Origin of the sequence: Pseudomonas sp. P20, assembly GCF_016463925.1 — a bacterium.
In the GTDB taxonomy this organism is placed as follows: domain Bacteria; phylum Pseudomonadota; class Gammaproteobacteria; order Pseudomonadales; family Pseudomonadaceae; genus Pseudomonas; species Pseudomonas aeruginosa.
The window spans coordinates 57,017-409,589 of sequence record NZ_JAEMVM010000009.1; the positions used below are offsets into that span (position 1 = coordinate 57,017).

General features: G+C 66.6%; 322 protein-coding genes, 1 tRNA gene and 1 pseudogene (1 of these 324 only partly in view). 132 read left to right on the top strand and 192 right to left on the bottom strand.

What is annotated here, in order from left to right; all coding sequences use genetic code 11:
* Positions 1-28: the start of a hypothetical protein gene (locus tag JHD77_RS12875; RefSeq protein ID WP_003104261.1), read on the bottom strand. The gene continues 404 nt to the left of window position 1, outside the view; 28 of the gene's 432 nt are visible here — the first part of the coding sequence; its start codon is at positions 26-28; the stop codon falls past the left edge of the window.
* A gap of 314 nt (positions 29-342) precedes the next feature.
* On the opposite strand from JHD77_RS12875, the gene argF reads away from it, so the two are divergent.
* The 23 genes from argF (at position 343) to JHD77_RS12990 (ending at position 29,986) form a co-directional block, all read left to right on the top strand.
* Entirely contained in the window at positions 343-1,260 is a 918-nt protein-coding gene (argF, locus tag JHD77_RS12880; RefSeq protein ID WP_003092090.1) for an ornithine carbamoyltransferase, read from the top strand.
* 4 nt (positions 1,261-1,264) lie between these two features.
* Positions 1,265-2,347: an ABC transporter ATP-binding protein gene (locus JHD77_RS12885; RefSeq protein WP_003092092.1), complete on the top strand. Its 1,083-nt coding sequence runs from the start codon at positions 1,265-1,267 to the stop codon at positions 2,345-2,347.
* A 106-nt stretch (positions 2,348-2,453) separates the two neighbouring features.
* Positions 2,454-3,233 carry a peroxide stress protein YaaA gene (gene yaaA / locus JHD77_RS12890; RefSeq protein ID WP_019681040.1) on the top strand — a complete coding sequence of 260 codons (780 nt, stop codon included), beginning with the start codon at positions 2,454-2,456 and terminating at the stop codon, positions 3,231-3,233.
* 901 nt (positions 3,234-4,134) lie between these two features.
* Positions 4,135-5,445, top strand: a complete 1,311-nt coding sequence (algD, locus tag JHD77_RS12895; protein ID WP_003110461.1) for a GDP-mannose 6-dehydrogenase — start codon at positions 4,135-4,137, stop codon at positions 5,443-5,445.
* Positions 5,446-5,584: 139 nt separating this feature from the next.
* Positions 5,585-7,069 carry a mannuronan synthase gene (gene alg8, locus JHD77_RS12900; RefSeq protein WP_003119545.1) on the top strand — a complete coding sequence of 495 codons (1,485 nt, stop codon included), beginning with the start codon at positions 5,585-5,587 and terminating at the stop codon, positions 7,067-7,069.
* Between the two features lie 82 nt (positions 7,070-7,151).
* Positions 7,152-8,321, top strand: coding sequence for an alginate biosynthesis protein Alg44 (gene alg44, locus JHD77_RS12905; RefSeq protein WP_003092101.1), 1,170 nt, complete (start codon positions 7,152-7,154; stop codon positions 8,319-8,321).
* A 13-nt stretch (positions 8,322-8,334) separates the two neighbouring features.
* Entirely contained in the window at positions 8,335-9,762 is a 1,428-nt protein-coding gene (gene algK, locus JHD77_RS12910; RefSeq protein ID WP_003112887.1) for an alginate biosynthesis TPR repeat lipoprotein AlgK, read from the top strand.
* Positions 9,759-11,231 carry an outer membrane porin AlgE gene (gene algE / locus JHD77_RS12915; protein ID WP_003110464.1) on the top strand — a complete coding sequence of 491 codons (1,473 nt, stop codon included), beginning with the start codon at positions 9,759-9,761 and terminating at the stop codon, positions 11,229-11,231. Before algK ends, algE begins: the two co-directional genes overlap by 4 nt.
* A gap of 20 nt (positions 11,232-11,251) precedes the next feature.
* Entirely contained in the window at positions 11,252-12,883 is a 1,632-nt protein-coding gene (gene algG / locus JHD77_RS12920) for a mannuronan 5-epimerase AlgG (RefSeq protein ID WP_003110465.1), read from the top strand.
* Positions 12,884-12,895: 12 nt separating this feature from the next.
* Positions 12,896-14,320, top strand: a complete 1,425-nt coding sequence (gene algX, locus JHD77_RS12925; RefSeq protein WP_031756598.1) for an alginate biosynthesis protein AlgX — start codon at positions 12,896-12,898, stop codon at positions 14,318-14,320.
* Between the two features lie 3 nt (positions 14,321-14,323).
* Positions 14,324-15,427, top strand: a complete 1,104-nt coding sequence (gene algL, locus JHD77_RS12930; RefSeq protein ID WP_003092108.1) for an alginate biosynthesis protein AlgL — start codon at positions 14,324-14,326, stop codon at positions 15,425-15,427.
* Between the two features lie 229 nt (positions 15,428-15,656).
* On the top strand, positions 15,657-17,219 hold the full coding sequence (locus JHD77_RS12935; RefSeq protein WP_003110467.1) for an MBOAT family O-acyltransferase: 1,563 nt from the start codon (positions 15,657-15,659) through the stop codon (positions 17,217-17,219).
* Between the two features lie 14 nt (positions 17,220-17,233).
* Entirely contained in the window at positions 17,234-18,409 is a 1,176-nt protein-coding gene (algJ, locus tag JHD77_RS12940; protein WP_003092111.1) for an alginate O-acetyltransferase, read from the top strand.
* A 72-nt stretch (positions 18,410-18,481) separates the two neighbouring features.
* The gene (gene algF, locus JHD77_RS12945) at positions 18,482-19,132 is read left to right on the top strand and encodes an alginate O-acetyltransferase AlgF (protein ID WP_003092112.1); all 651 of its coding nucleotides are present in this window, start codon (positions 18,482-18,484) and stop codon (positions 19,130-19,132) included.
* Positions 19,133-19,328: 196 nt separating this feature from the next.
* Positions 19,329-20,774: a mannose-1-phosphate guanylyltransferase/mannose-6-phosphate isomerase gene (locus tag JHD77_RS12950; protein WP_003092113.1), complete on the top strand. Its 1,446-nt coding sequence runs from the start codon at positions 19,329-19,331 to the stop codon at positions 20,772-20,774.
* A gap of 387 nt (positions 20,775-21,161) precedes the next feature.
* Positions 21,162-22,310: a UDP-4-amino-4-deoxy-L-arabinose aminotransferase gene (gene arnB / locus JHD77_RS12955; protein ID WP_003158298.1), complete on the top strand. Its 1,149-nt coding sequence runs from the start codon at positions 21,162-21,164 to the stop codon at positions 22,308-22,310.
* A complete protein-coding gene (arnC, locus tag JHD77_RS12960; protein ID WP_003112880.1) occupies positions 22,307-23,326 on the top strand; it encodes an undecaprenyl-phosphate 4-deoxy-4-formamido-L-arabinose transferase in 1,020 nt (339 codons plus the stop codon). The genes arnB and arnC overlap by 4 nt, the downstream gene beginning before the upstream one ends.
* Entirely contained in the window at positions 23,323-25,311 is a 1,989-nt protein-coding gene (gene arnA, locus JHD77_RS12965; RefSeq protein ID WP_003119539.1) for a bifunctional UDP-4-amino-4-deoxy-L-arabinose formyltransferase/UDP-glucuronic acid oxidase ArnA, read from the top strand. The genes arnC and arnA overlap by 4 nt, the downstream gene beginning before the upstream one ends.
* On the top strand, positions 25,308-26,195 hold the full coding sequence (arnD, locus tag JHD77_RS12970; RefSeq protein WP_003112878.1) for a 4-deoxy-4-formamido-L-arabinose-phosphoundecaprenol deformylase: 888 nt from the start codon (positions 25,308-25,310) through the stop codon (positions 26,193-26,195). Before arnA ends, arnD begins: the two co-directional genes overlap by 4 nt.
* On the top strand, positions 26,192-27,841 hold the full coding sequence (arnT, locus tag JHD77_RS12975) for a lipid IV(A) 4-amino-4-deoxy-L-arabinosyltransferase (protein WP_030048742.1): 1,650 nt from the start codon (positions 26,192-26,194) through the stop codon (positions 27,839-27,841). Before arnD ends, arnT begins: the two co-directional genes overlap by 4 nt.
* On the top strand, positions 27,838-28,185 hold the full coding sequence (locus JHD77_RS12980; protein WP_003112876.1) for an EamA family transporter: 348 nt from the start codon (positions 27,838-27,840) through the stop codon (positions 28,183-28,185). The genes arnT and JHD77_RS12980 overlap by 4 nt, the downstream gene beginning before the upstream one ends.
* Positions 28,182-28,595 carry a 4-amino-4-deoxy-L-arabinose-phosphoundecaprenol flippase subunit ArnF gene (gene arnF, locus JHD77_RS12985; protein WP_003110472.1) on the top strand — a complete coding sequence of 138 codons (414 nt, stop codon included), beginning with the start codon at positions 28,182-28,184 and terminating at the stop codon, positions 28,593-28,595. Before JHD77_RS12980 ends, arnF begins: the two co-directional genes overlap by 4 nt.
* A complete protein-coding gene (locus tag JHD77_RS12990) occupies positions 28,592-29,986 on the top strand; it encodes a UDP-glucose 6-dehydrogenase (RefSeq protein ID WP_003117510.1) in 1,395 nt (464 codons plus the stop codon). Before arnF ends, JHD77_RS12990 begins: the two co-directional genes overlap by 4 nt.
* 153 nt (positions 29,987-30,139) lie before the next feature.
* Here the strand turns inward: JHD77_RS12990 and JHD77_RS12995 are convergent, their stop codons facing one another.
* Genes JHD77_RS12995 through ptsP (JHD77_RS13005) form a run of 3 tightly spaced genes read right to left on the bottom strand, consistent with a single transcriptional unit; the run spans position 30,140 to position 35,713 of the window.
* Positions 30,140-31,897, bottom strand: a complete 1,758-nt coding sequence (locus tag JHD77_RS12995) for a PTS fructose-like transporter subunit IIB (protein ID WP_003107161.1) — start codon at positions 31,895-31,897, stop codon at positions 30,140-30,142.
* 1 nt (position 31,898) lies between these two features.
* The gene (gene pfkB, locus JHD77_RS13000; RefSeq protein WP_003112874.1) at positions 31,899-32,843 is read right to left on the bottom strand and encodes a 1-phosphofructokinase; all 945 of its coding nucleotides are present in this window, start codon (positions 32,841-32,843) and stop codon (positions 31,899-31,901) included.
* Positions 32,843-35,713, bottom strand: coding sequence for a phosphoenolpyruvate--protein phosphotransferase (ptsP, locus tag JHD77_RS13005; protein WP_003119534.1), 2,871 nt, complete (start codon positions 35,711-35,713; stop codon positions 32,843-32,845). The genes pfkB and ptsP (JHD77_RS13005) overlap by 1 nt, the downstream gene beginning before the upstream one ends.
* 327 nt (positions 35,714-36,040) lie before the next feature.
* Here ptsP (JHD77_RS13005) and cra point away from each other — a divergent pair, with 327 nt between their 5' ends.
* The 4 genes from cra to JHD77_RS13025 all read left to right on the top strand — a co-directional run bounded on the left by cra (position 36,041) and on the right by JHD77_RS13025 (position 40,909).
* On the top strand, positions 36,041-37,030 hold the full coding sequence (cra, locus tag JHD77_RS13010; RefSeq protein WP_003104372.1) for a catabolite repressor/activator: 990 nt from the start codon (positions 36,041-36,043) through the stop codon (positions 37,028-37,030).
* A 10-nt stretch (positions 37,031-37,040) separates the two neighbouring features.
* The gene (locus JHD77_RS13015; protein ID WP_003104370.1) at positions 37,041-37,820 is read left to right on the top strand and encodes a TatD family hydrolase; all 780 of its coding nucleotides are present in this window, start codon (positions 37,041-37,043) and stop codon (positions 37,818-37,820) included.
* A 480-nt stretch (positions 37,821-38,300) separates the two neighbouring features.
* On the top strand, positions 38,301-40,634 hold the full coding sequence (locus tag JHD77_RS13020; protein ID WP_191519411.1) for an S-type pyocin domain-containing protein: 2,334 nt from the start codon (positions 38,301-38,303) through the stop codon (positions 40,632-40,634).
* A gap of 2 nt (positions 40,635-40,636) precedes the next feature.
* On the top strand, positions 40,637-40,909 hold the full coding sequence (locus tag JHD77_RS13025) for a bacteriocin immunity protein (protein WP_003104361.1): 273 nt from the start codon (positions 40,637-40,639) through the stop codon (positions 40,907-40,909).
* Here the strand turns inward: JHD77_RS13025 and JHD77_RS13030 are convergent.
* A complete protein-coding gene (locus tag JHD77_RS13030; protein ID WP_020750605.1) occupies positions 40,896-41,204 on the bottom strand; it encodes a hypothetical protein in 309 nt (102 codons plus the stop codon). The two genes, JHD77_RS13025 and JHD77_RS13030, sit on opposite strands and share 14 nt — an antisense overlap.
* Positions 41,189-42,109 (bottom strand): LysR family transcriptional regulator, encoded by a 921-nt coding sequence (locus JHD77_RS13035; RefSeq protein WP_003092132.1) that lies wholly within the window; start codon positions 42,107-42,109, stop codon positions 41,189-41,191. Before JHD77_RS13035 ends, JHD77_RS13030 begins: the two co-directional genes overlap by 16 nt.
* Positions 42,110-42,204: 95 nt before the next feature.
* Between JHD77_RS13035 and JHD77_RS13040 the strand changes: the two genes are divergently transcribed.
* Positions 42,205-42,498, top strand: coding sequence for a putative quinol monooxygenase (locus JHD77_RS13040; protein ID WP_003104358.1), 294 nt, complete (start codon positions 42,205-42,207; stop codon positions 42,496-42,498).
* 21 nt (positions 42,499-42,519) lie between these two features.
* A complete protein-coding gene (locus tag JHD77_RS13045; protein WP_003104356.1) occupies positions 42,520-43,533 on the top strand; it encodes a zinc-binding alcohol dehydrogenase family protein in 1,014 nt (337 codons plus the stop codon).
* A gap of 57 nt (positions 43,534-43,590) precedes the next feature.
* On the opposite strand, the gene JHD77_RS13050 is transcribed toward JHD77_RS13045, so the two are convergent.
* The 3 genes from JHD77_RS13050 to mmsA form a co-directional block, all read right to left on the bottom strand.
* The gene (locus tag JHD77_RS13050; RefSeq protein WP_191519410.1) at positions 43,591-45,477 is read right to left on the bottom strand and encodes a propionyl-CoA synthetase; all 1,887 of its coding nucleotides are present in this window, start codon (positions 45,475-45,477) and stop codon (positions 43,591-43,593) included.
* A 101-nt stretch (positions 45,478-45,578) separates the two neighbouring features.
* The gene (mmsB, locus tag JHD77_RS13055; RefSeq protein WP_023088117.1) at positions 45,579-46,475 is read right to left on the bottom strand and encodes a 3-hydroxyisobutyrate dehydrogenase; all 897 of its coding nucleotides are present in this window, start codon (positions 46,473-46,475) and stop codon (positions 45,579-45,581) included.
* A gap of 15 nt (positions 46,476-46,490) precedes the next feature.
* On the bottom strand, positions 46,491-47,984 hold the full coding sequence (mmsA, locus tag JHD77_RS13060; RefSeq protein ID WP_003104350.1) for a CoA-acylating methylmalonate-semialdehyde dehydrogenase: 1,494 nt from the start codon (positions 47,982-47,984) through the stop codon (positions 46,491-46,493).
* A 131-nt stretch (positions 47,985-48,115) separates the two neighbouring features.
* On the opposite strand from mmsA, the gene mmsR reads away from it, so the two are divergent.
* Entirely contained in the window at positions 48,116-49,039 is a 924-nt protein-coding gene (gene mmsR, locus JHD77_RS13065; protein ID WP_191519409.1) for an MmsAB operon transcriptional regulator MmsR, read from the top strand.
* A 126-nt stretch (positions 49,040-49,165) separates the two neighbouring features.
* Positions 49,166-49,342, top strand: coding sequence for a hypothetical protein (locus JHD77_RS13070; protein ID WP_003104346.1), 177 nt, complete (start codon positions 49,166-49,168; stop codon positions 49,340-49,342).
* A gap of 7 nt (positions 49,343-49,349) precedes the next feature.
* Here the strand turns inward: JHD77_RS13070 and JHD77_RS13075 are convergent, their stop codons facing one another.
* The gene (locus JHD77_RS13075; RefSeq protein WP_047106880.1) at positions 49,350-50,528 is read right to left on the bottom strand and encodes a multidrug effflux MFS transporter; all 1,179 of its coding nucleotides are present in this window, start codon (positions 50,526-50,528) and stop codon (positions 49,350-49,352) included.
* Between the two features lie 365 nt (positions 50,529-50,893).
* Here JHD77_RS13075 and nalD point away from each other — a divergent pair, with 365 nt between their 5' ends.
* Positions 50,894-51,532: an efflux system transcriptional repressor NalD gene (gene nalD, locus JHD77_RS13080; protein WP_119517471.1), complete on the top strand. Its 639-nt coding sequence runs from the start codon at positions 50,894-50,896 to the stop codon at positions 51,530-51,532.
* Here nalD and JHD77_RS13085 read toward each other — a convergent pair.
* Positions 51,511-51,708 carry a heavy-metal-associated domain-containing protein gene (locus tag JHD77_RS13085; protein ID WP_003092153.1) on the bottom strand — a complete coding sequence of 66 codons (198 nt, stop codon included), beginning with the start codon at positions 51,706-51,708 and terminating at the stop codon, positions 51,511-51,513. The two genes, nalD and JHD77_RS13085, sit on opposite strands and share 22 nt — an antisense overlap.
* A gap of 182 nt (positions 51,709-51,890) precedes the next feature.
* Here JHD77_RS13085 and JHD77_RS13090 point away from each other — a divergent pair, with 182 nt between their 5' ends.
* Positions 51,891-52,421, top strand: a complete 531-nt coding sequence (locus JHD77_RS13090) for a cytochrome b (RefSeq protein WP_003092155.1) — start codon at positions 51,891-51,893, stop codon at positions 52,419-52,421.
* Between the two features lie 98 nt (positions 52,422-52,519).
* Entirely contained in the window at positions 52,520-52,942 is a 423-nt protein-coding gene (locus tag JHD77_RS13095) for a hypothetical protein (protein WP_003143305.1), read from the top strand.
* 761 nt (positions 52,943-53,703) lie between these two features.
* Here JHD77_RS13095 and JHD77_RS13100 read toward each other — a convergent pair.
* From JHD77_RS13100 to ybaK, 3 genes are all read right to left on the bottom strand, one after another.
* Complete coding sequence (locus JHD77_RS13100) at positions 53,704-54,489, bottom strand: PhzF family phenazine biosynthesis protein (protein ID WP_191519408.1); 786 nt, start codon at positions 54,487-54,489, stop codon at positions 53,704-53,706.
* Positions 54,490-54,684: 195 nt separating this feature from the next.
* Entirely contained in the window at positions 54,685-56,169 is a 1,485-nt protein-coding gene (gene glpK / locus JHD77_RS13105; RefSeq protein ID WP_031756595.1) for a glycerol kinase GlpK, read from the bottom strand.
* A gap of 63 nt (positions 56,170-56,232) precedes the next feature.
* Entirely contained in the window at positions 56,233-56,703 is a 471-nt protein-coding gene (gene ybaK, locus JHD77_RS13110; RefSeq protein ID WP_003098459.1) for a Cys-tRNA(Pro) deacylase, read from the bottom strand.
* A 264-nt stretch (positions 56,704-56,967) separates the two neighbouring features.
* On the opposite strand from ybaK, the gene glpF reads away from it, so the two are divergent.
* The 5 genes from glpF (at position 56,968) to JHD77_RS13135 (ending at position 62,603) form a co-directional block, all read left to right on the top strand.
* Positions 56,968-57,807, top strand: a complete 840-nt coding sequence (gene glpF, locus JHD77_RS13115; RefSeq protein WP_003092166.1) for a glycerol uptake facilitator protein GlpF — start codon at positions 56,968-56,970, stop codon at positions 57,805-57,807.
* A gap of 39 nt (positions 57,808-57,846) precedes the next feature.
* Complete coding sequence (gene glpK, locus JHD77_RS13120) at positions 57,847-59,364, top strand: glycerol kinase GlpK (protein WP_003092168.1); 1,518 nt, start codon at positions 57,847-57,849, stop codon at positions 59,362-59,364.
* 205 nt (positions 59,365-59,569) lie between these two features.
* A complete protein-coding gene (locus tag JHD77_RS13125; RefSeq protein ID WP_003092173.1) occupies positions 59,570-60,325 on the top strand; it encodes a DeoR/GlpR family transcriptional regulator in 756 nt (251 codons plus the stop codon).
* 277 nt (positions 60,326-60,602) lie between these two features.
* Positions 60,603-62,141 (top strand): glycerol-3-phosphate dehydrogenase, encoded by a 1,539-nt coding sequence (gene glpD, locus JHD77_RS13130; RefSeq protein WP_003098460.1) that lies wholly within the window; start codon positions 60,603-60,605, stop codon positions 62,139-62,141.
* Positions 62,142-62,273: 132 nt separating this feature from the next.
* On the top strand, positions 62,274-62,603 hold the full coding sequence (locus tag JHD77_RS13135; RefSeq protein WP_003119370.1) for a GlpM family protein: 330 nt from the start codon (positions 62,274-62,276) through the stop codon (positions 62,601-62,603).
* A 16-nt stretch (positions 62,604-62,619) separates the two neighbouring features.
* Here the strand turns inward: JHD77_RS13135 and JHD77_RS13140 are convergent, their stop codons facing one another.
* Positions 62,620-63,606 (bottom strand): alpha/beta fold hydrolase, encoded by a 987-nt coding sequence (locus JHD77_RS13140; RefSeq protein WP_003098462.1) that lies wholly within the window; start codon positions 63,604-63,606, stop codon positions 62,620-62,622.
* Positions 63,607-63,904: 298 nt separating this feature from the next.
* Between JHD77_RS13140 and metR the strand changes: the two genes are divergently transcribed.
* The gene (gene metR / locus JHD77_RS13145; RefSeq protein ID WP_003109716.1) at positions 63,905-64,825 is read left to right on the top strand and encodes a transcriptional regulator MetR; all 921 of its coding nucleotides are present in this window, start codon (positions 63,905-63,907) and stop codon (positions 64,823-64,825) included.
* 5 nt (positions 64,826-64,830) lie between these two features.
* Here metR and JHD77_RS13150 read toward each other — a convergent pair whose 3' ends face one another.
* Genes JHD77_RS13150 through JHD77_RS13175 form a run of 6 tightly spaced genes read right to left on the bottom strand, consistent with a single transcriptional unit; the run spans position 64,831 to position 72,701 of the window.
* The gene (locus JHD77_RS13150) at positions 64,831-66,081 is read right to left on the bottom strand and encodes an OprD family porin (RefSeq protein WP_031755787.1); all 1,251 of its coding nucleotides are present in this window, start codon (positions 66,079-66,081) and stop codon (positions 64,831-64,833) included.
* A gap of 52 nt (positions 66,082-66,133) precedes the next feature.
* Positions 66,134-67,339 carry a 3-oxoadipyl-CoA thiolase gene (locus tag JHD77_RS13155; RefSeq protein WP_003109714.1) on the bottom strand — a complete coding sequence of 402 codons (1,206 nt, stop codon included), beginning with the start codon at positions 67,337-67,339 and terminating at the stop codon, positions 66,134-66,136.
* Positions 67,340-67,361: 22 nt separating this feature from the next.
* Entirely contained in the window at positions 67,362-68,894 is a 1,533-nt protein-coding gene (locus JHD77_RS13160) for a 3-hydroxyacyl-CoA dehydrogenase (RefSeq protein WP_023123051.1), read from the bottom strand.
* Complete coding sequence (locus tag JHD77_RS13165) at positions 68,891-69,688, bottom strand: enoyl-CoA hydratase (protein ID WP_074231186.1); 798 nt, start codon at positions 69,686-69,688, stop codon at positions 68,891-68,893. The genes JHD77_RS13160 and JHD77_RS13165 overlap by 4 nt, the downstream gene beginning before the upstream one ends.
* Positions 69,689-69,747: 59 nt before the next feature.
* A complete protein-coding gene (locus tag JHD77_RS13170) occupies positions 69,748-70,935 on the bottom strand; it encodes a CaiB/BaiF CoA transferase family protein (protein ID WP_003143270.1) in 1,188 nt (395 codons plus the stop codon).
* 38 nt (positions 70,936-70,973) lie between these two features.
* Positions 70,974-72,701, bottom strand: a complete 1,728-nt coding sequence (locus tag JHD77_RS13175; protein ID WP_031755784.1) for an acyl-CoA dehydrogenase family protein — start codon at positions 72,699-72,701, stop codon at positions 70,974-70,976.
* Between the two features lie 113 nt (positions 72,702-72,814).
* Between JHD77_RS13175 and JHD77_RS13180 the strand changes: the two genes are divergently transcribed.
* Positions 72,815-73,702 (top strand): LysR substrate-binding domain-containing protein, encoded by an 888-nt coding sequence (locus JHD77_RS13180; RefSeq protein WP_003092195.1) that lies wholly within the window; start codon positions 72,815-72,817, stop codon positions 73,700-73,702.
* Positions 73,703-73,920: 218 nt separating this feature from the next.
* On the top strand, positions 73,921-75,330 hold the full coding sequence (locus JHD77_RS13185; protein ID WP_003159507.1) for an MFS transporter: 1,410 nt from the start codon (positions 73,921-73,923) through the stop codon (positions 75,328-75,330).
* Here the strand turns inward: JHD77_RS13185 and JHD77_RS13190 are convergent.
* The 3 genes from JHD77_RS13190 to JHD77_RS13200 form a co-directional block, all read right to left on the bottom strand.
* Complete coding sequence (locus tag JHD77_RS13190; RefSeq protein ID WP_003119362.1) at positions 75,327-76,400, bottom strand: bifunctional transcriptional activator/DNA repair enzyme AdaA; 1,074 nt, start codon at positions 76,398-76,400, stop codon at positions 75,327-75,329. The genes JHD77_RS13185 and JHD77_RS13190 overlap by 4 nt on opposite strands.
* An 89-nt stretch (positions 76,401-76,489) precedes the next feature.
* Positions 76,490-77,812 (bottom strand): APC family permease, encoded by a 1,323-nt coding sequence (locus JHD77_RS13195; RefSeq protein WP_003138044.1) that lies wholly within the window; start codon positions 77,810-77,812, stop codon positions 76,490-76,492.
* 199 nt (positions 77,813-78,011) lie between these two features.
* Positions 78,012-78,827 carry a carbon-nitrogen hydrolase family protein gene (locus JHD77_RS13200; RefSeq protein WP_031640474.1) on the bottom strand — a complete coding sequence of 272 codons (816 nt, stop codon included), beginning with the start codon at positions 78,825-78,827 and terminating at the stop codon, positions 78,012-78,014.
* Between the two features lie 127 nt (positions 78,828-78,954).
* Here JHD77_RS13200 and JHD77_RS13205 point away from each other — a divergent pair, with 127 nt between their 5' ends.
* Positions 78,955-79,740, top strand: a complete 786-nt coding sequence (locus JHD77_RS13205) for a helix-turn-helix transcriptional regulator (RefSeq protein WP_003092207.1) — start codon at positions 78,955-78,957, stop codon at positions 79,738-79,740.
* Positions 79,741-79,767: 27 nt separating this feature from the next.
* On the opposite strand, the gene ykgO is transcribed toward JHD77_RS13205, so the two are convergent.
* A complete protein-coding gene (gene ykgO, locus JHD77_RS13210; protein ID WP_003092209.1) occupies positions 79,768-79,920 on the bottom strand; it encodes a type B 50S ribosomal protein L36 in 153 nt (50 codons plus the stop codon).
* Entirely contained in the window at positions 79,920-80,183 is a 264-nt protein-coding gene (locus tag JHD77_RS13215; RefSeq protein WP_003092213.1) for a type B 50S ribosomal protein L31, read from the bottom strand. The genes ykgO and JHD77_RS13215 overlap by 1 nt, the downstream gene beginning before the upstream one ends.
* 243 nt (positions 80,184-80,426) lie before the next feature.
* Between JHD77_RS13215 and JHD77_RS13220 the strand changes: the two genes are divergently transcribed.
* Positions 80,427-82,037, top strand: a complete 1,611-nt coding sequence (locus JHD77_RS13220) for an FMN-binding glutamate synthase family protein (RefSeq protein WP_003098476.1) — start codon at positions 80,427-80,429, stop codon at positions 82,035-82,037.
* 70 nt (positions 82,038-82,107) lie between these two features.
* On the opposite strand, the gene JHD77_RS13225 is transcribed toward JHD77_RS13220, so the two are convergent.
* Entirely contained in the window at positions 82,108-82,479 is a 372-nt protein-coding gene (locus tag JHD77_RS13225) for a diacylglycerol kinase (protein WP_003092226.1), read from the bottom strand.
* Positions 82,480-82,550: 71 nt separating this feature from the next.
* Positions 82,551-83,204, bottom strand: coding sequence for a response regulator transcription factor ErdR (gene erdR, locus JHD77_RS13230; protein WP_003092229.1), 654 nt, complete (start codon positions 83,202-83,204; stop codon positions 82,551-82,553).
* A 132-nt stretch (positions 83,205-83,336) separates the two neighbouring features.
* Between erdR and JHD77_RS13235 the strand changes: the two genes are divergently transcribed.
* The gene (locus JHD77_RS13235) at positions 83,337-84,263 is read left to right on the top strand and encodes a DMT family transporter (protein WP_003119360.1); all 927 of its coding nucleotides are present in this window, start codon (positions 83,337-83,339) and stop codon (positions 84,261-84,263) included.
* A 3-nt stretch (positions 84,264-84,266) separates the two neighbouring features.
* Here the strand turns inward: JHD77_RS13235 and JHD77_RS13240 are convergent, their stop codons facing one another.
* The gene (locus JHD77_RS13240; RefSeq protein WP_003098478.1) at positions 84,267-84,983 is read right to left on the bottom strand and encodes a tRNA-uridine aminocarboxypropyltransferase; all 717 of its coding nucleotides are present in this window, start codon (positions 84,981-84,983) and stop codon (positions 84,267-84,269) included.
* A 258-nt stretch (positions 84,984-85,241) separates the two neighbouring features.
* Here JHD77_RS13240 and JHD77_RS13245 point away from each other — a divergent pair, with 258 nt between their 5' ends.
* The 6 genes from JHD77_RS13245 to JHD77_RS13270 all read left to right on the top strand — a co-directional run bounded on the left by JHD77_RS13245 (position 85,242) and on the right by JHD77_RS13270 (position 89,973).
* On the top strand, positions 85,242-86,333 hold the full coding sequence (locus JHD77_RS13245) for an ABC transporter ATP-binding protein (protein ID WP_003119359.1): 1,092 nt from the start codon (positions 85,242-85,244) through the stop codon (positions 86,331-86,333).
* A 4-nt stretch (positions 86,334-86,337) separates the two neighbouring features.
* Positions 86,338-87,231, top strand: a complete 894-nt coding sequence (locus tag JHD77_RS13250; protein WP_003092241.1) for an ABC transporter permease — start codon at positions 86,338-86,340, stop codon at positions 87,229-87,231.
* A complete protein-coding gene (locus tag JHD77_RS13255) occupies positions 87,224-87,994 on the top strand; it encodes an ABC transporter permease (protein WP_003092244.1) in 771 nt (256 codons plus the stop codon). The genes JHD77_RS13250 and JHD77_RS13255 overlap by 8 nt, the downstream gene beginning before the upstream one ends.
* Before the next feature lie 88 nt (positions 87,995-88,082).
* Positions 88,083-89,147: a polyamine ABC transporter substrate-binding protein gene (locus tag JHD77_RS13260; RefSeq protein ID WP_012613733.1), complete on the top strand. Its 1,065-nt coding sequence runs from the start codon at positions 88,083-88,085 to the stop codon at positions 89,145-89,147.
* Between the two features lie 175 nt (positions 89,148-89,322).
* Positions 89,323-89,733 carry a quorum-sensing-regulated virulence factor family protein gene (locus JHD77_RS13265; RefSeq protein WP_003092248.1) on the top strand — a complete coding sequence of 137 codons (411 nt, stop codon included), beginning with the start codon at positions 89,323-89,325 and terminating at the stop codon, positions 89,731-89,733.
* Positions 89,734-89,751: 18 nt separating this feature from the next.
* On the top strand, positions 89,752-89,973 hold the full coding sequence (locus JHD77_RS13270; RefSeq protein ID WP_003092249.1) for a DUF3820 family protein: 222 nt from the start codon (positions 89,752-89,754) through the stop codon (positions 89,971-89,973).
* Between the two features lie 123 nt (positions 89,974-90,096).
* On the opposite strand, the gene JHD77_RS13275 is transcribed toward JHD77_RS13270, so the two are convergent.
* Positions 90,097-92,502, bottom strand: a complete 2,406-nt coding sequence (locus tag JHD77_RS13275; RefSeq protein ID WP_003113876.1) for a phosphoketolase family protein — start codon at positions 92,500-92,502, stop codon at positions 90,097-90,099.
* Positions 92,503-92,681: 179 nt separating this feature from the next.
* On the opposite strand from JHD77_RS13275, the gene JHD77_RS13280 reads away from it, so the two are divergent.
* Positions 92,682-94,085 carry an MBL fold metallo-hydrolase RNA specificity domain-containing protein gene (locus JHD77_RS13280; protein WP_031755782.1) on the top strand — a complete coding sequence of 468 codons (1,404 nt, stop codon included), beginning with the start codon at positions 92,682-92,684 and terminating at the stop codon, positions 94,083-94,085.
* Positions 94,086-94,167: 82 nt separating this feature from the next.
* On the top strand, positions 94,168-95,238 hold the full coding sequence (locus tag JHD77_RS13285) for an LOG family protein (protein ID WP_031755780.1): 1,071 nt from the start codon (positions 94,168-94,170) through the stop codon (positions 95,236-95,238).
* A gap of 21 nt (positions 95,239-95,259) precedes the next feature.
* Here the strand turns inward: JHD77_RS13285 and recX are convergent, their stop codons facing one another.
* The 3 genes from recX to JHD77_RS13300 all read right to left on the bottom strand — a co-directional run bounded on the left by recX (position 95,260) and on the right by JHD77_RS13300 (position 97,407).
* Positions 95,260-95,721: a recombination regulator RecX gene (gene recX, locus JHD77_RS13290; protein WP_003092258.1), complete on the bottom strand. Its 462-nt coding sequence runs from the start codon at positions 95,719-95,721 to the stop codon at positions 95,260-95,262.
* A 5-nt stretch (positions 95,722-95,726) separates the two neighbouring features.
* Positions 95,727-96,767 carry a recombinase RecA gene (recA, locus tag JHD77_RS13295; RefSeq protein WP_003092260.1) on the bottom strand — a complete coding sequence of 347 codons (1,041 nt, stop codon included), beginning with the start codon at positions 96,765-96,767 and terminating at the stop codon, positions 95,727-95,729.
* A 133-nt stretch (positions 96,768-96,900) separates the two neighbouring features.
* On the bottom strand, positions 96,901-97,407 hold the full coding sequence (locus JHD77_RS13300; protein WP_031755779.1) for a CinA family protein: 507 nt from the start codon (positions 97,405-97,407) through the stop codon (positions 96,901-96,903).
* Between the two features lie 147 nt (positions 97,408-97,554).
* Here JHD77_RS13300 and JHD77_RS13305 point away from each other — a divergent pair, with 147 nt between their 5' ends.
* The 3 genes from JHD77_RS13305 (at position 97,555) to fdxA (ending at position 101,645) form a co-directional block, all read left to right on the top strand.
* Entirely contained in the window at positions 97,555-98,562 is a 1,008-nt protein-coding gene (locus JHD77_RS13305) for a TolB family protein (RefSeq protein WP_191519407.1), read from the top strand.
* A 125-nt stretch (positions 98,563-98,687) separates the two neighbouring features.
* Positions 98,688-101,255, top strand: a complete 2,568-nt coding sequence (gene mutS, locus JHD77_RS13310) for a DNA mismatch repair protein MutS (protein ID WP_003113873.1) — start codon at positions 98,688-98,690, stop codon at positions 101,253-101,255.
* Between the two features lie 66 nt (positions 101,256-101,321).
* A complete protein-coding gene (fdxA, locus tag JHD77_RS13315) occupies positions 101,322-101,645 on the top strand; it encodes a ferredoxin FdxA (RefSeq protein WP_003092272.1) in 324 nt (107 codons plus the stop codon).
* Positions 101,646-102,070: 425 nt separating this feature from the next.
* Here fdxA and rpoS read toward each other — a convergent pair whose 3' ends face one another.
* From rpoS to JHD77_RS13355, 8 genes are all read right to left on the bottom strand, one after another.
* Positions 102,071-103,075, bottom strand: coding sequence for an RNA polymerase sigma factor RpoS (rpoS, locus tag JHD77_RS13320; RefSeq protein WP_003113871.1), 1,005 nt, complete (start codon positions 103,073-103,075; stop codon positions 102,071-102,073).
* Between the two features lie 104 nt (positions 103,076-103,179).
* Positions 103,180-104,073, bottom strand: a complete 894-nt coding sequence (locus JHD77_RS13325) for a peptidoglycan DD-metalloendopeptidase family protein (protein WP_003143263.1) — start codon at positions 104,071-104,073, stop codon at positions 103,180-103,182.
* Positions 104,074-104,118: 45 nt separating this feature from the next.
* Complete coding sequence (locus JHD77_RS13330; protein WP_003098558.1) at positions 104,119-104,754, bottom strand: protein-L-isoaspartate(D-aspartate) O-methyltransferase; 636 nt, start codon at positions 104,752-104,754, stop codon at positions 104,119-104,121.
* A gap of 32 nt (positions 104,755-104,786) precedes the next feature.
* Entirely contained in the window at positions 104,787-105,536 is a 750-nt protein-coding gene (surE, locus tag JHD77_RS13335; protein ID WP_003092341.1) for a 5'/3'-nucleotidase SurE, read from the bottom strand.
* Positions 105,524-106,591, bottom strand: coding sequence for a tRNA pseudouridine(13) synthase TruD (truD, locus tag JHD77_RS13340; RefSeq protein ID WP_003098559.1), 1,068 nt, complete (start codon positions 106,589-106,591; stop codon positions 105,524-105,526). Before truD ends, surE begins: the two co-directional genes overlap by 13 nt.
* On the bottom strand, positions 106,588-107,061 hold the full coding sequence (ispF, locus tag JHD77_RS13345; protein WP_003098560.1) for a 2-C-methyl-D-erythritol 2,4-cyclodiphosphate synthase: 474 nt from the start codon (positions 107,059-107,061) through the stop codon (positions 106,588-106,590). The genes truD and ispF overlap by 4 nt, the downstream gene beginning before the upstream one ends.
* A 70-nt stretch (positions 107,062-107,131) precedes the next feature.
* Positions 107,132-107,983: an S-formylglutathione hydrolase gene (gene fghA / locus JHD77_RS13350; RefSeq protein ID WP_003113869.1), complete on the bottom strand. Its 852-nt coding sequence runs from the start codon at positions 107,981-107,983 to the stop codon at positions 107,132-107,134.
* 53 nt (positions 107,984-108,036) lie between these two features.
* Positions 108,037-109,149 (bottom strand): S-(hydroxymethyl)glutathione dehydrogenase/class III alcohol dehydrogenase, encoded by a 1,113-nt coding sequence (locus tag JHD77_RS13355; RefSeq protein ID WP_003092351.1) that lies wholly within the window; start codon positions 109,147-109,149, stop codon positions 108,037-108,039.
* Positions 109,150-109,280: 131 nt separating this feature from the next.
* Between JHD77_RS13355 and gfnR the strand changes: the two genes are divergently transcribed.
* From gfnR to yedF, 3 genes are all read left to right on the top strand, one after another.
* Positions 109,281-110,189, top strand: a complete 909-nt coding sequence (gfnR, locus tag JHD77_RS13360; RefSeq protein ID WP_003098564.1) for a glutathione-dependent formaldehyde neutralization regulator — start codon at positions 109,281-109,283, stop codon at positions 110,187-110,189.
* Positions 110,190-110,264: 75 nt separating this feature from the next.
* Entirely contained in the window at positions 110,265-111,491 is a 1,227-nt protein-coding gene (yedE, locus tag JHD77_RS13365) for a selenium metabolism membrane protein YedE/FdhT (protein ID WP_003098565.1), read from the top strand.
* Complete coding sequence (yedF, locus tag JHD77_RS13370; RefSeq protein WP_003092358.1) at positions 111,457-111,705, top strand: sulfurtransferase-like selenium metabolism protein YedF; 249 nt, start codon at positions 111,457-111,459, stop codon at positions 111,703-111,705. The genes yedE and yedF overlap by 35 nt, the downstream gene beginning before the upstream one ends.
* Before the next feature lie 60 nt (positions 111,706-111,765).
* Here yedF and ispD read toward each other — a convergent pair whose 3' ends face one another.
* The 24 genes from ispD to rpsB form a co-directional block, all read right to left on the bottom strand.
* Positions 111,766-112,470, bottom strand: a complete 705-nt coding sequence (gene ispD / locus JHD77_RS13375; protein ID WP_003122146.1) for a 2-C-methyl-D-erythritol 4-phosphate cytidylyltransferase — start codon at positions 112,468-112,470, stop codon at positions 111,766-111,768.
* Between the two features lie 19 nt (positions 112,471-112,489).
* Positions 112,490-112,774 (bottom strand): cell division protein FtsB, encoded by a 285-nt coding sequence (gene ftsB / locus JHD77_RS13380; protein WP_003098569.1) that lies wholly within the window; start codon positions 112,772-112,774, stop codon positions 112,490-112,492.
* Between the two features lie 64 nt (positions 112,775-112,838).
* On the bottom strand, positions 112,839-114,128 hold the full coding sequence (eno, locus tag JHD77_RS13385) for a phosphopyruvate hydratase (RefSeq protein ID WP_003092364.1): 1,290 nt from the start codon (positions 114,126-114,128) through the stop codon (positions 112,839-112,841).
* 45 nt (positions 114,129-114,173) lie between these two features.
* On the bottom strand, positions 114,174-115,019 hold the full coding sequence (kdsA, locus tag JHD77_RS13390) for a 3-deoxy-8-phosphooctulonate synthase (RefSeq protein ID WP_003092365.1): 846 nt from the start codon (positions 115,017-115,019) through the stop codon (positions 114,174-114,176).
* A gap of 2 nt (positions 115,020-115,021) precedes the next feature.
* Entirely contained in the window at positions 115,022-116,650 is a 1,629-nt protein-coding gene (locus JHD77_RS13395) for a CTP synthase (protein ID WP_003092366.1), read from the bottom strand.
* Positions 116,651-116,820: 170 nt separating this feature from the next.
* Positions 116,821-118,149, bottom strand: coding sequence for a tRNA lysidine(34) synthetase TilS (gene tilS / locus JHD77_RS13400; protein WP_003098572.1), 1,329 nt, complete (start codon positions 118,147-118,149; stop codon positions 116,821-116,823).
* Between the two features lie 69 nt (positions 118,150-118,218).
* Positions 118,219-119,169 carry an acetyl-CoA carboxylase carboxyl transferase subunit alpha gene (gene accA, locus JHD77_RS13405; RefSeq protein ID WP_003098575.1) on the bottom strand — a complete coding sequence of 317 codons (951 nt, stop codon included), beginning with the start codon at positions 119,167-119,169 and terminating at the stop codon, positions 118,219-118,221.
* A gap of 149 nt (positions 119,170-119,318) precedes the next feature.
* Entirely contained in the window at positions 119,319-122,840 is a 3,522-nt protein-coding gene (gene dnaE / locus JHD77_RS13410) for a DNA polymerase III subunit alpha (RefSeq protein ID WP_010793360.1), read from the bottom strand.
* 129 nt (positions 122,841-122,969) lie between these two features.
* Positions 122,970-124,385 (bottom strand): alanine/glycine:cation symporter family protein, encoded by a 1,416-nt coding sequence (locus JHD77_RS13415; protein ID WP_003092370.1) that lies wholly within the window; start codon positions 124,383-124,385, stop codon positions 122,970-122,972.
* 216 nt (positions 124,386-124,601) lie between these two features.
* Positions 124,602-125,207 carry a ribonuclease HII gene (gene rnhB, locus JHD77_RS13420; protein ID WP_003098580.1) on the bottom strand — a complete coding sequence of 202 codons (606 nt, stop codon included), beginning with the start codon at positions 125,205-125,207 and terminating at the stop codon, positions 124,602-124,604.
* On the bottom strand, positions 125,207-126,343 hold the full coding sequence (lpxB, locus tag JHD77_RS13425; protein ID WP_023102901.1) for a lipid-A-disaccharide synthase: 1,137 nt from the start codon (positions 126,341-126,343) through the stop codon (positions 125,207-125,209). The genes rnhB and lpxB overlap by 1 nt, the downstream gene beginning before the upstream one ends.
* 3 nt (positions 126,344-126,346) lie before the next feature.
* On the bottom strand, positions 126,347-127,123 hold the full coding sequence (lpxA, locus tag JHD77_RS13430) for an acyl-ACP--UDP-N-acetylglucosamine O-acyltransferase (protein ID WP_003092373.1): 777 nt from the start codon (positions 127,121-127,123) through the stop codon (positions 126,347-126,349).
* Complete coding sequence (fabZ, locus tag JHD77_RS13435) at positions 127,120-127,560, bottom strand: 3-hydroxyacyl-ACP dehydratase FabZ (RefSeq protein ID WP_003092375.1); 441 nt, start codon at positions 127,558-127,560, stop codon at positions 127,120-127,122. Before fabZ ends, lpxA begins: the two co-directional genes overlap by 4 nt.
* 45 nt (positions 127,561-127,605) lie before the next feature.
* Positions 127,606-128,667, bottom strand: coding sequence for a UDP-3-O-(3-hydroxymyristoyl)glucosamine N-acyltransferase (gene lpxD / locus JHD77_RS13440; RefSeq protein ID WP_003098585.1), 1,062 nt, complete (start codon positions 128,665-128,667; stop codon positions 127,606-127,608).
* Positions 128,667-129,173, bottom strand: a complete 507-nt coding sequence (locus tag JHD77_RS13445; protein ID WP_003098586.1) for an OmpH family outer membrane protein — start codon at positions 129,171-129,173, stop codon at positions 128,667-128,669. Before JHD77_RS13445 ends, lpxD begins: the two co-directional genes overlap by 1 nt.
* 50 nt (positions 129,174-129,223) lie before the next feature.
* Complete coding sequence (gene bamA / locus JHD77_RS13450) at positions 129,224-131,590, bottom strand: outer membrane protein assembly factor BamA (protein WP_031684375.1); 2,367 nt, start codon at positions 131,588-131,590, stop codon at positions 129,224-129,226.
* A gap of 70 nt (positions 131,591-131,660) precedes the next feature.
* Complete coding sequence (rseP, locus tag JHD77_RS13455; RefSeq protein ID WP_031755775.1) at positions 131,661-133,013, bottom strand: sigma E protease regulator RseP; 1,353 nt, start codon at positions 133,011-133,013, stop codon at positions 131,661-131,663.
* A 25-nt stretch (positions 133,014-133,038) separates the two neighbouring features.
* Entirely contained in the window at positions 133,039-134,229 is a 1,191-nt protein-coding gene (gene ispC, locus JHD77_RS13460) for a 1-deoxy-D-xylulose-5-phosphate reductoisomerase (RefSeq protein ID WP_003113864.1), read from the bottom strand.
* Positions 134,226-135,041 carry a phosphatidate cytidylyltransferase gene (cdsA, locus tag JHD77_RS13465; RefSeq protein ID WP_003092388.1) on the bottom strand — a complete coding sequence of 272 codons (816 nt, stop codon included), beginning with the start codon at positions 135,039-135,041 and terminating at the stop codon, positions 134,226-134,228. The genes ispC and cdsA overlap by 4 nt, the downstream gene beginning before the upstream one ends.
* Positions 135,035-135,790 (bottom strand): polyprenyl diphosphate synthase, encoded by a 756-nt coding sequence (uppS, locus tag JHD77_RS13470; RefSeq protein ID WP_003129937.1) that lies wholly within the window; start codon positions 135,788-135,790, stop codon positions 135,035-135,037. Before uppS ends, cdsA begins: the two co-directional genes overlap by 7 nt.
* Before the next feature lie 15 nt (positions 135,791-135,805).
* A complete protein-coding gene (frr, locus tag JHD77_RS13475) occupies positions 135,806-136,363 on the bottom strand; it encodes a ribosome recycling factor (protein WP_003092390.1) in 558 nt (185 codons plus the stop codon).
* Positions 136,364-136,365: 2 nt separating this feature from the next.
* Positions 136,366-137,103, bottom strand: a complete 738-nt coding sequence (pyrH, locus tag JHD77_RS13480; protein ID WP_003092391.1) for a UMP kinase — start codon at positions 137,101-137,103, stop codon at positions 136,366-136,368.
* 198 nt (positions 137,104-137,301) lie between these two features.
* Positions 137,302-138,171: a translation elongation factor Ts gene (gene tsf, locus JHD77_RS13485; protein WP_003092393.1), complete on the bottom strand. Its 870-nt coding sequence runs from the start codon at positions 138,169-138,171 to the stop codon at positions 137,302-137,304.
* Between the two features lie 130 nt (positions 138,172-138,301).
* Positions 138,302-139,042, bottom strand: coding sequence for a 30S ribosomal protein S2 (gene rpsB / locus JHD77_RS13490; protein ID WP_003092394.1), 741 nt, complete (start codon positions 139,040-139,042; stop codon positions 138,302-138,304).
* A 264-nt stretch (positions 139,043-139,306) separates the two neighbouring features.
* Here rpsB and map point away from each other — a divergent pair, with 264 nt between their 5' ends.
* The 3 genes from map (at position 139,307) to dapC (ending at position 144,187) form a co-directional block, all read left to right on the top strand.
* Complete coding sequence (gene map / locus JHD77_RS13495) at positions 139,307-140,092, top strand: type I methionyl aminopeptidase (RefSeq protein WP_003092395.1); 786 nt, start codon at positions 139,307-139,309, stop codon at positions 140,090-140,092.
* A 166-nt stretch (positions 140,093-140,258) separates the two neighbouring features.
* On the top strand, positions 140,259-142,961 hold the full coding sequence (locus tag JHD77_RS13500) for a [protein-PII] uridylyltransferase (RefSeq protein ID WP_003098610.1): 2,703 nt from the start codon (positions 140,259-140,261) through the stop codon (positions 142,959-142,961).
* Between the two features lie 17 nt (positions 142,962-142,978).
* Positions 142,979-144,187, top strand: coding sequence for a succinyldiaminopimelate transaminase (gene dapC / locus JHD77_RS13505; protein WP_003092403.1), 1,209 nt, complete (start codon positions 142,979-142,981; stop codon positions 144,185-144,187).
* A 49-nt stretch (positions 144,188-144,236) separates the two neighbouring features.
* On the opposite strand, the gene JHD77_RS13510 is transcribed toward dapC, so the two are convergent.
* Positions 144,237-145,982 carry a Na+/H+ antiporter gene (locus JHD77_RS13510; RefSeq protein ID WP_003119343.1) on the bottom strand — a complete coding sequence of 582 codons (1,746 nt, stop codon included), beginning with the start codon at positions 145,980-145,982 and terminating at the stop codon, positions 144,237-144,239.
* Between the two features lie 237 nt (positions 145,983-146,219).
* On the opposite strand from JHD77_RS13510, the gene JHD77_RS13515 reads away from it, so the two are divergent.
* Positions 146,220-146,579, top strand: a complete 360-nt coding sequence (locus JHD77_RS13515; RefSeq protein WP_003092416.1) for a hypothetical protein — start codon at positions 146,220-146,222, stop codon at positions 146,577-146,579.
* A gap of 321 nt (positions 146,580-146,900) precedes the next feature.
* Positions 146,901-147,194, top strand: a complete 294-nt coding sequence (locus tag JHD77_RS13520; RefSeq protein ID WP_003098613.1) for a hypothetical protein — start codon at positions 146,901-146,903, stop codon at positions 147,192-147,194.
* A gap of 14 nt (positions 147,195-147,208) precedes the next feature.
* On the opposite strand, the gene JHD77_RS13525 is transcribed toward JHD77_RS13520, so the two are convergent.
* A complete protein-coding gene (locus JHD77_RS13525) occupies positions 147,209-147,562 on the bottom strand; it encodes a YkgJ family cysteine cluster protein (protein WP_003098616.1) in 354 nt (117 codons plus the stop codon).
* Between the two features lie 302 nt (positions 147,563-147,864).
* On the opposite strand from JHD77_RS13525, the gene JHD77_RS13530 reads away from it, so the two are divergent.
* From JHD77_RS13530 to JHD77_RS13550, 5 genes are all read left to right on the top strand, one after another.
* The gene (locus JHD77_RS13530; RefSeq protein ID WP_003098619.1) at positions 147,865-148,212 is read left to right on the top strand and encodes an ArsC family reductase; all 348 of its coding nucleotides are present in this window, start codon (positions 147,865-147,867) and stop codon (positions 148,210-148,212) included.
* A 12-nt stretch (positions 148,213-148,224) separates the two neighbouring features.
* Positions 148,225-148,848, top strand: a complete 624-nt coding sequence (locus JHD77_RS13535) for a LysE family translocator (protein WP_003098622.1) — start codon at positions 148,225-148,227, stop codon at positions 148,846-148,848.
* Between the two features lie 29 nt (positions 148,849-148,877).
* Entirely contained in the window at positions 148,878-149,912 is a 1,035-nt protein-coding gene (dapD, locus tag JHD77_RS13540) for a 2,3,4,5-tetrahydropyridine-2,6-dicarboxylate N-succinyltransferase (RefSeq protein WP_003092431.1), read from the top strand.
* A gap of 94 nt (positions 149,913-150,006) precedes the next feature.
* A complete protein-coding gene (locus JHD77_RS13545) occupies positions 150,007-151,212 on the top strand; it encodes a cysteine desulfurase (protein ID WP_003453655.1) in 1,206 nt (401 codons plus the stop codon).
* Positions 151,209-151,631, top strand: coding sequence for a SufE family protein (locus tag JHD77_RS13550; RefSeq protein ID WP_003092439.1), 423 nt, complete (start codon positions 151,209-151,211; stop codon positions 151,629-151,631). The genes JHD77_RS13545 and JHD77_RS13550 overlap by 4 nt, the downstream gene beginning before the upstream one ends.
* Positions 151,632-151,637: 6 nt before the next feature.
* Here the strand turns inward: JHD77_RS13550 and JHD77_RS13555 are convergent, their stop codons facing one another.
* The 4 genes from JHD77_RS13555 to JHD77_RS13570 are packed head-to-tail and all read right to left on the bottom strand — an operon-like array spanning position 151,638 to position 156,134.
* A complete protein-coding gene (locus JHD77_RS13555) occupies positions 151,638-152,618 on the bottom strand; it encodes a DUF4340 domain-containing protein (protein ID WP_003098636.1) in 981 nt (326 codons plus the stop codon).
* Positions 152,619-152,621: 3 nt separating this feature from the next.
* Positions 152,622-154,469: a GldG family protein gene (locus tag JHD77_RS13560; RefSeq protein WP_023129527.1), complete on the bottom strand. Its 1,848-nt coding sequence runs from the start codon at positions 154,467-154,469 to the stop codon at positions 152,622-152,624.
* Positions 154,470-154,479: 10 nt separating this feature from the next.
* Positions 154,480-155,214 (bottom strand): ABC transporter permease, encoded by a 735-nt coding sequence (locus JHD77_RS13565; RefSeq protein WP_003117479.1) that lies wholly within the window; start codon positions 155,212-155,214, stop codon positions 154,480-154,482.
* Complete coding sequence (locus JHD77_RS13570) at positions 155,211-156,134, bottom strand: ABC transporter ATP-binding protein (RefSeq protein ID WP_023117121.1); 924 nt, start codon at positions 156,132-156,134, stop codon at positions 155,211-155,213. The genes JHD77_RS13565 and JHD77_RS13570 overlap by 4 nt, the downstream gene beginning before the upstream one ends.
* 283 nt (positions 156,135-156,417) lie before the next feature.
* Between JHD77_RS13570 and plsB the strand changes: the two genes are divergently transcribed.
* The 3 genes from plsB to JHD77_RS13585 all read left to right on the top strand — a co-directional run bounded on the left by plsB (position 156,418) and on the right by JHD77_RS13585 (position 160,281).
* Entirely contained in the window at positions 156,418-158,922 is a 2,505-nt protein-coding gene (gene plsB / locus JHD77_RS13575) for a glycerol-3-phosphate 1-O-acyltransferase PlsB (RefSeq protein WP_003113856.1), read from the top strand.
* A 143-nt stretch (positions 158,923-159,065) separates the two neighbouring features.
* The gene (locus JHD77_RS13580) at positions 159,066-159,464 is read left to right on the top strand and encodes a YbaY family lipoprotein (RefSeq protein ID WP_031756109.1); all 399 of its coding nucleotides are present in this window, start codon (positions 159,066-159,068) and stop codon (positions 159,462-159,464) included.
* 136 nt (positions 159,465-159,600) lie between these two features.
* A complete protein-coding gene (locus JHD77_RS13585) occupies positions 159,601-160,281 on the top strand; it encodes a DUF4197 domain-containing protein (RefSeq protein WP_031756108.1) in 681 nt (226 codons plus the stop codon).
* A gap of 40 nt (positions 160,282-160,321) precedes the next feature.
* Here JHD77_RS13585 and mexK read toward each other — a convergent pair whose 3' ends face one another.
* Together mexK and mexJ are read right to left on the bottom strand one after the other, a co-directional pair.
* Entirely contained in the window at positions 160,322-163,399 is a 3,078-nt protein-coding gene (gene mexK / locus JHD77_RS13590) for a multidrug efflux RND transporter permease subunit MexK (RefSeq protein ID WP_023092568.1), read from the bottom strand.
* 4 nt (positions 163,400-163,403) lie between these two features.
* Entirely contained in the window at positions 163,404-164,507 is a 1,104-nt protein-coding gene (mexJ, locus tag JHD77_RS13595) for a multidrug efflux RND transporter periplasmic adaptor subunit MexJ (RefSeq protein ID WP_003098646.1), read from the bottom strand.
* 95 nt (positions 164,508-164,602) lie between these two features.
* Between mexJ and mexL the strand changes: the two genes are divergently transcribed.
* Positions 164,603-165,241: an efflux system transcriptional repressor MexL gene (mexL, locus tag JHD77_RS13600; protein ID WP_003098648.1), complete on the top strand. Its 639-nt coding sequence runs from the start codon at positions 164,603-164,605 to the stop codon at positions 165,239-165,241.
* A gap of 6 nt (positions 165,242-165,247) precedes the next feature.
* Here mexL and JHD77_RS13605 read toward each other — a convergent pair whose 3' ends face one another.
* The 9 genes from JHD77_RS13605 to ppc form a co-directional block, all read right to left on the bottom strand.
* A complete protein-coding gene (locus tag JHD77_RS13605) occupies positions 165,248-166,525 on the bottom strand; it encodes a cytochrome P450 (RefSeq protein WP_003098650.1) in 1,278 nt (425 codons plus the stop codon).
* Between the two features lie 28 nt (positions 166,526-166,553).
* Complete coding sequence (locus tag JHD77_RS13610) at positions 166,554-167,339, bottom strand: class I SAM-dependent methyltransferase (RefSeq protein ID WP_003098653.1); 786 nt, start codon at positions 167,337-167,339, stop codon at positions 166,554-166,556.
* A 55-nt stretch (positions 167,340-167,394) separates the two neighbouring features.
* A complete protein-coding gene (locus tag JHD77_RS13615; RefSeq protein WP_003098655.1) occupies positions 167,395-168,090 on the bottom strand; it encodes an extensin-like domain-containing protein in 696 nt (231 codons plus the stop codon).
* A 4-nt stretch (positions 168,091-168,094) separates the two neighbouring features.
* Positions 168,095-168,919, bottom strand: coding sequence for an isocitrate lyase/PEP mutase family protein (locus tag JHD77_RS13620; RefSeq protein WP_003098657.1), 825 nt, complete (start codon positions 168,917-168,919; stop codon positions 168,095-168,097).
* Positions 168,920-168,991: 72 nt separating this feature from the next.
* The gene (locus JHD77_RS13625; RefSeq protein WP_031643110.1) at positions 168,992-169,858 is read right to left on the bottom strand and encodes a DUF72 domain-containing protein; all 867 of its coding nucleotides are present in this window, start codon (positions 169,856-169,858) and stop codon (positions 168,992-168,994) included.
* A gap of 18 nt (positions 169,859-169,876) precedes the next feature.
* Positions 169,877-170,224 (bottom strand): hypothetical protein, encoded by a 348-nt coding sequence (locus JHD77_RS13630; protein ID WP_003098661.1) that lies wholly within the window; start codon positions 170,222-170,224, stop codon positions 169,877-169,879.
* 73 nt (positions 170,225-170,297) lie between these two features.
* Positions 170,298-170,978, bottom strand: a complete 681-nt coding sequence (tsaB, locus tag JHD77_RS13635) for a tRNA (adenosine(37)-N6)-threonylcarbamoyltransferase complex dimerization subunit type 1 TsaB (protein ID WP_031757047.1) — start codon at positions 170,976-170,978, stop codon at positions 170,298-170,300.
* Positions 170,979-171,081: 103 nt separating this feature from the next.
* Positions 171,082-171,729 carry an adenylate kinase gene (adk, locus tag JHD77_RS13640; RefSeq protein WP_003092485.1) on the bottom strand — a complete coding sequence of 216 codons (648 nt, stop codon included), beginning with the start codon at positions 171,727-171,729 and terminating at the stop codon, positions 171,082-171,084.
* Positions 171,730-171,889: 160 nt separating this feature from the next.
* Positions 171,890-174,526: a phosphoenolpyruvate carboxylase gene (gene ppc / locus JHD77_RS13645; RefSeq protein ID WP_012613671.1), complete on the bottom strand. Its 2,637-nt coding sequence runs from the start codon at positions 174,524-174,526 to the stop codon at positions 171,890-171,892.
* A gap of 206 nt (positions 174,527-174,732) precedes the next feature.
* On the opposite strand from ppc, the gene JHD77_RS13650 reads away from it, so the two are divergent.
* Positions 174,733-175,077 carry a hypothetical protein gene (locus JHD77_RS13650; protein WP_003092488.1) on the top strand — a complete coding sequence of 115 codons (345 nt, stop codon included), beginning with the start codon at positions 174,733-174,735 and terminating at the stop codon, positions 175,075-175,077.
* 8 nt (positions 175,078-175,085) lie between these two features.
* Here JHD77_RS13650 and cadR read toward each other — a convergent pair whose 3' ends face one another.
* The gene (gene cadR / locus JHD77_RS13655; protein WP_003103716.1) at positions 175,086-175,556 is read right to left on the bottom strand and encodes a Cd(II)/Pb(II)-responsive transcriptional regulator; all 471 of its coding nucleotides are present in this window, start codon (positions 175,554-175,556) and stop codon (positions 175,086-175,088) included.
* Between the two features lie 113 nt (positions 175,557-175,669).
* On the opposite strand from cadR, the gene JHD77_RS13660 reads away from it, so the two are divergent.
* From JHD77_RS13660 to JHD77_RS13670, 3 genes are all read left to right on the top strand, one after another.
* Positions 175,670-177,916 (top strand): heavy metal translocating P-type ATPase, encoded by a 2,247-nt coding sequence (locus tag JHD77_RS13660; RefSeq protein WP_031653802.1) that lies wholly within the window; start codon positions 175,670-175,672, stop codon positions 177,914-177,916.
* A 379-nt stretch (positions 177,917-178,295) separates the two neighbouring features.
* Positions 178,296-178,700: a DUF4398 domain-containing protein gene (locus JHD77_RS13665; protein WP_003092495.1), complete on the top strand. Its 405-nt coding sequence runs from the start codon at positions 178,296-178,298 to the stop codon at positions 178,698-178,700.
* Between the two features lie 48 nt (positions 178,701-178,748).
* Complete coding sequence (locus JHD77_RS13670; RefSeq protein WP_003092499.1) at positions 178,749-179,534, top strand: OmpA family protein; 786 nt, start codon at positions 178,749-178,751, stop codon at positions 179,532-179,534.
* A gap of 75 nt (positions 179,535-179,609) precedes the next feature.
* Here the strand turns inward: JHD77_RS13670 and JHD77_RS13675 are convergent, their stop codons facing one another.
* The 18 genes from JHD77_RS13675 to JHD77_RS13760 form a co-directional block, all read right to left on the bottom strand.
* Positions 179,610-180,131, bottom strand: a complete 522-nt coding sequence (locus JHD77_RS13675) for an O-acetyl-ADP-ribose deacetylase (RefSeq protein WP_031757043.1) — start codon at positions 180,129-180,131, stop codon at positions 179,610-179,612.
* Positions 180,128-180,451, bottom strand: coding sequence for a hypothetical protein (locus JHD77_RS13680; RefSeq protein WP_003092509.1), 324 nt, complete (start codon positions 180,449-180,451; stop codon positions 180,128-180,130). Before JHD77_RS13680 ends, JHD77_RS13675 begins: the two co-directional genes overlap by 4 nt.
* On the bottom strand, positions 180,448-181,353 hold the full coding sequence (locus JHD77_RS13685) for an alpha/beta hydrolase (protein WP_003103721.1): 906 nt from the start codon (positions 181,351-181,353) through the stop codon (positions 180,448-180,450). Before JHD77_RS13685 ends, JHD77_RS13680 begins: the two co-directional genes overlap by 4 nt.
* Positions 181,350-182,096 (bottom strand): TIGR00266 family protein, encoded by a 747-nt coding sequence (locus JHD77_RS13690; RefSeq protein ID WP_003113847.1) that lies wholly within the window; start codon positions 182,094-182,096, stop codon positions 181,350-181,352. Before JHD77_RS13690 ends, JHD77_RS13685 begins: the two co-directional genes overlap by 4 nt.
* A gap of 68 nt (positions 182,097-182,164) precedes the next feature.
* Positions 182,165-183,460 (bottom strand): flavohemoglobin expression-modulating QEGLA motif protein, encoded by a 1,296-nt coding sequence (locus JHD77_RS13695; protein WP_003092515.1) that lies wholly within the window; start codon positions 183,458-183,460, stop codon positions 182,165-182,167.
* An 8-nt stretch (positions 183,461-183,468) separates the two neighbouring features.
* On the bottom strand, positions 183,469-184,020 hold the full coding sequence (locus JHD77_RS13700; RefSeq protein WP_003103725.1) for a hypothetical protein: 552 nt from the start codon (positions 184,018-184,020) through the stop codon (positions 183,469-183,471).
* A gap of 96 nt (positions 184,021-184,116) precedes the next feature.
* Positions 184,117-184,830, bottom strand: a complete 714-nt coding sequence (locus JHD77_RS13705) for a TetR/AcrR family transcriptional regulator (RefSeq protein WP_003092520.1) — start codon at positions 184,828-184,830, stop codon at positions 184,117-184,119.
* A gap of 211 nt (positions 184,831-185,041) precedes the next feature.
* Complete coding sequence (gene lysS, locus JHD77_RS13710) at positions 185,042-186,547, bottom strand: lysine--tRNA ligase (protein WP_003103728.1); 1,506 nt, start codon at positions 186,545-186,547, stop codon at positions 185,042-185,044.
* Between the two features lie 181 nt (positions 186,548-186,728).
* Positions 186,729-187,824, bottom strand: a protein-coding gene (gene prfB, locus JHD77_RS13715) for a peptide chain release factor 2 (RefSeq protein WP_010895661.1) whose coding sequence is annotated in 2 segments (ribosomal slippage) — positions 186,729-187,751 and positions 187,753-187,824 — 1,095 coding nt in all. Because the reading frame shifts where the segments join, the coding sequence is not laid out codon by codon here.
* A 122-nt stretch (positions 187,825-187,946) separates the two neighbouring features.
* On the bottom strand, positions 187,947-188,990 hold the full coding sequence (gene wspR, locus JHD77_RS13720; protein ID WP_003103734.1) for a Wsp signal transduction system regulator diguanylate cyclase WspR: 1,044 nt from the start codon (positions 188,988-188,990) through the stop codon (positions 187,947-187,949).
* 107 nt (positions 188,991-189,097) lie between these two features.
* Complete coding sequence (wspF, locus tag JHD77_RS13725) at positions 189,098-190,105, bottom strand: Wsp signal transduction system protein-glutamate methylesterase WspF (RefSeq protein ID WP_003119328.1); 1,008 nt, start codon at positions 190,103-190,105, stop codon at positions 189,098-189,100.
* Complete coding sequence (gene wspE / locus JHD77_RS13730) at positions 190,102-192,411, bottom strand: Wsp signal transduction system sensor histidine kinase WspE (protein WP_003103736.1); 2,310 nt, start codon at positions 192,409-192,411, stop codon at positions 190,102-190,104. The genes wspF and wspE overlap by 4 nt, the downstream gene beginning before the upstream one ends.
* A complete protein-coding gene (locus JHD77_RS13735) occupies positions 192,408-193,097 on the bottom strand; it encodes a chemotaxis protein CheW (protein WP_003103738.1) in 690 nt (229 codons plus the stop codon). Before JHD77_RS13735 ends, wspE begins: the two co-directional genes overlap by 4 nt.
* Positions 193,090-194,358, bottom strand: coding sequence for a CheR family methyltransferase (locus JHD77_RS13740; protein ID WP_003122132.1), 1,269 nt, complete (start codon positions 194,356-194,358; stop codon positions 193,090-193,092). The genes JHD77_RS13735 and JHD77_RS13740 overlap by 8 nt, the downstream gene beginning before the upstream one ends.
* Entirely contained in the window at positions 194,355-194,870 is a 516-nt protein-coding gene (locus JHD77_RS13745; RefSeq protein WP_003106290.1) for a chemotaxis protein CheW, read from the bottom strand. The genes JHD77_RS13740 and JHD77_RS13745 overlap by 4 nt, the downstream gene beginning before the upstream one ends.
* A gap of 4 nt (positions 194,871-194,874) precedes the next feature.
* A complete protein-coding gene (gene wspA, locus JHD77_RS13750) occupies positions 194,875-196,503 on the bottom strand; it encodes a Wsp signal transduction system chemoreceptor WspA (RefSeq protein WP_003106291.1) in 1,629 nt (542 codons plus the stop codon).
* A gap of 266 nt (positions 196,504-196,769) precedes the next feature.
* Positions 196,770-198,389 (bottom strand): MFS transporter, encoded by a 1,620-nt coding sequence (locus JHD77_RS13755; RefSeq protein WP_003106293.1) that lies wholly within the window; start codon positions 198,387-198,389, stop codon positions 196,770-196,772.
* 108 nt (positions 198,390-198,497) lie between these two features.
* Positions 198,498-200,171 (bottom strand): GMC family oxidoreductase, encoded by a 1,674-nt coding sequence (locus JHD77_RS13760; protein ID WP_003159433.1) that lies wholly within the window; start codon positions 200,169-200,171, stop codon positions 198,498-198,500.
* A gap of 172 nt (positions 200,172-200,343) precedes the next feature.
* Between JHD77_RS13760 and JHD77_RS13765 the strand changes: the two genes are divergently transcribed.
* A complete protein-coding gene (locus JHD77_RS13765) occupies positions 200,344-201,249 on the top strand; it encodes a LysR family transcriptional regulator (RefSeq protein WP_003092552.1) in 906 nt (301 codons plus the stop codon).
* 36 nt (positions 201,250-201,285) lie between these two features.
* On the opposite strand, the gene JHD77_RS13770 is transcribed toward JHD77_RS13765, so the two are convergent.
* The gene (locus tag JHD77_RS13770; RefSeq protein WP_003106298.1) at positions 201,286-201,981 is read right to left on the bottom strand and encodes a tellurite resistance TerB family protein; all 696 of its coding nucleotides are present in this window, start codon (positions 201,979-201,981) and stop codon (positions 201,286-201,288) included.
* Between the two features lie 321 nt (positions 201,982-202,302).
* Between JHD77_RS13770 and JHD77_RS13775 the strand changes: the two genes are divergently transcribed.
* From JHD77_RS13775 to JHD77_RS13785, 3 genes are all read left to right on the top strand, one after another.
* Entirely contained in the window at positions 202,303-204,165 is a 1,863-nt protein-coding gene (locus tag JHD77_RS13775) for an NAD(P)/FAD-dependent oxidoreductase (RefSeq protein WP_003113842.1), read from the top strand.
* A 323-nt stretch (positions 204,166-204,488) separates the two neighbouring features.
* On the top strand, positions 204,489-205,130 hold the full coding sequence (ttsR, locus tag JHD77_RS13780; protein WP_003092560.1) for a two-component system response regulator TtsR: 642 nt from the start codon (positions 204,489-204,491) through the stop codon (positions 205,128-205,130).
* Between the two features lie 120 nt (positions 205,131-205,250).
* Entirely contained in the window at positions 205,251-206,054 is an 804-nt protein-coding gene (locus JHD77_RS13785) for a hypothetical protein (protein ID WP_003113840.1), read from the top strand.
* A gap of 78 nt (positions 206,055-206,132) precedes the next feature.
* Here JHD77_RS13785 and JHD77_RS13790 read toward each other — a convergent pair whose 3' ends face one another.
* Positions 206,133-207,839, bottom strand: coding sequence for a WG repeat-containing protein (locus JHD77_RS13790; protein ID WP_003100693.1), 1,707 nt, complete (start codon positions 207,837-207,839; stop codon positions 206,133-206,135).
* 210 nt (positions 207,840-208,049) lie between these two features.
* Between JHD77_RS13790 and JHD77_RS13795 the strand changes: the two genes are divergently transcribed.
* Positions 208,050-208,391 carry an FKBP-type peptidyl-prolyl cis-trans isomerase gene (locus tag JHD77_RS13795; protein WP_003092567.1) on the top strand — a complete coding sequence of 114 codons (342 nt, stop codon included), beginning with the start codon at positions 208,050-208,052 and terminating at the stop codon, positions 208,389-208,391.
* Between the two features lie 86 nt (positions 208,392-208,477).
* On the opposite strand, the gene JHD77_RS13800 is transcribed toward JHD77_RS13795, so the two are convergent.
* From JHD77_RS13800 to JHD77_RS13810, 3 genes are all read right to left on the bottom strand, one after another.
* Entirely contained in the window at positions 208,478-209,719 is a 1,242-nt protein-coding gene (locus JHD77_RS13800) for an MFS transporter (RefSeq protein ID WP_010793373.1), read from the bottom strand.
* 147 nt (positions 209,720-209,866) lie between these two features.
* Positions 209,867-210,028: a MexR antirepressor ArmR gene (armR, locus tag JHD77_RS13805; RefSeq protein ID WP_003100689.1), complete on the bottom strand. Its 162-nt coding sequence runs from the start codon at positions 210,026-210,028 to the stop codon at positions 209,867-209,869.
* Positions 210,029-210,035: 7 nt separating this feature from the next.
* On the bottom strand, positions 210,036-210,461 hold the full coding sequence (locus JHD77_RS13810) for a hypothetical protein (protein WP_003100688.1): 426 nt from the start codon (positions 210,459-210,461) through the stop codon (positions 210,036-210,038).
* 204 nt (positions 210,462-210,665) lie between these two features.
* Between JHD77_RS13810 and nalC the strand changes: the two genes are divergently transcribed.
* Positions 210,666-211,307 (top strand): efflux system transcriptional repressor NalC, encoded by a 642-nt coding sequence (gene nalC, locus JHD77_RS13815; RefSeq protein ID WP_003109635.1) that lies wholly within the window; start codon positions 210,666-210,668, stop codon positions 211,305-211,307.
* A gap of 12 nt (positions 211,308-211,319) precedes the next feature.
* Here the strand turns inward: nalC and JHD77_RS13820 are convergent, their stop codons facing one another.
* The 11 genes from JHD77_RS13820 to bacA form a co-directional block, all read right to left on the bottom strand.
* Positions 211,320-211,670, bottom strand: a complete 351-nt coding sequence (locus tag JHD77_RS13820) for a hypothetical protein (RefSeq protein ID WP_003100685.1) — start codon at positions 211,668-211,670, stop codon at positions 211,320-211,322.
* A 188-nt stretch (positions 211,671-211,858) separates the two neighbouring features.
* Positions 211,859-212,965, bottom strand: a complete 1,107-nt coding sequence (locus JHD77_RS13825; RefSeq protein WP_003159427.1) for an NADH:flavin oxidoreductase/NADH oxidase — start codon at positions 212,963-212,965, stop codon at positions 211,859-211,861.
* Between the two features lie 168 nt (positions 212,966-213,133).
* A complete protein-coding gene (lasB, locus tag JHD77_RS13830; RefSeq protein WP_003113835.1) occupies positions 213,134-214,630 on the bottom strand; it encodes a M4 family elastase LasB in 1,497 nt (498 codons plus the stop codon).
* A gap of 286 nt (positions 214,631-214,916) precedes the next feature.
* Complete coding sequence (recJ, locus tag JHD77_RS13835; protein ID WP_003100681.1) at positions 214,917-216,632, bottom strand: single-stranded-DNA-specific exonuclease RecJ; 1,716 nt, start codon at positions 216,630-216,632, stop codon at positions 214,917-214,919.
* A 43-nt stretch (positions 216,633-216,675) separates the two neighbouring features.
* Entirely contained in the window at positions 216,676-217,215 is a 540-nt protein-coding gene (locus JHD77_RS13840) for a YaeQ family protein (protein WP_016253057.1), read from the bottom strand.
* Positions 217,216-217,321: 106 nt separating this feature from the next.
* Positions 217,322-218,014: a phospholipase D-like domain-containing protein gene (locus tag JHD77_RS13845; protein WP_016253056.1), complete on the bottom strand. Its 693-nt coding sequence runs from the start codon at positions 218,012-218,014 to the stop codon at positions 217,322-217,324.
* Positions 218,015-218,032: 18 nt separating this feature from the next.
* The gene (locus JHD77_RS13850; protein WP_031757039.1) at positions 218,033-223,273 is read right to left on the bottom strand and encodes a DNA repair ATPase; all 5,241 of its coding nucleotides are present in this window, start codon (positions 223,271-223,273) and stop codon (positions 218,033-218,035) included.
* A 149-nt stretch (positions 223,274-223,422) separates the two neighbouring features.
* The gene (locus JHD77_RS13855; RefSeq protein ID WP_003113833.1) at positions 223,423-225,489 is read right to left on the bottom strand and encodes a flotillin family protein; all 2,067 of its coding nucleotides are present in this window, start codon (positions 225,487-225,489) and stop codon (positions 223,423-223,425) included.
* Between the two features lie 35 nt (positions 225,490-225,524).
* Complete coding sequence (locus JHD77_RS13860) at positions 225,525-226,166, bottom strand: hypothetical protein (protein ID WP_003100672.1); 642 nt, start codon at positions 226,164-226,166, stop codon at positions 225,525-225,527.
* A 55-nt stretch (positions 226,167-226,221) separates the two neighbouring features.
* Positions 226,222-226,917, bottom strand: coding sequence for a PspA/IM30 family protein (locus JHD77_RS13865; RefSeq protein WP_003092609.1), 696 nt, complete (start codon positions 226,915-226,917; stop codon positions 226,222-226,224).
* A gap of 14 nt (positions 226,918-226,931) precedes the next feature.
* On the bottom strand, positions 226,932-227,552 hold the full coding sequence (gene bacA, locus JHD77_RS13870; RefSeq protein WP_003092612.1) for a biofilm formation regulator BacA: 621 nt from the start codon (positions 227,550-227,552) through the stop codon (positions 226,932-226,934).
* 304 nt (positions 227,553-227,856) lie between these two features.
* Here bacA and JHD77_RS13875 point away from each other — a divergent pair, with 304 nt between their 5' ends.
* Positions 227,857-229,086, top strand: coding sequence for a CaiB/BaiF CoA transferase family protein (locus JHD77_RS13875; protein WP_004351428.1), 1,230 nt, complete (start codon positions 227,857-227,859; stop codon positions 229,084-229,086).
* Between the two features lie 184 nt (positions 229,087-229,270).
* Here JHD77_RS13875 and JHD77_RS13880 read toward each other — a convergent pair whose 3' ends face one another.
* Entirely contained in the window at positions 229,271-229,555 is a 285-nt protein-coding gene (locus JHD77_RS13880) for a DUF3509 domain-containing protein (protein ID WP_003092618.1), read from the bottom strand.
* Between the two features lie 112 nt (positions 229,556-229,667).
* Here JHD77_RS13880 and JHD77_RS13885 point away from each other — a divergent pair, with 112 nt between their 5' ends.
* The gene (locus JHD77_RS13885) at positions 229,668-230,873 is read left to right on the top strand and encodes a poly(ethylene terephthalate) hydrolase family protein (RefSeq protein ID WP_079380557.1); all 1,206 of its coding nucleotides are present in this window, start codon (positions 229,668-229,670) and stop codon (positions 230,871-230,873) included.
* A gap of 53 nt (positions 230,874-230,926) precedes the next feature.
* Here JHD77_RS13885 and thrC read toward each other — a convergent pair whose 3' ends face one another.
* From thrC to xerD, 4 genes are all read right to left on the bottom strand, one after another.
* Positions 230,927-232,336 carry a threonine synthase gene (gene thrC / locus JHD77_RS13890; protein ID WP_003092622.1) on the bottom strand — a complete coding sequence of 470 codons (1,410 nt, stop codon included), beginning with the start codon at positions 232,334-232,336 and terminating at the stop codon, positions 230,927-230,929.
* A 52-nt stretch (positions 232,337-232,388) separates the two neighbouring features.
* Complete coding sequence (locus JHD77_RS13895; protein WP_003109642.1) at positions 232,389-233,693, bottom strand: homoserine dehydrogenase; 1,305 nt, start codon at positions 233,691-233,693, stop codon at positions 232,389-232,391.
* Between the two features lie 213 nt (positions 233,694-233,906).
* Positions 233,907-234,635: a bifunctional protein-disulfide isomerase/oxidoreductase DsbC gene (gene dsbC, locus JHD77_RS13900; protein ID WP_003092626.1), complete on the bottom strand. Its 729-nt coding sequence runs from the start codon at positions 234,633-234,635 to the stop codon at positions 233,907-233,909.
* Positions 234,636-234,761: 126 nt separating this feature from the next.
* Positions 234,762-235,658 carry a site-specific tyrosine recombinase XerD gene (gene xerD / locus JHD77_RS13905; protein WP_003092629.1) on the bottom strand — a complete coding sequence of 299 codons (897 nt, stop codon included), beginning with the start codon at positions 235,656-235,658 and terminating at the stop codon, positions 234,762-234,764.
* 214 nt (positions 235,659-235,872) lie between these two features.
* Here xerD and JHD77_RS13910 point away from each other — a divergent pair, with 214 nt between their 5' ends.
* Together JHD77_RS13910 and JHD77_RS13915 are read left to right on the top strand one after the other, a co-directional pair.
* On the top strand, positions 235,873-237,708 hold the full coding sequence (locus JHD77_RS13910; RefSeq protein ID WP_031629985.1) for a cation:proton antiporter: 1,836 nt from the start codon (positions 235,873-235,875) through the stop codon (positions 237,706-237,708).
* A gap of 112 nt (positions 237,709-237,820) precedes the next feature.
* Entirely contained in the window at positions 237,821-238,507 is a 687-nt protein-coding gene (locus tag JHD77_RS13915; RefSeq protein ID WP_003119314.1) for a hypothetical protein, read from the top strand.
* 69 nt (positions 238,508-238,576) lie between these two features.
* Here the strand turns inward: JHD77_RS13915 and JHD77_RS13920 are convergent, their stop codons facing one another.
* From JHD77_RS13920 to ffh, 6 genes are all read right to left on the bottom strand, one after another.
* On the bottom strand, positions 238,577-239,002 hold the full coding sequence (locus JHD77_RS13920; protein ID WP_003092635.1) for an acyl-CoA thioesterase: 426 nt from the start codon (positions 239,000-239,002) through the stop codon (positions 238,577-238,579).
* 151 nt (positions 239,003-239,153) lie between these two features.
* Positions 239,154-239,504: a 50S ribosomal protein L19 gene (gene rplS / locus JHD77_RS13925; RefSeq protein WP_003092637.1), complete on the bottom strand. Its 351-nt coding sequence runs from the start codon at positions 239,502-239,504 to the stop codon at positions 239,154-239,156.
* 41 nt (positions 239,505-239,545) lie between these two features.
* Entirely contained in the window at positions 239,546-240,304 is a 759-nt protein-coding gene (gene trmD / locus JHD77_RS13930) for a tRNA (guanosine(37)-N1)-methyltransferase TrmD (protein ID WP_003119312.1), read from the bottom strand.
* Positions 240,305-240,310: 6 nt separating this feature from the next.
* A complete protein-coding gene (gene rimM / locus JHD77_RS13935; protein WP_003092640.1) occupies positions 240,311-240,838 on the bottom strand; it encodes a ribosome maturation factor RimM in 528 nt (175 codons plus the stop codon).
* A 15-nt stretch (positions 240,839-240,853) separates the two neighbouring features.
* Positions 240,854-241,105, bottom strand: coding sequence for a 30S ribosomal protein S16 (rpsP, locus tag JHD77_RS13940; RefSeq protein ID WP_003092643.1), 252 nt, complete (start codon positions 241,103-241,105; stop codon positions 240,854-240,856).
* A 209-nt stretch (positions 241,106-241,314) separates the two neighbouring features.
* Positions 241,315-242,688 (bottom strand): signal recognition particle protein, encoded by a 1,374-nt coding sequence (ffh, locus tag JHD77_RS13945; RefSeq protein WP_003092645.1) that lies wholly within the window; start codon positions 242,686-242,688, stop codon positions 241,315-241,317.
* 300 nt (positions 242,689-242,988) lie between these two features.
* Between ffh and JHD77_RS13950 the strand changes: the two genes are divergently transcribed.
* The 3 genes from JHD77_RS13950 (at position 242,989) to JHD77_RS13960 (ending at position 246,711) form a co-directional block, all read left to right on the top strand.
* Complete coding sequence (locus JHD77_RS13950; protein ID WP_003092649.1) at positions 242,989-243,789, top strand: cytochrome C assembly family protein; 801 nt, start codon at positions 242,989-242,991, stop codon at positions 243,787-243,789.
* Between the two features lie 12 nt (positions 243,790-243,801).
* The gene (locus tag JHD77_RS13955) at positions 243,802-245,094 is read left to right on the top strand and encodes an HlyC/CorC family transporter (RefSeq protein WP_003111904.1); all 1,293 of its coding nucleotides are present in this window, start codon (positions 243,802-243,804) and stop codon (positions 245,092-245,094) included.
* A gap of 303 nt (positions 245,095-245,397) precedes the next feature.
* Positions 245,398-246,711 carry an MFS transporter gene (locus tag JHD77_RS13960; protein WP_031755345.1) on the top strand — a complete coding sequence of 438 codons (1,314 nt, stop codon included), beginning with the start codon at positions 245,398-245,400 and terminating at the stop codon, positions 246,709-246,711.
* A 7-nt stretch (positions 246,712-246,718) separates the two neighbouring features.
* On the opposite strand, the gene JHD77_RS13965 is transcribed toward JHD77_RS13960, so the two are convergent.
* From JHD77_RS13965 to JHD77_RS13985, 5 genes are read right to left on the bottom strand one after another with little or no spacing between them, the layout of a single operon-like run.
* Positions 246,719-247,468, bottom strand: coding sequence for an SGNH/GDSL hydrolase family protein (locus JHD77_RS13965; protein ID WP_003122122.1), 750 nt, complete (start codon positions 247,466-247,468; stop codon positions 246,719-246,721).
* A 1-nt stretch (position 247,469) separates the two neighbouring features.
* Positions 247,470-248,651 carry a formate-dependent phosphoribosylglycinamide formyltransferase gene (gene purT, locus JHD77_RS13970; protein WP_003092658.1) on the bottom strand — a complete coding sequence of 394 codons (1,182 nt, stop codon included), beginning with the start codon at positions 248,649-248,651 and terminating at the stop codon, positions 247,470-247,472.
* Positions 248,652-248,688: 37 nt separating this feature from the next.
* The gene (locus JHD77_RS13975) at positions 248,689-248,883 is read right to left on the bottom strand and encodes a DUF1289 domain-containing protein (RefSeq protein ID WP_003092660.1); all 195 of its coding nucleotides are present in this window, start codon (positions 248,881-248,883) and stop codon (positions 248,689-248,691) included.
* Entirely contained in the window at positions 248,880-249,404 is a 525-nt protein-coding gene (locus tag JHD77_RS13980) for a gamma carbonic anhydrase family protein (RefSeq protein ID WP_003092662.1), read from the bottom strand. The genes JHD77_RS13975 and JHD77_RS13980 overlap by 4 nt, the downstream gene beginning before the upstream one ends.
* A 37-nt stretch (positions 249,405-249,441) precedes the next feature.
* Entirely contained in the window at positions 249,442-250,053 is a 612-nt protein-coding gene (locus tag JHD77_RS13985) for a CoA pyrophosphatase (RefSeq protein ID WP_031652511.1), read from the bottom strand.
* Positions 250,054-250,193: 140 nt separating this feature from the next.
* Here JHD77_RS13985 and JHD77_RS13990 point away from each other — a divergent pair, with 140 nt between their 5' ends.
* The 7 genes from JHD77_RS13990 to nagE all read left to right on the top strand — a co-directional run bounded on the left by JHD77_RS13990 (position 250,194) and on the right by nagE (position 258,706).
* On the top strand, positions 250,194-250,748 hold the full coding sequence (locus tag JHD77_RS13990) for an NUDIX hydrolase (RefSeq protein ID WP_003092665.1): 555 nt from the start codon (positions 250,194-250,196) through the stop codon (positions 250,746-250,748).
* Between the two features lie 62 nt (positions 250,749-250,810).
* Positions 250,811-251,311 carry a L,D-transpeptidase family protein gene (locus JHD77_RS13995; RefSeq protein WP_003092667.1) on the top strand — a complete coding sequence of 167 codons (501 nt, stop codon included), beginning with the start codon at positions 250,811-250,813 and terminating at the stop codon, positions 251,309-251,311.
* Positions 251,312-251,553: 242 nt separating this feature from the next.
* Entirely contained in the window at positions 251,554-252,297 is a 744-nt protein-coding gene (locus tag JHD77_RS14000; protein ID WP_003117452.1) for a GntR family transcriptional regulator, read from the top strand.
* A 16-nt stretch (positions 252,298-252,313) separates the two neighbouring features.
* Positions 252,314-253,405, top strand: a complete 1,092-nt coding sequence (gene nagA, locus JHD77_RS14005) for an N-acetylglucosamine-6-phosphate deacetylase (RefSeq protein WP_031755343.1) — start codon at positions 252,314-252,316, stop codon at positions 253,403-253,405.
* Positions 253,402-254,424, top strand: coding sequence for an SIS domain-containing protein (locus JHD77_RS14010; RefSeq protein WP_009876948.1), 1,023 nt, complete (start codon positions 253,402-253,404; stop codon positions 254,422-254,424). The genes nagA and JHD77_RS14010 overlap by 4 nt, the downstream gene beginning before the upstream one ends.
* Positions 254,425-254,440: 16 nt before the next feature.
* Positions 254,441-256,969 (top strand): phosphoenolpyruvate--protein phosphotransferase, encoded by a 2,529-nt coding sequence (ptsP, locus tag JHD77_RS14015; protein WP_003117450.1) that lies wholly within the window; start codon positions 254,441-254,443, stop codon positions 256,967-256,969.
* A gap of 24 nt (positions 256,970-256,993) precedes the next feature.
* Complete coding sequence (gene nagE, locus JHD77_RS14020; protein ID WP_003162429.1) at positions 256,994-258,706, top strand: N-acetylglucosamine-specific PTS transporter subunit IIBC; 1,713 nt, start codon at positions 256,994-256,996, stop codon at positions 258,704-258,706.
* A 201-nt stretch (positions 258,707-258,907) separates the two neighbouring features.
* On the opposite strand, the gene JHD77_RS14025 is transcribed toward nagE, so the two are convergent.
* From JHD77_RS14025 to purL, 3 genes are all read right to left on the bottom strand, one after another.
* On the bottom strand, positions 258,908-259,225 hold the full coding sequence (locus JHD77_RS14025; RefSeq protein WP_003092679.1) for a Nif3-like dinuclear metal center hexameric protein: 318 nt from the start codon (positions 259,223-259,225) through the stop codon (positions 258,908-258,910).
* Positions 259,226-259,404: 179 nt separating this feature from the next.
* Positions 259,405-259,683 carry a CDGSH iron-sulfur domain-containing protein gene (locus JHD77_RS14030; RefSeq protein WP_003113822.1) on the bottom strand — a complete coding sequence of 93 codons (279 nt, stop codon included), beginning with the start codon at positions 259,681-259,683 and terminating at the stop codon, positions 259,405-259,407.
* A 6-nt stretch (positions 259,684-259,689) separates the two neighbouring features.
* Positions 259,690-263,586 carry a phosphoribosylformylglycinamidine synthase gene (purL, locus tag JHD77_RS14035; RefSeq protein WP_003104809.1) on the bottom strand — a complete coding sequence of 1,299 codons (3,897 nt, stop codon included), beginning with the start codon at positions 263,584-263,586 and terminating at the stop codon, positions 259,690-259,692.
* 286 nt (positions 263,587-263,872) lie between these two features.
* On the opposite strand from purL, the gene mltF reads away from it, so the two are divergent.
* Positions 263,873-265,345 (top strand): membrane-bound lytic murein transglycosylase MltF, encoded by a 1,473-nt coding sequence (gene mltF, locus JHD77_RS14040; protein WP_003104806.1) that lies wholly within the window; start codon positions 263,873-263,875, stop codon positions 265,343-265,345.
* Between the two features lie 13 nt (positions 265,346-265,358).
* On the opposite strand, the gene JHD77_RS14045 is transcribed toward mltF, so the two are convergent.
* Entirely contained in the window at positions 265,359-265,943 is a 585-nt protein-coding gene (locus tag JHD77_RS14045; protein WP_003122118.1) for a DUF2239 family protein, read from the bottom strand.
* 125 nt (positions 265,944-266,068) lie between these two features.
* The gene (locus JHD77_RS14050) at positions 266,069-267,325 is read right to left on the bottom strand and encodes an aromatic amino acid transport family protein (RefSeq protein ID WP_003105913.1); all 1,257 of its coding nucleotides are present in this window, start codon (positions 267,323-267,325) and stop codon (positions 266,069-266,071) included.
* A 62-nt stretch (positions 267,326-267,387) separates the two neighbouring features.
* Between JHD77_RS14050 and JHD77_RS14055 the strand changes: the two genes are divergently transcribed.
* Positions 267,388-267,627 carry a hypothetical protein gene (locus JHD77_RS14055; RefSeq protein WP_152934617.1) on the top strand — a complete coding sequence of 80 codons (240 nt, stop codon included), beginning with the start codon at positions 267,388-267,390 and terminating at the stop codon, positions 267,625-267,627.
* Between the two features lie 86 nt (positions 267,628-267,713).
* On the opposite strand, the gene tadA is transcribed toward JHD77_RS14055, so the two are convergent.
* The 4 genes from tadA to guaB form a co-directional block, all read right to left on the bottom strand.
* Positions 267,714-268,262 (bottom strand): tRNA adenosine(34) deaminase TadA, encoded by a 549-nt coding sequence (gene tadA, locus JHD77_RS14060; protein WP_003092697.1) that lies wholly within the window; start codon positions 268,260-268,262, stop codon positions 267,714-267,716.
* On the bottom strand, positions 268,253-269,644 hold the full coding sequence (locus tag JHD77_RS14065; protein ID WP_003119305.1) for a multicopper oxidase family protein: 1,392 nt from the start codon (positions 269,642-269,644) through the stop codon (positions 268,253-268,255). Before JHD77_RS14065 ends, tadA begins: the two co-directional genes overlap by 10 nt.
* A 162-nt stretch (positions 269,645-269,806) precedes the next feature.
* Positions 269,807-271,384: a glutamine-hydrolyzing GMP synthase gene (gene guaA, locus JHD77_RS14070; RefSeq protein WP_003105901.1), complete on the bottom strand. Its 1,578-nt coding sequence runs from the start codon at positions 271,382-271,384 to the stop codon at positions 269,807-269,809.
* Positions 271,385-271,463: 79 nt separating this feature from the next.
* Positions 271,464-272,933 (bottom strand): IMP dehydrogenase, encoded by a 1,470-nt coding sequence (guaB, locus tag JHD77_RS14075; protein ID WP_003092702.1) that lies wholly within the window; start codon positions 272,931-272,933, stop codon positions 271,464-271,466.
* A gap of 263 nt (positions 272,934-273,196) precedes the next feature.
* Between guaB and JHD77_RS14080 the strand changes: the two genes are divergently transcribed.
* The 4 genes from JHD77_RS14080 to JHD77_RS14095 all read left to right on the top strand — a co-directional run bounded on the left by JHD77_RS14080 (position 273,197) and on the right by JHD77_RS14095 (position 277,547).
* A complete protein-coding gene (locus JHD77_RS14080; protein WP_003119304.1) occupies positions 273,197-274,174 on the top strand; it encodes a helix-turn-helix transcriptional regulator in 978 nt (325 codons plus the stop codon).
* Positions 274,175-274,308: 134 nt separating this feature from the next.
* Positions 274,309-275,205: a transporter gene (locus JHD77_RS14085; protein WP_003092715.1), complete on the top strand. Its 897-nt coding sequence runs from the start codon at positions 274,309-274,311 to the stop codon at positions 275,203-275,205.
* Between the two features lie 12 nt (positions 275,206-275,217).
* On the top strand, positions 275,218-276,375 hold the full coding sequence (locus JHD77_RS14090; protein ID WP_004345613.1) for an MFS transporter: 1,158 nt from the start codon (positions 275,218-275,220) through the stop codon (positions 276,373-276,375).
* 29 nt (positions 276,376-276,404) lie between these two features.
* Positions 276,405-277,547 (top strand): class II histone deacetylase, encoded by a 1,143-nt coding sequence (locus JHD77_RS14095; RefSeq protein WP_004345616.1) that lies wholly within the window; start codon positions 276,405-276,407, stop codon positions 277,545-277,547.
* Here JHD77_RS14095 and JHD77_RS14100 read toward each other — a convergent pair.
* Positions 277,532-278,314, bottom strand: coding sequence for a sulfite exporter TauE/SafE family protein (locus JHD77_RS14100; RefSeq protein WP_003122110.1), 783 nt, complete (start codon positions 278,312-278,314; stop codon positions 277,532-277,534). The two genes, JHD77_RS14095 and JHD77_RS14100, sit on opposite strands and share 16 nt — an antisense overlap.
* A gap of 107 nt (positions 278,315-278,421) precedes the next feature.
* Between JHD77_RS14100 and JHD77_RS14105 the strand changes: the two genes are divergently transcribed.
* From JHD77_RS14105 to JHD77_RS14135, 7 genes are all read left to right on the top strand, one after another.
* Entirely contained in the window at positions 278,422-279,330 is a 909-nt protein-coding gene (locus JHD77_RS14105) for a LysR family transcriptional regulator (protein ID WP_031757032.1), read from the top strand.
* 36 nt (positions 279,331-279,366) lie between these two features.
* A complete protein-coding gene (gene xseA, locus JHD77_RS14110) occupies positions 279,367-280,746 on the top strand; it encodes an exodeoxyribonuclease VII large subunit (RefSeq protein WP_003113813.1) in 1,380 nt (459 codons plus the stop codon).
* A gap of 6 nt (positions 280,747-280,752) precedes the next feature.
* A complete protein-coding gene (locus tag JHD77_RS14115) occupies positions 280,753-281,688 on the top strand; it encodes a LysR family transcriptional regulator (RefSeq protein WP_003092728.1) in 936 nt (311 codons plus the stop codon).
* Positions 281,689-281,839: 151 nt separating this feature from the next.
* The gene (locus tag JHD77_RS14120; protein ID WP_003118314.1) at positions 281,840-282,880 is read left to right on the top strand and encodes a TRAP transporter substrate-binding protein; all 1,041 of its coding nucleotides are present in this window, start codon (positions 281,840-281,842) and stop codon (positions 282,878-282,880) included.
* Positions 282,881-282,954: 74 nt separating this feature from the next.
* On the top strand, positions 282,955-283,449 hold the full coding sequence (locus JHD77_RS14125) for a TRAP transporter small permease (protein ID WP_003143145.1): 495 nt from the start codon (positions 282,955-282,957) through the stop codon (positions 283,447-283,449).
* On the top strand, positions 283,446-284,726 hold the full coding sequence (locus JHD77_RS14130) for a TRAP transporter large permease (protein ID WP_003113810.1): 1,281 nt from the start codon (positions 283,446-283,448) through the stop codon (positions 284,724-284,726). Before JHD77_RS14125 ends, JHD77_RS14130 begins: the two co-directional genes overlap by 4 nt.
* 4 nt (positions 284,727-284,730) lie before the next feature.
* Entirely contained in the window at positions 284,731-285,492 is a 762-nt protein-coding gene (locus JHD77_RS14135; protein WP_023105065.1) for a M15 family metallopeptidase, read from the top strand.
* Here the strand turns inward: JHD77_RS14135 and JHD77_RS14140 are convergent.
* Positions 285,489-286,442: a GlxA family transcriptional regulator gene (locus JHD77_RS14140; RefSeq protein ID WP_003137870.1), complete on the bottom strand. Its 954-nt coding sequence runs from the start codon at positions 286,440-286,442 to the stop codon at positions 285,489-285,491. The two genes, JHD77_RS14135 and JHD77_RS14140, sit on opposite strands and share 4 nt — an antisense overlap.
* 120 nt (positions 286,443-286,562) lie before the next feature.
* Between JHD77_RS14140 and JHD77_RS14145 the strand changes: the two genes are divergently transcribed.
* Complete coding sequence (locus JHD77_RS14145; RefSeq protein WP_003113808.1) at positions 286,563-287,192, top strand: cysteine hydrolase family protein; 630 nt, start codon at positions 286,563-286,565, stop codon at positions 287,190-287,192.
* 35 nt (positions 287,193-287,227) lie between these two features.
* Here JHD77_RS14145 and JHD77_RS14150 read toward each other — a convergent pair whose 3' ends face one another.
* From JHD77_RS14150 to JHD77_RS14160, 3 genes are all read right to left on the bottom strand, one after another.
* Entirely contained in the window at positions 287,228-287,800 is a 573-nt protein-coding gene (locus tag JHD77_RS14150) for a putative natural product biosynthesis protein (RefSeq protein ID WP_003092738.1), read from the bottom strand.
* Positions 287,801-287,856: 56 nt separating this feature from the next.
* Positions 287,857-288,333, bottom strand: coding sequence for a copper chaperone PCu(A)C (locus JHD77_RS14155; RefSeq protein ID WP_003105385.1), 477 nt, complete (start codon positions 288,331-288,333; stop codon positions 287,857-287,859).
* A gap of 129 nt (positions 288,334-288,462) precedes the next feature.
* On the bottom strand, positions 288,463-288,852 hold the full coding sequence (locus JHD77_RS14160) for a DUF2946 family protein (protein ID WP_003105383.1): 390 nt from the start codon (positions 288,850-288,852) through the stop codon (positions 288,463-288,465).
* A 171-nt stretch (positions 288,853-289,023) separates the two neighbouring features.
* On the opposite strand from JHD77_RS14160, the gene JHD77_RS14165 reads away from it, so the two are divergent.
* Together JHD77_RS14165 and JHD77_RS14170 are read left to right on the top strand one after the other, a co-directional pair.
* On the top strand, positions 289,024-289,872 hold the full coding sequence (locus JHD77_RS14165) for a M23 family metallopeptidase (RefSeq protein WP_003092745.1): 849 nt from the start codon (positions 289,024-289,026) through the stop codon (positions 289,870-289,872).
* Between the two features lie 85 nt (positions 289,873-289,957).
* Positions 289,958-290,353, top strand: a complete 396-nt coding sequence (locus JHD77_RS14170; RefSeq protein ID WP_003162602.1) for a DUF4345 domain-containing protein — start codon at positions 289,958-289,960, stop codon at positions 290,351-290,353.
* Between the two features lie 17 nt (positions 290,354-290,370).
* On the opposite strand, the gene JHD77_RS14175 is transcribed toward JHD77_RS14170, so the two are convergent.
* The 3 genes from JHD77_RS14175 to JHD77_RS14185 form a co-directional block, all read right to left on the bottom strand.
* On the bottom strand, positions 290,371-291,786 hold the full coding sequence (locus JHD77_RS14175; protein WP_003105378.1) for a PepSY-associated TM helix domain-containing protein: 1,416 nt from the start codon (positions 291,784-291,786) through the stop codon (positions 290,371-290,373).
* A gap of 64 nt (positions 291,787-291,850) precedes the next feature.
* Positions 291,851-294,022, bottom strand: a complete 2,172-nt coding sequence (locus JHD77_RS14180; protein WP_003122105.1) for a TonB-dependent copper receptor — start codon at positions 294,020-294,022, stop codon at positions 291,851-291,853.
* A 120-nt stretch (positions 294,023-294,142) separates the two neighbouring features.
* Positions 294,143-294,604, bottom strand: coding sequence for a DUF2946 domain-containing protein (locus JHD77_RS14185; RefSeq protein WP_003092760.1), 462 nt, complete (start codon positions 294,602-294,604; stop codon positions 294,143-294,145).
* 479 nt (positions 294,605-295,083) lie between these two features.
* Here JHD77_RS14185 and leuA point away from each other — a divergent pair, with 479 nt between their 5' ends.
* Positions 295,084-296,754 (top strand): 2-isopropylmalate synthase, encoded by a 1,671-nt coding sequence (leuA, locus tag JHD77_RS14190; protein ID WP_003092766.1) that lies wholly within the window; start codon positions 295,084-295,086, stop codon positions 296,752-296,754.
* Positions 296,755-296,824: 70 nt separating this feature from the next.
* Here the strand turns inward: leuA and JHD77_RS14195 are convergent, their stop codons facing one another.
* Together JHD77_RS14195 and JHD77_RS14200 are read right to left on the bottom strand one after the other, a co-directional pair.
* A complete protein-coding gene (locus JHD77_RS14195; RefSeq protein ID WP_003092770.1) occupies positions 296,825-297,157 on the bottom strand; it encodes a DUF5629 family protein in 333 nt (110 codons plus the stop codon).
* 53 nt (positions 297,158-297,210) lie between these two features.
* Positions 297,211-297,666 (bottom strand): hypothetical protein, encoded by a 456-nt coding sequence (locus JHD77_RS14200; protein ID WP_003143130.1) that lies wholly within the window; start codon positions 297,664-297,666, stop codon positions 297,211-297,213.
* A gap of 180 nt (positions 297,667-297,846) precedes the next feature.
* On the opposite strand from JHD77_RS14200, the gene JHD77_RS14205 reads away from it, so the two are divergent.
* The gene (locus JHD77_RS14205) at positions 297,847-298,797 is read left to right on the top strand and encodes an aldo/keto reductase (RefSeq protein WP_003107361.1); all 951 of its coding nucleotides are present in this window, start codon (positions 297,847-297,849) and stop codon (positions 298,795-298,797) included.
* A gap of 87 nt (positions 298,798-298,884) precedes the next feature.
* On the opposite strand, the gene JHD77_RS14210 is transcribed toward JHD77_RS14205, so the two are convergent.
* The 22 genes from JHD77_RS14210 to trmJ form a co-directional block, all read right to left on the bottom strand.
* The gene (locus tag JHD77_RS14210) at positions 298,885-299,472 is read right to left on the bottom strand and encodes a YidB family protein (RefSeq protein ID WP_003162600.1); all 588 of its coding nucleotides are present in this window, start codon (positions 299,470-299,472) and stop codon (positions 298,885-298,887) included.
* Positions 299,473-299,605: 133 nt separating this feature from the next.
* A complete protein-coding gene (locus JHD77_RS14215) occupies positions 299,606-300,400 on the bottom strand; it encodes an amidohydrolase (protein WP_003106646.1) in 795 nt (264 codons plus the stop codon).
* Complete coding sequence (locus JHD77_RS14220) at positions 300,388-301,536, bottom strand: pyridoxal phosphate-dependent aminotransferase (RefSeq protein WP_003106648.1); 1,149 nt, start codon at positions 301,534-301,536, stop codon at positions 300,388-300,390. The genes JHD77_RS14215 and JHD77_RS14220 overlap by 13 nt, the downstream gene beginning before the upstream one ends.
* Before the next feature lie 307 nt (positions 301,537-301,843).
* Positions 301,844-303,325, bottom strand: a complete 1,482-nt coding sequence (gene der / locus JHD77_RS14225) for a ribosome biogenesis GTPase Der (protein ID WP_003092786.1) — start codon at positions 303,323-303,325, stop codon at positions 301,844-301,846.
* Positions 303,326-303,402: 77 nt separating this feature from the next.
* Positions 303,403-304,545: an outer membrane protein assembly factor BamB gene (gene bamB, locus JHD77_RS14230; protein ID WP_003092789.1), complete on the bottom strand. Its 1,143-nt coding sequence runs from the start codon at positions 304,543-304,545 to the stop codon at positions 303,403-303,405.
* 1 nt (position 304,546) lies between these two features.
* The gene (locus JHD77_RS14235) at positions 304,547-305,191 is read right to left on the bottom strand and encodes a YfgM family protein (RefSeq protein WP_003106650.1); all 645 of its coding nucleotides are present in this window, start codon (positions 305,189-305,191) and stop codon (positions 304,547-304,549) included.
* A gap of 26 nt (positions 305,192-305,217) precedes the next feature.
* Positions 305,218-306,507, bottom strand: coding sequence for a histidine--tRNA ligase (hisS, locus tag JHD77_RS14240; RefSeq protein WP_003092797.1), 1,290 nt, complete (start codon positions 306,505-306,507; stop codon positions 305,218-305,220).
* A gap of 18 nt (positions 306,508-306,525) precedes the next feature.
* Positions 306,526-307,641, bottom strand: a complete 1,116-nt coding sequence (ispG, locus tag JHD77_RS14245) for a flavodoxin-dependent (E)-4-hydroxy-3-methylbut-2-enyl-diphosphate synthase (RefSeq protein ID WP_003092800.1) — start codon at positions 307,639-307,641, stop codon at positions 306,526-306,528.
* A complete protein-coding gene (locus JHD77_RS14250; RefSeq protein WP_003115257.1) occupies positions 307,638-308,681 on the bottom strand; it encodes a RodZ domain-containing protein in 1,044 nt (347 codons plus the stop codon). The genes ispG and JHD77_RS14250 overlap by 4 nt, the downstream gene beginning before the upstream one ends.
* A complete protein-coding gene (pilF, locus tag JHD77_RS14255; RefSeq protein ID WP_003092804.1) occupies positions 308,678-309,436 on the bottom strand; it encodes a type 4a pilus biogenesis protein PilF in 759 nt (252 codons plus the stop codon). Before pilF ends, JHD77_RS14250 begins: the two co-directional genes overlap by 4 nt.
* Before the next feature lie 17 nt (positions 309,437-309,453).
* The gene (gene rlmN, locus JHD77_RS14260; RefSeq protein WP_003092809.1) at positions 309,454-310,593 is read right to left on the bottom strand and encodes a 23S rRNA (adenine(2503)-C(2))-methyltransferase RlmN; all 1,140 of its coding nucleotides are present in this window, start codon (positions 310,591-310,593) and stop codon (positions 309,454-309,456) included.
* Positions 310,594-310,617: 24 nt separating this feature from the next.
* Positions 310,618-311,049, bottom strand: a complete 432-nt coding sequence (gene ndk, locus JHD77_RS14265; RefSeq protein WP_003092811.1) for a nucleoside-diphosphate kinase — start codon at positions 311,047-311,049, stop codon at positions 310,618-310,620.
* Between the two features lie 243 nt (positions 311,050-311,292).
* Entirely contained in the window at positions 311,293-311,493 is a 201-nt protein-coding gene (gene iscX, locus JHD77_RS14270) for a Fe-S cluster assembly protein IscX (protein WP_003092814.1), read from the bottom strand.
* Positions 311,494-311,518: 25 nt separating this feature from the next.
* Positions 311,519-311,857 carry an ISC system 2Fe-2S type ferredoxin gene (gene fdx, locus JHD77_RS14275; RefSeq protein ID WP_003092818.1) on the bottom strand — a complete coding sequence of 113 codons (339 nt, stop codon included), beginning with the start codon at positions 311,855-311,857 and terminating at the stop codon, positions 311,519-311,521.
* A 6-nt stretch (positions 311,858-311,863) separates the two neighbouring features.
* Positions 311,864-313,723: a Fe-S protein assembly chaperone HscA gene (gene hscA, locus JHD77_RS14280; RefSeq protein WP_012613648.1), complete on the bottom strand. Its 1,860-nt coding sequence runs from the start codon at positions 313,721-313,723 to the stop codon at positions 311,864-311,866.
* 42 nt (positions 313,724-313,765) lie between these two features.
* Complete coding sequence (hscB, locus tag JHD77_RS14285; RefSeq protein ID WP_003092824.1) at positions 313,766-314,287, bottom strand: co-chaperone HscB; 522 nt, start codon at positions 314,285-314,287, stop codon at positions 313,766-313,768.
* A 7-nt stretch (positions 314,288-314,294) separates the two neighbouring features.
* A complete protein-coding gene (iscA, locus tag JHD77_RS14290) occupies positions 314,295-314,618 on the bottom strand; it encodes an iron-sulfur cluster assembly protein IscA (RefSeq protein WP_003100617.1) in 324 nt (107 codons plus the stop codon).
* Positions 314,619-314,645: 27 nt separating this feature from the next.
* Positions 314,646-315,032, bottom strand: a complete 387-nt coding sequence (gene iscU, locus JHD77_RS14295; protein WP_003092829.1) for a Fe-S cluster assembly scaffold IscU — start codon at positions 315,030-315,032, stop codon at positions 314,646-314,648.
* 35 nt (positions 315,033-315,067) lie between these two features.
* Positions 315,068-316,282 (bottom strand): IscS subfamily cysteine desulfurase, encoded by a 1,215-nt coding sequence (locus JHD77_RS14300; RefSeq protein ID WP_003092832.1) that lies wholly within the window; start codon positions 316,280-316,282, stop codon positions 315,068-315,070.
* Between the two features lie 29 nt (positions 316,283-316,311).
* A complete protein-coding gene (iscR, locus tag JHD77_RS14305; protein ID WP_003092836.1) occupies positions 316,312-316,803 on the bottom strand; it encodes a Fe-S cluster assembly transcriptional regulator IscR in 492 nt (163 codons plus the stop codon).
* A gap of 144 nt (positions 316,804-316,947) precedes the next feature.
* Positions 316,948-317,724 (bottom strand): serine O-acetyltransferase, encoded by a 777-nt coding sequence (cysE, locus tag JHD77_RS14310; protein WP_003100615.1) that lies wholly within the window; start codon positions 317,722-317,724, stop codon positions 316,948-316,950.
* On the bottom strand, positions 317,724-318,497 hold the full coding sequence (gene trmJ / locus JHD77_RS14315; RefSeq protein ID WP_003113799.1) for a tRNA (cytosine(32)/uridine(32)-2'-O)-methyltransferase TrmJ: 774 nt from the start codon (positions 318,495-318,497) through the stop codon (positions 317,724-317,726). The genes cysE and trmJ overlap by 1 nt, the downstream gene beginning before the upstream one ends.
* Positions 318,498-318,648: 151 nt before the next feature.
* On the opposite strand from trmJ, the gene suhB reads away from it, so the two are divergent.
* Entirely contained in the window at positions 318,649-319,464 is an 816-nt protein-coding gene (gene suhB, locus JHD77_RS14320; RefSeq protein WP_003122098.1) for a type III secretion system regulator SuhB, read from the top strand.
* A gap of 104 nt (positions 319,465-319,568) precedes the next feature.
* Here suhB and JHD77_RS14325 read toward each other — a convergent pair whose 3' ends face one another.
* From JHD77_RS14325 to queA, 6 genes are all read right to left on the bottom strand, one after another.
* Positions 319,569-320,117, bottom strand: a complete 549-nt coding sequence (locus JHD77_RS14325) for a glycine zipper 2TM domain-containing protein (protein WP_003092848.1) — start codon at positions 320,115-320,117, stop codon at positions 319,569-319,571.
* 183 nt (positions 320,118-320,300) lie between these two features.
* Positions 320,301-321,221: a protein translocase subunit SecF gene (secF, locus tag JHD77_RS14330; protein ID WP_003100612.1), complete on the bottom strand. Its 921-nt coding sequence runs from the start codon at positions 321,219-321,221 to the stop codon at positions 320,301-320,303.
* 10 nt (positions 321,222-321,231) lie between these two features.
* Positions 321,232-323,094, bottom strand: coding sequence for a protein translocase subunit SecD (secD, locus tag JHD77_RS14335; RefSeq protein ID WP_024929008.1), 1,863 nt, complete (start codon positions 323,092-323,094; stop codon positions 321,232-321,234).
* A gap of 59 nt (positions 323,095-323,153) precedes the next feature.
* Positions 323,154-323,492 carry a preprotein translocase subunit YajC gene (gene yajC / locus JHD77_RS14340; protein ID WP_003092856.1) on the bottom strand — a complete coding sequence of 113 codons (339 nt, stop codon included), beginning with the start codon at positions 323,490-323,492 and terminating at the stop codon, positions 323,154-323,156.
* Between the two features lie 43 nt (positions 323,493-323,535).
* On the bottom strand, positions 323,536-324,654 hold the full coding sequence (gene tgt, locus JHD77_RS14345) for a tRNA guanosine(34) transglycosylase Tgt (protein WP_003100607.1): 1,119 nt from the start codon (positions 324,652-324,654) through the stop codon (positions 323,536-323,538).
* Between the two features lie 12 nt (positions 324,655-324,666).
* Positions 324,667-325,710, bottom strand: coding sequence for a tRNA preQ1(34) S-adenosylmethionine ribosyltransferase-isomerase QueA (gene queA / locus JHD77_RS14350; RefSeq protein ID WP_023088094.1), 1,044 nt, complete (start codon positions 325,708-325,710; stop codon positions 324,667-324,669).
* Between the two features lie 102 nt (positions 325,711-325,812).
* Between queA and JHD77_RS14355 the strand changes: the two genes are divergently transcribed.
* A tRNA-Leu gene (locus tag JHD77_RS14355) sits at positions 325,813-325,899 on the top strand.
* A gap of 245 nt (positions 325,900-326,144) precedes the next feature.
* Here the strand turns inward: JHD77_RS14355 and JHD77_RS14360 are convergent.
* The 3 genes from JHD77_RS14360 to JHD77_RS14370 all read right to left on the bottom strand — a co-directional run bounded on the left by JHD77_RS14360 (position 326,145) and on the right by JHD77_RS14370 (position 328,508).
* Entirely contained in the window at positions 326,145-326,507 is a 363-nt protein-coding gene (locus tag JHD77_RS14360; RefSeq protein ID WP_023105983.1) for a hypothetical protein, read from the bottom strand.
* Between the two features lie 4 nt (positions 326,508-326,511).
* Entirely contained in the window at positions 326,512-326,700 is a 189-nt protein-coding gene (locus JHD77_RS14365) for a Com family DNA-binding transcriptional regulator (protein ID WP_003118306.1), read from the bottom strand.
* 236 nt (positions 326,701-326,936) lie between these two features.
* On the bottom strand, positions 326,937-328,508 hold the full coding sequence (locus JHD77_RS14370; protein WP_016263141.1) for an EAL domain-containing protein: 1,572 nt from the start codon (positions 328,506-328,508) through the stop codon (positions 326,937-326,939).
* A gap of 129 nt (positions 328,509-328,637) precedes the next feature.
* On the opposite strand from JHD77_RS14370, the gene JHD77_RS14375 reads away from it, so the two are divergent.
* Entirely contained in the window at positions 328,638-329,135 is a 498-nt protein-coding gene (locus JHD77_RS14375; RefSeq protein WP_031757031.1) for an RDD family protein, read from the top strand.
* Positions 329,136-329,266: 131 nt separating this feature from the next.
* Here the strand turns inward: JHD77_RS14375 and lptG are convergent, their stop codons facing one another.
* From lptG to JHD77_RS14395, 4 genes are all read right to left on the bottom strand, one after another.
* Positions 329,267-330,337, bottom strand: a complete 1,071-nt coding sequence (lptG, locus tag JHD77_RS14380; protein ID WP_015649484.1) for an LPS export ABC transporter permease LptG — start codon at positions 330,335-330,337, stop codon at positions 329,267-329,269.
* Positions 330,330-331,448 (bottom strand): LPS export ABC transporter permease LptF, encoded by a 1,119-nt coding sequence (gene lptF / locus JHD77_RS14385; protein ID WP_031757030.1) that lies wholly within the window; start codon positions 331,446-331,448, stop codon positions 330,330-330,332. The genes lptG and lptF overlap by 8 nt, the downstream gene beginning before the upstream one ends.
* Positions 331,449-331,639: 191 nt before the next feature.
* A complete protein-coding gene (locus JHD77_RS14390) occupies positions 331,640-332,563 on the bottom strand; it encodes an alpha/beta hydrolase (RefSeq protein WP_023128642.1) in 924 nt (307 codons plus the stop codon).
* 83 nt (positions 332,564-332,646) lie between these two features.
* Complete coding sequence (locus tag JHD77_RS14395; protein ID WP_003129596.1) at positions 332,647-333,459, bottom strand: AraC family transcriptional regulator; 813 nt, start codon at positions 333,457-333,459, stop codon at positions 332,647-332,649.
* Positions 333,460-333,795: 336 nt separating this feature from the next.
* Between JHD77_RS14395 and JHD77_RS14400 the strand changes: the two genes are divergently transcribed.
* The 4 genes from JHD77_RS14400 (at position 333,796) to JHD77_RS14415 (ending at position 339,061) form a co-directional block, all read left to right on the top strand.
* On the top strand, positions 333,796-335,283 hold the full coding sequence (locus JHD77_RS14400) for a leucyl aminopeptidase (protein WP_004351504.1): 1,488 nt from the start codon (positions 333,796-333,798) through the stop codon (positions 335,281-335,283).
* Positions 335,280-335,708 carry a DNA polymerase III subunit chi gene (gene holC, locus JHD77_RS14405; RefSeq protein WP_003100593.1) on the top strand — a complete coding sequence of 143 codons (429 nt, stop codon included), beginning with the start codon at positions 335,280-335,282 and terminating at the stop codon, positions 335,706-335,708. The genes JHD77_RS14400 and holC overlap by 4 nt, the downstream gene beginning before the upstream one ends.
* Before the next feature lie 11 nt (positions 335,709-335,719).
* Entirely contained in the window at positions 335,720-336,088 is a 369-nt protein-coding gene (locus JHD77_RS14410; protein WP_003112023.1) for a hypothetical protein, read from the top strand.
* A gap of 120 nt (positions 336,089-336,208) precedes the next feature.
* Positions 336,209-339,061, top strand: a complete 2,853-nt coding sequence (locus JHD77_RS14415; protein WP_031757029.1) for a valine--tRNA ligase — start codon at positions 336,209-336,211, stop codon at positions 339,059-339,061.
* A gap of 37 nt (positions 339,062-339,098) precedes the next feature.
* On the opposite strand, the gene JHD77_RS14420 is transcribed toward JHD77_RS14415, so the two are convergent.
* Positions 339,099-339,512: a putative signal transducing protein gene (locus tag JHD77_RS14420; protein ID WP_009876983.1), complete on the bottom strand. Its 414-nt coding sequence runs from the start codon at positions 339,510-339,512 to the stop codon at positions 339,099-339,101.
* A 194-nt stretch (positions 339,513-339,706) separates the two neighbouring features.
* Here JHD77_RS14420 and JHD77_RS14425 point away from each other — a divergent pair, with 194 nt between their 5' ends.
* From JHD77_RS14425 to rlmF, 5 genes are all read left to right on the top strand, one after another.
* Positions 339,707-340,684, top strand: coding sequence for an ABC transporter substrate-binding protein (locus JHD77_RS14425; protein WP_003092876.1), 978 nt, complete (start codon positions 339,707-339,709; stop codon positions 340,682-340,684).
* Between the two features lie 83 nt (positions 340,685-340,767).
* Entirely contained in the window at positions 340,768-341,658 is an 891-nt protein-coding gene (locus tag JHD77_RS14430; RefSeq protein WP_003092881.1) for an ABC transporter permease, read from the top strand.
* A 2-nt stretch (positions 341,659-341,660) separates the two neighbouring features.
* Positions 341,661-342,455, top strand: a complete 795-nt coding sequence (locus tag JHD77_RS14435; RefSeq protein WP_003092883.1) for an ABC transporter ATP-binding protein — start codon at positions 341,661-341,663, stop codon at positions 342,453-342,455.
* Between the two features lie 118 nt (positions 342,456-342,573).
* The gene (locus tag JHD77_RS14440; protein ID WP_031757028.1) at positions 342,574-344,406 is read left to right on the top strand and encodes an SLC13 family permease; all 1,833 of its coding nucleotides are present in this window, start codon (positions 342,574-342,576) and stop codon (positions 344,404-344,406) included.
* Positions 344,407-344,497: 91 nt separating this feature from the next.
* Positions 344,498-345,508: a 23S rRNA (adenine(1618)-N(6))-methyltransferase RlmF gene (gene rlmF, locus JHD77_RS14445; RefSeq protein WP_023123487.1), complete on the top strand. Its 1,011-nt coding sequence runs from the start codon at positions 344,498-344,500 to the stop codon at positions 345,506-345,508.
* 89 nt (positions 345,509-345,597) lie between these two features.
* Here the strand turns inward: rlmF and exoS are convergent, their stop codons facing one another.
* A complete protein-coding gene (gene exoS / locus JHD77_RS14450; protein ID WP_031757026.1) occupies positions 345,598-346,959 on the bottom strand; it encodes a T3SS effector bifunctional cytotoxin exoenzyme S in 1,362 nt (453 codons plus the stop codon).
* A gap of 187 nt (positions 346,960-347,146) precedes the next feature.
* Here exoS and JHD77_RS14455 point away from each other — a divergent pair, with 187 nt between their 5' ends.
* Positions 347,147-347,497: a CesT family type III secretion system chaperone gene (locus tag JHD77_RS14455; protein ID WP_003111148.1), complete on the top strand. Its 351-nt coding sequence runs from the start codon at positions 347,147-347,149 to the stop codon at positions 347,495-347,497.
* Between the two features lie 290 nt (positions 347,498-347,787).
* Here the strand turns inward: JHD77_RS14455 and JHD77_RS32860 are convergent.
* A pseudogene (locus tag JHD77_RS32860) lies at positions 347,788-348,027 on the bottom strand (DUF2165 family protein); the annotation flags it as partial.
* A 75-nt stretch (positions 348,028-348,102) separates the two neighbouring features.
* On the bottom strand, positions 348,103-348,714 hold the full coding sequence (locus tag JHD77_RS14465) for a glutathione S-transferase (RefSeq protein ID WP_003119282.1): 612 nt from the start codon (positions 348,712-348,714) through the stop codon (positions 348,103-348,105).
* 123 nt (positions 348,715-348,837) lie between these two features.
* Between JHD77_RS14465 and JHD77_RS14470 the strand changes: the two genes are divergently transcribed.
* The gene (locus JHD77_RS14470; RefSeq protein ID WP_129373570.1) at positions 348,838-349,734 is read left to right on the top strand and encodes a LysR substrate-binding domain-containing protein; all 897 of its coding nucleotides are present in this window, start codon (positions 348,838-348,840) and stop codon (positions 349,732-349,734) included.
* Here the strand turns inward: JHD77_RS14470 and JHD77_RS14475 are convergent.
* Positions 349,724-350,266, bottom strand: coding sequence for a hydrolase (locus JHD77_RS14475; RefSeq protein ID WP_003092901.1), 543 nt, complete (start codon positions 350,264-350,266; stop codon positions 349,724-349,726). The two genes, JHD77_RS14470 and JHD77_RS14475, sit on opposite strands and share 11 nt — an antisense overlap.
* Positions 350,267-350,369: 103 nt before the next feature.
* Here JHD77_RS14475 and JHD77_RS14480 point away from each other — a divergent pair, with 103 nt between their 5' ends.
* The 3 genes from JHD77_RS14480 to JHD77_RS32350 form a co-directional block, all read left to right on the top strand.
* Positions 350,370-350,840, top strand: a complete 471-nt coding sequence (locus tag JHD77_RS14480) for a hypothetical protein (RefSeq protein ID WP_031757025.1) — start codon at positions 350,370-350,372, stop codon at positions 350,838-350,840.
* Between the two features lie 73 nt (positions 350,841-350,913).
* A complete protein-coding gene (locus tag JHD77_RS14485) occupies positions 350,914-352,269 on the top strand; it encodes a TAXI family TRAP transporter solute-binding subunit (RefSeq protein WP_003111143.1) in 1,356 nt (451 codons plus the stop codon).
* 92 nt (positions 352,270-352,361) lie between these two features.
* The coding region (locus JHD77_RS32350; RefSeq protein WP_033967522.1) for a nucleoid-associated protein at positions 352,362-352,573 on the top strand (212 nt) is incomplete at its 3' end.

Sequence of the window (352,573 nt, forward strand, 5' to 3'; positions counted from 1 at the left end):
CGGCGGCGAGTGTTTCTCCCGTGTGCATGTTCGACCTCCCTGGTCCGAAACCCGCCTCCTCCATGAAGGTATTCGGGCGCGCACAGCATAAAGCGTCGCCCCGCCCAACCGATAGATCGACGAGGCGGGACTTTGGCGGCGGGACAACCGCGAAGACCCGGGAAAAACCCCGTAACCCGCGCCTTCCAAGCCCCTCCTTGTGTTTCCGCGACATTTCCTTATAAGATCGCGCCTTCCCCTATTTTCCCGCACGTTGCGGTCCCGCCGCAGGTCCAGTCCCGTTTTCTCTCGCGAAAGCCGGCCAGTGCCTCGGCCAGCAGTAAAAATAAAAGGTAGTCAGCGATGAGCGTACGGCACTTTCTCTCGTTTATGGATTACAGCCCCGAAGAGCTGATCGGTCTGATCCGCCGCGGCAGCGAGCTGAAGGACCTGCGCAACCGAGGCGTGCTCTACGAGCCGCTGAAGAGCCGGGTCCTGGGCATGGTCTTCGAGAAGGCTTCGACCCGTACCCGCCTGTCCTTCGAAGCCGGGATGATCCAGCTCGGCGGCCAGGCGATCTTCCTCTCCCCGCGCGACACCCAGCTCGGCCGCGGCGAGCCGATCGGCGACAGCGCCCGGGTCATGTCGCGGATGCTCGACGGCGTGATGATCCGCACCTTCGCCCACGCCACCCTGACGGAATTCGCCGCGCACTCGAAGGTGCCGGTGATCAACGGCCTGTCCGACGACCTGCACCCCTGCCAGTTGCTCGCCGACATGCAGACCTTCCACGAGCACCGCGGCAGCATCCAGGGCAAGACCGTGGCCTGGATCGGCGACGGCAACAACATGTGCAACAGCTATATAGAAGCGGCGCTGAAGTTCGACTTCCAGCTGCGCGTGGCCTGCCCCGAGGGCTACGAGCCGAAGGCCGAGTTCGTCGCCCTTGCCGGCGACCGCCTGCGCGTCGTCCGCGACCCGCGCGAGGCGGTGGCCGGCGCGCACCTGGTGAGCACCGACGTGTGGGCCTCGATGGGCCAGGAAGACGAAGCCGCCGCGCGCATCGCCCTGTTCCGTCCCTACCAGGTGAACGCCGCGTTGCTCGATGGGGCCGCCGACGATGTACTATTCATGCACTGCCTGCCGGCCCACCGCGGCGAGGAAATCAGCGAAGAGTTGCTGGACGACCCGCGCTCGGTAGCCTGGGACCAGGCAGAGAACCGTCTGCACGCGCAGAAGGCCCTCCTCGAATTGCTGATCGAACACGCCCATTACGCCTGAGCCCATGAGCCACGACCTGCTGCTGAACCTGAAAGATCTCGCCTGCGGCTACGCCTCGCAGAAAGTCGTGCAGGACCTCGACCTGCACCTCAATGCCGGAGACATCGGCTGCCTGCTGGGTCCTTCGGGATGCGGCAAGACCACCACCCTGCGCGCCATCGCCGGCTTCGAACCGGTGCTGGCCGGGCAGATCGAGCTGGGCGGCGAAGTCATCTCGCGTCCCGGCTTCACCCTGGCGCCGGAGAAACGCCGGATCGGCATGGTGTTCCAGGACTACGCGCTGTTCCCCCATCTCAGCGTGGCCGACAATGTCGGCTTCGGCATCCGCAAGCATCCACAACGCGAACGCCTGGTGCGCGAGCTTCTGGAGCTGGTCAAGCTCGACCACCTCGCCGCGCGCCACCCCCACGAACTCTCCGGCGGCCAGCAACAACGGGTGGCCCTGGCCCGCGCGCTGGCGCCCGAACCGCTGTTGCTGCTGCTCGACGAACCCTTCTCCAACCTCGACGTGGAACTGCGCCGCAGCCTCAGCCAGGAGGTTCGCGAGATCCTCAAGGCACGCGGCACCAGCGCGATCCTGGTGACCCACGACCAGGAAGAAGCCTTCGCCGTCTGCGACCACATCGGCGTGTTCAAGGAAGGTCACCTGGAACAGTGGGACACCCCCTACAACCTCTACCACGAGCCGCTGACGCCCTTCGTCGCCAGCTTCGTCGGCCAGGGCTACTTCATTCGCGGCCAGTTGCTCAGCCCCGATACGGTGCAGACCGAACTCGGCGTGATCCGCGGCAATCGCGCCTACAGCCTGCCTTCCGGCAGCGCGGTAGACGTCCTGCTGCGCCCGGACGACCTGGTGCACGCGCCGCAGGGCGAGCTGAAGGCGCGGATCGTCGGCAAGACCTTCCTCGGCGCCGCCACCCTGTACCGCCTGCAATTGCCCACCGGTACCCAGCTGGAATCGATCTTCCCCAGCCATGCCGACCACCAGCCGGGCGATGACGTCGGTATCCGCGTCGCCGCCGACCACCTGGTGGTGTTCGCCGCCCGGGGCAGCGTCGCCGCGCACCTCGCTCCCGTCCAGGCCTGATACCTCGGCGCCGTTCGGTCGGCGGCGCCTTTCCCTATCGACCGCATAGGTGGAGCCGGACGTCTCCAGCCCCTACAATCGCCCGACGATTCGAGGAGCCTGAACGATGCTGATGGTGATTTCCCCCGCCAAGACCCTGGACTACGAGACCCCGCCGGTCACCCACCGCTTCACCCAGCCGCAATACCTGGACCACGCCCAGGAACTGATCCAGCAACTGCGCCAGCTCACGCCACTGCAGATCAGCGAACTGATGAAGCTTTCCGACAAGCTCGCCGGCCTGAATGCCGCTCGCTACGCCAGCTGGCATCCGGAGTTCACCCCGGAGAACGCCAAGCAGGCGTTGCTCGCCTTCAAGGGCGATGTCTACACCGGCCTCAACGCGGAAGACTTCGGCGAGGACGATTTCGCCTTCGCCCAGGATCACCTGCGCATGCTCTCCGGTCTCTACGGCGTGCTGCGCCCGCTCGACCTCATGCAGCCCTATCGACTGGAAATGGGCACCCGCCTGGCCAACACCCGTGGCAAGGATCTCTACGCCTTCTGGGGCGAGCGTATCAGCCAGTGGCTGAACGAAGCGCTGGCCGCCCAGGGCGACGACGTGCTGCTCAACCTGGCCTCCAACGAGTACTTCGGCGCGGTGAAGCGCAAGGCACTGCAAGCGCGGGTCATCGACACCGAGTTCAAGGACCTGAAGAACGGCCAGTACAAGATCATCAGCTTCTACGCCAAGAAGGCTCGCGGCATGATGGCTCGCTACGTGATCCGCGAGCGCCTGCGCGACCCGGCCGGGCTGAAGGACTTCAAGGCCCACGGCTATTACTTCAGCGCCGAGCAATCCGGCCCGGATCAGCTGGTATTCCTCAGGGACGCCCCGCAAGACTGATCTCCCCGGCCCGCCGTCCTGGCGGGCCGCTCCTCTTTCGGCACGCCGGCGCCTCCTGGCGCTACCGTTCGTCCCTCCGAAACCCCTGCTGCGTCGCCTTTCTCCCCGGAAAAGCCCTTGTGGCGAATAGGCCTACTCAACCGTTCGTCTGCAAGTCATGCGGAACTGCATCACATTTTTTTACGCCCAGCCCACAGACTTTTCCCCAATTCAAGGCGGAAATGCCATCTCCGGCGTAATCCATTGGCCATTACCAGCCTCCCGCCATTACATGCAAATTACGATTGCAAAGTGCATGGGTCGAAGATTAAGGAATCCTTAAGGTTTGCTTAAGGCGGTAAAAGCGGCTTCTGTTTCATTCCGGTGACGCGGAACTTTCAGCCGCCATGCATTCTGCAACTAGTGGCCATTGGCAGGCATTTAACGGAAAGGCCATCAAGTTGGTATCAAGTGATATCAAACGGATATTTCCAAATATTTCGCGAGCGGGACAAACGGCCGGAACTTCCCTCGCAGAGAAAACATCCTATCACCGCGATGCCTATCGATAGTTATGGGCAGAGCAACTTGAAACCGTCTCGAATAATCGGATTCCGCTCCGAGGGACAAACTCAACCTATTGAAATTAAAGGCATTTAGAAACTTGAATTCTATGGACCGAACTAAAACGAAGCATCCAAGGTCGGGTTATGCACCGTTATTGAAACCCACCTGAAACATTAAAGGGCATGAACTTATAACTTGCCCTATTAGAGTGCCGAACAACTAAGCACTCTATTCGAAACTGCCTGAAGGCGGATCAAGGGCTCTGGATCGGGGCTCGTAGTAACGGCTCGCCAGATAGGGAAGTGGCCATACGGCCACCTCATTAACGGCGCGACAAACAATCGAGGTGAATGCGATGCGAATCAGCATCTTTGGTTTGGGCTATGTCGGTGCAGTATGTGCTGGCTGCCTGTCGGCACGCGGTCATGAAGTCATTGGTGTGGATGTCTCCAGCACCAAGATCGACCTGATCAACCAGGGCAAGTCGCCCATCGTCGAACCGGGCCTGGAAGCGTTGTTGCAGCAAGGCCGGCAGACCGGACGGCTTTCGGGCACCACCGACTTCAAGAAGGCCGTGCTGGACTCCGACGTATCGTTCATCTGCGTCGGCACGCCGAGCAAGAAGAACGGCGACCTGGACCTGGGCTACATCGAGACCGTCTGCCGCGAGATCGGCTTCGCCATCCGCGAGAAGTCCGAACGCCACACCGTGGTGGTGCGCAGCACCGTACTGCCGGGCACCGTCAACAACGTGGTGATCCCGCTGATCGAGGACTGCTCGGGCAAGAAGGCCGGGGTCGACTTCGGCGTCGGCACCAACCCCGAATTCCTCCGCGAGAGCACCGCCATCAAGGACTACGACTTCCCGCCGATGACCGTGATCGGCGAACTGGACAAGCAGACCGGCGACCTTCTCGAGGAAATCTACCGCGAGCTGGACGCGCCGATCATCCGCAAGACCGTCGAGGTCGCCGAGATGATCAAGTACACCTGCAACGTCTGGCACGCCGCCAAGGTCACCTTCGCCAACGAGATCGGCAACATCGCCAAGGCGGTCGGCGTCGACGGCCGCGAGGTGATGGACGTGATCTGCCAGGACCACAAGCTCAACCTGTCGCGCTACTACATGCGTCCCGGCTTCGCCTTCGGCGGCTCCTGCCTGCCCAAGGATGTACGCGCCCTCACCTATCGCGCCAGCCAGCTGGACGTCGAGCACCCGATGCTCGGTTCGTTGATGCGCAGCAACTCCAACCAGGTGCAGAAGGCCTTCGATCTCATCACCAGCCACGACACCCGCAAGGTCGGCCTGCTCGGCCTGTCGTTCAAGGCCGGCACCGACGATTTGCGCGAAAGCCCGCTGGTGGAGCTGGCCGAGATGCTCATCGGCAAGGGCTACGAGTTGCGCATCTTCGACCGCAACGTCGAATACGCGCGTGTCCACGGGGCCAACAAGGAATACATCGAGTCGAAGATCCCGCACGTCTCCTCACTGCTGGTCTCCGACCTCGACGAAGTGGTGGCGAGTTCCGATGTGCTGGTGCTGGGCAATGGCGACGAGCTATTCGTCGACCTGGTGAACAAGACCCCGAGCGGCAAGAAGCTGGTCGACCTGGTGGGCTTCATGCCGCACACCACCACTGCCCAGGCCGAGGGCATCTGCTGGTAGCGGGCCGCCCCCTGGCCCCGTGAGCCGGTAAAGAACCTCTTTATCGCCCTCGGACCGAAGGCCGTCTCCGCGGCGTGCGCCATAACAACAACAAGCGCACGCCGGCGTCGAGGCCAAGGTCCCCAGCCCGATGGAACTGATGATGGAAACTTACAAACGTGGCCTCGCCGAAGCCACCGGCTGGCTGGTGTTCCTCAGCCTGCTGATGGTGCTCGCGCTGGCAGTGCCGAAGACCGTGTTCGACGCCGACTCCAAGGATTTCATCCTGCTTATCGGCGCCGTCGGCATCTGGCGCTACTCCATGGGCGGCGTGCACTTCCTGCGCGGCATGCTGTTCCTCCACGTGGTCTACCCGTACTACCGCCGGCGCGTGCGCCAGTTGGGCAGCGCGGCCGACCCGTCGCACGTGTTCCTGATGGTCACCAGTTTCCGCATCGACGCCCTGACCACTGCCATGGTCTATCGCTCGGTGATCCGCGAAGCCATCGACAGCGGCTACCCGACCACCGTGGTCTGCTCCATCGTCGAGATGTCCGACGAGGTCCTGGTCCGTTCTCTGTGGGAGAAGATGAACCCGCCGGACCGGGTCAGCCTCGACTTCGTGCGGATTCCCGGCACCGGCAAGCGCGACGGCCTGGCCTATGGCTTCCGCGCGATTTCCCGGCACCTGCCGGACGACGACGCGGTGGTCGCGGTGATCGACGGCGACACCGTGCTCGACCACGGCGTGGTGAAGAAGACCGTGCCCTGGTTCAAGCTCTTCCCCAACGTCGGCGGCCTCACCACCAATGAATTCTGCGAAGTGCAGGGCGGCTACGTGATGAGCGAGTGGCACAAGCTGCGCTTCGCCCAGCGCCACATCAACATGTGCTCGATGGCCCTGTCCAAGCGCGTGCTGACCATGACCGGACGGATGTCGGTGTTCCGCGCCCGGGTGGTGACCAACCCCGAGTTCATCACCGACGTCGAGAACGACCACCTGGAGCACTGGCGCCTGGGTCGCTTCAAGTTCCTCACCGGCGACGACAAGTCCAGCTGGTTCAGCCTGATGCGCCTGGGCTACGACACCTTCTACGTGCCCGACGCGGCGATCAACACGGTCGAGCACCCGCCGGAGAAGAGCTTCATCAAGGCCAGTCGCAAGCTGATGTACCGCTGGTACGGCAACAACCTGCGGCAGAACTCGCGCGCGCTCAAGCTCGGCGCGCGGCGCCTGGGCTGGTTCACCATGCTGGTGCTGTTCGACCAGCGCGTCTCGATGTGGACCAGCCTGCTCGGCCTGGTGGTGGCGATCCTCGCCAGCCTCAAGTACAGCATCGCCTTCCTGCTGGTGTACCTGCTCTGGATCGGCCTCACCCGCCTGGTGCTGACCCTGCTCCTCTCGCTCTCCGGGCACCGCATCGGCCCGGCCTATCCGCTGATCCTCTATTACAACCAGATCGTCGGCGCGCTGGTGAAGATCTACGTGTTCTTCCGCCTCGACCGGCAGTCCTGGACCCGCCAGCCGACCAAGCTGGAGCGCGGCCTGGCCAGCTTCCAGCGCTGGTTCAACGCCTGGTCGTCGCGGGCCATGACCTTCTCTGCCGCCAGCATCTTCGTCGCCGTGCTGCTGACCATCGTATGACCACCGAATCGACTACGGACAACGCCAGGGCCGCGGCCCGCGCGCAAATCGACCCAGATTGGACCGAACAGGACCCGACACCATGAATACAGCCGTCAACGTCAACGTCGTGCACGAATCCGAAGCCCAGCGCCAGTTCGCCCGGGTCAAGCTGCCGGCGCGCATCCGCTACATCGGCGCCAACCGCGAAGGCGTCGACGCACGCCTGCTGGATCTCTCCGCCGGCGGCTTCGCCTTCACCGCGAGCGGCGCGCCGATCCAGCCCGGCGACCTGTACAAGGGCAAGCTGCTGTTCCAGGTCGACAGCATCAGCTTTTCCCTCGAAGTGGAGTTCCAGGTGCGCTCGGTGGACCCCGCCAGCCGCCGCGTCGGCTGCGAGTTCCAGAACCTCAAGCCGCGCGAGGTGGCGGCCCTGCGCTACCTGATCACCTCCTACCTGGCCGGCGAGGTGATCGGCGTCGGCGACATGCTCAACACCCTCCAGCGCGAGAACTTCACCAAGGCCCGCAAGCAGGGCGGCGGCAACGGCGGGATGGGCTTCTTCGGCCGGGTCCGGGCGGTGACCCTGAGCACCGCGATCTTCGTCGTCGGGGTCGGCGCCTTCGCCTTCATCCTCAACCAGATGTACAACCTGTACTTCGTCACCCATGCCGATTCCGGCGTGGTCAGCGTCCCCAACCAGCAGATCACCATGCCCCGCGAGGGCACCGTGCAGAGCCTTCTCGGGCCCAACGCGGAAGTCGCCAAAGGCGCGCCGATCGCTACCTTCTCGGCCAACCTGCTGGACATGCTCAAGGGCAACCTGACCGAGGAGCAGCTCAACCCGGGCAACATCGAGAAGCTCTTCGGCCACCAGATGAAAGGGACCCTGACCAGCCCCTGCGACTGCCGCGTGGTCCAGCAACTGGTAGCCGACGGGCAATACGCCAACAAGGGCCAGGTGATCTTCACCCTCGCGCCGCGCGACAGCGTGGCCAGCATCGAGGCGCGCTTCCCCTACCGCAACGCCGCCGAGCTGGCGCCGGGCACCCGGGTGAACTTCCAGGTCGCCGGCGACGGCGTCAACCGCAGCGGCCGCATCGTCAACACCGCGCCGGTGGACGGCGACCTGTCCTCGGAAATCCGCGTGCAGATCCAGCCCGACCAGCCGCTCGACGCCCAGTACGCCGGCCGCCCGGCCGAGGTCAGCATCGGCGGCCTGCCCGGCCGCACCCTGCTGAACAAGGCCGTGACCCTGGCCACCGCTCGCTGACCGGTACCCGACCATGAAGATGCCCATCCTCCCTCCCCTGCCCCTGGCGTCCCGGCACCTGCTGCTGGCCTCGGCCATCGCCCTGGCCGCCGGCTGCGCCGGACTGCCCGACCAGCGCCTGGCCCAGGAGGCCCTGGAGCGCGGCGACCTCGCCACCGCCCAGAGCAACTACCAGGCCCTGGCCGCGATGGGTTACGCCGACGCCCAGGTCGGCCTCGCCGACATGCAGGTCGCCAGCGGCGACAGCGCCCAGCAGGCCAAGGCCGAAAAGCTCTACCGCGAGGCCGCGCAGACCTCGCCGCGGGCCCGCGCGCGCCTTGGCAAGTGGCTGGCGGCCAAGCCCGGCGCCAGCGACGCCGAGCACCGCGAGGCCGAGCGCCTGCTCAGCCAGGCCTTCGAACAGGGCGAGGACAGTGCCCTGGTGCCGCTCATCGTGCTCTACCTGCAGTACCCGCAGTCCTGGCCGGAAATCGACCCGCAGCAGCGCATCGACCAGTGGCGCGCGCGCGGACTGCCGCAGGCCGACCTGGCGCAGATCATCCTCTACCGCACCCAGGGCACCTACGCCCAGCACCTGGGCGAGATCGAGCAGGTCTGCCAGCGCTGGCTGCGGCGCATGGACGTGTGCTGGTACGAACTGGCCACGGTCTACCAGATGCAGGGCAACGCGGAAAAGCAGAAGGTCCTGCTCGAACAGCTGCGCGCCGCCTACAAGGCCGGCCGGGTGCCCGGCGAGCGGGTCGACTCGGTGGCCGGGGTGCTCGCCGACGGCGAACTCGGCCAGCCCGACCCGCAGACCGCCCAGGCGCTGCTGGAAGAGATCGCGCCGAGCTACCCCGCGGCCTGGGTCAGCCTGGCCAAGCTGCTCTACGACTATCCCGACCAGGGCGACCTGGAAAAGATGCTCGGCTACCTGAAGAACGCCCAGGACGCCGCCCAGCCACGCGCCGAACTGCTCCTCGGGCGCCTCTACTACGACGGCAAGTGGGCGCCGCAGGACCCGCGCAAGGCCGAGCGGCACCTGCTCAAGGCCGCCGCCAGCGAACCCCAGGCCAACTACTACCTGGGGCAGATCTACCGCCGCGGCTTCCTCGGCAAGGTCTATCCGCAGAAGGCCGTCGACCACCTGATCCTCGCCGCCCGCGCCGGCCAGGCCAGCGCCGACATGGCCCTGGCCCAGCTCTGGTCGCAGGGCCGCGGCATCCAGCCGAACCGGGTCAACGCCTACGTCTTCGGCCAGCTCGCCGTGCAGCAGCAGGTACCGCAGGCCAGCGACCTGCTCGGGCAGATCGAAGCGCAACTGCCGCCGGCCGAACGCAGCCAGGCGCAGCAATTGCTTAAGCGCGAACAACAGAGCCGCGGCAACAACTGGCAGGCCACCGTCAGCCTGCTGCAGAGCCAGGACTCGCCGATCAACGAAGAAGAGCCAGAAAGCCTATGAACAGCTCCCGTTCCGTCAACCCGCGGCCGTCCTTCGCGCCGCGCGCCCTGTCCCTGGCCATCGCCCTGCTGCTCGGCGCGCCGGCGTTCGCCGCCGGCAGCGGCGAGGCACCGAAGAACTTCGGCCTGGACGTGAAGATCACCGGCGAATCGGAAAACGATCGCGACCTCGGCACCGCTCCCGGCGGCACCCTCAACGACATCGGTATCGACCTGCGGCCCTGGGCCTTCGGCCAGTGGGGCGACTGGAGCGCCTACTTCATGGGCCAGGCGGTGGCCGCCACCGACACCATCGAGACCGACACCCTGCAATCGGACACCGACGACGGCAACAACAGCCGCAACGACGGTCGCGAGCCGGACAAGAGCTACCTCGCCGCACGCGAATTCTGGGTCGACTACGCCGGCCTCACCGCCTACCCCGGCGAGCACCTGCGCTTCGGCCGCCAGCGCCTGCGGGAAGACAGCGGCCAGTGGCAGGACACCAACATCGAGGCGCTGAACTGGAGCTTCGAGACCACCCTGCTCAACGCCCACGCCGGAGTCGCCCAGCGTTTCAGCGAATACCGCACCGACCTCGACGAACTGGCTCCGGAGGACAAGGACCGCACCCATGTGTTCGGCGACATTTCCACCCAGTGGGCGCCGCACCACCGCATAGGCGTGCGCATCCACCACGCCGACGACAGCGGCCACCTGCGCCGCCCCGGCGAGGAAGTCGACAACCTCGACAAGACCTATACCGGCCAGCTCACCTGGCTCGGCATCGAGGCTACCGGCGATGCCTACAACTATCGTTCGAGCATGCCGCTGAACTACTGGGCCAGCGCCACCTGGCTGACCGGCGACCGCGACAACCTGACCACCACCACGGTCGACGACCGGCGCATCGCCACCGGCAAGCAGAGCGGCGACGTCAATGCCTTCGGCGTCGACCTCGGCCTGCGCTGGAACATCGACGAGCAATGGAAGGCCGGCGTCGGCTACGCCCGCGGCAGCGGCGGTGGCAAGGACGGCGAGGAGCAGTTCCAGCAGACCGGGCTGGAGAGCAATCGCTCCAACTTCACCGGCACCCGCTCGCGCGTGCACCGCTTCGGCGAAGCCTTCCGCGGCGAACTGAGCAACCTCCAGGCAGCCACCCTGTTCGGCTCCTGGCAACTGCGCGAGGACTACGACGCGAGCCTGGTCTACCACAAGTTCTGGCGCGTCGACGACGACTCCGACATCGGTACCAGCGGCATCAACGCCGCCCTGCAACCGGGCGAGAAGGACATCGGCCAGGAACTCGACCTGGTGGTGACCAAGTACTTCAAGCAAGGCCTGCTGCCGGCCTCGATGAGCCAGTACGTCGACGAGCCCTCGGCGCTGATCCGCTTCCGCGGCGGCCTGTTCAAGCCGGGCGACGCCTACGGGCCGGGCACCGACTCGACCATGCACCGCGCCTTCGTCGACTTCATCTGGCGCTTCTGAGCCCCGCGAGGAAACCGGACATGCCCGACATTTCCCTTTCGATCCCCCGCCGCCGGCTCCCGCGCCTGCGCCCGCTGGCCGCGGCAGTGCTCGGCGCGGTGCTGCTGCACGGCCAGGCGTGGGCGGCGCAGCCGGTGGAGAAACCGCAGCCGGTCCCGGCGCAGGCCGGCAACGAGCCGGGCCTGACCCAGGGCCTGAAGGAAACCGGCAACTACACGGTGACCACCGCGCCGGCCGAACCGTTGCACCTGGACCCGCCGAAACTGCCCGACCTCTCCGGCTACACCGCCGCCGCGGTGGAAGCCAAGATCGTGCGCAAGCCGGGTGGCCGCGCCAGCGTGCAGCGCATGGTCCAGCAGCAGCCGCTGAAGGAGTTCACCGGTGGCAGCAACCGCCTCGCCGAATGGGTCAAGCGCCAGCGCCAGATGCCCCAGGCGATCTTCATCGAAGGCGGCTACGTGAACCTCGCCCAGCTCGCCGGCAAGCTTCCCGCCAGCGCGCTGGAACAGGTCGAGCCGGGGGTGTTCGTCGCCCGCCTGCCGATCGTGGTCAGCCAGGGCGCGACCCTCGACATCGACAAGCAGGTCAAGGAACTGCGCCTGTCCCAGGAGCGCGGCGCGTTCCTGGTCAACGACGGCATGCTGTTCGTCCGCGACAGCAAGGTCACCGGCTGGAGCGAATCGAAGAAGGAGCCGGCCTGGTTCAAGACGCCCAACGAGTTCCGTCCGTTCCTGATCTCCTGGGGCGGCGCCGAGGTGTACCTGAGCAACAGCACCTTCACCAGCTTCGGCTATAACGCCTCCAAGGCCTACGGCATCTCCATCTCGCAGTACAGCCCGGGCATGGACAAGCAGATGAAGCGCCCGCGCCCCAAGGGCTGGGTGATCGACTCGACCATCGTCGACAGCTGGTACGGCTTCTATTGCTACGAGGCCGACGACCTGGTGGTGAAGGGCAACACCTACCGCGACAACATCGTCTACGGCATCGACCCGCACGACCGTTCGCACCGCCTGATCATCGCCGACAACACCGTCCACGGGACCAGGAAGAAGCACGGCATCATCGTCTCGCGGGAAGTCAACGACAGCTTCATCTTCAACAACCGCAGCTACGAGAACAAGCTTTCCGGGATCGTCCTCGACCGTAACAGCGAGGGCAACCTGGTGGCCTACAACGAGGTCTATCGCAACCATTCCGACGGCATCACCCTCTACGAGAGCGGCGACAACCTGCTCTGGGGCAACCAGGTCCTGGCCAACCGCCGCCACGGCATCCGCGTGCGCAACAGCGTGAACATCCGCCTCTACGAGAACCTCGCGGCGGGCAACCAGCTGATCGGCGTGTACGGCCACATCAAGGACCTCACCAACACCGACCGCAACATCGCCCTCGACCCATTCGACACCAAGGTCTCGCTGATCGTGGTCGGCGGCAAGCTCGCCGGCAACGGCTCCGGCCCGCTCTCGGTGGATTCGCCGCTGAGCCTCGAACTGTACCGGGTGGCGATGCTCGCCCCGACCAAATCCTCCGGCATCAGCCTGCCCGGAGTTCTCGGCGAGAAGCAGGACCAGATCCTCGACCTGCTGGTGCGCCAGGACAAGGCGGTGCTGATCGACCCCGTGGAAAGCCAGGCCGAACTCCAGGACTGAGGACCCAGACGCATGAAAACCCGCACTTCCCGACTGTTCCGCCTGAGCGCCCTGGCCGCCGGCCTCTGCCTGGCCCAGGCAGCCCTGGCCGCCGACCCCGGCGCGGCGCCGAGCTACCAGGCGCTGCCGGCCGGCAACCTGTGCCCGGCCGCCGCCGACGACTCGCGCTACAACACCAAGTACCTGGGCTTCTTCACCCACCTGGTGCAGGCCCAGGACGACTGGCTGTTCCGCACCACCTACGACCTGCGTACCGACTTCGGCACCAGCGCCGAAGGCTGGCGCGAACTCCGCGCACTGCGCGACGAACTCAAGCGCAAGGGCATCGAGCTGGTGGTGGTCTACCAGCCGACCCGCGGCCTGGTGAACCGCGAGAAGCTCAGCCCGGCGGAAAAGGCCGGCTTCGACTACGAGCTGGCGAAGAAGAACTACCTGGCGACCATCGCCCGCTTCCGCCAGGCCGGCATCTGGACCCCGGACTTCTCGCCGCTGTTCGACGAGAAGGAGGAGCACGCCTACTACTTCAAGGGCGACCACCACTGGACTCCCCATGGCGCCCGGCGCAGCGCGAAGATCGTGGCCGAGACGCTGAAGCAGGTGCCCGGCTTCGAGGCGATCCCGAAGAAGCAGTTCGAAAGCAAGCGCGTCGGCCTGCTGTCCAAGCTCGGCACCTTCCACAAGGCCGCCGCGCAACTCTGCGGCAACAGCTACGCCACCCAGTACGTCGACCGCTTCGAGACCGAGCCGGTGGGCGCCAGCGACAGCGGCGACCTGTTCGGCGACGGCGGCAACCCGCAGATCGCCCTGGTCGGCACCTCCAACAGCGGCCCGGCCTACAACTTCGCCGGCTTCCTGGAGGAGTTCAGCGGCGCCGACATCCTCAACAACGCGGTGTCCGGCGGCGGCTTCGACAGTTCGCTGCTGGCGTACATGACCAGCGAGGAATTCCACAAGAACCCGCCGAAGATCCTCATCTGGGAATTCGCCACCCACTACGACATGGCGCAGAAGAGCTTCTACCGCCAGGCCATGCCGCTGGTGGACAACGGCTGCTCCGGCCGGAAGACCGTACTCAGCCGCAAGATCAAGCTGCGCCAGGGCCGCAACGAGGTGCTGCTGAACAGCGCCGCGCTACCGATCCGTAGCGGCAGCTACGTCGCCGACGTGACCTACAGCGACCCTTCGGTACACGAGTTGAAGAACACCATCTGGTACATGAACGGCCGCCGCGAGCAGTTGAAGATCGAGCAGTCGAAAGCCGTCGATACCGGCGGCCGCTACGTCTTCCAGCTGCGCAACGACAGCGACTGGGCCGACCAGCAGTTCCTTTCCCTGGAAATCGAAGCGCCGGAGGACATGCCCCAGGGCCTGGAGGTCCAGGCCAGCATCTGCCAGGCGGCGCCCGCCAAGGCCAGCCAGTCGGTGGCCGGGAGGTAAACGATGAAAACGTCCCACCTGATCCGTATCGCCCTGCCCGGTGCCCTCGCCGCGGCATTGCTCGCCAGCCAGGTCAGCCAGGCCGCCGACCTGGTACCCCCGCCCGGCTACTACGCGGCGGTCGGCGAGCGCAAGGGCAGCGCCGGCAGTTGCCCCGCGGTGCCGCCGCCGTATACCGGCAGCCTGGTCTTCACCAGCAAGTACGAAGGCTCCGATTCGGCGCGGGCGACCCTCAACGTCAAGGCGGAGAAGACCTTCCGCTCGCAGATCAAGGACATCACCGACATGGAGCGCGGCGCCACCAAGCTGGTCACCCAGTACATGCGCAGCGGCCGCGACGGCGACCTGGCCTGCGCACTGAACTGGATGAGCGCCTGGGCCCGCGCCGGCGCCTTGCAGAGCGACGACTTCAACCACACCGGCAAGTCCATGCGCAAATGGGCGCTGGGCAGCCTCTCCGGCGCCTACATGCGCCTGAAGTTCTCCAGCTCGCGGCCGCTCGCGGCCCACGCCGAGCAGAGCCGGGAAATCGAGGACTGGTTCGCCCGGCTCGGCACCCAGGTAGTCCGCGACTGGAGCGGCCTGCCGCTGAAGAAGATCAACAACCATTCCTACTGGGCGGCCTGGTCGGTGATGTCCACCGCGGTGGTGACCAACCGCCGCGACCTCTTCGACTGGGCGGTGAGCGAGTTCAAGGTCGCCGCCAACCAGGTCGACGAGCAGGGCTTCCTGCCCAACGAACTCAAGCGCCGCCAGCGCGCCCTCGCCTACCACAACTATGCGCTGCCACCGCTGGCGATGATCGCCGCGTTCGCCCAGGTCAACGGCGTCGACCTGCGCCAGGAGAACCACGGCGCCCTGCAGCGCCTGGCCGAGCGGGTGATGAAGGGAGTCGACGACGAGGAAACCTTCGAGGAGAAGACCGGCGAGGACCAGGACATGACCGACCTCAAGGTCGACAACAAGTACGCCTGGCTGGAGCCCTACTGCGCCCTCTACCGCTGCGAGCCGAAGATGCTCGAGGCGAAGAAGGACCGCGAGCCGTTCAACAGTTTCCGCCTCGGCGGCGAAGTGACGCGGGTGTTCAGCCGCGAAGGGGGAAGTTGAGGGCGTGGCGGGAAGCGGGCGCACAGGCCGGGGGCCACGCGCCCCTCTACCCCGCTCGCCGACCAGGCGCCACACCCCGACCCATGCGCGACAGACGCGGGCGGGCGCAACACCTTAGGCAACACCACGGGGAGGAAAACGGCGGGTCGTCCCGCCTTTCCTCGAGCGCTCCAGGGCGCGGAAAGGCAGGGCCGACCTGAATGGTTGACGCTCTAGAGAGAGAGACGGCATGGTCTTTTCTTCAAACGTGTTCCTGTTCCTGTTCCTGCCGGTCTTTCTCGGCCTGTACTACCTGAGCGGCGAACGTTACCGGAACCTGCTGCTGCTGATCGCCAGCTACGTGTTCTACGCCTGGTGGCGGGTGGACTTCCTCCTGCTGTTCGCCGGGGTCACCGTCTTCAACTACTGGATCGGCCTGCGCATCGGCGCCGCCGGCGTACGCACCAGGGCCGCGCAACGCTGGCTGATCCTCGGCGTGGTGGTCGACCTCTGCGTGCTCGGGTACTTCAAGTACGCCAACTTCGGCGTCGACAGCCTCAACGAGATCATCACCTCGTTCGGCATGCAGCCGTTCGTGCTGACCCACATCCTGCTGCCGATCGGCATCTCCTTCTACACCTTCGAGTCGATCAGCTACATCATCGACGTCTACCGCGGCGATACCCCGGCGACCCACAACCTGATCGACTTCGCCGCCTTCGTCGCGATCTTCCCGCACCTGATCGCCGGCCCGGTGCTGCGCTTCAAGGACCTGGTCGACCAGTTCAACCACCGCACCCACACCGTCGACAAGTTCGCCGAAGGCTGCACCCGCTTCATGCAGGGCTTCGTCAAGAAGGTGTTCATCGCCGACACCCTGGCCGCCCTCGCCGACCACTGCTTCGCCCTGCAGAACCCGACCACCGGCGACGCCTGGCTCGGCGCCCTGGCCTACACCGCGCAGCTCTACTTCGACTTCTCCGGCTACAGCGACATGGCCATCGGCCTCGGCCTGATGATGGGCTTCCGCTTCATGGAGAACTTCAACCAGCCTTACATCAGCCAGTCGATCACCGAGTTCTGGCGGCGCTGGCACATCAGCCTGTCGACCTGGCTGCGCGACTACCTCTACATCAGCCTGGGCGGCAACCGCGGCAGCACCTTCCAGACCTACCGCAACCTGTTCCTGACCATGCTCCTCGGCGGCCTGTGGCACGGCGCCAACTTCACCTACATCATCTGGGGCGCCTGGCACGGCATGTGGCTGGCGATCGAGCGGGCCCTCGGAGTGAACGCCGCGCCGCGCGTGCTCAACCCTTTGAAGTGGGCGTTCACCTTCCTCCTGGTGGTGATCGGCTGGGTGATCTTCCGCGCCGAGAACCTGCAGGTCGCCTGGCGCATGTACGAAGCCATGTTCAGCTTCGGCACCTGGCAGCTCTCCGAACTGAACCGCGCCAGCCTCACCGGCCTGCAGGTCGGCACCCTGGTCCTGGCCTACCTGGTGCTGGCGTTCTTCGGCCTGCGCCAGTTCTACAACCAGCCATTGCAGACCAAGGCGCCCAAGGCCGCGGCGAACAGCGACGAAGTGGCCGCCGACGGCCCGGCCAGTGCCCAGCCGCGCGCCCCGCGCGAGGCCGCCGGCGACCCGGCGGCGATCGCCTACTCGCCGAGCGGCGCGCTGGTCTACCAGCCGAGCTGGCTCAGCCAGTTGCCCGTCCTGGCCACCCGCCTGGCGCTGCTCCTGCTGTTCGCCGCCTCGGTGCTGAAGCTCTCCGCGCAGAGCTACTCGCCATTCCTCTACTTCCAGTTCTGAGCGAGGCCCACGCCATGACACAGAGCATTTCCCGCCCCCTGCAATACGCCTATATCGCCGCCTTCGGCGGGCTGCTGCTGGGGCTCGCCGGATGGTCGCTGAAGAGCGTGCCGGGCTTCTCCGCCGCGGCCGATACGCCACTGCTCAACGGCAAGCTGGCGCACGCCTTCGAAGCCCACTACGACAAGGAATTCCCGATCAAGCGCCTGGGCACCAACCTCTGGGCCGCACTCGACTACACGCTGTTCCACGAAGGCCGCCCCGGCGTGGTGATCGGCAAGGACGGCTGGCTGTTCACCGACGAAGAGTTCAAGCCGGCACCGAGCGGCCAGCAACTGGAAGACAACTGGGCACTGGTACGCGGCGTGCAGCGGGAGCTGAACCGACGCGGCGTCAAGCTGGTGCTCGCGGTGATCCCGGCCAAGGCCCGCCTGTATCCCGAGCACATCGGCCGCGAGCAGCCGGCCGCGCTGCACGACAGCCTCTACCAGGACTTCCTGGCCCGCGCCCGCGCCGCCGGCATCGACAGTCCCGACCTGCTCGGCAGCCTGCGCCAGGCCAAGGACAACGGCGCGGTGTTCCTGCGCACCGACACCCACTGGTCGCCGCTCGGCGCGGAAACCGTGGCCCAGCGCCTCGGCGCGGAGATCCGCGAGACGCACCTGCTGGATGTGCCGGCGCAGAACTTCGTCACCCGCGTCGGCGAAGAACGCACGCACAAGGGCGACCTGCTCAGCTTCCTGCCGCTCGACCCGCTGTTCGACGAACTGCTGCCACGTCCGGAGCAGTTGCAGCAACGCACCACCGAAGCCGCGCCGGCACTGCCGGGCGGCCAGCAGTCCGGCGCGGGCGACGACCTCTTCGGCGATAGCCAGCAACCGCGCCTGGCGCTGGTCGGCACCAGCTACAGCGCCAACCCCAGGTGGAACTTCGAGGGCGCGCTGAAACAGGCGCTGTCCGCCGACCTGATCAATTACGCGAAGGAAGGCAAGGGCCCCCTCGAACCGATGCTGGAACTGCTGCAGGACGAAGGCTTCCGCAAGGACCCGCCGCAACTGCTGGTCTGGGAGTTTCCCGAGCGCTACCTGCCGATGGCCAGCGACCTCAGCCAGTTCGACGCCGACTGGGTCGCCCAGCTGAAGGCCAGCGGCGGCCGCGATGAGCGCCTGGCCGCCAGCCGCAACGATTGAACGAACACAGCCAAGGCTGTTTACCCACGGGGCCGAGCGCCCCGCTGAAGAAGAAGCAACGGAGGAATACCCATGAACCCGATGACCCGCCGCCACACCTGGACCCGCCTGGCCTGCGCACTTTCCCTCGGCGTCGCCGCATTCGCCGCGCAGGCCGACGAGGGCGCCCTGTACGGGCCCCAGGCACCCAAGGGCTCGGCCTTCGTCCGCGCCTACAACGCCGGCAACAGCGAACTCGACGTGTCGGTCGGCAGCACCAGCCTGAACGACGTCGCGCCGCTCGGCTCCAGCGACTTCAAGTTCCTCCCCCCCGGCAGCTACACCGCCCAGGTCGGCCAGCAGAGCCTGCCGGTCAAGCTCGACCCGGACAGCTACTACACCCTGGTCAGCCAGCCCGGCGGCAAGCCGCAGCTGGTGGCCGAGCCGCCGTTCAAGAACAAGCAGAAGGCACTGGTGCGGGTGCAGAACCTCAGCGGCTCGAAGCTGACCCTGAAGACCGCCGACGGCAAGACCGACGTGGTCAAGGACGTCGGCCCGCAAAGCCACGGCGACCGCGAGATCAACCCGGTGAAGGTGAACCTGGCGCTGTTCGACGGCAGCAAGAAGGTCAGCGACCTGAAGCCGGTCACCCTGGCCCGCGGCGAGGTGGTCTGCCTGTACGTCACCGGCAGCGGCGGCAAGCTCGCGCCGGTCTGGGTCAAGCGCCCGGTGAAGGCGGACTGAGACCGACCGGGAGGGGCTCGCCCCTCCCGGCATTCCACACAACAAGACCGGCCCGACACCGGCGCACCAACCGTCAGCGCTCCCGCAGAAGGAGCGCACTGGAGAGGTCACCCGGGGCTCCGTGGAGCCCGGTAACGAGATATCCCGCCGCGCGGCGGGATCCCTAGACAGACGCATCGCTTCAAGGAGAAACAACATGATCCCAGTAATCCTTTCCGGTGGCAGCGGCTCGCGACTCTGGCCTCTTTCCCGCAAGCAGTACCCCAAGCAGTTCCTCGCCCTTACCGGCGACGACACCCTGTTCCAGCAGACCATCAAGCGCCTGGCCTTCGACGGCATGCAGGCGCCGCTGCTGGTGTGCAACAAGGAGCACCGCTTCATCGTCCAGGAACAGCTGGAGGCACAGAACCTGGCGAGCCAGGCGATCCTCCTCGAACCCTTCGGCCGCAACACGGCGCCGGCGGTGGCCATCGCCGCGATGAAACTGGTCGCCGAAGGCCGCGACGAACTGCTGCTGATCCTTCCCGCCGACCACGTGATCGAGGACCAGCGCGCCTTCCAGCAGGCCCTGGCGCTGGCCACCAACGCCGCCGAAAAGGGCGAGATGGTGCTCTTCGGCATTCCCGCCAGCCGCCCCGAGACCGGCTACGGCTACATCCGCGCGAGCGCCGATGCGCAACTGCCGGAAGGCGTCAGCCGGGTGCAGAGCTTCGTCGAGAAGCCCGACGAAGCCCGCGCCCGCGAGTTCGTCGCCGCCGGCGGCTACTACTGGAACAGCGGCATGTTCCTGTTCCGCGCCAGCCGCTACCTGGAAGAACTGAAGAAGCACGACGCCGACATCTACGACACCTGCCTGCTGGCCCTGGAGCGCAGCCAGCACGACGGCGACCTGGTGAACATCGACGCCGCCACCTTCGAATGCTGCCCGGACAACTCCATCGACTACGCGGTGATGGAGAAGACCTCACGCGCCTGCGTGGTGCCGCTGTCCGCCGGCTGGAACGATGTCGGCAGCTGGTCGTCGATCTGGGACGTGCACGCCAAGGACGCCAACGGCAACGTCACCAAGGGCGACGTGCTGGTCCACGACAGCCACAACTGCCTGGTGCACGGCAACGGCAAGCTGGTCTCGGTGATCGGCCTGGAGGACATCGTGGTGGTGGAAACCAAGGACGCCATGATGATCGCCCACAAGGACCGGGTGCAGGACGTCAAGCACGTGGTCAAGGACCTCGACGCCCAGGGCCGTAGCGAGACCCAGAACCACTGCGAGGTCTACCGTCCGTGGGGCTCCTACGACTCGGTGGACATGGGCGGCCGCTTCCAGGTCAAGCACATCACCGTGAAGCCCGGCGCGCGCCTCTCGCTGCAGATGCACCACCACCGCGCCGAGCACTGGATCGTGGTTTCCGGGACCGCCCAGGTGACCTGCGACGACAAGACCTTCCTGCTCACCGAGAACCAGTCGACCTACATCCCGATCGCCTCCGTGCACCGCCTGGCCAACCCCGGCAAGATCCCGCTGGAGATCATCGAGGTGCAGTCCGGCAGCTACCTCGGCGAGGACGACATCGAGCGCCTGGAAGACGTCTACGGGCGCACCGCAGAACCGGCCCTGCAAGTGGTCGCCGGCAGCCGCTGAAGCGTCGACCCGGCCCCCTGGCGGAGCGATCCGCCAGGGGGCTGTTTTTTTCCGACAACCTACGGGATTGACTTTCCCTGGCCCTCCCCATGTTTCCATGAAGTTTCCGGAATATTCACGGGGAGCGGACATCAAGTATTAATGAACCCTTAAAGAAACAGGACTCGGGTTATTAATAAAAGCCACTCAGAAAACACCCGAGATCCTTTCCAACCAACCCTGCAAGCCCCTGAAAACTAGGCTTCCGGCTTTATCCTCCAGTTTCTTCGAGTTCGTTCAGTCTTCATTCAGCCGTTGTTAAGCGAGTCTTAACAAACGTTCAGGCAGCATTCAGCGACATATAAATAACCTCTTCGTACCGCCCTCCCAGTACCGAGGCTTCATTACATGTCACTGGACTTTCTGCCATTCTCCCGGCCAAGCATCGGCGAGGACGAAATCGCCGCCGTGGAGCAGGTCCTGCGTTCCGGCTGGATCACCACCGGGCCGAAGAACCAGGAGCTCGAACAGCGCTTCGCCGAACGCCTCGGCTGCCGCCACGCGGTGGCGCTATCCTCGGCCACCGGCGCCCTGCACGTCACCCTGCTGGCGCTGGGCATCGGCCCCGGCGACGAAGTGATCACGCCGTCGCTGACCTGGGTCTCCACCGCCAACGTCATCACCCTGCTCGGCGCCACCCCGGTGTTCGTCGACGTCGACCGCGACACCCTGATGTGTTCGGCGCAGGCAGTGGAAGCCGCCATCGGCCCGCGCACCCGCGCCATCGTGCCGGTGCACTACGCCGGCTCCACCCTGGATCTCGAAGGCCTGCGCACGGTCGCCGGGCGCCACGGCATCGCCCTGGTCGAGGACGCCGCCCACGCGGTCGGCAGCGAATACCGCGGGCGCCCGGTAGGCTCCCGCGGCACGGCGATCTTTTCCTTCCACGCGATCAAGAACCTGACCTGCGCCGAAGGCGCGATGTTCGTCAGCGACGACAGCGCCCTCGCCGAACGGGTCCGCCGCCTCAAGTTCCACGGCCTCGGGGTCGATGCCTACGACCGCCTGAGCCATGGACGCAAGCCGCAGGCGGAAGTGATCGAGCCCGGTTTCAAATACAACCTGGCCGACCTCAACGCCGCCCTCGCGCTGGTCCAGCTCAAGCGCCTGGACGCGCTCAACGCGCGCCGCCAGGCCCTCGCCGAACGCTACCTGGAGCGCCTCGCCGGCCTGCCGCTGGCGCCGCTCGGCCTGCCCGCGCACGAGCAGCGCCACGCCTGGCACCTGTTCATCCTGCGCATCGACGCCGAGGCCTGCGGCCTGGGCCGCGACGCCTTCATGGAAGCCCTGAAGGCGCGCGGCATCGGTAGCGGCATCCATTTCATCGCCAGTCACCTGCACCACTACTACCGCCAGCGCCAGCCGCGCCTGAGCCTGCCCAACAGCGAGTGGAACTCGGCCCGCCTGTGCTCCATCCCGCTGTTCCCCGACATGCGCGACGACGACATCGAGCGCGTCGCCCGCGCCATCGAGGAGATCCTGGAGAAACGTCGATGAAGCCCTATCCGATCGACCTGGTCTCGGTGGTGATCCCGGTCTACAACGAGGAAGCCAGCCTGCCCGAACTGCTGCGCCGCACCGAAGCCGCCTGCCTGGAGCTGGGCCGCGCCTTCGAGATCGTGCTGGTCGACGACGGCAGCCGCGACCGCTCCGCGGAACTCTTGCAGGCCGCCGCCGAACGCGACGGCAGCGCCGTGGTGGCGGTGATCCTCAACCGCAACTACGGCCAGCACGCGGCGATCCTCGCCGGCTTCGAACAGTCCCGTGGCGACCTGGTGATCACCCTCGATGCCGACCTGCAGAACCCGCCGGAGGAAATCCCGCGCCTGGTGGAGCGCGCCGCGCAGGGCTACGACGTGGTCGGCAGCATCCGCGCCGAGCGCCAGGACTCGGCCTGGCGGCGCTGGCCTTCGCGCCTGGTGAACCTGGCGGTGCAGCGCTCCACCGGGGTCGCCATGCACGACTACGGCTGCATGCTGCGCGCCTACCGGCGCAGCATCGTCGAAGCGATGCTGGCCTGCCGCGAACGCAGTACCTTCATCCCGATCCTGGCCAACGGCTTCGCCCGGCATACCTGCGAGATCCGCGTCGCCCACGCCGAGCGCGCCCACGGCGAATCGAAATACAGCGCGATGCGCCTGCTCAACCTGATGTTCGACCTGGTCACCTGCATGACCACCACGCCGCTGCGCCTGCTCAGCCTGGTCGGCGGCGGCATGGCCCTGGCCGGCTTCCTCTTCGCCCTGTTCCTCCTCGTGCTGCGCCTGGCCTTCGGCGCCGCCTGGGCCGGCAACGGCCTGTTCGTGCTGTTCGCCGTGCTGTTCATGTTCAGCGGCGTGCAGTTGCTCGGCATGGGCCTGCTCGGCGAGTACCTCGGGCGCATGTACAGCGACGTGCGCGCGCGGCCGCGCTTCTTCATCGAGCGCGTGGTCCGCGCCACGCCCTCCGCGCTTCCCTCGGCCCTGCAGCGGGCCGGTTTCACCTCTTCATCCAGCGAGCCTTCCACGCCATGACCTCGAAAGCCGTCGTCTTCGCCTACCACGACATCGGTTGCACCGGTATCGAAGCCCTGCTCAATGCCGGCTACGAGATCGCCGCCGTCTTCACCCATGCCGACGACCCACGGGAAAACACCTTCTACGCCTCGGTCGCACGCCTCTGCGCCGAGCGCGGCATTCCGCTGCACGCGCCCGAGGACGTGAACCATCCGCTGTGGCTGGAGCGCATCCGCCAACTGCGCCCGGACTTCCTGTTCTCCTTCTATTACCGCCGCCTGCTCGGCGCCGAGCTGCTCGCCTGCGCCGCACGCGGCGCCTACAACCTGCACGGTTCGCTGCTGCCGCGCTACCGCGGACGCGCCCCGGCGAACTGGGTGCTGGTCAACGGCGAAACGCAGACCGGGGTGACCCTGCATCGCATGATCGAGCGCGCCGACGCCGGGCCGATCCTCGCCCAGCAGGCCGTCGCCATCGACCCCGAGGACACCGCCCTGAGCCTGCACGGCAAGCTGCGCAAGGCCGCCGGCGCCCTGCTGCGCGACAGCCTGCCGCTGCTCGCCCTCGGCGTGCTGCCGGAAGTCGAGCAGGACGAGAGCCAGGCCAGCCACTTCGGCCGGCGCACCCCGGCGGACGGCCTGCTCGACTGGCACAGGCCGGCACGGCAGTTGTACGACCTGGTGCGCGCGGTGACCCAGCCCTACCCTGGCGCCTTCTGCCAGGTCGGCGAACAGAAGCTGATCGTCTGGAGCGCCGAGGTGGTCGCCGGCAACCACGGTCGCGAGCCGGGCAGCGTACTGTCCTGCGACCCGCTGCGGATCGCCTGCGGCGAGGACTCGCTGGTGCTGCGCTTCGGCCAGCGCGGCGAGCGCGGCCTGTACCTGGCCGGCACGCAACTGGCCACCGAGCTGGGCCTGGTCGAGGGCGCGCGCCTGCGTGGCGCGGCGTCCGGCCCGCAGCGCCGCACGCGGGTGCTGATCCTCGGGGTCAACGGCTTCATCGGCAACCACCTGTCCGAACGCCTGCTGCGCGACGGTCGCTACGAGGTCCACGGCATGGACATCGGCTCCGACGCCATCGAACGGCTCAAGGCCGACCCGCATTTCCACTTCGTCGAAGGCGACATCGGCATCCATTCGGAGTGGCTCGAATACCATGTGAAGAAATGCGACGTGATCCTGCCGCTGGTGGCCATCGCCACGCCCATCGAGTACACGCGCAACCCGCTGCGGGTGTTCGAACTGGACTTCGAGGAAAACCTGCGGATCGTCCGCTACTGCGTGAAATACGGCAAACGCGTGGTGTTCCCTTCCACCTCCGAGGTCTACGGCATGTGCCAGGACCCGGACTTCGACGAAGACCGCTCGAACCTGGTGGTCGGGCCGATCAACAAGCAGCGCTGGATCTACTCGGTGTCCAAGCAGTTGCTCGACCGGGTGATCTGGGCCTACGGCCAGCAGGGCCTGCGCTTCACCCTGTTCCGTCCGTTCAACTGGATGGGCCCGCGCCTGGACCGCCTGGATTCGGCGCGGATCGGCAGCTCGCGGGCGATCACCCAGCTCATCCTGCACCTGGTCGAAGGCACGCCGATCCGCCTGGTCGACGGCGGCGCGCAGAAGCGCTGCTTCACCGACGTCGACGACGGCATCGAGGCCCTCGCGCGGATCATCGACAACCGCGACGGCCGCTGCGACGGGCAGATCGTCAACATCGGCAACCCGGACAACGAGGCGAGCATCCGCCAGCTCGGCGAGGAACTGCTGCGCCAGTTCGAGGCCCACCCGCTGCGCGCGCAGTTCCCGCCCTTCGCCGGCTTCCGCGAGGTGGAGAGCCGCAGCTTCTACGGCGACGGCTACCAGGACGTGGCCCACCGCAAGCCGAGCATCGACAACGCCCGGCGCCTGCTCGACTGGCAGCCCACCATCGAACTGCGCGAGACCATCGGCAAGACCCTCGACTTCTTCCTCCACGAAGCGCTCCGCGAGCGCGAGGCACAGGCGTGATCCAGGCCGGCCTGCGCATCGACGTCGACACCTTCCGCGGCACCCGCGACGGGGTGCCGCGGCTGCTCGAGCTGCTCGACGAAGCCGGGCTGAAGGCGACCTTCTTCTTCAGCGTCGGCCCGGACAACATGGGCCGCCACCTCTGGCGCCTGGCGCGCCCGGCGTTCTTCTGGAAGATGCTCCGCTCGCGCGCCGCCAGCCTGTATGGCTGGGACATCCTGCTGGCCGGCACCGCCTGGCCGGGCAAGCCGATCGGCCGCGAACTCGGCCCGCTGATGCGGCGGACCCAGGCCGCCGGCCACGAGGTCGGCCTGCACGCCTGGGACCACCATGCCTGGCAGACCCACGCCGGCGTCTGGAGCGTGCAGCAGCTCGGCGAGCAGATCCGCCGCGGCAGCGATTGCCTGGCGGACATCCTCGGCCAGCCGGTGCGTTGTTCCGCCGCCGCCGGCTGGCGCGCCGACGGCCGGGTGGTCGAGGCCAAGCAGCCCTTCGGCTTCCGCTACAACAGCGACTGCCGCGGACGCGGCGCGTTCCGCCCGCGCCTGGCCGACGGCAGCCCTGGCATCCCGCAGGTGCCGGTGAACCTGCCGACCTTCGACGAGGTGGTCGGTCCCGGCCTGCCGCGCGAGGCCTACAACGACTTCATCCTGGAACGCTTCGCCGCTGGCCGCGACAACGTCTACACCATCCACGCCGAGGTCGAGGGGCTGCTCCTCGCCCCGGCGTTCCGCGAACTGCTGCGGCGCGCCGAACGGCGCGGCATCCGCTTCCGACCGTTGGGCGAACTGCTGCCGGACGATCCGCGCAGCCTGCCGCTGGCCGAACTGGTGCGCGGCCGCCTGGCCGGCCGCGAGGGCTGGCTGGGAGTGCGCCAGCCATGAGCCGCCGCCAGACCTGTTCGCTGCTGCTGATCGCCTTCGGCCTGTTCTACCTGGTTCCATTGAGCAACCATGGCCTGTGGATTCCCGACGAGACCCGCTACGCGCAGATCAGCCAGGCGATGCTGCTGGGCGGCGACTGGGTGTCGCCGCACTTCCTCGGCCTGCGCTACTTCGAGAAGCCGGTCGCCGGCTACTGGATGATCGCCCTCGGCCAGGCGGTCTTCGGCGAAAACCTGTTCGGCGTGCGCATCGCCTCGGTCGTCGCCACCGCCCTCAGCGTCCTGCTCGCCTACCTGCTGGCCCGCCGCCTGTGGCGCGACCCACGCACCAGCCTGGCGTGCGCGCTGCTCTACGCCAGCTTCGGCTTGATCGCCGGGCAGTCCGGCTATGCCAACCTCGACCCGCAATTCACCTTCTGGGTCAACCTGAGCCTGGTGGCGCTGTGGCATGCCCTCGACGCGGGGAGCCGCCGCGCGCGCCTGCTCGGCTGGACCCTGCTCGGCCTCGCCTGCGGCATGGGCTTCCTGACCAAGGGCTTCCTCGCCTGGCTGCTGCCGGTGCTGGTCGCCCTGCCCTACATGCTCTGGCAGCGGCGCTGGCGCGAGCTGCTTGGCTACGGCGCGCTGGCGGTGCTGGCGGCGCTGCTCGTCTGCCTGCCCTGGGCGCTCGCCGTGCATGCGCGGGAAGCGGACTACTGGCGGTTCTTCTTCTGGCACGAACACATCCGCCGCTTCGCCGGCGAAGACGCCCAGCACTCTCGCCCGTGGTGGTTCTACCTGCCGTTGCTGGCGGTCTCCTGCCTGCCCTGGAGCGGCCTGCTGCCGAGCGCGCTGCGCCAGGCCTGGCACGAGCGGCGCCAAGCGCCGGTGGTCTTCCTGGCGCTATGGCTGCTGTTGCCGCTGGCGTTCTTCAGCCTGAGCCGGGGCAAGCTGCCGACCTACATCATGCCCTGCCTGCTGCCGCTGGCACTGCTCATGGGCCACGCCCTGGTGCAGCGGCTGCGCCTGGGGAACAGCGTCGCGCTGCGCGGCAACGGGCTGCTCAACCTGGGCCTGGCGCTCCTCGCGCTGGCGGCCCTGGCCTACCTGCAACTGCGCAAGCCGGTGTACCAGGAAGAACCCTTCGAGCTGTTCCTGGTCCTGCTGGTGATCGGCGCCTGGGCCGCCGCCGGCCTCGCCCAGTGGCGCTACCCGCTACGCGCCTGGGCCGCGCCGCTGCTGGCGAGCTGGGTGCTGATCGCGCTGCTGCCGGCAGCGATGCCCAACCATGTGGTGCAGAACAAGACCCCCGACCTGTTCGTCGCCGAACACCTCGACGAACTGACCGGCGCCCGCCATCTGCTGAGCAACGACCTCGGCGCCGCCTCGGCCCTCGCCTGGCGCCTGCGTCGTAGCGACGTGACGCTCTACGACACGCGCGGCGAGCTGAAGTACGGCCTCTCCTACCCCGAGCACAGCCAGCGCAGCGTGCCCTTGGCAGACATCCGCCAGTGGCTCTGGCAGGCACGCCAGGACGGCTCGGTTGCCGTGCTGCTGCGGATCAACAGCGCCAGCGACCGCTACCAGCTGGCGCTGTTGCCGGGCGACGGCGAACGCTACCGGAACGGCAACCTGGTCCTGGCGATCCTGCCGCAGGTGCGCCCATGAGCGCCGCGCTGCTGCTCGCCACCCTGCTCATGACCGGCCTCGGCCAGGTTGCGCAGAAGCTCACCGTGGAGCACTGGCGCCTGGTCGCCGCCGACGGCTGGACGGCGCGCCTGCGCAGTCCGTGGCCGTGGCTGGCGCTGCTCGCCCTCGGGCTCGGCCTGCTCTGCTGGCTGCTGCTCCTGCAACGGGTGGAAGTCGGCAGCGCCTATCCGATGCTGGCGCTGAACTTCGTCCTGGTCACCCTGGCGGCACGCTTCGTCTTCGATGAGCCGGTGGATCGCCGCCACCTCGCCGGCCTGTTGCTGATCGTCGCCGGCGTGGCCCTGCTCGGGAGGAGCGCATGAACGCGCTACGCGGCTGGCTGGCGGCGCTGGGCAGCGTGCTGCTGGCCAGCGCCGCCCAGCTCGGCATGCGCTGGGGCATGAGCCGCCTGCCGCTGCCTGAAGCCTGGGCCGGGCAAACGCCGGAGCGCGCCGCGTTGCTCGCGGTAGCCCTGGCGGTGGCGGCCTACGCCGCCTCCCTGCTGTGCTGGCTGGCCGCCCTGCGCCACCTGCCGCTGGGCCGCGCCTACAGCCTGTTGAGCGCCAGCTACGCGCTGGTCTACCTGCTGGCGGCGAGCCTGCCGGCGTTCGATGAAACCTTCAGTACCAGCAAGACCCTGGGCGTAGGCCTGGTGGTGCTCGGCGTGTTGACCGTCAACGCCCGCCGCACCGCTGCCGCGCCCGCGCATCATCCGTCGAGGAAAGCACCATGAAGATCAGCGTATTCGGCAGTGGCTATGTAGGACTGGTGCAGGCCGCCGTCCTCGCCGAAGTGGGCCACGATGTACTGTGCATGGACATCGACCGGAACAAGGTCGAACGCCTCGCGCAGGGCCTCGCCAGCATCTACGAACCCGGGCTCGACGCCTTGCTGCGCGAAGGCCTGGACAGCGGCCGCCTGCGTTTCAGCAGCGATGCGCGCCTGGCCGTGGAACACGGCCGGGTGCAGTTCATTGCGGTCGGCACCCCGCCTGGCGAGGACGGCGCGGCCGATCTCGGCGCGGTCTTCGCGGTGGCCGATGCCATCGCCGAGCACCGCCGCAAGCCCGTCATCGTGGTGGAGAAATCGACCGTCCCGGTAGGCACCGGCGACCGCCTGCGCGCGCACATCGAGCGGCGCCTGGAAGCCGACGGACGCGAGCTGGAATTCGAGATCGTCTCCAACCCGGAATTCCTCAAGGAAGGCTCCGCCGTCGCCGACTGCCGGCGCCCGGACCGCATCGTGGTCGGCTGCGACAACGAAGAGGTGCGCCAGGTGATGCGCGAACTCTACGAGCCGTTCAACCGCAACCACGACCGCATGCTGTTCATGGGCCTGCGCAGCGCCGAACTGACCAAGTACGCGGCGAACGGCATGCTGGCGACCAAGATCAGCTTCATCAACCAGATCGCCGAACTGGCCGAACACCTCGGTGCCGACATCGAGGCGGTGCGCCAGGGCATCGGCGCCGACCCGCGGATCGGCTACCACTTCATCTACCCCGGCTGCGGCTACGGCGGCTCCTGCTTCCCCAAGGACATGCGCGCGCTGATCCACAGCGCCGAGCAGGCGCATTGCTCCAGCGACCTGTTGCAGGCAGTGGAAGCGATCAACCGGCGGCAGAAGCACAAGCTGTTCGAACGCATCCGGGTGTTCTACGACGGCGACCTGCGCGGCAAGACCTTCGCCCTCTGGGGCCTGGCCTTCAAGCCGAACACCGACGACATGCGCGACGCGCCCAGCCGCGAACTGATGGAAGCGCTCTGGCGCCACGGCGCGCAGGTGCGCGCCTACGATCCCGAAGCCATGCAGGAAACCCAGCGGCTCTATGGCCACGACGAACGCCTGAGCCTGATGGGCACCCCCGAGGCGACCCTGGGAGGCGCCGATGCGCTGGTCATCTGCACCGAGTGGCAGCAATTCAAGGCACCGGATTTCGAGCTGCTCAAGGAGCGCCTGAAGGCCCCGGTGATCTTCGACGGGCGCAACCTCTACGACCCCGAGCGCATGGCCCGCCACGGCTTCCACTACTACCCGATGGGACGCGGGCAGTCCTGCTCGTTGCCGATCAACGAGGCCAGCCTCGCACAGGAAGATGGCGTGCGCCTGTTGCGCCAGGCCTGAGGCCGCCCCAGGTCGGATCGACCGCTGGGGCGAATAACCGCTTGCGGTTATCCGCCGGTTCTCCGGAGTCTCGGCGGATAACGCCTGCGGCGTTATTCGCCCTACCCCCTGCCACGTCGCTCAGGTGGCGTAGGGCGCATGACCGCCTCGCGGCTATCCGCCAGCCGCCGGCTCCCGCGAGGACGAGGTCCCCAACGCCAGTCCCGGCTCGGCGCCGCGCTTGAGCACGGCGTAGAGCAGCCCGGTAAGCAGGCTGCCGGCGACGATCGCCAGCAGGTACGCCAGGGCGTGGTTGATCGCGTTGGGCACCAGCATCACGAACAACCCGCCGTGAGGCGCCTGCAACTTGCAGCCGAAATACATCGACAGGGCGCCGGTCAGCGCGCCGCCGGCGATGCTCGCCGGGATCACCCGCAACGGGTCCTTGGCGGCGAACGGGATGGCGCCTTCGGAGATGAAGCACAGCCCCAGCACCGAGGCTGCCTTGCCGGCCTGCCGCTCGCTCTCGGCGAACTTGCGCCGCGCCAGCAGGGTCGCCAGGCCCATGCCGATCGGCGGCACCATGCCCGCCGCCATCACCGCTGCCATCGGCGCGTAGCTGTGCGACGAGAGCAGGCCGACGGAAAAGGCGTAGGCGGCCTTGTTGACCGGTCCGCCGAGGTCGACGCACATCATCCCGCCGAGCAGCAGGCCGAGGAGGATGGCATTGGAGGTACCCATGCCGTCGAGGAACCCGGTCAGTGCCGCGAGCATCCCGGCCACCGGCTTGCCGACCACGTAGAGCATCAGCAGGCCGGTGACCAGGCTGGCCAGCAACGGGATGACCAGGATCGGCTTCAGCGCTTCCAGGCTCGCCGGCAGCCTCAGCCCGTGGCTGATGGCCCGCGCCGCATAGCCGGCGATGAAGCCGGCGACTATCCCGCCGATGAACCCGGCGCCGAGGGTCCCGGCGAGCAGGCCGCCGAGCATGCCCGGCGCCAGGCCCGGGCGGTCGGCGATGGAATAGGCGATGTAGCCGGCGAGCATCGGCACCATCAGGACGAAAGCCGTGTCGCCGACCGTCCTCAGCACCGCCGCCAGGCTGCCCGGCTGCTTGTAGGCATCGATGCCGAAGGCCAGCGACAGGGCGATCAGCAGGCCGCCCGCGACCACCATCGGCAACATGAACGACACCCCGGTCAGCAGGTGCTTGTACACCCCGCGCTTCTCGTCCCTGGCGACCACCGCGCTGGCTGCGCCCGCGCTCTCGACCTGCCCTTCCGCCAGCGCCCGCTCGAGCGTCGCGCGGGCCTGCTTGAGGGCCACGCCGGTGCCGCAACGGTAGATCTTCTTGCCGGCGAAACGGGCCGTGTCCACGTCGATGTCGGCGGCCAGCAGGACCACGTCGGCGGCGGCGATGTCCGCCGGGTCGAGCGGGTTGCGCGCGCCGACCGAGCCCTGGGTCTCGACCTGCAACGCGAAGCCCAGTTGCCCCGCCGCGAGCTGCAACGCCTCGGCGGCCATGAAGGTGTGCGCCACGCCGGTCGGACAGGCGGTCACCGCGACGATCCGCGGTGCCGCTCCGGCCTCCGGCGCAACCAGGCCGGCCTCGTCCCCGGCGACCTCCACGCTCGCCAGGGCGGCGGCCCGCTGGAGGAAGGCGCGCGGATCGGCCAGCGCCTCGGCGGGACGCGCGCGATACACCGGCTTGCCGACGAAACGCGCCGCCGCCAGCGGCTCGACGCCGACCAGCAGGACCCAGTCGGCTTCGGCGATCTGTTCGGCGCTCAGTTCGCCCTCGGGCCTCGACCCGGCATTCGCCTCGACGCAGGTTTCCCAGCCCAGGCGCTCGGCGGCGCCCCGCAGCAGGCGCGCGGCGAGCACGCTGGTGACCTGTCCGCCAGGGCAGGCGGTGACGATCGCTAGTTTCATCTCAGGCCTCCTCGACCAATGGCTGCACCACGACGCCCGCTTCGATCCGCGCCAGGCGCTGCGGATCGCCGATGCCGAACTCGAACTGGGTTACCGCCAGGCTGGCGATGGCGGTGGCCTGACGCAGCACCCGCTCGGCCGGCCAGCCGCTGGCCAGCCCGTGCAGCATGCCGGCCAGCAGGGAATCGCCGGCGCCCACCGTGCTGGCCACTTCCACCGCCGGCGGCCGCGCCTGCCAGGCACCCTCGGCGGCGAACCAGTTGACCCCCGCGGCGCCCTGGGAAATCACCACCTGGCCTACCCCATCATGGCGCAGACGTTCGGCCGCCTGGCGCTGTGCGACCAGGTCATCCATCGGCGCCGAGCAGAGATCGGCCAGTTCCTCGACGTTCGGCTTGATCATCCACGGCGCAGCCTTCACACCTTCGCGCAGGGCCGCGCCACTGCTGTCGAAGGCGACCTTCAGGCCGAGGCGCCGCAAGCGCCGCAGCAGTTCGCCCAGCCATTCCGGCTCGACCCCGCGCGGCAGGCTGCCGGCGACCACCGCCAGCTCGTGCTCCCCGGCAAGCCGGTCGAGGCGTTCGAGCAACGCCGCCTGGGCTCGCTCGTCGGCCTCCGGGCCCGGCCCGTTGAGGTCGCTGACGCGCCCGCCGCGCTCGGCCAGCTTGATGTTGCTGCGGGTTTCGCCCGGCACCCGGACGAACGCATCGGCGAAGCCACGACGCTGGAACATGGCGGTGAACGGCGGCTGGTTGTCTTCGCCGAGGAAGCCGCTGACCGTCAACCGATGGCCGAGGTCGGCAAGCACCTGGGCGACGTTCAGACCCTTGCCGGCGGCCTGGGTCAGCACCGCCTCGCTGCGGTTAACCGCCCCCAGTTCCAGCTGGCGCAGGCGCACGGTGAGGTCCAGCGCCGGGTTCAGGGTAATCGTCAGGATCCGCGCCATTACTGCACCTCCGCTTCCACCAGGGCCCGGACCTCGGCGGCGCTCGCCAGGCCCAGGGCTTTGCGGGCCAGGCCGCGCGCAGCGACCAGCTGCAGTTCGCGCACGCCGGCCTTGACCAGGGCGATGCTGCGCGCCGAGACGCTCAGCTCGTCCACTCCCAGGCCGACCAGCAGCGGCAACGCCAGCGGGTCGGCCGCCAGTTCGCCGCAGACGCCGACCCACTTGCCCTCGGCATGGGCGGCGCGGACGGTCATGTCGATCAGTTGCAGCACCGCCGGATGCAGGCCGTCGGCCTGGGCCGAAAGACTCGGGTGGCCGCGATCGATAGCCAGGGTGTACTGGGTCAGGTCGTTGGTGCCGACGCTGAAGAAGTCCACCTCGCGGGCCAGCACCGGCGCGAGCAACGCCGCCGAGGGCACCTCGACCATGATCCCCAGTTGCAGGTCGGCCAGCGGGATTTCCTCGCGCAGGCGCAGCGCCAGGTCACGCGCCTGGCGCCATTCGTCGAGGCTGCCGACCATCGGGAACATCACCCGCAGCGGCCGCTCCCCGGCGGCGCGGAACAGCGCGCGCAACTGGGTCTCGAGTATCTGCGGTCGCTGCAGGGTCAAGCGGATACCGCGCAGGCCCAGATAGGGATTCTCTTCGTGGGGAATCGGCCAGTACGGCAGCGGCTTGTCCCCGCCGACATCCAGGGTCCGCGCCACCAGCGGACGTCCGTCGAGGGCGTCGAGCACCCGACGGTATTCCGCTTCCTGGGTCGCCAGGTCCGGCGCGCGGGCGTTGTTCATGAAGACGAACTCGGTGCGCAGCAGGCCAACGCCCTCGGCGCCCAGCTCCACCGCGCGCGCGGCGCCGGCGGTGTCGCCAAGGTTGGCGCAGACTTCCACCGCGTGGCCATCGCGGGTCCGCGCAGGCTCCAGCCGCTGCGCGTCGGCGCGGGCCTGGCGCTGCTGGCGGGCGTCGCGCTCGGCGGCGGCCTGCTGCAACTGTTCGGTGCTCGGCGCCACCTGCAGCCAGCCGTGCTCGCCATCCAGCAGCAGTGCCGTGCCAGGCTCCAGGCCGAGCACCGCCGCGCCGGCGCCGACCAATGCCGGAATGCCGAGGGCGCGGGCGATGATCGCGCTGTGCGAAGTGGCGCCGCCGCGCGCCGTGAGGATGCCGGCGACCCGCTGGGCGTCGAGGCGGGCGACATCGGAGGGGCCGACCTCGTCCATCACCAGGATGTACGGCTGCTCCGGCTCGCGCGGCGCCTCCACCCCGCAGAGCCTGGCCAGCACCCGCCGGCCGAGGTCGCGGAGGTCGGCGGCGCGCTCGGCGAGCAGCGCGTCGTGCAGCGCCTCCTGTTGCGCCGCGCTGTCTTCCACCACCCGACTCCAGGCCGCTTCGGCGCTTTCGCCGCGATTCAGGCGCAGTTGCACCTGCTCGGCCAGTTCCGGATCGTCGAGCATCTCCCGGTGGGTGACGAAAATCTCGCGGATCGCCTTCACCGTGCTGCGTTCGACCAGGCCGACGATCTCCTCGTCCACCGCCCGCTTGGCCCGCAGCAGGCGCTCGCGTTCATGGGCCGGCGACTCGCCACGCGGCTGGAACTCGAAGCGCTGCGCCACCTGGACATGCGCCGGACCACTGGCGATGCCCGGCGACGCGGCGATCGCCTGCAGGCGCTCGCCGGCGCGCAGCGGCGCCGGCCGGGCATCCTCTTCCGCCTCGCCGACGGCATCGGGCAAGGCCTCCTCCGCCAGCGCTTCGACCTCCTCGCCGAGCCCCTCGCGCACCGCGGCCAGCAAGGCTGGCAGCGCGTCCTCGGCGATCGCCGGCTCGGCGCTGAACTCCAGCGTCTGGCCGCGTCGCGCGCCGAGGGCGAGCAGCTTGCTCAGGCTCTTCGCCGAGACGGGGGCCGCCTCGCTGTCGGCCAGGCGTACCCGGATCTCGCCGGCGAAACCCTTGGCCAGCTGCGCCAGCGCCTGCGCCGGGCGGGCATGCAGGCCATGCGGGTTGGCCAGGACCGCTCGCGCGCTGGGCCAGTCCGGCGGCAGCTCGCCACCGAGCGCCGCGAGTACGCTGCGGCTGCTGGTGGCGCGCACCAGCTCGGCGCCACGCCCTTCCAGCAACAGGTCGCACAGGCGTTCGAGCAGCGCCTGGTGCGCTTCGCCCAGGCTGGCCAGGCAGAACAGCCCGGTGACCAGTTGCCCCTGGTGCTGCAACGGTTGCGCCGGAGTGACGAAGGCCAGCCCGGGGCGCTTCACCAATTGTTCGCTGTGCAACCAGCACAGCCCGTCGCCCAGCGGCAACGGTTCGGTCTGCTGGAGCACGGCGGCGAAGCCGTTCTCCACGCAGCCGGCCTTCTTCAACAGGCGCGCGCCGAGCCAGGCCAGTTCGTCGAGGTCCTCGGCGTTCTGGCCGAGGCCGACCAGTTGTGCGTCCAGCGCCAGTTCCTGCGGCGCGCCCTGCAACAGGCCGAGGACTTCCTCGGCGCTGGCGGCCGCGCTCAGGGCCGGTCCCAGGTCGGCCTCGCCGAGGGCGCGGGTGAGCAATTGCAGGAGCTGCAGGTGTTCGTCGGACTTCGCCGCGATGCCGATGGCCAGGTAGACCTGCTGGCCATCGCCCCAGTCCACTCCCTCGGGGAATTGCAGCAGGCGCACACCGGTGCTGAAGACCAGCTCGCGGGTATCCGGGGTCCCATGGGGTATGGCGATGCCCTGGCCGAGGTAGGTGGAGCCTTGTGCCTCGCGCGCCTTCAGGCCCTCGGCATAGCCGGGCGCGGCCAGGCCGTCGGCGACCAGCGCCGCGCCGAGCAGGCGCAGGGCTTCGGCCTTGTCCGCGGCGCGCTGGCCCATGCGGATCTGCCGGGTATCGAGTTCGAGCATGGAAACCTCCTCAGGAGCGAACGGCTCCCCGTCTCACGTCCGGATCGTCCCGCCGCGCCGAGGCGCGGGCGCGGAATGTGCCGGCGGTAGCGGAAAGCGGCTCGCGGGAGCCTTCCGTACAGCCTGGGGCGGTGATCCGCTTGTTGTCATTGACCTGCCATAGCGTAGGCGGCGCCGCGTTCGGGCTGCGCGAGGCAGCCTGGGGCAGGGGGCGCCGGCTTCGCCGGAATCTTTTGCTGAATCGATTCACTTAATTAAATTGGCACGTTACCCGATAATGATTGATCCTTGAAGCCCAACTTGTCGTCGCCTCCAGTAGAGATCGGTTTGAAACTCAGTGATATCGCCCGCCTGGCCGGGGTCTCGGTGACCACCGCCAGCTACGTCATCAATGGCAAGGCCGCCCAGCGGCGCATCAGCGCCGCCACCGTCGAGCGCGTGCTTGCCGTGGTCGAGGAACACGGCTACCAGCCGGACCAGCAGGCCGCCGGCCTGCGCCGCGGGCAGACCCGCACCCTCGGCTTCATCCTCCCGGACCTGGAAAACCCCAGCTACGCCCGCCTCGCCAAGCAACTCGAACAAGGCGCCCGGGCGCGCGGCTACCAGTTGCTGATCGCCTGCTCCGACGACGAGCCGGAGACCGAGCGCCAGGTGGTCAACCTGTTCCGCGCGCGCCGCTGCGACGCGCTGATCGTCGCCAGTTGCCTGCCGGCCGGGGATGATACCCATGCCCGGCTGGTCGCCGAAGGCCTGCCGGTGGTGGCCATCGACCGCCAGCTCGACCCGCAGCGCTTCGCCTCGGTGATCAGCGACGACCAGGACGCCGCGCGCCGCCTCACCGAAACCCTGTTGCAACCGGCGCCGCGCCATATCGCCCTGCTCGGCGCGCGGGCGGACCTGATCATCAGCCACGACCGCGCCGCCGGCTTCCGCCAGGCGCTGAAGGACTTCCGCGGCGAGGTCATCGTCGAGCATGCCGAGGTGTTCAGCCGCGAGTGCGGACGCCGCCTGATGGAGCAATTGCTCGAGCGCCTGGGCTACCTGCCCGACGCCCTGGTGACCACTGCCTATGTACTCCTCGAAGGCGTCTTCGATGTGTTCCAGGCGCGCGCCGACGGTTGGCCCGAAGGCTTGCGGGTGGCGACCTTCGGCGACACCCAGTTGCTCGACTTCGTGCCGCTGAAGGTCAACTCGATCTACCAGCAGCACGCGCTGATCGCCGCCAACGCCCTCGAACTGGCGCTCCGCGCGGTCGAGGAGAACGACTACCGGCCGGGCCTGCACGCCGTCCCCCGGCAACTCAAGCTGCGCGACTGAGCCGGCCGCCATGCGCCTGGTCGACACCCACAACCACCTCGACTTCCCGGACTTCGACGCCGACCGCGCCGCGCTGCTGCAACGCAGCCGCGCGCTGGGGGTCGAGCGCCAGGTGGTGCTCGGCGTCTACCGCGAGAACTGGCAACGGGTCTGGGACCTGGCGCAGGCCGAGGATGGCCTGTACGCGGCGCTCGGCCTGCACCCCGTCTACCTGGCGCGGCACCGCCCGCAGCACCTGGACGACCTGCGCCAGTGGCTGCAACGCCTGCGCGGCGAGACGAAGCTCTGCGCGGTCGGCGAGATCGGCCTGGACTACTACCTGGAACACCTCGACCGCGACGCCCAGCAGGCGCTGTTCGAGGCCCAACTGCGGCTGGCCGCGGAATTCCGCCTGCCGGCGCTGATCCACGTGCGCCGCGCCCACGCGGCGACCATCGCCACCCTCAAGCGCATCCGCCTGGAGCGCCGTGGCATCATCCATGCCTTCGCCGGCAGCCGCGAGGAAGCCCGCGAGTACCTCAAGCTCGGCTTCCGCCTCGGCCTCGGCGGCGCGCCGACCTGGCCGCAGGCCAACCGCCTGCGCAAGGTGGCGGCGGAGCTGCCGGCCGAGGCCATCGTGCTGGAAACCGATGCGCCGGACATGGCGCCATCGATGCATCCCGGCCAGCGCAACAGTCCGGAGCACCTGCCGGACATCTGCCGCGCCCTCGCCGAGCTGCGCGGGGTCGACGCCGAGGAACTGGCGGCGAGCAGCAGCCGCAACGCCGCCGAGCTGTTCGGCTGGGACTGATCAAGCGTCGCGCAGGAGTTAAACATCCCAGTTGCGCCCTTACCATTGCTGCAGCGCCAGGGCCTCGCACAGGCGCTCGTGGGGGACGATAGCTAGCAAAGACAAGATCGTACGCTAAGCGTGCAGCCTGCCAGTGAGGCCCTAGAGGTAGCAGGCGAGGCGTCAGAAAATGCATGGATAAACCCTACCCTGACATTGCCCAGCCGCTCTGACGCCCAGTTAGGGCGTAGCCCAATTTGACATCGCGAGAACTTAGGATGCGGCAGCGCCAAGCTAACTCGGTAACGATGAAAGCGAATACACGGCTACTGCGACAGCAAGAGGAGATATTGTAGTTTATTTTCGTGTATCGCTCGTGCATTAAAGCTTATTCATGGTCACTATCTTTAATGCTCCGCAGCAAACCCGAAGAATCCCAATTGCCTACCAGGCAGGTAGTAAAAGCAAGTTCTCTTTACGGGGATTCTTAAGGAAAATATCATGAGCGACGTTTTTGACCTTGGAAGCATGACCACAGTAGCAACCGCTACTGGTCAGTACTCTTTCTACACACCTCCGCCACCCACCCCTATCCCATACCTTACCTATATCGCCCGTCCCGGCATAAATAAATTTGATCTTCCTGAAGGGGCGAAAATCAAGGATCTTATCAAGCGATACCAATATGAAAGGTCTCAAGTCCCCGCTGCGATCATGATTCGTGGTGTACAGGAAGAGATCAAAAAATCCACGAACACTGCCTTGGCCAATGTGGGATCGATTGTCGATGGCGAACTGGCGTATCTTGCTAGCCAGAAAAAGGAAAAATTAAATCCTACCGGGGCGACACCCTTGCAGATGGCCACTGCTGAAAAGGCCGCGGCGGTGGAACTGCTTGCGTCCAAACAGAAGGAACTGGCTGACGCACGAACCATTGCAAATGCATTCTTTGGCTATGACCCTCTCACGGTCAATTATGTCAATGTAATGAATGAAATCTACGGCCGCCGCGAAGATAAAGATTTTAGTTTCGACAACTGGTCGAAGTCTTATTCAGCCGCACAAAAGATCCGCTTGATCGAAGCGGAAATCAGCGTCCTCAATAGCCGCTCCTCCGCCCTGGATGGCAAGGTCGCCGAACTGACCCGGCTTCAGCGGCTGGAGGACGCACAGCGCGCCGCAGAGGCCGCCCGGCAGACGGAAGCGGAGCGCTTAGCGCAAGAGCAACGTCAAGCTGAAGCCCGACGGCAGGCCGAAGAGGCTCGTCGCCAGGCCGAGGCTCAGCAACAAGCCGAACTGCAACGCTTGGCCGAAGCAGAGGCCAAGCGAGTCGCAGAGGCGGAGAAAAAGCGTCAAGACGAAATCAATGCGCGGCTTCAGGCCATTGTCGTATCGGAAAGTGAGGCCAAGCGCATCGAGGAAATCTACAAGCGTCTGGAAGAACAGGACATAATCAGCAACCCCACCGTCACTACACCTCCCGCAGTCGATGCCGGCTCTCGGGTCGATGACGCACTCACCCATACCGGAACCCGTGTGACCTCTGGAGGAGAAACTGGAGCAACGGGCGGTTCCGGTCGGGATGTTGATACGGGTACTGGACAAGGAGGCATCACGGCGCGCCCGGTCGATGTCAGCAGTGTTTCAATCCCTGACCGGCGTGACCCGAAAATTCCCGACCAGCCAAGGAGGGATCTTGGCGCGTTGGTTCCTACTTTTCCCGACTTCCCCACCTTCCCTAGTTTTCCAGGCGTCGGCGTACCGGTAGCGCCCAAACCTCTGGCCCCGGCAGGGGGTGGTGCCGCCAGCGTTTCCAGGACTCTCAAGACCGCAGTGGATTTGCTTTCGGTGGCTCGCAAGCCCCCTGGTGCAATGTTGGGTCAGGTAGCCGCTGTCATCGCCACTATGGCGGTCAGTTCCTTCTGGCCGAAACTGAACAATGGTGAACGGCAGGCCTCCTTTGCCATTCCGGTTGCGGAACTGTCTCCGCCCCTGGCGGTTGACTGGCAAGCCATTGCCGCCGCCAAAGGAACGGTGGACCTACCTTACCGGCTGAAAACCCTCAATGTCGATGGGTCGATTCAAATCATCGCCGTACCCACCGAGCCGGGTAGTGCGGCGGTCCCCGTCAGGGCGCTGACTCTGGACTCCGCCTCGGGGACCTACAAATACACGACTACCGGCCCTGGCGGCGGCACCATCCTAGTCACCCCGGATACTCCACCTGGCCAGATCGATCCGTCGTCTTCGACACCCGCAGTGCCCCATGGCCCGCTGATCATGCCCGGCACACTGCTGATTCCGAAGGAACCGCAGATCGAGTCCTATCCAGAACTCGAACAACGGGAGTTCAACGACGGGATCTACGTCTACCCGGAAGACAGCGGTATTCCGCCACTCTATATTGTTTATCGGGATCCGCGGGATGAGCCCGGCGTTGCTACCGGTAATGGCCAGCCGGTCACTGGGAACTGGCTGGCCGGCGCCTCACAGGGTAACGGAGTACCGATTCCGAGCCAAATCGCCGATCAGTTGCGCGGCAAGGAATTCAAGAGTTGGCGAGACTTTCGGGAGCAGTTTTGGATGGCCGTTAGCAAAGACCCATCAGTTCTCGAAAACCTCTCCCCCAGTAATAGGTACTTTGTCAGTCAGGGCCTTGCTCCTTATGCTGTGCCAGAGGAGCATCTGGGTAGCAAAGAAAAGTTTGAGATTCACCATGTAGTCCCTCTGGAAAGCGGCGGCGCTCTTTACAATACAGAAAATCTTGTTATCGTCACTCCGAAACGCCACAGCGAAATTCATAAAGAACTGAAATTTAAACGTAAGGAGAAATAATAATGGATATTAAAAATAACCTTGCCGATTATACTGAAAGTGAGTTCCTGGAGATCATTGAAGAGTTCTTCAAGAACAAATCAGGACTAAAGGGTAGTGAGCTAGAAAAGAGAATGGACAAACTGGTCAAGCACTTCGAGGAAGTTACTTCTCACCCACGAAAGAGTGGGGTAATTTTCCATCCGAAACCTGGCTTTGAAACGCCCGAAGGCATAGTGAAAGAAGTCAAAGAGTGGCGTGCCGCCAACGGCCTCCCTGGCTTCAAGGCTGGCTAATTAGCCACCAACAAGCCCCGTTCCGACGGGGCTTGTTTTTTGAGAGACTTTCCTTATTTTTCTGGACGCTACTGACTCTAGCCCTGACGAGTCCATTTAATTGGCTTGCAGAGTTTTCGGCGGTTTCGGCTTGCGCCCCAGGCTGACTCATTGAAGAGCATATTCTCAGGCTCACAGAAACCTTAGCGTAGGATTTTTCCGAATTCTGCGGTTTCCCCTCGTGCAAGCGCGCGGCGCTGTCCACGTCCGCCAGCTCGATGGCCAGGCTCGCCGCCCGGTTCAGTTCCTCGTCCATGGAGCCTCCGCCAGCAATGCGTCGCAACGCTCGCGCACGAACGCGCGCAAGAGGGTCACCGGACGGGTCAACTGGGCGCGGTGGGTACACAAGAGGTTCATCGGCGTCGCTTCGCCCTGCCACTCCGGCAGCAGCAGGCGCAGGCGCCCGGCGCGCACGTCCTCGGCCACGTCCAGCCAGGACTTGTAGACCAGCCCCTTGCCGGCCAGGGCCCAGCGCCGCACCACGTCGGCGTCGTCGCAGACCCGGTCGCCGGCGACCGTCAGGGTCAGGCTGCGGCGGCCCCGCTGGAACGCCCAGCGGTCGTGTACCCGGCCGCCGAGTTGGTAGAGCAGGCAATTGTGCTCGCGCAGGTCGTCCGGCTGGCGCGGCTCGCCGCGCTCCGCCAGGTAGCCCGGCGCGGCGCAGAGCACTCGCCGGTTGTCCGGCGCCAGCGGCAGGGCGACCAGGCTGGAGTCGGCCGGTGCGCCGTAGCGGATCGCCACGTCCACCGGTTGCCGGTAGAGATCGGTCACCCGGTCGCCGAGCAGCAGGCGCAGGCTCAGTTGCGGATAGCGCGCCTGGAACTCGTCGAGCCATGGCAGCAGCAGGTTGCGGCCGAAGTCGGAGGGCGCGGAAAGCTGCAGTACCCCGGCGATCTGGTCCTTGCCGCCCTGCAGCAACCGGCGCCCCTCCTCCAGGCTGCGCAACGAGGCGCGGGCATGCAGGAGGAACGCGTCGCCCTCGGGAGTCAGGCGCAGGCTGCGGGTGGAGCGGGCGAACAGGCGTACCTCCAGCTCGCTTTCCAGGCGCTTCAGCGCCGCGCTGGCCACCGCCGGGGAAATCTCCAACTGGCGCGCGGCGGCGGACAACGAGCCGCTGTCGCTGGTGTGGACGAACACCTGGAGGTCGTCGTAACGCAGCATTTTCAAGATTCCTTTGAAAGAGTCTTCCCTGATAGCCTGTTTTTCAGCGATTTGAAATAGCCCATCCTGACTCCGCCCCATCGAAGGAACCCACCATGAGCACACCCCTCACCCTGATCGCCACCATCACCGCCGCCCCCGGCCACGCCGAGGCCCTGGAACGCGAATTGCGCGCCCTGGTCGCCCCGTCGCGCGCCGAGGCTGGTTGCCTGCAGTACGACCTGCACCAGGACCGCCACGACTCCCACCTGTTCTACATGATCGAGCAGTGGCGCGACGACGCCGCCCTGGAGCGGCACCAGAACACCGAACACTTCCTGCGCTTCAGCCGCGGCAACGAAGCCCTGCTGCAGAACGTGAAGATCGACCAACTCTATCGCCTCGCCTGAGGCCCGTTTCCCGGAGTTCCCATGAAAGCTGTCGGTTACTACCAATCCCTGCCCATCGACCATCCCGACGCCCTGCTCGACCTCGAACTGCCCGAGCCCACGCCGGGCCCGCGCGACCTGCTGGTGGAGGTCCGCGCCATCTCGGTCAACCCGGTGGATACCAAGGTCCGCCAGCGCGCCCAGCCGGAAGCCGGCCAGGCCAAGGTGCTGGGCTGGGACGCGGCGGGCGTGGTGCGCGCGGTCGGCAGCGAGGTCAGCCTGTTCCGTCCTGGCGATCGGGTCTGGTACGCCGGGGACATCACCCGCCCCGGTAGCAACAGCGAGCTGCATCGGGTCGACGAGCGCATTGCCGGGCACCTGCCGAAAAGCCTCGACTTCGCCCAGGCCGCGGCCCTGCCGCTGACCACCATCACTGCCTGGGAACTGCTCTTCGAGCGCTTGCAGATCGCCGAAGGCAAGGCCGACCAGGGCCAGAGCCTGCTGGTGGTCGGTGCCGCCGGCGGGGTCGGTTCGATCCTGGTCCAACTGGCCCGGCAACTGACCGGCCTGAACGTGATCGGCACCGCTTCGCGCGCAGAGACCCAGGCCTGGGTCCGCGACCTCGGCGCGCACCATGTGATCGACCACGGCAAGCCGCTGGCCGAAGAGCTGAAGCGGATCGGTGTCGCCGAGGTCAGCCACGTCGCCAGCCTGACCCACACCGACCAGCACCTCGAACAGATCGTCGCCGCGCTGCGCCCGCAAGGCCGCCTGGCGCTGATCGACGACCCGGCGTCGCTGGACATCGGCAAGCTGAAGCAGAAGAGCCTGTCGCTGCACTGGGAGTTCATGTACACCCGCTCGATGTTCCAGACCGACGACATGATCGAGCAGCACCGGCTGCTGGAGCGGGTCGCCGGGCTGATCGACGAAGGCGTGTTGAAGACCACCGTCGGCGAGCATTTCGGCCGCATCGACGCGGCCAACCTGCGCCGCGCCCACGCGCTGCTGGAGAGCGGCCGGGCCAAGGGCAAGATCGTTCTCGAAGGGTTCTGAACGGCAGGACCACGGGGCGCGGCGTTTTCCACCCTACCGCCGTGCCCCTGGCCTTTGCTATCCCGCCTTGCGCACCCTCAGCGCAGCCTCGATCTCGCCAAGGATCGTCGGGTCGTCGATGGTCGATGGCGCCGCGTAGTCCTCGCCATCGGCGATCTTGCGCAGCACCGCGCGGAGGATCTTCCCGGAGCGGGTCTTCGGCAGCCGCTTGACCACCACCACCCGCTGGAAGCAGGCCAGCGCGCCGATCTGTTCGCGGACCAGCGCCACCAGCTCGCGCTGCAGTTGCTCGGCGGCGATCCCGGCATCGTCCTTGAGCACCACCAGGCCCAGCGGCACGTGGCCCTTGAGTTCGTCCCGCACGCCGATCACCGCGCACTCGGCAACCGCCTGGTGCTGCGCCACGCGTTCCTCCATCTCGCCGGTGGAGAGGCGATGCCCGGAAACGTTTATCACGTCGTCGGTGCGCCCCATGATGTAGACGAAGCCGTCCTCGTCGAGATAACCGCCGTCGCCGGTGTGGTAGTAGCCGGGATAGTTGCCCAGGTAGGCCTGCAGGTAGCGCGGGTGGTCGCCCCAGAGGGTCTGCGCGCAGCCCGGCGGCAACGGCAGGGCGATGACGATCGCGCCCTGGCGGTTCGCACCCAGCGGCCGGCCTTCGTCGTCCAGCACCTGCACGTGGTAGCCGGGCACCGCGCGGTTGGTCGAGCCGGCCCGCAGGTCGTGGCCGGCGATCCCGATGCAGGGCGCGGTCACCGGCCAGCCGGTCTCGGTCTGCCACCAATGGTCGTGGACCGGCCGCCCGGTGTGCTCCTCCAGCCAGTGCTGGGTGCTGCTGTCGAGCTTCTCGCCGGCCAGGAACAGGTGGCGCAGCGAACCCAGGTCGTAGCGCTTCACCCGTTCGCCATGCGGGTCTTCCTTGCGGATCGCGCGGATCGCCGTCGGCGCGCAGAACAGGCTGTTCACCCTGTGCTCTTCGATCACCCGCCAGTAGGCGCCGGCGTCCGGCGTGCGCACCGGCTTGCCTTCGTAGAACACCGTGGTACAGCCGCACATCAGCGGGCCGTAGACGATCAGCGAGTGGCCGACCACCCAGCCGACGTCGGAGATCCCCCACCAGACGTCGCCGGCCTGCATGCCGTAGATAGTGCGGACCGCGTAGCGCACCGCGACCGCGTGGCCACCGTTGTCGCGGACGATACCCTTGGGCTTACCGGTGGTGCCCGAGGTGTACATGATGTACAGCGGATCGCCGCTGGCCACCGGCAGCGGATCGGCCAGCTCGGCGGCGGCGAGGCAGTCCTGCCAGTCCAGGTCGCGGCCCGGGTGCAGGCGCGCGGGCGCCTGCGGGCGTTGCCAGACCATGACGTGGGCAGGCTGGTGGATCGCCAGTTCGAGGGCCTTGTCCACCAGCGGCTTGTATTCGATCACCCGATCGAACTCCAGCCCGCAGGAAGCGGTGAGCACCAGCTTCGGCGTGGCGTCGTCGATGCGCAGGGCCAGCTCGTAGGGAGCGAAGCCACCGAACACCACCGAATGCACCGCGCCCAGGCGCGCGCAGGCGAGCATCGCCATGGCCGCCTGCGGCACCATCGGCATGTAGATGATCACCCGGTCGCCCTTGCCGACCCCGAGGGCCCGCAGGGCGCCGGCCAGGCGCGCCACTTCGTCGCGCAGCCGCAGGTAGCTGTAGCGGTCCTGGGTACCGGTCACCGGCGAGTCGTAGATCAGCGCGGTCTGTTCGCCGCGCCCCTCCTCGATCTGCCGGTCGAGGGCCAGGTAGGCGCTGTTCAGACGGCCATCGGCGAACCAGCGATGGGTGCCGTCGGGCAGGCTTTCGAGGATGTTCGCGGGCGCCTGGTACCAGGCCAGGGAACGGGCCTGTTCGGCCCAGAACGCGGCCGGCTCGGCGATCGAGCGGGCGTGCTGCTGCAGGTACGTCATGTTCCAGCCCTCTGATTGTTCTTATTAGGGATGAAGCAGTGAGTGAGCCTTGGAGTATGGGCGGGCGCCGGGCACCCGCCATCAACCTTTGGTCGTAGAGGTCAGTCCTTGCCGCGGTAGAGCTTCTGGATGCTGGAGAAGTCCAGCCCCTCGTGCTCGGCATCGGCCTGGGCGTGCAGGCTGAACAGGTTGCGCGCCAGCGCGCCGAGCGGCGTCGAGGCCTGCACCGCCTGGGCGTTGGCCAGCGCCAGGCCGAGGTCCTTGTTCATCAGGCGCACCTGGAAACCGCCGGCATAGCCGTTGCTCGCCGGCGCCTGCGGCATCACCCCGGGCCAGGGGTTGTAGAGGTTCAGCGCCCAGTTGCCACCGGAACTCTGCTTCATCACCTCGGACAGCACCGCCGGGTCGAGGCCGTTCTTCACCCCCAGCGCCAGGGCCTCGGCGGTGCCGGCCATGAGGATGCCGAGGAGCATGTTGTTGCAGATCTTCGCCACCTGGCCGGCGCCGTGATCGCCGGCGTGGAAGATGTTCCGGCCCATGTTCTCGAGGATCGGCCGGGCCCGCGCGAAGCCTTCGGCGGGGCCGCCGACGATGAAGCTCAGGGTGCCGGCGCGGGCGCCGCCGACGCCGCCGGAAACCGGCGCGTCGAGCAGGGTCAGGCCCTTCGCCGCGGCGGCCTCGGCGACCTTGCGCGCGGTCTCCGGGGCGATGGTCGAGCAGTCGATCAGCAGGGGCTTGCCGGCGACCCGCGCGAGCAGGCCGTCGGCGCCGAGATACAGGCTTTCCACGTGCTGCCCGGCCGGCAGCATGCTGATCACCACTTCGGCGCCTTCGCAGCACTGCAAGGCGCTATCGGCGCCCTGCGCGCCCTGCTCGACCAGGCTCAGCACGGCCTTGGGCTGCAAGTCGAAGACATTCACCCGGTGGCCAGCCTTGAGCAGGTTGGCGGCCATCGGCCCACCCATGTTGCCCAGGCCGAGGAATGCGATGTCGGTCATCGGTCCGTCTCCCTTTCAGCGCATCTGGATCGAGAAGTTGGTCCCGGCCACGCTGTCGCTGTCGAACCAGCGCGCGGTCACGGTCTTGGTCTCGGTGTAGAAGCGCACGCCCTGCTTGCCGTAGGCGTGCAGGTCGCCGTAGAACGAGCCCTTCCAACCGGTGAAGGAGAAGAACGGCAGCGGTACCGGAATCGGGATGTTGATGCCCACCTGGCCGACCTCGATGTGGTGCTGGAAGGTCCGCGCCGCGGCGCCGGAGCTGGTGAAGATCGAGGTGCCGTTGCCGTAGGGGCTTTCGTTGATCAGGCGGATCGCCTGCTCCAGGCTGTCGACCTCGGCCAGGCAGAGCACCGGGCCGAACACCTCTTCGCGGTAGATCGCCATGTCCGGGCGCACCCCGGCGAACAGCGTCGGGCCGACCCAGTTGCCGTCCGGGTATCCCTCGACCTTGTAGCCGCGGCCATCCAGCAGCAGTTGCGCGCCCTCCTCCACGCCCTGGCCGATCAGGCGCTCGATGCGCGCCTTGGCCTGCGGGTTGATCACCGGGCCGTAGCTGGCGCCGCTGTCGTCCCATGGGCCGGGGCGGACCTTGGCCAGCGCGTCGCGGATTTCCGGAATCCACTCGCGGGCGGCCCCCACCAGCACCGCCACCGAGATCGCCATGCAGCGCTGCCCGGCCGCGCCCACCGAGGCACCGACCAGGTTGCTGATGACCTGTGCCTTGTCCGCGTCGGGCATGATCACCATGTGGTTCTTCGCCCCGGCGAAGCTCTGCACGCGCTTATTGTGCGCGGTGCCGGTGTGGTAGACGTACTGGCCGACGGCGACCGAGCCGACGAAGGACACCGCCTTCACCTGCGGGTGCTTGAGCAACTGGTCGACCTGTTCCTTGCCGCCATGCACCACCTGCAGCACGCCCTTCGGCGCACCGGCCTCGAGGAACAGCTCGGCGAGCCGCACGCTGGTCAGCGGCACCTGCTCGGAAGGCTTGAGGATGAAGGCGTTGCCGCAGGCGATGGCCAGCGGGAACATCCACAGCGGGATCATCGCCGGGAAGTTGAACGGGGTGATGCCAACGCACACGCCCAGCGGCTGGGTGATGCTGTAGGTGTCGATGTTGCGGGCGACGTTCTCCACCGTCTCGCCCATCAGCAGCGAGGGCACGTTGCAGGCGTGCTCGACCACCTCGATACCGCGCCAGACGTCGCCCTTGGCGTCCTCGAAAGTCTTGCCCAGCTCGCTGGAGACGATCTTCGCCAGTTCGTCGTGGTGTTCCTTGAGCAACGCCTGGTAACGCAGCATCACCCGCGCGCGCTCGGAAACCGGGGTTTCCTTCCAGCTGGCGAAGGTTTCGCGGGCACTGGCCACCGCCTGCTCGACCTGCTCCGCGCTGGCGCAGGCGATCTCCGCCAGGGTGCTGTTGTCGAGGGGATTGCTGACCGGGATGCGCTGGGCGCCGAGACCTTCGACGAAGGCTCCCGCGATGAGGTGGCGGACTGGGACTGACATGAACCCTCCTGCACCGGCCAGGCCGGCTTTTATTGTTGTGGCGGACTGGTACGAGGTCGATTCGGACCTCGCTTTGGCCAAGAAGCTATCACTGGGCGGAAGGTCGCGAGATCGACTAAATTGTGTTGTTCATGGACTATATTGCGGAGCCGGCTACCGACATGTCGCACACCTCCGACTGGCCCCTGCCGGCCGACAGCCTGCGCTTGCCGATCCCGGCGGCGCTGCTGGAGAAACTGGCGGTCCACCCGCTCAGCCGCGACCTCTACCCCACCTCCCTGGGCCACTACCGGCGCGCCCGCGACCACCGCATGAGCCGCGAGCGCCATGACGAGCACCTGCTGATCTATTGCAGCGAAGGCCAGGGCCTGCTGCGCGTGCGCGAGGGCGACGCCTGGCGCGAATACCGGGTCGGCAGCGGCGACCTGCTCTGGCTGCCGCCGGGCATGGCCCACGACTACGCCGCCGACGACCGCCAACCCTGGACCATCTTTTGGACCCACCTGCGCGGCGACAGCGCCACCTGGCTGCAATACAGCGCCGGCTACCGCGACACCCCGCTGCGCCATTGGGGCCTGCAACACGCCCTGCTCGGCGGCTTCGAGCAACTGCTGGAGGTGCGCCACAGCGGCTACCGCTTCCAGCACTTTCTGCTCGCCGCCAGCCGCCTGCGCAGCCTGCTCTGCCAGCTACCGCTGCTGCGCCCGCTGCGCGAGGGCAGCCTGGACCTCGACGGGCTGCACGCCTACATGCGCGAACACCTGCATGCGCGCCTCGAACTGGAACGCCTGGCGGCCTTCTGCAACCTGTCGAAGTTCCATTTCGTCAGTCGCTACAAGGCGATCACCGGCCGTACGCCTATCCAGCACTTCCTGCACCTGAAGATCGAGTACGCCTGCCAGTTGCTGGACAGCAGCGACCAGAGCGTGGCCCGGGTCGGCCAGGCGGTCGGCTACGACGACAGCTACTACTTCTCGCGCCTGTTCAGCAAGGTCATGGGTTTGTCGCCGAGCGCCTACCGGCAGCGGGTAAGGCAGGGCGAGGGAGGAGCCTGAAGCGCTCTGCGGCGGGGCTGTAAACGAAGCGGCGACCAGTTGTCGGCAAACTGATCCCGGTCAGTGTTTTCCGGGCCGACAGGACTAGACTGAAGCTCCCTTTCCAGCCCCGATGGATGAATCGCCATGAACATCCTCGTCCGCCCGTCGCAAACCCCGAAAGGCCAATGCTGGCAAGTCTGCCTCGACCAGCAGGCCGTCAATTTCCGTAGCGAAAGCGAGGCCCGGCGTTTCGTCGACCGCCTCGAGGCGCGCCTGCGCGCGCCCCATGTGCTGCCCGAACTGAAACAGCGAACGGCCTGATCCGCGCTCAGGAGGCCTGGCGCTCCAGGCGCCCGGTCTGCCAGGCGAGCAGGGCCGCGACCGCGCCGCAGACGGCGATCACCAGAGTCATGGGGATCGCCGTGCCGTCGTGGAGCACGCCGACCAGCGCCGAAGCGCCCGCCGCCACGCTGAACTGCAGGCTGCCCATCAGCGCCGAGGCGCTGCCGGCGTGCTGTCCCTGTCCGGCCATGGCGCAGGCGGAAGCGTTGGGAATGATGCAGCCGAGGCTGGCCACGCATCCGAACAGCGGAACCAGCAGCGGCCACAGCGTGGCCGGTTGCAGCGAAGCGATGCCCAGCAGGGCCAGGCCGCACGCCAGGTAGCCCCAGATGATCCGCCGCAGCCAGAACGCCGGCCCGCGATAGCGCAGCAGCCGCGCGTTGACCTGTGCCATGACGATGAAGCCCGCGGCATTGCTGCCGAACAGCCAGCCATAGTGCTCGGCGGGAATCCCGTAGAGCTGGATGAACACGTAGGGCGAACCGGCGATGTAGGCGAACATCCCGGCCATCGCCACCCCGCCGGAAAGGCCATAGGCGAGAAACAGGCGGTCGGCGAACAGCCGCCGGTACTGCCCCAGCGCGCCGGACAGCGGCGGTCGCTCGCCGTCGGCCGGGATGGTTTCCGGCAGCCACAACGCCACGCCGAGGCCGGCCAGGGCGGCGAACAGGGTCAGGCAGACGAAGATCGATTGCCAGCCCTGCCAGTCCAGCAGCAGGCCGCCGGCCACGGGGGCGAGGATCGGCGCCAGGCCCATCACCAGCATCAACTGGGAAAACGCCTTGGCGGCGCCGATCGGATCGCACAGGTCACGCACCACTGCCCGCGAGATGACCATCCCGGCGCAGCCGCCGAGGGCCTGGACGAAGCGCGCGGCGATCAGCCACTCCAGGCTCGGCGCCAGGGCGCAGGCGGCCGAGGCCAGGGTGAAGATACTCACCCCCACCAGCAGCGGCAGGCGCCGGCCATAGCGGTCGGCCACCGGGCCGTAGAGCAACTGGCCGATGGACAGGCCGGCGAAGTAGGCGGCCAGGCTCAGCTGGACGTGCTCGACGTCGGTGGCGAAGGCCTTGGCCAGGGTCGGGAAGCTCGGCAGGTAGAAATCGATGGCCAGTGGCCCGAAGGCGCTCAGGGCTCCCAGTATCAGCAGGATGCGCAGGTTCATGGATCGCTCGGCACGGGGCGCGTCGGTGGCAGGCAAGGCACTTCCCTGCGCGGCTCCCGGCAAGCGGGACGACGACGCCTATCATTGAATCGTCTGTGAGGGCGGGCGGCTCCAGGCCTGAAGGCCGGTACTGGCGGGAAGATGCTACGGACAGCCGGGGAGTCGCCGAAAAAGCAGCGCGCAGCATAACACCGAAGACGCCCGCCGATCATGGCCGGAGACCGTGGAACCGCGGAATCCACGACTCATGAATGAGCAGCATTAGACAAAGGTGGTGTCGAAATACTTCGAGTCCGCCCGAGCGCGGCTAAAATCGGTACACTCCCCGCCCCGTTGCCGAGACCGATTCGACTACCCAGCACAGCATGCGACGCACAAAGGAAGATTCTGAAAAAACCCGTACGGCCATCCTCCTGGCCGCCGAGGAACTGTTCCTGGAAAAGGGCGTGTCCCATACCAGCCTGGAACAGATCACCAGGGCCGCTGGGGTGACCCGTGGCGCCGTCTACTGGCACTTCCAGAACAAGGCCCACCTGTTCAACGAGATGCTCAACCAGGTACGCCTGCCGCCGGAGCAACTCACCGAGCGCCTGTCCGGCTGCGATGGCAGCGACCCGCTGCGCTCGCTCTACGACCTCTGCCTGGAGGCCGTGCAATCGTTGCTGACGCAGGAGAAGAAGCGCCGCATCCTGACCATCCTGATGCAACGTTGCGAATTCACCGAGGAACTGCGCGAGGCGCAGGAACGCAACAACGCCTTCGTGCAGATGTTCATCGAACTCTGCGAGCAGTTGTTCGCCCGCGACGAATGCCGTGTGCGGCTGCATCCGGGCATGACCCCGAGGATCGCCTCGCGCGCCTTGCACGCGCTGATCCTGGGCCTGTTCAACGACTGGTTGCGCGACCCGCGCCTGTTCGATCCGGATACGGACGCGGAACACCTGCTGGAGCCGATGTTCCGTGGCCTGGTGCGCGACTGGGGTCAGGCCAGCTCGGCGCCGTAGCCCTCCTCGCGGATCGCCTCGAGTACCTGGGTGCTGTCGAGCCGGCTGGCGACCCGGACTTCGCCGGCGCCAAGATCCACCTGGACGTCCGCCGCCGAATCCTTCGCCTGCACCGCATGGGTGATCGCCCGTACGCAGTGGCCGCAGGTCATGCCCTGAACCTTGAAGACTTGCATGGTATTGCCTCCTGTTGGTCATCGATGGGGCGATTTTCGACCTTGACATGGTGTCAAGGTCAATCCTCGAAATATCCGGTAACCGACAAAGCGTCAAGAACGGGTAAAGGCGGAGTAAAGAGGCTTAAACCCTACAAAGCACATGGTTAACATGTTCACCTTGTTCTTCACGAGGTAGAACCATGTCCATCCGCCGCTATTCCCCGTCACAGATCGCCCTGCACTGGCTCAGCGCCGTCGCGGTCCTGCTGATCATCGCCCTGCCCTACGGCGCCGACTTCTTCGCCGGCCTGCTCGGCGGCAAGGGCAACGTCTTCACCCTGCACAAGTCGCTGGGCGTGGCGGTACTCCTGCTGACCCTGACACGCCTGGCGCTGCGCCGCGTCCAGGGTGTCCCGGATACCCTGGAGGGGAACCCGGACTGGCAGCGCGCGGCCGCCAAGGCCGGGCATTTCCTGCTGTACGCGGTGCTGATCGTCATGCCGCTCTCCGGCATGCTCGCCGGCAAGCGTCCGCTGGACCTGTTCTGGCTGGTGCAGATCGGCCCGTTCGACCTGCCGGAAGCCTTCAAGGCGTTCGCCGGCGGCACCCACGTCACCGTCCAGTACCTGCTTTTCGCGCTGATCCTCGGCCACGCCGCCGCGGCCATCTGGCACCACCGCGTGCAGAAGGACGACGTACTGCGCGCCATGCTGCCGCAACGCGGCGCCTGACCCCAGCGACGGACGGGCACGCGGATGCCCGTCCCGACTTGTCCCGGGCCCCGGCTTCGGCCAAGCTTTTCCCTACGCCCCCGCCGCCGAGGCCCGCCATGTTCCCCATCCTTCGCCCGCTGCTCCATACCGCTGCCCTGGCCTGCGCCCTCCCGGCGCTCGCCGCGGACCCGCAACCGGCCAGCGGCGGCTGGGCGCAACCCGACCCGGCGCCGATCGGCTATGCGGTGCTGAACGTTTCCCGCGAGCGGGTCGAGTCCGGCACTGCCTGCGATATCGGCCTGTACGTCCACGACGAACTGGTCGGCAACCTGCAACCGGGCGCCAGCCTGGCCCTGAACCTGCAACCCGGCGCGGTGGACGTGCGTCTTGCGCCGAACGGTCCTGGCGACGCCTGCCGGAACGGCATGACCATCCTCGCCGGACAGACCCTGACCCTGCGCGCCGGAGAGATCCGCAACCTGCGCATTACCCTCGGTGCGGGCGGGCTCTACCTGGCACCGGTGGCGGATGGGTACTGAGGGGTAGCGACTTGCCGTGGAGCATTGGCCATGACGCAGGGCACGAAGGTGGCGTTTCGGCACCGGGTGCACGGGGACTGCCTGGCGGGCCGTGAATGCGTGACTGGCCCCCAGCTCCCGTCGCTGCCTGCACGGCACTAAGGGGGGAAGCTGTTGCTTAGCGCTTGAGCGGGCGTCGTGCTTGCCTTGGCCTCTTGTTTCGCCTTTCCAGGCGAGTTCCTTCTGCAAGCGTCCAAAAGACTCGCCCACCACTCGGAGGGCAAGCCAGGAGCCCGATCCGTAGGGCGAATAACCGCTTGCGGTTATCCGCCGGCTGTCCGGGGCATCGGCGGATACCGCCTGTGGCGGTATTCGCCCTACGTGACTATATCGCTCGCGATTTCTTAGCTACACGGCAGTGAGGGGGGGCGCTGTTGCTTAGCGCTTGAGCGGGCGTCATGTTTGGTGGTCAAGCTGTTTTCTGTGCCTGCCTTGACCTCTTGTTTCGCCTTCCCAGGCGAGTTCCTTTTGCAAGCGTCCAAAAGGAACCTAAAGACTCGCCCCGGCATCCTGCCACTCGTCCCCCTCCGCAACGATTCCGCTCGGCCTCCTGACGGGGCGGGTTTGCCGCCCCACCACTTGGAGGGCAAACCTCCCTTCGTGCATGCCAGGAACCCGATCCGTAGGGCGGATAACCGCAAGCGGTCATTCACTCTACGGATCAGGGCTTCGGTATGTGGAAGTCTGGCATGCACGAGGTCATCCCCCTCCTGAAGCGCCCCTCAGCTCAATCGAATCCTTCCGCTCGCCACCAGCACCGCATGCCCGGCGATACTCACCCGCTCGCCCTCCAACCGGCACCACAGCTCGCCGCCGCGCGCCGAGCACTGCTGGGCGGTCAGCGACAGTTTGTTCAAGCGCTGGGCCCAGTAGGGAATCAGGCTGCAATGCGCGGAGCCGGTGACCGGGTCTTCATCGACGCCCATCGCCGGGGCGAAGAAGCGCGAGACGAAATCCTTCTGCAGGCCCCGCGCGGTGACGATCACTCCACGCCAGGGCAGCCGCGCCAGGGCCGCGAAGTCGGGGCGACAGGCGCGCACCGCCTCTTCGGACTCGAGCAGCACCAGCAGCTTGTCGGTGGAGCCCAGCACGTCCACCGGCGGCAGGCCCAGGGCCTGCTCCAGCTCGACGGTGCTACCGACCTCGCTCGGATACTGCGCGGGGAAATCCAGGACCAGCCGCTCGTCCTCGCGGTTGACCCGCAGCGCACCGGAGCGCGAGATGAATTCCAGGCGCTCGCCCGGCTCGTCGTAGACCTCGAACAGTACGTGGGCCGCAGCCAGTGTGGCGTGGCCGCAGAGCGCCACCTCGACGCTCGGGGTGAACCAGCGGATCCGCCAGGCCTCTCCTTCGCGAACGACGAAGGCGGTCTCGGAGAGGTTGTGCTCGGTCGCGATCATCTGCATCAGCTCGTCCGCCAGCCAGGCATCGAGGCGACAGACCACGGCGGGATTGCCACTGAACGGGCGGGAAGAAAACGCGTCGACCTGGTGGAACTCGAGCTGCATGGCAGACCTCCTGGGAACGATCGCCACAGCATGCCGCCGCAGGCTCCGGGATGGGCGATACAGTGCGATCTTTTCCGATCGTAACAGTGGGACTTCGCCCTGCCTTCGACCCATTGCCCGAGCGGGCGTTTGCGGCGACCTGCCGGCGTTGTGAAGCCGCCGGCAAAAACGCCGCCTTTTTCCGCGAAACGCCGCTCAGGCCTCGCTGCGCACCCGTCGCACCGCGTTCTGCCAGCCGGCGTAGAGTTCGCCGCGGCGCTCCTCGGCCATGTGCGCGGCGAAGCGGCGCTGCAGGTGCCAGTGGCTGGCGATGTCGTCCAGGTCGCGATAGAAGCCGGCCTTCAGCCCGGCCATGTAGGCCACGCCGAGGGCGGTGGTCTCGGTGACTTCCGGGCGCTCCACGGTGACACCAAGGATGTCGGTGAGGAATTGCATCACCCAGTTGTTCACCACCATCCCGCCGTCCACCCGCAGCGCGCTGGGCGGCGTGCCGTCCTGGCGCATCGCTTCGAGCAGGTCGCGGGTCTGGTAGCAGACCGATTGCAGACCGGCGGTGACGATCTCCTTGATTCCGGTGTCACGGGTCAGGCCGAAGATCGCGCCGCGCGCCTTCGGGTCCCAGTAGGGCGCGCCGAGGCCGGTAAAGGCCGGCACCAGGTAGACGCCGTTGGAGTCGCCGGCCTGGATCGCCAGGGCTTCGCTCTCGTGGGCGTGGTCGATCAGCTTGATGCCGTCGCGCAGCCATTGCACCGCGGCGCCGGCGACGAAGATGCTGCCCTCCACCGCGTAGCTGACCTTGCCGTCCAGACGGTAGCCGACCGTGGTGAGCAGGCGGTTCTTCGAGGTCACCGGCTGCTCGCCGGTGTTCTGGATCATGAAGCAGCCGGTGCCGTAGGTGCTCTTCACCATGCCCGGCTGGAAGCAGGCCTGGCCGATCAGCGCGGCCTGCTGGTCGCCGGCCATGCCCAGCACCGGGATCGCCGCGCCAAGCAGCGACGGCTCGCTGACGCCGAACTCCGCCGCGCAGTCGAGTACCTCCGGCAGCAGGCTGCGCGGGATCTCGAACAGCGCCAGCAATTCCTCGTCCCAGTCCTGGCTGTGGATGTTGAACAGCAGGGTGCGCGAAGCGTTGGTCGCGTCGGTGCGATGGGAGCGGCCGCCGGTCAGGCGCCAGAGCAGGAAGCAGTCGACGGTGCCAAAGCGCAGCTCGCCGCGTTCGGCGCGCTGGCGGGCGCCGGGCACGTTGTCGAGGATCCAGCGCAGCTTGGTGGCGGAGAAATACGGATCGATCAGCAGCCCGGTGCGCGCGCTGACGTTCGCCTCGTGGCCGGCGGCCTTGAGTTCGGCACAGTAGTCGGCGGTACGACGATCCTGCCAGACGATGGCCGGGTGGATCAGGTCGCCGCTGGCGGCGTCCCAGACCAGCGTGGTCTCGCGCTGGTTGGTGATGCCGATGGCGGCGATGTCGGCCGCGCGCAAGCCCTTGCGGGCGAGCGCGTCGCGACAGACCTGGAGGGTGGTCAGCCAGATTTCCTCGCCGTCGTGCTCCACCCAGCCGTCCTTCGGGAAGTACTGCTTGAATTCCTGCTGGCAGCTCTCCACCGGCAAGCCCTGGGCACTGAACACGATGGCGCGGGAGCTGGTGGTGCCCTGGTCGATGGCGAGGAGATAGTGGGACATGGAAAACCTGACAGATTGAAAAGTAAGACGAATGCCGACCGCTAGGCCGGCGGGATTAGCGGCTCATTCACGGCCGATGGCGGCGAACGAACCCTGGGTCAGCTGGGCCAGCACCTCGGCCGCCAGCTCCACTTCCAGCCCGCGCCGTCCTGCGCTGACATGGATGCTCGGGTACTGCCGCGCGCTTTCATCGATGAAGGTACGCAGGCGCTTCTTCTGCCCCAGCGGGCTGATCCCGCCCACCAGGTAGCCGGTAGCCCGCTGCGCCGCCTGCGGATCGGCCATGTCGGCCTTCTTCGCCCCCGCCGCATGGGCCAGGGCCTTCAGGTCGAGACTGCCGATCACCGGCACCACCGCCACCAGCAACTCGCCCTTCTCCGTGGCGGCGAGCAGCGTCTTGAACACCCGCTGCGGGTCCAGGCCGAGCTTTTCCGCGGCCTCCAGGCCATAGGAAGGTGCCTTGGGGTCGTGGCTGTAGCTGAGCACCTTGTGCGCGGCGCGGGCCTTTTTCAGCAGGTCGATGGCAGGGGTCATGGTCACTCCCGGAGAAGAACGTTGGCTGAAAACCGGCGCCTACCTTAAGCCATCGCCGCCCCTGCTGCACGGGCGCCGATGCCGCGGCCCGCGTGCCTCGGTAGCGATATTCGATTGGCCGCGAAAACGAAACCGGAGGGTCGTTTTTCGGACAAACGTTCATCTTCGCGCTTTGACAGCATTCCTTTGTGAATATATTTTTTCGAAACTGAACAATTTTCACGGCTGCCCGCCATAATTACAAGAACAGACAAGAGAGGCCCCATGACCACCGCCGCCCCGACCCCGTCCCTGTTCGGCCAATGCCTGGCCGAGTTCCTCGGCACCGCCCTCCTCATCTTCTTCGGCACCGGTTGCGTCGCGGCCCTGAAGGTCGCCGGCGCCAGCTTCGGCCTGTGGGAAATCAGCATCATCTGGGGGGTCGGCGTGAGCATGGCGATCTACCTCAGCGCCGGCGTCTCCGGCGCCCACCTGAACCCGGCGGTGAGCATCGCGCTGTGGCTGTTCGCCGGCTTCGAGGGGCGCAAGCTGCCGTTCTACATCACCGCCCAGGTGGCCGGTGCGTTCTGCGCCGCAGCGCTGGTCTACACCCTCTACAGCAGCCTGTTCATCGAGTTCGAACAGGCGCAGAACATCGTCCGCGGCAGCCAGGACAGCCTGGCCCTGGCCTCGGTGTTCTCCACCTATCCGCACCCGGCGCTGTCGGTCGGCCAGGCGTTCCTCGTCGAAGTGGTGATCACGGCCATCCTCATGGCGGTGATCATGGCCCTTACCGACGACGGTAACGGCCTGCCGCGCGGTCCGTTGGCGCCGCTGCTGATCGGCCTGCTGATCGCCGTGATCGGTAGCGCCATGGGCCCGCTGACCGGTTTCGCGATGAACCCGGCGCGCGACTTCGGCCCCAAGCTGATGACCTACCTGGCCGGCTGGGGGCCCATCGCCTTCACCGGCGGCCGCGAGATTCCCTATTTCCTGGTGCCGATCTTCGCCCCGATCCTCGGTGCCTGCCTCGGCGCCGGCGGCTATCGTGTACTGATCGCGCGCCATCTGCCGAGCGCCGCGGCGCCCGCCGAAGCCGAGCCGGAGAAGGTTCGCGCTTCCTGACCGCCCGCTCTTTCCTGCCATAGCCACAAGGCCACAGCCATGACCGACAAGCACAACAAGAAATACGTCGTCGCCCTGGACCAGGGCACCACCAGTTCCCGCGCCATCGTCTTCGACCGCGATGCCAACGTGGTCAGCCAGGCCCAGCGCGAGTTCGCCCAGTTCTATCCGCAGGCCGGCTGGGTCGAGCACGACCCGATGGAAATCTGGGCCACGCAGAGTTCGACCCTGGTCGAGGCCCTCGCCCAGGCCAGCATCGAGCACGACCAAGTGGCCGCCATCGGTATCACCAACCAGCGCGAGACCACGGTGGTCTGGGACCGTCACAGCGGTCGGCCGATCCACAACGCCATCGTCTGGCAGTGCCGGCGCAGCGCGGCGATCTGCGCGCAGCTCAAGCGCGACGGGCTGGAAGACTACATCCGCGAAACCACCGGGCTGGTCACCGATCCGTACTTCTCCGGGACCAAGCTGAAGTGGATCCTCGACAACGTCGAAGGCGCCCGCGAACGCGCGCGCAACGGCGACCTGTTGTTCGGCACCATCGACACCTGGCTGATCTGGAAGCTCACCGAAGGCAAGGTCCACGTCACCGACTACACCAATGCCTCGCGGACCATGCTGTTCAATATCCACAGCCTCGACTGGGACGCACGGATGCTCGAGGTGCTCGACATTCCCCGCTCGATGCTACCCGAGGTGCGCAACTCTTCGGAGGTCTACGGCAACGCCCGGATCGGCGGGGTCGGCGGCGGCGAGCTGCCGATCGCCGGGATCGCCGGCGACCAGCAGGCCGCCCTATTCGGCCAGATGTGCGTGGAACCGGGCCAGGCGAAGAACACCTACGGCACCGGCTGCTTCCTGCTGATGCACACCGGCGACAAGGCGGTGAAGTCCACCCATGGCCTGCTCACCACCATCGCCTGCGGTCCGCGCGGCGAGGTCGGCTACGCCCTGGAGGGCGCGGTGTTCAACGGCGGCTCCACGGTGCAGTGGTTGCGCGACGAACTGAAGGTGATCAACGACTCCTTCGATTCCGAATACTTCGCCACCAAGGTCAAGGACAGCAACGGCGTCTACCTGGTACCGGCCTTCACCGGACTCGGCGCGCCCTATTGGGACCCCTATGCGCGCGGCGCGGTGTTCGGCCTGACCCGTGGAGTCAAGGCCGACCACCTGATCCGCGCTACCCTGGAATCCATCGCCTACCAGACCCGCGACGTGCTCGACGCCATGCAGCGCGATGCCGGCGAACGCCTGCGCGCCCTGCGCGTCGACGGCGGGGCGGTGGCCAACAACTTCCTCATGCAGTTCCAGGCCGACATCCTCGGCACCCGCGTGGAACGTCCGGTGATGCGCGAGACCACCGCCCTCGGCGCCGCCTACCTGGCCGGCCTGGCTTGCGGCTTCTGGAGCAGCCTCGACGAGCTGAAGAGCAAGGCGGTGATCGAGCGGGTGTTCGAGCCGGAGTGCGACGAGCCCCGGCGCGAAAAGCTCTATGCCGGCTGGAAGAAAGCAGTGGAGCGCACTCGCGGCTGGGACGACGGCGAACTGTGACGAGCTGGCGCCATTCGTCCGCCGCGATGCGGCGAATGGCGTGTTCCCCGGCGCCGCTCTGGCATGCCCTGGGTAACGTTTGCGCGCGGCGGCCGGGTGCCGCCGCGGCGCCCTCTACGACTCATGCACGGCTGACAACGGCCCCCCGCGTGCGGCATTCTTGGCGACTTTCCAGGGTCCCGGCCCGGCAGCACGAGAACAACCCATGAACCTGCCCCCCCGACAGCAAAGCATCATCGAGGAGGTCCGCGAGCGCGGTTACCTGAGCATCGAGGAGATGGCGCAGATGTTCGCGGTCACCCCGCAGACCATCCGCCGCGACATCAACCAGCTCGCCGAACAGGGACTGCTGCGCCGCTACCACGGCGGTGCGGCCTACGATTCGAGCATCGAGAACACCGCCTACACCATGCGCGCCGACCAGATGCGCGACGAGAAGCAGCGCATCGCCGAAGCCGTGGCCAGCCTGGTGCCGGACAACGCCTCGCTGTTCATCAACATCGGCACCACCACCGAGGCCATCGCCCGCGCCCTGCTCAACCACCGCAATCTGAAGATCATCACCAACAACCTGCACGTGGCCGCCACCCTCAGCGCCAAGGAAGACTTCGAAGTGCTGGTCGCCGGCGGCACCGTACGCAGCGACGGCGGCATCGTCGGCCAGGCCGCGGTGGACTTCATCCAGCAGTTCCGCGTCGACTTCGCCCTGGTCGGCATCAGCGGCATCGACGAGGATGGCAGCCTGCTCGACTTCGACTACCAGGAAGTGCGCGTATCCCAGGCGATCATCGACAACGCGCGGCAAGTGTTCCTGGCCGCCGACTCGAGCAAGTTCGGGCGCAACGCGGTGGTCCGCCTGGGACCGATCTCGCTGGTCAACCGGGTCATCAGCGACAGCCCGCCGCCCGCCGCCATCGCCCGCCTGATGGCACAGCACAAGGTTCACCTGGACCTGGTCTGAGGCATTTCCCCTGCCACGGCGCCGTTCGGCGCCGTGAATGTTCGTTTCAGAAAAACCACCTGCCGCCCCCGTCCATGCGCCGCGATCCTCGGCGGCCGCTTTCCCGCATGCGGAAGAGGGGCTGTTCCCGCGCGGACGGGCAAACCGGTAGCGCCCGGGCAACCCTTCGAAATTGAAAAAGCCTGGTGAATCGGGCTGGTCAATAACTGCGCAATCGACTAAGCTATTTTCGAATTCGAACAAAACTACGTTCACTTTCGACTTCAGGGCCTTTCACATGAGTCAAGCGCACACCCCCTCCGCTCCACTCGCCGAAGTCTACGATGTCGCCGTGGTCGGCGGTGGCATCAACGGTGTAGGGATCGCCGCCGACGCAGCCGGGCGCGGCCTGTCCGTGTTCCTTTGCGAACAGCACGACCTGGCCCAGCACACTTCCTCGGCCAGCAGCAAGCTGATCCACGGCGGCCTGCGCTACCTCGAACACTACGAATTCCGCCTGGTCCGCGAAGCCCTGGCCGAGCGCGAGGTCCTGCTGGCCAAGGCGCCGCACATCGTCAAGCCGCTGCGCTTCGTCCTGCCGCACCGTCCGCACCTGCGCCCGGCCTGGATGATCCGCGCCGGCCTGTTCCTCTACGATCACCTCGGCAAGCGCGAGAAGCTGCCCGCCTCGCGCGGCCTGCGCTTCACCGGCAGCAGCCCGCTGAAGGCCGAGATCCGCCGTGGCTTCGAGTACTCCGACTGCGCGGTGGACGATGCGCGCCTGGTGGTGCTCAACGCGATCTCCGCCCGCGAGCACGGCGCCCACGTCCATACCCGCACCCGCTGCGTCAGCGCCCGTCGCAGCAAGGGACTCTGGCACCTGCACCTGGAGCGCAGCGACGGCAGCCTGTATTCGATCCGCGCCCGCGCCCTGGTGAACGCCGCCGGCCCCTGGGTGGCGCGCTTCATCCAGGACGACCTGAAACAGAAGTCGCCCTACGGTATCCGCCTGATCCAGGGCAGCCACATCATCGTGCCGAAGCTGTACGAAGGCGAGCACGCCTACATCCTGCAGAACGAAGACCGCCGCATCGTCTTCGCCATCCCCTATCTGGACCGTTTCACCATGATCGGCACCACCGATCGCGAGTACCAGGGCGACCCGGCCAAGGTGGCGATCAGCGAAGAGGAAACCGCCTACCTGCTGCAAGTGGTGAACGCCCATTTCAAGCAGCAACTCGCGGCCGCCGACATCCTGCACAGCTTCGCCGGCGTGCGTCCGCTGTGCGACGACGAGTCCGACGAGCCTTCGGCGATCACCCGCGACTACACCCTGTCGCTCTCCGCCGGCAACGGCGAGCCGCCGCTGCTCTCGGTGTTCGGCGGCAAGCTGACCACCTACCGCAAGCTGGCCGAATCGGCGCTGACGCAGCTCCAGCCGTTCTTCGCCAATCTCGGCCCGGCCTGGACCGCCAAGGCACCGCTGCCGGGCGGCGAGCAGATGCAGAGCGTCGAGGCGCTCACCGAGCAACTGGCCAACCGCTACGCCTGGCTCGACCGCGAACTGGCGCTGCGCTGGGCGCGCACCTACGGCACCCGGGTATGGCGCCTGCTGGACGGGGTCAATGGCGAAGCCGATCTCGGCGAGCACCTGGGCGGCGGCCTGTATGCCCGCGAAGTGGACTACCTGTGCAAGCACGAGTGGGCCCAGGACGCCGAGGACATCCTCTGGCGCCGCAGCAAGCTCGGCCTGTTCCTCTCGCCGAGCCAGCAGGTGCGCCTCGGCCAGTACCTGCAGAGCGAGCATCCGCATCGCCCGCGGGTGCATGCGGCCTGATCGCCAGCCAGAAACGTCGAGGCCCGCTTTTGCGGGCCTCGTTCGTTATGGAAGGGTACGGGACGATCCGGGCATAATGCGCGACGCCACCAAGCCGGTGGCGCCGCCGCAGTCGAGAATCCCGTGGACCTGATGTTCAAGGCGCTGATCGGCGCCGCCGTGGTCGTGCTCCTCGCCGTCCTGTCGAAGACCCGCAACTACTACATCGCCGGCCTGGTGCCGCTGTTTCCCACCTTCGCCCTGATTGCCCACTACATCGTCGGCAAGGGCCGTTCGCTGGACGACCTGAAGACCACCATCGTCTTCGGCATGTGGTCGATCATCCCCTACTTCGTCTATCTCGCCGCGCTCTACCTGCTGGTCGAGCGCTTCCGCCTGGAGACCTCGCTGGCCCTGGCGGCGCTGGCCTGGCTGGTGGCGGCAAGCGTGCTGGTGGGCCTCTGGGTACGCCTGCACGCCTGAGACCGCGAGCGCGGCTTCAGAGCTGGACGACGCTGGCCTGCCGATGGGCCTTCAGGTAAGGCACCACCGCCGCCAGCAACGGCTCCTTGAAGGCTTCCTGGAAGCGATGGGCGAGACCGGGGATCAGCTTCAGCTCCGAGCCACGGATATGCGCCGCCACGTGCACGCCGTGCATCACCGGCAGCAGCGGATCGGCGGTGCCATGGATCACCAGGGTCGGCACCTGCAGACGGTTCAGCAGCGGCACCCGGCTGGGTTCGGCGAGGATCGCCAGCAATTGCCGCTGCACGCCTTCCGGGTTGAACGCGCGGTCGTAGGAACGTGCGGCCTGCAACAGGAGCTGCTGGCGATCGTCGCGCACTTCCGGGCTGCCCAGCGCCGCCAGCAGGTCGGCCTGCTGCTCAACCGCCTGCTCGCGGCTGGCCGCCTCGCGCCGCGCCAGCAGGCGCAGCAGCGACTCGCTGGGCGCCGGCAGGCCTTCGGCGCCGGAGCTGGTCATCACCAGGGTCAGGCTGAGCAGGCGCTGCGGCGCCATGTCGGCGATGTGCTGGGCGATCATCCCGCCCATGCTGGCGCCGAGCACATGGGCCTGGGGGATATCCAGCGCGTCGAGCAGATGCAGGGCATCGCCGGCCATGTCGGTGAGGGTATAGGGCGCGCTGACCGGCAGGCCGAGGCGATAACGCACCACTTCGTAGGTCAGCCGCGAACTGGGCACCGGCACGTTCCAGGCCGACAGGCCGACGTCGCGGTTGTCGTAGCGGATCACCCGGAAGCCTTGCTCGCACAGGGCGCTGACCACCTCGTCCGGCCAGTGGATCAGTTGCCCGCCCAGGCCCATCACCAGCAGCAGGGCCGGATCGCTGTCGCGGCCGATGCTCTGGTAGGCCAGGCGCACGTCGCCCAGTTCGACCGTCTCGGTAGGTACGCGTGCGTCGCAACGCGCCGCCGCAAAGGAGGAGAGGCTGCACAACAAGGCGGCCAGGAAGATGAAAGCACGCATGAAGAAAACCCAGAACGCAAAATCCCAGTGGAGCGCGATTCTGATTAAATTTCGTCCAGCGCGCTGCCACAGTAGCGTGACAGTTTGATGAATGCCGCCAGGCGGTCGTGGCGTTGTGGCTCTGCGGCGTTGCGCCGCTGCTCCGGGCCGCCGTCCCGTGTGCCGGGCTATTCTCCCCGTCGCTCCACGATTGCGCGCTCTGCGGGATCGAGGCCATCGCTTGTCGACAGCCCCTGGCGTATGAGACAAACTCAACGAATCCGCACCGCTATCAAGTTTTGCTCATACAGAGGCCGCCATGCTCGAACTTCGCCACCTCAAGACCCTGCACGCGCTGCGCGAAGCCGACAGCCTGGTGGAAGCCGCCGAGCGCCTGCACCTTACCCAGTCGGCGCTGTCGCACCAGTTCAAGGAACTGGAAGAGCGCCTGGGCATGCAGTTGTTCGTGCGCAAGACCAAGCCGGTACGCTTCACCAGCGCCGGGCTGCGCCTGCTGCAACTGGCCGACTCGCTGCTGCCCCAGCTGCGCACCGCCGAGCGCGACCTGGCGCGGCTCGCCGGCGGTACCGCCGGACGCCTGCACATGGCCATCGAATGCCACAGTTGCTTCCAGTGGCTGATGCCGACCATCGACCAGTTCCGCGACGCCTGGCCGGAAGTCGAACTGGATCTGGCCTCGGGCTTCTCCTTCGCGCCGCTGCCGGCCCTGGCCCGCGGCGACCTCGACCTGGTGGTGACCGCCGACCCGATCGAGTTGCCCGGCATCACCTACGTGCCACTGTTCACCTACGAAGCGCTGCTGGCGGTGGCCAACCAGCATGCCCTGGCTGGTCGACCGTACGTCGTCCCGGAGGACCTGGAGCGGGAAACCCTGATCACCTATCCGGTGGAACGCGATCGTCTCGACGTCTTCACCCGCTTCCTCGACCCCGCCGACGTGGAGCCGGCGCAGGTGCGCATAGCCGAGCTGACCGTGATGATGATGCAGCTGGTGGCCTCCGGTCGCGGCGTCTGCTGCCTGCCGAACTGGGCCCTGCACGAGTACAGCTCGCGCGGCTACGTGACGGCCCGGCGCCTCGGTGAAAAGGGCCTGTACTGCACGCTCTTCGCCGCCATCCGCACGGACATGTTCGATGCGCCATTCATGCGCGACTTCCTGCTCACCGCCAAGGACACCTCCTTCGCCACCCTCGAAGGGGTCAGCGCCGCCAAGGGCTGAGCGGCTCAGAACAGCGACAGCTCATAGGTCAGGTACAGGCGGTTCTCGTCGATGTCGCGGCTGAAGGCCGAACGGTAGGTTGCGTTGCGCCAGACCAGCCCCAGTCCCTTCAGCGGACCGCCCTGCAACACGTAGCGCAGGTCGCTGTCGCGTTCCCACTCGCGACTGCCGTCGGCGCCCTTCGGTTTCGCGCCGTGGCCGCTGAAATAGCGCGTCATCAGGCTCAGGCCGGGCACCCCGAGCGGCGCGAAGTCGCAGTCGTAGCGCAGTTGCCAGGAGGATTCGCCAGCCTCGGCGAAGTCGTTGTACTGGCCGAAATTGACCAGGTACGGATCGGTCCCCTCCAGGTAGGGGAAACCGTGGTCGCCGCTCATCCGCTGGTAGCCCAGGCCGAAGGCCTGGCCGTTGCGCAGGCGGTAGGTGAGCGACCCGCTGAAGGAACGGTTGTCGATGCGCCCGCCGCGAGCGCCGCCGGTATCCCGGCTGAGCGCCAGGCGCAAGTCGCTCTCCAGGCTATCCGCAGCGACGCCGATGCGCCCCTTGAGACCGAGGAAATGCTGGGCGTAGACCTGCTCCAGTTCGCCATAGTGGTAGCTGCCGGTCCAGTCCGGGGCGATACGGTAGTCCAGGCCGGCCAGGTCGAAACGGTCCGCCTGCGCCGCGCCGGCGAAACGCCGGTTGCGGTTGAACAGCGCCAGGTCGCTGGTGCCCGCCTCGTTGCGCTGGCTGACCTCGGTCAGCCGTCCCAGGTTCAGGCTCAGTCCGCTCAGTTCGCCGGAAGTCAGCAGCGCGCCCTGGAACACCTGGGGGAATAGCCGCCCGTAGTTGGGCTGGATGGTCGGTAGCTTCGGCACCAGGCCGCCGATCTTCAGTTCGCTGCGCGACAGGCGCAGCTTGGCGGTCGCGTCCAGCCGCGCGTAGTCGCCCGCCGCGCTGCCATCGTCGCGAAGCGGAAGCAGGCCGGTGCCGCTACGCCCCGCGCCGGAATCGAGTCGGACGCCGAGCTTGCCCAGCAGGTCGAGACCCACGCCGAGGGTGCCCTCGGTATAGCCCGAGCGGTAGTCGAAGAGAAAGCCCTGGGCCCACTCCTCGCTTTTCGCACGCCCCGCGCCATCGCGGAAGTCGCGGTTCATGTAGAAGTTGCGCAAGGCCAGGCTGGCCCGCGAGTCTTCGAGGAAGCCCTCGGCCAGGGCGGGAACGCTATCGCCGGCAAGGATCGGCAGCAGGAAAAACGCGCATTTCTTGTTGTTGTTCATACGCACTCCGGACGGGCGCCTGGGCGCCTCTTTTTCTAGGGGGAACGGTGTCTCATCGGCAGCGCTCGATCACCATCGCCACGCCCTGGCCGAGCCCGACGCACAGGCTGACCACCGCGTAGCGCCGCTCGATGCGTTGCAGCCCGCGGGCGGCGGTGAGCACCAGGCGCGCACCGGAGGCGCCGAGCGGATGGCCGAGGGCAATGGCGCCGCCATGGGGATTGACCCGCGGGTCCTCGTAGTCCAGGCCGAGCAACTTCAGGCAGGCCAGGACCTGCGGCGCGAAGGCTTCGTTGATCTCGATCAGGCCGACCTCGTCCAGGTCGATGCCGGCGCGTTGCAGCGCGCGGAGGATCGCCTGCTGCGGGCCGATGCCCATCAACCGGGGCTCCACGCCGACGCTGGCGCTGGCGAGGATCCGCGCCAGCGGCCGGATGCCCTCGCGCTCGCCGATCGCGCGGTCGCCCAGCAGCACTACCGCCGCCCCGTCGTTGATCCCCGAGGCATTGCCGGCGGTCACTACCCCGCCGGCGAACAACGCCGGCAAGCGCGCCAGGGCCGCCAGGTCGGCCTGCGGCCGCGGATGCTCGTCGCGCTCCACCAGCCGCGTCTCGCCCTTGCGTCCGGCACGCACCTCCACCGGGAGTATCTCGCCGAGGAAAAAGCCCTCCTCCAGCGCAGCCTGGTAGCGCGCCTGGGAAGAAGCGGCGAAACGGTCGGCGTCTTCGCGGGCGATGCCGAAGGCGCGGGCCACGTTGTCGCCGGTCTCCGGCATGCTGTCGTTGCCATAGCGCTCGACCAGCCTGGGGTTGGCGAAGCGCGCGCCGATGGTGCTGTCGAAGACCTCCAGCGTGCGGCTGAAGGCGCTCTCCGCCTTGGCCATGACGAACGGCGCCCGGGACATGCTTTCGGCGCCGCCGGCCAGGTACAGCCGGCCCTCGCCGCAACTGATCGCGCGCGCCGCGTCGATCACCGCCGACAGTCCGCTGGCACACAAGCGGTTGACCGTCTGCCCAGGCAGCCGCGCCGGCAGGCCGGCTGCGAGCAGCGCGTTGCGCGCCAGGTTGCGGCTGTCTTCGCCGGCCTGGTTGGTGCAACCGAGGATCACATCCTCCAGGTCGTCGACGGCGAACCCGGAGGTTTCCGCGAGACGCGCCAGCAGCAGGCCGGCCAGGTCGTCCGGACGCACCGTCGAGAGTGCACCGGCATGCCGGCCGAAAGGCGTACGCAGGCCGGCGTAGATATAGGCATCGAGCATGGTGTGTTTCTCCGCGAAGGGATCAGGAGGCCAACGGGCTGTCCGGCTGGCGCAGGGAAAGGCCCAGTTGGGCGCGCCGGCGCAGCCAGGGGCTGGGGCGATAGCGCGGGTCGCCGCTGAGCGCATGCAGGCGTTCGAGGATGCGCAGCACGCGCCCGGCGCCCAGTCGGTCGCCCCACTCCAGCGGCCCCAGCGGATAGCCGAGACCGAGGCGCACCGCCAGGTCGATGTGCTCCACCGAAGCGATACCCTGCTGGGCGATGTCGCAGGCGAGATTGACGATCGAGGCGAGGGTGCGCTGGACGATGAACCCGGCGCTGTCGCGAATCAGCGTGACGCCCACGCCGTCCCGTGCGAACAGGGTGCGAGCCGCCTGCTGCAGCTCCGCTCGGGTCGCCGGGCAGGCCATCAGGCAGCGGTGTCGCTCCAGGTCCGACAGCACGTCGATGGCCAGGCTGCGCGTCGGATCGACGGCGAACCGCCGCGCTGCGGCGCTGACGTCGGCGCCCAGTGGCGCAAGCAGGCACAACGCCGCCCCGGAAGGACGCTCGCCGCTCTCCACCTCGGCGCCCAGACGTTGTAGCAACATCAGCAATGGCGCGCGGTCATGTTCGTCGTCGACGCCCAGCCACACCGGCGGCAACGCCGCGCCTGGCGCAACCGCCGGGGCGGCGACGGGCACCTGCCCAGCGCCGTCGTAGCGGTAGAAGCCCTGGCCGCTCTTGCGCCCCAGGCGGCCGGCGGCGAGCATCTGGCGCAGCAAGGGATGCGGACGATAACGCGGCTCCTCGTAGTACTGCCGGTAGATCGACTCCATCACCGGCAGGCTGACGTCCAACCCGACCAGGTCGAACAGCTCGAACGGGCCCATGCGGAAGCCGGCGCCCTCGCGCAGGACTTCGTCGATCGCCGCCACCGGCGCCACGCCCTCGCCGAGGATACGCAGCGCCTCGGTGCCGAAGGCCCGTCCGGCATGGTTGACGATGAAGCCGGGGCTGTCCGTGGCACGCACCGCCTGGTGGCCGAAGGTCGCCACCAGGGCGCACAGTCGCTCGGCGATGCCGGTGCGGGTGGCGAGACCCTCGATCACCTCCACCAGACGCATCAGCGGCACCGGATTGAAGAAGTGCAGACCGGCGACCCGGCCGGGATCGCGACAGGCCGAGGCGATCGCGGTAACCGACAGCGAGGAGGTATTGCTGGCGAGGATCGCTTCGTCGCCGACCACCTCTTCCAATTGGCGGAACAACGCCTGCTTGGCCTCCAGGTTCTCGACGATCGCCTCGATCACCAACTGGCAGCCGCGTAGGACCCGCAAGTCCTCGACCACCCGCAGATTGCCCATCGCGCGCTCGACAGCCTCCGCCTCCAGCCGGCCCCGCTCCACCTGCCGGGCAAGGACCGTGGCGATCTGCTCGCGCGCTTGCAGCGCCGCCCCCTGGCGGCTGTCGTAGAGCAGCACCGACAGCCCGGCACAGGCAGCGAGCTGGGCGATGCCCTGGCCCATGGCACCGGTACCGACGATACCGATGAGAACGATCGGTGGCTCGCTCATTTTCCCAGGTACTCCGCTGTGCGTTTTTCCAGGAAGGCACGCATGCCCTCCTTCTGGTCGTGGCTGTCGAACAGCAACTGGAAGGCCTTGCGCTCCAGCGCCAGGGCCTGGTCCAGCGGCAGGTCGGCGCCGGCCAGGACCACTTCCTTGATCTGCGCCAGCGCCAGCGGCGGCAGGCCGGCGATCTGGCGAGCCAGTTCGAGGGCGCGTTCCAATGCCTGGCCATCCGCCGCCACCTCGCTGACCAACCCTATGGCCAGGGCCTCCGGCGCCCGTACCGTGCAACCGGTAAACAGCATGCGCAGCGCCTGGAACTTGCCCACCGCTCGCACCAGGCGCTGGGTGCCGCCGGCGCCGGGCATCACGCCGACACGAACTTCCGGCTGGGCGAAGCGCGCCGAGGCACCGGCGACGATCAGGTCGCAGTGCATCGCCAACTCGCAGCCTCCGCCCAGGGCATGGCCCTCCACGGCGGCGATCAGCGGCTTGCGGCAGGCGGCGAGCGCCTGCCAGTAGCGCTCCACCCCGCGCTGCTGGATCTCCAGCACGGACGCCTCCGCCAGTTCGTTGAGATCGGCGCCGGCGGCGAACGCCGTGCCATTTCCGGTGAGGACGATGACCCGGGTATCGGCGCACTCGTCGAGGCGCCGTACGTGCTCCGCCAGAGCCTCGCGCAGGCGCATGTTCAGGGCGTTGAGCACTGCCGGGCGGTTCAGTCGCAACAGGGCCACGCCCTGCTCCGGCCGCTCCAGCAGCACGAGTTCGGGGCGCACCGCCCCAGGGGAGGAATCCATGGCCATCTCCAATTGCCCGGGGATTGAGTTGCACGGTGCAGGCCGTGCCGTGAGGGGTTTCAGGCGCGGACGATGCCGCGCCGGACCAGCGCGTCGATCGCCTCGGCGCTCAATCCCAGTTCCGCCAGGACTTCCCGGGTGTCTCCGCCCAGCACCGGCGGCGCGGCGCGGTAGCTGGCCGGGGTGCGCGAAAGCTTCACCGGCGAGGCGATGCCGCGATAGCCCTCGAGTTCGACGACCATCCCGCGATGGCGGGTGTGCGGGTGCTCCACCACCCGCTCCACCGTGGCGATGGCTCCGCAGGGCACGCCGAGACGGATCAGCCGCTCGGCCAGCTCACGGCCGTCGTGGGCCGCCAGGTAGTCCTCCAGGGCGCGCTTCAGCGCCTCGCGGTTGACCGAGCGCTTGCCGTTGTCGGCGAAGCGCGGGTCCCCCGGCAGTTCATCCGCTCCCAGGTACTCGCACAGGCGGGCGAACTGGCGGTCGTTGCCGACGGCGAGGAAGATCGGCTCGGTACCGGTGCGGTAGCTGTCGTAGGGCGCGATGTTCGGGTGGGCGTTGCCGCTACGCCGGGGCGTACGTCCGGAAGCGAAGTAGTTCGGCAGGTGCGGGTGCAGCAGGGAGATACCGCAGTCGTACAAGGCGATGTCCACCGACTGCCCGCGCCCGCTGACCTGGCGCTCGTGGAGGGCGAGGAGGATGCCGGCCATGGCGTTCAGCCCGGTGACCATGTCGACGATCGGCAGGCCGATGCGCAACGCCTCGCCGCCGGCCTCGCCGTTCACGCTCATCAGTCCGGCCATCGCCTGGATCGCCGCGTCGTAGCCGGGCAGGCCGCCGAGCGGGCCGTCGGCGCCGAAGCCCGATACCGCGCAGTGGACCAGCCGCGGGAAGCGCTGGCGAAGCACCTCCTCGTAGCCGATCCCCCAGCGCGCCAGGGTGCCGGGCTTGAAGTTCTCCAGCAGTACGTCGGCGTCCTCCAGCAAGCGCAGCAGCAGCTCGATGCCCTCCGCCGTCGCCAGGTCGACGGCGATGCCCTTCTTGTTGCGGTTCACGCCCTTGAAGTAGGACGCCGTGTCGCCCTCGAAGGGCGGCCCCCAGCCACGGGTCTCGTCGCCGCCGAGGGGTTCCAGCTTGATCACCTCGGCGCCGTGGTCGGCCAGCGCCTGGGAGCAGTAGGGTCCGCCGAGGACCCGGCTGAGATCGATGATTTTCAGGCCACGCAGGGCGCCCGTCTGATTGGTCATGGCGACTCTCTGGTTGTTGTGAGCGGGAATGCGGGCAGTCAGGCCGGCAGCAATTGCATGGCTTCGGCCTGGCTCAGCGGCACCTCGCCGACCAGCCTGGCCAGCAGTTCGGCCTGGTCGGTCCAGCCCTCCAGGTACAGCGGGTCGCGCGGCAGCAGCTTGTGCCGGGCGACCAGGAAGGCCAGGGCCAGGCGGCGCTGGTCGGGTGCCTGGCGGCTGGCTTCCCAGGCCATGAAGATCGCCGTGCACAGGTGGTAGAGGGCGCTGCCGGCCTGGCGCACCTGTTCATCCTGGCGGCGCTCGGCGACGTCGGCCATGGTCGCGACCACTCGCACCAGCAGTTCGTCGAAGAGGTCGCGGGCGTCCCCTGGCAGGTCGCTGTCATCCAGCAGCCGGCGCAGGTGGCGCTGCAAGGGTTCGAGCGCCTGTTCGCGGCTCACCGCACGGGCGACGTCCAGCGCCACGATGTTGCTGGTGCCCTCCCAGATCGACCCCAGGTGGGCGTCGCGCACCAGCCGCGGGTCGCTCCACTCCTCGATGTAGCCGACCCCGCCGCGCACCTCCATGGCGTCGCCGGTGACCCGTCGCGCATCGCGGCAGGCGCGGAACTTGATCAGCGGGGTGAGGATCCGCACGCATTTCTGCGCCTCGACCTCGCCGCCATCGGCGCGCGGCAGCAGCGTGGCGATCTGCATGAACATCGAGCGCGCCTGTTCGGTGGGCAGCATCATCTTCAGCAACTGCTTCTGCATCAGCGGCATGTCGATCAGGTGCTTGCCGAAGGCGCGCCGATGGCGGGCGACGAACAGCGCCTCGCTCAGCGCCCGGCGCATCAGCCCGGCGGCGCGCACGCCGTTGGACAGGCGCGACATGTTGACCATGTCGGCCATCTGCTGGAAGCCGCGGCCGATCTCGCCGATCAGGTAGGCGCTGGCGCCTTCCAGGCGGACTTCGCCGCTGGCCATGGAGCGGCTGCCCAGCTTGTCCTTCAGGCGGACGATGCGATAGGCGTTGCGCGTGCCGTCCTCGCGGACCTTCGGCAACAGGAACAGGGTCACGCCCTTCATTCCTTCCGGCGCGCCTTCGGGGCGGGCCAGGACCATCGCCAGGTCGGCGTCCGGGTTGGAGCAGAACCACTTGTCGCCGTAGAGCTTCCACTCGCCGCCCTGCTCCCGCGCCACGGTACGGGTCCGCGCCACGTCGGAGCCGGCGGCCTGCTCGGTCATGAACATGGCGCCCTGGAACAGCTCGTCGAAATCCCGCGAGGCGAGGGACGGCAGGTAGCGCTCGACCAGTTCTGGCGCGCCGAACCTGCGCAGGGTGCGGGTCAGCGAGTCGGTCATGCTGACCGGGCAGCAAAGGCCGAACTCGGCCTGTACGAACAGGTGGGTGAGCGCATACTTCACCAGCGGCGGCGGGCCGTCCGGGCGATGGCTCATGGAAGCCAGGCCAAGTTCGGCATAGGCCACCTGTTCGAGGGCGACGTAGTCCGGATGCTTGCGAATGCTCTGCAAATCCTCGCCGCGGCGGGTGCGCGGCGCCAGCACCGGCGGGTTCTTGTCCGCCACCAGCGCCAGCACGTCCAGCTCGCCGCCGGCACGGGCGCCGAGCCGTTCGAGGAGCGGCCGCCATTCGGCGAGCAACGCCGGCGGCAGGTATACCTCCAGCAGCCGCTCCAGGGCCGGATCGCAGGTGTAGAGATTCAGCCCACGGCTGTCGGGGATGTTCAGCGTATCTTCGCGAAGTACTTCGGGCATGGCGGTCATGGCGCGGCTCCTGCTTGTCTTGCGCCGAGACTAGGCGAGTGCTTCGATAAGCATCCAATACAAAAAAAATCATCGACGATAAGAAAAACAGATCGTAGAACCAGGTGCCTGCCATGGATCTCAGACAGCTTCGCTACTTCATCGCGGTCGCCGAGGAACTGCATTTCGGTCGCGCCGCGGCTCGCCTGTTCATCTCCCAGCCGGCGCTGAGCTTCGACATCAAGAAGCTGGAGGAACAGCTCGGAACCCAATTGCTGCTGCGCAACAACAAGTCGGTGAAGCTCACCGGCGCCGGCCAGGTCCTGCTGGTGGAAGCGCGCAACCTGCTGCTGCAGGCAGAGAAGGTGAAACGCCTGACCCAGCTATCCGCCGAGGGCGACGTCGGCCAACTGCGCGTCGGCTTCGTCAACTCCATGCTCTACCGCGGCCTGCCCAGGGCCATGTCCCGCTTCGAACGGGAGCACCCGAACATGGAGGTGGTGCTCGGCGAAATGAACAGCGCGGAGCAGGCCCAGGCATTGCAGCGCGGGCAGATCGACCTGGGCTTCGTGCACTGGGGCAGGCTGCCGGCGGAAATCGTCTCCGAACCCTTGATCAGCGACCCGTTCCTCTGCTGCCTGCCCGCCGGGCACCGCCTGGCTGGCCAGGCGCGTCTGGACCTCGCCGAACTGCGCGACGAAGACTTCATCCTCTTCCCGCGCCATGTCTCCCCGCACTACCACGACCTGATCATCGCCCGCTGCGTGGACGCCGGCTTCAGCCCGCGCATCCGCCACGAGGCGCGCCTGTGGCAGACCGTCGCCGCCATGGTCGGTCTCGGCATGGGCGTCGCGCTGATCCCGGAGACCCTCTGCCTGGCCTGGCGGAACGAGGTGCGCTACCTGGAAATCGAGCCGGCCGGCGCGCGTTCGGAGATCCACGCGATCCTTCCGGCCAGCGAACCTTCCCGGGCGGCGCAGGCGTTCCTGGCGACGCTGAAGAGCGGCCTGGACGACGCCTGAGCGAGGGCTGACGGAAAACGTCGATATGGAATCCCTTATCGAGCCATAAGATTAAAAGACTATTGATTTGCGGGGGTGCCACCTAGACTCCGAGGCACCCGGGTCAACACCGACGCACGCTTTCCCTCCACGGAAACCAGCGTTTCCGCCCCGCCTTTCAGCGAAGGGCGGTAGGGCGCGGCGTGTCGGCGAGAACAACAATAAACAGGACTCGACCCATGCCGCGCACGCCCTCTCCCGAAGACGCCGACCTGCACAAGAAGGCCCGCAGGGCCGGTATCGCCTCCTTCATCGGCACCACCATCGAGTGGTACGACTTCTACATCTACGGCCTGGCCGCCGCCCTGGTGTTCGGCAAGGTATTCTTCCCCGCCGACATGGATCCGGGCCTGGCCACCCTGCTGTCCTTCGTCACCCTCTGGTCGGGCTTCATCGCTCGCCCGCTGGGCGGGATCATCTTCGGCCATCTCGGCGACCGCATCGGCCGCAAGACCACCCTGGTGATCACCCTGATCATGATGGGCATCGCCACGACCTGCATCGGCCTGTTGCCGGTCTATACGCAGATCGGCATCTGGGCGCCGATCTCCCTGGTGGCGCTGCGTATCGTCCAGGGCATCGCGGTCGGCGGCGAGTGGGGCGGCGCGATCCTGATCGCCAGCGAAAGCGCGCCCAAGGGCAAGGGCATCCTGTACGCCGCCTTCGCCCAGCAGGGCTCGCCCACCGGCAACCTGCTGGCGACCCTGGTGTTCTTCGCCCTCAGCGCCCTGCCCGCCTCGGACTTCATTCTCTGGGGCTGGCGCGCGCCGTTCCTGCTCTCCGCAGTGCTGGTCATCGTCGGCATGGTGATCCGCCTGAAGCTGGAGGAGTCGGAAGACATGAAGCGCGTGCTGGCGCAGAAGCGCACGGTGAAGCTGCCGCTCGCCGAGGTGCTGGGCAAGCACTGGAAGATCGTCCTGCTCGGCGCCGGCGTGCTGCCGATCATCCACGTCACCTACTTCAAGAGCACCTTCGCCCTCTCCTGGGCGACCAAGACCCTCGGCTACAGCCAGGGCACCTTCCTCAGCATCATCGTGGTCGCGCTGGTGGTGCAGTTCCTCAGCCAGCCGCTGGGGGCGCTGCTCACTTCGCGCATCGACATGCGCAAGGCGGCATGCCTGATGGTGCTGCCGGAGTTCATCCTGATGCCGGCGATGTTCTTCGCCGTGGAAACCAAGGTCTACTGGATCGCCGCGGTCGGCATGTGCCTGGCCACGGTGCCGCACGCGATGTTCTACGGCGCGGTGGGCGGTATCCTCGCCCGAGCCTTCCCGGCGCGGGTGCGCTACACCGGCCTGTCGCTGGCCTACCAGCTCTGCTCGCTGCTGGTCGGCGGCGGTACGCCGGTACTGGCCCAGTGGATTCTCAACAGTACCGGCAGCATCGTCGGCGTGGCCCTGGCCTCGGCCTGCTACGCGCTGGTCTCGCTGGCCTGTACCCTGGCCCTGTTGCGGATCACCGGGTTCCACGCCAGCGACCTGTCGACCGCCGAGCGCGCCGACGCCGAGGACTTGCAGCGGCCCGCAGCGGTCGAGCGGGAACCGGTGTTGCGCGCCCCCGCCCGGCTTCTGGGCGGCGATCCCGGCTAGCCGGCAGCGCCCATGCGCCGCTCGTGCTCCAGCAACCAGCGCTTGCGCCACAGGCCACCGCCATAGCCGGTCAGGGAACCGTCCGAACCGATGACGCGGTGGCAGGGAATCACGATGGCGATCTGGTTGGCTCCGTTGGCGCGGGCCACGGCGCGCACCGACGACGGCGAGCCGATGGACCTGGCCAGCCCGGCGTAGCTCTGCGTGCTGCCGCACGGTACCTCGCGCAGCGCCTGCCAGACCGTGCGGGTGAAGGCCGAGGCGTTCAGCGCCAAGGGGGTCTGGAAGCGCACTGGAGTACCGCCGAAGTAGTCGGCGAGCTCCGCCTCGATCCTGTCGATGGAGGCGAAACGGCCGAAACCGATGCTCGATCCGCTGCTCTTCTGCAGGCGTTTCAGCTCCCCGCTCAACGCCGGGCGGTCGAAGAATTCCAGCAGGTGCAGGGCCTGCGCATCGGCCACCGCGAGCATGGCGCCGAGCGGGGTCTGCAGCCAGTCCGCCTTGAGCAGCTCGCGCCCGCGCAACTGCGACGGCGGCTCGCCCAGCAGCCGCGCGAAGGCGCTACGGAAGCCGCTGTCGGAGTCGAAGCTGGCATCCAGTTGCGCGTCGATCACCCGCGCGCCCGAGGACAGCCGCTCGGCGACCTGGCCAAGACGGCGCAGGCGAGCCATTTCCAGAAAGGTCACGCCGAACTCGCGCTTGAAGGCACGGCGCACGGTGGACGGGTCATAGCCCAGCGCCGCCAGGTCGTCTTCGAACCAGCGCCGCTGCGGTTGCCGACCGAGGCGCTGGAGCAGGTCGCTGACCAGCGGCCCCTGCGTGCCGAGCCGCTCCAGCGGCCGGCAACGCAGGCAGGGTCGGAAGCCGGCCTCGACGCAGCCCTTGATCGAATCGAAGAACAGGGTGTTCTCGCGCTTCGGCTTGCGCGCCGGGCAGGTCAGGCGGCAGAACACCCCAGTGCTCTTCACCCCGACGAAGGCGAAGCCATCGTAGGCGGGGTCGCGCGCCAACAGCGCGGCATACAGGGTGTCGTCATCGGGAAGGGGAAGGAACAACGCTGCGTCGGACATGGCCGGCTCCGGAACCAGGGAGGCGATGGATAGCCACTCTAGGCCAGGAGCCTGCGCCTTGCCGCCGCGAAACGGGCGTCGATTCTTTCTCAGCCCTCCTCGAAACGCATCTCCGGCGGCTGCTCGCGGAAACCGTGGGTGATCGCCGCCAGGTACACCGCGCCCAGCGCCAGCCAGCAGAGGCCGAGGATGATCGCCAGATGGTCGAGGCTGGCCATCAGCCACAGGTCGGCGACCAGGCCGATGCCAGGGAATACCAGGAACAACAGGGTTTCCCGTGGGCCGCGGCGCTCGGCGCCAAGGTAGTAGTGGAAGACCACCGACAGGTTGACCAGGCTGAAGGCGAGGAAGGCGCCGAAGTTGATGAACGAGGTGGAGGTGGTCACGTCCATCTGCAGCGCCAGCAGGGCCACCACGCCGCACAGGACGATGCTGTTCACCGGCGTCTCGAAGCGCTTGCCGAGACGCCCGAAGAACGGCCGCGGAAGGACGCCGTCGCGGCCCATGGCGAAGAGCAGGCGCGAGGCGCTGGCCTGGGCCGAGAGGCCGGAGGTGAACTGGCCGACGATCAGGCCGACCAAGAAGAAGGTCACGAACAGGTCGCCACCGATGTTGCGGGCGATCTCGTAGGCCGCCGAGTCCGCGCTGTCGAAGGCGAACGACGGGTGCGCCAGTTGCACGAAGTACGAGGTGACGATGAAGATCAACCCGCCCAGCAGGGTGATCAGCAGGATCGCCCGCGGGATGTTGCGCCGCGGGTCGCGGGTTTCCTCGGTCAGGGTGCTGACCGCGTCGAAACCGAGGAACGAGTAGCAGGCGATCGCCGCACCGCTCATCACCAGCGGTACCTGCAGGTCGCCACCGAGCAACGGTTGCAGCGACCATAACGGCTTGCCCGGGTCGCCCAGCACGTAGTGCACGCAGAGCGCGACGAAGGCGCCGAGGACCAGGAACTGCACCAGCATCAGCAGGCCATTGACGTTCTTCGCCAGGCGCAGGCCGACGATGTTGATCGTCGTGGTCACGCCGATGAACGCCAGCACCCAGACCGCGTTGGGTACCGCGGGAAAGGCCGAGTGCAGGTAGGCGGCACCGATCAGCCAGATCGCCATCGGCAGGAACAGGTAGTCGAGCAGCACCGCCCAGCCGGCGATGAAGCCGAGCCGGGAATCGATGGCCTTGCGCACGTAGGTATAGGCCGAGCCGGCCACCGGGAAGGCCGCGGCCATGCGCCCGTAGCTGAGGGCGGTGAAGAGCATCGCCAGGGAAGCGGCGATGTAGGCGGCGGGGACGTGTCCCTGGGTGGTCTCGGCGAGGATGCCGAAAGTCCCGAGGACGATGATCGGGGTCATGTAGGCGATGCCGAACAGCACCACGGAACCCAGCGACAGGGTGCGCTTGAGTCTGGCCATTACTGCTTACTCCGGAATTATCGTTTGTTATGGCAGTGGCCCGCAGCCGGCCGGGCCGCGGGGCGCAGGGGCCTCCCCTCACCCGGGAGACCGGCGGACGCTCGGGCGCCCATCGTTGTGCTACGGCTTTCCGGGCCGATCCTCGCCCGCTCGCTGGCGGACGGAGGACGACGCGACGCTCCTGTCGCGCCGCGGTGAATCAGGGAATCAGCAGCTCGCGCAGGCCGTCCGGGCGCTCGCGGCGCTCGCCGGGCAGGACCAGGCGACGCTCTTCGAGGTAACGGTAGTCCCGACGCGCATCCTGCAACCGGCCGAGGTCCAGTTCGACGATCTGCCGGCATTCTTCGCGCCCGGCCTCGCAGAGCAACTGGCCGTAGGGATCGACCACCGCGCTGCCGCCGGCGAAGACCAGCCCGCCGTCGCCATGCCCGACGCGGTTGACCATCACCGCGTAGGCCTGGTTTTCCATGGCGCGGGCCATGATCGCAGTGCGATGGGTCGGGCCATAGGGGTCCATGTTGCCATTGGTCACGATGATCAGTTCCGCACCCAGTTGGCCGAGGGCCCGCGCGCTTTCCGGGAACTCGATGTCGAAGCACACCAGCAGGCCGACCCGGATGCCGTTCCACAGGGCGGTGGCGTAGCGGTCGCCAGGCGTGAAGATGCCGCGGTCGGAGGCCCACAGGTGGGTCTTGCGGTATTTCAGGGCGATGCCGTCGGGAGCGATCAGCAGGGTGGTGTTGTAATAGCGGCCGGCGTCCGCCTCGGCGATGCCGATCGCCACCGAAACGTTACGTTCACGGGCGACGCGCTGCACCGAGCTGACCGTCGGGCCGTCGAGCGGCTCGGCGAGGGCGGCGATGTTGTCTTCGCTGGGGAAGCCGGTCAGGTGGGTTTCCGGGAACACCACCAGTTCGGTGTCCGCCGCACAGTCGGCGATGGCCGCCAGGGCGCGCTCCAGGTTGTGCGCGGTGTCGCCATCGCGACCGGCGATCTGGACGAGTTCGACTTTCATCGGAATTCCTTGTTGTTCTCGGCGCTGTTCGGCACGCGCGCTGTTCGTATGCAGGGGTCGGCACAGTATGCTTGGCGTTCCCCGCGCCGATAATTACGTCCGAGGGTTAACCCAACAGGGGTAGAAGATGAGTTTCACCTTGCAGGACATCGCCTGGCACCGCTCCGTCGGGCAACTGGTCGAGGCGCTGGATGCGCCGGACTTCTGGATTCGCCTGGTACGCCTGCTCGAACAGTACGTTCCGTTCGACAGCTGGGTGGCCCTGCTGTTCAGCCAGGGCCGGCCACAGGTGTTCGCCGAATGCCCGGGCGCCGACGGCGGGCCGGATCCGCTGTTCCAGGACTACCTGCGAGGCCTCTACCTGCTCGACCCGTTCTACATCGCCAGCCGCGAGAACCCGTGCAGCGGCCTGTTCCGTCTGGCCGACGTGGCACCGGAATGCTTCGAGCAGACCGATTACTACCAGCGTTACTTCCGCCTCAACGTGGTGGCCGATGAAATCCAGATCAACGTCCAGCTCTCCGGCGAACGCACCCTCTGCCTGTCGCTCGGCTCGCGGCGCCGCTTCACCCCCGAGCAACTCGCCGTGCTCGGCCTGGTGCGGCCCTGGGTGGCCGGGCTGATGCGCCAGCGCCTGGCCTTCGAGGACGAAGTGTTGAACAGCCCCGCGGCGCCGGAGCCGGGCTGGCAGGGTTCGCTGGAGAAGGTCGCGGAGCAGATGGGCACGCCGCTGACGGCGCGCGAACTGGAGGTCGGCAGGCTGATGCTCAGCGGCTGCTCGAGCAAGGAGATCGCCCGCAAGCTGGCGATCTCGGCGGAAACCGTGAAGGTCCACCGCAAGCACATGTACGGCAAGCTCGGCATCAAGTCGCAGTCCGAGCTGTTCGGCCTGTTCCTCCAGGCCCAGGGCTGACGGGACGGGCGACCGTCCCGTCGCCGCTCAGCGGCGCTTGATCTTCGGCTTCGGCCGGCCCTGCACGCACTTGAAGCGCGGATTCGACTTGCAGATCACGTAGAGCCGGCCACGGCGCTTCACCACCTGGCAATCGCGATGGCGCAGCTTGGCCTGTTTCAGCGAGGCGAGGACTTTCATCAGGCCCCCTTGCCGCCGACGAAGCCGGCGAAACGCTTGTTGAACCCGGCCACGCGGCCTTCGCTCTTGGTCTTGCGCTGTTCGCCGGTGTAGACCGGGTGCGAGGCGCTGGAAACGTCCAGCGTCACGTAGGGATAGGTCTTGCCGTCGGTATGGGTATGGGTCTTGTCGGTCTCCGCGGTGGAGCCGATCAGGAAGTACACGTCGGCCGAGGTGTCATGGAACAGGACGGGACGGTATTCGGGATGGATGCCGGGTTTCATGGGGATGCCTCCTACATAATGTTATATAGTTACATATTACTCCGATAAGAATAATTCGCAACTCCGGAAAGAGTTCCCGGCGACCATTCGGCTGCTCGACCATCCAGACACAATTATTAGCTTGCTTTCTATCCCCGTTTGTTTCCCATAATCAGCGCTTGGTTAGCGCGGGGGGAACCCGTCGTAGACGCCTCGAAGAAGGTGACTACCATTTTGAACCGAAGCCTGAAGATTGGAGACATGATGAATCTGTCGCTACTCAGTCGCTATGCGTTTTTCGCCTGTATCGCCCTGTTCACCTTGGTCAGCCTGCCGTTCCTCGGCAGCACCGAATGGCTCTGGCCGTTCACCCTACTGGGCGTGGCCCTGAGCCTGCTCGGCCTGTTCGACCTGATCCAGACGCCCCACGCGGTGCGCCGCAACTATCCGATCCTGGGCAACATCCGCTATCTGGTGGAAGGCATCCGCCCGGAGATCCGCCAGTACCTGCTGGAAGCCGACGGCGACGCCCTGCCCTTCTCCCGCGCCCAGCGCTCGCTGGTCTACTCGCGGGCGAAGAACGAAAGCTCGGAGAAGCCCTTCGGCACCCTGATCGACGTGTACACCGCCGGCTACGAATTCATCAGCCACTCGATGCGTCCGGCGCCGCTCAGCGATCCCTGCGAGTTCCGCGTCGACATCGGCGGGCCACAATGCAGCAAGCCGTACTCCGCTTCGCTGTTCAACGTCTCGGCGATGAGTTTCGGCGCCCTCAGCGCCAACGCCATTCGCTCGCTGAACCGTGGCGCGCAGATGGGCAACTTCTACCACGACACCGGCGAGGGCAGCATCAGTCCCTATCACCGCGAGAACGGCGGCGACCTGGTCTGGGAACTGGGCAGCGGCTACTTCGGGTGCCGCACCCGCGATGGCAAGTTCGACCCTGAGCGCTTCGCCGCCCAGGCCCTCGACCCGCAGGTGAAGATGATCGAGATCAAGCTCAGCCAGGGCGCCAAGCCGGGACACGGCGGTATCCTGCCCAAGCACAAGGTCACCCCCGAGATCGCCGCCACCCGTGGCGTGCCGATGGGTGAGGATTGCGTTTCGCCGTCGCGCCACAGCGCCTTCTCCACGCCGATCGAGCTGATGCAGTTCATCGCCCAGCTGCGCGAACTGTCCGGCGGCAAGCCGGTCGGCTTCAAGTTCTGCCTGGGCCATCCATGGGAGTTCATGGGCATCGCCAAGGCCATGCTGGAGACCGGCATCCTCCCCGACTTCATCGTCGTCGACGGCAAGGAAGGCGGCACCGGCGCGGCGCCGCTGGAGTTCACCGACCATATCGGCGTGCCGCTGCGCGAAGGCCTGCTGTTCGTCCACAACACCCTGGTCGGCCTCAACCTGCGCGACAAGATCAAGGTCGGCGCCAGCGGCAAGATCGTCAGCGCCTTCGATATCGCCAGCGTCCTGGCCACCGGCGCGGATTGGGCCAACTCGGCGCGCGGCTTCATGTTCGCCATCGGCTGCATCCAGTCGCAGAGCTGCCATACCAACAAGTGCCCGACCGGCGTCGCCACCCAGGACCCGCTGCGCCAGCGCGCGCTGGTGGTGCCGGACAAGGCCGAGCGGGTGCGCAACTTCCATCGCAACACCCTCAAGGGCCTGGCCGAGATGCTCGCCGCGGCGGGCCTGGAACATCCCTCGCAGCTCGAAGCCAAGCACCTGGTGCGACGCATCACCGACACCGAGATCCGCCTGTTCTCGCAGCTGCACTACTTCCTCAAGCCGGGCGAACTGCTTTCCGGCAAGATCGAGGGCGAGTTCTACGAGCGCATGTGGAACATGGCGCGGGCCGACAGCTTCGACGCGGCGGCCTGAGCCGCCGCCCCTCGCACGCAAGAAAAAGCCGGAGGCATCGCTGCCTCCGGCTTTTTCATGTCCGCGTAGATCAGCCCAGCAGGATGGTCGCCCAGGTCACGGTGATCACGGTGAGGGCCACGAACTGCGCGGCGCTGCCCATGTCCTTGGCATTCTTCGACAGAGGGTGGCGTTCCAGCGAGACGCGGTCGACGGTGGCCTCGATCGCCGAGTTGAGCAGCTCGACGATCAGCGCCAGCAGGCACACCGCGATCATCAGCGCGCGTTCGCCGCGACTGACGTCGAGGAGGAAGGCCACCGGGATCAGCACCACGTTGAGCAGCACCAGTTGGCGGAAGGCGGCTTCACCGCGGAAGGCGGCGAGGAAACCTGCGAGGGAATAGCCGGTGGCGTTGAGGATACGCTTGAGGCCGGTCTGGCCTTTGAAGGGGGAAGGCGACACGTCGGGTTCTCATCGATTCGGAAGGCAGGCAGTCTAGCCGCCGGCTGGTCAAAAAAGCGTTAAGCCGTCTCTCAATGAGAAGCGGGAACCGTCTCCATTTGTTGCAGCAGCAGCGCGGCCTGGGTCCGGGTGCGCACGTTGAGCTTGCGGAAGATCGCCGTGACGTGGGCCTTCACCGTCGCCTCGGAAACGTTCAGGTCGTAGGCGATCTGCTTGTTCAGCAACCCTTCGCAGACCATGGTGAGTACCCTGAACTGTTGCGGGGTGAGGCTGGCGAGCCCGGCGCTGGCGGCCTTGGCCTCCTCGCTGAGGGCTTCGGCGGCGGCATCCTGCGGCGGCCACCAGGTGTCCCCGTCGAGCACCGCGCGCACCGCCTGCTGCAGGGTTTCCAGCGGACTGGACTTGGGTATGAAGCCGCTGGCGCCGAACTCGCGGGAGCGCTGCACCACCGCGGCCTCCTCCTGTGCCGAGATCATCACCACCGGCACCTGCGGGTATTGCCCGCGCAACAGCACCAGGCCGGAGAAGCCATAGGCCCCCGGCATGTTGAGGTCCAGCAGGACCAGATCCCAATCGGCCTTCTCGTTCAGCCGCGCTTCCAGTTCGGCGATGCTGGCGGCTTCCACCAGGCGCACGTCGGGGCCCAGCCCGAGGGTGAGGGCCTGGTGCAAAGCGCTGCGAAACAGGGGGTGATCGTCGGCGATCAGGATCTCGTAAGAAGCCATGACATGTCCTAGTTTGTTCGGCCCAGCCGAGGCGGCGCTCAGGATGCCGACCGAGGGCGGACCGGTCAAGCCGAATGAGGGATACCTCGTACACCGCGTTCGTCTTTTCAAACACCCCGGCTTGCTGGCAGAGTGGCGGACCCTCCCCGCCCCGTCGAGCGAGCCATGCGAAGCCAAGCCCTGCGTGCCGATGTCCTGATGCTGATCACCGCCATGATCTGGGGGGTGTCGTTCGTCGCCCAGCGCCTGGGGATGGACGCCATCGGGCCGTTCCTCTATACCGGCCTGCGCTTCGTCCTCGGTGCCCTGGTGCTGGTGCCACTGCTGATGCTGCGCTCGCGACGCGACGGCGCGCAACCCTTCAATCGCGGACAGTTGCTCGCCGGTGTGATCCTCGGCGTCGCCCTGACCACCGGGATCAACCTGCAGCAGGTCGGCCTGCTGTTCACCAGCGTGACCAACTCCGGCTTCATCACCGGGCTCTACGTGATCGTCGTGCCGTTGCTCGGCCTGCTGTTCGGCCAGCGCACCGGCGCGGGCACCTGGCTGGGGGCGTCGCTGGCGGTGCTCGGCATGGCCCTGCTGAGCATCGGCCCGGGCTTCCAGGTCGCCTCCGGCGACTGGCTGCAACTGGCCGGCGCGGTGGTCTGGGGCGCGCACGTCCTGCTGGTAGGCCTGTTCGCCAGCCGCTACGATCCGATCCGCCTGGCCTTCCTGCAGTTCGCCACCTGCGCGGCGGTCAGCCTGCTGCTGGCACTGGTCTTCGAGGAAATCCACTGGGACGCCATCGTCCAGGCCGGTCCCGCCCTGCTATACGGCGGCCTGCTCGGCGTCGGCACCGGCTTCACCCTGCAGGTGGTGGCGCAGAAGCACGCCATCGCTTCCCATGCGGCGATCATCCTGTCCCTGGAAGCGGTGTTCGCCGCCATCGCCGGCGCCCTGTTCCTCGCCGAGACCCTGCACCTGCGCGGCTATTTCGGTTGCGCGCTGATGCTGGCGGGCATGCTGGTGGCGCAGTTGTGGCCGCGCAAGCTCGCCGCCGAAGCGCGCCCGGCCTGACACTCAGCCACGGAACGGCGCCAGGGCACGGTGCGCCGGGCTGGCCTCGTCCAGCGGAATGTGCCGCTTGGCGCCCAGGTAGCGCTCGCTGAACACCTCCAGGTAGGCGCCGAGCGCCTCGCCCGCGGCCTCGTCGCCAGCCAGCTCCAGGCACAGCGCCGCCACTTCGGCGGTGCACAGGTGCTCGCCACGGGTCGAGCGACGCAGGCGATAGCGCGAGAGCTGCTCGGGCAGCAGGCTGAGCACCGGGAACGGCTCCAGGTAGGGACTCTTGCGGAACATCTTGCGCGCCTCGGTCCAGGTCGCGTCGAGCAGGATGAACAGCGGTCGCTTGCCCTCCACCAGCGGGGCGACCTCGTTCACCACCCGCTCCGCCGCCACATATTCGCCGGGGAACACCAGGTATGGCTGCCACTGCGGGTCGGCCAGCAACTCCAGCAGGCGCGGGTCGACCTCGGTGCGCGACCAGCCGAAGGCGAAGGTGTCGGCCACGGTATCGGCGATCAGCCAGCCGGTGTTGGTCGGTTTCAGCGCCTCGATGTCGTGCATGACCAGGCACATGCCGGCGCGCGCCTCGACCCGCGGCCGCCAGGCGCACATGCAATAGCTCGGCAGCAGCCGACAGCCTTCGCAGCGCGGCATGCGCGAACCGCGCGCGACGAAGGGTTTCAGGCTGCGCGCCAGGCGCTCCTGGCGCAAGCGGGAAACGGCATGGCTCATCGGGCAGGCTCCCGATACGGAAAGGACGGGCGAAGGAACATCGAAGACTCGAGGAAACGGGCTGGAAAGCGACCGCGAAATTCTATCAGAGCCCGCGTGGCTCCTGCTTTGTCGGACAACTTCCGAGGCCGCGAAAAAAAATTCTTCACAGGGGCCTCAGACGTCTAGTTAGAGCGGGATGCGATCCCTATAATCCGCCCCCTTTTTCGACACCGGGCAGCCGGCTCCGCCCGCTGACCTTACTGCCTCTCCAGACGAGTGACGCCCCCCTTGCTCGAGATCCGCAACGTGACCCGCCGCTTCGGCGACTTCACCGCCGTCGACAATGTCAGCCTGACGATCAACACCGGCGAATTCTTCACCCTCCTCGGCCCTTCCGGGTGCGGCAAGACCACCCTCCTGCGCATGCTCGCCGGCTTCGACCAGCCGGACAGCGGCGAGATCCGCCTCAACGGCCAGGACCTCGCCGGCGTCGAGCCGGAGAAGCGCCCGGTGCATACGGTGTTCCAGAGCTACGCGCTGTTCCCGCACATGAGCGTAGCGCAGAACATCGCCTTCCCGCTGAAGATGGCCGGAGTGGCGAAGAGCGAGATCGACGCCCGCGTCGAACAGGCCCTGAAGGACGTACGCCTGGCGGACAAGGGCGGGCGCATGCCGACACAGCTTTCCGGCGGCCAGCGCCAGCGCGTGGCGATCGCCCGCGCGCTGGTCAACCGGCCGCGCCTGCTGCTGCTCGACGAACCGCTGTCGGCGCTGGACGCCAAGCTGCGCGAAGAAATGCAGATCGAACTGATCAACCTGCAGAAGGACGTCGGCATCACCTTCGTCTATGTCACCCACGATCAGGGCGAAGCCCTGGCGCTGTCGCACCGCATCGCGGTGATGAACCAGGGCCGGGTGGAGCAATTGGACGCCCCGGAAACCATCTACAGCTTCCCGCGCAGTCGTTTCGTCGCCGACTTCATCGGCCAGTGCAACCTGCTCGACGCCACGGTCGAGGCGGTCGACGGCGAACGCGTGCGCATCGACCTCAGGGGCCTGGGCGAGGTCCAGGCGCTGAAATCCTTCGACGCCCAGCCCGGCGAGGCCTGCGTGCTGACCCTGCGGCCGGAGAAGATCCGCCTGGCGCAGAGCGTCACCGCCGACAGCGACGAGGTGCACTTCCGCGGTCGCGTCGCCGAACTGCTCTACCTGGGCGACGTGACCCTGTACATCGTCGAACTGGAGAACGGCGAGCGCCTGGAAACCCTGCTGCCCAACGCCACGCCCGGCCGAGCCAAGTTCTTCGAGGTGGGCGACGCGGTGGAAGCCGCCTGGCGCTTCGATGCCGGCCATCTGGTCAGGGCCTGACACGATGAGAAAGAACCTCGGCAAGTGGCTGCTGGTCTGGCCGCCGCAAGCGTATCTGCTGTTCTTCTTCCTGGTTCCGGCGCTGATCATGCTGTTCGCCTCGTTCCGCTTTCCCGGCGACTACGGCGGCCTGGCGCCCTGGATGTACAGCGAGGACGGGCAGACCGTCTACGACCTCAGCGTGGAGAACTACACCCGGCTCACCGAGAGCTGGGTGTACCTGCAACTGTTCGTCAAATCCTTCGGCTACGCCCTGGTCACCACCCTGGCCTGCCTGCTGCTCGCCTACCCGGTGGCGACCACCCTCGCCCGGGCCCCGGCGAAGTGGCGCAACCTGCTGATCCTGCTGGTGATCCTGCCGTTCTGGAGCAACCTGCTGGTACGCGTCTACGCCTGGATGATCATCCTCTCGCCGTCCGGTGCCCTGACCCGCGGGATCAACGCCGCGCTGGACCTGTTCGGCGCGCAGCCGATCAGCCTGATGTTCACCCCGTTCGCGGTGATCCTGTGCATGGTCTACGTGCACCTGCCGTTCATGATCCTGCCGCTCTACGCCAACCTGGAGAAACACGACCCGGCCCTGCTGGACGCCGCCCAGGACCTCGGCGCCGGTCGTTGGCAACGCTTCTGGCGGGTGACCTTCCCGCTCTCGCTGCCGGGCGTGGCCGCCGGCGCGGCACTGGTATTCATCCCGGTTCTGGGAATGTTCGCCATCCCCGACCTGGTCGGCGGTACCGACGGCATCATGATCGGCAACCTGATCAAGAGCCAGTTCCTCGACTCCCGCGACTGGCCGTTCGGCAGCGCGCTGTCGATCGCCCTGACCGGCTGCATCCTGCTGCTGGTCGCCCTCGGCATGGGCGCCGCGCGCGCCCGCAAGGGAGGCGCCCATGCGTAGGCCCTACCTGCTCTGGAGCGCCACCGCGCTGGTGTACCTGTTCCTCTACGTACCGCTGGTGATCGTGGTGCTGTACTCCTTCAACGACTCGCGGCTGAACGCCGAGTGGGTGGGCTTCACCCTGGACTGGTACCGCAAGCTGTTCGGCAACCGCGACATGCTCCAGGCCGCCGCCAACTCGCTGGTCATCGCGCTGGTTTCGGCCAGCGTGGCGACCCTGCTCGGCACCCTCGCCGGGGTCGCCCTGCATCGCTTCAAGCTGCGCGTGCTGCCCCTGCTGGTGCTGACCCCGATCGCCATTCCGGAACTCCTGATGGGGGTCTCGCTGGTGATCTTCTTCATCGGCCTGAACATGAGCCTGGGCATGCTCTCGGTGACCCTCGCGCACATCACCTTCTCGGTCGGCTTCGTCGCCCTGGTGGTGCAGGCGCGCATGTCGGGCATGGACGAAAGCCTCACCGAGGCGGCCCGCGACCTCGGTGCCACGCCCTGGCAGAGCTTCCGCCTGGTGACCCTGCCGCTGATCATGCCGGGCATCGTCGCCGGCGCGCTGATGGCCTTCACCCTGTCCATCGACGACTTCGTGATCACCTTCTTCACCGCCGGCGGCGGCTTCGCCACCCTGCCGACGCAGATCTACACCATGATCAAGATCGCCGTGACGCCCGAAGTGAACGCCGTCTCCACCCTGCTGATGCTGCTCACCCTGGTGCTGATCGTGATCGCCTCGAAACTCTCCCCCAGCGCCATCAAGGGCCATTGATCCGCCGAAACCCGCGTGCCTCCCGGAGAGGCCCGCGGCCTTGCCCTGCTCCGGTTTCCGGAGCCCTGCCACCCCGTAACAAGGAACCATGATGAAAAAGCTGTTGCTCGTCGCAACCCTCATGGCAGGAGCCGCCCAGGCCACCGCCGCCGAGAAGCTGTATCTGTTCAACTGGAACGACTACATCGCCGAGGACACGCTGAAACGCTTCGAGCAGCAATGTGGCTGCGAGCTGGTGCAGGAGTTCTATTCCGGCACCGAGGAAATGATGGCCAAGCTGGCCGCCGGGGCCAGCGGCTACGACGTGATCATCCCGACCCAGAACGCGGTCGAGGCGCTGATCCGCAAGGGCGACCTGCTGGAGCTGGACAAGAGTCGCCTGGCGAACCTGAACAACGAGGCCGCGGGCTACCTCGACAAGGATTTCGACAAGGGCAACCGCTATTCCCTGCCCTACGCCTTCACCACCACCCTGGTCGGCTACAACAAGACCGAGCTGGACAAGCTGGGCATCGACCCCGCCGACTGGTCGGTGATCTTCGACCCGGCGGTCCTGGAGAAGATCAAGGGCAGGGTCACGGTGATGGACGACCCGCAGGAACTGTTCGGCGCCGCCCTGAAGTACCTCGGTCACTCCGCCAACGACACCGACCCGCAGCACTGGAAGGAAGCCCAGGCGCTGATCCTCGCGGCCAAGCCGTACTGGGCCGCGTTCAACTCGTCGAGCTATATCAAGGAGCTGACCCTGGGCAACATCTGGGTCGCCCATGGCTACTCCAGCGACATGTACCAGGCCAGGGCCGACGCGGAGGCTGCCGGCCGCGCCTTCAAGGTCGACTTCGCCCTGCCCCGCCAAGGTGCGGTGCTGGCCATCGACAACATGGTGATCCACAAGGGCTCGAAGAACCCTGACCTGGCCTACCGCTTCATCGACTTCATGCTCGACGGTCGGAACGCTTCCGAGCTGACCAACCAGATCGGTACCGGCACGCCCAACGCCGCCGCCCTGCCCTTCATCAAGCCGGAAATCAAGACGCTCGCCGCCCTGTTCCCGGACGCCACCACCCAGGCCAGGCTGGAGCCGCTGAAGGACCTGAACTCGCGCCAGCGACGCGCCCTGAACAAGCTCTGGACAGAGATCAAGCTGCGCTGATCCGCACCGCTATCGACGAAAGGGCGACCCTCGGTCGCCCTTTTGCGTTTCCGTGCCCCGCCCCGAACGCGGTAACATGGCGCCCATTCGCCACCGTCCGTCCCGGGAATGGGCCGACGGAAACAATTCGCCCCCTCCATCGGTCGAATCCGCTTATTGCCCCAGGAGATCTTCGATGTCGCGCTTCATGGCCCTTGCCCTTTGTTTCGTCCTGCCCACCGCCGCCCATGCCGCCTCGCTCAAGGATTTCGAACTGAGCAAGATGCTGGAGAAAGTGGCCAAGGAAAGCAGCGTAGGCACTCCCCGCGCCATCAACGAAGACATCCTCGACCAGGGCTACACCGTCGAAGGCAACCAGTTGATCAATCACCTCAGCGTACGCGCCAGCCACGCCGAGCGCATGCGCTCCAACCCGGACAGCGTGCGCAGCCAGCTCGGCGATAGCGTGTGCAGCAACACCGGCTATCGCCAGTTGCTCGCCCGCGGCGCGATCCTCACCTACAGCTTCACCGAGTACAAGACCAACCAGCCGGTCGCCACCGAACGCTTCGATGCCGGCAGCTGCCGCATCCAGGGCAAGAAGTAAGCGCGCCGCGCGGTCGCCATGCTGGACAAGCAGCATCTGCTGAAGATCGCCAGGACGCCGATGCCGTTCGGCAAGTACCAGGGACGGATGCTGGTCGACCTGCCGGAGGAGTACCTGCTGTGGTTCTACAAGAAAGGCTTCCCGCCTGGTGAACTCGGGCGGCTGATGCAGTTGACCCTGGAACTGAAGATCGACGGGCTGGACGGGCTGCTCAAGCCGCTTCGTCCCCCCGCTCCGTAGGCGAATGACGTCGCCGACGCTATCCGCCGATACCCTGCCCATACCCTGCCTTCACCAGACACCCGCCCCCGTTCGGCAGGGCGAATAACGCCACAGACGTTATCCGCCGATACGCAGCCGAACTCAGCGCAACAACGCCGGATCGCCCTTGCCGGCCACCGCCGCCGCTTCCTCCGGGGTCAGCAGCGCGGTGCGCGGGACCTCCATCAAGCGGGCGCAAGCCGCCAGCACGTTGCCCCAGCAGGCGCGGTTGGCGAACTGCATGCCCGCCTCGTCGAGGGTGCCGCCGCGGTTGCGATAGCCGAGTACCGAGGTGCGCCGGGCATCCGGCAGGATCGGCCAAAGATGACCGCGCGCCACTTCCGCGCGCATATGGGTGAGTAGCACGCGGCGCTCATGGCTATCCGGGAACAGTCGTTCCACCAGCGCCTCGTCGGCCACCGCCTCGACCTCCCAGCGATCGCGCGGCGCGCGGAAGCGTCCCGGCTCCTGCAGGTAGACCAGCCGGTAGGCCTGCCCGGCCTCGGCCAGGCGCTGCGCGGCGCGGCGCATCTGTTCGAGCTGGTAGCTGCCGTTGGCGATCAGCAGCAGCGGATCGGAGCCGCAGCGCTCCTCGACCAGGATCGCGCCGTCGCGGGCCAGGCGCTCGGCCTGGACGGCGTCGAACACCATCGGCCGGTCGCGCTTGGGGATCACCAGGCAGGCCAGTTGCCCCCGGCTGCGGTAGATCGTCGGTAGCAGCGCCAGGGCGCTGTTGTGATCGGCCGGGAAGAGCACCCGGACCATGTCGCTCATCTCGCCAAGCAGGGCCTCGCAGAAGGTGGTGTCCTGGTGCGACTGCTGGTTCTTGCCGTTCTCCCAGGTATGCGAAGTAGCGACCAGCGGCCAGCCCAGCCAGCCGGCCGGACGCCCGACTTCCTTCTGCTGGCGGGCGAAGATCAGGGTCTGGCGCACCGCGCCGAGCATCTTCACGCAGAACGCCTCGTAGCTGGCAACCAGGTTGAGTCCGCCCTGGTTGGCCAGGCAGGCGGACACCACCGCCTCCTCGTTGAGCGCGGTGATGACCCGACCGCTCACCGATTCCAGTTCGCTCTCCGGCTCGCTGACCCGATGCTTGAGCGCCTTGAGCACGCCGCCGAGGCGGTTGCTGGCCAATTCGTCGGGATTGCCGACCCGGGCGCGCAGGTCGGGGTTGGCCTCCACCAGTTCGGTATAGAAGCGGTCCAGCGCGGCCATCGGCGAGCAGGCGTCGTCGCGATAGCGCAGCGGCGGGATGATCGGTTCGATGGGATGGCGCAGGGCCAGCGGGTTGTCCCGTTCGAGGGGACGCTCGCCGCGCTGCTCGGCGAACAGCCGGCGGGCCAATTCGAGAGCCTCAGGCTCGACCCAGAGTTCGTTTGCATGCTGGTTGAACAGTTGCCGGGCCTGTTCGTCGTTATGCGGATTGCCCGGCAGCGGCAGGTTGTGCGCGGCGTTGCTGCCGGCGCCATAGAAGCCGAAGCCCTTGACTGTCTCGGCGATGCCGTAGGGAATCGGCAGCGGGTAGCGGAGGATGCCGCTGTTCTTCTCCTGCACGCGCCGCTCCAGGCGCTGCTCCATCTCCCAGAGCGTACAGACGAAGGCGGCCGGGTCGCGCCCATCGAAGCTGATCGGATCGAAGCCGCAGCGGCGCAGATGCAGCTTGAAGCCCTCCAGCCCCTCATGGGTGCCCAGCTCGGTGCGCTGCTCGATGCGCCGGCCATTGGCGATCATCACCGGCAGCGCCGCCCCGCAATCCTCGGCTCGCCACCAGCGCGGAATCCAGTCGCTGCCGCGCTGTTCCTCGGCGGCACCATCGGAGAGGAACGCCACCAGGGTTTCGCCGGGCAGCGGCATGTGCGCGTACTGCAATTCGGCGAAGCCGAGGTAACCGCCCTCGGCGATACCGCCGGCGGTATGCGGATTCACGTGGCTGCCCAGTGGCGCCGCCGGTGCGCCGTTGGGGGCCTGGGCGTAGCCGTAGAAGTCCTGCAGCAAGCGGTTCAGCCCTTCCTCGCCGTCGGCATAGGCGCGCTCCTGCTCCGGGTGCAGGTTGCCGGTGAGGACGTTCAGCGCGTCGATGGCGGCCACGCAATGGCCCTGGCCCATCAGCCAGGCGCGAGTCTTGCCGGTCAGGACGTTGAGTGCCAGATAGCCGGCGTAGGCCGGGACCATGTTCAGGGCTCCGCCGGTGTGGCCCTCGGGCTGTGTCTTGAAATCCTCGGCCTGCAACGGCTGGCCGTCCAGGCGGATGCGCCGGGCGTAGGTCATGTGCACGACGATGCGCAGGGCGCTGGCGGTCAGCCGGTCGAGGGCGCGGAACAGCTGGTAGACGCTGGCCAGGTCCGGTTGCAGCCCGGCTTGGACCAATTGATGAGCGGTGCGGAACACGGCGGCGCGGGTCTCTGCGCTATGCTGGAGCGGACCATGGCCTTGCAGCCACGCGGCAAACGCCGGCTCGGCCGCCGCATGGGCAAGCAACTCGTCCTGACTGGGCAGAATCTGACTCATGGTGGGTAGCCTCCCTAGTGGTGCCTTGCAGTCTAGGCAGCACACGACAAAGGGCGCTGACCTGCATCAAGCTCCCCGCCCCCGATTCGTTCACCCTGGCCCTGTACGAAGGTTCCATGGCATTCCACGATCCCCGAAAGGTATCGGGGTGTCGACAGAGCTCTGACGGAGGAGGCTCGATGGCATCACTGACGTTTCTAGGCGCCGCCCAGGAGGTCACTGGCTCCTGTTATCTGCTGGAAACCCTCGATGGCGTGAAGGTCCTGCTCGAATGCGGCATGCGCCAGGGGCGCCGCGAAGCCGACAACGGCAACCGCGCGCCCTTCCCCTTCGATCCCGCGAGCATCGACGCGGTGGTCATCTCCCACGCCCACCTGGACCACAGCGGCCTGCTGCCGCGCCTGGCGGCCGAGGGCTTCAAGGGCCCGATCTTCGCCACCGAGGCCACCTGCGAACTGCTGGAACTCATGCTGCTGGACTCCGCGCACATCCAGGAAAAGGACGCCGAGTGGGAGAACCGCTGGCGCAACCGGATCGGCAAGCCGAGCATCAAGCCGCTGTATACCCAGGCCGACACCGAACGCGCGCTCAAGCTGCGCCGGCCGATCAGCCTCGGCAGCACCGTGGCGGTCGCTCGTGGCGTGCGGGTGACCTTTCACAACGCCGGGCACATCCTCGGCTCGTCGATCGTCGAAGTGCAATTCCACGACCAGGTGCAACCGCGCCGCCTGGTGTTTTCCGGCGACCTCGGCAACACCTGCTCGCCGTTGATGCGCGCGCCCTCGCCGCTGAGCCGGGCCGACGTGGTGATGCTCGAATCCACCTATGGCGATCGCGATCACCGTGACAGCAACGACACCCTGGAGGAACTGGCGGCGATTCTCGACCAGGCGCACCGCGACGGCGGCAACGTGCTGATCCCGTCGTTCGCCGTCGGCCGCACCCAGGACCTGCTCTACTACCTCGGCCGCTTCTACCAGGAGGGCCGCCTGCCGCAACAGGCGGTATTCCTCGACAGCCCGATGGCCGCCCGTGCCAATGGCATCTACCTGCGCCACAGCAACGAGTTCGACGACCGCGACCGCGAGTACATTCGCGGCACCGGCACCACCCGCCTGGAGGAATGGCTGCCGGTGCTGCGCGTCACCCGCAGCGCCGACGAGTCGATGGCGATCAACCGGATCAAGAGCGGAGCGGTCATCATCGCCGGCAGCGGCATGTGCACCGGCGGCCGTATCGTCCATCACTTCAAGCACAACCTCTGGCGCCCGGAATGCCATGTGGTATTCCCCGGCTTCCAGGCGCGCGGCACCCTGGGCCGCAACATCGTCGACGGCGCCAGCGCGGTTCGCGTGTTCCACCAGCGCATCGCGGTCAAGGCGCAGATCCATACCCTCGGCGGCTTCTCCGCCCACGCCGGGCAATCGCAGCTGCTCGACTGGGTCGGTCACTTCGCCCACCGTCCAGCGCTATACCTGGTACATGGCGAGCGGGAAAAGATGGAAGCGCTGCGGGGCGCGATCCGCGAGCGCCTCGACTGGGATGCCGAGATACCCGAGCCCGGCGAACGCATCGAGATCTGAGCCGCCGTCCGCAACTGTCACGCAGTCCGTGGCAGTATGCGGATGACCGCCTGTCCAGGGTGGTTGTAGAAGGAGTATGCGAATGCCCTACGAAGCCGATGACTATCTTTCCCGGCACTTCCAGACCAGCGGCACCGACCTGGCGCGGAAGGTCGACGAACTGGCGGCCCTTGCGGCTCCCGGCGACAGCCCCAATCTCGCGCTCTACCGCGAGATGCTCTTCACCGTGACGCGCATGGCCCAGGCCGACCGCAACCGCTGGGACGCCAAGATCATGCTGCAGACCCTGCGCGAGATGGAGCATGCCTTCAGCGTCCTCGAGCAGTTCAAGCGGCGACGCAAGGTCACCGTGTTCGGCTCGGCGCGCACGCCGGTCGAACATCCGGTCTATGCCCTGGCACGCAAGCTGGGCGAGGAACTGGCCCGCTACGATCTGATGGTGATCACCGGCGCCGGCGGCGGCATCATGGCCGCCGCCCACGAAGGCGCCGGGCTGGAGAACAGCCTGGGCTTCAACATCACCCTGCCCTTCGAGCAGCACGCCAACCATACGGTGGACGGCAGCGGCAACCTGCTGTCGTTCCACTTCTTCTTCCTGCGCAAGCTGTTCTTCGTCAAGGAAGCCGACGCCCTGGTGCTCTGCCCCGGCGGCTTCGGCACCCTCGACGAGGCGCTGGAAGTGCTGACCCTGGTGCAGACCGGCAAGAGCCCGCTGGTGCCGATCGTGCTGCTCGACCAGCCGGGCGGCCGCTACTGGGAACACGCCCTGGAGTTCATGCAGGAACAGTTGCTGGAGAATCACTATATCCTGCCGGCCGACATGCGCCTGATGCGCCTGGTGCATTCGGCCGAAGACGCGGTGAAGGAAATCGCCCAGTTCTACCGCAACTTCCACTCCAGCCGCTGGCTGAAAGGCACGTTCGTTATTCGCCTGAACCACGCCCTGAACGAAGCCGCGCTGGCGCACCTGCACGAACAGTTCGCCAGCCTCTGCCTGAGCGGCGGCTTCCAGCAGCAGGCCTACAGCGAGCAGGAACAGGACGAACCGGAGTTCCGCAACCTGACCCGCCTCGCCTTCGTGTTCAACGGGCGCGATCAGGGGCGTCTGCGGGAATTGCTGGACTACATCAACCTGCCGGAAAACTGGGACTGAAGCTGCCGGTCCGGCACGCGCTCAATCGTCGCTGCGGCCGTTCAACAGGCGGCTGATCGACTCCATGGAGTAACCCCGGTACGCCAGGAAGCGGCCCTGCTGGGCCTTTTCCCTGGCGTCCTGCGGCAGGCGGGCGAACTTGCGTCGCCAGACCTCGCGCAATTGCGCGCTCCAGTCGACCTCGCAGGCACCCAGCGCCCTTTCGATATCGGCGCGCGGCAGGCCGCGTTGCGCCAGTTCTTCACGAATGCGCAACGGCCCATGGCCGCCGCGGGCGCGACTGGCGATGAAGCTTTCGAGATAGCGGGATTCGTCGAGCAGACCTTCCTCGGCCAGGCGGTCGAGGGTGGGATCGATCAACTCGGCAGACGCGCCACGCTGGCGCAACTTGCGGGAAAGCTCGGCGCGCCCGTGCTCACGGCGCGCCAGCAGATCCATGGCCGCCCGCCGCACGGCGACGGGCGTATCGAGCACAATCGCCATTGGCCTCAATCGGCTTCGGCGTCAGCCACTTCTTCGGCGTCGGCCTTCACCGGGCCGCTCTTGGCCAGCAACTGGTCGCGAATGGTTTTCTCCAGTACCGAACCGATTTCCGGATTGTCTTCCAGGTACTTGGCGGCGTTCGCCTTGCCCTGGCCGATCTTGCTGCCCTGGTAGCTGTACCAGGCGCCGGACTTCTCGACCAGGCCCAGTTGCACGCCCAGGTCGATGATCTCGCCGGTACGGTAGATGCCCTTGCCGTAGAGGATCTGGAACTCGGCCTGGCGGAACGGCGGGGAAACCTTGTTCTTCACCACCTTGACGCGGGTTTCGCTACCCACCACCTCGTCGCCTTCCTTCACCGCGCCGGTACGACGGATGTCCAGGCGGACCGAGGCGTAGAACTTCAGTGCGTTACCGCCGGTGGTGGTTTCCGGGTTGCCGAACATGACGCCGATCTTCATGCGGATCTGGTTGATGAAGATGACCAGGCAGTTGGCGTTCTTGATATTGCCGGTGATCTTGCGCAGCGCCTGGGACATCAGGCGTGCCTGCAGGCCGACGTGGGCGTCGCCCATCTCGCCTTCGATCTCGGCCTTGGGTACCAGCGCGGCCACGGAGTCGACGATGATCACGTCGACCGCGTTGGAGCGCACCAGCATGTCGGTGATTTCCAGGGCCTGCTCGCCGGTGTCCGGCTGGGAGACCAGCAGGTCGTCGACGTTGACGCCCAGCTTGCCGGCATAGTCGGGATCGAGCGCGTGCTCGGCGTCGACGAAGGCACAGGTGGCGCCCTGTTTCTGGGCCTCGGCGATCACCGAGAGGGTCAGGGTGGTCTTGCCCGAGGATTCCGGACCGTAGATCTCGACGATCCGGCCCTTGGGCAGGCCGCCGATGCCGAGGGCGATGTCCAGGCCCAGGGAGCCGGTGGAGATGGCCGGGATCGCCTGGCGCTCATGGTCGCCCATGCGCATGACCGCGCCTTTGCCGAATTGGCGTTCGATCTGTCCCAGGGCCGCGGCCAGGGCGCGCTTCTTGTTCTCGTCCATTGAAGTCCTCGCGAAGTCAGGGCGGCCGGACGGCCACGAACAACTGTATAAGTAGACAGTATTATTCCACAGGGCAAGTCGCTCGCCTACCCCCGACGGGAAGAATGTTCCGAACGGTTGCCCGCAGGCGCGGCTAGCCCGGGTTCTCGCAGTTGCTCATGCGCAGCAGGCCGGTCAGCGCGGTCGCCACCGTCTGCCGGCGCACGGCGTCGCGGTCGCCGTTGAACTGGCAGCGCTCACTGACCAGCCGCTCGCCGTCGGCCCAGGCCAGCCAGACCGTGCCTACCGGCTTTTCCGGCGAGCCGCCGTCGGGCCCGGCGACACCGCTCACCGCCACCGCGAAACGCGCCCCGCTGTGCCGCTGGGCGCCGCGCACCATGGCCTCGACCACTTCCCGGCTGACCGCGCCGACTGCCGGGAACAGCGACTCGGGCACCTCCAGCTGGAGGGTCTTCTGGCGGTTCGAGTAGGTCACGTAGCCAGCCTCGAACCAGCCCGAACTCCCCGGGATGCGGGTGATCGCCTCGGCGATGCCGCCACCGGTGCAGGATTCCGCCGTGCTGACCTGCTCGCCCAGGTAACGAAGGCTTTCGCCGAGGCGGGCGGCCAGTGCGGTCAGGTCGGACTCCATCAGGGTCATCACTGTTCTCCAGGGTAGAAACGGAAAGGGACTACCCTACACCATCGGCTTTTCCATTCAGAAGCAGCTTTCGGACAAGCGCAACCGCGCGAAGGCAGCGAATGCGCGAACATGCGTGCTCCATCACCGTCCAAGGAAAGGCCCCCCATGAACATAGCGCCACTCAAGGTCTCTCTGCTCTCCCTCGCCCTGCTCCTCTCCCCCGTTGCCAGCCTCCCCGCCCATGCGGCCTGCACCGCCAACCTGGCCCTGCAACCCGCCAGCAGCCTGCCCGCGCTCGGCGGGCGCCTGGTCTACCACAGCTATATGGAGTACGGGGACGGCTCCTCGAACCTCTACCTGCACGATTTCAAGAGCAAGAGCACCCGCCAGCTCAACCAGCCCGGCTGGAACATCGAGGACCCGATGAATGCGCATTTCTCCCCGGACGGCCGCTACCTGACCTTCATGGGCCGCCAGAATGGCGCCTGGCACGTGTTCGCCTGGGCCATCGGCGGTACCCAGGCGCCGAGCAACCTGACCGCGGCCATCGGCGGTCGCAACGAGGATCCGAAGTTCTCCTTCGACGGCCGCCAGGTCGTGCTCAAGCACGAGGGCGACATCCGCCTCGCCACCCTGGTCTTCAATGGCGATGGCAGCGTCGGCCTGAGCGCCTGGAAAGCCGTGACCGGCGACGGCTGGAGCACCGAGGAGTCGATGCCGTTCCTCACCCCCTCAGGCAAGTACGTGGTCTACGCGACAGGAGCTGGCGACAGCCTGCGGGTGGTGCGCAGGAACCTGGAGAACGGGCAGGTCAGCGCCCTCGCCACCCCGGCCGCGGGGGGTCGCGACTATTACCCGGTGGTACGCGACTACACCGCCTACTTCCTCTCGCGTACCCAGCCGGCCGGCAACGACCAGTTGGCCATGGTCGTACCCAACAGCCCGCCCGGCACCCCGGCGATCCTGCCGCTCAACCACTGCCAGGGCGACAATTCCGACGCCGCGCCGGTGAACGAGGACTACCTGATCTTCTCCAGCACTTCGTTCGACCCGACCTACAGCCTGCTCCTCGGCGACATCGCCGCGGCGCGGGTCTGGCGTCTCGACCCGGCGCAGATCAACCTGCCCGACGGTCGGCAGAAGCTCGGCGCCAGCTATACCGCGGCACGCTGAAAGCAGCCCGCACAGGCGCGGACCTGAGGGTCCGCGCCGGTTCCGAACGGACCCGACACAGGCCGGTGAATCGGGTTAACATTGCCCTCTTTTGCACCGTCCAAAGCCCGCTTCCGAAGGCCCGTATGACCGACCTCTCTCAGCACACGCCAATGATGCAGCAGTACTTCAAACTGAAGCATCAGCACCCCGACCAATTGATGTTCTATCGCATGGGCGACTTCTACGAGCTGTTCTACGAGGACGCGAAGAAGGCCGCCAAGCTGCTCGACATCACCCTGACCGCGCGCGGCCAGTCCGGTGGCAAGGCGATCCCGATGGCAGGCATTCCCTTCCATTCGGCGGAGGGCTACCTGGCCAAGCTGGTCAAGCTCGGCGAGTCGGTGGCGATCTGCGAGCAGATCGGCGACCCGGCCACCAGCAAGGGGCCGGTGGAGCGCCAGGTGGTGCGGATCATCACCCCCGGCACGGTGAGCGACGAGGCGCTGCTCGACGAACGCCGCGACAACCTGCTGGCGGCAATCCTCGGCGACGAGCGCCTGTTCGGCCTCGCCGTGCTGGACATCACCAGCGGCCGCTTCAGCGTCCAGGAGATAAAAGGCTGGGAAACCCTGCTGGCCGAACTGGAGCGCCTCAACCCGGCCGAGCTGCTGATTCCCGACGACTGGCCACAGGGCCTGCCGGCGGAGAAGCGCCGCGGCGTACGTCGCCGCGCGCCATGGGACTTCGATCGCGACTCGGCGCACAAGAGCCTCTGCCAGCAATTCGGCACCCAGGACCTGAAAGGCTTCGGCTGCCAGAACCTGACCCTGGCCATCGGCGCCGCCGGCTGCCTGCTCGCCTACGCCAAGGAAACCCAGCGTACCGCCCTGCCGCACCTGCGCAGCCTGCGCCACGACCGCCTCGATGACACGGTGATCCTCGACGGTGCCAGCCGCCGCAACCTGGAGCTGGATATCAACCTCAGCGGTGGCCGCGAGAACACCCTGCAATCGGTGGTCGACCGCTGCCAGACCGCCATGGCCAGCCGCCTGATGAGCCGCTGGCTGAACCGTCCGCTGCGTGACCGCGCGGTACTGGAAGCCCGCCAGGAGTCCATCGCCTGCCTGCTGGAACGCTACCGCTTCGAGAACCTGCAACCGCAGCTCAAGGAAATCGGCGACCTCGAACGCATCCTCGCCCGCATCGGCCTGCGCAACGCCCGCCCTCGCGACCTGGCGCGCCTGCGCGACGCGCTGGCGGCGCTGCCGGACCTGCAGAACGCCATGACCGAACTGGAAGCGCCGCACCTGCAGGCGCTGGCCACCACCATCGGCACCTATCCCGAACTCGCCGAACTGCTGGCCAAGGCGATCATCGACAACCCGCCAGCGGTGATCCGCGACGGTGGCGTGATCAAGACCGGCTATGACGCCGAGCTGGACGAGCTGCAGGCGCTGAGCGAAAACGCCGGGCAATTCCTGATGGACCTGGAAGCGCGCGAGAAGGCCCGCACCGGCCTGCCCAACCTGAAGGTCGGCTACAACCGCATCCATGGCTACTTCATCGAGCTGCCCCGGGTACAGGCCGAACAGGCGCCGGCCGACTACATCCGCCGGCAGACCCTGAAAGGCGCCGAGCGCTTCATCACGCCGGAACTGAAGGCCTTCGAGGACAAGGCGCTGTCGGCCCAGAGCCGCGCCCTGGCCCGCGAGAAGGCGCTCTACGAAGAGCTGCTGGAACGCCTGATCGGCCACCTCGCTCCGCTCCAGGACAGCGCCTCGGCGTTGGCGGAACTGGACGTGCTGGCGAATCTCGCCGAACGCGCGCTGAACCTCGACCTGAATCGCCCGCGGTTCGTCGAACACACCTGCCTGCACATCGAGCAAGGCCGCCATCCGGTGGTCGAGCAGGTGCTGGAGACACCGTTCGTGGCCAACGACCTGGCGCTGGATGCCGACACCCGGATGCTGGTGATTACCGGTCCGAACATGGGCGGTAAATCCACCTACATGCGGCAAACCGCGCTGATCGTGCTGCTTGCGCACATCGGCAGCTTCGTTCCGGCTGCACGCTGCGAGCTGTCCCTGGTGGACCGCATCTTCACCCGCATCGGCTCGTCCGACGACCTTGCCGGCGGCCGCTCGACCTTCATGGTGGAGATGAGCGAAACCGCCAACATCCTGCACAACGCCACCGACAAGAGCCTGGTGCTGATGGATGAGGTCGGCCGCGGCACCAGCACCTTCGACGGCCTGTCGCTGGCCTGGGCAGCGGCCGAGGACCTGGCCCGGACTCGCGCCTTCACCCTGTTCGCCACCCACTATTTCGAACTGACCGTACTGCCGGAAAGCCAGCCCGCGGTAGCCAACGTGCACCTGAACGCGACCGAGCACAATGAACGCATCGTGTTCCTGCACCATGTACTGCCGGGACCGGCGAGCCAGAGCTACGGCCTCGCGGTGGCCCAGTTGGCCGGCGTGCCGGCCCCGGTAATCCAGCGCGCCCGCGAACACCTCAAGCGCCTGGAAACCACCAGCCTGCCGCACGAGATGCCGAGCCAGCAGAGCGGCAAGCCCGCCTCGCCGATGCAGAGCGACCTGTTCGCCAGCCTGCCGCACCCGGTGATCGATGAATTGTCGAGGATCAATCCCGACGATATCAGCCCGCGGCAAGCTCTCGATCTGTTATATGCATGGAAGATGCGGGTCTGACGGACTACCGCACAAGCTGCTAGAATCGCGCGCGCTTAGCCGCCCGCCTGAGGAGAGAACTAGAAAATGACCTTCGTCGTCACCGACAACTGCATCAAGTGCAAATACACCGACTGCGTGGAAGTCTGCCCGGTAGACTGCTTCTACGAAGGACCCAACTTCCTGGTCATCCATCCGGACGAGTGCATCGACTGCGCCCTGTGCGAGCCCGAATGTCCGGCCCAGGCGATTTTCTCCGAAGACGAAGTGCCGGAGAACATGCAGGAATTCATCGAGCTGAACAGCGAGCTGGCGGAAGTCTGGCCGAACATCACCGAGAAGAAGGATGCCCTGCCCGACGCCGAGGAATGGGACGGCGTCGCCGGCAAGCTCCAGCATCTGGAGCGCTGATACGCCAAGGCCCGCAATCAGCGGGCCTTTTCTTTGGCGACGAGTAAAACGGCAGGCAAAAAAAGGGGCGGGGTATTACCCCGCCCACTCTTCAGTCCCTCGTCATCGTCCTGATGAATCGCCTCCCTGGCGACGTCCCTTCCCCGATCCTTCGGGGTTGCGCGTTCCCTGTACGCAGGAGTGATATTAGCGATTCCCAGTGCTCCCGCAACCTGCCAGAAAACCCAGCGAAGCTTCTTCGGCAGCCATTTTAGAAAAATATATTCCTTTAATTTCAATAAGTTACTTAAATTCACCGAGCGTTTTTGGCAAACCTCCCGGGCATTTATCTACTTAGGCTCACACGCCGTGTAAGTTAATGCTTACAAGAGCAGACACAAAAAACCCGGCGAACGCCGGGTCTTCAGTGGGTCTAAGGTTTTCCGTCACTGGAACAGCGCGTCACTCGACAGGCCATTCTTCTCCAGGATCTCCCGCAGGCGCTTCAGCGCCTCAACCTGGATCTGACGAACCCGCTCGCGGGTCAGGCCGATTTCCTGGCCGACCTCTTCCAGCGTGCTGCTTTCGTGCCCGCGCAAGCCGAAGCGGCGAATCACCACCTCACGCTGCTTGTCGGTGAGTTCCGTCAGCCACTGGTCGATGCTTTCGCTGAGATCGTCATCCTGCAGCAGCTCGCACGGGTCGGTGGGGCGATCGTCGGTGAGCGTATCCAGCAGGGTCTTGTCCGAGTCCGGACCAAGAGAGACGTCCACCGAAGTCACCCGTTCGTTCAGGCCGAGCATGCGCTTGACCTCGGCGACCGGCTTCTCCAGCAGGTTGGCGATTTCTTCGGGGGAAGGTTCGTGGTCGAGCTTGTGGGTCAGTTCCCGAGCCGCACGCAGGTAGACGTTGAGCTCCTTGACCACATGGATCGGCAAGCGAATGGTCCGGGTCTGGTTCATGATGGCCCGTTCGATGGTCTGGCGGATCCACCAGGTGGCGTAGGTCGAGAACCGGAATCCGCGCTCCGGATCGAACTTCTCCACGGCGCGGATCAGGCCTAGGTTGCCTTCCTCGATCAGGTCGAGCAGGGACAGTCCGCGATTGACATAGCGCCGGGCGATCTTCACCACCAACCGCAGGTTGCTCTCGATCATCCGCTTCCGACCAGCGGGATCGCCCTTCTGCGCCAGACGAGCGAAGTGGACTTCCTCTTCGGGCGTCAACAGGGGCGAGAAACCGATTTCGTTGAGATACAGCTGCGTTGCGTCCAACGCGCGCGTGTAGTCGATGTGCTTGTGTTGTTTGGAAGAGAAGGAAGTGGTGGCTTTTGGAGTTGCCCGGGGAGAAGGCTGCTCGTCGGCAGACGACTCGTCCAGCATGATGCCGGGCTCCAGGAGGAGCACTTCATCATCGTGGTCAAACTCCGGCCCTTCTTTTTTGAGTGCCATGTCGTTATCCCTTGCATGAGTTCGACTCAAGCCCGGGCGATTCCTTTCCCGCTGGACACGCCCGGACCCGCTCACCTACATGATGTGGGCGGGCGAACTCCCGGTCAGCGACGTGGCAAATATTGCAGTGGATCGACAGGCTTACCCTGGCGGCGAATCTCGAAGTGCAGCTTCACCCGATCGGTTCCTGTGGAGCCCATCTCGGCAATCGATTGCCCTACCTTGACCTGTTGCCCTTCCCGCACCAGCAGCCTGCGGTTGTGACCGTAGGCACTCACGTAGGTCTCGTTGTGTTTGATGATGACCAACTCGCCGTAGCCCCGCAAACCACTACCGGCGTATACAACGGTCCCACCAGACGCAGCCAGGACAGGCTGGCCCAATTGACCGGCTATATCAATCCCTTTATTCAAACTTCCGTTTGAGGCAAAACGGCCGATCAGAGTACCGCTCGCGGGCCATGCCCACCCCCCCACCGCAGGCCCCGCGACGACGGGAGTCGCGCCGCTGCTGGGTGGGGTCGTGGTCGAGGCCGGAGCCGGTGCGGGCTTGGCAGGTACCGACGTACTAACTGCGGGTGGAACCGGGGTAGGCTTGGTCGCCACGGGCGCAGCGACGACCGGCGTGTTTTTCGCGACGGACGGTTGCGCCGATGCCCGCCCACCAAATTGGATAGCTTGACCGACCTGGATGGTATAGGGCGGCGCGATGCCATTGCGCGCGGCCAGGGCTTTCCAGTCCCAGCCGAAGCGGAAGGCAATGGAATACAGGGTGTCGCCGCGGCGCACGATGTACTGCCCGCTGGTGACCGGCGTACGCCGCGCAGCGGCAGGCGCGGAACCGTTGCGATCGACGACCTTGACCCCGCCGGGAGGCGACGACGAACAGGCGGCGAGAAGGGAACAGACGACGGCCCCGAGCAACAGGTGGCAGCCACCATAGAGCCGAGTCCATTGCCGCAGGGTCGCTGCTAGCCTCAATCCTTCCCCCTTATCCATCTTCTTCGCTTTCGTTCAATCGGGCCGGCGACGCCGGCCGCCGGCTCAGGCGATCGGGCCGTTGAGCAGCGGGACGAAACGTACCGAGTCGAGTACCTGGCGACTGAACCCGTCCTCGGTGCGGACGATCAGCATCAGTTGCTGGACCTCGCCGCCACCGACCGGGATCACCAGACGGCCCCCCGGGGCCAACTGGTCCAGCAACGACTGCGGGACTTCCGTGGCCGCCGCGGTGACGATGATTCCATTGTAGGGAGCCAACGCCGACCAGCCCTCCCAGCCATCGCCCCAACGAAAGACAACATTACGCAGGTTTAGCTCCGCAAGACGCTCCTTGGCCTTGTCCTGCAACGCCTGGATCCGCTCGACGGAGAAGACCCGCTCGACCAGTTGCGCCAGCACCGCGGTCTGGTAGCCGGACCCGGTACCGATCTCCATGACCTTGTCCAGCGGGCCGGCCGCCAGCAGCAACTCGGTCATCCGCGCCACCATGAATGGCTGGGAAATGGTCTGGTTGTGGCCGATCGGCAGGGCGGTGTCTTCGTAGGCGCGATGCGAGAGCGCCTCGTCGACGAACAGATGACGCGGCGTGCGGCGGATCACCTCGAGCACGTGGGCGTTGGACAGGCCTTCTTCGTACAGGCGCTGGATCAGGCGCTCTCGGGTACGCTGGGAGGTCATGCCGATACCCCGGCGATGCAGGTCTTCGGACATCACGTCAGTCCTCCCAGCCACTCGTCGAGGCCGCCGAAGGCTTCGTGGAAGGTACGGTCCAGCTGCAACGGAGTGATCGACACGTAGCCTTGCATGACCGCGTGGAAATCCGTCCCCGGCCCGCCATCCTCGGCATCGCCGGCCGCGGCGATCCAGTAGCCTTCCTTGCCGCGCGGATTGACCACCTTCACCGGTGCGGCGGCACGGGCGCGGTGCCCGAGGCGGGTCAGTTGGATACCACGTACGCGATCCAACGGCAGGTTCGGGATATTGACGTTGAGCACGGTACGCGGCGGCACGGCCAGGCGCTCGTGGGCGGAGACCAGCAGGCGGGCGAAGTGCATGGCGGTGGGCAGGTTGTCCGTCAACCGCGAGACCAGCGAGAAGGCGAAGGCCGGCCCCTTCAGGAAGCGCCCTTCGATGGCCGCCGCCACGGTACCGGAATAGAGGACGTCATCGCCGAGGTTGGCGCCCAGGTTGATACCCGAGACCACCATGTCCGGCAATTCCTCCAGCAAGCCGTTCAGGCCCAGGTGCACGCAGTCGGTCGGCGTGCCGTTGAGGCTGATGAATCCGTTGTCCAGGCGCTGCGGGTGCAGCGGGCGGTCCAGCGTCAGGGAACTGCTGGCGCCGCTCTTGTCCTGGTCGGGGGCGATCACTACGCAATCGGCATGATCCGCCAGCGCGTCGTAAAGCGCGGCGATACCGGGTGCGGTCACCCCGTCGTCGTTGGCAATCAGTATGCGCATGGGTTTTCCGTCTGCCCTGTCGGTACCAGGTCGAGGATTTCACGCACCACTACGGTGGCGAAACAACCGGCCGGCAGGACGAATTCCAGTTGCAGAACATCAGGTTCGGGATAATGCCACGCCAGCCCCTGGATGGGGAGCCGCAGGATGCGCCGTTCGTGCGCCATGCCCGCCTTCGCCAGCCAGCGGCAGAGCGCCGGCTCGCGCCCGGCCAGGGCCAGCTCGCGTTCGAGGACGCCGGCGCCGCTCGGCGGATCGCCCTCGCCCCAGAGCGGTCCGGTGGGGTGCAGGTCGAGGGCGGCCAGACGGGCATCGCGGCATTCTTCCTCGCCAGCGAGGAAAAAGCTGCGGCTGTCGGTGAAGGCCAGCAGGTCACCGACCGCTGCCCGGTTCCAGCTACCCTCCGCGACCCGCTCGGCGAGCAGGCGATTGAACAGGTAGCTGCGCCCGGCGGAAAGGAAGCGCGAACGCAGGTTGCGGTTCGCCGGCAGCAGGTCCTGTTCCGCGCAACTGCGCGCGTCGACCAGGTTGCCGCCGCCGTGGCCGAAGCGTTGCAGGCCGAAATAATTGGGCACGCCGTCCGCGGCGATACGTTCCAAGCGCGCGTCGAGAAGGGCACGCTCCGCCCGCAGCCCGGTCAGACGCAGGGTGAAGCCGTTGGCGGCATGCGCGCCTCGCTGCAACTTGCGCGAATGACGGGTGCAGCGAAGAATCCGCAGGTCCGCGCCCTCGGCTGCACCCAGGTCGGGATCGGCCTTGCCCGGCAGGTGCAGGCTGAACCATTGCCGGGTCAGGGCCTGGCGGTCCTTCAACCCGGCGTAGCTGACGTTCTTCTGCTGCACGCCGGCGGCGCGGCCGAGGCGACGGGCCGCCTCCTCGGTGTTCAATCCGCGCTTTTCCACCCACAACCAGAGGTGCTCGCCTTCACCGCTGAGGGGAATGTCCAGCACCTCGTCGACCTGGAAGTCCTCGGCCACGGCCTTGAGCACCGCCTCGCCGCAGGCTGCCCCATGGGCGCGCGGCCCGAGCAGGTCGAGTTCGCCGAGAACGCTCATCGGGCCATCAGCAAAGCGACCGCATGTACAGCAATGCCCTCTTCGCGTCCGGTGAAACCTAGCCGCTCGGTAGTGGTGGCCTTGACGTTGACCTGGTCGACCGCGACGCCGAGGTCCTCGGCGATCAACCCGCGCATGGTCTCGATGTGCGGCGCCATCTTCGGCGCCTGGGCGACGATGGTGGCGTCGACGTTGCCGACCTTCCAGCCCTTCTCGGCGACGATGGCGACCACGTGTCGCAGCAGCGCGCGACTGTCGGCGCCCTTGAACCGCGGGTCGGTGTCCGGGAAGTGCTTGCCGATGTCGCCCAGCGCCGCCGCGCCGAGCAGCGCATCGGACAAGGCGTGCAGCAGCACGTCGCCGTCGGAGTGGGCGACCAGCCCATGTTTATGGGGAATGCGCACACCGCCGAGGGTGATGAAGTCGCCCTCGCCGAAGCGATGCACGTCGTAGCCATGGCCAATTCGCATGAAAAAACGCCCTGGTTGGAATCAGGGCGTGATTCTACCCCGGATCGGGACAGGCTTCAGGTATCGCGGATCAACCGTTGAGAACCCCGGCATGATGGCGCAGGTGATCCTCGATGAAACTGGCGATGAAGTAGTAGCTGTGGTCGTAACCTGGTTGCAGACGCAGCTCCAGCGGGTGGCCGGCCTTGTCCGCCGCATTGCGTAGCGCTTCCGGCTTGAGCTGGACGGCGAGGAAGTCGTCGCGCTCGCCCTGGTCGACCAGGATCGGCAAGCGTTCGGACGCACCCTCGAGCAACGCACAGGCATCCCACTCGCGCCAGGCCGCCGGGTCCTCGCCCAGGTAGCGGGAGAACGCCTTCTGGCCCCAGGGACAATCGCTCGGATGGCAGATCGGCGCGAAGGCCGACAGCGACAGGTAGCGCCCCGGGTTGCGCAGCGCGCAAACCAGCGCGCCATGCCCACCCATCGAGTGCCCGCTGATGCCGCGCCGCCGGGACACCGGGAAATGCGCCTCGATCAGCGCCGGCAACTCGTGCACCACGTAGTCGTGCATGCGGTAGTGCGCGGCCCAGGGCTCCTGCGTGGCGTTCAGGTAGAAGCCTGCGCCCAGGCCGAAGTCCCAGGCGCCGTCGGGATCGCCGGGGACACCGCTGCCGCGCGGGCTGGTATCCGGCGCCACCAGTACCAATCCCAGTTCGGCGGCGACCCGCTGGGCGCCGGCCTTCTGCATGAAGTTCTCGTCGGTACAGGTCAGCCCGGACAGCCAGTACAGGGCCGGCAGCGCCGCCTCCGGCTCGGCCTGGGGCGGCAGGTAGATGGCGAAGACCATCTCGCAGTTCAGGGTCCGGGAAAAATGACGGTAACGCTGGTGCCAGCCGCCGAAGGTCTTCTGGCTGCCGATCAGTTCGAGGGAATCCTTCACGTGACCTCCGTGAAACGGTCGTGGCGAGCCGCAGGGCCCGCCGCGACGGCTTGTCAGTAATGAATGACGGTGCGGATGCTCTTGCCTTCGTGCATCAGCTCGAAGGCCTCGTTGATGTCCTCCAGCCCCATGGTGTGGGTGATGAAGGTATCCAGCGGGATCTCGCCCTTCTGCGCCTTCTCGACATAGCTCGGCAACTCGCTGCGCCCGCGCACCCCGCCGAACGCCGAACCGCGCCAGACGCGGCCGGTGACCAGTTGGAACGGCCGGGTGCTGATTTCCTGGCCGGCGCCGGCGACACCGATGATCACCGACTCGCCCCAGCCCTTGTGGCAGCATTCCAGCGCGGCGCGCATCAACTGCACGTTGCCGACGCACTCGAAGGAGTAGTCGACGCCGCCATCGGTCAGTTCGACGATGACGTCCTGGATCGGCTTGTCGTAGTCCTTCGGATTGATGAAGTCGGTGGCGCCCAGTTCCCTGGCGATATCGAACTTGCCCGGGTTGATGTCAACCGCGATGATGCGCGCGGCCTTGGCCATCTTCGCCCCGATGATCGCTGCCAGGCCGATGCCGCCCAGGCCGAAGATGGCAACGGTAGCGCCCTCTTCCACCTTGGCGGTGTTCAGCACGGCACCGATCCCGGTGGTGACGCCGCAGCCAAGCAGGCAGACCTTCTCCAGCGGGGCATCCTTGGGAATCTTCGCCAGGGAGATTTCCGGCAGCACGGTGTATTCGGAGAAGGTCGAGCAGCCCATGTAGTGGAAGACCGGCTCGCCCTTGTAGGAGAAACGGCTGGTGCCGTCGGGCATCAGGCCCTTGCCCTGGGTGGCGCGCACGGCCTGGCAGAGGTTGGTCTTGCCGGACAGGCAGAATTTGCACTTGCCGCACTCGGCGGTGTAGAGCGGGATGACATGGTCGCCCACCTGCAGGGAGGTCACGCCCTCGCCCACCGCTTCGACGATGCCGCCACCTTCGTGGCCCAGGATGCACGGGAACACCCCCTCGGAATCCTGGCCGGACAGGGTGTACGCGTCGGTATGGCAGACGCCGGTGGCGACGATGCGCACCAGTACCTCGCCCTTCTGCGGCGGCGCCACATCCACCTCGACGATTTCCAACGGCTTGTTGGGGGCGAAGGCGACGGCGGCACGGGACTTGATCATCTGGGAACTCCTGAACGATGGAAGCCGGCGGGCCGCTAAGCGACCCACTGAAACGGAAAGTGTAGAAAACCGCGTTTCAAGGAATAATCAGGCAATAATCAAAACATTATTGCCATACAGGGACAATCCAGATGAATCGCTGGGAAGGACTCGACGAATTCGTCGCTGTCGCCGAAACCGGGCAGTTCACCGCGGCAGCCGAACGCATGGGCGTTTCCTCGTCGCACATCAGCCGCCAGGTCGCCCGCCTGGAGGAGCGCCTGCAGACCCGCCTGCTCTACCGCAGCACCCGGCGAGTATCGCTGAGCGAAGCCGGACAGACCTTCCTGCAACATTGCCAGCGCCTGCAGGACGCCCGCGACGAAGCCCTGCGCGCGGTCAGCGACCTCTCCGCGGAGCCCAAGGGCCTGCTGCGCATGACCTGCGCGGTAGCCTACGGCGAACGTTTCATCGTGCCGCTGGTGAATGCCTTCATGGCCGACTATCCGCAACTGCGGGTCGACATCGAGCTGTCCAACCGCCAGTTGGACCTGCTCCACGAGGGCTTCGACCTGGCCATCCGCCTCGGCCGCCTGAGCGATTCGCGATTGGTCGCCACACGGTTGGCACCACGCGTCATGTACCTCTGCGCCACCCCGGAATACCTGCGCCGCCACGGCACTCCGCAGTCGCCGGCGGAACTCGGCCAGTTCAACTGCCTGATCGGCAGCAGCGACCTGTGGAGCTTCCTCGAGGACGGCCGGGAAACCCAGCACCGGGTCCAGGGCAACTGGCGCTGCAACAGCGGCCAGGCGGTGCTCGACGCCGCCCTGCGCGGCTTCGGCCTGTGCCAGCTGCCCGACTACTATGTGATCGAGCATCTGCGCAGCGGCCGCCTGGTCTCCCTGCTGGAAGGCCACCAGCCGCCGAATACCGCGGTATGGGCGCTGTACCCGCAGCAGCGGCACCTGTCGCCGAAAGTCAGGCAACTGGTGGACTATCTCAAGGAAGGCCTGGCGCAATCCCATCCGGGACTCGCCGGGGAGAAAAACCTGCGCTGAAGCAGTAAGGCGATTCACCGCTGCGATAGACTTGGCGGTTTCCCGTTCCACCCGCTATCGATTCAAGGAAGTCGCATGTCTGCCTTCAATGCGTTTCGCCAACGCTACCTGGTGAGGTTCTGGTCGCCGCTGCCGGCGCTGGTCGCCCTCGGCGTCGCCTCCGCCTACTACTTCGCGCTCACCGGCACCTTCTGGGCGGTGACCGGCGAATTCACCCGCTGGGGCGGCCACGTGCTGTCCTGGTTCGGCTACCAGCCACAGGACTGGAGCTACTTCAGGCTGATCGGCCTTCAAGGCACGCCGCTGGACCGGATCGACGGAGTGATGATCATCGGCATGTTCCTCGGCGCCCTGTGCTGCGCCCTCTGGGCCGGCAACGTCAGCCTGCGCTGGCCGACCAGCAAACGTCGCCTGCTGCAGGGCCTGGTCGGCGGTATCGTCGCCGGCTTCGGCGCGCGCCTGGCGATGGGCTGCAACCTGGCGGCGTTCTTCACCGGTATCCCGATGTTTTCCCTGCACGCCTGGGCCTTCATGTTCGCCACCGTCGGCGGCGCCTGGATCGGCGTGAAGATCAGCCTGCTGCCGTTCCTGCGCACACCGCTGAAAGTCGGCGCCACGGCCAGCGCCCTGCCCAGCGCCGAAAGCCTGGCCCGACGCGCACGCCTGCAGGCCCGCCTGGGCCTGGCGGTGCTGGCGCTCGCCGCGCTGTTCGCCGCCTGGCGCTTCGAGGTATCGCTGGTGCTGGGCATGGCCTGCCTGTTCGGCCTGCTGTTCGGCGGCCTGATCGAGCGCGCGCAGATCTGCTTCACCAGCGCCGCACGGGACCTCTGGACCACCGGCCGGACCCGCGCCGCCTTCGGCATCCTGCTCGGCATGGCGGCCGCCTGCATCGGTACCTTCGCCGCGATCCGCCTGGGCGTCGCGCCGAAGATCTTCTGGATGGGCCCGAATGCGATCATCGGCGGCATTCTCTTCGGCATCGGCATCGTCCTCGCCGGCGGTTGCGAGACCGGCTGGATGTACCGCTCGATGGAGGGCCAGGTGCACTTCTGGGTGGTCGGCATCGGCAACGTCATCGGCGGAACCCTGGTGGCGATCTTTTGGGACCAGTTGGGCACCCGCCTCGCCCTGCCCTATCCCAAGCTCAACCTGCTGGAAAGCTTCGGGCCCGGCAACGGCCTGCTATTGACCTTCGCCGGCCTGGCCCTGTGCCTGCTGCTGGTGCAACTGAACGCCTCCCGATTCACCCGACCGCGGAAACCGAACCATGAGCCAGACCGACAAACCGACCCTGTCGCTTGACCTGCGCGGCGAACATTGCCCGTACAACGCCATCGCCACCCTGGAAACCCTGGCGACCATGCAGCCGGGCGAACGCCTGGAAGTGGTCACCGACTGCTCGCAATCGGTCCACGGGATTCCCGAAGATACCCAACGCCAGGGCTACAAATGCCTGGCGGTGGAGCAGCATGGCGCGCTGTTCCGCTTCCTCATAGAGGTGCCGCTGGAAAGCTGAACGAGCGAGCCTGCAACGACAAGAAAGCCGACCCTCGGGGCGGCTTTCTTGTGCCAGGGTTCAGTGCGGAAAACTGCGCTGCAGGCGCAGCAGGTCTTCCGGGGTGGTGATCTTCAGGTTGTCGGCGCGCCCTTCCACCAGCTTCGGCGCATAGCCGGCCCACTCCATCGCCGAAGCCTCGTCGGTGATCGCCACGCCGGCCACCAACGCATCGGCCAGCGCCCGGTGCAGGGCGCCGAGGCGGAACATCTGCGGCGTATAGGCCAGCCAGACCACCGAGCGGTCGATGGTTTCGCTGACCCGGCCGTCGCGGTCGGAGCGCTTGAGAGTGTCCCTCGCCGGCACCGCCAGCAGCCCGCCGACCGGATCTTCGGCGAGTTCTTCGAGCAGGCGGTCGAGGTCGCCGCGGGTCAGGTTCGGCCGCGCGGCGTCATGCACCAGCACCCAGTCGTCGGCCTGTGCCCCCAACTCCAGCAGGCGCAGCAAGCCGTTCAACACCGAGCCGGCGCGCTCGACGCCCCCGGCGGCGCGCTGCACATGCCGGCTGGCGGCGCAGTCCAGCCCGGGCCAGTAGGGATCGTCCTCGGCCAGGCAGACCACCAGGCCCCTGAGCATCGGGTGTTCGAGGAAACAATCGAGGGTGCGCTCGATCACGGTGCGACCGGCAAGATCGAGATATTGCTTCGGGCGGTCGGCGCGCATGCGCGAACCCACGCCGGCGGCGGGGATCACCGTCCAGAAGGCGGGAAGGTCGGAAGTCGTCATCGGGAGAAGGGTCGTCAGCTCACTTGGCGAGCTGGTAGAGGGTTTCGCCGTCCTTGACCATGCCGAGCTCGTGCCGCGCACGCTCCTCGACGGTCTCGGTGCCTTTCTTCAGCTCGGCGACTTCGGCTTCGAGAATCCGGTTGCGCTCCAGCAGGCGCTCGTTCTCGCCATGCTGGTCGGCGATCTGCTTCTGCAGGTCGCGCACCTGCGCCAGGCTGCCATCGCCGACCCACAGGCGATATTGCAGGCCCGCCAGCGCCAGGATCAGCACCACGAACAGCCAGTAGGGGCTACGTAACCTCAAGCCTCGAACTCCTTGAGAAGAAAAGGGGTGGCTCTTGCCACCCCTTCACCGTACCAGACTAGGCTCAGCCGCGGAATTCCGCGCGACCACGGTACGGCGCCTTGGCGCCCAGTTGCTCTTCGATGCGCAGCAACTGATTGTACTTGGACACGCGGTCGGAGCGGCACAGCGAACCGGTCTTGATCTGACCGGCGGCGGTACCCACGGCCAGGTCGGCGATGGTCGAGTCCTCGGTTTCGCCGGAGCGGTGCGAGATCACCGCGGTATAGCCGGCGGCCTTGGCCATCTGGATGGCTTCCAAGGTCTCGGTGAGCGAACCGATCTGGTTGAACTTGATCAGGATCGAATTGCCGATGCCCTTCTCGATGCCTTCCTTGAGGATCTTGGTATTGGTCACGAACAGGTCGTCGCCGACCAGTTGGACCTTGGCGCCGATCTTGTCGGTCAGGCCTTTCCAGCCGGCCCAGTCGGACTCGTCCATGCCGTCCTCGATGGAGATGATCGGGTAGCGCTGGGTCAGGCCGGCCAGGTAGTCGGCGAAACCGGCGGCGTCGAATACCTTGCCTTCGCCTTCCAGGTCGTACTTGCCGTCCTTGAAGAACTCGCTGGAGGCGCAGTCCAGGGCCAGGGTCACGTCGTCGCCCAGCTTGTAGCCGGCCTTCTCGACGGCCTCGGCGATGGCGGCCAGGGCGTCTTCGTTGGACGACAGGTTCGGCGCGAAGCCGCCTTCATCACCGACGGCGGTGTTCAGGCCACGGGCCTTCAGCACGGCCTTGAGGTGATGGAAGATCTCGGCGCCCATGCGCAGCGCCTCGGCGAAGTTCTTCGCGCCGACCGGCTGGACCATGAATTCCTGGATATCGACGTTGTTGTCCGCATGCTCGCCGCCGTTGATGATGTTCATCATCGGCACCGGCATGGAGTACTGGCCGGGAGTGCCGTTGAGGTCGGCGATGTGCGCGTACAGCGGTACGCCCTTGGCCTGTGCGGCGGCCTTGGCGGCAGCCAGGGACACCGCGAGGATCGCGTTGGCGCCCAGCTTGGCCTTGTTCTCGGTGCCGTCCAGCTCGATCATCGCGTGGTCGAGGGCTTTCTGGTCGGCCGCGTCCTTGCCCAGCAGCAGGTCGCGGATCGGGCCGTTGATGTTGGCCACGGCTTTCAGCACGCCCTTGCCCAGGTAACGGCTCTTGTCGCCATCGCGCAGCTCGAGGGCCTCGCGGGAACCGGTGGAAGCACCGGAAGGCGCGCAGGCGCTGCCGACGATGCCGTTGTCCAGGATCACGTCCGCTTCAACGGTAGGGTTGCCGCGGGAGTCCAGGACCTCACGGCCCTTGATGTCGACGATCTTTGCCATTCTTGTTAACACTCCGAAGTGAATGAACGGGGCGGTCTGAGGAGACTAGGCAGTCTCGATTGCAGGAAAGCTCTTGATCAGCTCGTCCAGTTGCTTGAGCTGGGACAGGAAGGCTTCGAGTTTGTTCAGGCGCAGCGCGCACGGACCGTCGCACTTGGCGTGCTCGGGGTCCGGATGGGCCTCGAGGAACAGCCCGGCGAGCTTCTGGCTGAGCCCGGCCTTGGCCAGGTCGGTGACCTGGGCGCGCCGGCCGCCGGCGGAGTCCGCGCGACCGCCAGGCATCTGCAGGGCGTGGGTGACGTCGAAGAATACCGGGTACTCGAACTGCTTCATGATGCCGAAGCCGAGCATGTCGACCACCAGGTTGTTGTAACCGAAGGAGGAGCCGCGCTCGCAGAGGATCAGGCGGTCGTTACCGGCTTCCTCGCACTTGGTCAGGATGTGCTTCATCTCCTGGGGCGCGAGGAACTGGGCCTTCTTGATATTGATCACCGCGTTGGTCCTGGCCATCGCCACCACCAGGTCGGTCTGTCGCGAGAGGAAGGCCGGCAGCTGGATGATGTCGCAGACCTCGGCCACCGGCTGGGCCTGGAACGGCTCGTGGACATCGGTGATGACCGGTACCTTGAAGGTCTTCTTGATCTCTTCGAAGATCTTCATTCCCTCTTCCAGGCCCGGACCACGGAACGAGTGGATCGAGGAACGGTTGGCCTTGTCGAAGCTGGCCTTGAACACATAGGGGATACCGAGTTTCTCGGTAACCCGTACGTATTCTTCGCAGACCTGCATGGCCAGGTCGCGCGACTCCAGCACGTTCATGCCGCCGAACAGCACGAACGGCAGGTCGTTGCCGATCTGGATATCGCCGACGCGAACGATCTTCTGTGCCATGCTCAGGCCTTCCCGGAATATTTCAGCGCGGCGTTGACGAAACCGCTGAACAGCGGGTGGCCATCACGCGGTGTGGAGGTGAACTCCGGGTGGAACTGGCAGGCGACGAACCACGGATGCTCCGGGGCCTCGACCACTTCCACCAGGGCGCCGTCGCCGGAGCGGCCGGAAATCTTCAGGCCGGCCTGCTCCAGTTGCGGCAGCAGGTTGTTGTTCACTTCGTAGCGATGGCGATGGCGCTCGACGATCACGTCCTTGGCATAGCAGTCGTGCACCAGGGTGCCGGTCTGCAGCTGGCACTCCTGGGCGCCCAGGCGCATGGTGCCGCCCAGGTCGGAAGCTTCGGTGCGGATCTCGGTGGCGCCGGTCGCGTCCTGCCACTCGGTGATCAGGCCGACCACCGGATGGCCGCTGGACTTGTCGAACTCGGTGGAGTTGGCGTCGCTCCAGCCGAGCACGTTGCGGGCGTATTCGATGACCGCGACCTGCATGCCCAGGCAGATGCCCAGGTAGGGGATCTTGTTCTCGCGGGCGTACTGCACGGTGCTGATCTTGCCTTCCACGCCGCGCAGGCCGAAGCCGCCCGGGACCAAGATGGCGTCGACGCCTTCCAGCAGGCTGGTGCCCTGCTGCTCGATGTCTTCGGAGTCGATGTAGCGCAGGTTGACCTTGGTGCGGCTCTGGATGCCGGCGTGGGTCATCGCCTCGATCAGCGACTTGTACGCGTCCAGCAGTTCCATGTACTTGCCGACCATGGCGATGGTGACTTCACGCTCGGGGTTGAGCTTGGCATCGACCACCCGGTCCCATTCGGACAGGTCGGCCTGCCCGCACTCCAGGCCGAAGCGCTCGACGACGATGTCGTCCAGGCCCTGGGCATGCAGCACCGACGGGATGCGGTAGATGGTGTCGACGTCTTCCAGGGCGATCACCGCGCGCTCCTCGACGTTGGTGAAGAGCGCGATCTTGCGCCGCGAGGAGACGTCGATCGGGTGGTCGGAACGGCAGACCAGCACGTCCGGTTGCAGGCCGATGGAGCGCAGCTCCTTGACCGAGTGCTGGGTCGGCTTGGTCTTGGTCTCGCCGGCGGTGGCGATGTACGGGACCAGGGTCAGGTGCATCAGCATCGCGCGCTTGGCGCCGATCTCGACGCGCAGTTGGCGGATCGCCTCGAGGAACGGCTGCGACTCGATGTCGCCGACGGTGCCACCGATCTCCACCAGGGCGACGTCGGCATCGCCGGCGCCCTTGATGATGCGCCGCTTGATCTCGTCGGTGATGTGCGGGATCACCTGCACGGTGGCGCCCAGGTAGTCGCCGCGGCGTTCCTTGCGCAACACGTCCATGTAGACGCGGCCGGTGGTGAAGTTGTTGTTCTGGGTCATGGTGGTACGAACGAAGCGCTCGTAATGGCCCAGGTCCAGGTCGGTCTCGGCGCCGTCCTGGGTCACGAAGACCTCACCGTGCTGGAACGGGCTCATGGTGCCCGGGTCCACGTTGATGTAAGGGTCCAGCTTGAGCATCGTGATCTTCAGGCCACGCGCTTCCAAGATCGCAGCCAGAGAAGCCGAAGCGATGCCTTTCCCCAATGAAGAAACAACACCACCCGTGACGAAGATGTAGCGCGTCATGAAAAACCCTAGAAGTCAGCGTTTAGGCGGGATCAACCGCCGGGGATTCGGAGAAGGGAGGCCAGCTCCCGCCACGGACAAATCCGTGGGCAAAGCAAACTCCTGCTGATTCCGGAGGGAATCGGCGGGAGCAGTACAAGACGGGAGCGTAGTCTACTGGAAACGGCTTACTAGCTCAAACCCGGGTCGTTCGTCGGCGGGCTCCAGGACAGTCGCCAGCCCCCCTCGCGGGGACTGTCCAGGCCAGGAATGTTGGCCACCGCGAGCAGTTCGTCGGCTCGGAAGAGCAGCGGCAAACGACCGCGCAGGAAGCTCGGTACGCCCGCTTCGTTGAGCAATCGCTTGAGGTCGCGGCGACCGCGCCCGGCCAGGGCCAGCACCTCCCCACCCCGCCGGTAGTCGACGCGCAACGGCCCCGCCGGAACCTCGCCGAGCAACGCCAGCCGACCATTGCCGGGAAGAAGCAATGGATGAGCGGGACGCTCCCAGACGAACGGTCCCGCCGCCGCCCGCCAGTCCGCCGGCAACCACCAGATCCGCCCCGCGCCGCGACGCAGCTCGCCGCTCTCCAGGCGCCAGATCGGGTCGGCATCGTCGCCGGCATCGCGCAACGACTCCCAGCCGGCCCAGTGGTCACTGTCCGGCAACCGCGTCAGCTGCCCCAGCCAGGCCCGCAGCAGGTTGCGCTGGCGCGCAGCGCTGAGGCGGCGCAGAGGCTCCAGGGCGATCCGGGGCAGATCCAGCCAGTCCGGCCAATCCAGTTCCGAGGGTTGGCGGCAGGCCCGGAGGTCGATGGCGGCCAGTTCAGCCAGCAGGTCTTCGGCCTCGCGCAGATGCGCCGCGCAGCGCGCCATGCCGGCGACGGCCTGCGGCCAGTGGGAGGCGAGACGCGGCATGATCTCCCGGCGCAGGTAGTTGCGCGAGAAGCGCGGATCCTGGTTGGAAGGATCCTCCACCCAGTCCAGCCGGTGCGCCTGCGCATAGGCTTCCAGTTCGGCGCGGGAAACCCCGAGCAAGGGTCGGCACAGGCGGCCGCCGCCCAGCGGCCGGCTCGCCGGCATCGCCGCCAGGCCGCGCAGGCCCGCTCCACGCAACAGGCGGAACAGCAGGGTCTCGGCCTGGTCGTCGAGGTGCTGCGCGGTGAGCAGCACCTGTCCCTCGCCCAGGCTCGCCTGGAATGCGCGATAGCGGGCGTCGCGCGCCGCCTGCTCGATGCTGCCGCCAACGGCGACCTGCACCCGCTCGACCCGCAGCGGGATACCCAGCGACCGGCAGACCGCCTGGCAGTGCGCCGGCCAACCGTCCGCCGCAGCCTGCAAGCCATGGTGGACATGCAGCGCCGACAGCGCCGGCAAGGCTTCGCTCCGGGCCAGTTGGGCGAGCAGATGCAGCAACACCGTGGAATCCAGCCCGCCGGAAAACGCCACGCACCAGCCCCCCGCTTCGCGCCAGGGCGCCAGGGCCTGTAACAGACGGGATTCGAGCGGCACCGCCGGCATGCTTGCGCTCCTCATGCGACAAGCCCGGCGAATGCCGGGCTTGTCGATCGTACCAGTGCGCCGGATGGCTTACGGCGCGCCGTAGCTCATCAGGCGGTCGTAACGACGCTCCAGCAACTCACCCATTTCCAGGCCCTGGAGCATCTTCAGTTGCGTCAGCAGTTCGCCACGGATCGATTCGGCCATGCTCGCCGGATCGCGATGGGCGCCGCCCAGCGGTTCGTCGATGACCTTGTCGACGATGCCCAGGCCTTTCAGGCGCTCGGCGGTGATGCCCATGGCCTCTGCGGCTTCCGGCGCCTTCTCGGCGGTCTTCCAGAGGATGGAGGCGCAGCCTTCCGGCGAGATCACCGAATAGGTGGAGTATTGCAGCATGTTCAACTGGTCGCAGACACCGATGGCCAGCGCGCCGCCGGAACCGCCCTCGCCGATCACGGTGGCGATGATCGGCGTCTTCAGTCGCGCCATCACCCGCAGGTTCCAGGCGATCGCCTCGCTCTGGCCGCGTTCCTCGGCATCGATGCCCGGGTAGGCGCCGGGCGTGTCGATGAAGGTGAGGATCGGCATCTTGAAGCGTTCGGCCATTTCCATCAGGCGGCAGGCCTTGCGATAGCCTTCCGGACGCGGCATGCCGAAGTTGCGCCGGACCTTCTCACGGACTTCGCGGCCTTTCTGGTGGCCGATGACCATCACCGGGGAACCGTCGAGGCGGGCAACGCCACCGACGATCGCCGGGTCGTCGGCGAAATGCCGGTCGCCGTGCAGTTCCTCGAAATCGCTGAACAGGTAGCCGATGTAGTCGAGGGTATAGGGACGCTTGGGATGGCGCGCGAGCTGGGCGATCTGCCAACTGGACAGATTGCCGAAGATGTTTTCGGTGAGCGCCTTGCTCTTGTCCTGCAGACGCGAGATTTCGTCGCTGATGTTCAGCGCATTGTCGTTGCCCACCAGGCGCAGCTCTTCGATCTTGGCTTGCAGGTCGGCGATCGGCTGTTCGAAATCAAGAAAGTTCGGGTTCATAGGCTTCCGTCGTGCGCAGATTCTAGTGGGCCGTTTCCGTTTGGCGCCCTACCTTACGGGATCGGGCGCCAGGGGTCGAGCCGGGAGCAAGGGCGATCCGCGTTTTCCCGCCGCAGAGCGCGGAACAACGGCGTTATCGCCCATCGCGATTAACGATAATTGAGGAAGACGTTGTCGCGCCCGAACTGGTCACGCAATGCCTGGATCAGATCGTCCGCCGGATCCACCCGCCAGCTCTCGCCGAACTGCAGCAGGGCCTTGGCGTCGGCGCTGGTGTAGTCCAGGGTGATCGGGCAGGAACCGCGATGGCGGTTGAACAGCTCGCCCAGCCAGCGCAGGCGATCGCCCTTCAACAGGTCGGCGTGCAGCTTCATCCGCAGGCTCTCCGCCAGGCCGGTACGCGCCTCCTCCAGGCTCATCACGCGCTTGGCGCGCAGGCGCAGTCCGCCGGAGAAGTCGTCCTGGCTGACCTCGCCCTCGACCACCACCAGCGCGTCGGTCTGCAGCAGCGACTGGGCCGCGGCGAAGGCTTCGGAGAACAGCGAGGCCTCGATCCGTCCGGAGCGGTCGTCTAGGGTGACGAAGCCCATCTTGTCGCCCTTCTTGTTCTTCATCACCCGCAGGTTGACGATCAGCCCGGCCACCGTCTGGGTATCGCGCGCCGGCTTCAGCTCGACGATGCGCTGGCGGGCGAAGCGCCGCACCTCGCCTTCGTACTCGTCGATCGGATGGCCGGTCAGGTACAGGCCGAGGGTGTCCTTCTCGCCCTTCAGGCGTTCCTTGAGGGTCAGCTCCTTGACCTTGCGGTGGTTGGCGTAGACATCCGCCTCCGGCTCGGCGAAGACTCCGCCGAACAGGTCCATGTGCCCGCTGTCGTGGCTGCGCGCGGTCTGCTCGGCGGCCTGGATCGCTTCCTCCATCGCCGCCAGCAGCACGGCGCGGTTGAGGTCGACGGTAGCCTGGTAGGCCTTTAGCTCGTCGTGGTAGTGCGGCCCCAGGCGATCCAGCGCACCGGCGCGGATCAGCGCTTCCAGGGTGCGCTTGTTGATGCGTTTCAGGTCGACGCGGTCGCAGAAGTCGAACAGGGTGTTGAACGGCCCGCCTTCGGCGCGGCACTCGGTGATCGCCTCCACCGGCCCCTCGCCGACGCCCTTGATCGCGCCCAGGCCATAGACGATCCGGCCATCGTCGTCGACGGTGAAGCGGAACTCGGAGTTGTTCACGTCCGGCGCCACGATGCGCAGCTTCATGTGCCGGCATTCTTCGATCAGCGTCACCACCTTGTCGGTGTTCTGCATATCCGCGGTGAGTACCGCGGCCATGAACGGCGCCGGGAAGTGGGTCTTCAGCCAGGCGGTCTGGTAGGAGACCAGGCCGTAGGCTGCCGAGTGCGACTTGTTGAAGCCGTAGCCGGCGAATTTTTCCACCAGGTCGAAGATGTTGCCCGCGAGGTCGGCATCGATGCCGTTGTTCTTGCAACCCTCGATGAAACCGCCGCGCTGCTTGGCCATTTCCTCGGGCTTCTTCTTGCCCATCGCCCGGCGCAGCATGTCCGCGCCACCGAGGGTATAGCCGGCCATGACCTGGGCGATCTGCATCACCTGTTCCTGGTACAGGATGATGCCGTAGGTGGGCTTGAGCACCGGCTCCAGGCCGGCGTACTGGTAATCGGGGTGCGGATAGGACAGCTCGGCGCGACCGTGCTTGCGGTTGATGAAGTCGTCCACCATGCCCGACTGCAGAGGACCCGGGCGGAACAGCGCCACCAGTGCGATGAGGTCTTCCAGGCAGTCCGGCTTGAGCTTCTTGATCAGCTCCTTCATGCCGCGCGATTCGAGCTGGAACACCGCAGTGGTCTCGGCCTTCTGCAGCAGCGAATAGGTCGGCTTGTCGTCCAGCGGGATGAAGTCGATGTTCACCGGCTCCAGGCCCTTCTTGGCCTGCTCGCGGTTGATGATCTCCATCGCCCACTTGATGATGGTCAGGGTCCGCAGGCCGAGGAAGTCGAACTTCACCAGGCCGGCCGCCTCCACGTCGTCCTTGTCGAACTGGGTCACCAGGCCGCCGCCTTCCTCGTCGCAGGCGATCGGCGAGAAGTCGGTCAGCTTGGTCGGCGCGATCACCACGCCACCGGCGTGCTTGCCGGTACCGCGAGTGATGCCTTCCAGCTTGAGGGCCATCTCCCAGATCTCGGCGGCTTCCTCGTCGCTCTTGAGGAAGTCGCGGAGCATTTCTTCCTGCTCGTAGGCCTTATCCAGGGTCATGCCGACTTCGAACGGAATCATCTTCGACAGCCGGTCGGCGAGACCGTAGGACTTGCCCTGGACCCGCGCCACGTCGCGTACCACCGCCTTCGCCGCCATGGTGCCGAAGGTGATGATCTGGCTCACCGCGTTGCGCCCGTAGGCGTCGGCCACGTAGTCGATCACCCGGTCGCGGCCCTCCATGCAGAAGTCGACGTCGAAGTCGGGCATGGAGATCCGTTCCGGGTTGAGGAAACGTTCGAACAGCAGGTCATAGGCCAGCGGATCGAGGTCGGTGATCTTCAGCACGTAGGCCACCAGCGAGCCGGCGCCCGAGCCCCGCCCGGGGCCTACCGGTACGCCGTTGTTCTTCGCCCACTTGATGAAGTCCATCACGATGAGGAAGTAACCGGGGAAACCCATCTGGATGATGATATCGAGTTCGAAGTTCAGGCGATCGACATAGACCTGGCGCTTGGCCTCGTAGTCCGGGGTGTCCTTCGGCAACAGCACCTCCAGGCGCTCCTCGAGACCTTCGAAGGAGGCGTGCCGCAGGTAGTCGTCGATGCCCATGCCATTGGGCGTGGGGAAGTCCGGCAGGAAGTACTTGCCCAGCTGCACCTCGATGTTGCAGCGCTTGGCGATCTCGACGGTGTTTTCCAACGCTTCCGGCAGGTCGCTGAACAGCTCGGCCATTTCCGCCGGCGACTTCAGGTATTGCTGGTCCGAATAGGTACGCGGCCGCCGCGGATCGTCGAGAGTCCGCCCCTCGCCGATGCAGACGCGGGTCTCGTGGGCCTCGAAGTCCTCCTGCTTGATGAAGCGCACGTCGTTGGTCGCCACCAGCGGCGCGTTGCAGCGTGACGCCAAAGCCACCGCCGCGTGGAGGTGCTCCTCGTCGTTGACCCGGCTGGTACGTTGCACTTCGACGTAGAAGCGCCCGGGGAACACCTCCATCCACTCGCGCAACAGCGCCTCGGCCTTGGCTTCCTCGCCATCGAGCAGCGCGTGGCCGATCTCGCCCTCCTTGGCCGCGGACAGCGCGATCAGGCCTTCCGCCGCCTCCTTGACCCAGTCGCGCTCGATGATGATCTCGCCATTGCGCTGGCCTTCGCTCCAGCCGCGGGAAATCAGCTCGGTGAGGTTGCGATAGCCCTTCGCGTTCATCGCCAGCAGGCTCAGGCGGCTGAGCGGGCCATCTTCCTCGCGGCTGGCGAGCCAGATGTCGGCCCCGCAGATCGGCTTGATGCCGGCGCCCATGGCGGTCTTGTAGAACTTCACCAGCGAGCACATGTTGCTCTGGTCGGTGACCGCCACCGCCGGCATGCCCAGCCCTGCCACTGCCTTGGCCAGGGGCTTGACCCGGACCAGGCCGTCGACCAGGGAGAATTCGGTATGCAGACGCAGGTGAACGAAGGATACGGTCATGAAGGCCCCGGAGCAGAAATAACGCAAAAACGACAAGGCCCGGATTGTACCGGGCCCGGTGGCAAAGCTACAGGTTCAAGAGCGGACGATGCGCCTCGGCTGCGCCGAGAAACGTCGCCCGCCCCGCGCTCAGGCGCGGCGGTCGTCCCAGATGCCCGGTTCGAGCTTCTGCTGGACTTCAGGGAACTGGCTGGCGTCGAAGGTCGGCAGCTTGCCGGCCTTGCGCTGGGCGTTATAGTCCTTGGCCAGCTTGATCGCGAGGTTGGACAGCAGCAGGATGGCGATCAGATTGGTGATCGCCATCAGGCCCATCGACACGTCGGCGAGGTTCCAGACGAACGGCAGCGAAGCCAGCGCGCCGAACATCACCATCGCCAGCACGATCAGGCGGAAGATCAACAGGCCCGCCAGGTGGTTGTGCTCGAGGAATACCAGGCAGTTCTCGGCATAGAAGTAGTTGGCGACGATCGAGGTGAAGGCGAAGAACAGGATGATCACCGCCAGGAAGTAGCGGCCCCAGTCGCCGACCTGGCTGGTCAGAGCATTCTGCACCAGCATGATGCCCTCGCCTTCCTGCGGTCCGGCCAGCAGGATGATGGCGGCGGAAGCGGTGCAGATCAGCAGGGTATCGATGAACACGCCGGCCATCTGCACATAGCCCTGGGACGCCGGGTGCGGCGGATAGGGCGTGGCCGAGGCGGCGGCGTTGGGCGCCGAGCCCATGCCTGCTTCGTTGGAGAACAGGCCGCGCTTGAAGCCGTTGAGGATCGCCGCGCCGATGCCGCCGGCGGCGGCCTCGTGCCAGCCGAAGGCACTCTTCACCACCATCGCCAGGACGCCCGGCAGTTCGCTGAGGTTGAACAGGATGATGCCCACCGCCAGCAGCAGGTAGGCCACCGCCATGAAGGGTACCGCCAGTTCGGAGAAGCGCGCGATGGAGCGCAGGCCGCCGAAGATGATCAACGCGGTGAGGATCACCACGGCGATGCCGCTGATCCAGGTCGGCACGCCGAAGGCGCCCTGCATGGCACCGGTGATGGTATTGGCCTGCACCGAGTTGAAGACGAAACCGAAGGCGATGATCAGGAAGATCGAGAACAGGATGCCCATCCAGCGCGCGCCCAGGCCCTTCTCCATGTAGTAGGCCGGGCCGCCACGGAACTGGCCCTTGTCGTCGCGAATCTTGAACAACTGGGCCAGGGTCGCCTCGACGAAGCCGGTCGCCATCCCCACCAGGGCGATCGCCCACATCCAGAACACTGCGCCGGGACCGCCGAGCGTGATCGCTACCGCCACGCCGGCGACGTTGCCGGTACCGACCCGCGCCGCCAGAGAGGTGCAGAGCGCCTGGAACGAGGAGATTCCCGAGTCGTCCGACTGGCGGCTGCCCTTGAGCACGCTGAAGGTATGACCGAAGTGGCGGAACTGGATCAGCCCCAGGCGCACGGTGAAGTACAGGCCGCAACCGACCAGCAGCCAGATGAGGATCTTGCCCCAGATAAGGCCGTTGAGCAGGTCGACGACCTGAGTGGCGAATTCTTGCATGGATAACTCCCCTGTTCCGCTTGTGGCGGATTGTTGTCAGCCGACCTCCCGGGTAGAAGGCCGCGTGTTTCGGACACACACGGAATGACGTGCGAGCCGAAGGAAATTTCGCTGTGAATGGCACTTGGCAGGAAGGGGCAGGACTTTCCGCTATTGACGTCGCTCGCCGCTTGTCACCAGGCGACAGATACGGTCAGTCACGCGACATCCGTTCAATTATTGAACAGAGACGTCCAGCAATTCGCGAACCGGCGCAAACGAGCGTCGATGGATCGGCGTCGGGCCGAGGCGGGAAAGCGCCTCGAGATGGACCGCGGTCGGATATCCCTTGTGCCCGGCCATGCCATAGCCCGGATAGACCCGGTCCAGCTCGACCATTTCCCGGTCGCGACTGACCTTGGCCAGGATCGACGCCGCAGCGATCGCCGGCACCTGGCTGTCGCCCTTGACCACCGGCGCGCAGGGCACCGCCAGTTTCGGACAACGATTGCCGTCGATCAGGGCCAGCCGCGGAGTCACGCTGAGGCCTTCGACCGCGCGCTGCATGGCGAGCATGGTGGCATGCAGAATGTTCAGCCGGTCGATCTCCTCGACCTCGGCGCGGGCGATGCACCAGGCCAGGGCCTTCTCGCGGATCTCTTCGAACAGCGCCTCGCGGCGGGCTTCGCTGAGCTTCTTCGAGTCGTTCAGGCCGAGGATCGGGCGGCTCGGGTCGAGAATCACCGCGGCGGTGACCACCGGGCCGCACAACGGACCGCGACCGACCTCGTCGACGCCCGCGACCAGATCCTCCACCAGATTGAAATCCAGACCCAGTTGCATCAGCGGCGCTCCACCAGTTGCAGGACGGCTTCCGCCGCCTGTGCCGAGGCATCCTGGCGCAAGGCCCGATGGATGGCATCGAAGAATTCCACCTGCTGTGAGCCGTCGTCCAGCAGCGGCAAGAGGGTTGCGGCCAGCGCTTGCGGAGTCGCGGCGTCCTGGATCAGCTCCGGCACCAACAGGCGTCCGGCCAACAGGTTCGGCAGGGAGATGTACGGGCTTTTCACCAAGCGCTTGAGAATCCGGTACGTCAACCCGGCGACCCGATAAGCCACCACCATCGGCCGCTTGTAGAGCAGCGCCTCGAGAGTCGCGGTGCCGGAGGCGATCAGCACCGCATCGCAGGCGGCAAGCGCTTCATGGGACGCACCGTCGAGCAGCGTCAGCGGCAGAGGCTCGCGGCCCTGGAGCATCTGCTCGATCTGTTCGCGCCGTGCAGCGCTGGCGCAGGGCAGCACGAAACGCAAGCCCGGCCGTTCGACGAGCAGACGCTGGGCGGTGTCGAGGAACAAGGCGCCGAGCTTGCCGACCTCGCCGCCGCGACTGCCCGGCATCAGCGCCAGCACCTGTCCGTCCGCCGGCAATCCGAGCCGCGCGCGGGCCGCAGCGCGATCCGCCTCCAGGGGAATGGTGTTGGCCAGGGGGTGGCCGACGAAACGCACAGGCACCCCATGCTCTTCGTAGAAACGTGCTTCGAAGGGGAACAATGCCAGCATCAGGTCGCAGGCTTCGCGAATCTTCAGCACCCGCTTCTGCCGCCAGGCCCACACCGAAGGGCTGACGTAATGCACGGTGCGCAGGCCAGCCTGGCGCAGCTTGTGTTCGACGCCGAGGGTGAAGTCGGGAGCGTCGATGCCGATCATCACATCCGGCCGGGCCTCGATGAGCGTGCGGATCAGGCGCTTGCGCCGTCGCAACAACTCCGGCAGCCGGCCCAGTACTTCGACCAGGCCCATTACCGACAGGCGCTCCATGGGAAAATAGCTGGACAGCCCTTCGGCCTCCATGCGCGGCCCACCGACGCCGATGAACTCGATATCCGGGTGCCGCGCCCGCAGCGCCTGCATCAGTCCGGCCCCGAGGATGTCGCCGGAGGCCTCGCCGGCGACCAGGGCTACGCGTAATCCGTCAGCCATGGCTCAGCGGGTGATGCCGCGGGTTGCGCTCTGGATGGAATCACGGAACACCGCGACCTCGGGGAACTGGGCAGCGCTTTCGGCCAGCTCGGCCAGGGCTTCCTCGACGGTATGTCCCTGACGATAGACCACCTTGTAGGCACGCCGCAGGGCATGGATGGCCTCGCTGCTGAAGCCGCGCCGACGCATGCCTTCGAAGTTCATGCTGCGGGCTTCGGCCGGGTTGCCGAAGACCGTCACGTAGGCCGGGACGTCCTTGCCGATGGCGCTGCCCATGCCGGAAAAGCTGTGCGCGCCGATCCGGCAGTACTGGTGCACCAGGGTGTAGCCGGACAGGATCGCCCAGTCGTCCACGTGGACATGCCCGGCCAGCGCCGTGTTGTTCACCAGGATGCAATGGTTGCCGATCACGCTGTCATGGCCGATATGCGCATAGGCCATGATCAGATTGTGGTCGCCAATGGTGGTTTCCGCGCGATCCTGGACGGTTCCGCGATGGATGGTCACGCCTTCGCGGATCACGTTGTGGTCACCGATCACCAGGCGCGTCGGCTCGCCCTTGTATTTCAGGTCGGGAGTATCCTCGCCGACGCTGGAAAACTGGTAGATGCGGTTGTGCTTGCCGATCTTCGTGGGGCCCTTGAGCACCACGTGCGGACCGATCACCGTCCCTTCACCGATCTCCACTTCCGCCCCGACGATGGACCACGGGCCCACCTGGACGTCAGCCGCCAGCCTGGCGCTCGGATCGATGATGGCGCGAGGATCGATCAAACTCATAGTTTGCGTTCCGCACAGATGATTTCAGCCGAGCATACCGGCTTGTCGTCGACGGTAGCGTGGCAGTCGAATTTCCAGATGCTGCGCTTCACGCTGATGAACTTGGCGTGCAGTTGCAGTTGGTCGCCCGGCAGGACCGGCTGGCGGAAGCGCAGCTTGTCCGAACCGACGAAGTAGTAAAGGGTGCCGTCGGCGGGCTTCACGTCGAGCATCTTGAAACCGAGGATACCGGCCGCCTGGGCCATCGCCTCGATGATCAGCACGCCCGGCATGATCGGGTGCTCGGGGAAATGTCCGTTGAAGAACGGCTCATTGATACTGACATTCTTGTAGGCGCGAATGCGCTTGCCCTCGATGTCCAGCTCTACCACCCGATCCACCAGCAGGAAAGGATAGCGATGAGGCAGGTATTCGCGAATCTCGTTGATGTCCATCATGTTAGGGGGAGCCTGTTCAGAAAAGGGTGACGCAAAAAACGTCAATTACGCATCAGATGAAGCGTCACCGCTTGAGGTCACGGCAGCCAGGCGTTTTTCCAGCTGCTGAAGTCGACGCGCCATGTCGTCCAGTTGACGAATGCGCGCGGCGCTTTTTTTCCATTCGGCCGCCGGTTGCATGGCGGTACCGGAGGAATACGATCCCGGCTCGGTGATCGAGCGGGTCACCATGGTCATGCCGGTCACGAAAACGTTGTCGCAGATCTCGATATGGCCGACCAGGCCAACGCCGCCGGCGAGCATGCAATGCCTGCCGATCTTGGCGCTGCCGGAAATGCCGACGCAAGCGGCCATGGCGGTATGATCGCCGATCTGCACGTTGTGCGCGATCATGATCTGGTTGTCCAGCTTCACACCGTTGCCGATCAGCGTATCGGACAGTGCTCCACGGTCGATGGTGGTGTTCGCGCCGATCTCGACGTCGTCACCGATGGTCACCCCGCCGATCTGGGCGATCTTCTGCCAGACGCCCTTCTCGTTGGCGAAACCGAAACCTTCGCCGCCGATCACCGCGCCCGACTGGATACTCACCCGCGCGCCGATGGTGACGTCGTGGTAGAGCGTGACCCGCGGCGCCAGCCAGCCGCCTTCGCCGATCACGCTACGGGCTCCGATCACGCAGTGCGCGCCGATGCTGACGCCAGCGCCGATGCGGGCGCCACTCTCGATCACCGCATAGGCGCCGACGCTGGCGCTCGGATCGACCTCGGCGTCCGCCGCGACGATGGCGGTAGGATGGATACCGGCGGCCGCCTTCGGTTTGCGATCGAACAGGTGCGACAGGCTGGCATAGGCCAGGTAGGGGTTGGCCACCACCAGCGCGGTACCGGCGAACCCGTCGGCGTCGGCAGCCGTCAGCAGGACGGCGCCGGCACGGCTTTCGGGCAGGTACTTGCGATACTGCGGGTTGGCCAGGAAGCTCAGCTGAGCCGGTCCGGCCTCCTGCAAGGTCGCCAGGCCCTGGATCGGCAGGTCCGCGTCGCCACGGACTTCCGCGCCGACATGCGCGGCCAGCTGGCCCAGGGTGTAGGACAAGGTACTCATCATCAACGCAGCTGGTTCATCCGCTCGATCACCTGGCGGGTGATGTCGTATTGCGGCTTGACGTCGACCACGGCGCCACGTTCGATGACCATGTCGTAACCACCTTTCTTGATGGTCTCCTCGACGGCCTGGTCCAGCTTCGGCTTGAGTTTCTTCAGCATGTCGCGGTCGGCGGCGGCCTTCGACTCGTTCAATTCCTTGGACTGGAACTGGAAGTCACGGGCCTTCTGCTTGAAGTCCAGCTCGGCCTTCTCGCGGTCGCCCTGGGACATCTTGCTGCCGTTGGAAACCAGCTTGTCCTGCAGAGCCTTGGCGTCGCGCTCGAGGTTCTTCAGCTTGTTCAGCTGGGGGCCGAACTTCTTCTCGGCATCCACGGCGTATTGCTTGGCGGCATCGGACTCGAGCAGCGCCATCTGGTAGTTGAGCACCGCGATCTTCATTTCAGCGAACGCCGAAGGAGCCGCCATGATGGCTGCGGTGATCAGGACGAACTGGGTGAACTTACGCACGATGCACTCCTGCACAAAGCATGGTTTCGTTACTCGGTACTACGTACAAATCAGAAGGTCTGGCCCAGGGAGAACTGGAAGACCTGGGTTTCCGCGTTGTCCGGCTTCTTGATCGGCGTCGCCAGGCTGAAGCTCAGCGGGCCCAGCGCGGTGATCCAGGTCAGGCCGACGCCCACGGAACTGGCGAGGTTGTCGGTCTTGATGCCGTCGCAGTTGGTGGTGGTCTTGGTCGGGCAGTCGGTATCGAAGGTGCTACCCACGTCCCAGAACAGCACGGTACGCAACTGGCGCTGGTCCTTGACGAACGGCAGCGGGAACAGCAGCTCGGCGCCGCCGGTGATCAGGATGTTACCACCGAAGGCTTCGGGATCCTGGTCTGGATCCCTGACGGTTCCAGGTCGACCACCTTCCGCCTCTCCACGGCTCGGAGTACTACGAGGCCCCAGCGTGCTGTCCTTGAAGCCCCGCACCGAGTTGAAGCCGCCGGCGTAGTAGTTCTCGTAGAACGGCAGGCGCTCGGTGGATCCGTAGCCGTCGCCATAGCCCAGCTCGGTGTGGAAGCGCATGGTGTAGTTGTCGGTCAGCGGGGCGAAGACCTGGCCACGGTAGTCGATCTTGTAGAACGACAGGTCGCTGCCCGGCAGGGTGGTTTCCAGGGTCAGGCTCTGCGAGTGACCACGGGTGGCCAGTACGCCCTTGTTCAGGGTCGATTCGGACCAGCCGATGGAAGCCTTGAAGTTGGTGAAGTTGTCGCCTTCCTTGTCGAGGAAGTCGTAGATCTCGTCCACGGTGTAGCGGCCGGTGTCGATCTGGTCGCGCTGCACGCTCAGGCCATAGGTCAAGCGCGAGGTCTCGCTGATCGGGTAGCCGATGCTCATGCCGGCGCCCAGGCTGTTCACCGAGTAGCTGGCGACGTCGACGTCGAGTTCGTCGTAGTCGGTCTTCCGGTAGAAGGCATTGTAGCCGAGGCTGACGCCGTCGACGGTCCAGTAGGGGTCGACGAAGCCGAAGTTGTAGCGGGTTTGGTATTCGCTGCGGGTCAGGCCGATGCTGACCTTGTTGCCGGTACCCAGGAAGTTGTTCTGGCTGATCGAGCCACCGAGGATCAGGCCGGCGCTCTGGGCGAAGCCGACGCTGGCGGTGATCGAGCCGGACGGTTGCTCTTCGACGCTGTAGTTGACGTCGACCTGGTCGTCGGTGCCGGGAACCGCCGGGGTCTCGACGTTGACTTCCTTGAAGTAGCCGAGGCGCTCCAGACGGGCCTTGGACTGGTCGATCAGGTAGGTGGAGGCCCAACCGCCTTCCATCTGGCGCATTTCGCGGCGCAGCACTTCGTCTTCGGTCTTGGTGTTGCCGCGGAAGTTGATGCGGTTGACGTAGGCGCGCTTGCCCGGGTCGACGACGAAGGTCACCGAGACGGTCTTGTCGTCGTCATGGGCTTCCGGCACGCCGTTGACGTTGGCGAAGGTGTAGCCCTCGTTGCCCAGGCGACGGGTGATTAGGTCGGAGGTGGTGGTCATCACCTTGCGCGAGAACACCTGGCCCTTCTGTACCAGCAGCAGGCGCTTCACTTCCTCTTCCGGCACCTTCAGGTCGCCGGTCAGCTTCACGTCGCGGATGGTGTACTTCTCACCCTCGTTGATGTTGACGGTGATGTAGACGTGCTTCTTGTCCGGGGTGATGGATACCTGGGTGGAGGCGATATCCATGTTGATGTAGCCGCGGTCCAGGTAATAGGAGCGCAGGCGCTCGAGGTCGCCGGAGAGCTTTTCGCGGGCGTACTTGTCGTCGTTCTTGAAGAACGACAGCCAGTTGGTGGTCTTCAGTTCGAACAGGTCGGTCAGGTCTTCTTCGGAGAAGACGGTGTTGCCCACCACGTTGATGTGGGAAATCGCGGCGACCGTGCCTTCGTTGATGTTGATCTTCAGCGCGACGCGGTTGCGCGGCTGCGGGATCACTTCCGCGTTGATCTCGGCCGAGTAGCGGCCCTGGGCCACGTACTGGCGTTGCAGCTCGTTGCGCACGCCTTCGAGGGTGGCGCGCTGGAAGATCTCGCCCTCGGCCAGGCCGGACTGTTTCAGGCCCTTGAGCAGGTCTTCCTTGGAAATCGCCTTGTTGCCCTCGATCTCGATACTGGAGATCGACGGGCGCTCGACTACAGTGACTACCAGCACGTTGCCATCGCGGCCGAGCTGGATGTCCTGGAAGAAACCGGTCTTGAACAGGGAGCGGGTGGCCTGGACCAGGGCCTGGTCGTCGATGGTCTCGCCGACGTTCAGCGGCAGGGCGGCGAACACGCTACCGGCGGACACGCGCTGCAGGCCATTGACCCGGATATCGGAAACAGTGAAGGACTCGGCGTGAACCTCGGCGATCATCAGCGCTGACAGCAGCGCGGGTAGCAGAAAGCGTTTCATGGAGTCCTTTTTTTCCAACTGACAAATAGAGAATCTGCCGCAAAGGGCGGCAGATTCGAATTCAACATGACTACAGACGACTCAGATCGTTGACCAGAGCGAGCAACATCACGCCAACGACCAGACTGATGCCGATCTGCATCCCCCAAGCCTGTACCCGTTCGGATAATGGGCGCCCGCGCACCCACTCAACCAGATAGAACAGCAGATGCCCGCCATCGAGGACAGGGATCGGCAGCAGGTTGAGAACCCCCAAGCTAATGCTCAGATAGGCCAGGAAATTGAGAAAATCCCCCACGCCAGACTGGGCTGAAGCGCCCGCCACTTTAGCAATGGTTATCGGCCCGCTCAAGTTTTTTACCGAGAGCTCGCCGAGCAACATTTTCTTTATGGAGTCGAGCGTTAGCAGGCTCATGGTCCAGGTTCGGGAAAGCGCCTGACCCACCGCCTCCAGCGGTCCGTAGCTCACTTCGCGGAGCATTTCCGCCGGCCATTCGGTACCGGCGACCCCCGCCCCCATATAGCCGCTCCGGGCCTTGCCCTCGCCGCGCACCGCCAGTTCCAGGGCAACATCCAGCACTTCGCCGTCGCGCAGCACCTTGAGCTGGACGCGCTGCCCGGGACGGGCACGGACGCTGTCCACCACCTGCTGCCAGTCGTCGACGGCGATGCCATCGATGCTCTGCAAGCGGTCGCCGAGCTTCAGTCCGGCGGCCTGCGCCGGCCCCTTGGGGTCGAGTTCGGCCAGCACCGGCGGCAAGGCCGGCCGCCAGGGCCGGATGCCCAGCGAGGCGATGGGATCGGGATTGTCCTCGCCCTTCAGCCAGCCATCCAGACGCACCTGGTGGGTGGAATCGACATTCGAGCCCTTTTCCTGCACCCGCACTTCCAGCGTACCGCTCTCGCCGAGACGGCGAACCAGCTGCAGGTTGACCCCGCTCCAGCCGGTGACGGGCTCGCCGTCCACCGCCAGCAGTTCCTGCCCGGCCTCCAGGCCGGCCTGGGCGGCCAGGCTCTCCGGCGCCACGGAACCGATGACCGGGCGCACCTGCTGGCTACCGAGCAGGGCGACGCCCCAGAAGAACAGAATCGCCAGTAGGAAATTGGCGATGGGACCAGCCGCGACGATGGCGATCCGCTGACGGACCGTCTTGCGATTGAAGGACTGTTCGAGCAGATGGGCCGGTACTTCCGCCTCGCGCTCGTCGAGCATCTTGACGTAGCCGCCCAGCGGAATGGCCGCCACCACGAACTCGGTGCCGTGCCGGTCGTGCCAGCGCACCAGCGGCGTGCCGAAGCCGACGGAGAAGCGCAGGACCTTCACCCCGCAGCGTCGCGCGACCCAGAAGTGGCCGAATTCGTGGAACGTCACCAGCACGCCCAGGGCCACCAGGGTACCGACGATCATGTAAAGCGCACTCATCTCCTACCTCCAGGCCGTCCGAAGACTAGCCGGCGTGTCGGGTCAACCATTGCCCGGCGACCGAACGGGCGCGGCGATCGGCGGCCAGGACCTGATCGAGCGATTCGACTGCGGTCACCGCCTCGCGGTTCAGCACGTCCTCGATGATAACCGCGATGTCGCTGAAGCGGATGTGCCGCTCGAGAAATGCGGCCACGGCCACCTCGTTCGCGGCATTCAGCATGGCCGGGGCGCTGCCGCCGGTTTCCGCGGCCTGGCTCGCCAGGCGCAGGCAGGGGAAGCGCTGCTCGTCGGGGCGCTGGAAATCCAGGCGACCGACGGCGAACATGTCCAGCGGCGAAACGCCGGAATCGATTCGCTCCGGCCAGGCCATGGCATAGGAAATCGGCGTGCGCATGTCCGGATTGCCGAGCTGGGCGATCACCGAGCCGTCGACGTAGTCCACCATCGAGTGGATCACGCTCTGCGGGTGGATCACCACCTCGACCTGGCTCGGCTGGGCGTCGAACAGCCAGCACGCCTCGATCAGTTCGAGCCCCTTGTTCATCATGCTGGCGGAATCGACGGAAATCTTCCGCCCCATCGACCAGTTCGGGTGCGCACAAGCCTGCTCCGGCGTCACCGAAGCGAGTTGCTCCAGCGGCGTCTCGCGGAACGGGCCGCCGGAGGCGGTCAAGAGGATCCGGCGCACGCCGACCCGCTCCAGGCCATCGGCATAATTGCGCGGCAGCGACTGGAAGATCGCGTTGTGCTCGCTGTCGATCGGCAGGAGCACCGCGCCGCTGCGCTTGACCGCCTGCATGAACAGCGCGCCGGACATCACCAGCGCTTCCTTGTTGGCCAGCAGTACGCGCTTGCCGGCCTCGACGGCCGCCAGGGTCGACGGCAGCCCGGCGGCGCCGACGATGGCCGCCATTACCATGTCCACTTCGGGCGCGCTGGCCACTTCGCACAACGCCTGCTCGCCGAACAGCACCCGGGTGCGGATACCCGCCGCGGCGAGCGAGCCCTGCAAGGCGATCGCCGCGGCCTGCTCCGGCACCACCGCATAGACGGGGCGGTGCCTGAGGCACAGCGCCTCGAGTTCAGCCAGGCGGCTGAAGCCAGTCAGGGCGAAGGCTTCGTAACGATCGGGATGACGCTGGACGACGTCCAGGGTGCTCAGGCCGATCGAGCCGGTCGCGCCGAGCACGCTGATCCGCTGCGGTCGACTCATGGCGCACCCCAACCGGCGGCCCAGAGCAGGGCCGCGAATACCGGGATGGCGGCCGTCAGGCTGTCGATGCGATCCAGCACGCCACCGTGGCCGGGCAGCAGGTTGCTGCTGTCCTTAATTCCGGACTGGCGCTTGAACATGCTTTCGGTGAGGTCGCCGACGATCGAGACGAACACCACCAGCGCCGCGCCGAGCAGGGCCAGGAGCAGCGCGCCGAGGGACCAGCCGCGGTAGAGGCCGACCGCCAGGGTGATCGCCAGGCTGGCCGCCAGGCCGCCGTAAACGCCTTCCCAGCTCTTGCCGGGGCTGACCCGCGGCGCCAGCTTGCGCTTGCCGAAGGCCTTGCCGGAGAAGTAGGCGCCGATATCCGCGCCCCAGACCAGCACCATCACGGCGATGATCAGGCCATTGGCCAGCGGCCACTGCTTGAGCAGGACCAGCCCCTGCCAGGCCGGCAACAGGATCAGCAGGCCCATGCCCAGGCGGCGCCAGCGTCCGCCCCAGTAGCCGACGCTTTCCGGGTAGGTGAGCACCAGCACAGTGGCCAGCGTCCACCAGACCAACGCCAGCAGCAGCACGGCTCCGGCAAGCTGCGGCAGATGGTAGAGAGCGACCATCAGTACGGCGACCGTCGCCGCGTAGGCAACGCGGCCGAACTGCTGTTCATAGCCGGCCAGGCGTGCCCATTCCCAGGCCCCCAGGCTCACCACCGCGCCGATGAACAGGGCGAAGAACGCCCCTTCGAGAAGGAAAAAACCACCCAGCGCGATGGGCAGGAGCACCAGCGCCGTGATGATCCGTTGTTTCAGCATGACGGACGGGCCTCGGCCTCGACTTGCTCGCTGGTCTTGCCGAAGCGGCGCTGGCGCTTGGAGAAATCCGCCAGGGCAGCCCGCATCGCCGCGTGCTTGAAGTCGGGCCAGAACAGGTCGGAGAAATACAGCTCGGCATAGGCCAGCTGCCAGAGGAGGAAATTGCTGATGCGATGCTCGCCGCCGGTGCGGATGCACAGGTCGGGCAGCGGCTGGTCGCCGGTCACCAGGCAACCCTGGAGCAGCTCGGCGGAGATATCGTCCGCCGCCAGGTGCCCGCCCTGGACCTCGCGCGCCAGGCGCTGTGCGGCCTGGACGATGTCCCACTGGCCGCCGTAGTTGGCGGCGACCTGGAGGAGGAAACGGGTATTGCTGGCAGTGGCGGCTTCCGCTTCGCGCATGGCCGCCTGCAACTCCGGATGGAAACGCGTGCGATCGCCGATGATGCGCAGGCGGATGCCGTTCTCGTCGAGCTTGCGCACCTCGCGGCGCAGGGCCACGAGAAACAGCTCCATCAGCGCGCTGACTTCGTCCGCCGGACGCTGCCAGTTCTCGCTGGAGAACGCGAACAGGGTGAGGACCTCGACCCCTGCCTCGGCGCAGACCTCGATCACCGCCCTGACGGCATCGACACCGGCCTTGTGGCCGGCGACGCCGGGCAGAAGACGCTTCTTCGCCCAGCGATTGTTACCGTCCATGATAATGGCCACGTGGCGTGGCACGCACACATCCTTCCGGGTCTTTTCCATGACGTCAGCCCGGCCTCAGACAGCCATGAGGTCCGCTTCTTTGGCTTCCAGTGCCTTCTCGATCTCACCGATGAACTTGTCGGTCAGCTTCTGCACGTCGTCGCCGGCGCGGCGCTCTTCGTCCTCGCTGATTTCCTTTTCCTTCTGCAGGTCCTTCAACTGGGCCAGCGCATCGCGACGGATGTTGCGCACGGAAACCCGCGCCTGCTCGGCCTCGGCACGCGCCTGCTTGGTGTAGCCCTTGCGGGTCTCCTCGGTCAGGGCCGGCATCGGTACGCGGATGGTGGTGCCGGCGGTGGCCGGGTTGAGCCCCAGGTCGGAGGTCATGATGGCCTTCTCGACCGCCTGGATCATGCTCTTGTCGAACACGGCCAGAGCCAGGGTACGGGAGTCTTCCACGGTGACGTTGGCGACCTGGCGCAGCGGCGTATCGGCCCCGTAATAGGAAACCATCACGCTATCCAGGATGCTCGGATGCGCGCGACCGGTACGAATCTTCGCGAAGGCATGGCCCAGCGCTTCCAGGGTCTTGCCCATGCGCTCCTGCGCTTCCTTCTTGATCTCGTTGATCATTCTCAACCCTCCTCGATCAGGGTGCCTTCGGCACCACCAACAACAATATTCAGCAATGCGCCCGGCTTGTTCATGTTGAACACCCGCAGCGGCATGTTCTGGTCACGGCACAGGCAGATGGCGGTCAGGTCCATCACGCCGAGCTTGCGGTCGAGCACTTCATCATAGGTCAGGCGCTCGAACTTCTCGGCATTCGGGTCCTTGAACGGGTCGGCAGTGTACACGCCATCGACCTTGGTAGCCTTAAGGACCACGTCGGCGTCGATCTCGATGGCGCGCAGGCAAGCCGCCGAGTCGGTGGTGAAGAACGGGTTGCCGGTACCGGCGGAGAAGATCACCACCTCGCCACCGCCGAGGTGGCGCATGGCCTTGCGGCGGTCGTAGTGGTCGGTCACACCGACCATGGAGATCGCCGACATCACCAGCGCGGGGATGTTCGAGCGCTCCAGCGCATCGCGCATCGCCAGGCCGTTCATCACGGTGGCCAGCATCCCCATGTGGTCGCCGGTCACCCGGTCCATGCCGGCCGCGGACAGGGCCGCGCCGCGGAACAGGTTGCCGCCGCCGATGACCAGGCCGACCTGCACGCCGATCCCGACCAACTGGCCGATTTCCAGCGCCATGCGGTCCAGCACCTTGGGATCGATGCCGAACTCCTCCGAGCCCATCAGGGCTTCGCCGCTCAACTTTAGAAGAATGCGTTTATAGCGAGGTTGACGAGCGCTCAGTTGCTGAGCCATGACCTTTTCTCCTGCGGCGATAAAAATACGTGACGGCCGGGCCGTCGTGGGCGGAGACGACTTTGCGCCTGCGTTGCGTGCGAGCCCGCCGAGCGGGCCGGCAACGCGGAAGCTGCCCCGAACGCTTCCCCATTTGACGAAGAGGCCGCACGCATCAGCGGGCAGCCTCTTCCGGGGCGACAGTCGAAACCGTCTTTGTTACTGCTTGGTGGCGGCTACTTGAGCGGCAACTTCGGCAGCGAAGTCCACTTCGGCCTTCTCGATGCCTTCGCCCACTTCGTAACGAACGAAGGAAACGATTTCGGCGCCGGCCTGCTTGGCCAGGTCGCCGACCTTCACTTCCGGGTTCTTCACGAAAGGCTGCTCGACCAGGCTCGCTTCGGCGAGGAACTTGCTGATGCGGCCCTTGACCATGTTCTCGACGATGTTCTCCGGCTTGCCGGCGATCTTGTCGGCGTTCAGCGCCAGGAAGATTTCCTTCTCTTTCGCGATCGCTTCTTCGGAAACTTCCGAAGCGCTCAGGAACTGCGGGTTGCTGGCGGCGACATGCATGGCGATGTCCTTGGCCAGTTCCGGGTTGCCGCCTTTCAGGTTGACCACGACACCGATGCGGTGGCCGTGCAGGTAGGCGCCGACCACGTCGCCCTCGACGCGGGTCAGGCGGCGGATGTTGACGTTCTCGCCGGTCTTGGCGACCAGGGCCAGACGAGCTTCCTCACGTGCTTCGACCAGCGGAGCGGCGTCGGTCAGCTTCTCGTTGAAGGCCTTTTCCAGGCTCTCGGCGACGAAGCCCTTGAAGTCGTCCTGGAGGGCCAGGAAGTCGGTCTGGGAGTTGACTTCGATGATCACGGCGGCCTTGTTGTCGGCAGCGATCTTGACGGCGATCGAGCCTTCGGCGGCAATATTGCCGGCCTTCTTGGCAGCCTTGATCGCACCGGCAGCGCGCATGTCGTCGATGGCCTTCTCGATGTCGCCGCCAGCGGCGGTCAGCGCCTTCTTGCACTCCATCATGCCCAAGCCGGTACGCTCGCGCAGTTCTTTAACCATGGCTGCAGTAATTTCTGCCATTTCGAAATCCTCTTGAGTGGTAGCTCTCAAAAAACCTTTGTGCCCGGCCTGCCGGACAGAAACTCAAAGGTGGCAAAAAGGGGGCCTAGCCCCCTTCCTGCGCACCGTCGGACGTCTGAACGTCCCGGAATCAGCCTTCGGCGGATTCGGCCGGCGCTTCCTCGACGAACTCGTCGGCGCTGGTGGCAGCGCCCTGCTTGCCGCGGATTACCGCTTCGGCCATCGAGTTCAGGTAGAGTTGCACGGCGCGGATGGCATCATCGTTACCGGGAATTACATAGTCGACGCCTTCCGGGCTGCTGTTGGTATCGACAACGCCGATGACCGGGATGCCCAGCTTGTTGGCTTCGGTGATGGCGATGCGCTCGTGGTCGACGTCGATCACGAACAGAGCGTCCGGCAGGCCGCCCATGTCCTTGATGCCGCCCAGGCTGCGCTCGAGCTTCTCGAGGTCACGGCTGCGCATCAGGGCTTCTTTCTTGGTCAGCTTGTCGAAGGTGCCGTCCTGGGATTGGGTTTCCAGGTCGCGCAGGCGCTTGATCGACTGACGGATGGTCTTGTAGTTGGTGAGCATGCCGCCCAGCCAGCGATGGTCGACGTACGGCATACCGCAACGAGCGGCTTCCTCGCGAACGATCTTGCCGGCGGAACGCTTGGTGCCGACGAACAGGATCTTGTTCTTGCCAGCGGCCAGGCGCTCAACGAAGGTCAGGGCCTCGTTGAACATCGGCAGGGTCTTTTCGAGGTTGATGATATGGATCTTGTTGCGCGCGCCGAAAATGAACTTGCCCATTTTCGGGTTCCAGTAACGGGTCTGGTGGCCGAAGTGCACACCGGCCTTCAGCATATCGCGCATGTTGACTTGGGACATGATAGTTCCTCGATAAGTCGGGTTAGGCCTCCACGCATCCCAATGACCAACCCTTGCGGGCACCCAGGCCATCGTGTCGATGCATGTGTGGGTTTGTGCTCCGAAAAAGGCCGCAGCCTCGGAGCGGGGCGCTTTATACCATAACCGTGGACGCAGTGAAACCCGCCGCGGATGGCCGGGCGGGAGTAGATCGGTCGGTCAGGTCTGCTAGAATCGCGTATTCCTTATTATTCATGCGTGCTTGCACGCCCGAAGAGAATTCGCATGACCGTCACCATCAAGACGCCCGACGATATCGAGAAGATGCGCATCGCCGGCCGCCTGGCCGCCGAAGTGCTGGAAATGATCGGCGAACACATCAAGCCCGGCGTGACCACCGAGGAGCTGGATCGCATCTGCCACGACTATATCGTCAACGAGCAGAAGGCGATTCCCGCCCCGCTGAACTACAAGGGCTTTCCCAAGTCGATCTGCACCTCGATCAACCATGTGGTCTGCCATGGCATCCCCAACGAGAAGCCGCTGAAGGAAGGCGACATCCTCAACGTCGACATCACCGTCATCAAGGACGGCTACCACGGCGACACCAGCAAGATGTTCCTGGTCGGCAAGACCCCGGAATGGGCCGACCGCCTCTGCCAGATCACCCAGGAATGCATGTACAAGGGCATTTCCGTGGTGCGTCCGGGCGCGCACCTGGGCGATATCGGCGAAATCATCCAGAAGCACGCGGAAAAGAACGGCTTCTCGGTGGTCCGCGAATACTGCGGCCATGGCATCGGCAAGGTGTTCCACGAGGAGCCGCAGGTCCTCCACTACGGTCGTGCGGGTACCGGCATCGAGCTGAAGGAAGGCATGATCTTCACCATCGAGCCGATGATCAACCAGGGCCGCCCGGAGACCCGCCTGCTCGGCGACGGCTGGACCGCGATCACCAAGGACCGCAAGCTGTCCGCGCAATGGGAGCACACCGTGCTGGTCACCGCCGATGGCTACGAGATCCTCACCCTGCGCAACGACGAAACCTTCCCGCGCACCTCGGCAGCCTGATCCGGCCCGGCTTTTGCTGCCAGCCGTGCGCCTCGACGCCCCGCCCCATTCCGGCGGGGCCGACGCCCCGATTCGGCGCAGCGCGCGCACCAATACAGCGCAAAAACGCACCAAGACGGGGCGCTCGCGTATCGAACCCAACCGCTAGCAGATAAAGGAAGGCCGCATGCCGCAGGTGGATCCCGAATTGTTCGATCGCGGGCAGTTCCAGGCGGAACTGGCCTTGAAGTCCAGCCCGATCGCCGCCTTCAAGAAGGCCATCCGGCAATTCCGCGAAGTGCTCGACAACCGCTTCAACAGCGGCCGCGACATCCGCCGCCTGATCGAAGATCGCGCCTGGTGCGTCGACCAGATCCTGCAACAGGCCTGGCAGCGCTTCGACTGGGGAGACGACGCCGACATCGCCCTGGTCGCCGTGGGCGGCTACGGCCGCGGCGAACTCCACCCCTACTCCGACGTCGACCTGCTGATCCTCCTCGACAGCGAGGACCAGGAGAGCTTCCGCGAGCCGATCGAAGGCTTCCTCACCCTGCTCTGGGACATCGGCCTGGAAGTCGGCCAGAGCGTGCGCTCGGTGCAGCAGTGCGCGGAGGAAGCACGCGCCGACCTGACGGTGATCACCACCCTCATGGAATGCCGCACCATCTGCGGCCCTGACAGCCTGCGCCAGCGCATGCTGCGGGTTACCGGCAGCGCGCACATGTGGCCGAGCAAGGAGTTCTTCCTGGCCAAACGCCACGAACAGCAGCGCCGCCACGCCAAGTACAACGACACCGAGTACAACCTCGAGCCCAACGTCAAGGGCTCCCCCGGCGGCCTGCGCGACATCCAGACCATCCTCTGGATGGCCCGCCGCCAGTTCGGCAGCCTCAACCTGCACGCCCTGGTGCGCGAAGGCTTCCTGGTGGAAAGCGAGTGCAGCATGCTGGCTTCCAGCCAGGAGTTCCTCTGGCGGGTCCGCTATGCCCTGCACATGCTCGCCGGGCGCGCCGAGGATCGCCTGCTGTTCGATCACCAGCGCAGCATCGCCCGTCTGTTCGGCTACGAAGACAACGACGTCAAGCTGGCGGTCGAACGCTTCATGCAGAAGTACTACCGGGTGGTGATGGCGATCTCCGAGCTGAACGACCTGATCATCCAGCACTTCGAGGAAGTCATCCTGCCCTGCGAGCAGCCGGTGCAGATCCAACCGCTGAACAGTCGCTTCCAGTTGCGCGACGGCTACATCGAGGTGACGCACCCGAACGTCTTCAAGCGCACCCCGTTCGCCCTCCTGGAAATCTTCGTGCTGATGGCCCAGCACCCGGAAATCAAGGGCGTGCGCGCCGACACCATTCGCCTGCTGCGCGACAGCCGACACCTGATCGACGACGAGTTCCGCCACGACATCCGCAACACCAGCCTGTTCATCGAGCTGTTCAAGAGCAGCCAGGGTATCCACCGCAACCTGCGGCGGATGAACCGCTACGGCATCCTCGGCCGCTACCTGCCGGAGTTCGGCCATATCATCGGGCAGATGCAGCACGACCTGTTCCATATCTATACGGTGGACGCCCACACCCTCAACCTGATCAAGCACCTGCGCAAGCTGAATCGGCCGGAGATGGCCGAGAAATATCCGCTGGCGAGCAAGATCATCGATCGTCTGCCCAAGCCGGAACTGATCTACATCGCCGGTCTCTACCATGACATCGCCAAGGGCCGTGGCGGCGACCACTCGGAACTCGGCGCGGTGGACGCCGAGGCCTTCTGCCAGAGCCACCAGTTGCCGCTCTGGGACACCCAACTGGTGTCCTGGCTGGTGCAGAACCACCTGGTGATGTCGACCACCGCGCAACGCAAGGACCTCTCCGACCCGCAGGTGATCTTCGATTTCGCCCAACTGGTCGGCGACCAGACCCACCTCGACTACCTGTACGTGCTCACCGTGGCCGACATCAACGCCACCAACCCGACGCTCTGGAACTCCTGGCGCGCCAGCCTGCTCCGGCAGCTCTACACCGAGACCAAGCGCGCCCTGCGCCGCGGCCTGGAGAACCCGGTGGACCGCGAGGAGCAGATCCGCCAGACGCAGACCGCGGCCCTCGACCAACTGGTACGCAACGGCATCGACCAGGACGATGCCGAGCAGTTATGGAGCCAGCTCGGCGACGACTACTTCCTGCGCCACACCGCCGGCGACGTGGCCTGGCACACCGAGGCGATCCTCCAGCACCCGGACGACGGCACGCCGCTGGTGCTGATCAAGGAAACCACCCAGCGCGAGTTCGAGAGCGGTTCGCAGATCTTCATCTACGCCGCCGACCAGCACGATTTCTTCGCGGTCACCGTGGCCGCCATGGACCAGCTCAACCTGAGCATCCAGGACGCGCGGATCATCACCTCCACCAGCCAGTTCACCCTCGATACCTATATCGTGCTCGACGCCGACGGCGACTCCATCGGCAACAACCCGGAGCGCATCGCCGAGATCCGCGAGGGGCTTATCGACGCATTGAAGAACCCCGACGACTACCCGACCATCATCCAGCGCCGGGTGCCGCGCCAGCTCAAGCACTTCGCCTTCGCCCCGCAGGTGACCATCTCCACCGACGCGCTGCGCCAGGTCTCGGTGCTCGAAGTCATCGCCCCCGACCGCCCCGGCCTGCTGGCGCGGATCGGCGGCATCTTCCTGGATTTCGACCTGTCGGTGCAGAACGCCAAGATCGCCACCCTCGGCGAGCGCGTGGAGGACGTCTTCTACATCACCGATGCGCGCAACCAGCCGCTCGCCGACCCCGACCTGTGCAAACGCCTGCAGGCCGCCCTGGTCGAGCAGCTGTCACAAGACAACGGACGGGACACCCTGCCTACCCGGATAAACTTCTGAGAAGCCTTGCCAACGCCATGAATACCGCACTCGACAACCTCCAGCCCTACCCCTTCGAGAAGCTCCGCGCCCTGCTCGGCGGCGCCCGGCCGCCCGCGACGCTGAAGCCGATCGCACTGTCCATCGGCGAGCCCAAGCACCGCTCGCCGAGCTTCGTCGCCGAAACCCTGGCGGAGAACCTGGACCAGCTCGCGGTCTACCCGACCACCCTCGGCCTGCCGGCCCTGCGCGAAGCCATCGCGCGCTGGTGCGAGCGGCGCTTCTCGGTACCGGCCGGCTGGCTGGATGCGGCGCGCCACGTACTGCCGGTGAACGGTACCCGCGAGGCGCTGTTCGCCTTCACCCAGACCGTGGTCCGCCGCAGCGAGCCCGGCGAGGCGCCTGGCCTGGTGGTCAGCCCGAACCCGTTCTACCAGATCTACGAAGGCGCGGCGCTGCTCGCCGGAGCCGTGCCGCACTACCTGCCCTGCCGCGAGGAAAACGGCTTCAACCCCGATTTCGACGCGGTCGACGAGGCGACCTGGCAGCGCTGCCAGATTCTCTTCCTCTGCTCGCCGGGCAACCCCACCGGGGCCCTGGTACCGCTGGAGACCCTGAAGAAGCTGATCGCCCTGGCCGACCGCTACGACTTCGTGATCGCCGCCGATGAGTGCTACAGCGAACTCTACTTCGACGAAAACGCCCCGCCGCCCGGCCTGCTCAACGCTTGCGCCGAGCTGGGCCGCACGGACTTCAGCCGCTGCGTGGTGTTCCACAGCCTGTCCAAGCGCTCCAACCTGCCCGGCCTGCGCTCGGGCTTCGTCGCCGGCGACGCGGAGATCCTGAAGAAATTCCTCCTCTACCGCACCTACCACGGCTGCGCCATGCCGGTGCAGACCCAGTTGGCGAGCATCGCCGCCTGGAACGACGAGGTCCATGTGCGCGCCAACCGCAGCCTCTACCGCGAGAAATTCGACGCCGTGCTGGCGATCCTCGACGGCGTGCTCGACGTACAGCGCCCGGACGGCAGTTTCTACCTGTGGGCACGTACCCCGGTGGACGACACCGTATTCACCCGCGAACTGTTCGAGCAGCAGCACGTGACGGTGGTGCCGGGTTCCTACCTGTCGCGCGAGGTGGACGGCGAGAACCCCGGCGCCAACCGCGTGCGCATGGCCCTGGTGGCACCACTGGCCGAGTGCGTCGAAGCCGCCGAGCGCATCCGCGACTACCTGCGGGCGCGCTGAAGCCTGCGCGGAGAAACGAAAAGGGATCGCCGCGGCGATCCCTTTTCGTTCACACCCAGCGGGCGAAGCGATTGGTCAGCCAGCTTTCCTGCTGGTCCAGCTCGCGCAGGATATCGCCCAGTGTCTCGTCGTCGATCTCGTTGTTACGCCGCTGCCGGTACAGTTCCAGGCGCTGCGCGCGCAACGCCTTCAGGCGCAAGGCCTTGTCGGCGATCTCCAGGGCCTGGGCCTGGTCGCGGGCCTCATCGGTGGTCGGTGCGGTATCCAGCGACTGGCGGTATTCGGCCATGATCTGCGCACGCGCCTCGGCGACCCGCGAAGTATTCGCCGCATCGTTGCCTTCCACCTGCGGCAGTTCCTCGCTCTCCAGGGCCCGGATCGCCGCCTCCGCGGTCTTGCGCCAGGCCTCACGCCGCTCGCGCTCGTGGGCGCCATTGTTGCTCGCCGGCAGCCCGCGCAGCAGCAGCGGCAGGCCGATGGTCGCGCCGATCAGGGAAATCAGGATCACGCTGGTGGCGATGAAGATGATCAGGTCGCGCTGCGGGAAGGCGCTGCCATCCATCAGGCTCATCGGTACCGACAGCACCGCCGCCAGGGTCACCGCACCACGCACGCCGCTCAATGCACTGAGGGCGGAGAGACGGCGCAGGGAGATGCCGCTCAGCCCGGGCGGGCTTTTGCCGCGCCAGCGATCGATGCGCAGCGACAGCTTCCAGTAGCCATAGACCCAGCCGTAGCGGATCAGCATCAGCACGGCGGTGATCGCCGCCACGTAGGCCAGCAGCAGCGAGGAACGCCAGAGCAGGTCGCCGTGGTGGTTGGCCACCGACTTCATGATGTCCGGCAACTGCAGGCCGAGCAGCAGGAACACCACGCCGTTGAAGGCGAACTCCAGCATCGACCAGACGCTGCGGTTGAGCAGGCGCGTGGAAGTCTGCCGCGGCAGCAGGTCGACCCAGCTCTGCATCATGCCGGCCGCCACCGCCGAGAGAATCCCGGAGACGCCCAGGTGTTCCGCCACCATGTAGGAGGCGAACGGCAGCAACAGCATCAGTACCACGTGGGTCGCCGGGTCGTCCCAGCCACGGGAGATCATCCAGGCGCGGATGCGGCCCAGCGACCAGCTGAGGAACACCCCGATGGCCAGGCCGCCGACCGCGACCAGGAGGAAGTTGAGGCTGGCGTCCACCAGCGAGAACACGCCGGTCATCGCCGCGGCGATGGCGAACTTGAATGCCACCAGGCCAGAGGCATCGTTCATCAGCGCCTCGCCCTCCAGCAGGTGCATCAGGCGCTTGGGCAGCCGCCCCTGGGTGATCGCCGAGACCGCCAGGGCGTCCGTGGGCGACAGCACGGCGGCGAGGGCGAAGGAAGCCGCCAGGGGAATTTCCGGGATCAGCAGGTGGATGAAATAGCCGGCGCCGACCACGGTGAAGAACACCAGGCCGAACGCCATCATCAGGATCGGCCAGCGCATCCGCCAGACTTCCCGCTTGGGAATACGCCAGCCGTCGACGAACAGCAGCGGCGGAATGAACAGGAAGAGGAACAGCTCCGGGTCGAGGGCAATGTGCAGTCCGAGGGACGGCAAGGCCAGCAGGGCCCCGGCGGCGATCTGGATCAGTGGTAGCGGCAAGGGCAGCAACTGGGCAGCCAGGCGGGTGGCGCCGACGACCAGCAGCAGGGTCAGAACGGTGTACACGGTTTGCATGAGGGCGGGGATCTCCGGCTTCGTCCCTGGACGATGCGACTGCGTCGATTGCACCATCGCGATCGGTAGGCAGCTATCCGACATTCGCACAATCCGTACGGTCTTTCCTAGCCCCGCCGCTCTACCCCGCGCGTCCGCCCCCTCCGCGGCGACGACCGGGGCGCCCGGCCAAGGTTCCCGCACTAGTACATCCGAGCTATTTCATAGCGGTGCGAGACGCTCCTACACTCCCCTTCAGTCCAGGCCCGCCGTAGCGTCGGCCAGGACGACGCCCCGAAGGAGTACGGGGTGCAGCGCCCACTCAGACAAAGGAATGCCGCCATGACAAGCAAGGGACTTACTTCCGCACTGCTGCTCGCCTCGATGTTCGCCGCCACCTCCGGCTGCCTCCAGCAGAACGCACTGACCCAGGGCTACCGCACCACCCAGCCCGGGCAACCCGGCCAGGCCCAGGTCGCCTCCGCCAACACCCCTTGCACCCCCAGCGCCACCAATGACCTGATCGCTACCGGTCGCAGCCTGCTGGACATCACCACCAACCTGATCAAGACCCGCAACCAGATGAGCGACGGCGGCAGCATCATGCGCGACGTCGACGACGTGCAGAAGGTCGGCAAGGGCCATGCCGTACTGGACAGCGTCGAGAGCATGACCGGCGGTCCGCAGCAGCCCTGCGGCTAAGCGCACCACGACGATTCATCCCGGACAGCGAGCCCCCGCACGCTGTTCTCCCCCTGAGCCTCGCCTACCCGGCGGGGCTTTTTTTGTCCTGCGCCAAACAGCCGCCGCCCCGCATCAAGGAACTCGCCCATCACCCGGCCATGCAGACCAGGCCGCTTCGAGTCCCGTTCGTCACCTGTGCAAGGCGTCTGGAACGCGACTATTGTCCGACGATCGAAGTGATGGCAATGTAGAATTACACCTTTGGATGTAGTCGTTTCGGGTAGGTCGCGAGATGGAACGAGCTTTTTCCCCTACCGCGGAATCGCGGAGCAGCGGCCCATGAGGCGCGCCGAGATGCTGTTGCTGAAGAGCCTGGCTGAGACACTGATGGCCGACCGGGACAACCGCCACGACGACTTGCAGGCGACCATGCGGCTGGCGCACCTGAGTTCGCCGGAGATGATCCTGTACATGGTCAACCGGGTGCTCGAGCTCGAAGAGAGCATCGAGCGGATCGCCGCGGTTCTCCAGAAACTCTCTGCGGACGAGCCGATGCCCCTAGAGGAAACGCCGCCCGAACCAGCCTTCGAACCGGCCCTGCAGTCCCGCGCCACCGAGACCGCGGAAACCTAGCGGCGGGCAGGCCGCTACACCAGCACCTGGCGAGTGCTGGCGATCAGCGCATGCACCTGTCGCTCCACCTGCTCCGCCACCGGCACTTCGGGCCCCCGCCCCTCCGGGCAGGGCAGGTTCGGCGTGGTGCCGAACAGCCGGCAGATCAGCGGACGTTCCTCATAGGCCTCGCAGCCGTTCGGTCCGAGATGGACGCAGTTCCACTCGGCCAGGGCGGCGTCGTGTTCGGCCTCGCTCTTCACCGGCAGGCGGGCCATCTCTTCCGACGAGGCGGTAACCGGCCCGCAGCAATCGTGGCAGCCGGGCTTGCAGGCGAAGCCCGGTATCTGCAGGCGTAATTGGTCTATCTGGCGACCGATGCAACTCATGGGAAATCTCCTCGGCGGGGGAAGGATTGTACAGCGCGGACCGGAGCATTCCGAAAGTACCGGTAAGGATGCTCTCCAGCGAGCCGAATCGACCTGTTCAACCTGCGCTCTCTCCGTTCCCGGCCAGGGAAACAGCCCGGCTCCCTGTCCGCCCGCCCGTCCACGGCTATCTGCCGTCACGCCGCTCCCGAGCGCGGTAGCCCCGAGACCGCACAGGGGCGGAACGACGTGGCATAATCCAGCGATCACCTTTCGGCGACCTATCGGCAGGGCCCGGGAAGACCCGGGCCTCGGGAGAAGCAATGACCTACGTTCTCTACGGCATCAAAGCCTGCGACACCATGAAGAAGGCTCGGACCTGGCTCGACGAGCACAAGGTCGCCTACGACTTCCACGACTACAAGGCCGTCGGCATCGACCGCGAACACCTGCGGCGCTGGTGCGCGGAGCACGGCTGGCAAACCGTCCTCAACCGCGCCGGCACCACCTTCCGCAAGCTCGACGAAGCGCAGAAGGCCGATCTCGACGAAGCCAAGGCGATCGAGCTGATGCTGGCCCAGCCGTCGATGATCAAGCGCCCGGTGCTGGAACTGGGCGGCAGGACGCTGGTCGGCTTCAAGCCCGACGCCTACGCCGCCGCCCTGGCCTGAGCGGGAGGCCGCATGAGTGTCGCCTGGGCCCTGTTCGTACCCGCCTGCTTCGCCCTCAACCTGGCGCCGGGGCCGAACAACCTGCTGTCGCTGAACAACGCCGCCCGGCACGGTTTCGCCACCGCCTCGCTGGCCGGCGGCGGGCGCCTGCTGGCATTCGCCGGCATGCTCGCCCTGGCCGCCTCCGGGCTGGCGCTGGTGCTGCACACCTCGGCCTGGCTGTTCCTGGCGATCAAGCTGCTCGGCGCTGCCTACCTGTTGTGGCTTGCGGTGCAATTGTGGCGGACCGATGCGCAGCCACTGGCGAACGAAGCCAGCCCGGCGCGTCCCAGCCTCTGGCGCCTGGGGCGCCAGGAGTTCCTGGTGGCGGCGGGCAACCCGAAGGCGATCCTGATCTTCACCGCCTTCCTGCCGCAGTTCGTCGATCCCGGCCAACCGCTGGGCGCCCAGTTCGCCCAGCTCGGAGCGGCATTCCTGCTGCTCGAATGGCTGGCCATCGCTCTTTATTCCTATGCCGGGCTCCACCTCGGCCGGCTGCTCGCCGGCCAGCGGGCCCGGCGTCTGTTCAACCGCGGTTGCGCCGCGCTGCTCGGCAGCGCGGGACTGGGCCTGCTGCTCAGCCGCCGTCCGGCCTGACCGTTCCACTCCGTTTCGAGGAAACCCACATGTCGCAATCCCTGTTCAGCCTGGCCTTCGGCGTCGGCACCCAGAACCGCCAGGAAGCCTGGCTGGAAGTGTTCTACGCGCTGCCGCTGCTCAAGCCGTCGAGCGAAATCGTCGCCGCCGTCGCACCGATCCTTGGCTACGCAGCCGGCAACCAGGCGCTGACCTTCACTTCGCAGCAGGCCTACCAGTTGGCCGACGCCCTGAAGGGTATCGACGCCGCTCAGTCGGCCCTGCTCTCGCGCCTGGCGGAAAGCCAGAAGCCGCTGGTCGCCACCCTGTTGGCGGAAGACGCCGCGCCGTCCTCCACCCCGGAGGCCTACCTCAAGCTGCACCTGCTCTCCCACCGCCTGGTCAAGCCGCACGCTGTGAACCTGAGCGGCATCTTCCCGCTCCTGCCGAACGTGGCCTGGACCAATATCGGCGCGGTGGACCTGGCCGAACTGGCCGAACTGCAACTGGAAGCGCGACTGAAGGGCAAGCTGCTGGAAGTCTTCTCCGTCGACAAGTTCCCGAAGATGACCGACTACGTGGTCCCGGCCGGCGTACGCATCGCCGACACCGCCCGCGTGCGCCTGGGCGCCTACATCGGTGAAGGCACCACGGTGATGCACGAAGGTTTCGTCAACTTCAACGCCGGCACCGAAGGCCCGGGCATGATCGAAGGCCGCGTATCCGCCGGCGTGTTCGTCGGCAAGGGGTCGGACCTGGGCGGCGGCTGCTCGACCATGGGCACCCTTTCCGGTGGCGGCAACATCGTCATCAGCGTCGGCGAAGGCTGCCTGATCGGCGCCAACGCCGGCATCGGCATCCCGCTGGGCGATCGCAACATCGTCGAGGCCGGCCTGTACATCACCGCCGGCACCAAGGTCGCCCTGCTCGACGAGCAGAACGCCCTGGTGAAAGTGGTCAAGGCCCGCGACCTGGCCGGTCAGCCCGACCTGCTGTTCCGCCGCAACTCGCAGAACGGTGCGGTGGAGTGCAAGACCAACAAGACCGCCATCGAGCTGAACGAAGCGCTGCACGCGCACAACTGAGCCCAGCTCGCCTCCCCGCTCGCCCGACGGCGCTCGCCAGCGCCGCCGGGTGCGCTACCCTTTCCCCTGTAACCGTCCTCGCACAGTGTCCGCCATGTCCCTGCCGTCTCCCTGGCGCGCCGACTTTCCGGCCTTTTCCGCCTTCGCCGCGGAAGGCCTGACCTACCTCGACAGCGCCGCCACCACCCAGAAGCCACAGGCCGTACTCGACGCCCTGAACAGCTACTACCTTGGCGGCGCCGCCAACGTCCACCGCGCCCAACATGTCCCCGGCGAGCGCGCCACCCGGGCCTTCGAGGCCGCGCGCAGCCGCGTCGCCCACTGGCTGCACGCCGGCAACCCGGCCGAGGTGCTGTTCACCCGCGGTACCACAGAGGCGATCAACCTGGTGGCCTATGGCCTGGAGCGGCATTTCCGGCCTGGCGACGAACTGCTGGTCAGTGCCCTGGAACACCATGCCAACCTGCTTCCCTGGCAGCAGTTGGCCCTGCGCCGCGGCCTGGTCCTGCGCGTATTGCCGCTGGACGAGCGCGGGGTGATCGACCTGGAGCAGGCCCGCCATATCATCGGCGAGCGTACCCGCCTGCTGGCGATCAGCCAGTTGTCCAACGTTCTCGGCACCTGGCAACCGGTGGTGGAGTTGATCCAGCTGGCCCGCGAGCGCGGTGCCTGGACCCTGGTCGACGGCGCCCAGGGCAGCGTCCACGGACGCCACGACCTGCCGGGCCTGGGCTGCGACTTCTACGCATTCTCCGGCCACAAGCTCTACGGCCCCGACGGCATCGGCGTGCTCTGGGGTCGCCCACAGGCCCTGGAGCAACTGGCGCACTGGCAGTTCGGCGGCGAGATGGTACGCCACACCGGCTTCCACGAAGCCAGCTTCCATGCCGCTCCGCTCGGCTTTGAGGCGGGCACCCCGGCGGTTTCCGCGGCGATCGGCCTAGGCGCGACCATCGACTGGCTGGCCACCCTGGACGAAGCCGAAGTCGCCGCCCACGAAGGCGCCCTCCACGCCCGCCTGCTCGCCGGCCTGCTGGCGCGCGACGGCGTCAGCCTGCTCGGCGAACCGCAGGCGGCGCTGGCCAGCTTCTGCGTCGACGGCGTGCACGTCGCCGATCTCGCCCACCTGCTCGGCGAACAGGGCATCGCGGTGCGCGCCGGCCACCATTGCGCGATGCCGCTGCTGCAACGCCTCGAGGTACCCGGCGCCCTGCGTGTCTCGCTGGGCTTGTACAACGATGCCGACGACCTGGAGCGCTTCTTCCTGGCCCTCGACCGCTCACTGGAGTTGCTGCGATGAACCCGGTTCTCCCCGAACAGGCCCAGGAGGCACTGGACGCCTTCGGTCACACCGCCAGTTGGGAACAGCGTGCGCGTCTGCTGCTGCAATGGGGCGAGCGCCTGGCGCCGCTCGCGGAACACGAACGCCAGGAAGAGCATCGCGTGCACGGTTGCGAAAGCCTGGTCTGGCTGCTCGGCGAGCAGCGCGACGGCCACTGGCGCTTCCGTGCCGACAGCGACGCGCGCCTGATCCGCGGCCTGCTGGCGGTGCTGCTGGCACGGGTCGACGGCATCGAGACCCGCGAACTGGCGCGCCTGGACCTCAACGACTGGTTCACCTGCCTGGGTCTTTCCCGCCAACTGTCGCCCTCGCGCAGCAACGGCCTGAACGCCGTGCTGCAACGCATGCGCGAACTGGCCGGCCAGACCGCCGGCTGAGCCCGCTCAGCGCGCCAGCAGCTCCGGCAGGTGCCGGGCCAGGGCGCGGTAGCGGTCCTCTTCGATCCGATAGGCCCAGTCAGGATGGGCGGCGACCTCGCCCTCGGCGAAACCCTCGACGCTCTTCGGCAACAACCAGTATTGCTCGCCCTGGCGCCGAATCTCGCCATCCAGGCGCGCGCCGGAAAACGTCCGCAGGCTGAACGCCAGGAGCAATGGCGCCTGTCTGAATCCCACCTGCGCCAGCGGCGCTACATCGGCGAAACGCAGGTCGGCGAACAGCGCCGCCGCGCCGTTGGCCGCTGCCTCATAGGCCAGTTTGCGCCCTGAGGGCAATTGCCGGACCTGCAGGTTCGGCTGCCCGGCGTCGTCGCGATAGAGATCCAGACGCTCGCCCTTCGGATAGCGCAGTTGCAGTTCGCGCACCCGGGCGAAGGGCAGCGTGGCGATCCGCCGGTCGAGCCACTCCAGTTCGTTGTTCGGCAACGGCAGGCGCTTGTCGATCAGCCAGGTCTGCGGATCGCCCAGTCGTCGTACGAAGCTACCGCCATGCTGCGCATCCTTGCCTACCAGCAGCACCAGAGGCTCGCTGGACTGCCGCTGCAGGCTCAGGCGTAGCGCCTGCCCCTCGCCACGCTCCGCCAGGCCAAGCAGCGCGTGGTTCTTCGGGTTGGCGCTCTTCGCCTCGACCTTGCGCGCCTCTGCCAACGCCTCGAGCAGCGCCGACAAGCGTAGCCGGTCGGCCGGATAGTCGGCCTTGGCCGGCAGGACCCACGCGCCCGCACGCCGCTCGACCCGGATATCCGGCGAACCGTCGGCAAACTGCATGTGCAGGCCACTCAGCGTCGCGTTGTCCAGTTCCGGCAGCCAGCGCTCTGCCGCCGGCAAGGCAGGTACCTCGGCTGCGCGCTCGCGCTGCAGCCAGGCGAAGGTTCCGGCCAGCGCCGCCACCAGCGCCAGCAGGACGATCAGCGTATTGCGCCGCATGCGTCAATGCCCTCCCCTGGCCATGCGCCGGCGCCGCCAGAGCCAGCCGAGCAGCACGCCGACCGTGAGCAACGAGGGAACCAGGGCGATATTGACCAGCTTCAGGGTGCGGCCCAGTGCGTCGATATCGGCGTTCAACTGGTACTGCACCTCGCGCAGCTCCTTGCGGATGCGCAGCTTCTCCTGCATGTACTGGCGCACCGTGGCCTGCTGTTCGGGCGTCAGTTCGACGGCCTTCTCCGGGTCGGCACCCTGCTGTAGGGCGGCGAGTTGCTGCTCGGTATCGGCGAGGCGCTGCTTGAGCTGCTCCTCCTTCTGCCGGAAGCTCGTCTCGGCCTCGCGCTGCAGGCGCTCGACCACCACGAACGGCCGGCTGAACCGGCCGCGGGAGCGCACGCTGATCAGCGCGTCGGTGCCCGACAGGTTGTCCAGCGCGTTGACCACCAGCGCGCCGTTGTCGGCCCAGGGCTGCGGCACGCGCTGGCCGAAGAAGTCCTGCACCTGGACCCACATGCGATCGCTGAGCAGGTCGGTATCGGCCACGACGATGACATTGATGTTGTGCGCCTCCTTCAGGCCTTCGCGATGCCCCTCGATGCCCTCCGCGAAGGCACTCTTCGCCGGCCCCTGGATACGGGCGGCGAGAGTATGCCGCCGGCCGCTCGGGCGCAGCTCGCGCATCAGATCGCCGGGGTCACGCAGCAGGCCGAAGCGCGAGGCATCGAACGGCATCGCCTGGGCCGAGCTTTGCAGCAAAGGCGTGAAGCTGGTGCTCGCTCCGGGGAGCCTTTCGAGGATGCCGGGCGTCGCCAGGGTCAGGCTTTCCAGGCCGGCAGTGGCGATGTCGTCCTGATCCAGCGCCTCGCGCGGCAAGCTGAGCCAGGCCGGATGCCGGGCCGGACGCTGGTCCCGGCCAAGACTGATGGACATCGCATAGGCGCCATCGCCGAGCACCTTGCCCGGCAGCAGCCGCAGCCCCCAGGCCTCGAACAGCGGCGCGAGGTCGGACGACTTGTCGCCATCCAGCGTAGCGGCGAAATCGCTGCCGCTGTCGGCCTCGCTGAAGGGGTCGACGAACGCCAGCAGCTTGCCTCCGCGCAGGACGAACTGGTCGATGGCGTATAGCGTCTGCTCGGGTAACTGCTTGGGATGCACCAGCAGCAGCACCGAGACCTCCGGCGGGATTTCCGTGGCATCGCTCTTGAGGCTGCGCAGGTCGAATTGCTGGCGGATTTCCTCCATGACCATCCACGGCGAGGTCGGCTGCCGGCTGGCCATGTCGAAGCCGCCATTGAGCGGCAGCGACGACATCAGTCCGACCACCGGCCGCTGCGGCTGTGCCAGGGTCTGCACCAGGCGGCTGATGTCGTATTCGAGGAACTCCTCCTGATCGAGCGGGAAGAAGGGTATGACCTGGACTCCGTCCAGGGCGTTGCTGCCGGCCAGGCCGAAGTACAGGTTGTCGCCGCCCTGCTGCAGGGGAATTCCTTGCAGGCCGAACTCGGTGGCCTTGTCCTCGTTCTCGGAGAACGGCTCGGGATCGATCACCTGCAGGCGAATCCTGCCGTTCGCCTCGCGCTCGTAGGCGCGCAGCAGTTCCTCGACGCGCCTGGCGTAGTTGCGCAGCGGCACCAGTTCCCGGGCACCGCTATCCGAATAGAAGAAGTACAGGTTGATCGGCTCGTCGAGGCCGGCCAGGATCCGCTTGGTGCCGGGGCTGATGGTGTAGAGCTTCTGCTCGGTCAGGTCGAGCCGCGCGCCGCTGAACAGCAGGCCGGAGACCATGTTGAAGGCCAGGAACGCCAGCGCGATCAGCAACAGCCCGGCGCCAGAGGACAACACGCGTTTCATCGACTCCCCCTCATTCGGCTTTCTTCAGCTCGACCGCCACCGCCGTGGCGGCCAGCCAGGCGACGATCAGGCTGACGAAATACAGCAGGTCGCGCAGGTCGATGACGCCCTTGCTGACGGCATCGAAGCGGGTCAGCAGGCTCAGCGAGGCCACCGCATCGAGCAACCACTGCGGCGCCCACTGGCTGAACGCATCGAGCACCAGCGGAAAGCCGCTGAGCATGAACAGGAAGCAGGCGGCCACGGCGAGGATGAAAGCGATCACCTGGTTCTTCGCCAGGGCCGACATGCACGAACCGATGGCCAGGTAGCCGCCGGCCAGCAGCCAACTGCCCAGGTAGCCGGCGAGAATCGCACCGTTGTCCGGCTCGCCCAGGTAGTTCACCGTGAGCACCATGGGGAAGGTCAGCAGCAGCGCGATTCCGGCGAACGCCCAGGCGGCCAGGAACTTGCCGGCCACGGCTTCGAAGCGGGTCAGCGGCAGGGTCATCAGCAGCTCGATCGAGCCGGACTTGCGCTCCTCCGCCCACAGGCGCATGGCCAGCGCGGGAACCAGGAACAGGTAGAGCCAGGGATGGAAGGCGAAGAAGGAGGCCAGGTCGGCCTGGTTGCGTTCGTAGAAGTTGCCCAGGTAGAAGGTGAACACGCCCGCCAGGACCAGGAAGATCACGATGAACACATAGGCCAGCGGCGTGGCGAAATAACTCGCCAGCTCGCGCTTGAAGATCACCGGCAGTTGCTTCATGCCTCCGTCCCCCGGGTCAGGTTGCGGAATACCTCGTCGAGCCGGCCGCGCTCCACGTCCAGTTCGCGGATCCGCCAGCCGCGCTCGGCGACCAGCCCGCTGACCTGGGGAAAGATCACCGCGCCCGGCTGCGCCAGGACGGTCAGGCTGCCTTCGGCGGGGTTCTCCTCGATGCCCGCCACGCCCGGCAGCACCGCCAGCGCCACGGTATCCAGGGGGTCGTCGCTGTAGAGCGTCACCGCCTGGTGGTAGCGCGAGCGGCTGGCCAGCTCCAGCGGCGTGCTGTCCGCCAGCAGCCGCCCGCCGCCGATCACCAGGGCGCGGCTGCACAGCGCCGAGACTTCCTCGAGGATATGGGTGGAGATGATCACGATGCGCTCCTGCGCGAGGCCGCGGATCAGTTCGCGGACCTGGTGCTTCTGGTTCGGATCGAGCCCGTCGGTGGGCTCGTCGAGCACCAGCGCCCGCGGTTCGTGGAGGATCGCCTGGGCCAGGCCGACACGCCGGCGGAAGCCCTTGGAGAGGGTTTCGATGGTCTGCCGGCGCACCTCATCCAGTTCCAGCAGCCCCAGTGCCCGGGCGACCCGCTCGCGCTTGCCGGCACCACGGTAGCCACGGATCTCGGCGATGAAATCGAGGAAGCCCTGCACGGTCATTTCCGCGTAGCAGGGCGAACCTTCCGGGAGGTAGCCGATCAGCCGCTGCGCCTGCAGCGTGCGGTTGCGGATGTCGAAGCCGAAGATGCTCGCGGTGCCGGCGCTGGGCGCCAGGAAGCCGGTGAGCATCTTCATGGTGGTGGACTTGCCGGCGCCGTTCGGACCGAGGAAGCCCAGTACCTCCCCCGTCTCCACCTGGAAGGACAGGTCGTCCACCGCCACCCGCGAGCCGAAGCGTTTGCCGAGGTTTCTTGTTTCGATCATGGTCCCCTACCTGTTCCGGCGGCCGCCGCCATGTCCGGCCAGGGCCGCGAAAAACGCGCAGGGACTATAGCCGAAGCGCCCCGCCGCCTGGCAATACGGGGCATCGGGAGAACCTTGGCAAAACGTGACAGAACCCGAACGCCTGCCGAAGGTTCTACATTCGCAACCTGTTCGCCGCCGTTCGCCGTAGGACGCGTTGCGTTCTTTTGCGGCCCTCCGGGGATTGCGGCAAACTAGCCGCGCCCGTCACGCCGGGTCCCGATCAACTGCCAGTAGACACCGTATGCCCCGCTACCCTTTCCGCCGCTTTGGTTTTGGCGCCCTGCGCCGCCTGCTGTACCTCTGGGTACGCTCGGAAACCATCAACCAATCGGCCTTCACCCTGAAGATCGACCGCAGCAAGCCGGTGCTCTACGTGCTGCAACAGCCTTCGGTCAGCGATCTCGCGGTAGTGGATACCGAATGCCGCAAGGCCGGGCTGCCGCGTCCGGTGATGCCGGTAGCGGTAGGCGACGCCATCGAGCCGGCGGCGTTCTTCTACCTGACGCCCGAACCCGACTGGCTCGGCCGCCAGGATAAGCGCGGCGCCTCGCCGACCCTGGTGCGCATGCTCGCCGCGGTCGGCCAGAACGGTCTCGACGACGCGCAGATCATTCCGGTCAGCGTGTTCTGGGGACAATCACCGGACAGCGAATCGAGCCCCTGGAAGCTGCTGTTCGCCGACAACTGGGCGGTCACCGGGCGCCTGCGCAAGCTGGCGCGCATCCTGATCCTCGGACGCAAGACCCGCGTGCAGTTCTCCGCGCCGATTCACCTGCGCGAGCTGGTGGAACAGGGCAAGGGCCACGAACGCACGCTGCGCATGGTCAACCGTATCCTCCGGGTGCACTTCCGCAACCTGAAGACCGCGGTGATCGGTCCCGACCTGTCGCACCGCCGCAACCTGGTCAAGGGCCTGCTGCGCGCGCCGCTGGTACGCCAGGCGATCAGCGAGGAATGCGAGAGCGAACGGATATCCCAGGAAAAGGCCGAAGGCATCGCACTGCGCTACGCCAATGAAATCGCCTCGGACTTCTCCTATCCGGTGATCCGCTTCCTCGAAGTCATCCTCAGCTGGTTCTGGAACAAGCTGTACGAAGGTGTCAAGGTCAACCACATCGAGCGGGTGCAGGACGTGGCCCAGGGCAACGAGATCGTCTACGTGCCCTGCCACCGCAGCCACATCGACTACCTGCTGCTCTCCTACCTGCTGTTCCGCAACGGCCTGACCCCGCCGCACATCGCCGCCGGGATCAACCTGAACATGCCGGTGATCGGCTCGATCCTGCGCCGCGGCGGGGCCTTCTTCATGCGCCGCAGCTTCAAGGGCAACCAGCTCTACACCGCGGTGTTCAACGAGTACCTGCACACCCTGTTCTCCCGCGGCTTCTCCACCGAGTACTTCGTCGAGGGCGGCCGTTCGCGCACCGGGCGCATGCTCCACCCACGCACCGGCATGCTCGCCATCACCCTGCGCAGCTTCCTCCGTGACTCGCGCCGGCCGATCGTCTTCGTGCCGGTCTACATCGGCTACGAGCGCGTGCTGGAAGGCCGCACCTACCTCGGCGAACTGCGCGGCGCGACCAAGAAGAAGGAGTCGATATTCGACCTGTTCAAGGTGGTCGGCGCCCTGAAGCAGCGTTTTGGCCAGGTCTGGGTGAACTTCGGCGAGCCGATCCATCTCGACCAGTTCCTCGACCGCCACCAGCCCGACTGGCAGGACCAGGACCTCGGCCCGGAATACCGCCCCGACTGGCTGCCGCAGACCACCAACCTGCTGGCCAAGGACGTCGCCCGCCACCTCAACGACGCGGCGGCGATCAACCCGGTCAACCTGGTCGCCCTGGCGCTGCTCTCCACCAGCCGCCAGGCCCTCGACGAAAGCGCCCTGGCGCGAATCCTCGACCTCTACCTGGCGTTGCTGCGCAAGGTGCCCTACTCGCCCAGCGCGACCCTGCCGGACGGCGACGGCCAGGCCCTGATCGAATACGTGAAGAGCATGAACCTGCTGGCCGAGCAGAAGGACGCGCTGGGCCGCATCCTCTATCTCGACGAACAGAACGCGGTGCTGGCGACCTACTACCGCAACAACGTCCTCCACGTCTTCGCCCTGCCGGCGCTGATCGCCAGCTTCTTCCAGAGCAACTCGCGGATCAGCCGCGAACAGTTGCTGCGCTTCGCCCGCGCGCTCTATCCCTACCTGCAGGCGGAACTGTTCATCCGCTGGAGCCTGGACGAACTCGACGCGGTGATCGACCAGTGGCTGGCGGCCCTGGTGGAACAGGACCTGCTGCGCCAGGAGAACGACACCTTCATCCGCCCGGCGCCAAGCTCGCGGCAATACGTGCTGCTGATCCTCCTCGCTCGTTCGGTGACCCAGACCCTGCAGCGCTTCTACATGGCCATCGCCCTGCTGCTCAACGCCGGGCAGAACGCCCTGACCGCCGAGGAACTGGAGAACCTCTGCACCGTGATGGCCCAGCGCCTGTCGATCCTGCATGGCCTGAACGCCCCGGAGTTCTTCGACAAGAGCCTGTTCCGCCACTTCATCCAGACCCTTCTCGACCTGCGCGTGCTGCGCAAGGACGAGGCCGGCAAGCTGAGCTACCACGAACTGCTCGGCGAACTGGCCGAAGGCGCCGCCAAGCGCGTGCTGCCGGCGGAGATCCGTCTGTCGATCCGCCAGGTGGCGCTGGAGCGCCCCGCCGAGGAAGCCGCCGCCGAAAGCAACGACGCGGCCGCCAACTGAAGCCCGGCGCCCGCCCCGCGAGGGACGGGCGTCGCTCCGCTGAAATATCCTGCGACCTTTCCCTGTTCCGGCCCGGCAACCTATGCTGGTTTCCCGGGTCAGAGGCCCGCTCGTTTTTTTGTTCCGTCTGAAAGGAGGCTCCCATGAAAAAACTGCCATTGCTGCTCGCCGCCAGCATTCTCGCCGGCTGCGGTACCCAGCAATCGACTTCGAACGCCAGCTTCGATGGTGAGGTCTTCTACCGCGAGCGTATCGCCCTGCCGCCCTCGGCGCGCCTGAGCGTGAGCCTGGAAGACGTGTCCCTGGCCGACGCCCCCTCGGTGCAGTTGGCCAGCCAGACCCGCGAGATCAACAGCCAGGTGCCGCTGGCGTTCCACCTGGAGTACGACCCGAAGCAGGTCAAGCCGGGCCACAGCTATGCGGTGAGCGCGCGCATCGAGCTGAACGGCCAGTTGCTGTTCATCAACACCACCCGCCACTCGGTGAAACTCGACGGCAGCGACCCGCAGCCCTATCGCGTGCAGGTCGAATCGGCGCGCTGAAGCACACCGCGGCATGCCGCCGGTGCGAACCGGCGGTTCCCTCCAGTACACTCCACCTCCTATTCGCTACCGGTTGCCGATCCACCTCACGACGAGCGGCCGGATACCCCGTACGTTCCACATCAAGGACGCTGTCATGTTCCGACTCACTGCCCTCTGCGCCGGCCTGCTACTCTCGGCCAACGCCCTCGCCCTGTCCCTCGCCGACCTGTCGCAGAACGACGCCTCCAGCGGCCTGAAGGACGCCCTGACCCAGGGCGCGCAGATCGCCGTCCGCCAGCTTGGCCAGCCGGGCGGCTTCAACAACAACCCGGACGTGCGCATCGAACTGCCCGGCAAGCTGGGCAAGGCGGCGAAGCTGATGAAGCAGTTCGGCATGGGCGCCCAGGTCGACCAGCTCGAGGCGAGCATGAACCGCGCCGCCGAGGCTGCCGTGCCGCAGGCCCAGGGCCTGCTGTTGGAGGCGGTGAAGAAGATGACCGTGGCCGACGCCAAGGGCATCCTCAAGGGCGGTGACGACGCCGCCACCGAATACCTGGACAAGTCCAGCCGCGAACAGCTGCGCGCGAAGTTCCTGCCGATCGTCAAGCAGGCCACCGACGAGGTCGGCCTGGTCAAGCAGTACAACGCCTTCGCCAGCCAGGCGGCGACCCTTGGGGTGGTCGATGCGAAGAGCGCCAACGTCGAGGGCTATGTCACCGAGCAGGCCCTCGACGGGCTCTTCGAGATGATCGCCAGGCAGGAGAAGAGCATCCGCCAGAACCCGGCGGCTGCCGCCACCGGCCTGGCCAAGAAGGTCTTCGGCGCGGCCAGGTGAGTCGACGGACGGGGCGCGATCGCCCCGTCCCCTTCTCCCGTCAGGCCCGCGCCTCGTCCTTCTTCACGCGGAACCAGGCGGCATAGAGCGCCGGCAGGAACAGCAGGGTGAGCACGGTGGCGACGATCAGCCCGCCCATGATCGCCACCGCCATCGGCCCGAAGAACACGCTGCGCGACAGCGGGATCATCGCCAGCACCGCCGCCAGCGCGGTCAGCACGATGGGCCTGAAACGCCGCACGGTAGCCTCGATGATGGCGTGCCAGCGATCCAGTCCATGGCTGATATCCTGTTCGATCTGGTCCACCAGGATCACCGAGTTGCGCATGATCATGCCGGCCAGGGCGATGGTCCCGAGCATCGCCACGAAGCCAAACGGCTGGCGGAACAGCAGCAGGAACAGAGTCACGCCGATCAGGCCCAGCGGTGCGGTGAGGAATACCATCGCCATCCGCGAGAAGCTGCGCAACTGCACCATCAGCAGGCTCAACACCACCACGATGAACAGCGGCACGCCGGCGTTCACCGAACTCTGGCCCTTCGCCGCGTCCTCCACCGTTCCGCCCACCTCCAGCAGGTAGCCGTCCGGCAGCTCGGCGCGGATCGGTTCCAGGGTCGGGGCGATCTGCGCGACCAGGGTCGCCGGCAGCGAATCGTCGTAGATATCGGCGCGCACGGTGACCGTCGGCAGGCGGTTGCGGTGCCAGATGATCCCCTCTTCGAAACCGTATTCGAGCGTGGCGATCTGCGACAGCGCCACGCTCCGGCCATTCTCGGTCGGCACCGCCAGGCTCGGCAGCAACGACAGGTCGCGACGCTCCTGCTCGGTGCCGCGCAGGAGGATCTCGATCAGCTCGTTGTCTTCGCGGAAGAAGCTCACATGCGAACCGGTCAGCGCGCTCTGCAGGAACTGCGACAGGCTGGCGGTGCTCACCCCCAGGGCACGGGCGCGCTCCTGGTCGATGCTCAGGTACACCACCTTGCTCGGCTCTTCCCAATCCAGGTGCACATTCACCACGTGCGGGTTCTCGCGCATCCTGTCGGCGACCTTGCGCGCCAGTTCGCGAACCTGCGGGATGTCCTCGCCGGAAACCCGGAACTGCACCGGATAGCCCACCGGCGGCCCGTTCTCCAGGCGACTGATGCGGCTGCGCAGGTGCGGGAAGTCCTCGTTCATCCGCTCGATCAGCCACTTGCGCAGCGCCTCGCGGCTCTCCAGGTCCTTGGCCAGCACCACCACCTGGGCGAAGCTGGCCGCCGGCAACTGCTGGTCCAGCGGCAGGTAGAAGCGGGGCGAGCCGGTGCCGACGTAGGCCACGTAGTTGTCGATGCCGTCATGGCCCTGCAGCATTTTTTCCAGGCGCTGGACTTCCTCGCCGGTCGAACGCAGCGAGGCGCCCTCGGCCAGCTTGATGTCCAGCAGCAGCTCCAGGCGCGCCGAGGGCGGGAAGAACTGCTGCGGCACCAGGCGGAACAGCAGCAGCGCGCCGACGAAGGCGGCGAGGGTCAGGACGATCACCGTCTTGCGGTAGCGCACGCACCACTCCACCAGACGCCGGAAGCGCTGGTAGAAGGCCGTTGCATAGGGATCGTAGCCGTCGGCGCTGCCGCCGTGCTTCTGCGCGTGCAGCCTGGCCAGGTCCGGCAGCAGCTTGGCCCCCAGGTAGGGAACGAAGACCACCGCGGCGAACCAGGAGACCACCAGGGCGATGGTCACCACCTGGAACAGCGAGCGGGTGTATTCGCCAGTGCCGGACTGCGCGGTGGCGATCGGCAGGAAGCCGGCGGCGGTGATCAGGGTGCCGGTGAGCATCGGGAAGGCGGTGCTGGTCCAGGCGAAGCTGGCCGCCTTGAGGCGGTCGTAGCCCTGCTCCATCTTCACCGCCATCATCTCCACCGCGATGATCGCGTCGTCCACCAGTAATCCCAGCGCCAGCACCAGGGCGCCGAGGGAGATCTTGTGCAGGCCGATGCCGAAGTAATGCATGGCGGCGAAGGTCATCGCCAGCACCAGCGGGATCGACAGCGCCACCACCAGGCCGGTGCGCAGGCCGAGGGAGAAGAAGCTCACCAGCAGGACGATCACCAGCGCCTCGGCCAGCACCCGGATGAACTCGCCGACCCCGGTACGTACCGCCGCCGGCTGGTCGGACACCTTGCGCAGTTCCAGTCCGGCCGGCAGCGACTGCTGCAGGCGGGCGAACTCGGTTTCCAGGGCCTTGCCCAGCACCAGGATGTCGCCGCCCGGCTTCATCGCTACCGCCAGGCCGATGGCGTCCTCGCCCATGAAGCGCATGCGCGGCGCCGGCGGATCGTTGAAGCCGCGGCGAACCTCGGCCACGTCGCCGATGCGGAAGGTGCGGTCGCCGACGCGGATGGGGAAGTCGCGGATCTCCTCCACCGAATCGAAACGCCCGGAAACGCGCAACTGCACGCGGTCGCTGGCGGTCTCGAAGAACCCGGAGGAGGCCACCGCGTTCTGTTCCTCCAGCGCCTTCTGTACCGCCGCCAGGGGCAGGCCGAGGGTGGCCAGCTTGGTGTTGGACAGGTCGATCCAGATCTTCTCGTCCTGCAGGCCGATCAGTTCGACCTTGCCGACGTTCCTGATCCGCTGCAATTGCAGTTGCAGGCGGTCGGCATAGTCCTTCATCACCGCATAGTCGAAGCCCTTGCCGGTGAGCGCATAGATGTTGCCGTAGGTGGTGCCGAACTCGTCGTTGAAGAACGGGCCCTGGATGCTTTGCGGCAAGGTGGCGCGAATGTCGCTGATCTTCTTGCGGATCTGGTACCAGAGTTCGGGGATCTCGCTGGAATGGATGTCCTCGCGGGCCATGAAGGTCACCTGCGAGACGCCGGGGCGGGAGAAGGACACGATGCGATCGTAGTCGCCGGTTTCCATCAGCTTCTTCTCGATACGCTCGGTGACCTGCCGGGCCACCTCTTCGGCGCTGGCACCCGGCCAGTTGGTCTGCACCACCATGGCCTTGAAGGTGAACGGCGGGTCTTCGCTCTGCCCCAGCTTGCTGTAGGACAGCGCGCCAACCGCGCCAAGCAGGAGCATCAGGTACAGGACGATCTGGCGATTCTGCAACGCCCAGGCGGAAAGGTTGAAGGACATGCGACTACTCCTTGGCCGCCAGTTTCACCGTGCGGTTGGCCCGGTCGATCGGACGCACCTGCTGCCCTTCGCGAAGCACCTGGACCCCGGTGGCCACCACCCAGTCGCCAGCCTTCAGGCCTTCGAGCACCGGCACCCGGTCCTCGGCATAGGGACCGGTGCGCACCGCCTGCCGGCGCAGGGTCGAGCTGCCCGGCTCGACCACCCAGACGAACGCCTGGCCGGCCTCTGCGGTCAGCGCCGACAAGGGAACCGATAACGGCACCGCCTCGGCGGCGGCGACGTAGACCCGCGCGCTCTGGCCCAGTTCGGCCGGAGTCGCGCGGTCGTCGAAGGCCACCCGGGCGGCGAAGGTACGCGATTGCGGATCGGCCGCGGGCGAGAGCTCGCGGATATGCCCGGCGAAGCGTCTGTCGCGTTGCGACCAGAGTTCGACCGACACCGGCTGGCCGATGCGGAAACGTTCGAAGCTGTGTTCCGGCAGGCCGATCAGCACCTCGCGTTCGCCGTCGGCGGCCAGGCTGAAGACCGTCTGTCCGGCCGCCACCACCTGGCCCACCTCGACGCGCCGGCTGGCGATCACGCCATCCTGGGGCGAGCGCAGCACGGCGTAGCCGGCCTGGTTGTCGGCGACGTTGAATTCGGCGCGGATCTGCTTCAGCCGCGCCTCGCCGGCGCGGTAGCTGTTCTGGATGTTCTCGAACTGGGAATGGCTGACCAGGTTGCGGTCGAGCAAGGTGCGGTAGCGCCGGTACTCGGCGCGCACGGTCTGCAAGTTGGCCTCGGCGGCACTGACCTGGGCCCGCGCCGCCTCCAGTTGCAGGCGCACGTCCTGGGGATCGAGTTCGGCCAGGGGCTGGTCCTTCTTCACCCGCTCGCCGACTTCCACCAGCCGGCGGATGACCTTGCCGCCGATGCGGAAGGCCAGCTCCGGCTCGTGGCGGGCGCGGATCTCGCCGGGAAAGGCCTGGCTCACCTCCCCCGCCGGCTGGGGCTGGACGACGATCGCCGGACGCGCCGCGGCTGGCGGCGGCGTGCCGTTGCCGCAGGCGGCGAGGAACAGGGAGGAAAGCAGGGACAGGGCGACGAGCGGGATATGGCGGTACATGTGACACCTTCCGCAAACTGCGTTCGAGTTCTTATACTGGGCGGTATAGTAAAAATACAGAACCCATCAGTCCAGTATTTCAATTGTATAAGCGCATGTCAGAACCCACCTCCTCCGTCGGTCCCGGCCGGCCCAAGGACCCGGCCAAACGGGAAGCCATTCTCGAGGCGGCCAAGCGCCTGTTCCTCTGCAACGGCTACGACGGCAGCAGCATGGAAGCCATCGCCTCGGAAGCCGGCGTTTCCAAGCTCACCGTCTACAGCCACTTCACCGACAAGGAAACCCTGTTCAGCGAAGCGGTGAAGGCCAAGTGCGCCGAGCAGCTTCCCGCCCTGTACTTCCAGCTGGCCGAAGGCGCGCCGCTGGAAAAGGTCCTGCTGAATATCGCCCGCGGCTTCCACCGGCTGATCAACAGCCACGAGGCGATCGCCCTGACCCGCCTGATGGCCGCGCAGGCCGGGCAGAACCCCAAGCTTTCCGAGCTGTTCTTCGAGGCCGGGCCGAAGCAGGTGATCGACGAGATGGAACGCCTCCTCGAGCAGGCCCGCCGCAGCGGCAAGCTGGCGTTCCCGGACGCGCGCCACGCCGCCGAACACTTCTTCATGCTGGTCAAGGGCTGCGCCAATTACCGTCTGTTGATCGGCTGCGCCGAACCGCTGGACGAGGCCGAAGGCGAGCGGCACGTGGAAGAGGTGGTGGCGCTGTTCCTGCGCGCCTTCGCCGCGGGCGGCTGACGCGGCTCAGGCGCGACGGCGGAAACGCACCCGCGCTCGCTGCGGACGCAGTGAAAACCAGCCGCGCGGCGCCAGGTCGCCGTCGTGCATGATGTCCCAGTGCTCGACCCAGTAGGCCAGCGCCGCCGCCAGATCGATCATCGCCATCGCGGTGCCGGGGCAGGCGCGGTCACCGAGGCCGAAGGGGAAGTAGGCGCCACGCGGCCAGCGCGCCGGTTCGAGGAAGCGCTCGGGACGGAACTCCAGCGGCGCCTCGAACCAACGGGGATCGCGCTGGGTGATCCAGCTCGAGACCATGGTCACGTCGCCGCGCTTCAGCCGCTGGCCGAACACCTCGATGTCCGCCGTCACCTGCCGCGGCGCCAGGCCGTAGGCCGGCGGGAACAGGCGCAGGCACTCCTGCAGGACCGCCCTGAGCAGCGCGCAATCGCGCAGGTCGGCGACCGAGCGGATCGCCGTCCAATTCACTCGCGCCAGCTCGGCGCGTAGCCGCGCGAGCAACTCGGGACGCTGGGCCAGCAGCAACAGGCTCCAGGTCAGGGTCACGCCGGTGGACTGGTGGGACGCCATGAGCAGGGTGCAGAGTTCATCGCGCAGGTCCGCCAGCGGCCGCGGCGAGCGCTCCGCCACCTCACCCACCGCCTCGCGCAACTGGCCCAGCGCCCAGCGCTTGCGCGGACACAGTTTGCTCGGAAACCAGTGGCCCAGCGGCAGGCCGGTGCTCATTTCCAGCAATGCCACCCGCGACAGCAGGCGCACCGCCTTGGCGATCCGATAGGCCGACGGTTGCAGGTCGACGTCGAACAGCGCGTGACCGCTGAGGGTGACGCTGAACGCAGCCATTTCCAGGTCGAGGTCGTATTCGCGCCCCTCCTCCACCCGCTCGCCCCACTCCGCGGCCAGGCGGCGAACCTCGCTGGCCGGCGGCGGCGCCAGGTGCGGCCGTACCTCCTTGCGCCGGGCCTGGGCGGGGGCGCCCTCGCGCATCATGAAGCTGCGCCCGTTCCACTGTTTCAGCATGCACAGCGCCGGCTGCCAGCGTTGCAGGTCATCGCGGCGATCGACCATCAATTCCTGCACCGCCTGCGGATGGAACAGGCACCAGAGGCGCTGCGGGCCCATGCGGGCGACCGCGAGGTCCGGCTGCGCGACGTGCATCTTCTGCAACCAGGCCAGCGGATCGCGCTGCATCTCCAGCCAGTGGCGGGCGCCGGCACGCCCGTCGTTGGCCCAGGGCAGGTGCGCCAGGCGCCGGCGAATCGGACAATCGATGGTCTGCTGCATGCTCGCCGCCTCCCTGCGGTGTCGACACTCAGCCCTTGCCCAGGGCCTTCTTCGGGTAGATGTCGTAGCGGCTGGACTTGCCTTCCAGGCTATAGCCGGGCTTGGGCCCTTCGATGATCGGCGCCTTGCGCGGGCGCTTCACCACCACCCGGTGGCTGGCCAGGGCCAGGGCCGCCTGCAACAGCGCCGGAGCGTCGAGATCGTCGCCCACCAGCGGCCGGAACAGACGCATTTCCTTCTTCACCAATGCGCTCTTGTCGCGATGGGGAAACATCGGGTCGAGGTAGATCACCTGCGGCGCCTCGCCATCCCAGACGCGCATCAGGTCCGCCGAGTTGCCGCCGAGCAGACGCATCCGCGCGGCGATCGGCGCCACGTCGGGATCGCGCCGGGCGCGCTCCAGGCCATCCTCGAGCAGGGCGGCGATCAGCGGCTGGCGCTCGACCAGGGTCACCTCGCAGCCCAGGCTGGCGAGGACGAACCCATCCCGGCCCAAGCCGGCCGTGGCGTCCAGGACCCGCGGACGGATGCCTGGCTGGACGCCGACCGCCTTGGCGATCATCTGTCCGCTGCCGCCGCCGAACTTGCGCCGGTGGGCGCTGGCGCCCTCGACGAAATCGACCCGCACCGGACCGGGGGAGTCCGCCCCCAGTTGCAAGACCTGCAAGCCCTGCTCGCCGACCTGCACGGCGAACTCCGCCTCGTCGTCCGCCGCCAGCGGCAGGCCGAGCCGCTCCGCCCAGCGCCGCGCAGCCTCGGCGCAATCGGCGGACAGGGCTTGGACATGCAGGCGAGGAGCGGCGGAATCGGTCATGGTCGGGCAATCGTCGGGGAAAGCGCGGATTTTGCCAGAGTTGACCCGCACGCGCTCACCGGCAGACCTTCCATAGGCCCATGTCGAGGTGGAAGTGATCCCGGTGGGCGGCGTTGTAGTCGGGCCCCAGCACCGCATTGAAACTGGCGCAGGCGCCGTCCCGCACGCGGCGCAGGAAGCGCCCGTCGGCGCTCTCGCCGGCCCAGTCCGTGGCCAGGCGGATCCGCCTCCCGTCGGCCAGGCGGAAGCCGCTGATGTCCAGGGCATTGGCCGAGGCATGCTGGCTGCGCCGACCGTCCTCGCGGTTGTAGACGTTGCGGCAGGCGAAGCTGCCGACATGCTCGACCCGCGCCAGCGGCTGGCCATAGATGTCCAGGGCTGCCGGTTGCAGCACGTGCCGCTCGAACAACGCATAGCTCACCGCCAGCGGGCAACTGGCGAGAAAGCTGCTGCTCAACTCCAGCGCCGCCCCAAGCACGCGCAGGCTGTTGCTCAACGGGCAGGTAGCCGATGGCGGGTCGTCGGCTACCCGCTGGTAGCGCAGTTGCGAGGTGGCCAGGGCGGCGTCGCAGAGGCTCCGGTCGTCGGCCAGCCGCCATAGCTTGTAGCGGGTCAGCAGGTTCGGCGGTTCGCGCACGTCCAGCGGCAGCCAGGGATTCCAGCGCGCCGGCAGATCGAGCCACTGGTAGCGCAGGGCGCCGACGGCCCCCGCCAGCAGCAGTAATGGCAGCAACCAGGCCAGGCGGCGCACGGGTTCAGCGGAACAGGTCGTTGATACGGTCGAAAGGCATCGCCGCACGGGTCGCTTCCAGGTCGCGCCGCGCCAGCGCCTGCGCCGCCTGATGGAAAGCGCCGAAGGCGACCCGGGCAAGATTCGAGCCCAGGCTCACGCGCTTGACGCCGAGGGCTTCCAGCTCGTCCAGCGACAGCTCCAGGCGCGGCGAACCGACCAGCACGTTGATCGGCTTCGGCGCCACCGCTTCGAGCACCGCGACGATCTGTTCGCGGCGGTTCAAACCGGGCGCGTAGAGCACATCGGCGCCGGCATCGGCGTAGGCGCGCAGACGCCGCAGGGTGTCGTCGAGATCCTCGCGACCATGCAGGAAGTTCTCCGCGCGGGCGCAGAGGGTGAACGGGAATGGCAACGCACGGGCCGCCTCGACCGCGGCAGCGACCCGCTCCAGCGCGGCGGAGAACTCATAGATGGGCTGTCCGGCGCGCCCGCTGGCATCCTCGATGGAACCACCGACCAGGCCGGCCTCGGCGGCCAGGCGGATGGTCGTGGCGCAGTCTTGCGGAGCATCGCCGTAGCCGTTTTCCAGGTCGGCGGCGACCGGCAGATCGGTGGCGGCGACGATCGCCCGGGCGTTTTCCAGCGCCTCAGTCCGGCTCACCGCGCCTTCCGCGTCGCGCCGGCCCAGGGAGAACGCCAGGCCTGCGCTGGTAGTGGCAAGGGCGTCGAAGCCGAGGCTGGCGAGCATCTTCGCCGAACCGGCATCCCAGGGATTGGGCAGGACCAGCATGCCGGGCCCCTGGTGCAGGTCGCGGAAACGTTCGGCGCGTTGGCGTTGGCTGGTCATGGCGGCGGGCTCCGTGGCGGGGAAAGGACTCCCTAGCCTAGGCGCAGGCCGGCGGAGCGTCGAGCGCCGCGCTCAGAGCAGGCCCAGTTGCTCCACTTCCGGGGCCGGGATCGGCTCGGGTAGCGCCGGCAAGCCTGGCAGGCGCTGGCCCAGCAGCGCATGGAAACGCTGGGCCTGCTGGGCCGCCAGGTGATTGTCGGGGGTATGCAGGAATACGTATGGAGTCAGGCCGGCCTCGATCCAGTCGGCCACCTTGTCGACCCAGGGCAAAAGGAACACCTCGTTGGCCGGCAGGTCGGGACCGCCGATGAAACGCACCTGTGGCGTATCGCTGAAGGCCGCCGGACGGATCGGCAGGCGCGGCTTCTTCGACTGGGCGTGGAGCACCGCCGGATCGTCCGAACGGCAACTGAACAGCGCCCGCGAATCCAGGCAGATGCGCTCCACGCCACGCTCGCGCAGGTGGCGGTTGAGCAGGCGCTCGTCCTCGCCTTTGTCGAAGAACGCCGGGTGGCGTACTTCCACGGCAATCCGTCGCGGACTCAGCTCATCGAGGAAATACAGCAGTTCGCCCAGGCGCTGCGGGGTGAACGCCGCCGACAGTTGCAGCCACAGCGGGCTGCCCCTTTCGCCAAGCGGCGCCAGCAGTTCGAGGAAGTCGCCGGCGGCCTCGAGCCGTTCGCGCAGGTCGCCTTCGTGACTGATATCGCGGGGAAACTTGGCACAGAAGCGGAACCCCGCCGGCATCGTCTCGGCCCAGCGCCGCACGGTTTCCGCCGAAGGCCGGGCATAGAAGGTGGTATTGCCCTCGACCGCGTTGAAGATGCCGCCGTAGTGTCCGAGGTAGTCGGCGGAACGCAATTCGCGCGGATAGAAGCTGCCGCGCCAGGCCGCCTCGTTCCAGGATGGACAACCGAGGAAATAAGGAAGGGAAACCACGGGAGCGCAGGGAACCGCTCAGGCGTAGAGGTCGAGGCCGAGGACATCCTCGGCGCCGGCGTCGATGTTGAGGCTGGCGGTGGAGTTGTAGCTGGCCAGGGCCATCGCCGCATGGCTGCTTACCGGGCGCTGGAACGCCAGCAGGTCGCGGGCGCTGACCGGCAGGCTGTCGCCGCCCGCCGAACTGGCCTGGACCTTGCGCGCCTGCGGCGCCTGCTCGAAGCCCTGGCTGCCGGAAACCGGCGCCGGCTGCTCGCGCCGCGCCTCGACCTCGCGCTGCACGTCGCGATACGGCGTGACCGCGGAGCCCGGTCGGGCGCTGCGCTCCAGCGGCAACGAAGAGGAAGAAAGACCGTCGATACGCATGATCAAAACCCGGGGAAGTCTCCACACTCTAGCCAGCCCCGAAAGGCTTGGCAATTACCGCTGCGCGGCATTTTCAGGGCGCTTTTTTCGGCGTCGCCACGTTGTCGCGCAGGTACACCGGCAGCGCCTGTTCCGCCTCCACGCCTTCGCCGCGCGCCCAGGCGAAGCCGGCCAGGCTGAGCAAGTCCTCGGCATGCGGCAGCAGGCTCGCGTCCAGCGCGGCCGGGCGCTGCGGCATGCGCTCGACGTAGCCCCAGCCGGTGCCGGCGCCGAACCAGTCCGCGGCAGCGGCGTCCCACGGTACGGCGACCCGCTCGGGCGGCAGTACCGCTTCGCTGCCGGCCAGGCGCATCTCGCCCTGTTGCAACTGGTAGCAACCCCAGTAGACCTCGTCCATCCGCGCGTCGATGCCCGCGGCGACCCGCTCCGCACCCTGCTCGCGGTAGGCCCGCTGGGCCAGGATCGCCAGGTCGGAGACCGCCAGTACCGGGCGCTGCAGGGCGAAGGCCAGGCCCTGGACCACGCCGATGGCGATGCGCACGCCGGTGAAGGCGCCCGGACCGCGCCCGAAGGCGATGGCGTCCACCGCGGACAGGGCGACGCCGGCCTCGTCGAGCAGGTCGCGGACCATCGGCAGCAGGCGCTGGGCGTGCAGGCGCGGGATCACCTCGTAGTGACTGAGCGCCCGCCCCTCGTGGAGCAGGGCGACGGAGCAGGCTTCGGTGGAGGTATCCAGGGCCAACAGAGTGGACATCGACGGTTCCGCGTGGTGAAAAAGACGCCGATTGTACCAGCCTTCGCCGCCCCGGAAACGCCGACGGCCCGCAAGCGGGCCGTCGGTGCTACAGCGCTGCGGATCAGCTCAGGGCCGAAAGCACTTTCGCGGTGATCTGCTCGACCGAGCCGACGCCGGCGATGCTGTGGTATTTCGGGGTGCCTTCGGCGGCCGACAGCTTCTGGTAGAAGTCGACCAGCGGCTTGGTCTGCGAATGATAGACCGACAGGCGGTGACGCACGGTCTCTTCCTTGTCGTCCTCGCGCTGGATCAGCTCTTCGCCGGTAACGTCGTCCTTGCCGGCGACCTTCGGCGGGTTGTGCTCGGTGTGGTACACGCGGCCGGAGGCCGGATGCACGCGACGACCGGCGATACGCGACACGATCTCCTCGTCGTCGACGGCGATCTCGACCACGTGGTCGATGGTCACACCGGCGTCCTTCAGCGCTTCGGCCTGCGGGATGGTCCGCGGGAAGCCGTCGAACAGGAAGCCCTTGGCGCAATCGGCCTCGGTGATGCGTTCCTTGATCAGGGCGATGATGATGTCGTCGGATACCAGGCCGCCGCTGTCCATCACGCCTTTCACCTGCTGGCCGAGCGGGCTGCCGGCCTTGACTGCGGCGCGCAGCATGTCGCCGGTGGAGATCTGCGGAATGCCGAACTTCTCGGTGATGAACCGTGCCTGGGTGCCTTTGCCGGCACCGGGTGCCCCGAGCAGAATCACACGCATCGATATGCTCCTTAGAATTGGTAAGCGAAAGTCTGGATCCGCCTCGTGGGGCCAATCTCGTATTTGCAGGAAACGGCACTGTATGGCGCCGAAAAGGCTGTCCAAGATACACAGCGCCCCCCCACCGCACAAGACACCGAAAGTTGCCCCCCGCCTTCCCTCATCCGGTGTTGCGCAGTCCGGCGGCGACCCCCGCGACCGTCACCAGCAGCGCCTGCTCCAGGCCGCCGCAGGCGTCGCCCCGGCAGCGCCGCGAACGGGCCAGAAGCTCAGCCTGGAGCAGGTGCAGCGGGTCTAGATAGCTGTTGCGCACGCTGATCGACTCGCGGGTCTCGCTGGCGTGGGCGAGCAGCAGCGACTGCCCGGTCAGTCCCAGTACCACGCGCACCGCCTGCGACAATAGGTCGCGTAAACGACGCCCCAGCGGACGCAGCTCGAGCGGCACTAGACGTTCGTCGTAGAGCCGCGCGATATCCGCGTCGGCCTTGGCCAGGACCATTTCCAGCATGTCGATGCGGGTGGTGAAGAACGGCCATCGCTCGCGCATCTGCCCGAGCAGCGCGCCCTCGCCACGCTCGATGGCGTTCAGCAAGGCGGTCTCCCAGCCAAGCCATGCCGGCAGCATCAGGCGCGTCTGGGTCCAGGCGAAGATCCAGGGAATCGCCCGCAGGCTCTCCACCCCGCCTTCGCGGCGCTTGGCCGGGCGGCTGCCCAGCGGCAGACGGCCCAGTTCCTGCTCGGGCGTGGCCAGGCGGAAATACTCGACGAACTGCGGATCGTCGCGCACCACCCTGCGGTAGGCCAGCAGCGCGTCCTTCGCCAGGCGGTCCATCTGCGCGCGCCAGGCCGGCTCCGGAGCCGGCGGCGGCATCAGGGTCGCTTCCAGCACTGCGGCGAGGTAGAGATTGAGGTTCTGTTCGGCGATGTCCGGCAGACCGAACTTGAAGCGGATCATCTCGCCCTGTTCGGTGACCCGGAAGCGCCCGGCCACCGAACCCGGCGGCTGCGACAGGATCGCCGCGTGGGCCGGCCCGCCGCCGCGACCGACGGTACCGCCGCGGCCGTGGAAGAGCAGCAACTCGACCTCGTGCTGGCGGCAGATCTCCACCAGTTTCTCCTGCGCCCGGTACTGCGCCCAGGCCGCCGTGAGAGTACCGGCGTCCTTGGCCGAATCGGAGTAGCCGATCATCACTTCCTGCACCCCGGAGAGCCGCGAACGGTAGCCCGGCAGCGTCAGCAGGCGCTCCATGCAGGGGCCGGCGTTGTCCAGGTCGTCGAGGGTCTCGAACAGCGGCACCACGCGCATCGGCCAGTCGACGCCGCTTTCCTTTAGCAGCAGTTGCACCGCCAGCACGTCGGACGGCTGGCCGGCCATCGAGATCACGTAGGACCCCAGCGACGCCGGTGGTGCGGCGGCGATCGCCCGGCAGGTGGCGAGCACCTCGGCGGTATCCGCCGAAGGCTGGTAGTGCGCCGGCAGCAGGGGGCGGCGGCTGTTCAGTTCCTCGAGAAGGAATTCCAGGCGGGTCTTCTCGTCCCACTCGTCGTAGCTGCCCAGCTCCAGGTACTCGGTGATCTCGCTCAGCGCGGCGGCATGGCGGGCCGAGTCCTGGCGCACGTCCAGGCGTACCAGGAACAGGCCGAAGGTGGCGGCGCGGCGCAGGCAGTCGAGCAACGCGCCATCGGCGATCACGCCCATGCCGCAGGCGTGCAGCGACTCGTGGCACAGTTGCAGCGGCTCGACCAGGTCGCGGTTGTGCTCCAGGACGCCCTCCGCGGCCGGCACCTCGCCGGCCAGGGCCTGGTGGGTCCAGTTGCGGGTCACGCGCAGGCGCTCGCGCAATTGCTTGAGCAGGGCGCGATAGGGCTCGGCGTTATCGCCGACCCGCGCCAGCAGCTGCGGCGAGGCCTGCTGCATGGACAGCTCGGCGGCCAGTCGGTCGATATCGCGCAGGTACAGGTCGGCGGCCATCCAGCGCGCCAGCAGCAGGACCTCGCGGGTCACGCTGGCGGTGACGTTGGGATTGCCGTCGCGGTCGCCCCCCATCCAGGACGCGAAGCGCAGCGGCGCGGCGGTCAACGGCAGGCGTTCGCCGGTGCTGCGCAGGAGTACCTCGTCGACGTGCCGAAGGACGTTCGGCAAGGCCTGCCAGAGAGAATGTTCGATCACCGCGAAGCCCCATTTCGCCTCGTCCACCGGGGTCGGCCGGACCTTGCGGATCTCGTCGGTATGCCAGGCCTCGGCCACCAGCCGCTGCAGGCGCTGCTGGATGCGACTGCGCTCCTCCGGCAGCAGGTCGGCATGGTCCTTGGCCGCCAGCTGCGCGGTGATCGCATCGTATTTCTGGATCAGCGTGCGCCGCGCCACCTCGGTGGGATGGGCGGTCAGCACCAGTTCGATCTCCAGCCCGGCGAGCTGGCGAGCCAGTTGCCCGGGGGCATGCCCGGCGTCCTTGAGACGCCCCAGCAGCTCTTCCAGCACCAGGTTCTCGAAGGGTTCCGGCTCGTTCGGCCGGCGCCGGCGGATACGGTGGTATTGCTCGGCGATATTGGCCAGGTTGAGGAACTGGTTGAAGGCCCGCGCCACCGGCAGCAGTTCGTCTTCCTCGAGCCCGTCGAGGGTGGCGGTGAGCTGCTGGGCGCCCTCCGCGGAACCGCGGCGGGCAGCCTTGGCGCCCTTGCGGATCAGCTCGATCTTGTCGAGGAACCGCGGGCCGTACTGCTCGCGGATGGTGTCGCCGAGCAATTCGCCCAGTTGGTGGACGTCCTCGCGCAGGCGCGCATCGATCTCCGGCATGACCTGTCTCCACTGCGGGTGGGAAACCAGCTTGGCTCAGGCGCCCCCGCGCTTACAAGCCCGCAGGGTGCCAGTACGGCGCCGCCGGGCCGGAAGCGAGGCTGCCGGCGCCGATCGGGTCTAGTCTGAAGGAAGTGCCCGCACCGAGGCACGGCCCCACGAGGGCCCCCCAGCACGCCCGCCACGACCGGGCTGAAGAGGTCAGCATGAAGATCCGTGAGCTTGTCCGCCATTGGGAACACACCGCCAAGGGCCGCATGGCCCGCAACCACTACAGCATCCCGCTGGACGTCGAAAGCGCCGCGCGCCTCGCCGCGCTGCACGAGATGTATCCGCGGCGCAGCGTCGAGGAACTACTGGGCGAGCTGGTCGGCGCCGCCCTGGAAGAACTGGAGGCGAGCTTTCCCTACGTGAAGGGGAGTCAGGTGGTGGCCACCGACGAACAGGGCGATCCGCTCTATGAGGATGTCGGCCCTACCCCACGCTTCCTGTCGCTCTCGCGCAAGTACCTGCACGAACTGGTCGCGCAACAGGACACCTCCAGTCACTGAGCGCGGCTTCAGCCATGCCGGCGGTGCACGCCGGGGACGTGCATGTGCCCGGCCTCGGCGCATTCCTCGGCGATTGGCGACAGCGGCGCGGGCTGCTCCAGTTCGCGGAGGATGCCGCAGGCCTGGCTGTTGCCGGCGACCGTACAGCGTGAGCCGAGATCCCGCAGTTGCTCGCGCAATGCCTGGAGTTCGGCGATGCGCACCTCGACGTGATGCAGGTGCTCGTCGATCAACCGGTTGGCGGTGCCGCAATCCGCCTCGGGACGGTCGCGCAACGCCAGCAGGGTACGGATTTCCTCCTGGGTCATGTCCAGCGAGCGGCAGTGACGGATGAACGACAGGCGCTCGACATGCGCCAGGGTGTATTGCCGATAGTTGCCTTCGCTACGCGCGGGCTCGGGCAACAGGCCTTCGCGCTCGTAGTAGCGGATGGTCTCCACCGGGCAACCGGTTCTCTTCGCCAGCTCACCGATCTTCATGCCAACCCTCCTCCAATCGCCGACGCGGCTACCCGAATTGGCAGTACCGCTTGACTCTGTAGTTGCTACAGGGTGTGCAATCGCACCCAACACGTCAAACGGGAATTGTTTCCATGAGCCACGAACACGCCGACACTTGCTGTCACGGTCACGGTCACGGTCACGGTCACGGTCACGGTCACGGACATGATCATGGGCACCGCCACGCGCCTCGCCCGGCGGTGGCCGCCATCGGAACCCTGGCCGGCAACGCCGAGTTGCGCTGGAGCGACCTGCGCATCGAAGCGATGGACTGCCCGACCGAGGAACGCCTGATCCGCGACGCCCTCGGTCGCCAGCCGGCAGTGGAGTCGCTGGAATTCAACCTGATGCAGCGCCTGCTGCGCGTCCAGCATCGCTTCGACAGCGTCGAGCCGCTGCAGAAGCTGATCGCCGGCCTCGGCATGCAGGCGGTGCCGCTGGATGCCGGCGAAAATACCGACGGCCCCTCGCAAGCGCCGGCGAAGCCCTGGTGGCCGCTGGCCCTGGCCGGCGCGATGGCGCTGGCCTCGGAGATCGTCGAATGGTTCGGCCTGGCGCCGGACTGGGTGGTCGCCGGCCTCGCCCTGCTGGCCATCCTCGGCGCCGGCCTGCCGACCTACCGCAAGGGCTGGATCGCACTGAAGAACCGTAACCTGAACATCAACGCCCTGATGAGTATCGCCGTGACCGGCGCCGTGCTCATCGGCCAGTGGCCGGAAGCGGCGATGGTCAGCGTGCTGTTCGCCATCGCCGAGTTGATCGAGGCGAAGTCCCTGGATCGCGCGCGCAACGCCATCCGCGGCCTGCTGCAACTGGCTCCGGAACAGGCCACCGTGCTGGTCGGCGGCGAATGGAAGGAACTGCCGGCCAAGCAAGTGGAACTGGAAGCCACCGTGCGCGTGAAGCCCGGCGAACGCATCGCACTCGACGGCGAGGTGACCAGCGGCCGCTCCAGCGTCAACCAGGCGCCGATCACCGGCGAAAGCCTGCCGGTGGAGAAGGAGGTCGGCGAGCCGGTGTTCGCCGGCAGCATCAACGGCGAGGGCGCGCTGGAGTACCGCGTCACCCGCCGCGCCGACGACAGCACCCTGGCCCGGATCATCCACGCCGTGGAGGAAGCCCAGGGTTCCCGCGCACCGACCCAGCGTTTCGTCGACAGTTTCGCCCGCGTCTACACCCCGGTGGTATTCCTCATCGCCCTCGCCACCGCGGTGCTGCCGCCGCTGCTGTTCGGCGGCGCCTGGCTGGACTGGATCTACCGCGCCCTGGTGCTGCTGGTGATCGCCTGTCCCTGCGCGCTGGTGATCTCCACCCCGGTGACCATCGTCAGCGGCCTTTCCGCCGCGGCGCGCCTGGGCATCCTGATCAAGGGCGGGGTGTTCCTCGAACTCGGGCGCAAGCTGTCCTGGGTCGCCCTCGACAAGACCGGCACCATCACCCATGGCAAACCGCAACAGACCGACTACCTGCCGATCGCGGAGGCTGACGGGACGGATGCGCGCCTGCTCGCCGCCAGCCTGGCCGCGCGTTCCGACCACCCGGTATCGCGCGCCGTGGCCAACGCAGCGGAAGAGGACGGCCTTGCCCTGGGCGTGGTCGAGGACCTCGCCGCCTTGCCGGGACGAGGCGTCAGCGGACGCATCGACGGCGTCCTCTACCACCTCGGCAACCATCGCCTGGTGGAGGAACTGGGCCTCTGCTCGCCGGCCCTGGAAGAGCGCCTGGACGCCCTGGAACGCCAGGGCAAGACGGTCATCGCGCTGTGCGATCCGCAGCGCGTGCGGGCCCTCTTCGCCGTCGCCGACGGGGTCAAGGACAGCAGCCGCGAGGCGATCCGCGAGCTGCACGCGCTGGACGTGAAGACCCTGATGCTCACCGGCGACAACCCGCACACCGCAGCCGCCATCGCTGCCCAGGTAGGCATCGACGCAGCTCGCGGCAACCTCCTGCCGGAGGACAAGCTGCGTGAAGTGGAAGCGCGCCAGGCCGACGGCTCGCGGGTCGGCATGGTCGGCGACGGGATCAACGACGCGCCGGCCCTGGCCCGCGCCGACATCGGCTTCGCCATGGGCGCGGCGGGCACCGACACGGCCATCGAGACCGCCGGCGTCGCGCTGATGGACGACGACCTGCGCAAGTTGCCGCAATTCGTCCGGCTGTCGCGCACCACCCACGCGATCCTGGTCCAGAACATCACCCTGGCCCTGGGCATCAAGGCGGTGTTCCTCGCCCTTACCCTGGCAGGCGAAGGCACCCTGTGGATGGCGGTATTCGCCGACATGGGCGCCAGCCTGCTGGTGGTGTTCAACGGTCTGCGACTGTTGCGCAAGCGTTTCTAAAAGGCCCCACTGGCCTCCTCCAGCCCCACTCAGGTGGGGCTTTTTTCTGCCCGAGTGTTCCGTCCTGGAGCGCTGCGGCAGTTGTGCGTTTCGTGGACTAGAGCCCTGTAGGACGGGCTTTAGTGAGCAGAGGTGGCGTTCTGCGACCACGCCGGAAGCCGACTGTTCAGTCAGAAAATTTCAGATTTTTTTTTGAACCCCTGAACCAGCGGGGGAGTCACTAAAAGTACATGGCCAATCGCCAAGCCCCTGAAACAGAGGCCTGGCAGAGGCTTGCTCAGTGAGCAGGAAGAAAAGACCGGAGGGCCGGAAACGCGCCCACGGTAATGGCCAGAGATGAAAGCCAAGGAATCAGCATCCCTGTCAGAGGAAATTTCCCATGGAGCAAAAAGCGATGAGCAAGCAACACACCGGTTCCCTGCGTGGCCTCAAGCTGGCCCTGCTGGCCGTAGGCAGCAGCCTGGTCCTGGCCGGCTGCGCCGGCAACCCGCCGACCGAGCAGTTCGCCGTGACCGAATCCGCGGTGAATAACGCGGTGAGCGCCGGCGGCCCGGAATATGCCCCGGTCGAGATGAAGTCCGCTCAGGACAAGCTGAGCCAGGCGCGCATCGCCATGAACGACAAGGAATACGACCAGGCCAAGCGCCTGGCGCAGCAGGCCGAGTGGGACGCCCGGGTCGCCGAGCGCAAGACCCAGGCCGCCAAGGCGCAGAAAGCCGTGAAGGATGCCCAGCAGGGCGTCATGGAACTGCGTGAGGAAGGCATGCGCGATACGCAGCACTAAGCCGGATTCCGCCCTTCTTTCGTCGATTCGTGATTAAGGATGACCCCTATGCGTAAGTACATTGCCCTCCCCGCCGTATCCCTGCTGGCCCTGGCGCTGGCCGCCTGCTCCACGCCGCCGAACGCCAACCTGGAACAGGCCCGCAGCAACTTCTCCGCGCTGCAGTCGCAGCCCGACGCGACCAAGGTCGCGGCCCTGGAAACCAAGGACGCCGGCGACTGGCTGGCCAAGGCCGACAAGGCCTACCAGGATGGCGAAGACCAGCGCGACGTGGACCAACTGGCCTACCTGACCAACCAGCGCATCGAACTGGCCAAGCAGACCATCGTCCTGCGCAATGCCGAGGCGCAGTTGCAGAACGCCTCCGCCCAGCGCGCCCAGGCCCGCCTCGACGCGCGCACCGCGCAACTGGACAAGCTGCGTAGCCAACTGAATGCCAAGCAGACCTCGCGCGGCACCATGGTGACCTTCGGCGACGTTCTGTTCGATCTCGACAAGTCCGACCTGAAGCCCGGCGCCATGCGCAACATCCAGCAACTGGCCGAGTTCCTCCAGCAGAACCCGGAGCGCCAGGTGATCGTAGAGGGCTACACCGATAGCACCGGTTCCGCCAACTACAACCAGCGCCTGTCCGAGCGTCGTGCCGACTCGGTGCGCATGGCCCTGCTCAGCCGCGGCATCAGCCCGGAACGCGTAGCCACCCGTGGCTACGGCAAGGAATATCCGGTGGCCAGCAACGGCACCAGCTCCGGCCGTGCCATGAACCGTCGGGTGGAAGTCACCATTTCCAACGACGCCAAGCCGGTCGCGCCACGCTCCTCCGTCAGCGGCTGATAAGCCCTACGGAAGCCCAAAAGCCCCGCCATCCGGCGGGGCTTTTTCATGGGCGGGGCTTGAGCTTTCCAGGTATCAGCGGGCCACAGGCCGCTCGCCGAGCAAGCGCTGGTAGCGCTCGGCCATCGAGCTATCGAAGGCAACCAGGACGATTTCCTCCAGGCTGCTGTGCGCCGGGCGTTGCCGGCAGACCTCTTCGACGGCAATGGCCGCGGCCTGCTCCAAGGGATAGCCGTAGATGCCGCAGCTGATGGCGGGGAACGCGACGCTGGCCGCCCCGGCCTGCTCGGCCAGCGCCAGGCTGCGCCGGTAGCAGCTGGCCAGCAGCTCCGCTTCGCCGTTGTCGCCGCCGCGCCAGACCGGGCCGACGGTGTGGATCACGTGGGCCGCCGGCAGACGGAACCCACGGGTGATCTTCGCCTCGCCGGTCTTGCAACCGTACAGCAGGCGGCAGGCCGCCACCAGTTCGGCACCGGCGGCGCGGTGGATGGCGCCGTCGACACCGCCCCCACCGAGCAGCGAGGAGTTCGCCGCGTTGACGATGGCATCCACCGCAAGACGGGTGATGTCTCCCTGCCAGACGCGGATCTCGGTCATTTCACTTCCTGCGGGACTTCCTGTCCGGCGCAGCGCACGGCGTGCTTCCTGTTGTCCACCAGCACGCCGGAAAGGCCCTTCTGCTCGGTGTCGAACAGCACCAGGACGCCATCGATGCACTGCGCGACCTGCTTGGCCGGCTCCAGGGACAGCTTCACATCTTCGCCGGGCAGGCTCTTCAGCATGGTGAAGTCGGCCAGCAACAGGGCGTCCTGCGGCTTGGCGAAATGCAGGTAGCCGTAGTACCAGAGCACGCCGACGGTGACGAAGATGGTACCGATGCCGGTCAGGATGCAGGGGAGTACGTTACGGTCGCTCATGGATTGCCTTCGGGTTTCGCGGATTCGCGGTTCGGGATTTCGGCCAGCCGGCGCAGGCCGGTGAAGCCATGGGGATCGTCGAGGAAGCGCAGCATCACTTCCTGCCAGGTCGCTTCGGCGAAGGTCTGCACGTGGCCGCCTCGGGTCAGTTGCAGGACCTTCGGCGGCCGCGCCTGGCGGTACAGGGCGATGCCGTTCTCGAGGGGCACAATGGTATCGTCGATGCTGTGAAAGAACAGCATGGGTGCGCCAGAAAGCCGCGCCACCGAATGGATGGCGCTGTCGTCGTCGGGCACCAGCCAGGACAGCGGCACCTGCAGCGGCCAGGTCAGCCAGGAACCGTCCAGCATGTGCCGGGCGATGCCGCGGTAGCTCGCCGGTACCCCGTCGAACACCAGCGCCTTGAACTGGCCCTGGCGCTGCGGATGCTCGGCCAGGTAGTGGATCGCCAGCGCGCCGCCGAGACTCTGCCCCAGCAGCACGCGCTCGGTGCCCTTCACCTCCGGCGCCTGGTCGAGCCAGGCGAACGCCGCGTCGATGTCGCGGTAGACCTCCGGCAGTCCCGGCTGGCCCTCCGACTGGCCGTAGCCGCGATAGTCGAGCATCAGCACCTGGTAGCCCTCGGCGGGCAGCCACCACGTGCCGCCGAGGTGCCAGGACAGGTTGCCGCCGTTGCCGTGCAGGTAGAGCACAGTGCCTTTCACCGGCACGCCTTTCTTCGCCGGCAGCCACCAGGCGCGCAGGCGCACGCCGTCGGCGGTGGTCAGGGTGACGTCGCGGTACTCCAGCCCGGCGCGCGCCGGAGTGATCTGCACCACCGGCTCGGGATAGAACAGCAGCGAACTGCAGCCACCGAGGAACAGCGCGCCGAGTACCAGCAGCGGGATCAGCAGGCGCTTCATCCGTTGTTGGTCCTTACCTCTTCGCGGGCGCGAAAGGTGGCGTCGTAGATGCGCCCGGCCAGGCGCGAGAACGGCAGGCTCTGCAGCCAGACGGTGCCGCTGCCCTTGAGGGTGGTCAGCAGCAATCCTTCGCCGCCGAACAGCATGCTCTTCAGGCCGCCGGCCAGTTGCACGTCGTAGTCGATGCCGTCGGTGAAGGCCACCAGGCAACCGGTGTCGACCCGCAGCGTCTCGCCATTCAACTGGCGGCGGATCAGCGTGCCGCCGGCGTGGACGAAGACCAGGCCATCGCCCTCGAGCTTCTGCAGGATGAAGCCCTCGCCGCCGAAGAAACCGGCGCCCAGGCGCTTGGTGAAGGCGATGCCGACCCGGGTGCCATAGGCTGCGCAGAGGAACGAGTCCTTCTGGCAGAACAGGCGCCCGCCGACATCGTCCAGGTCCACCGCCACCACGCTGCCCGGATAGGGCGCGGCAAAGGCCACGTGCTGCTTGCCCTGGCCTTCGTTGGTGAAGTGGGTCATGAACACCGACTCGCCACCGAGCTTGCGCTTGCCGGCGCTCCACAGCTTGCCCAGCAGGCTGCCGTCGGAGCCGTCGCCCATCCGCGCGGTGAAGCGGATGTCGCCGGTCATGTAGTTCATCGCCCCGGCCTCGGCGATCACGGTTTCCCCGGGGTCGAGTTCGATCTCCACGGTCTGCATGGATTCGCCGAGGATGCGGTAGTCGAGTTCGTGGCTGGCCATCGCCGTTCTCCTTGCTTGCCGGCCGACCGCCCGCGCGCACCGGGAAAGACCGGCACGGCGGGGAACGGTCAGAGGATGTTCGCGTAGTCCGCTTCGATGCGGTCCAGGCTGAGGTGGTTGAGGAAGTTCGAGAAGCACATCCAGGCCGACAGCGCGTTGAGGTCGCGGAACTGCGGCGGCAGGTACTTCGGCGGCGCCACCAGGCCCTCGTCCACCAGTTGGCGCAGGGTGCGCATGTCTTCCAGGGTGGTCTTGCCGCAGAACAGCAAGGGGATCTGTTCGAGCTTGCCCTTGCGCACGGCGAGCTGGATGTAGTTGTAGATGAGGATGAAGCCCTTCAGGTAGGACAGGTCCTTGGTGAACGGCAGGCCATCCGGGGTCGAGCCGCGGAAGACCCGGCTGGCGTTCTGGTAGCTGTCCTCCAGGCTGTAGCCCTGCTCGCGGTAGAAGTGGAACACGTCGAGGAAATCGGCGCCCTCCTCGGCCATGTGGATCGCCCGGGTGCGATTGGTCAGCTTGCGCAGGCGGGTCGGGTAGGAGGCGAAGGCGATCACCTCCATCAGGATCGCCAGGCCTTCCTGGGTCACGGTGGAGGACGGCGGTCCCTTGGCGAGGAAGGTGCAGATCGGCTGGCTCAGGCCGTTCAGGGTGGTGCCGACGTGCACCAGGCCCTCGTGGACCTCCAGCGCGCGCACGTCGCGCTCGTTGAACAGGGCGTCGGCGCGTACCTTGATATAGTCGGCGCCGGCCGCCGCGTCGGCGACGATGCCGTCGGACTCGAACACGCGGATGGTGCCCTCCTCCTCGCCGAACACGGTGTTCAGCCGCGCCTGGAGGATCGGTACGACCTCCTTGGCGGTCAGGGTCTTGGGTTCATCCTTGAGATCGCCGCGGTCGGCGATGTTGTTCAGGTAGTCGGAGAGCATCAGGCCGAGGTCGGCCAGGGTCGGATCGCCGGCATGGAAGGCGTCCGAGGCCGAGCCGTAGAGTTCCTGGGAGATCAGCCCGAGGTCCGGGGTGCCGCGCGCCTCGAGCATGCGAATGACCATCCGGTATTCCTTGCACATCCGCCGCATGATCTGCCCGACCGGGTTGAACTGGCCCAACTGGCGGGTGATGTCGCGCTCGATGTTCTGGAATTCCTGCTTCTTGGCGCTGGCGTCGAAGGCCAGCGGGCGGCTGTCGTAGTAGCCGCGATCGACCTTCGGCGCATGCTTGCCGCGGCCCTTGAGGAAGTCCTGGCGGATCCCGTCGTCCCATTTGATCGCATCCAGCACGCGGATCGGCGTCTGCGCCTCGACGATGCGATCGGACAGGGAGCGGATGATCTTCTGGTAGTCGTTCTGCGCCTTGCGCTGGCTCATCGGCAATCTCATTGGGTGACCCGCTGGAAGCGGGCGGCCTCGACGAACACGTCGGAATTGGCGGGATCGTTCAGGTAGGCGAAGACCTTCGCCAACGGGCTGCGCACCAGCGCGCCCTTGCCCTGATCGCTGTCGACGGTCTCGCCGTCGAGCTGGCCGGCGCCGAGGTCCTCGACGATGCGCTCGACGTCGAGGTTGTAGATCACCAGCTCGTCACCGTCGGTGATCTCGAAGCCGGCGATGATGAAGTTGCCGCCCAGGCTCTTCGGCAGGCCGGCCGACAGGTACCAGCGCTTGCCCTGGTGGGAGACGGTGAAGCCGTAGTCTTCCAGGCTCTCGGTATTGTCCTTGCTGTCCACGTAGCTGAGCGCACGGTAGACATTGCTGCCGGAACGGGTGATCTCCAGGAATTGTTCTTCCTTCCACTCGTTCTCGCGGCTCCAGGTCCCGAGCAGATGGCTCGGCGCCGCCTCGCGCGGCGGTATCGGCTCCTTGAAGGTGACCAGGCAACCGCCCAACAGCAGGAAACTCAGGACCACCAGGCAACGCCAGGCTTTCATCACACGCTCCTTAGGAACCCTCCGCAACCTGCGACCGGCTGGCCGAGGGAAGGTTCGGGTATGAAAAACCCCGCCATGGCGGGGTTGACGCTCAGGTCACAGGCCCATGACCAGATTCAGGTACCGTCTGAGTATGGCGCGCATTTCGTCCACGGCCAGTTGCTCGACCCCGTCCACGAGGCCCTGATATTCCATCTGCAGAATAATCGACGTCAACACCTTGGCGTCCTGCTCGGGCTGCCCGGAACCGAGCACCTGGAAGAAATGCACGGCGCCGAGGGAGAGAATCCGCTGGTGGGCATCGGCCAGTTCGCGCAGGCGCGGGTTGAGCAACGCCTCCTGGCGGAAGGCCTGCTCGGCCAGCAGGTGCTCGCGGCGCTCGGTGAGCTGGACCTGGACATACTGCACGGCAAGCTCGACGATCCGTTCCACCAGCGAGCCACGGGCGCCGGGGTCGTCGGCCAGCACCGCGGCCATCTCCTGGAGGTCGCCCTCCACGCTGCTCCAGAACGCCGACAGCGCCTCTGCGTTGCGCTCGACGAAGAGGGCGAAGGTGTCGGTGATGAGATCGTCGATGTCCTTGAAGTAGTAGGTGGTGGCCGACAACGGCACCTGGGCCTCGGCGGCCACCGCGCGGTGGCGCACGGCCCGTACGCCGTCGCGGACGATCAGGCGCATGGCGGCATCGAGAATCGCCTGGCGCCGCTGCTCGCTGCCCTGGCGGCTGGCCTTGCGGCCCTGGTAACGAACGCTTTCGGCTACCGCGCTGGCGGCCTGCGCGGCGCTGTCTCTGGGAGCTACTCGGGACACGGTGTTTCCTCCGCTCGCGGACGATGGGGCATTGTTCGGACTTTTTCGCGTGGAATCAATCGGCCGCTATCGGGGAAGCTCCGATCCCACCCGCACCTTCCGTGGTCAGCCGGCGGATCGGCGGCTATCGGCCCCTGGCCCGGCGGCCGGGACACCGCGCGGCCATGAAAAAACCGCCCGAAGGCGGCTTTTCCATGGACTGTTGCGGCGCTCAGGCCTGCGGGCGCATGTGCGGGAACAGGATCACGTCGCGGATCGACGGCGAGTTGGTCAGCAGCATCACCAGGCGGTCGATGCCGATGCCTTCGCCGGCGGTCGGCGGCATGCCGTATTCCAGGGCATTGATGAAGTCGGCGTCGTAGTGCATCGCCTCGTCGTCGCCGGCGTCCTTCTCCTTGACCTGCAACATGAAGCGCTCGGCCTGGTCCTCGGCGTCGTTCAGCTCGGAATAGGCATTGGCGATCTCGCGGCCGCCGATGAACAGCTCGAAGCGGTCGGTGACGCTCGGGTCTTCGTCGTTGCGGCGGGCCAGCGGCGAAACCTCGAAGGGGTAGCGGGTGATGAAGTGCGGCTGCTCCAGCTTGTGCTCCACCAGTTCCTCGAAAATCATCACCTGCAGCTTGCCCAGGCCTTCGTGGCCGAGGACCTTGGCGCCGGCCTTCTTGGCGATGGCCCGCGCCTTCTCGACGTCGTTGAGGTCGGCGGCGGTGATCTCCGGGTTGTACTTGAGGATCGAATCGAACACCGACAGGCGCACGAACGGCTCGCCGAAGTGGAAGACCTTGTCGCCGTAGGGCACGTCGGTGGTACCGAGTACCGCCTGGGCCAGTTCGCGGAACAGTTCCTCGGTCAGGTCCATGTTGTCTTCGTAGTCGGCGTAGGCCTGGTAGAACTCGAGCATGGTGAACTCGGGGTTGTGCCGGGTCGAGACGCCTTCGTTACGGAAGTTGCGGTTGATCTCGAAGACCTTCTCGAAACCGCCGACCACCAGGCGCTTGAGGTACAGCTCCGGGGCGATGCGCAGGAACATGGCCATGTCCAGCGCGTTGTGATGGGTCTCGAACGGCTTGGCCGCGGCGCCGCCGGGGATGGTCTGCAGCATCGGGGTCTCCACTTCGAGGAAACCGCGCTCGCTGAGGAAACGGCGGATGTGGGCGATGACCTGGGAACGCACGCGGAAGGTGTGGCGGGTTTCCTCGTTGACCATCAGGTCGACGTAGCGCTGGCGGTAGCGCTGCTCGGTGTCGGTCAGGCCATGGTGCTTGTCCGGCAGCGGACGCAGCGACTTGGTCAGCAGGCGCACGCTGGTCATGTCGACGTACAGGTCGCCCTTGCCCGAGCGGGCCAGCACGCCTTCGGCGCCGATGATGTCGCCCAGGTCCCAGGTCTTGATCTCGGCCAGGGTTTCTTCCGGCAGGGTCTTGCGGTTGACGTAGACCTGCAGGCGCTCGCTGCTGTCCTGGAGGACGATGAAGGAACCGCGGTTGAGCATGATCCGACCGGCCACCTTGACCGGGATCGCTGCGGCTTCCAGCTCTTCCTTGGTCTTGTCGGCGTACTGTTTCTGCAGGTCCGCGAAGTAGGCGTCGCGGCGGAAGTCGTTGGGGAAGGCGATGGCCCGGGCTTCGCGCACGGCGGCAAGTTTTTCCTTGCGCTGGGCGATCAGCTTGTTTTCTTCCTGTTGCAGTTCGTGCTGGTCGAGTTGTTGGTCGCTCATGGTCTTGGTGGTTCCTGGTTAGGCTCTCTTGCCTGTGGAAACGGATTGCGCAACAGGGGCGAAAAGCGTAGCGAACGCCGGCCAGGCAAGGCGGGAAATGGCGAGGACACGGAGTTCACGATCATAAAAAAACGAGCAGTCCGAACCATTTTCCAACGCGGCCTGGCCAGGCGCAGCAGCTTTACAGCCCCTGTTTGAGGCTGGCTTCGAGGTATTCGTCTAGATCGCCGTCGAGCACCTTGTCGCAGTCGCTGCGCTCGATACCGGTACGCAGGTCCTTGATCCGCGACTGGTCGAGCACGTAGGAGCGGATCTGGTGGCCCCAGCCGATGTCGGACTTGGAGTCCTCCAGGGCCTGGGACGCGGCGGTACGCTTCTGCATTTCCAGCTCGTACAACTTGGCCCGCAGCATCTTCATCGCGGTGTCCTTGTTGGCGTGCTGGGAGCGTTCGTTCTGGCACGCCACCACGGTATTGGTCGGCACGTGGGTGATCCGCACCGCCGAATCGGTGGTGTTCACGTGCTGACCGCCCGCGCCGGAGGAGCGGTAGGTATCGATGCGCAGGTCGGCCGGGTTGATCTCGATCTCGATGTTGTCGTCGATTTCCGGCGATACGAACACCGCGGTGAACGAGGTGTGGCGACGGTTGCCGGAGTCGAACGGACTCTTGCGCACCAGGCGGTGCACGCCGATCTCGGTGCGCAGCCAGCCGAAGGCGTACTCGCCCTTGATGTGCACGGTGGCGCCCTTGATGCCGGCGACCTCGCCCTCGGACAGCTCGATGATAGTGGCGTCGAAGCCGTGCTTGTCGGCCCAGCGCAGGTACATGCGCAGCAGCATGTTGGCCCAGTCCTGGGCCTCGGTGCCACCGGAGCCGGCCTGGATGTCCAGGTAGGCGTTGTTCGGGTCCATCTCGCCGCTGAACATGCGGCGGAACTCCAGCTTCTCGAGGATCTCGCGCAGACGCTCGACTTCGTTGGCAACGTCGTCGACGGCACCCTCGTCGTCTTCCTCGACCGCCATGTCCAGCAGGTCGCGGGAGTCGGCCAGGCCGCTGGTCAGGTCGTCCAGGGTTTCCACCACCTGCGCCAGCTGGGCGCGCTCGCGGCCGAGGTTCTGGGCGTATTCGGGGTTGTTCCAGACGTTGGGGTCTTCGAGCTCGCGGTTTACTTCGACCAGGCGATCATGCTTCTGATCGTAGTCAAAGATACCCCCGAATGGTCTGGGTGCGCTCGGAGAGGTCCTTGATGCTGTTGAGGATCGGGTTGATTTCCATGGCTGGCGCTCACTCGCGGGAAAACGTCGAAAAGCTGCGAAGTATACTGCACTTGCGCCCCACAGGCAGTACGCCGGCCTCTATTTAATGCCGGCCGGCGACGCATGGCCGCCGCGCGCCGCTCAGCCCGCCGGGGCCGGCGGCACCGGCTGTTCCATCAGGCCGACCTGGTTGCGGCCATTGTTCTTGGCCTGGTAGAGCGCCTGGTCGGCCATCTCGATGAGAACCCGGAAGGTTTGCCCGCCGCCGCCCGGCACCAGGGTGCTGACGCCGATGCTGACGGTCAGGTGCGAGCCCGGGCGTGGCTGGTCGTGGCTGATCTGCAGGCTCTCCACCGTGCGCCGGACCTTCTCCGCCAGCAACCGTGCGCCGCCCGGCGAGGTGCCCGGGAGGACCATGGCGAACTCCTCGCCGCCGTACCGAGCCGCCAGGTCCGAGGAGCGACTGCAGCCCTCGCGGATGGCCCCGGCGACCTGGCGCAGGGCCTCGTCGCCGGCGACGTGGCCGAAGGTGTCGTTGTAGCTCTTGAAATAGTCCACGTCGATCATCAGCAGCGACAGTTGCGACTGCTCGCGCAGCGAGCGGCGCCACTCCATCTCCAGGTATTCGTCGAAGTGACGACGGTTGGAGAGCCCGGTCAGGCCGTCGGAGTTCATCAGCCGCTGCAGCACCAGGTTGGTCTCCAGCAACTGCTGCTGGCTCTCGCGCAGCGCCCGATAGGCCTCGTCGCGTTGCTGCAGGGCGATGTACGAACGCGAGTGGTAGCGGATCCGCGCCACCAGCTCGATGGCGTCCGGCAGCTTGACCAGGTAGTCGTTGGCGCCGGCGGCGAACGCCGCGCTCTTCACCGTCGGCTCTTCCTTGGTCGACAGGACGATGATCGGGATGTCGCGGGTCGCCGGGTTGCCGCGGTAGGCAGCGAGCAGCGTGAGGCCGTCGACGCCGGGCATCACCAGGTCCTGGAGGATCACCGTCGGCTTGATCTGGTTGGCCACCGCCACCGCCTGCTGCGGATCGGAACAGAAATGGAAGTCGATGCCCGCCTCGCTCGCCAGTGAGCGACGCACAGCCTCTCCGATCATGGCCTGATCATCGACAAGCAGTACCATGACCGCGCCGTCCAGAGGGGCGCCCAGGTCGGTCTTGCTCTCATGAGGGTTGTGCATGTTTCTCTCCGGGACCGGGGCCCCTCGTATCAAATTGAATGCTGTTCCACGCACCGCCGCGGCGGGCGCCGGCGCCTACCCTGGCGCCTGGCCGGACTCGCGCCCGGCTAATTGAATACCTCCGCCAGGCGCGGGGCGATCTTTTCCAGGGAAAGGATCTGCACCGCTGCATCGATCGCCGCCGCGGCCTTCGGCATCCCGTAGACCGCGCAACTGGCCTGGTCCTGGGCGATGGTGAGGAAACCGCGCTCGCGCATCTGCTTGAGGCCCTGGGCGCCGTCGCGGCCCATGCCGGTCAGCAGCACGCCCACGGCATCGCCACGCCAATAATTCGCCACGCTCTCGAAAAACACGTCGATGGACGGCCGGTAGACGAAAGAACGCGGTTCGGCGGTGTACACCAGCGAACCGTTGCGCAGCAGGCGGATGTGATTGTTGGTCCCCGCCAGCAGGATCTGCCCCGGTATCGGCGGCTCGCCATCGCGCGCCAGGCGTACCGGCAGCTTCGATTCGCTGGCCAGCCATTCGGCCATGCCGGCGGCGAAGACCTCGTCGACATGCTGCACCAGCACCACTGCGGCATTGAAACTGGCCGGCAGTTGCTTGAGCAACACCGCGAGCGACGCCGGACCGCCAGCCGAAGCGCCGATCGCCACCAGACGCTGGCGCGCCCCGCCGGCCTTCGGCGGCACCACCTGGACCTTGCCACGGTTATCGCGCTGGCCGATCAGCCAGCCGACGTTCTGAATCTTGCGCAACAACGGCGCCGCCGCCGTTTGCGGGTTGCCGATGCCCAGCGCCGGCGTGTTCACCGCATCGAGCGCCCCATATCCCATCGCTTCGAAAACCCGGTGCACATTCTGCTCGATATCGACGGTAACAATCACGATCGCGCAAGGACTTTCCGCCATGATCCGACGAGTTGCCTCGACGCCGTCCATCACCGGCATGAGCAGGTCCATCAGCACCACGTCGGGCGTATCGGCGGCGCACTGGGTCACCGCCTCGGCACCGTTGCTGGCGACCCAGACGATCTGGTGCTGCGGCTCGAAGGCCAGCGCGCGGCGCAGCGCCTCGACGGCCAACGGCATGTCATTGACGATTCCGATCCTCAACCCTGTGCTTCTCCGATCAGGACGACGACGGCATCCAGCAAGGCCTCATCGTGGAAACTGGCCTTCGCCAGATAATAGTCGGCGCCGGCGTCGAGACCGCGCCGACGGTCCTCCTCACGATCCTTGTAGGACACCACCATCACCGGCAGCGACTGCAGGCGGCTGTCGCGACGCACCAGGGTGACCAGTTCGATACCGTCCATGCGCGGCATGTCGATATCGGTGATGAGCAGGTCGAAATGCTCCGAGCGCAGGGCGTTCCAGCCGTCCATGCCATCCACCGCCACTGCCACGTCGTAGCCGCGGCCGAGCAGGAGCTTGCGTTCCAGCTCACGCACCGTGAGCGAGTCGTCGACCACCAGGATGCGCTTGCGTTGCGCCCCGCCGGCCTGCCGCCGGCTGCGATCGATGCGCTCCAGGCGGCCGCTGCTGAGCAGCTTGCCGACCGAATGCAGGAGGTCCTCGACGTCCAGGATCAGCACCGGCGAACCGTCGTCCAGCAAGGCGCCGGCGGAAACGTCGCGCACCTTGCCCAGGCGCGGATCGAGAGGCATCACCACCAGGGTACGCTCGCCGACGAAACGCTCCACGGCGACGCCGTAGACCGCATCGCGGTCGCGCACCACCACTACCGGGATGGCCCCTTCGGTGCGGCTGCTCTCGGGCCGCTGCAGCAGTTGCGCAGCCGAGACCAGGCCGACATGGCGACCCTCGTACCAGAAGTGCTGGCGACCTTCGAGCTGGACGATCTCCTCCGCTTCCAGCTCGCACATGCGCTCGATGTGCGCCAGCGGGAAGGCGTAGGCCTCCTCGCCGATCTCCACCACCAGGCTGCGCACCACGGACAGGGTCAGCGGCACCTCGACGTGAAACAGCGCTCCCTGCCCCTGGCGTTGCTCCATGCGCACGCCGCCGCGCAACTGGCGGACCATGTGCTGCACGGCGTCCAGTCCGACGCCGCGACCGGACACCTCGGTGACCTGCTCGCGCATGCTGAAGCCGGGCAGGAAGAGAAACGCCAGGAGTTCCTCCTCGCTCAGTTGCGCCACGGTCTCGGCGGTGGCGAACTGGCGATTGAGCACGGTCTCGCGCAGGCGCTGCAGATCGATGCCGCCGCCGTCGTCGCTCAGTTCCAGGACCAGCATGCCGGCGTGGTGGCGGGCGCGGATGGTGATCCTGCCCTCGGCCGGCTTGCCGGCGGCGAGGCGGGTTTCCGGCGCCTCGATACCGTGATCGACGGCATTGCGTAGCAGGTGGGTGAGCGGCGCTTCGAGTTTTTCCAGGACATCCCGGTCGACCTGGGTGCTTTCGCCCTCGACCAGCAGGCGCACCTGCTTGCCCAGCGAGCGGCCCAGGTCGCGAACCATCCGCGCCTGGCCGCTAAGGACGTCGGCGAATGGCCGCATCCGCGAGGCCAGCGCCGCGTCGTAGAGCACCTGGGCACGCTGGCCGCCCTGCCAGGCGAACTCGTCGAGATCGGCGATGTGCTGCACCAGCATCTGCTGGCATTCGCCAATCAGTTGCCGCGCCTCGCCGAGCATGGCCTGGGCCTGCGGGTCGAGGGCGGTTTCCTGGACCGTCTCGCGTACCACGTCGAGCGCGCGGCTGGCGCTGGACTGCAGGCGACGCAGGCGTTGCAGGGAATCGGCCAGCGGCTTGATGCGCTGGAACTCCACCAGCGACTTGCTGGAGATATCCAGCAGCCGGTCCAGGCGTTCGGCGGTGACCCGCAGGACCCGGCTGCGGCGCTCCTCGGCCTGTTCGCCGCCCGCCTGCCCGGCGGGCTCCTCGTCGTTGTCGTCGCTGGCGGCCGCTGACGCCGCTGGCGGCGCCTCGGGGACCGCTTCCGGCAGACCGGGAGTCGTCGCCGGCAGCTCCGCGCGGGCCAGCGGCAGGCCGCTGCGCACCAGGCCTTCGAGGCGCAGCACCAGGCCGTCGATCTCTTCCCGCCCGGCGCCTTCGGCCCAGCCTGCGTCGCCGGCTGGCGGGGTGCCGATACGCAGCAACAGGTCGCAGCCCTGGAGCAACGCATCGATATGTTCCGATTGCAGGAGCAGGCGTCCGTCCTGCGCCTCCACCAGGCAATCCTCCATGACGTGCGCCACGCGCACGCCGGCGTCCAGCCCGACGATCCGCGCCGCGCCTTTCAGCGAGTGCGCGGCGCGCATGCAGGCTTCCAGTTGGTCGGCCTGGGTCGGGCTGCGCTCCAGCGCCATCAGGCCGGCGTTGAGCACCTGGGTCTGGGCCTCCGCCTCGAGCCGGAACAGCTCGAGCAGCGACGCGTCTCTCATCTGGTCCGGGGTCATGCCAGGCTCCGCGCTACGGCTTGCAGGAGAGGGCCTTCGTCGAGCAGGGTGATGCTCCGCTCGCGCCATTGCAGCACGCCGGCCACGTGCCGGCGCGAGGCCTGGCCGTCGGCGTGGTTGGGCGGCAGTATCCGCGCCAGCGGAATCGCATGGATGCCGTCGACTTCCTCCACCGGCGCCACCACCGGACCGCCGGCGGCGGAAATGATCAGCATGCGCGGAACCACCCGGCGCTCGCTGACCGGCGCGGCGCCGGGTTCGAGATCCAGCAGTTCGCCGAGGGAAAGGCAGGCGACCAGCGCGCCGCGCACGTTGGTCACCCCTTGCAGGGCGCGCGAGCGCTGGTGCGGCAGGGAATGGATAGGATTCATCGGCGCCACTTCCACCAGGCTGCCGGTGGCCAGGCCGAACCACTCTTCGCCCAGGCGGAACACCAGGATCGAACGCGTCTCGCCGAGGTCGCTCTGTTCGCGCTGGCTGTCCATCGTTTCGGCGCTGTCGAGCTGGTCCTGGCGCAGGGCGATGCGGTCCAGCAAGTAGGTCGCCGCGGCAGCGTAAACCTCGCAGTTGCGGCAATGGACATGCTCGGCCAGGCGTTCGCAGGACTTGTCGCCATGCACGCCGATGCGGTTCCAGCAGTCATCCACCTGTTGGGTATCGAGCAAGGTCAGGCTCGCCTCAACCATCTTTGTTCACTCCACGGGCCGCACGTTGCTGCAGGCGCCGGGCGCCGGCATGGTCGCCGCGAGCGGCGAGCAGCGCCGCCAGGTGCGCCAGCGCCTCGGCGTGCTGCGGCTCCAGGTACAGGGCCTTGCGGTAGAAATCCTGGGCTTCCTGCTCCTGCCCGGCGACATCGCTGAGCAGCCCGAGCCAGTAGAAGACCGTGGCCGACGGCCCACGCGCGGCCAGTTGGCGCTCGCAGGCGGCGCGCGCCTCGCGGTGCTGGCCGGCATCCGCCAGGCGGGCGATTTCGTCGAACTCGCCGACGGGACTGGCGAGGGGCTGGCCGCTGGCTGGCGGAACCAGGCTGGACAGCCGCTGGCGCGGTTTCGCCGGTGGCGGCGGCGAAGGCCGAATACTCGCACGCTCCACGGCGGCGGCAACGACCGGGCGCGCTCCGTCGCTCACCGCCTTGGGCCGCGCGCCGCGGGGCGCCTCGCTGGTCCGGCGGAACACGAAAGACAGCGGCACGCCGATCGGCTGCATGCCGTGCTGGCTGAGCAGGCTCGCCTCGGCCGGACCGATGAACATCGCGCCGTCCGACCGCAACAGGCGCTTGAGCACCTCGACCACCTCGCTCTGGGTCGGGCGGTCGAAATAGATCAGCAGGTTGCGACAGAACACGAAATCGTAGGGTGCCTCGCCCGCCAGTAGCCCGGGATCGAGCAAATTGCCGCAGCGGAAGCGCACCTTGCGGCGAACCTGCTCGGCCAACTGGTAGCCCTCGGCAACCTCGCTGAAATGGCGGTCGCGAAACCCCAGTTCGTCGCCGCGAAAGGAATTCCTGCCGTACACCCCGAGGCTGGCGCGCTCGATCACCCGAGCACTGACGTCCAGGGCGTCGACCTCGAACAGGTACTCGGAGAGCCCGGCATCGAGCAAGGCCATGACGATGGAATACGGCTCCTCGCCGGTGGAACAGGGCAGGCTGAGGATCCTTAGCGCGCGTCCGCCGCCCAGGCTCGGCAGGCGCTCGAAGGCCAGCCTGGCGAGGGTGGTGAACGACTCCGGGTAGCGGAAGAACCAGGTCTCCGGCACCACCACCGCTTCGATCAGCGCCTGCACCTCGCCCGGCGAGCCGTTCAGGCGCATCCAGTATTCGTCCTCGTCGTGCAGCGCGAGGCCGCTCATGCGCTGGCGTACCGCGCGCTCGATCACCGCGCTGCCCACCGAGCTGGCATCCAGGCCGATCCTGCTCTTGAGCAGGCGTTCGAAGCGATCGTTCATGCCGTCCCCTCGCCGCACTCCGGCGGGAACAGCAGGGCGCGCACTTCGTCGGGCAGCAATGCCTCGACCCGCACCCATTGCACCAGTCCCCGTGGTCCTTCATAGACCGGACCGAGATAGCGGGCCCCGCCGTTGTCCAGGCCATAGTCGCGGAACGCCGACGGTTCGCAGCGCAGGGTATCGGTGGCCTGTTCGAGGATCAGTCCGAGCCAGACCGGCTCCCGGTCCTGGCGGGCGCGGTATTCGACCAGCACGATGCGCGTGCTGGTGCGGGCCAGCGCCGCGCGGCCGAAGGCCATTGCGCAGAGGTCGAGCACCGGGACCAGGACGCCGCGATGGGAGAACACCCCGGCGACCCATTCCGGCGCCTCCGGAATGCGCTTCAGGCGCAGCAGCGGCAGCACTTCGACCACTTCGCGGGCATCCAGGGCATAGCGGTCGCCTTCCATGCGGAACAGCAGGAACAGCTTGCTGGTGCGTCGATGATCGCCGGTGGAGCGGGACACGGTCACAGCCTCAGACTTTGAAGCGGGATACGCCGTTGCGCAGCCCGTTCGCCACCAGGTTCAGCTCATCGATGGCGAAGCTGGCCTGGCGCAGCGACTCCACGGTCTGCCCGGTGGCCTCGCCCAGTTGCACCAGCGCCTGGTTGATCTGCTCGGCACCGGTAGCCTGGGCCTGCATACCCTCGTTGACCATCTGCACCCGCGGCGCCAGCGCCTGCACCTGCTGAATGATCTGCGACAGTTGCTCGCCGACCTGGCCGACCTCGGCGATACCGCGGCGGACCTCCTCGGAGAACTTGTCCATGCCCATCACCCCGGCCGATACCGCCGACTGGATCTCGCGCACCATCTGCTCGATGTCGTAGGTGGCGACCGCGGTCTGGTCCGCCAGCCGGCGCACCTCGGTGGCCACCACGGCGAACCCGCGGCCGTACTCGCCGGCTTTCTCCGCCTCGATGGCGGCGTTCAGCGAGAGCAGGTTGGTCTGGTCGGCGACCTTGACGATGGTGGTGACCACCTGGTTGATGTTGCCGGCCTTCTCGTTGAGGATCGCCAGCTTGGCGTTGACCAGGTCGGCCGCGCCCATCACGTGGTGCATGGTTTCCTCCATGCGCGCCAGGCCCAACTGGCCGGAACCGGCCAGGGTCGACGTCTGCTCGGCGGCGCCGGAGACTTCGCTCATGGTCCGCACCAGGTCGCGCGAGGTGGCGGCGATCTCGCGAGAAGTGGCGCCGATCTCCGTGGTGGTCGCGGCGGTTTCGGTGGCGGTGGCCTGCTGCTGCTTGGAGGTCGCGGCGATCTCGGTGACCGAGGTGGTGACCTGCACCGAAGAACGCTGGGCCTGCGACACCAGGCCCTTGAGCTCTTCGGCCATGCCGTTGAAACCGGTCTCGATGGCGCCGAATTCGTCACGCCGGCCGAGGTTCAGGCGTGCGGTGAGGTCGCCACCGGCCATCAGGTCGAGGCTGCGGACGATCTTCTGGATCGGCTGGGTGATCGCCCGCAACAGCAGGAACCCGCAGATGCCGGCTACCACCACCGCCAGCAGCAGGGTCACCAGCATGCTCAGTTCGGCATCGTCCACCGCGTTTACGATGTTGTCCGAGGCGCGGTCGGCGATGTCCTTGTTCAGCTCGATCATCTCGTTGAGGTACTTGCGGCCCTCGCGCCAGTGCTCGGTCAACGGGCCGGCGACGAGCTTGCCGGCTTCCTCGAAGCGCTTCTCGCGGTAAAGCTCGAGCACCTTGTCGTGCTGCTCCAGGTAGTTCTTGCGCACGGCCTGGAAACCGGCGAGCAACTCGTGGTCGCGGGCCTCGTCCGGGTTCATGGTCTTCTGGTAGGAGGCGATCTGCTGGTCCAGGCGCTCCTCGCTGGCGAGGATACTGTCGGCCTCGGCCTTGCTCAGCTCGTGGTCGTCGGTGATGCCGAACAGTTCCTGGGTCTGCAAGTAGTTGTCGGTCCACGAACTGCGTACCAGCGTGATGAAGTACATCCCCGGCATGGCGTCGTCCTGGACACGGTAGGCGCCCTTTTCCACCGTCAACATCTTCACGTACGCAGTAGCGGCCATCAGCAGCATGATCGCGATGATCACGGCGAAACTTGCCAGGATTCGCTGGCGAACAGTCCAGTTCTTCACATTTTTCCCCAAGACTCGAGTCCGGATTCGTTCCTGCCGCCACAACGGCCCGTCAATCGCGCGGACTGTATAGGCCGTCCCCGGCACCGGCAAGCAGCGCCATAGGGTTTTCCCGCTATTGTAGGCGCTGGAAAGGCGTTTTTTGACGCCAGAAGTGTGGCAGAAAGAGAAAGAAAGAAAACTGGCAAGCCAGACTTTTCTGAGAAGACAGGCTCATCACGGAGGGAATGTGCGCCCCGTCCCCATGCCGGGAACGGGGCGCGATTTCACCGGTGGATGTCGGTATGGCGGGTTTCGCGGAGGAACAGCAAGGCGCAGACCAGGCTACCGCCGGTGATCAGCACCGGATACCAGAGGCCGTAGAAGATGTCGCCGGTGTACACCACCAGGGCGAACGAGACCGTGGGCAGGAAGCCGCCGAACCAGCCATTGCCGATGTGGTACGGCAGGGACAGCGAGGAATAGCGGATGCGGGTCGGGAACAGTTCGACCATCAGCGCCGCCAGCGGGCCGTAGCAGAGGGTGGAGATCAGTACCAGGGCGAAGATGATGGCGATCACCATCGGCTTGTTCACCTGGCTGCCGTCGGCCTGCTGCGGATAGCCTGCCGTCTTCACCGCGGCCGCCATCGCTTCGGCGTCGAAGCCGGCGATCTCGGTCTCGCCGATCCGCACCCTGACGTCGCTGCCGGCGGGCGCCGCCACCGTCGAGTAGGGCAGGCCGGCCTTGACCAGGAAGGTCTTGACCTTGTCGCAGGGGCTGTCGAAGGTCGCCTTGCCTACCGGGTCGAACTGGAAAGTGCAGGTCGCCGGGTCGGCCACCACGCTGATCGGCGACTGCCGGCTGGCCTGGTCGATGGCCGGGTTGGCGTAGTGGGTCAGGCCCTTGAACAGCGGGAAGTAGAACAGCGTGGCGAGCAACAGGCCGGCCAGCAGCACCGGCTTGCGGCCGATGCGGTCGGACAGCCAGCCGGCGACGATGAAGAACGGCGCGCCAAGCACCAGGGCGACGATCAGCAGACCGTTGGCGGTGCCGCCATCGACCTTGAGCACCTGGGTAAGGAAGAACAGCACGTAGAACTGCGCCGTGTAGAAGGTCACCGCCTGGCCGGCATTGATGCTGAACAGCGCGGTCAGCACCACCTTCAGGTTGCCCCACTGGGTGAAGGACTCGCGCAGCGGCGCCTTGCTGACCTTGCCCTCGGCCTTCATCTTGAGGAACGCTGGCGACTCGCGCATGGACAGGCGGATCCAGGTGGAGATGCCCAGCAGGACGATGGACAGCAGGAATGGCAGGCGCCAGCCCCAGGTCTCGAACTCGTCGCCGGTCAACTGGCGACAGGCCAGGATCACCAGCAGCGAGAGCAACAGGCCGAGGGTCGCGGTGGACTGGATCCAACTGGTGTAGCTACCGCGCTTGTTCGCCGGGGCGTGCTCGGCGACATAGATCGCCGCGCCGCCGTACTCGCCGCCCAGGGCCAGGCCCTGGAGCATGCGCAAGGTGACCAGGATGATCGGCGCGGCGACCCCGATCGAGGCATAGGTGGGCAGCAGGCCGACAGCGAAGGTCGACAACCCCATCAACAGGATGGTCACCAGGAAGGTGTACTTGCGCCCGATCATGTCGCCCAGGCGGCCGAACACCAGCGCGCCGAAGGGCCGCACCAGGAAGCCGGCGGCGAAGGCCATCAGGGCGAAGATGAAGGCCGTGGTGTCGTTGACGCCGGCGAAGAACTGCTTGCTGATCACCGCCGCCAGGGCGCCGTAGAGGAAGAAGTCGTACCACTCGAAGACCGTGCCCAGCGAGGAGGCGAAGATCACCTTGCGCTCCTCCTGGGGCGTGGTCGCAGGCACTGTGTAGGAAGGGGTCGTTGCGTACTCGGTCATTGCGGCTCTCCCGCCCCTTGTGGGGGCTCTTATTGTTGTCTGCCATTTCCGTTTTCAGCGTCGACCGCTGCGGCGCCGGGCGCCACGCGATACGGGGTGTAGCGATCCTCAGGCCTCCACCGCCTCCTTGCCGCCGGCCGCCATGGCGCTTTCGACGACCTGCGGCGCGGCCTCGCGGCGGCGCTCGGCGAGAATCATCTGCGCCGCCTTCTCGGCGATTACCAGCACCGGCGAACAGGTGTTGCCGGAGGTCAGGCTGGGCATGATCGAGGCATCGGCGATGCGCAGGCCGGGGATTCCGTGCACCCTCAATTGCGCATCCACCACCGCTTGCGGCCCCTGGCCCATGCGGCAGGTGCCGGCAGGGTGGAAGATGGTGGTGCCGATCTCCGCCGCAGCGCGCTGCAGATCCTCTTCGCTGCGGTATTCCGGGCCGGGCTTGTATTCCTGCGGACGGAAGGCGGCCAGCGCCGGTGCGGCGGCGATGCGGCGGGTCAGGCGTATGGCGTCGGCGGCGACCTTCAGGTCGCGCGGATCGCTCAGGTAGTTGGGCTGGATCGACGGCGCCTCGCCCGGGTCGAGCGAGCGGATGCGCACCGTCCCCCGGCTGTGCGGGCGCAGGTCGCAGACCGACGCGGTGAACGCAGGGAAGGCATGCAGCGGCTCGCCGAAGCGATCCAGCGAGAGCGGCTGGACATGGTATTCGAGGTTGGCCGAGGGCTGCTGCGGATCGGAGCGGGCGAAGGCGCCCAGTTGGCTCGGCGCCATCGACAACGGCCCGCTGCGGCTCGCCAGGTAGCGCAGGCCCATGCCCAGCTTGCCCCATAGGCTGCCGGCGATCTGGTTGAGGGTGGGAACGCCGTCGACCTTGTAGATCATGCGCAGCTGCAGGTGATCCTGGAGATTGCCACCGACCCCGGGCAACTCGTGGACGACCCCGGCGCCGAGCCGCTCCAGCAGGTCCCGCGGGCCGATCCCGGAGCGTTGCAGCAGGCACGGCGAACCGATCGCGCCGGCGCTCAGGACGATCTCGCGGCGCGCCTCGAAGCGCTGCTCGCGGCCCTGCCAACGGACCGACAGGGCCCTGGCGCGGCCGTCCTCGAGGAGCACTCGCTGGACTTCGGCATGGGTCAGAACCGTCAGGTTGGCGCGCTGGGCGATGCCGCGCAGGAAGCCTTTCGAGGCATTCCAGCGCACCCCGCCGCGCTGGTTGACCTGGAAGTAGCCGCAGCCTTCGTTGTCGCCACCGTTGAAATCCTCGACGCTGGCGATGCCGGTCTGCGCCGCCGCCTGCTGGAAGGCATCGAGCAGCTTCCAGGAGAGCCGCTGGCGTTCTACCCGCCATTCGCCGCCGGCGCCGTGCATTTCGCTGGTCCCGGCGAAATGGTCCTCCATCCTGCGGAACAGCGGCAGCAGCTCTCTCCAGCTCCAGCCCGGATTGCCTTCGGCCACCCACTGGTCGTAGTCGCGGGCCTGGCCACGCATGTAGATCATGCCATTGATCGAGGAGCATCCTCCGAGCACCTTGCCGCGCGGGTACTTCAGGGAACGACCGTTGAGCCCGGGGACCTCGTCGGTGTCGAAGCACCAGTCGGTACGCGGGTTGCCGATGCAGTAGAGGTAGCCGACGGGAATGTGGATCCAGGGATAGTTGTCCGGGCCGCCGGCTTCCAGCAGCAGGACACGGTTGGCAGGGTCGGCGGAAAGCCGGTTGGCCAGCAGGCAGCCGGCAGGTCCGGCGCCAACGATGAGGTAGTCGTAGGTATCCAGTACCTCGGGCATGGCGAGCCTCGTCTTGTCGTTCTTGTGATGGGCCGTCGGACCTGCGGATGACCGGCAAGTCTCGAACGGCTTGAGGCTAGTCGTTCATTCGCGATAAAAAAACAAACGTTTCGGGGCAGCTATTGTTCGTTTTCTAACAGCCCCCCCCTCGGCCCGGCAGAAGGCGCTCCCCATGTTCGACTGGAATGACCTGCGTTTCTTCCTCGAGTTGCAGCGCAGCGGTCGCCTGCTGACCGCCGCCAAGCGTCTCGGCACCACTCACGCCACGGTGGCCCGGCACATCGAGAACATCGAGCGCGACCTCGGCACCCAACTGTTCGCCCAGCACACCGGCGGCTACCAGTTGACTCCGGCCGGCCAGGCGCTGCTCAAGCACGCCGAGGCGATGGAGAACACCGCGCTGCTCGCCCAGGAAGAAATGAGCCAGAGCATCTCGCCGCTGGGGCAGATCCGCATCGGCGTCACCGAAGGCCTCGGCAGCGTCTTCCTCGCTCCGCGCCTGGCGCAATTGATGCGCCACTACCCGGGCCTGGAGGTCGAGCTGGTCTCGGTGCCGCGCTTCGTCAGCATCACCAACCGCGAAGCGGACATCGCCATCTCCCTCGACCGGCCGAGCGCCGACCTGGTGATCACCCGCCTGCTGACCCGCTATCGCCTGGCGTTGTTCGCCAGCCCCGCCTACCTGGAACAGGCGCCGCCGCTGCGCGACCGCGACGACCTCGGCAGGCACCAGTGGATCGGCTACGTCGACGACCTGCTGTTCAGCCAGGAACTGATGTTCCACCACAGTTTCTGCCGCCACCCGCAGGTCGTGTTCCGCAGCACCAGCGTGGTCGCCCAGCAGCAGGCGGCACAGGCCGGCATCGGCCTGGCGATCCTGCCGCACTTCATGGGTAGCCGCGATCCGTTGCTGGTACCGGTGCTGCCCGAGGAAAGCATCCAGCGCGAGTACTGGATGAGCACTCGGCGGGAGTTGCACCGCTCGGTGCGCCTGCGGGTGGTCTGGGACTTCCTGCTGGAGCTGTGCCAGCGCGAGCGAGAGGTTCTGCTCGGCCCTTCGGCAACGCCGCCGCCCTGATGGCGGCGGTTATCCGCGGAACGACACTCCGCCGTCTCAGGCCAGGCGTTGCAGCGCCTGTCTGGCCTGGTTCTCCAGCTCCAGCTTGAACGAGGGCTCCAGGCGCAGCTGCCGCGCCAGCTCCTCGAGGTAGGAGCGCTCCATGAAGCTTTCCTCGTCGACCATCAGCAGGCTGGCCAGGTACATCTCCGCGGCGATCTCCGGGGTGCTCGCGGCACGGGCGATCTCGGCCGGGTCCAGCGGCTTGTTCAGCTCGCGCTCCAGCCAGCCCTGCACCTCGCGGTCGCTGGTCAGCTTGGCCACCTCGCCTTCGATCATCTGCCGTTCGCGCTCGTCGATGTGGCCGTCGGCCTTGGCCGCACCGACGATGGCCTGGAGGATCGCGTGGCTATGCACTTCGGCCTGGGCTTCCGGCAGGCGGTCGACGGTCTGCGGCTGCGCCTGCGGCGCGGCGCCGTTCTGTTGCTGCTGCCAGTTGTTGTAGGCCTTGTAGGCGATCACCCCGAGCGCGGCGAGGCCGCCGTAGGTGATCGCCTTGCCGCCGAACTTGCGCGCCTTCTTGTTTCCCAGCAGCAGGCCGATGGCGCCGGCCGCCAGGGCTCCGCCGCCAGCGCCGGAAAGCAGGCTGCCGAGCTGTCCGCCGCCGCTGGCGCCGGGCTTGCCGCCGGACTTGTTCTGCAACATTTCCTGCCCGGACTTGAGCAATTGGTCGAGCAAACCACGGGTATTCATGAGGAACCTCCAGGACGTTCGGTAACAACCGGATTCGACCGACTCTAGCCCTTCGCGTCCGCGCTGCCCGCCGGGAGTTTGCTTCGAGATATTGCCGGCCTCCCCGGACACCGTGGCAAAGCGCGACACATGTCACATTTCTCCAGATAGAGGCCTAGTGCCAGCAGAAAGCCCTTCGACGCGCCGGCATGGCCCTCTAAACTCCGCGCCCGCCCGCGACTGCGGGTCGGCGTCCGACGCCAGCCGCTCCGCGCGCATTCGCAACAGCAATCTGTGAACATGGCTCCCCCGAGCCACCCACTGCCTCGCAAAGGACTTCCCATGACCATCTCCCGCCGCGACTTCCTGAACGGCGTAGCCCTGACCATCGCCGCAGGCCTGACCCCCGCCGAGATCCTCCGCGCCGCCCCCGGCGGCCGCTACTATCCGCCCGCGCTCACCGGCCTGCGCGGTAGCCATCCGGGCGCCTTCGAAGTCGCACACCAGATGGGCTGGGAGAAGAAGACCTTCGATGTCGACCACCTGCCGATCGAAGAGGAATACGACCTGGTGGTGGTCGGCGGCGGCATCAGCGGCCTCGCCGCCGCCTGGTTCTATCGCGAACGGCACCCCGCGGCGCGCATCCTGGTCATCGAGAACCACGACGACTTCGGCGGCCATGCCAAGCGCAACGAATTCCAGGCCGGCGGGCGCACTATCCTCGGCTACGGCGGCAGCGAGTCGCTGCAATCGCCGAACGCCCTCTATAGCGAAGACGCCAAACACCTGCTGAAACGCCTGGGCGTCGAGCTCAAGCGCTTCGAGACAGCCTTCGACACCGACTTCTACCCCGGCCTGGGCCTGTCCCGCGCGGTGTTCTTCGACAAGGCCAGCTTCGGCGTGGACAAGCTGGTCAGCGGCGACCCGACGCCGATGGTTGCCGACGAGGTCCCCCGCGATCGTCTCAATGCCCGCTCCTGGCGCGCCTTCATCGGCGACTTCCCGCTGAGCCGCGAAGACCGGGAGGCGCTCATCGCGCTGTACGAGTCACCTCGCGACTATCTTGCCGGCAAGAGCGTGGAAGAGAAGGAAACCTACCTGGCGAAGACCAGCTACCGCGACTACCTGCTCAAGAACGTCGGGCTCTCGGAAACCTCGGTGAAGTACTTCCAGGGCCGCAGCAACGACTTCTCTGCCCTCGGCGCCGACGCCCTGCCGGCGGCCGACGCATACGCCGCCGGCTTCCCCGGCTTCGACGCCCTCGGCCTGCCGCAACCCAGCGAGGAGGCCCAGGCGGAAATGGACGAGCCGTACATCTACCATTTCCCCGACGGCAACGCCTCGCTGGCTCGGCTCATGGTGCGCGACCTGATCCCCGCGGTGGCGCCGGGCCGAGGCATGGAGGACATCGTCATGGCCCGCTTCGACTACTCGAAGCTGGACCTCGCCGGGCACCCGGTGCGCCTGCGCCTGAACAGCACCGCCGTCAGCGTGCGCAACCGCGCCGGCGGCGTCGATGTCGGCTACAGCCGCGCCGGCCGCCTGCACCGGGTACGCGGCAAGCACTGCGTGATGGCCTGCTACAACATGATGGTGCCGTACCTGCTGCGCGACCTCTCCGAGGAGCAGGCCCACGCGCTGAGCCAGAACGTCAAGTTCCCGCTGGTGTACACCAAGGTATTGCTGCGCAACTGGCAGGCCTGGAAGACCCTCGGCATCCACGAGATCTACGCGCCGACCCTGCCCTACTCGCGGATCAAGCTGGACTTCCCGGTCGACCTCGGCAGCTACCGGCATCCACGCGACCCGCGGCAGCCGATCGGCGTGCACATGGTCTACGTGCCGACCACCCCGAACGCCGGCATGGACGCCCGCACCCAGGCTCGCGTAGGCCGCAGCAAGCTCTACGCGATGAGCTTCGAGCAACTGGAAAAGGACATCCGCGACCAGCTCCAGGCCATGCTCGGCCCGGCGGGCTTCGACCACCGCCGCGACATCACCGGCATCACCGTGAACCGCTGGTCGCACGGCTACTCCTACTTCATGAATACCCTCTACGACGACGAGGCGGAAAGCGAAGCGCTGATGGAACTGGCGCGAAGCAAGGTCGGCAATGTCGCCATCGCCAACTCGGATGCGGCCTGGGATGCCTACGCCCATGCCGCCATCGACCAGGCGGTGCGGGCAGTCCGCGAACTGGGTTGAAGGACGGCGACGGCAGCGGAACCCGCGCTGCCGTCGCGCCCTTCCGATGTCCAGCAAGACTGACAGAAATGTACTGACAGCGATTTCAACCCCTACTCCACGAAAGCCGTTCAAAGACCCTATGTTTCTCGGCCTCCCCTCGAAATAACCTAGGGAGAACACATAGGAAATTTCCTACTAGCATTCAGAAAAGTCCTGATTAAACCGACAGACACCATCGCTAGAATTCGAGCCCGTCCGGAGCTGCCTCCTGGCGGATTATCCGCCTGCCGGCGTTGCCGGTAGCCGCTGCGGAAACCCCCACCTCGATCGGGTTCGATTTCATGAAAACACGCGTCATCCTCGTCGACGACCACGCCCTCACCCTGATCGGCATGCGCTATCTGCTGAGTGCGTACGACGACCTGCGGATCGTCGCCCAGGCCCAGGACGCCGATGGCTTGCTGGCGCAGCTCGAAGCGCACCCCTGCGACCTGCTGATCACCGACCTGATGATGCCCGGCAGCCAGCAGGCCGACGGCTTGCGCCTGGTGCAGAAGGTCCGGCGGCGCTATCCGGACCTGCCGATCATCGTCGTCACCATGCTCGGCAACCCGGCACTCGTTTCATCCCTGCTCAAGCTGGGCATTCACGGCCTGGTGAGCAAACGCGGCATGCTCGACGATCTGCCCAAGGCGATCCGCCACGCCGGCCGTCGACCATTCATCTCGCGCTCCATCGCACACCTGCTGGAAGTGGGCGAAGCCGAGCACGGCAAGCCGCTGGCCAGCCTCGAACAACTCACCCCGCGCGAAGTGGAAGTGCTGCGCCTGTACGGCAGCGGCCTGGCGGTCGGGGAAATCGCCATCCGACTGTGCCGCAGCAAGCAGACCATCAGCGCGCAAAAGAGCAGCGCCATGCGCAAGCTTGGCCTGGACAGCAATGCCGGACTCTTTATCTACATCCGGGAAAACGGCCTGGCCTGAGCAGCGCGGCCGCGATATGTCCGCCCCGCCAGCCCGCTTCGCAAGGTCCGCGCAGCCGCTAGAATGTCCCGCAGCGCCGGGCGTCTTCCGTGCCCGCCTCCACCAAAGGACTCTTTTCACATGGACCGTAACCGCCGCCTCTCCGCCCGACTCTGCCTCCTGCTGCTGGGACTCGCCAGCCAGGCCGAAGCCCGCGAACCGCAGCCCTGCGCGTCGCGACTGCTTGACGCCGTAGCCAGGCAGGTCGGCCACGATGGCTGGATAGCCCCTTCGTACGAATCTTCCGGTCCGTTCCTCGCCGTGGCCTGCAAGCCCTGGCCGGACGACCCCGCGCAGACGGTGATCGCCATGGCCTACCTGGATCCGGGCGACACCGCCGTGGAAGGCGAACGCCACCCGCATCTGCTATTGGCCAAGGCCGACAGCCGCAGCGGCAGGCTGCTCGAACGCTACGACAGCGACTTCGAAGAAGACGCGTCCGTCGCCGTCGGCAGCGACAGCCTCTGGCTGGACACCGCACGCTATCGCCTGAGCCCGACGGTGCGCGCCTTCGGCGTGGTATTCCATAGCGTGGCGCGTGGCGCCAGTTGTCCGGAAGCCGGCTTCGACAACCTGCTGACCCTGGTGGTGCCGGCCGGCGAAGGCAAGCTGCGGCCGGTGCTCAATACCTACCTGGACCAGTGGAGGACGCTGAAAGGCTCGGTCTGCTCCGCCGAGCCCGGGTTCGAACAGGAAGTCTCGCACCTGACCCTGGAACTCGGCCGCGGACGCTCCAACGGCTTTGCCGACCTGGTCATCACCTCGCGGGTCAGCGACGGCGAAACGGAGAACGGCAAACCCTTGCGCACGGTGAAGCGCACGCTGCGCTATGACGGCGAGCGCTACCCGTTCGAGGAGTATTCGGACTTCTGGCACCGCCAGTGAGGGGAGACCGTGGCCAGCAGCCACGGCGAAACAGCGGAACCGCGCGCCCGCCGCAAGGGACGGACGCGCTCGGGGAACTCAGCTCTCGCTGGTTTCCTCGCTCTCTTCGACGGGCGCCGGCTCCTGCTCCGGCTCGCCTTCGTCGTCCTGCTCGTCGTCCGACTGGCAATACGGGGTCGGGTCCTGCGGCCAGATCGCCTTGCCATTGCCGTCGAGCAACTGTTCGGCGCCGCAATCGGTGGTGGCCACGGTGAAGCGCGGCTTGCCGTTCAGGTCGTACAGTGCGCGCAAGGTTTCCGTCGCCTCGTCGCCAGTGCCGCTGACTTCGTAGCCCAGGATGTAACCCTGCTGCGGATTCACCTCCAGCTTCTGCCAGAGCGCTGGAACCAGCGTGCGTCCCTGGCGATCGAGCAACACGGTGTGGGCAGCGTTGTCCATACCGTCGAGACCTTCCAGGAAACGACCGTCATACGCAGACTGGATGCTGATCAGTTCGCCCGGCTCCAGCAGCATCTTGCCGCTGCGGTCCATCAGGCCCACCACCGGCACCTGGCTTTCCGAACCCATGAAGCTGACGGTCTTCTGCGGCCCGCCCTTCTTCGCCACGACGAACAGGTCGTTGCCCAGCGCGCCGATCTGCGCATAACCCGGCTTCACCCACTCGCTGCCTTCGTCGAGGTTGAAGATGCCGAAGTCGGCGCTGAACAGGCCGGTGCTCACGCCGACGGCAGCCAGGCCGGGCACGTCGACGGTGTAGCCAAGCGCGGTGAGGCCGGCGCTGTCGGCCGAATCGTACTGCGGCTGCACCTTCCAGGCGCCGCTGCGATCGATCAGGCCGTACTTGCCCGACGAGCCATCTTCCATGCGCTGCTGGGCCAGCCCGCCCTGCTTGCCGAAGGCGCCGCAACCGGCGAACTGGGCGGCGATCGCCACCTTGCCCTGGTAGTCGAGGTAGCCACAGGGGCTGTCGTACTTCTCGCGGAACGCGACCAGGCCGTTGGCCGGGGTGCCCAGGTAATCGTAGCTCTTGCCGTCACCGACCACGTCGCCCTTGGCATCCACCAGTTGGGAGCCCTTGCCGATGACGCTGGCGCTCATCACGCCGTCGTGGAGGTCGCCCAGGCTCTCGTAGGCCACGGCCTTCTGTTCGCCGGTAGCGAGGTTGATGATCCACTTCTCCTCGCCACGCTCGGCGCTGATCAAGCCGCCGTGTTCGGCGACGCTGCCGTTGACCAGGGTGGTGTCGTAGAGCGCCTCGGTGAGCTGCTTGCCCTTGGCATCGAGGATGCCGCGCTTGCCATCGATCTCGTAGATGATGAATTCGTTGGCACTGTTGGGGTAGATGTCGTCGAAACGCGGCGCCTGGACTTCCTTGCCCTGGCCGTCGACCACGCCGTACTTGCCATCGCGGACGAAGCCATAGAGGTTGGGGGTGAGCAGCGACAGGGCTTCGCCGATATCGTCGCGCAACACCTTGCCGTCCTTCGCCTGGATCAGGTTCCAGCGCTCCTCGCGCGCCGCCATCAGGGTGCCCTGGTAGGCGCTGGCGACGATATTGTCGTAGTCGTTGTCGAACGGCACGAGCAGCTTGGCGTCCTGGTCGATCACCGCGCACTGGCCGTTGAGGCATAGCGGGATGCTCAGTGCAGCCATGCTCGGTGCGGCCGGTTGCGGCGCGACCGCCGCAGGCTTCGGCGCATCGTCGCCCTGGTTGCAGGCGCTGAGGAGCAAGGTGGAAACGGAGACGGCGAGGGTGTTGCGGCCGATACGCGACAGTCTTTGCATGCGGATATGTTCTCGTATGATCCCTGAGATATGTGTCCAGCCGCGATGCGCGCGACATCGCGGAACGCGGTAGCCTTCCCGACGGAAAGGCGCGGGCATGATGCCCGTGCCGCGGACCGCCTGGCAATGCCCTGATCCGTCGGCTCGGCGACAGGCGGCGCGCTTGCTGGCAGAATCGCGGCTTTCCGCAAACCGCGCAGGTACCGCCCCATGAACGACCGACTGCAGATCGAAGACCTCCTCCTGGGCGACGGCAAGGAGGTAGTGAAGGGTGCGCTGATCACCACCCAGTACAAGGGCACCCTGGAAGACGGCACGCTGTTCGACTCCTCCTACGAGCGCGGCCGGCCATTCCAGTGCGTGATCGGCACCGGACGAGTGATCAAGGGTTGGGACCAGGGCCTGATGGGCATGAAGGTCGGCGGCAAGCGACGGCTGTTCGTCCCTTCCCACCTGGCCTACGGCGAACGGCAGGTCGGCGCGCACATCAAGCCCCATTCCAACCTGCTGTTCGAGATCGAACTGCTGGAAGTGCTCACCCGCGACGACTGAGCCGAGGGACGGCGGCGGCCTCTGGCCGCCATGCGCAGGACGAATAGTCGCTCGACTATCCGCCCTGCACGAAGCCGGTTTCTCTTCTAATCCGCGGGCCGAGCCGCGGAACCCGTGGCAATGGCGCGAGGCAGGCCGTCCAGCGCACGCAGCAGGCAGAACCCCAGGACGGCCCCCGCCGCGCCCGCGACCAGCATCAGGCCGATCGCGCCCGACCAGTCGAAACGGCTGACGATCAGGCCGATCAGCAAGGGGCCGATCACCTGCCCCAGGTAGTTGCCCTGCATTACCCAGCCGATGGCCAGTGGCGTCAGCGAAGGCGCGGGCGAGGCCAGCGGCGCGGTCGCCAGCACGGTGGTGGGGAGCATGCCGGCGACCGCCGAGAAGACGAACCCCAGCGCAATCGCCAGGAGCCCCGGCATCGCGGCATGGAAGAACGCCGCACCGGTGAGTCCCATCAGGATCGCGGTGCTCGCCAGCAAGGCGCCGGGACGTATGCCGCGGGAAAGGATGAAACCCGCCGCGACATTGCCCAGGGCGTTCGCCGCGACGATGGCCGCGCCGATGAGTCCCGCAGTCTCCAGGGCGACACCCAGGCGCTGCATGAGGAACACGGGGAGGAACGTCATCAGGGCGAAGAACTGCAGGTTGTAGGTGGTGAAGCCGAGCGCCAGCAGGGTGATCGCCGGAACCTTGAGCAACGTGCCAAGACCGGCCGGCCTCACGCCTGCCGCCCTGCACCCATCGTCGGCAGGGACGCTGAGCGGCAGCAGCAGCGCCGCGACCAGTACCAGCAGTGCGCTCAGTTGCCAGTCGGCACGCCAGTCCGCGAGCAGCGGCCCGAACAGCATCGAGAGGGCGATTCCGCCTGCCATGAAGGTGCTCCACAGACCGAACACCACGCTGCGCCGCGTCTCGCTGGTGATCCTGTGCAACACGGCGGGCGCCGCCACTACCACGATGAGGAAACCGAGCCCCTCGACGAAGCGAGTGGCAAGCAACCAGGCGAAGTCCTGCATCGACGCACCGAGGAGGCTCGCCCCGCCGAGAATCGCCAGCCCACCGGTCAGCAGCCGGCGATCTCCCCAGCGACGCACCAGGAGGCCGGCGGCGATGCCGCCGAATACGCCGACGAACGGAAAGGCGGACATGATCCAGCTCAGCGCGGCGAGGTCGCCGCCGAAGCTCCGTTGCAGCGACGGCAGGGCGATGGTCGCCTTGCCGACATGCAGGGCAGCGGCGATGCCGGCGAAGATCACATTGGCAACTGCCAGCCATCGCGGGCTGGCCTGGGGGTGCGGACGAGCGAGAGTGGACGGGCTATCCATCGTTGCCTCCGGGCATGGAGTGGCGCCCGGCAAGATCGCCAGACGCTCTGCGCGGATTCTGATAGCTCAAGTTAACTTGAGGTAAAGAGCCCAGGAATCAAACGATGTGTTCCATCGCCCGCACCAATGGCAATCCGGCACGCCCGCTCAGTAGAAGTGCTCGCCGTAGAGGTCCCAGGCATTGCGCCGGGCTGCCCGGCGCAGCTGCTCGGTGTAATCCCGCCGGCCGACGGCGGATCGTCCCGAGCTGGCAGCGACAGCTTCGGTCTCGGTGCGGGACGGTTTGTTGCGCGGAGTGTTCAGGGACATGGCGGCGTCACCAGTTCATCCCCGTCGCCGGCCCGCTCAGCAGTGCCTTCGCCATGCCGCGGGCGGACGCCAGGTCCGGCGCCACGCTCACCGGCGGGCCGTAGACAGCCTGCAGCACCGGCGCCAGTTGCTGCAGGTCGGCGAGGTTGTCCGGCTGGCCGTTAGCACTGAGCAGGATGCCCCGGCAATGCTCGACGAAGCGCTGGCGATTTTCCTTGAGCCACAACACCAGGCGCTTGCGCGCCTGCTGGTCGCCTTCAGCTGTTTCCTGCGGGAGCGGCGGATAGACCAGGGCGAAATCGCGCTCGACGGCCAGCAGCGCCTCGACCTCCTCCAACCAGCGCTCGACATCGGCCAGCTCGCGGGGCATCTCGCGGACCTGGACCAAGGGAAAGGCATCGATATCCAACAGGCTCTTAGCGGGGGCATTCATGGGGGGACTCCTGCGGGGAGGCAAGGCGGAGGAATGAGCGGAAGTGCTTGCCAAAACAGTACTGTACGATACAGTTCTTAAATGACCAGCGTCAACCCTAACGAGAAACGCTCTCAGCAAACCGCCTGGAGGCTTGAACGGACCGTCCCGACGGCCCACCATGCGCACCTTCCGACCGCCACCCCGCGAGGCCCGATACCGCTCATGAACGATGCTTCTCCCCGTCTGACCGAACGCGGCAGGCAACGCCGCCGCGCCATGCTCGACGCCGCTACCCAGGCCTTTCTCGAACACGGTTTCGAAGGCACCACCCTGGACATGGTGATAGAACGGGCCGGTGGTTCACGGGGGACCCTGTACAGCTCCTTCGGCGGCAAGGAGGGCCTGTTCGCCGCGGTGATCGCCCACATGATCGAGGAAATCTTCGACGACAGCGCCGATCAGCCGCGCCCCGCCGCCACGCTGAGCGCCACCCTCGAGCATTTCGGCCGGCGCTTTCTCACCAGCCTGCTCGATCCCCGCTGCCAGAGCCTCTATCGCCTGGTGGTGGCGGAATCCCCGCGGTTTCCGGCGATCGGCAAGTCCTTCTACGAGCAGGGGCCGCAGCAGAGCTATCTGCTGCTCAGCGAGCGACTGGCCGCGGTCGCTCCCCACATGGACGAGGAAACGCTCTACGCGGTGGCCTGCCAGTTTCTCGAGATGCTCAAGGCCGACCTGTTCCTCAAGGCCCTCAGCGTGGCCGACTTCCAGCCGACCATGGCGCTGCTGGAAACCCGCCTCAAGCTGTCGGTGGACATCATCGCCTGCTACCTGGAACACCTGTCGCAGCGCCCCGCGCAGGGCTGAGCGACGCGCCGATCAGGCGGAGGGCGGCAGCGCCTGGCCCGGCAGTTCGGTGAGGTGGATCTCGGTGACCAGGGGTTCCTGGCGCGGCAGGGTACGTTCGAGCAGGGGTGAGAAACGCGCCAGCGCGCCGATCAGGTCCCACTGGGTCTCCAGGGCGGCCCCCAGCTCCGAGAGTTCGTTCAGGACCCGATGACCGACCCGTTGCAGGCGTGGCTCTTCGCTCTGGCTGAGCTCCACCGAAAGGTGCGCCAGCATGGTGGTCATGTTGTTCATGTTGCGTGTCGCCAGGACCAGGATATTGGCCAGCAGGGCGACATCGCTGTCAGGCAGGGAGGCGTGGGGAGAACCGGCGTTGGCGTGCATGCGAGCATCCTTTCTCGAAGTGCGGTCCGGAGCGAACGTCGCGGGAGAATAACATCATATTGCCATTACGCAATATCTCCCACGAAACGCTCAGGTTGATTTCCTGATGCCAGGCAGACCGCCAAGGTCGGCAAAGGTTTCCATCAGGTGGGCCGCCAGCGCCTCGCCGCGCCGACGGCCCCGACGGCTCACTGCATTTCCAGGGATTTGCGCGGCGGCGTGCTGCGATGAGCGGCTCGCAGGTACTGCGGCGGCCAGGGCATCTGCTCGTTGCGCAGTTCGTCGGCGGCGTGCAACGGCCAGTACGGATCGCGCAGCAGTTCACGGGCAAGCAGGATCAGGTCGGCCTGACCGGTGCGCAGGATATGCTCGGCCTGCACCGGCTCGGTGATCATGCCCACCGTGCCGCTGGCGATGCCGGCCTCCTTCTTCACCCGTTCGGCGAACTCGGTCTGGTAGCCCGGTCCTACCGGGATTTCCGCATTTGCCGCGGTACCGCCGGAAGACACGTCGATCAGGTCCACGCCCAGGTCCTTCAGGTGCCGGGCCAGTTCCACGGTCTCGTCGGGGTTCCAGCCATCCTCCACCCAGTCGGTGGCGGACAGCCGCACGAATAGCGGCAACTCTTGCGGCCAGGCCTTGCGCACCGCGGCGGTGACCTGCAGAAGCAGGCGGATGCGGTTCTCGAAGCAGCCGCCGTACTGGTCGCGACGCTGGTTCGACAGCGGCGAGAGGAACTGATGCAACAGGTAGCCGTGGGCCGCATGCACCTCCGCGACCTTGAAGCCGGCAGCCAGGGAGCGCTCGGCGGCGCGTACGAAGGCCTGCACCAGCGCCTCGATCTGCGCCTCGCTCAGGGCCTCGGGGGTCGTGTGCTGGGGATCGAACGGGATCGCCGATGGCGCTACCGGTATCCAGCCGCCGTCGCTGATCGGCACGCTGCCGTGCTTGCCCAGCCACGGCCGCCAGGTACTCGCCTTGCGCCCGGCGTGGGCCAGCTGGACCCCGGCGACCGCGCCCTGGGACTCGATGAAACGGGTGATGCGATGCAACGGCTCGACATGCGCGTCGCTCCAGATGCCGAGGTCGTCAGCGGTGATGCGCCCCTCGGGCAACACCGCGGTGGCTTCGACTATCACCAGGCCGGCGCCGCCCACCGCGCGGCTGCCCAGGTGCACGAGATGCCAGTCGTTGGCCAGGCCCTCCTGCGCCGAGTACTGGCACATGGGCGATACGGCGATGCGGTTGGGCAAGGTGATTTGACGCAGGCTAAGAGGCTCGAACAGCAGACTCATGGCAGGACTCCCGGTCGGTCTTGGAATAAAGCTCACACCTGAACTTTAGACCGGGTTCGCGGAGGCCAACGGCCCAAGCGACATAAAGCAGCCGCCCTCCTGGCGGAAGACGGCTTGAGCGACCCCGACCGGCATTCCTTCCTGGAGTGCCAGCCGGGACCACCGAGCTTACAACGCGCTCGGGCAGGTCACGCCGACGGTGCTGAACGCCCGGGTGACGTCAGCCGCCGAGTAGTTGCGGTTCTGCGCCGAGCGAATCACCCCGCAGGCGCCGCTGTTGTAGTTGCTGGTGGCGGTCCAGTAGTAGCGGTTGGCGTCGACGAACACCTCGAAGGCCTTGCGGGTATCCCAGCCCGGCGAATTGGCCAACAGGTAGAACGCACGGTTGTACACGCCGCTGGAGTGGTGCACGTCGATGCCGTTGTAGTACTGCGACGCGTTGTCGATGGATCGCCCGTCGCGGCTGGGCTGGTCCATGTAGCGCAGCGCACCGCTGCCCTTCTTGATGTCGTAGCCGATCAGGAAGTCGTTCTTGCCGCGCATATAGAACTCGGCAGCCTCGCCGGCCATGTCGGAGAACGCTTCGTTCATTCCGCCTGATTGCCCGCGGTAGATCAGCCCGGAGTTCTGCTCGGTGAAGCCGTGGCTGACCTCGTGGGCCGCCACGTCCAGCGACACCAGCGGATAGAACATGGTGGCGCCGTCGCCGAAGAGCATCGCCGTGCCGTCCCAGTAGGCGTTCTCCACGCTGCGCCCGTAGTGCACCTTCATGTACAGCTTGTGGGTCAGCGGGCTGGTGCCGAACCAGTCCCGGTACAGTTTGAACACCACGCCGCCGAAGAAATGCGCGTCGTTCAGCGGCGAATAGGCGCCGTTGACCTGCTTGTAGGTGTTGGTCGGGCAGGCGAAGCGGAACGGCGTGGTCTTGCTGTCGTCGGTGCTGCTGTTCATGTCGACGGTGATGACGTTGCCGTCGTCCATCTCGCAGCGGTCGTTGACGATCAGCGGACCGTAGTCGCTACCGTAGGTGTACTTGCCGATCTTCTGGTTGCCGCCGGGGCCGCCCGCCTCGGCGTGGGCCAGGCCTTCCCACTGATCGAGCACTTCGCCGGTCTTGGCGTCGATGACGAAATGCGGCCGCGACAGTCCCTCGCCGGGAATCAGGTAGGAGACGTTGTAGACCAGTTGGGCGATGTTGTTCTCGCCCAGGCGGATCACCAGTTCCACTTTGTCATTCTCGGTCTTGCGGCCCTGGGCCTTCAGGCTCTTGGCCTGGGCCAGCACCTGCTCGGCGGATACCGCCGCGGTGGTGCTGCCCGGCAGGTCGGCGGCGATGTTGGCGACGAAATGGCCGCTGCGCTGCGCCGCCACGCTCTTGCCGGGACCCTTGACTTCGGTGATGGCTTCGCCGACCACCCGTACGCCGTTGTGGAATTGCTCGTAGCGGGTGACCTGCTTGCCGTTGGGCAGGGTCGTGCTGCGGATCGCTTTCAGTTCGTCGGCACCGCCAGCGCCGACCGCGGCTTGCAAGGTGACTGGGCCGGGCGCGCCCTGGGCAGCCTTGCTGGGGAGTTTGGACACGTCGATCAGGTCGGCGGCAAAAGCGGCCGGCGAAACACCCATGATCGCAACGAACAACAGGTCAAGCGTAGAAACCTTCTTCATCTTGTTCAGTTCTCCTGGTTTTTTCAGGCCGAAGTACTCGGCCGACGCTTACCGCCGCCTTGTGGGCTGATCGGAACAGCCGTATCAGTCCTTCGGGTAGAAGGAACTGCACTCCCCTGGCTCGGTCCCGTTTTCGACGGTGCTTTCGTGTACCAAAAAGAACCCGCGGCCAAACCTGCCAGAACTGGCAGGTAGCCTTGATTTCGCCGGAAATCTGTATGTTTTCGCTGGAATAGCTAACAGAAAAGCAGGGGGCAGCTAGGTTGCCCGTGGCCCCGTGGCGCGTTCAGCGAGGGGCCATGTGGACGATCATCAGTTGCACGCTTTCCTGGCCGCGGAATTCGTTGACGTCGAGCTTGTAGGCCAGCTCGGCCCAGCGCACGGTAGGGTTGGGCCACTGCTCGCGGTCGATGTTGAAGGCAATGCCATCCAGTTGCAGCGAGCCGCATTCGCTTTTCAGCACCAGCTTCAGGTGACGCTCGCCGACGATCCGCTGCTGCACCAGCTGGAACACCCCGTGGAACATCGGCTCGGGAAAGTGCTGGCCCCAGGGACCGGCCTGGCGCAACGCGCGCGCCAGCTCCAGGTGGAACTCCTGGATGCTCAACTGGCCATCGGAGAGCAGGCGCCCGGCCAGGTCCTCCTCGGCCAGTTGGCGGCGTACTTCGGCATCGAAGGCGGCGGAGAAAGCGCCGAAGTTTTCCTGCGGCAACGATAGTCCGGCAGCCATCGCGTGGCCGCCGAACTTGCTGATCAGCCCGGGATGACGGGCGGCTACCGCGTCCAGCGCGTCGCGGATGTGGAAGCCGGGAATCGACCGTGCCGAGCCTTTCAGGCTGCCGTCGCCGGCATCGGCGAAGGCGATGGTCGGCCGGTGGTAGCGCTCCTTCAGGCGCGAGGCGAGGATTCCGATCACGCCCTGGTGCCAGTCGGCGTCGAACAGGCACAAGCCGAACGGCAGTTGCTCCAGGCTCAGCTCCTTGAGCTGCGCCAGCGCCTCGCGCTGCATACCCTGCTCGATGGCCTTGCGGTCCTGGTTCAACTGGTCGAGCTGCACCGCCATGTCGCGGGCCAGCGCTTCGTCGTCGCAGAGCAGGCATTCGATGCCGAGGGACATGTCGTCGAGCCGACCCGCCGCGTTCAGGCGCGGACCGAGGATGAAACCCAGGTCGGTGGAGGTGATCCGTACCGGAGGCCGCCCGGCCACCTCCAGCAGCGCACGCAAGCCCGGCCGGGCGCGGCCGGCGCGGATGCGCGCGAGGCCCTGGTGGACCAGGATGCGGTTGTTGGCATCGAGCGGCACCACATCGGCGACGCTGCCCAGCGCCACCAGGTCGAGCAGCTCGGCGAGGTTCGGTTCCTTCAGCCCGCGCCGGGCGAACCAGTCCAGCTCGCGCAGGCGCGCCCGCAACGCCAGCATCACATAGAAGATCACCCCGACCCCGGCCATGGCCTTGCTGGGGAATTCGCAGCCCGGCTGGTTGGGGTTGATGATCGCATCCGCCGCCGGCAGTTCCGGGCCAGGCAGGTGGTGGTCGGTGACCAGCACCTTGAGCCCCGCGGCTTTCGCCGCCTGGACGCCGTCCACGCTGGAGATGCCGTTGTCCACCGTCACCAGCAGGTCGGGACGCTTCTCCAGGGCCACGCCGACGATCTCCGGGGTCAGGCCGTAGCCGTACTCGAAGCGGTTCGGCACCAGGTAATCGACCCAGGCCGCGCCGAGCATGCGCAGGGCCAGCACGCCGACGCTGCTGGCGGTGGCGCCGTCGGCGTCGAAGTCGCCGACGATGAGAATCCGCTGGCCGCCCTCCAGGGCGTCCACCAGCAGCGCCACACCCTCCTCGATGCCTTTCAGCCGCTGGTAGGGAATCAGCCGCGCCAGGCCCTTGTCCAGCTCCTCGGCGCAACGCACGCCACGAGCCGCGTACAGGCGCGCCAGTAATGGCGGAAGGTCGCCGAGATCGGGCAGGGTTTCGGGCAGGGGGCGGGGTTCGATACGCATCAGGTCACTCGTTCGGCTCGACGGAAGGAAACGGCGGCGGCGATCAACGCTCGCCCTGCAGCCACTCCAGCTGCAACTCGTGCTGGCCGTTCTCGTCGGTGACGAACAGGGTGCCCTCGCTGATCATCACGGTCCAGTTGATCGAACGCGGCAGGTCGCAGGACAGGCTCTCCAGGGGTTCCTGGGGCACTGCCGCGACGTTGATGTTCTTCAGGCTGCGCACGCTGTCCAGCACCTTGGTCTGCCAGACCCGCAGGTTGCCATAGGCGAGCAGGCTGAAGCGCTCGCAGCGACGCGAGCACCAGGTGATGCGCTCGGCGTCCGGCTGGCCGACTTCGATCCAGTGCAGGACCCGGCCGTCCAGGCTCTTTTCCCAGAGCGCCGGTTCGTCCACGTCCGACAGGCCACGCCCGAAGGCGATCTGCTCGCCGTACCACAGCACGTAGGCCAGCAAGCGCACGGCCAGGCGCTCCTCGGTCTCGGAGGGGTGCCGGGCCACGGTCAGGCGCAACGTCTCGTAGACCCCGCGGTCCAGGTCGGTGAGGGAAATATCGGCTTTATAGGGCGTGGATTGCAGGGCCATGGGAATACCGGCGTGGGAAGCGAAAGGGCGCAAGTCTAACCTGAAACCCGCCCGCGTGCGGTCCGCCGGCCGACCGCCTGCCCTGCCTTTCTCGCGTCGCTGCCGCTCAGCGCGGGGCGTAGCGGCCCCAGAGTTCCTCGAACTCGCGCCGATAGGCGCCGATCAGTACGGCGTCGTCGGTTACCAGCAGGTTCTCTTCGTTGTTGACGCTGGCGCTGCGGGTCCAGTTGAAACTGCCGTTGAGCAGCCAGGCGCCATCCACCAGGGCGAACTTGTGGTGCATGTGGAAGGGACTGTCGTCGATTCGCAGCGGTACGCCGGCCTCGCGCAGCGCATGGATGTCGCTGCCTTCGTCGAACTGCTTGTCATCGTCGCTGATGATCCGCACCGGAACGCCGCGCCGATGGCAGGCCAGGATTTCCGCACTGAGCTGGTCGTCGGAGATGGTGAACACGCAGATGTCCAGGCTCTGCCTGGCCTGCCGGCACAGTTCGCGGATCTTCCGCCGACACTCCTCGCCGGGACTGAAATAGGCGCTGGCGCGGCTGCGCGGCGGCGCCGCGGTAACCTCCAGGGTGCGCACCACCTGCTCCAGCCACTTCAGGGCGGCTATCCGTTCGCCCTGCTCCTCCAGGAGGACCAGCTCACGCACCAGGTCGAAGGCACGGTTGCGCAGGAAACGCACCTGGTCGGGTGCCAGCTCGCTGCCCAGTTGGCGCAGTTCGTCCCGCTCCTCGTTGCTCAGCTTCAGATCGACCAGGCTGTCGCGCAGCTGGCGGTCCAATCCGTCGAAGTCCATTTCCCGCTCCTCGTGTCCTCAGGGTTGATCGTTCTCCAGCGGCCTCTGCTCGCCGCCCAGCAACCGGCCCAGTTCGTCGAGGCGGCTGGATATCTCGTTGATGCGGTTGTGCGTGCGCAGGTCGACGTCGATCTTGCGGTCCATCACCTTGATCAGCGGCAGGAAACTGTCCTGCAGGCAGGCGGCAAGGCTCTCCAGCACCTGCTGCACGCCCGGCTGCGCAGGCGCCGTCACCTCGACGTTCAGCGCCGGCGCACCCTGGCCGAGCTGGCGCAATCCAGCCAACAACTCGTCCCAGGGCGCCGGTTGTACCGGCTGGGGTTCGCGAGCCAGGCCACGGACGCTTTCCACAAGGTCGTTGAGCTGCGCAACCAGCCGTCCGCCGACGTCGGCGTCGCTGCCGCCCATGGACTTGTTGCGCAGGAAGTCACGCTTGATCTGCGCCCAGCGCTCGGCCTGCTCGGGGCTCTGGTTGCCGCGCAGTTCGGCGAGCTTCAGCAGGTTCTCCTCGGCTCCGGTGGTCAGCAGTTGCGACTCGCCCTGGTAGTGGTCGGCGATCAGTTGCAGCAGCTCGGCATCGTTCATCACCGCGGAGATCTTCTCCGCCATCTTGTTCATGTTGCGGTAGCTGCCCTGCAGCTTGAACGGCGGCTCGCTGCGGTACTGGTCGGCCTGGGCGGCGCTGGCGATGTACTGCTGGTTGACCTTGAGCACCACGTCGCGCACCTGCATGAGGCGTTGCAGGGTGCTGCTGATCTCGTTGATCTCGGCACCGCTGTAGCCGTGGGCCAGCTCGTTGCTGGAGAACGGCTTGCCCTCGGCCTTGGCGACGAAGCGATAGACGTCGGCCATGTCGCGGGTGGCCAGCGGCGCGAGAACCGGGTTGGAGGTCAGGGCGTTCTCGATGTAGCTGAGGGAGAACGCCTCCTGCATGCCGCTGAGGGTGTCGCCGAGGTTGTAGATGTCGGCGCGGTTGGCGAGCATGTCGGGAATGCGGAAGACCTCGCCGGACTCGGTGTAGGGGTTGCCCGCCATCACCACGCAGAACTTCCGCCCACGCATGTCGTACGTCTTGGTCCGGCCCTTCCACACCCCTTCCACCCGGCGCGTGCCGTCGCAGAGGGAGATGAACTTCTGCAGGAACTCCGGATGGGTGTGCTGGATGTCGTCGACATAGAGCATCACGTTGTTGCCCATCTCCAGCGCCAGGTTGAGCTTCTCCAGTTCCTGCCGCGAAGTCGCGTCCGGCGCCTGCCCGGGGTCGAGCGAGCGCACCTCGTGGCCGAGGGCAGGACCGTTGATCTTCATGAAGATCAGCCCCAGGCGATGCGCCACGTACTCCATCAGGGTGGTCTTGCCGTAGCCTGGCGGGGAGATCAGCATCAGCAGGCCCATCAGGTCGGTGCGCTTGTTCTCGCCCACCGTCCCCATCTGCTTGGCCAGGTTGTCGCCGATGACACCCAGGTAGACGTCATTGATCAGCTTGTTGCGAACGAACGAGGACAGCGGTCGCGGCTTGAACTCGGCCAGGCGCAATGCCTCGCGCTCGCGTTCGACGATCTCCTGGCGCAGCGCCTGGTAGCGCCGCAGCCCCGGCAGGAACTGCTGGCGATGGCGACGCAGGCGGCCGAAGAAGTCGTCCACCGCCAGCGCCAGGCCGCGTTCGACGATGCGCGGATGCTCGCCCATCAGGCCGTCGACCTGGAAGCGCAGGTCGACCTCGGTGATCCGTCGTGGCATCTCCTCGTCCAGCAACGAGAGCGCCACCGCCTCGTCCAGGTAGGCCGCCAGCGGCTGGAACTCGGCGTCGCCACATAGTCCGCGCAGCCAGTTGCCGGCCAGTTCCCACTGGGCGGCGGGCCGCTCGCCGAGACGCTCCAGGGTCTGCCGGTAGTCGTCCCATAGACGCGCGCCTTGCAGGCGCAGCTTGAGTCCTTCCTGCAATTGCCGGGCATATTTGCTGAAGGTGAATTCGGGACGCTCGGCGGACAATTCCCAGACCAGGTACTCGGCCGCCTCGTCGATATGCTGCGGGTCCAGCGCGATGGGCTGTTCGGCGAGCAGCGCACGCATCGCCGCGGCCACTTCGCCGCGAAGGGCGAGCAGGCCGTCGTCACGACCGAACATCTGCTGGATGCTGCGGCTGCTGCGTGCCCGCTCGGGCCAGCCGGCGACTTCCCGCTCCTCGCGCCGGCGGCTCCAGAACAGGCTGGCGAAGGCCCGCGCCGAGGGTGCGTAGCGTAGCAGTCCGGCGCTCTCGCGCAACGGCAGCAGGCGAACCAGGATCGCCGCCGCATCGTGGTCGTGAATGCCTTTCTCGTAGCCCTCCTTGTAGCGCGGTGCGGCGAAATCGCGGATCGCCCGCGCCAGCTCGTCCGGCTGCGCCAGCAGCGCCTGCAAGCGCTCCAGGCTGAAGCCATCGCGGCCCGCGTCGGCGGCGGCGAGCACTTCGCCGGCGAGATATTCGGCGCGGTACAGCGTCTCCGATTCGGATTCCAGGTTCACCTGCCAGAACTCGCGCAACTCATCGAGCCGCGGGTCCTGCAGCGGTTCGAGGAAATCGGTGCCGGTCAGGTGCAGGTACAGCGCGTCGCCGCGCGGCATCAGGGTCAGGTCGAGTTCCTGGGTGTTGACGCTGAAGCGGTGGCGCGGGCCCAGGCGGATGACGTCGCCGCCCTCCTCGAACAGCTCGCTCTTGTCGCGCAATGCGCGGACCGCCTGGTCGCGCGCGGCCTTCAGGCGCGCCTCGACGTCGTCGGCCTTGACGCTGTCCTTCAATTCGCGAAGACGTTCGGCCAGTTCGCGCAACTTGAGGATCAGCGGGTCGGCGGCGAAGAACGCGTTCAGTTCCTCCGCCTGGGTGAAGCGCGCGGTGCGTCGTTGCAGGCTGTCGAGAATTCGCCGGGCGGCGTCGAGCAGTCCCTGGGCCTTGCGCTGGCGCTCGTCGAGCAGGGTCTGCTTGTGCGCTTCGAAGGTTTCCAGCAGCTCCTCGCGCTTGGCCAGGATGTCGCCGAGGAACTGCTCATGGTCGCCGAACTGGCTTTCCAGTTCCTCCAGTTGCACCAGCAGGCGCGACAGTTGCTCGTCGCAGCGCTCGGGGTCCTGGGCCTGGGCCAGGGCGTTGGTGATGCCCTGGCCGAACAGTTTGAACTGGGCGCCGAACTGGGCCACGGTCTCGCTCGAACCGAGTCCCTTGCGCCGCTGCTCGGCGCGCGCCTTGGCCTGGTTCAGGCGGGCGTAGATCTCCGAGATCGACTCGATGATGCGGGTCCGCTGGGTCGCGTCGTCGATGCGCAGCGAAGCCATCAGCGAGGACAGCATGTCGAGGTCGCCGGCCATCGCCTCCAGGGCCGCCAGCGGCTCGCCGAGCTGGGCCACGGTCTCGGCTTTCTGCGCCTCGCCATCGAGGCTCTGCAGGCGCTCCAGCAAGGGCTGCAGGGCCTGTTCGCTGGCGAGGAAGGTCGCGGTGGCGGCGGCCACCCGCTCGTGGGCCGCGAGCAGTTCGGCCTCCATGGCGTCGAGTCGCGCCACGTCGATGTAGCGGTACTCGCGAATGGTCAGCAGCAACCCACGCTGGGCGGTGATGCCTTTGAGCCCGTCGACGAACTGCTGCACCCGGTCCCAGCCGTCGGGCAGCAAGCCGGAGAGGAGCGCCTTGTGCCGCTCCTCCGCGTCGACCATCGCCTGGGCCGACTGGCGGCGGATACTTTCGACCTTCTCGTACTCGTCGAGCACCAGCTCGGCGGTCGCCGCCACTTCGCGCAACAGCGGCGCCAAGCCGTCCAGTTGGTCGCTGCCGAGCCAGTGGTAGACGTCGAACAGGCGCTGGGTGTTCTGGCACAGCAGCGAGTAGCGCTGGATCGAAACCGCCGGGGTCTCGATCTCCCGGCACAAGTCGTAGAGGTCGGAGACGCCGCGCACCAGCTCGGCATTGCCGATCCGCCCGAGAAAACCGCTACGCGCCGGTTGGCGGGCCGCGTACTCCTCGGTGCAGAACGGCGTCTGCCAGACCTGCATCGGATGGATGCGGGTCGGTTCCTCGCCTTCGGCGGCGAAGATCACCATGCGCCCGTCCTCCAGGCGCGCGTAGCCGTGGCCGAACAGCGGATTCTGCAACTGGCGGTTGATCAGGTTGTAGGTGAGCAGCACGTTCCGCCCCTGCTCGGGATGGTAGAAAACGTACTGCACGTCCTCGCCGTTGGGCGAGCGTACCGAGCGCTTGAAGCGCATGCCTTCCATGGATTGCTCGAAGGTGCGGTACTCGCCGTTCTGCAGGTAGTAGCCGCCGGGGAAGATGATCCCGTGGTCCTCCGGCAACTGGATGCAGGCCAGGCCGATGGCGTCGATGCGCTCGACCTTGCCGGTCAGGCTGTTGAACACCAGGTAGCGCCACTGCTCCTCGCGATAGGGCAGGACCTTGAGCAGCAGCAGGCTGCCGAGGCGGGCGAACTCAACCTGCGCGTCGTCCAGCGACTGGGTCTTGTCCATCACCTCTTCGCGATAGATGCCCAGGCCGACCTCGGTGTTGTTCTCGACCTTGATGGTCAGGTCGCCGCCAATGGTCTCGACGAACAGGGTGTCGAGGATGTTCAGGTGCGGGAAGCGGCCCTCCACCACCATCTCGCGGGTAGCCCGCTGCCATTCGAAGTCGAACGGTGCCGGCAAGGCGATGTCGCGCTCGCCGCGGTTGTCGATGTAGCGGACTTCGCTGCCGTCGCTGGAGATCGACCAGCGGAACACGCGGATGTCGGTGATCCGCTCGCCGATCTGGAAGCTGGCCAGCAGCTTGCCGTCGCGGATCGCCAGTTGCAGCAGGCGGGTGTTCTTGTAGTAGGTGTAAAGCTCGTTGAAGTCGTTGACGAAGCCCGGCGCGGCGAGAAAGCTGTCCCCCAGTGGCACAGGCTCCGCCTCGTAGCCTTCGCTGCCCTCCACCAGGCGGTAGAGGGAGAACACGTCGGCCACGCCGGTTTCCTTGCGCAGGCCGATGAACACGTTGTAGCCGAACAGCAGGCAATCGCCGACCTGGACGATATCGCGGGCGATGCAGTTGTTCTCGGTACGGATGCGGACCCGGCCGATCACATCCATCTGGCTGTCGCCGAACTCCTCCAGGCGACTGGCGTTGAGCCTTTCGGCGGTCTGCCGCAGGCGCTGGCCCTGCTCCAGCAGGCGCTTGTGCAGCACCTCGTAGGCGCCGCCCTCGGCAACGGCCTTGTCCAATACGTCCTGCGCGGGAGTTGCGGCTTGAGTGTCCGACATCCTGGTCTTCCTGGGTCTACGGCGGTCATCGATGGAAACCGGCCCGAGCGGCCTGCCCCGGGCGCAGCCAACAGGCCACGCCAGGGGCTGCGCCGCTCAGGGCGCGGGCGGAACGCCTCCGCAGTTGGCGGAGGAGGCTGCGGGTCGACTCAGACTTCCGCCGCCGGCTCGTTCTCGTGGCCGCTCTTGCGTTCCGGCATCACCGCAGCGGCTGCGCCACGGCCGTTGAGCAGGCGGGCGAGGACGTCCTGCACCACCGGGCTCTTGCCGACCACACCTTCGATGGCCTTGCCCACCGACAGCGACTTGGCGAAGGAGTTGAAGAAGTCGCCCTCGCCGCCGACGATCTCGATGTTCGCCTTGCCCAGCGCGGTGGCGAGCACCTCGGCCTGGTCCTTGGCGATGTCCTTGTTCGCGGCGATGGCTGCCATGGCCTCCTCGAAGCTCTTCTCCAGCTGCATGCGGAACTCTTCGTGCTGGCGAGCGCTGTCGCTGAGGGCATCCAGGGCGCCGAACTTCTTGCCAAGCCCCTCGGCCTCGGCATTCAGGCGCTGCAGCAGTACTTCCGCTTCCGCGCTGCCCTGGTCCTTGGTGGCCTTGGCCTTGGCCGCGCCGAGCTGCTCCTCGCCGCGCGCCTGGGCGCCGAGCTTCTCGGCCAGCACCTTGGCTTCGGCCAGGCCGTCCTTCTCCTTGGCCGCGGCCTGCGCCTCGAGCACCCGGGCGTCGGCCAGGCCGCGCTCTTCGTCGCCCCTGGCTTCGGCGATCAGTTGTTCGGCACGTACCCGCGCCGCTGCCAAGCCATCCTTTTCCTTAGCCGCAGCGGTGACTTCCAGCACCCGCGCATCGGCCAGGCCCGGCGCTGCGCGCTCGGCCTCGATGCCCTCGGCCAGACGCTTCTTCGCCTCGGCCTGCTTCGACGCCGCTTCCAGCTCGGCCTGCGCCATGGTGTTGATTTCCACCGCCTTGTGCTTGGAGCGGGCCTCGTCGGCTTCCGCCTGCTTGACCTGGCGTACCAGCTCCTGCTCGGCTTCCGCCTGGGCCTGCAGCAGGATCACCTGCTTGACCCGCTCGGCCTCGGAAACCTCGCGCACCTCCTTGATCCGCTCCTCCTCCTGGGCCACGGTCTTTTCCACCGCGACGCGCTCGCGAATCACATTGGCGATGTTCTTGCGCTGCTCTTCCAGCGCCTTTTCCTTCTCGATCTTCTGCAGCTCCACCTCACGCTCGCGGGCGACGATCTCCAGGTCCTTGGCGCGGGTGACCTTCTCCACCTCGATGACCACCGCGCGCTGGCGGTTCTGCTGCGCCACCTCGACCTCGCGCTGGTGGTTCTCGGTGCGCACGTCGATTTCCTGCTGCGCCTGGATCCGCGCCTGCTCGGCCTTCAGCCGCTCCTCTTCCTTGACCCGCGCGGTTTCCGCTTCCTCGCGGGCACGGATGGTCTCGATCTCGCGCTTCTGCCGGGCCTCGGCGTCAGCCTGCTGGCGCTCCAGAGCCAGGGCCGCCTCGCGGGTCTCGACGTTCTTCTTCTTGATCGCCAGCTCTTCGTTGCGCTCCAGTTCGTTGGTGATGACGTTCTGGGTGGCGGTCAGCTCGGTGATCTTGCGGATGCCCTCGGCATCGAGGATGTTGCTCGGGTCCAGCGAGTTCTTCGCGGTCTGCTCCAGGTAGTCGATGGCGACGTCTTCCAGGACGTAGCCGTTCAGGTCGTTGCCGATCACCTCGATGATGCGGTCACGGAAGTCCTGGCGATTCTCGAACAGCTGGACGAAGTCGAACTGCTTGCCGACGGTCTTCAGCGCCTCGGAGAACTTGGCATTGAACAGCTCGTTCACCGCCGAACGGTCGGAAGCACGGTCGACGCCGATGGCCTTGGCCACCTTGAGCACGTCGTCCTGGGTCTCGTTGACCCGCAGGTAGAAGGCAACGGTGATGTCCGCGCGCATGTTGTCGCGGCAGATCAGGCCGTCCTTGCCGCGCCGGTCGACCTCCAGGGTGATCAGCGAGATGCGCATGAACTCCTTCAGGTGGATCACCGGATAGACCAGCGCACCGGTGAAATGCACCTTGGGCGTCGACGACATGTCGTTGACGATCAGCGCGGTGCCTTGCGGGACCTTGATGTAGAAGGCCTTGAACAGGGCCAGCAGGCCCACGACCAGCAGAACGACCAGGCCCACTCCCAGCAGGAGGGGCATCAGCGACGTCATATCCATAGCAGCAGTTCTCCTTGATTCTCACCGAGCCCGGGTCAGATACCGCGGAACTCTTCCTCGGTAACGACCCGATAGGCGTGCTCCGCCTCCAGGTACTCCAGCAGCACGACGCGATCGCCGCGCTTGAAGCCTTTGTTCTCTTCCGCACGAACTTTCAGGATCAGCCCGGCGCCGCCGTCTTCCAGCAACGCCTCGCCATGTTGCAGGGTGACCCGCCCGCTGCGCACCACCGCGACCTGGCCCAGCACCGACTTGCTGCTGGTGCTTTCCAGCTTGCGGAACAGCGGCCGCAACGGCCGGCACAGCGTGGCCGCCAGCGGCGCCGCCAGGAACAGCGCGCCCACCGCCACCACGGCGCCCAACGGGTAGCGCAGCCAGCCGAGCGGCAATGCGCTGAGCAGCCACAGCTGGACGAAGTAGCAGAGGAACCAGGCGAAGAAGGACAGCAGGGTCAGCACCAGGGTGACCGGTACGCCGTTGAGTTTCAGCTTCGCCAGCAGCGCGGCGAGGCCTTCGGCCTGGCCGGCGCCATCGACGACCGACTCGGCGTCGAGATCGAGCACATCGATCTCGACCATGCCCAGGGCGACGATGCCCCAGTAGATGATCGCTAGGATCAGAAGAAAGCTGAACAGCACGGTCGGGAACGACAGCGCCGTCTGCAGGAAACCTTCCATTGTCGCTCTATCCCTGAAAAACGGGCCCGGACGCCTTCGCCGGGCCGCGGGCCTATCAGGCCTTGCCCTTTTCCTTCAGGCGCGCCAGCACGCCATCCACGCTGTTGCCCGAGGCCTTGATCCCAGCCGCGCGCAGCTTGGCGTCCAGCGCATCGTCCGGCGCCGCCGCGCTGGCCAGTTCGGCCGCGGCATCCATGGTCGCCGCGCGTTCGGCCTGGCGCTGCTTGATCCGCTCCAGGGAGTCCACCGCGGTCTGCAGCTTGCTCTTCGAGTTGCCGTAGCGCTGGGCAACGGCCATCTGCGCCTTCTGCACGCTCTCGGTGGCCTTGACCGTATCCACCTGTTGCTTGAGCTGGCGGATGTTGCCCTCGGCCTGGCTCACCGACTTGCGCAACTGGGCTACGCTGGCGGCGAATTCCGCGACCTGGGCACGCTCGCCCTCGAGCTGGTTCTCCAGGGTCGCGATCTTCTCCGCGACCTCCCGGGCCAGCTCCTCGTTGCCGGCCTCCAGTGCCTTGATCGCGTATTGCTCGTACTCGGCGACCTGGGCCGCGCCCTTCTCGACGCGCTCCTGGGCCAGGCGGTGGCGGGCCATGATCGAGGCCAGCGCTTCCCGCGACTTGCGCAGTTCGACGTCGGCGTCGCGGATCTCCTGGTCGAGGATGCGCAGCGCCTGGCTGTCGACGATCGCCTCGCCAACCTCGTTGGCTCCGCCGCGCAGGGCGCTCAGCAGCTTGCTCCATACCGTCATGATGGTGTCCTCCCTCAGGCCCGGGCTTTCAGGTAGCCGGCGTAGACTTCCGTGGCGCGGATCACGTTGCCGGCCAGGGTTTCGATTTCGTGCAGCACGCTGGCCAGCGACGAAGTCGTGCTCAACGCGCCGAACATGCTGTAGCAGCGCTCCTCGCCCGGCAGGTTGAGCAGGCCGATGCTCGACAGCGGGAACAGTTGCCGGCTGAGCAGGACCTCTTCGTTGAAGGCGGTCGCGTCGGTAACGTCGCTTTCCGGCCAGAGCAGCGCCTCGACGATGATCTGCTCGCCCTGGGGCGCGACGAACACCGGCAGGTCGCCGTATTCGCGCATGATCACATAGAGACTCGCTTCCGCCCCCTCGATCAGCTCGATCTGGGCCTCGCCGCTGCTGAACAGCTCGGTGCCGCTCAGGGCCTCGGCCAGCGAGCGAGCGTTCCATACCCGGGCTTCCGTCATGTCTTCCTCCTTCTCCAAATGAGCCGCTCCGGCAGCCGGGCGACGCAGCATCCGCTCGATGCCGGCGAGCGCCGCGGCGTTCTCCGGCAAGATCCAGACTTCCTTCTTCACCAGGCCCTGCTCGCGCAGGCGCTGGCGAAAGACACGCTGATAATGGGCTGATGATTTCCGTTGCATGGACTCACACTACGAGATCACATGTAAGATTTCAACAGATCACATGTAATAAAAACCAACGCACGCGCATATCTACGCCGGGCCGGCCGGAGCATGGAAAAGAAACACGGGGAGGAAAGAGAGAAAGAAATGGCACGAGGGGCCTCCCTGGCTCGGTGTCTGGCGCGCTACATCCTGTATCGACTCCCGCATTAAACCCTCTATGCAAAAGGAATTGAAGGACCGCCGGGCATATCGGGAAAAAACGGGAAACGTCTCACCCTACCGCGGCACCCGCCCGCACCGCCGGCAAATGCTCTAGGCTATGCGCACACTGCAGCCTGACGGACACCGCATGGAACATTCGCCCAAACCGCTGGCCGGCCTGAAGGTGGTCGAGCTCGGCACCCTGATCGCCGGCCCTTTCGCCTCGCGGATCTGCGCCGAGTTCGGCGCCGAAGTGATCAAGATCGAGTCGCCCGACGGCGGCGATCCACTGCGCAAGTGGCGCAAGCTCTACGAAGGCACCTCGCTGTGGTGGTTCGTTCAGGCACGCAACAAGAAATCCCTGACCCTCAATCTCAAGCACGCCGAAGGCCAGGCGATCCTGAAACGCCTGCTCGGCGATGCCGACATCCTGATCGAGAACTTCCGCCCCGGCGTACTGGAAAAGCTCGGCCTGGGCTGGGATGTCCTCCACGCGCTGAACCCGCGCCTGGTGATGGTGCGCCTGTCGGGCTTCGGCCAGACCGGCCCCTACAAGGACCAGCCGGGCTTCGGCGCGGTCGGCGAGTCGATGGGCGGACTGCGCTACATTACCGGCTTCGAGGACCGCCCGCCGGTTCGCACCGGGATTTCCATCGGCGACTCGATCGCCGCCCTGTGGGGCGTGATCGGCGCGCTGATGGCGCTGCGACACCGCGAGGTCAACGGCGGCGAGGGACAGATGGTCGACGTCGCCCTCTACGAGGCGATCTTCGCCATGATGGAAAGCATGGTTCCGGAATTCGACGTGTTCGGTTTCATCCGCGAGCGCACCGGCAACATCATGCCGGGCATCACCCCCTCCTCCATCCACACCAGCGCCGATGGCCGCCACGTACAGATCGGCGCCAACGGCGACGCGATCTTCCGCCGCTTCATGCAGGCCATCGGCCGCGACGACCTGGCCAGCGACCCGCAACTGGCCAGCAACGACGGGCGCGATGCGCGCCGCGACGAACTCTATGGGGTTATCGACCGCTGGGTCGCCTCGCAGTCCCTGGAGGAAGTGCTGGCGGTGCTGGCGCGAGCCGAAGTCCCGGCCAGCCGCATCTACTCCGCCGAAGACATGTTCCGCGATCCGCAATTCCTTGCCCGCGAGATGTTCCTCTCGGCACGCTTGCCGGACGGCAAGCCATTCCGCATGCCTGGCATCGTGCCCAAGCTGTCCGCCACGCCAGGCTCCGCGGATTGGGTAGGCCCGGAACTGGGCGAGCATACCGATGCCCTGCTCGCCGAGCTGGGCTACGACAGCGAGGGCATCGCCGCCCTGCGCCGGGAAGGCGCCATCTGAACGGTACGCGGAGCTCTTCATCGGTGCTCCGCGGACAGGGCGGCCCCTCTCCCCTATCCAGCCAGGGAGAGGGGGTTATCCGCACGCTTCCACGAGCATGGCGCCATCCGGCAAGAGCCGCTGCACCGGCGCGCGCCTTCGGCCTGACCGCCCGATGCGCAACGCGCCCTCGAACGAGACGGTGCTAGCGCGACGAATACAGCAGCACGTGATCCCGCTCGCGGAAGGTCGCCAGCACGTCTTCCTCCATCCGCCCGACCAGCACCTGCAATTCCCGGCGAATGGTCTGCACGGCATCCTCGAGATAGCTTTCGTCGTTCAACTGCACCTTGGCGATGACCCGCTGCAACAGGGTTTCCCCCTGCGGATCGACCAGCGTGACCACCCGTCCGCCATCGGGCCGGGGCTGGCTGAGGGTGAAGGGATGGGGAGCGAAGGCATCGGCCAGTCGTTGCTTCAGGCTGTCCAAATCAGGTCTCCTGTTTCGACGAATAAGACTCGTCAAAGACCGAAAAAACGCGAATAGGGTTCGTCGATGCAAGCATTTACCGGACTAACGGCAGCATCTGGCGAAAGGCCACGTGCCGGCGCAAATAGCCATTCGAGCCGAACCAGGCCAACGCAACGATCAGCCCGCTATAAGGGAAGCACCGGGAAAAACTCCAACCATCCCACCCTCGCGCAACACCTTCACCTGCTTGAAATTGCAGTATCCGGCGCGTCCGTCAGGCAGTAACAACGAGACTTCCCCCTGCGCATCGAACAGCGAGGATCTCATGACTGCCTTCGCATCCCCCCGCGGCGCCTGGCGCGCCTTCATCCTCGCGCTGGCATTCGCCGCCGGCACGGCACAGGGCTCGCTGCTGTTCGGCGCCGTGGGCCTGGCCAACGACCAGTACGCGCGTCCGGTCGCCGACACCGAGATCGCCAGCACCGCCGTGCTCGCCGATTGTCGTGGCTTCGTCGGGACCATCGCCAGGATCGTCCTGCTGGACGGCTCGATCCGCTGCAACGAGGCTTTTCCCTATGGCTTCGCCAGCCCGATCAGTACCAGCGTCTACTATCCGGCGGACATCGCCGCGTCCGACGCCAAGCTTCCGGTCATCACTTTCGTCGGCGGCATACTTTCCAACGCCGGCAACTATCACGAACTGATGAAACTGTGGGCCAGCCACGGCTTCATCGTGGTGATCTCCTCCGACTTCATCAATTCCTTCCCGCTGATGCACGCCCTCGGCATCCTTGAGGTCGCGAAACTGGACAGGGACCCGGGCTCGGCCCTGCATGACCGGGCCGACTTTTCCCGGACGCTGGTCGCCGGGCACTCCGCCGGCGGCCAGGCCACACTGCAGAGCGCCAGCCTCTCTGCACAAGCCCTGCAATTCATCGAGCCACGGTTGAAGCTGGTCGGCGCCCTGCCGATCGAGCCAGGCCCCCTGGCCATCGGTTCCACGGTAAAGACCCCGACCCTGCTGCTGACCGGACTGGCCGATGTGGTCGTGCCGCCGCTCAGTTGGCCGATCCTCTGGCAGGGCCCGTTGATCCGCGACGTGCCCGCCTGGGGCGCCACGGCCACCACGGCGACCCACTTCAGCCCGCTGCGACAGATCGAGTACAACGAGTTCGCCGGCATCAGCGTCGCCTGGGTGCTGTACCAGGGAAAGAACGATGCCCAGGCCCGCGACTATTTCGTCGGGCGCTACTACAAGCTGGCCAGCGACATCCAGTTCAACGATCCACTGAGGCTGCTCCGCCCCTCGCGCAACAAACTCGCCGCTGCCCTTTGAGAAGACATGAAAAAGCCCGCCATCAAGGCGGGCTTCTTCCTTTCACGACAGGCTCAGAGCGGCTTGCCGCGATTGCCGTGCTGGCTGACGAAGGCCTGTACCTTGGCCAGCTCGTTCGGCAATACGGTGCAGCGCTCCTCGCGCTCGAACAGGTCGGCGAGGTGCGCAGGCAGCGCCGGCGCCTGGCCGATGCCGGCCTTCTCCACCGCTTCGGGGAACTTGACCGGATGCGCAGTGCCCAGGGTCACCATCGGCACGCTCAGGCTGCGCCGGCATTCGCGGGCGGCACGCACGCCAATGGCGGTGTGCGGGTCGAGCAACTCGCCACAGGAGCGGTATACCTCGGCGATGGTCTCGCAGGTCTGCTCGTCGCTGACCGCCAGGGAGTCGAACAGCTTGCGCGCCTCGGTCCAGCGCTGGTCTTCCACCGACAGCTTGCCGCTGGCCTTGAAGGCATCCAGCAGTTCGGCGACGGCCTTGCCGTTGCGGCCGTGCAGGTCGAACAGCAGGCGTTCGAAGTTGGACGAGACCATGATATCCATCGACGGCGACAGCGAGGGATGCAGGGTGTCCTTGTCGTAGCGATTACCGCTCATGAAGCGGTGCAGGATGTCGTTGCGGTTGGTCGCGACGATCAGCTGGCTGACCGGCAGGCCCATGTTGCGCGCCAGGTAGCCGGCGAAGATGTCGCCGAAGTTGCCGGTCGGCACCGAGAACGCCACCGAGCGATGCGGCGCGCCGAGCTGCAGCGCGGCATGGAAGTAGTAGACGATCTGGGCCATGATCCGCGCCCAGTTGATCGAGTTCACCGCTACCAGGCGGGTACCCTTGAGGAAGCCCTGGTCGGCGAAGCTGGCCTTGACCATCTCCTGGCAGTCGTCGAAGTTGCCTTCGATGGCGATGTTGTGGATGTTGTCGCCGAGGATGGTGGTCATCTGCCGGCGCTGCACCTCGGACACGCGGTTGTGCGGGTGCATGATGAAGATGTCGACGTTGTCGCAACGGCGGCAGCCTTCGATGGCCGCGGAGCCGGTATCGCCGGAGGTGGCCCCCATGATCACCACGCGCTCGCCGCGCTTGGCCAGCACATGGTCGAGCAGGCGGCCGAGCAGTTGCAGGGCGAAGTCCTTGAAGGCCAGGGTCGGGCCGTGGAACAGCTCCAGCACCCATTCGTTGCCGTTCAACTGGCGCAGCGGCGCCACTGCGTCATGGGCGAAGACGCCATAGGTTTCCTCGAGGATCTTCTTGAAGTCGGCATCGGCGATGCTGCCGGCGACGAACGGGCGCATCACCCGGAAGGCCAGCTCGTGGTAGGGCAGGCCGACCCAGGAGGCGATCTCCTCGAGGGTGAAGCGTGGCAGGTTTTCCGGGACGTAGAGGCCGCCGTCGCTGGCCAGGCCGGCGAGGAGGACATCTTCGAAGTTCAGGGCGGGCGCTTGGCCGCGGGTGCTGATGTAACGCATGTTCAAAACCTTCGCTGTTGACGCGGGCCCGCGAGCGGCGCCCGGCGTTCGATCAATTCAGTTGTTCGACACGGATACGGACCACCGGCCCGGACACGCCTTCCAGCGCTTCCAGGGCGGCGATGGCATCGTTGATGCGTTGTTCGATGACCCGGTGGGTAACCAGGATCATCGGCACCAGGCCGTCCTGTTCCTCGGCCTCCTTCTGCATGATCGATTCGATGTTGATGCCGCGCTCGGACAGGATGGTGGCCACCTGGGCCAGTACGCCCGGGTGGTCCTTGGCCTGGATGCGCAGATAGTAGGCGCTTTCGCAGGCTTCGATCGGCAGGATCGGGTGGTCGGACAGCGCGTCCGGCTGGAACGCCAGGTGCGGTACGCGGTTCTCCGGATCGGAGGTCATGGCGCGGACCACGTCGACGAGGTCGGCCACCACCGAGGAAGCGGTCGGTTCCATGCCGGCACCGGCGCCGTAGTAGAGGGTCGAGCCGACGGCGTCGCCGTTGACCATCACCGCGTTCATCACGCCGTTGACGTTGGCGATCAGGCGATCCGAGGGAATCAGGGTCGGGTGCACGCGCAGCTCGAAGCCGCTCTCGGTGCGACGCGCCACGCCCAGGTGCTTGATGCGATAGCCGAGGGCGTCGGCGTAGTTGACGTCGGCGCTGGTCAGCTTCGAGATGCCTTCGGTGTAGGCCTTGTCGAACTGCAGCGGAATGCCGAAGGCGATCGAGGCGAGGATGGTCAGCTTGTGGGCGGCGTCGATGCCTTCCACGTCGAAGGTCGGGTCGGCCTCGGCATAGCCCAGGGCCTGGGCCTCGGCGAGCACGTCGGGGAAGGTACGGCCCTTCTCGCGCATTTCGCTGAGGATGAAGTTGCCGGTACCGTTGATGATCCCGGCCAGCCAGTTGATGCGGTTGGCCGACAGCCCCTCGCGGATCGCCTTGATCACCGGGATGCCGCCGGCGACAGCGGCCTCGAAGGCGACGATCACGCCCTTCTCGCGGGCCTTGGCGAAGATCTCGTTGCCGTGCACGGCGATCAGCGCCTTGTTCGCGGTGACCACGTGCTTGCCGTTCTCGATGGCCTTGAGCACCAGCTCGTGGGCCAGGGTGTAGCCGCCGATCAACTCGACGACCACGTCGATCTCGGGATTGCACGCTACGTCGAAGATATCGGCGGTGATGGGGGTCGCACCGGTATCGCACTTCGGGTTCGGCCGGCGGGCGGCGATCTGCGCAACCTCGATACCGCGCCCGGCACGGCGGGCAATCTCCTCGGCGTTGCGTTCGAGTACATTGAAGGTACCGCCACCGACGGTCCCCAACCCACAGATGCCTACTTTGACCGGTTTCACGCTGGAACTCCCCATCTCACCTACGACGGCCGGACGCGCCGGCCTGCTATGGTTCCCCGAGCGAATCGAGGTTGACGCGACCACTGTACGGGCCACGACACATCCTGGCGATGGATTCCGCCAGCGGGCGGCGGAAATCGCCAATGATGAAAACAAAAGAGCCGCACATTACGAAGCGGCTCTTTATTAGTCAATTGTTCGGCAGACCCGGCGCTATTTGGCCTCCAGCGCCAGCTTGGCCAACTGCTTGGCCGGCTGGTAGCCGGGGAGCAACTGGCCGTTGGCAAGGACGATCGCCGGCGTTCCCTGCACCCCGACCATCTGGCCCATCTGGAACTGCTTGTCGACCGGGTTCTTGCACTCGGAAGACTTGATCTCCTTGCCGTTCATCATGGCGTCCATCGCCTTGGTCGGCTCCTTCGCACACCAGACCGCCTGCAGTTGCTTGTCGCCCGCCGACTGCGGCCCCTGGCGCGGGAACGCCATGTAGCGCACCTCGATCCCCTGCTCGGTCAGGTCCGGCACCTCGGCATGCAGCTTCTGGCAGTAGGGGCAGGTGGTATCGGTGAACACCGTGATGTGCGCCTTGGCCTGGCCCTTGGCCGGATACACCACCATCTCGCTGGCGGGCACGCCGTTGATCGCCTTGGCGATCGCCTGGCTCTCGGCCTTCTCGGTCAGGTTGACCGGCTTGCCGTCCTTCACCTGGTAGAGGTAGCCCTGCATGACGAACTGGCCGTCGGCGCTGGCGTAGAGCACCCGGCCGCCCTTCAGCTGCACCTGGTAGAGCCCCTGCAGCGGACTGCTGGCGATGGAGTCGATGGGCAGGTCCGGTTGCAGGGCCTGCAGGGTCTTGCGGATGTTCTGATCGGCATTGTCTGCCAGGGCCAGGGTACTCATCAGGCCGAGGGCGGCAGCAGCCAGAAAACGGGTCACGCGCATGTGTCACTCCTGTCGTGCGGTCGGCGAAGCCTACCATAGACCGCTATCCCGACGGGCCCGACGCTTGTCGCAGAACGCTACGAAAGCGCCTCTTTTCGGGTAGGTACGGATTTTTCGGACAAAGCGTCAGCCTCGCGGGTGGTGGCGTGCGTGCAGATCCTGGAGGCGGGCCCGGGCGATATGGGTATAGATCTGGGTGGTCGACAGGTCGCTGTGGCCGAGCAGCATCTGCACCACCCGCAGGTCGGCGCCATGGTTGAGCAGGTGGGTGGCGAAGGCGTGGCGCAGGGTGTGCGGCGAAATCGACGTGCCGATCGCCGCCACCTGCGCGTGATGCTTGATGCGATGCCAGAAGGTCTGGCGGGTCATCTGTTCGCCGCGCAGGCTGGGGAACAGCACGTCGCTGGGTCGCCCGCCAAGCAGGTCGCCGCGGGCCTCGCGCAGGTAGCGTTCGAGCCAGCCGATGGCTTCCTCGCCGAGCGGCACCAGGCGCTCCTTGCTGCCCTTGCCGAACACCTTGACCACGCCCTGGCGCAGGTTGACCTGCTCCAGGGTCAGGCCGACCAGTTCGCTGACCCGCAGGCCGCAGGCATACAGCACTTCGAGCATGGTGCGATCGCGCAGGCCCAGCGGGTCGTCGACTTCCGGCGCCGCCAGCAATGCCTCGACGTCCGCTTCGGAGAGGGATTTCGGCAACGGCTTGCCCAGTTGCGGCAGGTCCACCTGCAAGGTGGGATCCTCGGCGATCAGGCCGTCGCGCAGGCAATAGCGATAGAAGCCACGCAGGCCGGAGAGGAAGCGCGCGGTCGAGCGGGCCTTGTAGCCCTGTTCCAGGCGCCAGGCCAGGTGATCGAGGATCGCGTCGCGGCCGATGCCCTCCAGGCGCAGCCCGCGGCCATCGAGCCAGGCGTTGAACTGCTGGAGGTCGTTGCGATAAGCCTCGCGGGTGTTGTCGGCAAGGCCTTTTTCCAGCCACAGGGCATCGAGGAAACGGTCGATCAGGGGATGTTCGAGGGTACTCATGGATGAAGGCTGCGAACCAAATGAAAGCGCGGCTAGTCTTTCATAGCCTGGGCGCTATCGCGAGCGTTGGCCGTCATCGCCACGTAATGGTTAGTCAGGCCGGTCGACAGGAGGTCGGCCGGCTTCCCGTGCCCGCGGGAAAAAGCGGAGCCATGTGGCTCGATGGTTCGCCCCGGCTCAGGACGAGCGGAGCGACGCTGACAAGGAATCCTCGATGGACCAGAACGCTATCCTGCTCGCCCTCGGCGGCATCGGTGCCGCCGCCCTGCTCAGTCAATGGCTGGCCTGGCGCCTGCGCCTGCCAGCCATTCTTTTCCTGCTGCTGTCCGGGATCGTCGCCGGCCCGCTACTCGGCTGGCTCGATCCGGACGAGATGTTCGGCCCCCTGCTGTTCCCACTGGTATCCCTGGCAGTGGCGCTGATCCTCTTCGAGGGCAGCCTGACCCTGCATTTCAGCGAATGGAAGGAAATCGGCACCGTGGTGCACCGAATGGTGACCATCGGCGCGCTCTCGACCTGGGGCGTGATCGCCCTGGCCGCCCACTACCTGCTCGACTTCAGCTGGGAAATGGCCCTGCTGTTCGGCACCCTGACCCTGGTCACCGGGCCCACGGTGATCGTTCCGATGCTGCGGGTGGTCCGGCCCAAGGCCGCGGTGGCGAACATCCTGCGCTGGGAAGGCATCGTCATCGATCCCATCGGCGCCCTGCTGGCGGTAGTGGTGTACAGCTTCATCATCTCCAGCGGCGAAGGCGACGGCTGGCTGCACAGCCTGCAGACCTTCGGCGGGGTGATCCTCTGCGGCAGCCTGTTCGGCATCCTCGGCGGCTGGGCGCTGGGCATCGTCCTGCGCCGCCACTGGCTGCCGGACTACCTGCACAACCTGGCGACGCTGGCCGCGGTACTGGGCGTATTCATCGCCTCGAACCGGGTGATGCACGAATCCGGACTGCTCGCCGTCACCCTGATGGGCATGGGCCTGGCCAACATGAAGGGCGTCGACGTACGGCAGATCCTGCACTTCAAGGAAAACCTCAGCGTCCTGCTGATTTCCGGCCTGTTCATCCTCCTGGCCGCGCGCCTGGACATCAATGCCCTGCTCGGCCTGGGCCCGGCGGCGCTGCTGGTGCTGCTGCTGATCCAGTTCGTCGCCCGGCCGCTGAACGTGGCGCTGTCGACCTGGGGTTCGCCGCTGAGCTGGCGCGAGCGCGCCCTGCTCAGCTGGATCGCCCCGCGCGGGATCGTCGCCGCGGCGGTCTCGGCGATCTTCGCCATCCGCCTGAGCGCCGAAGGCCATGCCCAGGCGGCGCTGCTGGTGCCGCTGACCTTTCTGGTGATCATCGGCACGGTGGTCCTGCAAAGCGCCACCGCCCGCCCCCTGGCGCGCCTGCTGAAGGTCGCCGAGCCCTCGCCCAGCGGCTACCTGATCGTCGGCGCCAATCCGGTCGGGCGCGCCATCGGCAAAGCCCTGAAGAGCCTCGGCAGCCGCGTGCTGCTGACTGATTCGAGCTGGGAAAACATCCGCGCCGCCCGCATGGACAACCTGCCCACCTATTTCGGCAATCCCACCTCGCAGCACGCCGAAGCCCACCTCGACCTGGTCGGCATCGGGCACTTGCTGGGGGTTTCTCCAGCCGGCGAGCTGAATACCCTGGCGGCCATGCGCTTCCGCCACGAGTTCGGCCATCGCCAGCTGTTCGGCCTGCCGACCAGCCAGGAAGCCAAGCGTACCGACAAGCACCGCTCCAGCGACGAACACCGTGGCCGCCCACTTGGCCAGCGACCGCTGACCTACGCGCAGTTCGCCAGCCTGCTGTCGCGCGGCGCCGAAATCCGCACCACCCTGCTCACCGACACCTTCGGCTGGAACGACTACCAGGCGCTGCACGGCGAGTCCGCGATCCTGCTGTTCGCCCGCGATCCGAACGGCAGGATGCACGTCGCCACGCCACAGTCCACGCTGGCGCCGGGCACTGGCTGGACGCTGCTGTCGCTGATCGACGCGGAACCGTCAGTCAGCAAGTCGCAGGCCACGGAAATCGCCAACTAGACTTCAACGAACCGACGAAAGACCGTCGTCACCCTATCCAAGGTTGGGTGACAAACGAAGCCCACGAAGAGGATGATTGCATCTAGCCATCATCCTCTTTTTTCATCAGGCCATGACCATGTCCAATCAACAACATTCCCGCCTGGGCCAGATCCTGATCAACAAGGGGCTGATTAGCGCCGCCCAACTGGACGCCGCGATCCAGGCGCAGTTGAGCAACCACAAGCGCCTGGGCGAAACCCTGATCGAGCAGGGCCTGCTGAGCGAACGGCAACTGAAGAAGGCGCTGAAGAAGCAGACCAACCTGCGCCTGGCCGCGACCCTGGTCGCCGCCCTGCTCAGTCCGTTCCAGATGGCCAGCGCCGACATCCAGCGTATGCAGCCGCCAGCGGCCATGAGCCGCCAGGAATTGCCGAAGAACCTGCGTCCGCTGACCGACGTCGAGATGAGCAACGTCAACGCCCAGGGCCTCAACGAAAGCCTCGAGGGCCTGTTCCTGAAGGCCGAGGGCGGCGACGGACTGGCCGCGGTGAAGCAACTGGCGAAGCTGGTGATGCCGATGCTCGACAGCCTGGAGGCGGAAACCTCGATGAGCGACGTTCGCTACGAAACCGGCAAGACGCAAAGCACGCTCAACCCCGACGGCTCGGTCAACCTGCGCCTGCCGAGCAGTATCGGCGAGGTGCGCTTCGACAATATTCGCATTGCCGGCGCGCCGCGCGAGCAGACGTTCGGCAGCGTCAGCCTGCAACAGATCGACCTGTCCCAGGCCTCCCTGAAGATCAGCCTGCGGCCCTGATCCCAACCCAGGGCCGGATCGTCCGGGGATATGGAAAAGGCACCCGTGGGTGCCTTCTTTCTGCCTGTATCAAGCCGCCTGGCTGGCCGGGAACCCCGGCAGGACCGGAACCGGCCGCTTTTCGTCGTCGATGGCAACGAAGCTGAACAGGCCGTGTATGGCCTTCTCGCGACCGTCGGCGTACATGCTTTCCAGGTACACCTCGACCTCCACCTTGAGGCTGGTGTTGCCGACCTTGACCACCCGTCCGACCAGTTCGACGATCGAGCCCGCCGGGATCGGGTGGTTGAAGTCGATGCGATCGGTGGAAACGGTCACCAGCGGCAGGCGGCAGAAACGGGTCGCGGTGATGAACGAGACCTCGTCCATCCAGGCCAGCGCAGTCCCGCCGAACAGGGTGTTGTGGTGATTGGTGGTGGGCGGGAATACCGCCTTGGTCACACGGGTTTCGGAAAGCTCGGTGCGACGCAGGATTTCTTGCTCTCTGGGGGTCATGCCACGAATACCGGATGGAGTGGCTGCCTGGGTGCCGCGGATGTTGTACTGGTTATGCGCTGCCGTGGGCAGTAGGAAGCGCCGCCGGAAAGGCGAACGCCAGACATGAAAAAAGCAGCCCTCGGGCTGCTTTTCTCGGAGAAGAACCGGATTAGACCAGTTTTTCCTTGATGCGCGCGGCCTTGCCGGACAGGGCGCGGAGGTAGTACAGCTTGGCCTTGCGCACGTCGCCGCGACGCTTGACGCTCAGGCTGTCGACGATCGGGCTGTAGGTCTGGAAGGTACGTTCCACGCCCACGCCGTTGGAGATCTTGCGCACGGTGAAGGCGCTGTTCAGGCCACGGTTGCGCTTGGCGATAACGACGCCTTCGAAGGCCTGCAGACGCTGACGGTCGCCTTCCTTCACCTTGACCTGGACGATCACGGTATCGCCGGGGGCGAACGCCGGGATCTCTTTGTTCATCTGTTCAGCTTCGATCTGCTGAATGATCTTGTTGGTCATGCTGTGCTCCTAAGACCGGCAATCGGCCAGCCATCGATACGTTAACTATCGTCCCGCTGACGGATATATTCCGCCAGCAGCTTCTGCTCTTCTCCAGAAAGCGAGCGGCTATCCAGAAGATCGGCGCGTCGTTCCCAGGTCCGCCCAAGGGCCTGCTGCAAACGCCAACGCCGGATGTGTTCATGGTTGCCACTGAGCAACACTTCAGGAACACGTTTGTCCGCGTACACCTCGGGTCGGGTGTAGTGCGGGCAGTCGAGCAGGCCATCCGTGAAGGAGTCCTCCTCGGCGGAATCTGCATGACCCAATGCACCGGGCAGCAACCGCGTCACTGCATCGACCAGCACCATGGCCGGCAACTCACCGCCGGACAGGACATAATCGCCGATCGACCATTCTTCATCGACGTGCTCTTCGATGAAGCGCTCGTCGATGCCTTCGTAGCGCCCGGCGATGAGGATCAACGCTTCCTCTTCGGCCAGTTCGCGTACGCCCGCCTGCGTCAGCTGGCGGCCTTGCGGCGAAAGGTAGATCACCTTCGCCTTCCTGCCCCCGGCGGCTTGCCTGGCATCCGCCAGCGCGCCCTCCAGAGGCTTGATCTTCATCACCATGCCAGGGCCACCGCCGAAGGGCCGGTCGTCCACCGTCTGGTGGCGGTCCTCGGTGTAGTCCCGTGGATTCCAGCAGGTCAGCGTGAGCAACCCCTGCTTTACCGCACGGCTGGTGATGCCATAGTCACTGATCGCGCGGAACATCTCCGGAAAGATGCTGACGACGCCCACCCACAAACGCTTGTCCATGGATGATCAGAAGTCCGCGTCCCAGTCCACCCGCATCTCGCCAGCGGCCAGGTCGATCGACAGCACGCACTGCCCGGTGTAGGGCAACAGGCGCTCGCGGTCGTCCAGGCTGCCCGCGCAGGGCTTGACCACCATGACATCGTTGGCACCGGTTTCCAGCAGATGGTCGATCACGCCGAGCAACTGCCCGCCCTGGTCGATCACCTTCAGGCCTTCCAGCTGGTGCCAGTAGTACTCACCTTCCTCGAGAGAGGGCAACTCGCTACGCGGGATGCAGATCTCGTAACCGGTGAAGGTGCGGGCCTCTTCGCGATCGTCGAGCCCCTTGAGCTTGGCGGCCAGGACCTTGCCATGCAGGCGCCCCCTGACCAGCTCGGCCTGCCGAATCTCGCCGTCGCGCCGGAGCGTCCAGCGGCGATAGTCCAGCAGGTTGTCCAACGGGTCGGTAAAGGAATACACCTTCACCTCACCGCGGATGCCGTACACCGAAACGATCTTGCCGATCACGACCAGGTCGTCGGCGGGTGTCGGCATTTCACTCATGACGGCTTAGGCGTTTGCCTTGGCAGCGTCCTTGAGCAGCTGAGCAACGCGCTCAGACGGCTGTGCACCCTGGCCGAGCCAGTAGGTAGCACGCTCCTGGTCGACGGACAGACGCACTTCGCCACCAGTCGCAACCGGGTTGAAGAAACCGATGCGCTCGACGAAGCGACCATCGCGCGCATTGCGGCTGTTGGTCACGGTCAGGTGGTAGAAGGGGCGCTTTTTGGAGCCGCCACGAGCAAGACGGATGGTTACCATGTGAACTTCGTTCCTGTAGTCGGTGCTTGCAAAATGAATGCACGCTGGGCCCACGGCCCGAAAGGCCGCATATTCTAAGGATTATCGGGGAATTTGCAAATCTCTTTTTCGGCCACCCATCGGCCGGCGCGGAGAGCGCGGGAAGCACACGGTCCGCCCGCCGGCCGACGGCGCGAAACCGTCGGCGTGGCCAGCGGCCGCGCGTCCGATCAAAGCTTGGGCATGCCCCCCGGGAACATGCTGCCCATGCCTCGCATCATCTTGGCCATGCCGCCCTTGGCGGTGACCTTCTTCATCATCTTCTGCATCTGCTTGTGCTGCTTGATCAGCCGGCCGACGTCCTGCACCTGGGTACCGGAGCCAAGGGCGATGCGGCGCTTGCGCGAGCCGCTGATCATTTCCGGATCGCGCCGTTCGCCGGGCGTCATCGAGTTGATGATCGCCTCCATCTGCTTGAACTGTTTCTCCGCAGCACCCTGGGCATTGCCCATCTGCGCCAGGTTGACCCCGCCGAGCATCGGCAGCTTGTCCATGAGCCCGCCGAGGCCGCCCATGTTCTTCATCTGTTGCAACTGGTCGCGGAAGTCTTCCAGGTCGAAGCCCTTGCCCTTCTTGATCTTCTTCGCCAGCTTCTCGGCCTTGTCGCGGTCGAGGTTCTGCTCGGCCTGTTCGATCAGGCTGAGCACGTCGCCCATGCCGAGGATGCGCGAGGCCACGCGGTCGGGATGGAACGGATCGAGCGCTTCGCTCTTTTCGCCCATGCCGAGGAACTTGATCGGCTTGCCGGTGATCGCCCGCACCGAGAGCGCGGCACCACCACGCGCGTCGCCGTCGACCTTGGTCAGGACCACGCCGGTCAGCGGCAAGGCGTCATTGAAGGCCTTGGCGGTGTTGGCGGCGTCCTGGCCGGTCATGGCATCGACCACGAACAGGGTTTCCGCCGGCTTGATCGCCGCGTGCACCTGCTTGATCTCGTCCATCATGTCGGCATCGATGTGCAGGCGGCCTGCGGTATCGACGATCACCACGTCGATGAACTTCAGCCTCGCCTCGCGGATCGCCGCCTCGGCGATGGCCACCGGCTTCTGGCTGACGTCGGAAGGGAAGAAGGTTACGCCAACCTCGCCCGCCAGGGTTTCCAGCTGCTTGATCGCGGCGGGTCGGTAGACGTCGGCGGAAACCACCATCACCGACTTCTTCTTGCGTTCCTTAAGGAAGCGCGCCAGCTTGCCCGCGGTGGTGGTCTTGCCCGCGCCCTGCAGGCCGGCCATCAGGATCACCGCCGGCGGCGCGACGCTCAGCGCCAGGTCCTCGTTGGCCGCCCCCATCAGCTCCTCGAGCTCGGCGCGGACGATCTTCACGAACGCCTGTCCCGGGGTCAGGCTCTTCGAGACCTCGGTACCGACGGCGCGCTCCTTGACCTTGTTGACGAAGTCCTTGACCACCGGCAGGGCCACGTCGGCCTCGAGCAGGGCCATGCGCACTTCGCGCAGAGTGTCCTTGATGTTGTCCTCGGTCAGCTTGGCCTTGCCGGTGACATGGCGAAGCGTCTGCGAGAGGCGGTCTGTAAGGTTTTCGAACATGCGCGATCCTTCCACGGGGGTTGCGGCAAGCGGCGGATTATAACCAAGAGCGCGTCGCGGGACACGCGATGAAAGACGGAGTGTGTGTCCGGCGACGACCGGAGGCCAGCCTCAAGTCCTTGATTTGCCGATGCGTTCCGTCTTTGCCGAAGCGACCGCCGGACCATGAGGTCGCGGCGCCCGCGGCAGGCGGTCCGCCAACCCGGCCACAGGTACGAGAGAACTGTTCGCAACGGCTTTCTCGCGACGCTCGATCTATGCCAAACTCCCATCCTTTCGGGCCCGCGATTACAAGGACTTATGCATCCCCTGCTGCCCAGCCTCATCGCTGCTGTTCTCTATCTCGGCACCGCCGCCTACCAGGGTGCCTGTGTGTCCAAGCGCACCGCGCCGGGCAAACCCCTGCTGCTCCTGTTCGGACTCCTGGCACTGGTCGCCCACGCCTTCAGCCTCTACCAGCAATTGCTGACCCCGGCCGGCCTGGTGCTGGACTTCTTCAACGCCGCCAGCCTGATCGCCGCCGCGGTAATTCTCCTGACCCTGCTGGCGACCTTGCGGATACCGGTGGAGAACCTGCTCCTCCTTCTATTCCCGCTGGGTGCCCTCACCACCCTGCTGGCGGTACTCATCCCCCACGGCACCGTCGAGCCGATCAACGAACAGCCAGGCATTCTGGCCCACATCCTGCTCTCGATCCTGGCCTACGGCCTGCTCACCATCGCGGTGTTCCAGGCGCTCTTGCTGCTGCTCCAGGACTACCGCCTCAAGCACAAGCATCCGTCCGGGCTGATCCGCAACTTCCCGCCCCTGCAAACCATGGAAAGCCTGCTGTTCGGCTTCCTCTGGGGCGGCTGGTCGCTGCTTTCGCTGTCGCTGCTGTCCGGATGGCTGTTCGTCGACAACCTGTTCGCCCAGCACCTGGCGCACAAGACCATCCTGTCCTGCTTCGCCTGGGTGGTCTTCGCCGTGCTCCTCTGGGGTCGCCACCAGCTCGGCTGGCGGGGCCACAAGGCGATCCGCTGGACCCTGGCCGGTTTCTGCCTGTTGATGTTGGCGTACTTCGGCAGCAAGCTGGTGCGGGAATTCATCCTGCACATCTGATGGGCCTCCTTCATGGATGAGCTGCACCCCGGGTACCTGGTCGGCCTGCTGGTTCTCCTGGTCGCCTGCTCGGCGTTCTTCTCCTGCGTCGAGACCGCCCTGCTCAACCTCGACCGTTACCGCCTGCGCCTGCAGGCCAAGCAAGGCCTGCGCGGGGCCCGGCGCAGCAGTTGGCTGCTGCTGCACGACGACCGCCTGCGCGGCACCCTGTTGTTCGGCCGCACCCTGGTCAACGTCAGCGCCGCCGCCCTGGCCAGTTGGGCCGCGCTGCGCCACTGGGGCGTCATCGGCCTGGCCGTCGCCATCCCCGGCATGACCCTGCTCCTGCTGCTGTTCGGCGCCCTGCTGCCGCGCCGCTACGGCGCCCTTCGCTCGGAACGCGTCGCCCTGCCGCTCAGCCTGCCGCTCCTGATCCTGCAGCGCCTGTGCTGGCCCCTGCTGTGGCTGCTGACCCTACTGAGCAACGCGCTGCTGCGCCTGCTCGGCGTCGCCGCGGCGGAACAGGACGACAGCGGACGCAGCCGCGACGAAGAGGCCCTGCATCCGGCCGACAACCCCCAGGCCAGCGAGGTCAACCGGCATGACATGCTGCTCGGCCTGCTGGACCTGGAGAAGGTCACGGTCAACGACCTGATGATCCCGCGCAACGAAATCGAAGGCATCGACCTCGACGACGAACTCGAGGTCATCGTCGAGCAGTTGCGCACCACCAGCCACACCCGCCTGCCGGTCTACCGCGACGACGTCAACCAGATCGAAGGGGTCGTGCACATGCGCCAGATCGCGCGCCTGCTGACCCAGGGCCGCCTGACCAAGGAGAATCTCCGCCAGGCCTGCATGGAGCCGTATTTCGTGCCGGAAAGCACGCCGCTGTCGACCCAGCTGGTGAACTTCCAGAAGGAGAAGCGCCGTATCGGCGTGGTGGTCGACGAATATGGCGAGGTGATCGGCATCGTCACGCTGGAGGACATCCTCGAAGAGATCGTCGGCGACTTCAACGACCTCGACAGCCTCGACAACCCGGATATCCAGGCCCAGGAGGACGGCAGCTTCGTCATCGACGGCAGCGCCAACCTGCGCGAGCTGAACAAGTCGCTTGGCTGGCAATTGCCCTGCGACGGCCCGAAGACCCTCAACGGCCTGGTCACCGAAGCCCTGGAGCAGATCCCCGATTGCGCGGTGTGCCTGCGCATCGGCCCCTACTGCCTGGAAATCCAGCAGTCGGCGGAAAACCGTGTGAAAAGCGTGCGCGCCTGGCATCCCCGCGCGCTGACCCCGCTGGTCGAAAGCGACGCCAGCGTCTGATCCGGGATTGCCGAACCGGCCCCGCGGCGCTCTATAATCGACCCCAGCTTATCCAGCCCTGCCGCCGGTTCCGCCGCTACCCGCAGCCCGAGCCCCGGCCAGTCACCCGCCAGTCCCGCCTGCCCGCCCGGCCCCGATGCCGACGGTACCAGCCGGCGCACGGCGCGCAGCCCCATCCTCCCTGCGCGACCGATCTCGTCCGCCCCACCCGGGCGCCGCGCCGCCGCATCGGCGCACTGGCCATAACCATCCGGCCGCACGGAAGCACTCCGTCGTGCCCCGACTGCCAGGGACCTTCCCACCATGACCGCCGCCCCCCTCGCCGCCGACGCCGCTCCGGAACCGGCCAACTCGACCACCCGGGTCGCAGTCGCCAGCTTCATCGGCACCGCCATCGAGTTCTACGATTTCTACGTCTATGCCACTGCCGCCGCCCTGGTGATCGGTCCGGTATTCTTCCCGCAGACATCCGGCACCGCGCAGATGCTCAGCGCCTTCCTCACCTTCGGCATCGCCTTCCTCGCCCGTCCGCTGGGCTCGGCGCTGTTCGGCCACTTCGGCGACCGCATCGGGCGCAAGTCGACCCTGGTCGCCTCGCTGCTGCTGATGGGGGTGTCCACCACCCTGATCGGCGTCCTCCCCGGCTACGACAGCATCGGCTACTGGGCGCCGTTGCTGCTCTGCGTGCTGCGCTTCGGCCAGGGCCTCGGCCTCGGCGGCGAGTGGGGCGGCGCCGCGCTGCTGGCCACGGAGAACGCGCCGGCCGGCAAGCGCGCCTGGTTCGGCATGTTTCCCCAGCTCGGCCCGTCGATCGGCTTCCTCGCCGCCAACGGCCTGTTCCTGGCCCTGGCGATGCTGCTCAGCGAGGAGCAGTTCCGTGACTGGGGCTGGCGGATCCCGTTCCTGCTCAGCGCGGCGCTGGTTGTGGTCGGCCTCTACGTACGCCTGAAGCTGGCGGAAACCCCGGTGTTCGCCAAGGCCATGGCCAAGCACGAGAGGGTCCGCCTGCCGATCGCCGAGCTGTTCGCCCAGCACTGGCGGCCGACCCTGCTCGGCGCCCTGGCGATGGTGGTGTGTTATGCGCTTTTCTATATCTCCACGGTGTTCTCGCTGAGCTACGGGGTGGCCAGCCTCGGCTTCAGCCGCGAGGAGTTCCTTGGTCTGCTGTGCCTCGCGGTGCTCTTCATGGCCGCCGCCACGCCGCTGTCGGCCTGGCTCAGCGACCGCTTCGGACGCAAGCCGGTACTGCTGCTCGGCAGCCTGGCGGCGATCGCCTCCGGCTTCGCCATGGAGCCGCTGCTCAGCCAGGGCTCGACGTTCAGCGTCGCCCTGTTCCTCTGCATCGAGCTGTTCCTGATGGGGGTCACCTTCGCCCCGATGGGCGCGCTGCTGCCGGAAATATTCCCCACCCACGTGCGCTACACCGGCGCGTCGGCGGCCTACAACCTGGGCGGCATTCTCGGCGCCTCGGTGGCGCCCTATATCGCCCAGAAGCTGGTCGGCATCGGCGGCCTGGGCTGGGTCGGCGGCTACGTCTCCGCAGCGGCGCTGCTCAGCCTGCTGGCGGTGCTGTGCCTGAAGGAAACCCGCGACAACGACCTCGGCGCAGTGTCCTGAGTCTCGCTCAGACTACCGCGACGCCGCCCTTCTCCCTCGCCGCCAACCAGTCGGCGAGGGCCCCGGCCCAGACCTGGTAGCCCAGCTGCGACGGATGAAAGCCGTCGATGGCCAGGTAGCCCGGAAGCAGGTCCAGCGAGATCGGGCAGTAGCCGGCGCCGGTCGCGCCAGCGAGATCGCACAGCGCCTCGTCGAGCAGCCGCCCGCGCCACCCCAGCAGGGCCCGCAGCAACCCGGGCAAGGCGGAAAAATGCTGCAGCGGCGGCACCGCGGTGCAGGTCACCTGCGCGCCGGCCGCCTGGAAGCCGTCGATCAGGGCCGCGCAGTCGGCGCGCCAGCGTTCGAGGGAGCGCAGGCTGGTGGTGTCATTGACGCCGAAGACCAGGATCACCTGGTCGAAGAAACGTCCCGCCACCTGCGGTAGCAGGCGTTCGCGCGCCTCGCCGCTGGTGATGCCGTTCTCGCCCAGCGCCTGCCAGGCCACCGGGCGGCGCAGACGCTCGCCCAGCGCCGCGGCCAGGCGGCCGGCCAGGGCGTAGTCCAGGCAACTGGCGCCGACCCCGGCCACTGTCGACTCACCGAACAACAGCAAGCGCAGCGGCTCTTCGGCACCGGACCCACCGACCAGCCCTTCGCGAGGTCCCGCCGCGGGCGCCAGGCGCAAGGCTCGGCGGCGGGTGCGGATAGCCAGCGGCACCGCCAGCGGCAGCAACGGCAGAGCCGCCGCCCACCAGGCCAGCGTTGCCAGCCGGCGCATCTCAGAGTTCGACGCGAACCGCCTGGGCGGCCCGGGTCGCCTTGGCGCGGGCGGCGTCGATCGACTCGTCGCGCGCCAGGGCCACGCCCATCCGCCGCTGGCCATCCACTTCCGGCTTGCCGAACAGGCGTAGCGCCGTATCCGCCTCGCTCAGCGCGGCGCCGAGGTTGGCGAAAGCGACCTGCCGGGACTTGCCTTCCACCAGGATCACCGCCGAGGCCGACGGGCCGAGCTGGCGGATCACCGGGATCGGCAGGCCGAGGATCGCCCGCGCGTGCAGCGCGAACTCGGAAAGATCCTGGGAAATCAGGGTCACCAGGCCGGTATCGTGCGGACGCGGCGACACCTCGCTGAACCACACCTGGTCGCCCTTGACGAACAGTTCGACGCCGAACAGCCCGCGTCCGCCGAGGGCCTCGGTCACTGCCCGGGCGACCCGCTCGGACTCGGCCAGAGCCTGCGCGCTCATCGCCTGCGGCTGCCAGGACTCGTGGTAGTCGCCCTTGACCTGGCGGTGACCGATCGGCGCGCAGAAAGTGGTGCCGTCGACGTGGCGCACGGTGAGCAGGGTGATTTCGTAGTCGAAATCGATGAAGCCCTCGACGATCACCCGGCCCTTGCCGGCGCGCCCGCCTTCCTGGGCATAGTCCCAGGCCGCCTGCAGGTCGTCGGGGCCTTTCAGGACGCTCTGGCCCTTGCCCGACGAACTCATGATCGGCTTCACCACGCAGGGGTAGCCGACGCGCTCGACGCCACGGCGGTAGTCCTCGAAGGTATCGGCGAAGTGATAGGGCGAGGTCGGCAAGCCGAGCTCCTCGGCAGCCAGCCGGCGGATACCCTCGCGGTTCATGGTCAGTTGCGCGGCGCGGGCGGTGGGCACCACGGTGTAGCCTTCGGCCTCCAGCTCGACCAGGGTCGCGGTGGCGATGGCCTCGATCTCCGGCACGATGTAGTGCGGCTTCTCCTGCTCGATCACCGCGCGCAGGGCGGCGCCGTCGAGCATGCTGATCACGTGGCTGCGATGTGCCACCTGCATGGCCGGCGCGTTGCCATAGCGATCGACGGCGATCACTTCGCAACCCAGGCGTTGCAGCTCGATGGCGACTTCCTTGCCCAGCTCGCCGGAGCCACAGAGAAGGACGCGGGTCGCGCTCGGCGACAGGGGGGTACCGATACGGGTCATGGAAGAACCTCGGAAATGAAAGAAAACGGAATCCGCTTCAGGCGGAACCGCTGACCAGCCCTTGCGCCTTGGCGCGCTCGAAACAGCGACCGAGCACCTCGCGGCGCTCGTCGTTGCTCATCAGGCCCCAGCGGGTGATCTCGGCCGCCGTGCGCTGGCAGCCGATGCAGATGTCCTGCTCGTCCAGCGCGCAGACATGCACGCAGGGCGAAGCCACCGGTCGCTCGTTCACGCCGGGTCCTCGACGAGGTCGCGGGCGTAACGGCGGGCATTGTGCACATAGTGGGCGGCGCTGGCCTCGAGCATCTTCTTCTGCGGCTCGCTCAGCTCGCGCACTACCTTGCCCGGCGAGCCCATCACCAGCGAGCCGTCGGGAATCTCCTTGCCCTCGGGAATCAGCGCGTTGGCGCCGATGATGCAGTACTTGCCGATCTTCGCCCCATTGAGGATCACCGCGTTGATCCCCACCAGGCTGTAGTCGCCCACGCTGCAACCATGCAGCATGGCGTTGTGGCCGACGGTGACGCCCTTGCCGAGGGTCAGCGGATAGCCCATGTCGGTGTGCATCACCGAGCCGTCCTGGACGTTGCTGTGCTCGCCGATATGGATCAGCTCGTTGTCGCCGCGCAGCACCGCGCCAAACCAGACGCTGGCGCCGGCATCCAGGCGAACCTTGCCGATCACCGCTGCGCTGGGCGCGATCCAGCTGTCGGGATGGGTTTCGACGCGGGCATCGCCCAGGCGGTATTTCATCGCGATCTCCTCATGGCCGGGGTCTGCGCCCCGTCGGTCAACTCAGTTTGATGAACGAAGCCGGCGGCGTGTGCAGGTCGATGGGGTCGTCGTACAGCAGGTTGACCAGCTCCACCACCATGATGGCCGTCAGGCCCCAGATCTTGAACTCGCCGAAGCGATAGCTGGGCACGTACCAGCTGCGGCCGAAGTAGTCGATGCGGTGGGTGACCTCGCGCGGGTCGTCGCGAAAGAAACTCAGCGGCACGTTGAACACCGCGGCGATCTCGCCGTCGTTGGGCTGGTACTCGACGAAGTCGGGAATGAAGGCGACATAGGGAGTGACCTCGATGCCATGCCGCGAGACCAGGGTGCTCAGCGGCCCGACCACTTCCACCAGGCCCGGCGGCAAGGCGATCTCCTCCTCCGCCTCGCGCAGGGCGGTGCGCACCAGGTCGGCGTCTTCCGGGTCGCGCCGCCCGCCGGGGAAGGCGACCTCGCCGCCATGGGTGGACAAACCGGCGGCGCGCAGGGTCAGCACCAGCTCCGGATCGTCGCTGCGGGTGATGGGCACCAGCACGGCCGCTTGGGGGAAGCGCTGGTCGGTATCCAGTTGGCGGGGGCGGTGCGCCTCGATGCGTTGGCGCAGCTGGTCGAGCGTGCAGTTCATACTGCCGGGGTTTCCGAGGTCTTGTCGTTTCCCCGAGATCATGGCACGAAAGCCCCGGCCAGCCCACCCCTCCCGCACGGGGCCTTGTCGCCTCCCGGCCAGCCGAGCAAGATAGGCCTTTCCCCGAAGAAGAACCTGGCATGAAATTCTGCAGCCTGTGCGGCGCCACGGTGGTCCAGCGCATCCCGGACGGCGACAACCGCCTGCGCTACGTCTGCGACGCCTGCCACACCGTGCACTACCAGAACCCGCGTATCGTCGCCGGCAGCCTGCCGGTGTGGGACGGCCAGGTCCTGCTCTGCCGTCGCGCCATTGCGCCGCGCCTGGGCTACTGGACGCTGCCGGCCGGCTTCATGGAGAACGGCGAGACCCTCGCCCAGGCGGCGGCCCGCGAGACAGAGGAAGAAGCCAACGCGCGGATCGGCGACCTGCAGCTCTATACCCTTTTCGACCTGCCGCACATCAGCCAGGTCTACCTGTTCTTCCGCGCCGAGCTGCTCGACCTGGATTTCTCCGCCGGCGATGAAAGCCTGGAGGTGCGGCTTTTCGACGAAGCGGAGATTCCCTGGTCGGAGCTGGCTTTTCCGACCATCGGCCGTACCTTAGAATGCTACTTCAGCGACCGCCGCGAAGGCTGCTTCCCGGTGCGCAACGAAGCCATTGCACCTATGCTGGCTTCCTATAAGAAAGACTGAACGCCAAACACTCGAACACCGCCGCCGTTGCGGCTCAAGGGAACATCGGGGATTTCACTTCCATGCGCTGGTTGCTTGCTTTGCTGTGCTTGACCTTCGCCAGTCTGACCCAGGCCAATGCCGCGCCGAGCCTGGAAGGCAAGGTGGACAAGGTCCTGGTGCTCAAGTCCGAGCGAAAACTGCTGCTCCTCAACAAAGGCAACGTCCTGAAAAGCTACCGTGTCTCGCTGGGCAAGCGCCCGACCGGCCCGAAGCTGGCCGAAGGCGACAACCGCACCCCGGAAGGCTTCTACTGGATCGACTGGCGCAAGACCAGCAACAACTACAACCTCTCCATGCACATTTCCTACCCCAACGCCCGCGACGTGGCCAAGGCCCGGGAAAAGGGCCTGCCGGCCGGTGGCATGATCATGATCCACGGCACCCCGCTGGATGACGAATACCCGGAGTGGTACTTCTCCACCCTGGACTGGACCAATGGCTGTATCGCCATGAACAACACCGACATGCGCGAAGTCTGGAGCGTGGTGAAAGACGGCACGCTGATCGAGATCCGCCCCTGACAGAACCAGGCTGATACCACTCGTCAGCCGTCAGCCACGCCAGGAACGCCGCCGCGAGATTTTCCGGCGGCGTTTTCTTTTATCCGTCAAACCCTTGCATCCCTTACTCAGGCCGAGTCAATCGACGGGACGGCTGGCTGACGCGTGCGCGACGCACAACTGGCATTGACGTGGTATTCAAGTGGTATTAGTTTTCCCAGCATTACCGGGCGACAACAACACAATCCGCATCGGAACCTCTCATGAAGACAGCCCACGACCTGCTCCTGGCCCTGCGTCCCGACGAGGCGCAACCCACCCCCCTCTATCTGCAGCTGGCGCGCAATCTCGAGAGCGCGATCCATGCCGGCCAGTGGAAAGCGGAGGAAGCGCTGCCCTCCGAACGCAACCTCAGCGAAACCCTGAACATTTCCCGCGTCACCGCGCGCAAGGCCCTCGAAGTACTCTTCGAGCAGGGCCTGATCCGCCGCAACCAGGGCTCCGGCACCTTCATTACGCCGCGTCTCGAACAACCGTTGTCGCGTCTCTCCAGCTTCAGCGAGATGCTCCGCCTGAAAGGCTTCACCCCCGGCTCCACCTGGCTGGAGCGCGGCATCGCCCTGCCCACCCACGACGAACTGATCCGCCTCGGCCTCTCGCCGACCGAGAAGGTCACGCGCATGAAGCGCCTGCGCAAGGCCGACGGCACAGTGATGGCGATCGAGAACAGCACCCTGCCGGCGCGCCTGCTGCCGGACCCGACAGCGGTCGGCGATTCCCTCTACGAATACCTGGACGGCATCGGTCGCCCAGTGGTCCGCGCCCTCCAGCACGTGCGCGCGATCAACGCGTCCGCGTCCGATGCCGCGCTGGTCGGCATCGCGCCGGGCACCGCGATGCTGCTGATGACCCGGATCGGCTACCTCGAGGACAACACCCCGATCGAGCTGACCGACACCTACTGCCGCAACGACTACTACGACTTCGTCGCCGAACTGCGACGCTGACCGACACGGAACCGCCATGCTCGAAGGCAACATTCTCACCCCGCAAGGCTGGGTCTTCGGCCGCCTACACATCCAGGACGGGCGTATCCAGCGGATCGAAGGCGAGCCCTGCGATCCGGCCGGCAACGCCGATCCGTACCTGCTGCCAGGCTTCATCGACCTGCATGTGCACGGCGGCGGCGGCCGCGACATCATGGAAGGCGGCGACGCCTTCGCCACCATCGCCCGCACCCACCGGCGCTTCGGCACGACCTCGCTGCTGGCCACCACCATGACCGCACCGCGCGAGGAGATCGCCGACATCCTCAGCCAGCTCGGCGCTTACTGCCGCCGCTCGCTGGAGGGCGGTTCACGGATACTCGGCGTGCACCTGGAAGGCCCCTACATCAACTCCGGCAAGCTCGGCGCGCAGCCCAACTTCGCCCATGCCGCGGTGCTCGAGGAAGTCGAGGACTACCTGCGCCGCGCGCCGATCCGGGTGATCACCATCGCCCCCGAGATCGCCGGACACCGGCCGCTGATCCGCGCCCTCGCCGAGCGCGGCGTACGCCTGCAGATCGGCCATACCCTGGGCAGCTACGAGGACGGCGTGGCCGCACTGGAAGCCGGCGCCAGCAGCTTCACCCACCTCTACAACGCGATGACCGGCCTGCACCACCGCGAACCGGGTATCGTCGGCGCGGCCCTGGCCCACGCACGCTACTCCGAGCTGATCCCCGACCTGCTGCATGTCCATCCCGGCGCCATCAGGGTGGCCCTGCGTTCGATCCCGTGCCTGTACTGCGTGACCGACTCCACCGCCGCCGCCGGCATGCCCGACGGCCAGTACAAGCTCGGCAGCCACACGGTGACCAAGTGCCTGGGCGGCGTGCGCCTGCCCGACGGCACCCTGGCCGGCAGCACCCTGACCATGGACCAGGCGCTGCGCAACCTGGTGAAGATCGGCCTGCCCCTGGCCGAAGCCTCGCAACGCCTTTCGCAATTCCCCGCCGATTACCTCGGCCTCGCCGAGCGCGGCCGCCTGGCGCCCGCAGCCTGGGCCGATGTGGTGCGCCTGGATCGCTCCCTGGAACTCGACGCCGTGATGGTGGAAGGAGAACTCGAATGACTTCGCTGATGCTCGAGGAAGCGCTCTCCGCCGCCGCGGTGGCGAGCCGTCAACTGGCCGTGCTCGACGCTTGCCTGCCGGCGCTTGGCCAGCGCCTGCGGGAGGTCGATCCGAACCTGGCGCTGACCGTCGCGCGCGGCAGCTCCGACCATGCCGCCAGCTACTTCGCCTACCTGGCCATGCAGCACGCCGGCTTGCCGGTGGCCTCGCTGCCCATGTCGGTAGTGACCCTGAACCGCTCGCCGCTGCGTGTCGCCGGGCAGGCCGTCTTCGCTTTCTCGCAGTCAGGACAGAGCCCCGATCTCGTGGACAGCCTGCGCATCCTGCGCGAACGCGGCGCCCTGGGCATCGCCCTGGTGAATGCCGAAGATTCGCCGCTGGAAGCCGCCAGCGAATTCGTCGTGCCGCTCTGCGCCGGCACCGAGCGCAGCGTCGCAGCGACCAAGAGCTTCATCGCCACGCTCGGCGCCAGCGCCCGCCTGCTCGCCCACTGGCAGCGCGACAATGCCCTGCTGGCCGCCGGCCAGGGCCTGGCGGCCGGGCTGGAGCAGGCCGCCAGGCTCGACTGGTCGCCGGCCATCGAGGCCCTGCGCGACTGCCAGCGGCTGATGGTGATCGGTCGCGGCGCCGGCTACGCCATCGCCCAGGAGGCCGCGCTGAAATTCAAGGAAACCTCGGCGATCCAGGCCGAGGCCTTCAGCAGCGCCGAGGTCCGCCATGGACCGATGGCGCTGGTCGAGGAGCGCTATCCGCTGCTGGTATTCGCTCCCCGCGGCCCGGAGCAGGAAGGCCTGCTGGCGCTCGCCGAGGATATGCGCCAGCGCGGTGCGCAGGTATTGCTCGCCGCCCCGGACGACATCGCCGAACGCGACCTGCCGCTGCAGCGCGCCGCGCATCCGGCGCTCGATCCGATCCTGGCGATCCAGAGCTTCTACGTCATGGCCGCCGGCCTGGCCGAAGCCCGCGGCATGGACCCGGACCAGCCACGGCACCTGAGCAAAGTCACCCGAACCCACTGAGCCTGAGCGCGCGCCCATGAACAACAAGAATCTCGCCCTCAAAGCGCCCCTGAGCGGCCCCGTGATGCCGCTCAACCGAGTACCCGACCCGGTGTTTTCCAGCGGCACCCTGGGCGAAGGCATCGCCATCGACCCACTCAACGACTGCCTGCACGCGCCCTGCGCCGGGCTGGTCAGCCACCTGGCGCGAACCCGCCACGCGCTCAGCCTGCGCGCCGACAACGGTGCCGAGCTGCTGCTGCACGTCGGCCTCGATACCGTACAGCTGCAAGGCGAAGGCTTCGAGGCGCTGGTCGAGGAAGGTGCGCGGGTGATCGAGGGCCAGCCGCTGCTGCGCTTCGACCTGGACCGCGTCGCCCGCGGCAGCCGCAGTCTGATCACGGTGATGATCCTGACCAACGGCGACGGCTTCCAGGTACGCCCGCTGACCACCAACCCGGTGGAGGTCGGCGCGCCGCTCCTGCAACTGAGTCCGGAGAAGGCCGAGCAACGTCCGGCCAATCCCGCGCCTGGCGAAGGCTCCGCGCAGCGCCAGGTCCGCGGGCGGGCGCGGGTCGCCCATCATGGCGGTCTGCACGCACGCCCGGCAGCGCTGCTACGGAAGACCGCGCAGGGCTTTTCCAGCCAGGCCGAACTGCACTTCGCCGGGCAGGTGGCCAGCGTCGACAGCCTGGTCGGCATCATGGGCCTGGGGGTCGCCGAACAGGACGAGGTAGAGGTGATCTGTCGCGGCGAAGACAGCGAGGCGGCCCTCGACGCCCTGCTCGCGGCCCTCGCCAGCGCCACCGCGGGGGCTCCGAAGGAGGCCCCGCGCGCCATCGCCCCGGGCGAGCCGGCGCGACCTGCGGCTGTCGCCGGTACCCTGGCCGGCGTCTGCGCTTCGCCCGGCCTGGCCAGCGGTCCCCTGGCGCGGCTCGGCGCCATCAGCCTGCCGGCGGATGACGGCCGGCATCGTCCCGAGGAACAGCACCTCGCCCTGGACCAGGCCCTGCAACGGGTGCGCGACGACGTACAGGGGAGCCTGCAGCAGGCCAGGCTCGGCGGCGACGAGAACGAAGCGGCGATCTTTTCCGCGCATCTCGCACTGCTGGAAGACCCGGGTCTGCTGGACGCCGCCGACATGCTGATCGACCAGGGCGTCGGCGCCGCCCACGCCTGGCACCGGGCGATCCAGGCCCAGTGCGAGATTCTCCAGGCGCTGGGCAACCTGCTGCTGGCCGAGCGCGCCAACGACCTGCGCGACCTGGAAAAACGCGTGCTGCGGGTACTGCTCGGCGACACCGCGCCATTGCGGGTGCCTGCTGGCGCCATCGTCGCCGCCCGGGAGATCACTCCCTCCGACCTCGCGCCGCTGGTGGATGCCGGCGCGGCTGGCCTGTGCATGGCCGAAGGCGGCGCCACCTCCCACGTGGCCATCCTCGCCCGCAGCAAGGGCCTGCCGTGCCTGGTGGCGCTCGGCGCCGGGCTGCTGGAGCTGGAGGAAGGCCGGCAGGTGGTGCTGGACGCCGGCCAGGGCCGGCTGGAACTCAGCCCCGACGCTCGACGCCTGGAGCAGGTCGCCTTGCAAGTGGCGCAGCGCGAGGAACAACGCCGCCGCCAGCAGGCCGATGCGCAGCGCGAGGCGCTCACCCGCGACGGCCGGCGCATCGAGATCGGCGCCAACGTCGCCTCGCCGCGCGAGGCCGCCGAAGCCTTCGCCAACGGTGCCGACGGGGTCGGCCTGCTACGCACCGAGTTTCTCTTTCTCGAGCGCCGCGCCGCGCCCGACGAAGAGGAGCAGCGCAACGCCTACCAGGAGGTCCTGGACGCCATGGGCCAGCGCAAGGTGATCATCCGCACCATCGATGTCGGCGGCGACAAGCACCTCGACTACCTGCCGCTGCCGGTGGAAGAAAACCCAGCACTGGGCCTGCGCGGCATCCGCCTCGGCCAGGCGCGCCCGGAGCTGCTCGACCAGCAGTTGCGCGCGCTGCTCAGGGTCGAACCACTGGAACGCTGCCGGATACTGCTGCCGATGGTCAGCGAGGTCGATGAACTGCGCGCCATCCGTGGCCGCCTCGGCGAGCTGGCCACGCAGTTGGGGATCGAGCGCCTGCCCGAACTCGGGGTGATGATCGAGGTGCCCTCCGCCGCCCTGCTCGCCGATCAACTGGCCGAACACGCCGACTTCCTCTCCATCGGCACCAACGACCTGTCGCAGTACGCCCTGGCCATGGACCGTTGCCACGCCGGCCTGGCCGACCGCATCGACGCCCTCCACCCGGCGCTGCTGCGACTGATCGCCCAGACCTGCGCCGGAGCAGCCCGCCACGGCCGCTGGGTCGGCGTCTGCGGTGCGCTGGCCTCGGACCCGCTGGCGACACCGGTACTGGTCGGCCTCGGGGTCGAGGAATTGTCCGTCGGGCCGAACCTGGTCGGCGAGATCAAGACCCGGGTGCGCCAGCTCGACGCCGCTGAATGCCGCCGCCACGCCCAGGCGCTACTGGACCTGGGCAGCGCCCGGGCGGTGCGCGACGCCTGCCTGCAACACTGGCCGCTGGCCTGACAAGAACAATCGGAGACCACCGCCATGCCCCCGTTCCTGATCGAAAGCCTGCAACGCCTGGGCCGCGCCCTGATGCTGCCGATCGCGATCCTGCCGATCGCCGGCCTGCTGCTGCGCCTGGGCGACGTCGACCTGCTCGACATTCCGCTGGTCCACGACGCCGGCAAGGCGATCTTCGCCAACCTGGCGCTGATCTTCGCCATCGGCATCGCCGTCGGTTTCGCTCGCGACAACAATGGCACCGCCGGCCTCGCCGGCGCCATCGGCTACCTGGTGATGATCTCGGTGCTCAAGGTGATCGATCCGGGCATCGACATGGGCGTGCTCTCCGGCATCATCAGCGGCCTGGTGGCGGGCGCCCTGTATAACCGCTTCAAGGACGTGAAGCTGCCGGAATACCTGGCGTTCTTCGGCGGCCGCCGCTTCGTGCCGATCGCCACCGGGATCAGCGCGGTCTGCCTGGGCCTGCTGTTCGGGGTGATCTGGCCACCGCTGCAACAGGGCATCAACGGCCTCGGCCAACTCATGCTGGAAAGCGGCAGCTTCGGCGCCTTCGCCTTCGGCGTGCTGAACCGCCTGCTGATCGTCACCGGGTTGCACCACATCCTCAACAACCTGGTGTGGTTCGTCTTCGGCAGCTTCACCGACCCGGAAACCGGGCGCGTCGTCACCGGTGACCTGGCGCGCTATTTCGCCGGCGACCCGAAGGGCGGCCAGTTCATGGCCGGGATGTTCCCGGTGATGATGTTCGGCCTGCCCGCCGCCTGCCTGGCGATGTACCGCAACGCCCGTCCGGAGCGGCGCAAGCTGATCGGCGGGCTGCTCCTGTCGATGGCCTTGACCGCCTTCCTCACCGGCGTCACCGAGCCGGTGGAGTTCGCCTTCATGTTCCTCGCGCCGCTGCTCTACCTGCTGCATGCGCTGCTCACCGGCCTGTCCATGGCCCTCACCGACCTGCTCGACATCCGCCTCGGCTTCACCTTCTCCGGTGGCGCCATCGACCTCGCCCTGGGCTGGGGCCGTTCCACCCACGGCTGGATGCTCTGGCCGCTGGGCCTGCTCTATGCCGGCATCTATTACCTGGTGTTCGACTTCTGCATCCGCCGCTTCAACCTGAAGACCCCGGGCCGGGAAGACGACGCGAGCAGCGAATCGGGCGACAACGCCGAAGCCGAGCGCGCCCCGGCATTCATCCGCGCCCTGGGTGGCGCAACCAACCTCGAAGTGGTGGACGCCTGCACCACGCGCCTGCGTCTGCGCCTGGTCGACCGCGACAAGGCCTCGGACGCCCAGCTCAAGGCCCTCGGTGCGATGGCCGTGGTACGTCCGGGCAAGGCCGGCAGCCTGCAGGTGGTGGTCGGCCCACAGGCCGACAGCATCGCCGACGAGATCCGCCGCGCCCTGCCCTTCGATACGCAACCGGGCGAAGCCGTACCGCCGCTGGGCAGTCCGAACGCAGCCGAAGAGGTGGTGTCGATGCAGGCCACCGTCGACGCCGCCGAAGCCCAGGCCTGGCTCGGCGCCCTCGGCGGCGCCGGCAACCTGCGCGAGGTACGGGACGTCGCACTGACCCGCCTGCGGGTCAGCGTGGCGGACGAACGCAAGCTGGCCACCGAGCAACTGCGTCGTCTCGGCGGACAGGGCGTCAGCTCCCTCGCCGGCGGCATCTGCCATATCCTGGTGGGCCCCCGCGCCGCGGCCCTGAGCCAGGCCCTGCAACCGCTGCTGCGGCGCTGACGGCAGGAGGGCTGGACCTCGGCCAATCGGCGGATAACCGCCAAGCGGTTATTCGCCCTACGCCACAGCTCCCCCGTTCGGGTTCGATAATCGCGAAGCGGTTGTTCGCGCCACGCCACAGCCCCGGGTCGGGCTCTCCCCGTGAGGCGGATAACGAAAAGGGCGGCAACTGGCCGCCCTTCTTGCTTGTCCGAGGAAAACTCAGAAGACCATGTCGGTCAGGCGCCAGACTTCGTAGGCCGGGGTCTCATAGGGATGCGCCGCCTTCAGCGCCTTGACGCTGGCGTGGATGAGCTCGTCGGCCACCACCAGCTCCACTTTCCACTCCGCCACGTGCTCGACCTGGCCGACCTGGCCCAGGTAGGGTTGGCTACCGTCCAGGGGCCGGAACTGGCCCTGGCCAAGGGACTGCCAGCAGCAACTGTCGTACGCCCCGATGCGCCCGCCACCCGCGGCGAACACCGCTTGCTTGACGACATCCAGATGGCTCTCAGGCACATAGAAACACAGCTTGTACATCGTTTTCTCCGCACGAATCGAATGCTGCACGAGGCGGTCGGTGGTTGTGCGACTGCCGACGCCAAATAATGGCACTTTGCCTTGACATGATGAATATTTGACGCTGCCTTTACGACAGATAAGCGCAACATTTGTTCGCTCGTCACAACACCTTCGTGCGGGCGTTCACAGATTTACGTTCAGCCGCGGAAACGCCGCCACCTGGCCTTCAGCCCGGAGGCGGAAGGCGCATGGCTGCCGTCGCAATACGGCAGGTCGGCGGAGCGCCCGCAGCGGCACAACAGCAACAGGCGCTCGCGGGTCGCGTGGAGCGTCAGGCCGTTGCGGCAGTCGGCGGGACAATCGGGAAGCGAAGCCGAAGCCCCGCAGGTACAGAGCCGCAAGGTGTCGCCGGGAGAGACCCGGCGAACCTCGGGAAGAAGGTCGGGCGACGAGTTGGAGTCCGCATCGCCCGCCATGCCGGATCAGTCCACCCAGACCCGGGCGTTGCGGAACATGCGCAGCCAGCCGCCGTCTTCCTGCCAGTCGTCCGGACGCCAGGAATTCTGCACGGCGCGGAACACCCGCTCGGGGTGCGGCATCATGATGGTGACCCGGCCGTCGCGGCTGCTCAGCCCGGTGATGCCGCGCGGCGACCCGTTGGGGTTGGCCGGGTAGGCTTCGGTGACCTTGCCGTGGTTGTCGACGAAACGCAGCGACACGCAGCCGGAAAGGTCGGCCTCGAGCAACGCTTCCTCCGACTCGAACTCCGCATGGCCTTCGCCATGGGCAATGGCGATCGGCAGGCGCGAACCGGCCATGCCCTGCAGGAAGATCGACGACGACTCCTGCACCTGGACCATCGCCACCCGCGCCTCGAACTGCTCGGAACGGTTGCGCACGAAGTGCGGCCAGAACTCGGTGCCGGGAATCAGCTCGTGCAGGTTGGACATCATCTGGCAGCCGTTGCAGACGCCGAGGGCGAAGCTGTCCTTGCGCGCGAAGAACGCCTGGAAGCCGTCGCGGGCGCGGGCGTTGAAGAGGATCGACTTGGCCCAGCCCTCGCCGGCGCCGAGCACGTCGCCGTAGGAGAAGCCACCGCAGGCCACCAGGCCCTTGAAGGCGTCCAGGTCGACCCGCCCGGCGAGGATGTCGCTCATGTGCACGTCGATCGCGGCGAAGCCGGCGCGGTCGAACGCCGCGGCCATCTCCACCTGGCCGTTGACGCCCTGCTCGCGGAGGATCGCCACTTTCGGCCGCACGCCCTTCTTGATGTAGGGCGCGGCGATGTCGTCGTTGACGTCGTAGCTGAGCTTGATCGACAGCCCGGGGTTGTCTTCGTCCAGCAGCGCGTCGAACTCCTGCTCGGCGCAGTCGGCGTTGTCGCGCAGACGCTGGATCTGGTAGCTGGTCTCGCTCCAGATGCGTTGCAGGATGCGGCGCTGGGCGCTGTAGACGGTCTCGCCGTTGTAGTTCAGGTTGATCTCGTAGCCGTTGACCGGCTGGCCGATCACCGCCACGCAGTCGTCGAGACCGGCGGCGCTGAACTGCGCGAGGACTTCCGGAGTGGCACCCTCGCGAACCTGGATCACCGCGCCCAGTTCCTCGCTGAACAACACGGCCGCCAGCTCTTCGCGGCTATCGGCCAGGGCATCGAGGTTCAGCTCGACGCCGCAGTGACCGGCGAAGGCCATCTCCAGCACGCTGGTGATCAGGCCGCCGTCGGAACGGTCGTGGTAGGCGAGGATATGGCCGTCGGCATTGAGCCCCTGGATCACCGCGAAGAAGGCTTTCAGGTCCTCGGCGTCGTCGACGTCCGGCACGGCGCGGCCGAGCTTGCCGTGGACCTGGGCCAGGATCGAGCCGCCGAGACGGTTCTTGCCGCGGCCGAGATCGATCAGGATCAGGTCGGTCTCGCCCTTGTCCAGGCGCAGTTGCGGGGTCAGGCTCTGGCGCACGTCGGCGACCGGGGCGAAGCCGGTGACGATCAGCGAGACCGGAGAAGTGACGCTCTTGTCCTCGCCATTGTCCTGCCAGCGGGTCTTCATGGACATCGAGTCCTTGCCCACCGGGATGGTGATGCCCAGTTCCGGGCACAGTTCCATGCCCACGGCCTTGACCGTGTCATACAGGCGCGCGTCCTCGCCGGGGTGGCCGGCGGCGGCCATCCAGTTGGCGGAAAGCTTGATGTCGGACAGCTTGCCGATACGCGCGGCAGCCAGGTTGGTGACCGTCTCGCCGATGGCCATGCGTCCGGAAGCCGGGGCGTCCAGCAGCGCCAGCGGGGTACGTTCGCCCATCGCCATGGCCTCGCCGGTGTAGACGTCGAAGCTGGTGGCGGTGACGGCGCAGTCGGCCACCGGCACCTGCCAGGGCCCGACCATCTGGTCGCGGGCCACCAGCCCGGTGATGGTGCGGTCGCCGATGGTGATCAGGAAGCTCTTGCTGGCCACGGCGGGATGGCGCAGGACGCGCTCGACGCTTTCCTGCAGCTCCAGCCCGGCGGCGTCGAAATCGTCGCCCAGCTCGGCCTCGCGGGTGACCGCGCGGTGCATGCGCGGCGCCTTGCCGAGCAGGACTTCCAGCGGCATGTCCACCGGCTTGTTGTCGAAATGGCTGTCGGCGACGGTCAGCTGGCGCTGCTCGATGGCCTCGCCGACCACCGCGAACGGGCAGCGCTCGCGCTCGCAGATGGCCTTGAAGGTCTCGAAGTCGGCGGCGTCCACCGACAGCACGTAGCGCTCCTGCGACTCGTTGCACCAGATTTCCAGCGGGCTCATGCCCGGCTCGTCGTTGGGCACCGCGCGCAGCTCGAAGCGACCGCCGCGGCCGCCGTCGTTGATCAGTTCCGGCAGGGCGTTGGACAGGCCGCCGGCACCGACGTCATGGATGAAGCTGATCGGGTTGCGCTCGCCGAGCTGCCAGCAGCGGTCGATCACTTCCTGGCAACGTCGCTCCATTTCCGGGTTGTCGCGCTGCACCGAGGCGAAGTCGAGGTCGGCGGAGCTGGCGCCGGTGGCCATCGAAGAGGCGGCGCCGCCGCCCAGGCCGATCAGCATGGCCGGGCCGCCAAGGACGATGAGCTTGGCGCCGACGCTGATCTCGCCCTTCTGCACGTGTTCGTCGCGAATGTTGCCCATGCCGCCGGCGAGCATGATCGGCTTGTGGTAGCCGCGCACTTCCTCGCCGTGAGGGGTAGCGATCTTCTGCTCGAAGGTACGGAAGTAGCCGGTCAGCGCCGGACGGCCGAACTCGTTGTTGAACGCGGCGCCGCCCAGCGGGCCCTCGATCATGATGTCCAGCGCGGTGACGATGCGCTCGGGCTTGCCGTAGGGCACTTCCCAGGGCTGTTCGAAACCGGGGATCTGCAGGTTGGACACGGTGAAGCCGGTCAGGCCGGCCTTCGGCTTGGCGCCGCGGCCGGTGGCGCCCTCGTCGCGGATCTCGCCGCCGGAACCGGTGGAGGCACCGGGGAACGGCGCGATGGCGGTCGGGTGGTTGTGGGTCTCCACCTTCATCAGGATCTGCACCGGCTCGCGGCTGGCGGCGTATTCGCGGGTCTGCGGATCGGGGAAGAAACGCCCGGCGACATGGCCGACGATGACCGCGGCGTTGTCCTTGTATGCGGACAGCACGCCTTCGCGGTTCATCTCGTAGGTGTTCTTGATCATGCCGAACAGGCTCTTGTCCTGGGCCTGCCCGTCGATGTCCCAACTGGCATTGAAGATCTTGTGCCGGCAATGCTCGGAGTTGGCCTGGGCGAACATCATCAGCTCGACGTCGTGCGGGTTGCGCCCCAGTTCGCCGAAGCTCTTCAGCAGGTAGTCGATCTCGTCCTCGGCCAGGGCCAGGCCCAACTCGACGTTGGCCTTCTCCAGCGCGGCGCGACCGCCGCCAAGCACGTCGACGGCGGTGAGCGGGCGGGGCTGCGCATGGCTGAACAGCTCGGCGGCGCCTTCCAGGCGGTCCAGCACCAGTTGGGTCATGCGGTCATGCAGGCGGGCGGCGACCTGCTGGGCGTCGCTCTCGGACAGTTCGCCCTGCACATAGTAGGCAATGCCGCGCTCCAGCCGGTCGATCTTCGCCAGGCCGCAGTTGCGGGCGATGTCGGAGGCCTTGCTCGACCACGGCGAGATGGTGCCGAAGCGCGGCACCACCAGGAACAGCCGTCCGCTGGGCTCCTGCACCGGCACGCTCGGGCCGTATTTCAGCAGCCGCGCCAGCACCTGCTCCTCGTCGGCGGTGAGCGCGCCGGTGACGTCGGCGAAATGCGCGAACTCAGCGTACAGCCCGGTAACGGCAGGTACGTGCTGGGTCAGTTGCTCAAGCAGTTTGCCGTGGCGGAAAGCGGAAAGGGCGGGAGCGCCGCGCAGGATCAGCATTGTCGGAACAGCCTCTGGAGACGGGAAGGTGTGGGGGCCGGCCGGGCCGGCCCGCAGAGGCCGTGCATTCTACCGTAAAGCACCGTCCGGCGGCACCCGCGCCGATGGCTATCGCATAGCCCTCCATCGGATCCGCGGCGGCCCGCTTCGAAGCACTTCGAGAACGGCGCCGCAGCGCTCTGCGACGGGGCAAGCGAAACGGCGGACGAACGGTATCCCGGCGATAGCAGAGAAGGTCCCGGCTGTCGAGATATGGCGCCGTCTCGCCTTTGCGTATACTGCGCCGATGTTTGCCCTGACCGCGTACCGCTTACGTTGCGCCGCCTGGCTGTTGGCGACCGGCATCTTTCTGCTGCTTGCGGGCTGTAGCGAGGCGAAAGCCCCTACCGCCCTGGAGCGCGTGCAGAAGGAGGGCGTACTGCGCGTGATCACCCGCAACAGCCCGGCCACCTACTTCCAGGACCGCAACGGCGAAACCGGCTTCGAATACGAACTGGCCAAGCGCTTCGCCGAGCGTCTCGGCGTCGAGCTGAAGATCGAGACCGCCGACAACCTCGACGACCTCTATGCCCAGCTTTCCCGCGAGGGCGGCCCGGCGCTCGCCGCGGCCGGCCTGACCCCGGGACGCGAAGACGACGCCAGCGTGCGCTACTCGCACACCTACCTCGACGTAACCCCGCAGATCATCTACCGCAACGGCCAGCAGCGCCCGACCCGCCCGGAAGACCTGGTCGGCAAGCGCATCATGGTGCTCAAGGGCAGCAGCCACGCGGAGCAGCTCGCCGAGCTGAAGAAGCAGTATCCCGAACTGAAGTACGAAGAATCCGATGCTGTCGAAGTGGTCGACCTGTTGCGCATGGTCGACGTCGGCGACATCGACCTGACCCTGGTCGACTCCAACGAACTGGCGATGAACCAGGTGTACTTCCCCAACGTCCGCGTCGCCTTCGACTTCGGCGAAGCCCGCGGGCTGGCCTGGGCCTTGCCGGGGGGCGACGACGACAGCCTGATGAACGAGGTCAACGCGTTCCTCGACCAGGCCAAGAAGGAAGGCCTGCTGCAACGCCTGAAGGACCGTTACTACGGGCATGTCGACGTACTCGGCTACGTCGGCGCCTACACCTTCGCCCAGCACCTGCAGCAACGCCTGCCGCGCTACGAAAGCCACTTCAAGCAGAGCGGCAAGCAGCTGGATACCGACTGGCGCCTGCTCGCCGCCATCGGCTACCAGGAATCGCTGTGGCAGCCCGGCGCCACCTCCAAGACCGGCGTGCGCGGCCTGATGATGCTGACCAACCGGACCGCCCAGGCGATGGGCGTGTCCAACCGGCTCGACCCGAAGCAGAGCATCCAGGGCGGCAGCAAGTATTTCGTGCAGATCCGCAGCGAACTGCCCGAGAGCATCAAGGAACCGGACCGCAGCTGGTTCGCCCTGGCCGCCTACAACATCGGCGGCGCGCACCTGGAAGACGCGCGCAAGATGGCCGAGAAGGAAGGCCTCAACCCGAACAAGTGGCTGGACGTGAAGAAGATGCTGCCGCGCCTGGCGCAGAAGCAGTGGTACGCCAAGACCCGCTACGGCTATGCGCGCGGCGGCGAGACCGTGCACTTCGTACAGAACGTGCGGCGCTACTACGACATCCTCACCTGGGTGACCCAGCCGCAGATGGAAGGCAGCCAGATCGCCGAGAGCGGGTTGCACCTGCCCGGCGTGAACAAGACGCGCCCGGAAGAAGACAGCGGCGACGAGAAACTCTAGCCGCCCCCTCCCCTCAGGATTCTCCGTCGCTTGCCAGCCAGGCGGCGTGCTCGCGCACATCGGTCGGCCAGCCGGCGATCCGCTCGGCGAAGCCCTCGCGATCCCCGGCGAACAGCGCACGCGTCGCCTCCTCGAAGCCCGGCAGGTCGCCGGCCATCGCATTCATGAAATGGTAGGCGCGCTCCTGCGCCTGCCGCGCACGCCCGGACTGGCTGCGGCGCGCCTCCTCGACCAGCTTGCGCAGCGCCACCGAGGCGCCCCCGGGCTGCGCAGCGAGCCATTCCCAGTGGCGCGGCAACAAGGTCACCTCGCGCGCCACCACGCCCAGCTTCGGCCGCCCGCGCCCGCGCGGCGCGGCCTCCTCCGCCGGTTGCCGCTCGCCTGCGACGACCAGGCGCGCCAGCTGGTCCTCGCTGGAACCACGGATATCGAGATCGACGGAGCGCCCAGTGGCATTGTCGAATACCAGCAGCGGTCCGGCTGCACCGCCGGCGACCGCTTGCTTCAAGGCCAGCGCGACCTCCGGCAGCGCCGCCGTCAGCAGCCGACGCGTGCCGTCGAAGCAGGTGAAGGATTGGATGTATGGATCATTGGCCATGACAGGCTCCCATGGATGGAACGCCCGAATAATACCCGGATATAAATAGAGCGACAATATTATCCGGATAAAATAAATCCCATGAAAAAGGCCGCCCTATGGCGGCCTCTTCCGGCAGCGATGACCTACCAGCCGGCCGGCAGCAGGTTCATGGCGCTACAAATGGCGTAGGCGGCGCTGGCCAGGTAGATCGTCACGATCACCGCCTGGATCGCCGGATGGGCGATCCAGCCGCATTTCCAGGCCGGCTCGAAGTCGCCGTTCCTACGCGCCGAGCGCAGCATCAGGATCGGCATGATCGAGAGAATCACCCCGCTGAAGGCCCCGGCGAAGTACAACGCGTTGACGAAGCCGACCAGCCCGCTGTAGGCCAGGACGAACGGCGGCAGCGCGACGATCGCCAGCACCAGCAGGCGGGTCTTCGGCCGGTTCTCCGGACCGAGCTTGTGGAACTTGTCGAAGATGTTGGTCAGGAAGCTACCGCCCAGGCCCCAGTAGGACGTCAGCATGGCGCACAGGGCGAAGGTGTTGGCGGTGAAGAAGGCCCATTCGCCGAGCGCCTTGCCCCAGGCCAGGGTGGCGACTTCGGACTGGTTCTCCAGGCCGGTCAGGGCGATCACCGAGAGCGGCACGATGCTGAGCAGGACGAAGGTGGTCAGCATCCCGGTGATCACCGCCTTCGGCAGGCGCTCCGGGGCGTGGCTGAAACCACGGGCCATCTCCGGGACGATGTACTGGGCGGAGAAGCAGAACACCGCGATGTTGAATACCGGCACCATGTAGATCCAGTCGCCGTCGAGCAGACGGGCGAACTCGGTATTGTCGTTGAGCAGGGTGGCCGCCACCAGGATCAGGATCATGCTGACCATGCCGATGCTGATGAACTTCTCGCCCTTGCCGATGGCGCTCAGCCCCAGGTACAGCACGCCGGCGGCCGGAATGAAGAACAGCACGCTGCCCAGGGCCGGGCTGATACCGAAGAAGGCGCTGAGGATCTTGCCGCTGCCGCTCATGTAGGCGATCAGCGCGCCGATGCTGTTGACCGCCACGGACAGGAAAATCGCCCAGGCGCCGAAGGAGCCGACATAGCGCTGGGCAAGGCCGCTCAACTGGTTGTGGGTGCGCGTGCGCAGGGCGGTTTCCGAGACGTAGAGCATGGAAATGGTGGTGAACAGGCCGGCCACCGCCAGCCAGAGCAGCAATGGCATGAAGCCGGCCTTGCGGCTGGCGTAGGCCATGGACAGCACGCCTGCGCCGATGTTGGTTCCGACGATCATCGCCACCGCCTCGAGGAACGTCAGGCGCTTGACCTCCAGTCCCGAGGAATCGACGGCTTCCGCCCCGGCGTGATCCTGATACTGCTGGACCCGGGTATCACTCATGACAACAACTCCCTGCATTTCGAATTGGCATTGTGCGGGAGGCGGCCAGGACCGCCGTACCGATGGCCTTCTTCGAGGACAATGCAGGGCCGGGAATCGCGGACGCCTCCGGACCGGCCGCGCTTTTCGGCTGCGCGGTCCGGCGGGGGTATCCGCAGGCGGGCTCGCTCTCACCTGAAGCCATTGCCTGCGGGCCGCTTGCTCAAGCGGCCGTGCAAAATATCACACAATTCGACGGAGGAAGCGCGCGGCGACTACGACTTTACGCCTATGCCGATCGTCCGAAATATCCGGATAAATAATTGATGCAGATGGCTTTTGAAGGAGAGAAAGGCGCCATGGCGTGCTTTAACGTTTCAGCCGGAGCGTTCGAAAAGAGAAACATCCGTCAGTCTTCGCGAGGCTTCTTCGCCGCTTCGCGCCGCGCGCGGAAGAACGCCGAGAGCGCCTGGCTGCATTCTTCCGCCAGCACGCCGCCCTCGACCATGACCCTATGGTTGAGATGCTCCTGCTCGAAGAATCGCCCACGGCTTTCCACTGCGCCCGACTTGGGCTCGACCGTGCCGTACACCAGGCGCTGGATGCGTGCGTGCACCAGCAGTCCGGAACACATGCTGCAGGGTTCCAGGGTCACATACAGGGTGCTGCCTGGCAGCCGGTAGTTGCCCGCCTCCGCCGCTGCCATGCGGATCGCCAGCATTTCGGCGTGGGCACTGGGATCGTGGCTGCTGATCGGCCGGTTGAAGCCCCGCCCGATGATCTCGCCCTCGCGCACCAGGACCGCGCCCACCGGCACTTCGCCGAGGGCCGCGGCCTTTTCCGCCTCTGCCAGGGCCTCGCGCATGAAATGCGGGTCCCGGCTGCGATCGATGATCGGACGCACGCCTTTTACCGTCGGGTAGCCCTTGCCGTTGCTGATCAGCTTAGTCACCCGCACCAGGCCTCGCCGACCGCGATGGTCCCCATCAGGCCGGTCTCCATATGGTCGATGACGTGGCAGTGGAACATCCACAGGCCCGGATTGTCCGCCACCAGCGCGACGCGGGCAGTCTCGTTCTTGCCCAGCAGGTAGGTGTCGGTGAAGTACGGGATGATGTCCCGGCGATCCGAATCCAGCACCTTGAAGGCCATCCCATGCAGGTGGATCGGGTGCTGGTACTGCGCCATGTTGCGCAGCTCGAAGATGTAGCTCTGGCCTTCCTTGAGCTTGGCCAGCGGCGGCGCGTTGTGCTTGTGCTCCTCGCCGCCTTCCCAGGCCTTGCCGTTGATCTGCCAGAACGACGGATAGGGATTCTTGCCGCTGGTATCGGACATCGCCCCGACCCACTCGAAACGGAAACCGATCTTCTCGGCATTGGCCAGGTCCGGTTCGCTCACCGGATTCGCCGGCAACGGCTTCGGCCAGTCGCCGGCAGGTGCCTCGGCGCTGGCCACGCTGCGGATCGTCGCCAGGCGTACCGGCCCGTCGCGCAGGGACAGCTCGGTGCCCGCTTCCGGCACCTTCAGCGCCAGCTCCAGGCGCATCCCGGGACCGATCCAGTACTGCCCCTCGAAGCCGCGTGGTTCCACCGGATGGCCATCGATGGCATAGATCCTCGCCTCGCCGTTGGGCAGGTTGAGACGGTAGGTGACGGTGTTGTCGACGTTCAGCAGGCGCACCCGGACGATCTGCCCGGCCGGCAGGTCGATGGTCGGCACATGCTTGCCGTTGATCGTCGAATAGCGCCCGCGGGTGCCTTCTCGCGCGGCCTGGCGCGGCACGCTGAAGGGGGTGAAGGCGCCCTGCTCGTCCACGTGCCAGGTCTTCAGGCAGAGAACCTTCTCATGGCGGAACCCGGTGGGTTCGCGCTCCTCGATGATCAGCGGTCCGACCAGTCCGCGGCCGAGCTGCTCGCTGCTCATCAGGTGCGGGTGGTACCAGTAGCTGCCGGCGTCCTGGGTCTTGAACTGGTAGATGAAGCTCTCACCCGGCTGCACCGGCGGCTGGGAAATGTACGGCACGCCGTCCATCTCGATCGGCAGGCGGATGCCGTGCCAGTGGATGGTGGTCGGTTCGTCCAGCCTGTTGGTGAAGCGCACCCGCAGCCACTCGCCCTGCTTCGCCCGCAACTCCACGCCGGGGCACTGGCCGCCATAGGCCAGCGCCGGACTGCTGAAGCCCGGGACGATCTCCAGGTCCAGCGGCGCGGCGATCAGTTCGTAGTCGTACTCCTGCGCCACCTGCGGACGCGCCAGCCAGAGGCGCGCACCGCCGGCGCCGAGGCCGACCACCGCCAGCCCGGCGAGGCCGCCGAGCACTTGTCTACGGGTAAATGTCATGGAGCCTTCACCTTCGCGGGTACTGCGGCTGGGAAATGATAGATTTTCTCATTTCCCAGCCGCGAAGGCGAGCCATCGCTCCGTGCAACTGCCTCTTTGCTGATCCGGAGCAAACGAAAAGGGCAGCCGAAGCTGCCCTTTCCTCTCATCGGCGCGAGCCGATCATTCCCACTCGATAGTCGCCGGCGGCTTGCTCGACACGTCGTAGGTGACCCGGGAGATACCGGCGATCTCGTTGATGATGCGGTTCGAGACCTTCTCCAGCAGTTCATAGGGCAGGTGAGCCCAGCGCGCGGTCATGAAGTCGATGGTCTCCACCGCGCGCAGGGCGACGACCCAGGCGTAGCGACGGCCGTCGCCGACCACGCCGACCGATTTCACCGGCTGGAACACCACGAACGCCTGGCTGGTCTTGTGGTACCAGTCGAAGGCGCGCAGTTCCTCGATGAAGATGTGGTCGGCCTGGCGCAGCAGGTCGGCGTACTCCTTCTTCACCTCGCCGAGGATGCGCACGCCCAGGCCCGGGCCGGGGAACGGGTGGCGGTAGACCATGTCGTAGGGCAGGCCCAGCTCCAGGCCGATCTTGCGCACTTCGTCCTTGAACAGTTCGCGCAGCGGCTCGACCAGTTCGAACTGCATGTCCTCCGGCAGGCCGCCGACGTTGTGGTGCGACTTGATCACGTGGGCCTTGCCGGTCTTGGCGCCGGCCGACTCGATCACGTCGGGGTAGATGGTGCCCTGGGCGAGGAACTTCACGTCCTGCAGCTTGGTGGCTTCTTCGTCGAAGACTTCGATGAAGGTGCGGCCGATGATCTTGCGCTTCTCTTCCGGATCGGCGACGCCGGCCAGGCGGCCGAGGAACTTGTCCTCGGCGTTGGCGCGGATCACCTTCACGCCCATGTTCTCGGCGAACATGGCCATCACCTGGTCGCCTTCGTGCAGGCGCAGCAGGCCGTTGTCGACGAACACGCAGGTCAGTTGGTCGCCGATGGCCTTGTGCAGCAGCGCGGCGACCACCGAGGAGTCCACGCCGCCGGAGAGGCCGAGCAGGACCTTGGAGGAACCGACCTGGGCGCGCACGGTAGCGATGGCGTCGTCGACGATGTTCGAGGGGGTCCACAGCGCGGCGCAACCGCAGATGTCGAGGACGAAGCGCGAGAGAATGCGCAGGCCCTGCTTGGTGTGGGTGACTTCCGGGTGGAATTGCACGCCGTAGTAGGCGCGGGCATCGTCGGCCATGGCGGCGATCGGGCAGCTCGGGGTGCTGGCCAGGATGTGGAAGCCGGCCGGCATCTCGGTGACCTTGTCGCCGTGGCTCATCCACACGTCGAGGCCGAGCACGCCGTCGTCGTCCACGTGGTCCTCGATGCCGTCCAGCAGGCGCGCCTTGCCGACCACGTCGACGCGGGCGTAGCCGAACTCGCGCAGGTCGGAGCCCTGCACCTTGCCGCCCATCTGCTCGGCCATGGTCTGCATGCCGTAGCAGATGCCGAACAGCGGCACCTTCAGGTCGAACACCGCCTGCGGCGCGCGCGGGCTGTCGGCTTCGTGTACCGACTCGGGACCGCCGGCGAGGATGATGCCGCGCGGCGCGAAGGCGATGATCGCCTCGTTGCTCATGTCGAAGGGATGGATTTCGCAATACACGCCGATCTCGCGCACGCGGCGGGCGATCAGCTGGGTGTACTGGGAGCCGAAATCGAGGATCAGGATACGGTGGGCGTGAATGTCTTGGGACATGGCCATCTCTCGCTACGGAATTCGAAAACGACACGGGGCTGAATCGAACAGCCCCGTGCAGCACTCATTTCAATCAGCCTCAACCAACCCGGTAGTTGGGGGCTTCCTTGGTGATCTGGACGTCGTGGACATGGGACTCGGCCATGCCCGCGCCGGTGATCCGGACGAACTGCGGCTGCGTGCGCATCTGCTGGATGTCGGCGCTGCCGGTGTAGCCCATGGCGGCGCGCAGGCCGCCCATCAGCTGGTGGACGATGGCGGACAGGGCGCCCTTGTACGGCACGCGACCCTCGATGCCTTCCGGCACCAGCTTCTCGGCGCCGGCGGAGGCGTCCTGGAAGTAGCGGTCGGACGAGCCCTGGGAGCCGGACATGGCGCCCAGCGAACCCATGCCGCGGTAGGACTTGTAGGAACGGCCCTGGAACAGCTCGATCTCGCCCGGCGCTTCCTCGGTACCGGCGAACATCGAGCCCATCATCACGCAGTAGGCGCCGGCGACCATGGCCTTGGCCAGGTCGCCGGAGAAGCGGATGCCGCCGTCGGCGATCAGCGGTACGCCGGTGCCTTCGAGAGCGGCGGCGACGTTGGCGATGGCGGAGATCTGCGGCACGCCGACACCGGCGACGATGCGGGTGGTGCAGATCGAGCCCGGGCCGATGCCGACCTTGACCGCGTCGGCGCCAGCCTCGGCGAGGGCCTTGGCGGCCTCGGCGGTGGCGATGTTGCCGCCGATCACCTGGACGTCCGGGAAGGTCTGCTTGACCCAGCGCACACGCTCGATCACGCCCTTGGAGTGGCCGTGGGCGGTGTCCACCACCACCACGTCGACCCCGGCGGCGACCAGCGCGGCAACGCGCTCGCCGGTATCGGCGCCGGTGCCGACGGCGGCGCCGACGCGCAGGCGGCCCTGCTCGTCCTTGGACGCCAGCGGGTAGGTCTTGGCCTTCTCGATGTCACGGAAGGTCACCAGGCCACGCAGGTAGAAGTTCTCGTCGACCACCAGCATCTTCTCGATGCGGTTCTCGTAGAGCTTGGCCTTCATCTCTTCCAGCGGGGTGCCTTCGCGGGCGGTGACCAGCTTGTCCTTCGGGGTCATGATCGCGGCGACGGTATCGCCGGCGTTCGGCTTCACCCGCAGGTCGCGACCGGTGACGATACCGACCAGCTCGCCCTGCTCCACCACCGGGAAACCGGAGAAGCCGTACTCGCGGGCCATCTGCAGCAGTTCGATGATCTTGGTCGAGGGGGTCACGGTGACCGGGTCGCGGACGATGGCCGTTTCGTGCTTCTTGACCTTGCGGACTTCCGCGGCCTGCTGCTCGATGCCCATGTTCTTGTGGATGATGCCGATGCCGCCTTCCTGGGCCATGGCGATGGCCAGGCGGGCTTCGGTCACGGTATCCATCGCGGCGGATACCAGCGGGATGTTCAGTTCGATGCCGCGGGTCAGGCGAGTTTTCAAACTCACGTCCTTGGGCAGGACTTCGGAATAACCGGGGATCAGAAGGACGTCGTCGAAAGTCAGGGCTTCTTGACTGATTCGCAGCATGGCGGGCGCTCCCAGACGGGAAAAATGGAAGCGCGACATTATACCCAGCCACGGGCTTCCGCTCAACGCAGTTGATCGCCGAAAACGGCGAATGGGCAAATATCTTGCAAGGCGCCCGCCAGGCCCCGTTCCGCCTGTCCTATCCCGCATTTGCAGGATGGCAGCGCGGCGGCGGATGGCCGGATACTGCGTACGTCACCCAGCGACCGCCCAGGCGGCGGGACGCCGATTCCAAGAACTATAAAAGTGGGACGGGGGAGAGAATGAAAGGGAGCACTGACCCGCATTCGTCATCCGCAGCCTTGCTCGCGGCGTTCGGCGCCGCCGTGCTGGACATCAACCGGCTGGCGCGCGACAAGACCCTGGAGCGTTTCCATCGCACCGCGCTGGAACGTCTGCAGCAACTGGTGCCGTTCCAGCGTGCCTGGTGGGGCCGCGCGGCGCTGATCGACGGCGTGCCGGTGGAGCACAGCGCACACCTGTTCAACCTCGAAGAGCACTATGTCGAGGACTGGAAATCGATCAGCCACGACGACATCACCGTCGGACTGGTACACGCCCGCCCGGGCACCGCCGTGGCCGTCGACATGCAGGCCACCGCCGGGCTGCGCTGGCTTGGCGCACGTCACGACATCGGTGAGCTGCTCTGCGTGATCCACGTCGATCCGATCACCCGCCTCAGCGACCATGTCGCCCTCTATCGCACGCCTGGCGGCCCGCCCTTCGCGGACCAGGAGAAGCTGCTCCTCGGGCAACTCTCGGCGCACCTGGCCGCGGCCGTCTCGGCCAACCAGATCCGTACCCTGGTGGCCCTGCGCGAATCCCTCGAACGCCAGGCTCTGGCCATGGCGGTATGCGACCGCTACGGCGTGCTGCATTGCGCCGAACGCGGCTTCGTCGACCTGCTGCTCGGCGCCTGGCCGGGCTGGACCGGTCCGCAGTTGCCGGAGGAAACCAGCCCGCAGGGCTATCGCGATGCGCGTCTGGTGATCGACTCGCGGCAGGTCGGCGACCTCTACCTGCTCACCGCGCGGCAACCGAGCGCGATCGAACAGTTGAGCAATCGCGAAGGCGACGTCGCCCTGCTGTTCAGCGAAGGCAAGACCTACAAGCAGATCGCCCGCGACCTCGGCCTGGCGCCGAACACCGTGCGCCATCACATACGCACCATCTATTCCAAGCTCGGCGTCAACGACAAGGCGAGCATCGCCCACCTGCTGCATCAGTTCCCGCCTGGCTGACAGCCCTCCACCCCTGCCATCACCGCTTCGCCCGCCCCGCCATGGGCGGCATGGGCGCCCTTTCGCCTGCGAAAAGGCGCAACCACCACCGGCGCGACGAACGCCGGGCACACAACGACCGGGGAGACCGACACATGACCCACCGCACCGCCTCGATGGCCGCACCGACCGCCAGCGCCCTCGCGCTGCTCGGCATCCCGCTCCTGCTGGGCGCCGAGGCCGGCGCCGCCGACCTCAACGCCCGCGACTTCTTCGGCGCCCCGGCGGGCACCACGCTCGGCGTGCTCTACCTGCCGGCGACCCGCGCCCATGAGTTCCACGGACCGGCCGATCGCAACGGCAAGGCCGAACTGAAGACCAACGCGGTGGCCTACCGCCAGGTGTTCTTCAGCGACATCTGCGGCACTCTCTGCACGCCGCAGTTCATCATTCCCTTCGTCGACATCGATGCGCGCCTGCCCGGCAGCGCCGGGCATACCGGCGAGACCGGTTTCGGCGATCCCCAGGTCGGCGGCACCCTGTTTTTCGTCAACGACCCGGAACGGCGCCGCTACAGCGGCCTGCTGACCCTGATCACCCTGCCGCTGGGCGAGTACCACGCGAAGAACCCCGATGTCTCGCCCGGCGCCAACCGCTGGGGCGCCACCTTCGTCTACAACTACACCCAGGGCATCGGCCGCGACTGGGTGCTGGAAGCCAACCTGGAAGCGCAGTTCTACGCGAAGAACGACGACTACTTCGGCAGCGACCTGGAACAGAAACCGCTCTATCGCCTGCAAGCCTTCGCCTCCTACGACTTCAGCCAGAGCACCTACGGCGCCCTCAAGCTGGTGCACGCCGATGGCGGCGAACTGAAGCTGCAGGGCCATACCCTTGACGACACCCACCAGCGCTACACCCAACTCGGCTTCGAGCTAGGCCACTGGCTGGACCGGCGCAACAGCCTGATGTTCGGTCTCTCGCGCAACGTCGCCACCGACAATGCGTTCCATGGCAGCCAGGCCCTGTTGCGCCTGGTCCATGTGTTCTGAGGAGGCGCAGCCATGAGCGCTTCCGACAAGACCCTCGCCAGCGCCTCTCCGGCGTCCGGCAACCTCGCGCTGCTCGCGGCCATCGTGGTGTTCGCCGCGATCACCCCGACCATCCTGATGACCGCCCCCGCCGTCGCCGCGCAACTGGCGGCCCAGTGGCAACTGAGCCCGGCGCGGGTCGGCGACCTGTTTTCGGTGGAGCTAGGCGCCATGAGCCTGGCGACGCTGCCGGCCTTCCATTGGCTGAAACGCGTCGATTGGCGCCACGCGGCGCTGCTCGCCGGCCTGCTGTTCATCGCCGCCAACCTGGCCTCGGCGCTGGCCGGCAGCTACCCGCTGCTGCTCGCCCTGCGTTTCTGCAGCGCCCTCGCCGGCGGCTCGCTGATGATCCTCTGCCTGTCCAGCGCCGCCAGCACCGCCACCCCGAGCCGGGTCTACGGGCTCTGGGTGATGGGCCAACTGGTGGTCGGCGCCGTCGGCCTGGCACTGCTGCCGGCGCTGTTCGAACGCTTCGGCCTGGCCGCCTGCTACCTGTTGCTGGCCGGCCTGATGGGCCTCGCCCTACCGTTGTCGCGGGCCTTCCCCAGTGGCAGCCCGCCAGCGGAAGCCCGCGCCAGTACCGGCGCGGTTCACTCGCGACTGCGGGTCGGGCTGGGTATCCTCGCCGTGCTCACCTTCTATATCAGCCTCAGCGGCGTCTGGACCTTCATCGGCGCCATCGCCGAAGGCGCGGGGATCGGTGCCGGCGCCAGCGGCGAGGTACTCGCCGTCGCCACCCTGATGGGCATCGCCGGGGCGGCCTGCGCCTCCTTCATCGGCAACCGCCTGCCGCGCGACCTGATGCTGCTCGGCGGCTACCTGGCGATGGCCGCGGCGATCCTCCTGCTGATCGGCCAGCCACCGCTGGCGCGCTTCGCCCTGGCCGCGCTGCTGTTCAAGTTCACCTGGACCTTCGCCCTGCCGTTCATCCTCGCCTGCCTCGCCGACCTGGACCGCTCCGGCCGCCTGATGAACGCCTCCAACCTGGTCATCGGCGGCGGGCTGGCCATCGGCCCGGCGCTGGCCGGACGACTCATCGAAGGCAGCGGCGGTTTCCTCCCGCTGCTGCCGATCGCCGCCGGCCTGGCCGCCCTCTCGCTGCTGCTGGCCCTGGCCTGCCGGCCACGCTGAAACCCTTTCCCGAACCACGGATACCCGCCATGACCCGACGTACCGCTTTCTTCTTCGACGAACTCTGCCTCTGGCACGCCGCCGGCCCGCACGCGCTGACCCTGCCGGTCGGCGGCTGGGTGCAACCGCCTGCCGCCGCCGGACACGCCGAATCACCGGAAACCAAGCGCCGGCTGAAAAGCCTGCTCGACGTGTCCGGCCTGACCGCCCGCCTGCAACTGCGCAGCGCACCGCCGGCGAGCGACGAGGACCTGCTGCGCGTGCATCCGGCGCACTATCTGGAACGCTTCAAGGCGTTGAGCGACGCCGGCGGCGGCAGCCTCGGCCAGGACGCGCCGATCGGCCCGGGCAGCTACGAGATCGCCCGGCTCTCCGCCGGCCTGGCCATCGCCGCGCTGGACGCGGTGCTCGCCGGCGAGGTGGACAACGCCTACTCGCTGTCGCGGCCGCCGGGTCACCACTGCCTGCCGGACCAGGCAATGGGCTTCTGCTTCTTCGCCAACATCGCCGTGGCCATCGAGGCGGCCAAGGCGCGCCACGGCGTCGAGCGGGTCGCAGTGCTGGACTGGGACGTACACCACGGCAACGGCACCCAGGCGATCTACTACCGGCGCGACGACGTGTTGAGCATTTCCCTGCACCAGGACGGCTGCTTCCCGCCTGGCTACGGTGGCGCCGAAGACATCGGCGAGGATCGCGGTCGTGGCTTCAACCTCAACGTGCCGCTGCTTCCCGGCGGCGGTCACGACGCCTACATGCAGGCCATGCAACGCATCGTGTTGCCAGCGCTGGAGCGCTTCCGCCCGCAATTGATCGTGGTCGCCAGTGGCTTCGACGCCAACGCGGTGGACCCGCTGGCACGCATGCAACTGCACAGCGACAGCTTCCGGGCGATGACCGCGATGGTCCGCGACGCGGCCGAGCGGCATGCCGGCGGACGCCTGGTGGTGGTCCACGAAGGCGGCTACTCGGAAGCCTACGTGCCGTTCTGCGGCTTGGCTGTGATCGAAGAACTCAGCGGCGTGCGCAGCGCGGTGCGCGACCCGCTGCGCGACTTCATCGAGTTGCAGCAGCCCAACGCGGCGTTCCGCGACTTCCAGCGCCAGCGCCTCGAAGAGCTGGCCGCACAGTTCGGCCTGTGCCCGGCGCAGCCGCTTCAAGCGGCCAGGTAGCGCCCGACCAGCGCCAGGCCGCTGCACAGCACCAGCCAGGTGACCAGGCGGACGAAGGCTTCACGCGACAGACGCAGGGTCACCCGACGGCCGATCCACAGGCCCAGCGCCATGCCCGGCAGCAGGCAGGCGGCGAGCAGCCAGGGCTCGCGCGCGGCATACAGCCCGGCGAGCAGGAACAGCCCCAGGCGGACGAAGGTGCTACAACCGATCAGCGCGCTCTGGGTGGCGCGCATCTGCTCCTTGCTCGCCAGGCGTCCGTTCAGGTACAGCGAATAAAGGAAGCCGCCGCTGCCGAACAACGCGCCGAACAGCCCGCCGAAGACACCGAAGGGCAACGCCCAGGTCGCCCGCCAGCGCGGCTGGCCGCGTGGCTGGAGGAACAGCGCGTAGAGCGCATAGAGACTGACGAACACGCCGAGGGCCAGCATCAGCAGCTCCGCGCGTAGCGCCAGAAGTCCGTACGCCCCCAGCGCACAGCCCAGCAGCATGCAGGGCAGCAGACGCTTGAGCTCAGTGATGGCGATCTGCCGCCGCGCCGGCAGCCAGTTGCCGAACGACGCGCTGAAATCCAGCAGGACCAGCAGCGGAATGATCTGCGACAGCGGCAGCACCCCGGCCAGCAACGGGCCGGCGACCAGCGCGGTGCCGAAGCCGGCGATGCCGAACACCACATAGGCGAGGACGATGGCCAGTTCGACCAGCAGCCATTGCCATAGGCTGAACGGCAGGGCGGCGAACAGGACTGACGGATCGAGCGAGGACATGGCGACTCCCGGAACGACGACCTGCGCACTCTAGCGAGCGCAACGGCGCGCCAGCCAATACAATCCGAGCCCTGTAGCCATCTCGAAAAGGCATGGGTAATCTTCCGATGATCTCTTTGCGGCAACTCCATTACTTCGTCGAAATCGTCGAGTCCGGCGGCTTCAGCCGTGCCGCCGAACGCCTGTTCGTCGCCCAGTCGGCGCTCAGCCGGCAGGTGCACGAACTGGAGGACAGCATCGGCACCCCACTGCTCCGCCGCGGTCCGCGCCAGGTCGAGCTGACGCCGGCCGGTCGCACCTTCCTGCCACGCGCGCAGCGCCTGCTCGGCGACCTGGAGGCCGCCCGGCGCCTGGCTCGCGAGGTCGGCGAAGGCGGCCATGGCCTGCTGCGCCTGGGGCACTCCAGCTCGGTGCCGCTGGTGGGCGGCCTGCAAGCGGCGCTGCGCGGCTACCTCGCGGCGCAGAGCGGCGTCCGCCTGGAACTGACCCAGCAATCCTCCGAGCAGCAACTCGCCGATCTCGCCGAAGGACGCCTGGACCTTGGCCTGCTGCGCCTGCCGGTGCTGCGCCAGCATCCCCGGCTGCACCTGCGCGCCCTGTACCGCGAGCCGTTGCTCCTGGCTCTCGCCGCCGACCATCCGCTGGCCCGCCGTGAAGCCCCCGTGGCCCTGGCCGCCCTGGCCGGAGAAACCTTCGTCTCCATTCCCCACCTGCAACGCGGCGGCCTCAGCTATCGCGCCGCCGAACTCTGCCTCGGCGCCGGTTTCTACCCACGCCCGGCGCGCGCGCTGTCGCGCAAGACCAGCCAGTTGCAACTGATCGAGGCCGGCTTCGGCGTCGCCCTGGTGCCCGCCTCGATGCGCGCCATCGCACCGCCCGCCGTGCGCTTCATGTCTCTGGCCGAGGCCGAGGCATACAGCGAGGTGGCGCTGGCCTGGCGACGCGACGATAGCCCCCTGGTGGAAGGCTTCGTCGAATATTTCCTGGAGAATCTGCCGAACGAAGCCAAGGATTGATCGCACATCCCGGTGCGCCGCCTTATCATGCCGCCCATGCGTAACGATCCCTTCCAACGGCTCGGCCTCGATCGCGAGGTGCTGACCGTCAGCCAACTGAACCAGCGCGCCCGCCTGCTGCTGGAAGACGTGTTCCCGCAGGTCTGGGTCGAGGGCGAGCTGTCCAACCTCGCCCGGCCGGCCTCCGGCCATGTCTACTTCACCCTCAAGGACAGCAACGCGCAGATCCGCTGCGCGCTGTTCCGGCAGAACGCCCTGCGCGTACGCCAGGCCTTGCGCGACGGGCTGGCGGTAAAGGTGCGCGGGAAGATCTCGCTGTTCGAGGGACGCGGCGACTACCAGTTGATCGCCGATACCGTCGAGCCGGCCGGCGACGGCGCCCTGCGCCTGGCCTTCGAGGCATTGAAGGAAAAACTCGCCGGCGAAGGCCTGTTCGCCAGCGAACGCAAGCGTCCGCTGCCCGCCCATCCGCGCCGCATCGGTATCGTCAGTTCGCCCAGCGGGGCGGTGATCCGCGACATCATCAGCGTGTTTCGCCGCCGCGCACCGCAGGTCGAGCTGACCCTGGTGCCCACCGCAGTGCAGGGCCGCGAGGCCGTCGCACAGATCGTCCGCGCGCTGCAACTGGCCGACCGGCAGGGCTTCGACGCGCTGATCCTGGCCCGTGGCGGCGGTTCCCTGGAAGACCTCTGGTGCTTCAACGAAGAAGCGGTGGCGCGCGCCGTGGCGGCCTGCGCCACGCCGATCGTCAGCGCGGTCGGCCACGAGACCGACGTATCGATCAGCGACTTCGTCGCCGACGTGCGCGCGCCGACGCCTTCGGCCGCCGCCGAACTGCTGGCGCCCAACGCCGGCGACCTGCAGCAGCGTCTCGACGGCCTGCGCCGGCGCCTGGTGCTGCGCATGCGCGACCAGTTGCTGCGCGAACGCCTGCGCCTGGAAGGCGTCGCCCGCCGCCTGCGCCATCCCGGCGAACGCCTGCGCCAGCAGGCACAGCGCCTGGACGACCTGGACATGCGCCTGCGCCGTGCCTTCGAGCGCCAGCTGGCGGTCCGCCACGAACGCCTGGTCCGCCTGGAGACGCGTCTCGCCGCACAGCATCCGGGCCGCACCCTGGCGCTGCTCCGGCAGAAGCTCGACAGCCTCGCCGCGCGCCTGCCGCGCGCCGCCCGTGAGGTACTGAAGGATCGTCGTCAGCGCCTCGAAGGACTGGCGCAGACGCTCAACGTGGTCAGCCCGCTGGCGACCCTGGGCCGCGGCTACAGCATCCTCCTCGACGAGCGTGGCCGGGCGATCCGCGATGCCGGCCAGACCCAGCCGGGACAGCGCCTGAAGGCGCGCCTGGCGGAAGGCGAACTGGAGGTGCGGGTCGAGGACAACCACCGGACGCCGGTGACCCTGTCGCTGCTGGACTGAGCCGCGATGATCCGCCTCAGCCAACGCGCCCTGGCCTACCTCAACGAGGTGATCCACCACGGTTCTCTTCGCCGCGCCGCCCAGCACCTGAACATCGACCCCTCGGCCATCAGCCGGCAGCTCGCCAGCCTGGAGGAACATCTCGGCGTGCGCCTCCTGCAACGCACCCCGCAGGGCGTGGCGCCTACCGAGGCCGGCGAACTGCTGGTGGCGCACTACCGCCAGCAACGGGCCAACGAAGAGGGCGTGCTGTCGCGTCTGTCGGCCCTGCAGGGGCTGCGCCAGGGCAAGGTGCGCCTGGCGGTCGGCGAGGGCTTCATCGCCGACCTGATCTCCCAGCCATTGCAGAGCTTCATCCTGCGCTACCCCGGCATCGAGCTGGAGGTCCGCATGGCCGGGGCCAACGAAGGCGTGGCGCTGGTCAAGGAAGACGCCGTCGACCTGGCCCTGGTCTACGCCCCGGTCGAGGACGGCGAGTTGGACGTGCACGTCGACACCCGCCAGCCCCTCGACCTGATCATCCCCGCCAACCATGCCCTCGCCGGACACCGCGGCGCGGTGCCGATGCGCGCGCTGCGCAACGAGTCGCTGGCGTTGATCCACAACAGCACCGGCATGGGCCAACTGGCGGTGATCGCCGCCCAACTGGAGCGCATCGAGCTAAGGCCGAAGCTGCGCACCAACTCGGTGGCGGTGCTGACCAATTTCGTCAAGTCCGGCATCGGCGTGGCCTTCATGCCGGAGTTGACGGTCAGCCACGAGATCGAGGCCGGGCATATCCGTTGCCTGCCGCTGGCCCACCCGGCGCTGCGCGACGCCCGCGCGCGGATCGTCAGCCACAAGGGCCGCGAGCTGACCGTGGCGGCGATCGCCTGCCTGGAACACCTGCGCCGTGGCATGCGCTTCTTCAGTGGCGACGCGCCCGGGCTCTCGCAGCGCTGAGGCGTTGTCTTTTTCGCATCACGTCCGGACTTGAATAGTCAACGAGACAACGGCTAGCGTTGCTTCGCTTTCGTGCGAGCACCCGGCCCCGCGCCCCGACAAGAAGTGCCGCCGATCCCCCGACCGTTCGGACTGCCATAAGGAAAACAACATGCACACGAATCCGCGCCACGGCCTCGCCCGCCGCTTCGCCGCCGGACTGCTGGCCGCCGCCCTGGGCCTGGGCGGCAGCCTCGCCCAGGCCGCCACCACCCTCAACCTGAGCTATAACGGCGCCGCCGACAGCGAGAAGAACCTGGTGCACCTGTTCGCCAGCAACCTCAAGCGCCTGGCCGAGGAAAAGAGCGGCGGCGAACTGCAGTTCAAGCTCTACCCCAACAGCATGCTCGGCGAAGAGGAGCAGCGCATGGAACAGGTGATGACCGGCCCCGGCCTGAACATCGCCTCCTTCGCCGGGATCGCCCCGCTGTTCCCGGAGATCTACGTCAGCGCCACGCCCTTCATGTTCAAGGACGCCGCCGCGGCCCACGCCTTCTTCGACAGCGGCAGCTACTGGCAGGCCGCCCGCGAGGCCTTCCGCGAGCGCACCGGCACCGAGCTGCTGGCGGTGGTCGAGGAAGGCGGCTTCCTCAACTTCACCAACGGCAAGAAGCCGATCCACGGCCCGGCGGACTTCCAGGGCCTGCGCTTCCGCGCCATGGATCCCAGCCAGGTGGCGCTCTACGAAGCCTTCGGCGCCTCCGGCACGCCGATCCCCTGGACCGAGTTGTACATGGGCCTGCGCACCGGCGTCGCCGACGGCCAGATGAACCCGACCTCCTACATCATCCTCGGCAGCCTCTACCAGGTGCAGAAGTACCTGACCCTGGCCAACATCCAGTACTCCGACCAGTTCCTGGTGGCCAACGGCGATCTGCTCGCCAGCCTCCCGGCAAAGGAGCGCCAGGCCCTGCTCGACGCCGCCGCCGAAGCCACCCGGCTGAACCGCGAGGCGGTCGCTGCCCAGCAGGAGCGCGACCTCGCGTTCCTCAAGGAAAAGGGCATGCAGATCATCCAGCCGTCCGCCGATGACCTCGCCGCCTTCCGCGAGAAAGGCCAGCCGTCCTACCTGGCCTGGCTGAAGACCCAGGACATCGAGCCGCGCTGGACCGAGATGGCCTTCCGCGACGCCGGTCTCGCCACCGCCCCCTGACCTTCGCGCGTTGCCCCCCCGACGGCCGCTGCCGTCGGCCGGGCGCGCCTGTCCGACTTTCCGGAGTACCTCCCATGCCGTCATTGCTCAAGGGCATGCGCGCCGCGTTGCTGAACCTCGCCACGCTGCTGTTGCTGCTCGACCTGGTCCTGCTCATCTACGGCGTGTTCGCCCGCTACCTGCTCGGCAGCTCGCCGATCTGGATGGACGAACTGGCCCGCTACCTCATCATCGGCGCAGTAATGCTGGCGCTCGGCGCGGTATGGATGGAAGGCGGGCACATGCGCGTCAACCTGCTGGAACAACGCCTGCCGCCGCGCCTGGCGCAGGTCCTCAGGCTCTACCAGTGGCTGCTGGCGCTGGCCTTCTTCGCCTTCGCCGCCTGGGTCAGCACCCGCTACGCGCTGAACGCCGGGCGCTTCCGCAGCCTCGGCCTGGGCGTCAGCCGCACCTGGCCGTTGCTCAGCCTGCCGCTCGGCTTCGGCCTGCTGACCCTCATGCTGTTGCTCCAGGGGCCCTGGCCGCGGCAGCCGGCCAGCACCACCGTCGAGGGAGGGTCGCAGGCATGATGGCCATCGCCATGATCGCAGCCTTCGTGGTCAACCTCCTGCTCGGCCTGCCGCTGTTCCTCTGCCTGCTGCTCACCGCGCTGGTGGGATTCCTCTTCGTCGACCCGGCGCTGTTCGCCAACACCCTGCCGCAGCGCTTCTTCGGCGGCATGGACATCTTCTCGCTGATGGCGATCCCGCTGTTCGTGCTGGCCGGCAACCTGATGAACCATTCCGGCATGACCCCGCGCCTGATGCGCCTGGCCAACGCCCTGGTCGGCCACTTCCGCGGCGGCCTCGGCCACGTCAACGTGGTCGCCGGGGTGTTCTTCGCCGGGGTCAACGGGTCCGCCGCGGCCGACGCTTCGGCACTCAGCACCCTGCTGGTGCCGGCCATGGAAAAGGAAGGCTACTCGCGGCGCTTCGCCGCCGGGCTGACCGCGGGCAGCTCGCTGATCGGTCCGATCATCCCGCCGAGCATCTTCATGATCCTCTACTCCTCGCTGACCAACACCTCGGTGGGCGAGCTGTTCCTCGCCGGGGTGATTCCCGGCCTGCTGCTGGCCGCCGCCTTCATGCTGCTGAACGCGGTGTACGCCTACCGCAACGGGCTGCAGGCGCGCCATGCGGCGCCGGCCTGGGGCGAGATCCTGGCGGCGCTGTCCGGCGCCCTGACCGCGCTGATCGCGCCGGTGATCATCGTCGCCGGAATCGTCCTGGGACTGGTCACGCCCACCGAGTCGGGCGCCCTGATCGCTCTCTACGTGGCGCTGGTCGGTATGCTCCAGCGCCAACTGAACCTGGTCGGGCTGTGGAACTCGCTGCGCGAGACGGTACGCCTGACCGCCAGCATCTACGTGATCATCGCCGCCGCTTCGGTGGTCAACTGGTTGCTCAACTACGCCCAGGTCGCCAGCGAGTTCGCCCAGTTGCTGGAGCCGTTCGGCCACTCGCCGACCCTGATGCTGTTCATCATCAGCGCGGTGATCTTCGTCTGCGGCATGCTCATGGAAGAAGTCTCGGTACTGATGCTGCTGACGCCGATAGTCGCTCCGGTGGCGCTGGCCGCCGGCGTGGATCCGGTGCACCTGGGGCTGATCTTCACCCTGAACATCACCATCGCCCTGATCACCCCGCCAATGGGCGCCTGCCTGTTCATCGTGGCGACCATCAGCCGCCTCGATATCCTGGAAATGTTCAAGGGTATCTGGCCGTTCATCCTCGTGGCCCTGGGGGTGCTGTCGCTGCTGATCCTGTTCCCGTCCCTGACCCTGTGGCTGCCACGCCTGCTCAATTGACGCCATGACCGACTTCACCCAAGCCATCCCCGTTCTCCCGGAGCCCGACTGGCACGCCGTGGCCGGCATCCCCATCGTCGATGCCGGCACGCCGCTGGAGGCGCTCGGGCTGAGCCGCGAGTTCAGCGTCTGGCCGGCCTACCACAAGCTCGGCATTCCTCACGCGGTCCCGGAGTGCCACGCTCGCGGCGAGGTCTTCGAGCGTCTCCTGCGGGTCGCCGCCGCCCTCCCCGGCGGCGTGCGCCTGGTGGTGCTGGACGCCTGGCGGCCGTTCGCCGTGCAGCAGTATCTCTACGACAGCCTGTCCAGCGCCCTGGCCGCGCACTACCCACGGGCCGGCGAGGCCGAGCTGGAACGGCTCACCCGCCAGTTCGTCTCGCCGCCGAGCAGCAGCCGCGAGGCGCCCAGCCCGCATCTCACCGGCGGCGCGGTGGACGTCACCCTGTGCGACGCCCAGGGCCGCTGGCTGGACATGGGCAGCGCCTTCGACGAAGCTGTGCCGGCCTCCTACACCGCCTACTTCGAACGTCTGGCGGAGCCCGACACGCGCCAGCGACGCGTCCGCGATCACCGTCGTCTGCTCTATCACGCGATGCTCGACGCCGGTTTCAGCAACCTGCCCAGCGAATGGTGGCACTACGATTTCGGCGACCAGCTCTGGGCCTGGCACACCGGCGCGACGCAGGCGCTGTTCGGCCCGGTGCAGTTGCAGGCGATGGACGCGCTCTGGCGCCAGCAGTTGCAGAAGCGCCCTCCGGCGGACTAGGAGGCGAAGGCGCGCCGGTAGCCCAGCGGCGGCAGGCCGAAAGCGGCGGAGAACTGCTGGCGCAACGACACCGCCGAACCGAAGCCGGCCAGCCCGGCGATCGCCTGCACCGAATGCTCGGTGGTTTCCAGCAGGCGCTGGGCCAGGGCCAGGCGTTCGGCCTGCAGCCACTGGCTGACGGTGGTGCCGGTGAGCTGGCGGAAATGCCGGGTGAAGGTCCGCCGGCTCATCAGCACCCGCTGTGCCAGGCTGTCCAGGCTGTGCGCCTGGTCGAGGTTCTGCCGCAGCCACACCAGCAGCTCGCCGAGACGGCCGTCCTGGGCACTGTCCGGCAGCGGCTGCTCGATGAACTGGGCCTGGCCGCCCTGTCGATGCGGCGCCACCACCAGGCGCCGGGCCAGGTGATTGGTAGTCTGCGCACCGAGCCGCTGGCGGACCAGGTGCAGACAGCAGTCGATGCCGGCGACGGTGCCTGCCGAGGTCAGCAGGCCGTCGTCCTCGATGTACAGCACGTCGGGCTCCACCCGCACCGCAGGGAAGCGCCCGGCGAAATCCTCCGCCCACATCCAGTGGGTGGTGGCGCGGCGACCGTCGAGCAACCCGGCCTCGGCCAGCACGAAGGCCCCCAGGCACAAGCCCACCAGTTGCGCTCCGCGTGCACGGGCCGCGATCAACGCATCCAGCAGCGCTTGTGGCGGACGCTCGTGTGGATCGCGCCAGCTCGGCACGATCACGGTCTGCGCCTCGGCCAGCGCTTCCAGCCCGGCCTCGGCCTCGATGGTGAACCCCACCGTGGTTCGCAGCCGGCCCGGCTCGGCGGCGCAGACACGCAGGTCGAAGGCCTGCGCGCAGGGGTCGTAGCACTCCTGGCCGAACACCAGGCAGGGCACCGACAGGTGGAACGGACTGATGCGGTCGAAGGCCACCACGGCCACGGACTGGCGGGACATGCGCACCTCGGTGGGTATGAGCGGGTTGGCCCGATTCTAGCGAAAGTTGTCTCTCAGGCCACTCACTCGCTACGCCGCGCCGGGACCAGAATCTGCCTCACCCACTCAGGAGGAAACGCCATGTCCGCACGTCAACCCAAACGCGCCTTGCTGGTCATCGACGTACAGAACGAATACGTCAGCGGCAACCTGCGTATCGAATTTCCCGCCATCCAATCGTCGCTGGAACGCATCGGCGCCGCCATGGATGCCGCCCACGCGGCGGGCATCCCGATCGTCGTGGTGCAGCACCTGGCACCGGCGGACTCGCCGTTGTTCGCGCGCGGCAGCCGGCAGGCCGAGCTGCACGAGGTGGTCGCCTCGCGGCCCTACCAGCACAAGGTGGAAAAGCAACTGGCCAGTTCCTTCGTCGGCACCGGGCTGGCCGACTGGCTGCGCGAGCGCGGCATCGACACCCTCGCCGTGGTCGGCTACATGACCCAGCACTGCGACGACTCGACCATCCGCCAGGCGATCCACGAAGGCTGGCAGGTGGAATACCTGCACGACGCCAGCGGCTCGGTGCCCTACCGCAACCGCGCCGGCCAGGCCAGCGCGGAAGAGATCCACCGGATCTTCGGCATCGTCCTGCAGTCCTCCTTCGCCGCCGTGCTCAGCACCGAGGAGTGGCTGGAAAGCCTCGCCGGCCGGCACGTTCCGGAACGCGACAACATCTACGACTCCAACCAGCGAGCCCTGGCCAACCGCTGAAACGGCGCCGCCCCCCCACGCGGGGCGGCGAGCGCTCAGCCGACCAGCGAGCCGCGCGCCGGCAACGGCTTCCAGCCCGGGAACTCGCGCAGCCGCGGGTCGGGCACCGCGCAATAGGCGAATGTCCAGTTCGGCGCCGGCAGGTCCAGGCGCTCCAGCGGCACACGCGTGCCGGCGCCGGCCTGCGGCGCCTTCCAGTCCTGGGTGATGTGCGCACCGCCCTGGCTGGCCAGGAGGATGCCGCGGTTGGCGCTGGTGTCGTCCACCGTCCAGCGCGCGGCGGAGGCGTCCATCAGCACCTCCAGATGCTCGTCGGTCACCTTGGCGCCGAACGGCGACTGCAACAGCCAGCAGTACAGGCGCAGGTGCATCGCCCAGTTCCAGGCGGCCTTCTGCTCGGCCGCCCATTGCAGGAAACCGCGGAGGATGGTCAGGCCATCCGGCGGATCGATCTTCAGCAGTTCCGGGCAAAGGTCGTAGAGATGGTGCCAGGCGCTGCTCAGGCGCTTGTTGAGCTGGTCCGGACGCAGGGTGGAGTTCTTCGGCGGCAGGCCGGGAGCCACCACCAGGCCGGTCTGCGCCGGCAAGGGATATCTGTTGCTGTTCATGCTCTGAACCTCGCACGCAAAGGCGGGGCGCCGGGCGCCCCTGCTCGACACAGCGCTCAGTGGCCGTGCTGCTCGTGCCCGCCCTGTTCGGCCGGCGCCTTGGACTCGACGACGATTTCCACCGGCACGTCGCCGGCCTTGCGGAAATGCAGCGTCAGCGGGAAGCGCTCGCCGGCCACCAGTGGCTGCTTCAGGCCCATCAGCATCAGGTGGTAGCCGCCGGGAGCGAAGCGCAGGTCCTTGCCTGGTGCGACGTCGACGCTGTCGACTTTCTGCATGCTCATCATGCCGTTCTTGTGCACATGCTCGTGCACCTCGGCGGAAGCCGCGCGCGGCGTGTCGGCGCCAAGCAGGGTGTCGTTTTCCTTGCCGTGGTTCTGCACCACGAAGTAGGCCGCGCCGTTCGGCGAGGTCGGCGGCAGGGCCAGCGCCCAGGGATGCTCGATGTGCAGCTGGCCGGCGTTGTACTCGTGGGCCTGGGCGAAAGCGGAAACGGCCAGCAGGGCCGCGGCAGCAAAGAAGGATGTGCGCATGGTGACTCTCCAGTAGCGTATGACCGGTCTTTTTCCGTCGGACCGGCGATTCCAGGGGGGAAGCTAGGGTATTGCGCCGCGACCTGCCCCGACCCGAAGGTCCAGGTTGTCGAAGGCGCGGGGGAGGAGTCAGGCGACAGGAGAAGCGCGCGGATTGGCGAGGCGCCAATAGCGCAGGGGAGGCAGGTCGGTGGCGGAGAAGGCGTTACGGGCCGGGCTGGCCAGCGGCGCCAGCGGCAATGCCGGCCAGGAGGCGACCAGTCCGGGCGTGCCGGCGGCGCCGGCGCAGCAGCAGAGGTGCGGGGCCAGGCTCTCGTGGTCGTCGGGAAGATCGATGTCCTTGAGCGCGGCACCCAGCTTCAGGCGCAGCAGCGAATCGGACGAGGTGCTGCAGAAGCCGCCGAGCAGCAACGAGGCGCGCTCCTGCGTCGTCAGCGCCTGCGAAAGCGGCACCACGAACAGGTTCATCAGCACGGCCAGGCTGGCCAGCCAGGCCACGGGGCGCCGTGACAGGGGCATCGTCGGTTCTCCGGAGAATGGGCCCTTTATGCCTGAGCGCGGGGCAAAAGTAAAAACGCCGGGCGCGACAGAGTGCCGCAGGTGAAAACGTTTGCAACCCTTGCGGGCTTTCCCCCGCCGCGCTCTTCCGCCAGCATAGACGGCTTTGACGCCCGACGAGTCGAGAAGCCGATGCCCCGCACCCTAGCCTTCGTTTCCACGCTGTTGCTCGCCGCTTTCTGCGCCCTGCCCGCCCAGGCCGACAGCTTCATCATGCGCCTGCTGAACAAGCCGGTGCCCGGCGGGGTGGCGGTGGTCGACCTCGGCGAGGAAGGCCCGCCGCCGCGGGCCTTCTACCAAGGCAAGCCGGTGCTGGTGGTGCGCGAGGAAGGCCGCCGCTGGATCGCCGTGGTCGGCATCCCGCTGAGCACCAAGCCCGGCCCGCAGAAGCTGGAAGTGCGGGCGGCGACCGGCAACCACGAGGAACGCTTCAGCGTCGGCAGCAAGCACTACCGCGAGCAACGCATCACCCTGAAGAACAAGCGCCAGGTCAATCCGCTGCCGGAAGACCTCAAGCGCATCGAACGCGAACTCGCCGAGCAGACCGCCGCCTACCGCCGCTTCAGTCCCGGCCTGCCCAGCAACCTGATGCTCGACAAGCCGGTCGACGGTCCGCTCTCCAGCCCCTTCGGCCTGCGCCGCTTCTTCAACGGCGAAGAGCGCAACCCGCATTCCGGTCTAGACTTCGCGGTACCGGCCGGTACGCCGATCAAGGCGCCGGCGGCCGGCAAGGTGATCCTCATCGGCGACTACTTCTTCAATGGCAAGACGGTGTTCGTCGACCATGGCCAGGGCTTCATCAGCATGTTCTGCCACCTGTCGAAGATCGACGTGAAGCTCGGCCAGCAGGTGCCGCGCGGCGGCGTACTCGGCAAGGTCGGCGCCACCGGCAGGGCCACCGGACCGCACATGCACTGGAACGTCAGCCTGAACGACGCGCGAGTCGACCCGGCAATCTTCATCGGTGCCTTCCAGCCCTGAGAAGTGAGCAACGCGGCACCGGCTGAGGTCAGAAGGAACAGGGGGCGCGTCGATGCGCCCCTTTCATGCCCAAGGGAGACACCGCATGACTCACCCGCTTCGCCTGCTCTGGCTGTGCTCGGCACTGTTCGTGGTCCTCGGCCTGGGCTTCATCTTCTTCCCCGGCCCGCTCGCCTCCCTGCTCACCAGCGGCGAACCGCTCACCCCCGCCGCCCTCACCGACCTGCGCGCCAGCTACGGCGGCACCAGCTTCGGCATCGGCCTGTTGCTCGGCTATGCCGCCCTGCGCCCCCGCTACCTGGTGCTCGGCCTGCTCGCCGCCCTGGCGGTGATCGCCAGCGGCGGCGCGGCGCGCCTCTACGGTGTGCTGATCGACGCCTCGCCGGCGCTAACCACCTTCCTCTGGCTCGGCGCCGAGGCGCTGCTCTGCGTGCTGTTGCTGGCGGCACTCTGGAAGACCCGCCAGCTCGACCTCGACTGAGCGCCGGGCAGCAGGTCTCAAGCCAGGACCCGGCGAACCGCCGGCAGCCGCGACAGCACCAGCCAGTCCAGCGCCCAGACCAGCAGGAGCGAGGCCCCCACCAACGGGAAGGCCACGCCCAGCGCCAGCATGATGGCGATGCCACTCTTCCAGCGCGGCAGCTCGTGGCGCAGCGGCGGCACGCCAAGGCGTCCGGCCGGCTTGCGCTTCCACCAGATCCACAGGCCGCTCGCCGAGCTGAGCAGGATCGCCAGGCAGACCGCGAGCATCAGCAACTGGTTGCCCAGGCCGAAGAGCTTGCCTTCGTGCAGCACGACGCCCATCTGCACGCTCCTCGCCACCGCGTTGTAGTCCTGCCAACGCACGTCGGCGAGAACCTTGCCGCTGTACTGGTCGATGTGCAGGGTGGCGTCGTGGCGCGGATCGTCGGGGAACACGGAAATCGTGTAGACCCCCTCCATCCCGCTCGGCAGGGCGATCCCGTAGCCCGCCGCCACGCCGCGCTCGCGGGCGATATCCACCACCCTTTGCAGAGGGATGCCCGCCGGCATCGGCATGTCCATCGGCATCGCGTGCCCGGCCTGGGCGGAATGCCCGCGATGCTCGGCATGGGCGTCGGCCGCCGGCGGCTGCGAGCGCGGCAGCGGAGTGTTCTCCAGCGGCCAGGGCACCTGCTGGCGCGACGCGCTGTTGAGGCTACCGGCCTGCATGTCGGAGGTCGGCACATCGTTCCACATCGCCGCCGGGAAGCGGTTCCAGACATCGGCGAACTGCTTGCCCCAGTAGCCGGTCCAGGTCATCCCGCTGAGCAGCATGAAGAGCAACAGCAGGCTGCCCCAGAAACCGGCGAGCACATGTAGCTCGCGCCACAGCGGTCGTCCGCGCAGGTGCAGGCGCGGCCAGAACAGCGCGCTCGCCGCCCGCCCGCGCGGCCACCATAGGTAGAGACCGGAGACCACCAGGACGATGCCCCAGCCGGCGGCCAGCTCGATCAGCCGGTCGCCGACGGTCCCGACCATCAGCTCGCCATGCAGTGCCCGGGCCACCGCCTGGAGATTCAGCTGCGCATCCTGGCGGCCGAGTTCGCGCCCGCTGTAGGGATCGACGAAGAGGTTCCATTGCCTGCCCTCTTCGCCAATCACGAATTGCGCGCTGCGCCCCGCCTCGCTCGGCGGCAGGTACTGGCTGACGGCGGCCTGCGGGTGCGCCTGGCGCACCCCGGCGAGCAACTGGTCGGCGCTGCGCATCTGCGCACCGGCCTCGACCCGCAGCAGTTGCGGATAGAGCAGCGCATCCAGTTGCGGCTTGAACAGGTAGACGATTCCGGTCAGCGCCAGCAGGATCATGAAGGGCGCGACGAACAGCCCGGCGTAGAAATGCCAGCGCCAGGCCAGCGCGTAGAAGTCACGGCCGTTCTTTTCGTTCGATTGCATGGATCACCTCATCGGAGCGCACACAGGCAAGGCGGGCCCCGCTGGACGGGGCCTCGTTGAAGGTTCAGAAGCTGAAGTCGACCTTGGTCCAGAAGGTCCGGCCCGGCTCGGGAACCGTTTCGTTGGCGGAGAAACCGAAGCCGGCATCGCCGGCCTTGTTCAGGTGCTCGGTGTAGTCCTTGTCGAACAGGTTATCGACACCGGCGCTCAGCTTGACGTTGCGAGTCACCCGGTAGGCGCCGTTGAGCGAGAAGACGCCGAAGCCGGCGCTCTTGTCGAAGTCCTTGCCGACCACGTTGCCCTGGTCCCTGGCGATGCGATTCTGCGGCGCGACCACCCGCCACAGGCTGCCGGCACTCCAGTCGCCTTCCTCGTAGGTCAGGCCGAAGCGCGCTTCCAGCGGCGGGATCTGCGGCAGCGCGCGGTCGTCCGAGCTGTTCTTGCCCCAGGCATAGGCCAGGCTGGCGTCGGTCTTCCAGTTGCCGGTGAGCTGGTAGGAAGCGCCCAGCTCGCCGCCCATGATCCGCGCGTCGACGTTGGTCGCCTGGGTCGAGGAACCCATCATGCCCTCGCGATAGCTGAACAGGATGAAGTCCTGGACCACCCCGACGTAGCCGGAGGCCCAGGCCTGCAGCTTGTCGCCGTTGTACTGGAGGCCGAAGTCGAGCTGGGTGGTCTTTTCCGGCTTGATCTTGTCGAAGGCGTTGACCGACCCGTTCGGCCCGCGCTTGGGCGAGAACAGCTCCCAGTAGTCGGGGAAGCGCTCGGCATGGCCGAGGCCGGCGTAGAGGGTGGTCGGCGAGTCGGCGAGGTCGTGCTCGTAGCGCACGAAGCCGCTGGGCAGGGTATCGGCGCGGGTGTCGTTGGCCGTCGGGTTGGCCATGGCGTGGCCCATGTGCCCGGACTTCAGGGTCTGCCGGTAGTCCTTGACCGAGGCGCGGTCCAGGCGCAACCCGCCGATCAGCCGGTCGCGCTCGGCGGCGAACCAGGTCAGTTCGCCGAAGGCCCCGTAGTTGTGGAACACCGCGTCCTTGTTCCAGGGGAACTGGTCGGCGTCGGTGTAGTAGTCGGTCATCATGTCGTACTTGGAGCCGCGCGCCCGGTGCTCGTTGCGCATGGCGTCGACCCCGGTGACCAGCTTGAAGTCGTCCCAGCGCCAGGTGGCCGCCAGGCGACCGCCGAGGGTGCGTCGGTCCACCTGGGACGCCATCGGCATGGGCATCATGCTGGATGGGTCGGGAGTGCGCAGGCGGAAGTTGTCCATGATGTGGTCGGCGTAGTTGTAGTAGACCTGCGCCTCGACCTTCTCCAGCACATCGCTGACGTTCGATTTGACGAAGCGCAGGCCCAGGCTCTCGCGCTTGAACTGCGAGCCGTCCATGCCGCGCCCGGCGTAGCGTGCCTCGCCGTCGCCCTTGCCGGCGGTGAGTTCGATCAGGGTGTCCTCGTCGGGGGTCCAGCCGACCGCGACGTCGCCGTTCCACTTCTTCCAGCGCGACGGCACGGTATTCCCGGCGCCGTCCTCGTAATCGTCGGACTGCGCGTGGTTGCCGGTGAAGCGCAGGTAGCCGAGCCGGTTGCCGGCGGCGGCGTCCAGCACCTTGTCGAAGCGGCCATTGGAGCCGGCCAGCAGGCTGGCGTTGACCCGCGAGCCGAGTTCGCCGAAGCGCTCCGGCTCACGCTCGAAGAGGATCGTCCCGGCCGACGCGCCCGGCCCCCAGAGCACCGTCTGCGGGCCCTTGATCACGGTGAGCTTGTCGTAGGTTTCCGGCGAGATGTAGGAGGTCGGCGCGTCCATCCGGTTCGGACAGGCACCGAGCATCATGCCGCCGTTGGTGAGGATGTTCAGGCGCGAACCGAACATCCCGCGCAGCACCGGGTCGCCGTTGCTGCCGCCGTTGCGGATCACCGCGAAGCCGGGAATGGTCTTCAGGTAGTCGGCCCCATCGCTGGCCGGCACCGGTTGGCGCGGCTCCTTGGGATTGGTGACGATGGTCAGCGGCGAACTCTGGGCGACTCCGGTGACCACGCTCGGCGCCAGCTCCACGGCGTGATCCTGGTGCTGTGAGTGTTCCTCGGCCAGGAGCGCCGACGGAGACAGGGCCAGGCCGCACAGTGCGGCGAAGGCTCCCGCCCAGCGGCGGCGTTGTGCGAGACGGGCAGGGTCGAAGCTGAAAGCGGCGGTCGGGCAGGCGTTGCCGGCCGCTCGTTGTTGAGTAGACATACGTTTTTCCATGATCTATGTGACTTCCGCCCCGCCCCCACGGCGAGCAGGCACCCGGCCAGGCTCGCGTCACCGGCGCGGCGAAGACGCGCCGGTGCCCCCAGGAAGCGGCGGCTATCGGATTGAAAGAGGTCAGGCGATCAGGAACGGCGGAGCACGGGTACGGGCGCCGGGAAACACCGGCGAGGCGACGAACGCCTCGTTCAGGAAAGCGACGGCGGGCGCCGTCGCGAAGGGAACGGAGAACAGCGCCAGGCAGGCGTCTTCGGTGAGCGGCGGGCTGTGGAACAACAGGCTGCAATAACCACACTTCTCCCAGAGCACGTCGCTGGCCAGGCGATTGCCTTCCTCGCCGCCCATCCCCGGCATGCCGGCATGGACGACGGAGCGCTGGGCATCGGAACAGCCGGCATGGGCCATGTCGCCATGGTCCATGTTCTCGTGGGACATGCCTTCGTGGCCCATCCCCACGCCCATCGGCATCGGGTGGTCCATCGGCATCGACTGGGAGATTAACGGCCCGACGAAGATCATCAGCATGGCGAACAGAGCCAGCCATGCACCGATGCCTTGTCGTTTCAGAGTGGTCGCCACCTGCGACTCCCGCCGTCTTGAATGAAGACCACCGCGTAGCGGGCCGGATGGCCGCTCGCGCCGGGTCATGCCGAAAAGAAGAATGCGCCTGTCGTTATACGCCCCAGGCACGGGGAACGAAATGATCGCACAAGGGCGGCTGGCTCTTCTGCGGCATGGGGCCGCAGAATTTTCCGTTGCGGAGAGCGTGCCGGCGGCGCAATCGAGGACAAGCTTTCACCGCAGAGAAAGAATAAAAACCCACAAAAGCCGCACAAATGGGAAATTCTACTAATTTTCCTTTAATGCTTGCCATTCAAATGCAGTCTCACTAGTGTGGTACGCATGAAAACACCACACACCCTCATCCTGCTCCGCCAACACGCCTGCCTGTGCCTGGTCAGCCCGCGACTGCGTGGCTGAGCGACGCTTCTCTTCATCTCGTCACTGCGTTCGCCTGGCCCCGCCGGCCCAGGAACCGACTCCAAAGGATTAGCCCCATGAGCATGTTGAAAGACCCTTCGCAGAAATACCGCCCATTCCCGGCCATCAATCTGCCCGACCGCACCTGGCCGTCGAAGACCATCACCGAGGTGCCGATCTGGTGCAGTTCCGACCTGCGCGACGGCAACCAGTCGCTGATCGAACCGATGGACGCGGCGAAGAAGATGCGATTCTTCAAGACCCTGGTGCAGGTCGGCCTGAAGCAGATCGAAGTGGCCTTCCCGTCGGCTTCCGATACCGACTTCAACTTCGTCCGCGAGTTGATCGAAGGCAACCACATCCCGGACGACGTCACCATCCAGGTGCTGACCCAGGCCCGCGAAGACCTGATCACCCGCACCTTCGAATCCCTGCGCGGGGCGAAGAAGGCCATCGTCCACGTCTACAACGCCACCGCCCCGTCGTTCCGCCGCATCGTCTTCAACCAGGACAAGCAGGGCGTCGTGGACATCGCCACCAACGCCGCGAAACTGATCAAGAAGCTGGCCGCCGAGCAACCGGATACCCAGTGGTCGTTCCAGTACTCGCCGGAAATCTTCAGCTCTACCGAGCTGGAGTTCTCGGTGGAGGTCTGCAACGCGGTGATCGACGTCTGGCAACCGACCCCGGACAACAAGATCATCCTCAACCTGCCGGCCACCGTGGAGTGCGCCACGCCGAACGTCTACGCCGACCAGATCGAATGGTTCGGCCGCCACGTCGACAAGCGTGACAGCGTGATCATCAGCCTGCACACCCACAACGACCGTGGCACCGGCGTGGCCGCCACCGAGCTGGGCCTGATGGCCGGCGCCGACCGCGTCGAAGGTTGCCTGTTCGGCAACGGCGAGCGCACCGGCAACGTCGACCTGGTGACCCTGGCCTTGAACATGTACACCCAGGGCCTGCATCCGCAACTGGACTTCTCCGACATCGACGCGGTGCGCAAGGTGGTCGAAGAGTGCAACCAGTTGCCGGTCCACCCGCGCCATCCATATGTCGGCGACCTGGTCCATACCGCTTTCTCCGGCTCGCACCAGGATGCCATTCGCAAGGGCTTCGCCCAGCAGAAGGAAGACGCGATCTGGGAAGTGCCGTACCTGCCGATCGATCCGGCCGACATCGGCCGCGACTACGAAGCGGTGATCCGGGTCAACAGCCAGTCCGGCAAGGGCGGCATCACCTTCCTGCTCGAACAGGAGTACGGCATCAGCCTGCCGCGGCGCATGCAGATCGAGTTCAGCCAGGTAGTGCAAGGCGAGACCGACCGTCTCGGCCTGGAAATGACCGCACAACAGATCTACTCGCTGCTGGAAAACGAATACCTCAAGGCGACCTCGCCCTACGTCCTCGCCAGCCATCGCCTGCAGGAAGAGAACGGCACCAGCGCCGTCGACCTGGAAGTCTCCTTCGACGGCGAGAAGCAGCACTGGCGCGGGATCGGCAAGGGACCGCTGGAAGCCTTGGTGGCCGCCCTGCCGGTCAAGGCGGAAATCATGGACTACCATGAGCACGCCATCGGCGCCGGCGCCAATGCCAAGGCCGCGGCCTATATCGAGATCCGCCTGGAGGGCCAGCGCCCGCTGCACGGCATCGGCATCGACGAGAACATCACCACCGCCAGCTTCCGCGCCCTGTTCAGCGCGCTGAACCGCGCGGTGACCCAGGCCGAGGCCAAGGCGGCCTGACCGGCACGGAAGGGAAAAAAGGGAGCCAGGCGGCTCCCTTTTTTCATGGGCATCTTTCAGCTGAGTCGCTTCACTCATCCTCGCCGCTGGCGCTGACCGCTCCCAGGCAACGGAGCTGGTACGCCCCCTCCCCTGTGGTCAGGCGCCAGGACTCGCCATCGGCCTGGGGCTCGGCTTCCATCACCGCGTTGTAGGAAAAACGCCACTCGCGACGGGTGCGTCCATCCAGGCTTTCCACCGCCAGCACCCAGTCTTCGCTGGCGAACGGCTGGTCGGCTTCCGCCGCCAGGTCCGCCTGGTCCAGCAGGTTCTCGTTGAGTTCGAAGCGCCAGGCGTGCAGACCGTCGATCTCGAGCATGTCGGCGGTTTCCAGTTCATCGAGCAGGTAGCGTTGTGTAGTCATGGCCAGTCATCGCGGATAAAGAACTCATGATAAGGCAAAGCGCGGGCTGCCCCTCACACCATCAGCATCACCACCGGGATCGCTACCGACAGGACCACCAACATGAACAGCAGGCCGATCCCCGCCGCCCGCCAGTTGGAAATGAACGCTCCGCCCGCTGCCTTGTGGCTGTCCAGGGCCGGACCGAAGGCTGATTTGGCGTAGTAGACCATGCCGAATATCTGCGCCACCGTGAAGCCGATCGAGGGGATGTTCTCCGGCAGTATCGCGCCCAGAACTGGCAGCAGGACAAACAGGCAGAGGCCGACCAGCCAGGTTTTCCCGACTTCCTGCGCCCGTCCCAGGCGACGGAGATTCACCGCCGCGAGGAAGGCACCGGCCAGGGGCGTGCCGATGAAGGTACCCAGACCGATCGCGGAAAGCCTGTACAGCGGCTCGCCATGGGTGGCATCAGGCTCGTCCAGGCGGGCCTCCGGTGGGCGGAACGGATTCTCGGTGTCGCTGTTCATGCGTGTGCTCCCTGCGGATATTTACTGAAGCTTTACCAGGGCCGGCATTGGAAAATCCCGGCAACCGGCAGAGTCTATAGGACGCTGCGCGCCGGCTGAACATTCCGCGCCCGCCGGGAGTCACAGCAAGACGTGCGAACGAAAGCGCCCACACAGGACCGCACTCAGGAGGGATGACGCATGACCACACGCAAACTCGGCAACTCCGGCCTGGAGATACCGGCACTGGTATTCGGCGGCAACGTCTTCGGCTGGACTGCCGACGAAAGCACCTCCTTCAGGCTGCTGGACGCCCTGCTCGACGCCGGCCTGAACTGCATCGACACCGCCGACGTCTATTCGCGCTGGGTTCCCGGGCACCAGGGCGGCGAGTCGGAAACCCTCATCGGCAAGTGGCTGAAACGCACCGGCAAACGCGACCGCATGGTGATCGCCAGCAAGGTCGGGATGGACATGGGCAATGGCCACAAAGGTCTCTCCGCCGCCTATATCGAGCAGGCCCTGGAGCGCTCGCTACGACGCCTGCAGACCGACTACCTGGACCTCTACCAGTCGCACACCGACGATCCCCACACCGACCTGGAGGAAACCCTTTCCACCTATGGCGAACTGATCAAGAAAGGCAAGGTACGGGTCATCGGCGCCTCCAACTACGACGCCCGGCGCCTCCTCGAAGCGCGCCAGGTCAGCGCCCGGCTTAACCTGCCGAGCTACCAGAGCCTGCAACCCGAATACAACCTGTACGATCGCGCCGACTACGAGACCAACCTGGAGCCGACGGTGGAAGAACTCGGTATCGGGGTGATCAGCTACTACTCGCTGGCCAGCGGCTTCCTCAGCGGCAAGTACCGCAACCAGGCCGACACCGCCGGGCGAGCCCGGGGAGAGAAGGTGAAGGGTTATCTCAACGAGCGCGGCGTGGCCATCCTCGCGGCGCTCGACGAAGTGGCCGAGCAGTACAACGCCAACCCGACCCAGGTCGCCCTGGCCTGGCTCATCGCTCGTCCGACGGTGACCGCGCCGATCGCCAGCGCCACCAGCCTGGAACAGCTCGACGACCTGATCGCCGCCACCCACCTGAAGCTCGACGAACAGGCGATCCACCGCCTGGACAGCGCCAGCGCCTATTGACCGACCTGCCGTCGAGGGCGGCCTCGCCCCGTTGAGTGGAGCGGATAACCGTATCGCGGCTATCCGCTCCGCATCGACGGGAAAGCCTTAGCTGAAGCGCGCCAGCAGCGAACCGATGTCCAGGTCGCCCTGCGGCGCCTGGCCGTCCGGCGTCAGCTTGTTGACCAATTCCGGCAGCAGGCTGCTCAGGTGTTCGGCCGCCTCGCCCTGGCTGACTCCGGCGGAGTCAGCCAGTTGCTGCAATTGACCGTCGCCGAAGACCCGGGAAATGTCCGCCGCCGACACCGACTGGTTCGGCCCACCGCCGATCCAGGAATTCAGGGCATCGCCCAGGCCTGCGTTCTGGAGCATCTGGAACAACCCGCCGAGTCCGCCCAGTGAGCCGGCCTCCACGCCCGGCGCCGCCTGCCCGGCACCGCCCGCGGCGCCACCGAGCAGATCGCCGAGGACGCCACCCAGCCCGCCGCTCGCGGCCCCGCCGCCGGCGCCGCCAAGGATGCTGCCCAGCGAACCGAGCAGACCACCGCCATCGCCACCGCCCTGTGCCGCACCGCTTTGGCGCGACATCAGCATGGTCACCAGCCCGATCAACAGGGCCACTTTCGGATCGCGAGCACCTCCCTGTCCTTCAGAGCCACCCAGCGCCGAACCGAGAATCGAATCGAGCAGTCCCATTGGTCTTCCTCCTGATCTGATGCCCACGGCGCGGCGCCGCGGGATACGGGTAACTCCATTCCCGGCACTGCGCCATCATGCGCAGCACCGGGTCATGGCCTCGGACATCGACCGGAAGCGGACGTTCCGGCACTCAAGGATGGATTTCGAAGCGATCCGCGTCCATGTAGGCCGGGAAACGCTGGCGATAGGCCGCCAGTGCCGCCGCGTCCAGCCGGACGCGGAACACGCCGTCGGCGTCCGCCGCGTTGAACAGGCTGTCGCCCTGGAAGTCCAGGACCTGGCTATCCCCAGCGTAGCGCAAGGCGTTGCCGTCTTCGCCGATACGGTTCACCGCCACCACGTAGCAAAGGTTCTCGATCGCCCGCGCCGGCAGCAGGCGGTTCCAGTGCTGTCGACGAGGCGCGGGCCAGTTGGCGGTGTAGAGCAACAGGTCGGTGTCGTGCGGGTCGCGGCTCCACACCGGGAAACGCAGGTCGTAGCAGATCAGCGGGCGCACCCGCCAGCCCTTGAGTTCGAACAGTTCCTGGCGTTCGCCGGGACTGTAGTGCTCGTGTTCGCCGGCCATGCGGAACAGATGGCGCTTGTCGTAGTGCAGCATCTCGCCGTCCGGACGCGCCCAGAGCAGGCGGTTGCGATGGCTGCCGTCGGCGAGCTGGACGATCAGGCTGCCGGTGACCACCGCGCCAAGGCGCCGGGCCTGCTCCAGCAGCCAGGCATGGGTCGGCCCCAGTTCGGGCTCGGCCTGCTCGGCCGAAGCCATGCTGAAACCCGTGGTGAACATCTCCGGGAGGACCACCAGATCGGCGCCGGCGGCACTCTCCAGCAGGGCGGCGAAATGCTCGCGGTTGGCCTGGGCGTCGTGCCAGACCAGGGAGGATTGGACCAGGGCGATGTCCAGGTCCGGCAGAACCGTCAGATCGCGCATAGCTTTTCCGCTGCCTGACGCAGCGTCTCCTCGCGTTTGGCGTAACAGAACCGGACCAGCCGCATGGCGTCCGGAGCCTTTTCATAAAACACCGAAACCGGGATCGCCGCCACTCCGTGTTCGCGGGTCAGCCACTCGGCCATGGCCACGTCGTCCAGGTCCGGACGGATGGCCGAATAGTCCACGCACTGGAAGTAGGTGCCCGGCGCACGGGTAAAACGGAAGCGAGAGTCCAGCAGCAGGTCGCAGAACAGGTCGCGCTTGGCCTGGTAGAAGCCGGGCAATTGCCGCAAGTGCTCCGGATGGCCGGCCATGTAGTCCGCCAATGCCCATTGCAGCGGCGTGACGCCACAGAAGTTGACGTACTGGTGAACCTTGCGCAGCTCCGCGCTGAGCGCCGGCGGCGCGACCACGTAGCCGGTCTTCCAGCCGGTGACGTGGTAGGTCTTGCCGAACGAACTGACCACGAAGGAACGCGGATACAACTCGTCGTGGGACAGCACGCTGGTATGAGCGACACCGTCGAACACCAGGTGCTCGTAGACCTCGTCGCTGATCAGATAGATATCCCGGTCGCGGATCAGCGCGGCCAGGCGGTCCAGTTCCTCGCGGCTGATCAGCGCGCCGCTGGGGTTGTGCGGGGTATTGATGATGACCAGCCGGGTACGCGGCCCGATGGCCTCGGCCATGCGCTGCCAGTCGATGGAGAAGTCCGGCAGCGCCAGCGGCACGTGCACGCAACGCCCGCCGGCGAGTTGCACGGAGGGTTCGTAGCTGTCGTAGGACGGGTCGAGCACCACCACTTCGTCGCCCGGATGGACCAGCGCCTGGATCGCGCTGAAGATCGCCTCGGTCGCCCCCGGCGTGATGGTCACCTCGCTGTCGGCGCTCACCCGGCGTCCATAGAACTGCTCGATCTTCTTCGCCACCTGCTCGCGCAGGGCCGGCAAGCCGGTCATCGGCGCGTACTGGTTGTGCCCGGCGGCGATATGCCTGCCTACCGCCTCGCGCAACTCCGGCGGGCCGTCGAAATCGGGAAAGCCCTGGGAGAGGTTGATCGCGCCACACTCGGCGGCCAGTTGCGACATGCGGGTGAAGATGGTGGTGCCGACATTCGGCAGCTTGCTCTGAATCATCGGGACTTCCTGCAGAGACTCGCCGGACGACAGCCCGGCCAGACGGGTGGCAGGGCAGGATAGCCGATCCGGGAGCGACGCTGCAGGGGCACGCCTTAGAAAAAACCGTGACCGCTTCAGGTCAGAGGGGAATATGCGCCAGGCGATGGCGCAGGACGAATAACCACCTCGCGATCATTCGTCGCCACGACAGGGAATCGGCGGTCAACGCCGGCGGCCTGGTTCGTCCCGCGGGCTACAGCCGCGGCCAATGAAAAAGGCCCGACAGGGATACCTGCCGGGCCTTTCGACGAAGGAAACGCCACCCTCAGCGGCGCTTGTCCTTCTTCTTCTTCTCGGCTTTCTTGTGGTGCGACATCAGCCGGCGCTTCTTGTTGACCTGGCGCGCGGTGAGCGAGTTCTTCTTGCCCTCGTAGGGGTTCTCGCCGCCCTTGTACTCGATGCGGATCGGCGTACCGACCAGCTTCAATACCCGCCGGTAGGTCTTCTCCAGGTAGCGGGTATAGGCCTTCGGCACCGCGTCCACCTGGTTGCCGTGGATCACGATCAGCGGCGGATTGGCGCCGCCCAGGTGGGCGTAGCGCAGCTTGATCCGGCGACCGTTGACCATCGGCGGCTGGTGCACCTGCACGGCGTCCTCGAGGATGCTGGTCAGGCGGCTGGTCGGCCAGCGGGTCACCGCCGAACGGAAGGACTCCTGGACCGACTTGTAGAGATGGCCGACGCCGGTGCCATGCAGGGCCGAAATGAAATGGATGTCGGCGAAGTCGACGAACAGCAGGCGCCGCTCCAGTTCGGTCTTCACGTAGTCACGCTCGGCCGCCTCCATGCCATCCCACTTGTTCAGGGCGATGACCAGGGCACGGCCGGTCTCGAGGACGAAGCCGAGCAGGTTGAGGTCGTGCTCGACCACCCCTTCGCGGGCGTCCATGACGAAGATCACCACGTTGGCGTCCTGGATCGCCTGGAGGGTCTTCACCACCGAGAACTTTTCCACCGCCTCGAAGATCTTGCCGCGACGCCGCACGCCAGCGGTGTCGATCAGGGTGTACTTCTCCTCGTTGCGCTCGAACGGGATGTAGATGCTGTCGCGGGTGGTGCCGGCCTGGTCGTAGACGATCACCCGCTCTTCGCCGAGCATGCGGTTGACCAGGGTCGACTTGCCCACGTTGGGCCGGCCGATGATGGCAATCTTGATCCCGTCCTTCTCGCTGGGACCGGGAATCCGGGTCGGTTCCTCGCCTTCGGCGACCTCTTCGCTGGCCGGCTCGCCCTCGCCCTCTTCCTCCGCGTTGTCCTTGGGGAAGATCCCCAGGGCTTCCTGCAGCATATGGTTGATGCCGCGACCGTGGGCGGCGGCGATCGGCAGCGCATCGCCCAGGCCCAGCGGGCTGAACTCGGCGCGAGCGAGATCGGGATCGATGGTGTCGACCTTGTTGGCGATCAGGAAGCTGCGCTTGTTCCGCTTGCGCAGGTGCTCGGCGATCATCTGGTCGGCGGCGGTCATGCCGGCGCGCGAATCGACCAGGAACAGGACGGCATCCGCCTCCTCGATGGCCTGCAACGATTGCTCGGCCATTTTCGCATCAATGCCTTCCTCATCGCCGGAGATGCCTCCGGTATCGATGACGATATAGGTGCGGCCCTGCCAGCGCGCCTCGCCGTACTGGCGATCGCGAGTCAGGCCTGCGTACTCCGCCACGATGGCGTCGCGCGACTTGGTCAGGCGGTTGAACAGAGTGGACTTGCCGACGTTCGGGCGACCCACCAGGGCAATAACGGGAACCATGCGGCTCTCCACGAGAATTCAGAAAACACAAAGGCCGCTGACGTCGGACGGCAGCGGCCGGACACTTGAAACCCAGTCTAGCGGATGGTGTAGGCGACGAGCTTGCCACCGTTGCCGAACACGTACATCCAGCTCCCGACCACCAGCGGACGAACCCGCACGCCATCGCTGTCGACCCGCTCGCGACCGACGAAGCGACCGTCCACCTGGCTCAGCAGATGCACGTAGCCTTCCAGGTCGCCGACCACCACGTTGCTGGAGAACACCGCCGGAGCCGACAGTTGGCGACGCGCCAGGGCGTCGTTGTTCCACAGCGAAGAGGCACCGCGCGAGTCCAGGCCTTCCACCGAACCGCTGGCCTGGCTGACGTAGATATTGCCGAAGCCTTCGGCGACGCCGACGTAGCTCGACGCTTCGCGCTGCCAGAGCAGGCGGCCGCTGTTCACGTCCAGCGCCGCGGCACGGCCCTGGTAGCTGACCACGTAGAGGGTGTCGCCGGACAGCAGGAGGCCGCCGTCGATGTCCACCACGCGATCCAGTTCGGAACGCCCCTGGGGAATCGCTACCCGCTGCTCCCAGATCGGCAGGCCGCGCTGTACGTCGACCGCCACCACCTTGCCGCTGGCCAGGCCGGCCAGGGCCATGTTGCCGGCGATCAGCGGCGCGCCGGTGCCGCGCAGGGTCAGCACCGGCACGGTGCTTTCGTAGATCCAGCGCTGGTCGCCGCTGGCCGCATCGAGGCCGATCAGCTTGTCGTCCTGGGTCTGCACCACCACCACGTCGCCGTTGGTGGCCGGCGCCGACAGCACTTCGCTGTTGACTCGCTTGGTCCACTTCTTCTTGCCGGTGGCTTCGTCGAGGGCGATCACGTCACCGCGCAGGGTACCCACCAGCACCAGGCCGTAGCCAACGCCGACACCGCCGGAAACCGGACGCTCGAGGTCCTTCTTCCAGAGCACGTCGCCGGTCTCGCGCTGGATCGCCATCACCCGCCCTTCGGCGGACGCGGCGTAGATGGTGGAACCATCGACGGCCGGTTCGAGCAGGTTGTACAGGTCGCCCTGGCCATCACCGACCGAGCGGCTCCACTGCTTGCTCAACACGACTTCCTCTTTGAAGTCGGTCAGTTCGGCGGGCGGGAGTTCCTTCTTGCTGTTGCTGCTGCAACCCACGACCGCCAGGGCCAGGGCGAGCAGCGCCGCGTGTTTCCATTGCACCATCTCAGGCCTCTCCCTTGGACAGGTCGTCGAGCTTGATCTGCAGGGCATCGCCGGCACCGTCTTCGGGCAGCGACTGCTTGGCTTTCTCGTAGGCCGCGCGCGCCTCGTCGGTGCGCTTGAGCTGCACCAGCAGGTCGCCCCTGAGCTCCTCGCGGGTCGAGACGTAGGCCTTGTCGGCATCGCCATCGAGCAGCTTCAGGCCTTCCTCGACCTTGCCCTGGGCCGCCAGGACCCGGGCCAGGCGCTGCCGCGCCAGTTCGCCGAGGGTGGCGTCGGCCGGCTTGTCCATGACCGCCTTCAGCTCGGCAACGGCGTCATCCAGCTTGCCGCTGTCGACCGCGACCTTGGCCACGAACAGGCTGCCGTACTGGGCATAATGGGTGCCGCCGAACTCGCTCTTCAGCTTGCCAGCCAGCTCCGCCACCTTCGCCGGATCCGGCTGGCCGGCCGGATTCAGCGCGGTTTCGATCAGTTGCTGGTAGACGATCGAGGCGCCCTGCGCCTGGTTGGTCTGGTACTTCTGCCAGGCCTGCCAGCCGAATACCACTGCCAGCGCGAGGATGCCGCCGGTGACCAGGGGCTTGCCGTTGCGCTGCCACCAGTCCTTGATCTGCGCCAGGTCTTCGTCTTCGGTACGCGATGTCACCCCAATCACTCCTATTCTTTATGTTCTCAAGCCTGTGCCAGACAGGCTGCCAGGTGCTCGGGCAGAGCATCCCAGGCAATGCTTTGTTGCTCGCCCTCGTCACGCAGGGGCTTGAAACCTACCACGCGATTGGCCACCTCGTCCTCCCCGAGGATCAGGGCAAAGCGCGCGCCGCTCTTGTCGGCCTTCTTGAACTGGCTCTTGAAGCTACCGGCGCCGGCGTTGACCAGCAGGCGTATGCCGGGAATGGCGCTGCGCAACTGTTCGGCCAGGGTCAGGGCGGCCAGCTCGGCCGGTTCGCCGAAGGCGCAGACGTAGAGGTCGGCCGGACGGTTCAGTTCGGCGGGGATCACCCCCAAGGTTTCCAGCAGCAGCACCAGGCGTTCCACGCCCATGGCGAAACCGACGCCCGGAGTCGGCTTGCCGCCGAACTGGCTGACCAGCCCGTCGTAGCGGCCACCGCCGCAAACGGTGCCCTGGGCGCCAAGCTTGTCGGTGACCCACTCGAAAGCCGTGCGGCAGTAATAGTCCAGGCCGCGCACCAGCTTCTGGTTGATTTCGTAGCGCAGTCCGACAGCATCCAGGCGGGCCTTGAGACCCTCGAAGTGGGCGATCGATTCTTCGTCGAGATAGTCGTGCAGGGTCGGCGCGCCGACCAGCAATGCCTGGGTGCTCTCCACCTTGCTGTCGAGGATTCGCAGCGGATTGGTGGTCATGCGCCGCTGGCTGTCTTCGTCGAGTTGCTCGAAGCGCTCCTGCAGATAGGCCACCAGGGCCTCGCGATAGCGTGCGCGGGCCTCGCTGGAACCGAGGGTGTTGAGCTGCAAGGTCACCGCGTCGGCCATGCCGAGCTTCTGCCACAGGCGCCAGGTGAGGATGATCAACTCGGCGTCGATGTCCGGACCGGGCAGGTTGAAGACTTCCACGCCGATCTGGTGGAACTGCCGGTAGCGACCTTTCTGCGGTTTCTCGTAACGGAACATCGGCCCGGTGTACCAGAGCTTCTGCACTTGACCACCGCCGCTCAGGCCGTGCTCCAGCACGGCGCGCACGCAACCGGCGGTACCTTCCGGACGCATGGTCAGGGATTCGCCGTTGCGGTCGAGGAAGGTGTACATCTCCTTGTCGACCACGTCGGTGCCTTCGCCGATGCCGCGGGCGAAGAGTTCGGTGAACTCGAGGATGGGCAGGCGGATCTCGCTGTAGCCGTAGCCGTCCAGCAGGCCGGCGAAGGTGCGTTCCAGATAGCGCCAGGCCGGAGTCTGCTCCGGCAGGATGTCGTTCATGCCACGAATGGCTTGCAGGGACTTGCTCACGTAGGGTCCTTAAACGGGTCAGCCGCGGGCGATCAGGCTCGCATCGGCTTCGGCCTTCTCGGCCGCCTTCTGGCGGATCAGCCGTTCCAGCTCGTCCACCAGGTTGTCGTTGGTCAGTTTCTGCGACGGCTTGCCGTCGATATACACCAGGTTCGGAGTGCCGCCGGTGAGGCCGACATGGGCCTCCTTGGCTTCGCCCGGACCGTTGACGACGCAACCGATCACGGCCACGTCCATCGGCACCAGCAGGTCCTCCAGGCGCCCTTCCAGCTCGTTCATGGTCTTCACCACGTCGAAGTTCTGCCGCGAACAGCTCGGGCAGGCGATGAAGTTGATGCCACGGGAGCGCAGGTGCAGGGACTTGAGGATGTCGAAACCGACCTTGATCTCCTCGACCGGATCGGCAGCCAGGGAAATCCGGATGGTGTCGCCGATTCCCTCGGCCAGGAGCATGCCCAGCCCCACCGCCGACTTCACCGTGCCGGAGCGCAGGCCGCCGGCCTCGGTGATGCCCAGGTGCAGGGGTTGCTCGATCTGCCTGGCCAGCAGGCGATAGGCGGCGACGGCCATGAAGACGTCGGAGGCCTTGACGCTGACCTTGAAGTTCTGGAAGTCCAGCTTGTCGAGATGATCGACGTGGCGCATGGCCGATTCGAGCAGGGCTTCCGGGGTCGGTTCGCCGTATTTCTTCTGCAGGTCCTTTTCCAGCGAACCGGCATTGACGCCGATACGGATCGGGATGTTGCGCTCGCGCGCGGCATCGACCACGGCCTTGACCCGGTCCTCGCGACCGATGTTGCCCGGATTGATGCGCAGGCAGTCCACTCCCAGCTCGGCGACGCGCAGGGCGATGCGATAGTCGAAGTGGATGTCGGCGACCAGCGGCACGTTGACCTGCTGCTTGATCTTGCCGAATGCCTCGGCGGCGTCCATGTCGGGGACGGAAACCCGCACGATGTCCGCGCCGGCATCTTCCAGGCGGCGGATCTGCGCGACGGTGGCAGCGACGTCGCAGGTCTCGGTGTTGGTCATGCTCTGCACGGCGATCGGCGCATCGCCGCCCACCGGGACGTTGCCGACCCAGATTTTCCGAGACTTGCGGCGAATGATCGGAGAAGCGCTATGAATGCTCATTGTCCTACCTTCAGACGGGCCGTTTCGCCGCGGACGAAGGGGGTCACGTCCACCGGCTGGCCGTTGTAGCTGACCTGGGCGCCGCGAGCGAAACCGAGGCGCAGCTCCAGCGGGGCCTTGCCGGCCAGTTCCAGGCTGTCGCCCTTGCGCTTCAGCGCGCTGACCAGGACCTTGCCGTTGGCGTCGGTGACCTGGGTCCAGCAATCGGCGACGAACTGTACCTTGACCACCCCCTGGCCCTCGCCAGCCACCACGGGCGCGGCGGCAGGTTCGCTCGGCGCTGGCGGGGCGGCCGGACTGGCCGTCGCTGGAACGGCTGGAGCAGTACCGGGAGCGGGAGCCGTGCCGGCAGGCGCGGCGGTAACGGGCTGCTGGGGTGCGGCGGGGGTGCCCTGGGCCGGAGCGGCGGGAACCTGCGCGCCCTCGCTCGCCACCGGCGGCGCTCCCTCGGCCTGGGCAGCGACTTCCGGAGAAACCTCGGCGGGCGCTTGCTCGCCTTCCTTCTGCGCTTCGATCACCGCCTGGTCTTCAGGCTCGTCCAGGGTATGGATCTCGGTGGTGCCGTCGGCGCTTTCCACTTCGACATGCTCAAGGCTCAGACCGGCGGTTTCCGGCGTGCGCGCGGAATGCTCCTGCCACCAGAAGTAGCCGAAGCCGATCAGCAGGGCGAGCAGTAACAGACTGACGATACGCAGCACGTTGCGCGACAGGCGCACCGGCTCGGCGACCCGTCCCAGGCTCTGTACGGTGCTGCCGCTGGCATTGGTGCCGGTGAAATGGTCGAAGCTGTTGACCAGCTCGGCCTGGTCGAGGCCCATGAGCTTGGCGTAGGCGCGGATGTAGCCGCGCGAGAAGGTGTGCCCCGGCAGCTTGTCGAACGCGCCGTTTTCCAGCTGACGCAGCGAATTCTCGGTCAGGTTCAGTTGCCCGGCCACCTGCGACAACGACAAGCCCTTCTGCTCGCGCGCCTGGCGCAGGGTTTCCCCGGGGTTCTGACGGGAAGCGGTGGCTACGACTTCGGGCTGCGGCGCTTTCATCATTTTTCCGCCTGGAATTCCTGATATTCGGGAGAGCCTGGGTACAGGCGTTTCAACTGCAGGCCATAGCTGGCGGCCGTGTCGCGGTCCTCGAAGACCTTCGCGAGACGAATGCCCAGCAACAGGCTGCGGGCGTTCTGCCCGCCGCCCTGGGCAAAGAGATCATAGTACTGGCGAGCCGGCACGTACTCGCGCTCCTTGTAGAGCAGGTCGGCCATCTCCAGCGCGACGCTGGGCTGGTTACGGTTCAGACGCAGGGATTTCTCGAAGTACTCCTTGGCCTGGGCCGGTTTCTTCATTTGCAGCGAAACCAGGCCGAGGTTCTCGAAGACCCGCGAGCGCTCGGGATAGAGGGTGTCCTGGCTGGCCTCCAGGAGACGCTGGTAGGCCTCCTCGTAGCGCTTCTGCTCGTAGAGGAAACCGCCGTAGTTGTTCAGTACCCGGGCATTGCGGCTATCGCTGGCGAGCGCCTTGCGGTACTCCTCGTCGGCCAGCTTGGGCTCCATCTCGGTCTGGAACACCACCGCCAGCGCGGCATGCGCGTCGGCGCTGGAAGGGTCGATCTCGAGGGCCTTGCGCAGCGGCACCTTGGCCTGCTCGGTGTTCCCCCGCTGGAGATAGCCGAGGCCGAGCTGGATATAGGCATCGCGCGCCTCGTCACGGCCCTTGTCGGTTTTCAGGGGATTCTGATCTCCGCTCGTCACGCAGCCTGTCAGCCCAACTGCCAACAGGAACACCAGCGCGGCGCGTACAGTCATCGGAACCCTCCTCTCACTCAATTTCGATTCGCCGCCGACTCGGACTCGGCCAGTTGGCGCACGGCAATATAACGTTCGCTCCGGCGGGTACGATCCATGACCTGGCCGACCAGCTGGCCACAGGCTGCGTCGATGTCGTCGCCGCGGGTGGTACGCACGGTCACGTTGAAGCCGCCCTTGTGCAACATGTCCTGGAAACGCCGGATGGCATTGTTGCTCGGGCGCTCGTAGCCGGAGTGCGGGAATGGATTAAACGGAATCAGGTTGATCTTGCAAGGCGTGTCTTTCAGCAATGCGATCATCTGCTCAGCATGCTCGGGCTGATCGTTGACATCCTTGAGCAGGGTGTACTCGACGGTCAGCACGCGCTTCTCGCCGAGCCGGGAAATATACCGGCGGCAGGCATCCAGCAGCATGCCCAGCGGATACTTCTTGTTGATCGGCACCAGCTTGTTGCGCAACTCGTCGTTCGGTGCGTGCAGCGACAGGGCCAGGGACACGTCGATCACCTCGCCGAGCTTGTCGATCATCGGCACCACGCCGGAGGTGGACAGGGTCACCTTGCGCTTGGAAATACCGTAGCCGAGGTCGTCCATCATGATGTTCATGGCGGCGACCACGTTGTCGAAGTTCAGCAGCGGCTCGCCCATGCCCATCATCACGACATTGGTGATGGCGCGGTCGATCTTGGCCGGAACGGTACCGAACGACTTGTTGGCGATCCACACCTGGCCGATCACCTCGGCGGCGGTGAGGTCGCTGTTGAAACCCTGCTTGCCGGTGGAGCAGAAACTGCAATCCAGGGCGCAGCCCGCCTGGGAGGACACGCACAGGGTGCCGCGTCCGCCCTGGGGGATGTACACGGTCTCGACGCAACTGCCGGACGCCACCCGGACCACCCACTTGCGGGTGCCGTCGGCGGAGATGTCCTGGCTGACGATCTCGGGACCGCGTATCTCGGCTGAGGCCTTGAGCTTTTCGCGCAAGGCCTTGCCGACGTTGGTCATGGCGTCGAAATCGTCGACGCCAAAGTGGTGAATCCACTTCATGACCTGGCCGGCCCGGAAACGCTTCTCGCCGATGGACTCGAAGAACTGTTCCAGCTGCGGCTGGGTCAGGCCCAGCAGGTTCACCTTGCCGGCGGTGGTCGTTGTCATGGTTTCACCCTCACCCACGCTCGATCAGCGAATGCGCTCGCAGACTTCGGTAGCCGCGAAGAAATAGGCGATCTCGCGAGCGGCGGAAGCTTCGGAATCGGAACCGTGGACGGCGTTCTCGTCGATGGAGACGGCGAAGTCGGCGCGGATGGTACCGGCGTCGGCTTTCTTCGGATCGGTGGCGCCCATCAGCTCGCGGTTCTTGGCGATGGCGTCCTCGCCTTCCAGAACCTGGACTACAACCGGACCGGAAGTCATGAAGGAAACCAGGTCCTTGAAGAACGGACGCTCTTTGTGCTCGGCATAGAAGCCACCGGCTTCACGCTCGGACAGCTGAACCATTTTAGCGGCGACGACGCGCAGGCCGGCTTTCTCGAAGCGGGTCAGGATTTCGCCGATCACGTTCTTGGAAACGGCGTCCGGCTTGATGATGGACAGGGTGCGTTGCAGTGCCATTGGTAAAACTCCGAAACAAGGTTGTCTAGCATGGGCGGCCCCGCCAGCGGGGCGGGACGCCGTGATTCGTTCAGGACGCTGACGAAAACGGCCCGAAAGGGCCGGAATCAGCGTGGCTGCGCCTGGCATCGGGCCCGGCGCGCCTAGCCTGGAATGCGCCCGCGGGCGATTTCAGGCCTTACCTAAAATAAAACCCGCGAATTATACGCGGGTTCCCGGCAAATGCGTAGGGCGGGCCTATGGCTAGTCCCGTTCCTCGATCCAGGCGGCCTGGATGGCCTCCAGGACTTTCTCCCCGCTACGCTGAGGATCGTCGGAGAACTCTGGAAGTTCCACCACCCAGCGCCGCAGATCGACGAAGTTGACGTATCGCGGATCGACCTCCGGCTTGCTTTCGTCGAGCTGGATGGCGATTTCCAGCACATCGGTCCATTTCAGGCTCATTGCACGCTCCTCTCTACCGCCGGGCTCAGTGGCCTTCCGACACCTGGTTGATGGTGTACTTGGGAATCTCGACCACCAGGTCTTCGTCGGCCACCACTGCCTGGCAGGATAGCCGCGAATCGGGCTCCAGGCCCCAGGCCTTGTCCAGCATGTCGTCTTCGAGTTCGTCGGACGGCTCCATGGAATCGAGGCCTTCGCGGACGATTACGTGGCAGGTCGTGCAGGCGCAGGATTTCTCACAGGCATGCTCGATCTCGATGCCATTGCGCAACGCGGCATCCAGGATGGTTTCGCCGGGCTTCGCCTCGAATACCGCCCCCTCGGGGCAGTGGTCGGCATGGGGCAGAATCACGATCTGCGGCATCTTCGCTTATTCCTCGATTTCGTTGAGCCGGCGGCCGGAGAGCGCGGCCTTGACGGTCGCGTCCATCCGCCGCGCGGCGAAAGCGTCGGTCACCTGGGACAGGCGCTTGATCTGGTTCTCGATGGCCGCGGTGTCGCTACCACCGGCCAGTTCACGCAAGGTGTCCATCTGCGCCGCGATGGCCAGGCGCTCCTCTTCGTCCAGGAGCCGCTCGCCGTCGACGTCCAGCGCCGACTGCACGGCCTCCAGCAGCCGCTGCGCCTCGACCTGCTGTTCGCGCAGGGCGCGGGCAGCCTTGTCGTCGCCGGCGTAGTCGAAGGAGTCCTTGAGCATCCGCGCGATCTCGCCGTCGGTCAGCCCATAGGACGGCTTGACCTGGATGCTGGCCTCGACGCCGGAACTCAGTTCGCGTGCGGACACGCCGAGCAAGCCGTCGGCGTCGACCTGGAAGGTCACCCGGATTTTCGCCGCGCCCGCCACCATCGGCGGAATGCCGCGCAGCTCGAAGCGCGCCAGCGAACGACAATCCTTCACCAGCTCGCGCTCGCCCTGCAGCACGTGGATCATCATGGCCGTCTGGCCGTCCTTGTAGGTGGTGAACTCCTGGGCGCGCGCCACCGGGATGGTGGTATTGCGCGGAATCACCTTCTCCATCAGCCCGCCCATGGTTTCCAGGCCGAGCGACAGCGGAATGACGTCCAGCAGCAGCAATTCCTCGCCGCGCTTGTTGCCGGCCAGGGCATCGGCCTGGATGGCCGCGCCGATGGCGACCACCTGGTCCGGATCGATATCGGTCAGCGGCTCGCAGCCGAACAACTCGCCAACCGCCGTGCGCACACGGGGCACGCGGGTCGAGCCACCGACCATCACCACCGAGCGGATTTCTTCCAGATCGACACCGGAGTCGCGCACCGCTCGGCGGCAGGACTTCAGGCTGCGAGCGACGAACGGCTCGATCAACTCGTCGAGCGTCGCCCGGCTCAGCTCGCCGCTCCAGTCGCCGTAGGCGACCCGGACCGACGCCTCGTCGGTAAGACGCTCCTTGGCCGCACAGGCGATTTGCAGCAACTGCCGCTGGCTGCCCGGGTCCAGATCGGCAGAAAGGCCAGCCTCCTCGATCACCCAGCCAGCGATGGCATGGTCGAAGTCGTCGCCGCCCAGGGCCGTATCGCCGCCGGTGGCCAGGACTTCGAAGACACCGCGGGTCAGGCGCAGGATGGAAATGTCGAAGGTTCCACCACCCAGGTCATAGATGGCCACCAGGCCTTCCGCGCCCTTGTCCAGGCCGTAGGCCACGGCGGCGGCGGTCGGCTCGTTGAGCAGGCGCAGGACGTTCAGTCCGGCCAGGCGCGCGGCATCCTTGGTAGCCTGGCGCTGGGCGTCGTCGAAATAGGCCGGCACAGTGATCACCGCACCCACCAGCTCGCCACCGAGGGTGGTTTCGGCGCGCTGGCGCAGCTCACGCAGGATGTCCGCCGAGACTTCCACAGGACTCTTCAACCCCTGTACGGTCTCGATGAAGGGCATGTGCGACTCGCCCTGGCGGAAGCGGTAGGGCAATTGCTCGCCCAGTTGCTTGACGTCCTCCAGGCCGCGCCCCATCAGGCGCTTGACCGAAATGACGGTATTGAAGGGATCCTCCGCGGCGGCCGCGCGGGCGCTCTCGCCCACTTCCGCCCGCTCGGCGTGATAACGCACCGCGGAAGGCAGGATCAGGCGCCCCTGCGCATCCGGCAAGGGCTCGGCGACGCCGCTACGCACCGCGGCGACCAGCGAATTGGTGGTACCCAGGTCGATCCCAACCGCCAGGCGACGCTCATGGGGCTTGGGACTCTGACCGGGCTCGGCGATCTGCAGTAGGGCCATGCTCTGTCTTAACTATGGGGTGCGGCCCGGGGGCCGCAGGGATTAATCGTCGAGTCGCTCTTCCAGCTGGCGCACTTCCTGCGCGAGCTTGTCGAGGAACTGCATGCGACGGACCAGGCGTTCGGCCTCTTCGCGGCGCTGCGCATCGTCCCAGCACGCGGCGAACTCACGCTCCAGCTCGGCCTGGGCGGCCTTGAGCCGACGCTTGAAAGTCGCCACGCCGGCCAGGTCGGCGCTGTCCTGCAACTCCTCCAGCTCCTCGCGCAGCTGCATCTGCTGCAGGAGAAACTCCGGATCCTGCACCGTAGCCTCCAAGGGCAACTCGTGACCACTCAGGGTCAACAGGTACAGGGCCCGGCGCGGAGCGCTCTTCAGGGTCTGGTAGGCCTCGTTCAGTTGCGCCGCGCGTTCCAGGGCGAGACGCTGCTCGCGCTCGGGAGCGTCGGCGAAACGGTCGGGATGGACGCTGCGCACCAACTCGCGATAGCGCTGGCCGAGCTCGTCGAGATCGACCAGGAAAGCCGGTTGCAGGTCGAACTGGGCGAAATGACAGGGTTTACCCACGCCGGCCTCAGACGTTGAAGCTTTCGCCGCAGCCGCATTCGCCACGAACGTTGGGATTGTTGAACTTGAAGCCTTCGTTGAGCCCTTCGCGAGTGAAGTCCAGCTCGGTGCCATCGAGATAGACCAGGCTTTTCGGGTCGATGATGACCTTCACGCCATGGCTCTCGAAGACCAGGTCCTCGGCCGCCAGTTCATCGACGAATTCGAGGACATAGGCAAGCCCGGAACAGCCAGTGGTGCGCACGCCAAGACGGATACCCTCGCCCTTGCCGCGCCCCTCGAGGGAGCGCTGCACGTGTTTGGCGGCGGCTTCGGTCATGCTGATGGCCATTGCAACTCCTTACTCGTCACGAGCGGCTTAGAGCAAACCCTTCTTCTGCTTGTAGTCGCGAACGGCGGCCTTGATGGCGTCTTCGGCGAGAACGGAGCAGTGGATCTTCACCGGCGGCAGGGCCAGCTCTTCGGCGATGGTGGTGTTCTTGATGGTTTCCGCCTCGTCCAGGGTCTTGCCCTTCATCCACTCGGTGGCGAGGGAGCTGGAGGCGATCGCGGAACCGCAACCGTAGGTCTTGAACTTGGCGTCTTCGATCACGCCCTGCTCGTTGACCTTGATCTGCAGGCGCATCACGTCGCCGCAGGCCGGCGCGCCGACCATGCCGGTGCCGACGTTGGGATCGGCAGCGTCGAGCTTGCCGACGTTGCGCGGGTTTTCGTAGTGGTCGATGACCTTTTCGCTATATGCCATGGCTAATCCTCACGTTTTTCCGGGGCACGAGGCGCTCAGTGCGCCTGCCATTCGACCTGGGACAGGTCGACGCCCTCTTTGTACATATCCCACAGCGGCGACAGTTCGCGCAGCTTGGAAACGGCCTCGACCACCTTCTTCGCGGCATAGTCGATCTCTTCCTCGGTGGTGAAGCGACCGAAGGTGAAGCGGATGGAGCTATGCGCCAGTTCGTCGTTGCGGCCCAGGGCGCGCAATACGTAGGACGGTTCCAGGGACGCCGAGGTACAGGCCGAACCGGAGGAGACCGCGAGGTCCTTGAGCGCCATGATCAGCGACTCGCCCTCGACGTAGTTGAAGCTGACGTTGAGGTTGTGCGGGACGCGGGAGGTCATGCTGCCGTTGATGTAGAGCTCTTCCAGGCCGTCGATCTGCGCGAAGAAGCGGTCGCGGAGCGCCAGCACGCGGGCGTTCTCCTGGGCCATTTCTTCCTTGGCGATGCGGAACGCCTCGCCCATGCCGACGATCTGGTGGGTGGCCAGGGTGCCGGAACGCATGCCGCGCTCATGGCCGCCACCGTGCATCTGACCCTCGATGCGGACGCGCGGCTTGCGCCGGACGTAGAGCGCGCCAATGCCTTTCGGGCCGTAGGTCTTGTGCGCGGAGAAGGACATCAGGTCGACCTTGAGCTTGTCCAGGTCGATCTCGACCTTGCCGGTCGACTGTGCGGCGTCGACGTGGAACAGCACGCCGCGGGAGCGGGTCAGCTCGCCGATGGCGGCGATGTCGTTGACGGTGCCGATCTCGTTGTTCACGTGCATGACCGAGACCAGGATGGTGTCGTCACGCAGCGCCGCCTCGACCAGAGCAGGAGTGATCAGGCCATCTTCGCCCGGCTCCAGGTAGGTCACTTCGAAACCTTCGCGCTCCAGCTGGCGGCAGGTGTCGAGGACCGCCTTGTGCTCGATCTTCGAGGTGATGATGTGCTTGCCCTTGCCCGAGTAGAAGTGCGCGACGCCCTTGATCGCCAGGTTGTCGGACTCGGTGGCGCCGGAGGTCCAGACGATCTCGCGGGGATCGGCGTTGACCAGTTCGGCCACCTGGCGACGGGCGTTTTCCACGGCTTCTTCGGCTTTCCAGCCGAACACGTGGGAACGCGAAGCCGGGTTGCCGAAGTTGCCGTCCATCAGCAGGCATTCGCTCATTTTCTGGGCGACGCGGGGATCGACGGGAGTGGTCGCGGAGTAATCGAGGTAGATCGGCAATTTCATCAGGTAACTCCTACAGGCTGGCGCCCTGCTCAGTCGATGGCGGACGCTTCAATCTTGTCGAGACGAGGCGTCTTGCCTGAGCAACGGCGTTCGTCCTGGCGCAGCGCGACCTCCTGGACCTCCTGGCGGCTGACCAGATCGGCCAGGCTGATGCCGCTGAGGAACTCATGGATCTGCAAACTGAGGTCGCACCACAGGTGGTGGGTCAGACAGGTATCGCCGGAGTGGCAATCGCCCTGCCCCTGGCAGCGGGTCGCATCGACGGATTCGTTGACCGCGTCGATCACCTGCGCCACATGGATGCCCGACATATGGCGGGACAGCTGGTAGCCGCCGCCCGGGCCGCGCACGCTGGTCACCAGGTTGCCACGGCGCAACTTGGCGAACAGCTGTTCGAGATAGGACAGGGAAATGCCTTGGCGTTCGGAGATATCGGCCAGCGAGACCGGACCTTGCTGAGCATGCAGCGCCAGGTCGAGCATGGCGGTTACGGCGTAGCGGCCTTTGGTGGTCAGACGCATGGGCTTTTCCCATCGGGATCATTCGGGGTTGACGCGGATTATGCTCTTATCCGAGTAATTAGGTCAACTATAAGACCGATCAAATTACTCAGGATTAGGCAAATTCAGGGCGCTACATGCTAGCAGAAAGCCGCCGGCCGCGCATTACGCGGCCGGATTGCCGTCCTCATCCTTGACTCCGGCGAAATCTTCCTCGCGCAATACCGGCAGGTCCTTCGCGCAATAGTCGCTACCCAGGGCGGTGAGCGCCTGGCACATGCCCTCGAGCCGGCCGTCGACGGCCTGCAGGTGATCGAGCAACTGACCAATGGCACGCGCCACCGGGTCCGGCATGTCCTGGCTGACCCCATAGGCATCGAAGCCGAGCTTCTCCGCCATCGCCTGGCGCTTGGCCTGCTGCTCGGAGTCCTCGCGCATGATGATCCGCCCGGGAATGCCGACCACGGTGGCACCCGGCGGGACTTCCTTGGTCACCACGGCGTTGGAGCCGACCTTGGCGCCCTCGCCGACGGTGAACGGGCCGAGCACCTTGGCACCGGCACCGACCACTACGTTGTTGCCGAGGGTGGGGTGGCGCTTGCCCTTGTTCCAGGTGGTGCCGCCCAGGGTAACACCCTGATAGAGGGTGACGTCGTCGCCGATCTCGGCGGTTTCGCCGATGACGATGCCCATGCCGTGGTCGATGAAGAAGCGCCGGCCGATCCTGGCCCCCGGGTGGATCTCGATGCCGGTCATCCAGCGGCCGAAATTGGACACCAGGCGCGCCAGCCACTTCCAGCCGGACGTCCACAAGCCGTGGGCCAGCCGATGCAGCCAGACGGCGTGCAGGCCCGGATAACAGGTGAGGACCTCGAGTGCGTTGCGAGCCGCCGGATCACGGTGGAATACGCTTTGGATATCTTCACGCACACGTTCGAACATCAGTCGTCACTCCGCTTGTAGGACAGGCCTCGGGCCACCTTCTGGGTTTCGGTCAGGATCCCGCGCAGGATATTCATTTCCAGCTTGCTGATCGCGCTGCGCCCATACAGGCGCCGCAACCGCGACATCAGGTGGCGCGGCTTCTCCGGATCGAGGAAGCCGATATCGATCAGCGTCCTCTCCAGATGCGCGTAATAGAGTTCCAGCTCGTCGGCCGTCACCAGCTCGGTGTTGAGCATCGAGGTGGACTCGAACTTTTCCATCTTGGTCGGCTTGCCCTGGGCCGCCAGCCACGCCATGCGCACCTCGTAGGTGAGCACCTGGACCGCGGCCGCCAGGTTCAGCGAGCCGAACTCGGGATCGGAGGGGATATGCACATGGAACTGGCAGCGCTGCAATTCTTCGTTGGTCAAACCCGCATATTCGCGCCCGAATACCAGGGCCACCTCGCCATTCGCCTCCAGGTGCTCCAGGCAGGTCGTCGCGCACTCGCGCGGATCCAGCAGCGGCCAGGGAATCCGCCGGTCGCGGGCGCTGGTGCCGAGCACCACGCTGCAGCCGATCAGGGCCTCTTCCAGGGTGTCCACCACCCTTGCGGCGTCGAGGATGTCGGTGGCGCCGGAAGCCCGCGCCACCGCGTCGCCGTGGGGAAAGCTTTCCGGCTGCACCAGCACCAGTTGCGACAGGCCCATGTTCTTCATGGCACGGGCCGCCCCGCCGATGTTGCCGGGATGACTGGTGTTGACCAACACCACACGAATACGGTCGAGCAACGCCGATGCTCTCCAACGCCAAGTTACTGAAGGGTGTGAAATCCTACAGCAGAGGTCAGCTTTATACCATGCGGCCGACAGGTCGCCCTTCAAACGCCATCGGTTTCTGCTAGAATGGCCGGCTTTCTTTAACGACCCAGGTGACCTCTCCATGCAGCCTATGCTGAATATCGCCCTGCGCGCCGCTCGCAGCGCCGGTGAACTGATTTTCCGCTCCATCGAACGCCTGGATGTCATCTCGGTCAACGAGAAGGATGCCAAGGACTACGTGACCGAAGTCGATCGCGCCGCCGAGCAGACCATCATCGCCGCGCTGCGCAAGGCCTATCCGACTCACGCGATCATGGGCGAGGAAGGCGGCTTCATCGAAGGCAGCGGCGAGGGCGCCGATTACCTCTGGGTGATCGATCCGCTGGACGGCACCACCAACTTCATCCATGGCGTACCGCACTTCGCCGTGAGCATCGCCTGCAAGTACAAGGGCCGCCTGGAGCACGCCGTGGTCCTCGACCCGGTACGCCAGGAAGAATTCACCGCCAGCCGCGGTCGCGGCGCCGCCCTCAACGGTCGCCGCCTGCGCGTCAGCGGCCGCAAGAGCCTGGAAGGCGCCCTGCTCGGCACCGGGTTCCCGTTCCGCGACAACCAGATCGACAATCTCGACAACTACCTGAACATGTTCCGCAGCCTGGTCGGCCAGACCGCCGGCATCCGCCGCGCCGGCGCCGCCAGTCTGGACCTGGCCTACGTCGCCGCCGGACGCTACGATGCCTTCTGGGAATTCGGCCTGTCCGAATGGGACATGGCGGCAGGCGCCCTGCTGGTACAGGAAGCCGGCGGCCTGGTGAGCGACTTCACCGGCAGCCACGAATTCCTCGAGAAGGGTCACATCGTCGCCGGCAACACCAAATGCTTCAAGGCACTGCTGACCACCATCCAGCCGCACCTGCCGCCGTCGCTGAAGCGCTGATCCGCCGCTGACGAAGAACCCGGCCTGGCGCCGGGTTTTTCATCTCCATGAAAATGCACAAGGGCGCCCGCGGGCGCCCTTGTGCATCATTGCGACAGTCAGGCTCAGCGCAGCGTTTCGCCCTGGCTGAGGATCAGCCGGCCATTCTTGTCGACCGGGATCTGGCTGCCCGGATCGCGCTCCATGCGGATCTGCCCGGCCTTGCCGTCGAGCATGTACTTCACGTCATAGCCGACGACCTTCTCGCTGCTGTCGTGCACGGTGCTGCAGCGGGTTTCGGTGGTGGTGTAGGTGTCACGCTCCTGCATGCCTTCCTGCACCTTGTTGCCGGCGTAGCCGCCGCCGACGGCGCCGGCCACGGTGGCGATCTTCTTGCCGGTACCGCCGCCGATCTGGTTGCCCAGCAAGCCGCCGACCACCGCACCGATGGCGGTACCGGCGATCTGGTGCTGGTCCTTGACCGGACGCTGGCGGGTCACGGCCACGTCCTTGCAGACCTGGCGCGGCGTCTTGATGGTTTCCTTGACCGGCTGGACAGCGACGACCTCGGCGTAGTCGGGACCGCGATCCACCAGGCTATAGGTGGCTACCGCGCCACCTGCGGTCACGCCTACGGCACCCAGAACGGCCCCGACGAGCATCGACTTGTTCACATGTACCTCCTGGCTTTCATCCAATGCGGGCTATGTTCGCCCTTTGCCTTGCCTAGGACTGGGCAAAAACCACCAAGTTCCAGGCTCCCGACAAACGTTTCGTTGGCGCAGATACGAAAACTCCCGCCAAAAGCGGGAGTCCTCGAGTGACCGGCAGGCGCCGGAGTGCCGAACCAGAGCGCCTCAGGGGCGATCGTCGACGGTGTCCTTGGCCTGCGGCGGGATCAGGTCCTCGCTGGTCAGGTTCAGCCAGATCAATACCACGTTGGCGATGTAGATCGACGAGTAGGTACCCGCCATTACACCGACGAACAGGGCGATGGAGAAACCGAACAGATTGTCGCCGCCGAAGAACAGCAGCGCGGCGATAGCCAGCAGCGTGGAAACCGAGGTGGCGATGGTACGCAACAGGGTCTGGCTGGTGGAGATGTTCAGGTTCTCGACCAGATCGGCCTTGCGCAGCACGCGGAAGTTCTCGCGCACCCGGTCGAAGATCACGATGGTGTCGTTCAGCGAGTAACCGACCACCGCCAGCACAGCGGCGAGGACGGTCAGGTCGAAGGTCACCTGGAAGAACGACAGCACGCCCATCACGATGATCGCATCGTGCACCAGCGAGAGGATCGCACCGAGGGCGAACTTCCACTGGAAGCGGAAGCCGACGTACAGCAGGATGCCGCCCAGCGCCAGGAGCATGCCGAGGCCGCCCTGGTCGCGCAGTTCTTCACCCACCTGCGGGCCGACGTACTCGACCCGCTTCAGGTTCGCCGGGTTGCCGGCATCGGCCTGCTGCAAGGCGGTAGCGACCTTCTTGCCCAGTTCCGGGTCCTCGCTGGGCATCCGCACCAGCACGTCGCGGGCGTCGCCGAAGCTCTGCACCACGGCGTCCTCGTAGCCGGCGCCGACCAGTTGACCACGCACCTTGCCGAGATCGGCCGGTTGTTCGTAGGTCAGCTCGATCAGCGTACCGCCGGTGAAGTCGAGGCCGAAGTTGATGCCCTTGGTGAACCAGCTGCCCAGGGCGATGACGGTCAGGATCAGGGTGACGGCAAACGCGACGTTGCGGATGCCCATGAAGTTGATGGTACCGATCTTGATATTCATCTCAGTCCCCTTAGATCCACAGCTTCTTGAAGTCACGCCCGCCGAAGATCAGGTTGACCATTGCGCGGGTGACCATGATGGCCGTGAACATCGAGGTGATGATGCCGAGCGACATGGTCACGGCAAATCCTTTCACCGGGCCGGTGCCCATGGCGTAGAGGATGCCGCCGACCAGCAGCGAGGTCAGGTTGGCGTCGAGGATCGCGGTGAAGGCACGGTTGAAGCCTTCGTGGATCGCCCTCTGGACCGACATGCCATTGGCCAGTTCCTCGCGTATCCGCGAGAAGATCAGCACGTTGGCGTCCACCGCCATGCCCATGGTCAGCACGATACCGGCGATGCCCGGCAGGGTCAGGGTCGCGCCGAGGATCGACATCAGCGCCACCAGCATGACCATGTTGAAGGCCAGCGCAACGGTGGCGATCACGCCGAAGAAACGGTAGATGACGATGATGAACAGCGATACGAAGAGCATGCCCCAGAGCGACGCATCGATACCCTTGGCGATGTTGTCCGCCCCCAGGCTCGGGCCGATGGTGCGTTCTTCGGCGAAGTACATCGGCGCAGCCAGGCCGCCGGCACGCAGCAGCAGGGCCAGCTCGGAGGACTCGCCCGGGCCATCGAGGCCGGTGATACGGAACTGGTTGCCCAGCGGCGACTGGATGGTCGCCAGGCTGATGATCTGCTTCTCTTCCTTGAACGCCGGAACCGCGACCTCCTTCTCGACGCCATCGACCATCTGCTTGGTGTAGCGGGTCACCGGCTTCTGCTCGATGAACACCACCGCCATGCTGCGGCCGACGTTGTTGCGGGTGGCGCGGTTCATCAGCTCGCCGCCGTGGCCATCCAGGCGGATGTTCACCTGCGGGCGGCCGTTCTCGTCGAAACTGGCGCTGGCGTCGGTGACCTGGTCGCCGGTGATGATCACCCCGCGCTCCAGCGGCACCGGCGGCCGGCGCGGCTCGCGGAACTCGAAGGTCTCGGTGGCGGACTTCAGGGCGTCCGGCTCGGCGGCCAGGCGGAATTCTAGGTTGGCGGTCTTGCCGAGGATCCGCTTGGCTTCCGCGGTGTCCTGCACGCCCGGCAGCTCGACCACGATGCGATTGGCGCCCTGGCGCTGAACCAGCGGCTCGGATACGCCCAGCTCGTTGACCCGGTTGCGGACGGTGGTGAGGTTCTGCTTGATGGAGTATTCGCGGATTTCCGCCAGTTTGGCCTGGGTCAGGGCGACGCGCAGGACCTGCAGGCCGTTGCGCTCTTCGGGCACGACCTCGAAATCGCGGAAGTCCTTGGCGATCAGGCTGCGCGCCTTGTCCAGGGATTCGCTGTCGGTGAAACCGAGCTGGATCGCGCGATCCTGGATCGGCAGGCTGCGGTAGCGCACGCGCTCCTTGCGCAGCAGGCTCTTCACTTCGCTTTCATAGACCTTCAGGCGGGCATCGACCGCCTTGTCCATGTCCACTTCCAGCAGGAAGTGCACACCGCCGGACAGGTCCAGGCCGAGCTTCATCGGGCTGCCGCCCAGCTTGCGCAGCCACTCGGGAGTGGTCTGGGCCAGGTTCAGCGCCACCACGTAGTCGTCGCCCAGGGTCCGGCGCACCACTTCCTTGGCGGGAAGCTGGTCGTCCTGCTTGACCAGGCGGATCAGGCCGCCCTTCTTCGACAGGCTGTCGGCCTTCACCGCGATACCGGCGTCGGTCAGCGCCTTGGCAGCGCGGTCGACATCGGCCTGGGTGACCTGCAGCGCCGTGCTGGTGCCGCTGATCTGCACCGCCGGGTCGTCCGGGTAGAGGTTGGGTGCGGAATAGATGAACCCGACGGCGAGGACCGCCAGGATCAGCAGATATTTCCACAGAGGATACTTGTTGAGCATGACACCGCCCGTTATGACGCGGGGCGCCTTGCGCGCCCCGTCATGTGTTTAGGTGAAAATCAGATCGCTTTCAGGGTGCCTTTCGGCAGGGTCGCGGCAATCGCGGCCTTCTGGAACTTCAGCTCGACGTTGTCGGAAACCTCGACGACGACGAAATCGTCGGCGACCTTGGTCACCTTGCCGGCGATACCGCCGGAAGTGACGACTTCGTCACCTTTTTGCAGGTTGCCCAGCAGGTTCTTGTGTTCCTTGGCGCGCTTGGCCTGGGGACGCCAGATCATCAGGTAGAAGATGACCAGGAAACCAACCAGGAAGACCCACTCGAAACCGGTGCCGGCCGGGCCAGCGGCTGCCGGAGCGGCTGCGTCGGCGTAGGCAGCGGGAATTAGAAAGCTCATGTAGCACTCCTGTCACAAAGCAATAGAGTTGGATAAAGGAAAGTCAGGCATCCAGCGGCGGCGTGGGAAGGCCGCGCTTGGCATAGAAGGCATCGACAAAGGCGGCCAATGTACCCTGTTGGATTGCCTCGCGCAAACCAGCCATAACCCGCTGATAATGCCGCAAGTTGTGGATGGTATTGAGCATGCTACCGAGCATTTCCCCGCACTTGTCCAAGTGGTGCAGATAGGCGCGGGAAAAATGTTTGCAGGTGTAACAGTCGCAGGTCGGGTCGAGCGTGGAGTCGTCGTGCTTGTGTACCGAGTTGCGGATCTTGATCACCCCGCTGTCGACGAACAGGTGGCCGTTGCGCGCATTGCGCGTCGGCATCACGCAGTCGAACATGTCCACGCCGCGGCGCACGCCTTCCACCAGGTCTTCCGGCTTGCCCACGCCCATCAGGTAGCGCGGCTTGTCGGCCGGCATCTGCGGCGGCAGGAAATCGAGCACGCGGATCATCTCTTCCTTCGGCTCGCCCACCGACAAACCACCGATGGCCAGGCCGTCGAAGCCGATCTCCTGCAAGCCATCCAGCGAGCGCAGGCGCAGGTCCTCGTGCATACCGCCCTGGACGATGCCGAACAGCGCCGACGGGCTATCGCCATGGGCGATCTTCGAGCGCTTGGCCCAGCGCAGCGACAGCTCCATGGAGCGCTTGGCGACGTCATGGTCGGCCGGGTACGGCGTGCATTCGTCGAAGATCATCACGATGTCCGAGCCCAGGGCGCGTTGCACCGCCATGGACTCCTCCGGCCCCATGAAGACCTTGGCGCCGTCCACCGGCGAGGCGAAGGTCACGCCCTCCTCCTTGATCTTGCGCATGGCTCCCAGGCTGAACACCTGGAAACCGCCGGAATCGGTGAGGATCGGGCCTTTCCACTGCATGAAGTCGTGCAGGTCGCCGTGGCGCTGGATCACCTCGGTGCCCGGGCGCAACCAGAGATGGAAGGTGTTGCCGAGGATGATCTGCGCGCCGATGTCCTCGATGTCGCGCGGCAACATGCCCTTCACCGTGCCGTAGGTGCCCACCGGCATGAAGGCCGGGGTCTCGACCACGCCGCGGGGGAAGGTCAGGCGGCCGCGACGGGCCTTGCCGTCGGTCGCCAGCAGCTCGAAGTTCATGAAGCTCATGGATCAGTCCTCGGGTCCGCGGGGCGCGGGATTGCGGGTGATGAACATGGCATCACCGTAACTGAAGAAGCGATAGCCCTGCGCCACCGCCGCGGCGTAGGCGGCCATGGTCTCCGGGTAGCCGGCGAAGGCCGAGACCAGCATCAGCAGGGTGGATTCGGGCAGGTGGAAGTTGGTGACCAGGGCATCGACCACATGGAACGGCCGGCCCGGGAAGATGAAGATGTCGGTGTCGCCGCTGAAGGGCTTCAGCTCACCGTCGCGTGCCGCGCTTTCCAGCGAGCGCACGCTGGTGGTGCCGACGGCGACTACCCGGCCGCCGCGGGCCCGGCAGGCGGAAACCGCGTCCACCACGTCCTGGCCGACCTCCAGCCATTCGCGGTGCATCACATGGTCCTCGATACGCTCGACACGCACCGGCTGGAAGGTACCGGCGCCGACATGCAGGGTAACGAAGGCGGTATCCACCCCCTTCGCGCGGATCGCCTCGAGCAGCGCCTCATCGAAGTGCAGGCCGGCGGTCGGGGCCGCCACCGCACCGGCGCGCTGGGCGTAGACGGTCTGGTAGCGCTCGCGGTCGGCCGCATCGTCCGGTCGGTCGATATAGGGAGGCAACGGCATGTGCCCGACCCGCTCCAGCAAAGGCAGCACAGGCTCGGCGAAAGCGAGTTCGAACAGGGCGTCGTGGCGTTGCAGCATCTCCGCGCTGCCACCGCCTTCGACGAGGATCCGCATACCGGGCTTGGGCGCCTTGCTGGCGCGTATGTGGGCAAGCACCCGGTGCTGGTCGAGCACGCGCTCGACCAGGACCTCCAGCTTGCCACCGGACTCCTTCTGGCCGAACAGGCGCGCCGGGATCACCCGGGTATTGTTGAACACCATCAGGTCGCCCGGACGCAGGTAGTCCAGGAGATCGGCGAATTGTCTGTGGGCGAGGGTTCCCGTCGGGCCATCCAGCGCCAACAGGCGGCTTGCGCGGCGTTCAGGCAGGGGATGACGGGCGATCAGGGCCTCGGGCAAGTCGAAATGAAAATCGGCGACACGCATGGGGAGACTCTCGAAAGGCCGCGTAGCTTACCGGAAATGTGTTTGCCCCGCCACGAACCCGATTGACCAACGGTAGGCGCCTCCCTATACTGCGCCGCCATTGCCTCGGTGGCGGAATCGGTAGACGCGGCGGATTCAAAATCCGTTTCTGGCGACAGAGTGAGAGTTCGAGTCTCTCCCGAGGCACCATCCTGACTTCCCAAGCGTTTCCAGGGGGAGCACAGGACAGTAGAGAAACCGGCCTTCGCGCCGGTTTTTTGTTGTCTGCGACTCACCAGCAGTGCTTGCAGAACGCCACAGAAAGCTACCGGACAACCAACGCTCGACACCCTCAGCACAGACAGAAAACGCGCTGTCTGACGCGTGGGCAGATGGCATATCTCCGATAAAAAACACCTCAGCATGACGCTGAGGTGCTCCTCGCTCTTCTCGGTCTAGCCAAGGAAGTCCCATGACAGACCAAGGCCACCGGTAGGCGCAGCGCCAGCCTGGAAGCTACCACTGCTCGCCCAGATACCGTGCCCAGCTGGAATGAACAAAGGATAGGGCAGAAACACCTGGGCTTGCTCTCCGGCCCTGCCAGAGTTGTTGCCACAGAAGATGATCCGGGTATTGATGTCGCCGGGGCCAGACGGTGCCGTAGGAGAGGCATACAGGTTCACATAACCGTTACCCGCAGCCGCGTTGGCATACCGAACGTACAGCCCATCGGTGTTCTCGGCCGGATCCACCAGTTGTACTACCTGACCATTCGGGAACAGAGAACGAAAGTGCTTGCCAATTTTTTCAGCATACATAGCTTCACCTTTTGAGTCGCATAACAGGGGCGGAAAATTCCGCATGGGTGTCGCTCAATGGCGATAGCTCGAGGCTCGTAGCCTTCGCATGATTCAGTGCACCGCAGCGAGAGCACTTAATCTGGAGTTCCGTGAAAAGGCCCATTCGGGCTAGAAGTCGCTTGCAGTTACCACAACGAAAGTCTTTCAGCATTTGCGTAACATCCAGGCTACGTCGGATGCGCTTACTTTCGCGCTCGCCAGCGGACTTCTCAATGAGACTTCTTCAATGTACGGCCAATACACTGTAATAAGTGGGTAACACAAGCACGTCCATCGCGGAGCCTGCGTCGAGCGCCCTTCAGACACTTGCCATTCAAGAACAGGCAGCCTGCCCACGCCCACACCAGACGAGATTCAAAACCCGCATTTCCGGCAACCGTTGCATCGCTAGCGCCCGGCACTGCACTCGCTATCGCACGCTGACCGCCCCCCTGCCAAACTGGAAAGCAGACTCTCCAGCGGCATCGGCCGGCCGATCAGGTAGCCCTGCAGGTAATCCACCCCGCGGGCGGCCAGGTAGTCACGCTGCTCGGGGGTCTCCACGCCTTCGGCGACGATATCCAGGTCGAGCTTGGCGGACAGCTCGACGATGCTGTCGAGAATATGCCCGGAAAGGGTATCGATGCCGATGCGGGCGATGAAGCTCTGGTCGATCTTCAGGCAGTCCACCTGGAACTTGCGCAGGTAGGCCAGGCTGGAATGTCCGGTGCCGAAATCGTCGATGGCGATCTTCACTCCCAGGGCATGCAATTCGTCGAACAGGCGGTCGGTGACTTCGCTCGACTCGATCAGCTCGCGCTCGGTCAGTTCCAGGACCAAGGTGATGTGCCCGGGCGGAAACGCCGCCAACAGCTCGCGACAGTCGTCCACCAAGGCCAGTTCGTGGCAATGGGTGGCACTGATGTTGAAACCGATGTGGAAGCCTGGCTCCAGCTTCCCGGCATGCCCGCCCAGGTCTTCCGCGACCTGGCGCATCAGCGCGCGCGTCATCGGTACGATCAGTCCCGAGCGCTCGGCGAAAGGTATGAACAGGTCGGGCCGGATCAGTCCCTCACGCGGATGACGCCAGCGCATGAGCACCTCGACGCCTATCCAGCGTCCGCCCTGGCCGGGACTCAGCGGCTGGTAGTAGGGAATGAACTCGTTGGCCTCCAGGGCCCGGCGCAGTTCGCTGCTGGGCGAGGCGACCCGCCTGGATAGCCAGTAGCACAGAGTGCCGGCCAGCAGTCCGAAGAACAGTAGCAGGCCGAACATCGCCGGGTTCTGCGAGCGGATCGATCGCCATTCCTCGCCCTCGGGGAAGCCCGACAGCACCCGCAACGGATAACGCTGCGAAGCGAGCGATACGGCGGCGACCTCATAGGTGGGCGGCGCGTCGCGGTGAGTGCGGCCCTCGGCATCCAGCCAATTGGGACCGACCACCAGCACCTGTCGGCTACGTCGGTCGACGAGGTCCAGCACGTAGCTCAAGTAGCGCCCGTCGATCGCCGCCAATACCCCGCGCTTGCCGTCGAAGTCCCGCAGGACCAGCAGCGCGGCGTCCGGCGTGACCTGGTTGCCGGGCATCAGCAAGAGGCGTCCGTCGACATAGTTCTCGATCCGCACCGGCTCGTCGAAGCCGCCGAACAACGACGTGCAATAGATCGTATTGTCGCGCGTCAAATTGACCGAGCGCACGAACGGCATGATCGCCACTTGCTCGCGCAGCGCCAGCTCGGCCTCGGGACAAGGACGCCCCGCCACCGGCATGACCTTGCGCGCCGCCAACGCAGCGTTGTCGAGCATCCGTTCGAACTGCCGCACCGCATTCCCGGCTGCCTGCTCGGACGTCTCCTGGAGGCTTCGCTCGGCCTGCCAGTAGAGGATGAGCAGCCCCAGGACGATCGGCATCACCCCGACCAGCACGGACAACGACAGCCGGAGCGCCTTTCTCCTGGCTCGCTTCACCGGAATCGGCATAGAAAAGACTCGTAATGATTGGGGTCTGCGCAAAGACTAGAACAGCCGGGGAAAAGCGTTGCCCGGGTGGGCGGCGCAAGCTGCGGATGGACGTATAATCCCCGGCTTTGCCCCGCACGGAACACGCCGATGCCGAAACACATGCTTTCTCCCCAGGGCGACTATGCCCCTGCCGGTCTGGTCCGCCGCCTGGCGGCGATGTTCTACGACTTCCTGCTCTGCGTGGCGCTGATGATGGTGGTCACCCTGGTCTACCAGCAAGGCATCCTTCGACTGATCTACGGCAGCGATCACCTGCGCGAACTGGCCGACCGTGGCGCGCTGATCGGCGACCCGCTGCTCTCGACCCTGCTGGTGTTCGCCCTGTTCGGCTTCTTCGCCAAATTCTGGACCCACAACGGCCAGACCCTGGGCATGCAGGTCTGGGGCCTGCGCGTGCAGAACCGCGACGGCAGCGCCATCAGCCTGCTCCAGGCGCTGCTGCGCTTCATGATCGCCATCGCCTCCTGGCTGTGCCTCGGCCTCGGCTTCCTCTGGATGCTCTGGGACAAGGACAAGCGTACCTGGCACGACAGCTATTCGGAGAGCCAGGTGGTCAGGCTGCCGAAGAACACTCACAAGAAGTGAGCGAAACAGGTCCGCAGAACGCGCTGTTTTCGCCTTCGTCGCGCCGGCGGCCAAGCTCCAGCCCGACGTGACAAGGAAGCACAAAGGCCACCCGAAGGTGGCCTTTTTTCATACCCGGCCTGCCGGGCCTGTCAGCCCGCCCGGCGTAGCAGCCAGACACCCGCCAGTGCGCAGATCGAGGCGGGGATCACCACCGCCAGCAGCGGCGGGAAGTCGAACACCAGGCTGGAGGGACCGAGCAGGTCCTGGGCGATGCGGAAGACGAAGCCCACCAGCACGCCGGTGAAGATCCGCTGGCCCAGGGTCACCGAGCGCAACGGACCGAAGATGAAGGAAATCGCCATCAGCACCAGCGCGGCGGTCACCAGCGGTTGCAGGACCTTGGTCCAGAACGCCAGCCAGTAGCGGTTGTTGTTCAGGCCCTGGTCGGCGAGATAGTGGATGTACTGCCATAGACCGCTGATAGACAGCGCCTCGGGCTCCATCACCACAGTGTTCAGCAGTTGCGGGCTGAGCTGCACGTCCCAGGGCTCGGTCAGCGAATTCATGACCACCGTATGCTTGACTTCCTTCATGTAAAGAAACGTGGTGGTCACTTCTTCCAGTTGCCACTGGCCGTTCTCGAAGCGCGCGCGCTTGGCGAAACTGGCCGATTCCAGGCCACGCTGCTCGTCGAAGTGGTAGCGGGTCACGCCGTACAGCACGCCATTGGGCTGCACCGCGTTGATGTGGATGTACTCGCGCCCCTGGCGATGCCACAGACCGCGCTTGGAGCTTTGCGAATCGCCGCCGCCCTGGGCCAGGGCGCGGCCGCTCTGGGCGATGTTCTCGGTCCAGGGCGCGACGTACTCGCCAACCAGGATGCCGGCCAGCATCAGCACCAGCATCGGTTTCATCACCGCCCAGACGATCCGCGACAGGGATACCCCGGCCGCGCGCATGATGGTCAGTTCGCTGTTGCTGGCCAGGGTGCCGAGGCCGACCAGGCAGCCGATCAGCGCCGCCATCGGCAGCATGTCGTAGGCGCGCCGTGGCGCGGTGAGGAAGATGAAGCGCAGGGCATCGCCAATGCCGTAGCTGGCGCTGATGTCGTTGAGTTCGTCGATGAAGGCGAACAGCAGCGCCAGGCCGAGGATCACCCCGAGCACCGCGAGGATCGCGACGAAGACGGTGACACCTATGTAACGATCGAGCTTAACCATGCGCCACCTCGCGACCGGCACGGGAGGACGCCAGCTTCAGGCGCAAGGGTTCCCAATAGAACAGAAGAAGACCGATCGCCAGGAATAGTCCGTGGACCCACCACAGGCCGATGGCCATGGGGATCTTGCCTTTTTCCAACTGGCCACGGACAGCGATCAGCAGAGCCAGGTAGCCCATATAAAGGAGGATCGCCGGCAGCAGCTTGAGGAAGCGCCCCTGGCGTGGGTTGACCCGCGACAGTGGCACCGCCAGCAGGGTCACCACGAACACCAGCAGCGGGGTCGACAGGCGCCACTGCAATTCGGCCTGGTAGCGTGGGTTGTCGCTGCCGAACAGGTCGGCGGTGGGCACCGCGTCACGCTCGCTCACCTCGCTGCTGGCCTCGGGCTTGGGCAGCATCACGCCATAGGTGTCGTACTGGATCGCCCGGTAGTTGGCCTGCCCGGGATTGCCGTCGTAGCGGTAGCCGTTGTGCAGGATCAGGTAACGGCTGCCATCCGCCTGGATGTTCTGGGTGCCCTTCTCCGCCACCAGGATGGAGATGCCGCGTTCCTGGTTGCTGCTGTTGAGGTCCTTCTGCGAAATGAAGATGCCGGCCAGTTCGCCGCGATCCTTCGACAGTTCCTCGGTATAGGTCACCCGGGTACCGTCGCGCATTGCCTGGAAACGGCCCGGGACCAGGGTGTCGAACTCGGTCAGGGTATCCTGCTTGTTCAACAGCAGGGCGAACTGGTTGATGCCCTGGGGCGCCAGGAACAGGCTCAGCCAGGCCACCAGGATCGCCACCAGCAGCGCCGGCGCCATGGTGTAGCCGAGCAGGCGCTTCTGGCTCATGCCGGTCGCCGAGAGCACGGTCATCTCGCTTTCCAGATAGAGCCGCCCGTAGGCCAGCAGGATGCCGAGGAACAGGCCAAGCGGCAGAATCAGCTGCAGGAAGCCGGGAATCCGGAACGCCATGATCAGGAACAGCGAACCGGGGTCGAGCAACCCCTGCGCCGCTTGCGCCAGGTACTTGATGAAACGGCCACTCATGATGATCACCAGCAGCACGGCGCTGACGGCGCTCATGGTGACCAGCACTTCACGGGACAAATAACGGAAAACGATCAATCCGGACACTCCTGGGTTGCCAGGCTCTGACGGGGCCCGTCGGCCCCGTCATCACGCGTTTCCGGCCATGGCGGCATGGCGCGGAGAAAATAGCCGGCATTATCCTGCGATTCGGCGGGCCTGTCACTGCGCAGGCCGAACCAAGAGCCCGATAGACCGTCGAGGCGAACGCTCGTTCAGCGCTTGCCGATTTATTCGACGACCGTCGCTGATTGCTCGCCGCCCTCTCCGAGATGACGGACGAACCAGTCTGCCGCGGCCTGGCTGGTGGCGTCGAAATGCTCGATGTACGGCGTGAAATGGCCGCCGGCGAGCATCAGCAGCCGCTTGGGCGGCAATGCCCGCTGGTAGGCCTCCAGGCAAAGGTCCGTGGGCGTGAGCAGGTCCCGGTCGGCGACGATCATCAGCAGCGGCGTGGGGCTGATCCGCGCCATGTGGATGCCTGGCTCGTTCTCCCGCGCCAGCTCGGCGCTACGCAGGGTCACCCGGTTGCACCAGTTCGGCGCCAGCGCCGCGCTGTCGGTGAAGAACCGGTGGGCGTCCGCGCCGGCCATCGCGCAAGGCTCGTCGGGGCCCGCGGCGACCGCCGGCAACAGCGCCGGCGGCAAGTCCTCGAAGCGCCGCTGGCGGTCCGCGTCGAAGCTTGCCAGCAATGCCGGCAACTGCTCGGCGCGGGTCCGGCGCAACGCCGAGGCATGGCCGCTGACGGTCGGCACCTGCGCCACCACGCATTTCACCCGCCGATCCAGTGCGGCCACTTCCAGCACATGTCCGCCGCTGTAGCTGGTTCCCCAGATGCCGATGCGGCTGGCGTCGACCCGGGCCTGGGCGCCCAACCAGGTGATCGCGTCGCGATAGCCGCGGCGCTGCATCACCGGATCGATTTCCTGACGCGGTTCGCCGTCGCTGTCGCCGAAGTTCGGATGATCGTAGAGGAGCACGACGAAGCCGGCGGCGGCGAATACCTCGGCGTAACGGTCCAGGTACTGCTCCTTCACCCCGGAAAAACCGTGCGTCATGACGATCGCCGGCCGCTCGGCACGCGCCTCCGGCAAATACAGCCAGCCGCGCAGGGCGACACCCTCGGAGCGGAATTCCACGTTCAGTCGTTGCATGCTTGCCTCCCGGGGCGGTCGTCTGGAAACGGGCCCAGCATAGGAATCCTGCCGCGTCGGCGCCGTCCGCCAACGGACGAAGGCTACGCCGAATCGGACAAGGCGAAGTAGCGGCTCGGCGTGCTCCCGGTCAGGCGTCGGAACATGGCACTGAATGCGCTGGGCGTCTGGTAGCCGAGATCCACGGCGATCCGCGCCACCGCTTCGCCAGCCGCCAGGCGTGGCAGGGCGGCGGCTAGGCGCACCTGGTGGCGCCAATGGACGAAGGTCACTCCCAGCTCGGAGAGAAACAGCCGTGCCAGGGTCCGCGAGGACGCCCCCACGTAGCGCGCCCACTCCTCCAGCCCGCGAGGGTCGGCCGGGTTCTCCAGCAGCGCCTGGCAGATTCTTCCCAGGCGTCGGTCCGCGGGGTCGGGCAAGGCCAGGGGCTGTTCCCGCGACCACTCCAGTTCGTCCAGCAGCACCGCCATCAACCGCCCCTCCCGGCCGCGCTCGTCGTACAACAACGGCAGGCCGGCGGCGCGCACGATCAACTCGCGCAACAATGGGCTGACCATCACTCCGCGCGGCACCCGGGGGAATTCCGGCGGGCAGGACTGCGGCCGGACATAGACTGTGTGCAAGCGGACCTCGCCGCGCGCCAGCATCGCGTGCGCCATCCCCGCCGGCATCCATACCGCGCGCTGCGGCGGGACCAGCCATAGCGTGCGACCGACATGCAGTTCGATCACGCCCGACAGGGCATGGATCAACTGCGCCCGCTCGTGCCGATGCTCGGCGACCACGAAACCCGCCGGGAAGGTCTTGGCCATGACCCCGAGCGGCCGGCCGACTCGCTGGTAATCGCGTGGGTCGGTACTCCGGGCGGGATCCGCGACAGGTTTGCTGGCGGGCACGGTGCGACTCCTGCGGAACGAAACGTTCATTATAGGGACGCGGCATGGCCGCGGGTTCCCGTGCGTACACAGTCGTGCCAGACATGCCGCAGTTGTGCGACCATGTGCGGCAACGGCCGGGTGGCACCGCCAACCCGGCTCCGGCGCTGTAGAACCTCGGTTGCCATCCTCGGCATGGAACGACCCCCGCCGCAACGACTAAGCTGTCGCTGCCTGCGTCACCGCCCCGGCGGCGACCGTCAGTCCTCGGGACGAATCGTGCTCGGAACAATCGCTTACCGCTAACGGATGCCGCCCCTTGCGCCATCCCGACTGTCTGTATTGGGGACCTCTTCCATGGAATTCCTTGTTAAAAGCGTACGCCCGGAAACCCTGAAAACCGCCACCCTGGTGCTCGCCGTAGGCGAAGGCCGCAAGCTCGGCGCCAGCGCCAAGGCGGTCGACGACGCCACCGGCGGCGCCATCAGCGCAGTGCTCAAGCGTGGCGACCTGGCCGGCAAGGTCGGCCAGACCCTGCTCCTGCAGAGCCTGCCCAATCTCAAGGCCGAGCGCGTGCTGCTGGTCGGCGCCGGCAAGGAGCGCGAACTGGGCGACCGCCAGTACCGCAAGCTGGCCTCCGCCGTGCTGTCGACCCTCAAGGGCCTGGCCGGCGCCGATGCCGCGCTGGCCCTCGGCGATCTCGCGGTGAAAGGCCGCGGTGCCCATGCGAAGGCGCGTCTGCTGGTGGAAACCCTGGCCGACGGCCTGTACGTGTTCGATCGCTACAAGAGCCAGAAAGCCGAGCCGCTGAAACTGAAGAAGCTGACCCTGCTCGCCGACAAGGCCGACAGCGCCGCCGTCGAGCAAGGCAGCAAGGAAGCCCAGGCCATCGCCAATGGCATGGCCCTGACCCGCGATCTCGGCAACCTGCCGCCGAACGTCTGCCATCCGACGTTCCTCGGCGAGCAAGCCAAGGGCCTGGCCAAGGAGTTCAAGGGCCTGAAGGTCGAGGTCCTCGACGAGAAGAAACTGCGCGAGCTGGGCATGGGCTCGTTCCTCGCCGTCGCCCAGGGCAGCGACCAGCCGCCGCGGCTGATCGTCCTGCAATACAACGGCGCGAAGAAGGACCAGGCCCCGCACGTGCTGGTCGGCAAGGGCATCACCTTCGACACCGGCGGCATCAGCCTCAAGCCGGGCCTGGGCATGGACGAGATGAAGTTCGACATGTGCGGCGCCGCCAGCGTCTTCGGCACCTTCCGCGCGGTGCTCGAACTGCAGTTGCCGATCAACCTGGTCGGCCTGCTCGCCTGCGCCGAGAACATGCCCAGCGGCGGAGCCACCCGTCCGGGGGACATCGTCACCACCATGAGCGGGCAGACCGTCGAGATCCTCAACACCGACGCCGAAGGGCGCCTGGTGCTGTGCGACGCACTGACCTACGCCGAGCGCTTCAAGCCGCAGTCGGTGATCGACATCGCCACCCTCACCGGCGCCTGCATCGTCGCCCTGGGCAGCAACACCTCGGGCCTTATGGGCAACAACGAAGCGCTGGTCAGGCAACTGCTCAAGGCCGGCGAGTTCGCCGACGACCGCGCCTGGCAATTGCCGCTGTTCGACGAATACCAGGAACAGCTGGACAGCCCGTTCGCCGACATCGCCAACATCGGCGGGCCGAAGGCCGGCACCATCACCGCCGGCTGCTTCCTCTCGCGCTTCGCCAAGAAATACCACTGGGCGCACCTGGACATCGCCGGCACCGCCTGGATCAGCGGCGGCAAGGACAAAGGCGCCACCGGCCGCCCGGTTCCGTTGTTGACCCAGTACCTGCTGGAACGGGCCAAGTGACCCGGGTCGATTTCTACGTGATCCCCAGCGCCGATCCGTCGGCGCGCCTGCAGGTCGCCTGCCGCCTGGCCGAGAAGGCCTGGCGGCAGGGCATGCAGGTCTACCTGCATTGCGCCGACGAGGCGCAGCGCAGCGAGTTGGACGGCCGCCTGTGGAGCTTCCGCGGCGAGGCCTTCATTCCTCACAGCCTGGCCGAGGAAGACGCCGAGGCGCCCGTCGCCCTGGGCCTGGGCGAGCCCCCGGGGAACCATCGCGACCTGCTGATCAACCTGACCCTCGAGGCCCCCGGCTTCGTCCCGAACTTTTCGCGGGTGGCCGAACTGGTGGTCGAGGAGCCGGCGATCCGCCAGGCGGCACGGGATAAATTCCGCTTCTACCGGGAGCAGGGCTATCCTCTACAGGACCATCGCCTGCCGCGTATCTGAAGTGCACGACCATGGACAGCCACAAACCGACACAACCTCCGGAGCAGTTGCTCGATGATCTGGAGTCGATCCACGACCTGCTCTACGAACGGAACGAGCCGCCCTTGCTGACCGAATCCTTCGAGCCGGACAACATTCCCCTGCTTTCCGACGTCGTCTCCCCCGGTACCGCACCGCGCGCGCCAGAGCCGCAGGCCGCAGCAGCCACCACGGCAGGGTTGGCGCCCGCCGAACAGGAGCGCCTGGACGACGAGTTGCGAGCGTCCGCCGAACTGATCCTGCAGGAAGTCATCGACGACTTCGCCCCGCAGATCGAAGCCGAACTGCGCCGCCGCCTGCAAGCCCGCCTGGGTCGCCTGCTCGGCCAACGCAACGGCTGATCCGGACGCGGCGGGCGCCCGCCGCGGCCCGCGGCCTTACCCCCGGGCTGCCATCCCCGCTATACTCCCGGACTTTCTTCGCATTTTCCCCAGCCATATTCAGCTTTGGTCCCCTTTCGCATGGACAAGACTTACCAGCCGCACGCCATCGAGACTTCCTGGTACGAGACCTGGGAGTCCAACGACTACTTCGCTCCGAGCGGCGAAGGCCAGCCCTACACCATCATGATCCCGCCGCCGAACGTGACCGGCAGCCTGCACATGGGCCATGGCTTCAACAACGCGATCATGGACGCGCTGATCCGCTACCGCCGCATGCAGGGCCGCAACACCCTGTGGCAGCCGGGCACCGATCACGCCGGCATCGCCACCCAGATGGTGGTCGAGCGCCAGCTCGGCGCCCAGGGCGTGAGCCGCCACGACCTCGGCCGGGAGAAGTTCCTGGAGAAAGTCTGGGAATGGAAGGAACAGTCCGGCGGCAACATCACCCGGCAGATTCGTCGCCTGGGCTCCTCGGTGGACTGGTCGCGCGAGCGCTTCACCATGGACGACGGCCTCTCCGAAGCGGTCAAGGAAGCCTTCGTGCGCCTGCATGAAGACGGCCTGATCTACCGCGGCAAACGCCTGGTGAACTGGGACACCAAGCTGCACACCGCGATTTCCGACCTGGAAGTGGAAAACCACGACGAGAAGGGCCACCTCTGGCACCTGCGCTACCCGCTGGTGAACGGCGCGAAGACCAGCGAAGGCCTGGATTACCTGGTGGTCGCCACCACCCGTCCGGAAACCCTGCTGGGCGACGCCGCGGTCGCGGTGCACCCGGAAGACGAGCGCTACGCCAAGCTGATCGGCCAGTTCGCCGAACTGCCGATCGTCGGCCGGCACATCCCGATCATCGCCGACGAGTACGTCGACCGCGAATTCGGCACCGGCTGCGTGAAGATCACCCCGGCCCACGACTTCAACGACTACGAAGTGGGCAAGCGCCACGACCTGCCGCTGATCAACATCTTCGACAAGAACGCCGCGGTGCTGGCCCAGGCCCAGGTGTTCCACCTCGACGGCAGCGTCAACCCGAACCTCGACCCCAGCCTGCCGCAGAGCTACGCCGGCATGGACCGCTTCGCCGCGCGCAAGGCCATCGTCGCCGAGTTCGAGGCCATGGGCTTGCTCGAGAAGGTCGACGACCACGCGCTGAAAGTACCGAAGGGCGACCGCTCCGGCACCGTCATCGAGCCCTGGCTGACCGACCAGTGGTACGTCAGCACCAAGCCGCTGGCCGAAGACGCCATCGCCGCCGTGGAAGACGGCCGTATCCAGTTCGTGCCCAAGCAGTACGAGAACATGTACTTCTCCTGGATGCGCGACATCCAGGACTGGTGCATCAGCCGCCAGCTCTGGTGGGGCCACCGCATCCCGGCCTGGTACGACGAGGCCGGCAACGTCTACGTCGGCCGCGACGAGGTCGAGGTGCGCACCAAGCACAAGCTCGGCAACGAGGTCGAGTTGCGCCAGGACGAAGACGTTCTCGACACCTGGTTCAGCTCCGGCCTGTGGACCTTCTCCACCCTCGGCTGGCCGCAGCAGACCGAGTTCCTCAAGACCTTCCACCCCACCGACGTACTGGTCACCGGCTTCGACATCATCTTCTTCTGGGTCGCGCGGATGATCATGCTCACCATGCACCTGGTGAAGAACCCCGACGGCACCCCGCAGATCCCGTTCAAGACCGTCTATGTCCACGGCCTGGTGCGCGACGGCCAGGGCCAGAAGATGTCCAAGTCCAAGGGCAACGTACTCGACCCGCTGGACATCGTCGACGGCATCGACCTCGATACCCTGCTGCAAAAGCGCACCAGCGGCATGATGCAGCCGAAGCTGGCGGAGAAAATCGCCAAGCAGACCCGCGCCGAATTCCCCGAAGGCATCGCCAGCTACGGCACCGACGCCCTGCGCTTCACCTTCTGCTCGCTGGCCTCCACCGGCCGCGACATCAAGTTCGACATGGGCCGCGTCGAAGGCTTCCGCAACTTCTGCAACAAGATCTGGAACGCCGCCAACTTCGTCATCGAGAACACCGATGGCCAGGACACCGGGGTCAACGGCGAGCCAGTCGAGCTGTCCTCGGTCGACCGCTGGATCATCTCCCAGTTGCAGCGCACCGAGCAGGAAGTCACCCGCCAGCTCGACGCCTTCCGCTTCGACCTGGCCGCCCAGGCCCTCTATGAGTTCATCTGGGACGAGTACTGCGCCTGGTACCTGGAGCTGGTCAAGCCGGTGCTGTGGGACGAGAACGCCCCCATCGAGCGCCAGCGCGGCACTCGTCGCACCCTGATCCGCGTGCTGGAGACGGCCCTGCGCCTGGCGCACCCGTTCATGCCGTTCATCACCGAGGAAATCTGGCAGCGCATCAAGGGCCAGGCCGGCAAGGAAGGTCCGACCCTGATGCTGCAACCCTGGCCGGTGGCCGACGAAGGCAGGATCGACGCCGCCGCCGAAGGCGACATCGAGTGGGTCAAGGCGCTGATGCTCGGCGTGCGGCAGATCCGCGGCGAGATGAACATCTCCATGGCCAAGCGCATCGACATCATCCTCAGGAACGCCTCGCCCAGCGACCACCGCCGCCTGGCCGACAACGAGCCGCTGCTGATGAAACTGGCCAAGCTGGAAAGCATCCGCGTGCTGGAAGCCGGCGAGGAAGCGCCGATGTCCGCCACCGCCCTGGTCGGCGACATGGAAGTATTGGTGCCGATGGCCGGCCTGATCGACAAGAGCGCCGAACTGGGGCGCCTGGACAAGGAGATCCAGCGCCTGGAAGGCGAGGTCAAGCGCGTCGGCGGCAAGCTGTCCAACGAAGGCTTCGTCGCCAATGCCCCGGCCGACGTGATCGAGAAGGAACGCGCCAAGCTCGCCGAGGCCGAACAGGCCCTGGCCAAGCTGGCCGAGCAACGGCAGAAGATCGCCGCGCTCTAACTCCAGCGCCCGCCTCCCAGAGGCGGGCGTTTTGCTTTCACTCGCTTAGAGGCATCGGTACTTCGCTGCGGAAACCGCAGACCTCGCACACCAACCGACGCCGGATCGGCCACAGCGGTACGTTGAGCAGCAGGATCCCAAGGAAGGCCAGGCGGCGGCCGTCCACCTTCCAGGCCACCTGGTCGCCGCCACAACGCAAGCACTGGAACTCGCTGCTGCCCTGCTCGGCCCGCAGCGCCTCGCTTTCATCGGTGGCCAGCAGCGCCACCGCGTCTTCGCGACAGACCATGGGCACTTGCAGGCGCACGCCGCCCAGTGCGTTGGAGTACAGCCACTGCATGTTGATGGTGTGCTCGTCGGCGACGAACGCCGGAATTCCAGCGGCCTCCAGGCGGGCGCGAGCGATCTGCGCCTCCAGGGGATGGGAAAAACGGCCGATGGTCGTGAGCATGTCGCCTCCTTTCGGTCACGGTCCGACGCCGACACCTTACCCGGATCACCCCCAGCGGTAATCCCACCGCAAGAAAAAACATCAAACCTGCTGACGACTTGCGCGAAAAATGCGATGTTTCGGCCACGCTGTACCCGCACCGCCCAATCAGAACAATTCGCTACAGCGCGCCAATACAATCAGGAGATCGCCGCATGATGCAGGCCTATAAGAATAAATGGTTGCCCCTCAGTGCCCTGGCCCTTGGCATGGCCCTGTCCTTCGGCGCCAACGCCGAAGAGCAGAAGTCGGTGGCCGTGACCGCCATCGTCGAGCACCCGGCGCTGGACGCCGCTCGCGACGGGGTCAAGGAGGCCCTCCAGGAGGCCGGCTACGAAGACGGCAAGAACCTCAAGTGGCAGTACCAGAGCGCCCAGGGCAACACCGGCACCGCCGCGCAGATCGCCCGCAAGTTCATCGGCGACAAGCCCGACGTGATCGTCGGCATCGCCACTCCGTCGGCCCAGGCGCTGGTGGCCGCGACCAAGAGCATCCCGATCGTCTTCAGCACCGTCACCGACCCGGTCGGCGCGCACCTGACGCCGAGCTGGGAAGCCTCCGGCACCAACGTCACCGGGGTTTCCGACATGCTCGCGCTGGACAAGCAGATCGAGCTGATCAAGAAAGTGGTGCCGGGCGCCAAGCGCATCGGCATGGTCTACAACCCGGGCGAAGCCAACTCCGTGGTGGTGGTCAAGGAGCTGAAGGAACTGCTGCCGAAGATGGGCCTGAGCCTGGTCGAAGCCTCGGCACCGCGTTCGGTGGACGTCAGCTCGGCGGCGCGCAGCCTGGTCGGCAAGGTCGACGCGATCTACACCAACACCGACAACAACGTGGTGTCCGCCTACGAGGCGCTGGTCAAGGTCGGCAACGACGCGAAGATCCCGCTGATCGCCTCCGACACCGACAGCGTCAAGCGCGGCGCCATCGCCGCCCTCGGCATTAACTACAAGGAGATGGGCAAGCAGACCGGCCGCATGGTGGTGCGCATCCTCAAGGGCGAGAAGCCGGGCGAGATCAAGCCGGAGACCAGCGACAACCTGCAGCTGTTCGTCAATCCCGGGGCCGCGCAGAAGCAAGGCGTGACCCTGTCCGACGAACTGCTCAAGTCGGCCGCGGAAGTCATCAAGTAAAAAAAGCGGCCGCCGGCCGCGGGCGTTCCGCCCGTGGCCGGACGGCACGATAATCCTGCCTTCACGCACTCGGTTACGAAGTCATGTCTCTGTTTTCCCTGTTCGGTGCCCTGGAGATCGGCCTGATCTTCAGCCTCGTGGCACTCGGCGTGTTCATCTCCTTCCGCCTGCTGCGCTTCCCCGACCTCACGGTGGACGGCAGCTTCCCGCTCGGCGGCGCGGTCTGCGCGACCCTCATCGCCCTTGGCTGGGACCCGTACAGCGCGACCCTGGCGGCCACCGCCGCCGGTGCACTGGCCGGGCTGGCCACCGGCCTGCTCAACGTCAAGCTGAAGATCATGGACCTGCTCGCCAGCATCCTGATGATGATCGCGCTCTACTCGATCAACCTGCGCATCATGGGCAAGCCCAACGTACCGCTGATCGCCGAGCCGACATTGTTCACCCTGCTGCAGCCGGAATGGCTCAGCGACTACGTGTTCCGCCCGCTGCTGCTGGTGTTCATCGTGATCGCCGCGAAGCTGCTGCTGGACTGGTTCTTCACCACCCAGAAAGGCCTGGCGATCCGCGCCACCGGCTCCAACCCGCGGATGGCCCGTGCCCAGGGGGTCAACACCGGCGGCATGATCCTGCTCGGCATGGCCATCTCCAACGCGCTGGTGGCGTTGGCCGGCGCGCTGTTCGCGCAGACCCAGGGCGGCGCCGATATCTCCATGGGTATCGGCACCATCGTCATCGGCCTGGCGGCGGTGATCGTCGGCGAGAGCATCCTGCCCTCGCGCCGGCTGATCCTGGCGACCCTCGCGGTGATCCTCGGTGCCATCGTCTACCGCTTCTTCATCGCCCTGGCGCTGAACAGCGATTTCATCGGCTTGCAGGCCCAGGACCTGAACCTGGTCACCGCGGTGCTGGTCACCGTCGCCCTGGTGATTCCGATGATGAAGAAACGCCTGCTCGGCAAGAAGGGAGCCTGACCATGCTCAGCGCGAAGAACCTGAAGATCACCTTCAACCCCGGCACCCCCATCGAGACCCGCGCCCTGCGCGGCCTGTCGCTGGACATCCCGGCCGGCCAGTTCGTCACCGTGATCGGCTCCAACGGCGCCGGCAAGTCGACCTTCCTCAACGCAGTCTCCGGCGACCTGCCGATCGACAGCGGGCAGATCCTGATCGACGACGAAGACGTCACCCGCAAGCCGGTCTGGGCCCGCGCCAACCGCGTCGCGCGGGTGTTCCAGGACCCCATGGCGGGTACCTGCGAGGACCTCACCATCGAGGAGAACATGGCCCTGGCGCAGCGTCGCGGTGCCGGTCGCGGCCTCGGCAGGGCGGTGCAGGCATCGATGCGCGACGGTTTCCGGGAAAGCCTGGCGACCCTCGGCCTCGGCCTGGAGAACCGCCTCGGCGACCGCATCGGCCTGCTCTCCGGCGGCCAGCGCCAGGCCGTCAGCCTGCTGATGGCGGCGCTGCAGCCGTCGCGTATCCTGTTGCTCGACGAACACACCGCGGCGCTCGACCCGCGCACCGCCGACTTCGTCCTGCATCTCACCGCACGGATCGTCGCCGAGAAGAAACTCACCACCATGATGGTCACCCACAGCATGCGCCAGGCGCTGGACGTGGGCGAGCGCACGGTGATGCTGCACCAGGGCCAGGTGGTGCTGGACGTCTCCGGCGAGCAACGCAAGGGCCTCGACGTACCGGACCTGCTGGCGATGTTCGAGAAGGTGCGCGGCGAGAAGCTCGCCGACGACGCCCTCCTCCTCGGCTGACAGGGCCGCTGCGCCTCTCCGCGGCGAAGCGGGGAGGCGCCGTCGACCTGCAGCAGATCAAGGCGCGATCCGCGTCCGTCTGCCACACTCGCAGGCATCCTCCCGCTCAGATGCCCGCATGAACCTCGAACTGCTCTGGGTGGTCGGCCTGCTCGCCACCACCGTCGCCCTCTTCATCCACAACCGCCTGCGCCTGGACGTGATCGCCCTGCTGGTGATCATGGCCTTCAGCGTCAGCGGAACCCTTACCCTCAACGAAGCCCTGGCCGGCTTCAGCGATCCCAGCGTGATACTGATCGCCGCGCTGTTCGTGATCGGCGAAGGCCTGGTGCGTACCGGGGTGGCCTACCAGGTCGGCGACTGGCTGATCGCCCGCGCCGGCAGCAGCGAAGCGCGCCTGCTGGTACTGCTGATGCTGGCGGTGGCCGGGTTGGGCTCAGTGATGAGTTCCACCGGGGTGGTGGCGATCTTCATCCCGGTGGTCCTGAGCATCGCCGCCAAGCTGAAGATCCCTCCGGGCCGGCTGATGATGCCGCTGGCCTTCGCCGGACTGATCAGCGGCATGATGACCCTGGTCGCCACGCCACCGAACATGGTGGTCAACAGCGAGCTGGCGCGCGAGGGTCATGCCGGCGTCGGCTTCTTCGCCTTCACCCCGATAGGCCTCATGGTGCTCGCCATCGGCGTGGCCTACATGCTGCTCACGCGCAACTGGCTGAACGCCGCCAGCCCGGCGGAAGTCGGCGCGCCGAAGGCACGGCGGACCCTGCGCGACCTGATCCGCGACTATCGCCTGGCCGGCCGCGAACGGCGCCTGCAGGTCCAGCTCGGCTCGCCGTTGATCGGCAGCACCCTGGAAGAACTGCAACTGCGCACCCGCCTGGGCGCCAACGTGGTCGGCCTGGAGCGGGTACGCAAGTTCCACAGCGAGGTGGTCAAGGTCGGCGGCAGCACCGAGCTGAAGGCGGGCGACGTGTTGCTGCTGGACGTCTTCGCCCCTCCGGAGGACATGGACCGGCGCTGCGCCGAGCTGAACCTGGTGCGCCTGCCGTTCCGCGCCAGCTACTTCATCGACCAGTCGCGGGAGGTCGGCATGGCCGAGGTGACTCTGCCGCCGGACTCCACCCTGCTCGGCAAGAGCGTCCTGGAACTGGGCTTCCGTTCGCAGTACGGGCTCAACGTGGTCGGCCTGCGTCGCGACCACGAAGCGCTCACCGACGGCATGCTGGAAGAGAAGCTGCGCCTGGGCGATACCCTGCTGGTGATCGGCGCCTGGAAGGCGATCCGCCAGTTGCAGGGACGCAACCGCGATTTCCTGGTGCTCAGCCTGCCGGCGGAGATCGACGAGGTGGCGCCGGCCCTGAGCAAGGCGCCGCACGCCCTGCTCAGCCTGGCCGTGATGGTGGCGCTGATGGTCAGCGGGGTGGTGCCCAACGTGGTCGCGGCACTGGTCGGCTGCCTGTTGATGGGCCTGTTCCGTTGCATCGACATGGACGGCGCCTACCGCGCCATCCATTGGCAAAGCCTGGTCCTGATCGTCGGCATGCTGCCCTTCGCCCTGGCCCTGCAGAAGACCGGCGGTATCGACCTGGTGGTCTCGCTGCTGGTCGACGCCCTCGGCGACGCCGGCCCGCGCGTGCTGCTGGCCAGCCTGTTCCTGCTCACCGCGGCCATCGGCCTGTTCATCTCCAACACCGCTACCGCGGTGCTGATGGCGCCGATCGCCATCGCCACCGCCAAGCAGATCGGCGCCTCGCCCTACCCCTTCGCCATGGTGGTGGCGGTGGCGGCCTCGGCAGCCTTCATGACGCCGATTTCCTCGCCGGTGAACACCCTGGTGCTGGGCCCTGGCCAATACCGCTTCGGCGACTTCGTCCGGATCGGCGTGCCATTTACCCTGCTGGTGATGTTCGTCTGCGTGCTGGTGATTCCGTGGCTGTTTCCATTGTGACCGGGCCAGGAGCGCGCCGCTCGGCAGAAACACTGGCCAGCCTCCGGCGGATGTGAATAATGCCCGCCTCGCCGTCACGGAAACCGAGAACATGCCCCGCCCGACCAGCCCGCATCCCGACGCCGAGCGCAAGAGCGCCAGCCCGCTGCACCCGCGCAATCGCCACCTGGGACGCTACGACTTCCCGCGCCTGATCGCCGGTAGCCCGGAACTGGAGCGCTTCGTCATCCTCAATCCGTACGGCAGGCAGAGCATCGACTTCGCCGATCCGGCGGCGGTGAAGGCCTTCAACCGCGCGCTGCTGCAACAGTTCTACGACGTACGCGAGTGGGATATCCCCGATGGCTACCTGTGCCCGCCCATCCCCGGTCGCGCCGACTACCTGCACTACCTGGCCGACCTGCTCGGCGCCAGCCACGATGGCCTGATTCCACGCGGTCCCGGCCTGCGTGCGCTGGACGTCGGAACCGGCGCCAACTGCATCTACCCGCTGCTCGGCCACCACGAATACGGCTGGCGCTTCGTCGGCGCCGACATCGACCCGCAATCGCTGGCCTCGGCCGCTGCGATCCTCGCCGCCAACCCACGCTTCGCCGCTGCCATCGAGTTGCGCCGGCAGCCTGATCGCAGGCAGATATTCCAGGGCCTGATCGGCGTCGATGAGCGCTTCGACATGACCCTCTGCAACCCGCCCTTCCACGCCTCGCTGGACGAAGCCACGCGTGGCAGCCGGCGCAAGTGGAAGAACCTCGGCAAGCTCGACCCGACCCGTACCCTGCCGCTACTGAACTTCGGCGGCCAGGGCGCCGAGCTGTACTGCGAGGGCGGCGAAGCGGCCTTCCTGGCCCGCATGGCCGAGGAAAGCCGGGCGTTCGCCACGCAGGTGTTCTGGTTCACCACCCTGGTATCCAAGGCGAGCAACCTGCCGAACCTCCAGGAGCGCCTGAAGACGTTGGGCGCCAGCGATATCCGCGTGGTGGACATGGCCCAGGGACAGAAGCAGAGCCGCTTCGTCGCCTGGACCTACCTCGACAAGAAGCAGCGCCGGGCCTGGCGCAAGGAGCGCTGGACAGCAGCCCTCCTGGAACCACTGGGCGAATAGCCAGCACGCCTCTCCACCCGGCTCCGCTGCCGAGCCAAGAATCGGACACCCCAAGGTGTCCGTTCGTGACGTCTTTCTTCTACGACCGGTCAGGCCAGATCGAGGCCACGCCTCCTCAGGCGTACATCCTGTTCCTGGACCTCGCCTGAACGTTCCGGTTTGCTTGCCAGGTCGAGAGCATCGAGCAGTCCCTGGCTATGGCCACTCTGCTCCCCCAGGGCCGCCTCTTCGAGGACCCGGCGGGTCACTCCCTGCTCATCGCTGGCGCTCAGCAGCACGCGCATGTCGGTCTCTTTGTTATAGAGAATCTCTTTTTCATTCTTGTAGTTCGATATCCCGCTGACATCGATTCCGGACCTGCCGAACACGGTGGATATCGTGCCCTGCCCGAAGCTCCTCGCGACACCGGGGTTCAGGGAGGTGGAGAGATAGCCGTCGTCGTGGCCAACCTTGCCCTCTTCCACCGCGTTGAAGGCATCCCCGCCACGGGTGCCACGGAAAGTCTTCACTACCTGTTCAGCCTGTCCGCTCTTCTCGAAGGCCGCGGACATACCTTGGTCGATCAGCTTTTGTCCCGCATCCAGCTCCTGCCCCTGACGCAGAGCGCGATTCAGGTCCGCGTAGTGAATGCCGGTGTAGAGACCAAGCGCCATCACTTCGGCGTCACTGTGGATGCCACCAGGCTGTCTGCCCAGGTACTTTTCCGCATCCGCCCCGAACCGCTTCACCAGGCCATCCGCCAGCGCCTTGTCGGCCGATACTCTGCTGACCTCGCTCTCTACCGCTTGGCGCAACAGTGCGACCTCGCTCATTACCTGATGCAACTGGTCGGTGATTTCGCGCCGCAGTTCCGGGCTTGCGTCGAGCACCAGTTGACTCGCGGCACCGCCGGTGGTGCCCCACTGCTGCAGCGCGATCCCGCCGATGCTCCGTTCGAGCAGGCGGCCAGCCTGGATACGGGACTCCTCGACCTGGCTGCCGGCACGAATGCCGGCCAAGGCGGTGCTCAGCGAACGCAGCGCCCCATCTCCGCTGGCCAGGCGGGAGTGCTCCCGGGCCAGTCCTTCCGGTGTCAGGGTCGCCAGCTCGCTCGCCTTGTCGAGTCCCTTCAAGGTCATGGGCAATGCCTGCTGCAGCACCATCTGCTTGAACACGACGGCCGAGGACATGACCGCAGGCTGCGCGTCCTGACTGGGCTGCGGCCCGGTGCGGGCGTGGGAGCCCAACAGTTTGCCCAGCCAGTCCATGATCGCCACGAAGGGACGCACGAGCGCCGCGCCCAGGCGAGCGAGCAGCCCCTCACCCTTCGGCGCGTCCTGGCGCTGGGCCAACTGCTGCGCTTCACTGGGGGTGGCGACCTGGCGGGCCTCAATCTGTCCCAAACGCCCACTGGCGGCCTGGTGCAATTCGACGGCGAAAGACGGACTCTGCTGAAGCGATTGAATATGCATGATGGTTGCCTTCTCCTGATGTTTCTCCGCCAGTCTAGGAACGGGAAACCCCATCGCCTATCAGGATTGGCCGCCGTTTTTTCACTGGAATCGGCAGCGGCAAAACCTAAAAAAAGAGAACCACGATTAACAGTCTCTCCGGGCTGGCACTGCTCTAATAGCCGCCTCCAGTGACTCGGAACACGCCATGAATCCACTCTACCGCGCCGCCATCCACCAGCTTTTTCTCGCTCTCGATCTCCCGACGCCCAACGACGAGGAGAGCGTACTCAGCCTGCAGGTGGGCCCGCATCTCTGCCATCTGGCAGAACATCCGACCGATCACCTGTTGATGTTCACCCGCCTGGAAGGACAAGGAGACGCTACGGCCAGCGAGCAGAACCTGTTCAGCCAGGACCCTTGCAAGCCGATCCTGGGCCGCGACCCCGAAAGCGGCGAACGGCTGCTCTGGAACCGCCAGCCCTTGCAGTTGCTGGACAGGGCCCAGATCCACCATCAACTCGAACAACTGGTCGCCGCCGCCGAAGAGCTGCGCTGAGCCCAGTCGGGCGAAAGGAGCCGATGCCGCAGGTTCTGCTTTCCTCGAAGAACCCCGGGGCTGAACTCCAGTGACCATGCCGAGCCAGCCGGAGCACCTGCCCTCGAGGCAGCCGGCTGCCACTGCCCGGGGGCAGTTCCAACTGCGTCAGCCCATGCAGCGCGTGCGAACAGAGGGGAGCCGAGGGACCGGGTGGCAGGAGCGAGATGCGACTTCGCGCTATCGACGGGCGTCCGGCTCGCTCCACTGTCGCCGTCCTCGCGTCCTGCTCCTCGTACCGGCAGTCCCCATCAGTTCCAGCGGACGTTGAGCACGAAGAAGTTCGCCAGCACCCAGACCACCAGCAGCAGGTGGGTCAGTTGCAATCCCTCCTGGCGGATCCAGTAGCCGAACCAGAGCCCGCCCAGCAGCATGCCGAAGAGCAAGCCGAGGGCCGCGCTCAGGACCAGGCTGAGCCAGGGCCGGGCCGCCTCCAGGCCGGCGCCGAACAGCAGTTCGCAACAACCGGTCCGGGCCGTGACGACGGCAGCGACCTACAGCGAACCGAGGCCGGGCGCAGGCGGAATCGAGCCGTTCGAGGGGCGCCAGCCTGGCGCCTCGCGGGCTCAGACCGACGGCGTCTCGAGGAACACCGGCAACCCCTCCGCATAATCCGAATAGCTTGCCAGTTCCGGGTATTCGCTGGCGGCGACCCGCTCCGCGACCACCAGTTGGCTGAAGCGCCAGGCCACCGCGACGGTCACCCCGACCAGCTCGATGCCACCGTCGCGTGCCAGCGGCTCCTGGCGCAGCGCTGCCTCCAGCCAGTCGTAGGCCGCCAGCAACTGCCCCTCCACCCGCTCCAGCCAGGGGCCGTGGCGGCGTTCCTCGGGACGCAGGTTCAGTTCGTAGTAGATCTGCACGGATTTCTCGCAGGCCACCAGCGCCGCGCCGATCAGACTCAACGCCCGTGCACGGGCCTGCGGCCGTTGCGGCAGCAGACTGCGTTCGCGGCCGGCCAGGCACTCCAGGTAATCGAGGATCAGGCTGGAGTCCATCAGCACGGTGCCATCGTCCAGCACCAGCGTGGGCGCCTTGACCATCGGGTTGAACAGGCTGAACGCCTGGAAATTGCGGAACACCGACAGCGGCCGGTGCTCGTAGGGCAGGTCCAGCAGGCGCAGGGCGATGGCGACCCGGCGCACAAAAGGCGAATCCAGCATACCGATCAGTTGCATCGCGGCATCCTTTGTCGATGATTAAGCGCCGCTAAGAGGGCGACGCCTGGGAAAATCACTCTAGTCGTTGCACAACGCGAAAAATATCGAGATAAATTCAGCGAATCCTTTAGAAAAACTTACATGAGCGACCTCCCTCCCCTCACCGCCCTGCGCAGCTTCGAAGCGGTCGCCCGGCTCGGCAGCATCAGCCAGGCCGCCAGCGAGCTGCACGTCACCCACTCAGCGATCAGCCAGCAGATCAAGCTGCTGGAAAACCTCCTCGGCCTGGCCCTGTTCGTCCGCGAGGGGCGCGGCCTGCGCCTGAGCGAGAACGGCCGGTTCTACGCCCTGCAGGTACGCGCCTCTCTGGGCGAGATCGCCGACGCCACGCGGGTGGTGCGGGCGCGTCCACGGGAGGGTGAGCTGGTGGTCACGGTGATGCCGTCCTTCGGCCTGAACTGGCTGCTGCCGCGCCTGCCGCGCTTTCGCGAGCGCCATCCGCACTGTCGCGTGCGGCTGGTGGCCAGTCTTGACGTGCAGAACCTGCGCCAGGGCCTGGCCGACCTCGGCGTACGCATCGGCAAGGGCGACTGGGAAGGGGGCGGTCGGGAACGCCTGTTCGACGACGAGTTGCTGATGGTCGCCGCGCCCGACTTCAACGGCGGCCGCCTGCCGCGCACGCCGAGCGAGATCGTCGCCTGCCCTACACTGCGCTCCACCGAATCCTGGGCGCTCTGGTGCCAGCGCGCCGGCGTGGCGGAACCGCAGCACGGACTGCTGATCAATGACTCGAACCTGCTGCTGGAAGCCGTGCGCCTGGGCCAGGGCATCGCCCTGGAGCGTCGCAGCCTGGTCGCCGGCGCCCTCGCCGAGGGCCGCCTGGTGCAACTGGGCGACATCCGCGTGCCCTACCCCTATCCCTACTGGCTGGTCTGGCCGCAGCGCGAGCCGCCGAGCGACCGCCACCAGGCCTTCGCCGACTGGCTGCGCGAGGAGGCCCGGCGCTACCAGGCCGAGCAACCGCCGCTCAGCGAATGAAGTTGCGGCTGATCTCGCGGAAGCGGTCGCTGCCGGCGCGTTCCATCCATTCGAAGGCGACCATCTCCCGCGACACGATCATCGCCCCGGCCTGGCGCATCCGCTCCACGGCCAGTGCCTTGTCGCTCGACCGCCGCGAGCCGATCGCCTCCTCCACGACGAACACTTCGCGACCACGGCCAAGCAGGTCGAGCACGGTCTGCAGCACGCAGACGTGCGCCTCGCTGCCGCAAACCACGAACTGCCGGCGGTCGCCGCCGGGCGCGCGCAGCAGGGCGCCATCGGCGGCGGCCGAGAAGTCCAGCTTCTCGAGGATCTGCGTGGCGTCCAGCTCATCGCGCAGCGCCGCCACCGTCGGCCCCAGGCCCTTGCTGTACTGCTCGCTGGCCAGCACCGGCACGTCCAGTGCGCGGGCCACGCGCAACAACCACTGGCTGTACTCGACCAGCGCCGGGCCGTCGTCGATGGCCGGCAGCAGGCGTTCCTGGATATCGACCACCAGCAGGGTCGAGGTTGCGGCGCGGATTAGCATGGCGTCCTCCTTCGGTTCGACGTCTCGGTTCGTCTGGCTTAGGCTTGCACGGCACGGGCGCCATGGACAGCGCGTCCTCCCACAACCCTAGCAGGAGCCTGCGATGAATATCAGCCTGCATTTCGAATCGCGCCTGCAGGCCAGCCCCGAACAGCTCTGGCGGTGGATCACCTCGGTGGACGGGATACTCCGCGAGATACGCCCGTTGCTGAGCATGAGCGTACCGCCCGGTATCCGCAGCCTCGAAGACCTGGAGGTAGTGCCCCGGCGCCCGCTGTTCCGCAGCCACATGCGCCTGTTCGGCTTGCTGCCGCTGGGCACTTCGCAACTGACCCTGCTGGAGCTGACGCCCGGCCACGGCTTCATCGAACAGTCGCCGATGACCGGCATGCGCCTCTGGCGCCACGAGCGACGCATCCTGCCGACACCGGGCGAGGCCGGGGAATGCCTGCTGGTCGACCAGTTGACCGTGCGCCCGCTATTCGCCACCGGACTGGTACGCTGGTTCCTCACCCGCATCTTCCGGCATCGCCACCGGGTGCTCTGCCGGCAGTTCCGCACGGACCGCCGGTGACCCTCGGCTACGCTGAGGAGTGCGCCCGCCCGCATCCGTCATACCCTTCTGGAGAGCAGCACAAGGACCGCTCATGAATCGCATCAAGCACCTGCTCAAGGACCTCGCCATCCTGATCCGCGCCAACCTCTGGCTGATCCCGGTGATCGCCGCCCTGGTCGCCGCGGTGTTCTATTTCGTCGCCCCGCCGCCGCCGATGAGCGCGACCATGGCCACCGGCGCCGAGGGCGGCGGCTACGCCGTGTTCGCCGGCAAGCTCCGGGAAAAGCTCAAGGAGCAGGGCTTCGAACTGAAGCTGGTGCCCAGCGCCGGCTCGCGCGACAACCTGGAGCGCCTGCTCGGCACCGGCGAGGTCGACATCGCCCTGGTCCAGAGCGGCCAGGAGCGCCAGCTCGAAGCCGGGCAGGCGCGCCAGTTGCAGACCCTCGGCGCGGTCTACCAGGAGCCGCTCTGGCTGTTCCACCGCAGCAACGTGCACATCGACCAGCTCAGCGACCTGCTGCACCTGCGCCTGGCCATCGGCAGCGACGGCAGCGGCACCCGCGCCGCCACCGAGGCGATCCTGCAGGCCAACGACATCGCCCCGGGACACTATCCGATCACCTGGGAAGCCCGCGGCGGCAACGCGGTGGTCGACGACCTGCTGGCCGGCAAGCTGGACGCGGCGTTCATCGTCGGCCCGGCGGAGAACCCGGCGATCCAGAAATTGGCCGACAACGACCAGCTTCGCCTGGTCAACTTCCGCCGCAGCGCCGCCTACGAGGCGCGCCTGCCGTTCCTCAAGCGGGTCGAGGTCGGCGAAGGCCTGCTCAACCTGCCGCGCAACGTGCCGGAACGAAACATCAGCACCCTGTCGCCGGTGGCCACCCTGGTGATCAACGAACGCTTCCACCCGGCGCTGATCCCGCTGGTGCTGGAAGCCGCGCGCGAGGTGATGAAGGACGGCAGCCTGCTCGACAAGCCCGGCGCCTTCCCCAGCGCCGAGCCGCGCACCCTGCGCCTGCACGAGGACGCCGAGCGCTACTACAAGAGCGGCCTGCCGCTGCTGCAGCGCTACCTGCCGTTCCGCATCGCCTCCCTGGCGGACCGCTACATCATCCTGCTGATCCCGTTCATCGCCATCCTCATCCCGCTGATGAAGTCCATCGGCCCGCTGTATCGCTGGCGCATCCGCGCGCGCATCTACCGCTGGTACCGCTACATCCGCGACATCGACCGCAAGCTCGACAGCGGTACCGACGCCGAGCAACTGAGAAGCGAGATCGAGCGGCTGGAGAAACTGGAGAGCGAGCTGAACACCGTGGAGGTGCCGCTCTCCTACTACCACGAGCTGTACGAGCTGCACCTGCACCTGAACTTCGTGATCAAGCGCCTGCACGGTCTGCAGGAACGCCAGGCGACGCAGGCAGAAGCCGGCAACCTCGGGTAAACTGGCCGATCCGCGGGCGCGCCAGCGGCGTGTCCCGCAGCGTCGCGGAAACCTGCGCGGCGCCGCCGATTACCTGAAAGGTCGAACCTGACATGCCGATCCATCACGCCATCGTCCACCTGATCGAGAAGAAGCCCGACGGCACCCCGGCCGTGCTCCACGCGCGCGACGCCGAGCTGGGCGACTCCCAGGCCATCGAGAACCTGCTGGCCGACCTCAACGAAAGCTACAACGCCAAGAACAAGGCCTGGGGCTTCTTCCAGGGCGAGTCCGGGGCCTACCCGTTCAGCGGCTGGCTCGGTGA

Bases quoted from the DNA above. Each gene is read 5' to 3' on its own strand.
- JHD77_RS13275 (WP_003113876.1), bottom strand. From the start codon at position 92,502: ATGAGTCAGATTCTGCCCAGTCAGGACGAGTTGCTTGCCCATGCGGCG.
- cdsA (WP_003092388.1), bottom strand. From the start codon at position 135,041: ATGCTGAAACAACGGATCATCACGGCGCTGGTGCTCCTGCCCATCGCG.
- JHD77_RS13660 (WP_031653802.1), top strand. From the start codon at position 175,670: ATGAGCCACGAACACGCCGACACTTGCTGTCACGGTCACGGTCACGGT.
- JHD77_RS14465 (WP_003119282.1), bottom strand. From the start codon at position 348,714: ATGCAACTGATCGGTATGCTGGATTCGCCTTTTGTGCGCCGGGTCGCC.
- lpxA (WP_003092373.1), bottom strand. From the start codon at position 127,123: ATGAGTTTGATCGATCCTCGCGCCATCATCGATCCGAGCGCCAGGCTG.
- mmsA (WP_003104350.1), bottom strand. From the start codon at position 47,984: ATGTCAGTCCCAGTCCGCCACCTCATCGCGGGAGCCTTCGTCGAAGGT.
- mexK (WP_023092568.1), bottom strand. From the start codon at position 163,399: ATGTCCTTCAACCTTTCCGCCTGGGCGTTGCAGAATCGCCAGATCGTC.
- map (WP_003092395.1), top strand. From the start codon at position 139,307: ATGACCGTCACCATCAAGACGCCCGACGATATCGAGAAGATGCGCATC.
- JHD77_RS14200 (WP_003143130.1), bottom strand. From the start codon at position 297,666: ATGAACAGCGACACCGAGAATCCGTTCCGCCCACCGGAGGCCCGCCTG.
- recJ (WP_003100681.1), bottom strand. From the start codon at position 216,632: ATGCGTATCGAACCCCGCCCCCTGCCCGAAACCCTGCCCGATCTCGGC.
- JHD77_RS13755 (WP_003106293.1), bottom strand. From the start codon at position 198,389: ATGACCGAGTACGCAACGACCCCTTCCTACACAGTGCCTGCGACCACG.
- arnB (WP_003158298.1), top strand. From the start codon at position 21,162: ATGTCACTGGACTTTCTGCCATTCTCCCGGCCAAGCATCGGCGAGGAC.
- JHD77_RS13630 (WP_003098661.1), bottom strand. From the start codon at position 170,224: ATGCGTATCGACGGTCTTTCTTCCTCTTCGTTGCCGCTGGAGCGCAGC.
- dnaE (WP_010793360.1), bottom strand. From the start codon at position 122,840: ATGACCGTATCCTTCGTTCACCTGCGTCTGCATACCGAATTCTCCCTG.
- gfnR (WP_003098564.1), top strand. From the start codon at position 109,281: ATGAATCGCTGGGAAGGACTCGACGAATTCGTCGCTGTCGCCGAAACC.
- JHD77_RS13015 (WP_003104370.1), top strand. From the start codon at position 37,041: ATGCGCCTGGTCGACACCCACAACCACCTCGACTTCCCGGACTTCGAC.
- secF (WP_003100612.1), bottom strand. From the start codon at position 321,221: ATGAATATCAAGATCGGTACCATCAACTTCATGGGCATCCGCAACGTC.
- JHD77_RS13515 (WP_003092416.1), top strand. From the start codon at position 146,220: ATGACAAGCAAGGGACTTACTTCCGCACTGCTGCTCGCCTCGATGTTC.
- JHD77_RS14205 (WP_003107361.1), top strand. From the start codon at position 297,847: ATGACCACACGCAAACTCGGCAACTCCGGCCTGGAGATACCGGCACTG.
- accA (WP_003098575.1), bottom strand. From the start codon at position 119,169: ATGAACCCGAACTTTCTTGATTTCGAACAGCCGATCGCCGACCTGCAA.
- JHD77_RS14170 (WP_003162602.1), top strand. From the start codon at position 289,958: ATGACTCACCCGCTTCGCCTGCTCTGGCTGTGCTCGGCACTGTTCGTG.
- JHD77_RS13790 (WP_003100693.1), bottom strand. From the start codon at position 207,839: ATGCAAAGACTGTCGCGTATCGGCCGCAACACCCTCGCCGTCTCCGTT.
- JHD77_RS13215 (WP_003092213.1), bottom strand. From the start codon at position 80,183: ATGAAACCCGGCATCCATCCCGAATACCGTCCCGTCCTGTTCCATGAC.
- JHD77_RS14425 (WP_003092876.1), top strand. From the start codon at position 339,707: ATGATGCAGGCCTATAAGAATAAATGGTTGCCCCTCAGTGCCCTGGCC.
- secD (WP_024929008.1), bottom strand. From the start codon at position 323,094: ATGCTCAACAAGTATCCTCTGTGGAAATATCTGCTGATCCTGGCGGTC.
- kdsA (WP_003092365.1), bottom strand. From the start codon at position 115,019: ATGGCACAGAAGATCGTTCGCGTCGGCGATATCCAGATCGGCAACGAC.
- tgt (WP_003100607.1), bottom strand. From the start codon at position 324,654: ATGAACTTCGAGCTGCTGGCGACCGACGGCAAGGCCCGTCGCGGCCGC.
- cysE (WP_003100615.1), bottom strand. From the start codon at position 317,724: ATGTTCGAACGTGTGCGTGAAGATATCCAAAGCGTATTCCACCGTGAT.
- JHD77_RS14155 (WP_003105385.1), bottom strand. From the start codon at position 288,333: ATGCGCACATCCTTCTTTGCTGCCGCGGCCCTGCTGGCCGTTTCCGCT.
- JHD77_RS14105 (WP_031757032.1), top strand. From the start codon at position 278,422: ATGATCTCTTTGCGGCAACTCCATTACTTCGTCGAAATCGTCGAGTCC.
- plsB (WP_003113856.1), top strand. From the start codon at position 156,418: ATGCCCCGCTACCCTTTCCGCCGCTTTGGTTTTGGCGCCCTGCGCCGC.
- JHD77_RS13095 (WP_003143305.1), top strand. From the start codon at position 52,520: ATGTTCCCCATCCTTCGCCCGCTGCTCCATACCGCTGCCCTGGCCTGC.
- arnF (WP_003110472.1), top strand. From the start codon at position 28,182: ATGAACGCGCTACGCGGCTGGCTGGCGGCGCTGGGCAGCGTGCTGCTG.
- algF (WP_003092112.1), top strand. From the start codon at position 18,482: ATGAACCCGATGACCCGCCGCCACACCTGGACCCGCCTGGCCTGCGCA.
- JHD77_RS14400 (WP_004351504.1), top strand. From the start codon at position 333,796: ATGGAATTCCTTGTTAAAAGCGTACGCCCGGAAACCCTGAAAACCGCC.
- JHD77_RS14360 (WP_023105983.1), bottom strand. From the start codon at position 326,507: ATGTATGCTGAAAAAATTGGCAAGCACTTTCGTTCTCTGTTCCCGAAT.
- JHD77_RS13690 (WP_003113847.1), bottom strand. From the start codon at position 182,096: ATGGCCAGCCACGAACTCGACTACCGCATCCTCGGCGAATCCATGCAG.
- JHD77_RS13915 (WP_003119314.1), top strand. From the start codon at position 237,821: ATGACCATGTCCAATCAACAACATTCCCGCCTGGGCCAGATCCTGATC.
- JHD77_RS14180 (WP_003122105.1), bottom strand. From the start codon at position 294,022: ATGGAAAAACGTATGTCTACTCAACAACGAGCGGCCGGCAACGCCTGC.
- ybaK (WP_003098459.1), bottom strand. From the start codon at position 56,703: ATGACCCCTGCCATCGACCTGCTGAAAAAGGCCCGCGCCGCGCACAAG.
- JHD77_RS13950 (WP_003092649.1), top strand. From the start codon at position 242,989: ATGCATCCCCTGCTGCCCAGCCTCATCGCTGCTGTTCTCTATCTCGGC.
- JHD77_RS13030 (WP_020750605.1), bottom strand. From the start codon at position 41,204: ATGGACGAGGAACTGAACCGGGCGGCGAGCCTGGCCATCGAGCTGGCG.
- JHD77_RS14085 (WP_003092715.1), top strand. From the start codon at position 274,309: ATGACCCACCGCACCGCCTCGATGGCCGCACCGACCGCCAGCGCCCTC.
- JHD77_RS13135 (WP_003119370.1), top strand. From the start codon at position 62,274: ATGTTCAAGGCGCTGATCGGCGCCGCCGTGGTCGTGCTCCTCGCCGTC.
- JHD77_RS13045 (WP_003104356.1), top strand. From the start codon at position 42,520: ATGAAAGCTGTCGGTTACTACCAATCCCTGCCCATCGACCATCCCGAC.
- ispG (WP_003092800.1), bottom strand. From the start codon at position 307,641: ATGAGCATTCATAGCGCTTCTCCGATCATTCGCCGCAAGTCTCGGAAA.
- JHD77_RS13960 (WP_031755345.1), top strand. From the start codon at position 245,398: ATGACCGCCGCCCCCCTCGCCGCCGACGCCGCTCCGGAACCGGCCAAC.
- rlmF (WP_023123487.1), top strand. From the start codon at position 344,498: ATGCCCCGCCCGACCAGCCCGCATCCCGACGCCGAGCGCAAGAGCGCC.
- JHD77_RS13265 (WP_003092248.1), top strand. From the start codon at position 89,323: ATGTCGCGCTTCATGGCCCTTGCCCTTTGTTTCGTCCTGCCCACCGCC.
- JHD77_RS13820 (WP_003100685.1), bottom strand. From the start codon at position 211,670: ATGCACGCCAACGCCGGTTCTCCCCACGCCTCCCTGCCTGACAGCGAT.
- yajC (WP_003092856.1), bottom strand. From the start codon at position 323,492: ATGAGCTTTCTAATTCCCGCTGCCTACGCCGACGCAGCCGCTCCGGCA.
- dsbC (WP_003092626.1), bottom strand. From the start codon at position 234,635: ATGCGCGTGACCCGTTTTCTGGCTGCTGCCGCCCTCGGCCTGATGAGT.
- JHD77_RS13760 (WP_003159433.1), bottom strand. From the start codon at position 200,171: ATGCCCGAGGTACTGGATACCTACGACTACCTCATCGTTGGCGCCGGA.
- dapD (WP_003092431.1), top strand. From the start codon at position 148,878: ATGTCGCAATCCCTGTTCAGCCTGGCCTTCGGCGTCGGCACCCAGAAC.
- JHD77_RS13850 (WP_031757039.1), bottom strand. From the start codon at position 223,273: ATGTCGGACACTCAAGCCGCAACTCCCGCGCAGGACGTATTGGACAAG.
- JHD77_RS13500 (WP_003098610.1), top strand. From the start codon at position 140,259: ATGCCGCAGGTGGATCCCGAATTGTTCGATCGCGGGCAGTTCCAGGCG.
- glpK (WP_003092168.1), top strand. From the start codon at position 57,847: ATGACCGACAAGCACAACAAGAAATACGTCGTCGCCCTGGACCAGGGC.
- JHD77_RS14470 (WP_129373570.1), top strand. From the start codon at position 348,838: ATGAGCGACCTCCCTCCCCTCACCGCCCTGCGCAGCTTCGAAGCGGTC.
- tilS (WP_003098572.1), bottom strand. From the start codon at position 118,149: ATGCCGGCGGTGCCGCTCGAATCCCGTCTGTTACAGGCCCTGGCGCCC.
- JHD77_RS14130 (WP_003113810.1), top strand. From the start codon at position 283,446: ATGATGGCCATCGCCATGATCGCAGCCTTCGTGGTCAACCTCCTGCTC.
- JHD77_RS13330 (WP_003098558.1), bottom strand. From the start codon at position 104,754: ATGACCTCCCAGCGTACCCGAGAGCGCCTGATCCAGCGCCTGTACGAA.
- algE (WP_003110464.1), top strand. From the start codon at position 9,759: ATGAACAGCTCCCGTTCCGTCAACCCGCGGCCGTCCTTCGCGCCGCGC.
- JHD77_RS13825 (WP_003159427.1), bottom strand. From the start codon at position 212,965: ATGAGTCTGCTGTTCGAGCCTCTTAGCCTGCGTCAAATCACCTTGCCC.
- suhB (WP_003122098.1), top strand. From the start codon at position 318,649: ATGCAGCCTATGCTGAATATCGCCCTGCGCGCCGCTCGCAGCGCCGGT.
- JHD77_RS14030 (WP_003113822.1), bottom strand. From the start codon at position 259,683: ATGGCGGGCGATGCGGACTCCAACTCGTCGCCCGACCTTCTTCCCGAG.
- JHD77_RS13795 (WP_003092567.1), top strand. From the start codon at position 208,050: ATGAACGACCGACTGCAGATCGAAGACCTCCTCCTGGGCGACGGCAAG.
- JHD77_RS14415 (WP_031757029.1), top strand. From the start codon at position 336,209: ATGGACAAGACTTACCAGCCGCACGCCATCGAGACTTCCTGGTACGAG.
- JHD77_RS14050 (WP_003105913.1), bottom strand. From the start codon at position 267,325: ATGAGTGATACCCGGGTCCAGCAGTATCAGGATCACGCCGGGGCGGAA.
- rnhB (WP_003098580.1), bottom strand. From the start codon at position 125,207: ATGCAACTGGGTCTGGATTTCAATCTGGTGGAGGATCTGGTCGCGGGC.
- JHD77_RS13740 (WP_003122132.1), bottom strand. From the start codon at position 194,358: ATGAACGATCGCTTCGAACGCCTGCTCAAGAGCAGGATCGGCCTGGAT.
- der (WP_003092786.1), bottom strand. From the start codon at position 303,325: ATGGTTCCCGTTATTGCCCTGGTGGGTCGCCCGAACGTCGGCAAGTCC.
- JHD77_RS13610 (WP_003098653.1), bottom strand. From the start codon at position 167,339: ATGACCGATTCCGCCGCTCCTCGCCTGCATGTCCAAGCCCTGTCCGCC.
- algD (WP_003110461.1), top strand. From the start codon at position 4,135: ATGCGAATCAGCATCTTTGGTTTGGGCTATGTCGGTGCAGTATGTGCT.
- wspR (WP_003103734.1), bottom strand. From the start codon at position 188,990: ATGCACAACCCTCATGAGAGCAAGACCGACCTGGGCGCCCCTCTGGAC.
- JHD77_RS14375 (WP_031757031.1), top strand. From the start codon at position 328,638: ATGCCGAAACACATGCTTTCTCCCCAGGGCGACTATGCCCCTGCCGGT.
- JHD77_RS13140 (WP_003098462.1), bottom strand. From the start codon at position 63,606: ATGCGTGCTTTCATCTTCCTGGCCGCCTTGTTGTGCAGCCTCTCCTCC.
- arnT (WP_030048742.1), top strand. From the start codon at position 26,192: ATGAGCCGCCGCCAGACCTGTTCGCTGCTGCTGATCGCCTTCGGCCTG.
- mexJ (WP_003098646.1), bottom strand. From the start codon at position 164,507: ATGTACCGCCATATCCCGCTCGTCGCCCTGTCCCTGCTTTCCTCCCTG.
- tsaB (WP_031757047.1), bottom strand. From the start codon at position 170,978: ATGTCCACTCTGTTGGCCCTGGATACCTCCACCGAAGCCTGCTCCGTC.
- JHD77_RS13965 (WP_003122122.1), bottom strand. From the start codon at position 247,468: ATGCGCCGGCTGGCAACGCTGGCCTGGTGGGCGGCGGCTCTGCCGTTG.
- JHD77_RS14250 (WP_003115257.1), bottom strand. From the start codon at position 308,681: ATGATGAAAGCGCCGCAGCCCGAAGTCGTAGCCACCGCTTCCCGTCAG.
- alg44 (WP_003092101.1), top strand. From the start codon at position 7,152: ATGAATACAGCCGTCAACGTCAACGTCGTGCACGAATCCGAAGCCCAG.
- eno (WP_003092364.1), bottom strand. From the start codon at position 114,128: ATGGCAAAGATCGTCGACATCAAGGGCCGTGAGGTCCTGGACTCCCGC.
- rimM (WP_003092640.1), bottom strand. From the start codon at position 240,838: ATGCCGACACCCGCCGACGACCTGGTCGTGATCGGCAAGATCGTTTCG.
- JHD77_RS14365 (WP_003118306.1), bottom strand. From the start codon at position 326,700: ATGCTGAAAGACTTTCGTTGTGGTAACTGCAAGCGACTTCTAGCCCGA.
- JHD77_RS13955 (WP_003111904.1), top strand. From the start codon at position 243,802: ATGGATGAGCTGCACCCCGGGTACCTGGTCGGCCTGCTGGTTCTCCTG.
- lptG (WP_015649484.1), bottom strand. From the start codon at position 330,337: ATGGTTAAGCTCGATCGTTACATAGGTGTCACCGTCTTCGTCGCGATC.
- tsf (WP_003092393.1), bottom strand. From the start codon at position 138,171: ATGGCAGAAATTACTGCAGCCATGGTTAAAGAACTGCGCGAGCGTACC.
- JHD77_RS14220 (WP_003106648.1), bottom strand. From the start codon at position 301,536: ATGATTCAGAGCAAGCTGCCGAATGTCGGCACCACCATCTTCACCCGC.
- JHD77_RS13050 (WP_191519410.1), bottom strand. From the start codon at position 45,477: ATGACGTACCTGCAGCAGCACGCCCGCTCGATCGCCGAGCCGGCCGCG.
- fdx (WP_003092818.1), bottom strand. From the start codon at position 311,857: ATGCCGCAGATCGTGATTCTGCCCCATGCCGACCACTGCCCCGAGGGG.
- recX (WP_003092258.1), bottom strand. From the start codon at position 95,721: ATGGCGATTGTGCTCGATACGCCCGTCGCCGTGCGGCGGGCGGCCATG.
- JHD77_RS14165 (WP_003092745.1), top strand. From the start codon at position 289,024: ATGCCCCGCACCCTAGCCTTCGTTTCCACGCTGTTGCTCGCCGCTTTC.
- JHD77_RS13765 (WP_003092552.1), top strand. From the start codon at position 200,344: ATGTTCGACTGGAATGACCTGCGTTTCTTCCTCGAGTTGCAGCGCAGC.
- JHD77_RS14125 (WP_003143145.1), top strand. From the start codon at position 282,955: ATGCCGTCATTGCTCAAGGGCATGCGCGCCGCGTTGCTGAACCTCGCC.
- JHD77_RS14080 (WP_003119304.1), top strand. From the start codon at position 273,197: ATGAAAGGGAGCACTGACCCGCATTCGTCATCCGCAGCCTTGCTCGCG.
- ttsR (WP_003092560.1), top strand. From the start codon at position 204,489: ATGAAAACACGCGTCATCCTCGTCGACGACCACGCCCTCACCCTGATC.
- JHD77_RS13255 (WP_003092244.1), top strand. From the start codon at position 87,224: ATGCGTAGGCCCTACCTGCTCTGGAGCGCCACCGCGCTGGTGTACCTG.
- surE (WP_003092341.1), bottom strand. From the start codon at position 105,536: ATGCGCATACTGATTGCCAACGACGACGGGGTGACCGCACCCGGTATC.
- JHD77_RS13260 (WP_012613733.1), top strand. From the start codon at position 88,083: ATGATGAAAAAGCTGTTGCTCGTCGCAACCCTCATGGCAGGAGCCGCC.
- JHD77_RS13100 (WP_191519408.1), bottom strand. From the start codon at position 54,489: ATGCAGCTCGAGTTCCACCAGGTCGACGCGTTTTCTTCCCGCCCGTTC.
- JHD77_RS14430 (WP_003092881.1), top strand. From the start codon at position 340,768: ATGTCTCTGTTTTCCCTGTTCGGTGCCCTGGAGATCGGCCTGATCTTC.
- guaA (WP_003105901.1), bottom strand. From the start codon at position 271,384: ATGTCCCAAGACATTCACGCCCACCGTATCCTGATCCTCGATTTCGGC.
- JHD77_RS14145 (WP_003113808.1), top strand. From the start codon at position 286,563: ATGTCCGCACGTCAACCCAAACGCGCCTTGCTGGTCATCGACGTACAG.
- JHD77_RS14410 (WP_003112023.1), top strand. From the start codon at position 335,720: ATGGACAGCCACAAACCGACACAACCTCCGGAGCAGTTGCTCGATGAT.
- JHD77_RS13415 (WP_003092370.1), bottom strand. From the start codon at position 124,385: ATGCAAGAATTCGCCACTCAGGTCGTCGACCTGCTCAACGGCCTTATC.
- glpF (WP_003092166.1), top strand. From the start codon at position 56,968: ATGACCACCGCCGCCCCGACCCCGTCCCTGTTCGGCCAATGCCTGGCC.
- JHD77_RS13165 (WP_074231186.1), bottom strand. From the start codon at position 69,688: ATGGATTCCTCCCCTGGGGCGGTGCGCCCCGAACTCGTGCTGCTGGAG.
- JHD77_RS13240 (WP_003098478.1), bottom strand. From the start codon at position 84,983: ATGAGCCATGCCGTTTCCCGCTTGCGCCAGGAGCGCCTGGCGCGCAGC.
- rlmN (WP_003092809.1), bottom strand. From the start codon at position 310,593: ATGACAACGACCACCGCCGGCAAGGTGAACCTGCTGGGCCTGACCCAG.
- JHD77_RS14475 (WP_003092901.1), bottom strand. From the start codon at position 350,266: ATGCTAATCCGCGCCGCAACCTCGACCCTGCTGGTGGTCGATATCCAG.
- JHD77_RS14175 (WP_003105378.1), bottom strand. From the start codon at position 291,786: ATGCAATCGAACGAAAAGAACGGCCGTGACTTCTACGCGCTGGCCTGG.
- JHD77_RS13650 (WP_003092488.1), top strand. From the start codon at position 174,733: ATGAAGATCCGTGAGCTTGTCCGCCATTGGGAACACACCGCCAAGGGC.
- purL (WP_003104809.1), bottom strand. From the start codon at position 263,586: ATGCTGATCCTGCGCGGCGCTCCCGCCCTTTCCGCTTTCCGCCACGGC.
- truD (WP_003098559.1), bottom strand. From the start codon at position 106,591: ATGAGCGTTCTCGGCGAACTCGACCTGCTCGGGCCGCGCGCCCATGGG.
- JHD77_RS13855 (WP_003113833.1), bottom strand. From the start codon at position 225,489: ATGGATATGACGTCGCTGATGCCCCTCCTGCTGGGAGTGGGCCTGGTC.
- JHD77_RS14090 (WP_004345613.1), top strand. From the start codon at position 275,218: ATGAGCGCTTCCGACAAGACCCTCGCCAGCGCCTCTCCGGCGTCCGGC.
- JHD77_RS13785 (WP_003113840.1), top strand. From the start codon at position 205,251: ATGGACCGTAACCGCCGCCTCTCCGCCCGACTCTGCCTCCTGCTGCTG.
- cadR (WP_003103716.1), bottom strand. From the start codon at position 175,556: ATGAAGATCGGTGAGCTGGCGAAGAGAACCGGTTGCCCGGTGGAGACC.
- JHD77_RS13860 (WP_003100672.1), bottom strand. From the start codon at position 226,166: ATGGAAGGTTTCCTGCAGACGGCGCTGTCGTTCCCGACCGTGCTGTTC.
- JHD77_RS14160 (WP_003105383.1), bottom strand. From the start codon at position 288,852: ATGCCCCTGTCACGGCGCCCCGTGGCCTGGCTGGCCAGCCTGGCCGTG.
- bacA (WP_003092612.1), bottom strand. From the start codon at position 227,552: ATGCAACGGAAATCATCAGCCCATTATCAGCGTGTCTTTCGCCAGCGC.
- JHD77_RS14100 (WP_003122110.1), bottom strand. From the start codon at position 278,314: ATGTCCTCGCTCGATCCGTCAGTCCTGTTCGCCGCCCTGCCGTTCAGC.
- JHD77_RS14420 (WP_009876983.1), bottom strand. From the start codon at position 339,512: ATGCTCACGACCATCGGCCGTTTTTCCCATCCCCTGGAGGCGCAGATC.
- JHD77_RS13550 (WP_003092439.1), top strand. From the start codon at position 151,209: ATGAACCCGGTTCTCCCCGAACAGGCCCAGGAGGCACTGGACGCCTTC.
- lasB (WP_003113835.1), bottom strand. From the start codon at position 214,630: ATGAAGAAGGTTTCTACGCTTGACCTGTTGTTCGTTGCGATCATGGGT.
- JHD77_RS12885 (WP_003092092.1), top strand. From the start codon at position 1,265: ATGAGCCACGACCTGCTGCTGAACCTGAAAGATCTCGCCTGCGGCTAC.
- adk (WP_003092485.1), bottom strand. From the start codon at position 171,729: ATGCGTGTGATTCTGCTCGGGGCACCCGGTGCCGGCAAAGGCACCCAG.
- JHD77_RS13085 (WP_003092153.1), bottom strand. From the start codon at position 51,708: ATGCAAGTCTTCAAGGTTCAGGGCATGACCTGCGGCCACTGCGTACGG.
- pilF (WP_003092804.1), bottom strand. From the start codon at position 309,436: ATGACTGTACGCGCCGCGCTGGTGTTCCTGTTGGCAGTTGGGCTGACA.
- nalD (WP_119517471.1), top strand. From the start codon at position 50,894: ATGCGACGCACAAAGGAAGATTCTGAAAAAACCCGTACGGCCATCCTC.
- JHD77_RS14440 (WP_031757028.1), top strand. From the start codon at position 342,574: ATGAACCTCGAACTGCTCTGGGTGGTCGGCCTGCTCGCCACCACCGTC.
- iscX (WP_003092814.1), bottom strand. From the start codon at position 311,493: ATGAGCCTGAAATGGACCGATGTGCTGGAAATCGCCATCCAGCTCGAC.
- uppS (WP_003129937.1), bottom strand. From the start codon at position 135,790: ATGGAAAAGACCCGGAAGGATGTGTGCGTGCCACGCCACGTGGCCATT.
- mexL (WP_003098648.1), top strand. From the start codon at position 164,603: ATGTCAGAACCCACCTCCTCCGTCGGTCCCGGCCGGCCCAAGGACCCG.
- nalC (WP_003109635.1), top strand. From the start codon at position 210,666: ATGAACGATGCTTCTCCCCGTCTGACCGAACGCGGCAGGCAACGCCGC.
- alg8 (WP_003119545.1), top strand. From the start codon at position 5,585: ATGATGGAAACTTACAAACGTGGCCTCGCCGAAGCCACCGGCTGGCTG.
- pfkB (WP_003112874.1), bottom strand. From the start codon at position 32,843: ATGGCGCGGATCCTGACGATTACCCTGAACCCGGCGCTGGACCTCACC.
- JHD77_RS13300 (WP_031755779.1), bottom strand. From the start codon at position 97,407: ATGACCCTGATGGAGTCCGACCTGACCGCACTGGCCGCCCGCCTCGGC.
- JHD77_RS13605 (WP_003098650.1), bottom strand. From the start codon at position 166,525: ATGCAGCAGACCATCGATTGTCCGATTCGCCGGCGCCTGGCGCACCTG.
- ispD (WP_003122146.1), bottom strand. From the start codon at position 112,470: ATGACGACTTCCGACCTTCCCGCCTTCTGGACGGTGATCCCCGCCGCC.
- ispF (WP_003098560.1), bottom strand. From the start codon at position 107,061: ATGCGAATTGGCCATGGCTACGACGTGCATCGCTTCGGCGAGGGCGAC.
- JHD77_RS13285 (WP_031755780.1), top strand. From the start codon at position 94,168: ATGCCCTACGAAGCCGATGACTATCTTTCCCGGCACTTCCAGACCAGC.
- JHD77_RS13775 (WP_003113842.1), top strand. From the start codon at position 202,303: ATGACCATCTCCCGCCGCGACTTCCTGAACGGCGTAGCCCTGACCATC.
- ffh (WP_003092645.1), bottom strand. From the start codon at position 242,688: ATGTTCGAAAACCTTACAGACCGCCTCTCGCAGACGCTTCGCCATGTC.
- metR (WP_003109716.1), top strand. From the start codon at position 63,905: ATGCTCGAACTTCGCCACCTCAAGACCCTGCACGCGCTGCGCGAAGCC.
- JHD77_RS13170 (WP_003143270.1), bottom strand. From the start codon at position 70,935: ATGACCAATCAGACGGGCGCCCTGCGTGGCCTGAAAATCATCGATCTC.
- JHD77_RS13270 (WP_003092249.1), top strand. From the start codon at position 89,752: ATGCTGGACAAGCAGCATCTGCTGAAGATCGCCAGGACGCCGATGCCG.
- JHD77_RS13800 (WP_010793373.1), bottom strand. From the start codon at position 209,719: ATGGATAGCCCGTCCACTCTCGCTCGTCCGCACCCCCAGGCCAGCCCG.
- dapC (WP_003092403.1), top strand. From the start codon at position 142,979: ATGAATACCGCACTCGACAACCTCCAGCCCTACCCCTTCGAGAAGCTC.
- algL (WP_003092108.1), top strand. From the start codon at position 14,324: ATGAAAACGTCCCACCTGATCCGTATCGCCCTGCCCGGTGCCCTCGCC.
- JHD77_RS13770 (WP_003106298.1), bottom strand. From the start codon at position 201,981: ATGAATACCCGTGGTTTGCTCGACCAATTGCTCAAGTCCGGGCAGGAA.
- JHD77_RS13545 (WP_003453655.1), top strand. From the start codon at position 150,007: ATGTCCCTGCCGTCTCCCTGGCGCGCCGACTTTCCGGCCTTTTCCGCC.
- JHD77_RS13700 (WP_003103725.1), bottom strand. From the start codon at position 184,020: ATGAAAGCCTGGCGTTGCCTGGTGGTCCTGAGTTTCCTGCTGTTGGGC.
- thrC (WP_003092622.1), bottom strand. From the start codon at position 232,336: ATGCGTTACATCAGCACCCGCGGCCAAGCGCCCGCCCTGAACTTCGAA.
- armR (WP_003100689.1), bottom strand. From the start codon at position 210,028: ATGTCCCTGAACACTCCGCGCAACAAACCGTCCCGCACCGAGACCGAA.
- JHD77_RS13200 (WP_031640474.1), bottom strand. From the start codon at position 78,827: ATGAAAGTCGAACTCGTCCAGATCGCCGGTCGCGATGGCGACACCGCG.
- lpxB (WP_023102901.1), bottom strand. From the start codon at position 126,343: ATGGCTGACGGATTACGCGTAGCCCTGGTCGCCGGCGAGGCCTCCGGC.
- JHD77_RS13280 (WP_031755782.1), top strand. From the start codon at position 92,682: ATGGCATCACTGACGTTTCTAGGCGCCGCCCAGGAGGTCACTGGCTCC.
- JHD77_RS13535 (WP_003098622.1), top strand. From the start codon at position 148,225: ATGAGTGTCGCCTGGGCCCTGTTCGTACCCGCCTGCTTCGCCCTCAAC.
- glpD (WP_003098460.1), top strand. From the start codon at position 60,603: ATGAGTCAAGCGCACACCCCCTCCGCTCCACTCGCCGAAGTCTACGAT.
- mltF (WP_003104806.1), top strand. From the start codon at position 263,873: ATGTTTGCCCTGACCGCGTACCGCTTACGTTGCGCCGCCTGGCTGTTG.
- JHD77_RS12980 (WP_003112876.1), top strand. From the start codon at position 27,838: ATGAGCGCCGCGCTGCTGCTCGCCACCCTGCTCATGACCGGCCTCGGC.
- JHD77_RS14135 (WP_023105065.1), top strand. From the start codon at position 284,731: ATGACCGACTTCACCCAAGCCATCCCCGTTCTCCCGGAGCCCGACTGG.
- JHD77_RS13020 (WP_191519411.1), top strand. From the start codon at position 38,301: ATGAGCGACGTTTTTGACCTTGGAAGCATGACCACAGTAGCAACCGCT.
- JHD77_RS14390 (WP_023128642.1), bottom strand. From the start codon at position 332,563: ATGCAACGACTGAACGTGGAATTCCGCTCCGAGGGTGTCGCCCTGCGC.
- JHD77_RS14140 (WP_003137870.1), bottom strand. From the start codon at position 286,442: ATGTCCCGCCAGTCCGTGGCCGTGGTGGCCTTCGACCGCATCAGTCCG.
- JHD77_RS13305 (WP_191519407.1), top strand. From the start codon at position 97,555: ATGAACATAGCGCCACTCAAGGTCTCTCTGCTCTCCCTCGCCCTGCTC.
- arnC (WP_003112880.1), top strand. From the start codon at position 22,307: ATGAAGCCCTATCCGATCGACCTGGTCTCGGTGGTGATCCCGGTCTAC.
- JHD77_RS13565 (WP_003117479.1), bottom strand. From the start codon at position 155,214: ATGAAGCAACTGCCGGTGATCTTCAAGCGCGAGCTGGCGAGTTATTTC.
- JHD77_RS13620 (WP_003098657.1), bottom strand. From the start codon at position 168,919: ATGACCAGCCAACGCCAACGCGCCGAACGTTTCCGCGACCTGCACCAG.
- arnA (WP_003119539.1), top strand. From the start codon at position 23,323: ATGACCTCGAAAGCCGTCGTCTTCGCCTACCACGACATCGGTTGCACC.
- ptsP (WP_003119534.1), bottom strand. From the start codon at position 35,713: ATGCTCGAACTCGATACCCGGCAGATCCGCATGGGCCAGCGCGCCGCG.
- JHD77_RS14055 (WP_152934617.1), top strand. From the start codon at position 267,388: ATGGCCTTCTTCGAGGACAATGCAGGGCCGGGAATCGCGGACGCCTCC.
- JHD77_RS13040 (WP_003104358.1), top strand. From the start codon at position 42,205: ATGAGCACACCCCTCACCCTGATCGCCACCATCACCGCCGCCCCCGGC.
- JHD77_RS13695 (WP_003092515.1), bottom strand. From the start codon at position 183,460: ATGAGCCAGCGCAAGGCGCAGAACGACTACCAGAAGATCATCCGCTCC.
- JHD77_RS13570 (WP_023117121.1), bottom strand. From the start codon at position 156,134: ATGATCGAAACAAGAAACCTCGGCAAACGCTTCGGCTCGCGGGTGGCG.
- bamA (WP_031684375.1), bottom strand. From the start codon at position 131,590: ATGAAACGCTTTCTGCTACCCGCGCTGCTGTCAGCGCTGATGATCGCC.
- JHD77_RS14370 (WP_016263141.1), bottom strand. From the start codon at position 328,508: ATGCCGATTCCGGTGAAGCGAGCCAGGAGAAAGGCGCTCCGGCTGTCG.
- purT (WP_003092658.1), bottom strand. From the start codon at position 248,651: ATGACCCGTATCGGTACCCCCCTGTCGCCGAGCGCGACCCGCGTCCTT.
- rpoS (WP_003113871.1), bottom strand. From the start codon at position 103,075: ATGGCACTCAAAAAAGAAGGGCCGGAGTTTGACCACGATGATGAAGTG.
- JHD77_RS13075 (WP_047106880.1), bottom strand. From the start codon at position 50,528: ATGAACCTGCGCATCCTGCTGATACTGGGAGCCCTGAGCGCCTTCGGG.
- JHD77_RS13355 (WP_003092351.1), bottom strand. From the start codon at position 109,149: ATGATCAAGTCCCGTGCCGCCGTCGCCTTCGCCCCCAACAAGCCGTTG.
- nagE (WP_003162429.1), top strand. From the start codon at position 256,994: ATGCCCCCGTTCCTGATCGAAAGCCTGCAACGCCTGGGCCGCGCCCTG.
- ndk (WP_003092811.1), bottom strand. From the start codon at position 311,049: ATGGCACTGCAACGCACCCTGTCCATCATCAAGCCGGACGCCGTTTCC.
- exoS (WP_031757026.1), bottom strand. From the start codon at position 346,959: ATGCATATTCAATCGCTTCAGCAGAGTCCGTCTTTCGCCGTCGAATTG.
- JHD77_RS14115 (WP_003092728.1), top strand. From the start codon at position 280,753: ATGATCCGCCTCAGCCAACGCGCCCTGGCCTACCTCAACGAGGTGATC.
- JHD77_RS13865 (WP_003092609.1), bottom strand. From the start codon at position 226,917: ATGACGGTATGGAGCAAGCTGCTGAGCGCCCTGCGCGGCGGAGCCAAC.
- iscU (WP_003092829.1), bottom strand. From the start codon at position 315,032: ATGGCATATAGCGAAAAGGTCATCGACCACTACGAAAACCCGCGCAAC.
- JHD77_RS13670 (WP_003092499.1), top strand. From the start codon at position 178,749: ATGCGTAAGTACATTGCCCTCCCCGCCGTATCCCTGCTGGCCCTGGCG.
- JHD77_RS14000 (WP_003117452.1), top strand. From the start codon at position 251,554: ATGAAGACAGCCCACGACCTGCTCCTGGCCCTGCGTCCCGACGAGGCG.
- JHD77_RS13735 (WP_003103738.1), bottom strand. From the start codon at position 193,097: ATGGTTGAGGCGAGCCTGACCTTGCTCGATACCCAACAGGTGGATGAC.
- xseA (WP_003113813.1), top strand. From the start codon at position 279,367: ATGCGTAACGATCCCTTCCAACGGCTCGGCCTCGATCGCGAGGTGCTG.
- JHD77_RS13180 (WP_003092195.1), top strand. From the start codon at position 72,815: ATGGATCTCAGACAGCTTCGCTACTTCATCGCGGTCGCCGAGGAACTG.
- JHD77_RS13070 (WP_003104346.1), top strand. From the start codon at position 49,166: ATGAACATCCTCGTCCGCCCGTCGCAAACCCCGAAAGGCCAATGCTGG.
- JHD77_RS14455 (WP_003111148.1), top strand. From the start codon at position 347,147: ATGAATCCACTCTACCGCGCCGCCATCCACCAGCTTTTTCTCGCTCTC.
- JHD77_RS13985 (WP_031652511.1), bottom strand. From the start codon at position 250,053: ATGAACTGCACGCTCGACCAGCTGCGCCAACGCATCGAGGCGCACCGC.
- JHD77_RS13680 (WP_003092509.1), bottom strand. From the start codon at position 180,451: ATGAGCGACCGTAACGTACTCCCCTGCATCCTGACCGGCATCGGTACC.
- JHD77_RS13875 (WP_004351428.1), top strand. From the start codon at position 227,857: ATGCGCACACTGCAGCCTGACGGACACCGCATGGAACATTCGCCCAAA.
- wspE (WP_003103736.1), bottom strand. From the start codon at position 192,411: ATGACCCCGGACCAGATGAGAGACGCGTCGCTGCTCGAGCTGTTCCGG.
- algJ (WP_003092111.1), top strand. From the start codon at position 17,234: ATGACACAGAGCATTTCCCGCCCCCTGCAATACGCCTATATCGCCGCC.
- JHD77_RS13395 (WP_003092366.1), bottom strand. From the start codon at position 116,650: ATGACGCGCTACATCTTCGTCACGGGTGGTGTTGTTTCTTCATTGGGG.
- erdR (WP_003092229.1), bottom strand. From the start codon at position 83,204: ATGGCTTCTTACGAGATCCTGATCGCCGACGATCACCCCCTGTTTCGC.
- JHD77_RS13840 (WP_016253057.1), bottom strand. From the start codon at position 217,215: ATGGCCCTGCAATCCACGCCCTATAAAGCCGATATTTCCCTCACCGAC.
- JHD77_RS14215 (WP_003106646.1), bottom strand. From the start codon at position 300,400: ATGCGCGATCTGACGGTTCTGCCGGACCTGGACATCGCCCTGGTCCAA.
- nagA (WP_031755343.1), top strand. From the start codon at position 252,314: ATGCTCGAAGGCAACATTCTCACCCCGCAAGGCTGGGTCTTCGGCCGC.
- algK (WP_003112887.1), top strand. From the start codon at position 8,335: ATGAAGATGCCCATCCTCCCTCCCCTGCCCCTGGCGTCCCGGCACCTG.
- JHD77_RS14150 (WP_003092738.1), bottom strand. From the start codon at position 287,800: ATGAACAGCAACAGATATCCCTTGCCGGCGCAGACCGGCCTGGTGGTG.
- JHD77_RS13845 (WP_016253056.1), bottom strand. From the start codon at position 218,014: ATGGACTTCGACGGATTGGACCGCCAGCTGCGCGACAGCCTGGTCGAT.
- algG (WP_003110465.1), top strand. From the start codon at position 11,252: ATGCCCGACATTTCCCTTTCGATCCCCCGCCGCCGGCTCCCGCGCCTG.
- rpsB (WP_003092394.1), bottom strand. From the start codon at position 139,042: ATGTCCCAAGTCAACATGCGCGATATGCTGAAGGCCGGTGTGCACTTC.
- JHD77_RS13150 (WP_031755787.1), bottom strand. From the start codon at position 66,081: ATGAACAACAACAAGAAATGCGCGTTTTTCCTGCTGCCGATCCTTGCC.
- frr (WP_003092390.1), bottom strand. From the start codon at position 136,363: ATGATCAACGAGATCAAGAAGGAAGCGCAGGAGCGCATGGGCAAGACC.
- recA (WP_003092260.1), bottom strand. From the start codon at position 96,767: ATGGACGAGAACAAGAAGCGCGCCCTGGCCGCGGCCCTGGGACAGATC.
- iscR (WP_003092836.1), bottom strand. From the start codon at position 316,803: ATGCGTCTGACCACCAAAGGCCGCTACGCCGTAACCGCCATGCTCGAC.
- lpxD (WP_003098585.1), bottom strand. From the start codon at position 128,667: ATGATGAGTACCTTGTCCTACACCCTGGGCCAGCTGGCCGCGCATGTC.
- JHD77_RS13025 (WP_003104361.1), top strand. From the start codon at position 40,637: ATGGATATTAAAAATAACCTTGCCGATTATACTGAAAGTGAGTTCCTG.
- JHD77_RS13980 (WP_003092662.1), bottom strand. From the start codon at position 249,404: ATGAAATACCGCCTGGGCGATGCCCGCGTCGAAACCCATCCCGACAGC.
- JHD77_RS13090 (WP_003092155.1), top strand. From the start codon at position 51,891: ATGTCCATCCGCCGCTATTCCCCGTCACAGATCGCCCTGCACTGGCTC.
- yaaA (WP_019681040.1), top strand. From the start codon at position 2,454: ATGCTGATGGTGATTTCCCCCGCCAAGACCCTGGACTACGAGACCCCG.
- rseP (WP_031755775.1), bottom strand. From the start codon at position 133,013: ATGAGTGCGCTTTACATGATCGTCGGTACCCTGGTGGCCCTGGGCGTG.
- JHD77_RS14095 (WP_004345616.1), top strand. From the start codon at position 276,405: ATGACCCGACGTACCGCTTTCTTCTTCGACGAACTCTGCCTCTGGCAC.
- fabZ (WP_003092375.1), bottom strand. From the start codon at position 127,560: ATGATGGACATCAACGAGATTCGCGAATACCTGCCTCATCGCTATCCT.
- JHD77_RS14210 (WP_003162600.1), bottom strand. From the start codon at position 299,472: ATGGGACTGCTCGATTCGATTCTCGGTTCGGCGCTGGGTGGCTCTGAA.
- JHD77_RS13920 (WP_003092635.1), bottom strand. From the start codon at position 239,002: ATGACCCCCAGAGAGCAAGAAATCCTGCGTCGCACCGAGCTTTCCGAA.
- JHD77_RS13160 (WP_023123051.1), bottom strand. From the start codon at position 68,894: ATGAGCGAGCCACCGATCGTTCTCATCGGTATCGTCGGTACCGGTGCC.
- ispC (WP_003113864.1), bottom strand. From the start codon at position 134,229: ATGAGTCGACCGCAGCGGATCAGCGTGCTCGGCGCGACCGGCTCGATC.
- JHD77_RS13195 (WP_003138044.1), bottom strand. From the start codon at position 77,812: ATGGCCAGACTCAAGCGCACCCTGTCGCTGGGTTCCGTGGTGCTGTTC.
- JHD77_RS13580 (WP_031756109.1), top strand. From the start codon at position 159,066: ATGAAAAAACTGCCATTGCTGCTCGCCGCCAGCATTCTCGCCGGCTGC.
- JHD77_RS13185 (WP_003159507.1), top strand. From the start codon at position 73,921: ATGCCGCGCACGCCCTCTCCCGAAGACGCCGACCTGCACAAGAAGGCC.
- JHD77_RS13995 (WP_003092667.1), top strand. From the start codon at position 250,811: ATGCGCTGGTTGCTTGCTTTGCTGTGCTTGACCTTCGCCAGTCTGACC.
- rpsP (WP_003092643.1), bottom strand. From the start codon at position 241,105: ATGGTAACCATCCGTCTTGCTCGTGGCGGCTCCAAAAAGCGCCCCTTC.
- argF (WP_003092090.1), top strand. From the start codon at position 343: ATGAGCGTACGGCACTTTCTCTCGTTTATGGATTACAGCCCCGAAGAG.
- queA (WP_023088094.1), bottom strand. From the start codon at position 325,710: ATGCGTGTCGCCGATTTTCATTTCGACTTGCCCGAGGCCCTGATCGCC.
- JHD77_RS13155 (WP_003109714.1), bottom strand. From the start codon at position 67,339: ATGCTCGATGCCTATATCTACGCCGGCCTGCGTACGCCTTTCGGCCGG.
- yedF (WP_003092358.1), top strand. From the start codon at position 111,457: ATGAGCCAGACCGACAAACCGACCCTGTCGCTTGACCTGCGCGGCGAA.
- JHD77_RS13510 (WP_003119343.1), bottom strand. From the start codon at position 145,982: ATGTCGGATAGCTGCCTACCGATCGCGATGGTGCAATCGACGCAGTCG.
- fdxA (WP_003092272.1), top strand. From the start codon at position 101,322: ATGACCTTCGTCGTCACCGACAACTGCATCAAGTGCAAATACACCGAC.
- JHD77_RS12990 (WP_003117510.1), top strand. From the start codon at position 28,592: ATGAAGATCAGCGTATTCGGCAGTGGCTATGTAGGACTGGTGCAGGCC.
- JHD77_RS13125 (WP_003092173.1), top strand. From the start codon at position 59,570: ATGAACCTGCCCCCCCGACAGCAAAGCATCATCGAGGAGGTCCGCGAG.
- JHD77_RS13560 (WP_023129527.1), bottom strand. From the start codon at position 154,469: ATGAAACGCGTGTTGTCCTCTGGCGCCGGGCTGTTGCTGATCGCGCTG.
- xerD (WP_003092629.1), bottom strand. From the start codon at position 235,658: ATGAGTACCCTCGAACATCCCCTGATCGACCGTTTCCTCGATGCCCTG.
- ppc (WP_012613671.1), bottom strand. From the start codon at position 174,526: ATGCCGGAGATCGATGCGCGCCTGCGCGAGGACGTCCACCAACTGGGC.
- JHD77_RS14195 (WP_003092770.1), bottom strand. From the start codon at position 297,157: ATGACTACACAACGCTACCTGCTCGATGAACTGGAAACCGCCGACATG.
- mmsR (WP_191519409.1), top strand. From the start codon at position 48,116: ATGGACTATATTGCGGAGCCGGCTACCGACATGTCGCACACCTCCGAC.
- leuA (WP_003092766.1), top strand. From the start codon at position 295,084: ATGAGCATGTTGAAAGACCCTTCGCAGAAATACCGCCCATTCCCGGCC.
- JHD77_RS13530 (WP_003098619.1), top strand. From the start codon at position 147,865: ATGACCTACGTTCTCTACGGCATCAAAGCCTGCGACACCATGAAGAAG.
- glpK (WP_031756595.1), bottom strand. From the start codon at position 56,169: ATGTCCCACTATCTCCTCGCCATCGACCAGGGCACCACCAGCTCCCGC.
- pyrH (WP_003092391.1), bottom strand. From the start codon at position 137,103: ATGGCTCAGCAACTGAGCGCTCGTCAACCTCGCTATAAACGCATTCTT.
- JHD77_RS13205 (WP_003092207.1), top strand. From the start codon at position 78,955: ATGAGTTTCACCTTGCAGGACATCGCCTGGCACCGCTCCGTCGGGCAA.
- JHD77_RS14010 (WP_009876948.1), top strand. From the start codon at position 253,402: ATGACTTCGCTGATGCTCGAGGAAGCGCTCTCCGCCGCCGCGGTGGCG.
- mutS (WP_003113873.1), top strand. From the start codon at position 98,688: ATGACCGACCTCTCTCAGCACACGCCAATGATGCAGCAGTACTTCAAA.
- JHD77_RS13585 (WP_031756108.1), top strand. From the start codon at position 159,601: ATGTTCCGACTCACTGCCCTCTGCGCCGGCCTGCTACTCTCGGCCAAC.
- JHD77_RS14120 (WP_003118314.1), top strand. From the start codon at position 281,840: ATGCACACGAATCCGCGCCACGGCCTCGCCCGCCGCTTCGCCGCCGGA.
- hscA (WP_012613648.1), bottom strand. From the start codon at position 313,723: ATGGCCCTACTGCAGATCGCCGAGCCCGGTCAGAGTCCCAAGCCCCAT.
- JHD77_RS12935 (WP_003110467.1), top strand. From the start codon at position 15,657: ATGGTCTTTTCTTCAAACGTGTTCCTGTTCCTGTTCCTGCCGGTCTTT.
- JHD77_RS13190 (WP_003119362.1), bottom strand. From the start codon at position 76,400: ATGTCCGACGCAGCGTTGTTCCTTCCCCTTCCCGATGACGACACCCTG.
- JHD77_RS13810 (WP_003100688.1), bottom strand. From the start codon at position 210,461: ATGAATGCCCCCGCTAAGAGCCTGTTGGATATCGATGCCTTTCCCTTG.
- JHD77_RS13990 (WP_003092665.1), top strand. From the start codon at position 250,194: ATGAAATTCTGCAGCCTGTGCGGCGCCACGGTGGTCCAGCGCATCCCG.
- JHD77_RS13175 (WP_031755784.1), bottom strand. From the start codon at position 72,701: ATGACCGCCATGCCCGAAGTACTTCGCGAAGATACGCTGAACATCCCC.
- JHD77_RS14485 (WP_003111143.1), top strand. From the start codon at position 350,914: ATGAATCGCATCAAGCACCTGCTCAAGGACCTCGCCATCCTGATCCGC.
- JHD77_RS14045 (WP_003122118.1), bottom strand. From the start codon at position 265,943: ATGGCCAATGATCCATACATCCAATCCTTCACCTGCTTCGACGGCACG.
- JHD77_RS13555 (WP_003098636.1), bottom strand. From the start codon at position 152,618: ATGCGGCGCAATACGCTGATCGTCCTGCTGGCGCTGGTGGCGGCGCTG.
- JHD77_RS14300 (WP_003092832.1), bottom strand. From the start codon at position 316,282: ATGAAATTGCCGATCTACCTCGATTACTCCGCGACCACTCCCGTCGAT.
- JHD77_RS13220 (WP_003098476.1), top strand. From the start codon at position 80,427: ATGAATCTGTCGCTACTCAGTCGCTATGCGTTTTTCGCCTGTATCGCC.
- trmD (WP_003119312.1), bottom strand. From the start codon at position 240,304: ATGGACAAGCGTTTGTGGGTGGGCGTCGTCAGCATCTTTCCGGAGATG.
- JHD77_RS13685 (WP_003103721.1), bottom strand. From the start codon at position 181,353: ATGAAGCGCCTGCTGATCCCGCTGCTGGTACTCGGCGCGCTGTTCCTC.
- bamB (WP_003092789.1), bottom strand. From the start codon at position 304,545: ATGGTGCAATGGAAACACGCGGCGCTGCTCGCCCTGGCCCTGGCGGTC.
- JHD77_RS12995 (WP_003107161.1), bottom strand. From the start codon at position 31,897: ATGAAACTAGCGATCGTCACCGCCTGCCCTGGCGGACAGGTCACCAGC.
- guaB (WP_003092702.1), bottom strand. From the start codon at position 272,933: ATGCTGCGAATCAGTCAAGAAGCCCTGACTTTCGACGACGTCCTTCTG.
- JHD77_RS13910 (WP_031629985.1), top strand. From the start codon at position 235,873: ATGGACCAGAACGCTATCCTGCTCGCCCTCGGCGGCATCGGTGCCGCC.
- JHD77_RS13525 (WP_003098616.1), bottom strand. From the start codon at position 147,562: ATGAGTTGCATCGGTCGCCAGATAGACCAATTACGCCTGCAGATACCG.
- rplS (WP_003092637.1), bottom strand. From the start codon at position 239,504: ATGACCAACAAGATCATTCAGCAGATCGAAGCTGAACAGATGAACAAA.
- JHD77_RS12950 (WP_003092113.1), top strand. From the start codon at position 19,329: ATGATCCCAGTAATCCTTTCCGGTGGCAGCGGCTCGCGACTCTGGCCT.
- algX (WP_031756598.1), top strand. From the start codon at position 12,896: ATGAAAACCCGCACTTCCCGACTGTTCCGCCTGAGCGCCCTGGCCGCC.
- yedE (WP_003098565.1), top strand. From the start codon at position 110,265: ATGTCTGCCTTCAATGCGTTTCGCCAACGCTACCTGGTGAGGTTCTGG.
- JHD77_RS14065 (WP_003119305.1), bottom strand. From the start codon at position 269,644: ATGACATTTACCCGTAGACAAGTGCTCGGCGGCCTCGCCGGGCTGGCG.
- JHD77_RS13250 (WP_003092241.1), top strand. From the start codon at position 86,338: ATGAGAAAGAACCTCGGCAAGTGGCTGCTGGTCTGGCCGCCGCAAGCG.
- JHD77_RS13665 (WP_003092495.1), top strand. From the start codon at position 178,296: ATGGAGCAAAAAGCGATGAGCAAGCAACACACCGGTTCCCTGCGTGGC.
- JHD77_RS14025 (WP_003092679.1), bottom strand. From the start codon at position 259,225: ATGTACAAGCTGTGTTTCTATGTGCCTGAGAGCCATCTGGATGTCGTC.
- JHD77_RS14435 (WP_003092883.1), top strand. From the start codon at position 341,661: ATGCTCAGCGCGAAGAACCTGAAGATCACCTTCAACCCCGGCACCCCC.
- JHD77_RS13675 (WP_031757043.1), bottom strand. From the start codon at position 180,131: ATGACCGAGATCCGCGTCTGGCAGGGAGACATCACCCGTCTTGCGGTG.
- JHD77_RS13520 (WP_003098613.1), top strand. From the start codon at position 146,901: ATGAGGCGCGCCGAGATGCTGTTGCTGAAGAGCCTGGCTGAGACACTG.
- ykgO (WP_003092209.1), bottom strand. From the start codon at position 79,920: ATGAAAGTCCTCGCCTCGCTGAAACAGGCCAAGCTGCGCCATCGCGAT.
- ptsP (WP_003117450.1), top strand. From the start codon at position 254,441: ATGAACAACAAGAATCTCGCCCTCAAAGCGCCCCTGAGCGGCCCCGTG.
- JHD77_RS13325 (WP_003143263.1), bottom strand. From the start codon at position 104,073: ATGGATAAGGGGGAAGGATTGAGGCTAGCAGCGACCCTGCGGCAATGG.
- JHD77_RS13035 (WP_003092132.1), bottom strand. From the start codon at position 42,109: ATGCTGCGTTACGACGACCTCCAGGTGTTCGTCCACACCAGCGACAGC.
- lysS (WP_003103728.1), bottom strand. From the start codon at position 186,547: ATGAGCGACCAACAACTCGACCAGCACGAACTGCAACAGGAAGAAAAC.
- iscA (WP_003100617.1), bottom strand. From the start codon at position 314,618: ATGGCCATCAGCATGACCGAAGCCGCCGCCAAACACGTGCAGCGCTCC.
- JHD77_RS14480 (WP_031757025.1), top strand. From the start codon at position 350,370: ATGAATATCAGCCTGCATTTCGAATCGCGCCTGCAGGCCAGCCCCGAA.
- mmsB (WP_023088117.1), bottom strand. From the start codon at position 46,475: ATGACCGACATCGCATTCCTCGGCCTGGGCAACATGGGTGGGCCGATG.